General features: G+C 41.0%; 399 protein-coding genes, 2 tRNA genes, 5 pseudogenes and 2 other annotated features (2 of these 408 running past the window's edge). Of the genes and pseudogenes, 74 read left to right on the top strand and 332 right to left on the bottom strand.

Features of this window, described 5'->3' with window-relative positions:
- The 6 genes from IGI77_RS05590 to IGI77_RS05565 all read right to left on the bottom strand — a co-directional run.
- Nucleotides 1-927: the beginning of a beta-glucoside-specific PTS transporter subunit IIABC gene (locus IGI77_RS05590; protein WP_438769657.1), read on the bottom strand. It extends 975 nt beyond the left edge of the window; only the first 927 of its 1902 coding nucleotides appear in the window; its start codon is at nt 925-927; its stop codon lies off the left edge, out of view.
- Nucleotides 928-1024: 97 nt separating this feature from the next.
- A complete protein-coding gene (locus IGI77_RS05585) occupies nt 1025-1849 on the bottom strand; it encodes a PRD domain-containing protein (protein ID WP_260663593.1) in 825 nt (274 codons plus the stop codon).
- Nucleotides 1850-2063: 214 nt separating this feature from the next.
- Entirely contained in the window at nt 2064-3377 is a 1314-nt protein-coding gene (locus IGI77_RS05580) for a DUF438 domain-containing protein (protein WP_438769656.1), read from the bottom strand.
- Entirely contained in the window at nt 3374-3607 is a 234-nt protein-coding gene (locus IGI77_RS05575) for a DUF1858 domain-containing protein (protein ID WP_218212818.1), read from the bottom strand. Before IGI77_RS05575 ends, IGI77_RS05580 begins: the two co-directional genes overlap by 4 nt.
- A gap of 112 nt (nt 3608-3719) precedes the next feature.
- Complete coding sequence (locus IGI77_RS05570) at nt 3720-4454, bottom strand: ABC transporter permease (RefSeq protein ID WP_438769655.1); 735 nt, start codon at nt 4452-4454, stop codon at nt 3720-3722.
- Nucleotides 4451-5170, bottom strand: coding sequence for an ABC transporter ATP-binding protein (locus tag IGI77_RS05565; RefSeq protein WP_438769654.1), 720 nt, complete (start codon nt 5168-5170; stop codon nt 4451-4453). Before IGI77_RS05565 ends, IGI77_RS05570 begins: the two co-directional genes overlap by 4 nt.
- Before the next feature lie 96 nt (nt 5171-5266).
- Between IGI77_RS05565 and IGI77_RS05560 the strand changes: the two genes are divergently transcribed.
- The 3 genes from IGI77_RS05560 to IGI77_RS05550 are packed head-to-tail and all read left to right on the top strand — an operon-like array spanning nt 5267 to nt 7449.
- Nucleotides 5267-6019 carry a polysaccharide deacetylase family protein gene (locus IGI77_RS05560; protein WP_438770513.1) on the top strand — a complete coding sequence of 251 codons (753 nt, stop codon included), beginning with the start codon at nt 5267-5269 and terminating at the stop codon, nt 6017-6019.
- A complete protein-coding gene (locus IGI77_RS05555) occupies nt 6016-6993 on the top strand; it encodes an ABC transporter substrate-binding protein (RefSeq protein ID WP_005225471.1) in 978 nt (325 codons plus the stop codon). Before IGI77_RS05560 ends, IGI77_RS05555 begins: the two co-directional genes overlap by 4 nt.
- A gap of 51 nt (nt 6994-7044) precedes the next feature.
- On the top strand, nt 7045-7449 hold the full coding sequence (locus tag IGI77_RS05550) for an arsenic metallochaperone ArsD family protein (RefSeq protein WP_154694234.1): 405 nt from the start codon (nt 7045-7047) through the stop codon (nt 7447-7449).
- 56 nt (nt 7450-7505) lie between these two features.
- Here the strand turns inward: IGI77_RS05550 and IGI77_RS05545 are convergent, their stop codons facing one another.
- Both IGI77_RS05545 and IGI77_RS05540 read right to left on the bottom strand, forming a co-directional pair.
- The gene (locus tag IGI77_RS05545; RefSeq protein WP_438713028.1) at nt 7506-8768 is read right to left on the bottom strand and encodes a PTS sugar transporter subunit IIC; all 1263 of its coding nucleotides are present in this window, start codon (nt 8766-8768) and stop codon (nt 7506-7508) included.
- Between the two features lie 109 nt (nt 8769-8877).
- Nucleotides 8878-9534 carry a YczE/YyaS/YitT family protein gene (locus tag IGI77_RS05540; protein ID WP_086294837.1) on the bottom strand — a complete coding sequence of 219 codons (657 nt, stop codon included), beginning with the start codon at nt 9532-9534 and terminating at the stop codon, nt 8878-8880.
- Nucleotides 9535-9626: 92 nt separating this feature from the next.
- Here IGI77_RS05540 and IGI77_RS05535 point away from each other — a divergent pair, with 92 nt between their 5' ends.
- Nucleotides 9627-10298, top strand: a complete 672-nt coding sequence (locus tag IGI77_RS05535) for a cyclic nucleotide-binding domain-containing protein (RefSeq protein WP_086338508.1) — start codon at nt 9627-9629, stop codon at nt 10296-10298.
- Nucleotides 10299-10418: 120 nt separating this feature from the next.
- Here the strand turns inward: IGI77_RS05535 and IGI77_RS05530 are convergent, their stop codons facing one another.
- The 3 genes from IGI77_RS05530 to IGI77_RS05520 form a co-directional block, all read right to left on the bottom strand.
- Nucleotides 10419-11861 carry a glycoside hydrolase family 32 protein gene (locus IGI77_RS05530; RefSeq protein WP_438769653.1) on the bottom strand — a complete coding sequence of 481 codons (1443 nt, stop codon included), beginning with the start codon at nt 11859-11861 and terminating at the stop codon, nt 10419-10421.
- Nucleotides 11862-11904: 43 nt separating this feature from the next.
- Nucleotides 11905-13281 (bottom strand): PTS transporter subunit EIIC, encoded by a 1377-nt coding sequence (locus tag IGI77_RS05525; protein WP_015509272.1) that lies wholly within the window; start codon nt 13279-13281, stop codon nt 11905-11907.
- 146 nt (nt 13282-13427) lie between these two features.
- Nucleotides 13428-14423 carry a LacI family DNA-binding transcriptional regulator gene (locus tag IGI77_RS05520; protein WP_086294834.1) on the bottom strand — a complete coding sequence of 332 codons (996 nt, stop codon included), beginning with the start codon at nt 14421-14423 and terminating at the stop codon, nt 13428-13430.
- Between the two features lie 364 nt (nt 14424-14787).
- Here IGI77_RS05520 and mazE point away from each other — a divergent pair, with 364 nt between their 5' ends.
- Nucleotides 14788-15018, top strand: coding sequence for a type II toxin-antitoxin system PemI/MazE family antitoxin (mazE, locus tag IGI77_RS05515; protein WP_074534981.1), 231 nt, complete (start codon nt 14788-14790; stop codon nt 15016-15018).
- Between the two features lie 283 nt (nt 15019-15301).
- On the opposite strand, the gene IGI77_RS05510 is transcribed toward mazE, so the two are convergent.
- From IGI77_RS05510 to IGI77_RS05490, 5 genes are all read right to left on the bottom strand, one after another.
- Nucleotides 15302-15643: a DUF7006 family protein gene (locus IGI77_RS05510; protein WP_081343842.1), complete on the bottom strand. Its 342-nt coding sequence runs from the start codon at nt 15641-15643 to the stop codon at nt 15302-15304.
- 177 nt (nt 15644-15820) lie between these two features.
- Entirely contained in the window at nt 15821-20689 is a 4869-nt protein-coding gene (locus tag IGI77_RS05505) for a MucBP domain-containing protein (RefSeq protein WP_438769652.1), read from the bottom strand.
- Nucleotides 20690-20936: 247 nt separating this feature from the next.
- Nucleotides 20937-22415 (bottom strand): helix-turn-helix domain-containing protein, encoded by a 1479-nt coding sequence (locus IGI77_RS05500; RefSeq protein WP_438769651.1) that lies wholly within the window; start codon nt 22413-22415, stop codon nt 20937-20939.
- Between the two features lie 550 nt (nt 22416-22965).
- A complete protein-coding gene (locus IGI77_RS05495; protein WP_016610053.1) occupies nt 22966-24276 on the bottom strand; it encodes an NCS2 family permease in 1311 nt (436 codons plus the stop codon).
- 160 nt (nt 24277-24436) lie between these two features.
- Nucleotides 24437-25036 carry an NUDIX hydrolase N-terminal domain-containing protein gene (locus IGI77_RS05490; RefSeq protein ID WP_115232071.1) on the bottom strand — a complete coding sequence of 200 codons (600 nt, stop codon included), beginning with the start codon at nt 25034-25036 and terminating at the stop codon, nt 24437-24439.
- Nucleotides 25037-25225: 189 nt separating this feature from the next.
- On the opposite strand from IGI77_RS05490, the gene IGI77_RS05485 reads away from it, so the two are divergent.
- A complete protein-coding gene (locus IGI77_RS05485) occupies nt 25226-26230 on the top strand; it encodes a DUF389 domain-containing protein (RefSeq protein WP_438770511.1) in 1005 nt (334 codons plus the stop codon).
- A gap of 43 nt (nt 26231-26273) precedes the next feature.
- Here IGI77_RS05485 and IGI77_RS05480 read toward each other — a convergent pair whose 3' ends face one another.
- From IGI77_RS05480 to IGI77_RS05380, 21 genes are all read right to left on the bottom strand, one after another.
- Complete coding sequence (locus IGI77_RS05480) at nt 26274-26900, bottom strand: AAA family ATPase (protein WP_142973750.1); 627 nt, start codon at nt 26898-26900, stop codon at nt 26274-26276.
- Nucleotides 26901-27767 carry a class II fructose-bisphosphate aldolase gene (locus IGI77_RS05475; RefSeq protein ID WP_438769650.1) on the bottom strand — a complete coding sequence of 289 codons (867 nt, stop codon included), beginning with the start codon at nt 27765-27767 and terminating at the stop codon, nt 26901-26903. It lies immediately after the preceding gene.
- 22 nt (nt 27768-27789) lie between these two features.
- On the bottom strand, nt 27790-28182 hold the full coding sequence (locus IGI77_RS05470; RefSeq protein ID WP_270787735.1) for a tetratricopeptide repeat protein: 393 nt from the start codon (nt 28180-28182) through the stop codon (nt 27790-27792).
- A gap of 18 nt (nt 28183-28200) precedes the next feature.
- Nucleotides 28201-29490 carry a PTS sugar transporter subunit IIC gene (locus IGI77_RS05465; protein WP_016610046.1) on the bottom strand — a complete coding sequence of 430 codons (1290 nt, stop codon included), beginning with the start codon at nt 29488-29490 and terminating at the stop codon, nt 28201-28203.
- A gap of 31 nt (nt 29491-29521) precedes the next feature.
- Nucleotides 29522-29824 (bottom strand): PTS sugar transporter subunit IIB, encoded by a 303-nt coding sequence (locus tag IGI77_RS05460; RefSeq protein ID WP_005225455.1) that lies wholly within the window; start codon nt 29822-29824, stop codon nt 29522-29524.
- Between the two features lie 24 nt (nt 29825-29848).
- A complete protein-coding gene (locus IGI77_RS05455; RefSeq protein WP_142964318.1) occupies nt 29849-31918 on the bottom strand; it encodes a BglG family transcription antiterminator in 2070 nt (689 codons plus the stop codon).
- Between the two features lie 237 nt (nt 31919-32155).
- Nucleotides 32156-33205, bottom strand: coding sequence for an FUSC family protein (locus IGI77_RS05450; RefSeq protein WP_074534970.1), 1050 nt, complete (start codon nt 33203-33205; stop codon nt 32156-32158).
- Between the two features lie 261 nt (nt 33206-33466).
- Nucleotides 33467-34687 (bottom strand): NAD(P)H-dependent oxidoreductase, encoded by a 1221-nt coding sequence (locus IGI77_RS05445; RefSeq protein WP_167822968.1) that lies wholly within the window; start codon nt 34685-34687, stop codon nt 33467-33469.
- A 26-nt stretch (nt 34688-34713) separates the two neighbouring features.
- Nucleotides 34714-35319, bottom strand: coding sequence for an NADPH-dependent FMN reductase (locus tag IGI77_RS05440; RefSeq protein ID WP_005225450.1), 606 nt, complete (start codon nt 35317-35319; stop codon nt 34714-34716).
- Between the two features lie 24 nt (nt 35320-35343).
- Nucleotides 35344-36282, bottom strand: a complete 939-nt coding sequence (locus IGI77_RS05435; RefSeq protein WP_438769648.1) for an FAD:protein FMN transferase — start codon at nt 36280-36282, stop codon at nt 35344-35346.
- A 201-nt stretch (nt 36283-36483) separates the two neighbouring features.
- Nucleotides 36484-37335, bottom strand: coding sequence for a helix-turn-helix domain-containing protein (locus tag IGI77_RS05430; protein ID WP_208773389.1), 852 nt, complete (start codon nt 37333-37335; stop codon nt 36484-36486).
- Between the two features lie 66 nt (nt 37336-37401).
- Nucleotides 37402-38124 (bottom strand): deoxynucleoside kinase, encoded by a 723-nt coding sequence (locus IGI77_RS05425; protein ID WP_005225447.1) that lies wholly within the window; start codon nt 38122-38124, stop codon nt 37402-37404.
- A gap of 15 nt (nt 38125-38139) precedes the next feature.
- A complete protein-coding gene (locus IGI77_RS05420) occupies nt 38140-38580 on the bottom strand; it encodes a nucleoside 2-deoxyribosyltransferase (protein WP_159160270.1) in 441 nt (146 codons plus the stop codon).
- The gene (locus IGI77_RS05415) at nt 38577-39155 is read right to left on the bottom strand and encodes an LOG family protein (protein WP_438769647.1); all 579 of its coding nucleotides are present in this window, start codon (nt 39153-39155) and stop codon (nt 38577-38579) included. The genes IGI77_RS05420 and IGI77_RS05415 overlap by 4 nt, the downstream gene beginning before the upstream one ends.
- Before the next feature lie 322 nt (nt 39156-39477).
- Nucleotides 39478-39885 (bottom strand): helix-turn-helix domain-containing protein, encoded by a 408-nt coding sequence (locus tag IGI77_RS05410; protein WP_016613633.1) that lies wholly within the window; start codon nt 39883-39885, stop codon nt 39478-39480.
- Between the two features lie 468 nt (nt 39886-40353).
- Complete coding sequence (locus IGI77_RS05405; protein ID WP_438769646.1) at nt 40354-43446, bottom strand: WxL domain-containing protein; 3093 nt, start codon at nt 43444-43446, stop codon at nt 40354-40356.
- Between the two features lie 168 nt (nt 43447-43614).
- On the bottom strand, nt 43615-46596 hold the full coding sequence (locus IGI77_RS05400) for a WxL domain-containing protein (protein ID WP_438769645.1): 2982 nt from the start codon (nt 46594-46596) through the stop codon (nt 43615-43617).
- Between the two features lie 582 nt (nt 46597-47178).
- Entirely contained in the window at nt 47179-48402 is a 1224-nt protein-coding gene (locus IGI77_RS05395; protein WP_438769644.1) for an amidohydrolase family protein, read from the bottom strand.
- 16 nt (nt 48403-48418) lie between these two features.
- Nucleotides 48419-49780 carry a hypothetical protein gene (locus tag IGI77_RS05390; RefSeq protein ID WP_005225442.1) on the bottom strand — a complete coding sequence of 454 codons (1362 nt, stop codon included), beginning with the start codon at nt 49778-49780 and terminating at the stop codon, nt 48419-48421.
- Nucleotides 49781-50129: 349 nt separating this feature from the next.
- Nucleotides 50130-51053: a peptide-methionine (S)-S-oxide reductase MsrA gene (msrA, locus tag IGI77_RS05385; protein WP_438769643.1), complete on the bottom strand. Its 924-nt coding sequence runs from the start codon at nt 51051-51053 to the stop codon at nt 50130-50132.
- Between the two features lie 327 nt (nt 51054-51380).
- Nucleotides 51381-51926 (bottom strand): cysteine hydrolase family protein, encoded by a 546-nt coding sequence (locus tag IGI77_RS05380; RefSeq protein WP_438769642.1) that lies wholly within the window; start codon nt 51924-51926, stop codon nt 51381-51383.
- A 120-nt stretch (nt 51927-52046) separates the two neighbouring features.
- Between IGI77_RS05380 and IGI77_RS05375 the strand changes: the two genes are divergently transcribed.
- Nucleotides 52047-52454, top strand: coding sequence for an Lrp/AsnC family transcriptional regulator (locus IGI77_RS05375; protein ID WP_015509250.1), 408 nt, complete (start codon nt 52047-52049; stop codon nt 52452-52454).
- A 165-nt stretch (nt 52455-52619) separates the two neighbouring features.
- Nucleotides 52620-52753 (top strand): annotated as a pseudogene (locus IGI77_RS05370) (helix-turn-helix domain-containing protein); the annotation flags it as partial.
- A 15-nt stretch (nt 52754-52768) separates the two neighbouring features.
- Here the strand turns inward: IGI77_RS05370 and IGI77_RS05365 are convergent.
- The 4 genes from IGI77_RS05365 to IGI77_RS05350 form a co-directional block, all read right to left on the bottom strand.
- A complete protein-coding gene (locus tag IGI77_RS05365) occupies nt 52769-53119 on the bottom strand; it encodes a type II toxin-antitoxin system PemK/MazF family toxin (RefSeq protein ID WP_368742374.1) in 351 nt (116 codons plus the stop codon).
- The gene (locus IGI77_RS05360; RefSeq protein WP_008379103.1) at nt 53113-53376 is read right to left on the bottom strand and encodes an AbrB/MazE/SpoVT family DNA-binding domain-containing protein; all 264 of its coding nucleotides are present in this window, start codon (nt 53374-53376) and stop codon (nt 53113-53115) included. Before IGI77_RS05360 ends, IGI77_RS05365 begins: the two co-directional genes overlap by 7 nt.
- A gap of 651 nt (nt 53377-54027) precedes the next feature.
- The gene (locus tag IGI77_RS05355) at nt 54028-55248 is read right to left on the bottom strand and encodes an MFS transporter (protein WP_395997091.1); all 1221 of its coding nucleotides are present in this window, start codon (nt 55246-55248) and stop codon (nt 54028-54030) included.
- A gap of 136 nt (nt 55249-55384) precedes the next feature.
- Nucleotides 55385-57778 carry a sugar-binding domain-containing protein gene (locus IGI77_RS05350; RefSeq protein WP_368264142.1) on the bottom strand — a complete coding sequence of 798 codons (2394 nt, stop codon included), beginning with the start codon at nt 57776-57778 and terminating at the stop codon, nt 55385-55387.
- Between the two features lie 116 nt (nt 57779-57894).
- Here IGI77_RS05350 and IGI77_RS05345 point away from each other — a divergent pair, with 116 nt between their 5' ends.
- On the top strand, nt 57895-58857 hold the full coding sequence (locus tag IGI77_RS05345; RefSeq protein ID WP_395997089.1) for a helix-turn-helix domain-containing protein: 963 nt from the start codon (nt 57895-57897) through the stop codon (nt 58855-58857).
- Nucleotides 58858-58873: 16 nt separating this feature from the next.
- Here the strand turns inward: IGI77_RS05345 and IGI77_RS05340 are convergent, their stop codons facing one another.
- Nucleotides 58874-59890 carry an AraC family transcriptional regulator gene (locus IGI77_RS05340; RefSeq protein ID WP_438769641.1) on the bottom strand — a complete coding sequence of 339 codons (1017 nt, stop codon included), beginning with the start codon at nt 59888-59890 and terminating at the stop codon, nt 58874-58876.
- 277 nt (nt 59891-60167) lie between these two features.
- Here IGI77_RS05340 and IGI77_RS05335 point away from each other — a divergent pair, with 277 nt between their 5' ends.
- Both IGI77_RS05335 and IGI77_RS05330 read left to right on the top strand, forming a co-directional pair.
- Nucleotides 60168-61853, top strand: a complete 1686-nt coding sequence (locus tag IGI77_RS05335) for a glycoside hydrolase family 3 protein (RefSeq protein WP_015509243.1) — start codon at nt 60168-60170, stop codon at nt 61851-61853.
- Between the two features lie 19 nt (nt 61854-61872).
- Nucleotides 61873-64698, top strand: a complete 2826-nt coding sequence (locus tag IGI77_RS05330) for a family 78 glycoside hydrolase catalytic domain (protein ID WP_438769640.1) — start codon at nt 61873-61875, stop codon at nt 64696-64698.
- Here IGI77_RS05330 and IGI77_RS05325 read toward each other — a convergent pair.
- The 5 genes and pseudogenes from IGI77_RS05325 to rlmH form a co-directional block, all read right to left on the bottom strand.
- Nucleotides 64687-64863 (bottom strand): annotated as a pseudogene (locus IGI77_RS05325) (transposase); the annotation flags it as partial. The gene IGI77_RS05330 and the pseudogene IGI77_RS05325 overlap by 12 nt on opposite strands.
- A gap of 1164 nt (nt 64864-66027) precedes the next feature.
- Entirely contained in the window at nt 66028-66792 is a 765-nt protein-coding gene (gene map, locus IGI77_RS05320; RefSeq protein ID WP_438769639.1) for a type I methionyl aminopeptidase, read from the bottom strand.
- A 42-nt stretch (nt 66793-66834) separates the two neighbouring features.
- Complete coding sequence (gene truA, locus IGI77_RS05315) at nt 66835-67572, bottom strand: tRNA pseudouridine(38-40) synthase TruA (protein ID WP_142967078.1); 738 nt, start codon at nt 67570-67572, stop codon at nt 66835-66837.
- A gap of 64 nt (nt 67573-67636) precedes the next feature.
- Nucleotides 67637-68728, bottom strand: coding sequence for an EVE domain-containing protein (locus IGI77_RS05310; protein WP_438769638.1), 1092 nt, complete (start codon nt 68726-68728; stop codon nt 67637-67639).
- 209 nt (nt 68729-68937) lie between these two features.
- Nucleotides 68938-69417: a 23S rRNA (pseudouridine(1915)-N(3))-methyltransferase RlmH gene (rlmH, locus tag IGI77_RS05305; RefSeq protein WP_008379108.1), complete on the bottom strand. Its 480-nt coding sequence runs from the start codon at nt 69415-69417 to the stop codon at nt 68938-68940.
- A 373-nt stretch (nt 69418-69790) separates the two neighbouring features.
- Here rlmH and IGI77_RS05300 point away from each other — a divergent pair, with 373 nt between their 5' ends.
- Nucleotides 69791-71095: a S1C family serine protease gene (locus tag IGI77_RS05300; RefSeq protein ID WP_010747716.1), complete on the top strand. Its 1305-nt coding sequence runs from the start codon at nt 69791-69793 to the stop codon at nt 71093-71095.
- A gap of 68 nt (nt 71096-71163) precedes the next feature.
- Here the strand turns inward: IGI77_RS05300 and ytpR are convergent, their stop codons facing one another.
- The 4 genes from ytpR to pepA form a co-directional block, all read right to left on the bottom strand.
- Nucleotides 71164-71778: a YtpR family tRNA-binding protein gene (gene ytpR, locus IGI77_RS05295; protein WP_142964304.1), complete on the bottom strand. Its 615-nt coding sequence runs from the start codon at nt 71776-71778 to the stop codon at nt 71164-71166.
- A gap of 576 nt (nt 71779-72354) precedes the next feature.
- A complete protein-coding gene (locus IGI77_RS05290) occupies nt 72355-72816 on the bottom strand; it encodes a universal stress protein (protein WP_005225429.1) in 462 nt (153 codons plus the stop codon).
- 12 nt (nt 72817-72828) lie between these two features.
- Nucleotides 72829-73149 carry a thioredoxin family protein gene (locus IGI77_RS05285; protein WP_034857755.1) on the bottom strand — a complete coding sequence of 107 codons (321 nt, stop codon included), beginning with the start codon at nt 73147-73149 and terminating at the stop codon, nt 72829-72831.
- Between the two features lie 133 nt (nt 73150-73282).
- Complete coding sequence (gene pepA / locus IGI77_RS05280; protein ID WP_005225427.1) at nt 73283-74359, bottom strand: glutamyl aminopeptidase; 1077 nt, start codon at nt 74357-74359, stop codon at nt 73283-73285.
- 292 nt (nt 74360-74651) lie between these two features.
- Between pepA and IGI77_RS05275 the strand changes: the two genes are divergently transcribed.
- Nucleotides 74652-74996 (top strand): hypothetical protein, encoded by a 345-nt coding sequence (locus IGI77_RS05275; protein ID WP_271810704.1) that lies wholly within the window; start codon nt 74652-74654, stop codon nt 74994-74996.
- Between the two features lie 60 nt (nt 74997-75056).
- Here the strand turns inward: IGI77_RS05275 and IGI77_RS05270 are convergent, their stop codons facing one another.
- The 3 genes from IGI77_RS05270 to IGI77_RS05260 all read right to left on the bottom strand — a co-directional run bounded on the left by IGI77_RS05270 (nt 75057) and on the right by IGI77_RS05260 (nt 76994).
- A complete protein-coding gene (locus tag IGI77_RS05270; protein ID WP_438769637.1) occupies nt 75057-76082 on the bottom strand; it encodes a hypothetical protein in 1026 nt (341 codons plus the stop codon).
- 77 nt (nt 76083-76159) lie between these two features.
- Nucleotides 76160-76561 carry an Ohr family peroxiredoxin gene (locus IGI77_RS05265; RefSeq protein WP_438769636.1) on the bottom strand — a complete coding sequence of 134 codons (402 nt, stop codon included), beginning with the start codon at nt 76559-76561 and terminating at the stop codon, nt 76160-76162.
- Nucleotides 76562-76745: 184 nt separating this feature from the next.
- Complete coding sequence (locus IGI77_RS05260) at nt 76746-76994, bottom strand: GlsB/YeaQ/YmgE family stress response membrane protein (protein ID WP_005225422.1); 249 nt, start codon at nt 76992-76994, stop codon at nt 76746-76748.
- 406 nt (nt 76995-77400) lie between these two features.
- On the opposite strand from IGI77_RS05260, the gene IGI77_RS05255 reads away from it, so the two are divergent.
- The 3 genes from IGI77_RS05255 to IGI77_RS05245 all read left to right on the top strand — a co-directional run bounded on the left by IGI77_RS05255 (nt 77401) and on the right by IGI77_RS05245 (nt 80466).
- Nucleotides 77401-78660 carry an ABC transporter substrate-binding protein gene (locus IGI77_RS05255; protein ID WP_010747713.1) on the top strand — a complete coding sequence of 420 codons (1260 nt, stop codon included), beginning with the start codon at nt 77401-77403 and terminating at the stop codon, nt 78658-78660.
- A gap of 92 nt (nt 78661-78752) precedes the next feature.
- A complete protein-coding gene (locus IGI77_RS05250; RefSeq protein WP_010747712.1) occupies nt 78753-79625 on the top strand; it encodes a carbohydrate ABC transporter permease in 873 nt (290 codons plus the stop codon).
- Nucleotides 79615-80466: a carbohydrate ABC transporter permease gene (locus IGI77_RS05245; RefSeq protein ID WP_438769635.1), complete on the top strand. Its 852-nt coding sequence runs from the start codon at nt 79615-79617 to the stop codon at nt 80464-80466. The genes IGI77_RS05250 and IGI77_RS05245 overlap by 11 nt, the downstream gene beginning before the upstream one ends.
- A gap of 72 nt (nt 80467-80538) precedes the next feature.
- Here IGI77_RS05245 and IGI77_RS05240 read toward each other — a convergent pair whose 3' ends face one another.
- Nucleotides 80539-81480, bottom strand: a complete 942-nt coding sequence (locus IGI77_RS05240; RefSeq protein ID WP_060791764.1) for a magnesium transporter CorA family protein — start codon at nt 81478-81480, stop codon at nt 80539-80541.
- 186 nt (nt 81481-81666) lie between these two features.
- Here IGI77_RS05240 and IGI77_RS05235 point away from each other — a divergent pair, with 186 nt between their 5' ends.
- Both IGI77_RS05235 and IGI77_RS05230 read left to right on the top strand, forming a co-directional pair.
- Nucleotides 81667-82494, top strand: coding sequence for a manganese catalase family protein (locus tag IGI77_RS05235; RefSeq protein WP_005225417.1), 828 nt, complete (start codon nt 81667-81669; stop codon nt 82492-82494).
- 135 nt (nt 82495-82629) lie between these two features.
- Complete coding sequence (locus tag IGI77_RS05230; RefSeq protein WP_016610001.1) at nt 82630-83469, top strand: aldo/keto reductase; 840 nt, start codon at nt 82630-82632, stop codon at nt 83467-83469.
- 351 nt (nt 83470-83820) lie between these two features.
- On the opposite strand, the gene IGI77_RS05225 is transcribed toward IGI77_RS05230, so the two are convergent.
- The 9 genes from IGI77_RS05225 to IGI77_RS05185 all read right to left on the bottom strand — a co-directional run bounded on the left by IGI77_RS05225 (nt 83821) and on the right by IGI77_RS05185 (nt 95224).
- A complete protein-coding gene (locus IGI77_RS05225) occupies nt 83821-85338 on the bottom strand; it encodes a hypothetical protein (RefSeq protein ID WP_438769634.1) in 1518 nt (505 codons plus the stop codon).
- 67 nt (nt 85339-85405) lie between these two features.
- Nucleotides 85406-86923, bottom strand: coding sequence for a hypothetical protein (locus IGI77_RS05220; RefSeq protein WP_438769633.1), 1518 nt, complete (start codon nt 86921-86923; stop codon nt 85406-85408).
- A gap of 70 nt (nt 86924-86993) precedes the next feature.
- Nucleotides 86994-88562, bottom strand: a complete 1569-nt coding sequence (locus IGI77_RS05215) for a hypothetical protein (protein ID WP_438769632.1) — start codon at nt 88560-88562, stop codon at nt 86994-86996.
- Nucleotides 88563-88629: 67 nt separating this feature from the next.
- Complete coding sequence (locus IGI77_RS05210; RefSeq protein WP_438769631.1) at nt 88630-90165, bottom strand: hypothetical protein; 1536 nt, start codon at nt 90163-90165, stop codon at nt 88630-88632.
- A gap of 708 nt (nt 90166-90873) precedes the next feature.
- Nucleotides 90874-91611, bottom strand: a complete 738-nt coding sequence (locus IGI77_RS05205; protein WP_438769630.1) for an SIS domain-containing protein — start codon at nt 91609-91611, stop codon at nt 90874-90876.
- A complete protein-coding gene (locus IGI77_RS05200; protein WP_438769629.1) occupies nt 91612-92862 on the bottom strand; it encodes a PTS ascorbate transporter subunit IIC in 1251 nt (416 codons plus the stop codon).
- Nucleotides 92863-92864: 2 nt separating this feature from the next.
- The gene (locus IGI77_RS05195; RefSeq protein WP_005225413.1) at nt 92865-93146 is read right to left on the bottom strand and encodes a PTS sugar transporter subunit IIB; all 282 of its coding nucleotides are present in this window, start codon (nt 93144-93146) and stop codon (nt 92865-92867) included.
- Nucleotides 93147-93158: 12 nt separating this feature from the next.
- Nucleotides 93159-93587 (bottom strand): PTS sugar transporter subunit IIA, encoded by a 429-nt coding sequence (locus IGI77_RS05190; RefSeq protein ID WP_005225412.1) that lies wholly within the window; start codon nt 93585-93587, stop codon nt 93159-93161.
- Entirely contained in the window at nt 93584-95224 is a 1641-nt protein-coding gene (locus IGI77_RS05185) for a BglG family transcription antiterminator (protein WP_015509220.1), read from the bottom strand. Before IGI77_RS05185 ends, IGI77_RS05190 begins: the two co-directional genes overlap by 4 nt.
- Nucleotides 95225-95425: 201 nt before the next feature.
- On the opposite strand from IGI77_RS05185, the gene ypfJ reads away from it, so the two are divergent.
- The gene (gene ypfJ, locus IGI77_RS05180) at nt 95426-96316 is read left to right on the top strand and encodes a KPN_02809 family neutral zinc metallopeptidase (protein WP_086291965.1); all 891 of its coding nucleotides are present in this window, start codon (nt 95426-95428) and stop codon (nt 96314-96316) included.
- Between the two features lie 285 nt (nt 96317-96601).
- Here ypfJ and IGI77_RS05175 read toward each other — a convergent pair whose 3' ends face one another.
- From IGI77_RS05175 to IGI77_RS05150, 6 genes are all read right to left on the bottom strand, one after another.
- Nucleotides 96602-97417 carry an ABC transporter permease subunit gene (locus IGI77_RS05175; RefSeq protein WP_413153601.1) on the bottom strand — a complete coding sequence of 272 codons (816 nt, stop codon included), beginning with the start codon at nt 97415-97417 and terminating at the stop codon, nt 96602-96604.
- A complete protein-coding gene (locus IGI77_RS05170; protein ID WP_375836983.1) occupies nt 97414-98298 on the bottom strand; it encodes an ABC transporter ATP-binding protein in 885 nt (294 codons plus the stop codon). The genes IGI77_RS05175 and IGI77_RS05170 overlap by 4 nt, the downstream gene beginning before the upstream one ends.
- 442 nt (nt 98299-98740) lie before the next feature.
- Nucleotides 98741-99571, bottom strand: a complete 831-nt coding sequence (locus tag IGI77_RS05165; protein WP_438769628.1) for an energy-coupling factor transporter transmembrane component T family protein — start codon at nt 99569-99571, stop codon at nt 98741-98743.
- Complete coding sequence (locus IGI77_RS05160) at nt 99561-101270, bottom strand: ABC transporter ATP-binding protein (protein WP_438769627.1); 1710 nt, start codon at nt 101268-101270, stop codon at nt 99561-99563. Before IGI77_RS05160 ends, IGI77_RS05165 begins: the two co-directional genes overlap by 11 nt.
- Nucleotides 101271-101295: 25 nt before the next feature.
- Nucleotides 101296-101850, bottom strand: a complete 555-nt coding sequence (locus tag IGI77_RS05155; RefSeq protein ID WP_005225401.1) for an ECF-type riboflavin transporter substrate-binding protein — start codon at nt 101848-101850, stop codon at nt 101296-101298.
- Nucleotides 101847-102695, bottom strand: a complete 849-nt coding sequence (locus IGI77_RS05150; protein ID WP_005225399.1) for an SAM hydrolase/SAM-dependent halogenase family protein — start codon at nt 102693-102695, stop codon at nt 101847-101849. Before IGI77_RS05150 ends, IGI77_RS05155 begins: the two co-directional genes overlap by 4 nt.
- 91 nt (nt 102696-102786) lie before the next feature.
- Nucleotides 102787-103026, bottom strand: a binding site (T-box leader).
- Nucleotides 103027-103656: 630 nt separating this feature from the next.
- On the opposite strand from IGI77_RS05150, the gene IGI77_RS05145 reads away from it, so the two are divergent.
- Nucleotides 103657-103738: transfer RNA gene (locus IGI77_RS05145), tRNA-Leu, on the top strand.
- 93 nt (nt 103739-103831) lie between these two features.
- Here the strand turns inward: IGI77_RS05145 and IGI77_RS05140 are convergent.
- A complete protein-coding gene (locus IGI77_RS05140; RefSeq protein ID WP_438769626.1) occupies nt 103832-105484 on the bottom strand; it encodes a peptide ABC transporter substrate-binding protein in 1653 nt (550 codons plus the stop codon).
- 562 nt (nt 105485-106046) lie between these two features.
- Here IGI77_RS05140 and IGI77_RS05135 point away from each other — a divergent pair.
- Entirely contained in the window at nt 106047-106499 is a 453-nt protein-coding gene (locus IGI77_RS05135; protein WP_005225396.1) for a DIP1984 family protein, read from the top strand.
- A 235-nt stretch (nt 106500-106734) separates the two neighbouring features.
- Here the strand turns inward: IGI77_RS05135 and IGI77_RS05130 are convergent, their stop codons facing one another.
- The 4 genes from IGI77_RS05130 to IGI77_RS05115 all read right to left on the bottom strand — a co-directional run bounded on the left by IGI77_RS05130 (nt 106735) and on the right by IGI77_RS05115 (nt 110003).
- Nucleotides 106735-107451 carry an NADPH-dependent F420 reductase gene (locus IGI77_RS05130; protein WP_438769625.1) on the bottom strand — a complete coding sequence of 239 codons (717 nt, stop codon included), beginning with the start codon at nt 107449-107451 and terminating at the stop codon, nt 106735-106737.
- Nucleotides 107444-108505 carry an LLM class flavin-dependent oxidoreductase gene (locus IGI77_RS05125; protein WP_438770508.1) on the bottom strand — a complete coding sequence of 354 codons (1062 nt, stop codon included), beginning with the start codon at nt 108503-108505 and terminating at the stop codon, nt 107444-107446. Before IGI77_RS05125 ends, IGI77_RS05130 begins: the two co-directional genes overlap by 8 nt.
- Before the next feature lie 152 nt (nt 108506-108657).
- The gene (locus IGI77_RS05120; RefSeq protein WP_016610641.1) at nt 108658-109020 is read right to left on the bottom strand and encodes a TIGR02328 family protein; all 363 of its coding nucleotides are present in this window, start codon (nt 109018-109020) and stop codon (nt 108658-108660) included.
- Nucleotides 109021-109034: 14 nt separating this feature from the next.
- Nucleotides 109035-110003, bottom strand: coding sequence for an NADP-dependent oxidoreductase (locus tag IGI77_RS05115; RefSeq protein WP_438769624.1), 969 nt, complete (start codon nt 110001-110003; stop codon nt 109035-109037).
- Between the two features lie 267 nt (nt 110004-110270).
- Here IGI77_RS05115 and IGI77_RS05110 point away from each other — a divergent pair, with 267 nt between their 5' ends.
- The 4 genes from IGI77_RS05110 to IGI77_RS05095 all read left to right on the top strand — a co-directional run bounded on the left by IGI77_RS05110 (nt 110271) and on the right by IGI77_RS05095 (nt 114368).
- The gene (locus IGI77_RS05110; RefSeq protein WP_142964289.1) at nt 110271-111350 is read left to right on the top strand and encodes an ABC transporter substrate-binding protein; all 1080 of its coding nucleotides are present in this window, start codon (nt 110271-110273) and stop codon (nt 111348-111350) included.
- Nucleotides 111351-112955: an amidohydrolase gene (locus IGI77_RS05105; RefSeq protein ID WP_438769623.1), complete on the top strand. Its 1605-nt coding sequence runs from the start codon at nt 111351-111353 to the stop codon at nt 112953-112955. It begins immediately after the preceding gene.
- A gap of 464 nt (nt 112956-113419) precedes the next feature.
- Nucleotides 113420-113566 carry a hypothetical protein gene (locus tag IGI77_RS05100; protein ID WP_005234527.1) on the top strand — a complete coding sequence of 49 codons (147 nt, stop codon included), beginning with the start codon at nt 113420-113422 and terminating at the stop codon, nt 113564-113566.
- Nucleotides 113567-113783: 217 nt separating this feature from the next.
- Nucleotides 113784-114368 (top strand): SOS response-associated peptidase, encoded by a 585-nt coding sequence (locus IGI77_RS05095; RefSeq protein WP_438769622.1) that lies wholly within the window; start codon nt 113784-113786, stop codon nt 114366-114368.
- Nucleotides 114369-114449: 81 nt separating this feature from the next.
- Here the strand turns inward: IGI77_RS05095 and IGI77_RS05090 are convergent, their stop codons facing one another.
- The gene (locus tag IGI77_RS05090; RefSeq protein WP_010747693.1) at nt 114450-115055 is read right to left on the bottom strand and encodes a short chain dehydrogenase; all 606 of its coding nucleotides are present in this window, start codon (nt 115053-115055) and stop codon (nt 114450-114452) included.
- Between the two features lie 200 nt (nt 115056-115255).
- Nucleotides 115256-115487: a binding site (T-box leader), on the top strand.
- 49 nt (nt 115488-115536) lie between these two features.
- Here IGI77_RS05090 and IGI77_RS05085 point away from each other — a divergent pair.
- On the top strand, nt 115537-116376 hold the full coding sequence (locus tag IGI77_RS05085) for a MetQ/NlpA family ABC transporter substrate-binding protein (protein WP_438769621.1): 840 nt from the start codon (nt 115537-115539) through the stop codon (nt 116374-116376).
- A 135-nt stretch (nt 116377-116511) separates the two neighbouring features.
- Complete coding sequence (locus tag IGI77_RS05080) at nt 116512-117423, top strand: LysR family transcriptional regulator (RefSeq protein WP_438769620.1); 912 nt, start codon at nt 116512-116514, stop codon at nt 117421-117423.
- A 137-nt stretch (nt 117424-117560) separates the two neighbouring features.
- On the opposite strand, the gene IGI77_RS05075 is transcribed toward IGI77_RS05080, so the two are convergent.
- The 11 genes from IGI77_RS05075 to fdrA (IGI77_RS05025) form a co-directional block, all read right to left on the bottom strand.
- Nucleotides 117561-119309, bottom strand: a complete 1749-nt coding sequence (locus IGI77_RS05075; protein ID WP_005225384.1) for an ABC transporter ATP-binding protein — start codon at nt 119307-119309, stop codon at nt 117561-117563.
- Complete coding sequence (locus tag IGI77_RS05070; RefSeq protein ID WP_010747689.1) at nt 119293-121047, bottom strand: ABC transporter ATP-binding protein; 1755 nt, start codon at nt 121045-121047, stop codon at nt 119293-119295. The genes IGI77_RS05075 and IGI77_RS05070 overlap by 17 nt, the downstream gene beginning before the upstream one ends.
- Nucleotides 121048-121510: 463 nt before the next feature.
- Nucleotides 121511-123154: a peptide ABC transporter substrate-binding protein gene (locus IGI77_RS05065; RefSeq protein ID WP_438769619.1), complete on the bottom strand. Its 1644-nt coding sequence runs from the start codon at nt 123152-123154 to the stop codon at nt 121511-121513.
- A 28-nt stretch (nt 123155-123182) separates the two neighbouring features.
- Nucleotides 123183-123893, bottom strand: a complete 711-nt coding sequence (locus IGI77_RS05060; protein WP_081116811.1) for a gamma-glutamyl-gamma-aminobutyrate hydrolase family protein — start codon at nt 123891-123893, stop codon at nt 123183-123185.
- A 293-nt stretch (nt 123894-124186) separates the two neighbouring features.
- Nucleotides 124187-124669 carry a single-stranded DNA-binding protein gene (ssb, locus tag IGI77_RS05055; RefSeq protein ID WP_016610622.1) on the bottom strand — a complete coding sequence of 161 codons (483 nt, stop codon included), beginning with the start codon at nt 124667-124669 and terminating at the stop codon, nt 124187-124189.
- A gap of 227 nt (nt 124670-124896) precedes the next feature.
- Nucleotides 124897-125958: an ureidoglycolate dehydrogenase gene (allD, locus tag IGI77_RS05050; protein ID WP_438769618.1), complete on the bottom strand. Its 1062-nt coding sequence runs from the start codon at nt 125956-125958 to the stop codon at nt 124897-124899.
- 48 nt (nt 125959-126006) lie between these two features.
- The gene (locus IGI77_RS05045; protein ID WP_015509197.1) at nt 126007-127224 is read right to left on the bottom strand and encodes a dicarboxylate/amino acid:cation symporter; all 1218 of its coding nucleotides are present in this window, start codon (nt 127222-127224) and stop codon (nt 126007-126009) included.
- Between the two features lie 13 nt (nt 127225-127237).
- On the bottom strand, nt 127238-128170 hold the full coding sequence (gene arcC / locus IGI77_RS05040) for a carbamate kinase (RefSeq protein ID WP_008379201.1): 933 nt from the start codon (nt 128168-128170) through the stop codon (nt 127238-127240).
- Nucleotides 128167-129417, bottom strand: a complete 1251-nt coding sequence (locus IGI77_RS05035; RefSeq protein ID WP_005225376.1) for an MFS transporter — start codon at nt 129415-129417, stop codon at nt 128167-128169. Before IGI77_RS05035 ends, arcC (IGI77_RS05040) begins: the two co-directional genes overlap by 4 nt.
- 15 nt (nt 129418-129432) lie before the next feature.
- Nucleotides 129433-130254: a DUF2877 domain-containing protein gene (locus IGI77_RS05030; protein ID WP_438769616.1), complete on the bottom strand. Its 822-nt coding sequence runs from the start codon at nt 130252-130254 to the stop codon at nt 129433-129435.
- Nucleotides 130244-133252 carry an acyl-CoA synthetase FdrA gene (fdrA, locus tag IGI77_RS05025; protein ID WP_438769615.1) on the bottom strand — a complete coding sequence of 1003 codons (3009 nt, stop codon included), beginning with the start codon at nt 133250-133252 and terminating at the stop codon, nt 130244-130246. Before fdrA (IGI77_RS05025) ends, IGI77_RS05030 begins: the two co-directional genes overlap by 11 nt.
- Nucleotides 133253-133369: 117 nt before the next feature.
- On the opposite strand from fdrA (IGI77_RS05025), the gene IGI77_RS05020 reads away from it, so the two are divergent.
- The 3 genes from IGI77_RS05020 to IGI77_RS05010 all read left to right on the top strand — a co-directional run bounded on the left by IGI77_RS05020 (nt 133370) and on the right by IGI77_RS05010 (nt 137090).
- A complete protein-coding gene (locus IGI77_RS05020) occupies nt 133370-134947 on the top strand; it encodes a PucR family transcriptional regulator (protein WP_010747680.1) in 1578 nt (525 codons plus the stop codon).
- Complete coding sequence (locus IGI77_RS05015; protein ID WP_438769614.1) at nt 134944-135741, top strand: alpha/beta hydrolase; 798 nt, start codon at nt 134944-134946, stop codon at nt 135739-135741. The genes IGI77_RS05020 and IGI77_RS05015 overlap by 4 nt, the downstream gene beginning before the upstream one ends.
- Nucleotides 135742-135944: 203 nt before the next feature.
- Nucleotides 135945-137090, top strand: coding sequence for a cation:proton antiporter (locus tag IGI77_RS05010; RefSeq protein WP_270276993.1), 1146 nt, complete (start codon nt 135945-135947; stop codon nt 137088-137090).
- Nucleotides 137091-137246: 156 nt separating this feature from the next.
- Here IGI77_RS05010 and abc-f read toward each other — a convergent pair whose 3' ends face one another.
- The 4 genes from abc-f to IGI77_RS04990 all read right to left on the bottom strand — a co-directional run bounded on the left by abc-f (nt 137247) and on the right by IGI77_RS04990 (nt 142979).
- The gene (gene abc-f, locus IGI77_RS05005) at nt 137247-138716 is read right to left on the bottom strand and encodes a ribosomal protection-like ABC-F family protein (RefSeq protein WP_438769613.1); all 1470 of its coding nucleotides are present in this window, start codon (nt 138714-138716) and stop codon (nt 137247-137249) included.
- Between the two features lie 359 nt (nt 138717-139075).
- On the bottom strand, nt 139076-140344 hold the full coding sequence (locus IGI77_RS05000; protein WP_438769612.1) for a dicarboxylate/amino acid:cation symporter: 1269 nt from the start codon (nt 140342-140344) through the stop codon (nt 139076-139078).
- A gap of 18 nt (nt 140345-140362) precedes the next feature.
- A complete protein-coding gene (locus IGI77_RS04995) occupies nt 140363-141613 on the bottom strand; it encodes an MFS transporter (RefSeq protein WP_005225368.1) in 1251 nt (416 codons plus the stop codon).
- Nucleotides 141614-141764: 151 nt separating this feature from the next.
- Nucleotides 141765-142979, bottom strand: a complete 1215-nt coding sequence (locus tag IGI77_RS04990; protein WP_005225367.1) for a pyridoxal-phosphate-dependent aminotransferase family protein — start codon at nt 142977-142979, stop codon at nt 141765-141767.
- A gap of 130 nt (nt 142980-143109) precedes the next feature.
- On the opposite strand from IGI77_RS04990, the gene IGI77_RS04985 reads away from it, so the two are divergent.
- Complete coding sequence (locus IGI77_RS04985) at nt 143110-144741, top strand: PucR family transcriptional regulator (protein WP_060791737.1); 1632 nt, start codon at nt 143110-143112, stop codon at nt 144739-144741.
- Nucleotides 144742-144771: 30 nt separating this feature from the next.
- On the opposite strand, the gene arcC (IGI77_RS04980) is transcribed toward IGI77_RS04985, so the two are convergent.
- From arcC (IGI77_RS04980) to allC, 7 genes are read right to left on the bottom strand one after another with little or no spacing between them, the layout of a single operon-like run.
- On the bottom strand, nt 144772-145707 hold the full coding sequence (gene arcC, locus IGI77_RS04980) for a carbamate kinase (RefSeq protein ID WP_005225365.1): 936 nt from the start codon (nt 145705-145707) through the stop codon (nt 144772-144774).
- A complete protein-coding gene (locus IGI77_RS04975) occupies nt 145680-146543 on the bottom strand; it encodes a DUF2877 domain-containing protein (protein WP_438769611.1) in 864 nt (287 codons plus the stop codon). Before IGI77_RS04975 ends, arcC (IGI77_RS04980) begins: the two co-directional genes overlap by 28 nt.
- Before the next feature lie 38 nt (nt 146544-146581).
- A complete protein-coding gene (locus IGI77_RS04970; RefSeq protein WP_005234461.1) occupies nt 146582-147844 on the bottom strand; it encodes a DUF1116 domain-containing protein in 1263 nt (420 codons plus the stop codon).
- A gap of 12 nt (nt 147845-147856) precedes the next feature.
- A complete protein-coding gene (gene fdrA, locus IGI77_RS04965) occupies nt 147857-149611 on the bottom strand; it encodes an acyl-CoA synthetase FdrA (protein WP_438769610.1) in 1755 nt (584 codons plus the stop codon).
- An 8-nt stretch (nt 149612-149619) separates the two neighbouring features.
- On the bottom strand, nt 149620-150696 hold the full coding sequence (gene allD, locus IGI77_RS04960; RefSeq protein ID WP_015509185.1) for an ureidoglycolate dehydrogenase: 1077 nt from the start codon (nt 150694-150696) through the stop codon (nt 149620-149622).
- Nucleotides 150697-150709: 13 nt separating this feature from the next.
- Nucleotides 150710-151495, bottom strand: a complete 786-nt coding sequence (allE, locus tag IGI77_RS04955; RefSeq protein WP_005225360.1) for a (S)-ureidoglycine aminohydrolase — start codon at nt 151493-151495, stop codon at nt 150710-150712.
- Between the two features lie 15 nt (nt 151496-151510).
- The gene (allC, locus tag IGI77_RS04950) at nt 151511-152740 is read right to left on the bottom strand and encodes an allantoate deiminase (protein ID WP_005225359.1); all 1230 of its coding nucleotides are present in this window, start codon (nt 152738-152740) and stop codon (nt 151511-151513) included.
- A gap of 169 nt (nt 152741-152909) precedes the next feature.
- Here allC and IGI77_RS04945 point away from each other — a divergent pair, with 169 nt between their 5' ends.
- Complete coding sequence (locus IGI77_RS04945; RefSeq protein WP_438769609.1) at nt 152910-153773, top strand: alpha/beta hydrolase; 864 nt, start codon at nt 152910-152912, stop codon at nt 153771-153773.
- 278 nt (nt 153774-154051) lie between these two features.
- Here the strand turns inward: IGI77_RS04945 and fucO are convergent, their stop codons facing one another.
- The 4 genes from fucO to rhaB all read right to left on the bottom strand — a co-directional run bounded on the left by fucO (nt 154052) and on the right by rhaB (nt 158785).
- A complete protein-coding gene (fucO, locus tag IGI77_RS04940; protein ID WP_438769608.1) occupies nt 154052-155203 on the bottom strand; it encodes a lactaldehyde reductase in 1152 nt (383 codons plus the stop codon).
- Nucleotides 155204-155287: 84 nt separating this feature from the next.
- The gene (gene rhaD / locus IGI77_RS04935; RefSeq protein WP_005234418.1) at nt 155288-156112 is read right to left on the bottom strand and encodes a rhamnulose-1-phosphate aldolase; all 825 of its coding nucleotides are present in this window, start codon (nt 156110-156112) and stop codon (nt 155288-155290) included.
- Nucleotides 156113-156119: 7 nt separating this feature from the next.
- A complete protein-coding gene (gene rhaA / locus IGI77_RS04930) occupies nt 156120-157373 on the bottom strand; it encodes an L-rhamnose isomerase (RefSeq protein ID WP_015509180.1) in 1254 nt (417 codons plus the stop codon).
- Nucleotides 157370-158785 carry a rhamnulokinase gene (gene rhaB, locus IGI77_RS04925; RefSeq protein WP_438770506.1) on the bottom strand — a complete coding sequence of 472 codons (1416 nt, stop codon included), beginning with the start codon at nt 158783-158785 and terminating at the stop codon, nt 157370-157372. The genes rhaA and rhaB overlap by 4 nt, the downstream gene beginning before the upstream one ends.
- 199 nt (nt 158786-158984) lie before the next feature.
- Here rhaB and IGI77_RS04920 point away from each other — a divergent pair, with 199 nt between their 5' ends.
- Complete coding sequence (locus IGI77_RS04920; protein WP_005225353.1) at nt 158985-159866, top strand: AraC family transcriptional regulator; 882 nt, start codon at nt 158985-158987, stop codon at nt 159864-159866.
- A 325-nt stretch (nt 159867-160191) separates the two neighbouring features.
- Here the strand turns inward: IGI77_RS04920 and IGI77_RS04915 are convergent, their stop codons facing one another.
- From IGI77_RS04915 to IGI77_RS04905, 3 genes are read right to left on the bottom strand one after another with little or no spacing between them, the layout of a single operon-like run.
- Nucleotides 160192-160356, bottom strand: coding sequence for a hypothetical protein (locus IGI77_RS04915; RefSeq protein ID WP_438769607.1), 165 nt, complete (start codon nt 160354-160356; stop codon nt 160192-160194).
- Nucleotides 160357-160409: 53 nt separating this feature from the next.
- Nucleotides 160410-162239: an ABC transporter ATP-binding protein gene (locus tag IGI77_RS04910; protein ID WP_438769606.1), complete on the bottom strand. Its 1830-nt coding sequence runs from the start codon at nt 162237-162239 to the stop codon at nt 160410-160412.
- Nucleotides 162236-163960, bottom strand: coding sequence for an ABC transporter ATP-binding protein (locus tag IGI77_RS04905; RefSeq protein ID WP_413156484.1), 1725 nt, complete (start codon nt 163958-163960; stop codon nt 162236-162238). Before IGI77_RS04905 ends, IGI77_RS04910 begins: the two co-directional genes overlap by 4 nt.
- 161 nt (nt 163961-164121) lie before the next feature.
- Between IGI77_RS04905 and IGI77_RS04900 the strand changes: the two genes are divergently transcribed.
- Entirely contained in the window at nt 164122-164916 is a 795-nt protein-coding gene (locus tag IGI77_RS04900; protein WP_128431764.1) for a MerR family transcriptional regulator, read from the top strand.
- 181 nt (nt 164917-165097) lie between these two features.
- Here IGI77_RS04900 and IGI77_RS04895 read toward each other — a convergent pair whose 3' ends face one another.
- Complete coding sequence (locus tag IGI77_RS04895; RefSeq protein WP_438769605.1) at nt 165098-166912, bottom strand: beta-glucoside-specific PTS transporter subunit IIABC; 1815 nt, start codon at nt 166910-166912, stop codon at nt 165098-165100.
- A complete protein-coding gene (locus IGI77_RS04890) occupies nt 166909-169566 on the bottom strand; it encodes a glycosyl hydrolase (protein WP_438769604.1) in 2658 nt (885 codons plus the stop codon). The genes IGI77_RS04895 and IGI77_RS04890 overlap by 4 nt, the downstream gene beginning before the upstream one ends.
- 152 nt (nt 169567-169718) lie before the next feature.
- Here IGI77_RS04890 and IGI77_RS04885 point away from each other — a divergent pair, with 152 nt between their 5' ends.
- Entirely contained in the window at nt 169719-170687 is a 969-nt protein-coding gene (locus tag IGI77_RS04885; RefSeq protein WP_438769603.1) for an AraC family transcriptional regulator, read from the top strand.
- Nucleotides 170688-170761: 74 nt separating this feature from the next.
- On the opposite strand, the gene IGI77_RS04880 is transcribed toward IGI77_RS04885, so the two are convergent.
- The 17 genes from IGI77_RS04880 to IGI77_RS04800 all read right to left on the bottom strand — a co-directional run bounded on the left by IGI77_RS04880 (nt 170762) and on the right by IGI77_RS04800 (nt 186944).
- Complete coding sequence (locus tag IGI77_RS04880; RefSeq protein ID WP_438769602.1) at nt 170762-172591, bottom strand: lantibiotic ABC transporter permease; 1830 nt, start codon at nt 172589-172591, stop codon at nt 170762-170764.
- The gene (locus tag IGI77_RS04875; RefSeq protein ID WP_438769601.1) at nt 172566-174821 is read right to left on the bottom strand and encodes a glycosyltransferase family 2 protein; all 2256 of its coding nucleotides are present in this window, start codon (nt 174819-174821) and stop codon (nt 172566-172568) included. The genes IGI77_RS04880 and IGI77_RS04875 overlap by 26 nt, the downstream gene beginning before the upstream one ends.
- A 5-nt stretch (nt 174822-174826) precedes the next feature.
- On the bottom strand, nt 174827-175867 hold the full coding sequence (locus IGI77_RS04870; RefSeq protein ID WP_151195853.1) for a bifunctional glycosyltransferase family 2/GtrA family protein: 1041 nt from the start codon (nt 175865-175867) through the stop codon (nt 174827-174829).
- Between the two features lie 59 nt (nt 175868-175926).
- Complete coding sequence (locus IGI77_RS04865; RefSeq protein ID WP_005225346.1) at nt 175927-176979, bottom strand: GGDEF domain-containing protein; 1053 nt, start codon at nt 176977-176979, stop codon at nt 175927-175929.
- Between the two features lie 332 nt (nt 176980-177311).
- Complete coding sequence (locus tag IGI77_RS04860; protein ID WP_015509170.1) at nt 177312-178421, bottom strand: GGDEF domain-containing protein; 1110 nt, start codon at nt 178419-178421, stop codon at nt 177312-177314.
- A 4-nt stretch (nt 178422-178425) separates the two neighbouring features.
- The gene (locus IGI77_RS04855; RefSeq protein ID WP_223597448.1) at nt 178426-179133 is read right to left on the bottom strand and encodes an EAL domain-containing protein; all 708 of its coding nucleotides are present in this window, start codon (nt 179131-179133) and stop codon (nt 178426-178428) included.
- Nucleotides 179134-179508: 375 nt separating this feature from the next.
- Nucleotides 179509-179916 carry a NusG domain II-containing protein gene (locus tag IGI77_RS04850; RefSeq protein WP_005237322.1) on the bottom strand — a complete coding sequence of 136 codons (408 nt, stop codon included), beginning with the start codon at nt 179914-179916 and terminating at the stop codon, nt 179509-179511.
- A gap of 25 nt (nt 179917-179941) precedes the next feature.
- Nucleotides 179942-180337, bottom strand: coding sequence for a hypothetical protein (locus tag IGI77_RS04845; protein ID WP_142964261.1), 396 nt, complete (start codon nt 180335-180337; stop codon nt 179942-179944).
- Nucleotides 180338-180374: 37 nt separating this feature from the next.
- Nucleotides 180375-180545, bottom strand: coding sequence for a 50S ribosomal protein L32 (rpmF, locus tag IGI77_RS04840; RefSeq protein ID WP_005225341.1), 171 nt, complete (start codon nt 180543-180545; stop codon nt 180375-180377).
- A gap of 29 nt (nt 180546-180574) precedes the next feature.
- A complete protein-coding gene (locus IGI77_RS04835; RefSeq protein ID WP_005237325.1) occupies nt 180575-180709 on the bottom strand; it encodes a putative metal homeostasis protein in 135 nt (44 codons plus the stop codon).
- Nucleotides 180710-180724: 15 nt separating this feature from the next.
- Nucleotides 180725-180994 (bottom strand): 30S ribosomal protein S14, encoded by a 270-nt coding sequence (gene rpsN, locus IGI77_RS04830; RefSeq protein WP_005225340.1) that lies wholly within the window; start codon nt 180992-180994, stop codon nt 180725-180727.
- Between the two features lie 16 nt (nt 180995-181010).
- On the bottom strand, nt 181011-181163 hold the full coding sequence (gene rpmG / locus IGI77_RS04825; RefSeq protein WP_005225339.1) for a 50S ribosomal protein L33: 153 nt from the start codon (nt 181161-181163) through the stop codon (nt 181011-181013).
- A gap of 300 nt (nt 181164-181463) precedes the next feature.
- On the bottom strand, nt 181464-183443 hold the full coding sequence (locus IGI77_RS04820; protein WP_438769600.1) for a prolyl oligopeptidase family serine peptidase: 1980 nt from the start codon (nt 183441-183443) through the stop codon (nt 181464-181466).
- Nucleotides 183444-183532: 89 nt separating this feature from the next.
- Nucleotides 183533-184477 (bottom strand): tocopherol cyclase family protein, encoded by a 945-nt coding sequence (locus IGI77_RS04815; protein ID WP_034858240.1) that lies wholly within the window; start codon nt 184475-184477, stop codon nt 183533-183535.
- A 118-nt stretch (nt 184478-184595) separates the two neighbouring features.
- Nucleotides 184596-185429, bottom strand: a complete 834-nt coding sequence (locus IGI77_RS04810; protein WP_438769599.1) for a hypothetical protein — start codon at nt 185427-185429, stop codon at nt 184596-184598.
- Between the two features lie 6 nt (nt 185430-185435).
- Complete coding sequence (locus IGI77_RS04805) at nt 185436-185753, bottom strand: PadR family transcriptional regulator (protein WP_008377296.1); 318 nt, start codon at nt 185751-185753, stop codon at nt 185436-185438.
- A gap of 153 nt (nt 185754-185906) precedes the next feature.
- The gene (locus tag IGI77_RS04800) at nt 185907-186944 is read right to left on the bottom strand and encodes an NADH:flavin oxidoreductase/NADH oxidase (RefSeq protein WP_438769598.1); all 1038 of its coding nucleotides are present in this window, start codon (nt 186942-186944) and stop codon (nt 185907-185909) included.
- A gap of 263 nt (nt 186945-187207) precedes the next feature.
- On the opposite strand from IGI77_RS04800, the gene IGI77_RS04795 reads away from it, so the two are divergent.
- Entirely contained in the window at nt 187208-189349 is a 2142-nt protein-coding gene (locus IGI77_RS04795; protein ID WP_438769597.1) for a HelD family protein, read from the top strand.
- Nucleotides 189350-189509: 160 nt separating this feature from the next.
- Here the strand turns inward: IGI77_RS04795 and IGI77_RS04790 are convergent, their stop codons facing one another.
- Entirely contained in the window at nt 189510-190886 is a 1377-nt protein-coding gene (locus tag IGI77_RS04790) for a CHAP domain-containing protein (RefSeq protein WP_034858235.1), read from the bottom strand.
- A gap of 391 nt (nt 190887-191277) precedes the next feature.
- Between IGI77_RS04790 and IGI77_RS04785 the strand changes: the two genes are divergently transcribed.
- On the top strand, nt 191278-192678 hold the full coding sequence (locus tag IGI77_RS04785; protein WP_438769596.1) for a metallophosphoesterase: 1401 nt from the start codon (nt 191278-191280) through the stop codon (nt 192676-192678).
- A 451-nt stretch (nt 192679-193129) separates the two neighbouring features.
- Here IGI77_RS04785 and IGI77_RS04780 read toward each other — a convergent pair whose 3' ends face one another.
- The 8 genes from IGI77_RS04780 to IGI77_RS04745 all read right to left on the bottom strand — a co-directional run bounded on the left by IGI77_RS04780 (nt 193130) and on the right by IGI77_RS04745 (nt 201329).
- Nucleotides 193130-193483 carry a nuclear transport factor 2 family protein gene (locus IGI77_RS04780; RefSeq protein WP_060792883.1) on the bottom strand — a complete coding sequence of 118 codons (354 nt, stop codon included), beginning with the start codon at nt 193481-193483 and terminating at the stop codon, nt 193130-193132.
- A 559-nt stretch (nt 193484-194042) separates the two neighbouring features.
- Entirely contained in the window at nt 194043-194243 is a 201-nt protein-coding gene (locus IGI77_RS04775; protein ID WP_005225331.1) for a cold-shock protein, read from the bottom strand.
- A gap of 259 nt (nt 194244-194502) precedes the next feature.
- Entirely contained in the window at nt 194503-195255 is a 753-nt protein-coding gene (locus IGI77_RS04770; protein ID WP_438769595.1) for a hypothetical protein, read from the bottom strand.
- Nucleotides 195252-196478, bottom strand: a complete 1227-nt coding sequence (locus IGI77_RS04765; protein ID WP_438769594.1) for a glutathionylspermidine synthase family protein — start codon at nt 196476-196478, stop codon at nt 195252-195254. The genes IGI77_RS04770 and IGI77_RS04765 overlap by 4 nt, the downstream gene beginning before the upstream one ends.
- Before the next feature lie 11 nt (nt 196479-196489).
- The gene (locus IGI77_RS04760; protein WP_128431744.1) at nt 196490-197365 is read right to left on the bottom strand and encodes a hypothetical protein; all 876 of its coding nucleotides are present in this window, start codon (nt 197363-197365) and stop codon (nt 196490-196492) included.
- A 341-nt stretch (nt 197366-197706) separates the two neighbouring features.
- Nucleotides 197707-199017, bottom strand: coding sequence for a PTS sugar transporter subunit IIC (locus tag IGI77_RS04755; protein WP_438769593.1), 1311 nt, complete (start codon nt 199015-199017; stop codon nt 197707-197709).
- Nucleotides 199018-199028: 11 nt separating this feature from the next.
- The gene (locus tag IGI77_RS04750; protein ID WP_438769592.1) at nt 199029-200441 is read right to left on the bottom strand and encodes a glycoside hydrolase family 1 protein; all 1413 of its coding nucleotides are present in this window, start codon (nt 200439-200441) and stop codon (nt 199029-199031) included.
- A gap of 156 nt (nt 200442-200597) precedes the next feature.
- Nucleotides 200598-201329, bottom strand: coding sequence for a GntR family transcriptional regulator (locus tag IGI77_RS04745; RefSeq protein WP_438769591.1), 732 nt, complete (start codon nt 201327-201329; stop codon nt 200598-200600).
- 262 nt (nt 201330-201591) lie between these two features.
- Between IGI77_RS04745 and IGI77_RS04740 the strand changes: the two genes are divergently transcribed.
- Nucleotides 201592-202176 (top strand): polymer-forming cytoskeletal protein, encoded by a 585-nt coding sequence (locus tag IGI77_RS04740; RefSeq protein ID WP_010747631.1) that lies wholly within the window; start codon nt 201592-201594, stop codon nt 202174-202176.
- Between the two features lie 194 nt (nt 202177-202370).
- Here the strand turns inward: IGI77_RS04740 and IGI77_RS04735 are convergent, their stop codons facing one another.
- From IGI77_RS04735 to IGI77_RS04720, 4 genes are all read right to left on the bottom strand, one after another.
- The gene (locus IGI77_RS04735) at nt 202371-204035 is read right to left on the bottom strand and encodes a peptide ABC transporter substrate-binding protein (protein WP_016610573.1); all 1665 of its coding nucleotides are present in this window, start codon (nt 204033-204035) and stop codon (nt 202371-202373) included.
- Between the two features lie 228 nt (nt 204036-204263).
- A complete protein-coding gene (locus IGI77_RS04730; RefSeq protein ID WP_060792887.1) occupies nt 204264-205211 on the bottom strand; it encodes a hypothetical protein in 948 nt (315 codons plus the stop codon).
- Between the two features lie 108 nt (nt 205212-205319).
- Nucleotides 205320-206159 (bottom strand): Cof-type HAD-IIB family hydrolase, encoded by an 840-nt coding sequence (locus IGI77_RS04725; RefSeq protein ID WP_159161305.1) that lies wholly within the window; start codon nt 206157-206159, stop codon nt 205320-205322.
- Nucleotides 206160-206315: 156 nt separating this feature from the next.
- The gene (locus IGI77_RS04720; protein ID WP_142967020.1) at nt 206316-206939 is read right to left on the bottom strand and encodes a GNAT family N-acetyltransferase; all 624 of its coding nucleotides are present in this window, start codon (nt 206937-206939) and stop codon (nt 206316-206318) included.
- A 73-nt stretch (nt 206940-207012) separates the two neighbouring features.
- On the opposite strand from IGI77_RS04720, the gene IGI77_RS04715 reads away from it, so the two are divergent.
- Nucleotides 207013-207801, top strand: a complete 789-nt coding sequence (locus tag IGI77_RS04715) for a MerR family transcriptional regulator (RefSeq protein WP_438769590.1) — start codon at nt 207013-207015, stop codon at nt 207799-207801.
- Nucleotides 207802-207887: 86 nt separating this feature from the next.
- On the opposite strand, the gene IGI77_RS04710 is transcribed toward IGI77_RS04715, so the two are convergent.
- Nucleotides 207888-209660: an oleate hydratase gene (locus IGI77_RS04710; protein ID WP_074536535.1), complete on the bottom strand. Its 1773-nt coding sequence runs from the start codon at nt 209658-209660 to the stop codon at nt 207888-207890.
- A gap of 244 nt (nt 209661-209904) precedes the next feature.
- Complete coding sequence (locus IGI77_RS04705) at nt 209905-211545, bottom strand: SH3 domain-containing protein (protein WP_086338612.1); 1641 nt, start codon at nt 211543-211545, stop codon at nt 209905-209907.
- Between the two features lie 611 nt (nt 211546-212156).
- On the opposite strand from IGI77_RS04705, the gene IGI77_RS04700 reads away from it, so the two are divergent.
- Complete coding sequence (locus IGI77_RS04700) at nt 212157-212297, top strand: hypothetical protein (protein ID WP_005237363.1); 141 nt, start codon at nt 212157-212159, stop codon at nt 212295-212297.
- Between the two features lie 74 nt (nt 212298-212371).
- Here the strand turns inward: IGI77_RS04700 and IGI77_RS04695 are convergent, their stop codons facing one another.
- A complete protein-coding gene (locus IGI77_RS04695) occupies nt 212372-213250 on the bottom strand; it encodes a DMT family transporter (protein WP_438769589.1) in 879 nt (292 codons plus the stop codon).
- Between the two features lie 114 nt (nt 213251-213364).
- On the opposite strand from IGI77_RS04695, the gene IGI77_RS04690 reads away from it, so the two are divergent.
- Complete coding sequence (locus tag IGI77_RS04690) at nt 213365-214204, top strand: helix-turn-helix domain-containing protein (RefSeq protein ID WP_438769588.1); 840 nt, start codon at nt 213365-213367, stop codon at nt 214202-214204.
- 255 nt (nt 214205-214459) lie between these two features.
- On the opposite strand, the gene IGI77_RS04685 is transcribed toward IGI77_RS04690, so the two are convergent.
- The 5 genes from IGI77_RS04685 to IGI77_RS04665 form a co-directional block, all read right to left on the bottom strand.
- Nucleotides 214460-214918, bottom strand: a complete 459-nt coding sequence (locus IGI77_RS04685) for a GNAT family N-acetyltransferase (protein ID WP_005225310.1) — start codon at nt 214916-214918, stop codon at nt 214460-214462.
- Nucleotides 214919-214990: 72 nt separating this feature from the next.
- Complete coding sequence (locus IGI77_RS04680) at nt 214991-215290, bottom strand: hypothetical protein (RefSeq protein WP_438769587.1); 300 nt, start codon at nt 215288-215290, stop codon at nt 214991-214993.
- Nucleotides 215291-215401: 111 nt separating this feature from the next.
- Nucleotides 215402-216718 (bottom strand): glycosyltransferase family 2 protein, encoded by a 1317-nt coding sequence (locus tag IGI77_RS04675; protein WP_438769586.1) that lies wholly within the window; start codon nt 216716-216718, stop codon nt 215402-215404.
- Nucleotides 216718-217224: a hypothetical protein gene (locus IGI77_RS04670; protein WP_151196073.1), complete on the bottom strand. Its 507-nt coding sequence runs from the start codon at nt 217222-217224 to the stop codon at nt 216718-216720. Before IGI77_RS04670 ends, IGI77_RS04675 begins: the two co-directional genes overlap by 1 nt.
- Before the next feature lie 95 nt (nt 217225-217319).
- Nucleotides 217320-218066, bottom strand: a complete 747-nt coding sequence (locus tag IGI77_RS04665) for a YcjF family protein (RefSeq protein ID WP_005225303.1) — start codon at nt 218064-218066, stop codon at nt 217320-217322.
- A gap of 399 nt (nt 218067-218465) precedes the next feature.
- Here IGI77_RS04665 and IGI77_RS04660 point away from each other — a divergent pair, with 399 nt between their 5' ends.
- A complete protein-coding gene (locus tag IGI77_RS04660) occupies nt 218466-218663 on the top strand; it encodes a hypothetical protein (protein WP_142967009.1) in 198 nt (65 codons plus the stop codon).
- Between the two features lie 205 nt (nt 218664-218868).
- Here IGI77_RS04660 and groL read toward each other — a convergent pair whose 3' ends face one another.
- Both groL and groES read right to left on the bottom strand, forming a co-directional pair.
- Nucleotides 218869-220497 (bottom strand): chaperonin GroEL, encoded by a 1629-nt coding sequence (gene groL / locus IGI77_RS04655; RefSeq protein WP_005237384.1) that lies wholly within the window; start codon nt 220495-220497, stop codon nt 218869-218871.
- Nucleotides 220498-220529: 32 nt separating this feature from the next.
- On the bottom strand, nt 220530-220814 hold the full coding sequence (gene groES / locus IGI77_RS04650) for a co-chaperone GroES (RefSeq protein WP_005225291.1): 285 nt from the start codon (nt 220812-220814) through the stop codon (nt 220530-220532).
- A gap of 217 nt (nt 220815-221031) precedes the next feature.
- Between groES and IGI77_RS04645 the strand changes: the two genes are divergently transcribed.
- The gene (locus IGI77_RS04645) at nt 221032-221676 is read left to right on the top strand and encodes a CPBP family intramembrane glutamic endopeptidase (protein ID WP_005225290.1); all 645 of its coding nucleotides are present in this window, start codon (nt 221032-221034) and stop codon (nt 221674-221676) included.
- A 42-nt stretch (nt 221677-221718) separates the two neighbouring features.
- On the opposite strand, the gene IGI77_RS04640 is transcribed toward IGI77_RS04645, so the two are convergent.
- The 12 genes from IGI77_RS04640 to IGI77_RS04585 all read right to left on the bottom strand — a co-directional run bounded on the left by IGI77_RS04640 (nt 221719) and on the right by IGI77_RS04585 (nt 234507).
- Nucleotides 221719-223149 (bottom strand): 6-phospho-beta-glucosidase, encoded by a 1431-nt coding sequence (locus IGI77_RS04640; RefSeq protein ID WP_375837025.1) that lies wholly within the window; start codon nt 223147-223149, stop codon nt 221719-221721.
- A 25-nt stretch (nt 223150-223174) separates the two neighbouring features.
- A complete protein-coding gene (locus IGI77_RS04635) occupies nt 223175-224467 on the bottom strand; it encodes a PTS sugar transporter subunit IIC (protein ID WP_438769585.1) in 1293 nt (430 codons plus the stop codon).
- A 154-nt stretch (nt 224468-224621) separates the two neighbouring features.
- The gene (locus IGI77_RS04630) at nt 224622-225359 is read right to left on the bottom strand and encodes a MurR/RpiR family transcriptional regulator (RefSeq protein ID WP_438769584.1); all 738 of its coding nucleotides are present in this window, start codon (nt 225357-225359) and stop codon (nt 224622-224624) included.
- A gap of 42 nt (nt 225360-225401) precedes the next feature.
- Complete coding sequence (locus IGI77_RS04625; RefSeq protein ID WP_005231151.1) at nt 225402-226208, bottom strand: MBL fold metallo-hydrolase; 807 nt, start codon at nt 226206-226208, stop codon at nt 225402-225404.
- Nucleotides 226209-226263: 55 nt separating this feature from the next.
- Nucleotides 226264-227118: a two-component system regulatory protein YycI gene (locus IGI77_RS04620; RefSeq protein WP_005225285.1), complete on the bottom strand. Its 855-nt coding sequence runs from the start codon at nt 227116-227118 to the stop codon at nt 226264-226266.
- Entirely contained in the window at nt 227119-228429 is a 1311-nt protein-coding gene (locus IGI77_RS04615; protein WP_194195593.1) for a YycH family regulatory protein, read from the bottom strand.
- Nucleotides 228426-230267, bottom strand: coding sequence for a cell wall metabolism sensor histidine kinase WalK (gene walK, locus IGI77_RS04610; RefSeq protein WP_005225283.1), 1842 nt, complete (start codon nt 230265-230267; stop codon nt 228426-228428). Before walK ends, IGI77_RS04615 begins: the two co-directional genes overlap by 4 nt.
- 3 nt (nt 230268-230270) lie before the next feature.
- Nucleotides 230271-230975: a response regulator YycF gene (gene yycF, locus IGI77_RS04605; RefSeq protein ID WP_010747607.1), complete on the bottom strand. Its 705-nt coding sequence runs from the start codon at nt 230973-230975 to the stop codon at nt 230271-230273.
- A gap of 132 nt (nt 230976-231107) precedes the next feature.
- Entirely contained in the window at nt 231108-231968 is an 861-nt protein-coding gene (locus IGI77_RS04600) for a DegV family protein (RefSeq protein WP_005225280.1), read from the bottom strand.
- Nucleotides 231961-232527: a DUF1836 domain-containing protein gene (locus IGI77_RS04595; RefSeq protein ID WP_010747605.1), complete on the bottom strand. Its 567-nt coding sequence runs from the start codon at nt 232525-232527 to the stop codon at nt 231961-231963. Before IGI77_RS04595 ends, IGI77_RS04600 begins: the two co-directional genes overlap by 8 nt.
- Before the next feature lie 495 nt (nt 232528-233022).
- Nucleotides 233023-234210 carry a tyrosine-type recombinase/integrase gene (locus IGI77_RS04590; protein ID WP_438769583.1) on the bottom strand — a complete coding sequence of 396 codons (1188 nt, stop codon included), beginning with the start codon at nt 234208-234210 and terminating at the stop codon, nt 233023-233025.
- Nucleotides 234211-234270: 60 nt separating this feature from the next.
- Complete coding sequence (locus IGI77_RS04585; protein ID WP_438769582.1) at nt 234271-234507, bottom strand: helix-turn-helix domain-containing protein; 237 nt, start codon at nt 234505-234507, stop codon at nt 234271-234273.
- A gap of 78 nt (nt 234508-234585) precedes the next feature.
- On the opposite strand from IGI77_RS04585, the gene IGI77_RS04580 reads away from it, so the two are divergent.
- Nucleotides 234586-234658 (top strand) — tRNA-Lys (locus IGI77_RS04580).
- 525 nt (nt 234659-235183) lie between these two features.
- On the opposite strand, the gene IGI77_RS04575 is transcribed toward IGI77_RS04580, so the two are convergent.
- Nucleotides 235184-235579, bottom strand: a complete 396-nt coding sequence (locus IGI77_RS04575) for a hypothetical protein (protein WP_438769581.1) — start codon at nt 235577-235579, stop codon at nt 235184-235186.
- Nucleotides 235580-235592: 13 nt separating this feature from the next.
- A complete protein-coding gene (locus IGI77_RS04570) occupies nt 235593-236333 on the bottom strand; it encodes a helix-turn-helix domain-containing protein (protein WP_438769580.1) in 741 nt (246 codons plus the stop codon).
- Nucleotides 236334-236809: 476 nt separating this feature from the next.
- Here IGI77_RS04570 and IGI77_RS04565 point away from each other — a divergent pair.
- Nucleotides 236810-237665, top strand: a pseudogene (locus IGI77_RS04565) (transposase); the annotation flags it as partial.
- 213 nt (nt 237666-237878) lie between these two features.
- Here IGI77_RS04565 and IGI77_RS04560 read toward each other — a convergent pair.
- The 4 genes from IGI77_RS04560 to IGI77_RS04545 form a co-directional block, all read right to left on the bottom strand.
- Complete coding sequence (locus IGI77_RS04560; protein ID WP_438769579.1) at nt 237879-238259, bottom strand: type II toxin-antitoxin system RnlB family antitoxin; 381 nt, start codon at nt 238257-238259, stop codon at nt 237879-237881.
- Nucleotides 238260-238277: 18 nt separating this feature from the next.
- Nucleotides 238278-239348, bottom strand: a complete 1071-nt coding sequence (locus tag IGI77_RS04555) for a type II toxin-antitoxin system RnlA family toxin (RefSeq protein WP_438769578.1) — start codon at nt 239346-239348, stop codon at nt 238278-238280.
- A 14-nt stretch (nt 239349-239362) separates the two neighbouring features.
- The gene (locus IGI77_RS04550; RefSeq protein ID WP_438769577.1) at nt 239363-240286 is read right to left on the bottom strand and encodes a ribonuclease H1 domain-containing protein; all 924 of its coding nucleotides are present in this window, start codon (nt 240284-240286) and stop codon (nt 239363-239365) included.
- Nucleotides 240287-241033: 747 nt separating this feature from the next.
- On the bottom strand, nt 241034-241189 hold the full coding sequence (locus tag IGI77_RS04545; RefSeq protein WP_438769576.1) for a hypothetical protein: 156 nt from the start codon (nt 241187-241189) through the stop codon (nt 241034-241036).
- A gap of 816 nt (nt 241190-242005) precedes the next feature.
- On the opposite strand from IGI77_RS04545, the gene IGI77_RS04540 reads away from it, so the two are divergent.
- On the top strand, nt 242006-242248 hold the full coding sequence (locus IGI77_RS04540; protein ID WP_438769575.1) for a lytic polysaccharide monooxygenase: 243 nt from the start codon (nt 242006-242008) through the stop codon (nt 242246-242248).
- A 585-nt stretch (nt 242249-242833) separates the two neighbouring features.
- Here IGI77_RS04540 and IGI77_RS04535 read toward each other — a convergent pair.
- The 18 genes from IGI77_RS04535 to IGI77_RS04450 form a co-directional block, all read right to left on the bottom strand.
- The gene (locus IGI77_RS04535) at nt 242834-243271 is read right to left on the bottom strand and encodes a GNAT family N-acetyltransferase (protein WP_438769574.1); all 438 of its coding nucleotides are present in this window, start codon (nt 243269-243271) and stop codon (nt 242834-242836) included.
- Between the two features lie 1160 nt (nt 243272-244431).
- Nucleotides 244432-245433, bottom strand: coding sequence for an N-acetylmuramoyl-L-alanine amidase (locus tag IGI77_RS04530; RefSeq protein ID WP_438769573.1), 1002 nt, complete (start codon nt 245431-245433; stop codon nt 244432-244434).
- A gap of 233 nt (nt 245434-245666) precedes the next feature.
- Entirely contained in the window at nt 245667-245924 is a 258-nt protein-coding gene (locus IGI77_RS04525) for a phage holin family protein (RefSeq protein WP_438769572.1), read from the bottom strand.
- 505 nt (nt 245925-246429) lie between these two features.
- Nucleotides 246430-246552, bottom strand: a complete 123-nt coding sequence (locus tag IGI77_RS04520) for a transposase (protein WP_438769571.1) — start codon at nt 246550-246552, stop codon at nt 246430-246432.
- A gap of 191 nt (nt 246553-246743) precedes the next feature.
- Nucleotides 246744-247094, bottom strand: a complete 351-nt coding sequence (locus IGI77_RS04515) for a DUF7006 family protein (protein WP_438769570.1) — start codon at nt 247092-247094, stop codon at nt 246744-246746.
- 137 nt (nt 247095-247231) lie between these two features.
- Nucleotides 247232-248716, bottom strand: coding sequence for a helix-turn-helix domain-containing protein (locus IGI77_RS04510; protein ID WP_438769569.1), 1485 nt, complete (start codon nt 248714-248716; stop codon nt 247232-247234).
- Between the two features lie 45 nt (nt 248717-248761).
- Entirely contained in the window at nt 248762-250054 is a 1293-nt protein-coding gene (locus IGI77_RS04505; RefSeq protein ID WP_438769568.1) for a helix-turn-helix domain-containing protein, read from the bottom strand.
- Nucleotides 250055-250118: 64 nt separating this feature from the next.
- Nucleotides 250119-252551, bottom strand: a complete 2433-nt coding sequence (locus IGI77_RS04500; protein WP_438769567.1) for a WxL domain-containing protein — start codon at nt 252549-252551, stop codon at nt 250119-250121.
- Nucleotides 252552-252565: 14 nt separating this feature from the next.
- Nucleotides 252566-253624 carry a DUF916 and DUF3324 domain-containing protein gene (locus tag IGI77_RS04495; RefSeq protein WP_438769566.1) on the bottom strand — a complete coding sequence of 353 codons (1059 nt, stop codon included), beginning with the start codon at nt 253622-253624 and terminating at the stop codon, nt 252566-252568.
- Between the two features lie 103 nt (nt 253625-253727).
- A complete protein-coding gene (locus IGI77_RS04490) occupies nt 253728-254555 on the bottom strand; it encodes a WxL domain-containing protein (protein WP_438769565.1) in 828 nt (275 codons plus the stop codon).
- 26 nt (nt 254556-254581) lie between these two features.
- Complete coding sequence (locus IGI77_RS04485) at nt 254582-254902, bottom strand: LPXTG cell wall anchor domain-containing protein (RefSeq protein ID WP_438769564.1); 321 nt, start codon at nt 254900-254902, stop codon at nt 254582-254584.
- A 1164-nt stretch (nt 254903-256066) separates the two neighbouring features.
- Complete coding sequence (locus tag IGI77_RS04480; RefSeq protein WP_438769563.1) at nt 256067-256522, bottom strand: hypothetical protein; 456 nt, start codon at nt 256520-256522, stop codon at nt 256067-256069.
- A 43-nt stretch (nt 256523-256565) separates the two neighbouring features.
- Nucleotides 256566-258056 (bottom strand): helix-turn-helix domain-containing protein, encoded by a 1491-nt coding sequence (locus IGI77_RS04475; RefSeq protein WP_438769562.1) that lies wholly within the window; start codon nt 258054-258056, stop codon nt 256566-256568.
- A 301-nt stretch (nt 258057-258357) separates the two neighbouring features.
- Nucleotides 258358-259416, bottom strand: a complete 1059-nt coding sequence (locus IGI77_RS04470; RefSeq protein WP_438769561.1) for a WxL protein peptidoglycan domain-containing protein — start codon at nt 259414-259416, stop codon at nt 258358-258360.
- A 48-nt stretch (nt 259417-259464) separates the two neighbouring features.
- The gene (locus tag IGI77_RS04465; RefSeq protein WP_438769560.1) at nt 259465-259962 is read right to left on the bottom strand and encodes a hypothetical protein; all 498 of its coding nucleotides are present in this window, start codon (nt 259960-259962) and stop codon (nt 259465-259467) included.
- A 189-nt stretch (nt 259963-260151) separates the two neighbouring features.
- Nucleotides 260152-260784: a hypothetical protein gene (locus IGI77_RS04460; protein ID WP_438769559.1), complete on the bottom strand. Its 633-nt coding sequence runs from the start codon at nt 260782-260784 to the stop codon at nt 260152-260154.
- Nucleotides 260785-261738: 954 nt separating this feature from the next.
- Complete coding sequence (locus IGI77_RS04455; RefSeq protein ID WP_438769558.1) at nt 261739-263202, bottom strand: helix-turn-helix domain-containing protein; 1464 nt, start codon at nt 263200-263202, stop codon at nt 261739-261741.
- A gap of 647 nt (nt 263203-263849) precedes the next feature.
- Nucleotides 263850-264341 (bottom strand): hypothetical protein, encoded by a 492-nt coding sequence (locus IGI77_RS04450; RefSeq protein ID WP_438769557.1) that lies wholly within the window; start codon nt 264339-264341, stop codon nt 263850-263852.
- A 944-nt stretch (nt 264342-265285) separates the two neighbouring features.
- On the opposite strand from IGI77_RS04450, the gene IGI77_RS04445 reads away from it, so the two are divergent.
- The 4 genes and pseudogenes from IGI77_RS04445 (at nt 265286) to IGI77_RS04430 (ending at nt 267142) form a co-directional block, all read left to right on the top strand.
- A complete protein-coding gene (locus IGI77_RS04445) occupies nt 265286-265489 on the top strand; it encodes a transposase (protein ID WP_438769556.1) in 204 nt (67 codons plus the stop codon).
- A 498-nt stretch (nt 265490-265987) separates the two neighbouring features.
- Nucleotides 265988-266113: pseudogene (locus IGI77_RS04440) on the top strand (IS3-like element IS1068 family transposase); the annotation flags it as partial.
- Nucleotides 266114-266179: 66 nt separating this feature from the next.
- On the top strand, nt 266180-266437 hold the full coding sequence (locus IGI77_RS04435) for an integrase core domain-containing protein (protein WP_438770505.1): 258 nt from the start codon (nt 266180-266182) through the stop codon (nt 266435-266437).
- Nucleotides 266438-266461: 24 nt separating this feature from the next.
- Nucleotides 266462-267142, top strand: a complete 681-nt coding sequence (locus tag IGI77_RS04430; protein ID WP_016628553.1) for an IS6 family transposase — start codon at nt 266462-266464, stop codon at nt 267140-267142.
- 161 nt (nt 267143-267303) lie between these two features.
- Here IGI77_RS04430 and IGI77_RS04425 read toward each other — a convergent pair whose 3' ends face one another.
- The 10 genes from IGI77_RS04425 to IGI77_RS04380 form a co-directional block, all read right to left on the bottom strand.
- Nucleotides 267304-267555: a transposase gene (locus IGI77_RS04425; protein ID WP_029485507.1), complete on the bottom strand. Its 252-nt coding sequence runs from the start codon at nt 267553-267555 to the stop codon at nt 267304-267306.
- 146 nt (nt 267556-267701) lie between these two features.
- Entirely contained in the window at nt 267702-269567 is a 1866-nt protein-coding gene (locus tag IGI77_RS04420; RefSeq protein WP_270290854.1) for a DEAD/DEAH box helicase, read from the bottom strand.
- 3 nt (nt 269568-269570) lie between these two features.
- Nucleotides 269571-270785, bottom strand: a complete 1215-nt coding sequence (locus IGI77_RS04415) for a hypothetical protein (protein ID WP_154694248.1) — start codon at nt 270783-270785, stop codon at nt 269571-269573.
- A gap of 2 nt (nt 270786-270787) precedes the next feature.
- Nucleotides 270788-273397, bottom strand: a complete 2610-nt coding sequence (locus IGI77_RS04410) for a sigma factor-like helix-turn-helix DNA-binding protein (protein ID WP_171918273.1) — start codon at nt 273395-273397, stop codon at nt 270788-270790.
- Between the two features lie 85 nt (nt 273398-273482).
- A complete protein-coding gene (locus tag IGI77_RS04405; protein ID WP_270274686.1) occupies nt 273483-273941 on the bottom strand; it encodes a hypothetical protein in 459 nt (152 codons plus the stop codon).
- A gap of 200 nt (nt 273942-274141) precedes the next feature.
- Nucleotides 274142-275271, bottom strand: a protein-coding gene (locus IGI77_RS04400; RefSeq protein WP_438769555.1) for an IS3 family transposase whose coding sequence is annotated in 2 segments (ribosomal slippage) — nt 274142-275040 and nt 275040-275271 — 1131 coding nt in all. Because the reading frame shifts where the segments join, the coding sequence is not laid out codon by codon here.
- 490 nt (nt 275272-275761) lie between these two features.
- Nucleotides 275762-276139 carry a hypothetical protein gene (locus tag IGI77_RS04395; RefSeq protein WP_087627007.1) on the bottom strand — a complete coding sequence of 126 codons (378 nt, stop codon included), beginning with the start codon at nt 276137-276139 and terminating at the stop codon, nt 275762-275764.
- Between the two features lie 55 nt (nt 276140-276194).
- On the bottom strand, nt 276195-276890 hold the full coding sequence (locus IGI77_RS04390; protein WP_438769554.1) for a Fic family protein: 696 nt from the start codon (nt 276888-276890) through the stop codon (nt 276195-276197).
- 48 nt (nt 276891-276938) lie between these two features.
- The gene (locus IGI77_RS04385) at nt 276939-277538 is read right to left on the bottom strand and encodes a tyrosine-type recombinase/integrase (RefSeq protein WP_438769553.1); all 600 of its coding nucleotides are present in this window, start codon (nt 277536-277538) and stop codon (nt 276939-276941) included.
- Nucleotides 277539-278781: 1243 nt separating this feature from the next.
- Nucleotides 278782-279699 (bottom strand): AraC family transcriptional regulator, encoded by a 918-nt coding sequence (locus IGI77_RS04380; RefSeq protein ID WP_010722388.1) that lies wholly within the window; start codon nt 279697-279699, stop codon nt 278782-278784.
- A gap of 122 nt (nt 279700-279821) precedes the next feature.
- Between IGI77_RS04380 and IGI77_RS04375 the strand changes: the two genes are divergently transcribed.
- Together IGI77_RS04375 and IGI77_RS04370 are read left to right on the top strand one after the other, a co-directional pair.
- Nucleotides 279822-280421: a DUF1349 domain-containing protein gene (locus IGI77_RS04375; RefSeq protein WP_010722389.1), complete on the top strand. Its 600-nt coding sequence runs from the start codon at nt 279822-279824 to the stop codon at nt 280419-280421.
- Nucleotides 280422-280472: 51 nt separating this feature from the next.
- Complete coding sequence (locus IGI77_RS04370) at nt 280473-281717, top strand: MFS transporter (protein ID WP_438769552.1); 1245 nt, start codon at nt 280473-280475, stop codon at nt 281715-281717.
- 264 nt (nt 281718-281981) lie between these two features.
- On the opposite strand, the gene IGI77_RS04365 is transcribed toward IGI77_RS04370, so the two are convergent.
- Together IGI77_RS04365 and IGI77_RS04360 are read right to left on the bottom strand one after the other, a co-directional pair.
- The gene (locus tag IGI77_RS04365; protein WP_438769551.1) at nt 281982-282569 is read right to left on the bottom strand and encodes a DUF1349 domain-containing protein; all 588 of its coding nucleotides are present in this window, start codon (nt 282567-282569) and stop codon (nt 281982-281984) included.
- A 91-nt stretch (nt 282570-282660) separates the two neighbouring features.
- Nucleotides 282661-283176, bottom strand: a complete 516-nt coding sequence (locus tag IGI77_RS04360) for an NAD(P)H-dependent oxidoreductase (RefSeq protein WP_438769550.1) — start codon at nt 283174-283176, stop codon at nt 282661-282663.
- A gap of 107 nt (nt 283177-283283) precedes the next feature.
- Between IGI77_RS04360 and IGI77_RS04355 the strand changes: the two genes are divergently transcribed.
- Both IGI77_RS04355 and IGI77_RS04350 read left to right on the top strand, forming a co-directional pair.
- Entirely contained in the window at nt 283284-283643 is a 360-nt protein-coding gene (locus IGI77_RS04355; protein WP_438769549.1) for a winged helix-turn-helix transcriptional regulator, read from the top strand.
- Between the two features lie 393 nt (nt 283644-284036).
- The gene (locus IGI77_RS04350; protein WP_438769548.1) at nt 284037-284972 is read left to right on the top strand and encodes an AraC family transcriptional regulator; all 936 of its coding nucleotides are present in this window, start codon (nt 284037-284039) and stop codon (nt 284970-284972) included.
- Nucleotides 284973-285006: 34 nt separating this feature from the next.
- Here IGI77_RS04350 and IGI77_RS04345 read toward each other — a convergent pair whose 3' ends face one another.
- From IGI77_RS04345 to IGI77_RS04095, 51 genes and pseudogenes are all read right to left on the bottom strand, one after another.
- Nucleotides 285007-285996 carry an alcohol dehydrogenase catalytic domain-containing protein gene (locus IGI77_RS04345; RefSeq protein ID WP_438769547.1) on the bottom strand — a complete coding sequence of 330 codons (990 nt, stop codon included), beginning with the start codon at nt 285994-285996 and terminating at the stop codon, nt 285007-285009.
- Nucleotides 285997-286908: 912 nt separating this feature from the next.
- Nucleotides 286909-287259 carry a DUF7006 family protein gene (locus IGI77_RS04340; RefSeq protein WP_429968286.1) on the bottom strand — a complete coding sequence of 117 codons (351 nt, stop codon included), beginning with the start codon at nt 287257-287259 and terminating at the stop codon, nt 286909-286911.
- 22 nt (nt 287260-287281) lie between these two features.
- The gene (locus IGI77_RS04335) at nt 287282-288760 is read right to left on the bottom strand and encodes a helix-turn-helix domain-containing protein (protein ID WP_438769539.1); all 1479 of its coding nucleotides are present in this window, start codon (nt 288758-288760) and stop codon (nt 287282-287284) included.
- Nucleotides 288761-288913: 153 nt separating this feature from the next.
- Nucleotides 288914-291337, bottom strand: a complete 2424-nt coding sequence (locus IGI77_RS04330; protein ID WP_438770503.1) for a WxL domain-containing protein — start codon at nt 291335-291337, stop codon at nt 288914-288916.
- An 11-nt stretch (nt 291338-291348) separates the two neighbouring features.
- On the bottom strand, nt 291349-292404 hold the full coding sequence (locus IGI77_RS04325) for a DUF916 and DUF3324 domain-containing protein (RefSeq protein ID WP_438769546.1): 1056 nt from the start codon (nt 292402-292404) through the stop codon (nt 291349-291351).
- Between the two features lie 89 nt (nt 292405-292493).
- A complete protein-coding gene (locus tag IGI77_RS04320) occupies nt 292494-293297 on the bottom strand; it encodes a WxL domain-containing protein (RefSeq protein ID WP_429968325.1) in 804 nt (267 codons plus the stop codon).
- The gene (locus IGI77_RS04315; protein WP_429976870.1) at nt 293297-293629 is read right to left on the bottom strand and encodes an LPXTG cell wall anchor domain-containing protein; all 333 of its coding nucleotides are present in this window, start codon (nt 293627-293629) and stop codon (nt 293297-293299) included. Before IGI77_RS04315 ends, IGI77_RS04320 begins: the two co-directional genes overlap by 1 nt.
- A 448-nt stretch (nt 293630-294077) precedes the next feature.
- Entirely contained in the window at nt 294078-294284 is a 207-nt protein-coding gene (locus IGI77_RS04310) for a type II toxin-antitoxin system RelE family toxin (RefSeq protein ID WP_429966791.1), read from the bottom strand.
- On the bottom strand, nt 294281-294520 hold the full coding sequence (locus IGI77_RS04305; RefSeq protein WP_429966790.1) for a type II toxin-antitoxin system RelB/DinJ family antitoxin: 240 nt from the start codon (nt 294518-294520) through the stop codon (nt 294281-294283). Before IGI77_RS04305 ends, IGI77_RS04310 begins: the two co-directional genes overlap by 4 nt.
- A gap of 577 nt (nt 294521-295097) precedes the next feature.
- Nucleotides 295098-297167, bottom strand: a complete 2070-nt coding sequence (locus IGI77_RS04300; protein WP_429968323.1) for a WxL domain-containing protein — start codon at nt 297165-297167, stop codon at nt 295098-295100.
- Nucleotides 297168-297392: 225 nt separating this feature from the next.
- Entirely contained in the window at nt 297393-298757 is a 1365-nt protein-coding gene (locus IGI77_RS04295) for a HAMP domain-containing sensor histidine kinase (protein ID WP_429966789.1), read from the bottom strand.
- Nucleotides 298758-298759: 2 nt separating this feature from the next.
- Entirely contained in the window at nt 298760-299410 is a 651-nt protein-coding gene (locus IGI77_RS04290; RefSeq protein ID WP_270290094.1) for a response regulator transcription factor, read from the bottom strand.
- 12 nt (nt 299411-299422) lie between these two features.
- Complete coding sequence (locus tag IGI77_RS04285) at nt 299423-300655, bottom strand: ABC transporter permease (protein WP_151196613.1); 1233 nt, start codon at nt 300653-300655, stop codon at nt 299423-299425.
- Between the two features lie 6 nt (nt 300656-300661).
- Nucleotides 300662-301345, bottom strand: coding sequence for an ABC transporter ATP-binding protein (locus IGI77_RS04280; protein ID WP_151196611.1), 684 nt, complete (start codon nt 301343-301345; stop codon nt 300662-300664).
- Complete coding sequence (locus IGI77_RS04275; RefSeq protein WP_438769545.1) at nt 301332-302585, bottom strand: HlyD family efflux transporter periplasmic adaptor subunit; 1254 nt, start codon at nt 302583-302585, stop codon at nt 301332-301334. Before IGI77_RS04275 ends, IGI77_RS04280 begins: the two co-directional genes overlap by 14 nt.
- Before the next feature lie 64 nt (nt 302586-302649).
- Entirely contained in the window at nt 302650-302874 is a 225-nt protein-coding gene (locus IGI77_RS04270) for a hypothetical protein (protein WP_151196607.1), read from the bottom strand.
- Nucleotides 302875-303175: 301 nt separating this feature from the next.
- A pseudogene (locus IGI77_RS04265) lies at nt 303176-303367 on the bottom strand (type II toxin-antitoxin system PemK/MazF family toxin); the annotation flags it as partial.
- An 87-nt stretch (nt 303368-303454) separates the two neighbouring features.
- The gene (locus tag IGI77_RS04260; RefSeq protein WP_015508955.1) at nt 303455-303784 is read right to left on the bottom strand and encodes an LPXTG cell wall anchor domain-containing protein; all 330 of its coding nucleotides are present in this window, start codon (nt 303782-303784) and stop codon (nt 303455-303457) included.
- A gap of 34 nt (nt 303785-303818) precedes the next feature.
- Complete coding sequence (locus tag IGI77_RS04255; RefSeq protein ID WP_015508954.1) at nt 303819-304382, bottom strand: hypothetical protein; 564 nt, start codon at nt 304380-304382, stop codon at nt 303819-303821.
- Nucleotides 304383-304408: 26 nt separating this feature from the next.
- Entirely contained in the window at nt 304409-304927 is a 519-nt protein-coding gene (locus IGI77_RS04250; RefSeq protein ID WP_429966787.1) for a hypothetical protein, read from the bottom strand.
- A 39-nt stretch (nt 304928-304966) separates the two neighbouring features.
- Complete coding sequence (locus IGI77_RS04245) at nt 304967-309547, bottom strand: hypothetical protein (RefSeq protein ID WP_438769544.1); 4581 nt, start codon at nt 309545-309547, stop codon at nt 304967-304969.
- 153 nt (nt 309548-309700) lie between these two features.
- Nucleotides 309701-310798 carry a non-hydrolyzing UDP-N-acetylglucosamine 2-epimerase gene (gene wecB / locus IGI77_RS04240; protein WP_270290980.1) on the bottom strand — a complete coding sequence of 366 codons (1098 nt, stop codon included), beginning with the start codon at nt 310796-310798 and terminating at the stop codon, nt 309701-309703.
- Nucleotides 310799-310830: 32 nt separating this feature from the next.
- On the bottom strand, nt 310831-311862 hold the full coding sequence (locus IGI77_RS04235) for a glycosyltransferase family 4 protein (protein ID WP_438769543.1): 1032 nt from the start codon (nt 311860-311862) through the stop codon (nt 310831-310833).
- Entirely contained in the window at nt 311859-313274 is a 1416-nt protein-coding gene (locus IGI77_RS04230) for a lipopolysaccharide biosynthesis protein (protein WP_438769542.1), read from the bottom strand. The genes IGI77_RS04235 and IGI77_RS04230 overlap by 4 nt, the downstream gene beginning before the upstream one ends.
- Nucleotides 313275-313282: 8 nt before the next feature.
- Nucleotides 313283-314536 (bottom strand): O-antigen ligase family protein, encoded by a 1254-nt coding sequence (locus tag IGI77_RS04225; RefSeq protein ID WP_008377986.1) that lies wholly within the window; start codon nt 314534-314536, stop codon nt 313283-313285.
- A complete protein-coding gene (locus IGI77_RS04220; RefSeq protein ID WP_151196624.1) occupies nt 314533-315279 on the bottom strand; it encodes a WecB/TagA/CpsF family glycosyltransferase in 747 nt (248 codons plus the stop codon). The genes IGI77_RS04225 and IGI77_RS04220 overlap by 4 nt, the downstream gene beginning before the upstream one ends.
- Nucleotides 315279-315926 (bottom strand): sugar transferase, encoded by a 648-nt coding sequence (locus tag IGI77_RS04215; protein ID WP_151196625.1) that lies wholly within the window; start codon nt 315924-315926, stop codon nt 315279-315281. The genes IGI77_RS04220 and IGI77_RS04215 overlap by 1 nt, the downstream gene beginning before the upstream one ends.
- Nucleotides 315927-315937: 11 nt before the next feature.
- Nucleotides 315938-316576, bottom strand: coding sequence for a CpsD/CapB family tyrosine-protein kinase (locus IGI77_RS04210; protein WP_270277482.1), 639 nt, complete (start codon nt 316574-316576; stop codon nt 315938-315940).
- Nucleotides 316576-317310 (bottom strand): YveK family protein, encoded by a 735-nt coding sequence (locus IGI77_RS04205; protein WP_438769541.1) that lies wholly within the window; start codon nt 317308-317310, stop codon nt 316576-316578. The genes IGI77_RS04210 and IGI77_RS04205 overlap by 1 nt, the downstream gene beginning before the upstream one ends.
- 40 nt (nt 317311-317350) lie before the next feature.
- On the bottom strand, nt 317351-318604 hold the full coding sequence (locus tag IGI77_RS04200; protein ID WP_270277485.1) for a nucleotide sugar dehydrogenase: 1254 nt from the start codon (nt 318602-318604) through the stop codon (nt 317351-317353).
- A complete protein-coding gene (locus IGI77_RS04195) occupies nt 318601-319095 on the bottom strand; it encodes a hypothetical protein (RefSeq protein ID WP_151196629.1) in 495 nt (164 codons plus the stop codon). The genes IGI77_RS04200 and IGI77_RS04195 overlap by 4 nt, the downstream gene beginning before the upstream one ends.
- Nucleotides 319096-319171: 76 nt before the next feature.
- Nucleotides 319172-322321, bottom strand: a complete 3150-nt coding sequence (locus tag IGI77_RS04190) for an immunoglobulin-like domain-containing protein (RefSeq protein ID WP_438769540.1) — start codon at nt 322319-322321, stop codon at nt 319172-319174.
- A gap of 1534 nt (nt 322322-323855) precedes the next feature.
- Nucleotides 323856-324086, bottom strand: coding sequence for a transposase (locus IGI77_RS04185; RefSeq protein ID WP_429966830.1), 231 nt, complete (start codon nt 324084-324086; stop codon nt 323856-323858).
- Between the two features lie 194 nt (nt 324087-324280).
- A complete protein-coding gene (locus IGI77_RS04180) occupies nt 324281-324952 on the bottom strand; it encodes a hypothetical protein (RefSeq protein ID WP_429966780.1) in 672 nt (223 codons plus the stop codon).
- Between the two features lie 471 nt (nt 324953-325423).
- The gene (locus IGI77_RS04175) at nt 325424-328096 is read right to left on the bottom strand and encodes a WxL domain-containing protein (protein WP_429966779.1); all 2673 of its coding nucleotides are present in this window, start codon (nt 328094-328096) and stop codon (nt 325424-325426) included.
- A 605-nt stretch (nt 328097-328701) separates the two neighbouring features.
- Nucleotides 328702-329052 (bottom strand): DUF7006 family protein, encoded by a 351-nt coding sequence (locus tag IGI77_RS04170; RefSeq protein ID WP_429968286.1) that lies wholly within the window; start codon nt 329050-329052, stop codon nt 328702-328704.
- Nucleotides 329053-329074: 22 nt separating this feature from the next.
- On the bottom strand, nt 329075-330553 hold the full coding sequence (locus tag IGI77_RS04165; protein ID WP_438769539.1) for a helix-turn-helix domain-containing protein: 1479 nt from the start codon (nt 330551-330553) through the stop codon (nt 329075-329077).
- 315 nt (nt 330554-330868) lie between these two features.
- Nucleotides 330869-334528: a WxL domain-containing protein gene (locus IGI77_RS04160; RefSeq protein ID WP_438769538.1), complete on the bottom strand. Its 3660-nt coding sequence runs from the start codon at nt 334526-334528 to the stop codon at nt 330869-330871.
- A gap of 15 nt (nt 334529-334543) precedes the next feature.
- On the bottom strand, nt 334544-335584 hold the full coding sequence (locus tag IGI77_RS04155; RefSeq protein WP_438769537.1) for a DUF916 and DUF3324 domain-containing protein: 1041 nt from the start codon (nt 335582-335584) through the stop codon (nt 334544-334546).
- A gap of 89 nt (nt 335585-335673) precedes the next feature.
- Nucleotides 335674-336477 (bottom strand): WxL domain-containing protein, encoded by an 804-nt coding sequence (locus IGI77_RS04150; RefSeq protein ID WP_429968325.1) that lies wholly within the window; start codon nt 336475-336477, stop codon nt 335674-335676.
- Nucleotides 336477-336809 (bottom strand): LPXTG cell wall anchor domain-containing protein, encoded by a 333-nt coding sequence (locus IGI77_RS04145; protein ID WP_429968301.1) that lies wholly within the window; start codon nt 336807-336809, stop codon nt 336477-336479. The genes IGI77_RS04150 and IGI77_RS04145 overlap by 1 nt, the downstream gene beginning before the upstream one ends.
- A 497-nt stretch (nt 336810-337306) precedes the next feature.
- Nucleotides 337307-337654 (bottom strand): DUF7006 family protein, encoded by a 348-nt coding sequence (locus tag IGI77_RS04140; protein ID WP_270277529.1) that lies wholly within the window; start codon nt 337652-337654, stop codon nt 337307-337309.
- A 56-nt stretch (nt 337655-337710) separates the two neighbouring features.
- Entirely contained in the window at nt 337711-338172 is a 462-nt protein-coding gene (locus IGI77_RS04135; protein WP_429968290.1) for an HTH domain-containing protein, read from the bottom strand.
- Nucleotides 338173-338254: 82 nt separating this feature from the next.
- Nucleotides 338255-344983: a WxL domain-containing protein gene (locus IGI77_RS04130; protein WP_438769536.1), complete on the bottom strand. Its 6729-nt coding sequence runs from the start codon at nt 344981-344983 to the stop codon at nt 338255-338257.
- A gap of 15 nt (nt 344984-344998) precedes the next feature.
- Nucleotides 344999-346039, bottom strand: a complete 1041-nt coding sequence (locus tag IGI77_RS04125; RefSeq protein ID WP_429976861.1) for a DUF916 and DUF3324 domain-containing protein — start codon at nt 346037-346039, stop codon at nt 344999-345001.
- An 89-nt stretch (nt 346040-346128) separates the two neighbouring features.
- Nucleotides 346129-346932, bottom strand: a complete 804-nt coding sequence (locus tag IGI77_RS04120) for a WxL domain-containing protein (protein WP_429976877.1) — start codon at nt 346930-346932, stop codon at nt 346129-346131.
- The gene (locus IGI77_RS04115) at nt 346932-347264 is read right to left on the bottom strand and encodes an LPXTG cell wall anchor domain-containing protein (protein WP_429976862.1); all 333 of its coding nucleotides are present in this window, start codon (nt 347262-347264) and stop codon (nt 346932-346934) included. The genes IGI77_RS04120 and IGI77_RS04115 overlap by 1 nt, the downstream gene beginning before the upstream one ends.
- Before the next feature lie 507 nt (nt 347265-347771).
- Nucleotides 347772-348299: a hypothetical protein gene (locus IGI77_RS04110; protein ID WP_438769535.1), complete on the bottom strand. Its 528-nt coding sequence runs from the start codon at nt 348297-348299 to the stop codon at nt 347772-347774.
- 15 nt (nt 348300-348314) lie between these two features.
- Nucleotides 348315-349520 (bottom strand): ABC transporter permease, encoded by a 1206-nt coding sequence (locus IGI77_RS04105; RefSeq protein WP_438769534.1) that lies wholly within the window; start codon nt 349518-349520, stop codon nt 348315-348317.
- Nucleotides 349517-350191 (bottom strand): ABC transporter ATP-binding protein, encoded by a 675-nt coding sequence (locus IGI77_RS04100; RefSeq protein ID WP_429976864.1) that lies wholly within the window; start codon nt 350189-350191, stop codon nt 349517-349519. Before IGI77_RS04100 ends, IGI77_RS04105 begins: the two co-directional genes overlap by 4 nt.
- Nucleotides 350175-351425, bottom strand: coding sequence for an efflux RND transporter periplasmic adaptor subunit (locus IGI77_RS04095; RefSeq protein WP_429976865.1), 1251 nt, complete (start codon nt 351423-351425; stop codon nt 350175-350177). Before IGI77_RS04095 ends, IGI77_RS04100 begins: the two co-directional genes overlap by 17 nt.
- A gap of 215 nt (nt 351426-351640) precedes the next feature.
- On the opposite strand from IGI77_RS04095, the gene IGI77_RS04090 reads away from it, so the two are divergent.
- Nucleotides 351641-352786: a sensor histidine kinase gene (locus tag IGI77_RS04090; protein ID WP_429976866.1), complete on the top strand. Its 1146-nt coding sequence runs from the start codon at nt 351641-351643 to the stop codon at nt 352784-352786.
- 18 nt (nt 352787-352804) lie between these two features.
- Nucleotides 352805-353482: a response regulator transcription factor gene (locus tag IGI77_RS04085; protein WP_429976867.1), complete on the top strand. Its 678-nt coding sequence runs from the start codon at nt 352805-352807 to the stop codon at nt 353480-353482.
- A 443-nt stretch (nt 353483-353925) separates the two neighbouring features.
- On the opposite strand, the gene IGI77_RS04080 is transcribed toward IGI77_RS04085, so the two are convergent.
- The 15 genes from IGI77_RS04080 to IGI77_RS04010 form a co-directional block, all read right to left on the bottom strand.
- Complete coding sequence (locus tag IGI77_RS04080) at nt 353926-354276, bottom strand: DUF7006 family protein (RefSeq protein WP_429966778.1); 351 nt, start codon at nt 354274-354276, stop codon at nt 353926-353928.
- A 22-nt stretch (nt 354277-354298) separates the two neighbouring features.
- Nucleotides 354299-355777 carry a helix-turn-helix domain-containing protein gene (locus IGI77_RS04075; protein ID WP_438769533.1) on the bottom strand — a complete coding sequence of 493 codons (1479 nt, stop codon included), beginning with the start codon at nt 355775-355777 and terminating at the stop codon, nt 354299-354301.
- A 153-nt stretch (nt 355778-355930) separates the two neighbouring features.
- Complete coding sequence (locus IGI77_RS04070; RefSeq protein WP_429966805.1) at nt 355931-361096, bottom strand: WxL domain-containing protein; 5166 nt, start codon at nt 361094-361096, stop codon at nt 355931-355933.
- A 15-nt stretch (nt 361097-361111) separates the two neighbouring features.
- Complete coding sequence (locus IGI77_RS04065; protein ID WP_429976869.1) at nt 361112-362152, bottom strand: DUF916 and DUF3324 domain-containing protein; 1041 nt, start codon at nt 362150-362152, stop codon at nt 361112-361114.
- Nucleotides 362153-362241: 89 nt separating this feature from the next.
- Complete coding sequence (locus tag IGI77_RS04060; protein ID WP_438770500.1) at nt 362242-363045, bottom strand: WxL domain-containing protein; 804 nt, start codon at nt 363043-363045, stop codon at nt 362242-362244.
- The gene (locus IGI77_RS04055; protein WP_429976870.1) at nt 363045-363377 is read right to left on the bottom strand and encodes an LPXTG cell wall anchor domain-containing protein; all 333 of its coding nucleotides are present in this window, start codon (nt 363375-363377) and stop codon (nt 363045-363047) included. The genes IGI77_RS04060 and IGI77_RS04055 overlap by 1 nt, the downstream gene beginning before the upstream one ends.
- A gap of 344 nt (nt 363378-363721) precedes the next feature.
- The gene (locus IGI77_RS04050) at nt 363722-363991 is read right to left on the bottom strand and encodes a type II toxin-antitoxin system RelE family toxin (protein WP_270277442.1); all 270 of its coding nucleotides are present in this window, start codon (nt 363989-363991) and stop codon (nt 363722-363724) included.
- Nucleotides 363988-364203 (bottom strand): type II toxin-antitoxin system RelB family antitoxin, encoded by a 216-nt coding sequence (gene relB, locus IGI77_RS04045; protein ID WP_023520736.1) that lies wholly within the window; start codon nt 364201-364203, stop codon nt 363988-363990. Before relB ends, IGI77_RS04050 begins: the two co-directional genes overlap by 4 nt.
- A 303-nt stretch (nt 364204-364506) precedes the next feature.
- Nucleotides 364507-364755 carry a hypothetical protein gene (locus tag IGI77_RS04040; RefSeq protein WP_270277440.1) on the bottom strand — a complete coding sequence of 83 codons (249 nt, stop codon included), beginning with the start codon at nt 364753-364755 and terminating at the stop codon, nt 364507-364509.
- Between the two features lie 122 nt (nt 364756-364877).
- Nucleotides 364878-365123: a hypothetical protein gene (locus IGI77_RS04035; RefSeq protein WP_270290942.1), complete on the bottom strand. Its 246-nt coding sequence runs from the start codon at nt 365121-365123 to the stop codon at nt 364878-364880.
- A complete protein-coding gene (locus IGI77_RS04030; protein WP_270277439.1) occupies nt 365107-365289 on the bottom strand; it encodes a hypothetical protein in 183 nt (60 codons plus the stop codon). The genes IGI77_RS04035 and IGI77_RS04030 overlap by 17 nt, the downstream gene beginning before the upstream one ends.
- A gap of 159 nt (nt 365290-365448) precedes the next feature.
- Nucleotides 365449-366789 carry a PcfJ domain-containing protein gene (locus IGI77_RS04025; protein WP_438769531.1) on the bottom strand — a complete coding sequence of 447 codons (1341 nt, stop codon included), beginning with the start codon at nt 366787-366789 and terminating at the stop codon, nt 365449-365451.
- Entirely contained in the window at nt 366786-367241 is a 456-nt protein-coding gene (locus IGI77_RS04020; RefSeq protein WP_429976872.1) for a Cas9 inhibitor AcrIIA9 family protein, read from the bottom strand. The genes IGI77_RS04025 and IGI77_RS04020 overlap by 4 nt, the downstream gene beginning before the upstream one ends.
- Before the next feature lie 64 nt (nt 367242-367305).
- The gene (locus IGI77_RS04015; protein ID WP_023520729.1) at nt 367306-367746 is read right to left on the bottom strand and encodes a JAB domain-containing protein; all 441 of its coding nucleotides are present in this window, start codon (nt 367744-367746) and stop codon (nt 367306-367308) included.
- Nucleotides 367747-368243: 497 nt separating this feature from the next.
- On the bottom strand, nt 368244-368969 hold the full coding sequence (locus IGI77_RS04010; RefSeq protein ID WP_429976873.1) for a DNA/RNA non-specific endonuclease: 726 nt from the start codon (nt 368967-368969) through the stop codon (nt 368244-368246).
- Nucleotides 368970-369181: 212 nt separating this feature from the next.
- On the opposite strand from IGI77_RS04010, the gene IGI77_RS04005 reads away from it, so the two are divergent.
- A complete protein-coding gene (locus tag IGI77_RS04005) occupies nt 369182-369595 on the top strand; it encodes a GNAT family N-acetyltransferase (protein WP_438769530.1) in 414 nt (137 codons plus the stop codon).
- Nucleotides 369596-369677: 82 nt separating this feature from the next.
- Here IGI77_RS04005 and IGI77_RS04000 read toward each other — a convergent pair whose 3' ends face one another.
- The 10 genes from IGI77_RS04000 to IGI77_RS03955 form a co-directional block, all read right to left on the bottom strand.
- Nucleotides 369678-369980 (bottom strand): hypothetical protein, encoded by a 303-nt coding sequence (locus IGI77_RS04000; RefSeq protein ID WP_270277433.1) that lies wholly within the window; start codon nt 369978-369980, stop codon nt 369678-369680.
- Between the two features lie 53 nt (nt 369981-370033).
- A complete protein-coding gene (locus IGI77_RS03995) occupies nt 370034-370267 on the bottom strand; it encodes a hypothetical protein (protein WP_244733167.1) in 234 nt (77 codons plus the stop codon).
- 82 nt (nt 370268-370349) lie between these two features.
- Nucleotides 370350-371111 carry an N-6 DNA methylase gene (locus tag IGI77_RS03990; protein ID WP_438769529.1) on the bottom strand — a complete coding sequence of 254 codons (762 nt, stop codon included), beginning with the start codon at nt 371109-371111 and terminating at the stop codon, nt 370350-370352.
- Entirely contained in the window at nt 371098-371289 is a 192-nt protein-coding gene (locus IGI77_RS03985) for a hypothetical protein (protein ID WP_429976830.1), read from the bottom strand. Before IGI77_RS03985 ends, IGI77_RS03990 begins: the two co-directional genes overlap by 14 nt.
- The gene (locus IGI77_RS03980; RefSeq protein WP_429976831.1) at nt 371286-371642 is read right to left on the bottom strand and encodes a hypothetical protein; all 357 of its coding nucleotides are present in this window, start codon (nt 371640-371642) and stop codon (nt 371286-371288) included. Before IGI77_RS03980 ends, IGI77_RS03985 begins: the two co-directional genes overlap by 4 nt.
- Nucleotides 371643-371702: 60 nt before the next feature.
- Nucleotides 371703-372029: a hypothetical protein gene (locus tag IGI77_RS03975; RefSeq protein WP_429976832.1), complete on the bottom strand. Its 327-nt coding sequence runs from the start codon at nt 372027-372029 to the stop codon at nt 371703-371705.
- Between the two features lie 28 nt (nt 372030-372057).
- Nucleotides 372058-372330 carry a hypothetical protein gene (locus IGI77_RS03970; RefSeq protein ID WP_429976833.1) on the bottom strand — a complete coding sequence of 91 codons (273 nt, stop codon included), beginning with the start codon at nt 372328-372330 and terminating at the stop codon, nt 372058-372060.
- A 513-nt stretch (nt 372331-372843) separates the two neighbouring features.
- The gene (ssb, locus tag IGI77_RS03965) at nt 372844-373332 is read right to left on the bottom strand and encodes a single-stranded DNA-binding protein (protein WP_270277428.1); all 489 of its coding nucleotides are present in this window, start codon (nt 373330-373332) and stop codon (nt 372844-372846) included.
- 209 nt (nt 373333-373541) lie between these two features.
- Nucleotides 373542-373880, bottom strand: a complete 339-nt coding sequence (locus tag IGI77_RS03960) for a hypothetical protein (RefSeq protein ID WP_429976835.1) — start codon at nt 373878-373880, stop codon at nt 373542-373544.
- Nucleotides 373881-374071: 191 nt separating this feature from the next.
- Nucleotides 374072-374596, bottom strand: coding sequence for a hypothetical protein (locus tag IGI77_RS03955; RefSeq protein ID WP_429966763.1), 525 nt, complete (start codon nt 374594-374596; stop codon nt 374072-374074).
- A gap of 509 nt (nt 374597-375105) precedes the next feature.
- Here IGI77_RS03955 and IGI77_RS03950 point away from each other — a divergent pair.
- Both IGI77_RS03950 and pepG1 read left to right on the top strand, forming a co-directional pair.
- Nucleotides 375106-375249, top strand: a complete 144-nt coding sequence (locus tag IGI77_RS03950) for a hypothetical protein (RefSeq protein WP_438769528.1) — start codon at nt 375106-375108, stop codon at nt 375247-375249.
- A gap of 36 nt (nt 375250-375285) precedes the next feature.
- Nucleotides 375286-375429, top strand: a complete 144-nt coding sequence (gene pepG1 / locus IGI77_RS03945) for a type I toxin-antitoxin system toxin PepG1 (protein WP_074934757.1) — start codon at nt 375286-375288, stop codon at nt 375427-375429.
- 303 nt (nt 375430-375732) lie between these two features.
- Here the strand turns inward: pepG1 and IGI77_RS03940 are convergent, their stop codons facing one another.
- From IGI77_RS03940 to IGI77_RS03830, 23 genes are all read right to left on the bottom strand, one after another.
- Complete coding sequence (locus IGI77_RS03940; RefSeq protein WP_429966827.1) at nt 375733-376620, bottom strand: hypothetical protein; 888 nt, start codon at nt 376618-376620, stop codon at nt 375733-375735.
- A gap of 645 nt (nt 376621-377265) precedes the next feature.
- A complete protein-coding gene (locus tag IGI77_RS03935) occupies nt 377266-379440 on the bottom strand; it encodes a TraM recognition domain-containing protein (RefSeq protein ID WP_429966762.1) in 2175 nt (724 codons plus the stop codon).
- Between the two features lie 2 nt (nt 379441-379442).
- Nucleotides 379443-381788 (bottom strand): hypothetical protein, encoded by a 2346-nt coding sequence (locus IGI77_RS03930; RefSeq protein ID WP_438769526.1) that lies wholly within the window; start codon nt 381786-381788, stop codon nt 379443-379445.
- A 13-nt stretch (nt 381789-381801) separates the two neighbouring features.
- A complete protein-coding gene (locus tag IGI77_RS03925) occupies nt 381802-384294 on the bottom strand; it encodes an ATP-binding protein (RefSeq protein ID WP_438769525.1) in 2493 nt (830 codons plus the stop codon).
- Entirely contained in the window at nt 384279-384704 is a 426-nt protein-coding gene (locus IGI77_RS03920) for a TcpE family conjugal transfer membrane protein (protein WP_016620956.1), read from the bottom strand. The genes IGI77_RS03925 and IGI77_RS03920 overlap by 16 nt, the downstream gene beginning before the upstream one ends.
- A 10-nt stretch (nt 384705-384714) precedes the next feature.
- Nucleotides 384715-384978 carry a hypothetical protein gene (locus IGI77_RS03915; protein WP_016620957.1) on the bottom strand — a complete coding sequence of 88 codons (264 nt, stop codon included), beginning with the start codon at nt 384976-384978 and terminating at the stop codon, nt 384715-384717.
- Between the two features lie 31 nt (nt 384979-385009).
- Nucleotides 385010-386029 (bottom strand): conjugal transfer protein, encoded by a 1020-nt coding sequence (locus IGI77_RS03910; RefSeq protein WP_438769524.1) that lies wholly within the window; start codon nt 386027-386029, stop codon nt 385010-385012.
- A complete protein-coding gene (locus tag IGI77_RS03905; protein WP_270277413.1) occupies nt 386022-386336 on the bottom strand; it encodes a hypothetical protein in 315 nt (104 codons plus the stop codon). Before IGI77_RS03905 ends, IGI77_RS03910 begins: the two co-directional genes overlap by 8 nt.
- A 14-nt stretch (nt 386337-386350) precedes the next feature.
- Complete coding sequence (locus tag IGI77_RS03900; protein ID WP_438769523.1) at nt 386351-386986, bottom strand: hypothetical protein; 636 nt, start codon at nt 386984-386986, stop codon at nt 386351-386353.
- A 17-nt stretch (nt 386987-387003) separates the two neighbouring features.
- A complete protein-coding gene (locus IGI77_RS03895) occupies nt 387004-388002 on the bottom strand; it encodes a peptidoglycan DD-metalloendopeptidase family protein (protein ID WP_140966557.1) in 999 nt (332 codons plus the stop codon).
- Entirely contained in the window at nt 387999-389684 is a 1686-nt protein-coding gene (locus IGI77_RS03890; protein ID WP_438769522.1) for a hypothetical protein, read from the bottom strand. Before IGI77_RS03890 ends, IGI77_RS03895 begins: the two co-directional genes overlap by 4 nt.
- A 16-nt stretch (nt 389685-389700) precedes the next feature.
- Entirely contained in the window at nt 389701-390714 is a 1014-nt protein-coding gene (locus IGI77_RS03885) for a hypothetical protein (protein WP_438769521.1), read from the bottom strand.
- A 12-nt stretch (nt 390715-390726) separates the two neighbouring features.
- Nucleotides 390727-391002, bottom strand: coding sequence for a hypothetical protein (locus tag IGI77_RS03880; RefSeq protein ID WP_438769520.1), 276 nt, complete (start codon nt 391000-391002; stop codon nt 390727-390729).
- A 1-nt stretch (nt 391003) separates the two neighbouring features.
- Nucleotides 391004-391441, bottom strand: a complete 438-nt coding sequence (locus IGI77_RS03875) for a hypothetical protein (RefSeq protein WP_438769519.1) — start codon at nt 391439-391441, stop codon at nt 391004-391006.
- Between the two features lie 70 nt (nt 391442-391511).
- Nucleotides 391512-392879 carry a peptidoglycan DD-metalloendopeptidase family protein gene (locus tag IGI77_RS03870; RefSeq protein WP_438769518.1) on the bottom strand — a complete coding sequence of 456 codons (1368 nt, stop codon included), beginning with the start codon at nt 392877-392879 and terminating at the stop codon, nt 391512-391514.
- 148 nt (nt 392880-393027) lie between these two features.
- Complete coding sequence (locus IGI77_RS03865; RefSeq protein WP_438769517.1) at nt 393028-393381, bottom strand: hypothetical protein; 354 nt, start codon at nt 393379-393381, stop codon at nt 393028-393030.
- A 148-nt stretch (nt 393382-393529) separates the two neighbouring features.
- Nucleotides 393530-396775, bottom strand: a complete 3246-nt coding sequence (locus tag IGI77_RS03860; protein ID WP_438770498.1) for a SpaA isopeptide-forming pilin-related protein — start codon at nt 396773-396775, stop codon at nt 393530-393532.
- 531 nt (nt 396776-397306) lie between these two features.
- Nucleotides 397307-398389 (bottom strand): replication initiator protein A, encoded by a 1083-nt coding sequence (locus IGI77_RS03855; RefSeq protein WP_438769516.1) that lies wholly within the window; start codon nt 398387-398389, stop codon nt 397307-397309.
- A gap of 723 nt (nt 398390-399112) precedes the next feature.
- A complete protein-coding gene (locus IGI77_RS03850) occupies nt 399113-399439 on the bottom strand; it encodes a type II toxin-antitoxin system PemK/MazF family toxin (RefSeq protein ID WP_411813669.1) in 327 nt (108 codons plus the stop codon).
- The gene (locus IGI77_RS03845) at nt 399432-399707 is read right to left on the bottom strand and encodes a type II toxin-antitoxin system RelB/DinJ family antitoxin (protein WP_005225277.1); all 276 of its coding nucleotides are present in this window, start codon (nt 399705-399707) and stop codon (nt 399432-399434) included. The genes IGI77_RS03850 and IGI77_RS03845 overlap by 8 nt, the downstream gene beginning before the upstream one ends.
- A gap of 931 nt (nt 399708-400638) precedes the next feature.
- A complete protein-coding gene (locus IGI77_RS03840) occupies nt 400639-401127 on the bottom strand; it encodes an AAA family ATPase (protein WP_034868317.1) in 489 nt (162 codons plus the stop codon).
- Nucleotides 401128-401671: 544 nt separating this feature from the next.
- Complete coding sequence (locus tag IGI77_RS03835; RefSeq protein WP_438769515.1) at nt 401672-402061, bottom strand: DUF4430 domain-containing protein; 390 nt, start codon at nt 402059-402061, stop codon at nt 401672-401674.
- Nucleotides 402062-402148: 87 nt separating this feature from the next.
- Nucleotides 402149-404626, bottom strand: a complete 2478-nt coding sequence (locus IGI77_RS03830; RefSeq protein WP_438769514.1) for a vitamin B12-dependent ribonucleotide reductase — start codon at nt 404624-404626, stop codon at nt 402149-402151.
- A gap of 140 nt (nt 404627-404766) precedes the next feature.
- Between IGI77_RS03830 and IGI77_RS03825 the strand changes: the two genes are divergently transcribed.
- A complete protein-coding gene (locus IGI77_RS03825) occupies nt 404767-405306 on the top strand; it encodes a hypothetical protein (protein WP_438769513.1) in 540 nt (179 codons plus the stop codon).
- Nucleotides 405307-405865: 559 nt separating this feature from the next.
- Nucleotides 405866-407293 (top strand): APC family permease, encoded by a 1428-nt coding sequence (locus IGI77_RS03820; RefSeq protein WP_005225272.1) that lies wholly within the window; start codon nt 405866-405868, stop codon nt 407291-407293.
- Between the two features lie 115 nt (nt 407294-407408).
- Here the strand turns inward: IGI77_RS03820 and IGI77_RS03815 are convergent, their stop codons facing one another.
- From IGI77_RS03815 to IGI77_RS03795, 5 genes are all read right to left on the bottom strand, one after another.
- Nucleotides 407409-408047: a TetR/AcrR family transcriptional regulator gene (locus tag IGI77_RS03815; protein ID WP_438769512.1), complete on the bottom strand. Its 639-nt coding sequence runs from the start codon at nt 408045-408047 to the stop codon at nt 407409-407411.
- A gap of 47 nt (nt 408048-408094) precedes the next feature.
- The gene (locus tag IGI77_RS03810) at nt 408095-408796 is read right to left on the bottom strand and encodes an ABC transporter ATP-binding protein (protein ID WP_438769511.1); all 702 of its coding nucleotides are present in this window, start codon (nt 408794-408796) and stop codon (nt 408095-408097) included.
- A 5-nt stretch (nt 408797-408801) separates the two neighbouring features.
- A complete protein-coding gene (locus tag IGI77_RS03805; protein WP_438769510.1) occupies nt 408802-409878 on the bottom strand; it encodes an ABC transporter permease in 1077 nt (358 codons plus the stop codon).
- Nucleotides 409879-410196: 318 nt separating this feature from the next.
- The gene (locus tag IGI77_RS03800; RefSeq protein WP_010747562.1) at nt 410197-411156 is read right to left on the bottom strand and encodes an L-lactate dehydrogenase; all 960 of its coding nucleotides are present in this window, start codon (nt 411154-411156) and stop codon (nt 410197-410199) included.
- Between the two features lie 93 nt (nt 411157-411249).
- Nucleotides 411250-412218: a TDT family transporter gene (locus IGI77_RS03795; RefSeq protein ID WP_438769509.1), complete on the bottom strand. Its 969-nt coding sequence runs from the start codon at nt 412216-412218 to the stop codon at nt 411250-411252.
- Between the two features lie 150 nt (nt 412219-412368).
- Between IGI77_RS03795 and IGI77_RS03790 the strand changes: the two genes are divergently transcribed.
- On the top strand, nt 412369-413199 hold the full coding sequence (locus IGI77_RS03790; protein ID WP_438769508.1) for a LysR family transcriptional regulator: 831 nt from the start codon (nt 412369-412371) through the stop codon (nt 413197-413199).
- Nucleotides 413200-413394: 195 nt separating this feature from the next.
- On the opposite strand, the gene IGI77_RS03785 is transcribed toward IGI77_RS03790, so the two are convergent.
- The 7 genes from IGI77_RS03785 to IGI77_RS03755 all read right to left on the bottom strand — a co-directional run bounded on the left by IGI77_RS03785 (nt 413395) and on the right by IGI77_RS03755 (nt 420933).
- On the bottom strand, nt 413395-413703 hold the full coding sequence (locus IGI77_RS03785) for a mucin-binding protein (RefSeq protein ID WP_438770496.1): 309 nt from the start codon (nt 413701-413703) through the stop codon (nt 413395-413397).
- Nucleotides 413704-413729: 26 nt separating this feature from the next.
- The gene (locus IGI77_RS03780; protein ID WP_438769507.1) at nt 413730-415610 is read right to left on the bottom strand and encodes a hypothetical protein; all 1881 of its coding nucleotides are present in this window, start codon (nt 415608-415610) and stop codon (nt 413730-413732) included.
- A 25-nt stretch (nt 415611-415635) separates the two neighbouring features.
- A complete protein-coding gene (locus IGI77_RS03775) occupies nt 415636-416355 on the bottom strand; it encodes a pilin N-terminal domain-containing protein (protein WP_375814632.1) in 720 nt (239 codons plus the stop codon).
- Nucleotides 416352-417215 carry a class C sortase gene (locus IGI77_RS03770; protein ID WP_438769506.1) on the bottom strand — a complete coding sequence of 288 codons (864 nt, stop codon included), beginning with the start codon at nt 417213-417215 and terminating at the stop codon, nt 416352-416354. Before IGI77_RS03770 ends, IGI77_RS03775 begins: the two co-directional genes overlap by 4 nt.
- On the bottom strand, nt 417208-418872 hold the full coding sequence (locus tag IGI77_RS03765; protein WP_438769505.1) for a SpaH/EbpB family LPXTG-anchored major pilin: 1665 nt from the start codon (nt 418870-418872) through the stop codon (nt 417208-417210). Before IGI77_RS03765 ends, IGI77_RS03770 begins: the two co-directional genes overlap by 8 nt.
- A 701-nt stretch (nt 418873-419573) precedes the next feature.
- A complete protein-coding gene (locus IGI77_RS03760; protein WP_438769504.1) occupies nt 419574-420008 on the bottom strand; it encodes a GNAT family N-acetyltransferase in 435 nt (144 codons plus the stop codon).
- Between the two features lie 208 nt (nt 420009-420216).
- Nucleotides 420217-420933 carry a GntR family transcriptional regulator gene (locus IGI77_RS03755; protein ID WP_438769503.1) on the bottom strand — a complete coding sequence of 239 codons (717 nt, stop codon included), beginning with the start codon at nt 420931-420933 and terminating at the stop codon, nt 420217-420219.
- Between the two features lie 148 nt (nt 420934-421081).
- On the opposite strand from IGI77_RS03755, the gene IGI77_RS03750 reads away from it, so the two are divergent.
- Complete coding sequence (locus IGI77_RS03750) at nt 421082-422491, top strand: PTS transporter subunit EIIC (RefSeq protein ID WP_325837127.1); 1410 nt, start codon at nt 421082-421084, stop codon at nt 422489-422491.
- A gap of 11 nt (nt 422492-422502) precedes the next feature.
- Nucleotides 422503-423642, top strand: coding sequence for an SGNH/GDSL hydrolase family protein (locus IGI77_RS03745; RefSeq protein WP_223597857.1), 1140 nt, complete (start codon nt 422503-422505; stop codon nt 423640-423642).
- Between the two features lie 251 nt (nt 423643-423893).
- On the opposite strand, the gene IGI77_RS03740 is transcribed toward IGI77_RS03745, so the two are convergent.
- Nucleotides 423894-424484 (bottom strand): nucleotidyltransferase family protein, encoded by a 591-nt coding sequence (locus IGI77_RS03740; RefSeq protein WP_074934521.1) that lies wholly within the window; start codon nt 424482-424484, stop codon nt 423894-423896.
- Between the two features lie 378 nt (nt 424485-424862).
- Between IGI77_RS03740 and IGI77_RS03735 the strand changes: the two genes are divergently transcribed.
- From IGI77_RS03735 to IGI77_RS03725, 3 genes are all read left to right on the top strand, one after another.
- Nucleotides 424863-425183, top strand: a complete 321-nt coding sequence (locus tag IGI77_RS03735) for a DMT family transporter (RefSeq protein ID WP_086294617.1) — start codon at nt 424863-424865, stop codon at nt 425181-425183.
- A 147-nt stretch (nt 425184-425330) separates the two neighbouring features.
- On the top strand, nt 425331-425570 hold the full coding sequence (locus tag IGI77_RS03730; protein WP_438769502.1) for a helix-turn-helix transcriptional regulator: 240 nt from the start codon (nt 425331-425333) through the stop codon (nt 425568-425570).
- A complete protein-coding gene (locus tag IGI77_RS03725; RefSeq protein WP_438769501.1) occupies nt 425560-425910 on the top strand; it encodes a DUF2178 domain-containing protein in 351 nt (116 codons plus the stop codon). Before IGI77_RS03730 ends, IGI77_RS03725 begins: the two co-directional genes overlap by 11 nt.
- A gap of 207 nt (nt 425911-426117) precedes the next feature.
- Here the strand turns inward: IGI77_RS03725 and IGI77_RS03720 are convergent, their stop codons facing one another.
- The 6 genes from IGI77_RS03720 to IGI77_RS03695 all read right to left on the bottom strand — a co-directional run bounded on the left by IGI77_RS03720 (nt 426118) and on the right by IGI77_RS03695 (nt 435285).
- Complete coding sequence (locus IGI77_RS03720; protein ID WP_438769500.1) at nt 426118-430689, bottom strand: mucin-binding protein; 4572 nt, start codon at nt 430687-430689, stop codon at nt 426118-426120.
- 532 nt (nt 430690-431221) lie between these two features.
- On the bottom strand, nt 431222-431578 hold the full coding sequence (locus tag IGI77_RS03715; protein WP_015509114.1) for a RidA family protein: 357 nt from the start codon (nt 431576-431578) through the stop codon (nt 431222-431224).
- 100 nt (nt 431579-431678) lie between these two features.
- The gene (locus tag IGI77_RS03710) at nt 431679-432044 is read right to left on the bottom strand and encodes a hypothetical protein (RefSeq protein WP_015509113.1); all 366 of its coding nucleotides are present in this window, start codon (nt 432042-432044) and stop codon (nt 431679-431681) included.
- A gap of 90 nt (nt 432045-432134) precedes the next feature.
- Nucleotides 432135-432728, bottom strand: coding sequence for an HD domain-containing protein (locus IGI77_RS03705; protein ID WP_438769499.1), 594 nt, complete (start codon nt 432726-432728; stop codon nt 432135-432137).
- A gap of 198 nt (nt 432729-432926) precedes the next feature.
- A complete protein-coding gene (locus IGI77_RS03700; RefSeq protein ID WP_005225213.1) occupies nt 432927-433307 on the bottom strand; it encodes a DUF7006 family protein in 381 nt (126 codons plus the stop codon).
- A gap of 484 nt (nt 433308-433791) precedes the next feature.
- Nucleotides 433792-435285, bottom strand: coding sequence for a helix-turn-helix domain-containing protein (locus tag IGI77_RS03695; protein WP_438769498.1), 1494 nt, complete (start codon nt 435283-435285; stop codon nt 433792-433794).
- Between the two features lie 532 nt (nt 435286-435817).
- Between IGI77_RS03695 and IGI77_RS03690 the strand changes: the two genes are divergently transcribed.
- Nucleotides 435818-436252, top strand: coding sequence for a hypothetical protein (locus IGI77_RS03690; RefSeq protein WP_438769497.1), 435 nt, complete (start codon nt 435818-435820; stop codon nt 436250-436252).
- Between the two features lie 103 nt (nt 436253-436355).
- Here the strand turns inward: IGI77_RS03690 and IGI77_RS03685 are convergent, their stop codons facing one another.
- Together IGI77_RS03685 and IGI77_RS03680 are read right to left on the bottom strand one after the other, a co-directional pair.
- Complete coding sequence (locus IGI77_RS03685) at nt 436356-439841, bottom strand: MucBP domain-containing protein (RefSeq protein ID WP_438769496.1); 3486 nt, start codon at nt 439839-439841, stop codon at nt 436356-436358.
- Between the two features lie 396 nt (nt 439842-440237).
- Complete coding sequence (locus IGI77_RS03680) at nt 440238-440711, bottom strand: DUF1456 family protein (RefSeq protein ID WP_438769495.1); 474 nt, start codon at nt 440709-440711, stop codon at nt 440238-440240.
- 768 nt (nt 440712-441479) lie between these two features.
- Here IGI77_RS03680 and IGI77_RS03675 point away from each other — a divergent pair.
- Nucleotides 441480-441929 carry a DUF305 domain-containing protein gene (locus IGI77_RS03675; protein WP_005225207.1) on the top strand — a complete coding sequence of 150 codons (450 nt, stop codon included), beginning with the start codon at nt 441480-441482 and terminating at the stop codon, nt 441927-441929.
- A 131-nt stretch (nt 441930-442060) separates the two neighbouring features.
- On the opposite strand, the gene hisIE is transcribed toward IGI77_RS03675, so the two are convergent.
- The 8 genes from hisIE to hisG form a co-directional block, all read right to left on the bottom strand.
- Nucleotides 442061-442693 (bottom strand): bifunctional phosphoribosyl-AMP cyclohydrolase/phosphoribosyl-ATP diphosphatase HisIE, encoded by a 633-nt coding sequence (hisIE, locus tag IGI77_RS03670; protein ID WP_010747556.1) that lies wholly within the window; start codon nt 442691-442693, stop codon nt 442061-442063.
- Between the two features lie 38 nt (nt 442694-442731).
- A complete protein-coding gene (gene hisF / locus IGI77_RS03665; RefSeq protein ID WP_005225205.1) occupies nt 442732-443490 on the bottom strand; it encodes an imidazole glycerol phosphate synthase subunit HisF in 759 nt (252 codons plus the stop codon).
- Complete coding sequence (gene hisA / locus IGI77_RS03660) at nt 443487-444206, bottom strand: 1-(5-phosphoribosyl)-5-[(5-phosphoribosylamino)methylideneamino]imidazole-4-carboxamide isomerase (protein ID WP_015509107.1); 720 nt, start codon at nt 444204-444206, stop codon at nt 443487-443489. The genes hisF and hisA overlap by 4 nt, the downstream gene beginning before the upstream one ends.
- Nucleotides 444203-444826: an imidazole glycerol phosphate synthase subunit HisH gene (hisH, locus tag IGI77_RS03655; protein WP_015509106.1), complete on the bottom strand. Its 624-nt coding sequence runs from the start codon at nt 444824-444826 to the stop codon at nt 444203-444205. Before hisH ends, hisA begins: the two co-directional genes overlap by 4 nt.
- A gap of 65 nt (nt 444827-444891) precedes the next feature.
- Nucleotides 444892-445485, bottom strand: coding sequence for an imidazoleglycerol-phosphate dehydratase HisB (gene hisB / locus IGI77_RS03650; protein WP_005225202.1), 594 nt, complete (start codon nt 445483-445485; stop codon nt 444892-444894).
- Complete coding sequence (gene hisC, locus IGI77_RS03645) at nt 445482-446540, bottom strand: histidinol-phosphate transaminase (RefSeq protein WP_151195697.1); 1059 nt, start codon at nt 446538-446540, stop codon at nt 445482-445484. Before hisC ends, hisB begins: the two co-directional genes overlap by 4 nt.
- Nucleotides 446537-447817, bottom strand: a complete 1281-nt coding sequence (gene hisD / locus IGI77_RS03640; RefSeq protein WP_438769494.1) for a histidinol dehydrogenase — start codon at nt 447815-447817, stop codon at nt 446537-446539. The genes hisC and hisD overlap by 4 nt, the downstream gene beginning before the upstream one ends.
- Nucleotides 447814-449373 carry an ATP phosphoribosyltransferase gene (gene hisG / locus IGI77_RS03635; RefSeq protein WP_010747551.1) on the bottom strand — a complete coding sequence of 520 codons (1560 nt, stop codon included), beginning with the start codon at nt 449371-449373 and terminating at the stop codon, nt 447814-447816. The genes hisD and hisG overlap by 4 nt, the downstream gene beginning before the upstream one ends.
- A 513-nt stretch (nt 449374-449886) precedes the next feature.
- Between hisG and IGI77_RS03630 the strand changes: the two genes are divergently transcribed.
- A complete protein-coding gene (locus IGI77_RS03630; protein ID WP_074536369.1) occupies nt 449887-450525 on the top strand; it encodes a CPBP family glutamic-type intramembrane protease in 639 nt (212 codons plus the stop codon).
- Between the two features lie 157 nt (nt 450526-450682).
- On the opposite strand, the gene IGI77_RS03625 is transcribed toward IGI77_RS03630, so the two are convergent.
- The 3 genes from IGI77_RS03625 to IGI77_RS03615 form a co-directional block, all read right to left on the bottom strand.
- Entirely contained in the window at nt 450683-450847 is a 165-nt protein-coding gene (locus IGI77_RS03625; RefSeq protein WP_164888623.1) for a hypothetical protein, read from the bottom strand.
- Between the two features lie 116 nt (nt 450848-450963).
- Nucleotides 450964-451806, bottom strand: a complete 843-nt coding sequence (locus tag IGI77_RS03620; RefSeq protein WP_438769493.1) for a Cof-type HAD-IIB family hydrolase — start codon at nt 451804-451806, stop codon at nt 450964-450966.
- Between the two features lie 222 nt (nt 451807-452028).
- Nucleotides 452029-452412: a DUF7006 family protein gene (locus IGI77_RS03615; RefSeq protein WP_438769492.1), complete on the bottom strand. Its 384-nt coding sequence runs from the start codon at nt 452410-452412 to the stop codon at nt 452029-452031.
- Nucleotides 452413-452641: 229 nt separating this feature from the next.
- On the opposite strand from IGI77_RS03615, the gene IGI77_RS03610 reads away from it, so the two are divergent.
- Together IGI77_RS03610 and IGI77_RS03605 are read left to right on the top strand one after the other, a co-directional pair.
- Nucleotides 452642-452854 carry a helix-turn-helix transcriptional regulator gene (locus IGI77_RS03610; RefSeq protein WP_015509098.1) on the top strand — a complete coding sequence of 71 codons (213 nt, stop codon included), beginning with the start codon at nt 452642-452644 and terminating at the stop codon, nt 452852-452854.
- Nucleotides 452855-452873: 19 nt separating this feature from the next.
- Nucleotides 452874-453350, top strand: a complete 477-nt coding sequence (locus tag IGI77_RS03605) for a hypothetical protein (protein ID WP_428213921.1) — start codon at nt 452874-452876, stop codon at nt 453348-453350.
- Nucleotides 453351-453788: 438 nt separating this feature from the next.
- Here IGI77_RS03605 and IGI77_RS03600 read toward each other — a convergent pair whose 3' ends face one another.
- The 6 genes from IGI77_RS03600 to IGI77_RS03575 all read right to left on the bottom strand — a co-directional run bounded on the left by IGI77_RS03600 (nt 453789) and on the right by IGI77_RS03575 (nt 459837).
- Nucleotides 453789-454445, bottom strand: a complete 657-nt coding sequence (locus tag IGI77_RS03600) for an HAD family hydrolase (protein ID WP_213357054.1) — start codon at nt 454443-454445, stop codon at nt 453789-453791.
- A gap of 266 nt (nt 454446-454711) precedes the next feature.
- Nucleotides 454712-455326, bottom strand: coding sequence for a transcriptional regulator (locus IGI77_RS03595; RefSeq protein ID WP_074934499.1), 615 nt, complete (start codon nt 455324-455326; stop codon nt 454712-454714).
- Nucleotides 455327-455558: 232 nt separating this feature from the next.
- Nucleotides 455559-456824 carry a CapA family protein gene (locus tag IGI77_RS03590; protein ID WP_438769491.1) on the bottom strand — a complete coding sequence of 422 codons (1266 nt, stop codon included), beginning with the start codon at nt 456822-456824 and terminating at the stop codon, nt 455559-455561.
- 279 nt (nt 456825-457103) lie between these two features.
- Nucleotides 457104-457235: a FeoB-associated Cys-rich membrane protein gene (locus IGI77_RS03585; protein ID WP_438769490.1), complete on the bottom strand. Its 132-nt coding sequence runs from the start codon at nt 457233-457235 to the stop codon at nt 457104-457106.
- On the bottom strand, nt 457232-459370 hold the full coding sequence (gene feoB / locus IGI77_RS03580) for a ferrous iron transport protein B (RefSeq protein WP_438769489.1): 2139 nt from the start codon (nt 459368-459370) through the stop codon (nt 457232-457234). Before feoB ends, IGI77_RS03585 begins: the two co-directional genes overlap by 4 nt.
- Nucleotides 459370-459837 carry a FeoA family protein gene (locus IGI77_RS03575; protein ID WP_060793026.1) on the bottom strand — a complete coding sequence of 156 codons (468 nt, stop codon included), beginning with the start codon at nt 459835-459837 and terminating at the stop codon, nt 459370-459372. The genes feoB and IGI77_RS03575 overlap by 1 nt, the downstream gene beginning before the upstream one ends.
- A gap of 357 nt (nt 459838-460194) precedes the next feature.
- On the opposite strand from IGI77_RS03575, the gene nrdH reads away from it, so the two are divergent.
- On the top strand, nt 460195-460419 hold the full coding sequence (gene nrdH, locus IGI77_RS03570) for a glutaredoxin-like protein NrdH (protein ID WP_005225182.1): 225 nt from the start codon (nt 460195-460197) through the stop codon (nt 460417-460419).
- Nucleotides 460420-460516: 97 nt separating this feature from the next.
- Nucleotides 460517-461373, top strand: partial view of a class 1b ribonucleoside-diphosphate reductase subunit alpha gene (nrdE, locus tag IGI77_RS03565; RefSeq protein ID WP_005225181.1) — the start only. The gene runs 1303 nt beyond the window's last position; 857 of the gene's 2160 nt are visible here — the first part of the coding sequence; the start codon lies at nt 460517-460519; its stop codon lies off the right edge, out of view.

The following is a 461373-nucleotide window of genomic DNA, read 5'->3' as shown; positions in this document are numbered from 1 at the left end:
CACTTGCCAAACAGCACCAACTGCAATCCCTGCAATAATTGGGCTGAAGTTATAGATCGCCAACACAGCCGCACCCAACAAATTGCCGATCCACGTCGCGATTGGACCAATGACAATGAAAGTCAGCGGAACCATGATCAAGACGGTTAGAAAAGGAACTAAGAAACTCCGTACAATACTAGGAATGATTTTTGTAATGCCTTTTTCTAATTTGGCACCAAAATAGGTAGCAATGACGATTGGAATAACACTGGAACTATAACTCATTAAAATGACTGGTATTCCTAAAAAAGTGACATAAACAGGCGATTCAAAAACAGTTCCTGCAAACAAGGTATACAACGGTTCGGCATTTGCCGTCAAGCCAGACAAGGCTGGATAAACAAGGGCAGCACCGATCGCCATACCGACAAATTGCTTTAAACCAAATTTTTTCGCTGCGGTATATCCTAAAAAGATTGGAAAGAAGTAGAAGAAACAATCACCTGCTGCTTGCAAAATCGCATAGGTTCCTGACGTATTCTCAATCCATCCCAAAGAAACAAATAGTGCATTTAATCCTTTGATCATTCCTGTGGCAGCTAGAAGACCCAATACAGGTGTAAAGATACTGGAGATCACATCGATAAAAGCATCCAGCGGTCCTTTCTTTTCTCCCGAAGGTGCCGCATCATTTCCTGCCAATCCTGCATGTTGAACAAATTCTTGGTACACCTCTGGCACATGATTGCCGATCACGACTTGGTATTGACCGCCGCTTTGAACGACTGTCACGATCCCTTTCGTCTTTTTCAGTGTTTCGGTGTCTGCTTGCTCCTCATGTTTTAAATCAAAACGCAGTCTTGTGATGCAGTGGGTCACCCCATTGATATTTTCTTTTCCCCCGACTCCTTTTAAAATTTCATCGACCAATTCTTGATATGCCATCGTTCTCATCCTTTCAATGTAAAAATAAAAAGCAAGACAAATAACTATTCCTTGATGGAATAATTATCAGTCTTGCCTGCATTATCAGTAACAACCTTTATTCGTTCTCTATTAACTTTTGAATGTGTAATGTTAAGTACAGCTTTTCATCATCGTTCAAGGGAACATCTAAATACTTTTCAATCAAAAGCATCGTCTTATAAGCGTCTGCATACTGTCCACTCACGTGTCCCAATAGTGGATTTGCTTTTACCACATCTGGTCGAGCCTTCAATCGTTGGAAAAAAAAGCGCAAATGGGTGATAAATCGATCGAATGCCAAAGAGTTTTCATCAATTTGTATCTTGTTTGAAAATCGTATAAGTGAAATAATATCGCGAATCTTTTTTGCAATCGATTGGACATCTTTTGGCTGATCAACCTCATCTGTTACTTGTGCATTGATCAAATGCATTGCTATATTTCCTGCTTCTTCTTCCTCAAAGACGACCCCTGTTTCTTGTCCTATCATTTCCAATGCTTTTTTACCAACTTCAAATTCCTGCGGATAAAACTTTTTTATTTCCCATGATAATCGGTTCGTAACTGTGATTCCTTGTTCATGCAGTTTGAACAGGTTATACAGATGATCGGTAAGTGATACATACAGCGTCTCGCTTAACTCCTGTTTTATTTCCGCTTTTGCAAGTGAGATAATATCATCCGCTAAAGACACATAGTTTGTTGGTATGGATGACAATAAACTTAAAAACCGCTCGGAAACTTTGTTCTTATGAAGCACAAACACTTTTTCAATTTTTGATTCATCGGCGGTTTGTCCTGGTTTCATTTTGAAGCCAAGGCCGGTACCGATCCAGATAAAATCTTTGCCATCTTTTCCGACCAAAACTGCATTGTTGTTTAAGATTTTTTTGATCTTCAAGACGCTTCTCACCTCCTTAAAATGAAAAAAGGCGATACCTTAATACATGTGTAGGATCCATACACACGTAAAAAGGTATAGCCTGCATTATCAGTAACTACCCATTTGATTGCCTTTACTATACTATTTTTCTAGAAACGTTGCAAGCGTTTTATTGATTTTTCTTTTTTTGCTTCGTTTCAAATAGACACGGATCAGCCTTTCTCCAAACTGCTCACTGGTCCAGCAAACGGCTTTGCCCTTCGATTTTTTGGATCTTTGTAATGTCTTGCGTGACTTCTAGACAACCTAAATAGATGCCTGCTTCATTTTTTAATGCAAAGTAGCGAATATAGATTTTACGGCCCCGCATATCGATCCAAAATTCAGCTGTCTCCCTTGTACCCGCTCGAAAATCATCCAAAATCTGTTGCACGAGATGCATGCTTTTCGGTGGATGGCAGTTGACGACTTCACGACCTAAAACCGAATTCGTTCGTGGAAAGACGCGACTCTTGCCTTCTGAATAAAAGCGCACCCGCTCTTCACTATCTACAAAGGTCAAGTCCACTGGCAGCGTTTGAAAAATGGCCACCAATTGCTCAAATTGCAGATTACCAGTAGGCAATGAAACGGTCGGCTGTTCAGCAATTTGCGGCGAATCTTCCGATTCTGTGACTTGAAAGTCATTGAATCCTAAACCGGCTGCGATGCCAGCGGTTGTTTCTTGGGCTTGTTTGATCGCCGCTTGCCGTGCGGGTTCTGCCGCCTGTTCCTTTTCAAGGGCTTCTTGGCTCGGTTTCCAAGGAAGCGGTTCTGGGATAAAGGCAAAGCCGATGTCAAAGCTGTCAGCCGCAATTTGTTCCCAATCTTTAAGACTGAAGACATCCAGCGTCATGGGCACCATGATTTCTTCTTCTTTGAAAATCATCTCTTCGATCTCGTTTTTGACTGCTTCCCATTGGACAGCGATTGGATTATAGGCAGCATTTTCGGATGCCAAAAGCTCATTGAGCGCTTTGATCATAACCCGAATATCATCATCAACACCCCACATCACTTTTGGCGGCGCAGTGATGCCGTACTTCTCCATGTAAGAAAAAATCAACGTTTCTTTTCGCGCATAGTGTTTGTCGATCTGCATTAAATCATTGCAGGCAGCTTGTAGACGCTTTTTAGGCGTCCAATCACCGGTTTTGATTTTGGCTAAGAGGCTGTCGATCTCATCGGTCAACAGGGAATGTAGGACTTGGTTCTCCAATCTCAGGGTATGCACAGGATGGCCTGGTTGCCCATATTCTTCATTGGAGTGATGGATCTCATTGATCGATCCTTTAAAAACAGCAGCATGAATATTGCACAAACGCTGAATCTCAGAAGGGTCCAACCCCGTTTGGATCAAAGCTTTTTCAGCAGCAGTGATCTCCGTCACATCCACACCATCAAATTCTTCGTTAAACAAGCGTTTGGCTTCTTCAAAGGAACCGCCTTGGTGAAGCAAACTCAGTATTTCGACGATCCGTTCTTGTCTTTGACTGTTGGTTTTCATTTCGTCGCTCCTTTCACAAAAAACCCTTGTTTTTCGAAAGCGAGACAAACCGTTTCCAAGGGGATCTTCTTCATCTGAGCACCTTTGGGTATCGTCATATAACGTCCAGCAGTTTGCAGCATCCCTGGTTGATTGATCGCCGTAAACCCTAGTTGACTCATGATTTCTTGTATTTCAGGGTATTGTGCCACAAGTTCATAGAGCGTTTTTGACAGATCGATTTCTTTCATAGTAAGGTCTTCCTTTCAGTGAGAATGATTCTCAATAAGATATCCTTAGTATAAATCATTTTGTTCAAAAATACACGAACTGCCGCAAACATTTATCAATCGATCATTTTTTTTAAGATTGTCGGTAACGGCACACCACTTTTTCCAACCAATCGATACTGGCAAAAAGCATATAGCCCATCAAAGCAATCAGGAGGATACCCGAAAGCATTTGTGGGTAGTCCATTTTTGACCACGCACTTAAGATCAGATAGCCGACACCATACGTCGTGTTATAGTTTTCGGCAAAAAAGAGGGAAGCCAACGCGATCCCGATACTGACCCGCACACTGGCAAAAAGCGCGGGCATGAGCGCGGGCAAAATAACGAAGCGCAAGACATGGCGCCATTGATTGGTATAATTTTTCATGACCTGAAAATACGTTGGTGGGATCTTCGTGACTGCATCACGAATCGAGACGATCACTTGAATGACGATCACCGCAAAAATCAAGAGAATTTTTGAGAGATTGCCTAAGCCAAAGAAAATCATAAAGACGGGTAAAAACGCAACTTTAGGAATCGGATATAAAAAGTAAAGCAGTGGACCAAGCAGCCGATCCACTCTTTGGGATCGCCCAATCAAGATTCCTAACGGCACCCCGACTAGCAACGCCCCGCTCAACGCCGCAAATACCCGCAGCAAACTGGCACCTGCGTGGATCAGTAAGACTTCTCGCAGTGCCCAAAAACGTTCGGCCGTTTCTAAAGGATTAGGCAGTGAGCGATTGTTGGTCACCCAGCTTACGCCCCACCAAACCACGACAAACGAACAGAAGCCCCAAGCAAAAGATTTGATGGTTTTCATTGCCTCGCCTCCCTCATTTGTTCTTTCAACTGCAAGACGACTTCATAAAAAGCCAACGAGTCTCGTTCCTGCTGGCTGCCGTAAAATGGATTACTGATCGGCGTAACGCCCTGATCTTTTAGCAGCAAAATCGTCTGCCCCAAAAACACTGCCTCTTCTGGATCGTGGGTCACCACGATCAAGCTGTTTTGTCTGCGCTGCTGTTGAGCAGCGATCATGGCTTGTGCGTTTGCTTTGGTTTCTTGGTCCAGTGAAGCAGTCGGCTCATCCAATAATAAAACATCGGGCTGTGTGATCAGTCCCCGCCCCATGGCGGTCCGCTGTTTTTGACCGCCGCTAAGCTGATACGGATAGCGGTCCTGCACCTGCGTCAATCCCAACTCAGTCAAACAGCTGGCGACCCGTTTTTTACGGCGCTCACTAGGGATTTGGTTGATGAGTAGCGGCATTTCCAGTGCTTGGTAGACTGTTTGCCAAGGAAACAAATGCAGTTCTTGGAAAACGACCTCGATGTTGTCAGGGGAACAGCCTTGGTAAGTGATCGTGCCCGATTGCGGTCGCTGCAACCCTTTGACCAAGGATAAAAGCGTGCTTTTGCCAATGCCCGATTCTCCCAGCAGCACATAGGTCACGCCTTGTTCAAAACAAAACGAAAGGTTTTTAAAAATGGCGGTATCTCCATAGGTAAAGGAAACGGAATCGAATAGAATACTCATCAGAGAATAAACTTCTTTCTTCAAATTATTTGTGTTGGTTTTCACATTTTATGCTATACTATTTTTTGCGTGATTGACAAGAAAGGATGGTTTATGATGTTTCAGACCCTCGTATTTCATGAAATACGTCCCGAAGCAGAACTTTATGATCAGGTCCGCCCGATCAAAGTCGCAGACGGGTATCAAGATGCCTTGCCTCTGCCCTTATTCAATAGCACTTCTCATTTTAAACAACAAATCGACTTTTTGAAAGCAGAAAATTACCATACGTTGACCCTTGCAGAAGTCAAAGATTTTTATTTCCGGCAGCAGCCGCTACCAGAAAAATCCGTGTTGCTGACCTTTGACGACTGCTATCAATCGATGAAAGAATATGCCTACCCACTGTTGAAAGAAGCTGGTTTCAAGGCAACAGCCTTTGTCGTGACTGGCTGGCTTTTTGATGCCCCTCAGCCTTACGAGCCAGAAGTTTCGCGGACATTGAGCAGCGGCGAATTAGCCGAAATGAGCGATGTCTTCGAATATGCCAACCATACCGATCATTTTCACGAACGCAAGGACCAGCAAGGGCGTTCGATGTGGGAAACACCAGCAGCCTTTGCGCAAGACTTACGAAGCTGCAATCAGCACGTGTCCATCAAGGATGTTTTTGCCTATCCCTTTGGCTTTTATGATCCGCAGACGATCGCTACCTTGGAAAAGGAAGGCTTCGTTCTAGCATTTACCACCAAACCAGGTATCAACACGGCACAAACCAAGCCAATGGAACTCCATCGGGCAGTCATCCCGTTCTCACTACCAATGGCTGCTTTTGAACAACGATTTAGAAACGAGGAAATGAACCAATGAAAAAAACGATTTTAGCAAGTATCCTAGCACTATTCGCTGTTGGCGCTGCCGCATGCGGTAACACTGGCGAAACAGCAAGTACCAGCAATTCCAGCACTAGCAGTACAGAAGCTGCGGTCACAGATCAAACATTGACGATCGGGGTGTTACCAGCAGAATCAGCGATTCCGATCATTCTAGCAAAAGAAGAAGGCTTTTTCGAAAAGCAAGGATTGACTGTGGAACTCAAATCCTTCACTTCCCCGAATGACCGCAATGTGGCGGTGCAGGCAGGCGAGCTGGATGGTACGATCAGCGATGTCATGACAGAAGCGACCTTTAAGCAAAACGGCATTGATATGACGATCACTTCTGATATTTTGGAAAACTTCAAGATTCTCGCTTCACCGAATTCAGGGATCACTGAGATGAAAGGGTTAGCGGATAAAAAAATCACCCTTGTACCGAATTTCATTTTAGAATACATCATGGACCAATTTGCACAGGAAAATGATTTTACCTATGACATCGTGGATATCGCTTCTTTTTCTGCCCGTTCCGAAGCATTGCTCAATGACCAAGTCGATGGCGCTGTTTATACGGAACCGCAAGCCAGCATGTTGGCTGCCCAAGGGGCGATTGTTTTAGGCAGCTCTAAAGATGCTGGCATCAAAGGCGGCACACTGCAATTTATGGACGAAGTTATCCAAAATCGCCCGCAAGACCTAAAAGCATTCTACACTGCTTACAACGAAGCCATCGATTACATGAATGCTCATTCAGCAAAAGACTATGCCGACATCTTGGCAGACTATCAATTTCCCGATGCTATGAGTACTTACTTAGACAGCCAGGAAGACTATCCGTATGCCCAGGCAGTGCCGCAAGAGCAATTCGACGCAATCATTGCTTGGACGAAAGACAAGGGTCAAATCGACCAAGCGTATTCTTACAACGAGTTGACCAATTTCGATTTTTTACCCGCTGACGAATAAGAAACAACAAAAAAGACGCATTTGCGTCTTTTTTTGTTGTTTCACTTCTTTTTGATACTCTTTTTTGCTCGTGGCAAGAAATTCAGGTATACTTTTGACAAATCAGCTGCCATGAAAGGATTTGATGCAATGCCAACGATCGCTGTTTATGCCGACCAGAAAGAAGATACTTGGGAAGCACACTTGACTCACCAGTTAAAAATAAATGAAGAAAGGACCCAGGCTCATCAAACATTCCATAACGAACCTTTAACGATCGACGAATATTTTTTTGCAGAAGATCCTGCCCCTTTTTATACGAATCAAGCCGTCAAGCAGCAATTAGCAAGCAATGGCCGCAGCTGTCTGCCACTCGTGTATGTCGACGATCAGCTATTTTGCCAAGGTCGCTTGCCAACGATCCGTGAATGGGAACAATTGACGAAATCTGGGATCACTGTGCAATTTGATGAGTAGCAGCCACTGTTTTCTTTGCCAGACAAAACAAAGCACCACGTGCCAATCATCAGCGTTTAGTTCTCCCCCTTCGCGGCAACTGCGTCGGTAACGCCTTTTTCTTCTTCTGTTAAACTTCGTTCGCTGATTTTAAAGAATGGATAGTAGATCGCCACACTAATCAGTAAGGAAGCGATACTCCAAAGAACAGCAGGGATATTGCCGCCGGTTGCAAGGTAAGTATTGATAAAGGGCGGTGTGGTCCACGGTGGATTGAACATGATTCGCCCAATGACATTGGTGACCGACAAGAAATACGTTCCGACACATAATACAAGGGGTGTCAGGATGAAAGGAATCATCATAATAGGGTTCATCACGATCGGAAACCCAAAAATGATTGGCTCATTGATACAAAAAATAGCAGAGGGCAAAGCCATCTTCCCTAGGGAACGATAGGCTTTTTTCTTTGAAACTAACATGTTGATGATCAGCCCCAGTGTTGAACCAGTGCCTCCATAGCACAAAAACATGATATAAAACCCGCCTGCAAAAATGTTCGGTAACGGTTCGCCTGCAGTGTAGGCTTCGGTATTGGCTGCTAATAAAGCTAGAAAAATCGGATCGCCGATACTCCCCATCACATTGCTGCCATGAATCCCTAAACACCAAAGCAACAAAATCAAAAAGGTATACAACAGCATCCCAGGCAATGTGTTTAGACCAACTGCCAGCGGTGAAAAGATGGCTTGCACGAATTGATTGACATTAAATTCCAACAAGACCCGAATCACCCAGGCACCAGTGATGATGGCAGCTCCAGGAAGCAAGACCGAAAAACTCTTGGCAACTGCGGGCGGCACTTCTGCTGGCATCCGAATCACTAAGCGGTGCTTGAGAAAAAAGCGATGGATCACTACTGTCGCAATCGCTGTGACGATTCCTGTAAACAGACCAGACGCCCCCAAAGAAGCTGGATCGATCGTCCATTCTTCCCCCGCCTGCAGCAGCAAAAACGCGCAGACTGCCAACACGACAGAACCGATCCGATCGATCTCATACGAGGCCGCCAAATAGTAGGCGATCCCGATACAAGCGGCCAGTCCCAAAATTCCAAATGTAAAATTGCTGGCGGCGCCTAGTTTGACGCCAAATTCCCCGACAAACTCGGTCCAGCCAGGAAAAGGCAGATTGGCTAAAATCAAAAAGAGACTGCCGATTATCGTCAGCGGCATCGTGACGGCGACTCCGTTGCGCACGGCAACTAAAAACCGATTTTCACTGATCCTAACCAATTTTGGTACAAAATTTTCCTGAAACCCTTCGATCAACCGATTCATCCTGTCTCCTCCTACTAAATATCTCGCTTTTTTAATAAGAGTAGCATAAAAAACGCTTTCTGCATTTTTAGAACACTCGACACCTTCCCAATTCCAAGAATACTGCTGGCTAACTGTTTCTTTGCCAAATGGGTAAAGCCCCTGCCAAATCACGTTCCTTCGACCAAGCGATGGCACCTGAGAGCAAAAAGAAACTAATGACCGTCCCTTCCCTCACCGCTAGCGGTAAGCCCAAACTGATCGCTAGCAAGAGTGCCCCCGAAATACAGACTGCATCAACGCCATAACGGTACTGCTTAAATGTCCAACGACTGCGTTGCGCCAGCAAATGACACCAGTGCTCGATTGGAAATTTCAAGACCTGCAACCGTAGGACTTGTCCCGTCGCCGTTCCAGAAATCAAGATCCCACCGATCAAAGCAGCTAGTTGGCTCCAATAATTCGTCAAGTGCAGCGATGCCAAGAAGTAGTAAACAAAGCCATTGATCAAATAGCCGAATGCCAGCAAAGCGAAAAACATAATCAAGTACTCACTGCCTTTTTGTTTGAGGGACGTCTGCCGCCGATCCAATAGCCAACAGGCAGCTAAAAAGCTCAAATTGATGGCTGTAGTGATGGTGCCGACTTTGATTCCTGACATCGTTGCCAGCGTGACATTCAAGGCATTAAAACTACTGACCCCAACGCTTGCTTTAATGGTCAAGCTGATCCCGAATGCACTCAGTCCATAAAAAATCCCTGATCCTATCCATTGCTTTTTATTCATTTTTTCTCCCACACTTTCTTTTTTGCTTTTCTAAGTATGTGCTATACTGACTAAAAACAAACAGGAGATTTCTCCTAGTTTGGAGGGAAAAAGTGAAAAAAACCGCTTATGCCTTGGCAATAAAGCAGGTACCAATCAAAGAAAGCTGCCCCTTGCCGATTCCTGAGGAGATTTTACAACAAAGTGCCCTCTGGACCTTTGATCATCGAGAAGCGATCCAAAAAGAAACGGTGCCGATGTCGGTCTTTTTCGTCCTATTGACTGGCAAAGCCAAGATCATTCAAACGCAAGAAAACGGCAAACGTGCCTTGCTGCAGTTTCTCCATCCTGGTGATTGCATTGGCGATCTCACGTTGATTGGCGCCGAAACAGTACCGAAAACCGTGGTTGCGATCGGTGAAACAACATGTCTGGGCATTCCGATGCAAGCAGCAGCTCACGGGCTCATGCAAGACCTGGCTTTCGTACAAACACTAGGCAAAACTATCGGTGAAAAATTGCTGCTGCGTATGGATCATTTTTCCGTCAATCAAACCTATCCCTTAGCTTGGCGCCTTGCTCATCTACTGTTGGAAGCTTCGATCGATGATCTTTTTCAAGAAAAATTGACGGAGACCGCAGAATACTTAGGCGTGAGCTATCGCCATTTGACGTATACCTTAAAAGATTTCAAAATGCAAAAACTAGTCACAAAAACTGCAGACGGCTATCGGATCGATGCGCCTGCGCTGCAGACCTTTATCCAAAACCAACAAAAGCAGTAACAAGCAAATAACGACAGCAAAATAGTTGGTATGATGCCCCCTAAAAGCCAGAGAAAAAGCTGACTCTTGGGGGTGCAACAAGAAAAACCAACTGTTTGCTGTCGTTTTCGGATCGTTGTTTTATTTTTTCGCCAATGCCCAAGCATTGACACAAACCGTGCCGGTTCCGCTGAGAGCGATCGCCTCGGTCCGTTTGGGATACACGCGAGAGGTCAAACAATATTGCCCGCCATTTAGGAAGATCTCAATCGAAGACGTATCGACAAAAATCTGCAGCTGCGTCAGTTCATCGACCTTGACACTGCGCTGTTTACGACCGTAGCCAGAAACGCCATGATGGATCGTGAAGACACCAGCTTCATAAGCCAAAGTCGTATCTTGCAAAAGCCCCAGCTGGAACTGCTGCAATGGGACTTCCGCCGTAACTTGCAACTCATATGCCAATTCATCGAAAGACAAGTGCTGCGGTTTCTCTGAAAGCACAATTTTTTTGCTGACTTGCTTGTCTCGCAATTTTTTAAATTCTGGCAAAGGTTCTTGATACAACTGGTCATTTTTGACCGAAAGCTGTCTTGGCAGCGTTGCGGCATGCTGCCAGCCGCGAGGGATCGTAGGATTGCTGTATTCAGGACTGGTATCCCCTAGCCCCATCCAGCCCCACAAGATCCGACGTTTCTGCTCATCTTCAAAGGTTTGCGGGGCATAGAAGTCAAACCCATAATCAAGTTCACGAAACGCAGAAGTTTCTTTAAACGTCAGGGTTTCCCAATCCACCTCACCGATCAGATACCCTGATTGATGAATATTTTGGTAGGCATGTTCTTTGGCTGCCAAGCCTTGCGGTGAGAAGACCAACACATCTTTGCCATCTAAATGGAAGTAGTCTGGGCATTCCCACATGTAGCCTAGAGCATAGTCCTCACCGAAAAAGATTCCTCGATAGGTCCATTCATTTAAATCCGTCGATTCATAAATCAAAATTTTGCCTTCGTTTTCCAACGTACGCGCGCCTAGCAGCATATAGTAGGTGTCTTCGTGGGCAAAAACCTTTGGGTCACGAATATGATCGGTAAATCCTTCAGGGTAGTCCTCATGAGGAATCACGACTTCTTGCTTTTCGACGGTATAGCCGTCTTTGCTGATTACATGGACCGTGTTTTGTTCTCGTCCACTAAAGGTATAGTCATGATCACCTGAATGTTTGACATTCCCAGTATAGAAGAAATGGATCGCGTCATTCTCGATAAAGGCAGAGCCCGAGTAGACCCCGTCTTTGTCATAGTCGTGTTCGGGAGAAAGAAACAGCGCTTCTTCTTGAAACGTGACATAATCCGTCGACGTTTTGTGTCCCCAGTGGGGTGGTTCCCCGCCATGGGGCGTTTGCGGTACATATTGATGGTAAAAATGAACCACGCCTTTGAATTGGCAAAGACCGTTCGGGTCGTTCATCCATCCTGTTTCTGGCATCAAATGATAGTTCAAGCGCCACGCATCAGCACTGATTTTTTCTGCTAAATCGTTTTGGGTTTGGGCAAGTTGTGCCCAGTATTCCTTCGTTAACAATGTGGTACCTCTTTTCTCTTGCCGATGAACAACAAGGGATTATTTATTGGTTCAACTCTTTGGCTAGCGGCTTGCGCTGCAATTGGACACCAGCAAAACCGACACCAAAGGCAATCAAAATCACGACAACGTATTTCAGCATGGCACCGAAATCTCCAGTATACAACAACAGTCCTGGAATAAAAGTGATGCCCATCCCAGTGGCAGCTAATTGGAAGACATACGTCGCAAACCCACCGACTGCGCCTCCCAGCATGCCTGCGCCAAAAATCCGCATCGAGCGTAAGTTGACCCCAAATAGTAAAGGTTCAGTGATCCCAAATAAGGTTGGAACCGCCGCACTGATGGCATTTGAGCGTTTGACTTTGTTTTTATAAATAAATGCCGCAGCGATCGCAGCCCCAAATTGTCCCGCCATACTTGCTGTACCTAAGACTTGTAGGACGTTTTCGCCTGTCGTATTCAATAACCCTAACTCAATAATACTTAACGAATGGTGCAATCCAGTGATTACGATCACTTGCTGAACCCCTCCGTAAATGATATAACCGATGCCCAATGGTGCTTGCACCAAGTAGACGATACTGTTGATGACTGCTCTTTCAGCTACTTGCAAGATTGGTCCTAACGCAAACAAAATCAAACCTAAAGTAATGACAATCGTTAAGAATGGTGTCACGATCAAGTCCATCATTTGCGGAACAAATTTACGGAACCATTTTTCTAGCTTAGAAACTAAGATCCCGACAATAATTGCTGGAAAAATCGACCCTTGATACCCAGAGATCGATAAACCGAATAAGTGCAATGGCTCTGCATCCCCGCTGGCAACTGCCCAAGCGTTCGGCAATTGCGGTGCCACCATCATCAATCCTACCACGATCCCAATGATCGGATTACCGCCGAATTTTTTCGTCGCACTATAGGCGATCAAAACAGGTAAAAAGGCAAACGCTGTATCCGTTAACATTTCAAACATAGCTAACCAGTCAGCACTATAAGTGACCCCCAACTCGGTCAATAATCCCCGAATCCCCATCAAAAGCCCCGTCGTTACCAAAGCTGGAATCAATGGCACCAAGACATCTGACAACGTGCGGACAACTTTTTGGACGGGTGACAGATTCGAATAGACATCGTCTTTGAAGCCAGCTTTATCAGCGGAGGCGTCATTGCCCATTTCTGCTGCGAAGGCTTGATAAACTTCATTGACTTTTCCTGTTCCAAAAATGAACTGATGCTGTCCCGTGTTGAAAAAATAGCCCTTGCTGCCCTCAACTGCTTCCGCTTTGTCTTTATCTACTAACTGATCGTCTTTCAAAATCAAGCGCAAACGTGTGGCACAGTGTTCAAAGTTTTTGACATTTTCTTTGCCGCCAACAGCTTCTAACACTTGGTCGATCGTTTTTTGTTCCTTCATTTTTCCCACTCCTTTGATCGTCGGTCCATTTGTGGAACCGGTTCTACATTTGTAGATTAACAGAAACCGTTTGCAATTGCAAGCAAAGAAAATAAAAAAACAGAACGCCGCAACTGGACGTCCTGTTTTCTCTAAAAATGTTTGCTTTATTTCTCCTGCTTGTCAAGCTTGGCAGTCGACTGTTTGACCACTAATCGATTCGGTAATTCGATCACCTCAGGAACCTCTTCCCCTTGCGTCAGTTTTTGGATCGTTAAGACGGCATCGATGCCTAATTGGACATAGGGATATTGGGTCGTTGTGATGGTCGGATAGACATAATCCGTCGAATCATAACCGCCAAATCCGTTCAAGGAAAAGTCTTGCGGCACTTGATACCCTAGTTCATGGGCGGCTTTCAATACAGCAACAGCAATATTGTCGGTAGCACAGGCGATGTACGTTGCCGTTTGATCTTTCAAGAACACAAGGGCTTTTTGGTACGTTTCTCTTCTTGAAAAGGACGTTTCGATAAAGTCGACTTTGACGTTGGGCGTTTGTGCCAAGACATCAAGAAATCCTTTTTTCCGCAAGACACCTACCGCATAATCATTTTCGCTGACACCAACAAATAAATAACGTCGGTGGCCAGCGCTGACTGCATATTCTGCCATGGTTTTGCCAGCTTGATAATCTTCATGGACGATGGAATGAATGCCAGCTAACTGTTGACCTAACAATAAAACAGGCATAGGAACCTCTGCCAGCACCGCTTGCAGCTGCGGCGTGATTTTGCGCGCAAACAGGATCATCCCTGCTACTTTTTGTTTGACCAGCATTTCGATATTTTCTAATTCCCGTTCATCGCTTTGATCAGAGTTGGTGATCAGCATTTGATAGCCGTTTTCCCGTGCCGTCGTATCGATCCCTTTCAACACATCATTTGTCGATGGTGAATTTAGTCGAGGAATGATCACGCCCAGCAATTTCGTGTCTTGGGCTTTCAGCGAACGAGCAAATGTATTGGGGCGATAGCCAGTTTCAGCAATGATCTGATCAATTTTTTTGCGCTTTTCTTCACTGATATAGCCATTGTTCAGATAGCGGGAAACCGTACTTTTCGCTACTCCCGCCTTTTCAGCAATGTCCTTGATCGTTGTCATGATTTCCCACCTTTGCGTTTTCTTTTATTATAACAATAACAGAAAGAAAAGCGCAGTTTTTGCGTGAAAATTGTTGGGTTGGGCGGTTTTGGAAGGAAGTTTCACTTTTTCGTTGCTTTAATACCCTGGTCATTGGTATGTCATAAATGATCCATCTAAAAAACTTCGTAATTCTGCTTAAAATCTAACATCTATTTTTCTGAGATGTTCATCCATCTTTTCAAACAATATTTCATTGCGGTTTCTTATCTATCTTATGTAAAGTGCGTTTTGAACTTTTGATGTGTTCAAAATACATTAAATCTCACTGTTGTCTTCTCCTTCCATAGTATTGCAAGGTATACTATCTCTAAGAGGTGATACTATGCTTATTACTAAATCAAGTCTACAAGGCAATTCCATCGTCGTTACGCTTCCTTCTGATAACGGAAAAAATCCTCCTGAAAACCAAGAATATATTGTTGTCTACGCAGAGGATGGGACGATCATTCTTGTTCCTAAAATTGAAGATCCTTTTAATGGTGGAGTGGAATCAGAGTTTTATGAAAAAGATGCGTGGGAAGACCTTTCATCTGAAGGGAAAATGATTTTTTAGTAACTAATGTTCAAACATACATTTCCAAAAAGCGACTATCGCTTGGATCGACTTTGCCCCTTCGGCTGGAAAGGAAATTCAAAAAAAAGACGTCCTGGCTTAGATATTTAACCGTTATTCGATTCTGATCATTTTTATAGCAAGCGGCATATAATAAAAAAACCAGCTAAGCTGCGCTTAACTGGTTTTTTCATTAGTAGAAATCGTACTTTAACTTTACTTTAAATCACCTCTACCCACGGTCCATCTTAACCCCGATGCTTTTTCGATAAGTTGCTATTTTTCAGCAGACATTAAATACTATTGAGTACTTCGTTTGCATACTAAGATCGTACCCACACAATTCTTTAAAATAATTTTGATAATCACTTTCAATAATTCTTATAATGTCGGCTTCTGAAAAATCCTCATACTTTGATAAATCAGCTAATAGACTCAGTTTCGCATCAATCCCAAGAATTTTAGGAAAAACCTTCCAAAACGTTTCTTTCGAAATTTCATCTATCAATTGATTTAACCGTTCCAGTTGTTTTTCTAAGTAGTCTTCCAGCATGTCTTTCTCTCTTGGCAGAGATCTAATCTCTTCTAGAAAATATTCGTTATATTCTTTTTTCGTCGAAAACATCAATTCAATTGAACTCCTTTCCACTTTTTACTGATTATTACCATCTACTATAAAAGTAAACCGTGATCCTCTTCATTTAGTGAATGATTTTTCTGAAGTTTTTTTAGATTTGAGAAAGCAGCAAAACCTCCACGGGCTTTGCTGCTTTCTTTTTATATTGACTATTCTAAAAACTAATTATCTTGTTTTTTTCTTCTTGTCAAAGATAATGAAAATGGCAAATAACAGTAGCAGCGATCCAACAATGATCATGATTCGTTGTCCAACCATCGCTTCCCCAGTATTGGGAAGTTTTGGATCGTTAGAATCTTCCTTCTCATTTTCTGGATTCTCTTTTTCAGGTGTATTTTGCCCACCGTTATTTTCTTCTTTATGATAGACATAAATCACTTCTTGCACGTCATTCGTAAACGTTCCAGATGCGTTATCTGGTATTTCCTTCACGGTCCAACCAGAAATTTCTTTTGGCTTACTCTCGTATGGCAGACCAACTTTTCCGCTTAGAATCGTTGGTTCTGATAGTTGATTTCCTTCGGTATCTTCATATTTGACTGTTACAGGTGCCGCATCTGAACGGTCATAGATATAGATTACTTCTTGCGCTTCTTCAGTAAACGTTCCAGACACATTGCTTGGCATTTCTGACACATACCAGCCTGGAATTTCTTTCGGTTCGCTTTCATATGGCAGACCAACTTTTCCGCTTAGAATCGTTGGTTCCGAAAGCTGATTCCCTTCGGTATCCTCATACTTAACTGTTACAGGTGCCGCATCCGAGCGGTCGTAAACATAGATCACTTCCTGTGGATCTTCGCTAAAAATTCCATGAGCATTGCTTGGCATTTCTGACACATACCACCCTGGAATTTCTTTTGGTTCGCTTTCGTATGGTAAGCCAACTTTCCCACTTAATATCGTTGGCTCCGAGAGCTGATTCCCTTCGGTATCCTCATACTTGACTGTTACAGGTGCCGCATCCGAACGGTCATAGACATAGACCACTTCCTGCGCTTCTTTTCCGAAAATTCCACGGGCATTGCTTGGTGTTTCTGGTACATACCACCCTGGAATTTCTTTCGGTTCGCTCTCGTATGGCAGACCGACTTTTCCACTTAAGATCGTTGGTTCCGAAAGTTGATTACCTTCGATGTCTTCATATTTAACTGTTACAGGTGCCGCATCTGAACGGTCATAGATATAGATTACTTTTTGCGCTTCTTCACCGAAAATTCCATGAGCATTGCTTGGCATTTCTGGCACATACCAGCCTGGGATTTCTTTCGGTTCGCTTTCATATGGCAATCCAACTTTTCCGCTTAAGATCGTTGGTTCCGAAAGTTGATTTCCTTCGGTGTCTTCATACTTGACGGTTACAGGTGCCGCATCCGAGCGGTCGTAAACATAGATCACTTCCTGTGGATCTTCGCTAAAAATTCCATGAGCATTGCTTGGCGTTTCTGGAACATACCACCCATGGATTTCTTTTGGTTCACTTTCATATGGCAGACCAATTTTTCCGCTTAGAATCGTAGGTTCTGACAATTGATTTCCTTTGTCATCTTCATACTTGACCGTCACTGGTGCCGCATCCGAACGGTCATAGACATAGACCACTTCTTGCGCTTCTTTTCCGAAAATTCCATGAGCATTGCTTGGCGTTTCTGGCACATACCACCCTGGAATTTCTTTTGGTTCGCTTTCGTATGGCAGACCAACTTTCCCGCTTAGAATCGTTGGTTCCGACAATTGATTTCCTTCGGCATCCTCATACTTGACGGTTACAGGTGCCGCATCTGAACGGTCATAGATATAGATTACTTTTTGCGCTTCTTCAGTAAACGTTCCAGACACATTGCTTGGCATTTCTGGCACATACCACCCTGGAATTTCTTTCGGTTCGCTTTCATATGGCAGACCAACTTTTCCGCTTAGAATCGTTGGTTCCGAAAGCTGATTCCCTTCGCCATCTTCATACTTGACCGTCACTGGTGCTGCATCCGAACGGTCATAGATATAGATTACTTCTTGCGCTTCTTCAGTAAACGTTCCATGAGCATTGCTTGGTGTCTCGGGCACATACCAGCCTGGAATTTCTTTTGGTTCGCTTTCGTATGGTAAGCCAACTTTTCCACTTAAGATCGTTGGCTCCGATAGCTGATTCCCTTCGGTATCCTCATACTTAACTGTTACGGGGGCTGCATCCGATCGATCATAGATATAGACCACTTCTTGCGCTTCTTTTCCGAAAATTCCATGAGCATTGCTTGGTGTCTCTGACACATACCACCCTGGAATTTCTTTTGGTTCGCTTTCGTATGGCAGACCAACTTTCCCGCTTAGAATCATTGGTTCTGACAGTTGATTTCCTTCGGTGTCTTCATATTTGACTGTTACGGGTGCCGCATCGGAGCGATTGTAAACATAGATTACTGCTTGCGCTTCTTCAGTAAACGTTCCATGAGCATTGCTTGGCATTTCTGGCACATACCACCCTGGAATTTCTTTTGGTTCGCTCTCGTATGGTAAGCCAACTTTTCCGCTTAGAATCGTCGGTTCCGACAGTTGATTTCCTTCGCCATCTTCATACTTGACCGTCACTGGTGCCGCATCCGAACGATCATAGATATAGATTACTTCTTGCGCTTCTTTTCCGAAAATTCCATGAGCATTGCTTGGTGTTTCTGGCACATACCACCCTGGAATTTCTTTTGGTTCGCTTTCGTATGGTAAGCCAACTTTTCCGCTTAAAATCGTAGGTTCCGAAAGTTGGTTTCCTTCGCCATCTTCATATTTGACGGTTATAGGTGCCGCATCCGAGCGGTCGTAAACATAGATCACTTCCTGTGGGTCTTCGCTAAAAATTCCACGAGTATTGCTTGGCATTTCTGGAACATACCAACCTGGAATTTCTTTGGGTTCGCTCTCGTATGGCAGACCAACTTTTCCGCTTAAAATCGTAGGTTCTGATAGTTGATTTCCTTCGGTGTCTTCATATTTGACTGTTACGGGGGCTGCATCCGAACGGTCATAGATATAGATTACTTCTTGCGCTTCTTCAGTAAACGTTCCATGAGCATTGCTTGGCATTTCTGGCACATACCAACCTTGAATTTCTTTTGGTTCGCTTTCGTATGGTAAGCCAACTTTTCCGCTTAATATCGTTGGCTCCGAAAGTTGTTTTCCTTCAGTATCCTCATACTTGACTGTCACTGGTGCCGCATCTTTATGTTCTATTTTTTCCCAAATATAGGTTCCTGGAATGGTTCCGTCATATAAGTCCATAAAATCAAACGAGGATTCATAAACCATTGGTACACTTGGCTCATTCCCATAAGCATCTTCTTTTTGTATCCACCTGCCAGTATATCCGTTCTCAATAAGAATCTCTGGTAAACGAGTAGACGTAGAAAAGATCGAATGCTCGCCTACTACTAGTTCGTTCAATTGTTTCGCGTCTAAAAACATCTGAGCCATACTTTCCACTATCGATGTGTCGAAATTTGATACATCAAGCTTTTCTATGGCTGATTCGCGAAACATCCACCACATATTGGTTACTTTCGCGGTATTCCAATTTGACAGATCTAAGTTTTTCAATGCTCTTGTATACTGGAACATTTCTCTAATATCAGTGACATTTTCAGTATTCCAGTTGGATACATCGAGAGAAGTTAAAGAATGAGTGGAGGCAAACATGTTTCTCATATCAGTTACGCTAGATGTATCCCAATTGCTAACACTAAATTCAGTTGGTACCCGTACTCCGCTGAACATATACGCCATATTTGTTACTTTGTTTGTTTTCCAATTGCTTGTATCAAGTGATGTCAATCTTGAAGCATTTCTAAACATGCTTAACATGCTCGTCACATTCTCTGTATTCCAATTAGATACGTCCAGAACTTCTAAATGAGGTAAGTTCTCAAACATCCAATTCATATTTGTTACATTAGATACATTCCAGTTTGAAACATCTAATTGACTCAGTGAACTATTTCCTCTATTGAATCCTCCAGCAAACATGCCATCCATCCGTTCTACTTTAGAGACATTCCAGTTGGATACATCCAAAGAGGTCAAATTCTTCTTTCCCCCAAACATATACCTCATATCTGTTACATTTCCTGTCTTCCATTTAGATACATCCAAAACAGTTAACGGTGTTACTGGGCTAGCAGGATTATCTAATTCTCTGAACATTTCTGCCATGTTTGTAACATTTGAAGTGTCCCAGTTAGACACATCTAACTCTTCCAAACCATAAGCATATCTAAACATGGCGAACATGTTAGTAACTTTAGAAGTGTCCCAGTTCGAAACGTCCACTTTTTTTAATTTTGGTAATCTAGCAAACATGCTTGCCATTGTCGTCACTTGGGAAGTATTAAAATTATTCCCATTTTCTATAATCATAAGCTCACTTAAATCACTGAATAAAACCGCAGAATTTACTGGCAACAATACTGGTGCCTTAACAACGATTTGTGTCACAGACGTGTAGGTTTTCCAAGGCGCAGTTGCAACGGTACCCGCATTTCCTTCTTCTAACACAATTGTTTTCGTTTCTTCATCCCACGTCCACGGAACAGTTCCCCATACGCTTTCCGCAATTTCATCTGACTCTTCATGACTGTCTTCCTTACTACTGTCTTCTGCACTACTATCTACTGATTCTTCATGACTGTCTTCTGTACTACTATCTAATGTAGCTTCACTGGAGTTTTCCTCAGAAGAGCTTTCAGATGAATCTGCCTCTATACCACTGTCTGTTTCGGTATGTTCCCCAGATCCATTGGTACTTATGTTTTCTTCAGTTGCTGTCGACGGTTGATCGTCTTCTATCAATTGCCTTTCTTCATAATGATCTGCATTTCCATCCGCCAATTCACTTAGAAACCCTTCAGCAACAGAAACATCCGTCATTTTCAAATTATTTTCTAAGCTGTCGTTTTGAGAGCCATCCTTTACTGTATTAGCAAATACAGTGAGCGGCTGTCCTAGAGTCATTGCAATGACCAACATTATGTAACCTAACTTGCGTATCACTTCCCTAACACTCCTTTTCTTTTTAACGTAAACTTCTTGAAACATGAAAAATAATTATTCATGCAGACACTGCCGAATTGGTAGAATAATCTATCACGAGCTTGGAAGTTCTAAACAAAAGTATATAAGGATGTTTTTTAATAAAAAAATCATGTTTTTCACCCTAGGGGGAAATTAAGTATAAAAAAACCTATGCAAAAGGCTTTCTTTCCTTCTGAATAGGTAAAAAATAGGGTTATTATTTTAATTATTTTATAAGTTCGAACATTTTTGGTTCGATCGTTTTGAATAAGAGTTCCCAATCTTGTTTATCTGGAACTGTTTTCAACAATAGGCAGTTGGTGCTCACCTTATACTCTGACAAGTATTCACTGTAGTTTGTCACAATTAAATCAATATCTTCTTGGTTTAAGAATTCTTCCGTCAAAGCTGGAATCGTAATAAAAAAGATTTGATGACGATCACCAAAGTATTGATATACTCGCGATCTTATCAATTGACAGACATACAGATCGCCTTCTAATAAAAAAACAATTCTCTTGCTTTTGTACAAATACTGTTCTTTCAATCTTTCTCCCAGCAAAGTTAAGCTCGCCGTAATATCTTCCAAAAAGTCTTCTGTTATTCCTGATTCAGCGAAAAAGGAGCGCAAAAAGTGATGATTGTTGATGTATGATTCTTTGCATTCATGTTTTGTTTTCTCTATGATTTCTGACATTATTCTATTTTGAACTGGTGAAATTAGATGATTCACGTACCTAGAAAGGAAGAACGCACGATAGATCCATAAAAGTTCTGATGTATACAACTCAGGCGAGCAATTCTTGAGATAGTTTTCAGTTAAATGAGCAAAAGAATCAATGCGCTGCAATTGCGTACAGAATACCTTATCTTGGTCTATTTGATCAAAAGGCCGTTTGGCAATCGTTACTAAAAATAGCCAACAGAGCTCATCTGCACATAATTCCACTTGATAGATCTTTTGAATTCTTTGCTGAATCAAGAATAAATTAAGAAAATCCTTGTTATTCCTAACACTCTTGTAAAGATTTGTTGGTACATTGATCCTCTTTCCCTGACGTACTCGCTCGATAGCAATATATAAATTATAGTAAAATTCATTTGGAGAAGTACCTGTACCAATCGTAATTTCCTTGATTTTAGATAAAAAAGTTTGATAGATCAATTCATGAATCTCTTTTGGAGGAACCAACGTATGAGGGGTCATTTCCCCTTCATAGTAAAAATCTTTGAAAAACTTTCGGATGTTTGCTTCATCGCCTTTTAAATCAATTGGAGTGAGTGATAGTTTTAATCCGTATTCTTTAAGAACCGGCTCAATTTGTCTCAAATAGCGTCGAAATGACGTTTCTGATATGTGAAATCGGTCAATTAATTCTGCTACATCCTCTAGCTCTCCATAGAAAACGTTTCCCAATAATTCAAACAAAATTTCATTTTGCAATAGTTTTTCTTTTTGTTCAATAAATCGAAGGGAGTTCTTTTTTTCGAAAAGGTACCCATTGTTCGTTGAAACAATTTGCGCACTATCAGAAAAATACTCCTTTAGCTTATTTATATCAGTTAAAATCGTCCGTTCTGAAACATCATTTAGTTTAGCTAATTGACCCTTAGTCGCTTTTTGTGTCCGCTCAAAAAGATTCAATATACGAAACCAGCGAATAGTTGTTGGATCAACAATAAACTTTAACTGCAGATCTTTCATCCTAACACCTCCCAACTTTATAGAAAATCATACCATGTATTTTTAACCCATAATCATTTTTTCATTCCTTTTCTAACTTACTACATTTTCTCAATGATGTGAACGTCACTTGTAAATGAATATTTTTTTGCTATTGATCAAAGACTCTAGTCAAAAAATATCAAAACAATTACTGCTGAAAAGAAGGCGTTATTTATCTAATCTAAACAAAGAACAATTGAAGTAAGAAAGCCTATAAAAAATCAGCTACGCCAAACCTTTTCCTTTTGCATGTGCTATCATTTGATTGAAGAAAATTATAAGTTAGAATCAATGATTCGTTTTTTTAAATCAGAATAAAATCATATGAATGTTAGGTAAAAATAGATTGCCTTAACCACTCCTCGTATTTGTAAAAAATGAAAAAAACTACTATTCAGCATCCATCGCTTTAATAAACACTGTTTTTACTTTTTCAGTTTGTATTTATCAACTCTTATTCTCAATACAAAAAAAACAGCTAAGCCACAAGCTTAACTGTTCTTTCTTTTATAATTGATAAACGTCTCTCTCACACATTCAAAATCCACATAAACCCAAGAAAGACAAAGAACAAGCCGTACATGATTGGTGAGACTTCTTTGCCGCGTTTGGCTGCTAACATGGTGATTGGGTAAAAGATGAAACCCAAGGCGATCCCATCGGAGATGCTGTAGGTCAACGGCATGCCTAGTAGAATCAAGAAGGCTGGGATTGCGATTTCCATTTCGTGCCATTTGATTTCTCGTAGCGATTGTGCCATCAGCACACCTACGACGATCAGAGCTGGTGCCGTCACTTGGGAAGTAACAACGGATAGCAATGGTGAAAAGAACAAGCCGAACAAGAAGAAAACTCCAGTCGTCACGGCAGTCAAGCCAGAGCGACCGCCCACGGCGATCCCAGCGGAGGATTCGACATATGCGCCTACTGGTGAAGTCCCTAATAAAGAACCAGCGAGCATGGCGGTGGAGTCAGAAGCAAGTGCTTTGCCGACCCGCGGCATTTTGTTGTCTTTCATAAAGCCCGCTTGATTGGCAAGTCCCACCAAGGTGCCTGCCGTATCAAAGAAAGTGACGAGTAAGAAAGTCAGTACTACGACCCACATTTGCAGGGAGTTGATGTCTCCTACATGGTTTAGCGCCACTAAGAATGTGGACGAAATACTCGGTGCAGCAGAAACGATACTGGATGGTGCTTGGATCAAGCCAGTCAAAAGACCTAAAACAGTTGTTGCGGCCATCCCGATAAAAATTCCACCAGGAACTCTGCGAACCATCAAGACGGCAGTGATCACTAAACCAAAAATCGTCAGCCACGTCGTACCGACACTCAATGAGCCTAGTGCCACAAGGGTCGAATCATCGGAAACGATAATCCCGCCTTCGCTCAATCCCAAAAAGGCGATAAACAGACCGATCCCACCAGAGATGGCATATTTTAAATCAGCAGGAATCGCATCAATGATCAGCTCCCGTAATTTGAAGATCGTGATCACGATGAAAATCAGTGATGCCACAAACACACCCGCTAATGCTGTTTGCCATGGAACCCCCATTCCAATACAGACTGAATAAGAAAAGAAGGCGTTGATTCCTAATGCGGGTGCCGTAGCGATCGGGTATTTTGCTAAAACTCCCATCAAAATACAGCCCAATGCGCTGGCTAACGCCGTTGCCGTAAAGACGGCACCTTCGTCCATCCCCGATGCCCCAAGGACCGTTGGATTGACGAATAAAATATAGGCCATCGAGATAAAGGTGGTAAAACCAGCTAAGATTTCTCGTTTGACCGTTGTTTGTAAGGCATCCAGCCCAAAAAAGGAATTGATTTGATTCTTCATTTTTACTCCTCCAGCAATCAAGCAAAGGTGTCGCCATTGCTTGATTTTTTATAATGAAAACGACGAAATCAATCATAAACCAACTTTATCTGCAAGTAAATATTATCCAGTTAAAAAAACCAATAAAACGCTTTTTCCAACATCTTACCCTTAGCTGTTTTTAATCAACGTGTAACGACTTCTCATTCACCAATTGCTCCAGTTGTTCCTTGGTGGTGCGCTTGATGGAAAGCTTCGGCAGCTCCTTCAACGAAAAGTAATCGCTGTTGGAGGTTTCACTGTTTTTGATGAAGTCCCCTGCCAAAACATCACAGGCAAAGACCAGCTTATAGTATTGAAACACTTGCGGAATGTCTGGTCTTAGATTCGTATCAAAAATTGCTCGCAGCTCCTTGACCTCAACGAGTAAGCCAGTTTCTTCCAGCACTTCTTTTTTGATGTTTTCCCGTGGCGTCAAGCCAATTTCTGCATAGCCTCCTGGCAGTGACCATTCTTTCGTCAGGCTGTCTTCCACCAGCAAGATTTTTTCGCCTTTTTGGATCAATGCTCGTACATCGACTTTGGGCGTAGGATAGCCCTCATTTTTTTCTGTTAAAAGGGTCAACGCAGCTGCGTCTTGATCCACGACGGTACTCATCAAATGCAATGCCAACTCTTTGATCTCTTGGTAACGTTCCTTATCGTACACATCTTTGCCATAGTACAAACCTGCTTCAGCGATCGATAACAGGCGTTTGTATTGCGCAAAATAGTCTTTCATCCATTCCCCACCTTTTCCATTTCTCTGATATGCTTCTTATTCTAGAGGAAATCGGCGGTTTTGCAAAAGATTGGCAACCCAATCATTGAATTCTCGTTGCTATCATCACCTGATAGACGCAGATTTTTGTAAAATCAGCCGATTTAAGGGACAATGAAAAGAGCAGAACGATTTTTCTCAGAAAGGATGATGAATGTGAACTTAACGCCTGATTTAGTTTCCAAAGAACAATTGATTGGAAAAATTCAAAAAGATATGGACCAAACGATGCTCGTCTATGCACTTTTAGTTTGTGCAACGCTGATTGCTTCGATTGGTTTGAACTACAACTCTACGACAACGATTATCGGGGCGATGTTGATTTCGCCACTTTTAAATGGGATCAACGGGATCGGCTTTGGTTTAGGTCTTTCCCACTTGCGCTTAGTCAAAAAAGGGCTGCTGGTCTTTAGCATCCAAGTCATCATCGTACTTATCATCTCATTTGCCTTTTTCTTACTCACGCCAGTCAAAGACACAACACCTGAGATCATCACCCAAACGTCTGCGACGATTTGGGATATTTGCGTCGCATTGATCGGTGGTTCCGCACTGGCTTTTGCCAAAGTCAGGGGCCGCGACAACGATGTTATTATCGGCGTCTCCATCGGGACGTCCCTGATTTTGCCGCTTTGTGTGACAGGTTATGGGCTGTCGATCAAAGACTATTCGATTTCATGGGAGTCTGTTCAACTCTTCTTCACCAATTCCTTTTTGATTTGTTTTTCCTTGTTCATTACCATCTGGCTGTTGCAGTATGGGGATTTCCGTCACCAAAAATGGTGGAAGTTTGCCGTGGTTGCCTTACCGATCACGGTCATTGGGAGTTTCTTCGTTTATACGACGATCCAAACGACCATCGTGGAATACCATGCCAAGCGTTTTGTAGAAGCCAAACTGGGGGAACATTATTTGCTGGAGCAAACACTTAATGAGCAGAAACAATCCCTTGAATTAAAACTCGTCGGTGAACCACTCTCGAAACAAGCGGTCGCGCAGCTTGAAGCAAGTCTTGAAAACTATGCTTTGCCCGACTACCAGCTCAAGGTCAATGTCTATTCTGCCAATAAAGAGGGGCAATTTGATGCCAAAGTATTAGCCGAAATCCTCCAAGTCCAAAACCAAGGAACTTCGAAATTTTTGGGCTTAGACTAAAAAAACAGGCGCTGCACTTTTCAGGTGTAGCGCCTGTTTTTCTTCAATTTAAGTCATTGAGTTGTTCAGCGATTCTCTCGATCAACGGGCGATAATCCACTTGCTCGTAATCTTCCACATTGACTTCGATAAGCGCTCCTAACTGAAAGTCATCGTAACGGCGATCAGTGATGATTTGCCGAAACGCTTCTTTGGTTATATGGTTGGTTGCAGCTTGTCTATCTTCCAGTACATCCCCGTAATGGTACCGTTCCATGATGAAACTTAAATGACGGTCATCCGCTCGATCACGTAAGTGACGTCTTTCCCATAAGGTTTCAAAAGAAGCAGTCAAGCGAATGGTCAAGCACTCATAACCATAGCTTTGGGCGAGAAAAGTTAGCAATGGCTTCTGTTTTTCACTAAAAGGGTATTCCGAGACCACCAAGCGTTTTCCTAAAGACATGTACAAGCCCAATGCCTGATAGTAAAAAGGCCAAACATACTGCTTTTCGATCTGGGCTTTTTCTGCCAATGAATCAAAGCCGAGGGATTCGGCATAGCACTCTTTGATTTCATCTGGCGTAAGAGCGAAAAGATCAGGAAAACGTTTCTTCAACAGATTCAGTAAATAACTTTTTCCAGTTCCAGGGCTGCCTGCTAATAAAACAAGCATCTTTTTGCGTACCATCTATTTGCCGATCGCAGTCGGCGCTTTCGTATTCATGAAAAGGCCGATCTTGTGCTTGACGATTTCTTTGATGGCTTCATTGGATGGAATCACGTTGTGGCGCAAAGATTTGTTGACTTCCGTTGCCCCAAAATTTTCTTTCGCAATCTTCGTCCAATTGACCAACAATTCAGTACCTACATTAAACTTGCGAATGCCGTTATTGATCAATTCAGGATAATCTTCTTCTTTGACGCCAGTTCCTCCATGAATGACTAGCGGCACGTCGACGATTGCATGGATCTCCTTCAATAACTCAACATTCACTTCGGTTTTGGAGCGGAATTGACCGTGATTGGTTCCGATAGCGATGGCTAGCGCATCGACGCCAGTAGCAGCGACAAATTCTACCGCATCTTCTGGGCGTGTGAAGACTTTATCGTCTTCTTCCACATGAATGCCTTCTTCTGTGCCGCCGATCGTTCCTAGTTCTCCTTCGACGGACACCCCATGAGCATGAGCGTATTCGACGACTGCGCGCGTTTTCAAAATGTTTTCTTTGAAGGGCAAATGCGAGCCATCATACATCACCGAGCTATAGCCGCTATCAATCGCCGCTTTGATCTCATCGAAATCTCTGGCATGGTCCAAATGCAAGACAGCATCTACTAGCTCGTGATCGGCAATCGTTTTGACGACATTGACCAAGACATCATAGCCGATGTATTTCGCCGTATCGATACTTGTTTGAATGATGATGGGTGCCCCCATCTCTTTGGCTGCCCGCAGCATACTTGGCAGCATTTCTAAATTATGGGTATTAAAAGCCCCCACTGTAAAATTCAATGCTTCTGCTGTTTTCGTTACTTCTTTTAATGTTGTATACATCCTTGATTCCACCTCGTCTAGTTTAATTGCCGCTAATCGTAAGTTGTTTGGCGATTTGCCGCATTTCTTCCATTTTGTCCATGTAATAGTCGATCTTTGCATCGTCGCCGTTTCGTGCGGCGGCGGCACGCTGAGCATTGTAAAGGGACATCAGTTTTTTGTAGCCGTCCCCGATCGATTTTTTCGCCTGCAAGCTTTTTTCCAATGCGTTGATCGCTTCTTCTGTGCGGGAAAGTTTTGCCTGCGCTAAGCCTAACGCTTCATACAATTTTGCTTGTTCGTCGATGTCAGTTTCTGCTTGCAACTGACTTTCTAGATTTGCAATAAGCGCTTCTGCCTCTTGGCTTTCTTCAGCGGTCAAAGGAACCGCTGGTGTTTCTGTGGGCTTTTTTTCTTTTTTGAAAAAAGAGAACATGCGTCTTCCTCCTAGCGATTAAAAGTTTTTCAATAAGGGACTGATGATCCAAGCATATAGCAAGGCTGCCGTAACGGTATCCACATCAGTTGCCGTAGCGTTAACAAAGCCCATTTGATTGAAGATCGTTACAAGTAGGGCTGGCAGTAACGTAATGAAGAAACCGTGAAAGATCCCTCCGATGATCGCCCCTCGACGTCCACCGACCGCATTGCCGAAGATCCCAGCGGTACCGCCTGCAAAGAAGTTCGTCAGCATCCCTGGCAAGATCATCGCCAAGCCAAAGACTGGTAAAACGAACATGGCGATGACTGTCCCAATCGTTGTAGTAATGAAGCCTAAAATAACTGCATTGGGGCTATATGGGAAGAACACTGGGCAATCGAGTGCTGGTTTTGCATCAGGCACCAATTTCATGGCGATCCCACGAAACGCAGGGACGATCTCGCCTAAGAGCAACCGAACGCCAGCTAACAAAACATAGACCCCAACCACGAATTGAATGGCTTGCAAGAAGGCATACATGATGTAATTTTGATCACCAGAGAGCGTAGAAGCAAAGGTTTCTCCAGCAAACAAGACCGTCACGATATACAGTGGAACCATCACGACCATGACAGAAAGATAGGTATCTTGTAAAAATTCAAAAGAACGTGGCAGTTTGATGTCTTCGATCGATTTTTTCTTCTCGCCTCTTTCTCCAAACAGATAGGCAACGCCTGCTTCAAAGAGGTAGCCGATCGTACAGAAATGTCCGAGAGCAATGTCGTCTGACCCAGTGACTTTGCGGATGATGGGCTGAGCCATCGCTGGCATCGCTACGGCAAAGATCGCCCCAATCACCCCACCGACAAGAATCAAGACAACGCCCCGTAAACCAGCGAAATAGCCAAAGACCGTCGTCATGGTCGCCATCCATAAAATGGCTTGACCCGTTAAGAAGATATATTTCCATTTTGTAAAGCGTGCCAATAAAATATTAAAAACAAAGATGGCTAAAAATGTCAGCGCTATGTCCCGACCCAAGCCCAACTCATTCATCGCTTGCCCGTTGATGGCTTCGATGGAAGGAATTATGCCTTGCATGTCGAATCCTTCTGTGAAAATCTCGCCGAAATAGGTCAAACTACCGACGATGATGCTAGAACCAGCGCTTAAAACCTGGAAGCCCAATAGCGTCTTCAAACTTCCTGAAATGACTTGACCTGCTGACTTTTTCTGAAGCAGCAGCCCTAACATCGCGATCAAAGCGATCGTGATCGATGCCTGCGTTAAAATATTATCAATGATAAAATTGATGATGCCCATTTTTTCAAACTCCCTTCGTCATGCCTCTTCCTTACAGTGCGCCTTTTTCCGTTAATACTGGGGTGATTTTTTCTTCGATTTCTGGTTTTGAAACGATGTTGCGTAAATAAATGATTGCGGTTGTCGGGTCCAAAGCAAACTTTTCAAATTGCGTTCGGAAATTCTCTGCTGTAATGATGATGTCTGGTTTCATTGATACCGCTGATGAGATATCGACATGATCCAATTTCGCCTCCACTCCTAATTTCGTTAAGACATCTTCTGTTGACATCTGAGCCGCAAAGCTACTGCCAAGACCTGCACCGCATACGAATAAGATCGATAATTTGTTCATGATTTTTTCCCCTTTTCTTGTTTTTTATGAAAATAGCAATGATTGAAACGCTTCAATCGTAGAGCAAGCCAGCAACTGCGTGACTTTTTCTTCATCATTGATCAGTTCGATCAATTCCTTCATGATGGCAAGATGAGAGTAGGAGTCCACCGCAGCCAAGCAAAAAATGATTTTGACGGGGTCCATTTCTGGGTTCCCAAATGCGACTGGCGGCGCCAAGGTGAGGACACTCACACCCAACTGCTGGGCGCCATCTTCTGGTCGTGCATGCGCCAGCGCCAAATGTTTGCCAATGACGATATAAGGACCGTATTCCTCCACCGCCGCAACCATTGCCTCGATATAGCGTTTTTCGATGATCTGTTCTTTTACTAGCGGCTGCGCAGAGCGTTCAATGGCTTCTTCCCAATTTTGAACAGGAACGTTTAATTGAATATGATTAGCGGATAAAACATCTTTTAACATTGGCTGAATCTCCCTTGCATTAATGGCTAATTGATTTTGTTCAAACAAGTGTGTCAATTTGCGATAGGCGGCAGCATCGACTGTCCCGCCGCTTTCTTCAATCACTGTAAGCAACTGATTGAAGAACAGCGTGGCATTTTTTTGGTCAAAGGCGATCCGCTTGAATTGTTCATTGTTGTTTAAGAAACGGCGGATCACTTGGTGATTTTCTTCATTGATGATCGGTGGTATCAGTAATACCGGCTTTTCTCGATAATCGATCTCATAGGTTGAAAAAACCAGATCCACATCGAATTTCGTAATCAAATTGACTTCTTGTGAATTCAAGACTGCCGCAACTTCTACTTCTGGAAACTTCTCCTTGAGGCTGGCTGCCAGCAGATTGCCGGTTGCCATTCCATGGTTACAGACGACGACCGCCTTATAGCTCGTAATGAGCTCGTGGTTCAATGAACTTAGGGCTGTAGAAAAATGGATCACGAGAAATGTCAGTTCATCTTCTGATAGTGGTTGACCTACGATCTCTTCGATCGTAGGAGCGAAGCCCTTGACGGCTTGGTAGATTTGTCCATAATTTTTGCGAACGGTCTCTTTGATCGGATTGGGTACTTGAATGCCGCTCTTGGCTCGAACGATCAGCGCGGCCATATGTTTATACAATCCCTCTAACAGCTCTTCTTCCTTTTTACTAAAAGGGATCTTGGTTTGGCATTCGACAAATTGAATCAGCTGCAGCGACAAAAGTTGCGCATGCGCCCATTCGATGGAATTGGACAAATCTTTAAAGTTCAGTGACTCGATGATGAAAGAAAGGTAGTTGACTTCGATTTCTGGTGGCTGGATCGAAAAGGTTTCAGCGATCGCCTGAATATAGGCTGATCCTTGGAGCTGATTGCTGGAAGTAGACCAGTTCATGCGAGTGATAAATTCCTTCATTCTGATACGCATCAGCCAAATGGCGGTAAACAATAAGATTTGGCTGCTATACAACTCATTTTGATTTGGCGGCAACACAGCTTGCATCACTAGTTGGATCTGTTTGATTTCTTTTTGCGGCAAATAGCGATAAAGCAATTTCGTAAAGACTAAATCTGGGGTCTGTTTATCAAGTGGCAACCTACCGATCCGCTGATTGATGATGTCAAAAATCATCGTCCGAATCGCTCGTTCCGATCCATTCAACCGCAGTCCTTTTTTTCCTAGGCTGATGATCTCAATGCCATATTTATTGATGTCCGCCCGCAAACGGCGCATGTCTTCATCCATGCTGCTTTTTGATATCTGGTACGCTTCTTCTTTTTTATTCAACACCAGGATCTCTTTTGAAAAGGTCAGATGCAGCAGCAGATCAAAACGACGCTCTTCACGGGTCATATATTCCGACTGTTGTGCGTGTAATGCCTGCCAAACAATGGCTTGCTGTTTCGAGGTCAGTTTCAAAAGGATGCCCTTTCCTCGAAGGGTTTGGATCGGTCCGATGTGTAAGTCAGCAAGAAACGTGTTGATCTCATTCAAATCATTGCGGATCGTCCGCCCACTGGCTGCGGTCTCTTCTGCCAGTTGCTCGATGGATAGTGGATAATCAGTCACCAACAGGCGATGCAAAACATCTACGATTCGTTTTTTCACAACTTTCTCTCCTTCTCTGATTTGAGTATATGATTTCGCTTACAACAAAAAAAGTAGATGTTTCTGCCACTTTATTTTGCAAAAATGTAAACGCTTCTATTTCAAAATAGGAACCTTTGCTCGATTATTTCATATTTCCCTTATTTTTCCTATCCGATGGAGATAACGTTTAGATAGAGGATCAAAGGCAAAAAAAAAGCAAGAGCTGCTGCTCTTGCTTATCGATGATGGTGCATTCTATTGTGTTTGATCCGTCGTGTCTTCTGGTTTGTTTCCCAGTGCTTGCTCCATTTGCTTTACTGCCCAATCCATTAGAAAGATCAACAGCATTGCCAGCACGCTGCCGATCAATGCCCCTGAAAAACGCAATGGGATCAATTTCAGCGGCGTAAAACTAGTACCGATGGTCATTAACAGCAGGACTTGCGGGTTGGTAAAAAAATTAGCAACGGTATAATTGACTGGCATAAAAAACTCCGTCAATATGTTTAGAATGATCAATACCACTGCGATCGCTTCAAGGGGCATATGCAAGGACATCAATAAGAAACCCAGCAGCAGCCCCACGATTCCTCCCAGTACCCTACCAATCGTGCGATTTTTGATTTTTTCCATATGTTCTCCTGCCAAGACGGCAGCAGCAGAAATCAAGATCCAATAGCCGTTGCTGTCCCGCAACAGATAGGCAATGTAGGTCGCAATGAACAATATCAAAGAAAAGTGCAGCGCCTTGATGACCATTTCTGGTTGCTGAGATAATGCTAGCGAATATTTCTCGTGCAAGCTCAGTTGTTGAAAGGCCGTTTTTTCTTCTTTCAACGGCAGCTGTTCAGCCAACGAAATCACCAGTCCAGCAAGCAGTGAGCCTGCGATGCCATAAAGCAAATAGGAACTGTGGTGCAAGATCTCTCCAAGGTGCGCTGCGTGAAAATTAAAGCCGGTGGCATAAAGCATCAACACGAAGAAATAATCGGGCTTGGGGATCCGCATCACTTTTGACAACAAAAACGCAGAAAACGATAACGCACCGATGATAAAAGGTGCGCTCCAAGGAATCAGTGCTGTCCCAGCGCCTAAAATAAATGCCAGCAGCAGCGCAGCGCCGTGGGTCAAAATGGCGCGCAGATTATAAAAAAGGGTCCGATGTTGAAAAGCCAAGTAGGAAAAAGCCCCCATCGCCCCCACAGAACTTATCAAAGGGTCCTGAACGAGGATCCCTATAAACAAAGGAACCGCCATCGCAAACCCTGATCCTAACGGACGCAAGACTTTTCGTTTGTCTTTCATGCAATTCCTCCTATCAAAAAATATGTACGATGATACAGCCGTTTTATAAGCAACGTCCTAAACTAGTATACGAAGCAAAAGATGAATATGCAAATTTTTTTCAGAAACTTTGTGAAATCCTCGCAACGATGTCCTTGATCAATTCAATCGCTCATAGAAAACCGTTCATTCATGAAAGAGCAGCAAAAAGAGAAGCATTCGCTTGGCAACTGATTGCAAGCGAATGCTTCTAGCGATTCCTTTTCTCCCTTTAGACAACCCTTATTTCACTGAAGCACTGGTGACCGCATCTGCTGCAGGTGCGTCATGAGTACTGGCACTAGTGACCGCATCGGTCGGTTCTTGGTGCACAGAAGCACTGGAAATGGCGTCTTCATTGCCGACAAGTTTTTGTCCGGTTTGTTGCAAATACCATTCGATGATTGGTTTGAAATCAAGGATGTATTCGTTGATCCCCGCATATTCGCCGTTTTCATCGTGCATCGCTTGATAATTGTGGACGATGTATTTTTCTGGCACCTGTTTCGGCACATGGACCCGAACCGCGTCGGTCGCTCCACTGCGCAGCTGTTGGATCACCCACTCAACATTTTTGAAGGATTTTTCAGGATGGCATTTTGCTAATGGATTGCCGACTTGTCCTGGCACACGTGCTGCCAGCATATTTTGGGCTTCTTCCCGCAGATTGTAATACAAGAATTGGTTGTTGCTATCGGCAAATGTCAATTCCATCGGCATCGAATCTAAGAAGTAATTGATCTGATCGACTGTCAGCAAGCCGCGATTTAGTTTGACGTAGGTATTGCCAGAAACGGCACCGACTGCTTCAGCGGCTTTTTCCAGCCATTGATCATCATACATATCCACTCCTTCCACGGTTGTTGCGATTTTCCCTGTGGCGTAGAGGTCTTCGGCCGGCAATTGTTTAGGACCCGCTAAGGCAGAAACGACTTTGATAAATTGCAAGAAGCTGTTGATCGTCGCATCTAAAAAAGCAACCGTTCGGGCATCGATCAAATCACCCGCTTCATCGAAAGCTTCTTTGGCTTTGCCCAACAAAAACTCATTCCCTGGCATCACTAAAGCATTGACTCCCGGTGCGTCCAAAATCTGGCGCAGATGCAGCTGGGCCCTTGAAGTTCCTTGATCGTAGTAAGAGGCACCCACGATCATTACTGGTTTGTTTTCCAGAGGATGGATCTTGAATGAAAGCCATTCTAGCAAGCTTTTCAGTCCTGCCGTCACGGTATGGTTGTGCTCTGGTGTAGCAATGATCACACCGTCTGCCATCAATAATTGCCGATTCAAACGCTGGATGGCTGGGCTTTGGGTTTGATCTTCCTCTTGATTAAAGAGAGGAAAGTCTTTGATCTCTACAAGTTCTAACGTGAATTCCTTTTTGTATTGCTTTTTGATAAAGTTCAGCAGCTGACGATTGGTGGAGACTTCAGCGGCTGATCCGACGATTCCGATCAATTTCATTGTCTTTACGCTCCTATCTTTTGCGATTAGATGGTTTCCCATGAAAATTCAGCAGCTTCTTTTTGATTGGCGGCATGGGCGTGCTGCAACTGGCTGGTAATTTTTACAAATAATAGAAAATCGTTGAACAGTCCTTGCAGTTTTTGGGTCTGCTCTTCATCGATCAAGTTGCCTTGCTCGTCAAACGCTTGCAGCGAATGACCTAAGAGAAATTCAGAGCTAGGCATGATCCGTGCTTTTAACTCTGGAGAGTCCAGAATCTGTCTTAGATGGGCTTGGGCACGAGAAGAACCTAACGTCCCATAAGAAGCACCAGTGATCATCACTGGCTTGTCAACAAACGGGAAAATTCCATAGGACAACCAGTTCAGGGCATTGATCAACGCTGCGGGTACGGCATGATCGTATTCTGGTGTACTGATGATCACACCGTCTGCTGCCGCGATTTTTTCGGCAAGCTGGGTTACTTGTACGGGCAACTCCTTTGATTCTGGTTTGTTGAACATTGGAAGATCTTTGATCTCGACTAGTTCGATCTCTGCCTCATTGGCAAACATTTTTTTCATAAACTGCAACAACGTGCGATTGGTGGAACGAGTGGCATTGGTTCCCACGAATCCGATAAATTTCATGCTGTCTCTTCCTTTCTGGTTGGGCTATCTTAAAAGTCTTGCCTGAATGCCTTTAGAGGCGATGACTTCATTTTCTTTGGTTACGATGATTCCTTCGATTTCTGGCTGCTGCTGAATCTCTTGTAAAACAACTGGAATGGGCTTGCCAAACAAGCGCGAAGTCCAGATTTCCCCCAGTAACGATGTCGCTGCAACGATCGTGATGCTCAAATACCCACATTCGATGGGAAAGCCACTCTTAGGATCAATCAAATGATGATACGTTCCTTCAGCGGTGGTCAAGACCCGCTCATAGATCCCCGAAGTGACGACGGTTTGGTCCTTGATTGGCAGAATGCCCAAGGTGTCTGCCCGACCGCCTTTGGGATCTCGGATCCCGATCCGCCAATGCCCGTCCGAATGATTTGGTGCAGCGCCGAAACAGACAATATTTCCGCCTAAGTTGATCAATCCATACGCTGCTCCACGGGCTTGGCAATGGGTGCGTAACTTATCAGCGATGTAGCCTTTTGCTAATGCTCCGAGGTCGATCCTCATTCCAGCTTTTTTCAAAAAAACCTTGCCTGCTGCCAATTGGATCTGTTGCGGGTCTGTTAGCGCAAGCAATTCTTTGACCTGCGTCTTTGATACGATGCGGGCATCTTCAAACCCGATGCGCCATGCTTGGACCAGTGGACCGATGGCAATATTCAGCTGACTGTGGGGAGCACAGCTATGATGTTTGCCGATTTCGATCAGCTGGTACAATTCTGGATCAAGCACAAGCCCCTTTTGTCCTGCCAACTGATTCAGCTGATTCAATTCCGATCGCGGATCATTGGCACTAAAGCGATGGTCGTATCCTTTCAGCTGGGTCTCCAGCTCGTCCAGTACACTTTCTGGTTTTGTATGAGCGACTTTTAACTCAATGGACGTGCCCATCCGCTGAATCGTGCGAGCGGCTTCTCTCACTGCTGCCTTCATAGAATCCCTTCTCCTAAAAACGATATACCTCAAATTATGTTAGTTTTTTCACAATTAAAGAATACTCCCGATATATTTTTTTGTCAACACGATTATATATTTTTTTATATAATAGAAATTCAAAAAAGCAGTCCCTTCGTCGAAAGGACTGCTAGCTATCAAGCATTTGCGCAACAAAGCTTTTTTTTCGAAAATATATTTTTAATCGATCGTTTCCTCGATCGATTTTAAATGCGCCAGTAATTTTACGTTTTTATTGATTTTGGCATATGCTCGTGCATCGTGTAACATTTCCAAAATCGTTTCTTTCGGCTGTTGTTCACGAATGGCATTTTCGGTCAGTTGGGCTGCCGCGCGAGCCAAGTAGTAGGTCAAATGATTGTCGGAACAAATCGCCAACACATAATTCAACAAGGTATCACTAGTTTCCAAATCATCGACTTTCGCATAAAAGACGCCGCAATGAAAGACGATGTTCAACACCCGCCACGTGTCTTCGATCGTTTTGATCGGATAGGTATAAATTTTCTCAAAGACCTTCGTCACATAAAACTCAGCCTTTGCCCATTCTTCTTCTCTGGCATACACCAAACCGATCCCAGTATACGCTAAGAGATCAAACAATTCCTCCGCCGTTTCATTCATCAATAATTGATCGAATTGAAACAAGACATCGGTAATCGCAGCTTCATTAAAAATCATTTCAAAGCCTTTTAAATAATCATATTGTGCTTTTAATGCTGGTTCATCGATCAGCTTCACTTCAATTTGACTTAACAATGCAGCCAACTGTTCATACTCGCTTGTGATCAAGTAGAATTCGGCTTTTGCCAATTCTTCTTTGATTTTGGTCGTTGCGACATTCATGGAAGAAAACAAGTCGACCAATGGCAAGCCGATCCGATTACACAATTTGATCAAAATTTTGAGGGACGGTGCCTGACCGTTGTTTTCAAATTTACTCAAAGTGGCTTGCGTACAGATTCCTTCCGAAAGTTCTTGCTGCGAGAAGCCCGCCTGTTTCCTCGCTTCAATAAATCGTTCAACATTCATCGCCTTGCTCCCTCCCATTGTCGATAAGACACTTGTTTTTTTCGTAAGCCGTCCTCAACTGCTGGGTCAGCTTGTCACAGATGCTGCGTTTTTCTTAGAAAAATCACCTTTTGCGATGGCTTTGTCCGTACAATAGTGGCCTTTGCCATGGGTCTGACGGACTTCCGCCAATTTTTCTTGGATCATCTCGAGGATCACCATGAGGTTGTCTTCATTGGCAACAAAGTCCAATTGATCCCCATCAATTTGCATTTTCGGACAAACGTCAAAGTTTTCATACCATTCATCGTACCGCTGATTTAATTCTTTGTAATAGTCGTACAATGTCGGATCGTTGGCAATTTGTTCATAGGAACGCCCACGTTTGTTGATCCGTTCAATCATTGTATCCAAGGAAACCTTGATATGAACCATTAGATCTGGATGCTTCAACGGCGCTGATTCTTCCAATTCCCGCAGCATCGTGTTCAACAGGTTATCGTATTGTTCGACTTCCATCGGTGCGATTCGACCTAGATCCGCATTTAGATGAAACATCAAACTATCCTCATAGATGGAGCGGTCAATGACATTGTCATCATTGGACAAAGCTTCCCGCATCCCTAAAAAGCTTTTGTTTAAGAAAAAAATCTGCAATAAAAAGGCGTATCGTTCTGGATTGGAATAAAACAATGGCAGAACATCGTTGTCCTCCACGTTTTCATAGAAAGGCTTCGACGCCATTTCCTTCGATAAAAAATCAGTCAAACTGCTTTTTCCTGCCCCGATCGTTCCTGCGATTAATAACACATTCATCATCCTTTATTAAATATAGTCACCGACAAATGCTCGGTGCGCCATCGCTTCAAAATCATACGCTGTTCGCGCCGCCAGATCAGTCAAATACGCTTGCACCGACTCCGTCAACATCAGATTGACCGCCGCGGCTTTTTCCTGAAAAGCGATCACTGGTTTATTTCGTACGTGTGCTGCGCCGATTTCAAAGGCTGTTCCCGGATCGGTGATCCCTTCATGGTCATCCAAAACGGCAACGACGACGTCGGCTCGTGTCAATTCCAGCATGTCTTTTTCGAAAATTTCTCTTGCCCATTCTGGTGTATTGGGTTCAGATGAACCTTCTTGATACAAACGCGGCGAATAGACCGCCAAGGGCTGCGGGTTTTCAGCTAAACTGCGTTCTACCTGTTTGAGTCGGGCGACTTGTTCGTTTGAAAAAAACGGTCCCGCTAAATAGACATGCTTCATCCTGCCAAGCACTCCTTTCCTGACCCCTTCGCAGCCAATCGTTGGATCAACGACTCAACGTCAGATAGGAAAAAGAGCGTTTCAGACAGTTCAGCCCAAGCAAAGCTGGAAGCTTCAAACATTTTTAGCAGCGGCTTTAGTCCATCATTTAAGCCTTCGGTCATCAACACACCGATCGGCTTGCCTGACAATGGCCCAAGAGTCGTAAAAGAGCATACTGATGACAACTCCTCTAGTGTACCAAATCCACCAGGTAATACAAGGTAGGCATCGCTCATTTCCAGCAATTGTTGCGTTTGTTCCTCCCTCGTATCCGTATAGAACTCGGTATAGGTGCTTGATCCAGCGACGATTGGTGGCAATTCTTCTGCAAAGGAACCTGATGGATAGATCCCTGTCACTGCGCCTTCTTTCTCAAAGACACCTTTCACGATCTCCCTCATCAAGCCAGCCAAAGGGCCGCAATAAACCAACTCGATGTGATTTTTTGCCAAGGCATTGCCGATGGCACGAGCGGTCTTTGCCAACTTTTTCTCATTTTCTAAACGGGTCCCGCAACATACAGTTACTCTCAAAAACAACAGCTCCTTCTTCACTACACCTGCTATTTTACACAATCTCTTAAAAAAGTAAATACTATATATTGTGCTTCTTTTAGATAAAAACCGTTCTATTCACTATATATTGTATATAGCCGTTAGCATCTTTTCACTTTTCCTTAAACGTTACAAACCTTGAAAATAGCAGAAAAGAAAAAGTAGAATCAGCTTTCATCGATTGTCTCAGCCCTCTTTCATCCCACATAAAAAAACACGACGCAGCTGGGCTCGTGTTTTTTTATCCATCACTTTTTTTCTCTTGTCCAAGCAAAATTCAGCAAAATACTGCATAAAAAATTTATTTTTCGTCAGTGGCTGCTTTCAGTTTTTTCAAATCTTCTTGCTCGACAAAAAAGGTCACTTCTCCTGTTTCTAAATCGACGGATGCTTTGACTTCAACCCCTTTTGGGAAAAACTTGCTGGCATCGGTCTCGATTTTCAAACGCATCGTTCCATCTTTCAATCCAGCGCCATAGGTCATCGTACGAAAGTTCTTTTTCATTCCTGCTCGCTCCTTTTTTAATAGCTCATCGACACTGCACCCATAAAGGGTACTCAGTTTTAATAAGTTCAAACTGTCTGGTACCGTCTTGCCGGTTTCCCAATTTGAGATCGATGTGCGGGTCACTAAAATTTTTGTTGCTACTTCTTCTTGGCTCATTTGCTGTGTGACTCGATGGTTCTTTAGTGCTTCCCCAATCGTCATTTTGGCCTCCTTCTTCTACCTTAACGCAGACCTGCTGTGATTTCTGTTCAAATCCATTGATATTACGGCATTGTCAAACAGTTTTGACAGGATTTTCTTTAACGAAATATCCGTGATAGCGGTTTTCTTTCTATCATAGATGAAAAAAGAATAAATGACTAGAAAATGATCTTCTTATTTTTAAGGAAACATTTGGCGAACGACCACGTCTTTTGTGACAGAATTTTTCCGATCTACTTCTTGCCCTTCAACGTGAAGGAGGAAAAAGCAGCATCTGCTCTAGTATACGGAATGAATGATCCCCTCATTTCTCTAAGCAAAGAAGATCCGCCAAAGCACAAAGGGCGCTATCGGTTGCTTCATCATCGATGGCTGCTTGCAGATAAAAAAAACAGCTGCAGATTTTCTCTGCAGCTGCTGTCTCTATTTTCTTCCTTCTCCGATTACTGAAAAACATTTGGGCGACTCTCAGTCCATCTCTGGGACAAAGCTTAATTCCCAATGAATGATGCCCGTATAGCTTGTGGCTTGCGGCGCAGCGTTGACAGGAACTTCTAGAATTACACTTTGATCCATTGTTTCTCCATCGCCAAAGCGTTGGATCCATGTCCCGCTGCCTTGTCCCTCTTCTGCTTTTGCCAAGATTTGTCTGCCTGTATTTAATTCACGGCTTTCCCAGTAAGTTGGGGCAGTGGAGGTATTCGAACCTGTCGTTGCCATGCGGATGTTGTTGAGTAGGAGCTGTACTCCCCGCAGCTGATGGCCTTCCTCACTGACAAACCCTGCTTCATCCATCCGCGCGCTCAGTGTCCAGCCGGTGGACTCCTCACGCCGATCAGAGATTTGAACATAATTTGGGCGTTCTCCACCAGCAGGATCATCCTCTGCATTCCGCAGCTTTTGCGGCAGTGCTGGATAATAGGCTTGACTCGAACGAATCGGCACGTGTCCGAAATCAAATTGCGAGATAAAGTCGATACTAATCAACCCTTGGTTTTCAGGAAGCGTCGGACGATTATCTGGATCAACATCTACATCAGGATTCAGAGGATCTCGAGGATCGACACCGTCTACGATGACGGAGGTCTCATTGCGTCGTCCATTTAAAAATGCCGTCGCAGTTACAACTTCTTGCCCGCGGAAATAGTCAAAGTCGTCAAATTGGGAGAGATCAAATTCAAAGGAGCCATCTTCTTCGGCAATGACATGGAACCATTCCGTTTCCTCTTCCCCCGTTTCAATGGGTCCAATCTCTGGTTCTGGTAAACTCAGATCCCTACTGAAACGAACGTACGCGCCGGGACTGGTTTCTCCCGTGATCGTATAGGAATTTCGTCGAGAGCGATCATTGGTCAAAGGATCAAGCGCGATCTCGACAGGAGGAATTCTCTCAAACAAGAGTCGTTGTGCTCGTGAAGCAAAGTTCACTCGAGCGTCTTCCGCTACATTGGGGTCTACTGCAGTAACCGTAGTGTCACTAGGTACTCCTCCTGGAGAATTCCAAGCCCCTGGACGAGAAAAAGTAGACCTATATCTTAAAATATTTTCCCAAGTATAGGTAGATTCCTCCGTTCTATTGTCACGATTCCACTGATGTATAGAATGATTCCATGCATCCAGTATCACATTTTGGAGCAAAGCCGTGTTCCCTGTAAGATTTCCAGTTTTTTGTAAGTTTACCTTTGCCGCATCATTAATATCCATCCTAATAGATGAGCTTAAAGCTTCAAGCCTATGGGCAGTCGAAATCAAACTATGTTCGGGTCTATGACCATCAGAACGAATATCTAAGGTAGCATCTTCCTTGATGGTCAAAACCCCACCCGAATGGTAGTAAATAATATGCTGATTTGTATCTTGATTCACTGCTTCAATTTCAAGTGTACTTCCCTTTCCGAGAGTAAGGCTGCTGGTATTCCCAAGTGGCATCGAAATAAGCGTTCTATTGTCCCAATTATCGCCAATATGGGTACGACCAGGAGAATAAATGCTTACTTTACTATCTTCTAACAAATGGATATGAGAAGTTACATTCGTCCAACCTTGGTTTGATATGGAAGCAAAATTGTGTTTTGCGGTCAAGTCAAGAGTTGAGCGTTCCCCAACCGTCATAATAGTATTCCCAGCAAAGTACAAATTAGCTCCAGCTGCTTCACCTGCAGCAGTCCCATTAGCAGTAATAGTTATTTTCGCATCGTCTCCAATAATAAGACTCGTATTCGGATTAAGATTCCGCTGAAGATCATAAAAATGAACATTTCCTGAGTTGATCGTTGAAAGTTCAACCGTCGCTCCATCCTTGATTTCCATACTGTTGATTTCAAAATTCGCTTGATTAAGATCATTAATGTCCCAGTTACCACGCCCTAGACCTGCGTCATAAGGAGACATTTGATGAGAAGACACATGCCCCGATAAAACAACTGAAGTATTTAGGGTATATAACAATTGATTGCCAATATGCGTAACATTGTGATAACGGATCTTTGAACGAGTCTGGTTAGCATCACTTATATTGTTAAGCTGTATGGGACCATAGAAATTCCCACTATAAATTTCCAAATTTTGAAGTGTAATGTCCCAATGGCTATTGGGTTCTACTGTACTATTATAAAAACATACCGACACTGATCGAAAATCGATTTTATGTTTCCCTTGTCCGTCGATGATTAACGTTCGAGAAATTCGCGACGCATTATGATAGAGGTAGGTAGGGTGTCCATTAGGGTTTTGATCCCCCCAATGGTCACTCATTATAACGTCGCTCAGTCCGTCTGCCGGACGACCAGGAGAGTCAAAATCATCTACCAGAAGGATATGGTTATATCTTGTGTCCTGTATAGCTCGCATAAACTCTAACCAATCGCTTACTTCTATCGTCCGAACATCATCCCCTAATAAATACAGATTGCCCGGATCATCGGCATCAAAGGGAAGCGGTTGACTCGTCTGCTCTGTTTGGTCAGGATCGGTTGTATCTGGCTGCTCTGCTTGGTCAGGTTCGGTTGTTTCTGGCTGCTCTTCGCTCTCGGGTTCTGCTTCCTCTCGATCGCTTTCTTGCGCTTCTTCCTGACCTTCCTCACCTTCTTCTGGCGAACCTTGGATTTCTACTGCCAACCGTTCTTCTCCTACCAGGACTTCGTAGGTTCCTTCTTCTTCAAAGGTTAGGGGCAAAAGCCAATTGCTCTGAGGTGTTTCGCTAAGCAGCTGCCACTGATCGGCTTCCACCTGTTCAATCGTCATTCCTTCGGGAAACAAGGAGGGCTCGATCACTGCCTCTGGCGGCAGAACCACCGCTACTTCGGTTACTGGCTGATGTGCCACGATTTCGATGGGGATTTTCTCCCCTAAATAGCCTTGCTTGTTGCTTGTTAAAAATTGAAAATCAACATCTTTTAAATCAGCCATTTCTTCCGCTGAAGAAAGCTCATCCTCTTCTCGTTCTTGCTCCTGCAGCGCATACAATGGCGCAATAAAAGTATCTCGTAAGAAGGGAAAACTCAACGGAATACTCACTAGCCCAATCACTAGGAGCAGCAATTTTAGCGGCTTCTTTTTCATTTTGTTGATCTCCTCCTTTCTTCCATTTTCTATGGATTCATGGCTTATGCCTTTGATTCGATTCATTGCGTTTGGCTTGTACAGCAATCAAGTATGCCTGCAAAGCAACTAGAACGCACAGCCTGCTCAATACTCGAAGCCAATATAGGGTTCCCTTCTTTAGAATACTCAGTCCAGCTCTGGGACAAAGCTTAATTCCCAATGAATGATGCCCGTATAGCTTGTGGCTTGCGGCGTAGCGTTAACAGGAACTTCCAGCATCACGCTTTGATCCATCGTTTCTCCGTCACCAAAGCGTTGGACCCATGTTCCGCTGCCTTGCCCCTCATCTGCTTTTGCCAAGATTTGTCTGCCCGTATTTAATTCACGGCTTTCCCAGTAGGTTGGGGCAGTGGAGGTATTCGAACCTGTCGTTGCCATACGAATATTATTGAGTAGGAGCTGGACTCCCCGCAGCTGATGGCCTTCCTCACTGACAAACCCTGCTTCATCCATCCGCGCGCTCAGTGTCCAGCCGGTGGGCTCCTCCCGCCGATCAGAGATTTGAACGTAATTTGGGCGTTCTCCACCAGCCGAATCATCCTCTGCGTCCCGCAGCTTTTGTGGCAGTGCTGGATAATAGGCTTGACTCGAACGAATCGGCACGTGCCCGAAATCAAATTGCGAGATAAAGTCGATACCGATCAACCCTTGGTTTTCAGGAAGCGTCGGTCGATTTTCTGGATCAACATCTACATCAGGATTCAGAGGATCTCGAGGATTGATGCCTTCAACGATAATGGAGGTCTCATCGCGTCGTCCATTTAAAAATACCTTTGCCGTTACAACTTCTTGCCCACGGAAATAGTCGAAGTCGTCAAATTGGGAGAGATCAAATTCAAACGTGCCATCTTCTCTGGCATTGACATGGAACCATTCTGTATCGCCGCCTCCCGTTTCAATGGGGCCGATCACTGGTTCTGGCATGCTGAAGTCTCTGCTAAAACGTACGTAAGCTCCGGGATCAGTTTCTCCTGTGATCGTATAGGAATTTCGTTGAGAGCGATTATTAGACAGAGGATCCAGCGTTACTTCGATAGGAGAAATCTTTTCGAATAAGAGCCGTTGCACTCTTGCCGAAAATCTATCTGAGGCCTCTGCTGCTATAGTGGGATCTAATGCGCTAACCGAGACATCGCTTCTATTCAGTACTCCTGCTTCATTAACACGAGCAAACAACCGCACAATATTATCCCATTCAAAATCAGGTTCTTCTATTCGGGTTCTAAGATTCCACCGCTTAATCGACTGATTGTTTACAGTTATTGCTGCATTACGGATCAAGGAAGAATTCCCTGTATCAGGACCATTTTTCTCTAAATTCACTCTTGCAGCATCATTAATAGTGATAGTTGAATTAAAGTGCCCGAATGAGATCAAATTATGCCCCAGTGTCCTGCTATTGGAACGAATATCAACGGTAGCATCTTCCTCAATAGTAATATGTCCAGATACAGGAAAATAAATAATATGGCTATCAGAATAAAGTTGATTGACTGCTTCGATAGCAAGCGTACTCCCTTTTCTGAGATGAATACTACTGCCAGGACCAGGTGGCATAGAAATAATATTGGTCCAATCATTGTTACTATTACTATTACGTCCAGAATTGAAGATTTTTAATGTGCTTTCCTCCAATAGATTGATCTGAGTAGTCTGAGCTGGCAGCAAACCACTAGTTGAAATAGCAGGAGAATTTCTTTTAGGTGCCAAATCAAGGGTCGCACCATTACCTACGGTTAAGATAGGACTATATCTAAAGAATATATTTGCTCCCCACGCCTCACCTTGTCCTGTACCATTTGCAATGATCGTAACCTCCGCATCGTCTCCAATCGTAAACGTTGGATTTGAACTATGAGGAAACCAAATATTTCCTGAATCGATTGTTGAAAGGTGAACTTTAGCGCCGTCAAGAACGTCCAAATAACCGACTTCAAAATTCGCTTGATCGGTAGCATTAATGAGCCATTCACCACGCCCAAGAGCTGCATCATAAGAATCCTTTTGAATAGAAGAAACACTTCCTGATAAAATAGCTGTCGATTGAAACCCATGAAACAATTGATTGCCGACATGATTGACATTATGGTACCGTATCGTTGCCGCCGCCTGATTGTCCGTTTCTAAGTCGTTATATTGTATAGGTCCAAAGTCATTTCCACTATACAGCTCAATATTCTGGAGGGTAATGTCCCAAGGGGTATCTGGATTGACTGTCATGTCATTAAAACCAACCGATACTGACCGAAAATCGATTGTATGTCCTCGTCCGTCGATAATTAAAGGGCGCGAAATCTCGGCTGAATTGAGATAAAGGTAAGAAGCTTCTCCATTGGGGTTTTGATCCCCAAACCAATCAATCATTTCAACGTTACTCAATCCTTCTGCAGGGCGATCAGGAGAGTCAAAGCTCTCGGTCAAAGCGATATAATTAACCGTTCGGGTTTGGATAGCTAAGAGAAGCTCTTGCCAATTAGTGACCTCTCGGCTTGACTCCTCCGTGACTTCTAACAGGTAGAGATTGCCTGGATCATCGGCATCATAGGGAAATGCTCCTCCTGGCTCTGTTTGATGCGCGTTTCCTTTTTGCTCTTCATTCTCGGGTTCTACTCCCTCTCCCTTGCTTTCTTCGGTTTCTTCCCCACTTTCCTCTGGGGAACCTTGGCTCTCTAGTGTCAGCCGTTCTTCTCCTACCATGACTTCGTGGCTTCCTTCTGCAAAAGTTAACGGCAAGAGCCAATTGCTTTGAGGGGGTTCGCTAAGCAGACGCCACTGGTCAGCTTCCACCTGTTCAACCGTCCTTCCTTCGGGAAACAAGGAGGGCTCGATCGCTGCTTCTGGGGGCAAAACCACAGCCGCTTCAGTTACTGGCTGCTGCGCCACGATTTCGATAGGGATTTCCTCCCCTAAATAGCCTTGCTTGCTGCTTGTTAAAAATTGAAAATCAGCCTCTTCCAAATCAGCCATTTCTTCCGTTAATGAGTGCTCGTCTTCTGCTTGCAGCGCATACAAGGGCGCAATAAAAGCATCTCGCAAGAAGGGAAAACCCAACGGAATACTCACTAGCCCGATCACCAGGAGCAGCAATTTTAGCGGCTTCTTTTTCATTACGCTGCTCCCCTCCTTTCTTTCATTTTCTATGGTTTAATTGGCTTACGCCTTTGATTCTGTTTGTTGTGTTTGGCTGGTGCGCCAGAGATTCGTTCAAACTAACAAGACAACACACGAACGAAGCGCATAAAGCAGCAAATCTTTTCTGTCTTGCTTCCCTTAAAGCAAAACAGTGTGTTTCTTAGGTAAAGCGTCAAAGAAACTACGCATTGGCGTCGCTTCGAACATTTGGTTTTAAAAGAAAAAATCAGCGCTTTCTTATTTATAATTGCTGAAAACAAGTCCTAATCCACGATTGTCTCTTTAAGTATAAGGGACAGCTCCGCAGAGCAAAAATCAGGATATTCATCAGTCAAGGAAATCCTTGCATGGCGGCATTCCCTATTTCTAGATCAGGAGGGTTCATTGAAGCGAAAACGTCCCACTGTCGGTTTCAGATAATCAAAGCGCATACCCTTCGACCTCGTTGCTCCTATACAAAAAAACATCCGTCAAAAAGCAGTCAGGCTGCCTTTGACGGACGTGTTCTTTCCTTGATTCACTTTTTTTGTGACAACCACCATAGGGGCGAAAAATCGCTTAGCGGTGGATCGTCACTTCTTTTTTGACTTCCACGGTGATGCGGCCATTTTTGATGACCATCAAACGTTCAGGAATATCGATCAGCACATCGGCTTTTCTCTGAGTATCTAAAAGAATCAAATCTGCGCGGTTGCCAACAGCGATTCCATAGTCTTTGATATTTAATGCTTTGGCGGTATTGGTCGTAATCATTGGCAAGACCGTCGGCAAGTCATCGGCGCCGCCTAAGTGTGCCACTGGCACAGCCAACATAGCGATTTGGATCAAATCCCCATTGCCATAGGGCGTAAAGGCGTTTCGGATATTGTTGCTGCCTAAGCAGATATTCACACTAGCATCACGTAGTTTGCGAATCGGCGTCACGGCACGGCGAACGTTGTAGGCATCGTTTCTAGCACCTAAGTGCAAGTCGGTCGCTGGCAACGGCATCACATTGATTTGGGCTTTGACCATCAAATCGATGACTTCTGCCAGCTGATCCGGTTCCATAGCGTGCAGCGCAGTCAAATGACCTACTGATACCCGACCTTGGTAGCCTTCTGCGATGGTTTTTTCACACAAGTAGACGATCGATGTATCGTCTGCTTCGTCGGCAAAATCTTGATGCAAGTCAATGTCTTTATCAAAACGTTTGGCGATCTCAAAGATCAAGTCGATGTGTTCATTGGCTGGCGCATCATTGTAAGGAATGCCGCCAACGACATCGGCGCCTTTTTCCATCGCTTCGATCATCATTTTATCCGTCCCTGGGGCTTTAAAAATCCCTTCTTGCGGAAAGGCAACGACCTGAATGTCGATCAAGTCGCGGTATTCTTCTTTTAAGCGCATGATGGTGTCAAATCCAGTGAAGCCTTGTGCTGGATCAAATTCGGCATGGGTGCGCACAGCAGTCGTGCCATGTACGATCAGCATTTCTAATGCACGTTTCGCTCGATCATAAATATCTTCTTCGGTAAAGGTCGGTTTCAGCTTTGCCGTAACTTGGATCGCTTCTTGCAATGTACCTGAATTATTGGGCTCACGATCGGCGATCAAGGCTTTGTCTAAGTGGATATGGCTTTCGATCAATCCAGGGATCACCACTTTGCCTTTCGCCTCAATCGTTGTTGCTGCTGATTCTTCAATGTTGGGTGCAACTGCGGTGATTTTTCCTTCTGAAATTGCAATGTCTACTAATTCTGCATCGTCTTCAAGACGTGCTTGCTTGATCAATAAATCCATGTTTTCCTCCTATCCATCAGCCAAACACTAAGCCGATGACTAATAATAATACGGCTGCTAAACTCAACCACTTCACGTTTCCTTTGACTACATCCAGAATCGGAATTTGGAAACCAGAAGATAAAGCTTGCATCGTAATGTTGACAAAACTCATTTGACTGCCGAGGCCAACCCCCATCGTTACAAAGCCAAGAGCTAAGACTGGGAAGCCTAATGAAACGGCAACTGGTAGCACGAGTGTTAAAACGGAGCCGACATAGGCACCTGCGGGAATCCCAATCAAGACACCCGTCAAGATCGCCACGGGAACGACGATCGCTGCGGGGGCATTTTGTGCCGCACCGGCAATTACAGCAAACGTCCCAGTTTCAGCGATCACGTTGATGAAGGCTAAAAAGATCCCCACTTGGAACAAGCGGGTCAAAATATACGTGGATCCGTCCACCATCGCTTCCACCGATTGATTCATCGAAAAGTCGGTACAAACAAAAATCAACGCCAACGTGACCACCATATAAACTAGCGGTGTAAAGAGGACAAAGCCGATCAGGTCATTGATCAACGGGCCAAAGATGACCGCAAAAAGCAAGAAGATCGCAGGCAGTGTCGTTTTGAACAATTCGCCATTGCTTTTGTTTTCGTACTCTTGGTTGGCTGATTCTTTGAAGCCTAGATGACGACGCTTGGTTCCGAAGAATGCCAATAAAATCGCCAAACCAACGAATAACAACCAAAATGGGCGCATTTGATCGACGTAAGAAGCGACACTAAAGCCGCCTAGTTCAGACACGATACTAGATTCCAAAGAGGCAGGAGAGGTCGTAAAGGAGACCGCTGCCGCTAACGACATCGCTGCGATCAATTCGGGGACCACCCCAACTGCCGCAAATGCTAACGGTGCGATCACCATTGCACTCCCGCCGCCGATCCCAGACATATAAGTCGCTGCTGCCAATAAGATGACAATAAAACCAGCCACATATTCCACTTTTCCTTTGGTTCCTCTTTTGGCTAAGGTTAATGCCGCCGTATAACTACCCGCTTTGAAGACCGCCATCGCTACAGCGGAATTGATGATTGGCACCGTAATACTCAACATCGTCGGAATAGCTTCCAGCAGTTGCGAATTGGCTTCAGCTAAACTGATCCCGCCAATAATCATCGCCAAGATCCCAGCAATCAAGCCAGCAATGATCATATCTACTTTTTTAAAGAGCAAAACCAGCACTAACACTAATGGAATCAGTACTAGAAATGCTTTGACTCCTGTTGGTGCGACGATCTCATTGATCGCTTCTGCCGCAAACACTGTTCTTTCTGAAAAGATAAAAAGAATGAGAGCCATAAACAGTGAGACGAACGTTCCCTTTTTTTTCATCACATTTCTCCTAACTTATATGAACCTTCATATAATAAATGTTGTGTTGCTATGGGGTGTTGCCGATTGTTTTTTTCGCTGATTTTTCTCTGGTGTTTCCCACCTTCTTTCCTCGAAGAAAGGAATCAAGCAAAAGACACCTGCTTTTTCGACCTTTTTCGCCACTTTTTCTTTCTCTATTATAATTCTTGTTGTTAACGCTTTCTTTGGACATTATTCTAAAATAAATCTACGTTTTTTATCCAATTGGCTAAAAGCGCAGAAAAAAGCGCGGCTTGTGGAGAAAAGAGCCTTCATTTGATCCTTTTGCCCTTTTCTCGGAGCCCCGCTTTTTTTAGTGATCTTCTGTTTATGATCGTTTTTTTCCTCGGTTTGTCCAGCGTTTCAGCCGATAAAAAAGCATCAGTTGTTTGCGCGCTCGCTTGATCCGCTGGTAGCGCTTTGGCTGTTTCTTGTAAAATGCTTGATGGTAGTTTTCCGCTGGCCAAAACTGCGTGGCCTTGCGGATCTCAGTCACGATGGGTTGCTGATAATAACCAGATTGGGCTAGTTCCTTTTTGGCTCCTTGCGCAAACACTTCCTGTTCAGCAGTCGTATAGAAAATGATTGGGCGATAAAAATTGCCGCGATCTTGAAATTGTCCGAAAGCATCTGTCGGGTCTGTCACTTGCCAGTACAACTGCAACAAGTCCTGATAGGTGATGATTTTGGGATCAAAAACGATCTCTACCGCTTCGACATGCCCTGTTGTTCCGCTTAGTACTTGATCATACGTCGGATTCGGGACTGTTCCCCCGGTATACCCCGACAAGACGGAAAGAATGCCCGGCTGGTCTTCAAAAGGCTCTACCATACACCAAAAGCAGCCGCCAGCAAAAATAGCTACTTCTTGTGCTTTTCCACCTGTTTCGTTCGGCTCCACGGAAACTTCTGCTGGTTGGACTTTGCTTGTTTCTTCATTCCTTGCCTTTTTCGGTGCTGACTGGCTGATTGTTTGATAAAACTCTGCGACATTCGGGGTCAGATTGTTTCTCAGTGCCAAAGGACGCAACGACGCTTCTAGTTTTTCCAAAACCCGTCTGGTCTGTTGGTCTTCAAGGCTATTTGACGATTCCTTTTCGTCTTTGCCTGCTTTTTGTTTGGTCGCCAGCTGGGTTTCCAGGGTATTTTTTGCTTGCACCAGTTGTTCTCGTTCCCACTGTCTCGTGCCAGGATGCAAGATCAAATTATAGATTTCTGACAGCCACGCCATCGTTGTTTGCTTCATCACCATTGCCCCTTTGCCTCATGAAGGAGCGACTCTCGCTCCTTGTTTGGTTGCACTGTACCATAGTTTCGCCGATTCGCCCAATTTGATGCCCAAAAAAACGTTCGAGAGAAATCCTCGAACGTTTTTGGCTTTTGTATGGGTTGGTGCGTAATTGGTTCGCATGCATCCTTTGAGGAATCAGCTCAGTATCATTGGTGGGTACGCAACTGGGCATTCATTTTTTTTAGAAACATTGAAGCGGAATGAGTTAGGATCATCAATTTCAAAGAGTGATCAAGAACCACTCAATGCAAATGAACCTTTGCCTTTGTTAGTAAATACGCAATTTTTCTACAATCCGTTTAAATAGTCATCGGTTTTCATCACCGTAGAGAAAGTTTCCAACGCCGATAAAAACGCTCGTTGAACAGCTTCCGCAGGAATTTCGTGTGCTTCAAATGTTAATGCTTTCGTTGCCGTGGCATCAGAAATCAGTATGGGCTGATAACCGAGCTCTTTGCTAGCTCTTGTGGTTGAATCGATGCACATATGCGTCATCATCCCAGTGATGATAACTTGTTGAACACCTAAAGAGTCTAACGTCTCTTTTAAATTTGTTTCAATGAAGGAGTTAGGAAAGTGCTTTTCGATAATAATAGAAGAATGCGTTGTTTTTAACTGTTCATGCAGCAGCACACCTTTGGTCCCTCGTTCAAAAAAATCAGCTGCTTCTTGATCGTTGATGTGTTGGATATAGACGATCGGGAGTTGCTTCTCGATAAAAGACGCTTCTAGTTTATTTATGTTCGCAAGCGCCTGTTCAGGGGAATGAAGGGCCATTCTTCCTTCTTTAAAATAGTCATTTTGGACATCAATAATTACTAAAGCTTTTTTCATAGAATCACCATCTCTTTTCTTATTTGTTATAATCCAGTATAAATACATATGACCCTACAACAAAGCGTCTCTTGAAAAAGATAAAGTCAATTCACTTTCATTATGAAAGGAGGAACCCTTATGGACATCATCGATGAACAAATCCTAGCTATCCTGAAACACAACAGCAAATTATCGAACAAAGAAATCGGCGAAATGGTCCACCTGACGGGACAAGCCGTGGGCAATCGGATCTTGAAATTGCAAGATGAGGGAATCATTCAGCGATTTAGTATTGTAGTAAACTACCCAAGTACGCAATACATCCGGTTTTTTATGGATTCAAATCGCTATACAGCTTTTGAAGCCTTCGTGAATCAATACAAAGAAATTGAAGTCTTTCATAAAGTTTCGGGTCAAGCTTGTTATCTCTTGGTCAGTCATTTTACAGATGTAACCTTCCCTTTATTTATAGAGAGTCTCTCAAACTGGGGCAGGTATAGTGTAGAAACCTTTGTGGCTGATAAACTCAATCATGGGGATGTTTGATGTTAGCGGCTGTGGGCTAGTCCTACAGCCATTAGATTCCTTGATAAATTTATCAAAGACGTAATCGTCGAAATTTTGGCAATGATGCCCAGCAGTAGCGTGCCGAATTCAAACATCGCCAAGCATAAAGTATTAAGACTGCTAGTGCAGACACAAAAGCGCCCCCGTTGCCTTGTTTATAAAAGCATCGTTCAGGATCATGGGAATGGAGCTAGTATCTTAAAGATTGTACGGTGTATAATGTTACGAGACAAAGCGTTTATAGAATAAAAGAAAACAGCATGGTCAACATCGATTAGATGAGCATGCTGTTTTTATTTACTTACTTTTTGAAATACTGTTCTAACTTTCATCAATAACTCATCAACCAAGTGCTCATGCGCTTTTTCCAAAAAAACACACGCGCTGGCTTCATAATCAATTGTCGTTAATTGATCTAACAATACTTTTCCTGTTGTCTTCATGCCATAATCTGGATTAATACTTACATATAACGGATAGTTTCTACTTGTACTAGAAATCGGAGCAACGGTGGCAACGTTACTATAATCTGCAATCATGTCATGACTTAAAACAATATAGGGTCTTTTTCCCGTTTGTTCATGTCCAGAACGAGGAGCTGTATCCAATAACAAAATATCCCCTTGTCTAGGTTTTCTTACCATTTTTCATTCCCTACTGCTTCACCTAAATGTTGAATTACCACATGATTTTTCTCAGCAGAGTAATTTTCAAATAACTCTTCAATCGTTAACTCGTTTTCTAAATTTGCTGCTTCGATGATTAGCCGTTTATGTCCGTTTACTTCTTCTTGTATTATCTTCACTTTGTCATCAGTATGAATGCCAAGATACTCCATAATGTACTTTGGCAATCTAAGACCGTTACTATTACCCCATTTTTTTATAGGTAACATTTCCATGAGCAACACCTCTTTCTGTATATACATAGTATAACATATACCGCGACAGAGTATATACATAATTATCCTTTTTGGTCGATTCACCTAAATTCCATTAAAAAGAATTGTTCTTAAAAGTTTACTCTGCTGTGCTAAATTAGTATCTTTATGACCTAACTAATAGAGCTACTAAAGGAATTGTGAAATGAATGGAAAAATCATCATTATCTATACCGTACAAGAGTTTTTTTAATGAATCTAGGTTGGATATTTGATTGCAGAAAGATTGGGATACTTTGTAAAACGTAGCTGTATTCCACCTAAGGATTTAGACCATCAAACTGATAAGATTCTAAATAACATTTTAGAGCAGAATCACCGATTATTTATAAAACGAATTCCTAAATCCTACGAGCAGGAAACGCCATTCCAAAAGGCATGATTGAAGGTCTGTATACACTAGATAGACAAAGTCGAAGCGACGGAAATCACTCCGACTATTTTTTGTAGGAAAAATCTAATGAATTGTTTCTAGCAGTATAAAAGAAACAATTAAAAACTGGAAAATTCACTACTTTGACGAATCTTTATAACAAAACCATCTATCAGTTCTTATTGACAAAGAGTCAATAAGTCTGCTTATCCTTATAACTAATTTAAGAGCAAATTGTTTTAAGCTTCTTGCACCTTTTCATTTTGAACATTGCTTGCTACTTCACCGGACTTTTTTTCGATGCGGTTTCCTAAGCGAATAATCAATAATACGACAGCCATTAAGCCGCTAATGGCAATCCCGGCAAAATAAGAGTTTGCCCCTGCTGAAATCTTGGTTGCCGCAAGCAGCATCGGTGCTGCGAAACCGGCTAAAGAAGAAATCAGGGTGTTCATCGCGATAGCTACCGGAAATTGTTGATGATTAGCTAAAATGGATAATTCAAATGGAATCGTCGCATTGACCATAACAATCCCCATTCCTGAGAACATATTTCCAGCAATATGCAACGCAGGATTATTGAAAAAGACGATACAAATATAAGATAAAGCGAAAGCCACAAAGCCCCAGGCCATCGTATCTGTTTTAGTAATTTTGCGGATATATTTCAATCCAAAAGCGGTACAAATTCCTCCGACATTTCCTAATGCTGTGACCATTGCCGTATACGCTGTACCGTTCCCTTTTGAAGCTAGCAAAATTGATTGATTTGCCATAAAGATCATTAAGCAAAGCGAAGTCACAAAAGTCACGATCAACATCACATAAACATAGCCATTCAAGCTTTTTACCGTTTTACCAAAACTGATTGAACGCTGGTTAGAGACTTCCTCTTCAGATAATTTTCGATCTTTGGGCACTAAAACTAACACAACAACTAAAATAAGAATCGCTGCCCCATAAACCCAGAATAGATTTTGCCAATTCGTACTGCCTAACACACCGCCGATCGCAGTAAAGCCCATCATTCCTAAATTGTTAAAGCCTACCGCCCAACCCATGACCGCAGCACGCTCTTCACCATCAAAATGTTCTTGCAGTAAAACTGGTCCAACATTACTGATTAATCCTAACCCAAAACCTAGAGCGATCATACATGCTAAGATAATATTCAGACTGCTGTTATAAAAAACTGGCAGTAAGCCACTAACTGCTACGATAGCTACTGAAACGACCCCAATATTTTTTCTGGTCATTTTATAGGTTAACCAAGTAAAAAGTAACGTGGCTATCAACTGACCAAGCTGAGGAATGGAACTAAGCATTTGTACCTTAGAAATAGGTTCTTGAGGGAATGATTTTGAAATTGCGGCAATTGCCGCACCCACAACCGAGCCTGACATCAACAAAAGATTCATACTTAAAATACCTAAGGCTAGAGATAATTTTTTCTTATTCATAATAATTGCACTCCTTTATATTTTTTGTTTCCGCTTTCAAATGATAGTTAAAGTATAGGCTAGAAAAAGTACTACAGCCATATTCAGAATTCATGCGCTTTGTGGTCTTTTCATAGATACTTTTTCTGCCTTGACTTTATTTTTTAATGATCACTTTGATTTGAACACTTGCTTCACTTGTTCGAACGATAGCCAATGCTTTTCCTTGGAACAATCGAACACAAGCTAGACTATATACATCTTGATTCGTTGGATTTCCATTTGCTAATCCGACGATATCTCCATTTTCGACAGAAATTGTTACCTGATTATTTGCCGTAGGAACAAATCGTTGGTGATCATCGACTGCTTCTAGGGCAAAAAGACTGTATTCTTTTCCTTCAAAAATCCTTTTACTTCGAATCGCGTGAATCGTTGAACTGGTATGATGCTTGGCTTCGGTAATGAGTTGGTTTCCATCATAGGCTACAGCTTTTAATTCCCCAGCTTGATACGGAATTTCCCAATTAGCGATACAACCAATAATACTTTTCTTACCAAAACTTATTCCATTGACAAAAATCTCAACCTCATCGGCATTACTGAAGACACGAACAGCAATCATCCCATCCGTTTTGATTTCGAGGCCTTCTTCATTCCAGTGAGGCAGAATATGAAGTACAGGTTCTTTTTTCCAATTCGCTTGATAATAGTAGTAATAATCCTTCGGAAAGCCGCACAAATCAGCGATACCGAATTGAGAAGAAATAGCTGGCCAACCAAAAGGAGAGGGTTCGCCATAGTAATCAAACGCTGTCCAAAGAAAAACTCCCCCCATATACTGGTGCTTAGTCAAATAATTTAAAACTTTTTCAGGTGTTGCGGTACCTCCTGCTCCGGGATCACCAGGTTGACGCTTTCCAGGTAAAATCATTGAAAATAGTGATCCAAGGTTAGAGCACTGACAATTTTCTTCATTATCTTTGTAAATTCCTCGTGTTGAAAAATAAGAGGCACTTTCCGTACTCATGATCGCAAGCTCTGGATACTGCTCTTTGATTTTAATCGCGCCAGGTCCCATTGCATCCGCTTCTGGATAATTTACTCCCAGTACGTCATAATTCGCTAGATAGCTTTCATCAACTATACCATCAGGATTAAGTAGTTCTGCTGAAACAACTAGGCATTCATAGTTATTTTGTTTGATACACCGAACTAATTTATGAGCGATGCGACTCCCGAGATTGGTATTCCCGATGACCTCCTCATTCGCTACTGACCAAAATGCAATTGAAGCATGCATCCTGCTTTTTCGAACCATTTTTTCCAAATCAGCAATTCGCCAAGGTGTGCTCTCTAACAACCGATTCTCATTCATTAAAAGAATGCCAAAACGATCGCAAGCCTCCATAAGTTCCTCAGAAGCAAAATGATGAGCACTGCGCCAGGCATTGACACCCATTTCCTTCATCGTTTTAATTTTATAATCAACGATATCCTGATTCAGTGCTACACCTACTCCAGCAAAATCTTGATGCTCACAAACACCTCGCAGTTCATACAAATTCCCATTTAAATAAAAACCTTGTGAATCATAAGCGAACGTTCGAATGCCAAAGCTTTTACGGCACTCATCCGTTTCCATTTGAAAAACTGCTTCATATAAATGAGGATTTTCAGGCGACCAGGGTATTGGAGCAGGAAAAATAAATGTTTCTTTAAGAATACGCTTTTCAAAGGGCTGTAACGTTTGTTTTCCTAACGTGATCAGCTGTTCACTGATTCTGATTACTGGCGAGACCTCGACTATCTCCTGTGAGTAATTCTTGATACAAACCTCAGTTCCCATAACTGCTTGTGTTTCTTGAAGCTCCTGTGTATAGACGTAAGCATTTTCTCTATCAAAAGCGATCAATGGTGCAAACTCTAACCAAACATCACGATAAATACCCGCGCCTTCATACCACCAGCCTTCTGCTCCTGTGGTTGTATCCACTCTTACCAGCAATACATTAACTCCTTCATTTCCATATCTGGCCATCTCAGAGATATCATAAGAAAAACTTGTGTATCCACTAGTGTTCTGACCTAGATAGGCACCATTTAGCCAAACGTCTGCTGAACGCATCACTCCCTCAAAATGTAGAATGACGCGCTTTTGATTCATCAACTCATCATTTAAGGAAAAAGTTTTCCGATAATAACCAACTCCATCTTCCTTTGATCCAGACATAAGCAATTCCGGTGCTTGTTTATAGGGTTGGCTGATTTTCCAGTCATGGGGAATGGTAATGGTTTGCCAATTTTGATCTATTCCAGAATCAAAATCGGTTCCAGCCAAATTTTTTAATCCCTGAATCTCATCTCCTTGAGCAATCAGTTTTAAAAAATGCTCGCCTCCTGCACCGTATGCTACCGGCTCTCCTTTCTCTTCCTTTAGTGGGGCGGTCAATCCGCCTAATGCATGGGCTTTTTTTGCTGTTTTTTTAGGCATACCGATTTCTCCATAATGAAACAGCCATTGCTGATTTATTTTTTTCTTTTCTCGCATCTGCCTTTCCTCCTCTAATATCCTTTATTCTAGTTCGTTAGTCTCTGTGATATAATGAAAAATACCGACTTCAAGAAACCGTTTACTACAATTTCCCGACCTTTCGGAGGTGCTTTATGACAAGAGATCCTTTTTCAGAGCTCCATTCTGGCGATGCTGACATTCCGCAAATCAGAACTTATTCACCAATCGCCATCTTCTATAAACAAAAAATCGGTGAAAAAATTCTTTATACCAAAGTGCAAGATGGTAAAATCGTCGCCTTTGAAAATAAGGAATATCAAGCGTTGCATAAAAATCAAAACTTTGAATTAATGTATGTTTTAAAGGGAGAACTAACAAATTATATTGAGGATAAGGAATACATTTTTCAAGCAGGAGAAGGCTGTCTATTGAATACTCAGATTCTGCATCGGGAGATTCTTTCAGATCGCTGCAATGTCGTCTTTCTAAATTTATCGCCTGCGCTGCTTCAGGAATTACTGTCTATTGATTCTGGCGAAGGTCCGATCTTTCAATTTTTACAGCAAAATCTTCAATCTGATGCGCAGTGGAAACGCAGCTATATTGAGTTTACTCCCTACTTGCCTTATCAAAGCGAAGGCTTTCATGTCATCATTGATTCTTTACAGCTAGAGGTAGCTACCTCCAAAATCGGTCGTGCTTATTTTCAGCGAGGATTGATTTTACGCCTGTTGGATGCATTGGAAAACACCAACCAATTTTCACTTCAGCGGATCGATCTGGATTTATCCAAAGAAGATTATCTTGTTAATCGCGTGATTCATTTGATTGAAAGCCGCTTTGGTAATATTTCTCGAAAAGAAATCGAAGCCACACTGCACTATAATCCTGAATACCTGAATCGACTCTTAAAACGGCAAACAAAAATGACTCTGGCCAATTATGCTCAAATGATTCGGATTCAAAAAGCTCAACAGCTATTAAATACAACTGATTTGACTGTTCAGCTTATTGCAGAACGACTAGGCTTTTCTAGTGAGGCTTATTTCTATCATTTCTTTAAAAAGCAAACTGGATGTTCACCCAATCAGTATCGCCAAAAATTTAAGCTCTAAAAAAGCCGATTGAGACTCAATCGGCTTTCTTGGCATTGAAAGAATGCTTCTCACGATATTCAGTTGGTAAAATCTTTAAATGTTTTCGAAACATTTTATAAAAATAGGAGGGATTTTCATACCCTACCTTTAGGGCAATCTGTTCAATCGGCGCATTGGTATACGTTAAGTACTCTGCCGCAACATTCACCCGTTGCAGATGAACCAATTTGATAAAGGTCAATCCGGTGTGCTTTTTCAAATAAGAAGATAAATAATTCGGATTGAAGCCAAAGTGCTGAGCCATTTCTTCTAACGTAATGTGCGCATAATTCTTTTCAATATATAAAAGTAACGATAATAAATTAACTGATCCATCATCTTCTCCAGCAATCACAGTTTGCTCATTGGCAGCTGAACGAATCAATCGACCAAAGAGTGTTAATAGCTCTAGTCGGATGATCTGATTCGATTGAGTGTCTGGATAATAGTATTCCTGGATAATGTCCTCTAACAGCAAATGAATCTTTGTATCTAGATGCGTCCGAAACAAGCGATAGATATTCTCCCCTTGTGTTTCATTTGAGAGCAGTGAAAAAAGTAAGGAGGATACATTTTTGGTTGCTCGATCCTCATACATAAAATGATAGTCATTCAAATTAAAGGCAGTATCCTTTAGGCTCAAATTGACTACGATAACATCGGTCGCAATTGGTTCCACCCGATGAATCGTATGATTGCCAATGATGATCAAGTCATTTTGCTTCAACTTTAACTCATCGTTTTTCGTAATAACGGTACATTCACCTACAAGAGGTACGATTATCTCCACATAATTATGGACATGAAATGGAATGAAGGAGCTCACTGGCTGTATCGAAATGGCGATCGATTGTGGATTTACCTCTAATGAGTCGTCCAACGTATGAAAAAATTCATAAATAGGCTCGTTTTTCAACACACCTGTTTGTTTTGGTCTCATTTCTGAACCCAACTCATTCCAATTACGAGGATGATTTCTCTTCTGTAATATGGTTAAAACTTCTTCTTCCATTCCTTCAGCTCCCCTCAAAAAAGCTACTATCTGTGTAATAAGTCGAGTAATTATAGGATTTTAATCTTTAAGTTGTTTTTTTGAATGATATTCTTTCATTACTTCGCCTAAACTATCTCATGAATAAAACATTCAAGCAAGACTCAATTTTAGATAGATGAAAGGAGCAATGAAATGGACACACTTAAGCTGTTTTTTCGCAATGGTTTAAACAAATTCTCCAGACTAAAATGAAAGCGTGAACAAGTATCTTTAAATCATTGGAGGCGCAAAAAGCATGTTAGATTTATCAAAAAAACCTTATTACTTAGCAGATGAACAAATTCAACAGCTGCAAAGCAAAGTCCAAACTATGACTTTGGATGAAAAGATCGGGCAGCTCTTTTTTGTTATTGGACAGGACGAGGATCAAGTAGACATTAAAGAGTTTATCAAAACTTATCGCCCTGGCGGTATGATGTATCGTCCCGCCCCAGCGGAAAAGATCAAACGACAATTAACAACTGCTCAGGCAGCCAGCGAGATCCCTCTATTCTTTTCGGCGAATTTGGAATCTGGCGGAAATGGGATTATTACAGAAGGAACCTGGTTCGGAATGCCGCTGCAAATAGCTGCGACAGATGATCCTGAACAAGCTTACGAATTAGGAAATGTCGCTGGAAGTGAAGCCTCTCAAGTAGGCTGCAACATGTCCTTTTCTCCGATTGTTGACATCGATCTGAATTTTCGGAATCCGATCACCAATACTCGAACCTTCGGCAGCGATCCAAAGCGTGTGATCCAAATGGCCTCGGCTCAAATTAAGGGGTTGGAAAAGAATGGCATCTTGCCTGTTATCAAACACTTTCCGGGTGACGGCGTCGACGAACGAGATCAGCATTTGTTAAGCACCATCAACTCCCTATCTGTTGATGATTGGATGAACTCTTATGGACAAATCTACCAAACCTTTATTGATCAGGGAATTAGCAGTATCATGATCGGTCATATTATGCTGCCGGCTTGGGAGAAACAGCTGTCGCCGGATATAAAGGATTCAGAATTGAGACCTGCCTCGGCTTCAAAACGGCTAATTGATGGGCTATTACGTGACGAACTTGGATTTAACGGCCTGACGATTACCGATGCTACACCGATGATTGGTTACAATTCGATTCTTTCGCGAGAAGAACTGTTACCTGCAACAATTAATGCCGGAATCGATATGATTCTTTTTAATAAAAACATTGATGAGGATTATATGTTTATCAAAAAAGCGGTTGAAAATGGCACATTGAAGCTGGCTCGAGTCAATGAAGCTGTTTTACGAATTCTCGCAACAAAAATGGCACACGGTTTATTTGAAGCGACGATGCCAGAAACGTTGACTTTAAATACTGCTGAACATGCAAAAAAAGCAGCCACAACAGCTAAAAAGGCCGTTACTTTAGTCAAAGATCGGGATCACCTTTTGCCTTTGACAGTAAACCGTTATCCCCGAATTCGATTGGTTGTTTTAGGTGACTCAGATGACGGAGGTTTTAAAGAGGGCGGTCAAGTTTCCGATCTTTTTCAAAAACAGTTGGAGACACTGGGCTTTCGAGTGACTCTGTTTGACCGAAAGCGGCTAGATTTTCATGAGATTTTTGAAGAAGGCCTGGCTGAAATGAAGGAAAAATTTGATCTAGCACTCTATGTTGCAAATATCGAAACAGCTAGCAATCAAACCACTACTCGCCTCGATTGGATTCATTTAATGGCAGCGGACGCTCCTTGGTTCATGAAAGCTATCCCGACGGTCTTTATCTCAACAGCAAATCCCTATCATTTGTTTGATATCCCAGCAGTATCTACCTACATCAATACGTATACTGGAAATAAGGAAAGCATTGACGCAGTACTTAGAAAAATGACTGGTAAAGAAGCCTTTGAAGGGGTTAGCCCGGTCGATCCATTTTGCGGTGACTTTTCGGCTAAACTATAAAATTAGGAGTGTACAAAAAATGAGAATTTCAAAAATTTTGATCAATCATATGACAGAACCTATTGGCTTTCAGCTAGATGATCTGCGAATTGAGTTTACAGTGGAAGCAGAACAGTTCACAGAAATTACGAAGCAATTAACGATCTGGACAGATAATTATGAAGCCCCCGTTTACCAAAGCAAGCAGGAACCATTTGAAACTAACTATTTTGATGTTCCGTTGACACTGATTCCGCGTACTCGTTACCACGTAGAAATTGCGATTCGAGACACAAATCATGAGCTGTTTACCAAAGAAAGCTTTTTTGAAACTGGAAAAATGGATGAATCTTTCCAAGCAGACTGGATTGCTCATCCAGATAAGTCCATTCAAAATACACTTTTTCAAAAAAAGATCAGCGTGAAGTCTCAAGTAGCAAAAGCGCGTTTATACGCTACTGGATTGGGGATTTATGAAGCATATATTAATGGTGAAAAAGTTGGTGATGAGTATTTAACGCCAGGGGTTACGGCATACGATCAATGGATCCAAGTCCAAACCTACGATGTCACAGCAGCCTTCCAAAAAGCAGCGGATCATGAGCTGCTCTTCACTACTGGTGACGGCTGGTATAAAGGAACTTTAGGCTTCGATGGCGGAATGAAAAACATTTACGGCGACCAGCAATGTGTCATTGGAGAATTCCACGTGACGTATGAAGATGGTCAAACAGAGATCATTTCCACTGATAGCTCATGGGTAACAACCAGCGGAAAAGTAACTAAATCAGAGATTTATTATGGAGAAGACTTAAATGATACATTAACCCCTTCCGATTGGCAGTCCGTGATCTTACTAGATCAGAATAAGGCACTACTTCAAGACCGATTGAGTCTGCCGATAAAAATTATGGAACGATTGCCTATTCAAGAAATCCTTGAAACTCCGGCAGGTGAACAGGTCTTTGATTTTGGTCAAAATCAGACTGGTTGGATGGAATTTTACAACCGCGAACCCAAAGGCACCAAGCTTGTTTTTCAAATGGGAGAAATCCTACAGGAGGGTAACTTTTATCGCGAAAATTTACGTGAAGCAAGAGCCTCTTTTGTCTATATTTCTGACGGTGAAGAAAAATGGGTTCGCCCCCATTTCACTTTCTACGGCTATCGTTATGTAAAAGTCGAAGGAAACACTCAAGCACTGAGAAAAGAAGATTATCAAGCGGCGGTCCTTCATTCTGAAATGGCAACCACTGGGGAAATCAAAACCACTAATTCAAAGGTTAATCGGCTTTTTCAAAATATTCTGTGGGGACAAAAAAGTAACTTCTTAGATATTCCGACTGATTGCCCGCAGCGGGACGAACGACTTGGCTGGACAGGCGATGCCGAAGTGTTTTCTAAAACAGCTGCTTTGAATATGAACGTTTTTCCATTCTTTAAAAAATATGCAAAAGACATCGCTATCGAGCAACAATTGCATGATGGTATGGTTCCGATGTATGCTCCTGCAATGGGGAATTCTGATGGCGGTGCTGCGGTTTGGGGCGATGCAGCAACGATCATTCCTTGGAACATGTATCAGATTTATGGTGATTCAGCGATTTTACGTCAAAACTACACAGCAATGAAGGATTGGGTAGCATGGATTCAAAAAAACAGTAAGAGCAGTGATTTATGGACTGGAACCTTTCAATTTGGCGATTGGCTCGCTCTTGATGGAGAAAATCCAGCATTACCAACTGGAAAAACTGAAGAAGATTTTATCGCCTCTGTCTACTACTACTACTCTAATGATATCATTGCTAAAACTGCTGAAATTTTGAAGTTTCCTAATGATGCAACTTATTATCGTGAACAAGCTCAACGAATCAAAGAGGCAATTGTTAAGGAATATATTACTGAAAATGGCCGTTTAGCAATTGATACTCAGACGGCTTATGCGATCGCGCTATATTTTGAATTGGTTCCTCAATCACAACGTTCGCGAGTCGCTAAGGATTTAGTAACTCGCTTGAAAAAGGACAATGACCATCTTAAAACCGGGTTTGTCGGTACTCCCTTCATCTGTCAGGTTTTATCTAATTATGGCTATCATAAACTAGCCACGAAAATTTTCCTTTTAGAAGATTTTCCAAGCTGGCTCTATGCAGTAAATCTTGGCGCAACAACTGTCTGGGAACGCTGGAACTCCGTTCTTCCTGATGGTTCCATGAACCCAGAAGGAATGAATTCATTAAATCATTATAGCTTTGGTGCAATTATGGAATGGGCCTACAGCTATCTTCTAGGAATTCAACCAGCTCAACCTGGTTATCAGGAAATCAACTTTGCGCCGCTATTTGATTACCGCTTAAAACAAGTTAATGGACATTTCAATACACCATACGGAACGTTCGCTGTAAATTATCAAATCGAAGCGGACAACGAGCACACCATTAAGCTCAACTTGACTGTGCCCTTTGGAACGACCGCACATGTCGATTTACCACGAGGAGAAAATAGTCCGGTAACAGTCAACAATCAGAAAAAAAATAACGGTCGCTTCTCACTTACCTGTGGCACCTATGAAATCTCCTATGTTCCGAGCAAAAGTTACGTAGAATACTATAATAGCGAAACACCTACAGCTGAAATTATGGCAGATGAACTGTTGGTTCAAAAAATTGATGCGATTGATCCTGTGTTAGATTTTTTCAGAGCAGATCCAACAGCCATTAAGGGCGGTTTAGGAACTATGTCCTTGACCAAATTGAATACACTCTTACCTTTTATTCAAATCACACCAGAGAATCTAGCAAAAATCAATGATATGTTAGGCTCAACCCCTATATTAAGTGAACGGGAGGAAATCTCACTTGATTAAAGGTGCATTATTTGATTTAGATGGGGTCATCGCCGACACCTCTCCCCTGCATTTTGAAATTTGGAAAATTAAGACTTGAATAAAGTGAATTCTTGCTCGAAAGTTGTGGAAATTTCTATAGCCGTTTGCAACTCGTTTTATCACTTTTAACTTGTTGTTTATTACTCCCGTTGAATAATTACTAAAACTATCTTAAAAGTGTATATAACCCTTGTTTTTTCGTTATTTAAAAATGTCAGATTCTTATAAAACCACTGTGGTAGATGTTGCTTTAAGCTGTTTATTGTGTCAAAAAAGCTTTGTCTGACTTGTGTTTTAAGAGATAGAGAAGTAACTAACACAAGGCTCAAAAGTCATTTTTGTGAAATCAATAATTCACCGTAGGTAACTTGGAGGAGACTCCGAATCTCCCCCTATTTGTGAGCCTTTCGTCTTTTTCGAAAGGCTTTTTTCTATCTTCTTACAAAAGATAGCGATTAACAATCTGAAGAATATAAGTACTCCACATCTAGTATCTATCTTACAACTATTAGATTACATCCTGAAGAAATAAAAAGAAATGATATATTTTTGTAGTATTCTGCATATTCACAAAAATAATCAAATTATCACGAAAATACATTGATAAATTCTGCTTGAAAAACTTTTAAAGGTTATGATTAATGAATTAAAGCTTGCCCAGAAACAATATGATTTCCGAACACATTTTTACTTATATCATATAAATTTTCTGTTAAGAAAAGTAGTGGTATTTTGATGACATAGATAAACGTTAACTATGTATATAGATTTTAAAGGGGTGTGAAATAAATTAACTAGTTAGCTCTCAAAAAAATATGGAGCCTCTGAAGAACAGATAAGAATAGTACTCCCATGCATCATTTATCAGATTCAACCTCATTCAAACCTACCTTTCGAAAATCGTTCATTTCCTCGACTTATTTTTTCATGACGTAATTATTAAAAAGGAGCCGTAAAGTTTCTTGCATACAATCGTACTCTGTTTTTGACATTACGACGACTGCTTCTTCCACATCCTTACTTGTTTTATTTAATTACGCAAATTTTGACCAAAATTTGAATGAAAGACTGTTTACATATCGCCCCCCCTGCTTTTATAGAATAAATTGTACAGTATAATGACCGATCAAATCTGAAATAACCATAATAACTGCTTTTTTTGTACATCCATTTGATTGATGGATAAATGTATAGTACGTTATTGCCTATTTTTTATAGATAAATGTTACTACTTGTAATTTTGAAGCACTAAAAAATATTTTTTATAGTTGACAGAGTAGAAAAAACAAGCAAATGAACTTCTTAAATTCATTTGCTTGTTTCTTCCTTTTGCAATGTCATGATAACTGGACCTTCTTTGGTGATGGCGATCGAGTGTTCATATTGGGCACAGTAGCTGCCGTCAATGGTGGTTGCTGTCCAGCCGTTCGGGTCCATCTTCATGCGCCAAGTACCTGTCGTGATCATCGGTTCGATGGTGATCGTCATGCCTTCTTTCAACCGAATTCCTTTGCCAGGTAATCCGAAATGAGGAAAGAATGGTTCTTCATGAATGGTTGGGCCAATGCCGTGAGCAATAAAGTCCCGCACGACACCATACCCTTTTTCTTCAGCGAAGCTTTGGATCGCATAACCAATATCGCCGACTCGGTTACCGACCTGTGCTTGCTCGATGCCTCTCATCAAGGCGTCTTTCGTGACTTCCATCAGCGCTTGATGTTCTGGCGAAATCTCTCCTACCGCATACGTCCAACAGCTGTCAGAGATTGCCCCTTTATAATCGACACAAAAATCGACTTTGACGACATCGCCTGATTTTAAAACATATTCTGAAGGGAAACCATGACAAATCTCTTCATTGACACTGATACACGTCGCAAATTCATACCCTTCAAACCCGATTTGCGCGGCTGTTGCCCCTGCAGATTCTATCTGTTGATGGACAAAGGCGTTGATTTGGTTCGTGGTGATACCGGGAACGATTTTTTCCCGTAGCTGCTCGTGAATACTTGCCAAGATACGACCAGAAGTTTTCATTTGTTCGATCTCTCGTGAGGATTTTAATGTGATCAATAGATGATCTCCTTTCCTTAAATAGCCATTACCATGTTTCTTTTAATAATACACCTCATCTAGAAATAAGCCATGAGAGGGCACTGTTTCACCAGCTGCTTGACGTATTTTATCGGCTAACACTTGATCGATCACTTCTGGCGGCAGTGTGCCATCGCCAATGGCAATCAGTGTGCCTGTCAAGATTCGGACCATTTTATGCAAAAAGCCGTTGCCTTTGAAGGTAAACCGCAATAGGTCGCCTTCTGGTGTGATGGTGATTTCATCGATCGTGCGCACCGTTGATTTTTTTGATTTTTTCAATGCAGAAAAGCCGATAAAATCATGGGTGCCGATCAACTTCTCAGCCGCTTGCTGCATTTTTTCCAAATCAAGGGGTTGCGGGCAATGAAAACTGGTATTGCGAGCAAAGACCGATGGGATTGCGTTGTTCCAAACATAATAACTGTATTGCTTGCCTTTGGCGTGATAGCGTGCATGGAAGCGCTCAGGCACCTCTTCAATCTTGTTGACGACGATGTCTTGCGGCAAATAACGGTTAAAGAACTGCTGCATCTCTGGCAAACTCATTTGATGAGTCGTCTTGAAATTCGCCACTTGTCCTCGAGCATGCGTGCCCGCATCGGTTCTGCCAGAACCCACGATCTCAATTTCTTCTCCCGTCAATAATTTGATGACCCCTTCAACTTTTTCTTGAATGGTTTTTTCTGAATCTCCTAGTCGTTGCCACCCTAAGTAGCGCTTGCCGTCATATTCAATCGTTAATTTGATATTTCGCATGGTTGTTGCTCCTTTTTACCGATACTATCGGTGGATAGTTTTGCTTCATCTTGCTTTTAATCAGCTAATGAGCTGCATTTAATATGTTCTTTAACTCTTCAATAGATAATATGCTGTCTTTTTTTCTATGAATCATTCGATGACAATTAGAACATAATGGTACAAGATCTTTCGATGGATCGATTTCTTTTTCTTCATTAAACGAGTACAATGGCTGTACATGATGAATCTCTATATATTCTTTCCCTAGATTCCCGTAGTGTTCTTCAAAATTGAATCCACAGGCTCTGCAGGTAAACCCATGTAATCTTATTGCTTCTGCTCTCAGTTTGGGATTTCTTTCATATTTGTAGGTATAAATTTCAATTTTCTTTCCTTCTTTTGCTTTGACTCTTGTCACATAATCATCTAGTATTTCTAAATCACTTTTTTGAATATTATCTTCAACATCACTAAAAGCTGCCAAAATATCATTTGCAGGAACGTTTTCCAGAATAAATACCACTTCATCATAAGTTAAATTAGCTAAAAAACCTTTATGATTATCAACTAAACCTAAATAATGAAGAACCCCCATCGCTTGATACCCTTTGGATTTCTTTGAATCAAAATTAAGAACCTCTTCATCGATTTTTCTGTGGCTTTTTCCTTGAACTAAATAAGACTCAACGATTTTCGAAATAACGCTCTCAGTATATTGACTGTATTCCCTATCTCTTGGAGATTTTTTTATTTCAGGAAAGTTTTTGATTAATTCAGAAAACTCAACCATTCGAATATTTTTAAGTAAAGTTGTATTGATTTTTTCAGCTGACTGAATATTACTCTTCAAACCATTTTCTTTTAACCATTTCAATGGTATGGGAGAATCAAAAACTTTAATGCAACGCATACGAGTGAAGGTGTCTGAATCAAAGCTACTCTCATTATGCCAAAATTCCTCGTCTCTGAATCTACTATCAGCAGCTATGCTATCGTTCACCACCACAAACTTTGCAGTGATCGCATGAGTAGGATTTGACTCGTATAAGTAAACAACATCACTATTCTTTATGTTTTTTTTCTTTCGCCAATCAACGTAACCACCAAATTTTTCAAGTGCATTCTTAATATCAAATTTTTGAGGGTTACATGGTAGTAACCAATATCTCGTCATCACAATCCTCCTTAAATCGTTATACATCTTTCCAGATTATTAGCCTATTAAAAGCATAGATAATTAATTGAGTAGCTATTTTCGCTATCAAATATTCTAAATCTTTTCTTCCATCCATCTAAAGAAAATTTGTTAAGTGTACAGATAGTTTTAATGCCTATCATCAATTATAATCAATCTGGATATTTTATATATACTCCTTCCTAAAATCACTTATGATAAGGCGCCCCCGTATTGATTCGATACGCACGATAGATTTGCTCCAATAAGATCAGTTTCATGAGTTGGTGCGGATAGGTCATTTTGCCAAAAGAGATTTTGGCATCACTGCGGGTCATGACTTCTTGACTCAATCCTAGGGAGCCGCCGATGACGAAGGTCAGTTGGCTTTTTCCTTGGATGCCGAGTTGATCGATTTGTTTGGCGAAGGCTTCGCTGGTAGGATTGGTGCCTTCGATCGCTAAGGCAAAGACATATTCGGTGTCTTTGATTTTGGCTAAAATGCGCTGGCCTTCTTTTTCTTTGATCTGCAGCATTTGGGCTTCACTCAAGGTTTCTGGTGCTTTTTCATCTGGTACTTCGACAAACTCAAGCTTTGCGTATGCCCCCAATCGCTTGGCGTACTCGTTGATTCCTTGAACGAGGTACTTTTCTTTTAGTTTTCCTACTGTGACGATTTTGATTTTCATAGGTTCCTCCTCGTTATCCCCTTATTTTATGAAAATGTGGACAATGCTATCCACAATCTTTTACACACTTTGACTTTCTTATAAATCCTTCTATCTTATCTATAAAAATGCGACACTTCAAGGGTTTCTTCATCCACCCAACCAAAGATTTCAAGTTTGTCCACACACTGTGGATAAAAAGACCTTCGCTTCTCCCCAGTTTTGCCTGCTATTTTTATTCAAAAATGAACGGGTTTTGCGAAGAAAATTTCATCGTTTGAAACAGATTCTTACGCAACTTCTTCATATTTTTTTCAAAATCTCTTAGTAGACTAATCTCAGATAGAAGGAATATACTGATTATAACGAATTATTCATTAAGGGGGAAATAGTAATGGCAAGAAAATATGTCACACCAGGTAAGAAAACTTCTCCTGGTTTATTAAAACGATTAGGTATTGGGATTTTAGGCGGTATGGTCGGCGGTTTATTGACCTTCGGCGGTCTGTATCTGGCAATGGGTTCCTCTTTGACTTCAACACCAGAAACCACGACCAACAGCGGGGTCCAAGATTCTAACGGACAAACCCAAGTATCCAATGTAAAACTTGATGTGACTAGCGATGTCACTGAGGCAGTTGAAAAAGTACAAGATTCTGTCGTTTCCATCATTAATCTACAACAAAGTCAAAGCAACGACTGGAACAGCCTCTTTGGTCAGCAAGGTGGACAAAGTGAAGGCGATAGCCAAAGCGACGACGACAGTGCTTTAGAAGCTTCTTCTGAAGGGAGTGGGGTCATCTACAAAATCGATGGCGACGATGCCTATGTCGTAACCAACAACCACGTCGTAGAAGGTCAAGACGGTTTGGAAGTTGTCTTAGCTGACGGTACGAAAGTCAAAGCTGAATTGGTCGGTACTGACGCTTACACAGACTTAGCTGTATTGAAAATCTCTTCAGAGCATGTGACGACTGCCGCAACATTTGGTGATTCAAGTGCCTTGAAAGTCGGCGAACCAGCCATCGCGATCGGTTCACCTCTAGGCTCTGACTACGCAAACTCTGTGACACAAGGGATCGTTTCTTCCTTGAATCGTCAAGTAACAAGCCAAAACGAATCTGGTGGTACGATCAGCATCAATGCGATCCAAACGGATGCTGCGATCAACCCAGGGAACTCAGGTGGTCCACTGATCAACGTTGATGGTCAAGTGATTGGGATCAACTCAAGTAAAATCGCCAGCACCTCTGGCTCTGCTTCAGGTGTTAGTGTCGAAGGGATGGGCTTTGCGATCCCAAGTAACGATGTCGTTGAAATCATCAATCAACTAGAAGCAGACGGCAAAGTGGTTCGCCCTGCACTAGGTATCCAAACGATCGATTTAGGTTCCATCACATCACAACAACAAGAACAAATCTTGAAAGTTCCTTCATCCGTAACTTCAGGCGTTGTGATCTACTCAGTCAACAATGCAACACCAGCAGAACAAGCAGGATTGCAACAATATGACGTTATCACGAAGATCGATGACACAGAAGTCAGCACAACAACGGATCTGCAATCTGCGTTGTACAAACACAAAGTCGGTGACACGATCACTGTAACCTTCTATCGTGGCGATGAAGAAAAAACAGCAGAAGTAAAACTTTCCGTTGATACGTCGATCAACGAACAATCAACAGACAGCAGCAACTAATCATCAAAACCAATCGAAACAATCAAAAAATGAACTGCCGCAAAAACAGGAAGCGGCAGTTCATTTTTTTAGGCTTTACCGACTGGAAAAGCTTCACCTACAACGGCATCTTGAGGCAGCTCAAGGATGCCTTTTTTCATTGGTGCACCTTCTAAATGCAGTTCTTTAGCAGAGCAGATCATTCCGAAGCTTTCTACGCCACGAAGCGTCCCCGGCCAAATCATCAAGCCATCTGGCATCATTGCGCCAGGTTTTGCGACAACGACTTTCAAGCCTTTACGGATATTGGCAGCGCCACAGACGATTTGCAAAACTTCCCCATCCCCGACTTCTGTTTCCGTGATAGATAGATGGTCGCTGTCTGGATGTTCCACACAAGATTTCACATAGCCAACGACGATTTTTGGTTCTGTATCTTCTGGCAGTTCTTCGCTGAATCCTGCTTCTTTGATCATGGTGTTCAATTGTTGGATTTGTTCTTTCGTCAACGTCACTTGGCCACGGCCTTCGATCGTCATCACTTCTGAGATCGCAAAAAAGTTCCAGCCGACGATCGTGCCTTCTTCATTTTTGATTTGGGCAACATTGCCTTTGCGTTCGACGGTTTGTTCTAATCCTTTATCATCTGCTGTGATGGCAAGCAGTGTATCACTGACATATTCTTTGTTATAAGCAAAAATCACGTTTTTTCCTCCTTAGGTACTTACACATTCCGCCCATAATCTTAACAAATTTTTCGGCATCCGTCATGGAATTTCTTTGTTTTCTTGAAATTCTACTCATTTTCAAAGACAAAAAACACCTGAGAACCAACTTCTGCTGGCTGGCTTAGGTTGAGGATTGGCGAAGGAGCAGAACCCGCGGCTTCTGAAGAACTTGCTGGTAGAATACTTTCTACGAAAGAAGGCAACAACAATAAGTTATCCAAAAACTGTATACAGGAAAAAACTAAGAACCAGCTGCGGCTTATTAGCTAAGACGCTGCTTTGCTAACGAGTCGATAAACGCTGGTTCTAAAAACTTCTGTTTGGCACTATTACCTACGAAACAAGACAACAGCGACAGATATCTTCCCTCAAAACGAGCACAAAAAAACCTAAGAACCAGCTGCAGCTCATCAACGAAAGCCAATGCTTTGCTAACAAGTGAAACATCGCTGGTTCTCAGGAACTTTCTTTTAACCCTTGTCTTCTTTTGCTGCCATCTTCTCTAAGAAAAAGAACTCGGCAACGACAAGCTTATTTTTTCAAAAAATGACCTTACGCTTTGGTTTCTTCAGGCGATACGATCAGCACGTCGCACCGGGCTTCACGGATAACGAAGCTGGCGACACTCCCCATCATGAAGCGTTCCACGGCATTCAGCCCAGATTGCCCCACCATGATCAAATCGATGTCGTATTGGTCTGGCAATTGAGTGGCAAGGGCGTCTTTGATGGAGCCGTAAGCGACGATGCCTTCTACTAAATCAAAATCCACTGATTTTGCGTAAGCTTTGCAGTCGTCGATCAGATTTTTCGCCGTATCTTTTTCTTGTTCCAAGATCGAACTATCCAAAGGTGCATAGCCCATCATGGTCGGCACTTGCTGATCGATGATCGTTGCGGCATAGACCTTCCCTTGATTTCGACGAGCGACTTCCACTGCTTTTTTGAAGGCAGACATCGCTTGATCTGAACCGTCGATCCCTACTAAAATGTTTTGATATCTTTGTGCTTCCATCTTTTTCCCCTCCTATGCTGATTGTACGCTGGTTAAAAAGGCTTCGATCTCTTCTTTGGTTTTGCGATCCTTGTTGACTAACCGTCCCAGCTCCTTGCCGTCTTCGATAACGACGAGGCTAGGAATCCCAAAAATGTTCCATTCAACCGCTACATCCATGTATTCATCACGGTCGACTTCGATAAATTGAAGCTCTGGAAAGTCCGCTTCGATTTCAGGCAATTGCGGTTTGATGTAGCGGCAATCACCACACCAATCGGCGGTGAAAAAGAAGACATTTTTGCCTTTCTCCACATATGTTGCTAACTCTGCTAAATCTTTTGGAATAATCAAATGCTCACCACTTTCTTTTCTTTCAGTATACACCTTTCTTTCAGGGACTACCAACTGACATGCTGATCTTGCAAACCCCTGCAGAAAAAAAGAGACAACGGATGGCTGTCTCTTTGCTTTCGTTCGTTCTCGCTTATTGTCCTGCCAAGATCGTATCAACAGTGGAACGATCCAAACCTTTCAAGACTTGAATCACCATTTCCCGTGCCGCTTCATAATCAGCGATACTGAATAATGTTTGGTGAGTATGGATGTAACGTCCAGGAACACCGATGACTGAACTTGGGATCCCTTCATTTGCCATGTGTGCCGCACCAGCATCGGTACCACCTTTTGAAACAAAGTATTGGTACGGAATGTTGTTGCTTTCTGCTGTATCCAACAAGAATTCTTTCATCCGTGGCAACATGATCATGCCTGGATCATAGATTCGCATCAAAGTCCCTGCCCCTAGATGACCAAAGGTACCATTTTTGGTGACTGTGTCATCTGCTGGCGAGCAATCGACCGCAAAGAACAAGTCTGGCTTGAATTTCGTCACAGACGGACGAGAACCCCGTAAGCCAACTTCTTCTTGAACGTTGGCACCAGCAATCAGCGTATGGCCTAACGTTTCCTCTTTCAAGGCTTCAAGTGCTTCTAATACGACTGCACAGCCGTAACGGTTGTCCCAAGCTTTCGAGATGATGTTTTTCCCATTGGCTGTTTTGATGGTTTCCACTTGTGGGACGATCGTATCGCCAGGACGTACACCAAAGCTTTCTGCTTCTTCTTTTGATTCAAACCCAGCATCAAACAAAATATCTGTGACTTCAACATTTTTTTGACCGCTGCTTCCTCGCAACAAATGTGGCGGTACTGAAGAAGAAACACATGGATAATCGCCTTTCGCTGTTTTCAATGTAAAGCGTTGAGCAGAAACCACATAAGGGTTCCATCCGCCTAAAGGAGTGACTTTGAATAAGCCGCGATCGGTGATCGTCGTCAATAAGAAACCAACTTCATCCATGTGAGCAGCTACCATCACTCGCGGTGCATCTGCTTCTTGGTGGTGACGCAAACCGAAGATGCCGCCTAAGCCGTCTTGTTGGATCTCGTCCACCAAGGGGGTCATCGCTTCACGCATATACGCCCGCACGTCGTGTTCAAACCCACTGGTTCCTTGTAACTCCGTTAGTTCTTTGATGCGTTGAAATGTTTTTTCTTCCATGATCATTCGAGAAACACGGATCGGTTGTTTGCTGCCCTAAAGAAACAAAGCTGCTTTTTTTGAAAAAGCAACGCTTGCTGTTGCTGTGTTTTCCAGCAATTTTTGGGCGAAACAACGGATGTGCTCTCTTCCTCCTTATTCCTACTGATATTCTTTATTATAGCGCAAATTTCTATTGTTGGTTATTTTTCTTATAGAATATTTCTAAACTATGGTAAACTATTGTTAAGAGAACCTGTGCTTTCACCGAGATCAAAACATTCGGGAAAACTTACTTTAGGAGGGACATTAGATGGAGAATGAGCATCCATTGCATTATTTTAGAAATGGACTGACCATCGGTTTAGGTCTTGGCTTTGCAGGAGGGATTTTTTCAACGATCTGGTTGAAGAAAAGGCAAGCCATGAATGCCGATGATGTCTTAGACAATATAAAAGCAGCATTTATCAAAGAAGGACCGATCGAAGGTTCTTGGATCAATTTCGAAAAACAACCTTTGCGCAAATTTGCGATCACTTCCCAAGGATATACTGGCGGCATCACCCGCACCGAAGACGGGCAGCTTGTCACCTATGAATTTTTGGCAGATGCTCATACAGGTACCGTCTTAGATATCCAACGAGCAATCGTGGACTAATCACTGCACTTACGACCAGCTTCTTAAGAGGCTGGTCTTTTTTCTTTTTAAGCAGTGCTTTTACTGGAGCAAGGTCGCAAGGTCCAATACCACGACTTCATCGATGCTGCCGCCTTTTTGCCGATACGCCCATGCCCCACTTTCAAACAAGCAGTACAGCTGTCCTTTTTCTACCACGATCTGTTCAAGGTAATGGGGAAACTTGATGCGTCGCAACGCATGTTTGCGGGTCAGCACCGTTGCATCCTTTGAAAAGACCCATAACTCCGCCGACCCGGGTCCAAAGGAACGTGCCAGCAACATGTATTCAGTGGTAAAGGCGATACTTTGGACTTTCGTGGTGGTGACCCTTCTCTTACGAGGCTTGATGCGAGGAGGCGTTTTGCGACCGCTGTCTGAAAGAACAGGCAGCGGATAATTCGCCACCACGCCCCCTTGTTTCAAGGCAAAGGTCCCTGAGACAAGTTCACCGCTATCGGCTGCCAAATAGGAGCTGTGAGTGATGCCTGCCAATTCGATGACTTGCTGATAAGCGATAGGCTGATTGGTTGCCAAGGAATCATCTTCCAGCAGTGCTTGTAGAGAAACACACGCCACGCGCCCCATTCCTTTCCCTGTAATGGTTAGCCACAGCATTTGCGTTGCTCGATCAAAGACTAGCCCACCGACATGGGGTCGCTTTGGCAGAACCACCGTTTTCAGATGCCGCCCGCTCGTTCTTTCTATTATATAAAGCTGTGAGTGATGTTCCTGCTGCGAACAATACGCTGAGATGAACAAATAGTCATCGGAAACGGCCAACCCTTGTGGGGTCATTGCTTCACACTGATTCGCATGCTTGTGCAGCCTCGTTTCTGCTTTCGTCGTTGCCACTGCGGCAGTGGCTTCTTTTAAACCTGGAACCAAAAGGACTGCTTCCCTTTTCGCCCCGGCTGCCAGCCACGCTTGCCGCACGCTGGGGTAACGCTTCAGCTGGGCTGCCAGTGCTTGGTTGTGGCGCGCCTGTCGGTGCTTTTTTAGCCAGTACACCACAAAAAGGCCAACCACAAACACGCCCAAAAGCAGCAAGCTCTCTGTTTGTCTCATTGATTGGCCTCCTTGATGAATTCCCTCTTGTCGGCTGATTTACCAGCCGCTTATTGTTTGTCTATTCGTAATAATGCTTAGACTACTTGAACTTCGACATCAATGTTGCCGCGAGTGGCCCGAGAATACGGACAAAAATCGTGGGCTTCTTCTGCGATTTTCTCTGCCTCGGCTTTTTCAACGCCTGGTAACGATACTTCTAAAATCACGCCGATTTGGTAACTACCGTCCTCATGCTGATACAAAGACACTCTTGCTTTAACTTCGGATTCGGATTCGATGTTATGCTCTTTCAGCATATGCTGTACGGCACCGTTGAAGCATGAAGCATATCCTGCGGCAAATAATTGCTCTGGATTGGTCCCTTCACTATGAAGACCTGGCTTTTCGATTTTCAGGTGAAAACTACCGTTTGGTGCTTCGACCTCTCCGACACGTCCGCCTCGATTGATCATCGCTGTTTCATATTGCTTTTTCATTGAACCTCTTCCTTTCTTTTTTTGACCTACTTCAAGTGTAACGACAATTTTCTAATCTGACAAAAGGATTGCTTATGCATCCTTTTAAAAAACAAAAAAGGCAAACCCAGAAACTCTGGATTTGCCTGTCTATTCAAGGTAGTTCCTACCCGAAATAAATGAATGAAAACAATTGCTGAATGGACTAGCCGTTTGAACGTCCTAAGAAGAATGAAACAACAGCAACTACAATAACCGCACCAATAATTGATGGGACGATTGCCATTCCAGCAAGTGATGGACCCCAAGAACCTAAGATCGCTTGTCCAATAGCTGAACCTACTAAACCTGCAACGATGTTGGCGATCCAACCCATTGATCCACCTTTATTTGTGATAGCTCCGGCGATCAAACCGATAATAGCTCCTACGATTAATACCCATAACCAATGCATATTTTTCTCCTTCTTTCTTTTAAGTAGTTATTACACATATTATGTTACGCTTAATCCCCGTTTTAGACAAAAGATTTGCACTCAATTTGCAAAAATAATTTTCAAACCTTGTTATATTAACGTTTATCAGCACTTCTTAATTATCGTTGTAAGAGCTTTAATTCGTTTTTTTTAGTATTGGTGCATTTTTTGAAATCGTTTTATTTTGTATTTTGCATCTTATCCGCTAAACTGAGGGAGAACCACTCTTATTTTGTCAGATAATTGGCACTTTTCACTCCTCGATCAGTCCTAGGACTGCTATCTTTTCAGTACATCAGCTATTTTTCATTGGGGGACGTTTCGATCGTTTTCGATTGGAAACGTTTTTTTGAACAAAAATCATTCAATAAAGGAGAGGAACAAAATGAACAAAAAAATAGGGTATTCAATTTTGTCTTTGGCGGCAGTGATGTTAGGGGTCGCTGGCTGCGGCAGTGGTGACAGTGCCAGCGAGAACAAGCAGATTCGTATGTTCGTTTCTGGAGATACCAGTGAAGGCGGCGCTTATTCGAAAATGGCGGAAAAATACAAGGAAGAAACTGGTGTGACTGTCGAAGTCACCGACGTGCCTTATGCAGACTTGCTGACAAAGATCACCAAAGCTGTTCAAGCGGATGATGCGCCAGAAGTCGTGCGGGTTTCTACTGTTCAACCTGACTGGAATGACTATCTGATGGATCTATCAGACATCGCCAGTGAGGCAAACACATTGGAATCGATGACGATCAAAGATGAAGCAGATGTCGTCAAAGCACTTCCTTCTGATGTCACTGCCACTGGGTTGTTTATCAATACGGATTTGTTTGACGAAGCTGGTGTGACCTACCCCACTTCGGAAGAGGACATTTGGACTTGGGATGAATTTTTAACCGCGATCAATGAAGTCGTTGAAAAAACCGATGCCAAATACGGTATGGTCATGGACGCGTCGGATCACCGTTTACGGGCTTTCACCTATCAATACGGGGGACAAGATTTCTTTTTAGATGACAGCGGTGATTCTTACACGACCGATGATGCTACGAAAGCGGCTTTGCAAAAATTTGTTGATTTGAACAATGACGAAGTGATGCCAAAATCGGTTTGGACCTCTGGAGAAGATGCTTCTGCTATGTTCAAGAGCGGCCGTGTTCCAGCTTACTTTTCTGGCAGCTGGCAGATCGTTGATTTTTCTACCAACATCAGCAACTTTAACTGGCAATCCACCTATTCTCCTTATGAAGAGACCCGCGCGGTCAATATGGGCGGCAACTTCATCACTGGCTTCAACAATAGTAAAAACAGTGAAGAAGGCGAAAAATTCATCAAATGGTTGTACGAAGAAGAAAATTACAAACAGCTTTGTACCTATGCTGGTTACTTACCTGCGGTGGAAGATTTGACGGTCGACTATGAACAAGGCCAGGATGCTTATGAAATCTACAACCAAGAGATCGCAGCCGCTGCTCAACCAATCAGCAGCAAGCAAACCACCGATCAAGTGACGATGAGTATGAAAGGCTACACTGGATTGACAGGGGCTTACCGTGATGCCATCGTGCAAGTATTAAATGATGAAATTACATTAGATGAGGCAATCGACAAGACGATCAAGGATTACAATGATGGGTTTTTGAAGAAATAAACAGACGTTCAACCACAAAGAACCCATAGTCTGGCTTTTTGCAGACTGCGGGTTCTTTGTTGCTGATACGATCGTCGGAGGAGGAATTTTCTGTGAGTACTTTACAAAAAAACAAATGGCCGTTGCTATTCACTGGCGCAAGCATCATTTTGTTCATTATCTTCTTTTTGATTCCAGCACTCTTAGGACTTTATTACTCGTTAACCGACTATAAAGGCTTTGCGACAGCCAATTTTATCGGCTTGGCGAATTATCAAGAATTGTTTCAAGACGCCAGCTTCTATAAAGCACTATTTCGTACATTTCGTTATGTGATCATTCTGGTCCCAAGTATCTATGTCGTTTCTCTCGCCGTCGCTTTGATGTTGAACAGTCAGCTGGCGAAAGGCAAATTTTTCGCAAAGATCATTTTTTTCTTACCATGGACTATCTCTGGGATCATCGCTGGGGTTATCTGGAAATGGCTGTTTGGTGAAAACTTTGGCTTTATCAACTTTATTCTAGAGCAAGCAGGACAACAAACTGTCCCGTGGTTTACCGACTCGAATGCTGCCTTTTCTGTCATTATTTTGGCTGCCATCTGGGGCGGGACTGCCTTTAACATGCTGCAATTTACTGCAGCTTTGAAAAATATCCCTCGCTCATTGTATGAAGCTGCCGAGATCGACGGCGCCAGCTTTGGGCATAAATTACGCTACATCACCTTGCCTATGCTGCGGCCGACTTCCTTTATGGTCATCTTATTGGCTTCGATCGGCGCTATGAAAGAGTTCGCCCTCGTGCAATCGCTGACCAATGGTGGTCCAGGAACCGACAACATGTTGATCGTGCAATATATCTATACGACTGGGTTTGACAAAATGCGGGTCGGCTATGCCAGTGCTGCCTCCATGGTACTTTTCGTGATTCTTTTACTGTTAGGCTTAGCACAAATGAAGATTGGAGGCGGCAAGAATGACATCTAAGACCATCAAAACCAAACGACCTGTCACAAGAAAGTCAGCGATGTTTTTTTTAACGCTGGCACTGATCATCACTTCCCTGCTGTACCTTTTTCCACTACTTTGGTTCTTATTAAGTGCCTTTAAACCAGGGACTGAACTATTTGCTTATCCCTTGAAAATCATTCCTGAAAATCCAACCATTCAAAACTTTATTGATGCTTGGACAACATTGGATTTCTTTCGTTTCTTCAATAATACGTTGATTTCAGCGGTGGTCACCACTTTATTGACGATCCTAGTCAGCGCCGCCTGTGGCTATGCCTTTGCAAAATACGATGCCAAATGGCTGCGTTTTTTCTTCATCTGTATCATCGCCACCACCATGCTGCCGACGGAAGTTATCATGAACCCAACGTTTTCTGTCATTCGTTCACTAGGCTTATATGATAACTTATTGGGGATCATCATCCCTTCCATCAATACAGCAACAGGTATCTTTATGTTCCGAACCTTTTTCGTCTCCGTTCCTGACGATCTGATTGAATCAGCCCGCATCGATGGCGCTTCGGATGGGATGATCTTTTTGAAAATCATGCTGCCGATTGCCCGACCAATCATTATGACACTGGGGATCTTTTCCTTCCAGTGGCGTTGGAATGATTATATCTGGCCCTTGATCGTCTTGAATGATCCGAAAAAATACACCTTGCAAGTGGCGATCCGCAGCTTGGTGGGCGCGGAAAATATCAATTGGACGATTTTGATCGCTGCCTCGGTAATTTCCATTTTGCCTTTGCTGCTGGTCTTCCTCGCCTTTCAGCGCTGGATTCTCGACAGCAATTTAGACAGCGGACTAAAATAAAAAAAGTGCCGACTGCTTCGTCACACCTTTCTCCTTTTATGGATGAATGGTGCAACAGAGCAGCGGCACTTTTTATTTTGAAAAGTCTTTTCGTGACAAGTAGACGGCAGTTAAAATGCCGACTAAAATAGCCAAGCCAAAGACGACGATCGTACCGATCGCATTGTCTTTTCCTGGCAGTCCTCCGGTGTTGATCCCCCATAGCCCCGCGATCAAGGACGGCACAGCCACCACTAATGCCGCAGAATCTAAGTATTTCATCAGATGGTTTAGATTGTTGTCCATCATATCGGAGAACAAGCCACCGATGGTTTCTAACAAGTCGCGATAGATAGTGACCATTTTCATGGCAAATTTCTGCCGCAGCTTGATGTCATAAACGAGTGCTTCATTATCCAAACGATCCAAAAATTCTTTGCGATCCATCAATCGATCGACAGTATGGTTTTGGTCCCGCAAGGTGTGATCAAGATAGACCATGTCTCGCTCGGTATCGGCTAAGTTAAACAATTCCTTGTTTTCCGTCGTTTTACGGGCTGCTTGATCCAAATCATCGATTTGCTTCTTCATCTCCTGCAGACCTTTGATGTAATGGGTGTAGATCATCAACGTGGCATAAGCAACAATATCTTCATACCGCTGGATATCTTGCTCATGCTTTTCGATCAATCGTTTGATCAGATTGGATTGTTCAGATACGTAGGTGATCAACAGATCCTTGGTGTAGATAAAAGTCACAGGCTCAAGACGGTCTTCGATCCGATCTTGTGTCACTTCCGACAAATCGATCAAAGTATAGAGAATCGGATGATTTAACTTGGTGTTGCGCAAGTATTCCAAACGTGACACTTCTTCCGGTTCATTGGCGCCAATAAAAATATCTTCAGGCAGTTGATACTTATCTAACAAGTGTCGTTGTTCCTCTGGATCTGTGCCAGAAACCACTAGCCAATTGTAATCCTCCTCCGAAGATTTCCTTATTTTTCGGTCTTCCATTTTGTAATACTGAAACATGGTGACTCGCTCCTTTTCTAATTCTCTCTTAATTTAACTATCTAACGCTTACGGCTTTTTGTCAAAATAAATGGCTTTTCTTTTCGATGCTTTTTTCATTTTGGCAAAGTGCGTTTTATTAGACGAACGTTTCGATTCATGAGAAACTTTTTATGGGCCCAATAAAAAAATTTTAGGAGGAATCGTATGTTTCGTCATCAGAAAGAATTACAGTTTGAAGCTAAGCCAGAAAAACCAAATCCGTTAGTTGCGAAATACCTTCAAGAATTAATCGGTGGACAATATGGAGAAATGAGTGTTGCCATGCAATACTTATTCCAAGGATGGAGCTGCCGTGGGGAAGAAAAATACAAAGACATGTTAATGGATATCGCTACTGAAGAGCTTGGACACGTTGAAATGTTAGCAACGATGGTTGCACGTCTACTGGAAGGTGCACCTGTGGAAGATCAAGAAGCGGCTATGAAAAAAGACCCAACGATCGGTGCGATCATTTCTGGAATGAATCCGCAACATGCCATCGTTGCAGGCTTAGGACCACGTCCTGCGGATAGCGTCGGCAATCCATGGTCAGGTGCGTATATCATTGCTAGTGGCAACTTACTTGCTGATTTTCGTGCCAACTTAAATGCGGAATCACAAGGTCGTCTGCAAGTAGCACGCATCTATGAAATGATCGATGACCGTGGGGTCAAAGACTTACTTTCGGTCTTATTAGCGCGTGATAGCTACCACCAAAATCTTTGGGCAGCTGCCGTGAAAGAATTGGAAGAAAACGAAGGCTCGATTTTAGTGCCGACTACCTTTGACCGCAAAAACGAACGCTTAGATATCGCTTATGATTTCTATAACTTCTCAGAAGGCGACCAAAGTAAAGAAGGCTCTTGGGCGAAAGGCAAAGCCCTTGATGGTGAAGGCGAATACCAATGGCTAGACGAACCAAAAGTCGAAGGAAAAGCGCCAAAACTCGATCAAGTCACACCAAAAATGTATGGCACACCGCCTGAAAAATAATTTGATCAAAAAGAGCAATTGTTTCTGAAACAGAAACCGTTGCTCTTTTTTCTTTGTCTGTTTGAGCAAGTTGGTTACGTTCCTGTCAAAAAAGCGTTAGAGTAGAATGTAGAGAAGAAAAGGAGGAATCATTTTATGAAAGCACCTTTACTGACATTAAACGACGGCAATTTACGCCCCGCAGTGGGCATCGGTACCTATCAGATCCGTGGTGGCGAAGGATTGAGCCAGCTGCAAGCAGCGATCGCCGACGGGTATCGCTTGATCGATTCTTCAACCAATTATGACAATGAAGGCATTGTCGGCAAAGCGATCCGTCGCTCTGGTATCCCACGTTCAGAATTTTATATCACCTCAAAATTACCAGGAAAATACCATGGCTATGATGATGCCTTAACCAGCATTCAAGAATCCCTTGCTCGCATGGGGCTCGACTACTTCGATGCCTTTTTGATCCACTGGCCATTACCAAAACGCGGCAAATATGTCGAAGCTTGGCAAGCCTTAGTGACCGCCCAAAAATTAGGCTTGATCCGTTCCATCGGCGTTTCCAATTTTGAACCAGAACATTTGGATGCCATCATTGAAGCAACTGGTGTGACTCCTGCACTAAATCAAATTGAGATCCATCCTTACTGGGTCCAAGAACGAATGGTCGCAGAAAACAAAAAACGCGGCATCGTAACGGAAGCTTGGAGCCCATTAGGTCGTGGCAGCGATGCCCTGAAAGAACCACTGATCACTGAATTAGCTGAAAAATACCAAAAATCAGCTGGTCAAATCATCTTGCGCTGGCATGTGGATCGTGGCATTTTGCCCCTTCCAAAATCAAGAAACCTCGCCCATCAACGAGAAAATCTTGCGATCTTCGACTTTGAACTGACTGAAGATGAAATCAATCAAATCAATCAGTTAAACAAAGCAGACGGCCGCATCGATGGTCAAGACCCAAATGAGTATGAAGAATTTGAATAAACAATTTCAACTGAAAAAAACACCATAGCTATCTCTTGGCAGACAAAACCTCTCAAAAATCAGCGACCAGCTGCTTTTGAGAGGTTTTTTATGTAACCAAGGCTCCAGTGGTTAGCTTTGCGTGGATCAAAGTCGTACGATCAAAATATTCTTTTTGGCAGAAATTCCCTTGCTAGCAGTTCGATTTTCTTAAAGGTGACAAGCGTCAGCTAGGCGTTCATCACAGCTTTTAATCGAATGTCGGTTTCTCGAAAGAAGGTTGTCCTTCACTGTTAAGACACTTAAAGACAACAGCGTTTCCCCCGTTCTCCTTCAGCTTGAAAGGAATTTCCACATGCCCATCAGTGAACATTATCCCCAAAATTCGTGTTTCTTGCGAGGAGGTCTTTTTCGGTAAATGAAGATGGCGAAACTCAGAATGCCACAAAATAGACCGGCGCCTCCTAGTAGTTTCACGATAGTCGGCAGCCCTCTTAAGCCCATTTTGTATATGGATGATACTGTGCCATTCTTATTGATGGTCGCCCAGATAGGATAGTTCCGTTCTTCAAAGGTGATCATAACACGCCGTCGTCGTAGATAGACATCTGGCACACTATGAAGTTTTTGACTTTCTCTGATTATTACATACCCTTTTGAAAAGACTTCGGGATAATCAGTTAGTAGTTGTTGCCCTTTTTTCACTAAATTCCTTGGTGTATTTTCTCCTACACTTATTTCTACATAAGGATAGGAAGGTCGATTTTCTTCTAAATGAACGCCGCCAATCGTTGCAACAGCTTCATCGATTTTTTCTTTTAGCAGCGCCTTACTGAGATAAGTTTCAGGAAATGACTCTGGATTTAAAAATGTGGTTTCTTCATGCAGCTTGAAACCTACCACGTTGTCCTGATACCTTCGGAAAAACAAACCAGGTACCCAGCCGATTTTTAGCATCTCTGGTGTGAATTCTACAGAACGATTGACAGGTTCCTCTGTTTTTGGGAGACGTTCAGCCGCTGCTAAATCGATTTCCTCTCTCCTCCCATTGGCAATCACATCACGCGTGAAAAGATTCAAATCAGAAATAAGTCTGTCCAGTTCCTCATACGAGGTTTGCTTCAACTGGATCACTACTCGATCATTTCTGTCTGGTCCAGCGATCAGCTCCATATCGTAGTAGGAAAATTCATCAAGAACAAGGTCAAGCATCGTTTCGAACCCTTCATCATTTTTTTGCGTATAAGTCTCACGGTTCAATTGGAGATGGAGCCGATTATTAATAAAGGTCACTTCTTCACCGGAATACTCTTCCGTCGTTACATCAGCGATAGTCGGCGACGGTGGTTCGGGATTTTCGGATAGCCAAAATGACTGCTCAATGGGATAATAAGTCCTTCTGTTACTGCTATCGACGGCGACCAATTCAAATCGGCTCTCCTGTTCATCGGTAGAAAGAAAGAGACGAGCTTCACCGAATGTTCGCTCTGTGACTTCAGGTTCTCCCGCTTTTCTTTGATACAAATGTCGATCGTATTCGCCGTTCACATTGACATAGACTTCTTCCAGCGTTTGCCCCGCACTTGGTGTCACTGCATAAATCAATTCAATAAAGGGAATCATTAATTCTGAATCGGGAAGTTCCGTGACGATTTCCAGCAATGGTTCAGTGAGCGGCTCAGTGGGTTCCGGGGTATTCCTTTCGCTGTTGAGGATGTCGGCTAAGACGCCTTGAGACTGGCCGGTTGGTACTTCGACTGCTAATACTTGCCAACTGGTCATATGATAAATGGCAAGAGCAAAAAAACACAGACTAAAGATTTTATGGTTGTGAAAGAGGTTTTTAATGCCTTTTTCGTCGGTTGAATTTATTTGCGCAGCGACTTGCATTCACTTTGCTCCTTTCTTCTTTGGAGGTAACAGAATTCTATTAGAATTTAAGAATGGCCAACGAGAATCAGTTTTCACCTGATTGTCTATTACTTTTCCGTTTTTCTGCCCTTTGACAAGCAAAAAATTCAAATATAAACACAATAAAGCCGATAGAACCAAATCCTATCACTAACGCCATGCTAACAGTCACACCATCCCAGCCCATACTCGTTAACGACGTAATTTTGCCATTCGGGTTGATGATTGCCCAGATAGGGTAGTTCCGTTCTTCAAAATTACTCCTAACACGCCATCGTCGTTTGTATTCGTCTGTGGTACCATAACCATAAATATTTTGCCTTTCTCTGATTATTACATACCCTTTTGAAAAGACTTCGGGATAATCCGTCAGTAGTTGTTGCCCTTTTTTTACTAAATTCCTTGGTGTATTTCCTGCTACACCTACTTTTACACTAGGGTAAATGGGTTGATTTTCTTCTAAACGAACGCCGCCAATCGTTGCAACAGCTTCATCGATTTTTTCTTTTAGCAGCGTCTTACTGAGATAAGTTTCAGGAAATGACTCTGGATTTAAAAATGTAGTTTCTTCATGCAGCTTGAAACCTACCACGTTGTCCTGATATCTTCGGAAAAACAAACCTGGTACCCAGCCGACTTTTAGCATCTCTGGTTTGAATTCTACAGAACGATTGACAGGTTCCTCTGTTTTTGGGAGACGTTCAGCCGCTGCTAAATCGATTTCCTCTCTCCTCCCATTGGCAATCACACCACGCGTGAAAAGATTCAAATCAGAAATAAGTCTGTCCAGTTCCTCATACGAGGTTTGCTTCAACTGGATCACTACTCGATCATTTCTGTCTGGTCCAGCGATCAGCTCCATATCGTAGTAAGAAAATTCATCAAGAACAAGGTCAAGCATCGTTTCGAACCCTCCCTCATTTTCTCGCGTAAAACTCTCACCGTTCAATTGGAGATGGAGCCGATTATTAATAAAGGTCACTTCTTCCCCATAATAATCTTCCGTCGTTACATCAGCGATAGTCGGTAACGGCGGTTTAGGATTTTCGGACAACCAAAATGACTGCTCAATAAAATAGCTACTGACAGCACCACCACTATCGACGGCGACCAATTCAAATTTACTTTCCTGTTGGTCACTAGAAAGAAAAAGCCTCGCCTCACCAAATGTTCGCTCCGTGACCTTGGGCTCCCCCATCGCTCTTTGATACAAATGCCGATCATATTCACCGTTCACATTAACATAGACTTCTTTCAGCATTTCCCCCTCACTTGGTGTGACCGCATAAATCAATTCAAAAAAGGGAATCATTAGTTCTGAATCGGGTAGCTCTGTGACGATTTCTAGCAATGGTTCAGTGAGTGGCTCTGTAGGTTCTGAGGTATTCCTTTCGCTGTTGAGGATGTCAGCTAAGACGCCTTGGGACTGGTCGATTGGTCCTTCGGCTGCTGATACTTGTATGCTCGTAATAAGATTGCTGGCAAGAGCAAGGAAAATCAGGAAGAAAATTTTGTAACTGCGAAAGAGTTTTTTTGATTTTAATGATTGCTTGTTTTTGTTCATTCCATTCATTCCTTACGTACAAAATCGAACTGTTATCGTTAATAAGGTTGATGCATATGTTTCTAAATTTTCACAATACTCTTTTTTTCCTTCGGTAAACAATTATTCCAGACGTCAAAGTGACACAAAGCATCATAATACCTAACATCACTTTCATAGTTATGGATAACCCTTTTAAGCCTATTTCAATCAAAGAGGATACAGTACCATATTTATTGATAGTCGCCCAATAACGATAGACTTCATGCTCAAACTCAGGCAATTGTCTTCCCTGAGTGTTAACTTCTGGTATCCCCACACTAGATGATGATTCTATATCTGTAACAATCATTAGATAGGATTTCTCAAAAACTTCCGAATGATCCTTTAGTAGTGTTTTGGCGTTTTTTATTAATCCTCTGGGTGAATGACTAGGTAGGCTCACACGAACAAAAGGATAATTTCCTTCTAAATGAACATTCCGAATATTCATACTCGAAAATAGTTTGGTTCCACTAAGATCATTTGCTTGGTTTCCATCTATACGAATGCCGTCAATCTCTGAAACGACTTCATCGATTTTTTTATTGATCATTGCCCTACTAAGATAAGTTTCAGGAAACGATTCTTGGTTTAAAAACGAGGTTTCCTCCTGTAATTTAAACCCTATCATATCGTGCTGATACCTTCGGAAAAACAAACCCGGTACCCAGCCAATTTTTACCATTTTCGGCTCTAATTCACCAGAGCGATTGATTGAAGAATCTTCACTTGGAATCAGTTCAGCTGTTGCCAAATCGATTTCTTCAATTTTTGCATCAGTTATTAAAAAATCAGAAAAAGAGGGTAAATCGTTAATAAGATGATAAAGAGATGAGTAAGAGTTTTGCTTCAAGCCAACTGTCACAGAGCCGTTTTTATCTGGTCCAGCAATCATTTCAATATCATAGTAAGAGAGTTCATCTAGCAATTGAAGAACCGCTGATTCATTCTTCTTCCTGTCCTCTTGATTGTAATGACTACTACTTAATTGAAGTTGAAGTCTGTTATTAATGAAAGTCACTTCTTCTCCGTGAAAATCTATTGTTGATACATCAGCCGTAGACGGTAACGGCGGCACAGGATTTTCTGCCATAAAAAATGATTGCTCAATGGGGTAGATGGCACTTAGATTGCTACTGTCGACGGCGACCAGTTCAAATTTACTTTTCTGTTCATCGGTAGAAAGAAAGAGACGAGCTTCACCGAATGTTCGCTCTGTGACTTCAGGTTCTCCCGCTTTTCTTTGATACAAATGTCGATCGAATACGCCATTTACCTTAACATAGACTTCTTCCAGCGTTTCCCCCTCGCTTGGTGTCACTGCATAGATCAATTCCAAAAAGGGAACCATTAGTTCTGAATCGGGAAGTTCCGTGACGATTTCCAGCAATGGTTCAGTGAGTGGCTCTGTGGGTTCTGGGGTATTCCTTTCGCTGTTGAGGATGGCGGCTAAGGTGCCTTGGGACTGGTCGGTTGGTCCTTCGGCTGCTGATACTTGCCAACTGGTCATATGATAGATGGCAAGAGTAAAGAAAAACAGACAAAAGATTTTATAGATGGGAAAGATATTTTCAAAAAATTTCTCTTCTGTTGAATTTGTTTGTCCCTCGGCTTGCATTTGCTTTGCTCCTTTCTTCTTTGGAGGTAACAGAATTCTATTAGAATTTAAGAATGGCCAACGAGAATCAGTTTTTACCTGATTGTCTATTCCTTTTCCGTTTTTCTGCCCTTTGACAAGCAAAAAATTCAAATATAAACACAATAAAGCCGATAGAACCAAATCCTATCACTAACGCCATACTAACAGTCACGCCGTGCCAACCTATATCCGTTAACGAAGAAACTGTGCCATTCGGGTTGATGATTGCTAAGATAGGGGAGTTCCGTTCTTCAAAGATACTCATAACACGCCATCGTGGTAAATAAACATCTGACACATTATGAAGTTTCTGAATTTCTCTGATTATTAAATTTGCTTCCGAAAATATCTCTGGATAATCAGTTAGTAGTTGCTGCCCTTTTTTTACTAAATTCCTTGGGGTATTTCCTGCAACGCCTACTTCCACATAAGGATAGGAAGGTCGATTTTCTTCTAAACGAACGCCGCCAATCGTTGCAACAGCTTCATCAATTTTTTCTTTTATCAGTGCCTTGCTAAGATAAGTTTCAGGAAACGACTCCGGATTTAAAAAAGCGGATTCCTCATGAAATTTGAACATTATCACATTGTCCTGATACCTTCGGAAAAACAAACCAGGTACCCAGCCGATTTTTAGCATCTCTGGTTTGAATTCTACAGAACGATTGACAGGTTCCTCTGTCCTCGGTAATCGTTCTGCCGCTGCTAAAGTCATTTCTTCAATTTCTCCGTCGGTAACAATATCCTCAGTAAATGTTTTTAAATCACGAATAAATCTATTAAGCTCTCTATAAGGTGTTTGTTTTAACTGAATCGTTACTCGGGCATTCTTGTCTGGACCAGCAATCAATACCATGTCGTAATATGCAAGTTCATCAAGCAAATCATCTAAAAATTTTTTGGCATTCACTTCATTTTCTTGCACGAATTTCTCATTATTCAATTGGAGATGGAGCCGATTATTAATAAAGGTCACTTCTTCCCCATAATAATCTTCCGTCGTTACATCAGCGATAGTCGGTAACGGCGGTTTAGGATTTTCGGACAACCAAAATGACTGCTCAATAAAATAGCTACTGACAGCACCACCACTATCGACGGCGACCAATTCAAAGTAACTTTCCTTTTGGTCGCTAGAGAGAAAGAGTCGTGCCTCACCGAATGTTCGCTCCGTCACCTTGGGTTCCCCTATCGCTCTTTGATACAGATGCCGATCGTATTCGCCGTTCACATTGACATAGACTTCTTTCAGCATTTCCCCCTCGCTTGGTGTTACCGCATAAATCAATTCAAAGAAGGGAATCATTAGTTCTGAATCGGGTAGCTCTGTGACGATTTCCAGCAATGGTTCAGTGAGTGGCTCTGTGGGTTCTGGGGTATTCCTTTCGCTGTTAAGGATGGCGGCTAAGGTGCCTTCTATCTGAATTGAATCAGCATCTGAAACTTCGGCTGCTTTTACAGGTAAAACTAAAACGTGACAGTTGGTGAAACAGATAAATAAAATACAAAGAATGGTACATAATGGATCTGCTCTATCAGCCTCTTTCTGACTCATTGCTGTTATGCGTTTATCTGATTGCATTCAATTCACTCCTTACATCTAAGATTTTGTAAGTTTATGAAAAATGTTCATCAAATGATTATTTTTTCATTAGTTAAACATCAACTAATTGACAACCATTTGATGAACAACAAATTCATATTCCTTAAAAAGAACTCTATGCTGCTAAACGTTCAGACTCCACATTGGTCGTCTGAAGATTTTGAGCAATAGTATCTGAAAGTTCGATTTGCAGCTTTTGGATATCTTCGTCAAATAGCTCGTAACGAATTTTTTCAAAGATTTCTGCTAATTGCTGGAAGTTAGAGATGTGGAAGAATTCACCATCTGTTACTCTTACAATGTTGTCTTTTTTCGATCTTCCTCTCTACCTACTCCATAAGCTGCTCCTTTCTAATCAACGGTTTGTAGATTTTTTATTCATTATTTGTTGTCTTGCTGTAGCTCCCAAGCTAATTATACCGAGCGGGAAGTTAAACAACAATCGTTTTTATAGTATTTTATTCATATTTCAGCTATTATTTTATATATTTTTATTTTTAAAGACCATTATTAAGTAAAAATACACAATTCTAGTTTAAGCCTTCTTTGCTTGAATCGCATTTTCATCCCTATGCTCCTGCCCTTTTCTAACAAGTAAGCAAAAAAAGACATTCTCTCGCAAGGAGAAAATGTCTTGAATGGTTTCTTTGACCGTCTTAGTTCGCTAAGGAACGACTAACTCTTGACTTACAGCTGATAATGGATCGCTTTTTGGTACTTTTCAAACAGGGACTGGTTCAATTCATCCCCGCCGTCCAGGTTCGCTGAGTAAAAAATCGGCGGATAGTCGACACCGGCTTCTTTTAGTTTTTGGCAAACTTCAACGATGATCGCATTTAAGATCGTTGCGCCGACTACGGTGGATGTGGGGCCGACTTTTTGTTCGACGTCAGGAATCGTACACGCAGCATCGCCAATCTCCCCATGATTGTCGATGACGATATCCGCCGTTTCAAACAAACGCAAGCCTGAAGTATGGCGGCTGGTGACTGTTTTCGAATAGGTAAGATTCGTTAATGCGATGATCTTGACTCCTTTTTCTTTGGCATGAAGCGCCATATCGATGATAACTGGGTTTCGCCCAGACACCGAATGCAAGATCAGCACATCACCTGCTGTAAAGGGTTGGGTCGCCGCCAAGGCACTACCGTAGCCTTCTAAGCGCTCCATTTTACTAGTGAAGGTGATTGGGCTGCGATCAAGCATCAGTTCTCTTCCAAAGATCGCATTGATGGTCATCATGCCACCTGCTCGATAATACATCTCTTCAGCTAAGATCCCAGCGTGACTTGCGCCAAAAATGTAGATGGCTTTTTTGGTCAAGTTCGTTTGCGTCAGTAATTCAATGGCTTGCTCAATCACTGGTGCTTCTTTTTCTTCTACAATAGACAATAGTTCTTTTGCTTTTTCAAAGTATTGAAACATTTAAAACCCTCCAAACAGCTTGCCGATCAATTCACCAAGGATGCCCCATAGAGATAAATCGTTCCCACCGAAAATCAAGATCCAGTTTTGAATCGTCGTTGAGAACAACGCTGCAGAGATCCCAACGAGTGCTACCATAACGACAGAAGCTGTGATCGTACCAATAATGGCACCTCGCAAGCCCCCTTGTCCTTCGCCGATCACCGCAGCACCGCCACATTCAAAGAAGCTAGTGATAACTAAAGGAACGATCAAAATGCCAAAGACGTTGGTCGTATTGGCAATGACCACTAAAATCGTTGAGGTGATCATCGCCACGATAAAGCCGATGATTACAGCATTTGGACGATAGTTGAACAAGATGGGCACATCAAAAGCTGGTTTTGCTCCAGGAACGACTTTTTCTGCGATCCCTTGAAAGGCGGGAATGATTTGGTTGATCAATAGACGTACCCCATACAACATGATCAATAATCCTGCACCGAAGTTCAAGCCAGCATCAACCGCAAACATCACCAAGTTGCCCCCTTCAGGAACTAATACGGGCGCAATCAAACCGATAACGATATTCATCAAAAACATCACTAACGCGCCAGTAATCGATATTTCACGGAAAAACGAGAGATTTTCAGGCACTTTCAAATCTTCCGTCGATTTTTCTTTGTTTCCGATCCGTTTTGCAACAAATCCTGAAACCAATGACAAGATCCCCGTTGGATGACCGATCAAGAATGAATCATCGCCTGTGGCATCCCACACATATTTACGCATGATCCATGGCATGAATGACCAGTAACAAGCAGATAGAACCGCCCCTAAAATCAACAATGGGATTCCGGTAAGCCCGCCTTCAACGCCCCCAGCGACGATGACGAATGGGAACCACCACAACATGTGACCGGTGAGGAAAATCGTCTTCACAGGTGTAAAGCGAGCAATCAATAAATGAATGACAAGTCCGAAAAACATCGCTAAACCAACTGTTCCGCCGTATTCTGCCGTAAAGGTGATGTCAGAGAGCCCATCTGACACAGCAACGCCTAATTGGGTTTGAACCGCTGCATTGATCGGTGCGATCGTTCCCACCAACATATTTACCCCAGCCGTCAATGCCACCATCCCGAAGGAAGCTGTTAAGGTTCCTTTGACGACTTCTGCAAAAGGTTTTCTTTGTACCAATAACCCAATCATGGCAATGATCCCCAGTAGGACTGGCGGATTTTTTAAAATATAATCCGTGACAAAATTCATGATTATCCCTCTCTTTCAGCTAAAAATTTTTCCATTTGCTGTTTGACTTCTTCTTTATCCATATACTTTTTGATTGGATAAACGGGTGCTTTCACGGATGCTTTTAACTCATTCAATAATTCATTACTCGTAAAATAAACATCTGCTGGTGTCGCTTTTGCCGTCGATAAATCAGTATTCTCAGCAGTTGCCGTCAACCCTAACTCTTTGATCACCTTGTCGATCGTCATCTTCAATACCATTGAGCTTCCTACACCAAATCCACATACTGCTAAAATTTTCATATCCTTTTCCTCCTATTGGAATAATTGACAAATTTGTTCCCGATCGCCATTTAATATCACGTTGTATTTTTCTTCATCCATAAAGATCGCCATGATCTCTTTCAAGCTTTCTAGATGGCTTTGACTATCTGCGGCGGCTAAGACAAGAAATATCCGTACCGGTTTGCCCTCAAGATCGATGGGCTGTTTCGTTACTAAAAGGCTCATACTTTGTTCCAAAACCCCTTCTCCAGGACGGGCATGCATCAGCGCAAAGTAATCCGCCAACACCATGTAAGGACCATTTTCTTCCACGCTTTGAATCATCGCTTCGATGTAAGCTGACGTGATCAGCGCTTCATCCAGCAAGGGCTGGCTGGCTAATTTTACGGCTGAGCGCCAATCTGTCACTGTCTCATCCGTTTGTATATGCTTTTCAGGCAAAGAATCCTTCACTTTCATTCTGATTTAACCTCCAACATTTTTGATAGGAACCATTCTTTGTTTTCGATTCCTTGCATGATCAATTTCATCATTGGTTCCACCTTTTGCGTCTCATCCTCTCGGATCATCAATAAAATAATGATGTCGGCTTTTTGGTTGCCCCATTCTACTGGCTGATCCAAAAGCAAAATCGAGATAGCTGTTTTTTCGACATAATTCGGATTGCCATGAGGGATGGCAAAGCCATTATCTAAATAGGTTGATTGTAGCTGCTCTCTTTCAATGACGGATTGCTGAAACTGCGCTTTTCGTTTTTCATCACTAAAAGGGGTTTGTTCGATCAGAAAATTGATGGCTTCTGTTTTGCTGGCAAATCGCTCGAAAAAGACGGTTGGCTGGATCATCGATTGGGCTTGAAGAAGTAAACCATTTTGATCGACCGCCGCCTCATTATCAATGACTAAATCGATGTAGTGATTCATGATCCGCTTCATGTCGCGATTGGTCACCATAGGCGAGATCCGCACCACAGGTTTTTGAATTCCGACGAGATCGATGGTTGAAATAATAAAATCGATCGCCGAGATGTCCATCTGCTTTAATTTTTCTACTGAAACGGTTTCGATACTGTCGATCTCTGGCAGAATGCGACGAATTTTCGCAGAGACAAACGAGCTAGTGCCGACGCCATTGGGACAGACAAAAATGATTTTGTTCATGCGGCGCATTCGCTCGATCGCTGCTTGAAAATGGATCGTGACAAATCCGATCTCATCATCAGAGATCCCCACTTGATACGCTTTCAAAAAATCATGGAGCGAGAACCAGACCACGCCATACAAGGCAGGATAGTTTTGCTTGATTTCCTCTAACAAAGGGTTGATGACTGTGGTTTGCGCTTCGATCCGCAACAGCAGTTGATACAGATGGATCGTCACATCTTCTTCCAATCGATTGTCTTGGGTCAAGTCGGTGCCTAAGCCTTCGCTGATTTTTTGAATCAAGTTGCGTACTTTTCCCCGAAAGACGAAAGGAACTTTTTCACTTTTCATAAAAAATTTCAAGCCGCTACCGACGATCAGGTAGGTTAGATATTGCACTTCTTTTGGTGAAAATTGATAAATGTGCTGTTCTTCGATTTCTTTCAGTAGCTCATAGACTAACGGATATTTGTCGAACTCCAAAAACAGCTTCCCCACTTGGCGATTTTCTTCAATCACTAAGTTTTCCGCATGACTCGCCCGTTCGATCAGCAGCACGATGGAAAGGACGATACTTTGGATATAGCTGTCGGGCATTTCCACTTGTTTTTCCACTAACGCTCGACGAAACGCCTGATTTACTTCCTGGTATTTCTCAGGTTCCACCAACAAGGAAAACGCCGCTGGTTGATCCAGCATCATTAAGCAAAAGCGTTTCAGCACCCGATGGATCTGGGATTCACTTCCTTCAAAAAATGTACCTGAATTATCAAATCTCAGACGTAAGCTTTCTTTTTGAAACAGTTCTTTTAAATAAGAAATATCTTTTGCAATACTGCTGCGGGAAACGAAATAATCCTCTGCTAACTGCTGATAACTGAGGTGCTCGCCAGCAATCAACCGTTTAAAAATCAAAATCCTTCGTTCCGATGTCCCCGAATAATTCATTTTCATACGCTCACCCTCTACCTCTATTTTATTGCTACTGTACCAAATTAGAAGGCTAATTGTTAGATTAAAGAATGATTAAAAGGAGTGTACACTTTGATTTTCAAGGCTCCTGCAGGCATTTTATAACAATTTCAAGGCGCTTTTTTTCACAATCTGCCGCCTTTCTCTTATAATTAAGCTAGGATTTATATAGGAGGAGATAACATGAAATGGCGTGGGGGTAGACAAAGCAGAAATGTCGATGATCGAACGGGGCGATCATCTGGCTCAGGCGGGATGCTGGCTGCTGGTGGCGGGATCGGTACGGTGATCATCGCTGTTTTATTTTTCCTGTTTAGCGGTGGTGATTTAAGTTCGCTGCCGGATGTCTTGGGTGGCAGCGGTCAAGCAGCCAATTACCAGACAGAAAATGTGGGCACCAGTGAGTACACGGAGGAAAAAGAGTTTTCCGCAGTCGTGTTCGGCTATTTAGAAGATTATTGGCAAGACGTTTTTCAAGAGCGGCAAGAAACCTATCAAGACCCGACACTTGTATTATTTACGGGAAGTGTCCAGTCGGCATGCGGCTATGCCACGTCACAGGTTGGTCCGTTTTATTGCCCAGCAGATGAGAATGTGTACCTTGATCTGAGCTTTGCCAATGAGCTTTCCGATAAATATGGCGCAAGCGGCGACTTCGCAATGGCCTATGTCATCGCCCATGAAGTCGGTCATCATGTGCAAAATGAGCTGGGGATCACCCAACAATTGGACAAAATCCGCCAGCAAGTTTCAGAAAAGGAATACAATCAGTACAGCGTTCGTTTGGAACTGCAAGCTGACTACTTAGCTGGTACTTTTGCAAAGTATCTACAAGGTGAAACCTATCAAGGACAACCGATTTTAGAAGCTGGCGACATTCAAGAAGCGATCACGGCTGCCAATGCTATCGGGGATGATACGCTGCAAAAAGAATACCAAGGCTATGTTGTTCCAGATAGTTTTACGCACGGCACATCGCAGCAACGCGTGGACTGGTTTAACCGTGGCTATCGTTATGGTGACTTAGCACATGGCGACACCTTTAATGTCGATAGCCTTGACTTGAGCAAGTAGCTTCAACTAAAAAATCACTCCGAAACAGCATGAACCGCCTGCTGCTTCGGAGTGATTTTAGGTTCTTGTTGCCCCTTCAAGCCTTTTGGTGAAGGGACGCTTTACGCTTTCTTAACTTTCGCAATGATTTTTTCGCAAAAACGTGCCTGCTTCGTCATACTTTTTTCACATTTCGAGACTATTATATAAGCATACCAACAAACAACCCTAACACTTTTTCATTTTTACTCCTTTGCCTGTCAGTCCCCGCTGACAGGCTCTTTTTTTGTCTTTTGATTGATATACTCAGACTTGCAAGTCTTTACGCTCATAACGGGAAAAGGTGCCAAAGAAACAGATGATACCGAGCAGCAGTACCCATAGGACTGATGTGGCGCCGTTATCCATGAGTTGGACGGGTAATGCTATGCGGACGGGTGAAAGTCCTGCCAGCCATTCCAATTTATCGTAGAGTTCCCCCACGATGCCGAGCAAATACAGACCGAACACGCAGCCTAAGCCGACGCTGGCGGTTTGTTTGCTGGAACGCAAGATCGTGGATAAAAAGAAACCTAGACAGAGGAAGAAGACTAAAACACCGTACTCGGCAACGAAGATTTTGCTGATTTCTTCTATAAAAGCGGACAGGTCGTCTTCAGGCAGTTTGAACAAAGCAAATGAGGCCAGACTACTGCCATAAGCAATCAGCCAAAAGCCAGTCAGCAACAACAATCGAGCGAGGAACTTCCACCCAACGATTTCTCTGCGGCTAATAGGCTGAGCATATAAGTACTCGATCGTTCCTTCTGATTCTTCAGTGATCAGGCTGTTCAAGCCTAAAAGCATCCCATAAATACACGCAGCGATAAATAAGTATTGAAAGTAGTACCCGAAAAAGCCTGTCGGTGAAACCAAGCTTGAGGGTCCTGTCAGTTGGATGTTAAAGATGCCTAGTAATTCTGGGCTGAAAGAGCCCAACATCTGGTCTAACGACGTTTTCATTTCTGGCGTGATCATTTGAGGATAGATAGCCGTAAATGCAAAAATGATTGCTGCAAAAAGGATCGCCCAGACTAGCCAGCCTTTGAAGGTATTTTTAAGATCGATTTTCATTAAAGTCATTTTTGAGAACCTCCTTCATACAGGAGCATAAATTGCTGTTCAAGGGTTGGGTGTTCGATCGTGAACTCTTTAATGGCAGGATTGGTTAAAAAATGTGCCAGCTGATTCATGTCCCCTTGATAGAAAAAACGCAAGCTGTGTGATTCCTGAGCAAGAACCTGTACATTTTCCAAGCCGGCTAATGAGAGGCTGTCCTCATTCGTGAGCGTTACAACTTTGCCGAAATTTTCTTCCTCACTCAATTCTTTCACGGTGATGATCTGTCCTTTACGAATAAAGGCGGTCCGATGGGCATAGGTCTGAATTTCATGCAGATCATGACTGGATAGAAAAATCGTCATCCCCTGTTTGTTTCTTCTGAGAAGCTCTTCAAACAGCCGTTTTTGGATCAAGGGATCTAAGCCATTGGTCGGCTCATCTAAAATCAACATTCTCGGTTGTGCAATCAAGGCGCTCGCAAGCCCGACTTTTTTCTTGTTCCCTAAAGAAAGTTCTGCGATCGATTTGTTTGGATCAATTTGAAAAAGCTCCATCAACTCCTGAATCTCTTTTTTTGGCTGCTTGACTTGATGAAAATCCGCCGTAAATGCCAGTAGTTCTGCTGTCGTCATTTTTGAATAAAACCGTACATCACTGGAAACATACCCAGTAAACGTTTTGATCTCTTTGGCTGCTTGTTGGCAATCTCGTCCAAAAATCGCCGCCTGTCCTGCATCTGGTTTGATAAAATTCAACAATACTTTGATGGTCGTTGATTTTCCCGCACCATTTGGTCCGATAAAGCCAAAAATCTCTCCTTCTGCCACTTGCAATGATACGTTCTCGATGGCGTACTTCTTGTTGTATTGTTTGCTTAGTCCGTTGATCGTAATGGCATCCATCCTGTCCCCTCCTTGTACTGCTTTGATGCCATCAGTGTAGCCTTATTTCATGTTTCCGTCAATCAAAGATCTAAAAGGCTTACGCTGGAATGTTTTACGAAAATCATCAACAGATTGACACACTTCTATTGCTTTCTCTTCCTATTTTTTTCACATTTTCCCGCTATTATCAATACATACCAACAAACAACCCTAACACTTTTTCATTTTTACTCCTATCTCGCCAGTCCCCGCTGGCGGGCTCCTTTTTTTTGCGGCAAAAAAACGCAGACCTAGCAGCAACTGACTTTAGCAAATGTAGCACTCGCTAAAGTCAATTGACTGACTATCCTGCGTTTTTTGGCTCGATCATTTCTGGGACGGATGAATCAATTCTGAATCATCCGTCCCACTTTCATTATTGACAATGCGTCCGTTTTTTAAGTTTTCATGGGTTGATTTATTAACGAAACGGATTGTAGAAACGTCCGCCATTAAGGACCATCAAGGACAATCCGAGCGCCACGATCAAGCAAACGACAGCAATCGCCAAAAGATCTTTGCCTTGGATCGGCTTAGCTTTCAGCCAGGTACGCTGCTTGTGTTTGCCAAACCTTCTTAGCTCCATGGCAGCAGAAATATGGTCGATCCGTTCCAAGCTGGAAAAAATCAAAGGAATCGCAATCGCGACATTGCCTGCCACTCGCTTGCGCAAAGGTGCTTTTTTAGAAAGCTCCACGCCCCGTGCTTGCTGCGCTTTGGCAATGGTCCGAAAATCATCTTGAATATCGGGAATGTAACGCAAAGCCAGTGCGACTGCATAGGCGATCTTGTAGGAAATCCCGATGCGGTTGATACTGGACGCCAACTCACTAGGATTGGTGGTAAACAAGAAAATCACCCCTGGAGGAATCGTGACAAAATATTTGATCAACAGATTCAGCTCATAAAACACTTGTTCTTGGGTCAATGTATACCGACCGATCCCTTCGAAAATCACGTGGCGCGTACCGTAGATCTCCACTCCGTATTCTGGCGCGAAAAGATAGACCGCCACCAAATTCAAAAGCGAAAAGAAGATGATAAATTTCAATACAAAAGCGATATCTCGGTAGCGAATTCCAGCACTGGCAAATAGAAAGACCGAAAACAATGCCAGTCCAATGAGAAAGCGCGTATCATAAGAGATCATCCCGATGATGGATAGCAGCAAAAAACAAATCAGTTTTGCGGCACCGCTTAATTGGTGAATCCATGTTTTGCGGTCAAGATAGCCGATTAGATTACTCTCCATCGTATCCCTCCTTCTCGCTGGCAATGAAGGCGGCAGTAAAAGCGGCGGGATCTGTCAGCTGGTTAAGGGTCGCCAGTGTATACAAGCTGGTTTCTTTGAGGTTTGCGGCACTCACCACTTGTTTGTCTGCTAAGACAACTTCTGGCGGTGCGTCCAGCAAAATCGTTCCTTTTGTCAAAACGATCGTCCGCTGTGTATACTCCAACATCAAATGCATATCGTGGGTGATCATAACGATCGTTAATCCCCGCTGGTTCAACTCCTGTAAAAATTGCATCATTTCGGTGTAATGGCGATAGTCTTGTCCCGCTGTCGGCTCATCCAATAAAATGAGTTCAGGATCTAAGATGAGGATCGCTGCAATGGCGGCTCGGCGTTTTTGTCCATGACTTAGTGCCGACAATGGCCATGAGCGAAACGGATAAAGACCACAGATTTTCAAGGTCTGATGAACTTTTTCTGTAATTTCAGCCTCTGGAACATTTCGGTTGCGCAAGCCTAAGGCAACTTCGTCAAACAGGAAGTTTTTTGACAGCATTTGATTGCTGTTTTGCAACACATACCCGATTTTTTGCGCTCGTTCTTTGATGGAATCATTGCCCATGTCCGCTCCTTGCCAAAGTAATTTGCCAGAAGTCGGAGTCAAAAAGCCGGTAATCAAATGGGACAAGGTCGATTTTCCTGCGCCATTATGACCGACCAAACTAATCATTTCTCCTTGATGGATGGTAAAATCCAGTGCTTGCAAAATGGGTTTGCCCACTTGGTAGGAAAACGATAGATTTTTTGCTTCCAACAACGGCGGCTGGTGGCTAGGAAGCGCCGGTTTCGGAAATTTTTCTTGAAACTGAGTCAGTTTTTCGGCAATCTCAGGTGATGCAAATGCTTCTACCGCGACCAAATCAGCAGCGTCGGTCACGGGAACCCCCGCTTTTTTTAAGGCGGCTAAATACAGTGGTTCACGAATGCCGACTTGCTGTAGCATGTCCGTTTTTAATAGTTCATTCGGTGTACTGTCGGCAAGGATGCGGCCTTCTTCCATCACGATGATGCGATCGACAGCTGCTGCTAACACTTCTTCTAAGCGATGTTCAATGATGATGGTGGTAAAACGCTTCTCTTGATACAGCTGGTCGATCATTTTGATGGCTTCCACACCTGTTTGCGGATCCAAGTTGGCTAGCGGCTCATCAAACAGTAGAATTGGTGTTTCATCGATCAAAACACCTGCCATTGAAACACGCTGCTTTTGGCCACCCGATAATTCCTGCGGTTTTTTCGCCAAATGATCCATTAAGTCAGTCTTTTCTGCCCAAAAACGCAGCGCCTCTTGCATCACTGCTTGACTGCGCTGATCGTTTTCCAATGAAAATACGATATCTTCTGCTACGGTCAAGCCTACAAATTGGCTATCGGTGTCTTGCAGCACCGTGCCGACGGTCAAAGACAGCTCGTAGATGGAAGCTTGCCCAAAGGCATTGGTACCGATCGTCAATTCTCCAGTACTACTGCCTTTGTCGTTTTGCGGGATCAAACCGTTCAAACATTTTCCTAATGTACTTTTGCCAGAACCGCTGGCACCGACGATCAGGACTTTTTCTCCTTCATAGATCGTTAGATCGATGTTTTTCAAGGTCGGTTCCGCTTGTGCATCATATTGGAAAGAAAAATTCGTAAATTGAATGATTTTTTGTTTCATTTTTAGCCTTCACACATTTCTTTGGTTAGGATTCCTTGCTCAAGCTGCCTTTTTTGGTTTTGGTTTGGGCATAGGCTTTTAGCAGGATCACTCCGATTATCCCAGTTACGACTGCATTGGTCAATCCCGCAATGACTCCTTGCGTAAAGACTTTGTTCGCTGGTTCGCCATAGATCAAAATATCCCCGATCGGGGCAATGATCACCCAGACGACCAAATTTGCGATCGTTTCACCGATCAAGAAGGTCCGAATTTCTTTAGCGCCAAAGGTTCCTTGCTGGATTGGAATCCAACGAGTCAAAAGTCCAAAGAACACCCCTAAGATCCCAGAGGCGGCGATCCAAGACCACCATGGACCATAAGTCGTTAAATCTCCTAGAGCATGACCGATAAAGCCTGCTAAACCAGCCACGATCGGACCGTAGACAACGCCTAATAGCGCCAAGAAAGGATAGGCTGTGGCGATATCTGTATTTGGGAAACCCGTCGGAATCGTGACGAAACGTTTTAAGACGAAAAAGACCGCAGCACCGATACCGATTGCAACAATGTGTTTTACTGTAAATTTTGATTGATTCATTTTTCATTTCTCCTTTTTTTGAGGGTAATTTTCCAATTTGTGCCAGTGCCGATTTTATAGGTTTCAGCAAATGAAGCCAAGTTGAGCCCTAAACCGATATTCAGCAAGGAATTGACATATAAGACGGGTTCTTGTTCTGCCACTTGCGCAAAGGATCGTCCGAAACGCACTTCTTCTTGATAACGCAGGGTATCTTGGTAGTAGATACTGACGAGCAGCGACTCATTGTATTGGACCTGCCATTGCTTAAAGAACGTGTGGGGAATATTCGTCCACAACGAACCAAAGCGGATATCGAGAATATCGATCGTCCCTGTGATCGTTTCAGCTGTTTGGCTTGGCTTTTCAATGGCAAAAACTTGGATCGCTTCTTTAGGTTCAGGTGTTCCTAGCTCTTCAAAGCTGATGGCACCGCTGGCGAGCCGAGCGGCATTATACATATAAACATCCCGACCATGAAACGTATGGCTTTCGGCTGATCCTGCCAAGCGCTCAGTTGCCTCATTGATCACCCGAAGTTCAGCGATTCCGATATAAGTCGCTAAATAGGTCAGGGTGCCGTTATCTGGTGTCAAAACCAACTGCCCGGTCGCCAGCTTGGCAACCACACTTCGTCGATCAGACCCTACGCCAGGATCGACCACTGAAACAAAGACTGTTCCTGCTGGCCAATAGGTGACGCTTTGCAGCAGGCGATAGCTGGCGTCATGAATGTTGTATGGCTCGATCTCATGAGTCAAATCCGCAATGACCAGCTCTGGTGCCACTTGATAGGCTACCCCGTACATCGCATTGACCGCTCCATCTTGCAAACCAAAATCGGTTTGAACCACTAATTTGTGCATTTTCTCTCCTCCCAACAACCTTTCTCCTTTTCAACAAAACCTTCGCATGAAACAGCTGACCCTACAGACACAAAAAAAGCCCTTAGCCAAAGCTAAGGGCATCACCTGCGGTACCACCTTAATCTGTAAAACCTTCACAGGCCTCACCTCATTCAGTACCCGAAAACACTCGGAGACTGTCGCTTGTTAACGGGGCAACCGTATTTTCCTAATTAGTCAGAAAATCCGCTCCAAAGTCATTTTCAAATCATTTGTTGTCGTTCCTTCTCACCTGCTGGAACTCTCTGCTAGACAACGCCCGTGATTCTACTTTCTTTTTCATCGCGTTTGCATTTTGTTTCATTAAAATTATCAAAGCTTGTGCCTTTTGTCAATTCTCTTTTAAGAAAAAATTCAAACAGAAGCCATAATTTGTCAAAAGATTCACGCAATTTCTAAATTTCACGCGAAAATTCTTCATATTTTCTCGGTATGATACCTGTATACCAACAAACAACCCTAACACTTTTTCATTTTTACTCCTTCCCGCCAGTCCCCGCTGGCGGGCTCCTTTTTGTCTTCTGACTGTTTTAGATGGTTTCACTTTTTCTTGGCGATTTCTTCTCAGAATTCTGTTTGATTCGTCAATTTTTTTTCACATTTTCCCGCTATTATAAATGCATACCAACAAACAAACCTAACACTTTTTCATTTTTACTCCTTCCCGCCAGTCCCCGCTGGCGGGCTCCTTTTTGTCTTCTGACTGTTTTAAATGGTTTCACTTTTTCTTGGCGATTTCTTCTCAGAATTCTGTTTGATTCGTCAATTTTTTTTCACATTTTCCCGCTATTATAAATGCATACCAACAAACAACCCTAACACTTTTTCATTTTTACTCCTATCCCGCCAGTCCCCGCTGGCGGGCTCCTTTTTGTGAGATTGGACTTGCATTTCTTCCTAGAAAGGATTATCTTTATCTTATGCGGAAGTGGCGGAATGGCAGACGCGCACGCTTCAGGCGCGTGTGAGTTTATCTCGTGTGGGTTCAACTCCCATCTTCCGCATTTAGCAGTTCAGCTTTCTGAACTGCTTTTTTTGTTGCAAAACGCGCATGTTCATCGAATAAACGTGCGCGTTTCATTCAACTATTTTTCCCCTTATTCACTAACATAGGCGGTGCGGAAAAAGAAATGCGCGCCATAAGCTGGGAATTGGATATCTTTAACATTTGATTTGATCAGATAATTTGAAGCACTTTGGTAAAGAGGGACTTGCGCAGCATCTTGCTCCAACAAAATTTCTTCTGCCGCTTTGTAATCTTCAAAATATTGATCGGGGTCATTGGCATGAACGGTGCGCGCATCTTCCGTCAACGCCGTATATTCTTCATTGACATAGCCGCCGTAGTTAAAGGAAGCGCCGTTTTTGTATAAGATAAAGAACATATCCATGTCACTGCTTCCAGCGATCCAGCCAGAAACGGAAAGCTCATAATCACTATTTGCTCTTGATTGATTCAAGCTGGCACGTGGCTGTTTGTTGATGGAGATCGACAAGCCTGGCAAGTTTTCTTGCAGTTGGCTTTGCAAGTACTCCCCGATTTTTTGACCATTGTCATCATCTGTCACTAATAAACGCAGCGTCGTACTTTCACCAATTTCCGCTTGGGCTTTTTCCCACTCTTCCTTGGCAGCCTCTAAATCATACAGATTATAATCACCGCTATATGCTCGAAAATCTTCGCCAGTATTTGGATTCGCAGCTAATCCAGTAGGGATCAATCCATTTAAAACTTTCGCTCCATCGTTCAACACATTATCCACGAGACTTTCTTTGTCGATCGCCAACGCGATCGCTTTACGCACATGAACATTTGCTAAGGCATCGTTGGCGGTTTTATTGAAGTCTAAGAAAAAGTTCGCCACATCGTTTTGCGTAACTAGTTCTTCATTGTCCCCGTATTGTTGGACGTAGATCCCGCTGATTTTTTGCAAATCAAGGTCGCCGCTTTCAAACAATTGGATCCCCGTATTTTCTTCTTTGATGGTGGAGCCTTTGATCTCCTCCAATTGAACGACATCAGCATCGTAGTATTGGTCGTTTTTCACTAGCGTCCACTCGTCTCCTGTCTGTTGCCAATCGGTTAAAGTAAAGGGACCAGAATACAATAAATCTTCACTTGTCCGGGCATAGGTATCGCCTTTTTCTTCAACAAAGGCTTGATTTTGCGGTGCCAACCAACCGATGGAAATCAAGGATAAAAACGAAGGCTGCGGCTGCTCCAACTGCACGATAAAGGTCGCGTCATCTGGGGTTTCCAGACCAATCGTTTCTACCTCTGCATTGCCTTCACGAATGTCTTTACTATTGACTACATTATCCAACAAATAGGCATTTGGTCCCATCGTTGCTGGATCAACTAACTTTTTCCACGCATAAGCAAAGTCAGCCGAAGTGATCGCTTCGCCATTGCTCCATTTCGCATCGTCTCGCAAAGTAAAGGTATAGGTTTTGCCATCTTCACTGATTTCGACTCCTTCTGCCAAGCCTGGAACTGGTTCACTGTTTTCATCGAAACGGTAGAGCCCTTCGAATAAATGTTGTACGATGGTAAACGTTGCTTTATCCGTCGTTTGGGTCGTATCGAGAGTCGTCAGCTCAGCTGGTAGACTCACCGCGATCGCTTGATTCGGCGCTCCGTTAGATTCAGCCTCTGATCCCTCGGTATTTCCTGTTGTCGTGCAGCCAGAAAGGGTCAACCCAATCACTCCTGCTGCAACCAATAAACGCTTCTTCCAGATCATTTTCATTCTTCCTCCTATGTGATTGCGCAACCAACGCAAGTGTTTTTCATGACAGCAAAAAACGCATTCAACGATAAAAAGAAAAAACCTCATCCCTTTGCTTATCAACTTTGACAAACAAAGGGACGAGATTTTCGTGTTACCACCCTTTTTCGCACCACTCTCACAAATGGCACCTCAACAGTACGCTAAGATACTTGGCACGGTAACGGCTGCTTTCCGTCTGATTTGCGTGAACAAATCAGATCACTCAGAGCTCATCTTCACTTTTTTTCTGCTGCCCTTTCTCACCATCCGGGTTCTCTTCTAACAGATTCCAAAGCTACTCTTCTCTTCATCGTCTTTCTTTTTATCTAAAAAACAGGTAAATGACGTTTTTTTGTCTATTTCATGATTGTTTTAAAGTATACTATTGGTGTTTTTGGAAGTCAACAAGAATTGCGAATATTCAGTTTTTTATGATTTTTCTATCAGAGCTTGTTTTGCGTCTTGCTTGCCTTTCGTCACGTTCTTCTCTAGGATAAGAACTAGATAAGCCTTCTGATTTGTAAAAAAGGAGTGTGCCAAAATGAAATTAGCAGAAGCGTTACTTTTAAGACGAGATTTGAACAATCGTCTGTTTCAATTGCGCAACGAAATCTCTAGCAGTGTGTTAGTCCAAGAAGGCGATACCTTGGATCGCAGTATCACAGAATTGTTCAAGGAATACGATGAGATCAATCAACAGTATTCAGAATTAGTCGTAGCCATCAATCGGAAAAATGCGACTGCCTCTTTAGCAGATAGTGCGTTATTGTTGATGGAAGCACTAGAACAGCGAGAACAGCTGCGCCGCAAGCATGCACTGCTTACGCAAGCACTGGATGAAACCAAAGCAGCTCCCCGAATGGGTCGCAACGAAATTCGACTGGTGCGCACGATCGATACAAAAACGCTAACGGAGCAATTGAATGCGACCGCCAAACAGCTGCGAGAATTAGATGGAAAGATCCAACAAACCAACTGGCTAGTCGATCTTTAACAAACATGGGTGGGTGTCAAAGGCGAGCACAAAGCAGGTACAGGCTGATATGTACACTATGGATCGTCTGGCAGAGACGTAAACGTAACAACCACTGCTTACGAATCACAATCGTAACAATCACATTGCATTTTTAGCGACCACGTGCTGATTTGACTGGATGGGAAAAACCCTCTTCTTTTTTTGAGAAGAGGGTTGTTTTTATCGTATCCAGTCGTACTTTGAGGCGGCTCTTTTACTGGGGAGCCTGCTGCTTGTTACTCACAGCGGAAGGACGCGCCAGAAACGCTCGCCCTTTCTCACTGCTCCAAAACTCCTTCATCAATGCCGTCAATCCCTCTTTGGTTTGATTGGCACCAAAGAAAGGACTGCCGGGTTCTAACATGATGCCATTAGCTAAAGCACCGATAGGAAAGGGATCAAAGCCGAAGGCAGCAACGATTTCTGCTGTCTGATCGAGGGCGGTTTGGTCATCACCAGCAATGGCGATGGCTTTTTTGGCAGTTCCTTGAGCAGCCGTTCTCGTCAGCAAAGATTCCTCTTGGATGTCGTGGTACCCCATATGATTGAATCCTTTGACTACTTTACTTTGGGAAAAATAGCGTTGCACACGTTCCGAAGAAGTCTGCTCGATGGATGAGTATTCTGTTTCTTTGCCATCGACTTCCCACCAATAGTTCATGGCATCGATTATTAGCTTGCCAGCCAAAGCTTCTGCTGGTAGCTGTTGGTACTTACTCAACGGAATTGCCAAAAGGATCGTTTGGGCTTCTGTCATCACTTCAGCGGCATTTTTTGCGATCGCTCCCGGAGCCAACACAGAAACGGACAAGGCGATTTTTTCTGCTGGCTTCGTACTGGCGATCAAGACCCGATAGCCCGCCTTGGCACCAAGATTTGCGAGCGCTAAGCCTAACTTGCCTGCGCCTAAAATACCGATGGTTTTAGGCATTGCTATCACCTGCTGCCAACAATTCTTTCACCCGTGGAATCACTTTGGTTCCATACAATTCAATCGTTTTGAAACGGTCTTTTTGCAGCTGTCCGCCAGTACCGTAAACCAGATCAAAGCGTTCTACACCGACTTGCGGCATCATACGGGCGATTTTTTGCGCCACGGTTTCTGGACTGCCTACATAGTAAGAACCATGTTCGACTTCAAAGTCAAAGCGCTCTTTGCTCATGGCTGGCCAGCCGCGATCAAGACCGATTTTGTCCATGCTCTTTCTGATGTAGTTCCAGCCGATTTCATAGGCTTCTTCGTCGGTGTCGGCGATCACACCATGGGAGTGCATGCCGATTGGCAGAATCGGTTGCCCCAATTGCTGCGCTGCCTTTTTATACAGATCAACATAGGGCGCAAAACGAGCAGGTTCGCCACCGATGATCGCTAACATAACGGGAAACCCATAACGGACGGCACGAATGATCGATTCAGGGGTTCCACCGACACCTACATAGGTATCTAATTGGTGTCCCTCGATTTTTGGAAAAACGTCGGCATTTTTTAAGGATTGCGTGAACTTGCCTTCCCAAGTTAGTGGTTTGCCTTTTCTCAGTTCACTAAACATCGCTGTTTTTTCTTCAAATAGTTCTTCATAATCTTGCAAGTCATAGCCGAATAGAGGGAATGATTCAGTAAAAGATCCTCGTCCCAGCATGATTTGTGCACGACCGTTCGACAACGCGTCAACGGTCGCAAACCGTTCGTAGACCCGCACGGGATCATCCGAACTCAAGACAGTTACACCGGTACCTAATTTGATGGTTTTGGTAACCATCGCTAAAGCCGCTAGTACCGTATCAGGACTTGAGATCGAATACTCTTCCCGATGGTGCTCCCCTAAGGCAATGACATCGATGCCGACTTCATCGGCTAATTTTCCTTCTGCCACGATATTGCGCAACGATTCGCTATAACTGATCCGTTCTTTCGTTGTATCATCAAAGGCTAGATCGCCAAACGTATCTAACCCAAATTCAAGATTTCTGTGATTGATGGTCATTTTCTTTTCCTCATTTCTCATTACTGATTCTCTGTTCTCACTATAACAAGGAACAAAAAAAGTTGCGAACAATATGCTTACTTTTTGTAAGTTATCGATTTTAAAGCAAAAAAACACTTTCCCGAACAAAAATTCAGGAAAGTGTTTGGTCTTTAAAGATAGATCCCTTTACTATGGAGATTCACTAAGCATTCTTCCAAGTATGCTTCATCATGTTCTGGATAGATTGGCGTAGTCAAAGGAACAGCTTGAACGGAGGGTTCCAGCGGCAGATTTTTGCCACGATACGCTGGATCGTACCATTCAGGTGCTGGCCGATAGCCTCGACGGGTCATTTCATCCAGCACTAACTGATGGTATTGAAACAATTTATAGGGCGGATGGGTAAAAACGTAATCGACGGTTGCGTGCTTCTTGCCCCAGCCTAGCCCCCGTAAGGCTGCTGCTTCACGATGCTGGCCTAACAGCTGCTGCCGAGGCAAAGCAGGTATCAGCGCTTCATGCCATAAGCGCATCGGTTCAGCCTCCTTTATTCTGCGTCTTGGCTGATGAAATTGTCTTGATTTTCAATAACGATCTTGCCGACTGCATGGTGTGTCTCACTCAATGCGTGGGCATCGTAAATTCCTTGTGCCGTCAATGGGAAGGTTGCACCGATGATACTGTTGACTTTTTCTGCTTCGATCAGCTCTGTCAATTCTGCCAATTGTTTGCCGTTGGTTCGTAACCAAATTGCTTTGGCGAAGATGTCTTTTTCATTTGCCAAGTCTTCGTCTTCAATACTCAAAATCGAGATCAGACGGCCCTTAGGTTTTAAGACAGTGAAACTTTTCTTCTGGGTGTCGCCCCCCATCGTATCAAAGACCAAATCGATGTCTTGCAAGACTTCTTCAAAATCTGTCGTATGGTAATCGATGATCTCATCGGCACCAAGTTTTTGCAATAACTCATGGTTACGAGGACTAGCCGTCGTGATGACGTAAGCGCCAGCTGCTTTTGCTAGTTGGATCGCATAGGTACCAACTCCGCCTGCTCCGGCATGGATCAAGACTTTTTCCCCTTCTTTTAAACGACCGTGTTCAAACAACGCTTGGTAAGCAGTCAAACCAGCTAATGGCACTGCAGCTGCTTCTGCGTAGTTTTGGTTTTCTGGTTTGATCGCTGCTAACTCAGCATCCACGATGGCGTAATCAGCATACGTCCCAAAACGAGTCGTTTCAGGGCGGGCATAGATCGCATCACCAACTTTGAATTCTGTCACATCAGCACCTATTTCTACGATATCCCCTGCGACATCCCAACCTAAAATAATTGGGAAGTCCCACGGAAACATTTGTTTTAAATAGCCTTCTCTTAATTTCCAATCGATCGGGTTGATGGACGTTGCGGCAACTTTGACTAATAATTGATTTGCTTTTAATTCTGGTAATTGGACCGTTGCTTCTTTTAATTGGTCTTTTCCACCATAGGCTTCAATAACGACAGCACGTGTTTCCATTGATGCTTCACTCCTTACATTCATTCCTCATCAAAGAGAGGTTCCTGTTTTTCCATCCCTTGATTTCTCACTTCCCTAGCTTAGGCAAAAGGAGGGAATTTGACAAATGATATGTTTGGAAACTGCCGCAGCCACCTGGCCGTTCCTCCTTCTAAGCCTTGAAAGAAACGGGTTTATTTTTTCTTCATTTTTTTATTGCCTTTTCTTTAAAAATCAATTACGCTACTCAAGAAATACGAAATTGTAGAGAAAGAAGGAATTGATGAATTGAAAAGGTTGTGGGTATTTTTTGGCGGTGTGATCGGCATCACCGCGTTGCTGTTTTTAGGTGCTTCGGTGTTAACGAAAGAATCGGGGGCAGCAACGTCGTCCGACAAAAATACAGTGATTATTTACAATTGGGGCGAATATATTGACCCCGAACTGATCAAAACATTCGAAACTGAGACTGGTTACTCAGTGATTTATAATACATTTGACTCCAACGAAGCGATGGAAACGAAAATCAAACAAGGCGGCTCGCGCTATGATTTGGTTTTCCCTAGCGAATCGATCATTCCGAAAATGATCGAAGAAGGATTGTTAGTGCCTTTAGACCATCAGAAATTGACGGGAACGGAAGATCTGTCGCCTTTTTTGATGGATCAAGCCTTTGATCCTGACAATACCTACTCGATCCCCTATTTTTGGGGCACGATCGGAATCATGGCAAATACTGAAGAAGTTGATGTTTCTTCGATCCATGGCTGGAGTGATTTATGGGACCCTGCATTTAAAAATGATGTATTGATGGTGGATGGTGCTCGCGAAACCTTAGGAATCGCGTTACAGACGCTCGGTCTTTCCCAAAATGAAAAAGACCCGACCAAGGTCGCCAAAGCCTTGAAGAAGCTGGAAAGTATCCGTCCCAATGTCAAAGCAGTTTTGACCGACGAGATCAAAACCTTGATGATCAACAACGATGCCCCTTTAGGAATCGGATATTCGGGCGATGCCGCTTATGTGATGGCGGAAAATCCTGCCGTCACCTATATCGTTCCCAATGACGGCGGTGCGATTTGGACAGACAATTTTGCGATCCCGAAAACCGTTGGCAATCTTGAGGGAGCCTACGCCTTCATCAATTTTATGCTGCGACCAGAAAATGCCGCACAAAATGCCGAATACGTGGGCTACGCCACGCCGAGTGAAACGGCCAAAGCCATGCTGCCAGCAGAACTTACTGCTGACAAGGCTTTCTACCCTGAGCCAAGTGCGATGGAACAAATGGAACATTATGAATACTTAGGAAAAGAAGCGGTTGAGCTTTACAACGATCTTTTCCTTGAATGGAAGTTGGGATTATAATTGTCACTATTACTAAAATCTGAACACATCTTTGATACCAAAACAAAAACGACTTTTGCGGGCTTTCTCCTGATAGAAGACCAGAAAATCACGGCTGTGGGTCCTCTTTCAGCGCTGCCAACACTTGCTGAAGACAACCAGGTCATTGATCTCAAAGAACAAATGATCATTCCAGGCTTTATTGATGCTCATGTTCATTTTTATCTTTCCGCATTACTCCATCAAGGGGCACTGACCCATCTTACGGGAGTGTCAGAAGAAGCCGTTGCCCAGCAAGTGCCCGCCTTGCCCATCACCCATGGATGGAAAATCGGCATCGGCTGGTTCAGCAGTGATTTCGGTCAGCAAGTCTACCCGACGAAAGATTCAATCGATAACTATTGTGCCGACACGCCTGTCATGCTGATTTCAGGTGATGCCCACAGTATTTGGTTGAATAGCCAAGGGATCGCTGCTTTAGGGATCACACCTGAGAACTTACCAGCAGGGATCAGCGGGGAGGCACTGCTTGACGAAAACAGCGGACAATTAAGCGGCTGCTTTTTAGAAGCGATCGCCATTCATTATTTAGCAAAGGTCTTACAGTCATTTCAGGCACAAAGCCCTGCTGCCTTTCTGACCTATATGAAGCAGCTCAATCAATACGGCATTACGACGATCGGTGATGTTGCCTTGACAGGAGAAAGCTGGGACGATTTGGTTTACCCCACTCTTTATCGGCAAACAGAAGCAGAAGCGACCTTGCGCGCTGTCTTTTATCCAGCCATGCGAGAAGACATCACGCAACTGAAAGAAACTTACCATACTTATCGCTCCGAAAAAGTACAAATGGGCGGCGTCAAACAATTTTTTGATGGCGTGACGAGTACGCACACGGCTTTTTTAAAAGAGGAATATGAAACACCGTATTTTGCTGGTGATGTCGGGATGCCGTTGATCGATGTTCAACGGATGCGCCGCTTTATTTTACAAGCCAACCAGCAAGACTGGCCGATGCGCATCCATACCATCGGTGATGAAGCGATTCGACAAGCACTCCTCTTTTATCAAGAAAGTGCTGCTGCTCACCCGCTTTCTAAAGGCAAAGCCAATACTTTGGAACACTTGGAAGTGATGGATGCCGCTGATCTGCCACTAGTTCGCCAAGAACAACTGGTACTCTCCGTACAGCCTAGCCATTTATTAGTCGGTTATGAGACCCTCGATGAAGAAGTAGGCCCTCAGCGTGCCAGTCAAATGTTTCCTTTTCAGTCCTTTCTAGAGCAAGGCGCAACCTTGGCTTTTGGGACTGATACGCCAGTCGTGATCGACGTGACTCCTTTAGACTCACTGTATTATGCGGTTGCTCGGCAGGAAAAAAACGGCCAGCCAGCAGGCGGATTGATGCCACAAGAAAAAATCTCCATCGCCGATGCCCTCTATGCCCACACCGCAGGCGCCGCCAAAGCCTTGAGTCGGCAAGATATCGGGCGATTAGAAGTTGGCTGTTTAGCCGATCTTTGTATTTTGTCCCAAAACATCTTGCCTTTGACTGCCGAAGAATTGCTTCAAACGACTGTTGAAGCGACCGTATTTGATGGGCGATTTGTTTATTGGGGTAACTGATGAAACACCAGATCTTGTGAAAGTACAAGGTCTGGTGTTTTTCTTTGATCAAAAAATACAGAAACAGGTGCTTAGTTTGGACCACTCTCCCTTTTCGTACTTGCCCCTATCCCTTACGATGGATTCCCTGCTTGGCAGCTATGCTTTATCATAGGTTTTCTTTCGGCCATTTTGCTTCGCGTGGATTGGTCTATTCGATTGGCGCAGCAAAAGAATAATTTAAGCGGTTGCCAGTTTCTTTATTTGATGGAAATTCAGAAACATGCCTCTTTTCCCTTGGAGTTTTTTCCTTTTAACAGCAATCATTGGTCTATTCCACCCCCTCCCTTTCTCCTTCAATCGTTTTTTAAGCCTTTGAATAAATTCTTAATAAAATAACTAACAAAAAATAAACTTTTACTATATCCCTTGAATGTAAGCGGTAAATTTGTTATTATTACCAAGGATAAGGAGGTGTTTATCTATTGTATGCGATTAAAATCTTTCATGGTTATCTAACCGCCGAAGGAAAAAGAACACGGGACAAAACAATTGCATTGACCTATACTTGCAGAGAAGATGCTGAACGTTTCGCAAATAAAATCGGCGGGAGAGTTAAAAAAATTGGCTAACCAACTAGAATAAAAAAGGCTGTCAACCTCAGTAGGTGACTGCCTTTTTTTGTTATCTGATTTCCAGCAAATCAAGCGATACTCCTGACTTTTTACATATGTTTAAGCTCCTTTTCTTGTTGAATCGAGAAGTGAAGCAAGTTAGTTGGTTTTGACGCCTTGAGTCTTTATACTGAAACAAAGGCACCAGCCAATCCAAAAAAGGAGTGATCCGTCCATGTGCGGCCGATACTTATTTGACCCAACAACTGGCGAATTGTCAGAATATTATCAAGAAGCCGCGGCGAAAGCCCGCAAGCGCCAACAGACTGTCGCTGTCAATGATATTTTCCCTTCCAATCATGTCGTAACCATCGGTGCAAATCAACAACAACAAGTTGTAGCTGGTGTGACAAGATGGGGCTTTACCGGCTTTAAAAAAGGGCATTTGATGATCAATGCCCGTTCTGAGACCGTTGAAGAAAAACCGACTTTTCGCAAACCTTTCCAAGAGCATCGCTGTGTCTTTCCGATGTCTGGTTTCTATGAATGGAATCATGAAAAGGAAAAGTTTCTCTTTTCGCAAGATCACGTGATTTATGCCGCTGGTTTTTATCGCATCCTTCAAAAAGAGGATCAAATCGAAACCGAATCAATCATTCTAACGACTGCCGCGAACGATTCTGTTGAACCAGTCCATGATCGAATGCCTCTGTTCTTAGAAAAAGAAGCGATTGCTTCTTGGATCAATGACTTGGCTTTTGCTCGCCAACAACTCAAAGCAGAAATGCCCAAGCTGAAAACTCAATTGCTCTCTTCTTAACTGCTTGCTACTTCTTTTTCAGCAGAACAAAAACCGCCAAGTCAGCTTTGATTTGGCGGTTTTTCCTACTTCTGCTTTTTCTTAATAAACGGTGAAGGTTTTGCCAGTCATGATCCCAAAGACTGCTTTTTGATACGCTGCAAAAACAGGTGCGTCACCAACTGGAATAAAGCCTTTGAAAGAATCTGCGAAGGTTTCCCAAGAGCCCACAAGCGCATTGGGACTGACTGCATTGATTCGTACCCCATGACCGATCTCAAAAGCTGCCGATGCCACGAAGGCTTCTAAACCGCCGTTGACCAGTGCTGAAGGCGTGCCCATTGGGATAAATTCGTCTTTGATAATTCCAGAAGTCAGTGTGATACTGCCGCCTTCATTGAGAAAATGCTGGCCAATCAACGCAAGGTTGACTTGTCCTTGCAGCTTCGAAGCCACCGACTGTTGAATATCTGCTGGCGTCAATTCCTCAAAGGGTTTAAACACTGTGCTTCCCGCAGCGGAAACAATGGCATCCACTTTCCCAGTAGCTGCAAATAGCTGGCTGACACTGTCTGCATCCGCAATTTCGACTTGATGATCGCCGCTGCTACGGCTAGCCGTGATCAGCTCCACCTCTGGTAGCTGCTGAAAGCCTTCAACTAAAAGCTGCCCAAGTGTGCCGGTATGTCCAATCAAAAGTAATTTCATTTCCTCGCCTCTTTTTTGTTTTGTGCTTCGATTCTAACCCAACCAAGCGATTTCGACCATTCATCTGCTTTTCCTGCCTTATTGATCTATTCTTACCCTTCCCCATTTGTTCCCCTACTACCTGCGTAGTGATTGGAATCACCTATCACGAAAGCAATTGACAACTTTCTCATCTTGTTCTAAGATACTACTAATTTCATACACATGCAGTGAGAAGAAGAGTACGATCCCCCCTTTCTTTCAAGAGAGCTCGGAACTGGTGGAAACGAGTAAGGAAGACGATCCGAAGATGACCTTTGAGCATTCGTGGACGAACAATCCCCGACGGAGAAAGCCCGATAGCGCAATGCAGTTTATTTGATGAACTGACTGAGGTTTTTTGTTTCAACAAAAAACAAATGAAGGTGGTACCGCGAAATGATCGTCCTTCCCAAAGAATTGTCTTTGGGAAGGTTTTTTTTATAAAAAAGGAGGAAGAGGTATGAAACGAAGGATTCGATTTGGTATGGGCATTGGTCTGTTGTCCTTGGTCTTATTTTCTGGCTTCGGCAACCAAGAAGAAGTGACCGGAAATGCCGAAGAGCAGCAGACAGAAATCAGAGTTGGTACGACACCAGGACCTTACAGCGAACTGTTTCTTCAGGGAATCAAACCGATTTTAGAAGAAGCAGGCTATACCGTGACTGATATTGGCTTTACTGGGGTATTGGAAGCAGACATTGCACTGAACGATGGCGAAATCGACTTAAACGTCGATCAGCATACCGCCTATTTAGAGAACTTTAATGAAAATACGGGTGCCGATTTGGTGGGTATCACACCGATCCCTACGGTTCCAGCTGGCTTGTATCCTGGCAGAAAGGACAATTTAGCAGCGATTGAAGCAAACGATACCATCGGGATTCCCAATGATCCGTCAAATAGCGCCCGTGCCCTGTTGCTGCTGCAAAAAGCTGGCTGGATCGAACTTGACCCCGAAGTGGCGCCCATTGACGCGACGTTAAGAACCATTACTGACAATCCTTATAACCTGGATATCGTCGAGATGGATTCTGCGCAAATCCCCCGCAGCTTAGCAGACTTAGACTATGCGGTGATTCCCGGCAGCATCGTTTATAGTGCTGGAATTGCTGCAGAGGAAAGCTTATTAAGTGAAGACATTTTGCAAGAGTATGAACTGGTGGCAACGGTCAAAGAAGCCAACCAAGACAGTGATTTGGCACAGGCAGTGGTGGCAGCATATCGTTCTGAAGCCTTTAAAGAACTGCTGGCAGAAGAGAATCAAACGGGCTATTGGTTTATTCCTGAAGAATTGCAATAACCGCTTCACAAGTAGCAATAAGCAGCAACTGTCGTCTTATTTTTTAAGAAGCTTCTATTATAGAAGGAAAAGAACTGACTACTATTGATTGGTGGACCCTTTTTCCGTCTGAATCTTTGTAAAGGAGGTCAAAAATTGAATATTCAACAAATGCGGATCGTGCAAGCGATCGCTGACCATGGAAGTTTTCGTGAAGCAGCCAAACGGCTGTATCTCTCACAGCCAAGTCTTTCCCAAGCCGTGAAAGAGTTGGAAACAGAATTGGAGGTCCAGCTTTTCGAGCGTACGAATCAAGGTGCCCGCTTGACTGCCGAAGGCTCGGAATTTCTAGACCATGCCCAGCCGATCTTGAGTCAAGTGGCGCAGCTGCAAACGCGTTTTTCCAGCAAGCAAGCAGCGAGTCAAACCTTCGCCATCGCAAGCCAGCACTATGATTTCACGGCTGGAATTTTCAGTGAACTGCTACAGGAATTTCCCAAATGCCGCCAGTTTCGCCTATTAGAAACCACGACCTTAAAGGTAATCACGGACGTGCAGCAATATCGAAGTGAATTTGGGGTTCTTTATTTGAATGAGCAAAACCAAGCAGGATTGGAAAGACTGTTACAAGGCGCCCAATTGTCCTTCGAGGCGTTGGGACGGTTTCGCCCCCATGTCTTTTTACGAGCGACTCATCCCTTGACAGAAAAAAAGCAACTTTCCTTAAAGGATCTTGCGCCTTATCCGCAAGTACGTTTTTTGCAAGAAGATGAACGCTATTCGTTCTTTTCCGAGGATTTGATCGACTTTGCTCAAAGCCCCCAAGTGGTGCATGTCAGCGATCGAGGCACAATGGTCCAGCTATTACAGCAGACGAATCTTTATGGAACCGGCTCGGGGATCGTTGCCCAACCAGAACGCCAAGGATTGGCTTTTCTTCCTTTGATCGACGCGTCCGAGGGTGAGATCATCCTCATTAAAAAGAACGATCGCCCATTATCAGTGATCGGCGAGCGTTTCTTAACAAAATTACGACAACACCTTGCCGCGTTTCCTACTGATATATAAGCGAAGGCCTCCTCTTCCTACTCCCCATAGATGATTGGCTGCACCTTCGCATTATATAAAAAATCCTTGAGCCACTTCCCATGCAGGAGGCTCAAGGATTTTCTTTTACGGTTACTGTTGTCGGCAATCACCGCTGATTACAGCTGCTCTGCCTGCATTTGATACATTTGCTGATAGATCCCTTGCCCTTGGACAAGACTCGCATGGGTTCCCCGTTCCACGATCTTCCCTTGGTCTAGGACCAAGATTTGATCGGCTTGTTTGATCGTTGACAAACGGTGAGCGATCATGAAGGTCGTCCGTCCTTTTTGCAAGACGGTCATCGCCTTTTGAATGATGGACTCTGTTTCAGTGTCCACATGGCTCGTCGCTTCATCCAGAATCAAGATTTTTGGATCAAACACCAGCGCACGGGCGAAACTGATCAGCTGGCGTTCTCCACTAGAAAACTCATTGCCTTTTTCAACGACTGGATGATGGATGCCTTTTTCGTAGCGGCTCAAAAGGTAGTCAGCGCCGACTTGTTTCAAGGCATCGATAATCATCGCTTCGGTGATCGTTGGATCGTTCATCCCGATGTTGCTGGCGATCGTTCCAGTAAATAGATAGGGATCTTGCATGACGATCGCCATTGAATCTCTTAAACTATGACGATCATAATCAGCGATCACTTGTCCATCCACAACGATTTTTCCCTGCTGCGGATCATAAAAACGGAACAACAGGTTCAAAATACTCGATTTTCCAGAACCAGTATGACCAACTAAAGCAATGGTCTCTCCTGCGGCAACGTCAAAGTTGATATCGTGCAAGATCGCTTGCTCAGGGTCGTAGCCAAAGGTCACTTGTTGGAAAGAAACATCGCCATTCGTGACAGTCAGCTGCTCACTTTGTTGTTTTTCAACCGGCTGATCAGCAAACTCAAAGACCCGCTGTCCAGCAGCTAATGATTGCTGCACATTGGTGATGGTTTGGACAAGCCCTTCGATGGGATCATACAGGCGGTTGATGTAATCAATAAAGGCATACAGCAAGCCTGCTGAGATCGCCAACCGGCCATCAAGGAAAAAGGCGGCCAAGGTCGTGATCAAAATCAAGATCGTTGAATTTCGCAACAAGTTGCCTAATCCCCAAGCGATACTTGAATCGAGCAAGAGGTATTTACGTCCAGTTTTGAACCATTTCTCTACTGTTTCATTAAATTCTTTCTGCAACTGATTTTCTCGTTGGAAGGCTTGGATGATCGCCATTCCTTGGACAAATTCATTCAACTGCCCACTGATTTGTGAGATGTACTCCCGCATTGCTAAATTGTAACGAGAGGCATATTTGGTATAAAAATGCTGCCAGATTCCTAAAATCGGGATCAAAATCAGCATCGCTGCTCCTAAGGTGCGGTTCAAAAGAAACAATGCAATAAACGCCCCAATGATTTGGATGATGTTGCTTAACAAATTACTGATCACGATCACGTAGAAATTCGACCGCAAGACTTCGGTGTCATTCGTGATTCGTGCAACGACTTTACCTGCTGGGATTTGGTCAAAGTAAGAAACGGGTAATTTGTGCATATGGTCAAAAAGCTGATCCCGCATTTTTTTGACGATACTGTTGGACATTTTTCGCAATTGCAGCAAGCTGATATAACGAAAGAGGGAACCAATCAAATTGACCAGCAAATACCCAGCGAGCAATTGGATCAAAAGCATCGTGTCTAAATTGCTACTGTTAACCGCTGGTGTCATCACTCGATCGATCAGCTGCTTGGCAATCAGTGGGGAAGTCAGTTCGAGCGCTGCAGCTAGCAACAGCAAGATCGCACCCACGGTAAATTGTTTTTTATAATAGCTCAAATACGTGAGCAAACGTTTAATCGTTGAGAACACTCGTATCGTCCTCCTTTAACTGTTGATGATAATACTGCTCTTGGTACCAGCCTGGCGTTTCGATCAACTCCTGATGGGTACCACGCTGTGTGATCCGTCCGTCTTCTAAGACGATGATTTGATCCGCTTCGGTGATGGCGGACAATCGATGGGTCACGATGATGGAGGTCGGTGCCTGCTTCATCGTTTTCAAATTCGTGATGATGGCTTGTTCCGTTTTGGCATCAACTGCCGAAAGGGCATCATCCAGTAAGAGGACTTCACTGTTTCGTAAAAACGCCCGTGCTAAGGACAAGCGTTGTTTTTGTCCACCAGAAAGGGAAACACCTTTCTCACCGACGACCGTTTCGAGCCCTTCTGGCATCCGCTTGATGTCTTCGCTAAAGCAAGCAGCTTCCAGTGCTTCCCACAATACTTCTTCGGAAGCGTCTGGCTGTCCGAATAACAAGTTCTCGCGAATCGTTCGTGAAAACAAGGTATGTTCTTGCGGTACTTCTGCAAAGTGGTTGCGCACTGCTGTTGTTTGATAGGCCGTCAACGGCTGCTCGTTGATCAAGGGAACTTGATCAGAGTATGGATAGCGGTGACCAAATTGTCTTAGCAGCGTCGTTTTTCCGCTGCCGGTCTTCCCAACGATCCCTAAGACTTCTCCACGAGTGATCGTCAAATCCAGTCCTTCTAACACATAACGAGCTGCTTGCGGGTATTGGAAATGGTATGCTTCAAAACGGATCGTATTGATGGCTTGCAGGTCGGCTTCGCCTGGCGTTTCTAATTCATCTCCCGTCTGCAGCACTTCATTGATCCGACGCCAGGATGCGGCACCTTGCTGCATCACATTCACAAGATCTCCTGCTGAGATCATCGGCCAAACGACCATTGTCAAGTACACTTGGAAAGAAACCATCGCACCGATGGTGATCGTTTGGTTGGCAACAAGAAACGCCCCGACACCAAAGCTCATCACAAAACTGATTGCTAAGATGATGGTAATCAGCGGCCCAAAACGGGAATCGATCTCAGAAACGATATTGTTTTTCGCTCGTGTTTCCAGTGTTTTCTTTTGAAACTGTTCCGTGGTGGCTCCTTCTAGTCCATAAGCTCGGACGACCCGAATGCCATCAATGATCTCCAGCACTTCACTGTTCATCTCAGAAACAGAATTCTGCGCTTCCGTAAACGCCTTATCGACTTGCGAGCCCCATTTGAAAATGTAATAGGCTAAAAGCGGCATTGGAATCAAGGCAATCAAGGTCAGTAGCCAAGAAACCGTCCCAGCCATCATCGCTACGATAAAACTTAGATACAAACTAGTATTTAAGAAAACCATCAGTCCATACCCAATGGTCATCCCCATCACTTGGACATCGTCACTGGAACGAGTCATTAAATCACCTGTTCGGAAACGATGGTAAAACGGCGCCCCCATTTTGAGAAAGTGGCTCATCAATTGTTCCCGTAATTGTTTTTGCAGATCGTAGGAACCAATAAATAAATTAAACGTCCAAACAAATTCCGCCAAATATCCTAACAAGATAGCTCCCGCGAAGAGGCTCACATATTGGATCAGTACGGAGTAATCAAAATTATCTTGAATCAACGCATCGATGAACAAGCGCAGAATATAGATCGGTGCGACATACATCGCACTAGCGATCACCATAAAGACGAATACAAAGGTATAGCGCACCTTATGTTCTTTAAAATACGTTGTTAATTGTTTTAATACATACTTCATGTTTTATCCCTCACATTCTAAAAAAGTACACAAAAAAGCTCTGTCCCTTCGGAAAAAGGACAGAGCATAAACGTCGTTATTATAGACATTATCTGTACACTAATGGTTACCGAATGAGGGATTCACTTTATTCAATTTGGTTGTTTTTTTATCAAATACTTTTTGCATCGTAATCCCTCCTTCTCTTTTTATTTTTGCTGACTACACCTAACACTTTACAGATAAGTTTCTGAGAATGCAACAACTTTTATTAATTTTTTTTCAAAAAGATTGACTTTTCTAAAAAGGCATTTCTCAATTTCTCGCTTTTTAACAACTATTTTTTGAAAACGAATTCTCGGTTTATCCTAAGCGTTGCAAGGAATCTGACAAAATAAAAAAACAGATGCCCCTCTCTTCAACAAGCGTTGTTTGGTCAGCACACTTGGTTGAAAAAAAGTTCCTCTGTTTTCTTACTTCCTGTTTATTCTGAGACAGATGCTAGGCGATAGGATACTGTTCGTCCAAAAGGAAACACTTGCACCCCTTGCAAACGATCTGTTTTCAAATACGCTACCGCTCCTTGATATAACGGCAAGACGGCTGTATCTTCAACGATCAATTGTTTCTCGAGTTCTTTCAATAAGTCCCAACGGGCAGCCGGGTCGTTTGCTAAAGTCGTCCGTGCTTCTTGTAACCCTTGGTCGTACTTTTCACTAGCATACCCAGAGGTATTCAAGCCACCTGTCGAATCATAAAATTCTAAGAAGTTGATCGGGTCCGCGTAATCTGGTGTCCAAGTCCCGAAGACGAGATCAAATTCACCTTGGGATTGCAAGTCCAAGCGGTTTTGTAAAGGAATCGACTTGGCATCGATGGTTAATCCAGGCAAATTGGTTTCTAACTGTCCTTGGACAAATTCGATGGTTTTCTTGGCTGCTGCTGTATCTGCTGACAACAGTTCCAAAGTGATCTCGTCTTGGCCCAACTCTTCTTTGGCTTGTGCCCAAAGCGCTTGTGCGGCTGTTAGATCATACGGCAGTAAATCGCCATTTTCTTCACGAAAATCTTGGTCTGTTTCAGGATCTTTGGCAAAGTTGCTTGGCACAAAGCCGTTCAATGCAGTGGATCCATCGCCTAAGATATTTTCAGCAAATGCCTCTTTGTCGATGGCTTGTAAAATCGCCTGACGTACCTTGACATTGCCTGTGACTTCTCGTTTTTGGTTGGCACTTAAATACCCCACCAGCGCCTTTGGCACATAGTTGGCTTGAGCTGAGTTTTGGTATTGCTGCGCGTACGTATCCGTTAAGGTGGTGTAGTCCAGTTCTCCTGTTTCAAAAAGGCTGACACCAGTTGCCGTTTCCTTCACTACTTGCACGTCGATCTTGGTCAATTGGACATTATCAGCATCCCAATAATCAGGATTTTTCGTTAACGTCCATGATTCGTTGGTCCCGTTCCACCCTTCGATCAAGAATGGGCCATTGCCGACAAAATTTTCCGCTGACAACCCATAATCGGCGCCTTTTTCTTCAGCAAATGCCTGATTTTTTGGCATAAAAGGTGTCCCGACCAGAATCTGATCCAAATACGAGATCGGACTTGCCAATGTCAGCTCTAACGTCTGCTGGTCCAATGCTTTGGCACCTAACTCACTGACCTCAGCATCTCCTTGACGTACTTGACTGCCATTTTTCAACACATCCATTTGATTGCTGCTGCTAGAACCGTTCTCTGGATTGGCAACATATTGAAAGGCGTAGACAAAATCATCTGCTGTAACAGGATCGCCATTGCTCCATGTTGCATCACGAATGGTGAAGGTATAAACCAGTCCATCTTCTGATACCGTAGGCTCTTCAGCGGCCATCGCAAGCTCAGGATCCCCCTCTTGATCCAGACGGTATAACCCTTCTGCCACTTGTCCGATCATATCGGAACTGTTGACATCCGTGTATTGCCCGCTATCAAGGGTCGATAAGGCGCCCGCGGTTGACACTTGAATCTCTTGCGCAACAGCGCCTTGCTCCTCTTGCTGTCCAGAATCCGTCGTGGGACTCGTGGTACTGCAGGCACTTAAAACCAATACTGTGAAAGCAGTGATACCCATCATTTTCTTTTTCATTTTTCTCCTCCTTGCGTGACCCTCTTTCTTACAACACATCAACGACATACTTGAAAACCGCTTGTTCTTGTAAAAGCGCATCATAGGCAAAGTCAGGATGCCACTGAACCGCCAACAAGCGCTGACCCACGTGTTCAATGCCTTCAATGATGCCATCAGGACTCCAAGCTGTCTTTTGCAATGGACGAGCCAATCGATCCACCGCTTGATGATGAAAGGAATTGACCTTTGTTTTTTGACCGTATACACGAGCCAACATGCTTTTTTCAGCCGTCGCGATGGCATGGGTCGGCACTTCTTTCGGAATCGGCGCCTGCATATGAATGATCTCACTGAAGGTACTGATGTCTTGCTGCAGCGTGCCCCCAAAGGCCACGTTGACCAGCTGCATCCCCCGACAAACCGCAAAAATTGGTTTCTTTTGCAGCAGCGCTTCATCGATCAGCGCCAGTTCAAACTCATCCCGTGCCAAAAAGCCGCTTCCAGTTGCCTGATGGGCCTCCTGCCCATAAAACTTGGGTGAAACATCTTGTCCACCAGCTAACACCAGTTTATCGATCTGTGAAACATAGTCCTTGGCTGCAGCTGGCTCACTGATTGGCAAGAGCAATGGCAGTCCGCCCGCTTGCTGGATCGCTCGCACATACCCTAATGGTGTGTAGGCGATCGGCAAATGATGCAGCACATCGCCAGCATCTTGCACTTCATTCGCAGCGATCCCTATAATTGGTTTGCCCATCGACATCCCTCCCTGATTAACGATTTTTTCAGAAAAAAGCGGCATCTAGCAGTTGAACAAGGCAAGCGCCGCTTTTTCCCTCAAGATATGTTTCAACTATTCTAAACCAATCAGCACTTTTTGTGAAACACTATTTTCACTTTCGCGATCATTTATTACAATCACCATTCTATTCAACCGCCTCTTTGATTCGCAATAAAGAACACCGCTAGTCAGATATAGTTGAATTTTGCCAATGCTTTCTCTACGTAAAAAAACATGCGAGAAGCCGTGGCTTTCCGCATGTTTCGTCATTAAAATAATCGATTGTCTTTTAAAAACTCCAGCATCTGTGTTTTTAGGGGATCTTTTTCATTACGGATCGACTTTGTTTGCGTCGGTTCATCAAGTGTCGATGGTCGCTTTTTAGGAAAAGGCGCCGCTGGTTCTTCTGCTAACTCTAAAATTTGAAAGGTATCCACCACGACTTCTGCCGCACAAAATCTTTGCCCTTCTGCTGTTTCATACGGACAGCCTTGCAAGTGTCCGTTGATTTTGATACTTGCTCCTTTTTGAGTATACCGTAAAAAGGTCTCTGCCTGTTTCCCATGAACGACACAAGCAAACCATTCATGATGCACTTCTTCACTGTTTTGCCATTGAGATACAATGACAAGATCAAAACGAACGCCCTGATCGTCCGCCGCATCAAACGCTTCTTTACTAGGCATCGCTGCGATTTTCCCAGTAAGAACCACTTTATTCATTGCCACGCTGCATCCTCGCTTTTCTCTCATTTCTTGAGTGATCTAAACTTATGCGACCTATTCTACCATATTCCAAAAAACAAGCAATCAAAGGTTAAATGGCTTAAGAAATGCTTTGAAAAAAATGAATCAACTCAAAGAATTCGTCTGCTCCTGTCAAAAAGCTGCGATTTTTTACGGAAAAATCCTCTTTGCTCCACACAGCAAAAAAACAGTTGGTTCAATACCCCTATGAACCAACCGTCTTCTGCAAATCTTTATTTAGCAAAGGAATCTTGACTACCATAGCGATCAAAATGGAGGGTTTCGCTTTCGAGATAATCGATGATCGCTTTGGGGATCAGGACCCCTTCTTGCTGAGCTTTTTCAAAGTGTATTTGGCTGATCTCTCCAGGATAGTAGACTTGTGATTGCCCTTTTACTGGCGGGATTGCATGCAGCTCAGTCACCATCTGATCGACGCTTTGCTTGAAGGTTTCGGTGTCCGTAAAACGAGACGGATCGATCACAAGAAGGAATTGTCCTAAGCGACGTTTTTCCGTCAAGTCCGCATACATGGAGGTGACCTGTTTACCAAAAGCCAAGCCTAGCATCGAGCCGGCTAAAATATCCACCATCATCATTAAGCCATACCCTTTGGCACCAGCGATAGGCAATAATCCTTGGACTGCATAGGGATTGGTGGTAGGCAAGCCTTGCTCGTCTACGGCCCAAGTATCGGGGATCTGCTGTTTCTTCGAGCGAGCGTCCAAAATTTTGCCCCACGCTTGAACCGTCGTCGCCATATCAAAAACCACCGGCGGATGATTGGCTCGTGGTGCTGCAAACGCGATTGGATTGGTGCCAAAATAGTTTTCGGTCCCACCAAAAGGCACCGCCATCGGATCCGATTGACACATGGCGATCGCCACTAAGTCGGCTTCAGCAGCCTGTTTGACGTAATACGCCATCGTCCCGCTATGGCTGGTCTGCTCGATTCCTACTGCAGCGATCCCTGCTTCTTTCGCCAGATGAATGGCGATCGCGATCGCTTCATTGCACACATAATGCCCCATGCCGTTATCTCCGTGAAAAATTCCAGTAGCGGCGCCTGTTTTTTCAAAAGACATGTTTGGTTCTAGCGTGATGCCGCCTTTTACTAAGCGCTCGGCATAGTAGTCCATCCGCACGGCACCATGAGAATGGATCCCGCAAGCATCCGCAAAGGTCAAATGCGCCGCTGTTTCACTGGCCGCGGCTTCTGGCAAACCAGCAGCCAAGAGTTTCTTTTTCATCAATGCTTCTAATTCCAGCAGGGAACGTCTGCTCATTTCTTTCATCTTTTTTCCTCCTTAGAAAAAGAGAAGCACGCTTGGCATCGGCTTCTCTTATTGATTAAACACGCGATGATCGAGTTCATCAGCTGATTTAGCGATCAAAAGCGCTGAATAGACATCTGAGTTCACGTTCAAGATCGTCCGCAGCATGCCAACAAACCATTCGACACCAGCAAATAGCGCAATGCTTTCGATTGGTAAACCGAGCTGGGGAACAATGATTGCCAAGGAAACTAACCCCGCTCCGGGAACAACTGCATTGGCTAAAGAAACGAAAGTCGCAGTTACAGCTACCGTCACCATTTGGATCCCGTCAAAGTTGATTTGATACATTTGGGCGATCGTCATGACTGTAATCGCCATATGCATCGCTGACCCATTGCTGTTCAAAGACATCCCTAACGGCAATACCAAATTGGTGATGCGGCTACTGAGTCCTAATTTATTCTGGGATTCTTCCATAGCGATCGGCAGCGTGATGGCAGAGGAGGTTGTCGCCAATGCCATGACCGACATATTTTTCATATTTTTGATCAATCGTAACGGATTGATCCGACAATACACGGTCAACAAGACTAGCCACAGCCCAAGGAACGTGACGGTGGCTAGACCGTAGACAAGCAAATAGCTGCCTAATGGCAAAATGATCTGCAAGCCCAGGGAGCTGATCGTTGAAGCGATCAAAGCAAAAATACCGATTGGTGCCACGATCATCACGTAACGAATGATGGCAATGACGACCTCATTCAGATCCACGATCAGCCCATAAAGAGCTGACTCAGGTTTCTTTTGCATAAAGCGATTGAGGGCAACACCAAAAAATAACCCAAAAACGATGATTTGAATAATTGACCCTTTACTCAACGCATCGAAAATATTCGTGGGAATAAAGTTGATCACTGTCTCTGATATAGAAATTTCTTGTGCTTGCAGAGGTTCGCCGGCAGCTTGTGAAAAGTCGATCCCTTTGCCTGGAGCAAAGAAGAGCGCCATCAGCACGCCCCATGCAGCAGCGAATAAGGAGGAAATCCCAAAGACAGCGATCGTTTTTCCACCCAAACGAGTGAGTTCTTTCGGGGCAATCCCCCCAACTGCTTGAATGATTTGGCCAACGATCAATAATGGGATCGCCATTTGCATCAGACGCAAGAAAAGATCGCCCAAAATTTTTAGGAACGAAGCGGCTTGCCCAAAGAACAAACCGCAAAGAATCCCTAGTAGAACGGCAATAACGATCTGCGTCACCATCGGTAGTTTTTTTGCTTTCACTTTGATCCCCTCTTTATTTTCGAAGTATGGTTCCTGTATGCTGATCCAGTTCAGCTAACTTTTCGATTGAGGTAATAATCGCGGTTCTGGCTGCATCTTCTTCAACAAAATCAATCGCAGCTTCTATTTTTGGCAACATACTGCCCGCTGCAAAATGGCCTTCCTCGATGTAGCCCTTGGCTTGTGCCACACTGATTTCCCCTAAGGCTTGCTGATTCGGCTGGTTGTAATTGATGTAGATATTGTCGACACCAGTCAAAATGATCAGGCGATCGGCCTGCACGTCTTTTGCTAAGACACTAGCGGTAAAGTCTTTGTCGTTGACGGCTTCCACGCCAGTAAACCCATTGTCGTTGCGAACGACAGGTACGCCACCACCACCGGCGCAAATCGTGATCACACCAGCATCGACCAATGTTTTGATGGCTTCTTTTTCAACGATTTCTTGCGGTTTCGGGGATGGAACCACTTTACGGTAACCACGCCCAGCATCTTCTTGATATACCCCGCCATTGGCTGCCATCGCAGCATTGGCTTCCTCTTCACTATAAAAAGGTCCGACTGGTTTGGAAGGTTTCTCAAAGGATGGATCTGCTGGATCGACACGAACTTGGGTGACTAATGAGATCACCGAAGGATGTGCTTGACGTGTGGCAAACTCATTGATCAAGGCATTTTGCAGCCAATAACCGATACTTCCTTGGGTCATCGCCACGCAGCTGTCTAATTTCAATTGGGGGTTTTTTTCACTTTCCCCTGCTTTTTGCTGCAACAGTAAGTTGCCGACTTGTGGTCCATTGCCGTGACAAACAATGACTTTTTCCCCTTTTTCGACAAAATCGGCAATATAACGTGCTGCTTGCGCAACAACTGCTTTTTGTCCTTCATCACTAGGGTCTTTATCTAAAATAGCATTGCCGCCTAACGCGATCACATTCAAACTCATTTTATGCTCTCCTTCTGATTTTCCTTTGCTAATACGGCAAAAACACCTAATCCGATCAGCAGTAATAGACAAGACAGGTAAAACCCGACCTGCATCGATCCTAAAGAATCGGCTAAAAAGCCAGTAACATAAGGTGCTAAGATCGACCCCGACATCCCGATAAAATTATAGGCACTCAAAGTCGTTCCTAAGGCGCCTTTTGGTGCGTTTTTCGTCACAAAGGTCACGACGATTGGGTCAAGCGCCAGCTTGCCAGTCAATCCATACAAAATCAAAACAGTGATCAATAAGGTACGATCCGTTACAAAGGCAATGGCAAATACGGAAAGGGTCGCCAATGGGACCAATAAATAGACTAATTTTTTCGTTGCGCCTGTTTTATCATTCAATCGAGCAAAAATCAACGCACCTGGAATTGATGCCCATGGGACTAAGGAAGCAATAAAGCCGACACTCGCCCCTTCAAAACCACGCTCGGCAATCAAGAATTGCGGCAGCCAAGTAATGATCACAAAGTTTGCATAAATGCTGGTAAAGCATAGAACAAAGGCTGCCACGAGATTGCGGTTTGAAAAAATCTGCTTCAAGGAAATCTTTTCTTTCGGCCCTTCTTCTTTTATTTCTTGTCCTTCATCTTCTGGACGAATCACTTTTTCTTTCAAAACAAAATAGAACAAGACACCGACGATCAAGGTCGGAATCGCCATTAGGAAGAAGGGTTGGCTCCAATGGCCCCCGTTATCCAAGACCAATTTACTAGAAAGCAAGTACCCGCCAGACGTTCCAAACGCCATCCCACTGTTGATAATGGCATTTCCGACGGTTCGTTTGTTGTCGGGAATCGCTTCGGTAGACAATGCGTATTGCGGACCGTAATAGGCACCTTGACCAATCCCTGCAATGGCACGAATCACTAAAAACAAAACAAAGCTTGTGGCTAGCCCACTGAAGTACGTAGTCACCGCCAATAAAACAAAGCCTAGAGCGATCACTAATTTGCGACCGATTTTGTCGCCGATGATCCCAAAAGGAATTTGCGCAACGGCATAAGTCAAAAAGAAAATACTATTGGCAAGTCCTAGTTGTGTGTTACTTAAATTGAATTCTTCACCGATCACACCCATGATTGGATTGAAGATCGTCCGTGTGGCGTACATTAAAATCCAGCCGACAAAGAAAATAGCAACGACTTTTTTCCAGTAAGAATTGCTTACTTTGACCGCATCTTTCTGGTTACTGATTTCCATGATTTCTCCCCTTTTCTATACTTTCTCCTCAAGTGACAATGACTCCAACGCTAACAACAACCCAAAGCTAAGATCTTTGCCTGACGAATGACCGATGGACATCAGCTGCTGCACATCGTTTTCCAACACCTGCGGGTTTTTACTTTTTACGTCTTGGAATAATTGCAGCATTACCGAATTGACATACCCTTGACTGGCACTTTGAATATAAGCAAGGCTGACATCCGTCGTAGACAGCGGTTTTGCCAATGCTTGTGCTAACGCGTCGGCTTCTGGCTGCTGCAAGGCATAGAGCATCGCTTGATAGGCAACGAGAAGATCATCGCCGCTGGGTGTCAATCCTTTGCCGCGACCAATCAGGTGGTCAATGATTGGTTCCCAATCTGAGACAGACTGCCGCAATGCCGCAAACACTGCTTGGGTTTTCTCATCTTCTGGCAACCCAATCTTGGTTTCTAGTTCTTGTTGAAGCAGTATTTCTTTCAAAAGCTGCAATTCCGCAGAGGTGAAGGATAACTCCTTCACCTGCAGCGAAACCAATTCTTTCTCCTCTAATGAAAGAGAAAATGTTCCTTTTGTGCTGTAAAAGGTCAGACCATGCTCTCGGACTTGCACGCGATTGCCGACTTCGATCAAAGGCAAGACTTGTTCAAACAATGCATCGGGTAAAAAGACCCCGAAGCCAGTCAAATAGTTGCGATAGTTGTTGATATTGACCAGCTGCTGCCCGATCATCACATTGAATGAACGATCAAACACGCTATGCACCCGACCGGTACGACCGAATCGTTGCAGTGGGTCTAGATAATCACTGATTTTAATTTTCTCAGTCAACATCGATCCCCAGATCCTTCGCATAAGCCGTCAAGGCATTTTCAAAACAGCCTAACGGTGCACGCACCGTGCCTGCGCCGACTTGACCGACACCTGCTTCTTTATGGGCGATCCCAGTATTAATGATTGGGGTGATGCCTGTTTCAACGACTTTGCGGATGTCGATCCCCAAACAAGTCCCTTGAAAATCCCATGTTGGGATCGAGAAGGTCGGATTATGACCGAAACAGATTTTTGCCATTTCATTGGAAGTTTCTAGCGCATCTTCAAAACCACCAGCGCCGACAAAGCGTGTTACCCCTGGTGCGGCTACCATCGCCATTGCTCCGACACCGACGGTTTCAGTAATGGCACTGTCCCCAATATCAGGATTGCCATCTGCTTCGGTAAACCCAGTAAAGTACAATCCTTTCGGCGTATTAACTGGTGCAGTATGCCATTGGTCTTCTGTTTGGGCGACACGAACCCCAAAGTTAACACCGTTTCTCGTCATGGTGGTCACGATCGTTCCTTTGGCATCGACACGGGCACCGTCAACGATGGCTTTCCCGGTTGCCATCATGATATTCAAGAAGAACTGATCGGTATCTGCTAAGAACTTGATCACTTCATATTTTTGCTTTTCATCGATCTCTGTTTGGATGATCAACGGCGCGATTTCTTTCAAAAAGTTCAATGATGCTGCAATATTTCGTTGATGGAATTCATCTCCCATTGTAATCGACCGGGCAATCAATACATTCAAGTTGATGCCTTCTTCTGTTAATTGCAATGCCTTGGCAATGGTTGGTCCTAAGACGTCTTTGATCCAATCCAAACGATCGATGACTTCTTGTGAATAGGCACCAAATCGTAAGACTTTACCGATCCCTTCATTCAAAATACAGTAGGCTTTGTTGCCGACAAGGCGGTTCTCAACCACAAAGACAGGCATATTCCCAGAAGTGATTCCCCCCATTGGTCCAACTGCCTGGACATGGTGACATGGCATAAAGCGGACTTCCCCACTTTCGAGTAAACGGCGGGCTTCGTCTTCATCCTTCGCCCAGCGTTCAAACAAGGCAGCGCCGATACAAGACCCTTGCATCGGTCCCGTCATTTCCGACCATTGGATCGGCGGTCCTGCATGCAGCAAGGTTTTCTGGCTTTCGTTTAATTCAGCGATCACTGATTTAGCTGGAACGACATCGATCAAGAATGGTTGGGCATTTTTGATTTTATCCGTCACTGCTTGGTTTTCAGCTGTGATTTTTTCGTCAAATTCTTCTAACGCGTCTAAAATACGGATCATTTTCTTGTTGCCGTTGGCACGAGGACGCCAGTTAAATTGTTCTGTTTTCCCGCCATATTGCAGGATCGATTCATTGAAGCTTTGCAAGCCAACATTGATGATCCGTGGTTTGGTGGTCAACAGCTCCATCACTTTCTCGCTAACTGTCGGCACCTCAACTTTGCTACCAGTATAGTCATTGACCGCTTTGTCTGCTTCAGAAAGAGTCGCCCCTTTTAAGGCGAGGGCTAATTGCACTGCTTGAGCATTGCTTGGTGCCACATAGACGCCAGCTGCTTTCAAACGGTTGACTGCTTCTTGATAGTTTTGCGGATCTTTTTCAGTTCCGCAGACGGTAGCAACAAAGTACAACGCGCGATCGGCTGCTTGGGCTGTTTGCTGTGCAGCTTCGATGGCTGGTAACAAAGCTCCTACCATATCTGCATGTGCGCCGTAACCTAACACCACATCAAATAAAATGACCCCGGTTTGCTCATCTTGCGCATAGTCTTCGATTTTTTTAATGCGCACTTCAGGATCGATCATTGGGTGCGGTTTGCCTTGGGTATAGATATCATCACCAAGGTCGATCACATCATAGCCGTGGGAATGCAAGATATAGCCTTCTTGTTTTACAAGGCCTTCTAGATTCAAGGCTTCGGAGATCAGCATTCCTGCTTCGGCAGCTAATGTACCGCCAGAATAAAGACCTTTGACCACTTTGTCTTCAGCGAGTTTGGGCACATCTGGGGTTGCCACGCGTTCAAAATAGTTCGCTTTGACGGGTTCTTCATTGGCAAGATCAACAGCGATGCGCGCTGTTTCTTCCAGAGTATGTGCCAAATAGACTTTTCCTTCATGGGCTTCTGGTTTTTCTCCTAAGAAAATCGCTACCACTGGTTTGCTGATACTTTGCAGCAATTGAACGACTTCATCCCGCACTTCTTTTGCAGGTGGTTTCGAGATCACGCAAATCACATCTGTCGGTTCATGATTTTCTAAAGCAACGATGGCATCTTTGACAGTGATCGCCCCAACTTTGTCGCTTAAGTCACGTCCGCCGGTCCCAATGGCATGAACGACACCACCGCCTAATCGGTCAATGATCGTCGTCACTTCTTGAATCCCCGTACCAGAGGCACCAACGACGCCGATGTTTCCTGGTGCCACGACATTCGTGAAGGCAATCGGAATGCTGGAAATAATACCGGTCCCACAGTCTGGCCCCATCATCAATAAGCCTTTTTCATGAGCCAGCTTTTTCAAACGCACTTCATCTTCGATAGCGACATTGTCCGTAAACGAGAAAACATGCAAGTCATTTTTCAAGGCTTTTTCCATCTCGGCTGCGCCATATTCCCCAGGAATACTAAATAATGCAACATTGGCATCCGGCATTGCGCTCAAGGCTTCTTGCCATGAATCCGCCGCTGGCGTTTCTTTGCCTTGATCTTTTGCTGAAAGATCAGCTAAAAATGAATCGATCGCTGGCATTACTTGATCCATGATCTGTTCGTTTTGGCTATCGACTACGATCATCATATCGTTAGGTGAAGCACCTTCTGCCTCTTCAGAAAGCAAGCCAGTGTTATTTAATATGTCTTTGTTTGCATCCGTCCCCATCATGATTTGACTCATTTCGACATCGCCTAGATCATTGATCGTATTCGTCAGCAGCATTAAGTTAATGGAATCTTGGTAGTTATTCTTTAAGATTACTGTGTGCAGCATTTGTTCTCCTCCTTTTCTTATACTCTCATTCTAACGAGCCTTGTTTGCGTTTTCATTGGATAAAGTTCTAAAAAAATGCTATACTTTTTATCCAAAAGAGAAAAAAAGGAGCATTTTATGAAATTAAAAGAATTGGTTGAACTGCCGCTTTTTGAAAAAAGTAAAGTCCTGACTGGCTCCATTGGTTTAACAAATTCCGTTGGTTCCGTCATGGTGCTGGAAGCGATGGACATTGAGAAGTGGAGCAAAGCCCATCAATTGATTTTGACTTCTTTTTATGCCTTCAAAGACCAATCCCCTGAGGAACTGCGTGTTTTTTTTGAAAAAATGCAGCAAATCGGTGTCAGCGGTTTAGTGATCAAAGTGGATCGCTTGATCCCTATGATCCCAGATTGGGTGATCGAGCTTAGCTTTGCTTATCAGATCCCTTTGATCAAAGTGCAGCAAGAAGTCAGCTATGAAGCCATCATGCTAGCGGTTTACGAACCATTGCTGAATCACCAAACCCAGCTGCTGCGTACCTATTACGAGGTTCGCCAGCGCTTCATGAAAGTTGAGCGCAACCACTCTTCTTTCGATCAGATCATGCAGGAGTTCTATCAATTGATCGAAAAGCCTTGTTCGTTGCGCATTCCTCATTTAGATGTGCATGTGTCCGTCGGTCAATCCTTTAAGAATTTCGTGGTGACCAAACAAGAACCCATGAAAACCATCGAGTTTACCAAGAACCACTACGAATATTTGGAATTATTTTCTCATGAGAACAATCAATATGTGACCGCCATAAAAGTAGAGATCATCAATCCTTACAATGATCTGTGTACCTTGATCGTTTATCAGAAAGATTCGCAGATTCCTGAGGCAAAAGTCATGATCATTGAAAATGTGATCGACGTCATTTATGAACGCCTCCAAATGGAGTATTTGTTGAAGAAAGAACGCTACAATCGCATGAACAATCTGGCCGATGCGATCTTACAAAACACTCCTAGTAATTTGGCTGAGCTGGATCTTTTGTTAGAAGAAGCGCAACTGGATCGCTACGATTTCTACCAAGGCATCGCCTTTGCTTCCAACAGCTTTAAAGATAAGGAGCGTAAGTCCGTCGTTTTGCACAAGCTGCGGGCGTTGAAAACACCTCATGTCTTTTTTGAACACCACAATTATTTGGTGATCCTCTATAATTTCCAATCGATCGCCCATCAGGTGACGAAACAGATGCTGCAGACACATTTTGATAATGCCCTATTAGCCGATGAACATGGCTGCTTGGTGGTCAGCGAAGTCTTGCGCAAGGAACAGATCAAAGAGATCCTGCCAGAGTGTTTGGATGCGATCCGCTTCAATCGGCAGTTTTATTTGGCGCCGATCATTGCCTATAGCGACTTAGGTATCTTTAGTTCCTTTATCAAGGAGAACCAACTGGAAAAGCTGCAGCAAAGCATTCCCCCGAAGCTGTATCAACTTTCGGAAGAAAATGAAGAGCTGTTCAAAACGCTGTATACCTTTTTTATCACGAATCGCAATTACAAAAATACGGCTGAAACCTTGTTTCTTCATGCCAAAACGATTCGCTACCGACTAAGCAAAATCGAACAGCTACTAGAGATCGATCTGACAAGTCCGATCCAATTAGTCAATTACGAGATCGGCACCTATTTATTAGAGCTTCAGAAAAGGAGTCAAGCAAAATGAAAAAAGAATGGCAATTGACTACCGGTGCTTCGGTGTCCCTTTATCCTGCTTCGGAGAAATACGTGATTTACTTTCACGGCGGCGGTTTTGTTTATGGAACCCGTCAAGACATTCCCGCATCACTGATCGCACTATTTCAAGAGCAGCAATACAGCGTCCTCACAGTCGATTATTTACTGGCGCCCAATTCCTCGTTAGCGGAGATTTTGGCGCTGAACTGGCAAAATTTTCAAGAATTACAAGCAACTGTGCTTAAAGATAACCCGTTTTGTTTCTGCGGACGCTCAGCTGGCGGTTATTTGATGCTGGCGCTGACCCAGCAATTACTGAAGGAACAACAGAGATTGCCTGAAAAACTGGTCAATTTTTATGGGTATACCGATCTTTCTATTATTGAAAACAAACGAGTCTTGCAGCAGCCGCTCTTAAGCAAAGAGCAAGTCCCTTCTTTGGATCAAACCGAGATCGTTTGGGATGATCCGCAGTTTCAGCGCTATTTGCCTTATGTTTATTGGGTTCAACAGCAAGAACTCACCACGATCTATGGTCTAACAGCTGAAGCTCTTTCTGACTATGCCATTGATCCTGAGCTGCTTGCTCAATTTCCTCCAATTTTCAGCAGTGCCAGCAGTACCGATGAGGAAGTTCCTTTTCGTTACAGCAAAGGCTTGAAGAAAGTGCCTAAAAGCAAATTTGTCCCTGTCTATGATTTGCCCCACGACTTTTTGAAAAACGTCGAGGAGCCGCAAGTCCAAATGGTGTTTCAGCAGCTCGCCCGTTGGCTCAAACAATAATTTGATACAAGTAAAGTGAAAATAATGTTTTTTTATTTCGACGAGTGCACAGAAAAATTCTGATTGCCTTCGCTTCCTCCTTATCTCAAAAAACGTGCGGTTTAATGAAACTCTTTTAATAAAAAAGGCTTGATACAGGCTCAATTCAAGAGAGAATGCTATACTAAAGGGGAGTATGTTATAGGAAAGAAGGATGAGGTTTTATGCATTTTGTCGGGATTTTGTGTTTGATCCTAATCACGACGACCCTCTTCTCGCATCTGGCGAGACGGATGGGCGTTCCTGCTGTTATCGGGCAGTTGTTAGCAGGGGTTTTATTAGGAGGCGCAGGACTCAATTGGGTCCGTCCAGATATTCTGGTTCATGATTTTTCAGAGATTGGTGTTATTTTGCTGATGTTTTTAGCGGGACTGGAAAGTGATATTTCTTTATTGAAACGCTATTTTCGTCCTGGGATGCTCGTTGCCCTTTTGGGGATCGTGTTCCCAATGCTCTTCGGGTATGCCACGGGGGTCGGTTTTCAAAGCAGTCCCACAGAAGCGTTCTTTTTCGGGATCGTATTAGCTGCCACCTCAGTCAGTATTTCTGTCGAAGTATTGAAAGAGTTGAATGTGGTGAATACGAAAGAAGGGTCGACGATTCTTGGTGCTTCCGTCGTGGATGATATTTTGGTCGTGTTGGTTTTGAGTCTTAGCCTTTCCTTTTTAGGCGGCGAAAGCAGCCAAGCAACACCACTGCCGGTCACCTTATTGGTAGAATTGATTTATTTTGTGTTGATTTTTCTATTAGTGAAATGGATCGCTCCGTTCTTATTGGCACTTGCAGAAAAGCTATTTGCAAATTCCGCGGTGATCATCATGTCACTGATCATCTGCTTAGGAATGGCGTATCTTGCTGACCTCGTTGGGTTAAGCTCTGTCATTGGTGCCTTCTTCGCAGGGATCGCTGTCAGTCAAACGAAGGTTCGTGAGGAAGTGGAACACAGTGTCGAAGCATTAGGTTACGCCGTCTTCATTCCGGTGTTCTTTGTCAGCGTTGGCTTAGAAGTTGATTTTTCCCGCTTAAATGAGCAATTATTCTTTATTCTTGCCTTTACCGTGGTCGCGATCTTGACCAAACTGGTCGGCGGCTATGTCGGGGCGAAAATCGCGAAATTCTCGAACAACAGTGCTTGGATGGTGGGAGCTGGAATGATTTCCCGAGGTGAAATGGCATTGATCATTTTGCAGATTGGTCAACAAAACCAATTGATTTCGTCCGCATTGTATTCCCCTTTGGTGATCGTTGTCTTGTTGAGTACCTTGATCTCTCCCCTGATCTTAAAATACTTTACGAAAAAGATTTATTAAGCGATGTAGCAACAGCTAGGCGATACCGATGATTGCGAAAAAAACAGCACGGGTTTTGTAGTGACCGCTCAACGGCCGATTGTTGATCGAACGTTGGGCGGTCGCTTCCTTTCCCGCGCTGTTTTTCTTGATACAGGTATAAAAGCGACAATGCTGCTAGTTACTGGAAACCAATGTTAATTTTCCATGATCGATTTGATACACATCATCCGCGACGGCATCGATAAACGCTTGATCGTGAGATGTGAACAAAACCATGCCTCGATAGCTGCGAATCAATTGTTCCAAGACGGTGATTGTCGGCAGATCAATAAAGTTCGTCGGTTCATCAAGTATCAAGACATTGGCAGGTTGAGTAAAGATGCGTGCGAGCTCGACCCGTGTCGCTTCTCCGCCGCTTAGCACATTGACTGGCTTCATCACGTCAATCTGGCTAAATCCCAGATTGTGTAAAATACTGCGGACCAGTGGTTCCTGATAGTCTGTTTGAGCCATCAATTCCGTCAAAAGCGGTGTGGTGCTGTTTTTTCGATAGCCCATTTGCTCGTAGACCGCAAAGACGATTTTCGGTGATACATAGATTCCCTCTCCGCCTGCGATGATTTCTTTTAGTAAAGTCGACTTTCCCGAACCGTTCGGACCCACGATAGCGATTTTCTTCCCGGCAGCAAACTGGAAACTGCTGCTGTCTAGCAAACGTTTCGCCCCTCTTTGAATGGTTACTTGCTCCCCACGAATCGGTCGTTTATTATGCAGCTCCACTGCAGGGACTACTGGAAAACGAATCACCTGCTGCCGGGCGACGCCCTTCACTTCTTCCAACTGATCCAAGCGGCTTTCCATGGCTTTGACTGTTTTTTGCAATGACTTTTGCACCGTGTCTTTTTGTTTTGATGACGACAAACGGTCTGGTCGGATGTTCTGCTGTCGCTTTTTTTCAGAAATACGACTGCTCTTGATCGCTTGTTCTTTTTTCTTTTGGATTGCTTGGGTCAACTGCTGTTTTTGTTGCTGATACTGCGCAGCCTCCCAGGCAACACGCTGTGCCGCTTGCTCTTTTTGCTGTCGGTAACTGTCATAATTGCCAGCATACTCGGTGACTTTTCCTTGATCGACTTCCCAGATTTTCGTTGCCAGCTGATTCAATAGATACCGATCATGACTGACCACGATCAGGGTACCATAATAATACTGCAATTCCTCAATCAAGACTTGAATTCCTTGCTGGTCCAAATGGGTCGTTGGCTCATCGAGCAAAAGTCCTAACTGATAGGAAGATAACGTTTGTGCCAACCGATATTTGGTCTCCTCCCCGCCGCTTAGTGTCGCCAATTCATTTGTTGGGATCGAAAAACGACCGAACAGCGCCCAGTCAAGGGCATCCGTCTTTTCAGTCACCTCAGCGATTTGCGGGAAATAGTGAAACGAATTTTCTTTTTGGATCGTTCCTGAATCAGGATCGACGACTCCCGCAATCAATTTCAGCAAGGTAGACTTGCCTTGCCCGTTTGCTCCCACGATCCCGATACGATCCGTTTGATAGGCGCTCAGTTCTTCAATGTTCAGTACTTCTTTGGACCCATAATTTTTGATTAGATTGTTTATTTTTACACTTAATTGTTCCATCAGTCTGTCCTTCCCGTCTAGGAAAACGCAAGCACAAAAAAAGGGCATAGCCTACCGCTATACCCTGATTTTAATAAGAAATTGGAAAAAAGAGGACACTCATCCCTTGAAATCACGATTGCCTAGACTTTTGAAATAGATTTAAATTAGCTATTCAAAAGGTCAATCCACAATTTCATCGATGCTGTCATGTTTTTTCCTCCTCTTTTTGTCGTAGTTGTCTGTTGAATGACGAGCGGAAAATCAGCCGCTACTGGTTACCGTTTACGGTATTTCAGGAAGCTTCTTTCGTCTATCAACGAATCAATCGTAGCACGTTTTCAAAAAAGAGTAAAGTTTCATCACAAGAATGATTGGTCTTATACGCCATCGGTGATTTTTTCTGCTAATTTGACCGAGGCTTTTTCACCATTGAAGACTGCATGATCCAGTTCTCCTTCATCATGAGCAACGACCAACGCCACTGTGACGTCAGGGTCAACATTCAAGAGGGTCCGAAACATTCCAGAAAACCAATCGATCCCTGCCAGTAAGGCGATGCTTTCATTAGGCAGTCCTAACATAGGTAAAACCGTAGCCAGTGTGACTAATCCGCCGCCTGGAACGACGATCGTTCCCAAGCATGCCAACGAGGACAACAAGACCACTTGCAAAAGATCCCCCCAGCTCAATTGGATCTGGTACGCCTGAGCAACGGTTACGATTGCCAGGGCTAAAAATAAGGAGAGCCCATTGCTATTTAAGGTCATGCCCAGAGGCATCACGAGCTTATTGATTCGATCACTGATCCCAAACCGTTCTTTGCCATCTTCCATTTGAAACGGCAATGAAACAGCAGAGGAGGTGGTCGTAAAGGAAACCACCGAGAGGCGCCACATGTTCTTTATCAAACGAAACAAGGAAACTTTGCAATAGAGCGACGTCAAGAGAAACCAAAGAAACAAAAAGAGCAAAGATGCTGCTGCTAACGTCAATAAAAAACTGGCTAACATTCCCAACACACGAATACCGGTATCTTCTACTAAGGAAGCAACAAGGCCGAAAATCCCGATCGGCGCCAACTTCATGATCATGCTGACCATTTTTATCAAAATATTATTAAAACTGCTGATCATATCTAGAAACAGCTGATTCTTTTTTTCATGCTTGATCAAGCTCAAGGCAAGGCCAAAGAAGAGCGAAAAAATAATCACTTGGATCATATTCTGCTCCACCATGGCTTGAATAATGTTCAGTGGAACAAAGTTTAAGATGACTTCTTCCATGCTGCTGGTACTTAATGCGGTTTCTGTACTTTGCAGCAGGGACTGATCAAGGCCGGCGCCAGGCTTGAGGATCAAGGCGAATAAGAGACCGAAAATAGCGGCGACGAGGGTCGATCCAGTAAACCACAGGAAGACTTTCCCGCCGATCCCACCTAATTCTTTTGGATCAAGTCCCCCCACCGCTTCAATCACCGAGCCCATGACCAGCACGACCACAGACATTTGAATCAGTCGCAAGAAGAAGTCCCCGACTAGCTGCATTTGATCACCTAACCCGGGAAAGGAAACGCCCCAAAAAATCCCCAATACCGTTGCAATCATGATTTGGTTGGTCAAACTGATTTTTAAGGATCGTTTTTTCATCTGTTGTGCCTCACTTTTCTACTTGGCTGTTTTCTTAGAGTTTACAGTCAAGAATAAGAATGTACCACCGATCAACAAAATAATTGCGATATAAAAGCCCATTACTTTTGACCCTGTTGCATCCGAGATCGATCCGGTCAATGTTGGTGCGATAACGGAAGACATCATGCCGAAAAAGTTGAAGACCCCTAATGTCGTACCGACCCCAACTTTGGGTGCATTTTCCCCTAGCCAAGAAATGATGATTGGTTCAACCGCTAATTTCCCAAGGAACCCGTACAAGATCAACGCGATCATTAAGAAGGTCGAATTTGTCGCTTGCACCGTTACTAATAACATCAACGCCGCCAACACTTCTAAAATAACGATAAAAGTTACTTTTTTGTGCATATATTTGTCTGCCAAGCGGCTAAAGAACAATGCCCCAGGAATGGAAGCAAATGCTACCAATGAAGAAGAGAAACCGATCGCGACTCCTTGGAAGCCTCGCTCTGTTCCTAAGAAGTTTGGTAGCCAAGTAACCGTCATATAGTAGGCATAACACGTCGCAAAATATAACACATAAGTAAAGAGCATCCGCAGTGAGAACAAGGTCGAAAGGGAAACTTTTTCTTTCGGCTGATCCGTTGTTTCTTCTTCAGCTGCTGCTTGGCTCTCCAAGAAAGCCACGTCTTCTTTGTTGCTGCGGATCACCAATGCAAAAGCGATCGTCATACAAACGATCAAGAAAGCGGATAAATACATCATTGTTTGCCAAGGCATGTTCATCTGAATAACGATAAAGCTTGATAAGATCATCCCAAACCCTGAACCAACGGCAGAACCACTATTGACGATCGCTGTTGAGAAGCTCTTCTTTTCTTTCGGAATGTTCTGTGAGGTCAAAGAATACGCTGAGCCGTAAAATGACCCACAGCCGATCCCTGCTAAAAAGCTACCGGTATAGATCATGGAGATTGAAGAGGCTTGTGAAATCAGTAAAGCTGCCAGTGCAAATACCACGAATCCTGGAAGCAGAACTGTTTTCTTCCCAATCTTATCCACCAAAAAGCCGGCAGGAATCTGCATGATTACATAGCCGAAAAAGTAAAAGCTGGCAATCGATCCTAATGCTGTATCAGAAATATTGCCGCCAAGTGACTCATTGATTTGCGGATAGACTGGCGATAATGCAGCGCGATAAATCCAGATAGTGACCCAGCCTGAACACATTAAGATAATAATTTGTTTCCAGTAGGCAAGCCCACCACGTTCTTTATTGATTTCCATTTTTTTCCCTCCATCAGTTACACAAGTAAAGTTTGTGAAGCACGCCAACGAAAGCGCTTTAAGATAGTCTTAGTGTACGTTTTTTTGCCGACGATTGCATTTGTCATTTTTCACAAAGCGCTTTCAGTCGTTGTGCATTTGTGCTAAAAATTTAAGTCGTTTTTTGGTAGTAATTTAACGCAGCGATGAGCGCTTTGCCAGCAGAAATTGGTGCTTGCTGGTACAATAGTGCCCCTTCTAACGCGGCTAGGACATGTAAAATATTTTCTTTGCGGCTGCTGTAGCCCATATTTCCAATCCGCCAGATTTTTCCTTTTAGATCACCAAATGAACTAGCAATCTCTACACCAAAGGAGTGAAGCATCTCTTCTCGGACAGCTTCGCCATCAACACCTTCTGGAATAAAGATAGGGGTAACTGTCGGCATTTTGGTTGCTTTTTCGCCATAAATCGACAGCCCCATTGCCTCCAGTCCAGCGACCAACGCGCCTTCATTCGTCAAATGACGTTGATAGGCTGCATCAAGGCCTTCGTTTAGCAGCATCCGTAATCCTTCATGAAGCGCATAGATCATACTCGTCGCTTCTGTGTGATGGTTGATTCGCTCTGTGTTCCAGTAGCGTTGCAGTTGACTCAAATCCAGGTAATTGCTCATAATGTGCCGCTTGTTTCGATCCGTTTTACTCAAGCCTAATTCTTTTTGGTAACGAGCATTAAGGACGGCTTCGACTCGCTCGTTGTAGGTCACTAATGAAAGACCAGACGGCACACTTAAACACTTCTGTGTACCGGCAATCGCTAAATCGACACACCAATCATCGACTGACAGGGCCACGCCACCATAAGTCGCCACCATGTCAACGACAAAGAAAATATCTTTTGCGCGACAATACTGCCCGATTTCTGCTAACGGCTGCATTTGCCCATTGGCGGTTTCCCCGTGGACCATCGCCACGATCTTGGGTTGAAATGCGTCGATTTCTTTGATGACCTCTGCGGGTGCAAAAGGAGCTGTCCACTCTTTTTCTACATATTTGACTTGTGCTTGGGCACGTTCACAGATTTCTCCCAGTAAGAAAGCAAAGCGCCCATAGGCTGGGATCAAGACTTTGTCCCCTGGTTCGATCAAAGCGATCAGCGCCGCTTCTAAACCAGCTCGGGAAGTCCCGTCAATGGCAAATGCCTCTTTGTTTTTGGTTCCAAACGGTTGTTTGATCATTTCTTTGACCTCATCCATGATCGCCAAAAAATTCGGATCAAACTGCCCCAAAATGCGATTGGTCATTGCTTGTAGAACAGCTGGATGGGCTTCTACAGGCCCAGGTGTCATGATCGTACGTTGTGCGATCGTTAACTCTTTATACATCTTTTTCCCTCATTTCTCTTTTTGATTTCACTGTCCAACGCCTTGTCAACGTTTCCAAGTTTGTTGTACAATAAAGCTAAAAAAGGACATGTTTTTGTTTATTTTGTTCAATTCCAAAAGGAGTTTCTCTATGAAGTTAGTTGCTGAATTGCTTGCTATACCACGCTTTTCCAATTTGCGTTTATTGACAGATCCCCTGACTGCGGAAATTCCCGTCGACAGTATCGAAATCACCGAGACCCCCGATATCGCCCACTATATTCCTGAGCATACCTTTATCTTAAGCACGGCGATGGTTTATAAAGATAATCAAGGAGCGCTTCTAGAGCTGATCGATTCTCTCGTAGCCAAAAATGCCGCTGGATTAGGCATCAAGATCGGTCGTTTTTTGGATGTCATCGATCCTGAAGTCATCGCCTACGCCGATAGCTTGGGTTTCCCCATCGTAGAAGTACCTGCCACGATGCCGCTGGGTCGTTTGATGCACCAGCTTTTGAATTTATTGTGGAACACCAAAACCGAGCAGCTGAGCTATGCCTTAGACATTCAAAAACGGTTCTCTGCTTCCTTGATGAAGGATGTCAGCATCGCTCGCTTTATCGCTGATTTTGGCCAAATGGTCAATACACCGATCATTTTGTTGAATCCTTTTAAACAAGTGATTGCCCACTCCAAGCATTTCACCCGCATGTCAAAACCCGCGGAGTATTACATCCATCAATTAGGACAAACGAAAGGGGTTTTTACTGGTGAAAAAAGCGGGGCGATCCCTATCAAAGATCTTCATGAAAAAACGTCACAAATTTCTTATTATGCCATTGAAACCTCCACTTATTTCCCCCATTATTTAGTCATTTTGAATCCTGAGGCGATTCCTTATCCTGTCTCGGATTTTGCGCTGGAACAAGCAGCCTTGGTCTTGTCGTTTATGCTTTACAAGAACCAAAAAGTGCAAGAATCTTTTGAAGATTTAAAAAGTGACTTTTTAACACGAATGATCGAATACCAGCAATCGACCAAGCAAGAACAAAAGGATTGGTTAGATCTCGGAAAAACTTACGGGTTGGTCAAAGCCCGCCATTATCGTGTCATCTATGGTGCCTGCGAACCAACCAAAGAAACCAAAGGCAAAGACAAATACCTAAAAGAAGAAAGTGACTTGGTTTATCAGTGGTTTAGTGAACAACTACCTTATCGCATCAAAGATGTTTGTCTCTTTCGCTTAAAGGGCAGCAATCACTTTGCGATTTTCGTGCAGCACAAGTGTGATGCCTTAGAAGACCATTTGATCGAGACCGCCAATGCTTTGACCAATCGGTTGCCATTTCGAATGGCCTTTGGGGTAGGGAGTGTCTGTGAAAGTATCAATGATTTAGCCAGCTCCTACATCGAAGCAAAGACTGCGTATGAAGAACGAAGAGGCCAACATGATTCGTCCATCGTCTCTTTCTACCATCAACGGGGAATGCGGAGTCTATTTGAAAAAATGAGTCCTGAAGATATCCATTATTTCTGCCGTACGATTCTTAAAGAATTGGCGTTTCCGCAAGAAGATGCCACCATCGAATTACGCAAAACCTTACGGGCTTACTTGGACTATCAATGTGAGATCACCCGCACCGCCAAAGCCTTGTTCGTTCATCGCAACACGATCAAATACCGCATTGAACAGTGTCAAAAGCTACTAGGAAAAAACGTGCATGATCCTAGCATCAGCCTGGATCTGCGTTTAGCCCTTGAGCTGTCGGAAGAAGGCGACTAATAGGCGAATCAAGCAGTTGGATCGCTGGTGTTACCCAGCGATCCTTGTGCCTGCTTCACCTAACAATGCTAAGTCCGCTTCTTCCAATGAGCAGATGATTGCTGTCTTTCCTTGTTTGGCAAACGCAATCGCCGCTTCCATTTTCGGTCCCATACTACCTTCTGCAAAATGCCCCGCATCAAAATATGCTTGCGCTTCACTTACGGATAAGCCCGTTAATTTTTCTTGTTTCGGTGTTCCATAATTGATATAAACGTTGTTGACGTCGGTCAGCATCATAAATACATCGGCATCCACTTGTTCTGCCAGTTTTTTCCCAGTTCGATCTTTATCGATGACTGCTTCGATCCCTTTCAAGCCTTCCGCTTGTTTTACGACTGGAATCCCTCCGCCGCCACCAGCGATCACGATGGTATTTTGATTCAATAAATGAACCATTGATTCCACGCCGTGGATCGTCACAGGTTGTGGAGATGGCACGACGCGACGGTACCCACGTCCAGCATCTTCTTCCATCACCCAATGTTTTTCCTCAGCCATCTTTTTTGCTTCTTCTTCTGAGTAGAACAAGCCGATCGGCTTCGTTGGCTTTTCAAACGCGGGATCATCCGCTGCCACTTCCACTTGGGTCAGTAAGGTCACGACATTGCTGGTCAGTTCTTCTTGCTCGATTTTATTTTTGATGCTTTGCTCCATTAAATAACCGATAAAGCCCTGTGACTCTGCATTACAGACATCCAGTGGAAAAGGCGGCACGACTTCTTTGGCTTCTTCATTTTGTCGTAAAATATTGCCGACTTGCGGACCATTGCCGTGCGTCACGACGATTTGATGGTCAAGCTTCTCGATTTTAGCGATCTGTTCTGCACTTAACTGGATATTTGCAAGCTGTGTTTCTACGGTCGCTGGTTGATTCGGTTTTAAAATTGCATTGCCCCCTAGAGCGATGACCACTCGTTTTGCCATATGAATTCCTCATTTCTATTGTTTTGAAATTGATCGATACTGCGAGCAAACCCTGCCAAAAAGTCGGCCCCCGAGGTATGACCGATCGCTAGTATCTCTTTGATTACTTGGGAAAAAGCCACTGAATCGGTACACTTGGTCAAGGATAATGCCGATTGATTGAATGCGCCTGTCAGTGCATGCAGAAGATAGTGTTTACTGACGTCAGTCGTTAAATCATTGACTGTCAACAGCCTTCTTTGTAGATAAGCCACCAAGCGGGTATCTTCTTGCCCCATCACTCGGCGAGCCAGTAAATGACCAACTAGCATATCATCGCCTGTGGGGGTCAATCCGACACCCCGTCCGACTAAATAAACGACTGCTTGCCGTTGTTCCTTAAATGAAGGCGTGCATAGCTGATCGATTGCGTCATAAAACGGATGATTGCTGCGGATGGTTGCTGAAACAGCTTCTTGAATCCCCGTCTTTTCCGTGACGTTTTGAAGGATTGACCAAAACAGTTCTCGATCAAATGGGACTGTGCCAGCCGGAACGGTCGTTGTAAATTTGGCTGCCTTTTGAAAAGACAGACGATGATGCGGAAAATGGATCACCCGTTGCTGAACCAAAAGAGTGGTACCAGCAACTAAGCCTGTCGCCAACGCTGCATAATCGTCGGCAGCTAAAATCATCCCTTTGGGCACGCGAGCCGTTTGTTTGGAGACACAGATCAGCTGATCCTGACGAGGATCTTGCAGATTGAAACTATGCTGAAACACACTGTGAACGAGCCAGTTGCCATTGATAAATGCGGGTTCAAATAAAGCTTGGTCGATCCATTTTGCCTGTATCATCGCTCGATTGCTCCTTTTTCACGTTTTCAGTCCCTGATTTATTCTTCAAATCCTAATTTTTTTGCATAAGCCAAGACAGCTTTTTCAAAGCAATCCATTGGTGGTGTCACTGTCCCGGCCCCAATTTGTCCCCGTCCAGCTTGTTTGTTGGCGATCCCTGTATTGATCACCGGTAAGATCCCTGTTTCTACGACTTTACGAGCATCGATCCCTAAACAGATCCCTTTGAAGTCCCATGTAGGAACGGGAAAATTCGGATTGGTATCAATGGAGATCTCTAACATCTCATTGCTGGTTTTCAACGCATCGTGAAATCCACCAGAACCAACGAAGCGTGTCACAGCTGGGGCAGCAATCATTGCCATTCCCCCAACACCAAAGGTTTCCGTAATGGCACTGTCGCCCATATCTGGAGAGGCATCTTCTTCACTGAATCCTGAGAAATACAGCCCTTTTGGTGTATTGACAGGTCCAGTAAACCACTCATCTCCCATGCCAGAAATACGGATACCGAATTCATGCCCGTTGCGACACATTGCGGTCACAACCGTGCCTTCTTCAATCGTCCGGGCGCCATCAAGCACCGCTTTTGAAGAAGCCATCATGATATTCAAGAAGAACTGATCCGTGTCTGCTAGAAACTGAATGACTTCTGGTTTTTCTTTTTCAAATCCTTCCAGAGTAACGATCGCTGGTGCTACTTCTTTTAAGAACGCCAACGAGGCAGCGATATTCCGTTGATGGAACTCATCCCCCATGGCGATTGCTTTTGCGACTAAAACATTGATGTTCAAGCCATCGGGTTTTGTTTGTAGTGCAGCACTTAAAACTGGTGCTAACGTATTTTTCATCCAATGCAAGCGATCAATGACTTCTTGAGAATAGGCGCCAAATCGTAAAACTGCCCCGATCCCTTCGTTCATCGTACAATACGCTCGGTTGCCATCGGTTTTGTTTTCCACTACGAGCACTGGCATATTGGCAGAGGTGATGCCCCCCATTGGGCCAACCGCTTGCACGTGGTGACAAGGAATCAGTTGAACTTCCCCAGATGCTAATAAATGACGTACCTCTTCTTCCGTTTCGCCCCAGCCTTCAAAAAGCCCCGCACCAACACAAGCACCTTGAATCGGATCGATCATCTGATCGTAGCGGATCGGTGGTCCTGCATGCAATAGGACTTTTCCTTCACCTAATTCTGGAATGACACTGACTGCTGGAACGACATCCAGCAAAAAAGGCGAACCGGCAACGATTTTGGCAATAACGGCTTGGTTTGCTTCTTCAATAGTTTCGTACACGATAACTTCCTCCTACTCTGATAGTGACACTTGTGCTAAGAAACGTAAGGCTTTTTGTAACGTTACGTTTCCACCAGCAATTGGCTGCCAGTCATATTGAACGACTTGACCGTGATGCGCCTGAATTGCTTCCGCAAAGCTACGCAATCCTACATTGATGAACGCGTCATTCGCCAACAATTCGCGGCTCTTTTCAGATGGCTCTGGCAATGTATCGGCAGTTGTCACTGCTTTTGGCAACAGCTTACGACTAATTGGTGAAAAAGGGTGACCGAGCATTGCTAAAGCTTGTTTGACTGCTTGGGCATTGCTTTGACACAAAATCACGCCAGCTGCGGTTAAAATCTCTGCTTGCTCGTTGCTGTCTTGGGGATCTAAATCAGTTCCGACGATCGTAGCGATCACCGCTAACTCCCGGCCAGCTGCTTGTGCTGCTTCCTTCAACGATTTGATGGTCGGTGCCAATTCACTCGCCATATCTTGATGAGAGCCGTACCCTAAAACGATATCTAACAAAATCACTGCCGTTTCAGGATCTTCTCCCGCTTGTTTCAACAGTTCGATCCGCTTTGTTGGGTCGATCATCGGATGGGGCTTACCTTGCGTATAGATGTCATCACCTAAATCGATGATCTCATGGCCAGCTGCTTTTAAGATGTACCCTTCCTGATGGGCATCTCCTTGTTCTAGATTTAATCCTGCTTTGACTAGCATCGCTGCTTCGTACGCCAATGTTCCGCCAGAATAGTAAGCTTTGATTTTTTGCTGTTCAGGTCCAAAAGCGGCAGCTGCCGTTTCCTCTTTTACTGGCTCTAATCCAATCTGTTCTTGACGTAGCAGCTGCACGGCTAATTGAGCCGCTTCTTCCAGCGTGTAAGCTCGGTAAAGATTTTCTTCGTGATCCGTTGGCTCTTCCCCCAGAAAAATCGTGACTGCAGGTTTTGTTCCTCTTCTTAATAATGCCAATACTTCATCGCGGACACGTGGTGCAGGTGGTTTGGAGATCACCACGATCACCTCCGTATCAGGATCATGTTCCAAGGCAAGAATGCTGTCTTTCATGGTGATCCCACCGACTTCTTCTTTGAGATCTCGTCCACCGGTTCCGATGGCTTGTGTCACACCCGCACCCAATTTATGAATGATGGTGGTGACTTCTTGGATGCCCGTACCCGAAGCGCCGACAACACCGATTTTCCCTTTACGGACGGCATTCGTGAAGGCTACTGGTATCCCATTGAGAATCCCTGTGCCACAATCTGGTCCCATTAAAAGAAGTCCTTGTTCATGAGCCATTTTCTTTAGCCGAACTTCCTCTTCCAATGAAACGTTATCACTGAAACAAAAAACATGTTTGCCCGCTGCTAATGCGGTTTCAATTTCTGGTGCTGCCATAGTACCAGGAATCGATAAGACAGCGACCTTCGCATCTTTTCCAAGATCTAAGGCTTTTTCCCAAGTTTTGACGCTTTGGGTTTCTTCTCCTGCGCTATTGCTTTGGTCCGATAAGAAGGCATCGATTTCTGACAGGACTGTTTCGATGATTTCTTCCTCTTCAATGTCTAAAACGAGCACCATATCGTTGGATGTCGCATTGTTCATCTCCTCGGTATAAAGACCACCCGTCTTGAAGATATCCTTATTGGCAGGTGTACCCATCATGACCGAAGCGTTGTTGATTCCTTCGATCGTCAGTAAACGATTGGTCAAAAGCATTAAGACAATGGAATCTTGGTAATTGTTTTTTTGAATAATAGTGTGTAACATGGGTCTCCTCACTTTCCTGTTCCTGTCTGTGCAAAGGCATCTGACCCAGAATACTGGTCAAAATGAACCGTGTCGCTAATGAGATAGCGATAAATGTTCTTTTCGATAGGAATGCCTTCTGCCATATATTTTTCATAGGTTAGTTGATTGATCTCGCCTGGATAATAGACTTGCTGGAACTGTTCAGCAGCCGGTATGGCGTGCAGCTCTTCGATCATCGTTTCGACTGACTCTTTAAATGTGTCTAAATCTGTAAAGCGTTGCGGATCGATCAGCAAAATAAACTGCCCTAAGTCGCGGCCTTTCGTCAGATCGTTGTACATAGAGGAAACATGCTTGCCAAAAGGCAGCCCAAGGAGCATTCCAGACAAGATATCCACCATCATCATCAACCCAAAGCCTTTTGGTCCTGAGATTGGCAATAACCCATGAACATGATGAGGATTCGTCGTTGGCTTGCCATGGGCATCAACGGCCCATGTTGCTGGAATCTCTTTATCTTTGGAACGAGCATCTAAAATTTTGCCCCACGCTTGGACCGTCGTTGCCATATCAAAAACCACCGGCGCACCATGCTTTCGCGGTGCCGCAAAGGCAATCGGATTGGTACCAAAATAATTTTCTTTGCCGCCAAAAGGAACCACCATTGAATCCGATTGGCACATAGATAATGCAATCAAGTCAGCTTCTGCGGCTTTTTTGACATAATAGGATAGTGCCCCACTATGACTCGTTTTCCGCACACCAACCGCCGCGATCCCAGAACGTTTGGCCATCTCAATGGCATGCTTTGTCGCTTCTAATACGACGACCTGCCCTGCGCCATTTTGCCCGTGAACGATCCCGCTGCTCGGTCCAGTCTCTTCAAACGTGATCTGCGGGGTGCGATTCATCCCACCTTTAGCGATCCGCTCTGCGTAATAGTCTACCCGCACAGCCCCGTGAGAGTGGATCCCGCTGGCATCGGCAAAGACCAAATGCTCTGCAACGATGGCTGCGTGCTCTTCAGACAAACCAGCAGCCGCTAATTTGTTTTGGATCAATTGCTGTAACTCTTGTGACTGTACAATAACCGTTTCTTCCATCTTCTAAACTCCTTTAAATTTCCGGATCGCGGTTGCAATCTTTGGAATAAATATAGGTCAATGGTTCGTCACGGCCAACACCATAGGCCGCTTGCTGTACATAGGCACTCATGAAAATGTAGTCGCCTTTTTCCACTGGGAACCACTCATTATCTAAGTTATACATCCCTTTACCTGACAGTAAGTACGCCCCATGTTCTTGGTAATGGGTCTCAATGTAGCCATGACTTGCCCCTGGTTCAAAGGAAAGGATATGGATATTCATGTCAAAGCCCAGCTCTTTTGGCAGGAAATCCCAAAGTAGGACGTCTGCCATCCCTTCGTATTGGATCGGTGTCAACTCTGAAAGATTCCCCACTACTTTGTAGGCTTGGTGATTTTCAAGTGGTTGGTAACGTTTCTTATACAAGAACACTTCTGTCGCTTCTTCTTGGAGATTTTTCATATACAGTTTTTCTCCAGCAGGCAGATAGATATAGCCTCCGTCCGTCAATGTATGGGTTTCTTTGCCATCACTTACTTCCAGTTTGCCCGAGATGACATACAAGAAACTCTCGATCTCTGGACCGCCGAAGCCCAATTGGTTGGCGCCATCTTTTTTGAATGAAATGATGTAATCGACAAAAGACGCCCCTAATTTTGGTGTGCCGAGTATCGAACATTCACAGTTTTCGAAGCCTGGAATGACATTATTCACTAGCCCATCATGCGGCAAGATCGCAAAATTATTTTTTCTAATGACTGCTCGTGATTGCAGCAATCCATCTAAATAGCCCGTATTATTATTTTTATATCCCATGTGTGTCCCTGCTTTCTATTCTTTGTATGCTAGCTCATAAAGGGAAGCTGCTAAAACTTCAACCCCAGCTACTAAATCTTCGATAGTTGTTGCTTCGGCTGGGTTGTGGCTAATCCCATCAATACTTGGTACAAACAGCATCGCAGTTGGAAAATGTGGTGCAATGATTTGGGAATCATGCCCCGCCCCACTATGCATGACTTTGTAACGTTTGCCGGTTTGCTTCACCGCTTGTTCCACCGTGGCAACGATCGTCTCGTCCATCGGCACAGGGCGTTCATCCATCCATAGATCCATCTCCACTGTCAGGTCGTGCTCTTTGGCGATCGCTTGAATGATCTGTTCTGCTTCAGCAGTAAAGGCATCCAATAGCTGCCCATCGGTATGGCGACAATCCATCGTAAACAACACTTCACCAGGAACCACGTTGACCGTATTCGGTTTTGGCTCAACTTTACCGAATGTCACTACTAATGGATCCCCAAGCTCTAAGCCACGGTCGATCACTGCGGCACACATTTTGGCAAAACCATACACAGCATCTTGGCGATAGCCCATCGGTGTGGTTCCTGCATGATTGGCTTGTCCTTTTAAAACAAAGGTGTAGCGCTTTTGACCAGCGATACTATTGACGACACCGATCTGCAAATTTTCTTTTTCTAAAACACTGCCTTGTTCGATATGGATTTCCACGAAGGCTTTGATGTCTGATCGAACCGGTTCTTGTGGGTCGCGAAAATCAAAGCCTTGGCGTTGCATCTCTGCCACGAAGCGATTGCCTTCAAAATCTGCGATCGCTTCAACATCGGCTTTTTTGGCCTCTCCGACAAAGTTTTTACTTCCCCAAAAAACGGTTGGAAAACGACTGCCTTCTTCTTCTGCCATTGAGATGACTTCCAAGGAGCGTAAAGGTTGCCCATAGGTCTCTTTTAAATACTTGATCGCTAAAGCAGCAGCAACGACCCCGTATTGACCGTCTAATGTGCCACCGTTAACGACGGTATCGATATGTGACCCTGAAAGAATCGTTTCTTCTGGATACTGGCTGCCTTCCATTCTGCCGAAGAGATTGCCGACTGCATCATAGGACGTCGTTAAGCCAGTTTCTTTTAATTGTTTTTCTACAAATGATTGCGCTTCTTTCCATGAATCGGTATAAAGCAGTCTAGTCATTCCTCCAGTTGGATCACTCCCAATCTGAGATAGTGCATCGATCATTGCCGCTACTTCTTTTTTCAACTCCATTGTTCTGCCTCCTTTGATTTATACGGTTATTGTAAGCGTGTTACTGAAGGACATCATTGTTCACTTTCGACAAAACCGTTTCTATTTTTAGTCATAACGCTGTTTTTTAAACCGCTTCCTTCTCCTATACTCTTCCTTATACTATCGAAGAAGAGAAAGGAAGAAAACAATGGTTTATCCTAAAAATGCCTTTGCGCAAACAGAAAAAATCCAATTTGACACCTACGGCACTTTGCCGTTAGAAGTGACGATCCTAAAAGCAGCGCAGCCTCGGATCAGCCTTTTGTATTTTCATGGTGGTGGCTTCCTCTATGGTCAGCGAGAAGACCTTCCGCAGGATTATGTCCACCAATTGCTGGCTGCCGGTGTTAGCCTTTACCTGTTCGATTATCCACTGGCTCCCGAAGTAGCGCTACACGATATCTACCTTCATGCAAAAAAGGCAGTGGCGTGGTTTTTGGACGAAGGCTGGCAGTTCAGCGGCGTTGGTACAAATGAGTACGTTTTGTTCGGTCGCTCCGCCGGCGGTTTTTTAGCAACCTTACTGACCGCACGCACAAAGCACTCGGAGCAAAAGGGCTTGATCCGATTTTACGGTTACCAAGAGTTGTTTTGTAAAGAATTTTTGCAACCGGCACGCTTTTACACACAATTTCCGAAAGTCCCACCATTCGTCGCTGAAGCCATGATCGAAAGCCAACCCATCACCCACGGCACGTTAGAAAAACGATTCCCTTTGTACCTTTCCGCCCGTCAATATGGCAACTGGCAGCGTTATTTAGGGAATCGGGAACAGCTAGCAGCCTTGGCGATTCCTGCTGCCGCTTACCAAGACTTTCCTCCTTGCTTTGTCGTTCATTGCAAAAAAGATCCAGATGTTCCCTTCAGCGCATCCGATGCTTTCGCTGCACAAGTCCCCCATGCCAAAACACTTTGGCTCGACTTAGATCAGCATGACTTTGATCGGACACCAAATGCGATCGCTGATGAGTGCTATCGAGAGATGATTAGATGGCTGACTAACCAATTCTGAAACTCTCAGCTCTTGATAGATGATGATTTTGAAGCGATCGGTACGCTGTGATCTTGCGTACAGCAAAAAAGTGACCATTAGAGAACCAACTCTAATGATCACTTTTTTTGATTTGATTACTAGTATATGGGCACAACGATTTCTTCAAAAATCTAACGCTTTGCCTCGCAATTTTACTGAAGTCTTCAGAATAAAACAGCAACTGATCAGCAGATCGTTGTTAAGGGAAACTTGCAGAAGTATCTTTCATTTCTTCGAATTTCGTACCTTTAACAAGATTACATCAACGAACGATAAAGCTCAATAATTTCTTCTAAAGTCGTATCCCGCGGGTTGCCTGGTGTGCAGACATCGTTCAAGGCATCTTTGGCGATGGCTGGGATATCTTCTTCTTTGACGCCTAATTCAGAAATGGTCGCTGGAATGCCCACATCTTTGCTTAACTGATCGATTGCTTGGCAAGCAGCATCGCGGACGTCTTCAAGTGACATCGTTTCTGCCCCTTCAATGCCTAAAACGATCGCGATCTCACGGTATTTTTCACCCGTAAAGTCTTTGTTGTATTTCATGATGGTTGGCAACAAGGACGCGCACGCTACTCCGTGAGGAATGTTGTACCAAGCGGACAATGGATGGGCCATGCCGTGGACTAAGCCCAAGCCGACGTTTGAAAAGCCCATACCGGCAATGTATTGTCCTAACGCCATCGCTTCTCGTCCTGCTTGATCGCCATTCACGGAATCTCTCAATGAGCGGCCGATGATCTCAATTGCTTTGATGTGCAGCATATCAGTCATTTCCCAAGCGCCTTTGGTGATGAAGCCTTCGATGGCGTGGGTCATGGCATCCATTCCCGTTGCGGCTGCCAAGCTCTTAGGCATCCCCATCATCATATCGCTGTCCACAAAGGCTACCAGAGGAATATCGTGAGGATCTACACAAACAAATTTCCGATGATTTTCTTCATCTGTAATCACATAGTTGATCGTTACTTCGGCTGCAGTCCCAGAAGTTGTCGGTACCGCTAAAATCGGCAAACATGGATGTTTCGTGTCTGCCACGCCTTCCAAACTAATCACATCTGAAAATTCAGGATTCGTAGCAATGATCGCGATCGCTTTTGCCGTATCGATCGGTGAACCACCGCCAATCGCAATGATACAATCGGCTTGTGTTTCTTTGACAAACGCTAAGCCGTCTTTGACATTTTGGATCGTTGGGTTCGGCACGATCCCATCATATAACGCATAATCGACACCTGCTTCATCCAATAATTTCGTCACTTTGGTTGCAACTTCAAATTTCACCAAATCTTTGTCGGTGATCACTGCCGCTTTTTTAAACCCTCGTGCCTTGAATTCTGTCGGTACGTTCTCGATCGCTCCTTTTCCAAAATACGATGTTTCATTCAAAATCATTCTATTTGCCATTCTTCCTACCTCCATTTGTTTGTTTATTCACAATATATTTTAAATAGAAAAGACTGAAAGCCTTTTCTATTCTTCTACCATTGATTATACCTCAAGATAGCCTGCTCGGGGAGTGACTTTGAAAGCGTCAGCCAATTTTTTCAGATTTTCATCTGTAATGGTTTGTAAAATTGGGCCTTGCGCTTTGACATAGGTGTACACTTCCGCAGCTTTCTCTGCCGTTTCAATCAAGCCAAAGACTTCGTCCATATCTTTGCCAGCACCGTAGATCCCATGTTGCGGCCAAAGAACCAAACGGGTCTCTTTCATTTTAGCAGCCGTTGCTTCGCCGATCTCATTCGTTCCTGGGACCATCCAAGGAATGATGGAGACGCCTTCTGGGAAGACCACCAAGCACTCCGTACACATTTGCCACAAGGTCCGCGTGAAACTGCGTTCATCCAACTCATGGGTAAAACTCATGGCTAAAAGATGCGATGCGTGATTATGCATGATGATTCGGTTTTCTGGATCGACCGACAAGCGAGCGATATGACTCATGAAATGACTTGGCAGTTCACTCGTTGGCACCGCACCATTTTCCAAGCCCCAAAGCAATTCCAATGTTTGCCCATCTTCTTTGACTCGGATCACACCAAGGTTTTCCGCTGGATGTGCCGCTACATTTTTAAAGTATTTTCCTGAACCTGTCACGATAAAGTACTTGCCAGCTAGTGCCGTGGCATCAAAAATCATGGGAATTTCCCGCAAGACGCTTTGCGGATCGATGAAAGGCAAGATCTCTTCTTCTGTTAATAAGTAAGAAATATTGCCGCCGTTGCGCTCATCCCACCCTAAACGGTAAAGATTTGCTGTCGTTTCCATCATTTCTTGTACAAAATTCGCTTGTAAAATATCAATCTTTTTCATCGTTCTCCTACTTTCTGGCTTTTAAGACGGTTTCTTCATAGGCTTTCACTTCTGATAGCCATTCCAGACCTGCTGGTACCCCTTGGCTTTCACAGAAGTAATTCCAAACATCTGCATACGGATAGTCTTTTAATTCTTCCGTCATGGCTAAACGAGTGGTGAAATCACCTGACAATTCGATTGCTTTTAGTTCTTCGATCGGTTCTAGCATCGCTTTTAGCAACGCTTTTTGAGTATTGCGCGTCCCGATCACCCACGCAGCGACCCGATTGATCGTCGCATCAAAGAAATCTAACCCAATGTTGGTTTTTGGCAATAAGTCATTGCGAACCAATTCGCGGCCAATCTCTTGCAATTCATCGTCCATGATCACGACATGATCACTATCCCAGCGTACAGGACGGCTGACATGCAGCAAAATGCCTTTGCTGAATAGTGCCAATGAAGACAATTTATTGGAGATCACTTCGGTTGGATGGAAATGTCCAGCATCCAAACAAATCAATTTATCGCGCGTCAAGCCATAGCCCATATAAAATTCATGAGAGCCGACGGTGTAGGCTTCGGCACCAAGACCAAACAACTTGCTTTCCACGGCATCTACCGTGTATTCCGCTGGCAATTCTTCAGCAAAAATCTCATCTAATGCTGTCATCAAGCGTTCCCGTGGTGTAAAACGATCGATCGGGTTGTCTTTGTAGCCATCTGGCACCCAGAAATTATTGACACAGACTTGCCCAGTTTCTTTCCCCATATAAGCAGCGATTTGACGAGAACGTTTGCCGTGTTCGATCCAGAACTGACGAACTTCTTCATCTGGTGAAGCAAGGGTAAAGCCATCTTTGAACATGGGATGTGAGAAAAAGGTTGGATTGAAGTCTAAACCTAAGCCTTGTTCTTTCGCCCAAGCGACCCATTTTTCAAAATGCTTCGGCTCCAATTCATTTAGATCCACTGCTTCCTCGGTGTCTAAATAGATGGCGTGAAGGTTCAATTTGTGTTTTCCAGGAATCAAAGAGTAGGCTTTTTCTAAATCTTGGCGCAACTCCTCTGGGGTATGGGCAGCACCAGGATAATTCCCCGTTACAGAGATCCCACCAGATAATGCTTCATCACTCAAAAATCCTTGGACATCGTCCCCTTGCCAAACATGCATCGAGATTTTCACATCGGCTAATTTTTTCAAAACCGCATCCGTGTCGACGCCTAATTTGGCATATGCTGTCTTAGCTTCTTCATAACGCTGTTGAATCGTTGTCATTTTTTTCCTACTCCTTCTATAAAACGTTGATAGTTGCTTAAAATCTTGTGATCAAAAGGCTGTGGTTCATGAACACTGCAAGGAAATGAGTGTTTGACCGCGCGGCGTGCTTCAGCCAGCGACGTGAAGATGCCAGCACTCATCATCTGCATTAAAAGATTACCGATCGCCGTTGCTTCACTTGGGCCAGCTTCGATCGTCAGCTGCGCAGCATCAGCCGTCAGTTGATTTAAAAAGCGATTGTTGGAACCGCCCCCCACGATATGCAGTTTTTGCAGCTTGCTCGTCGTACCTGTCAGCTGTTCCAGCTTTTGCAATTCACTGGCATAGCAAAGCGCTAAGTTATCATACACACAGCGAGCCAGTTCCCCTGCGGTTTCTGGAACTTTCTGCTGGGTTTCTCGACAATACGCTTGCAGTTCAGTAATCATGTTTTCTGGATTCAAAAAACGAGGATCATTGACATCGACAAACTGTTGAAAAGCAGGCGTTGCTTGCGCTAATTCCGCCAATTCTGCATAGGAATACTGATAGTCTTGCTGCCGTGCCACTTCTTGGATCAGCCACATGCCCATAATATTTTTTAAAAAGCGAATCGTGTTGTGGGCACCCCATTCGTTCGTATAATTTTCATCGAAGGCGGCAAGGGAAACATTGGGTACTTTGGTTTCGATCCCCAGCAATGACCAAGTCCCGCTGCTGATGTAGCCCCAATCTGAACCCTCTCCAGGTGTACCGATGATCGCTGATGCCGTATCATGACTAGCGACAGTGACAAAGGTCGCTTGTGGCAAATCATAGGCTGGAAACTTCTGTGTTTGCAGTGCGCCTAAAACCGTCCCAGCATCAACCAAAGGTGGGAATAGGCCTTCTGTTACGCCGACCTCAGCTAACAATTCTGCATCCCATGTTTGGGTGTTGGCATTTAGAAGCTGCATCGTCGAGGCATTGGTTTTTTCCGTGACCATCTTGCCAGTAAAAACGTAGCCCAAGTAGTCTGGAATCAATAGCAATTTGTCGGCTTTTTGCAGCAGTTGCGCTTCTTCTGTGGCTAATTGAAAAATCGTGTTGAAGGGCTGCAGCTGAATGCCTGTTTTCTCATACAGTTTTTGCAAAGAATAGCGCTGACCAAAAGCTGCGATCGCATCATTGGTGCGACTATCTCGATAAGCGACTGGGTCGCCTAAACGTTCGCCTGCTTGATCGATCAAACAGTAATCCACTGCCCAGGTGTCGATTCCGACGAAGCAGTCATTGATACCTGCTTGTTTCACTTTTTGCAGTCCTACTAAAATCTCTTGGATCAAATAATCGATCGCCCAACGGTCAAAGCCTTCATGAGGACGAAAGCCGTTTTTAAAGCGATGGATCTCTTCTAAAGTGATCTGCTCATTTTCCCAACGGCTCAGCATCAGACGACCGCTTGATGCACCGATATCGATTGCGATAAATGTGTTCACTGGTCTCCACCTTTCATTATCTTGTTTAAAAATAAATCGATTACAATTCACTGATTCATTCTTGTTGACTCAATTTTAGCTTGACAATCAACGAGTTTCATCACACAATTTTGATAAAGACTTGCACAATCTTGGTAAAAAGGAGGATCCGATGGATTACTGGGAAAAAGCCAACCACTCATGGTCAACCGATTCACTGCGTTACATCAATACTTCAACCCAAAAGCAGCGTGAACTTTTCTATTACATTCAAGAAATCGGCTATTTCAAAGCCAGCAAACCTTACTTTACAGAACGAGAGAACCTGCCTTCTTATTTGATCAAATATACATTGTCCGGCTGCGGTGAATTGCGCTACAAAGGAAAAAGCTATCAATTGAAAGCAGGTGATGTGTTTTTTATCGACTGTCTAGACTATCAGTATTACCGCACCGTTAGTCAAGAGCCCTGGGAAATGGACTGGATCCATCTATATGGCGCCAACGTCGCAGCGTTTTATGAGGAATTCCTCAAAAATGGCAGTCCAGTTTTTCACACCAATCCTGCCAGCAGTCGTCAAAATCCGATCCATTTGGTCTTACAAGATTTATTGATGTTACAGCCAGAACCAAATGCGAAAACTGCCTTCCAAAGCTCTGTTTTGATCCATCAGCTGCTCAATGAACTGCTCCTGCAAAAATATCATCTCGACTTTTCGGATAGTGAAATTCCGCCTTATATTTTGCAGATTCGTGACCAGCTAGAAGAAGATTTCCGTCAAGGGATCACCTTGGAATCTTTGGAGGAAAGGTATCATATCAATAAGTATCAAATCGTCAAGGAGTTTTCCAAATATATGGGCTTGCCCCCCATCGAGTACCAGATCAGCAAACGCATCTCTTATTCGAAAGACCTTTTGCGCTATTCTCGGCTTTCCATCAAAGAGATCTCATTGGCGATCGGCATCGAAAACACCGCCTATTTCAGCCGTTTATTCAAGAAAAAAGTCGGCATTTCACCTAGTGATTATCGACAGACGGAGAATGGACGGTAGGACTGGTTCTTATTAAAAAAGCACTTACTACCATGTGTAGAATATAAGACCTCAAAAGTCTAACTTTTTAGGGTCTCTACAGAAATGGTTGTAAGTGCTTTTTATTCGCATTGGTCGCTCGACTATACCTTTGTTAATGTGTTTCAATAATGATCGCCAGATCCTCCGACTGATTCAATTTAGGGTTTCTTAAGGAACGATATCCGTCAGTTACAACGACGGTAAACGCCTTTTTTTGCTGGATCGTAAAGGTAAGTAACTTTATAAGTAGACGATCTTTTAGATTCCCATTCACTATCAGCCGTACATTCGCTTCGGAGACGATTTATTGTACCTGCTTAATACTTTGAAATACATTGACGGAAAGCTCTTTGAATGTGACAAAATGGATCACTTTTTTGGGATGACTGCCCAATAAAAGATCGGCATCCGTTAGTACCTCCTTGCTTGTCGCTTGTCTGTATAAGAGATAATCCATTATTCTTTTCATCGTATCCTCCCTTTTCATTTCTCTCTGCTTGCTTTTTCAACCGATCGAATCCTCTAGGTGGCAAACTGGCTCTGATAGATCTCGCTATATAGTCCTTCTTGCTGAAGTAATTCTTGATGGCTACCTTTTTCAACGATCGTTCCTTTATCCATTACAAGAATCAAATCAGCATTTTTAATGGTGGACAAGCGATGAGCGATCACAAAGCTGGTGCGTCCACCCATTAAATTATCCATTGCTTTTTGGATTTCGACTTCTGTTTTCGTATCTACACTGGAGGTTGCTTCATCCAATAGTAAGATATGGGGATTCGCTAGAAACGCTCTAGCAATACACAGCAGTTGTTTTTGCCCCTGAGAAAGATTTGCTGTTTCATCACTAATCACTGATTCATACCCCTTCGGCAATGTGCGAATAAAATAATCTGCATGGGCCATTTTTGCGGCTTCAACGATTTCAGCCTTCGTTGCCTTATGACGGCCATAAGCAATATTGCTACTGATGGTGTCATTACTTAACCATGAATCCTGCAAGACCATTCCAAAAAGCGAGCGTAAGTGGTGCCGTTTGAATTTCCTGATATCTAATCCATCAATCGTGATCGAACCATCATTCAATTCATAAAAACGCATCAGTAGATTGATGAGTGTTGTTTTCCCAGCGCCTGTTGGTCCGACGATCGCTACTTTTTGGCCTGCTTTGACCTGAAAATTGACCCCATCCATCAGTAAATCTTTGCCATAGCCAAAGCGGACATTTTCAAAGCGAATGTTTCCTTTCGGCAATTCTGTCAAATTAACACCAGCAGAATCGTCCAATTCCTCTATTTCGTCTAAAACGTCAAACACTCGCTCTGCCGAAGCGATCGCTGCTTGAAATGAATTTGCGACATAGCTGGCTTCTGCTAATGGTTCCGAAGCTTGGTTGACATATTGGAAAAATGCCTGAATATCACCAATCGAAAGTCTCCCTTCAATCGCTAATTTCGCACCTAATGCAGCAATAATGACATATCCTGCTTGATTGGCTAAACGAATCAATGGCGTAATGACATACATGCCAAATTGTGCCTTTTTATCATCTTGATACAACTGCTGATTCGCTGCTTGCGTACGCTCATTGACTTCTTCTTCAAGGGTAAATACCTTGATTTCTGTTTGAGCCGAAAAGTATTCTTCGATACGAGAGTTGAAGACTCCTAACGAGCGTTGACGATTGGCAAAATACTTACCGATTTTCACACTAACGAGCGCGGTAAGTAGAATGCCCGCAAGGATCGTAGCCAATGAAACCAAAGTCATCGTGTAGTTGATGCGCCACATTAAGAATAACGCACCGATAATCGTTAACACTGAGGTAAACAAACGCATGATCCCAGACTGCAACACCTCGTTGACTCGTTCCAAGTCATTTGACACACGACTCAAAATCTCTCCTTTTTGACGATCATCATAAAATCTCAGAGGAACGTTCGTTAGTTTTTCGCTCAATTCTTTCCGCAAGGCGAGCACGAGTTTCTGAGAAACAGTTGCCATCAAGTATTCTTGCATATACATCATTCCCGCACTGAGACTATACAAAGTCAAAAGGACCAGCATGACTCTTCCGAGTTCCTGAAAATCGATTGCAGCTGGACCAGCTCCCATGAGCATTGGCATAACTCCTTCGACGATCAAGTCGATTCCTTCACTAAAAATCAGTGGTGCTCTAAGCGTCAAAACGACACCCATGATGGCAGACAGAAAAGCTGCCAGCAGACGTCCTTTTTGCTGCATCAAATAGTTGACTAAACGGGTTAGTGTTTCTTTGCTGTTTCGAGCTTTATCTAATGAAAATTCAGCGTCGATAGTTCCAACTGACTGCTCATTATTTTCTTGATTCAAACGAGTTCCTCCTCACTCAATTGTGATCTTGCAATATCTAGATAATGTGGGCAGGAACGTAACAGCTCGTGGTGCGTTCCTTTCCCTACGACGTTACCTTCGTCTAAAACAATAATCTGATCTGCATCCTTGATCGTACTGATTCGCTGCGCTGCATAAATAACGATTGCCTCTTTCGTTTCTTCTTTTAACGCTTTACGCAAAGCGGCATCTGTTTTAAAGTCCAGTGCGGAAAAACTATCGTCAAAAACATAGACTTGAGGCTTTTTCATCAGCATTTTGGCAATAGCCAAACGCTGTTTTTGCCCACCAGAGAAGTTTGTCCCACCTTGGGCGACAGGAGCATCTAATCCATTTGGCAATGATTCGATGAAGGCAGACGCTTGGGCGATCGTTACTGCATGGTTCATCTCCTCCTCGGTTGCATTCTTGTTTCCATGGCGAAGATTATCCGCGATCGTGCCACTAAATAGGAATGCTTTTTGAGGAACAAAACCGATCTTTTGGCGCAGCTGCGTTTGCGGCAGCTCTGCCAGCGATCGACCATTCAATAAAATTTCGCCCCCTTGGACATCAAACAATCTGGGAATCAATTTTGCAATCGTACTTTTCCCGGACCCTGTTCCACCGATAATTGCTGTTGTGGTTCCCGCTTCACAGCTAAAACTCACATTATGCAGCACAGGGTTTTCCGCATCGCTGTAACAAAAGCTCACCTGTTTGAATTCTAATTTCGTTGGCTTTGTTTCACTAAGTTTTTCTGCACCATCTACGATTTCTGGACGATGATCCAACACTTCCCGGATTCGTTTCGCACACGTGATTGCTCGCGGCATCATGACAAAAGAAAACAGTGCCATGACTGAATAAAAAAGAATATTCATCGCATATTCCATCACTGCTGTAATGTCACCTATCTGCATCTCCCCAGTTGTGATCCGATCAGCCCCAAACCAAACGATCGCCACAGTTGCTATATTCAAAATCAATAAAATCAGCGGCATCATCAGAGCAAACCAGCGATTGATCCGAATGTTCAACTCTGCAAATGCATGGAATGACTCATCCATTTGCCGCTGCTCTAATTTTGTTCGGTTGAAAGCACGAATCACCCGAATCCCGGAAAGAAATTGACCCACTCGCTCATTGATTCGATCCAATCCCGTTTGAACTTTTTCAAAAATAGGCAGTACTTTCTTGATCAGCAAAACAGCGATCGTTACGAAGATAACCATCGTGATAAAGATAATCAACGCCATTTGCGGCTCTCTTAAATAGGCCAGAACCATCCCGATAATGACGACAAACGGCATCGGCAGTAACATCTCAAAAAACATACTCAGCATTGTTTGGACTTGTTCTACATCATTCGTTGCTCTCGTGATCAGCGAAGAGGTTTTGAACTGTTTGAAATCTTGCACAGACAACTGCTGGGTTTGCTCAAACAGTTGACTGCGCAGATTACGTGAGAACTTTGTCGAAACTTCCGCTGCTAAATACGTCGAGAAAATCGCTGCTGCTCCCGTTCCGCCAGCGACCAAAAGCATCATTCTCCCGGTTTGATAGACCTGATCTAAGTTTGCCTGTAACACCCCGTCATTTAAAATGGTGGCAGTCAAGGTTGGCAAATACAAAGTTCCCAGCACTTGCAAGCTGATAAATACGAGCAAAAGCAACAGCTTGTTTTTGTTTATTTTGGCTCGTACAAATAAATTCCACATAAATCTACACTCCTTTAATCATAGTTCCCTTTGTCAGTTCAAATAAAACTGAGAAAAACTCTTTTCATCAAATAATCGAAGCTTTTTCTTTTTTAACGACCGAACAAAAGGTATACTCTAGTTATAAAGTATCCCTTAAAGGGAAGGTCAAGGAGAAATTTATGGAGACCAAACATTTGATCACCATCGGTCAATTAGCAAAAATCAGCGATGTCCATGTGAAAGCTTTGCGGTATTATGAGCGAATCGGTCTTTTGCCACCCACTTACGTCAATCCTGAAAATGGGTATCGCTACTTCAGCCATACCCATGTCTATCTAATTGAAGTCATTCGACTATGGACAGATCTTCAGCTTCCATTAAAAACACTGAAAGAATTCGTTTCTACAGACGGCGTCCAAGTCGAACTAACAAATTTGATCGATTTTGCCACGAAAGCGGCAATAGAGAAAATAGCGGAAATGAAAGAAAAAGTTACCTTATTAACCGAAATAAAAACGGAGATCCAACGTTCGGAAGAAATCAAAAAGCGTGAAGTTGTCCACACATTGGAAATTCCTGAAGCTCATTTTTGGCTGGTTCCTTATGAAGGAAAAATTGGTGATATTGCTTACCATAAAAAAATGGCAGCGGCTTATGATACCATCGTTTCACATCAGCTAACGCCTACCTATGAGTGTGGCTTGATCAGCTTTGTGGATCAGAATAAGTTCGAGACCTATCTCTTTATCGAATTAGCAAAATCAAGTGTGCTTGAAGAAATGGAACAAATCCTTCATTTACCAGCAGCGACCTATGTCACCCTAACAACAAAGGAACAAAACATTCAAAAAGCAAGTACCGTCTTTTCAGACCTTTTGCGTACATCAAAACCTCGCGTCCTGTTCCAAACGGAACTTTTTTCAGAAGTCGTTAATGCTGATGCCTTCAGTTATGAGATTTATTGTTCGCTATAAGAAACGTTTTGTATATCAGCCGTTCCTTTTATTGATGTGCATTCCGTATAAATCAACCTTCAGACACCACAAAAGCCGATCCTCTCTAGAGTAGGATCGGCTTTTATAGAACTGATTGAGTTATTATGTGTGTGTTCGATAGATACGTTACCCAATTTTCATGAAATGACTAGAACTAGATTTAAGTTGAAAGTGCTGCACTGTCTTCAGTCATTCTGATCTTCTCAAATGCTGACGCATTCGTTACCACAACTGGCGTAATGGTCGCATATCCCTCTGCTTGGATAGCTGCGAGATCGGCTTTTATCAGCGGTTGTCCCTTTTTGATTGTTTGATTTGCTTCAACAAGGGGCGTAAAGTGCCTTCCCTCTAGCTCTACGGTGTCAACACCGATATGGATCAAAAGTTCGACGCCTTGATCACTGGTCAAGCCGATCGCATGCTTTGTCGGAAATAAAGCAGTGACCACGCCATCAAAAGGGGCATAAAAGGTATTTGATTCCGGTTTGACAGCTTTACCTTGCCCCATCAAGCCTTCTGAAAAAACTTTGTCAGGAACCTCAGTTAAGGGAACGACTTCTCCTTGAACGACTTCTTGAAAATTGATTTTTGTATTCACTGCTTCTTTTGATTTAACTGTTTTACTTTTTTCAGGTTCTACAATCCCCCAAAAATAAGTGATTAGAAATGCCGTAACAAGCCCTACTACCTGCGAAGCGATCCCACCATAAAATCCACCATCGATTCCTGCTGGATTGATGATCAAAGGAATACCCAATAATCCCGAACCACCAAAAGAATACTGCACTGTCTGCATAAATCCTGCAATAACACCACCTAAACTTCCACCGATAACAGCAGCGATCAGAGGACGCTTATAAGGAAGTAATACTCCGTACAATGCTGGTTCGCTGACACCAATCAGGGTTGTCAGACCTGTTGAATATGCGAGTGCTTTCGTTTTATCATTTTTCGTTCGTAGACCAACCGCCACGACAGCTCCAGCCATTGCCATTTGGTTCGCTAGGAGCAGACCCATCACAGGATCGAATCCTTGCATCGCCATGTTGTTAAGAAAAATCGGAATGAATGCCCAATGCAATCCGAACATGACCATCAAGATCCATGGTCCCCCAATCACCAGCCCACCCAAAACCGGACTGAATTGATAAACATTATTTACAAGCGTTGCCAGTAGACTGGATAAGTTGGATATAATTGGACCAACCACCAGCAAGGCAAGGGGGACAGAAACTAGCAACACGATAAGAGGCTGTACCATGAATCGCAAATCCTTCAACGGCCATTTCTGAACGAAACCATTGATTTTGGCTGCCACCCAGACAGCAATGATTGCAGGAAAAACGGAAGAAGTATAGTCCATCATATTCACGGGAATCGACAAAAAGGTCAAACTACCTTCTGTCGCATACGGGAGCAAAGTAGGATAGATCAACGATGCCCCGATCAACATTCCGACATAGCTGTTTAATTTAAAATAATTTGCCGCCGAAGCACCTAATAAGATTGGCATGAAATAAAAGAAAGCATTAGACAATGCGTACAAAACGATATAGGTTCCCGATGTTTCTGACAAAATACCTGCTACTGATAAAATCGTCAAGATTCCTTTGATCGTTCCTGACGCAGCCATCGCGCCTAATGCTGGCGTGAAAATCCCTGAAATTGTGGTCGTAAATTGATCAAAAAGAGACTTTTTTGTTTTTTCACGAGTATTGTCCTCTTTTAGTTCGCCAACTTGTTGCATGACCGTATCATAGACATCATTCACGCGATTTCCTAAGACGATCTGGTACTGTCCGCCCTGTTCAACGACTGAAATCACTCCGTCAAGACTAGTAATCGTCTCCTTATTTGGGATATCGGTATCATGCAATACAAAACGCAGACGTGTGACGCAATGGGTCACCGATTCGATATTGGCTTTTCCACCAATTTCCTTCAAAATATCTGCTGCCAACTGCTGGTTGTTCATTTTTGCTCCTCCTCAATAAAAAGTTTGATTTCGCCAGTGATTCCCAAAGGTTCGAACAGGACAAACTGCGAAAGATAATCCCTCATACTGCGACCTAAATTATTGATTACTTCAATCTGGATCGAATTGTTCGTTTCTTGAAGCAGGTCCGTCAACTCAAATGTATACGGTGTACTGATTCTTGTCCCTACACAATGACCGTTCACTGAAACAGTCACAACTTCTGAAGCATCTTCAATACTTAATAAAACCTCTCCTCCTGCTTTAGGGAAGTCCACGGTATAAGTGATTTTCCCGCTAAACCGACTGAAATCATCACCGACACCCAGTAAAGGCAGTGACGAATATTGTTTTTGACAGGCAACTGCTGCTTGCTCTTTCCCGATTCCTTCGAAAGTGACTTGCCATGGCTGATCGTTTAGATGAACTTCTTTCATTGGTTTGCTTCTTTCAATACGCAATGGTTGTTCCGAGGTAGCTTCAAAAAGAATCAGACTCTCTGCTGGTGCTAAATGAATCTCATAGCTGCCATTTTTATATGACACAGGTTTCAGTTTATTTTCTACTGGATCGTATTGAGCTAATGGCTTCTCAGCAGGAAAAACAGCCTGAAACTGCATCGATTCACTGTCATTTTCATTGAAAAGCATGAACACCTCATCTGTTTGCTGCTGATAATGATAGTACCGCAAATACGGCAGAGCTTTTGACGTTTCTAAACGATCCCGTACCTTCAAGCCAGTATTATCAGTAAGTGCTCTGAGCGTCGTTACTTCTGTCAGACGAGCGAGAAGCCGCAGCTCATGGGTAAGCAAAGTTTGTTCAAGGGATTCTTTCACCATCTCCTCAATAAAAATAATTTGAATACCAGATTCTGAGAGAGCTGTCAGCTTTTTGATCAATGAATCAGGCATTCGCTCAGCATATGGAATGACTAGTGTTTGAAAGACATGCTCATTGATGACAAACGTTTGATTCGTATATTGCGCATCAAGCATCATCTCAACCGAAACGATTTCAAATTCGTATTGATGTTCCATCAGTTCACGAGCAACTTTTTGAATCGGCATATAAGCGCCTGCCCACTCCGCTTCAGCATGGTACAGCACAGCAATGTCCGCTTGATGTTTCCCGTCACTAAATAGATAACTCAAACGATTCATATACGCCATCAGCTGTTTGAAGCCCTCAAATTGTGGATTATGGCCTTGCGCATAAAAATGCGGCGGACAATCGGCATCAGGAAAGTCATTCATTGAAAAGGCATGAGGGACAAAATGATTGACCCCTCGCACCAGCATGTGATCGGTTAGCCATTTCATCAGTTTGGTTCCTTCTGACCAACCATATGCGCCGAATACTTCGCACATCGTTCGACCTTGTTTCACATGGTCTAAGTTTCCTAAAGACGCCCCCATTTTCCCTAATGCGTAATGGAAAAATTCGCCATCCCAGCCAGTAGATGTCATGGCTTCAAAGTATCCGTCATTTTGTTGCGGCATCAATTGATGCAAAACGACATCGATTCCTGCCATCGATTGACCTTTCATCGATTGAAAGAAGTGACCTGCCCCATAGCCTAAACGTGCATGGGCATTGTTATCCTCAATTACATGTCCGATATAGTCGACTTTATGTTCACGACACCAACGTCCGATCCGCTGAGAAAAATGTTGACTATATAGCTCAGAAACCAACGACATATAATTGTAACGAATCTTCGCCGCCTGTTTTGATTCACCACGATAGAGAGCCGGCAACAGCCCTCGCAGCTCAGTTTCAGATATTGCTAGCTGGTTTGCTAACAAAGTCAACAAATCATACCGCCATGGCAATGGCATATCTACTTTTCCAAGGACTGCATCAGGACCCTTGATATTCCCAAACCGCGGTTCATCTGAGAAAAATCCTTGAATCGTTGTGCCAAATTTCTCTCCAAAGTGTCGATAATGACTTTGATAAACTGTTTCCAGCAAAATATCTGTTGCTTCTGGTACCAAAGGATTCAAGTACCCTTGTGTCGAAGCTTCCCCTCCTTCTTGTGTCGTGTAAAAGACAAAGATACTCCACTCTCCTTCAGGAATAGACCAATACAATGTCTCATCAATAATTGAGTCTGTAAGGTCGATCCACTCCTCCTCACTGATTTGCTTAAATCCAGTTTTCTTGACCGCAACGGCGCTGATGATTTCAGCTGAAAAAAATGACTTGCCACTCTCCTTAACCGTTTCCCCTTCTGAATTCAAAATATTCGGTCGTTCTGCATTAAAACACCAATCCAACATAATTCCAGCATTCTTTTTGGGACCTACAAAATCAAATTGTCGGAAATTCAAAAATTCTTTCTGCAAGTGACGATGATTCTTTTCAATTTCCCCTGCGGCATAGCCTGTTGGAAAGTGTTTATCATCCAAAATCCAAAGTGTCATCTGTCTTTTTTCACACTCTTCAATGATGATCGCCAACTCATCCCACCATTGTGCTTTCAAAAATTCTTCATGGGGACGTGATTCGATACAGACAGATCGGATGCCTGCTTCATAAATTTTACTGATGTAAGTTTGAATCGTTTCCTTATCTTCTCCATGCATCCATAAAAACGGAAAAATATGATTATCATATTTTTCGTTCAATAAATTCGTTATCTTTTTCATACAAATTCCTCTTTCTTTCTCATTCAACTTCATTTAAAATCATAATAAATACGCTTACAAATGTATCATAAGCAATTCTTTAGCTTGAAACAATGTCATACGCTTTGTAGATAATTATCATATTTTTAGATTTACGAAAGGAGGAGATCGTAATGACAACCGAAGAAATGGAAGCAAAACTTTTTCAGTTATCTGAACGAGAATGCCATCACAGAGACCATCCAAACCACCTTTCTGACTATTATCAACAGCTGGAAAAAGTGACGATCAATGGCCGACAAGTTTACTTATTCGATAATCTGATGGAAGAACAAGAAAACTTTACTCTGGTAAAGCAAAGCCGCTTCAGTCCAGTTCCTTATCATAACCACAGTTTTATCGAGTTAAATTATATCTACTCAGGAACATGCACCCAATTGATCGATGATCAGAAAGTTACGCTGACAAAAGGACAAATTTGTCTGATTGATACCGGAATTCCCCATTCGATTGAAATGACCGGTGAAGAAGATGTTTTGATCAATCTTTTGATCAAGCGGGATTATTTCGCTCAATTGATTAGTCGGGAACAGTTTAATGAAGGGGTCGTGCTTGATTTTGTTCTGACTGCATTGTCAGACAAGCACGCGCATGACCAATATATTGTCTTTAAGAACAATAAAGATGATCGGATCCATGCTGTGATTCAAGAAATGCTGAAAGAAACTTATGAAAAAGCCATTGGTAGTAAACGAATCATCAGCAATCTGATCGCCATTCTTTTCACTTTTCTCGTGCGCGAGTTCGACTATCAGACCAACAAGCAAGAAGCGGCAAAAAAACAGCATATTCTAGCAATCTTGACCTATATCGAAGAGAATTTTCAAACCGTTACCTTACCAAAACTCGCCACCCTTTTTAACTATTCCCCTTCCTATCTAAGTGCATTGATCAAACGAGAAACTAGTAAAAATTTGACCGAATTGATTATCGAAAAGAAATTGAATCTCGCCCACAATTTAATTGCTTCCTCCACCAAACCAATCACTCAATGCGCGGCTGAAGCAGGATTCACCAATATCACTTTTTTCTATAAAAAATACAAAATTTATTATGGGCATACACCGAAAAAGAAGAAATGATCCTATTTCGCCACTTGCTTAGAAAAAAGAAGCCGAGAAATGTTCCTTCTCGGCTTCTTTTTATTCGTCATTTTCTAACGCCCCAACACCTCCGCCACCGAATAAACGCCTGGGGCAAAGGTCTTGCCTGTTAGCTTCTTCGTCATGGCATTAAAGGTATAGTGCTCTTCTAAGACGACGACTTCATCGTATTGCTTTAATAGCGTGCGAAATTCAGCATCGGATAAGAGGAAATTCTCTCGGCCATCGACATTAGGTGAAAACAAGTAATATTTTCCGACATAGCCAACTAAGTAGCTATCTACTGCTTCTTTGTTAGTACTGACCACCAAATATTTTTTCTCGTTTAGGTCAAAGTGATCGCCAGTAACGGCTGAAACTTGTGCTGGAATCGAAGCAGCATATTCACGATTGGTATAACGCATGCCATTATTCTCTGAAAGGATCAGCAATGTCGCAAAAAATAGCAGAATCAAGGTACTGTATTGATAGATTTTTTTCGTGGTCAAGCTGGCAAAACTACGGTAGTTTCGCCGATCGATCGCTTGTTCATGATACAAATGATCAATGCCTCGGACCATGAAAAAGGTCATTAATCCAAGTGCTAAAATCACGATACTTGAGGCATAGCGATCGAACCCTGCCAAAGACAATGCTTCATCAGTGGGCATCGAGAACAAGAACATGGCATAGATTCCTAAATAATACCCCCCAATGATACCATCGATCAACAGCAGTTCTTTGAAAAATGGATTGCGTTTTTTCATGATAAATCGGACAAATAGCCAACTGCCCAACAGGATGACCTGGATCAAGAGAATCCCTTGCGTGGAGATCGTCGCAACATCCGTGATCGTTTTGACAAAAACATCCGTTATCTGCTGCAGTATCTGAGAATTCTTTTCACCAAAAATCTGTTTATAAGCGGTCACGCTGACTTCATGCTTCGATTTAGGAAAATTCGCTTTGACATGCAGGTTCCAAAGAATCGCTGGCAGGACAGATAGCCCAATGGCAGCTAATCCTACAATCATCATGCCCAGCCGTTGCCGCCAACGAACTGATGCCTGCCACAAGCAGACTAGTAAATAGCCGCCTAAAATCAGCAGAAAAAAGACGGCGCTATTTTTGACCAAATCAAGAGAGGCGCCAATCAAAAGAAAGAAACCGATCGACGGTAGTACGTTGCCTTTTAAAGCGAATAAGCCAGCGATGCCAGCTAAAGTCAACACTGGCAGGATAAAGTCCACTAACAAATTATTCATTCGAATCGCAATATTAAAATAATTGAAAACCGCCATACTGGTGAAGATCAGGGCAAAAGCCAGCTTTCTTTTCGGATCACGAATAATCGCAAAGAAACTATACAGACTACAGAAAATCAAAATCAATTGACCAATCAGCAAGACATTCTCATGATAGCCAACAATGATCGCTGTATAAGTAACAAACAGCGAGCTGCCTAAAGGATAGGAAGTAAAACTGATGATGGCATCGGCTGCCGTTGGCAATTGTCCCTGCGTATAAAGGAATTTAACGATTGTCGCCCAATGGGAGAAGTTGTCATAGTGGGTCAAATGACTGTGAAGCAAGGTTAAAACGAACAAAGCAAAATAGCCGTAAAACCACAACAGGATGGGCTCTTGCAAGCCCCAACGTACCTGATAGCGCTCCTGCCAAAAACGCCAAACGCATAATAGTAAGCCAAGACCAAATAAAACCCATGCCCCCCAGATCAACCATCCTTTTGGACCATATGCGACAAAGGAAAGAACGAGGATCGGCAAACAGCAAGCAGCGATCCAGCTGATGTGTTTGGGAAAATGGCAAACTCGTACAAAAAGATAGGCATAGCCAGCTAATGATAAACCAAAAAGACTAAATCGCAGCAGGGTCTCGATCATCATCTTCCTCCTTTCTCAGCAAGCTGTCTACCCATTCTTGAAAGGCTGCTGTAAAACGCAGCTCGGAAAGATTGCTTACTTGATAAATCACTTGATTTTCTGTTGGTTGAAGCGTTGCTTTTTCAGCGTGAAGCACAAGATTATTGATCGGCAAGGTTAGATGGGCCGGCATCTCGACCTCTTCTGTTTTTGCCAACGTGAGCTGGTCAAAACCAAATGTTGTGACCGCATAGGTTCCTTCATCAAAGTTCCATTTTTGATCAATGGTCAGGACAGGCACTCGTTGAGGCGGCAATGGCTTTTGTTTGGCTTGCAGCAGATGCTTACCGAGATTTTCAAAAAGACTGTCAAAGAAGGTCATCCACGGGTCACGCAGAACTGGCAGGCTTTGATTGAAGCCATCATAAATGATCTGCAAATAAGCTAAGTAGTCTTTTTCTGATAATTGGTGTAAAGCAACCCCATAGACCCAGCGATCCTTGCCTGAAAAAACGCGGACGACGTTTCCCGTCATCTCTGCTTGGTAGCCATTACGGGTGATTTTAAACGTCAGCTGCGCATCTGGCGGAAAATAAAGAGGAACGTCAGAAACAAAGGACAAGCCGTTTTCTGAGATATTTTCTGTCATCAAAGAATAGCTGGCGTCTTGGTCGGAAACTTCAACAGGATAATGGGCTCTGAACCGTTCCGTCGTTCGGTAAATCGGGCGACCGAGATAAAATAAGACCGCAAAGGTTAAGTTAAAGAAATGGGTCAGCAGCCAGAAGGTCAACACGCTGCCATAGAAAATCTCTGAACCGAATTTGCCGTAATTAAACTTCACTAAGCCGATAATCGTCAAAATCAACAGCAACAAATGCGGCACCACAAACAACAAGTCTTTTTTAGACTGAGTTGCTGCTTTATTGGTCACTTTGAAACGAGTCTCTTTGATGCCAATGGCTTGTAAAAAGACAGGAATCACTAGGTAAGGTGCAAAAATCGTTTCCTGGATCTCGCCCCAGCGCTGCGTTCGAATATCACTGCTCAAATCCTGCATCGCCAAATGCAAGAACGTATAGCTTGGCAGCCAAAACAGCAGCAAGACCCAAAAGTTGGTCTCTACGACCCTTACATTAAAGACGGTGTACAAAATCGGCGCGAAAATAAACAGCAACCGACGTAAAAACGACCACCAATACAAATAACTGTTTAAGAAAACCATTTTTTGCGCCAAAGACAACGTCTTGTTCTTAAAAAGATGGAGATTGTGGACACTTTGGACCACTCCTCTTCCCCAGCGAATCCGCTGCTTTAAAGCACTTGGGATATCAATGGGAGACAGACCGCTGGCCATGGGCTGCAGTGTTGATAAACTGCGATAACCTTGGCAATTGATCAAGGCGCCTAATTCAAAATCCTCCGTGATCGTGTCCGTCGGAAATCCGCCAGCGGCTTCGATCGCTTCTCGTGCGATCACCGTATTGGATCCTGTATAAATAGCTGTATCATGGGCGTTGTTCAAAACATTGACTTCTCTGGAAAAGAAGTCCTGCTCGTTAGGGATCGCCGCTTCTGAAAAAAGATTGTACTGAAAAAGATCCGCATTGTAAAAGCTTTGCGGTGTTTGGACAAAGCCCAACGGTTTGACGGTCTGATCTTTACGGCGTTCCTGCTGATTTGCCACAAAATATGGTACTGTTTCCAGCAAAAAATCTGAGTAAGGGATCATATCTGCATCAAAGGTCGCCACTAGCGGCGAATTGGTTTTTGACAATGCATGATTGAGATTGCCTGACTTGGCATGCTGATTGCCTGTCAATCCGATATAGCCGATGCCAAATTTATCTGCCAGTGCTTTGACCTCTGGACGGTTGGTGTCATCTGACAAGTAGATGTGAACTTTTTTGGGATCGGGGTATTTCATATGAACTGCCGCATTGACTGTTTTTAATAAAAGCGGCACTTCTTCATTATGGGTAGCAATCAACACATCGATCGCTGGATAGTCGGCTTCTGGCACGATCGGTTTTTCAAAAGGCTTTGCTTTGTTTTTGTTCCAAATCAACAGCAAGCCCGTAAAGTTCGATACGATCTCACTGCCCCAAAGCAGCAAACCAAACAGCAGGGCAAACCAAGACTCGTGCCACGGCAATGTATACAGCCCCCGCCATGATAAATAGATCAGCGAAAAGACAAACGCCAGAAAGTAAACGACTTTTTTCGCCCAAGGCAAACGTTTTTGTTCCATCTCAATCACTCCTTAAAGATGACATTTTTTTGCACATGGTAACTAAAGAAAAAGAGCAGGCAATCGACGCCTATTTTTAACAACACAGAATCCCCGATCGGCAGGATCAAATAGATCAGGTAGACGAGGAAAGAGGACAGCAAAATCTGTACGATCACTAATAAAAAATACTGCAGCATACTGTTCTTTGTCCGTTGACCAAAAACAAGCTCGCGATTGATGTAGTAATTGACGATCGCCGAAATCAAGCGGGCACCCAACGAAGCGATCACGATGGAGGACAGATCGATGACAGACAAGAAATGGATCAATAACGCATAGGCGATCACATCGACAAAAAAGGAGACCACAGATGAAAACAAATACTTCAAAAAGACGCTATAGATAGCGACGGAATCTGCCAAGACCCGAAAATGGGAAGAGGCATTTTCTTCAATATAGATAGTGGCGATCGGTTGCGAGAGAATCGGCCACCCCCGTTTCTGGGCTTCGATCAACATCCGCGTTTCATATTCAAAGCGCTCACCTGAGATCGCCAACAAATCTGTCATGAATTTCCGAGGGAAAACCCTTAAGCCCGTCTGCGAATCCTCGATGGCAAGACCAGTCGCTAAACGTAGGATATTTCGGGTCAAAATGTTGCCGAACTTACTCCGCAAGGGCACTTCTTTGCCAAAGGATCGGGTCCCTAAAATAATACTGTCGGGATGGGCTTGGGCCTTTGCTAAGCAAGCCATCATATCGGTATACTCATGCTGCCCATCCGAATCAATGGTCACCATAAATTCAACAGCTGGCTGGTTTGTCAGCACTTCAGTGAGAGCGGTTTTGATGGCTGCGCCTTTTCCCTGATTCTTTGGATGGGTCAAAACCTGACAACCAAACTGCTGTGCCAATGCCGAAAAGACAGGCTGATAAGCAGCCCCACTGCCATCATCCACGACCAAAATCGGCAGGTGCTGGTTATGCAAACGAATTTTCTCCACCAGAGCCAGCAGTTTGTGGTCAGGTTCTAGCGAAGGAATCATGATTAAACTATTTTCCATATGCGCTCCTCATTTAAGGTAGTATTTTTGAAAATAAAAAAGAAAAGAAGCCAACCCCGTCAGTAAAGACAGAGTTGGTCGCGACCGCTGCGCTTGGCTCGATACAATGCTTGATCGGCTCGTTCTTGTGTTTGCTGTAGCAACTCGCCCTTTTGCCGTTGTGCGATCCCAATCGACAACGTGATGCTGACCGAATCGCCTGCATCCAAGATGATCTCTTGGTAACGGATGCGCTTTTGGATTTTTTCGAGGAGATAAGCAGCAGCCTGTGCATCTCCTTGGATCAAGATCGCAAACTCTTCCCCACCGATGCGATAGACCGGGTTGCTCGCCGTACAGTAGGTCGAAAAAATACGAGCGATTTCTTGCAAAATCACATCCCCAGCACGGTGTCCGTAACGGTCATTGTAATTTTTGAAATGATCGATATCGATCAAAGCGATCGATAAGTCCACCTCGGTCGTGTCTAGGCGTTGGCGGTCATCTTGAAATTTACGGAAGTTGTTCAACTGCGTAAGATCATCGATTTTGACCAATGCCAAAATGCGCTGCATATCATTTACTATCGAGTAAAGGAAAAACGCCAACGTATAGGCGAGAATGCCATAAACTATATAAATTAGGGTCGTTTTTTGAATATCACCCGTCAGATAAAAACCAAAAAGAAAGGAGATAGCGATCAAGTAGGTAATTGATAGGAATAACTCTTGTTTGTCAGTAAATCGCCGTTTGGCCCAAGCATGCAGAAATGTCAGTGTCACTATCAAAAAAAACGTAAGATATAAGTTCAACCAAGACGATTTTGATACTTCAAACAAGAAACGCCCTAACGCTAGATTGACCATCGTCGGTACGGTCACCTTCCACCCCAGATATTTCATGGAAAAAGCGTAAAGCAAAAAGCGCAGGTCAAATCGCGTTTCGTATACGACGTAAGAGAAATTCATCATCAGCATCCCCACCACGGTTTCACAAGCAATCGCAGCTGCGATCTGTTTCGCTTTGAACGTCCCTTGGCCAACGAATCCGTCACTGATTTTGAATAACAAATAAATATTGATGATAATTGCGCCTAAATTTGCGAGTGTATTGACAACCAGCGTATTTGCCATTTCCTGTGCTTCCTTTCTAAAAAAAAGAACCCTTACTTGCTGATTCGACGGGACAATTCCAGAAACATTTCATTGGAAAAGCGGACAAAGCATCAAGTAAGAATCACTATTTATTATTGACAGTTTTTATCACTCTTGATTTAGAATAATTTACCAGAAATTATACATAGTTTCAATCTTTTTGTTGATATGCGAAGATTCTCAAGATAAATAAAAAAAGCAAAATGTATATTTTTTAAATAAATAACATTATTTCTTTATTATTACTAACTTTTTGTGCATAAAGATTTAATTCTTTGTGAATTTGTGCAAATCATTTTTTCATTATTTTTTTACGTCTCAGGTAAGGTGCACACCCGATTTCGACCACTTTGTTTTGCGAGATAGAGTGCTTGATCGGCTCTTTCGACAGCTGCCAAGATATCGCCATGACAAACGGTGCTCGCTTCAACGCCGCAAGACAAAGACATCGTCCCTTTTTCAAAATTGGCGACAGGAAACATACTGCTGGAAATGGTTTGACACAGCGTCGTCATCGCAGCTACGGTCTTTTCTTTGACATCCCCTTCGATGACGACACAGAACTCTTCGCCGCCATAACGATAAAAGGAAAAGGTCTCAGCAAAATGCGCCTCTAAAAAAGTAGTAGTCCGTGTGGCAAAGGTTCTCAACAGCTCATTTCCAGCGATATGACCATAACGATCGTTGACCTTTTTGAAGTGATCAAGATCGATCATGGCGATCGTCACAGTCTTTTTCTGTGAAACGGCTTGAAGCAGATCGTGGTTATAGGTCCCATAGTTGAAGCAGCCGGTCAACGCATCGATCTTACTATTCGCCAACTCTGCCAGTACTTGGTACTCTTCGCCTTCAATCAACCGATGCAGCCACATAAAGCCGCCCAACAGCACAAAAGAACCAACAAGTACTGCCAACATCGCTTCCCAGTCATAGGTCGTCGTATGATGGACCAACATCGAAAAACGCGGTGAGAGCAGACAGGTCAAAAAATACATCAAATAAAATTGCTGTTGCGGACGCAGCGGCTTGATTTTTGATAAGAGAAAATCAAGGACAAAGACGCCGACACCTAATAGTGGTAAATAAAAGGCTTTGCCAATGTCAGAAAAACCGACAAACAGTAAATAGAACACGACCATACACGGCGTTATCAAAATCAAGATCTTGCCACGATCACCATAGAAAAAATGACTCGCAATAAAAGCAGTTGTGTATTGATAACAGATAAACCCAACTGAATTCATTGAGAAAGAAAGAATAAAATACAAATGCGTAAACGTCAGAATACCAATAATAAAATACTTAAATGGACGAGAAACCGATATTTTTTGCACACTTCGTACAAAAACATCTGCGGTCACCAGTAAACTGGCAATCATCAGCGGCAAACCAAACGCCAAGAGCACGCCTCGTTCTAACATTCCATCACAATCGCTCTCCTTTAGACCATAAATATCCTTGTTGTAAATGAACCCCCATCTCAAGCAGCTGCGCCATCTTATCGCGGGTCTCGATGCCTTCAACGATCAACTCAAGCTGATACTTTTTGGCGACCTTCAACCAACAGGTCAAGAAACTAAACCCGATCTCCTCATCGAGCTGAATAAACGGCAGTAGTGAAAATTTCAAACAATCCACATTTTCAAGATTGGCAAAGACCAATGACAGGGTATTTTGGCCACAGCCGATGTCATCGACAGCGATCACATAGCCATAGGCTTTGATTTTTGCAAGGGCAGTAGACAAATCAAAAGAATCATGCTGACCTTTTACAGGATGCTCTGTTAATTCGATCTGCAACTGCTCTTTGTGGGCAGTCATCCCCTCAAAAAAGGTCCACGTTGACTGCCACAGCAGCTGTTGTGGATGAATATTGACACTAAAGCGGGTTTTCGGCTTTTTTTGGCACAACCGTCGCAGCTCCTTGGCATACCACCCCATCAACTGCTGGTTGCCGCTTTCAGATTGAATCATTGCGCTGAATTCTTGTTGCGGAAAGCGGTTGTTTTTCTCGCTGCGCAGCAAGACCTCATAGCCGTTCACCTCTTGCTGACTTAGCGATTCTACCTGCATGATTGGTTGACATAACAGATAAAAATTGTCTGTGTTTTCCCAAATTGTTTCATTTCCCATCTTCGTTAAGCCCCCATCTAGTAAAGTTATCACTTCCGAAAATTGGTCATATTCGTATCATCGCTCGTTCATAGTCCTTAGAAAAAGAAGCTTCAAAGGAACTGACTTGCCTAAGTATACCAAATAGAGCCGCAGTTCCCCAACTATTTTAGATGATTGGGCAGAATTTTTTGTGAACGATTGGACAGAGATTGCTATTTCCACCCATAGTTCCCATTTCTTCTGACGGTTGGAATTCTGCGCTTTTCTTGTATCAAAAACGCTGTTTCTGGCTGACTTACACGTTGGTCGATTGGCGGTTTTGACAGCTTCTTCTGCTCATCCTCATAAAAAAGCCAGCTGAACAGGAATTGTTCAGCTGGCTTCCTTTTTCTGTTAATAAATTAAATAGTCAGAGGCACCGGCTTGCTTGATCTCGATCACCAGCTTATGAGGCAGGCAAATGCTCGTCTGCCCATTGCGATAGATCCAGCTGGTTTTGACAGCAATCTGGTCGGGACTATTGTCTTCACGAACTCGGATCGCGCCATCTTTGATCTCGACGATATTGTACTGACCTTCTGCTGGATAGTAGGTTTTTTCCATCGCATCGATTTCTTCTAAGTTAAAACGGTCAACCTCTTCTCCATTGATCCGCACGATTGCATACCGATCGCCGGTATCACTTTGAGCTTGTGCTTCAAATAGAAAAAGCGGTAAAAAAGAGCCGACAACTAACAGAACAAACAGCAGATAATCATAGGGCTTTAAAAGTTTTAAAAATGGCTGGATCGTCTTTTTCATCACATGTACGCCTTTCACGGTTCATTCACTGTTGCTTTTTAGAAGGTAATCGCTCTTCAAAAAAAGCAGTTAGGTCGATGATCTCTTCCTCTGTGAAGGTTTCTTGCTCCCATTGGGCAAGGATTTGTTCTTGCAAAGTCAAATCCATTTCCCAAAAATGCTCGATCTTCTTGAAATGCTTTGAGTCAAAGGAACGAAACACGGGGTAGATCATCAAAAATTCTTCAAAGGTAAGATCCCAGTCCTCAGTATAATCTTTAACGACCCCTTCTGACAAGGCTTTTTCCGTCGGATCGCCGTTTTCTTTGATCAAACCTGCTTCGTAAAAATGGCGATAGATTGCCTCTTTGGTGATCTCTGGATGAAATTTTTTACTGTGACGATAGGCTTCTTCAATCAATGACGGATAGATGATCTCCATTTTCCCCCTGCTTTCTGGAAGGCGTCATAAGACGCCGTTAATTCTTTTCGATTGGGTGCTGCGCTTTATATTCTGCTAATGATACATGGTGGCTGCGCTTGAAGGTTCCTGTTGTCCCATCAAACGAAATCGCTGGTGCTTTGACGCCATAGTGGGTCCGGCGCTTATTCTTTTTTGCTTTTGATGTTTTTCTTGCAGGTACTGCCATGTCATTTCCAACTTTCTTTCACTTTCTCATTATGCACGCAGCTGCAATGCATTTTTTCGTTTATTTCGCTTAAATTCATGAATGATCTTTAATGCGCGTTTCCTTGTTTTGATGTTCGGGCTCTTTAAACGTCGATACGCACTAGACAAGTCCGTTTTTTCCATATTGACTCCTTTCTGTTACCAGCTTGCTTTTGTAACGCCGGGAATTTCTCCGAGATGTGCATGCTTACGGAAATTGATCCGTGACATGCCGAATTTATTCATGTAGCCGCGTGGACGACCATCGATCATATCCCGTTTCTTCAAACGCGTCGGATTCGAATCCTTCGGTAGTTTGGCCAATGCTTGGGTATCTCCTTGTGCTTTTAGTTCTTGACGTACTGCTCGGTATTGTTCGATCAGTTGTACTTGTTTGTTGTATTTTGCAATTTTTGATTTTTTTGCCATTCAGTTATTTTCCTTCCTATTTCTTGATTTCACGAAAAATCGCTCTGCGCCGCAACTTTGGTGAATATTTTTTTAATTCTAAACGTTCCGGCGTATTGCGCTGGTTCTTATTGGTCAAATAAAGTCTTTCCCCTGTCTCCACACATGCCAAAATAATATTGTTTCTCATAATAACCAGCTCCTTTCTCTTGCGTCACACCAAAAGAACGCTCAAAGTGTAACGATTACGTTTTGTATCATATCACACTAAAACACAGGAAGCAAGCAAAACTATTTCTTCTTTTTGTTATTTAACACGTGAAGAAAACGTCATATGAATTTGTTTTCAACCGTCGCTGTCATTGGCGGCAAGATATCAGGAACCTATAGCTTTTGATCGCGCAAAAAAATCACCTGATCTTTAAGAAATCACTGGTTGGGCTTTTCAAGCAGCCCAAGTCGTGATTCTTTGTCAGGTGATTTCATTCGGTTAATTTACTGATTGGTTCTCATGTGACTCAAGCCATTCACTAATCGCCTGCAAGCGTTCTATCCGCAAGTTCGGCAAGCCATTGCGTGATAAACCATGAGAGGATTGAGGAAACAGCATCAGCTTCGTATCGACGCCTTGACGTTGCAATGCCATGTAAAACTGCTGTCCTTGTTCTTGCGGACATCGCAAATCATTTTCCCCATGGAGGACTAGCGTGGGTGTCTTGACTTGGCTGGCATAGGCCAAAGGCGACATCTTCCAAAGTCCTTCGGTCTGATCAAGTTCCCGCAACAATTGGAATTTGACAAAGGCAGGTCCAATGTCACTCGTCCCATAAAAGCTGATCCAATTTGAGATTGAGCGTTGCGTAACGGCCGCACAAAAACGATCGGTATGGCCAACGATCCAGTTGGTCATAAAGCCACCATAACTGCCGCCAGCCACATGGATGGTGTTCGTATCGATTTCTGGATGGTTTGCCACCACGGCATCCACCCCTAACAGCAAGTCTTGATAATCTTTATTGCCATAATCACCTAAAATCGATTTGACAAATGTTTGACCGTATCCTTGCCCGCCACGAGGGTTCAACAAGATGACCCCATAGCCATTAGCGGCATGGACTTGCATCTCATGGAAAAATGTTTCCCCATAACAGACCTGCGGACCGCCATGAATGTACAAAATCGCTGGATGATTCTCCTTTGTTTCGGTCGGAGGCAAATACCAGCCTTGAATTTGCCAGCCATCTGCTCCTTCGTACCAAAACGCTTCAGGTTTACTGATCGTTAATTGTGACATAACTGCTTGGTTAGGATCATAGAGATCGGTTACTTCGCCACTTGTTAAGTCAATCAACGCTAAGCGACTAGGGATCGTTGGCGTCGCATAAGCAACAGCAAGTTTGGCTTCTGAATAGATCGCCGCATCGAGGATATCCATTTTTTCATCAAGGAGTTTGGTCCATTCTCCTTGGGTCGTGGCACGGTACAATTGTAGCTTGCCATGTTCTGTTACGGGTACAAGGAATGTGTCATCCGTCAACCAGGTGATCGCTACGCCACGATTTTTTTGTTGAAAATCACTGATGATCGCATTGCCAAAGGCAACATCTAACTCCTTGGAAAGATTTTTGACTGCTTTCGTTTTTAAGTCGATCAAAAACAAATCATCCAAGGTCACAAATCCGTAAGAGAGATCATTGCCTAATAGTAACAGCTGATCATTGCGCGCAGCAGCAAAAGTGTAGGTTCCTTCTGGCAGGATGTTTTCTAAACTTTCTGTCTTTTTCGTCTGGCTATCAAGGAGACAAACCTTCGAGCCATAGTCCCATTCATCTTCTTCCTCTTTGTCAAAGGTGAGGAACAACGTCTTCTGATCATCCGCGATGCCAGAAAAAACAAAGGGAGAATCATGCTCAAAAATCAGTTCCGTTTCTTGTGTCGCGATCGTTTTTTTGACGATCGAATGTTTTTTTTCTTTTAAAAATCCGACGCCATCCGCCAAATAATTGACTTTCGTAGTAGCTTTTACTTCTGGAAATTCCTTTTGCTTGTCCGTCTTTTCTGTGTCGTCTTGATTCTCTGAGACCGGCTCTTCTTGTGCCAGCTTATAATAGACCGCCGTTGCGTCTTGCTTCCAAAAATAGTCCCCCAGACCCTTCTCAGTGACAAGTGCTTGGGGCTTGCCTCCGGACACTGGCATCGTCCATAACGTACTTTCACCTTTCTTTGGATCGGTCGTCACAAAACTGAGCCTTTGCTCATCTGGCGAGACCTTTAGGTTGTTGTGGGTCGTCGCTTCGGTGCCCCACTCACGCCGTTCGTTGGTCTTTGGGTCAATACTATAAATCGCTGAATCATACGTATTAGTCTCTTGGTTGACTGCCGTTTCCAAGTAAAAAACCTGATTTTGCCCCACTGCAGGCTGCGCAATCGTTTTCAGTTCAAACAGTGTCTCATTCGTTATTTTTTCCATCCGTTTCCCTCCAAAGATACGTGTTTTCGCAGTAACTATCTACTAGTATATCAAAAGAAACGAATTTTTCTGCTTTTTTCCCGCCTTTTTTAATAGTGAAATCCTCGCAGATTCGCTACTTCTTCAAAACCAGCCGACGTCCCTGTCTGCCGCAAGATCTCCTGCCCATTTTCTAAAAGGGTCAAGGCAATTTCCGTACTGGCGCTTTCGCGAATGATCCGATTCATTTGCCCAATAGAAGGTGCTAACAACGAATGGCCTTCTTTCGTCAACACTTCGATCGTCAGCAGCCACTGTTTTTGTTTGAGATGGATCACTAAACGGTCTTCCGTACGTTTGACATCATGAATCTTTGCACCATGATAAGTAGCAAAACGATATTCTTGGCTGCCGACTTGCAGAACACAAATCGTTCCCAAAAAAGCAAAACCAGCAAAGGGAATGTCGGCTGCGGAGAAAAAGAACCGTACATCTGGCGCATCAAAGCTATTGCACTGAACCCAAATATAAGCTGCTGGAAAGGAGGTACCCCAGTCTTTTTCCAAATAACCGATCCCGTTCGTAAAATCGATTGGTTCTTCGTTCCAGTACAGCGTACCTTCTAAGGTATGACTCATGCTCAAGACACCGTGGTAGCACTCCATAAATGACAGATACGAAAAAGGCCCCATGATACTCGGCGCATAACGTGTCCGCTGAATCGGTTTGTGGTCGTTATATTTTACTGCTCCTTGTACTTGGAGATCGTTATTTTTTAAAGAAACTTGAATGCCTGCTTCACTAAAGATATTGTCACCAATCGTTACTTTTCGCTCCTCTTCTGAAACCTGAAAATCAGTTTCTGGAAAGGAGAAGTAATGCGCGCCCTCATGATTGATCACTTGAATGAACACTTCTTTGGTACCGTCTTCTTGAATCGAAAGACCTGGAATAAAAGCATAGACTTCTTCACCAATTTGGTGCTTATGGTACCAGCCTTCAAAAAAAGCGGTCTGCTTGTCGTGGCCGTGAAAGAACCGATCTGTTGTCAACATCTTGATTTCCCTCCGTTTCTTTTTTAAGTGTAGCATGAAGCAGAAAGATTCCTCAGGATAATGCTTTTGTCCATGTAAAAAAGCCAGAAACAAGCAACACACTTGTTTCTGGCTTTGCTTATTGCTTTTTCATCACTCGACGGGTCCACCAGAGAAAAATAAGAAACCCTACAACGAGCAGTGTCAAAAGTCCGCCGGTCATCCACGATGGATCCCCATTGTGATAAAATGCCATGGCTTTTTGCAGGCAACCAAGCAACACAAATACCCCCAGTAGAAAAACGATCGGATAAAAAGCTTTTTCTTTGCGTGATACAACAAAAACGATCGCCGCTACCAGCAAACTGCCAACCAATACTACATCAAAAGGAAATGCGATCGTCAGGAGCCACCAGTTTGGGGTCAGCAGATTGATCAACAGTGAAAGACCAATCCAGCCACTCACAACGAGCCAAAGGGAGCCAAAACGAATCACCTTGCTTGTGCCCTTCTTTTGATAGATGGTTTTGCTGATGATCGCAAAAATCCCGATGACCGCTACCACAGTTATCAATCCTGTTAAAAGATAATCCAGCAGGTTAAGAACCAGTGGTCCTTGATTTGTAAAATCAGCTATAAACTTGATCCCCCAACTGATACCAACCGCTAGATATGCCAATTTGAGACGCTCTTTGAGATTGCTCTTTGGCGTGTTTGCCAACAGTTCATCTGCCACCCCTTTCGGATCATTGCCAAAATAGTGTTGCGCCTCTTCTCCATGAGTTTGTGCTTCTAATAAATCCATTGCAATCGCGTATACCTGCTCTGTGACTTTATGCTCATCGTAAAAAAGGCTGGAAAGTAAGAGGTAGCTTCGAAAATCATCAAAAAATTGGCGATTTTTCTCATTGAATTGTTGCTCGATCAGATTGGTTTGCTCTCGCCAATAGGTCGTCTCTTGTTTATTTGCCATGTTTCCTCACTCCTTAAATAATCCTTCGACTTTCTTCATTAGGTTCGTCCATTGTTCTCTAAATTGTGCCAAATAGTCTATGCCTTTCGGGGTGATCGAGAAATACTTGCGATCAGGTCCTTCAGGTGATTTTTTCATCTCAGAGGTAATAAGTTCTTGTTTTTCCAACTTCTGCAGCAAAGGATAGATCGTGCCGCCAACGATCGTTTCAAAGCCTCTTTGCTTCAGTTCCTGTACCAGTTCATAACCATAAATCTCTTTTTGAGCAATCACTTGCAAAACACACCCTTCCAAAACCCCTTTTAGCAATTGCGTCTCTTTCACGATTTCCCTCCTTTGGTTCCTTTATCTAGTTTGTTATACAAACTAGTGTTGTACCCAGTATACGTGTTTGTCACTAGTTTGTAAAGCATACTAGTAGAATAAAAAAATCTCCTAAGAAGATTTTTCTTCTAGGAGATTTTTTTATCAGATGATTCAACGCTTCACCCCGCGTTGATAGGAATCATTGTACGCTTGAAAGGACTTATCGTGAAGTTTCGCCGCTGCATCTGCCAACCAGTTGACATTTCTGATCAATGCGCGGCCTTGTAAAACCAACTCCACTTGATTGGTTTGCAAAAGATATTCGCAAAGATCAGGATTATCCAATAAACCGACTGCTGCTACGGGAATATCGACCACTTGCTTGATAGCTGCAGCAAAGGGCACTTGATAGCCATCATAGATCGGAATATTAGGCTTTTTATCCACCACACCGCCTGTGGAACAGTCAAGACAATCAATGCCATCTGCTTGAAGCCATTGGGCCACTTGCTGCCAATCTTCCAACGAATTTTGGCGTCCTGGTTCTTCATAGTCTGTCAGTGACAAGCGCATCCACAAGGACCCAGAAAAGACTGCTCGAACTGCTTGTACCGTTTCTTTTACAAAGCGATACCGATTCTCTAAGGAACCACCATACAGGTCGGTTCGTTGATTGACGAGAGGCGAAAGAAATTGATCCATCAAGTAGCCATGAGCCCCATGAAGTTCGATCATCGTGACACCCGCTTTGGCTGCTCGTTGGGCAGCCTGAACAAAACTATCTTGCACCCGTTTGATCTCCGACAGGGTCATTTCTGACGGTAATGGGTAGCGCTCGTTAAAGGCAACGGCACTTGGTGCCAAAGGATTGGTGGCATCAACTGCTTTTCGTCCTGCATGGCTTAGTTGGATGCCTACTTGCGCATCGAACCCATGCAGCAGTTCCACCAATTTCGTCAGCTCTGTTTGCTGCTCTTCATTCCATAACCCTAGATCATTGTTTGTGATTCGTCCGTCTGGTTCAACGGCAGTCGCTTCAATAATGATCAAGCCGACTTTGCTTAATGCTCGTGCCCCGTAGTGAACAAAATGAAAAGGCTCCGCAACACCGTCTTCTTTTTTTACTTCATACATACACATCGGCGACATAACGACGCGGTTGGCCAATGCTAAATTCGCTAGCTTCACTGGTGACAATAATTTGGACATGCTGACACTCCCTCAACGATTTTTCGCTTTGTATTTTTCTCTATATTCAGTATAAACAGCCCCTTCAAAAACACAAGCAATGACCCTTTTTCTCATTTTTAAAACAAAAAAATAGACGCATTCTGCTTGCTCCCATGACATTGGAACAATCAGCTGCCTCTTCCCACTATTATTATACCGCATCCAGAGTCAAAAAAATAGACTAGTATTTTTGGTGGATGCTCGTATAATTGAGATACTTTGGAGAATGGATGTGAGTCTGAATGAACGACCTAAAGGCTGAAAAGAAGCATCTCGCAGACACGTACCAGCAATTGCTGACGCGAAAGACAATGCTGAGCAGTTTCTTGACTGAAGGCAGAAAAAAAGATCGCCTTGCGATGCAAAGCATCGGCGAAGAGATTCGCTTAAACTTTGATAATTTTGCTGACCGTTTAGATACTTTTGCTGCCATCGAAAGTAAGAACCGTGAGATCGACCAAATGAACGCCGCTCTTCAATCTGCTGAATGTGAATTAGCTACCATCGACCGTCTACTGGATAGTCCCTACTTTGGTAAAATCTCCCTACAATTTGAAGATGAGGAAATGATAGAAGATTTTTACATTGGGATCAATGGTTTTGTTAATGAAAATAAGGAAGGGCTGATCTATGATTGGCGCTCCCCTATTGCCGAATTGTTCTATGCCAAACGCTTGGGCCCGGTCTCTTATCAAGTGAACAATCAGACGATTTCTGCTGCTCTTGAACATCGCCGACAATTTATTATCGAAAAAGATCACATGAAGCAAGCCTTTGATACCTCAGTCGCGATTCAAGATGAAGTGTTACTGGCAGCCCTTGAAGCCAATAATAGTCAAAAAATGCAAGATATCACTGCTTCGATCCAACACGAACAAAACGTCATCATCCGTGACTTAGCGCATAAAAACCTATTGGTCAACGGTGTTGCTGGAAGCGGAAAAACGTCTGCTGTCATGCAACGGATCGCCTTTTTGCTGTACCATTTTCGTGAAGAGATGACCGCAGAGAATGTCTTGATCCTCTCCCCGAACTCTCGGTTTATTGATTATATTTCGCAAGTGCTGCCTTCCCTCGGTGAAAAAAATCCATTGACGCTGACCATGCGCCAGTTTTGCCAAGCATTTCCTAGCGTTGACTTAGAATCGGAAGAGGCGTATTTTGACCGCATCCAGCAAACACCCAATGAAGCAATCGACCTTTTGCGCAGTGCGGACTTCAGCCGCTTTCTTCAATCCTTGAGCAAACAGCTGCCAGAAGAACTTGTGCTTCAGTTTAAACCAATCAAAAGAAAAAACGTCGTCCTTTTTTCTGAAGAAACGATCGACACTTTCTTCCAAGAGACACCGAAACAGGCATCCTTGCGCGATCGCATCCAAGCAGTCAAAAAGAAATTGGCTTACGCTTGGGAGGAACGACTGCAAAAAAATGCCTTAGCAGCAAATGTTCACGACCAAGTTCGTTCTTTGACTGAAGACGAACAGCGCTCCCTATTAGGGACAGTTTTAAAGGATGATTCAGAAAAAACAATTCAGAAAGCAGCCATTCGCCTCCTGAAGAAAAAATACGCAACGGTTTCCAAACAAATCAACGACCTTACTTGGTTTGATACAAAACGATTGTTAGCAGACAGTGCCGACTATTTTACTCACGGACAGATCACTTTGACGCAAACAACAAATAGTTTGGATTATACCGTTTGTCTATTGCTGATTCGTCATTTGCTCGCCGAAAAACAACCTGTCCCTGCGTTACGCTATCTGTTTATCGATGAAGTCCAAGATTATACGCCAGCACAAATTCAGTTTCTATTATGTCTTTTTCCTATGACCGCTTTTACCCTCGTGGGGGATCAGCAACAGGCGATCTTTACAAGTGCCATCACCGTATCAGAAATCCAAACGTTATTTCAACAACAGGCGAAATTCCTCGAAACGTATCAGCTGACTACGAGTTATCGTTCTAGCGGTGCAATCACGCGGTTATTTGCCCAAATGCTACCAAAAGAAACCAATTTAAACATCTCTGCCGTTCGACCAGAAGGAAAGTTGCCACAGTTTTATGCCAATCTGCCTGACGTTGCGTTAGTAGACATAGTAAAAGAACTTAAGCAACCAGTAACGATCATCACCAAAGATAGTCGATCCAGTGAGGCGCTCAAACAGTTCTTCGATAAACAGGCCGTGTCATTTCATGGAACGGTTTTACCGATTCATCTTGCCAAAGGATTGGAATTTAAGCAGGTCCTCTTACATGATGTCTCAGAAGAAAATTATCATACCGATCAAGACCGGCGGATTCTCTACACGGCGATTTCTCGTGCAATGGAAGAACTGGTGGTAACTTCAAAAGGAACCTTTTCGCCGTTTCTCCCTCCTTGCTAGTAGATCGAGAAACCTCCTATTTTCTATAGAATCTTGATGAGATTTGAGAGAACCCTGTCTTGCCTCTCTGAGTAGTTCTCTTATCTGACTGATTTAGAAAGCTATCGATCAAATAAAAAAGCATCAACGCGATTGCGTTGATGCTTTGCTTTTGAATTGATTAACGATGGATGTAAGTATATCCAGATGCGTTCATCGTAGCTCTATTTGGTCCACCAGGACTGTCAAAGCCCATTCCGCCTTGAGAGATTGTGATGGTATTGTTTGATGGGTTGTATGATTCAACATAAGCAACGTGTCCATAAACTGGATCAGCAGTCCATTCGCCACCAACTGATTGACCAGCGGCAAAGACTACAACGGCACCGGCTGCTGGTGTACCATTGACAGTGTACCCATCAGCTGCAGCTGACGCACCCCATTGTGCTCCGTTACCCCAGTAAGTACCTACCCATGGTGCAACACTTTTCACATACCAAGTACATTGACCCCAAGCATACATGTTACCTGAGCTTGAATGATCTTTTCCGCCGCCAGTAGAAATACTTCCGGTAGAATTATTATTTGATGAAGAGTTTGAGTCTGAGTTACTTGAGCTTGAATTGCTTGAACCAGTGTTTGAAGAGCCTGCGTTCGATGAACTTGAGCTGTTAGAACTGCTGGTATTGCTTGAGCTTGTGTTGCTTGAAGAACTACTTGTTGCTGTTTCAGTAGAAGCTGTTGTATTCTCTGTCGTGCTTTCAGTTGATTGAGCAGCAGCTTCTTGTTGTGCTTCTTTCAAAGCAGCAGCTTGTCTTTCTTCTTCTGCTTTTTGAGCAGCAGCAGCTTCTTGTTGTTCTTTCAAGATACGTGCTTTTTCAGCTTCCGCTTCTTGTTTTTTCTTATTCAATGCATCTTTGTCTTTTTCAGCAGTCGCTTGTTCTGCTGCTAAGTTTGCTTTCAAGACATTTAAGTCAGCTTGTTTTGCTGCGATGGCATCTCTTTGTTGGCTAAGTTCTGCTTGGTTCGCAGCAACTTCTTGGATTTTGCTTTCGTTTTCTTTGACTTTGTCTTCAACATCTTGTTTGTCTTGTTTTTGTTGTTCAACTAAATCATTGTTTGCATTGACGATCGTTGTCATCGCTTGTACGCGACCGATAACATCCGTTAAAGAATCTGCTTCTAAAACAGCATCAATGAAATTGGTGCTTTGACCGTTAACTTGCACATCACGGGCTTGCTTTTGGATTGCTTCTTCACGTTTGGCAATACGCAATTTCAATGTTGCGATTTTGTCTTGCAATTTCTCAGCTTCTTGACCTAACTCAACTTGTTTCGCTTCTAATGAAGCAACTTTTGCACTCACTGTTTCAATTTCTGCTTCTAGAGAATCGATTTGTGATTGGGCGTCAGCTTGCTGACCTTTAAGAGAATTGATTTTTTGGTCTTGCTGCTCGATTTGATCATCAATGGAATCTGCAAATGCTAATGCAGGTGCTGCAACTGCTGTTAATGTTAGTGAACACACCATTAATGCTGATAACAAACTATTCTTCACTCGTTTTTCCTCCGACTAGCTGGTTGATTTGACAGATGAACTGCCTTTATAAAAACTTAATTTTGTCTAAGAAAGTTTAATGTTCGATTTAACGACAAATGAATTCTACCATAATGATATGACACACAGATAAAGGAAATGTTACAAAAATGTTTCAATCTAACACTCCCTTTATCTCAACGATAAATAACAAAACAATTAAAGACCGTTAAATCAACGTTTCTGAATAAATTACCGCGTTTTCTTTTCATTTTCATCATCAAAAATAAAATCAATTCATGTTATCTTTATCAAAATTAAGGCTAATTATTCAAGGATTATAACTTGATCACAATTATTTTAATAAAAAAAACTATGAAAACAAGAAATCATTCAAAAAAAGACCATTTATGTGACAAGATCCCTATTCCTTTCTATAATAAATAAAACAAGCGAGGAGGGAATCGCGATTCGTACACACAAAAAATGGTTTTGGCCATTGGCACTACTTACACTTTTTGTCACCTGTTTCCTGTTATTCTTTCAATTTCGTAAGGTGCATGAAGCCGATACTCCATTGCAACAGGCGAGCAACAGTGAGTTTTGGCTCTTAAGTGATATTCATTTTCTTTCCTCCACGCTCCATGATAACGGCGCAGCCTTTCAGACCTTCACAAAGGGAGCTGCTGGCAAAGAGATGACGTATCAAGAACAATCGATCGAGGCCTTCACCGCTCAAGCCTTAAAAGAGAAACCCACAGGAATTATTTTGACCGGTGATATGACGCTCAATGGCGAGAAAGCAAGTGCCCAAGAGTTGGCAAGATTGCTTGAACCATTGCAAGAAGCTGACATTATGGTTTTAGCATTACCTGGCAACCACGAGATTTACAATGGTTGGGCGCGAGCATTTAAAGGTGAAAAGGAATACTACGCAGATCAAATCAGTCCTGAGGATTTTCAAACGATTTTTGCTGAAGGTTACGAAAAAGCCAACAGTATCGACAAGTCTTCCCTTAGCTACAGCATTCAGTTAAACGACAAGTATCGTCTCTTTTTGCTCGATTCATGTATCTACGATTCTGAGGTTAATTGGGATGATCCTACTACGAATGGTGAGTTAAAACCGGCTACTCTAACTTGGTTGGAGGAGCAATTAACCCTGACGAAAGAAGCGGAGCAAGTACCACTGGTCTTTTTGCACCATAACTTGTTTGGTCATAATGAACTCTTACAAGACGGTTATGTTCTCGACAACGCCTCTGAGACTGTCGCTTTGTTGGAACGCTTCAACGTGCCAGCCGTTTTCTCTGGTCATATCCACATCCAAGACATTAACGAAGGGAATGATTCGCTTTATGAAGCAGTCACTGGGTCTTATTCAACGGCAGAATTAGGCTACGGCGTCCTTTCTCTTTCTGACAAGGAAATCAACTATGAAGCTCGGCAGATTGATCTCGATGCTTGGGCGGCTGAAACGAAGCAAACTGATGAACAGTTGCTGAACTATCAAAACTACCAGAAAAGTATTTTTGAAAAAGACACCGACCAACTGGTCCGTGACCAATTGTCCGCAGTGTCTGAACTGTCAGATGCCCAGATGACAAAACTTTGCACGTTTGTCACGAAGTTGAACACTGCCCTTTTTACTGGCAATGATACTTACTCAGCCGAAGAAAAAGCTGCTATCAAAGACTCCGAGGAGTATCAGTGGTTAGCGACCTATTCTTACTTTTTGAAGCAATATGTCGATTCAATGCTGGACGATCAAACCGATGATCGCAAGCTGACGATCCCCCTCACAACAGAATAAAGCTAAAAAGTGTCTTCTTCCTTTCTTTTAGGAAAAAGACACTTTTTCTTTTCTAATGAACGATAGCCCTCTCGTTTGGGTAAACGAGAAGGCTATCTGACGAGTCAATATTTATTCTTTGAAAGTGCAGCATACTATTACTACTATTATTTATTTCTCATTTAAACGATACAATCCCTAACCTCTATTGTATCCTTGTAACTCTGAAGTTACGCCAGGTTTGAATAAATTTCTTCAAAACAAGTAACGTGTGGTACAAAAATATTTGTCGCTTATCAATAACTATACCACGCAACTAGGCGCCGACGGAAGTAAACTAACTTATTCTTAATCATTACTTAAAACAAAAGGTATTGTTTTCAAACAGTGTTGCTCCTTTAAGAATTCTACGTGAAGCGATCAACCTTCCTGTCATGCATATCTGCTAACCATTCCTATAAGGGAATTCCTTTTATTCAATAGGCAAGTCGTGCTGTTTTAAGAAAGATAATTTATCCCAGTAGCCTCTTTGAAATAAAATTTTATCATTTACTATTTGAAAAAAACCGCAACCTCTCAAACCTAAGGGGTCACGCCACTCTAAAATTGCCCATTGTCCATCTTCGAAAATGTTTTCAACGATACAAACCATTTTTGCGTTAGAAAAATCTTGCTCAAACATCTGCTTGATCGCTTGTTTCCCAACAACTGGCTCATTAGCAACCTGGTGGTTGATTGCATTCTCATCATATAATTCTGAAATACATTCTACATCTGCCTGATTAAACGCATCAACCCATTGGCAAAGTATTTCTTTTGGCTTCATATAAATCCCCCTCGAAATGTAATCATCTTTGTTCCCATCTCCAATAAAAAAAGCAGCTAATTTGTACCAATATATTCTACTTTTACAATTCATTCAAGACAATATCGATGAAACGAATAAGAAATATCGATCTTTCACATCGATTACTCTTGTATAAGTACGGGGTACCATATATTGAATCGTAGCATGTTCCGCTTTACCTGTTTCTTTATTCCATTCACGTGAGTCATGCCATTTGAATCACTAGTAATCATTGCTTTTAATGGTAGCAACGCTACTAAACCTATTCAACCACTTTATTAATTTATTGAATAAGGTATACAACCCCTCTTTCTTTTTATACGCTTATCATCGAATGAGAAATCATGGGTAAGTATACCGCGACGCTTAGGGCTAGTTGAATAGTGAAATCAAAGATGTACTATTTACCATGTCAGGTCCTCAAAACCTGCAACTATTCTCTTGTAGCAGATCATCAACACCCGATCCATTTCAATATTTATATAAAATAAAACAAAAAAAAGCGAGAACCCAATGGATTCTCGCTTGTTAACGTCAATTAACCTTTAACGATGTTTGTTGCTTGTAAGCCACGTTGGCCTTCTTCAACGTCGAAAGTCACTGCTTGACCTTCTTCTAAAGTTTTGAAGCCGTCGCCTTGGATAGCTGAGAAGTGAGCAAATACATCATTGCCGTCTTCACCTGTAATAAATCCAAAACCTTTATCTGCATTAAACCATTTTACTGTACCGTTATTCATAAACGTATACCTCCATATTACACATCGACTGTGTTTATTTGTTTGTAATAGAAAATGATGTGTAATTGAAGTGTGTATCAATAGAAAAGATAAACAAGTATTAACATATCAGAACTTTACCTATTCATCATAGCATGGTTAAAATAAAATAGCAAATAAAGTTGGCTTTTTTTCTTGATAAAAAGGTAAATTGTTAAGAAACCTTATGATTCAGTTGCCGTTTTCTCTTGCCTCCAAGGCTTTACAATCTATTATTGGATTATCCTACTCGATACTTTTCACCACCTGAACTGATTTCAGGGATCGACATACCAAAACCGCCAGCAGCATTTCGGTTGAAACCCAGTAAAACGAAAAAGCGGTAGAACAGCTTCCAGCGCTGAGGATTGCTGATTTTTACGGTACTGATCCCGCCACGGTGATTACAAAACATGATAGTAATACCAGCTTTTTGGAATTGATACAGCACATATTCTAAATCACGGCGCATTTTGTCCGTCTGAACAAGGATCTCGCGGATACCATGCTCTAAAAGTAGATTTGCGGAAGGAAAATCTTGCGGAACAACGCACCAGCGATTATCAAACTTGCCTGATTTCCGTTTGATTTTCGTTAAACGATTGCCATCCAATAAAAATACTGGATTGGCATCATCTGCTATGCGGTTTTTATCAAAAGCATATGCGCCATCGACAACTGACTGAACAAGGTTTCTCATCGGAACGATGGAGGAACTGCCGCCATTGACCCCATTAAACAGCAATACAGGGCAATAACCCGATAATGCGGCTGTCAGCCCTGCCTCGACACTTTTTTCTCCCGGCAGATCAACGATCACTGCTCGTCGTCTGCGGTACTTGGCCCAAGGCGCTTTTTTTAGTTGAGAAAAAGCGCCCGGCTGTTCATCAGTGATCCCCATAAATACCACCGGTTTTGTCCAACGTGTCCATAGCAATCGCTCAGCCGTCCATCTTTGGTAAAGATATTGGGCGGCGTCATGATTTTTTCTCACATTTCCCCCTCCTTTTTCCGATGAATCAGTACTGGAAGATCTTGCGCTTTTTCATCGATTCGAGCATAGGAACTGATACGACCATAGATCCCAGCGAACTTGCCATCAATTACAAAAACGCCTAAACACAAATGAAACGCTCGCCCGTCTTCTGTTAAAATCGGTTGACTGTCAAACCGCTTTTGAACGATCCATTCCTTTTTAAAACGCAATGCATCACGACGGATTTTTTTAAACTCATTTTCCGACGTACGTTCACGAATTGTAATCGACTCCCCAACTCGACCAAAAACTGGCTTATACAAATAGTCGCTATCTTCATAATCAAGAGCCTCCACAGCTTTTGTCTCCGGCAAAAGCTTGTTCCATAAGGTTGGCTGCCCCAAATGTTGAAAAAGCAGCGGCAAACGTTTGGACTGGGTCAAAATCGCAAAAGGATGATTGCATGATACCGTACTCGTTTGATAAAAACCTTGCCACTGCGTACGAAATGGCAGGCACAGCATCCATTCTAAAGGAAAGAAACGGACGATTCCTTGAATGTTTGTCTGATTATCCTTTTCATAGGCAACTCCCTCACGAAAGCTTAACCGATCGGGTGCCAAGTAGACAGCTTGGTATCCGTTATGCTGGAAATGATCCCCCATAAATTGCATCACTTGCCGATCATCCGCGTAAGAAGTCGCATGCACAAAAGCGATTCTTGCCCCTAACGATATCCTTTTTTTAAACGCCAGCAACAGATGCTCTGACACTTTTTGGCTTTCCTGTACACCTGTTAAATATCTCTTAGCGAGCTCTGGCAAAATCGAACTTTCCGCAAAACCACCGGGGACATCACTGTTTACTTCTGAAATTTGCCATCCTTCAGTCGTGGGATGAAAGTCAAACCGCATCAAGCGGATGTGCCGTGATGAATCATAGTTCCGATGTTTTTTGAGCTGGTTTCTGATTCTTCTTGGCAGCTTCAGTGCATTGATCAATGAACGGTCTGCCAACAGCTGCGCTTCGATTGCTGTTGTTTCAGCGGCCAGTTCTTCTGACAAGGCCGCCAGTTCTTGCTCCGTCTCTTCATTCAAAACTACGGCATATTCACTGACCGTATTGCTGTCATAGACTTGCGGATCCCATTTATACCCTTGAAAAATCACCTGTTGCCGATAAGAGGTATACTGTTTATCTGGTATTTTTATTAGCTTGATTTGTTTTTTCGTCGATAGCATAAAATCATCTCCTAAAAAATGGATGGAAGCAGCGATATGACAGCCACACTGTACAGCAAATAGAGAGCGCCGACGAGCTTGGCGATCAAGGCAAATCTTTGCACATTGTTTTTCGCATGTGCTTTTTGAAAACAGAAATATTCAAAACACAAGGCTATTAAAAACAATGGTAAAACTGGCCAAGCAGTTGAAAAGTCGGTCACGGTAGCGACTGCTGAGACCCAATCCCCTCCAGATGCTCGTGCAAAGATCAGTCCAGAAGCTGCCAAATAACTGCCGAGATGTATGCCGCTAGGCCAAGTACGTTCTCTGACAATTTTCGTGATGACTTGCGTACTTGTGTCAAAAAGATGAAGCAGTAACAGCCATAGCACCGTCCCAATTCCACTAGCAAGAACGATCGTCCACCATCCCGGTCCATCACCAATATTGCCGCCAGCAAAAATTACGCCGATACCTACAAGAGCACCGGCAAGCACTGCAACTGCGCCTTTATTTTCGCCTAGTAATGCATCATCTCTGTAGGAGAACTCGACTGCCAGCAAAACACCATTTAAGCCTAAAGCCAGCCAAGTAATTCCCATGAAAATATAAAAATAAATATAAATTCCTTTAACATCCCAAGATGCAGCATTCAGTAAAATCAAGAGATACAGTAGCGTCACTAGCAAAGGCAGGCTTGACAAGTAAAGGAATCGGCCATAATGTTTAAAAAAACGAGCGTTGCGATAAATGCTCAAATACCAGCTTCGAAGAAACCGTATGCTGATAAAAATACACAAGAGAAATAGGATCAATTCTGGTACGGAGTAAGACAGGTGGTGATAGAAAAAGCCTAAGATCATCAGTACTGCAAACAAAAAGATTTGTAAGTAAAACGAAACCAACCCCTCCTTCTTGTCAAAATATTCTGCAAATGAATCATTATTCTTCATTTTACCGAAGAAAATAATCAAATGGTAGGGAACATACCGCTCTTCTTGCATTTTCCAGCTTATTTCAGAGAATGAAACAGTGATTAGCGAACTGTTCTCATTTGAAGGTAAGAAGCCAGATAGTTTCATTCACTATTACAAGCAGATAAAAGAAAAGACATTATACCTAAGTTCAAGCAGTTGACTGATCGAAAGCGCATGTAGCACAAAAAACACACGCACAGCCGATAGCGGAAAGAAGCTTCCGCTCACATGACTGGACGTGTGTTTGTTTTTTATAGGAAAAAATCTGCTTATTTGTTGCCCGTTTCGCTACCTCCGATACGGTTCGAAGCTAAAACAAATGGTGTATAGATCAAAAAGGCTAGCACCAAAATAACTACTTGAACCAAAATGGCCGCAAAACTTTGATAACCTACAAACGCATTGACAAATAAGGGCAATCCAAACGGCACTTCCACACTAGCTGCTGGAATAATCTGGGTCACTGTAGCAATGTAAGCAACAACGGTAGCCATCAATTGCGAAAGGATAAATGGAATCGCAAAAATTGGATTCATAACGATCGGTAATCCATAGACTAGCGGTTCATTGATACCGAAAATCCCAGGAATCAAAGCTAGTTTTGAAATGAGTTTTTGATCTTCTCTTTTTGAAAAAACCAGTAAAGAGAGAATCAAGGCAATCGTCACTCCAGCCCCACCCATTACCACATATACTCGAAAGAATGTCATGGTCAATGGATTTGTAGCAGCTTCTCCTGCTTGAACTTGCGCAATATTGTCTGCAAGACCTGCTAACGCCAATGGACTTAAGATAGGCATGATCACCATATTGCCATGCAGACCAAAGACCCAAAAAATGGCTGAAGCAAAAGCCAATAAAATGATTCCAACAGGACCGTTTTGCATCACTTTTTGCATCGGTACTTGCAATGTATTATAGATAATGTCACTTAAATAATTGCCCGTCCAATTGAAAATAACGGTACTGATAATTGAAAATACTAAAAGAACGAGTAGTACTGGTATCAAAGAATTAAAAGACCGAGCAATTCCGCTTGGTACACTTTCTGGCATTCGGATTTTCAATTTTTCTTTTTTCATTAACCAAGAAAAAAGTTCTACTGAAAGAGTAGCAATCAGCATCGCTACAAACAAACCTTGTGCATTGATACTTGTTGTTGCAATACCACTGGTTAAAATGTCCTCCATTCCTTCCACCACTGTTACGATCGTTTGTGGCACGATCGTCAAAAATGAAACGACTGCTACTAACGCACTATAGTTTTCATCCACCCCATTTCTTTGCCCAATAATTTTCCCAATCAAAAAGGCAATGGCAATACTCATCGTCGACATAGTTGCATAATTGATTGCTGTAAAAGCTGGACCGATAGCGCTTAAAAAAGAAAAAGCTGCAAATTGCGCCAAACCGACTTCTTCAGAACAAAGAATGGTGTTAAATAAAGTTGCGAACGAGCCAACAATAATAAATGGCATATAAACGGTAAAGGCTGTTTTAATACTGTAAAGATATTTATTCTGATTGATCGCTTCGGCAGTGTGGCCGATTTTATTCGCAAAAGAATCAAAAAAAGACATAATTTCCCCTCCTACATATCAGCTAGATTTTTATTTTGTTCGATTATTTTTTTGTAATACGCAAAGCTGTCTTTCTTGCGACGCTCAAATGTTCCGTTCCCTTCATTATCAACATCTACGTGGATAAAACCGTATCTTTTATTCATTTCTCCTGTGCCTGCACTTACAATATCTATGATCCCCCACCACGTATAAGCAAGGATTTCACAGCCATCATGGATGGCTTCAGATAAGGCAAGCAAATGATCTCTTAAATAGTTTTGGCGTTCTTTGTCGATAATCTTGCCATTAGCGTCTATGTGATCTTCCATACCGAGGCCATTTTCAGCAATCATTAAAGGAATTTGATAGCGATCATACAATTCATTACAAACATACCGCAATCCCAAAGGATCAATTTGCCAGCCCCAAGGCGAAGTTTCTAAATAGGGATTTTTTTTCCCTTGTGGACCGCCAGTTCCCGTCTTCATCTTTAAATCATGAGAGTAGACTGTCGTTAAATAGTAACTGAATGCTAAATAATCACTCGTATAGGATTGAATCGTTTCTAAATCGCCTTTTTCTATTTCAAGATCGATAGATAACTCTTCAAATAATCGTTTAGAATATGCTGGATAGGCACCTCGGATCATCACGTCTGAAAAAAACAAAGATTTTCTGCGAAACTCATAACTACCAAATATATCTTTCGGATTGGGCGTATCAGGGTACACCCCACTAAGTGAAAGCATACAGCCCATTTTTGCTTTAGGATTTATCTTCTTCAATGATTTGTTTGCTAAAGAATGGGCAACGAACATATGATGAGCTGCTTGATATTGCGCTTGTGCAGGATTTTCGTCTTCCTCCGTTCTTAAAGCGCCCGCAAACCACGGGATTTTTACAATATTATTGATTTCATTAAAGCTCATCCAATAAGTGACCTTTTTACCATATTCTGAAAAAATCACCTCACAATAATTGAGAAAAAAAGAAATCAGTTGCCGATTTTTCCAGCCACCGTATTCTGTCGCCAAGAATAATGGTGTTTCATAATGAGAGATGGTCACGATTGGTTCGATCTTGGCAGCTAGTAGTCCATCAATCAAGCGATGGTAAAAGTCTATTCCTTCTTGATTCGCCTCTTTCTCATCGCCACGTGGAAAAAGTCGCGCCCAGTTGATCGAAAAACGAAAGCATTGTAGACCCATTTCTTTTAACAAAGCAATGTCTTCTTCAACATGATGATAAAAATCGATTGCCTTGTGGGAAGGATAATAGTGATCTTTTTTTAACTGAGGATCAATCGTCAGTAATCGATCTTTCCCCACCGGTAAAATGTCGCAGATCCCCAATCCCTTGAGCCCCTCTTGGTAGGCTCCTTCCGCTTGGTTTGCTGCAATGGCTCCGCCAAATAAAAACTTGTCGGGAAATCCTTTGCTCATAACTATCACTCCTCTTTCTTGATAGCTAAAATTTATCATAGAAAAAGAAAAGCACAATTTTATAAAAAGGCTTACAATTTTTGATTTAAAAAGGTTTCACAAAAAATCTGGTACCTTTTAAAGATAGAAATCCATCTATAAAAAGTACCAGAAAAATCAAAAATCATGAAGTTTATCTTGTTGATGTCGAAAATCGAAGGTTTCTTTATTAAATGGCAAACGGAAAGTCCCTTTATAATCTACAGCAATTCTTGAAGTTAACTCAACGATCAGTCCCTCAGTAGTAATCGTTCGGCTGGTGACTTTCATTGCAGCACTATTTTTTTTAAGATGAAAGACTTGCGCATCTTGCTCCGAGAGATTTACAGCTTCAAAACTCGTCAAACTATGAGAGATATAATAACCAGCATCAATCAATAGTTTCTGAATCGAACCTTTCCCCATCTCTTCATCAAAATAAGGAAATACTTTTTTAGGAAAAATCGACTCTTGGATCTCCGTTACCTTTTGATCAAGAATGCGTAGACGCTTCAATTCCCAAACAGACCCAATCAATTGGGCATCAAAGATATTCGCTTCTCTTTTTGTCATTTTTCGTTCTTTTAATAAAAGGACTTTTGATTCTATTTGATTCGACTTTTTTTCAGTTACCGAGCTGTAGATCAAGCTTGGGTTTACTTTTGTCTTCTTGATTAGATAACCTTTTTTAGGGACAGCTTCCAAAACACCTATATCGATCAATTTTTTTAACGCTTTTCTAACAGTATTTCGCGATACTTCATATTTTTCCGCGAGATTTCTTTCTGAAAGAATTTTTTGGGAGGGTTTGCTCTTCTTTTGATAGATTTTGCTTAATAAATCCTCCACAATAAACTCAGCTTTACTCATTCTTTTTTCCCCCCCTTTTTTTTCAGATTATAGCTTCCTTCAAATTTTAGCATTAATCTTTGTCATTAAACCACCTACGATTTTTTTAACCTACAGAAATTTTCCTACCTCTCCCATCTGTGAATTTGAAATTTTTTTAATCCTAGGCTGCTATTTATTAAATTTCTCCTCATTTATGTTTTTTGTTTCACAAACTTCACCTCGGTATGGTATAATCATTTTGTTTTTAAGAAAACTATGGGAATACAAAGGAGAAGGAAACATGAAAAAAACTAAAATCACTTTAATCGCTGCATCATTGCTTATGGGAGGCACTCTTTTAGCTGCATGTAGTTCAGATAACGATACAGCTGCAAGCTCATCATCATCAACAGCAGCTTCAACTGCTGCATCAACTGAATCATCAGATGACGTTGTTTCAACTGCTTCTATCAGTGACCAAACTTCAGTGATCGAAAAAGCATTGAGCGCAGATGGTAACTGGATCGTTGCTGTAACTGGCGACATGACATTTGATAACGATGTAACCGTTGATGGCGAATTCCACGACAAAGGTGACGACTCTGCTGATATCTACCGTAAATTTGCATTGTACTCACAAGATGAAGACCGCAACGTAACAGCTGAATACACAGTAACTGTTCCTAAATTGATCGTTAACTCAGAAAACTTCAACATCGTTCACGGTGTAATCAAAGGTGACGTTGAAGTGAATGCTAACGGCTTTGTATTGAACGGTGCAAAAGTTGAAGGTAACGTAACATTCACTTCAAAAGAATTCCAAGATTCAGCAACACTTGACGAAGATGGCGCTTCTGTAACAGGTGACGTAACAGTTAGCGAATAATCTTTCACTGGATTTCTGTGAAATAGATGAACAAAAAACGAGGTTGGCAAGTCGATCGTTGATCCCTTGCCAACTTTTTTTGTTTTTTTATAAACAATTGCATCCGCTCTCATTACTAACATTGTGTAAGTAAGAACAAAGCCCAAGAAAAAAAACTGGCTTGCTTACGCAAAACCAGTTTCTTCTTTAGGCGCTTATTCTTCAATAACTGCCCACTTGTAGTCATATTGCGCACCAGCACCGTGTGATACGACCCCTTTTACTTTTGGTGCACGTAAATGAGCTTCAACGTTTTGGTACACAGGGATGACCCCTTGTTGATCCATAATGATTTTCTCTGCATCTAACAAATCTTGCCAGCGAGCATCTGGATTGCCAGCGTTTGTCGTGGCAGACGATTTCACTGCTGCATCGTACTCCTCACTTGTCCAACGACCGCGGTTGTAGGAATTGTCGGTAACAAACAAATCAGTAAAGCTGCTAGCATCCGCATAGTCAGCTCCCCAACCACCCATGACGACATCAAAGTCACCTGAGTTTGAACGATCTAAACGAACGGAGAAAGGAACAGGACTTAGGCTAACTTTCACCCCATCCAGCGTGTCTTGAATCGCACTTTGAATATACTCAATGGCCTTTTTGGTTGAATCTGTATCAGAAGCCAAAATTTCAAAGCTCAAGGAATCGATTCCTAACGCCTCTTTGGCTTTTTCCCAATGTTCTTTGGCCTTTTCTTGATCGTATTCAATGACACTTTCCGCTTCATCGACAAAATCAGTATTATCAGTTGGGTTAAAGGTCATTCCTTTTGGTATCAATCCTGTGGAAGCCAATGAACCGTCCCCTAAAATCGATGTCACTAATGCATCACGATCGATGGCATAAGAGATTGCTTTACGCAGATCCTCATTGCGGAATGGCGAATCTTCTTCGCGCTGATTCAACTCGATATAGGAAGTACGGGCTAATGGTTCTGACACAAACGCTTCATCATTGGCCATTTGCTGTGCCAATTCTCCTGTTAAGATGACGTCGTCTGCTTGCCCATCTTGGAATAGATTCAAGGAGGTCGATGATTCTTTTACGACACTAACATTGATGGTATCAAGTTTCACCGTCTCTTTGTCCCAATATTGGTCGTTCTTTTCATATGACCATTCTGTATCGGTTCCTGGCCCATCAAAGCCAGCCAACACAAAGGGTCCATTGTAAACGGCATTGTCGCTTGTTGAAGCATATTGATCGCCGTTGTCTTCTACGACTGCTTGGCTTTGTGGGAAGAAGGATGGAAATGCCAATAAGTATTGGAAGTATGGCGTAGGTGTCGTCAGCGTGATTTCTAATTCATAGTCACTGACTGCTTTGATCCCTAATTCTGAGGCATCTTTTTCACCTGCTGTTATCGCTTCGGCATTGGTTACGGGCGCAAATAAGTACGCATACTCAGAACCTGTTTCCGCACTTACGGTGCGTTGCCAACCAAACACATAATCCGCTGCCGTTACTGGTTCTCCATTTGACCATTTGGCATCTTCTCGTAGTTTCAATTTATAGGTCAGACCATCTTCACTGACTTCCGCTAATTCGGCGGCACCTGCTGGTTCGGGCTTACTATCAGCATCTAAGCGGTACAACCCTTCATACACATTATTTAAAGCACTGAAACTGATCGTATCGGTGGCTAAGGATAGATCGGCACTCGGCATTTCTTGTTGAACCACAACATTAAAAATTTGTTCGGCAGCTGCTGTCCCACTACCACTTGAACTTTCACCTGTACTTGATGTCCCTCCTGTTGAGCAACCTGCTAATACGATTCCACAAACAGCGACGACACCATATCCCCATTTTTTCTTCATCTTACCTACCCCTTATGAAAATCCAAAATTTTCAGAATTATTACAAAACTCTGAATGTAAATAAGATTTTAATAAATATTAATTATAAAAGCAAGCTATTTTTCTCATTTTATTATTATTTATTTTTTATGTTAACACTGCATGTTATTATTTATGACACAAAAACAAAAAACACAAAGCGAAAAAGATCTCGCTTTGTGTTTTTTTATCTTTGGATAGAAACGTGGATTACTCCATTTTATAGCTTTGACGCGTCACTTTCCCCTCTCGTACCGTAGCGATAATAGTTGGCACAGCCCCAATCGCCGTAAAGAGATAGACCAGACCTAAGTTTCCGTAATATTGACTCGCTTCCAAATATCCTTCACGAATCAAATCAGGTAAAATACGGAAGGCATAGAAGACATCAACGTCCGTGTAATAATTTGCTACACTGATCGACCAGTCGATACGATTCCCGACATAGACCATGATGATCATGACGATAATACTACTAATAATACCTTTTGTGCTGAGTTTTCCACCTAATAATTCATACCCTTTGATGGCACAGATCGCCATCGCGATCCCAGACAATGCAGCAACATACCCCAGTTGTCCTAATAAAATAATTGCGCCGGCACCAATCAGTGAGCCAAGAAACGCACCCACGGTTCCAGCTAACCAATTTTCTTTTTTCTGCCCTTTTTCCCGTTCTTGCGCAAGGACTGCTTCTTGTTGTTTCTTAAAGCAAGCTTCACAGGCAATGACGGGAGCGCCGCCAATAGCATACAGCGAAACCGGCTCAGTGACCGCGCCGCAGAAGGTACAAGCATTTTGGAAGCCTTTCGTCTTCAAAAAATTCGTCAACTGGTCCAACGCAGTACGTAACTTGTCCACGGTTTTCCCTGCAGTCATCGCTCCGCGTAAAGTATAGGCAACTTGATATCCTTGGATCACACAGTCGATGATCTCTTTTGACTCACTTAAAACTTCTTTGACTTCTTCTTGGTTGGGAAGTTCGCCATCTTTGCTAAGTGAAAAATGAGCCACTAGAGAATAACTATTGTTATTCTCTTGAACTAAAAAAAGTTTATAACTATGATACGTTCCATAAATCACCCCAGTGGAAGTATCAACGGAGAGCCCCAACGGCTCGGCAAATTTGGTCAATGTCTTCTCGATCTTCTTATTCATTTTTCTCCTTCTTTCCAACAAACACTTACCTTTTTAGGTATAGCTAAAAGTTTAAGGAGAGTAGAAATGAAAGTCAATCAATTTGTTCAAAAAACCTAGTTTTTTTATCTATTCTGTGACAAATCGCCGCAACGCATCAGCAACCCCATGGTCTGTATTGCTAGTCGTCACAAAATCAGCTTTTGCTTTGACCAATTCGGGCGCATTCTCCATCGCAACACCAATACCAGCTGAAGCAATCATTGGCAGGTCGTTAAAATTATCGCCAATCGCTAAGGTTTGCGCCAGCGGCACTTGAAAATAGGCCGCCAATTCATTTAGCGCCTTATCTTTTCCCACAGCTTGATGAGTGACTTCCAAATAATTCTCTTTGGATAAGTAAAAGGCGCTTTCTAAAAATCCAGCGTTCTGGCAGGCAGCATGAAGCGCTTGGATTTCTGCCGTTGTGCCGATCAAAAGAAACTTATGAACCTCAAAAGCTTCTTGTGCCAACAGTTGTTCTAATGAAGTTTCTACAGGAGTCTCTTTGGTGATCGCCGCTTCTGCTCGTGCCCATTGGTCCACTCTTTCGCAATACCACTGATCACCAGAGTAGACATTGATGGAAACACCAGGAAAATCAGCTTTGATGCGCGCAACCAAAGTTTTTGCTTCTGCTTTTTTGACCTCATGACTGAAAATCGGTACCAGTGTGCCCTTTTGATCGTACCCTCCAATCAGGGCACCGTTGTAACAAGCCAAGGGCCAGTCTTCTATCCCTAATTCTTGAGCTATCGGTAGCATTCCTTTCGGGGAGCGAGCGGAAGCCAAAACAAAAGGAATCGCTTGCTGCTTCAATCGTTTGATTTCTTCAATCAAATCCAGATCGATTTGATGCTTATGATCCAAGATCGTCCCATCAATATCACTTAAAATAAACCCTATCTGCTTTTTTTCCAAATAAACCATCCTTTCCCATTCCCCATCCTTTTTACGAAAGCGGGTTGAGCCATCGCTTTCGACCAAAATAAGCGCCGTTTCCATAAAACGAAAACAGCTTCCTTGACCTTCTTTGCTTCCAGTTTACCATACTAGCCAATGAAAAAAGAGTGCATCGCTGCACTCTTAGGAAGTATAGATATAAAACTCGATTTCCTTCTTAATCGGTTTTTTGATCCAGCGTTTCACAGCAGCTGCCCGCTTCAAGCCCATATGCTCATAAAAACCGAAATTACAGGTGGTATCGGTATAAAGGAAAAACGGAGCCGTTTTGTCCTGCTGGACCATCGCTAAAAAGGAAGTAAAGAGCTGCTTGCCTACACCCAATCCTTGTGTTTTGGGACTAACGGCAAACAAACCAACTTCGGTCTGAAAAGGAGTTTGTAAGTCTTTCAACATCGCTTGATTTAACTCAGCCACCTCCTTGGCATAATGCAGCAGCGTGTTTCTCCCTTCTTTCGTAAGCAGTAAGCAGCCAGCATGCCAAATCGTTTTCCCCCAATAGCGCGCTGGATGAAGCTTCTTCCCGCTTTTACTGTCTGCTAACAAGATGCCGACAGCTTCACCATTTAAAAGAGCCACCCGCGAATAGGTCGCACGGGCAAGTTCATAACACAAAAAGACATGAGCAAAGTGCTTGGCGGTCTTCTTGTCAAATTGCTTGTCGTAGTTCCAGCTATCAATAATCACTTGCACAAGCGCAGGCAGATCTTCTCGTTTAAATGGTCGATACGTTACTTTTTTATCCATTCTATCTTCCTCCCAGTAGTTGACTATCCTTAGTATAAAGTTTACAGTAACTGTAAAGTCAAGGAGGAGTTTCATGAAAACCAAATTAAAAGTATCGGAAATGGCACGCTTAGCGCGGATCAATCCTCGGACACTCCACTATTATGACGAGATTGGGCTATTTCAACCAAACAGCAAAGACGAGAACGGGTATCGGTATTATTCCCTTGATCAACTTTTGGATCTCGGATTGATCCTGTCATTGAAAGAATTATCGATGCCCTTAAAAGAGATCCAAACAGCGCTGCAGGGGGATGCCGAGACCATGAGAAACTTATTGGAAGCCAAGCGGCAAACCATCGATGAAAAAATTCAGCAGTTGACCAACATCAAAAAAATCATCGAACGAAAAGCTGCGGATTTGCGCCTGGCTGCAGAAAAAACTTCCCCCTTCACCTTGAAGGAACAGCCAGAGGAATATTTCTCCCTTAGTCCTAGATTAAACGGCAGCTCCATCCCAGAGATGATCACCCAAGCCTACGACCTTTTGATGGCACAGCCTTATCTTTTTTCGAATAACGAGTACGGTTTTATGATTCGGACGAACAAAGACGATACGCAAGACATCGACTACGTTTACGTGCGGCAAGAAGAGCCGCAAGGGACTTCCTTCGTGAAACCAGCAGGATGCTATTTAACCGCCATTTATCAGGGGGATGACGAAGGATTGAAGCAGTTCTATCAAAAACTCAAGCAGCTGATTGCGACGCACCAATGGCAAATCGATGACTACTTCTATGAACGATCGATCCACGAAACGACCCTTAGCAACGAGCAAGTTTATTTGACAGAGATCCAAGTTCGGATTTTATCTGAGGAATAATGATTCGTTCAAACTGCGCTAAAAAGTAAATAAAAAACGCAACGACAACGAGCAGCTTCTTTCGCCTCGTTGTCGTTGCGTTTTATTTAAATCAAATGGTTTTCTTTCAACAGATCGCCAATGTAGGTATGTTCGGTTTTCTTAACGAAGCCTTCCAAGAGTTTCCGTTCGATAAACGGCAGCTCCATTTCCGTAATTTTTTTCTTATCGGTCAGATAATAGACAGCTTTGGCCAAAGTACGTAGATCATAAGCGGAAGCAAACACTTCTGGTACCCCACGTTCCACAGCTAATAGCTGATAAACAGCCTCCATTGCAGTCCGAACGGAATATTCTGTTGTAAAAACAGTGTCTCGTTCAGTCTCTGCGAAATTACCGATAAAAGCTAAGTTTTTGGAGCCATTTGGAATAACCAATGGCCGATCCCCTGGTTCACGCAGCATGAAGTAAGAAGTGATAAACGGCATGTAGACTGGAACTGCCACACTTGATTCTTTTGAAATGCGTTGGATTTCTGCTTCTGGCACGCCTAAATGGTAAAGCAGTTCTTGCACGATTTCTTGTCCAGAACATTGTTCAATTGGTTTTTTGATGTAGTTCCCTGGTGTATTTGACAACAAGCCATACACCCATGTGATCGTTTGTTGGTCTTTTTGTTCTTTAAAATGCGGTTGGCGATGGGTCGCAAAGCTCATCATCCAATTGGAATCTTTGATGGTGATGATCCCGCCAGTGACGATTCTGCCTGTTCGTAACTTGCGATGGGTCAATTTTTCTAAATAAGGTTCCACATCAAAATTTTGCCAAGTCACGGTTGCCGAAACAAACCAGCTTTCTTCAGGTAAGTTTTCATAAAAGACTTCTGGATGACCAAACTCAGGCGATTGCGCCGCCAAGTTTTTCCATAAACGCCAGCTGCCACCAGGTGCTTTTGAGATAGGCGCTGGAGTATAATGGTCCCCTTGCGTGGAACTTTCAGTGATCGATCCGTTGGTAACAAAGACCAAGTCATCTTCTGATAAAGGAATTTCTTCGATTGCTCCCGCTTTTTCCAGCACAAGTTTTTGAGCAACTTTTTCCTCGCCCACGATCCGAACATCGATATTGCTGACGGTGCATTCATATTGGAAGTCAACTCCTTGTTCTTCCAAATAAGCAAGTAGTGGTTTGACCAATGACTCATATTGGTTGTAACGGGTAAATTTTAACGCAGTAAAATCAGGCAAGCCATCGATATGGTGCACAAAACGCAACACATAGCGGCGCATTTCAATCGCCGAATGCCATTTTTCAAAGGCGAACATCGTACACCAGTATAGCCAAAAATTGGATTCAAAGAATTCATCGCCAAAAACATCTTCGATTTTTTTCCCGATCAATTGATCTTCTGAAGTCATAAATAATTGGGTCAATTCTTTTTGTGCTGTAGCAGACAAGGTAAATTCTCCATCATCTGCTGCTCGTTGGCCGCGATTGTGGATGATCCGACAGTTAGACGAATTTGGATCATCGTGGTCCAACCAGTAAAACTCATCTAGCACCGAAGCATCTTCCACCTCCAAAGATGGAATCGAGCGAAATAGATCCCACAGACACTCAAAATGATTTTCCATTTCTCGACCGCCGCGGGTCACAAATCCATCATGGGGAATGAATTTTCCGTCTAATGAACCGCCTGATAAAGAAAGTTCTTCAAGGACGTGGATTTTCTCACCCGCCATATGGCCGTCACGGATCAAGAAGACTGCCGCAGCAAGTCCTGCTAATCCCCCACCAACAATATAGGCTTCTTTCTTTTCGACATCTTTCGGTTTTCTGCTTCTTGCAAAAGCTTCGTAATTTCCGTTCGTATATCTCATGTAGATCCCTCCTAATATTGGTACGTTTTTATGGTATCAGTAACTATTTTTTTTGACAAAAATTTGTACTAGTAAAAACAAGTGATTTTGACAAATCGGCCTTTTTGTCAAAAAAACAGGGCAAAGACCCACCTTTTAAAAAGATCTGCGCCCAACCCAAAAAGCGCCCCTAAGAAAACTGATGGCAGCTTTCTTAGGGGCGTTTCTAACAAAGGACAAACCCTTTGCTTTTTCAATGAAACATTTATTTCACTCGTAGAGCGAAGCTAGCAGTCGAAAAGCCTGATTGTGCTTCGGTGACTGTATAACCCGTGCTTGGCGCATGGATATAGCTTGTATTACTGGTAGCGATCGCTACGTGGTAGGTATTCCCTTTTTGACCCCAGAACAGCAAGTCGCCAGCTTGTGCTTGCGAGACAGGAATGATTGTCCCTGCGCTTTCTTGTGGGACTGTCCAATCACCGATGTTTTTGCCCGTCACTTTTAAGAAGACGTAGCGTGTAAACCCGGAACAGTCGAAGACATCTGGTCCTTTGCCTCCCCATTGATAAGGAGTGCCGATATGTTTTCTAGCTTCTGCAACGATCGCTGCTCCGTTCACGCTCATCGGAACATTGGTATTGCCTGCGTTGTTATTGTTGCCAGGAGTCGTTGCACTGACTTCCTTCACATACGCTGCAGATACCCAGCCACCCGTTGATAACTTATACCAAGTGGCATTGCCATTGACTGACGTTCCTTGTTTTTGAGCGACTGCTTTGAAGGTCGCATTGCTGCCCAAACTGCTGACTACACTTGCAGAAGTCGATGCATTTGAGCGGACATTCATACCAGTGGTTGTTTGGAACGTTTTATTGATGGCTTGCTCACTCGCATTGCTTGAGCCGTTTGATGAACCAGTGTTGCTTGAACCTGTGTTTGAATTATTGTTATTACTTGTATTTCCAGAACTAGACGTGACGTCACGTACATATGCCGCTGTGATCCAGCCACCAGTCGATACTTTGTACCAAACATTGGTGCCGCCAACGGATGTGCCATTTTTCTGGGCAACGACCTTCACCGTCGTGCTGTTGCTTAGGCTGCCAACGACACTACCACTTGTTGAGGCACTCGAACGGACATTCAATGCCGCTGTTGTTTTCACATTCTTGTTGATAGCCGTTTCTGCAGAAACACTTGTGTTGCCGCCAGAAGAACTATTTCCTGTCGAACTGCTGGAAACATCTTTGACATAGGCCGCCGTGATCCAACCACCTGTGGACAATTTGTACCAAGTGGTCGTGCCATTCACCGACGTTCCACTCTTTTGTGCAACGACTTTCACCGTCGCATTGCTGCTTAGTCCACGTACGACACTAGAACTAGTCGTTGCATTTGAACGGACGTTCAATGCAGTGGTCGTTTTCACTGATTTCGAAATTGCTTTTTCCGATGAAGACGACGAATTGGACGAGCCTGTATTGGCAGAAGAAGAGCCTGAAGTGCTTTTCACATAAGCCCCTGAGATCCAGCCGCCTGTTGATAGCTTATACCATGTTGTATTGCCATTCACTGAGGTACCGTTCTTTTGAGCCACCGCAGTGATTGTTGTATTTGCTCCTACACCACTTACGATAGAGGCACTTGTTGAAGCATTTGAACGAACATTCAGTGAAGCTGTTGTTTTAAATTGTCGATTGATCGCCGTTTCAGCTGACGATCTGGCAAGAGTAGCAGTTGTGTTGGTTGATGACGAAGCGTTTGTCGTTTCGGTCGCATGGGCAAGAGACGTAAAGACACCTGAAGTCGATGCTAACGCTGCTGTGATACCCAATCCTTTTTGTACGAAAAGGGACCGTTTTTGTTTCACTAAACGCTTACGTTTAATTTTCCGAGATTCCAATAAAACACCCCCTGTACCCCATTTTAACAAAAATTAATATTTTTTGATATTGTTTTCGTTTTGTATTTTTTTAATTTACGTTTAATAAAACGTGTCATTTATTTTCCTGCGTTATTCTTTTTGATTACTTTCTCTTTGATGTTGCTCAATGGCACTCTATTTACAAAGATTTCTATAAACTAGAGAAAAACGCTATTTCATTCAACGTTATTTTAATTCGCGAATAAAAACAGGATTTTTTTTGCAAACAAACCCACTTTTTGAAAAACAAGACTGTTATTTGAATAACATTTCTTTCCTGATCCCCTTTTTCAAAAATCGATACTAAAACCACCCATTTATCATTCCTTTTTTACACGAGGGATTCTGTGAAAAAATTGTTTCAAAAAGAACGCTGCTTTCACCTGTGTGATCGACGCTTAGATGAAATCCTGTTACATCGCTTCCAACCGGATGCGAATTTTTTAATAGAGAAGTCCCTCATCTCTGCCAAAAGAAATATTTTCACAATATATTTTACGAGAAAGATTATAACACCAAGGAGAAAACCAAGGATTTGCATAAGTTTGTGAAATCATGCTATACTTAAAAAAAGGAAGAGGTGACCGAGTATGAAAACAAAGACGAAAGAAAAAGTGTATGCTGAACGACAACATAACTATAAAACGAAAAAAGAAGAGATTTTCAAAAAAGCCCTAGATTCCGTACCGACCACAGACAAGAAAAAAGAAGAACAGAAAAAGAAAGCGTAGACTCCTGCGTTTTCTTTTTCTGTTGATTTATAAAAAAGACGAGACTTCACCGATTTTGGCGAATCTCGTCTTTTTCACAATTTTTTTTGTAAACACATGATGCTCCCTATAACTGCCATAAATCCTACTAGCTCCACCACTGTGAAGTGATCATGAAAAACAATGATCGATAAGAAAGCAGCCAGCAGTGGCTCAACTGCTGTTAAAACTGTTGCAAGTGTTGAGGATAAATAGCGTAAACTTGTTAAAAAAATCAAGTACGCTAGTGCTGTTCCAAATAAAATGACCACCAGCAAATAAAGAATTACTTGAACGTTCAGTTGACTACCGATCTGCCACATTGGATGAACCACATTCCCCAAGCCTCCACCAATCAACATCCCCCAGCCGACAATTGGTAAACTCCCATATTTTTGCAAGAGTTTACGCGGCTGTATAGAATAAAAAGCTAGTGATATCGCTGATGCTAACCCCCAGCCTAGTGCAGATTGGGAAGTCGCTAATTGCTCAATCTGTCCTTTTGATGCCACAGCCGTCACACCAAGTAAGGTTACCAATAACCAGAAACATGTCTTTAAAGAGGGGAGCTGCCTTTTGGCTATCGCGGCATAGAGTAAAACAAAGAAAGGTCCTGTATATTGAATAATCGTTGCAAACGAAGCATTGCTTTGCTCAATCGTTTTAAAGTAGGTAAATTGAACGAGAAACATGCCTAAGAAAGAAAACAAGAGCAGCTGAATGAAGTCCTTTTTCTCCCGAAATGGGGAAATCAATCGAGCGCGATCCTTTAACCCAATGCTTAGCAACAAACACCCTGAAAGAACCAATCGTGTTGAAACGAGCCAATTTGCTGAAATACTATATTTCGTAAATAAAATTTGTCCAGCGATGCCAGAAACTGCCCACAAAGCTGCTGCTGAACAAGCATAAACAATCCCAACTGTTTTTTTCATAAAAACACCTTTTGTCTTTCACTTTACTTTGTTAGTATTATACCGAATCAGATAGTGAAATTTTGTCAATATCCTGATTGTTTTTAACACTATTCTGTAAAAAGGTGGTGCGGTATGTACTTTGAACGCACAGAAGAAAACGAAGAAACGACCAAACATACAACTACAAATCGCTCCTTCGCAATTTATCAACGTTGCTTGCAACAAAAGCGTGGCGACCAATTGCCTCTGCATTGGCACGACGAGCTGCAAATTGTATGGGTCGAAGAAGGTAGCTTCGTGTATACGATAGACGACGAGCAAATTTTGCTAAGCAAGAATGAGGCGATCATTATTAATAGCCGTGTACTCCATGGTGCTGTTTTAGCTTCAGAAAACGTCCGATATTGCTGCTTTGATTTTTCTTCAGGCTTTATCGCTGACCCTGTTTTTAAAGAAGCGATCGAACAATTAGTCCACGATCGCACCCGCAGCTATCGGCGCTTAACCTTAACCGCCCAACATCAAGCATTTGTTCAAACCGTGCGTCTGCCTCTGCTTATTGAACAACGATTTACTCTCTATGAATTGTTTTTAGCTGCCCTTTCACAGCTAATGGCTGCAAGACCTGCTTCACCAAAGAAAGAAACTATCTACTTAATGCTGGCATTTGTCCATGAGCATTATCAAGAACCATTAACGGTTCCTGCGATCGCTAAAGCTGCTGCCATCAATACACATACTTGTACCGCCCTTTTTCGGCAATACACGACATTGACCCCAATCAACTATCTGATTGATTATCGATTGTCTCAAGCCAAAAACCTATTGATTGAAACGGATGAGCCGATCTCAACCATCTGCTACCACGTTGGCTTCAATCACTTGAGCTACTTTAGCAAAAGATTTCAGCGTAAATTTGGTTTAACGCCGCTACAGTATCGCAAAACCTATCGCGAAGATGATAGAAATTAGCTGATCGGTACCAACAGAGCCTCTCATCTAGATAAATATTGCTATATTCTATAAGCGTTTCAGTACTTTTTTCACTTTTACGCTCATTGGTCCATAAGAATCTCTTTGAAATCCTTTTCTAAAAACCACACACCCAATATTTAGTAGGCGAAAACATGTTCCTACAACATATTGTGGATAAACCTGTTGAAACTGTGCATAACTAAAAAGCCTGCGATTTTTTCGCAGACTTTTTTATTTATTGACAAGCTATTATTATTCTAGAGATAAATAATAGCTTACATTATCTGGTAGCGGTTTAAAGCCATTCTTTTTGTAAAAATCCGCTGCCGGCATACTTTCTTCGGTATCTAACAGGATCGTTGGGATCTCTTTTTTGAGCAGATCTTCTTTGATTCTTTCTAAAAAAGTGGAACCAAGGCCTTTTCCTTGATGCGTGCCAGTAATTAAAAAGGTATCGATCACATACTCTTTTCCTTGATACCAGGGCTTGATAAAGCCTAATGAAAGACCAATCAATTCATTCGATGCTCGGTCTGTTAGTCGATAACCAATAAAAGTATTCATTGCCATCATTGAAGATACATAGTCGGTGATTTGCGGCACTGTCAATTGGTCATTCCATGGTTCTGCTGAAAATACGGCAATATAGTGGTCCACGACTTCTGCTAAATCCGCCGTGGTTAATTCACGCATGCTTACGTTCTTTTCCATCCTATCTCCTGCTTTCATTTCTATTTCGGTAAGGGCCTATACTCGAGGAATCCACTAGTTTTTGTGCGTGTATCATTTATCGATTCGTTTGGCATAGCCATTGCCATAACTCGTATAACGACGCTTTTGGTTGACGGCCATTTTTTTATGAATCTCTGCTTCAAGATCGATGGAAAGGATTTCCGCTATCCCAAGAAGATAAATCGCCACATCCGCCAATTCTTCTCCTACCTCTTGTTGCTTCCGATACGCGTCAAAGGCTTCCCCTACTTCACCATATAAAGCCAAAAACTCTTTATCAATATTTGTGACATTGAATTGGTGATCGATCTTGTTTTGATAAATCGCTTTTTGCATTTCTGAAAGTTTCATGGTCGCTCCTTTTGGGATAGTATACCATTTTCTTTTACACAACAAATAGCACGTTCTTGCAACAATAGAGAAAAAGATCAAAACGCTTCTATCGAAGCGCTTTGATCTTTTTCATTCTTCGGTTTTTTTCGCCGTTCGCTCAGGGCTGACCCAAACGCCGCTACCGTAACCAAGGATGGTCTTGACGGCTGGAATAAAGGTAGTGACGATCGTTATGGCATTGATCATCCAGTAAAACAGCATGTAAAAAGGGGCAAAACGGAAATATTTCAGCTTGCTGCGGTTATCATCCGCCAGGAGGCTGGTAAATAGCTGCATCACCCCCGCAATCATCTCGAAACAAACGAAGAGAAAGGCCATCGTAAACATATGATAGATCCGTTCGTAATTCCCAGTTGCACCATAATAGATCAGATAGAAGACAAACAAGGCAGATGAAAGCCAGAAAAAGAATGACCAGATGATACTTAATGTTTGATCGACAAACATAGCGGTTCGACCAATGTTTTCAAAAGGATGCAAAAAGACCTTTTTAAAGTTGGTCAGCCATACTTCTGTACCGCCCTTCGCCCAGCGTTTCCGCTGTCGGTAGAGCATCTTGAGTGTTTCTGGCACCTCCATGAAAAACATCACTCGTGAAGCAAATAAAGACAGCCAACCTCGGAATTGGTGGTCCCAGGCAATACTGATATCTTCTGTTGCTCGATTTTGTCGAAACAGACCCACGTCCATCAATGCCGCGCGGCGATACATCGTATTGGCACCGCTATAGGCATAGATGACGCCGAAAACGGCTTGCTGGGTCCGTTTGATAATTCCTACGATACTTGAAAATTCAACGGTTTGTGATTTCCCTACGATCGTTGTGCGATTTTGAACATCCATATTCGCCGTAATGGCAGAGATATTGATGGAGTCTTGGCGGATGAAATAATTGACATATTTCCATAACGCATCAGGTTCAGGAACCGTATCTGCATCGTTGCTCAAGATCAATTCCCCTTTGGCAAACCCTACCCCAATATTAAAGGCATGGGCTTTTCCTTGGTTTTTTTCGATGCGCAACACTCTTAGATTTGGGTACTGTTCCATCAATCGGTCTAATATCACAGGAGTTTGATCCGTTGAGCCATCATCAGTCACCAACACCTCATAATTGCTGTAGTTCAGATTGTTCATTAAATAATGAATCGTGTCTTCAATAACGATTTCTTCATTGTGAGCTGGTACCATAATCGTGATCATCGGCTCGATCTCTTCGGGGATCGGTATCCACTCTAATTGTCGATAACGGAACAAAAAACGATTGCAGATCACCCCGATGAACCAAGCAAAGCCACCTAAAATTGGATACGTGAAGAGAATTATCAAAACGACTGTTAAAAATGTGTCCAACCACGGGAACCCAGTATCAAAATTGACAACCATCAGCCCACCCCATTTCTACGGAAAAGTTCTTGGATCTCTCTTTCTCCGATGTTTTGCTCCGGTGCAACCGCGTAGTATTTTGCCCCGTGGCGTTCTTCTTTCGTCCCGAAGCGTTCTTCGTAAAATGCTTCTAGCAACTCTTTGCGTTTTTCCAAAGCAGCTTCATCATGCATCGATTGCTTTTGCAGCAATCGTTTGAAGCGGCGGTTGTTTCTCAAAGTTAATAAAGTAAACGTAAGAACTAAAACCAAAAAAGAAATGCCTAAAAATAACGCTAGAAATTCGAAAGTGACTGCTTCTTCTAAATAGGTTCGAAAGGCGATCCGATCCGCCAGATTCGGCAGCGTCAACGGAATGGCCAGCCAGACAAAGGGAACCAAGACCATCAGCCAAGCAAGAATCGTCAAAATCGTTTGGCGGGTCTTTAAAGCGGAACGACCTTTTTGAAAATACGCATCGGTGACCAACCGTTCTTTGACTTCTTCCCGTGTCACTCGTTGTTTCATTTTACTCACTCCTTAAATTTTTTTTATTTGCTGTGAAGAAAAAGAAGCAACAAAAGCAAGTCGTCTGGACCTGCTTCGTTCTTCTTCTGTTTGTCTCACTTAGATTTCTTGCCAACTTTCAACGCATTGAACAGCGTGTGAAATTGGCCTTTAAAGGACATCACTTGCTCAAACACATCTTCCCCATCATTCAGCATCTTGACAGTCACCCAGCCTAATGCTTCGGTAATACCGCTAGCCACACTGGCATTGATTGCAGCTCCAGCAACGGTGCCGACTGCTGGGACAAATTTCAAGATATTGCCAACGGCACTGCGACCAAAACTCACAACGACTAGCTCTTTCGAAATACTTTTCGCTAACCCTTCACGCCATGTTCGCCCAAAAATACGATACAAACGGGCCATCATTGTCATCTGAACTGGCACAAGTAACACTGCATCTGAAAAGGGAATCGGTGAACAGCCGATGATCGCCGCCGTCAAAGAAGCCGCATGGATCGTGCGGTGGGCTTTTTTCCGCGTTTCATCATCTACGCCAACCAAAAACTCCTCAAACACCTGATCAAATTGATCCTTGCTTTTCGCTAACACTTTTTCCGCCTGGGCTTTTGATCCGTCATAGCCTTTCATCACAAGGGCAGCCGATTTTTTCGGCATTCGCTTCATGACATCCGCAAAAAAAGAAGTAAACTCCGCTTCTTCTTGCAGCTCTTCTCTCGTTTGACTTTGCTCGACTTGAACGGACTGTTCCGTTAATAATTCATTTTCGTTTTGCTTCTTTTTGCGTTTTATCCATGGTTTTTTCAAAGAAATGTCTCCTTCTTTCGACTCGTTGTTCATTTAAAAATCAAAGTGAGCCATGATTTTGTTCCTCTTTCTATTTTAGCTCAGGTTTTTCAAGATAGCGAAAATGTAGCTTGAGAGAGCTTACACTTGCTGAAAAATGCAAATTTGCATCTTTAGATTATTTATTTATATTATCGTTTTTTTATGCTATGATACACAAAAGGAGTGGATCGAATGAAAAAGAAATTGAATTGGAAAGTCCTTTTTTATCTAGGCTTATTGACTTACTTTCTTTTAAGCGGGATCTTCGCATTCTTTGGAGTCGAAATACCGTTTCTTTATAAACGTTGATCTTCACATTTTCTCAGAACCATATCATTCAACTCTTTGCTCTATGTTGAGAGAATCCATCATTCTATCGTCCATTCAATCTAATCAGAAAAGGTGATTTTCTTGTCCATTTTATTTGATCTATTGCAGCTGCTTGCCGTTATCTGTATCGCGTATTTATTGTTCACAAAAAACCATTTCCTCAAACAATTAACTGCTGTTCAGAAAATGGTCTTTGCCGTTTTATGTATTTCGGTGATACTGCCGGCTCTCTACGAATTTATTACTGGTTTTGCGCAGGGATTTTGGGAACGGTTGTAACTGACGTTCCTTACAAAACACACTGCCTTTACAAGACAAATAGATAGCTTATATCTACCACTCCTTTCTCCTTTTATTCAAGCAATGAACCAATTCTTTGGTGCATAGAATACTAAGAAGAAAGGTTTTTTGTCTTTTTCTGTGTTGAAGTATTTTTTGATCGCAAAAAAAAGAACCCCTCAAAAGAGGAGTTCTCAAGGCTTGCTTACATCATGCCGCCCATACCCATTGATGGGTCCATTGCAGGAGCTGCTGGCGCTGCTGGTTCTGGTTTGTCGGCAACGACTGCTTCAGTTGTTAACAATAATGCGGCAACAGAAGCTGCGTTTTGTAATGCAGAACGCGTCACTTTTGTTGGGTCAACGATCCCAGCTTCTAGCATGTTTACCCATTCGCCAGTTGCTGCATTGAAACCAACGCCTAAGTCAGCGTTTTTCAATTTGTCGATGATAACTGAACCTTCGTAGCCTGCATTTTCAGCAATTTGACGAACTGGTTCTTCTAAGGCACGTAAAACGATTTTGACACCTGTTGCTGCATCGCCATCTGTTTCGATTTCTGCAACTTTGTTGATGACATTCACTAAGGCAGTTCCCCCACCTGAGACCATGCCTTCTTCAACAGCGGCACGTGTTGCATTCAATGCATCTTCAATACGTAATTTCAATTCTTTCAATTCAGTTTCAGTTGGTGCCCCAACTTTGATCACTGCAACCCCACCAGCAAGTTTTGCTAAGCGTTCTTGTAGTTTTTCACGGTCAAAGTCAGAAGTTGTATCAGCGATTTGGTTTTTGATCAATTGAACGCGTGCGTCAATTGCTTCTTTTTCACCAGCACCTTCAACGATTGTTGTGTTGTCTTTATCCACAACCACTTTGCTTGCTTGACCTAAGTTATCGATGGTTGCATCTTTCAGCTCAAGACCTAAGTCTTCAGTGATCACTGTACCACCAGTTAAGATCGCAATGTCTTCTAGCATTGCTTTACGACGGTCACCAAATCCTGGTGCTTTCACTGCAACAACATTGAATGTTCCACGGATTTTGTTCAATACAAGTGTTGGTAATGCTTCGCCATCAACGTCATCAGCGATGATCAATAATGGTTTTGATTGTTGTAAGATTTGTTCTAACAATGGCAAGATATCTTGGATGTTAGAGATTTTTTTGTCAGTGATCAAGATGTATGGATTTTCTAACGCTGCTTCCATTTTATCGTTGTCAGTTACCATGTATTGTGATAAGTAACCACGATCAAATTGCATTCCTTCCACAACATCTAATTCTGTTTCGATCCCTTTTGATTCTTCAATAGTGATAACACCGTCATTGCCGACTTTTTCCATTGCATCAGCGATGTATTGACCAACTTTTTCACTACCAGAAGAAACAGCACCAACTTGTGCGATTGCTTCTTTTGAATCAACGATTGATGAAATGTTGTGTAGCTCTTCTACAGCCACTTTTGTTGCCATTTCGATCCCACGACGAATACCTAATGGGTTCGCACCAGCGGTGACATTTTTCAATCCTTCACGAACGATTGCTTGTGTCAATAACGTAGCAGTCGTTGTTCCGTCACCAGCGATATCGTTTGTTTTTGAAGCGACTTCAGAAACAAGTTTTGCGCCCATGTTTTCAAAATGATCTTCTAATTCGATTTCTTTAGCGATCGTTACACCGTCATTTGTGATCAATGGTGAACCGTAAGATTTTTCTAAAACCACGTTACGACCTTTAGGGCCTAAGGTTACTTTTACTGTATCTGCTAATTTATCTACCCCACGAAGCATTGCTGCGCGTGCGTCTTCTGCAAATTTGATTTCTTTTGCCATGATTTCATCACCTCAAGTATTTTTTATTTTTCTTATTCTACTACTGCAATGATATCTTTTGCAGCAACGATCAAATATTCTGTTCCTTCATATTTCACTTCTGTGCCAGCGTATTTTTCGAACATTACTTGTTCGCCAACGTTGACAGCAACAGGAGCTTTTTCACCGTTTTCGAGCGTGCGTCCTTCGCCGACTGCAATAACGGTACCCGTTTGTGGTTTTTCTTTTGCTGCTGATGCAAGCACGATTCCGCCTACAGTTTTTTCTTCTTCTTTTGCGACTTCGATAATCACACGATCACCTAATGGTCTTAACACGATAAATCCCTCCAATGAATGTTATAGAATTTAGCATTAGCACTCTCTTGTATCGAGTGCTAACTTACAGTTTCAATATTACTCATTTTCCCAAATTTTTGCAAGCCTTTTGCTAAATTTTTTTTGCATTTCTAATTGATTGATAAATATAGTAGGATTTTTTGTTTCTAGAAGCAACCTAGTCTATAATGAAGCAAAGGAGTGTGAGGAAACAACTATGTCTTTATCAAAATATTCTTTGTCCACGATTCTTACTTATGGCATCGTCTTTTTTCTACCGATCGCCTTCGTCCCTAGCGGACATCAAGTAGCAGCAACAACGATCGGTTACTTAGCTGGTGCAGCGATCATGTTTTTCTTGTATTTCAAACAAACAGAACCGCTATCGTTTGAACACAAAAAAACCAAAGTCTCAGCGATTCTTATTTACGGGCTAACCGGCATTGTCGCAGCGATTTTGTTGCAAAATCTAGCCATCTTTATCGAATCCTTTTTCGGAGAAGTCAGCGCTTCGCAAAATACCGAAAACATCATTGCCATCGTGGTGCAAAACCCACTCTTTGCTCTCGCAGCAATGGTCGGTGGGCCAATTATGGAAGAATTTGTCTTCCGCAGAGCCTTAGTTGGCATCATTGGGAAATACAGCAATGTTTGGGTTGGTGTAGTGGTCAGCGCCGTAGCCTTTGCCTTTGCCCACAATGACAATCATCTCTTAGTCTATATTTTCTTAGGACTGTTCTTTTCTGGGCTTTATGCTTTGACCGGCAGTATTTGGACTTCCATGATCACCCATGTGGGAATGAACACTTTAGTTATTATTATTCAGTTATTGCTACATTACGGCTATATCCAAATGCCCTAAAGAAAAAACGCTACGCAGAAATTTTGCGTGACGTTTTTTTCTTTAGACCTTCGTGCCATTGGACGCAATCACTTGCTGATACCATGCAAATGAATCTTTCTTCTGACGAGCAAGGGTTCCATTTCCTTCATTGTCTTTGTCCACATAGATCACACCATAGCGTTTCTTCATTTCCCCTGTCCCCGCAGAAACCAAGTCAATGATGCCCCACGGTGTATAACCTAATAAGTCGACGCCATCATAAGCTACTGCTTCTTTCATCATTTCGATATGGGCTTTTAGGTAGTCAATACGGTAGTCATCGTGGATCTGCCCATCCTCTTCCACCGTATCCACCGCACCAAAGCCATTTTCTACAATGAAAAGCGGTAATTCGTAGCGTTCATTAAACCAGTTCATGGCATAGCGCAAGCCTACGGGATCAATCTGCCAGCCCCATTCAGAAGCATCGACATAAGGATTGTCCACCAGATCTTGGCTCTCATCATAGTCATAGGTTGGATCATTCTCCTTGCCTTTGATCGCAAAAGACATATAGTAGCTAAAACCAATGTAGTCAACACAACCTTTTGCCAAAGCTGCTTCATCTTCAGGGGTGATATCTAAATCAAATTGTTTTCTTTCAAAATAGCTGCGCATATAACTCGGATAGTGCCCACGGGCATGAACATCTGAAAACCAATAGCGCCGTTGCATGGCCACCGCGGCTGCCATCATGTCTTTGGGATCGCAAGAATACGGATAGATTGGGCACATCGCGATCATCGATCCGATTTGAAACGCAGGATTGATCGCATGTCCTAGCGCCACCGCTTTTGCACTGGCAACGAGCTCGTAATGAGCTGCTTGGTACATGACTTTTTCTCGGTCTTCTCCTTCCGTAAAGAACAGACCAGAATTGGTAAATGGCGCAAAATCTTCTTTATAGTTTGCTTGATTATTGATTTCATTGAAGGTCATCCAATACTTCACTTTCTTTTGATAGCGCGTAAAACAAACTTCTGCAAAGCGGACAAACAAATCGATCAACTTACGGTTACGCCAACCTCCGTATTCGGTCACTAAATGATAAGGCATTTCAAAGTGAGACAGGGTAATGACTGGCTCAATGCCATAGCGTAAACACTCATCGAATAATTGATCATAAAAGGCCAGGCCTTCCTCATTCGGCTCGTGCTCATCCCCCTTTGGAAAAATACGGGTCCAGGCAATCGATGTTCGGAAGCACTTCAACCCTAATTCGGCAAAAAGCTTGATGTCTTCAGGATACCGATGATAAAAATCGATCGCTTCATGATTGGGATAGCTTTCGCCCGGTTGGATCCCTTCCGTGATTCGGCGAGGAATTCCGTTGCCTCCGACAGTCATGACATCAGCGACACTCACGCCTTTTCCACCCGCACGATAGCCGCCTTCCAATTGGTGAGCAGCGACTGCGCCACCCCATAAAAAATCGCTTCTTAGTTTATTCATTTCAATTCACCCTGCTTCCTTGGTATTAAACGATCTCTGTTTCTTGTTTATAGTTCAAACTATCGACCTTACGAATGAAAGGATAGTAAATAAAGAAGCCGATTGCTAAAACAACAAATTGTAAGATAGCGGTCCGAATGCCACCTACTAGAAAACCTGAAATGATCGGCGGGGTCGTCCATGGAACTTGCACAGCAGTAAATAGCGGTACGATACCGGTATAAAGTGCAAAATACGTGATCACGCCTGAAACCATCGGTGTCAAAATAAATGGTAATACCATGATTGGGTTCATGACGATCGGTGTCGCAAAAATAATTGGTTCATTGATATTAAAGAATGCCGGGATCAAGGAAAGACGTCCTAATTGTTTGAACTGCGCCGAACGGGCAAAAGCCACCATGTATAGCACGATCCCAATCGTCATTCCTGCGCCAGTTACCGTCATAAATTGATCCAAAAACTGCTGGGTCACGATGTGTCCGCCATTTTCTAATGTCAATGCTTTACCAGATTCAAGAATAGCCGTATTGGCTAGTGAATTGGCTTGTAAAATTGGTCCCATGATCCCGCCCACGATCGTCGAACCATGAACCCCAAAGAACCACAAGAATGGCACTAAGAAGCCTAGCATCATTGTACCACCAAGGGAATCCGTCACCCCTTGCATTGGACTTTGAATCACGGTGTAGATCCATTCGACCACGGTTGTTTGAAAAACTTTATCAAAGAAAATATAAATGCCTAATGCGATGGTCGTCAAAACAGCGGCTGGAATCAATGCTGTAAATGAGTTTGCGACATTGGTGGGTACTTGCTCTGGCAGTTTGATTCGGATGTCGCGTTTCAAGAACCATGTATAGCCCCAACCCACAAAAAGTCCCACTAAGATGGCACTGATCATTCCTTGTCCACCGGTCCACGTCTTATCAATGACATTTGCGATGGTCACATTTGCTTCAGCATCCGTCACACTTGACTCCATAGTTAATAAGAAAATAACTAAACCAATCATTCCTGCAGGGAGTCCTTCGTAACCTTCTGCTTTTACATATGAATAGGCGATGCCCATTACGGCGAAAAAGGCCATAATTGCAAAAGAGGCGCCATAGGCTTGGTTGAAGTATTCACCTAAGCCGCTATTCGTTACCCAATCCGCAATCGACTGGACGGGAAAGTTTGCTAATAGTAGGAAAATCGATCCTACGATTGAAAAGGGCATCGTATAGAGCATTCCGTTTCTTAATGCAGTGATTGCTTTCGTATTGACAAATTTTAATATTGGGGGTAATAATTTCTCATTGATCCATTCGTTCATCTCACATCACTCCTAAAATAAAATTCTATCCACTGGCCAGTGAATTCGCTTACAAATAAATCTTAATGGATAATATTCCCCTTGCCTATAGCTTTTCTATGTTATGAAACATGTTCCAACAAAAAAAACAGCCGAAGCTGTTTTTTACGATCACTTAGATTTGCTTGTAGACTTGATGGGCTAAAAGTTCGATCAGTGTAATCACCGGGACTTGCGTCGTCAGGTTCAAATCGACTTCTTTTCCCCCACTGACGACGGGCATATAGTAGGAAATATTGTAATCTGCCATTTGGGCGATCGTCGATTTTTCATCATTGGTGATACTGAGTACTTTTGCCCCATACCGTTTGAAGTCCTCCGTTTGCTTGATCATTTGAATGGTTTCCCCCGAAACTGATAAAATGATCGCTAACGTATTTTCCATCCCACGAGGCGGTACTGGCAAAAAGGGATCGACGATGCTATAGGCATTGATGCCTAAATTAGCAAAATAGCGGCTGCCATAGGTGCCAAGAATGCCACTTGTGCCGATACCTGAAAACGCCACATGGCGTGCGGAAAGAATCAGTTCTACCGCTGGCTGGATAAACTTACGGTAATCTTCATTATTGACTTTTTTTAAGAATGTATTGACTTGGATCGTTGCATCATAGAAAAGATCAAACGCTCGTGCATCTTGTTCCTTTTTTTGACAGATCGCATACTTTAACTCTGAATACCCGCGATAGCCTAATTTCGTGATACATCGTAAAATCGTCGAGGTCGAGACATGGCATGCAGCTGACAATTCGCGGATCGTCAGTTGATCGATCTCTTCAAAATGCTGGACAATGTGCTTATAAACAGCCATTTCAAGCTCGTTCAGACGCTTGATTTTTTCTTCATCAAACATACCTGCTGCCTCCACCCGACAATTTTATCCTTTGTTGATCGATTAGATTGCAAATAACTCCGTCGCTTTGTCAGGATCGGTATCATAGACTTCAAATGTTTCTCCAACACCTAGATCATGTTCTTTCATGGTGTTGACCATCGTTAAGTGCGCCAACTCTTTCAAGTTGTTTTCTTTACTTAAATGACCAAGATAGACCCGTTTGGTATTGTCGGTCAAGATATCCGTCATGACCAGAGCGCCATCTTCATTCGATAAGTGACCACGATCTCCAAGAATTCGCTGTTTGAGGCTCCATGGGTAAGGGCCCATTCGCAGCATTTCTAGGTCATGGTTGCTTTCCACAAGGTACGCATCGGCGCCTTTGATAATGCCTCGCACATGATCGCTGCAATAACCGGTGTCCGTCAACATCACGAATGATTTGCCGTCTTTATGGAAACGATAAAATTGCGGCGCTGCAGCATCGTGAGAGACGCCAAAGCTTTCAATGTCCAAGTCACCCAAGGTCAGCACTTTTCCCATTTCAAAGATATGTTTTTGTTCGACAGCGACGTTACCGATCATTGGATCCATCGCTTGCCATGTTTTTGTATTCGCATAGACATCAAGTTTGTATTTTCGCGCCAGTACTCCGACACCGTGGATATGATCTCGATGTTCGTGGGTCACAAGAATGGCGTCCAAATCTTCTGGTTTACGCCCTACTTCATCCAATAATGAAGTGATCTTCTTGCCGCTCAAACCGGCATCCACTAAGATCCGCTTTTTATTGCTTTCGATATAGAGCGAATTTCCTGAGCTTCCGCTGGCTAGAATACTTACTTGAAAGGCATTTTCCTTCATCATGGTTTACGTGACTTCCTCTCTGGTTGTTTCAACGAGTTCCATTATACCCGCTTTTTTATGGATTTTCTACCTTTTGAACGGCATTATTCGTGATGATCCGATTGCTAAAGGCATTGACCGTTTCGATTTGGATGGTGTCATCGCCATCTAATTGGAACGCAATAAACCATGCAGGAATGTACACATTTTTTTCCCTAACCTTCAAAATCATCGTATAGGCTAATTCCGTCCAGAGAATTTTCGAGTGACTCGGCAGCTTGTTGTTTAGATAAAGCGTATTTACTGCTTCTTTTTCTGAATAGACCGTCATCTTTTCCCTTAGAGGCGTAATATTGGAGATATGTGTTTGCGTGTAACGAGCAATCTGCAATAGATCATCCGTTTGTTCTAAGGTGATATCGATTCGACTTGAGCTGTCATTGAAAGGAATGCCTTCATAGGATTGAACCGCCACCACGGTCGGATGATTGGCGTTCAAGACAGAGAGGTTTTCCAAATAGTCATATTCATCCCCAAACAGGACTTGATCTTTTCGTTGCAAAAAACCATTGACGGTTTCTTCCGTTTGAGAATCATCACTGATGTAAAAGCCATTGGTTGAGACATGGATCAACTGCTGCCCTTTGACCGTCGACCCTCTTTTGAACTGCGTATTGAGTTGCGGATTTCGTAGCTCCACATCAAAATCCGTCTGTTCACCGCTCAAATAATAGCCACTCAAGACCTCATCTGATAATTCGCCAGAATACCGAATGTCCTCAGACTCGAGACGTTGTTCGATAGGAATCGTTTGGTTTGATTGTGAAACCATCTGATGCTCGCTGCGAGCCTCACTGTAAACATTGAATAAAAAGACGTTCAGACCAAGAAAAGCGAGGAAAAAAATCCATTCGATTCGTTTAAAATCCAATTAATTCTCCTCCGTTTCTGCTAATTTTGTCATTAATGCATCATAACTGATCCAAGACGAGTCATAATTGACATACCAAGCAGGCGTCAAATCAACGAGTGGTGCATCTTTGATCTCCCCCCATTGATAGCCAACGATGATCTGTTGCAATAATTCAGGATCAGCCCCTGCCGCAATCAGCTCATTTTTGACCGACAAACTAGAGGGCAATTCAATCTCGGTTTCAGAAGGAATCGGCACTTGAATCGCGTTCAAACTGGCAGAAATCGTCATTTCCCGACTGCCGGTCTGACCACTTTCTGAAAAAGCCACACTGATCACCCCTTGACCACCAGTACTAAAGACTGGATAGCCTTCAACGAAAACCCGATAATCCAAGTGCTTGTCTTGTTGATCAAAATAACGGATCGTCCCAAAATTGTTGCCTAAACGAATAATATAATCCGCACTCAACATCGCCAGATCCGTTTCATCGGAACTGTCTGTGGTAGTTTCAAACTTGACTTGCTGCTGATCTTGCAAGACCGTCATGTTTTGCCCACCTTCATAATAGTAGGTATCGACACTTTCATCATTGATCTTGACGTTTTTAGGATTGCTGAAAAAGGCTTCTCGAAACAAGCTCTGAGATTGGGTCGAAGAATAGTAGCTGTATTTTTTCAGCTTGATCGAATCCTGCGTATAATATTGCTTGCTGGATCGTTCTTCATCTGCCACCATTGTCGTCCATTCCCGAGGGTTGTCTGCTAGTAAGTGTTTTACTTGGCTTTTGTCCCAGTCGATTTTGCCTCGCACCACTCGTTGATGGGTAAAATCAACAAATTGGATCGTGTTTTCTTCAAGGTCAAACTGGATGCGGGAAAACGGAAAATCCTCTGTTTCACTTTCGTCCTCTAAGGACAGCTCTTTTTCAAAGGTTTTCTCATAATCTTTCAAGTAAAACGTTGTATAGTAGTTTAAGGACACCCCTTGATTGACTTCTTGGGCTTTTGAAAAAGCTTGTTCCTCGCCATAGGTTCGCAGCGTCAAATCACTGATCGTTGCCTCATTGATCGCCTCTTGGATCTCACGAATCACCGCTTCAGAGTTGGTTTCTTTGATCGCGTCCTCGTCATTCCAAGTCAAATACAGGGGCAAAAACAAATCGCTTTTTTGTTTGTAGGTTTGAACCGAAGGATTGACGCCGGTATCTGTTTCCGTGCTGGCATTGTTAAACCCAGTCGGATTCAGCCAAATCATATAGGAGAAATAAAAACTCAAGGCGATCATCACGATCAAGCCTACACGAATGATTTTTTCTGAGATTCTCATACCCACCAATCCTCCTCATACGGTTCATACGGCAACATGATATAAAATGTTGACCCGCGATTTTCTCGACTTTCCGCCCAAATCGCACCGCCATGAGCTTTGATGACTTCTCGTGAGATCGCCAATCCTAAGCCAGTACCTCCTTGCTGACGGGCACGAGCTTTGTCGACTCGGTAAAAACGATCAAAGATCTTCGTGAGATCTTTTTTCGGAATCCCTAGTCCTTGGTCATTGATGCTAAGTACGATGTTGTTATGGGTCTCCATCAATTTCACCGTAATGATCCCGCCATCTGGCGAATATTTGATGGCATTATTCATGATGTTATCGATCACTTGGATCATTTTATCGGTATCGACTTCCACCCACAATTCTCGTTTAGTGAACTCCCGACGAATCAAATATTTTTTGCTTTCATTCGTCACCATCATGTCAAAACGATCCAACACGAAATTGACCATTTCATTGAAGTTGATGTATTCCAACTGCAGTTGCGAATTGCCGCTATCCATCCGCGACAGACTCAACAAGTCATTGATCATCCGAATCATTCGATCCGTTTCATCCAACGTCACTTTCAAAAAGTTCGGCGCAATTTCTGGGTCTTTCCAAGCACCCTCACTCAACGCTTCGATGTAGCTGCGCATACTCGTTAATGGTGTCCGTAACTCATGAGAAACGTTGGAAACGAACTCTCGCCGTTCCTGTTCATTTTTTTCTTGCTCTGTAACATCGTGCATCACCGCAACTAACCCAGAAATAAAGCCAGACTCCCGACGAATCATGGAGAAATCGATGCGCAAAATCATATTTGTTCCCGTCAAATCATTGCTAGGACGCTCCAACAGCATGTCTTCAGGATTTTCCAAAAGCTTTCGTAACGTGTATTCTTCATCGATTTCCAATAACGTCAAAATCGACTGCCCGATCGCTTCTTCGTTGCTGACATTCAACAAGGACATCGCCATCTCATTGATGGTAATGACTTTGCCTCGTCGGTCGGTGGCAACAACGCCGTCTGTCATGTGAGACAAGACGCTGTCCAAGCGGTTTCGCTCAGATTCCATCGCCTCTTGAGTCTCTTCGATTCGTTCCCCTAGTTGATTAAAGGTCTCCGCCAGTTGCCCCAATTCATCTTTTCCATGAATCGCGACCTTGCGGCTATAATCTCCTTTGGCGATGCGAATCGCTTGTTCGCGCATCTCTCCGATCGGTTGGGTGATGGAACGAGAGACCAATAGTGCCACAATGATCGAAATCACTGCCGCAATCAGCGAGGCTGTCACAAAAATGACCGCAGTCGTACTGACTTCATTGTATTTTGACTCAAGATTGCTCCGTAAATAAAGGGTTCCTAAAACGGTATCCCCTGTCGGTGATTGGATCGACTGCACGATATTGAACACCCGCTGGCCGCTGGATTCATCATAGAGGACTTCACTTCGGTTCGTATCGTAATCACGGTAATCATTTTTTTCTCCCACCGAGCCACGATCATTGATATTGGTGGTTGCACGAATGATCCCTTGCTCATCCACCACCCGCATCTCCAAAATTTCCGATGAGTTGGTACTCGTTAAGATTCGATTCAAGGAAGCATTCATGGAATCCCAATCTAAACCGTCATCATTATCCATTCGACTCAATTCAGAGCCTAACGTTACCACTAACGTGCTGGCACGTGCCTCCATGTCGCGTTTGAAGGCATCGACCGTTGTTCTTTCCAATTCGCGAATAAAATACGCCCCGATAATCTGGATCGCAATCAATAAGATCAAGATAAAAGTCAGGGCGATTTTGAAGTTCACCGATTGAAAAAAGCGAACTTTATTTTTCATAGCTTATTCCTGTTCTGGGTTCCGCAAGTAATAGCCCACTCCGCGACGAGTAACCAAATAATTTGGATGGCTCGGGCTGTCTTCGATTTTTTCACGTAAACGACGCACCGTCACGTCAACGGTCCGGACATCACCAAAGTAGTCATAGCCCCAAACCGTTTGCAATAAATGCTCCCGGGTCATCACTTGACCAAGATGTTTTGCCAAGTAGTGCATCAATTCAAACTCTCGGTGCGTCAATTCGATGGCTGCACCATTTTTAGTGACCATGTACGCATCAGGATGAATGGTTAAATCACCAATCGTTAATTCGCTGTTGGCGTTATCGTCTGCTTCCTTCGCAGCTGCCGAGCCGCGACGCAGATTGGCTTTGACGCGGGCCACCAATTCCCGGTTTGAAAATGGTTTGGTTACATAATCGTCCGCACCAAGCTCGAGGCCTAGTACTTTATCGATTTCAGAATCTTTGGCTGTGACCATGATGATCGGCATGTCATGGGTTTTGCGCACTTCCCGTGCAACTTCCAATCCATCCATTTTTGGCAGCATCAAATCAAGCAAAATCAGATCAGGATCGACCTCGGCTACTTTTTCTAATGCCTCTTCTCCATCATAGGCGGTATATACTTCATATCCTTCTTTGGTTAAATTAAATTTGACGATATCAGAAATTGGTTTCTCATCGTCCACGACTAGGATCTTTTTCAAAAATGTCACCTCAATTTTTTTTGGTTTCTTACTTATTATACATTATTTAAACGGGCTTTTCATCTTTCCCAAAAACCGCGGCCTTATTCTTAAGGAAAGCACAAAAAAAGAAAGGCACGGGGCCTTTCTTTTTTACTCTTCTAAAAGCTGGATACCGATCCCTAACAACCCAGGACCCGTGTGGACGACTAATGCGGGAGAAATTTGTCCAAATAAGATTTCTTTGACCTTAGGAAATTCGGCTTCTAATCGTGCTTTCATTTCTTTGGCTTCTTGCAGTGCATCACCTTGCGCCACGGCTAAACGCACATGGCGATGATCACCGATGAATTGCTTGATCAAGTCAACGGTTTTGTCCAAGCTTTTCTTCCGTCCACGAGATTTTGCGACCGTATAGTAGATCCCTTCTTCATTACAAGAGATAATTGGATTCAATTTCAAGGCATTGCCTAAGATGGATGCGACCAGACCGATGCGGCCGCCTTTTTGTAAATACTCTAAGGTAGCTACGTTGAAAAAGACTTTGTTTTTCGGCACTTCATTCGTTAATTGTGCCCGCAGTTCTTCCCAAGTCACGCCTTTTTCTAACAGTTCTGCTGCACGAATCGCTTGCAGCCCTGCACCGATTCCGATATTTTTCGTATCAAGCACGAAAACCTCAAGATCCGTCCGTTGTTCACCTAACAGGCGAACGACGTTAAACGTTCCGCTCAATCCGCTGGAGATGGTTACGGCAAAGACTTTCTCATACCCATCGGCTTTGATCCGATCAAAGATTTCCCCGATCGCAGCACCGTCAGGTAACGAGGTACTAGGGATCTCTTGCGGCAAGCGCTCGTAAATTTCTTCCGCAGTAATATCAACTTTATCGGTATAGGTCCGATCCTTGTAGATAATTTGCAATGGCAGCATATACATGCCGTATTGCTCCATGATCTGTGCGGGAACATCGGTACCTGAATCAACTAATAGGGCAATTTTCTCTTTATTCATGGGCTTCTCCTTTATGTGTTTCTAAATAAATGACTTCTAATTCAATCGTTTTTTCTGCCAATAGTTTGTTGGCAAAGGAACGCGTCGCACCTTTCATGGCTACTAATTCAATTGGGATCGGTTCCGACGTCATTTGTTCGGGTTCTCCCATCGCTTCTTTGCCGACAAGGTGGATCGCTTTTTCTTGTTCTTCACAAAATACATTGTAGGCATTTCTGATGCCGACAACTTTCCCTTGAAAAAGGATCCCCGTCTTTATTTCAGGAATCGTCAGCACTTGCTTGAGCATCGTGATCGCAATCAAAAATGCGAGATGCTTTTGATTGTAACGTTTCTTCTCTGGTGCTGGAATCATCCCTTTTTTGACATAATTATTGACCATGGAAGAGGTCAATAGCGGATGCTTTTCCGTTTGGATCACCGGCGATAAATATTGATCGATCAATGTGATCACCTGATCCATATACAGTTCCAGTGTTGGCAATTCTTCCCATCTCGGCAGATGGAATTTCAGCAATGAATTGCCCCAATTTTTCATGTCTGCTTGTAATTTTTCCATGTCATCCTCCATTTTGACGAACAGAAGGTTAGATTATCACAAACTAATCATCTAGTTTTGATAACTAGATACATTTTATCACGGTTTTCTGAGTTTTTAAAGCAATCTGATCAATCTTTTAAGAATTTCCTATCATTTGAATTTGGGAAACAAATGGTGTTTTATTAAGATAACGCCAGTTTCTCAACTGAAAAAAGCGCATATTTTTTTCAAAAGAATGATTGATTTTTCAACAATGGAGTGCTAAGATAATGAAGTACTTTTGGTACGGGCCGTTAGCTCAGTTGGTAGAGCAGCTGACTCTTAATCACCTGCCCTCTTATGTAGAGGTGTGTTTATAAACGTTGATATATAGAGGTTTTAATGAGGTATACTTAGTTGATAATCTTCAAGCCATTTAATTGCCAACAATTTGCCAACAAAATGACAGACTTATTTTAATAGTAATCGTTCAAAGACTTGCCATTCAATTTTGATCAAGTCTTTTTTTGTTATTTATTTTTTGAATCCAAATGTATTTGCTAAATTTTCTGCAGAAGCATATTTAAAACTTGGATCAAGGTGTGCATAGAGATTAGCAGTTGTCGTATAAGAGGCATGGCCAAGCCACTCTTGTACCTTCTTCATGTGCTCACCATTTCCAATCATTATAGAAGCGGTTGTGTGTCTCAAATCGTGGAATCGTATCCTTTTTATATTGTTTCTCTTGATTACCTTCGCAAATCGTTTGGAAACGAAATCTGGTCTTATGATATTGCCATTTTCCATGGTAAAGAGGTAATCGTCGTCTTCGTAATTATATTCAGCTCCGAAAAGCTTTTTATTTTTTTCCTTCCACCTCGCTAATTTCACTAACTCCTTTTCAACTGTTTCTATTAAAGGAACAGAACGATAGCTGGAAGCATTTTTAGTTCTGTCTTCTTTAAGAACAGTTGTTAAGTCTTCTTTGTTTTCCAAAACTACATGTTTAATGGTAATCGTCTTATTCACAAAATCAATCGCATCCCATTTAAGCCCTAGAACTTCACTTCTTCTAAATCCATAAAATACTGTTAATAGAATGATTGGATAGAGCTTCTCACCTTTGAATATTTGAAGTAGTTTTAGCACATCATCCTTTGTGTAAAAGTTTGGCACGAAGGAGTCCTTTTTTGGTCTACGAACACGGTCAGCAATATTTTTATCTATCTGTTCTGTCATAAAAGCTTCCTGTAAAGCTTTTCTAATAAAGGCGTGATAGTGTAGAGCCGTATTTCCAGTGCACCCATCGTCTAATATTTTTTGATAGAACCTTTGCAAGTGGACCGGTTTTAAGTCAGATAACATAATTCCGCTTGGTCCAAAATACTCCTTTATCCTAATATCGATGTAGCGTTTATAACTAAAGTAAGATGTTTTAGACAGTTGTGGTTTAGCAATTTCAAGATAACTATAAAGGTAATCGACAAAAGTAGTTTCGGTTCTTTCCTGTTTTAAAACAAGATAATCCTCTTGTTTTACAGCAATTTCTTGCTCAATCTCAGCTATAAATTGTTCTTTTATTCTTTCTGCTCTTTTCTTATTTCCTTTCTTTTTTAGTTTGGTATCTCTCCATCGTTGAGAAGTTTTTCCAAAATCATCTTTTATTGTAACAACAACTTTGAGAGTTCCTCTTTTTTCTACAATATTCGCTCGTAATTTCAATTCAAATCCTCCTAAAACTGAAAAAAGCAAGCTATGGAAAACGCAATTCTAACACCTTTATTATAACATAGCCTGCGTATGCTCATCTGCCACATTTTGGGCATCTTGCAAGTATTCGATCACACACTTTTTAGGAATCTTGTAGTTACTGCCTATCTTGACATGTTTTATCTTGTTCGCTTTTAGTAACCCATAAGCTTTATTTCTACCTATCCCTCCTAACATTTCTCTCAATTCATTTATTCCAACCAGATCTTTATAATTCTCAAACATGACGTCATAAATGTTTCGATCCATTTTTACCTCCTAAAAAAACCATAGATTATTGTTGCCAACAATTTAAAATAGTGATACTATATCAAAGTAATAATTTTTGGGCCATTAGCTTAGTTGGTAGAGCACTTGACTCTTAATCAAGGTGTCGAAGGTTCGAGTCCTTCATGGCCCATTGGGTGCCAAACCCACGGAACAGGTAAATGTTGGTGCGAAAGCATTTCGAAAACATTTATGCTGTTCCTTTTTTTATTTTAAATATTTTCTAAACCACCTTGGAAAAGGTACACAGGAGTCTCCTCCTCCCCCTGTTCATCAGCGGGACGCTTACGTGAGTATCATTATCTTCAACAATTATCTCTTTGCCTAAAGTTTCCATGCTTTAGTCACAACTTTTGGTCTATCGCTCCTTCAAATCTAAGAGATCTTGGCGCCAAAAGTTGCCTGCTACTTAATCGCTGAAAAGAATTTAGAAAATGGGCTATTCTGTTATCAATGAGCAATAAAAGAACGAAAGCGTTCCTTTCTAAAATAGTTTTACCAAATTCTTTTCAGAAGATATATAATTACAGGCTAGAATGACACATATTGAAAAGTAGATGATCCAAATCACAAAGACTAGTGATTCAAAAAGAACAGTATGCCCCCTATCTTCAATTAATTGTTAGTGATTAAAGACACCACTAGATACATTTATCGTTCATTTTGATTTTCTTCTATATTGATAATATCCCCTATATGCTCGCTCAACATTAATCTGAGTATCATCGTGCATCCTCTTAAGATAGTTACTTTGCAAATTACTATAAGTTATAGATACTAGCTTTTCTTTCACCAAGTATTCATAAATAGTTTTAGATCTAGTTGGAATACCTTTTTCTTTTAAAAAAGAAGCTATATATAACGAAATAATGTCATAATTATTCTTATATTTTTGGTAATCCTCCTCTCTTATATATTCTTCATAAACTCTCTCCTGCGAAACTTTCTTGTCGTAGTCAAATCTTTGATTCTTTAACAGAACATATTTTTTTGATAAAGTAACAATTTCATCCATGATTTCTATTATACGAGCTTCTATATCTTTACTTCCCATATCACTTTCACCTCTAAATAGTTAAGCTATGCTCTTTCCAAGAATTAAAATAATTTTGTCTATATTCTTTTGGAGATACCCCCGTTTCCCTTTTAAAAAAAATAGTAAATGCACTAGCGTTAAAGAAACCAGTTTTCTCGCCAATCTCAAAAATTTTTTCATCTGTCGATTCCAACAAATTTTTCGCCAACGTAATTTTGATATCATTAATTAAATCCTGAGGCACTTTATTTATTTTATTCATACAAAAACGATTTAAAGTTGGTTTAGACATGTGCATAAACTCCGCTAAATCACTAACAGCCACATTTCCAGATAAATTCTCTTGTATGAATGCTATTAACTTAAATATTTCAAAGTATTCTTTTAGCGTAGAAAGATTCAATCGAAATGTCTTTCTTATTATCATTTCGATAGCGGGATTCACTACATACGTTCGATCTCTCGTTTCAAACCTTGTAAAAAGTAACTGAATTAAGCTAGATAACTCTTGATTGATTATCAGATCAATCTTTTGAATATAGTTTGAAGAAGGTTCGCAAAATAAATTCAACTCGACAATAATGATTTGATTCAGTAGGCTCTGCGAAAGGTATTGAAAAATCATATGAGATTCTATCAGAATTATTTCCACCTCTGATTTCTCCATGTACAGTCCTTTCTTCGTCAACAGGATAGCCCAACCATTTGCGCCATGATCATCTGGTGAATAGTTGTTTCCATTTGTATAATAGATGTTTTTGATTTCTATCATTCTTTTCACCCTCCTACTTTATGCTACTAACTTTATTTGTAAAAGTTGACATATTCTGTACGCGTTTATCAACTTCTTAATTCATTTTTATCACAAAAAACAAATAAATAAAACGTTTTCAAATGATGATGATTAAAAACGTAAAATTATTGATTCAAATCACAAATTATTATTTTCACTACTAAATATTTCAATCTATCAATGCTATATTATCAATCTATAATTATTCTTCGAACGAAATTTTCGGATCATTAAATACTTCGAAAGGCACAGTATTTGTTAAAAAAAGATACAAGAGTAGATAGTTAATGCGGAAGATAACCACAAGGTTAATGCTAATTTAGCTACCAACACTATAAGAACCGTTTAAAAGGATCTACATAGAATACAACAATACAGGCATATTTTTTAAAGCATTAAAAAAACAATCTGAATAAATCGAATGAATTACAGAGTTTATTATTTTTTATTTTTAAAAGGAAACTATTGGTCGCTATGAACAGCAAAATCATATGCCTTTGGTTATGCGCCAAAAAAAGCAGCGCTATACCTGTAAAAACTGTCGTACCCATTGAATGACTCAAAGTTATTTTGTCCAACCCAGACATTCAAACGCAGATCATGGAGGTATGAAATTGTTTCTTTACTGACCGAAAAAGTATCCATATCTTTTATTGCGAAAAGCTGTCAGGTATCTTTGACCACCGTTATTCGTACTTTGAAAGAGTTTAAAAGCTATTTACAAAAGCAATCTAAGAAGATTCTCCCAGAGTATTGATGGTTGATGAATTTCGTTCGTACGCTTCCATAGAAGATAAGATGAGCTTCATTTTGCAGATGGCGAAACAGGAAAGTTAATTGATTTCTTGCCTAAGCGTAATTTACCTCGATTAACAAGCTATTTCTTGGGTTGCACCAATCCAGAAGAAGTAGAATTCTTGGTGACAGACATGAACGCCTCCTACTTCCAGCTCACCAAACGTGTTCTGCCAAATGCGAAAATAGTGATTGATCGGTTTCATATTGTCTAACACATGAATCAGGCATTCAAAGAGTTGCGCATCCGTGAAATGAATGAACTTCGTAAAGCAGGCCAGAAAAGCCATGCAGAACTTCCCAAAACGTTAGATGACGGCTTTCGGGAGCAGTTTCAAAACCTTCTGACCTATGGAAGGCAGCACCAACGCAAGGATCTATCCTTATTCCAATGGAAAAATAGAAGCGAAGAATACCCACATAAAGACAATGAAACGAGTATCCTACGTATTTAAATCATTCGAGAATATGAGAATTAGAATCTTTTTGATCAATCAATTAATCAAAGTAAGATAACAAAAAATCTGAGCCAGAATGAGGTTCATTCTGACCCAGATTTGATTTTTCACAACTTATCAGTCCTTATTGACAAAGAGCCAAAATCAGCAAATAGCTCACTGAAAATTTAATTATATTTCCGTGTCCACTTAAAGGGGAGCCAACCAAAATCCATAGATGTTCCACTAACACTATATATTGTAGTACCTTATCAAACTTAAAATAATATAATTAAATCGGAATCCCCTTTAAAAGTATTTTTTTTTGAGCAGAATTTAGTACTCCTGACTGCTCAATATAATTTTTGTGAGAACTAAAAAATTCTACCGATAATTTTCTTATTGAATCTTTTTTAGGTACAGTAATAAATTCAAATGAATCTATTACAAAAGTATCATCTGCATAGTCTGCATAAATAAATCTATCTGGAGTATTGCTTGTGTACAATAATGTATCAAATAAAATTTTACTTTTTTTATCAACATTGAAACGATTAGAAATTTCTTTCTCAACTTCTTCTAAATAATCTAAAACGTTCTCTCCCATAGTTGAATATACAAAAAAATCATAACGTTCAGACTGAGATTCTTTTATAATAAAAAACTCATTCATATTATCACCACCTATTCTTTAGTTACAAATACTGTAATAATAATTTATCTCATTTAAAATGTCAAATATTTTCAAAACAGCATCCTCGCGTTTATATATAAGCACAGTATTATCTATCTTCCCTGTGTTTCTTCCCCAATGTGAATAAGGATTTCTTACATCTCTAAAAAGTTTATATTGTTTTTCAAGATAATCTATAACCTCTTGTTTAATAACTGTTCCTTCTGGAATTCTTAAACAATGATTATTTTGATAATCAAACATATCTCCAATATTCGGTTGCCAAGGTACGTTATTTTCTTTTGCAACATATTTGATATTTCCTTCTAATGCTCTAAATGCTGGTTGAACTAAAAAAGTGTAGTCAAACATATCTCCTTCAATTTTAGTATTATAAAGTGCCTGTTTTATTACTAATTGCATTTTACTTGGCAGACTATCTTTACAATCAACCATGATAGTATTATAGTCATTTTCAATTGAATTTTTATCTACACTTGATTTATATGTTTTATTTAATACTTTTATCATTTCAGTAGGATTCAAATATAATTCTGATAAAACCGCTGTGAGTTCACTAAAAAGTACTAATGGTTTCCCTTGCATAAAGATAGTACCATTCTCATAGTATGTGATTTTTATGAAATCTCCTTGAACACCCGTGATATCATAAACACTATGTCTTACACCATCGTCTATACTTGTGATATCTGTATTTTCAATGCCCTTATTTTCGGCTAATAAATATATAAACACCTCAAAATCTTCAAATTCTATATTCTTTATAGAAACTGAGCTCTTGGCACTAACTACACCTGATAACTCGTTTTTTATATGTTCAGCCAAATTTTTTCTAACTTCATTTAGACCACCACTACTAGGTTGAATTGTCGTTGTACCATTACCATTAAAATGAAAATCTAAAAACATTGGCTCTTCATCAACAGTAAAAGGGTACCTATAAAGCGTGTTGCTCTTATGTTCCTTATCTTCAACAACTACTTCATTGAAAACATCATTCAAATAGTCTTCCATACAATCTCTTATTTCTTCTCTATTTATAGATAAACTACGGTATTCGCCTGCCATTCTCATTCTCCTTTTTAAATACTCACTCGGTATTCGTGCTTTTTATTCATATTACTATTTATTTCACAAAATAATAATCGCTCTTCAAAGTTTAATTCTACATTCTTCTCCGCAATATCTTTAATTCTATTTCCATCATATTTCCAACACTTTTTCAAAAAATCATCTAATCTTTTCTCAGTTACTATATAATTATCAATTTTCATAATTACTTTCTCTTTATCTTTTTGAGGTTGATTCATAATATTCTTGAATAAATCTTCATACGGATTTTCTTTCACAAATAATTCTTCATCACTTTCTTGAACTTCCACAACAATATTATTAATTTTTTCATTCATTGCTCTCGCAGCTAACCTATCAGCCAATTCATTGTATTCGACGCCTGAATGGGCTTTTACTTTGTTGAATACAATATTCAGTTTATTTCTATACCTAGAAATAAACTCCACATAATTTTGTGTACCTTCTTTATTAGCTTTCCAATCACCTGTTGCCCACATTTCTATGCCCATATAATCATAAAAGATTTCTATTTGTTCATATCTATTTTTAAATGCGTATTCGATTGCAGTCATAGCTCCTAACAACTCTCCTGCAACGTTTCTCATAGCTGTAAGATTACTATCGTTGCCAATACCAGACATTTCTTCAATCACTTTTTTCTTATTCAATATTACAACCCCATAGGAATATAGGTTTTTCTCTTCTGAAAAACTACCATCAACATACGCTTGTAATGATAATTTATCAGTTATTTTAGAGGCTAGTTTGTTTTTATTGGTTCCAGCGTCCATAAACGCTTCTGCATCTTGAATAGATGTAAAACTCTTATATTGGGCATTAGAATATCCTGTTACATATTTTTTTGCTTCATTCCAATTTGGAAATATCCCAGTTTTTCTACCTTCTCTTACTGCATAATACTTATCAGTCATTTTAACCCTCCCACTTTAATTTTTGCATTCATATTAATAATATTATATCATACGTAATTGACTAGAGAGCGTAATCTTATTTAGCTTATAAAAAGACTATGAACTAAACAGTCTTCATTTTTGTTAAAACAATATTTTACTAATCTTTAGAATTTGAATTAAATCTTGCAGTAATAATCCAGCATCTAAACTATTTATTACTACCTCATAAACTAGTTTTTTTTCCCTAATGCATTATCACTGTATTTGGGTGGTCTTCCTTTATATTTAAATTATGGCTTTACTAGATCAATCCCTTGCCTTATTGAGATTATCTTAAAAACTAGGATACAATTAACTATAGAAATGTCACTTTTTTGATACCAGCTTAAGAACAATGCGAACTGCACAATAATACAATTCCCTTATCGAGTAAAAACATATACATTATTTTATATCACAATTATATTTTATTCTCATATCGATGATATTTTTGACAAGATTTTAACCTACTTCATCAACTCCAAATAATAATTAAATACTAAAAAAAGTTCCTTCCCTAAGGTGAAAATCCTTTTGATATTCATAAGTTATCTTCCAAAATAAACCTATCACCTATTACAGGGTATTTATTCTTCCCATTTTGTATTTCCTATAACATTTTACCTTCAACTAGTAATTTAGGCTCTTTCCAGAAGACAAAAATAATTTTGCCTGTTTTCTTTTGATGATAATCCAGTTTTTCGTTTAAAGAATATAGTAAATGTACTAGCGTAAAAAAAGTTCGCTCACCAATTTCAAATTTTTTTCATCTGTCGTTTCCAACAAATTTTTCGCTAACGTAATTTTGATATCATTAATTAAATCCTGAGGCACTTTATTTATTTTGTTCATGCAAAAACGATTTAATGTGGGTTTTGACATAGGCGTCAACTCCACCAACTCACTAACGGTCAAATTTCCAGATAAATTCCACTATATGAATGCTATTAATTTAAATATTTCGAAACATTCTTTCAGCGTAGAAAGATTCAATTGGAATGCCTTTCTTATTGTGTTCTGGCTCAACATTTTTGGTGCACGTCAGCTCTCCGAACAGGGCTTTTTCACAAAATAATTAAACGTTAGTATCATGAACTCACTTATTTTCTAAAATCATGCAACATAGAAAAGCCCACTCCATCATGTGAGAAAAATAAATAAGTTACAGGTAAGCTTAATCTAAAGCAAAAGATAACCTATAGTAACTTAGTTTCTCTCCTAATCTGTTCTATACAGGACAAAGATTTCCGCAATAGAAAAATACTATATCTTTAACTACATTTAAAAACAACAGTTATTGAAAATCGATTAATTCGTGTAGATAAGAATTAATCGATTAGACTAGCAGACAACTAAAACATTACAATGAAACCGAACTGATTATTAAGGAGGTTCTCATATATTGTCAAAGAAGACAGTTTTTAACAGGCACCTCTCTCACTCCCATTAGTTCAGTTGATTTTTGGGACTCTCCGAAGGAGTCAATGCTCATGAACATGTAAGCACGCCGATCAGTCGAGAATATCAAGGTCAATTACACAATAGGGAATGGGCTGGAAAACTGTGCATTAATTATATGGAAACGTCATTTCTAATCCGCAGTCTTTAGATTATAGAAAAGTTTTCCCTGAGGCTGGACCTAGAGATTGAAGACTTGCTTTTACAAAAGGTAGTTTAAATCAGATTAACGATTTTGTTTTGGATAACCAATATGCAGATCGTTGGTCAAAGCAATCAGTTAAAACAGGCAACTTGGATTTGAAGTGGATTTATACTGCTTTGCATTTTACGACTAAGTGGCACTATTACATTACAAAACCCGATTGCAATCCAAATGAAACCCTGAATCGTGCATCATTTGAAAAGATTGCAGAAGTATCCATGGGTGAACAATTATCCGTAGTCTATGAAACGCACAGCATAACAATAACCAAAGATTGAATTGGTCATCATGTGATCTTAGCTATTTGGGGTATTTCTGATATCCACAATGTATTTTATAACATGATTGATGTAAATATTACTTTCGGCCTGGATACATAAAATAGATTTTTATCTATTATTAATAATAGATAACCGTCCTGATATTTTTTTGCTTTCACTTGATATTTTAAAGTAAGTAAAATAAATCAGATAGCGGTGAAAAATCCCCCTACTCAAATCTGAGTAAGAGGGATTTCAATCTACATAATATGCAAATAAGTATTATTGAATTGTACCTAAAAATAAGACAATTCGTTTCAATTCTATCGTTATAATGTTAAAATAAAAAGAGAAGAGTGCTAGACCTACTAAGAAAGACTTCCCCAAAATTTCTTATCTAGTACTCTCTTTTTATAGGTGTCCAAATAATCATACATTATTTTGAATGTTATCGCAAACATCTCAATTCTTTTAACTCTTTTTCAAATACATTTATTTTTTAAATTATTGAAGTAAAAAAAACACTCTTTTGATGAACTGTACACTAAGGGAACCAAAATAAAGAATAATACTTGTACTAATTTAACTCTACAAGATATTTTGCTAAAATTTCTTCTCTAATATTCTCATGCTTCTTCCAAACTTATCCTCAGCATTATCAATTTGAGCGTATCCCCATTCTTCATAAAGTCCTACATGCTGTGTAACAATATAGACACTTTGAAATCCCTCTTCAATTAACTGTTGTTCCGCAATTTTTACTAACGCTTTACTTATTCCATTCCCTCTAAAAGCTGGCTCAACGTATACAATTGCTATATATGGGCTATATGTTAAATCAACTATATCCTCACCAACAAACGAACAAAAACCGACAATTCGATCTGTGGTTTCAGCAACAACAATTCCTTCCCATTCATTAAACCCATCACTGATCATTTTTTTTGCCAAATACTTAGCAGCTGCCCAATCAGCATTGTATATTTCCGTTGCTGCCGCTAACCAGTGGGAATCGCTTTTCTTTAAAACACGGTAATTCATGATGTACCTCCTTCAAATATCTACTTTAAGTTTATCTGCTTCAAGGTTATCATAATTTTAAAATGAGTCCATACGATATGTGGTAGGTATATATGGAAGATAAGCCCTCCTACTTGAATCTTAATAAGAAAGATTATTTTGTTTTATACCTTTTTCACTTTTCCGGAATTATCTAAATACTCAGACGTTATTTTGATAATATGTACCATTATGAAGTATATGATTTGATTTATTCTTGATATAATGATATTTTTTTATCAAAAAGGAATAATAACATGCATAAAAATGAATCTAACCAAATTGATCATGAGTTTTCCTGTTTAGATAGAGTCATCGTAGAAGTTTCTCAAAAGAATGCTTATGAATTCATTTTGATGATTTTAAAAACTTTCTAGGAGAACTAAAGTCTGCAAAACCAAACGAAAAAAGCAATGATTTTCCTGACTTCATAACGGCTAATGGATTTATTGAGCATTTCCAAATAACTTCATCCATTGAAAATAAAAAAGGCTCTCCACACAAAATTAGCATGATGAAACAACAAAGAGACCATGACTTAAAATTTGAAAATATGAATGAAGATCAGAATAAAATTTCAACAGATTTATATGTACAGAAATCATTCACACGTACAATTAATAAATTCCTTTAAAAAAACTTTGTAAAACATTTTGAACGCTTAAAATCTTTTGAAGAAAAAAAGACGAAAGTATCTTTTTAATTGAATATAATGACATCAACGCACTGTCTATGTGTGAAAACATTGAAATTAATTTAGAAGATGGAATTTTAATTGGAGACATTGAAATTAATCCTGAATTTTTTCATAATTATAGGTTAAGCAGAGATAAAGAATTATTAAAGTATATATCTGGATTTTCATCAGATTTAAATTACATTATTTTTGTATCTAATGATATCGAGGTTATTGCAACTGAAAAAATAGAGTACTTCACGAATTTTATACCTAATAATTATCTTTGTGCCGAAAATACTACTCTTTCGATAATAAGGACAACTAGATTTTAAAAAAATCCCTGCATAAATAAGCATGCAGGGATTTTTAGAACTGTTGGCACTTTATCACTTAATATTTTGATATTCTACGCTGGATGGGAACTCTTAGTCAAAAATCTCTCATCTAAAATGCCAGCTATGATTTAAATTTCAATTCCACTAACCCAATAAGAGCTTACCCTTCCGTTATCGGTTGAACCAATAGCCAACCAAACATAGCCCACATTTAGCGATTGACGAACAAATGCATGCCCATTTTTCTGAACCAGTACTTTATCATAGGCAAAAGTTTCACCTAAATCTACTAAACGTATGATTGGCAGACTCGTCGGATTCGTCACATTACTCGCGGAAGGGCCTCGAAGATTGATGCCTCCAGAAATATTAACTGTCACTTCACCACTTTGTTCAATCCACTCATTATCAACAGAGGATTCCGCAACTAATGACCCTGAAACCCATCCATTCCCATCAACTTCATACCAGTGACTGATTCCATTTACTAATTCACCATTGATCGTGACACGTGCTGATTGGAAAACTTGGCTTCTCGTTAATTGCCGCAAAATCGCTGATTGTGTATTTGGCTCTTGGCGTACATTCAAAATATCAGCTGCGACAACCATCTCTTTGTTCCAATCTTGCAAAATATAGTCTGGCTCTGGGATATTGCTATCACCACTGTTAAGAATATCTCTCACAACATCCATATTGATGCCTGGACAAATATTTGATGCATGCCCACTAAATTCGTTATGTCCCAAAACATTTTCAACACTTAAACCAAACCGTTCCATTGCTGCTTTCGCTCGCTCATTAAATGCTTTTTCTTGTGCTTCAGTAAAAGAGCTATTCCCTACTAAACAAATATGATAGGTCGGTGTATTATGGCCACCTACGCCATTTGTTACATCCTCATCGAAGTAACACCATTGCACTGTTCCATCGCGTAGGATGATTTCATGATAACCACCCGTCCCCCAACCTAATGTTCCATTCCAATACTCTTGGAATACAAATACATCACCAGTGTTCGTTGCTGAATGGTGACGAGCAATATTTGTCACCACTGAAACGTCACGTTTCGCATTTGACGGTCCTAAAATTCTCGCATCTCCTCGTAAATCTTGAATTGTTGTTGTCATAATAATCTTCCTCTCTGAAACGATTTTTTATTGCTTAAGATCATTTTTACATATTTTTTTGACTTTTTACGTTATGTTGTATGCGTTTTCTTAGAAAATACGAAATTTTTGTAACTCACTTCAATTTTTTGGACTAGAAATTTCTCGTCTATTGCTATCAATTTAACTAGTTTTAATTAATTCGAAAATTTTATAATTATTTATTACTAATAGTCCTTATTTATAAATGCTTTTTATTTTAACAATTTTTCTCCTTTTACTACAAATTGATGTCCCAAAACCGCTGCACCTGTGATTAACACAGCTTGTACAAAATTATCTGCCGTATAGCCCCCTAACTTAAGCGGTGTAAATAATAAACTAATCAAAAGCAACAAAAAAGGAATCCATTCATGCTTAACTACTTTACTCATTTTCATAAAATACCCAATGATCCATAAAAAGACAATTATCTCCAATCCATCTTCTAGAATAAATTGTAAAATTTCCATATAAGTTTCCTCCTTTTATACTGGTTATAAACAAAGTATGCCATAAAAATATGTTTTTAAAGCAAACGCTTTCTTTATATAGTTTGAAAAATATTTGAATACCCAACGAAGTATATATTTTTACAAATACATACTATTTCTATTCTTCAAACATCTATTTATATTTTTATTTTAAACTCATTTCTATTGTTTATATTCAATTCCATGCAAAAAAGCAGGCCTATAACGAAACTACTCTTTTTACAGTACTTATAAAAACCAGCTTTTTGAAACGTTCAATGTCTAGTAAGCTCTCAGAATATTCAACTCATTTTTTTGTTCTTTTAAAAACTGAAATCTTACTTCTTGTTTTGCTTCAAGAAGACCTAGAACTTTTTAATAAGTCTAATTCCTCTCTTTGGTAATGATTTTCTTGCTGGAGTTTCTTTATTTCATAATGGGCATCAAAAAGTGCGCTCCCTTTTCAGGAAAACGCACTTTCTCCATATTTTTCAACTTATTGAACTCATCGAAAGCTATTAGCGTGGACTTCTAACTGTAGGATAACTTCTTTAACAGAAAATCCTGCTTCCTTTACCAGTTCTACAGCTGCGATTTTAACTGTTGTATCAAATGAACGTCTTGGCATAATCTAGATCCTCGCTTTCCCTTAATTTTTTGTCTAGTTTATTATATCAACTCTAAAATTTCTCCACTCCGAGAAGTCTAGCTTTTTGGGGCACTACATTCATCATTCTCATAAATTATTAAGCCCTAAAAAGAATATTCACAAATGAGTGCTTCTGAATACTTTTTTTACAATAGACTTCTACAGATAATTCAAGATACGTTAAATATGATCGAATGCTTGGTTTCCATACTTAGGTCATAGCCGCAAAGTTCTTTGAAGTAGGTCGCATAATCACTCTCGGTGATCCGTATGATTTCTTCTGCTGAAAATTCTTCATACGGAATGAGCTCTGCGACTAAACTCAATTTGGCATCGATCCCTAAAAGCGCCGGAAATACTTGCCAGAACTGCTCTTCGGAGATCTTTTCCAGTAATTGCTCAAAGCGGCGCAACTGTTGATGCAAGTATGCTGCTAACTGCTTCTGCTCCTCTCTTTTTTCCACCTCGGTAAAAATACTGTCAAATCCTGCTAGGTACTCTTCTTTACTTCTAATCCTCATCTAGTGTTCACCTTCTTTTTTTTTATCATTTATCGATGGCTGCGAAACAGCTGCTATCTTTTCATTTCCGTAGTACTTGTTTAAACCGTTTGCTATTTCATGGCATTTGGATTGTCTCTTATTGACGATACAATTGTTCAAGATGCCCCTTGGCTTGATCCGCTAGTCAAGAAAGGTGTTAGCTTTTGTTTGATCAACAGCCAGTCTTTTTCCAGCGGAACCGGATGTAATAAGACAGACGCTTCTTCTACCCCATACTCAAAAAGATACGGACGATAGTTCGTGACGAACAAATCTATCTTCTGGGATTTTAGCCGTTCTTCCGTCAACTCATGCAAGGCAAGAAACACCAGGTGGGCCTGTTCCCCCAAGAGGTGCTGGGCCTGCAAGCGGATCGTTTGGACGACCATGGAATCCCCTTCTAATAAAAACAGGACCGTTTTTTTAGGTGGGTACGTATGAAGCAATAACTCGCTAAACAACGAGAAACTCACCGCTACGTCCTCCTCCCATGCGTCTGAAAAGGACAAGTGGGTTTGCCGGCTTTTCAAAAACCCTCGATTCGCTTCATACCTCGCTTGACCCATCACGAGTTGCCTGGCTTCTGCTTGTTGCTTGTTCCATATCGGCCAAAGCGCATCATTGAGTTTTCGAGAAGCGAAAAACGCACTGAGAAAGGTCTCTAAGCAGGGACGATCCCACGCCTCAAAGAAGGCCTCAGAAAAATAAGCCTTCGCTGCTGCTTCTACTTCTGGCCATTGGTTAAACCGAGCCAGGAACAACTGTTCTTGATCCAACCGATTGGTGGTTCGTCTGGAAACAATGATCAAGTGCAGCCATACTAATTCTTCTTCCGGCAAGAAAATATCGTACTCTTTTTCAATGATCGGGACCAGCGCTTGTAAGAGCTGAAAATCCGCTTCTTTGTACACTAGCTCTTGGGCCCACTTGGGTACTGAAATGAACTGTTCTTGTTGGACACGAAGCATCGTTAAATAAAGCAAGGAATAAAAGGCCCCGATCGACAGCCCCGTTCCGACTTCTTTGGTTTTTATTTTCTCAGAAAGCGCTTCTACTACTAATTGATGCAAGCGAGCAGGCGGCCGAACGGTTTGAGGGGTTAGCTCTCCCCCGTAATAGAAATCAAAGAAGAACTTTCGAATATTGGCCTCTTCTCCCATCAATCGTACCGGCTTGAAACCAAGGGTCAGCTCGTATTCTTTTAGGATCGGTTGGATGTTGCTTAAAAAACGCCGTAAGGTCGTTTCGGCATAACAGTAGTGATCCGCTAGTTCCCCCAGTTCCGGTTCTTCGCCATAAAAGAGTGTTTCCATTAGTTCAAAAAGAATGTCTTGTTCCAACAGCTGTTCTTTTTGAGCCTGATACAAGAGGCGGTCTCTTTCTTTAAAACGAAAGCCGCTGTTATTGGAATCGATCACAACACTTTCACAAAACTGTTCTTTGATCAGCTGAATATCCTTCATTAACGTCCGCTGGGAGATCCCCAAGCGTTGGGCCAAGACCGTGGTCGTAAACGTCTCTTCGCGTTCAATGATCTTTAGGATTCGCATCCATCGTCGGATCACTGGATTAGTAATAAAAGCAATTTGGAGTTCACGCATGCTCTGCCCTCACTTTATATGTAATGCGTTGCTTCTCTTTGCGATTCAAAGTCGCCCTCCTTCGTTTAAGTAGACAGTGAGGGCTTGTTGGATGCGTGCTTTACTTGGGACGGGTGGTAACTCGATCGTGGCCTGTTTTTCCTTCAAAAAATCAGAATTGGTGATCTTAATATGACGCACAAGTCCTGGGTGTTTAAAAAGCGGCGCTTCCACTAAATATAGACCGGCGGCTTGAAACGCAGCCGATACTTCCGATTTGATCCAGCGGGTCAAAGACGCCGTCCCTCTTAAGTGATAGCTCACATAGATGGTATTGCGGTATTGGTTTTTCTCAGCTAAAAAGCGCGTGATCAATATTTCTAAGAGCTTCTCGTGTGAGGTACCTGCCGTCTCTTGTTCCTCCATGCCAGAAACTTTAGGCAATTGAAAGAACTGTGCCATCAAGAATACGAGCGTTTCAAACAACCGATACGTCAAGCCTTCGGTTTCCCGGACGGGAAAACTAAAATCGATGGTCGGGGAAAAGACACGCACAAACTCTTTTTGAAGTAGCGGGTTTAAAAATTGCGCCTCATTGAGTGCCAATAAAAAGAGCGCGGCTTTTTCCCTTGCGGGAAGGGGGACTTTTACTTGGTGATCCAGTGCCAAAGCCAATGCTTCTTGTGTCGATGGATGCTTGGGTGGTTCAGGTAAAAGATGGCCTTGATCAACTCGCAGTTTCGTGATCACCAGCCAGTGATTGAACAACGCTGGATCCAGCTGCCATTGGCCGCTTTGAATCGTTGCTTGTTTTCGCTGCATCTGGCGTACCTGATCCGCTAACGCGGCTGGATACAACGGCAAGGTAAAATAAAAATCATACAAAAACTGTCGGATACTGGCTTCTTCTCCGGTGAGTTGATTGGTTTTCCCGACTAATTGACAATCATACTGGGTCTGTAAGATCTCCTGCAGGCGGTGCTTGATCCGGCTGAAGCTGCCGGCAGGGATAGCCAAGTAATCCCCCCATTGGCAGTTTTCCAGCTGCTTACCGGCGGCCAGCTGATCGACAAAGAGAAACAAGCGTTCTTCTGCCAACAAGGCTTGTTTTTTTTCATAGTAGCCTTGTGGATCCAACAAGGAAAAATGATAGCCGTTCTCGTCCCCGATCAGCTGGATGGTTTCGCCAAAGAAATCTTTGAGTGCTTTGATATCCTTCATGATCGTCCGCCGGCCAAAGCCCGTGTGTGTTACTAAGCTCGGGGCAGTAACTTGTTCAGCCTCTTCTAAGACCGCTAATAATTCAAACCAGCGCTTGGTTTTGACCGTAAAGATCAATTGATAAAACAAGGAATGCATTCTCTGTCTCCTTTCTTTCTATTGTGAAAAAAGGAAGAAAGCCGAAGCCCTCTTCCAATGAGCCTTAATTATCGGGCACAGAACTCAATTCCCAGGTAAGGGTCGTCTGGTAGCTGGTAGCACTTGGGGTCGCCCCTCTTGGCACCTCTAAGGCCACACTTTTGTCCGCTGAGTCGGCATCCCCAAACCGATAGATCCAGGTGCCTTCCCCTTCGGGGCCTTGGGCTTTTAACAAGGTGCGTTTGGCGCCTCCTGGATTGAGGGTCATGGGATTGGTGTGGGCCAGCCCCGGTGCCGTGCCGCCTTGTGCTGTAGCGATCTGTTGGTTTTGTAAGATCAAGCGTGCGCCGGTCAGCTCCTCACCGGTTTCTCTATTGGTGAATGGATCATTTTGCCGCACCGATAATTCCCAGCCGTCTCGTTCTTGTGTCGACCGTCGGTCACTGACTTGGACATAGTTAGGTCGTTCTTCTCCTTCAAGCACGGTGCCGTCATCTGCCAATAGCCGTTGCGGTTTAGCATAATAGGTTTGGTCTTGTGCAGAAATCGCTTGGACCCCGAAATCAAACTGGGACACGAAATCGATACTAAATAAGCCTTGGTCTTCTGGCAACTGCGGTGGGTTTTCAGGGTCGACCTCTTTGTCTGGCTCCAACGGATCTACTGGACGGACGTCAGTCGCTTCTTCTTCATAATTCGCCTGTACGACCACATCGGAACTGCCCATGGTAAAAGTCGTGGACTCTGCCGTTTCATCAGCGATCCTTGCGCCAGTACCGGAAAGGATTTCCCAAGAAACAAAGCGATAGCCCTCATTTGGATTGGCATGGATTAAAGCTGTGGTATTTGCTGCAATGGTCGTGTTGTCTGCTTGCGGCGTTCCTGCCTCTTGTGGACTAGCAGACAACGTTAGATTGTACCTGGATATTGGAGGGACAAACCCCTCTGAAGTAGTTGCTCCTACAGTGAGGGACCGATACTCAACTAAGCTATAATTAAACAGATACCGTTCAGAAAAATCGTTTGGATCACTATTGCTGCTAGTGATTATGGATCCATTTACACCAGTTATTTCAGCAGTAACTGAATTCCAAGGCACCCTATAGGATGTCAAATGCACAACATTCGGTACCAAAGGTTGTGGAACGTTTATGCGACCTCCCATCATCACATTACTAGCGGCTCGGGAGAAAACTATTCTAGAATTGGCATCTGAAGATATCGGCGGAACCCAACTATTCGAGAAACTATTGCTTCCAATTACTATACCTCCCACAAAAAAATCAAATGTGGAGTTTCTGCTTAACAGAACGGGTGATACAGCAGACTGATTATAAATAATCCTCCTCACATTTCCCCCTCCAGGACTTGCCTCTGATCTATCATTGATCACCACTGCAGAACTATTTCTTTTATTAATAATTACGGTTCCTTCATTTATACTCCAATGAGATGATTTATCTAACTCTATCAAAGGTTGGTTTCCGGAATTCTCAGATTCAATTCTGACTGTTCCTGTTATCAAGTTACTGTTTTCTACTTGCAAACTATTTCCGGAGGTTCCCATATTAACTCCAGCACCTACGAGACTGCTAATATCTCTACTTCTAAAGCCATCAAGTTTATTCAGCGAGCTGCCAAGTATTGATGAAGAAAAATTAATATTACTGGTCAAACGAATGGACACATACCAACTACTACTATTCCAAGCAGAACGAAATTGTGACCAATTGCTTACGCTGGTAACAGTTGTTCTATTTTGAGAATCTGTTATTTCTTCCAAAATACGAGCCTCTTCTTCAGAAATGAGTGATTCTGAAATGGATAGATGCTTTTCAGTTGCCATGACTGGATGAACCACAGTTGGAGAATCATTTATGCTGTCTGATTCTTGAGATTCTTGTTGTTGTTCCTCAGTATTCATTTCTGATTGCTCAGTTAAGTCAGATTCTTCGTGTACCTCTGATTCAGTGCTGCTTGTCTCTGCGCGATTTTCTTCCACTTCTAAATAGAAATGATCCGCATCATGATCAACAGTAAGAAAGTATTGTCCAGCTGCTTCAAAGACGATAGGCAAGATAAACTCGGTTTGTTGCTTACTGGTTTTTAATATCCAGTATTCCCCATGAGAATGTTGGATCGATTCTCCGTTGGAGAATTCATCTTCCATAATTTGCCCACTGGCAGGGATTCGTACCAACACTTCATTTGCCGGTAACGTACTTGTAAATCGCAACAGAACCGGTTGTCCCACTGTCGTTCGAAAGGTCTTATCCACGAATGAAAACTCTTGTACCGCTTCTGTTTCCGTTTCTGTAGGAATAATGGATTGGTTCAGATTGAGATACTCCGGTTGATGTAGGCGAAACGCCTCAACCAATTGTGGATCCACAGCGTCATCCGTTTCGGCATAAGCCTGTGTCAAAGACAGCGGAGCAGCTTGAAAAAACAAAAGAATTGTGCCAAAACAAGCCGCTTGCTTACGTATATTGATCATACATCCTTCACTCCTTACTTCTCTTGCTTCGTTGCTTGTTTTCTTCGCTTGATGATCAGATAAAGAAGAACAGCCGCTAATAAAACCAGTAAACTGATTGCGCCGATCATCCACCAATTGGTGCTGGTATCGATTGTCACATCTGCACGGTTGAAACTGCGCGCTTCGTCTGTCTCAATCGTGAATGCCCGCTCCCATGACCATTCTTCTTCCCCAGAAGTCGCTTTTAGTTTTAAGAGATAGTCGCCGGCCACAAAGCGATCGCCTCCTAAGGAAATCGGAAAATGAAAGTGTGAATTCGGCGCCATCTGCATCATTTCTTCACTGGCTTCATAGAGAATCCCGTCTTCGCCCACTCGTTGAACCGTTGCCTCCACAGCCATTCGGTTCACAAACGTCGGCGTGAAGTTTTGGATCGTCGCACTGATCACATTGCGATGATTCAATTGATCCGCAAACACATCTAACAATTCAAGGTCGGGTTTGACTGAATTCCGGGAATTACTGACGATAACACCGATGACATAGGCAAACTCATTCTTGATCGCAAGGCCTTCTTCATCCGTTGGTTCTTCTTCACTTTCTTCTTTGACTTCACTGATTCGTAACCCGCCAGCTAAAAAACCATCAAAAGAAGCCTGAGGCATATGTAAAGCAACGTCGACCATTTTGGTCTCATTTCCTGCTAAGTCGATCACCTTCGGTGATTCAATCAATTCATCCAAAGCATATAGTAAGGTCGGATCAGCTTCTTCCGCATCTTTCCCATACTCCACCACGCCATGCACATTGGTATACGCCGTATGGGGGGTGATTCGTACCTGAATCGGTTCGTCACTGGCATTTTGCAGTGTTAAGGTCAAAGACTCAGTGGCACCTGGTTCCAGGTTAAGATCAAAGTAACTATTCGACCCTTCTACTTGGCTGTCTGGAAATTCAGGGGTGACGTAAAAATTCAAGTTCGCTTCTTCTGCTTTACCACTCACTGGAAACAAGACAATCAAAACAGTGACAAGGGCCAGAAACAGAAATCGGTTCTTTTGTAGATAACTAGCGATACGTTGGTGGTTCAAATCAATCGTCCTTTCTTAAAAAAACAGCGCTACACTTGCATGCAACGCTGTCGAGAGTTTCTCATCAAGTTCATTCAGATACTAATTCAACTCAGTCCAGGTTTTATTTTACAGGCTCATCTCCTGGGGTTGATGTTAAGTCCCAAGTTAAGGTTGCTTTATACGTTGTCGCATCTTTAGTGGTGGAACCTGGTACATGCAATTGGATCGCACCGTTTTCGACAACATCATTTTCTGGATCAAAATCGTCTGCTTCAAATTGGTCCATCAATTCGGCTTGATTTCCCCAGACAACAGACGATGCACCTGCACCTTTGCCTGCTCCTGCAGTCATCACTTTTTGTGCGCCTGTCGCCGGGCTCAATGTAAGACCATCTACGTGAGAAGAAGGGGCATTTTCCGGTGTTCCTTCATATTGGATACGAGAACCGACAAAAACGACTTCTGCACCGGTTAAAATATTGTTTTGGGTTTGAGATTCAAACTCACTCAACGAAACAGATAAATCCCAGCCGGCATTGTTTCCGCGGATATCTTGAACATGAGCGAAACTGACATAAGGCACTTTGTTTTCTTCACCCGTCGTGCCTGCTTTTTGTTGCATCTCTGCGACCATGTTGTATTCTTTCCATTGGTTTGAGATCACTTGCGTACCGAAGTTCATGGTTGGCGCCATTAAAAGAGAGAGTGGTCCAGCCGTTGGGATCAATGGGTCAATGTCCACATCTGGTTCTGGATCAGGATTAATGATCTCCATTTCTTCATCTTCATCCGTTGCGGGACGAAATTCGACTTGACCGTCGGTCGGAAGGTTGCGAACTTCTTGTAACTCTTTTGTTTCTGTTGTTTCATCGGCAAGAACGGCATTTGCGCTCCCGGCTAAAATCGTTGTTGATAATGCGGCAATCGTTGCTAATCGAATAAATTTCATAAAATATTCCTGCTTTCTTTTTTGTTTTAGTTTGTATTTTGTTGCTTGTTTCGTCTTCTTAGATAGAACACAGCGCCTACGAGTAGGAGCCCTAACCAAAAGAGCCATGTAGTTGTCTCACTATTGGTTTGCGGCAAGGAACCGCCAGGTTTGGTTGGTGCGGGCGGTTTAACGATGTGTTCTGGTGGTTTCGGATCAGGCGTTCCAATGGGTTCATAGACCCCGGTAAAGCCGATCGTCCCTTCTGTTTCTACAGAGCGGACTTGTGATCCGTTAACCGTTGTTGGAAATTGTAGGACCAATAAAATACCAATGATCCCAAATAGCTGTCCCAGCCTTCGTTTCATCTTCCCTCCTCCTTCTTTGATTCAGCTCAATAACCATCGTTTGTGGGAAGACGACAAAAAAGACATTCGATTGATTCGAATGTCTGAAAAAAAGTTGTTAGATTAGGGTTTCTAGAAAATGGAATACATACATAATCGCCATTCTAAAAAACGATGGTTATTGATAATTTTTATTGCATAAGTACCGTGCTTCTAATGCACGTCTTACACCTATTAGATTACAAGCTAAAGCAAGAAAAAGAAAATCGATATTTTCATAGCATCCTGCACATTCACAAAAATAAACAATTTAATTACGGAATACATTGATAAATTCTACTTATAAAATTACAAGTCTTATGATCAATGAAATAAAACATGCCCCGAAACTATATGTTTTCTGAGCATGTTTTTTCTTATATCATTTGCATTTTATATTATGAAAGTAATGGTATTATGACAAAACAGATAATTGTTTACCTTATATAGATAGAATATAATACTCAAAAACTTTTAAATTTATGACACTCTTTCGCTGTATACCATGAGAATATTTTAATATGATAAAACAAAAAAAGAGAAGTGGTTGACTAAAATCAGCCCAATTCTCTTTTTTATTCTCCACTTAAATAGATCCCTATTTCTGTGTTTTATTCATACTTTCCCCAGTAATTTCTCTTCAAAACAAATTTTTGTAATGCCGAATCATATTAACCATCTTTCTCCCTCTATTTCAATTTCTGCTGGAATAAAACCATTAAACGCTTTAATGAATTCTAGTAATATTTGGATTTACGCATTTATTGGAAGGAGCTTCCCCCCATTTTTAAAAAGACTCCCCTCGCTTTCATAGATCACATAGAATTCTTGAAAAAGTTCTTCATAGTAGGTGTGAATCTTTTGTTACTTTCCATGAATTCCTGACTGAGACAATTCCTATTTGAAATACACCTGCATATCTTAGCGGCTTGGAAACTCAATTATCAAGATTATTGAAACATCTTAATGTCAAATTTTTGTCATCTTCCACTTCATTGATTTTTATTTCTCTTCGCCTGAAGGTAGTGTAAGTGACGATACAATGGAAATTTCTGATAAAATCGTAGTAAAATCGGAAATTTTTCCATAAATTTAATTTTTTATTAAAATTATATCCATTTCTATGGTTTCCTCTGAATTAATTGCTTAGGGTCTTTTCACCCAACAATCTCTGTATTCATATATATTAACAACATTAAAACTCTCATTAAAGTTGTTAACCGCCGTAATCAACGCACTATCATCGCAATCAATATTGGCTACTAAACATATCTCATCAGTAAAGCCAAAACAATCTTTGTACTCTATAATGTAGGATATTACATCACCCCAGTAATGTTCTAATTTAACGTAATTATGGATTTCTTCTAATTCTGAACTATTTACAATACTGTATACATCCTTTGTCGTATAATGGATAATATTTATATTGTCTATAGACTCTTCTAGGTACTTCATCACATCATCTATATTTTCATCCATATCAATTATCAAAGCTCGTTCTAACGTATTTCCTGCTTTATCACTAAAAAATCTAACATTAATCATTCTAGCTTTTCTGATTTTTTCCATTGTTTGATCATTTGTATTCACATTTAACATCTCCTAGATAGTTTATAAGTATTCCAACATTCACTACTTTATTCTACTTTCCAATCATCGTTAGATTTTTATATACACATTTTTCCATAATAAGAGATTGGATCAGTAAAGTTAATTTCTCCCAATTCTCCTTTTTTTGTATACAATCCATAAATACAAAGTTAACTTCTTTTGTCGTATTTCCTATAGCACAATCAGATATTACGATATCTGCTTTTACAATATTAGTTGTAAACTGGATGAAATTATGAGAGTACATTTTAGACAATATATTCTTAACAACATTTATATACTCTGGTTGGTTAATGCCACTCACTGCTATATAAATTAAATCATTCTCTTGAAACAAAATATTGGATGCAATTATTTGTGTTAGCTTCTTAATATAAATCATATCTTCTTCATCAAGAAGATTTGTTTCGTTTGCTGATTCTATGACTATATGTTCAATATCCGTCATTCTTTTTTGAGAGCTGCTTAAAATTTCTCTTGACAGAAAATTTTCTGTAAATAGATGTGTGTAACTCCACGTATTTATAACAATTTCATAAAAAATAATATTTAACGTTTTAGAATCTACAAAATATTTATTGCAAAGTTTATTAGTTATTTTCTCAGAAAATTCAACAATGTTAATATGATTAAGAGATTTCAACTTCTTTCCTCTTTCAGATTTTTCATCATCACTAATGAACTCTGGTATAAATAAGAATCTCCAAAAACTGTAATAAACTAACTCTTTGTTTATTGTATCCGTATTCTTTAAAGGTAACTTTTCTATAATAGGAAGACTATCATGAACATTTTCCATACAGTTCAAAAGCTCCAAATCATGGGTTTCCACATTCTCTACAAAATATCCTTGAGATATTGCATTTTCCATTATAGAAAACATTAATTGGTGCTTGGCTCTTGTCGTATCCATAGCATCATAATTTTCAGAAACAGGGTCTTTTATTGAAATGAAACTGTTGTTCAAATATGTATCGCAAGCCATCAATTCAAATAGATAATGATACATTCTTATGCAAGCTTCAGTCCCTGAAATATGTATCCAATCTGCATTCTTTTTTACGGATATAGGAATCTTTTGTGTAACAAACACCCTTTTTATATATTCAAGCAATTTGTAACAATACGAAACACTGAACATTAAATCTTCTGATATATCTACAATCTTTGTTTTACGATGTTTAAATAAGTAATTTATCAATTGATAATATTGAGAATATTTGAAATAAATTTTTTTTATTTTTCCAAAAACCTCAATTTTTTTCATACTATCTGAAGCTAGTTCAAAATTTAACCTACCATCATTTTCTTTCAAGAAGAAAATATCATCATCAATAAATCTATCTGCATCATAATTTATTTCTAAGACTAGTTGTTTGATTTGTGTGGTGGTCTTATTCAGTTCTTCACATAAAGTTTTGACAGAAACTTCATCACTAATGAGTGCTTTCTTCAAGATGATTAATTTATTTACTTGCTTCTTTGTTATAAACAAGCTATAAACTTTTTCAATGTAATACATTTCAAATCCTCCGATTATTGTAATTTCCTTATCAAACAAAAACTTATCGTTTTTTTGAGGAATATAAGATTAAAATAATAATTAGATTTGCCATTATAGGTACAAAAACTCCACTATTTAAAAAATATAATGTAACTATACTTTTAAATTTCAACAATCCATATATCTTTATCGTCCAGTTTTTAAAATATCTTCCTAAACACTATAACACTATAAACAGCCTATGAATTATCCTCATTTTTAAGATTTCAAACAAAACATAATAAAATAAAAAGTTGACAAAAAAAAGGCTGAATATTTATTATTCAGCCTTTTTTTGTTTGCGATAAAGCATAATAATAGTGACAATAAGAAGAGTAACGATTGCCGTTAATAAAACAATTACCCATATATTTGAGTCTTGACTTACAACTACGTGATTTGAATTGTCTGTTTGCTTGGATATTTCTTCCAGATCTTCCCTGGTGTAGTTAAATTTGGTAATTTTGTCTTCTCCATCAACTGTTATTATGAATTGATATTCTCCAGACATTAATTCTGCATTACTAACTAATGGAATGTTTAACTTCGTTTTAGTAACTGGAGTTAAAGTAAGTACATCTTCGTCAAATTCACCTTCTGAAATTGTATCTCCCTTTGGATTAATGACCTTGTAGGGTCCACTTTCTGCATATTCCACTATCGGGTTATTATTAAATATAGAGAAACTTAACACTATAGAATTTTGTGAATTTATGAATTCAAATTCCCCATAGTGCTGCTCTTTTTCAGAATCCAATTCATTCATTTTAAGGCGGAACAAGACTACCTTTTCATAAACATGGACGATATCTGCAGAATCCTCGTTTTTTTGCTCGCTCAACATTTGAGAAAAATTTAAACCTCCTAAAATTTCTCCATCAAGTTCTTTATTTATATTAACAATAATGGATAGATCTTCACTTTGATTAGCCTTAACTTGGATTATGCCATCTTTTAATTCGCTGCTATCATTAGTTATCTTCACATACTTACTAAAGTCATAATCTTTATCCATTAGATTTTCTGTATTGTCCACATAAGTTATTCCAGCCATAGTTGATATAGCAACTGATGGATATACAGTAACGTCTAAATCTTTATTACCAATATTGGTAATCGTCGCTGTAAACTCATAATTGTTGTTAAGTTTAGGACTAAATTGCATGTAGCTATCTCTATACTCATATTCCTTAGGATAAATATCTACTAAAATCGATGCTTCAGTATCCTCAGAAGCAATAACTTCCTGTATGTAAAATAAACTACCTATTACTAAAACGACTATAAGAGAAAACACGTTAATAAAAACGCGTTTTCTCACTTTACTTTTATTTTCCATCATGACTCCTGTTTTCTTATACCTTTGGTATATTAATCATTTCAATCCTCAGGGTGCTACCGGTGTAGAATCATTTAAACTTACTATAATTTTATACGAATCTGAATCCGAGACATCAAACAATGTTGGGTCAAGAGTAGCTTCAATAATAACATTACCTGTGTTCCTAGTTCCACTTTTGGTTTCAGAAATCTTTGAATCATCTGGATTCACAAAGCCTGCATTTAACCCTAAACCTTCAGTTGATACTTCTATTGTAAATCTTTCCCCATTTATATCAGTAAATGTTTTATTTTGGATATCATACGTGATAGAAAATTCTTGAGGGTCAAGTGTTCCGTTAGGCTGTTCTGGCACGAAAATAATTTCTTCAAAGTTGAAATCTACAGAAGTAACATCTGGATTAGTTAATGTAAGACTTCTGCTCTCTTCACCTTCTTCAACGTTTACTGCCTTTGTTGGTCCTTCAGTTGCGTGAACTGTATTCGTAAATCCGATTGCAGATAGAGCAAGTATTGCTGTTGATGCTAAAAGAGTTTTTTTCATTAATGTATCCTCCTAATTTTGTAATTGTAAAATCTATTACAATTAGAACTATACAGGGAATTCTCCAAGCAATCTTATCTAATATTTTCGCAATCTAAAAAAAAGGGGATAATAACCTCTTATAACGTTATTCATTAATATATTTACTTATATTGTTAATTAAATAATGATGAAATTGAGAAACCTATCTTATGAATTTTCACCAGAATTATCTTGGTCTGATATATTATGACTGTCGATGTTGTCTTCTCCATCTATGTCACTTTCCTCATCTTCACTTTCGCTCATATCCTTAACATCTGAATTATCTGGTTTTCCATCAATAATCTCCTCAGATGAACTAGTTGAGTTATCTTCCATTTTATTATTACTTAAAGTGTTGTCATTACGAAAACTATCCGTTTGGTCATTTTCAAACTCTAAAATATCATCAAAACTATCTACATTTTTTTTCACAAAAGTAATTGTAATAGCAGTTTCATTCTCAGGTGAATTTTCATATTCATCCATGCTCAAAACGACTTCATAATTTAAGTTTACTTCTCCTTGGCTTGATGTTGTTAAAAGAATTCCAGAATAGGTATTGCTTAAAGTATCTATAAACCTAGCTGTAATCCCCTTACCTTTAGTAGATATTACTAATGAATAATTCAAAGAAAAATTTACATCATATTTTATCTTCACAGTTTCAATTTGATTTACTGTTCTACTTGAAAAGTCTAAATCGTTCAATGATAGCGTAACTTCATCTGCCTCAATGTTTATCTCATTTTTTATTTCAGTAGCTAAACCTTGAGTGCTGAAAACTATTAATACAACCATTATACAGCCTTTAGGATTTTATTTTTGTTTCTGTTTAACATCATAAAAATAGTATTCATATTGATTCTCCTTTACCAATATTACTACCTAGTAAAACGGACGATTTTCTATATTGTTTGCTATTAACTCACAGGTTTTTTCTAATAGAATGAAATCCGCTTTATTTTTCCTGGCTATTTTCACTTTTTTCCTAAAGATAGATTGTTTCTTTGATTCATCCACTGTTTCACGAATATTATTTTCCACTAGTTATTTCAAATTATTCAAATCACATTTTAGGAGCAAACTTTGACTGTCCCTATCATTCAATATCCGAAAATGATACTCGATAAATCTGCTATTATTCATGACTTTTCTAAATCTATTTCTACTTACTAACAATTTCGACCAACTTTCTTTGGTTTATCTAGACGTATAATAAAAAAATCGACTTGAAATTAAAATAATTTATTATGTTTAATTAAAGCCATATTCTCATCATCTGCAAATCTTTGTTACCTCGTTTATTTGACGTTTTCCATATCACCAATCATTATTTCTAAGTATTTCCTCTCCTTTTACTATGATAAAAAATATATTCATTTGTAACTTTAAACAACATATGTTTCCCACATCCGCTTTTATTTTATTTGGGAATCATCTCACATTTATAATACTCTACCTTTATTTTGGACATTTATCATATTTTACAAATGATGTTTAATAATTAGAGAATTTTAATCCTTAATGTGTACGTTCAAAAGGAAATTGTTATTTACCAGTATTTAATGTAAAACCAGAATTTCTTTTCCATAACTTTTAGATTCAGTGAATACATTAAATGTTTAATTTCTCAAAGATGAATGATTCTTTTAAATAAGCTTATAATCTTCAAGGTGTTCTTTCTTGATCTGACACATATTTTTCAATTTTATTTAGCCTGTTTATATTCATAATATTTTAATAAAAATTATATTATCCAAGTTTTGATGTGATTCTTGCTTGAACCACTGAATTTAAATTATCCCAATGGCTCTTATTATGTATATCCCTAAAAAAAGCAAAATCTTGTGATTTATCATGATTTAAAATCCCATCAGAAACTAATATATCTGCTTCACTATAATTAGAACTAAACTTAATTATTTTTTCATTGAAAATTGCAAGCAATTTATTTTGAATAACCGGTACATATTCAGGATGATGTAACATTGATATGGCAATAACAACAGTTTCCTTATTTTGAACAGGTAAAAAATAAGATAGTATATGGGCTAACTTAGAAGCAAAAAGATCTTTATCTCCAATTTTTAATTCCACACTTGAAACTATATTAATAATAATATTTCGAACTTCATTAATTCTACTGTTATGACTATATTGATTAGTTGTAACATTTAAATTTTCAAAATAAATATTTTGGTAAGCCCAAGTATTTATAATACTTTCATATAAAATTATATTCTCAACATCATATTTTATATGAAATTTTTCTGACAATGCTTCTAAAACAGCAACTGAGAAATCTATTATTTCATTATCTTTTAAAAACCTAAATTTCTCCCCTAAAAAAACTTTATCTTTTGTACTTGTAGTTTCAGGTATTAAAAGTTGTCTACAAAAATAAAAAAAAGAAAGCTCGTTTTCTTTTTCTTCAATATTATTAATCGGTATTAATTTTGTTAATGAACTATCCTCATACAATTCTTTTATAATATTAAATATTTCAAGGGATTTTCTATTGAGGTCTTGAACTATATAACCACGAGAAACTGAATTTTCAAGTATTGATAAAAGAATTTCATGTTTCACTTTAGTAGTTTGTAAAGTTCTATAATTTTCACCCACCAAACTAATATTCACTCTTGTCTGTCTATCCGCAAAAACATTGTACGCCATAATCTGTACTAAATAATGATATGTTCTTATATACTTCTCATTACCTTCCAAGGAAATTGATTCGAAATCGCTATTTATAGCAATTGGAATTTTTTGAGAATGAATGATATCTCTTACACGATTAATTAGTTTATAACTATATGATTTACTGAACATTAGTTTTTCTGAAATATCTACTACACGTGTCTTGCGATATTTTAATAAGTAAAGTAATAAACGAAAATAAGGTGATTCATCAAAAAATTTTTTCTTCAAATTAACAAACACGTTAAGTAAAAGTTCTTGGCTAACTCCCTCAATTAATCCAATGGTATTTTTTTCTTGAAAGAATAATGATGAGAAATCAAACTTCAATTGTCCAATATTTTCTTCTAATTCAACTAATAATATTTTTGTTTGGTACATTGTTATGTTTAATATTTCACTTAATTTTCTTAATGAAATATATTTTTCTGTTACTAGCACCGTAAATAATTTTAATTTTTCGTTTTGCTTTCTTGTGAGATAGTGACTGCTAAATGTATTCATTATAGATTCCATTTATTTTACCAACCTTTATTTTAAAAGAGACTGTATCATTAAGTGCTTGTTTAATTATCGGTATACTTATTTCCCGATTTTACATAACGGTTTTTCAAAAGTAAAATCACATCAGTTATATTTTAGAATGCAATATATTACTGATTTTTGTAAATAAAAAATCATTATAACCACTGCCATACAAACTACACTATTTCCATCAAAAAATTTTATTTGTTTATCAAATTGTTGTGAGGAATTATTTAAATTTTCAAGAAATCTTTGTTTAAAAACAAACTATATCTTTGCTTAACTTTAAAAATACTATAATCTAATATCAGCATCCTAGAGAATTTTATTTCGTTCAAGAATTCATAAAACTATTGTCCAATATTTAATAGTTAATATTTACAGCTACATGAAAAGAACAAAAGAAGGAACACTAATTACATAACCAAAAACAGGAATTGTTATTGATTCGATTAGTGTTTCTTCTTTTCAATATTCTATGTGCTATTATAATGAAACTACATTTATTTTAGTTCTCTGTATAGCAATCTAACTCATTTTGTAGCTATTTGCAAACTTAAGCCTTTCTCTCTATTAAATATATGTCATAGTCTACAAATTTACTTGTTGATGATTTTCTTATTATAATCAGAATTATTTTACCAAGGACTGGGTACTTCTTGAGCAGATAAAATAATTTTCATACTGCTATCTCTATTTCCTCTCCAAACATAAGCATCAGCGTCAAGAATAACATCGAATTCTTTCTCAATTTGCTTCGAGGTCATTCTCTGTACCATATCTGCTTGCATGTATGAATTTGTAGGTTGAACATCAAGACCGTTTCCATACTGGTCGAGCCTTGCAAAAATATTTACATACGCATCATCTGATTTTGTATTACTAACGGTTGCTATTGCCTTCAAGACTTTAGTCTGTTTTCGAACATCTGAATTTAAATCGAAATCAGATAATTGGAAATCAACTTTACTAGTTGTATCCCCGTTAAAACTTATATCTACTTTACCTTCTTGAATTTCTACAGGAACTTCTTTTTCACTACTCAATTCTGATGCATTTGATAAAAGTGGGTTACTACCTACTAACAACAAAGTTGATAAAAGAGTTGTCGCTAATAATTTTTTATTCATTGTTCTAATACCCTCCAAATTTTAATAGTTATCTTACAAAAATAGTTTACAATAAATTACCAATTAGTGATTATCCGAACATTCAAATTTATTTCGAAATAAGGGATAATGATTGTATTAATTTGTTTTTTTGTGACCTAAATATATCAAATTATTTAAATATCAACCGTTTAACATAACTCTTACCCATCAATAAAATTTTGTTCCTTGTAAAATCAATACTTAAAACAATATCGTAAGTTATCTTATAGTTATATACTAATGCAACTCAGAAAATCCCAAGATAAAAAACACTACTGTCAAACTTTTTCCCTACACAAAAAAAAATTGTCACTCCAGTTAATATTTTAACGGTTCAAATGATGAAAAAGTATAAAAGATCAAGAACAATAAACATAGAGTATTTTTCAAATGAATACATAGTAATAGGGTTGATATTCCATTAAAATCTCTACTAATCAATATTCAAAAATAATACAGACTAATCAAGCTTTATCCATCGTGCAACAAATCAAATGAAAGTTTTTAAAATTAGAAAAATTAAATTCAACTAATAATTTAGACATGACGGATACTCTAAATTACGAACTTTTCATAATATGTTATAAAAGAAAACGGCTTATAAACGATTATTCTATGTACTTGAACTTTGGCATCTTTAATGGTTTATCATTAAAATGTTAATAACTCGAGAAAAGATCATCAAAATTCACCAACATACTTTTTCTTAATTCTTATATGCATCAGTATTTCTAAACTAAGTGCAATTTTTTTTAAACAACAGATAATTCGGCTTTTATGTAAAACAACTCTGTAACTTATGGGCTGATGATCCAGATTAAATTCTGTAATGACCCCAAAAAGTTAGACTTTTTCGGAGTGGAGAAATTGGAGTTGGTCTAATAAACTAGACAAAAAATTAAGGGAAAGCGAGGATCTAGATTATGCCAAGATATTCATTTTATACAACAGTTAAAATTGCCACTGTAAAATTGGTTAAGGAAGCAGGATTTTCTGTTAAAGAAGTTATCCTACAGCTAGAAGTTTATGCTAATAGCTTGTATCGATGGGTTCAAGAAGTTGAAAGTATGGAGAAAATGCGTTCCCTAGAAAAGGGAACGCACTTTTTGATGCCCATTATGAAATAAAGAAACTCGAACAAGAAAATCGTTACCCAAGAGAGGAATTAGACTTATTAAAAAAGTTCCAGGTCTTCTTGAAGCCAAACAAGAAGTAAGATTTCAGTTCTTAAAAGAACACAAAAATGAGTTGAATATCCGGAGAACTTGCCAGACATTGAACGTTTCAAAAGCTGGTTTTTATGCGTTTTTTAAAAGAAAAAAGAAAATGAACTCTTTAAAGAAGAAATCGCTACTATTTTTCAGGAACATCATGGAAAGTGTGAAGCAACTCGAATAGCAAAAGGTTTAAATAAAAAAGGAATTTTCTTGTTAATCTAAAACGTGTAGGAAAGCTTCTTCATCAACTTGGTGTTTATGCTATAGGCAATACCTATAAATACAAGTATTAAAATCGGAAATCACCCTCACTCTCACAACCCAATCTTGTTAATCAAACGTTTAAAGCATCAGCAAAAAATAAAATTTGATTAGAAGACATTACCTACATCTCTCCGAAAGAAAAAAAGAACGCTTTATTTATCTGTATTTATTGATGTCTGTACGAGAAAAATCGTTGGGTGGTCTATGTCATATAGAATGAAAGATCAATTAGTTGTGGATTCTTTTCTTCAAGCATTTGGAAAAGAGTAGCCTGGACCAGGGTTGATTATTCAAACTGATCAAAGCTCACAATACACAAGTACTAAATTCCAATCGGTGAGAAGAAAAAAAGTACGCTCTAGTATGAGCCGAAAAGGAACCCCTTATGATAATTCATTAATAGAATATTTTTACCAAACGATAAAAAGAGAGCTAATCAATGACGCTCAATTTGGAGATATTGATCAGGCTCAAATGGAGATCTTTGTATATATTGAAACTCAATATAACACAAAACGCATACACTCTGCCCTAGACTATCGATGGTTCTGTTGCAAAGTTTTCAAAAGAATCTATTTCAAGTTAAAATTATAGAAAAGATAGCTTGGAGGAACGAAGATGAAGCATTTCAAAGGGAAACAATTTCAAAAAGACGTGATTATTGTCGCCGTTGGCTATTATCTTCGTTATAACCTCAGCTATCGAGACGTTCAAGAAATACTTTATGATCGTGGCATTCATGTGTGTCATACAACGATTTACCGTTGGGTACAAGAATACGGCAAAGCCCTATATCAAATTTGGAAAAAGAAAAATAGACAGTCTTTTTATTCGTGGAAAATGGATGAAACTTATATCAAAATCAAAGGGACCTGGCACTATTTGTATCGCGCGATCGATGCAGACGGTTTAACGCTGGACATTTGGCTACGTAAAAAACGCGACACACAAGCAGCCTACGCATTTTTAAAACGTCTTAGAAAGCAGTTTGGCGAACCAAAGGTTCTAGTCACAGACAAGGCACCATCTATTGGCAGTGCGTTTAAAAAATTACAAAAAGCTGGTCTGTATACGAAGACAGAACACAGAACAGTTAAGTATCTCAATAACTTGATTGAGCAAGATCATCGACCAATCAAACGTCGGAATAAATTTTATCGAAGCTTACGCACTGCCTCAACAACGATTAAAGGCATGGAAACGATTCGCGGAATATACAAGAAAAGCCGAAAAGAGGGCACACTCTTCGGCTTTTCGGTTTGCACTGAAATCAAGGTCTTATTGGGTATCCCAGCTTAAAAAGCAGTCAAAACGGAATGCTGGTTGTTTATTTTAAAACTTTGCAACAGAACCTAATTCTTTATAGTAGCTGCTTGGTGCCACTTGCATTACACGCAGAAGCATTCGGATGGGATAGCTGTTTCTTAGATTTTTGATAAAGAGAATCTTATTGTGTAAGTTTACTTCGTGAATATAGCCATTGCTTTTTTTAGAATTTCGTTCTCCTGACGCAGACGGATCATTTCTTTTTCCATCTGTTTGATTTGAGCTGGGGTTGTCGAACTGCCTGAGATTGGACTATTGTTTTTCTTCCATTTATAAATTGTTTGTTCTGCAATGCCATATTCACGGGAAATTTCGGCAACTGATTTGCCAGTTGCCACAAGCTGAAGGATTAACTCTTTCTTTTCTTGACTGTATTTTTTTGCCATATCTGAACACCCTTTCGAAAGTATTATAATACTCTCCAAAAATGTGTCCACTAAATCATACTAGCACCAACCTTTAAATATTAATTCAGGTTGTTTATAAGTACTTATTTCACTAATTCTAAAATATTTTTATTGTATATGATTTGTCAAATTAATAAAACTTCTCCAAATATTAATTCTAAATCTTCCTCATAGGACGTTACAGACTCTAAAACATCATTATTAATTGCTTCTATCATAACAACTTCTTTTTCTTTTAAACGTTGATAAATCTTATTACCTATGCTAACTTCTTTTCCACCGTATTCATAATATTGTTGTAAAAAGTAGTATTGTGTGTATTGATTAGATTTAAGACCTAAGCGATGAATTCTATCTTTAGATTGCAATAAATGAACTAAGTTAAAACTATATTCAAAATAGATAGCATCATGACAGACCATATGTAAAGAGACTGACTCAGCTAACGTATGTGGGTTAGTTATTAGCACTTCAAATTGACGATTTTTAAAATCATCAATTAGTTTCAAACGTTCATCTAATTCAACTTCTCCATATATACACTTAACTTTTATTCCTTTTTTAGATAATCTATTTTCTAACGTTTTTATGGAAGACACAAACGTACACCAAATAATTACAGGTTTATTTTCTCTAACTAATCTCTCAGTCAGTTCAATTGTCTTCTTAACTTTTACTGGTTCCTTAATTTGTTCTATTAGGACATTTACATCTTCAGAGTAATCCACTACCTCTACATCAGCTGATTCGTAAGATTCATCATCAATTATTCCTCTTAAATCACTGTAATCAATTTTTTCAAGTAGCTTTTTTGGATTACTTTCTAACTGCATTACTCTAACTAATAATCCAAACAGATTATTTTGATAAGATTGTTTAATAATTTTAAATAGTTGGTTTTCAGCCTCTGTAGCGTGAACTTTTAATAATTCATCCTCTTCGGCCTTTGGTACACCTAAATCATCCTTATTCATCCTACAAAAAAATGGTTTAATCTTTTCATTGATTTCATCCATAGTGTCAATATCAACTTTTTTTAGTTCATTTTTAGTAAAACCAAAGAAATCTTTATAGTCTTCTGGATACAACATATTTAACAAATTATATATATCAACATATGAATTAGGAATAGGTGTCCCAGTTAAGGCAATAATTCTACCCGCATTCTTACTAATTTCTTTAGATGCATCGGCACGCTGTCCTTCTGGATTTTTAATCTTATGAACCTCATCAAAAACTAACAAAGTTTGATTATCTATTATTTCTAACAACTCATTTTTCAATGAGTTAACAGATTCATAATTAACTAAAATAAGCTCTTTATTTCCACTATCAAATTTTAACGAAAACTTTCTTTTTTCTACTGAATTAGTTTCTTTTGAATGAATATTTAAGTAAAATCTTTTCGTCTCGGTAGGTAAACAAATAGTAAATTCATCTATCCATGACCCAAATGCATTTTTAGGGCCTATCATTACAATTTTATTAGCAAGGTTATTAGCTTTTAAATAGGCATACGTTCCTAGAACAGTAGCTGTCTTACCTGACCCTGGAACTGAAAAATTGGATGTGTTTTTCATATTTAGTTGATAGAATGCATGCCACTTTTGTTCTATCTTTAATTTCCTAAGCATTATAGCGTCAATTGTATGGCAAAATGTATTGAAAGAACTCTCCACTTCAACTACTTGTTTTTTTATATCATTTCCAAGGCGATATCTGTTTTCTATATAAAATTGACGATTATTAATATAATCAAATACAGAATTATCAATATCAATATCGGGAAATTTATTACGTAGCTCTCCTTCTACTCTTTTTATCTCATGGATAGATATATCTTCTTTAAAAAAAAGACAACTTTCCAATTCATGAGACACAAAACGTTTAATTCTCATTTTATACGGTATCGATTTAGTAAAAGCTATACGTTCTTCGATACATTCGAATTCTAATATTAATTGATTGTTATTATCAATAAATAAACCCAATAATTATTCACCCATTTCAAAGTTATTTTTAACTTTTTGTATTTCATCTTCACATTTCTTCAGTTGATCTAAAAATAGCTCTTTTTCACTATCATTTAACACACTTAATGTATGGTAATCGATAGATGATAATAATAGTTGGCAACGTTGCAAGTCTTGTATCGGTTTAGTTCTAGTACTATCTTTTTTAGTTTTAATTTCAAACTTTTCTACAGATGCCTTCATTTGATTTTTTAGTTCTTCATCTGATCGGAGATGCGTATTAATTTCCTTAGTAGTTATTTCTGGTAAATCTTCTAATTTTTCAAGTGTCGATTCTGCATACTCTAGTTGTTCTTCAATAAATTCCTCAAAATGATTAGAATCTACCACATTTTTAATTTTCCTTACAAATCGTGTGATATCTCCCTGTGGTTTCATTGCTAAGTTGCTAAAAATGATTAGCTTCAAATTTTCTTTTTCATCTTCAGTTTTTACACGTTTTAATAAACTAGGAACTTCTGCTAACGGACCATCTAATTCTAAATCTCGAGCTATATAAAATTGTTCAGGTGCGTTAATAAATTCTAAGAATTCCACCATTAATTTTGCTTGCTCGATTTTCTTATTAAGTGAAGCAGCTGATTCATTTACTGTCTTTTGATATTCATCAAATGTAATAAATTCATTCTTTATTACATCATTATATAAGCCAACCAATCGATCAATTGGATTGTAATCTACCTTACCTTCCTCTCCATGTTGGATAGATAACTCTAACAATTTAATTTCCTTTTTATTTTCTTGGATGTCTCGCTCTAAAATTACTGCCTCAAAATGATTAATTGTGGAATTCTTTTCATGTAATTGTCGCAAACAAGTATAACGACGATTCCCATCAATAATTCTACCATCATTGAGCACTACTCCAGCTTCACGCTGTCCAACTAATTCTATATTACTTTTTGTTTTATCAATTGCCTTGGGATTACTCTCATAGATAAAATTTTCAATTAAGTCATTATACGATTTATCGGCTGTATCCATATCTTCTACGTGATTTTCTGCTTTGTATTTGCTAATCCAAGTAGCAATTCTATCATTCTGATCATTATAAAAAAGTTGATCTAATCTTATTTTATAAACTTGATATGACTCTGTATGACCATCAATTGTAAGCTTTCTTGTATATTCTGTTGGGATAACATATCCCTGCTTAATTCCTTCTGTTAGTAGCATATTTAATCCTCCATCATTTCATAAAATTCATCTAAATCTTGGTATATCATTTCCATTACAGGATGATAATAAAGACTTGTTTGCTCTATTATCGATATTATTTTTTCTTTAGACCAAACAATTCCATAGTAATCTTCAAGGTAATCAATTAAATCAAAAATATCAATTGATTTGAACTTAGAAACTATTTCTTCTAAAAAAGTATAACTGTAAAATTTATCCTTGGTTTTCCTGAAAATTGTTGTTGTTCCCATGTTTTGATACCTTAATCCTTCTACTCCTTTCAAAATTGATTCATAAAAAATTGCATCAAAACCCAGATTATTTAGTTTACTGTTCTCCACAATATGTTCAATCATCAAGTATGAAAAATATTTATCATTCATTTGTTCAGTAATGTCTGAAACTATTTCTAATATCTGTTTTTTAGTTATTCCTGTATGAGAAGTTATTTTATCCATGCTTATATATTTGTAACGATCATATTCGAAAATATCTAAATTACGTACTTTTTCGGATATTAGATTTCTAAATGAACCCGTTGATAACAATCTAACATCATCGATTTCAAACAAATCTTTACTGAAGTAATTTTCTTCAAAATAATAATCTGCTCTATTATATTCATTAGATAAAATGAATTCTGAAAATGGTTTATATCCTAGCTCATTGAAAATATAATCAGGGAATTTAGCTTTACCAAATCTTTTCTCATACCTTAAATAAATATCTTTTTTAAAATAGAATTGTTCTGTAAGAATTCCTTTTAAATTCTTCAAAACCTCCTTCTCTATGATTGGAGTATCCGCATTATAAATATCCTGCTGTTCATATTCAACTAATAATTTTAAATAATTAGCTTTTACGGTTTGAATACTAACGCCATACTTTCGTGAGTATTCTAATGCAAAATCTTCTTTTGATACTGGGCTCATTTCTATTAGTAAATCTAGCAACTGTTCTTCTCGACTTGCTGACCCTACTTCTAATAAAGGCATTCTTTTCAATATAACTTCTTCAGATAGAATGCTTTCATATTTTTTCAAAAGATTATGTAACTCGTATTCATCATTAATATCAATTTCTTGCATTAGGACTGGATAATCATCTAATAGTTTTTTTGCAGATATTTCTGAATTATAATAATTACTAAATGAAATACCTTTAATAGCTTCAATCACTTTATCTTCATCTATAGGATAGTATCTTAATTTTTTACCGTATTTCCAAAGTAAACTAGACGCTCTAGAAATAATTCCTTCCATTGCCCTTTCATTACCAAAATCAATATCTAAATGATACTGCTTCGTAAAATCATTTACTAAATTGTAAAAATCATTAAAGGAAATTTCTTCCTTTGCAAACAACTCAATACAATAATTAATTATAGCAACTCTATTCTTCTTGATTTTCTTGTTCTCAATTATTAAATAGCCTTCATTCAAAAATTCTAACAAAGATTCTTTTTCTTTTCTTGAAAGCAGTCCACTGTCTAATAATTCTTCTGCCGTATGTTTCTTAGCACGTTTATCGATATTTGAAAACATCTTTAAAAAATTGTATTCATAGTTTCCTATATCAAAAACCTTACAAAAAACTTCAGGTGATAATTCATATTTTTCAAAAAATTCGGAATATTTCCATTCAAAGATTTCTTTATATGGAATAATTTTTTTTAAATTTCTCTCTTTTTGACGTATCCTTTCTCGAGTAACTTGATAATCTTCCCCTATTTCCTCCAATGTTTTTCCTTTTAGCCTCTTATCTAGAATATCTGCTTTGTCCCCCAATACATCAATGTATTCTCGAATATTAGGATTTTGGTATTTAACCCCCTGAGAAGTGAATATCACAAAACCACTATTAACTAAATCATTAATTAATAGCATTAAATTATCTTTCTCAATTAAATTCAACTTGTCAATTCCTTTTGATAATTGAAAAAAAGAAACCTCTCGATGCTGTTTTTTTAAATATCTAGATAGTATTTTTAAAGAAATATCTGGGATTTTATTTTGAAGCACTTTCTCTATTTCAAGAGAATCCATAATTAACTCAGAATACATGTCAACATCAACATCTGTAAAATCAAGTAAATCTAGTTCTTCTTTTATATATCTAGACAGATTCACATACTCTTCTTCTAAAAGATAATTTCTTATTGGATTTAAGAAATTATCTTTTAGTTTGCTTACTACTTCTTCTTTTTTTATTGGAGAAGAACTTGTATAGTTTACTTTTTTAATTAAACTTTTTCTTTTTAATCCATTAAAACTATTTATCAGCTTATTATTCAATTTATTATTTTTTTCAAGTTCATCCAATTTTATTGATAGTATGTTGTCTTCATTTATATTATTTTTACTAAAAAAAACTTCTACATTAGGAGTATAATAACTTTTTCCTTTGTCATTTTTAAAATCATTAAATAAATCAGATTTAATTTGACATTGTTGGATTTTTAGAATAGCTTCCATTTTTTTCTTCCCCAACCCTTTTATATTCATAAGATTATCCAAAGTCAAAGCCATTAATTTTTCATTAGTATCTATCCCAAATTTATAAACTGCTTTGAGAGCATTTTCTGCTTGCGGAATGTTAAAAAAATCCATGAAGAATCCCCTTTCTTTTTTTATAAGTATAACATGGCCCATATTTTCCTTACCAACTAATATAATTTTGTATCGAAATTATACTTTAACTGTTAATAATTCTTTCAAGATACTTATTATTTAACCAAAAACATTGTTTCACCATTCTATCTCCATTTGGTAATTCATCTGAATCTCTATGAAGAATACCGTTACCGAAAACTTGTCCATTTATTTCATAAACAGATTTGCTAGCATGAGGACGTAGATGGAAAATCTTAGTATCTTTTGCTTTTGGTAAATTATTTAGAACTCTATTCCCTTTTGGTATAAGCTCTACCCCTTCTTTGACTACTTTTTGGTTAGCTAACCATTCTTCTTTTCCAATTCCTTCTAAATCTGTCATAGGCATATTCCAAAACATTGCTTTATCTAATTTGTATTCCGTACCGTCATGTCGATACACAACGAATAAGAATCTTTTCTCACTAAAGTATTGATATATTTCAGACTCTTCCCACTTTTCTAAAGCAAACTCTTTAAATTTAATTGCAGGAAATGACATACTCTCTCTGATTTTTCCATTGGCTTTGGATCTATGTCAATAAAGTGGACACTTTTTTTGAGAGTTATTTTGAAACTAATCCACTCTCGAGTTATTTCATAGTTTCAGAAAATAGTCAAACCCAGACCATTTGACCATTTTCTGAAACTATGAAGAGGAAAGCTCGTGGATTTGTTCTCAAAAAAATGTGTACGGATAGATTACATGTGAGTACGAGCCTGGTCTTCTGCTTGTTGAGGAGTCAAATACCGGATTGCTCCATGAATTCGTTTACGATTGTACCAGCCTTCAATATATTGAAAAAGCGCAAGGCGTGCTTCCTCAAAAGAATAATAGACCCACTGGTAGATCTCTTCTTTTTTCAAGATTGCATGAAAAGATTCAATACCAGAATTGTCATACGGGGTTCCCTTACGACTATAAGAATGCACGATTTTACGTTCTTGAAGCGCTGCTTCAAATTCTTTGCTCGTGTATTGAGAGCCAAGATCTGTTTGGATAATCAAGTCTTCTTTCGGTTGTTGGTTCTTAATTGTTGAATCCAAAGCGTTTAAGACAATGTCTGTCGCCATTTGTTTGGCATACGTATACCCGATGATTTTCTTTGAATGAAGGTCAATGACAGAAGCTAGATAAGTCCAGCCATCTTTTGTAGTAGCGATATATGTGATATCTGCGGCCCATTTTTGATTGATGGTCGTTGTAGAGAAATCTTGATTCAAAAGATTGGTACGTTCAATAATCGGCTTTTTCGAAGTGTGACTAGGACGATATTTTTTGACCGTGATTGAATGAATACCTAAAAAGTTCATTCGTTTTTGAACCCGCTTGATGGATAAGGAAAAGCCTTGTTCTAACAAGCAATGATGAATTTCCCATGCGCCATAACGTTGTTTACTTTCGGTGTAGATTTCCATGATTGCTTGATCGATTCGCTCATTTTCCTGTTGGCGTTTACTCGGTTCATGATGTAATTCTTTATAGTAGCTGCTTGGTGCCACTTGCATTACACGCAGAAGCATTCGGATGGGATAGCTGTTTCTTAGATTTTTGATAAAGAGAATCTTATTGTGTAAGTTTACTTCGTGAATATAGCCATTGCTTTTTTTAGAATTTCGTTCTCCTGACGCAGACGGATCATTTCTTTTTCCATCTGTTTGATTTGAGCTGGGGTTGTCGAACTGCCTGAGATTGGACTATTGTTTTTCTTCCATTTATAAATTGTTTGTTCTGCAATGCCATATTCACGGGAAATTTCGGCAACTGATTTACCAGTTGCCACAAGCTGAAGGATTAACTCTTTCTTTTCTTGACTGTATTTTTTTGCCATATCTGAACACCCTTTCGAAAGTATTATAATACTCTCCAAAAATGTGTCCACTAAATCATACTAGCACCAGCCATAAAAGCTTTTAAAGGATAATATTTCCGCCAGATTTAGGACAAATCGCTACTGTATTCTTTTCGTCTTCTTTTTTCTATTTGCTTGGTACGTTTTAAAATTCAGTTTCTCAACGTCTGATGGCACATTCTCAATTAAATGAATAATAAGCTTTACTTTGTATATCACCTAATTTTTCAAACGCTGCAATGCTTACGACTTGTTTTGTCGAGGAACGATTGCATAATGTTCTTGAACCTTACTAACGTCTACATAACGTTTTCTAGGTTGATCTTGTATGATTGATTGATCCAAAGAAAGAAAATCAGCATACCTGGCATTGTTGCTTTTCAAATAATTCTTAGTTCATACAAATTAGTGCCTAATTTTTTTACCCATTTTAAACGTTATGCTATAACATGAAATTCGTTTCTTTAATTTACTGGTATTCAGAAAAAAAGTCGTCAATGCAAGTTACGATATAATCATTCAAATCATTAGCTGGTGTCAGAGTCTGAATTCCCATGTAACATCGTTCACCAGTAGAATAACTTTCTTCTACACTACCTAAATGTATAATGATAGCATTGGTTTCAGATATAATATCAACGATTTTATCATATTCATCCTCAGGATTTCTAGATTCAACAGTTACTTCAAACGATATTAAATTATTATATTTAGGATCTATATTAATTGTAGTAGTGGCATTCTCATCCATTTTTGATATCTCAAATCGTAACAAGTTTACTATTGATTCTTCCACAGTTACATTATATACAGCATATCCAAAATAATTTATTGACATTAATGACATTACATACTCTCCTTTTTATTGGCTTATTGTAATTCAGTAACTGTTCTATTGTTTACTATAAATAACGAATACCATAAATACATTCTTCATGTATAAATGATAAAATTTTTAATTCATCACTAGATTGGTTGCTATTATAATACATAGATAGAAGTTCATTAAATTTTGCAAATACAGTTTCAGGAATGGACAACAATCCCAAACCTTGACTAAGCATGATCTTATTAGCAGTTAACAATGCAGTTCTTTTATTACCGTCCCAAAATATTTGATTCTTCGAAATAAATAGAAACAGACGCAAGGCTTTTTCAGTCTCTGATATCTCTTGATTCATTATCTCTTCATATTGATTCTTTACCTCATCTTCGGTTAACATTGGTGGCACATATCTTCCCTGAATAGTCGATACTTCTACTCCTCCGGTTCTTATTTCGCCAGGAAAAAGGGCATCTTCCGCTGCAACGATCCGATTAATCCGCTTACTTGTCTCTAACAGGGGCTCCTGTACGTCGTTTAAAAGCATTTCAAAGCCTTTTTTTAAGTTAACGACGGTCAGGACATCATCTACAGCCACGTTGTTGGCCCGATTATACTTAATAATCTCTTCTGTTTGTAACAACGTTGTATTTAACCCTTCAAATTTCCCCGCATTATACACCAGTTCTACAATGTTTTTCTTCAATAAATACACAGACTCTTTGCGAGATAAGTGATATTTATCAGGAAAGTTAGGCTGCTTTTCTTCGTTCATTTTCTCACCTCTTGAATTTTTCCTTCTATTATATAGGGCATTATTCTGTCATAGATCCAAACTCTTTACTGCAGTATCTTTGTCTTCCTGGGTGATTCCAATATAGCGTAAGGTCTCCCGTTGTGAAGAATGGTTTAGCAGCGACTGAATGATCTCTGTTTTGGTTCCTTGCTTGTATAAAAAATAGCCAAAGGTCTTACGCATCGAATGGGGACCAATTTCTTGTAACCCAACTGCAGTTCCTGCTTCATGAATGATCCGCCAAAGGCTTTGTCGAGTCAAAGGTGTATCTGCTCCTTTGCGACTTGGAAACAAATAATTACTGAAGTCCTGTACTTGCAGCTGCTCAGAAAATTCCGATTGAACATAATCGAGAATCACTTTTCGTAATTTGTTTGAAATGAAGACCGAATTGTGTTTGGCCGTTTTTTGTTCCTTCATAGCCAGACGTTCTTTGACGATCACCCGTCCACGGTAAATTTCTAATACATCACTTAATTTTAACTGTCTTAAATCAGAGATTCGATACGCTGTATTGATCCCGATCGAAAAAAGCACCAAATTTCGTTGCCCATATTTTCCGGAAGCCAAAATGGCCTTCATGGCATCGATCTTTTTTTTGTCGCGAATCGGTTCCACGCTCTTCATTTTTAGCCACCTCTCAAATGTTACTTAATATGATTATAACAGATAATAAGTCACATTTAAACAAGCTATAGAAAAAAGCCCCTAAAAGAAAAGTGATTTCCTCTTAGAGCCTCTAAGGATGGAGCGATTTTAACGAATGTGACAGAATCCGATTGTGTCACATTTGCTCGAGATGAATTTATCAATTATTTATATATGATAATAGTATATATAAAATTTCGGAAGGATAAAATTATTAAATAATAATTTTTAGTTTCAACAAAGGATAGGTACTTATTTTGAGTAACCCTATTCTGATTGATAATAATATTTCTACTTTCCTCTCTATACTCAAGAATAAACACTTTGATCTTTGAATCATTTTCTTTTTACCTTGGGTTTCCTTTCCCCTTTGCTTTTTTCTTAGAGCACGTAATTCTTAGATAATGCTCTCTCAAAGGAGAACCAGTTTTATTCATCAAAAATATATTTAGAAATTTAAAGATTTGGATTAATTTGAATAACCTGTAGCCAAACTTTATTAACCTTTCAAAAACTTAACAATATAACAAATATTGAAAAGGACCACGAAGGTATACCCTGTTGTCCGTTTTGTTTTTTTAATCTAATGTGTGCCTACTATTTTAAAAAAATAAGTTTCTCCTTAGTAAAATAAGTTATTTTCTGTGAGCAGCAATACATACCAAAATTCAACAATTCTAAATCTTTCTGAAATAGTCAGTTTTAAAAACGGCCAGTGAACGTTTGATTAGAAGTCCAAACAAAGAATGGGCAAATCTATGCTGTCAATCGACACTACGCCAAACAGTTAAAGGAAAAATTATCATGACCATCGATCTCACCATATCAAATACAGCTATAGCCAGATTGCTTCATTCCTAAACAAAATCCTCCGATTGTCGAAAAGATGTCTAAAAAGTACATTTATATTCTGTAGTGTCATTTCAAATATCCACTCAGTTTCTTCATACGTGTGAGAGGTATTTTAAGTACCTGATAAACTAGAAATAATGAGAAAATGGGTGGTTAAATTGCTGAAAATTTTTGTTATTCATATCTTTCATAGAAAGTAAAAATGTTTATCTCTTCAATTTTTCGCCTTTTACTATCAAGTTAAAAAGGGTTCTAAATGAGATATCGGCAAACTTGAAAAAATCTCATTTCTGATTGTCAATGACGTATTTTTAACAATCTTAAAGTCATAAATTTCTTACAGAACCAATGACAACTAAAGTAAATTAATTTAAAACGAAGGGATATTATGCGTACTTTTTTTTCTGTAAGCAGATGGTGAAGTACCAAAATATTCTCTAAATTTCCTACAAAAGTATGAGCTATTTGAGAAACCTGATAACTCAGAAATCCGAGTTATCGGTTTACTCGTCGTTTTTAGTTCTAATGAAGCCTGCATCAATCTGTGTTCTATCAAATAAGATACGGGAGATTGCCCAATTCCTTGTTTAAAAGTTTTTAAAGCGTTACTTTTACTCATACTTGAAACAGCTGCGATATCACCTAATCCTATATTTCTATGATAATTATCATGTATAAATTGTAACATCAGATGTAATCTTGTTGATTGTAAACATTTACCATTATGAGCCTTTGATTCTTCTAAAATTTCAGTGGGTATATTTTCTATTAAAGTTTTTAAAATATTTGTAAGCAATAGTAAAGTATTAATTGGGGAAGAACTTTTTTCCAAGAAAGCTTGCACACTATAAATATTTGATAAATCTTCTAAAACTGACTTCTTCCAAAAAGTTTCCGAAGATAGTAATAGATAATCTGGACCAAACGAAATTAGAGGGTAAATATTTTTTTCATAAATAAGCGAGCCTTCTTGTGCAACAAGCTCAGGAGAAAACACTATGTTTTCCATCATGCCATCTTTTCCATTTTCATATCGATGGATAATTCCACTATTTATGAATATTCCCTCTCCTTGATTAATTTTAATTCTTTCTTGACCGATCAAACAAAATATAAACCCTTCAGACACACTAACAAACTCAACTTCACGATGCCAGTGCCAATCTATTAAACCATTTTTAAATTCAGAAAATATATCTTTATAATAAGCTATTGGAAATTTTTTTTCTCCATGAACTATATCTTCTTTTAAACTATCATCTGTACTCGCATTACATAGACTCTTCATTAAAAATCACCTCGATTGTGATATTTTAACATACTTTTCCTTTTTAGTACGATGTTAATGGTTGAGAAAAACGATATAATTCAATAGAAAAAATTTAAATATGTAAAGGAGTATTTAATGAAATGGATTTTTTAAAAAGTAATCCCACTTGGATACGAAAACCCGCAAACTTCAAAATAGAAAACGATAGAGTAGAAATTACAACGGATCCAGGAACTGATTTATGGTCTAAAACATATTATGGTTTTCAAACTGATACCGCACCTGTTCTGCAAGTAACAACTGAAAACCTTTTTTTCTCTTTTGTTGTAAAAACAAAATTCGACAGTAGTAACAGATTTGATCAATGTGGCTTAGCAATGTATCTAGATAAGAATAATTGGATTAAAGCTTCTATCGAATATGAAGATAGAAACATTCAACGATTAGGAAGTGTAGTCACAAATAACGGATTTTCGGATTGGGCTACAACTGATATTTCATCGGAAATTGATACTATGTGGTATAGACTTTCTAGAAGAGAAAGTGATTTTAGAATTGAACATAGTGAGGATGGTATAAACTGGAAGCAAATGCGAATCTTTCATATGTGGAATGCATCAAGAAAAGTATCGTTTGGGATTTATGCCGGAAGTCCTACTGATGGATCCTATAAGGCCTTATTTACTAATATGAGTATCTTAGAATGCCAATGGGAGAATGATAATGAGTGGAAATCATAAAAATATCTAATTTATATATAAAACAATGAAAAATTAAAATCAGGAGAAAAAATGAAACTAAGTTATAAACATACATTATACGCATGCTTCAGTGGCTACATTTGTCAAGCTATAGTAAGCAACTTACCCCCACTACTTTTTGTAATCTTTCAATCTCATTTGGGAATTACTTTGGAAAATATTACTTTTTTAATTACGCTGGGATTTTTCATACAAATTGCGGTTGACATTCTAGCGGCAAGGATTGTTGACCGTTTTGGTTACAGAATATCTATGACGATTGCCAATATTTTTTGCTTATTTGGATTGATCAGTTTAGGAGTACTACCTTACTATATTGATCCATTTACAGGTTTATTATTTGCTACAATCTTAAATGCTATAGGCGGTGGTTTTCAGGAGGTTGTTGTAAGTCCAATTGTTGAGGCGTTGCCGGGAGACGAAAAATCTGGTTCAATGGGTATACTTCATTCCTTTTATTGTTGGGGTTACGTAGGTATCGTACTCTTTTCAACAATATACTTTTATATTTTTGGGCAAAACCATTGGGGATGGTTACCAATAATTAGCGGAATTGTGCCTTTAATCAATCTTTTCTTGTTTCTAAAAGTTCCATTACGCACTTTAGTTGATAAAGATAAGCAAGTACCTGCAAAAGTTCTTTTGCTAAAAAAATCATTTTGGATACTTATTATTTTGATGATTTGTTCTGGAGCTGCAGAGCAAGCAATGTCTAAATGGTCTTCATTCTTTGCTGAAGTTGGATTAGGGACATCTAAAACAACAGGAGACTTATTAGGTCCTTTTGCGTTTGCTTTATTAATGGGAATAACGAGGGTGATATACGGAAAAAAAGCAAAAAAATATGATTTACGTTTACTAATAACATGTTCAGGACTACTTTGTATTTTTAGCTATTTATTAGTTACACTTTCTCCTATACCCTATATATCTTTATTAGGTTGTGCATTAACAGGGCTATCTATTGCTATACTATGGCCTGCATCAATAAGTTTGGCATCTAGTTTGAATCCTTATGGTGGGAACACAATGTTCGGTATTCTAGCTTTAGGTGGAGATATAGGATGTGCTATCGGACCAAGTATGGTAGGGGTTGTATCCAATATTGTCATCAATTCAAATTCTAGTTTTGTCCATGCTGTATTTCCAGGTAACAATATGACCCAGCTAGGCTTAAAAGCTGGATTATTTTCTGCAATAATTTTTCCTATCGTTATTGTAATAAGCATCATTATTCTAAGGTCCTTTAAGGAAAAAGAAATGATGCACAACTGATGTAATTTATCTTAATTTTTCCAAAATTTCTGAGTATAAAAAAAGCCGATTGCCAGATTTTAATCATATCTCTGGCAATCGGTATTTTTATTGAAGTTTTTTAGTGTAAAAAAACATTACACTTGTCGAACAAAAAGAAATCATTAATAGAAGTAATTTATAGTGAAATAGCTTAGGCTTAACAGCAAACCACCTCAACATGTATTACTACATGACTCCATATGTTTCTATTGGAGAGTCTGAATCCATAGAAAAAATATTATTCTATGCACCCATTCTGATATTTTTCACCGTCTTCCTTTCTATCGACAAAGACTCGTATGTTCTAATTCCACCCTCACCCATAGGTGATTGTGCCAAGAGACCAACCTTTATATTTTCTTTGACTGGTAAATTAAAGAATCTCATCATATAAAAAATTTTACCATCTAATGAATAATGAAAAGCAAACGATTGATCCACTCGAGTTGCTTGCAACCAAACAAAATTTTGATCGATATTACAACCGTTAGCATCGTCAGAGTATTCATTTGTGACTACACTCACTACAGCACGTCTATTGAAGTCGGTGAGTTCGAAACAAGCTTTAGCCCAATGATTGAGATCTTGCATAATCATAATGGATGAAGAATCATAAGTACTTTTGAATTCTAGTGAAACTTTGACCTTCAAAATAAAATCTCCAGATATTTCTGTGTAATAGAATGGTGCATTATTAAGGGATTTAGGTGTAATACCCTGTTCTCCTATTACGCCATTATTATAAAAAAAATCACTATTTCTCGTTGCTAAAATTTCGATTTTTTCATCTGATTCTCTGACACTACTCTCATTCAACCATTTGAAATCCATCGTACATAACCTCCATATATAATGATTGTCTAGAAATTTCTAGAAAAATAAATTGTTTTTATTATTCTAAGTTGGTCCATTTGACTTGCCTTTATATACTGCGGACAAATTCAAGCATCTGAGGAAGATCATTTTCAATATCATTTGTAGTTAAATCATACTCCGCACCATAACTTGCAAAAAATCCTTGATAGTTTGCTTCCATATATGAAAAAGAAACTTCAAATGGCACCAAAATTTCATTTAGAGAATATTTGTACCTGCCATTTTTCGAATAATTTTTTTCTTTAATACCAGCTGATACTAGCAAGGATACTTTATGATTTTTTATCTGATTATTTTTGCCATAAGCCCATCCCTCAACAAATACATCATCCAACCATTTTTTCATATTGGGTGGGCAATTAAACCAATAAATTGGAAACTGTAAAACTAGTTTATCATGGCTTTTTATCATTTCTTGTTCCTTAACCACATCAAATTCATAGCTATTGCCTAAATTATGAATTGTAAATTCATCTGGATATTTTTTAAGTTCCTCGATCCATCTTGCATTTACTTTTGATTCTTCAAGATTCTGGTGTGCTATCACGACTAATGTTCTCATTTTTTAACCACCTTACAAATTTTTAATTCATAATGAGTATATGATATAATCATCATCAGGTATAGTACGCAAATATATGTTAGATACTATCTTAAAGGAGAGTAAGTATGTCAATAGGTTGCAGTAAAACTAATGAGAAAATTGAGAACACGGGATTTGGCTACACGTTGTCAATTATAGGTGGAAAACACAAAATTATAATATTATATTGGCTTTTTGAAAAAGAAATTTTGAGATACAATGAGCTAAAAAGATGTATTGGCACTATTTCCTTTAAGTCCCTAACGAATGCTCTAAAAGAGTTAGAGGAAAACGGCATAGTTATAAGAAATGAATACCCTCAAATACCTCCTAAAGTAGAGTATAGTCTTTCTGAAAAAGGAAGCACATTAATTCCTATCTTGGATCAAATGTGTTCCTGGGGAGAGATAAATAAAATTGATTTCGTAGAAACCTCAAATAATTGAGATTTCTACGAAATATTTATGTTCCTTATATACAGGTTAAGTTTGATTACTCAAAATTCGATATAATTTCACAGCTCTATAATTTCTCCGCGTTAGATCGAATGACACGTTTACACCACTAGAAGCTTTTCTTTTTCTTACGCACTAGTGTTCCGTTCCCTTTGTTATCTTTATACACGTAAACAAATCCGTAACACTTTTGCATTTCACTTCTATCCCTATTATCTTTATAATTAGCTCACCTAAAATAACGGCTATTTATATTGGTTATAAAATAACCAAATCATTGTATATTAAAATTTTTTAAAAATCCATTATTTATCTATAGAGCGATTTTCTTATTGCTGTTTAGTTTTAAAACGATACTATATTAAGAGAGGTTTCTAATTCTACATGAATAAACTGTATTATCAATGTACAAGATCAATCAACTCACCTAATAAATTCGAGGCAAAAATTGATGGCTTTATCAGTAATAAGGTTCCTTTAGTGGTATTTCAACATTCTTTAAACGAGGATATACCGAGTCATACTCATAATTTCTTCGAGTTAATTCATGTTAAAAAAGGCCCCCATCAAGTTATTGTAGATAATCAGACACTTACTCTACATACGAATGATATTTGCCTTCTAAATCGAAAGGCTGTTCATTCGATTAATTATTCAAAAAATCTAAACAGTCCATCAGTTTCATACTTAATGATTAATCCAGATTATTTTCAAGACATTTTCTTTCAATACGTTTTTTTAAATAGCAAAAATTATCTTTATCAATTTTTGATAGAGTCACAGTTTAATGAATATAAACATCAAAATTATTTAGTGCTATCGAATACAAAAGAAACCTTGATTCCTAATCTGATTAAAAATATTATCACTGAGTTTTTCTTAGAAAACATTTATAAAGAAAAAATGTTAAGCCTTCAACTATGTTCATTAATGATGGACATTTCGCGTTATTATGAAAAAAATTATAGTTCGATTCGAATGCAAAAAGAAGACAATTTTCATAAAAAAACAGCTGAATCTATTATTCAATATATCTACAGCAATTCACAAACTATTACCTTAAAGAAATTAGCAATCCATTTTAATTATAATGAATTTTACCTTTCTTCCTTAATAAAACAATATTCGGGAAATACATTTACCGATATATTGCAATCCATTCGATTTCAGAAGATATGTGCGCAACTCATTGAAAACGATTTACCAATTCAAAAAATTGTTTTTGAGAATGGATACACGAACGTATCATGGTTTACAAAAAAATTTAAAGAGTATTTTCATAAAACGCCTTCAGAATTTCGTAAATCATATAAAAACTAGAACATATTATATTCATATAATATGTTCTATAACTTTATTGAATTCTTGCAACAACTTTCCCTGTAATCTGTCCTTTCTTTATTTCTTTCAGCTTACGAGGAATATCTTCTAATTCCACTAAATCAATAGATGGTGGAATTATTTCATTATTAGCTAGGAGCTCAACAAATTTCTCGCCTATGCTTTGAATAGATTTTTGAATTTTTAGATCCTCATTACTCAATGCCAATCCCAGGGCGATTTCATGAATTGTTAGTTGTTTTTCATAAAATTTAATTTTTGAAAAATCTGGAAATCCTGAGGTAACAGCTATTTCTCCGTCAAAAGCTAAAATAGTCAAATCTTTTGTTGCCCCCTCAGTACCGATCGTACTCAAGATGTAATTTACCCCTAATCCTTTAGTGTAGCTTTCTATAATTTCATAGACATTTTCTTTTTGAAAATCTATTACTAAATCTGCACCCAAGTCTAAAACGTAGTCTTTATCCCTTCCCAAACATGTTGTTATAACTTTTGCCCCTCGCCTTTTAGCTAACTGTATCGCATAACCTCCGACACCTCCTGCACCCCCATGAATCAAAATTGTTTTACCTGGTAGAGGTCTTAATTTTTGTTCAATTGCTTTGAATGCTGTAAAGCCAGCACCAGGCGAAGCTGCAGCTACTTCAAAACTTACGTTATCTGGAATGTTTACTAAATGATTGGATTTGGCGACAGAAAACTCAGCAAATCCTCCATTTTTATTGCTCAACTCTCGGAGATAAAAAACTCGGTCACCTTTTTTAAAGTCTGTGACATCACTACCTACCTCTTCTACAATCCCAGAAATGTCTAATCCTAAAATCATTACTTGTTCTGAGTCCAAATCTTTTGTATATTCTATGGTCTGAAAATCTGAAGGATTTAACCCCACAGCCTTTACTTTTATACGTACTTCATCTGCCAATATACTTGGCTGTTGAATTTCAACAATTTCAAGACCATCAATTGTTCCTGGTTTCTTTAAAGCTAAAGCTTTCATCATAATACCCTACTTTCTTATTTCGTTAATTAATCGTATCAAATGAGTATTGAATATTTAAATGACACTTTATTAGCTTTTATGTAACAAATAATCTGTAGATAATATGAAATCAAATTTTATATTCTATCTATGGTGTCTTATTATAGTTTGAGTTCATATATTTCATCTTTCTATCTAAACAATTAAAATTGATATGTATGCAGAATATATCATTATGCTTTTCAAACATATCTATATACTAATTAAGTTTCTTACTAGACATCTTAGACAAAAAAACATAGTATCGTAGGAGATACATACAGGTGCATGTTGCATCTAAATGATTTCACTTTTATAACAAAATGGTAAGTCATCATGTGATAGATTAATCGCTGAACTATTTTATTTAAATAGATCCTTTTTTGTCTGGGAAATGGCGGCAGATTGTTTTTTCTATTTTTAGCTGTTTCGTTGGACTCATTCGCACGCTGCTTAGAAACCAGTAACTTTCTAAACATTTTTTAACAAATCAATCACGAAGATTCTATTATTTAAAGACTTAATTTTTCTCAAAATACTTGTCCGCTATAAACATTCTAGAAAATATAAGTATTATTTCAGAGACTGGAGTATACTCTGTTGACCTCTAAATGAAGTACTTTCTGACCTAATTAATTGAGCTACTGAAAGAGCTATGAAATGAGAAATAAAAATAAGGATCAAAAACTTTTAAGTTTCTGACACCATCAAAGAGGTATTATACTCATTAATCTAAATTTTAAATGACCGTTGCTTTTTTGCGCGTTTATGAACACTAAAATAGAGTGTTCCGTATCACTTTATGATGAACGAATTTCAAAAAGCCCAATCAGAAGCTGCTTAGCTTTTGATTGGACTTTGCCTTTTTGATATTAGTTGTTCAATGAAAAGGGATCACATCACATTGAATATCATCGAATGTTTTGTTTCCATACTTAGATCATACCCGCATAGTTCTTTGAAATAGGTCTGATAATCTGTTTCCACTATTCGCAAGATATCTTCACTTGAAAAATCTTCAAAATTGATCAACTCAGCCACTAAACTGATCTTCGCATCGATCCCTAAAATCTTTGGCCAAACTTCCCAGAAATTCCGACTAGAAATTTGGTCTACTAAGGTATTCAAACGGCGAATCTGATCAGTCAAATAGTCTTTCAGGACGGTGCTTTCTCGTTTCTCGATTGCTTCAAAGGTGCGTTGAAACCCCTGAAGATAGTCTTGTTTGGTAGTAAACACGGTCATAATGCGTTCTCCTCCTTTTTGTTTAAAATGAAAGCTGATCCGTCAATGGATTCAATTGGTGTTTGACCATTGTCCAATCTTTGGTTGTCGGCTGACTATTGATCAGCACATAGTCTGTTTCTAGACTATCGTCCGAAAGATAGGGGCGATAGTTCGTCACGATCAGATCGATCTTTTCGTTATTTAATTGTTCCGGTAGAAATTCCTGTAACTTTACAAACAGTAAGTGATGGTGGTCCCCTAGCTGTTCACGGGCCTCTATTCGAATCGATTGAACCACTAAGTAGTCACCCTCCAATAAAAACAAAATTTGTTTGACGGGTTGATAATAACGAAAGACCATATCCATGTATAAGGTAAAACTCGCCGCCACGTCTTCAAAGATACTGGAAGAAATCGGAAGGGCCTTTGAATGGGTTGACAAGAAGTGAGTATTGATTTTATGGATCTGACTGTGTTTTTTTTCTACCATGTCATGTACTTCTTTTAACTCTTTATTCAATAGTGGACTCAAGGCTTCATTCACCAAACGTGACACAAAAAATGATGTCATAAAGTGCCCGAGTATGTCTGTATCCCATTGCTCAAAAAATGGATCTGACAAATACGCTGAAACGACCTCCTCAAGCCCTGCCCAACAGTTGAACCGTTGGCCAAATGTGATTTCCTGATCGGAGCGATCGATCGTTCGCTTGGCAATGATCGAAAGGTGGAGCCATGCAAATTCTTCCTTCGGAAGATAAATATCAAAGTCTTGATTGATCCTATCCTGCAAGGAATAAAGCAATTGAAAGTCCTTTTCTTGATAATCGATCGCCTTCAACCACTTTGGCACCGTGACAAAATGATTGTGTTGGACGCGGATCATGGTGATATACAAGTGATAATAAAAGGCTGAAACCGTCGTCCCTGTGCCCAACTCATACTCACCTAATTGATTGGATAGTTCGTCTAAGACTAATTTGTGCAGGTGCTCTGGTGGCCGAATCGTATGGGGCGTCTGTTCGCTATTGTAATAAAAATCAAAAAAGAACTTTCGGATATCGGCTTCTTTCCCCTGGAAATTGACCGGAGTGAAGGTCAAGCTCAAGCGATATGAGGCCAAGATTGGTTCGATTCTCGCTAGAAATCGACGGAGCGTACTTTCTGCATAACTGTAGTGATGGGCCAATTCAGCCAATGCCACCGGCTGTCCCCAAAAAATAGTGCCGATGATCTCAAAAAGAACTTCATTCTCTAAGAGTGCTTCTTTTTTTTCTTGGTACTTGACGCGGTCTCGTTCATCAAAACGAAACCCCTTGTACAAGGAAAGCAATTCAATGGTTTCACCAAAATAGCTTCTAATTGCTTGAATATCTTTAACCAATGTGCGTTGAGAAATCATTAAGCGTTCGCTAAGTGCCACGATCGTAAAATGATGTTCTCGCTCAATAATCGATAAGATTCGCATCCAGCGACGGGTCTCCGCATTCGTGATAAATGAGAGCTGTAATTCTCGCATAGCATTCCCTCCCTTCTTCCCCCCAGTCTTCTTTTTTCCAACGACATGTTTTGCTCATCATACCTTATCGGTTCATTAAATACGAAAAGAACGCCTTTTTTCAATTCTATCTACAATAAAAAGAAAAGAGTGGACACACTTCTCTTCTTCTACCTAGTTATTCGGTACAACACTCAACTCCCATGTGAGGGTCGTTTGATAGGTCGTTGCTCTAGGATCCGCCGATGGCGGCACTTCAAGGGCAACACTTTCTCCTGCACTTTCTCCATCACCAAAACGATAGACCCAAGTCCCTGCGCCTTGGCCGTTGCTTGCGGTCACAAGAGGTATCTTTTGTTCTGGGATCAAGACAACGCCGTCTTGGTTTTGGAGCGTCGGTTCCCCATTTTCTTGGACAGAAGCAAATTGTTGGTTATTCAGCACCAGATGTGCACCTCTCAGTTGATTGTCTTGACGATCCGTAAACTGATTGTTTTGTGTGACCGCTAGTGTCCATCCCTTACGTTCGTTGTCTGGGCGGCGATCACTGACTTGGATGTAGTTTGGCCGTTCTTCGGCATCATTGAGGGTCCCATCAAGATTCAATAAGCGTTGCGGTTGTGCGTAGTAGCGCTTGGTCTGAGCAGAAATGGCTTGTGAACCGAAGGTAAAAGACGAAATGAAATCAATACTCAACAGCCCTTGGTCCTCAGGAAGCTTCGGTTGATTTTCCGGATCGACCTCAATTTCAGGATTCATCGGATCTACCGGTGAGACATTAGCTGTTTCATAGACATAACAAACTTCAATCGTTTTCCGAGAAAATTCACCTGCCCCATTAGATGGACTATCAATAAGCTGATAACCAGAAATTTGTTTAGCTCTTGTCTGATAATTCTCACCAAGCAATCCAGTGATCACTTCTGATTCAATAATTTCATTGCTATTCGCATCAAGATACTTTGCTATAACGGTACGTTCCATCTCTTCAACAGTACGATTGCTCATTCTAGAATATGCTGTTAATCCAGAAGAATCGTATAATTTTTGAAAACGGTCATTCGTTGTCGTATCAATAACCGAAGCATTAGCACCAGATAGTGATGCATGAATATCATAAAATACTATAGAAGCCTTTTCTTCTTCTTGTAGTCCTAAATCCCACAAGGCTAAATTTTTTGAATCAATGTTAACATTAATATCTCCATCTGTTATTGTAGCACCGGCTAAATTTTTGATATCAATCAAACTACCTCTCATAATTTCTATGTTATTAGTACTGTTACTAATTGTTCCAGAACTCCAGTCATTGGTTAACAAGAATTCACCTGTATTCCCAATTCTGATATTTTCTATCGTTCCTAATCCCGTATTCGTAATATTCATATTTGCTTTTCCTTCAACATTTAGATTAGTCAGGTGTCGAATTGGATCTCCTAACAGAAAAGTATTATTTAAATTGAATGTTGACCCTTGAGAAATATTAAATGATGTTAAACTGTCTAAACTGTCACTAAAATGAAAAACTCCATTTGTAAGATTAAGAACACTATTATTAAGTATCTCGATTGATTGTATACCATAAAATATTCCAGGTAATGATTGAGCTAAAGTACTGGAAAGTTTACTTAAAGTATTTACACCTCCATCAAATATTACAGAATAAGCTGCTGTGGATGCCGTCAAAGTAGAGAAAACAATCATGTTATTTCTATAATCGAAATCGCGTAATCTGATTTGTACATTGCTACCATTTACATGAATAGCTGTATTAGACGGAGGGACATTTGTACGAAATACTAAGCTTGTTAATCCTAAAACAGAATTATTTCCCAATATAATTTGATTGTTTCCTGTATATAGTTGAAATCCATTTCCATTAATTTCAAGATTTCTTGTCAGTATATTTAATGATTGACCTAAAGAAATATTATTAGCCAAATTGATTCTTGTCACACTCGTGTTATTGAAAGCATTTCTGAATTGAGTTTCTGTGCTAACACTAACAATATTTCTTGTATCTAGAGAATCGCTACTATTATTTTGAGAATATTTCTCACTCACATTGTTGTCCGAATCCTCCGCTGATTGTTCCTGATCTGTTGTAAGTTCTTCTTCTAATAACACTTCTTGTCTATTAATCTCAATCATTGCTGTTGTATCTTCCAAAAACAACTCGTAGTTTCCTTCTGATTCAAATAATAAAGAAAGCACAAACGTAGTTTGAACACTCTCTGATTGAACAATCCATTCATAAGGTTCGCCTCCTTGTACAACTGAATTTCTTTCTGGTTTGTGATCTTTGATAATCGTTGCTTCTTCGGGTAGTCTAATCTTTACTTCAAAGACTTCTTTATCAGAAGAAATTACCACATTGATTGGGGAATTGACGAATCCTTGCATGTACGATTGATGAAAGAAAAAATTAGGATCACCGGTTAGTTCTTCTAAGTAGTTTTGGATCGCGGGGAGTTCCACTGGCTCATGTTCCTCAGTGTCCATCGTTGTCTGTGCATAGACCATGCCGACAGACATAAATACAGATTGGATGAACAAAATGGTCATCCCTAATACAAGCATCGGTCGTCTGAATCTCATAGTCACCCTATTCACTCCTTCTTACTGCTCTTGCCTATTTTCTCGCTTTCAAGTGTCTTCTTTTGCTTCAATAGATACAATACCAGTCCAATTATTAAAATGAGTAATATAATCGATCCGATCATCCACCAATTTGGATGATTGTCGATCATCACATCTTCTCGGTTCAATTTACGGGCATCGTCGGCATCGATTGTAAATTCTCGTGTCCAAGACCATTCGTTTTCTCCGGACTTTGCCGTTAGGTCTAATACATAGTTCCCGCTGCGAAAACGATCGCCTTCTAACGAAATCGGAAAGTTGAAGTTCGAATTCGGCGCCATCTGCATCATTTCTTTACTGGCCTCATAAAGTACGTCGTTTTCTCCGGCACGTTTGACCGTCGCTTCCACTTCCAAGCGATTCACAAAGGCTGGCGTAAAGTTTTGTAAAGAAGCACTGATCACATTGCGGTAGTTCAACTGATCCGCAAAAACATCCAACAGTTCCAATTCTGGCTCTACAGAATCGCTGGTATTGCTGACGACTACCCCGATCACGTGGGCAAATTCATTTTTGATGGCGACTCCTTCCCCTTCCGGCGTCTCACTTTCTTCCGCTTCTTTTATTTCGGCGATTCGTAATCCGCCGGCTAAATACCCTTCAAAGGCATCTTTAGGCATCTGTAAAGGAATTTCTATGGTTTTTGTTTCTTTTCCTGATAAGGTAATGACCTCCGAAGGGGTCATCAGTTCATCCAAAGAATGGATCAAGGTCGGGTCTGCTGCATTGGCATCTTTACCATACTCGACATTCCCCAAAGTATTGGTGTAAGCAGTATGCGGCGTTACCTGAACAGTGATTGGTTCTGAACTGGAATTGCCGACTTTCAGCTTCAAGGTCTCTTTCTGACCAGGCGCAAGTAACAGCTCGTAATACCCTTTGCTTTCATCTACTTGGCTTTCTGGAAAAAGTGGGGTCACGTGTGTATTTAAGGCAGTTTCTTCTGCTTGGACTGAAACTGGTAAGAAGAAGAAAAATACCGCAAGGAGCCAAAGCCCGCTTTTTATGGCATGCTTATATCTCATTTGTCGTAATCCTTTCTAAAAAAGCAGCGCCACAGAGACCTGCAACGCTGCTAGAGACTAATAGACTGGGAGACGGAACGGGTTACCTCTTACAGTTCATTGTCAGGTGTTTGCCCCAATTCCCATGTCAAGGTAGAGGTATACGTTACCGCATCTTTGGCGGTCGAACCTGGTACGAATAGTTGAATCGCCTCATTCTCCACAACAGCTGCGCCGTCTGCTACTTGTTTTGCGATCGCATCATGATCTCCCCAAACAGCAGTAGAAGTACCGGCACCTTTGTTATTAGCAGCCGTCATAATCGGCACGGCATCACTGTTTGGGATCAATTCTAACCCGCTTGCATGAATGGTCGGTGCTTGCTCATTATTATCGATACTGTAACGCAGGGTCGGATCAAATAACGTGATTTTTGCGCCTTTTAATACATTATTTAATGTATTCGTAGGTGCTTGGAATTCCGTTAGACTTACACGTAACGCCCACCCTTCATTGGTACCGCGAGTATCTTGGACTTGGGCCAAACTTACATAAGGAACTTTATTTTCTTCCCCTGACGTCCCTGTTTTTTGTTGTCTTTCAGCGACCATGTTATAATGCTCATCTGTGGTTGAGATAATTTGTGAACCGAAGTTCATCGTTGGCACAGTTGCGATCGTTAAAGGTCCTTTGTTTTCTCCATCCGGACCAGTGATTGGCGGAATGGTTACATCTTCCCCATCATCTCCAGGATCAACGACGGTATCGTCATTACCTGGTGTAAAGGTAATTTGCCCCTCTGTCGTCGCTTGACGTACTTCTTGTGATTCTGTTTCTTCAGCGAAGGCTTGTACGCCTCCGGCAAAGATCGTTGTTGATAATGCCGCTACAGTGGCTAAACGGATAAATTTCATCATTCATTTCCTGCTTTCATTCCAATTATTTTTTGTGTTGCTTTTCTTCTTTGGTACTCTACTACCACTAAGGTACCGGCCACTAAGAAACTGCCGACCCAAATAGCAAATGACCCTTCGGTCATATTCGTTTGTGGTAACGAGCCGCCTGGTTTTTGTGGACTGGTGCTTGGGGGTGGATCGGGTGTGCCGATCGGTTTGTACGCCCCGGTAAATCCAATAGATCCCTCTGACTCGACGGATTGGACCTGTGTACCATCGACGGACAATGGAAATTGAAGTGCAAGAAGCACTGCCAGCATTCCAATCAAACATCCAACCGTTTTATGCATCTTCCCTCCTCCTTTAAATAGTCGTCTCAAAAATCTTCGTTTTTGGGTTTACAGAAAAAAAGACATTTGAACAAGTCAAATGTCAAAATAACTGTTGGTAAATTAGGGTTTCTTAGTTTTGAGAAACATAAGTAATGATCAATCTAAAAAACGAAGGTTTTTAATACATGAGAAAAAACAAACAAGGTTCAATGATGCACCTTTCTTGTATCTCCTAGATTAATGGATTCTCTATTAAATGAATAATCAAAATTTTCACTTCGACGTGCAAATTTAGAAAAATGGACATAAAAAAAGAAGGGTCCAAAACTTAAAAGTTTCTGACCCCTCTACCAAAGAATGATAAGTTGCATCTACATACCTAGCCTTTTTTCAGCTTCCTTGCTTGTATGCTTCTTTTTCGTCCCTTTTGCCAATTACTAAAATTTCAATTATTTAAATACCCAAATCAGACTGTTTGAATATCACTCGCAAGCCTAATTTTTTTGTGTTTCATTTTTTTGCAATCTGCTAGATTCCCCTTAAGTGGTTGCCAAGTATCTAATACAAATTCTTCAATTCTTTTCAAGGACTTCCTTACTTGGAGTTTTTGACTATTGTCAAGTTTGTCATAATCTTTTTTGGAAGCAGGAGTGAATTTTATTTTGTAACTCATTCCCACTCGTCCTCAAAGGTATCTAAGTCATCTCTCCAACTTTTTCCCATAACTTCCTCAGCAGAGATATATTTTGGGGCAGATATTTCAAAAGGAATTTTTTGCTTGCTAACGATTTGTTTGAAGTAGACATTAATGGCAGTTGTAAAATCAAGTCCCAATGCTTCCAGTGTTTCAGCTGTATCTTTTTTCAATTCCGAATCCAAATTAACATTCAATCTTTCTTTTGTTGACATATAACCCCTTCTTTATATACACTTTTTTGGTATATATTAAAAGAGAGAAATTCTTTTCTGGTGCTAACCATTATTGATCGTTCTTCACAATTTAATATACCGATCGATCATCAAATCTACTTTTTTGTACTTTTGGATCTTAAGCTAAATTTCCTTTTCTGTTAAATCCTCATGACATATGAAGAATCTGATCATATCTTTTACTTTGAAAATCTCCAATTGGTCTGATACACAACAACACTCTTTTGAGGATTTATCAATGATAAGCGAATAGTCATTGTAGAAGCAAATTATTTTTAACTCACTCTTTGAAGCCAAGAGAATTCACCTCAACTTTTCTTCTCATCAGTATCTACTAAAATAAACCAATTGGTACCAGTAATTAGTTGATAACTTCATTGACAAGTTTTAGCTGACTGGTCTGTATTTGAGTTATGGGTTCCCATTTTCTTTTTCCATCAGTATTAGAAGAATACGATATTTGTCAATAAACACAAATTAGTTAAGAAGACACTGTCTTTTTTCTATTCTTTCTACAGTAAAAAAGAACAGGGCGGACACACCTCTCTTCTTCTACCTAGTTATCGGGTACAGCACTCAACTCCCACGTTAGGGACGTTTGATAGGTCGTTGCTCTTGGATCCGCCGTTGGCGGCACTTCAAGAGCAACACTTTCTCCTGCATTTTTTTCATCACCAAAACGATAAACCCAAGTCCCTGCGCCTTGGCCGTCACTTGCGGTTACAAGAGGCGTCTTTTGTTCTGGGATCAAGACAGCGCCGTCTTGGTTTTGGAGCATCGGTTCCCCATTTTCTTGGACAGAAGCAAATTGTTGGTTATTCAGCAACAGGCGTGCGCCTCTAAGTTGATTATCTTGACGATCCGTAAACTGACTATTTTGTGTGACTGCTAGTGTCCATCCCTTGCGTTCGTTCTCTGAACGTCGATCACTGACTTGGATGTAGTTTGGTCGTTTTTCCGTCTCATTTACTGTGGCATCTTTATTTAATAATCGTTGCGGTTGTGCATAGTAGCGCTTGTTCTGAGCAGAAATGGTTTGTGCACCGAAGTTAAAAGACGAAATGAAATCAATACTCAGTGTTCCTTGATCTTCTGGCAGTTCCGGAGGATTTTCTGGGTCGACTTCTATTTCTGGATCTAACGGATCTACGGGTTTAACTAAGTCTTTTGTATAGATATAATTAACTACTTGTTCTTCTTCTTTAAAAATACCACATGCATTCTCAGGAATTTCCTTCAAAGTGAATCCTGATATTTCTTTGGGCTCTGTCTGGTATTCATCACCGATCAATCCATCAATTTCTTTAGATGCGGATATATTATTACCATTATCATCTATATAGTTAACTACAACTGTAGTATTTTCTCTTGAATATTGAAAACTCTCAAATTCAAACTGTTGTAAGGCATTTACTGCGCCTGTAGATGCAGATACTAAAAAACTTAAATTAGAATCATCTAAGATAGTAGGTATTTTCATTTCCCACACCATATCTTCGTACTCTATTCTAAGGATAGACTCTTCAGACAACATAATCCTAATATCTCTCCAAAGACCAGATGGTCTCGATATTGATCTAGCTGGCGCATCATTTCCTGTATAAGAAGTAAACCATTCTCCGTCCATATACACAAACGAACCGAAAGCTCCTGTGTTTATAGGATCGGGTCTAATTGGATAGTAATTAGTTCGGTTATAATAAGTATCTAACTTAAAACCAAATATATCTGTTAAATTAGCTAATCCAAAGCCTGATCCTGTGAGACCAATTGAATCAGGCGAATCCTTATGAAACCCGAACCCTATCCCATCAGCAGAATTACTATTTCTTCCTAAAAAAACTTTACCGGTTAAAATAAAAGGATATGTGCTATCTATTTTATTTTTTAAATACATACTACCTGTCTGGGAATTTCTTGCTTCTGTTAACGTCACAATATTACCATTAACAGAAGCAGAACCGGACAAACCAAAGTAATTTAAAAAATTATCCCGTGTAATAGTTGTATTGAAATCATCGCTTACAAAATCTTTCTTATCTACTTCAGATATTATCTGATTTTTCTCATTTATTTGTTGCTCCTGCTTATTTTTTGATGGATTATCATCGAAAAGCTCTGTTTCTTCAACAGAAGTTTCATCACTAGTCTCTTCTTGCTCACTGATGTCTAAATGAGCCGTTGTTTCTTCCACTGACAGTTCATAGTTTCCCGCTTTTTCAACTACTAAAGGGAGGACAAATGTATTTTGCGCTCGTTCAGACTGAATGAGCCATTCGTTAGGCTGTGCTCCTTCCTCAACTGAGAGCCCTGTTGATAATTGATCTTTCAGGAGCGTTGCTTCTTCTGGTAAGAATACTCGTGCTTCAGACACTTCTTGATCAGAAAAGAATGTCACTTGAAGGGGCTCTTTTGCCGTTCCTTGTATCCTAGAACGAGTAAAGAAAAAGCGCGGCTTACTAATCTGTTCGTGCTTCAGATAGCTTGTCATTGGTGGTAGTTCCACTGGCTTATTTTCCTCAGTGTCCATCGTTGTCTCTGCATAGACCATGCCGACAGGCATGAATACGGCTTGCATGAACAAAATGGTCATCCCTAATACAAGCATCGGTCGTCTGAATCTCATAGTCACCCTATTCACTCCTTCATACTGCTATTGCCTATTTTCTCGCTTTCACGTGTCTACTTCGTTTGCTTCAAAAGATTCTAAAGATAACTGAGTGTAATTTTTCCTTGGTTGTAACAAACAATAATGGTTTGTTTAAATTCCTACGTATAACATTTGGATATAGGTTGACACCTTCTTTTGAAATTAGTCTACCCTCTCTCAAAAACCGGCTCAACTTATTTCCTACATCCGTGTTAAGATTCTTCCGCTAAAAGTTATAGAAAAGCACATTCTAGAATTAGCAGTTGACTTAAATGAATATTCCCAGCCATATTTTTCCAAAAGTTGTTGTACGATAAACAATCCTAAACCAGAACCTCCGGTGTCTCGACTTCTGCTAAAATCCGGTCGATAAAATGGTTGGAAAATCTTACTTAATTCCTCCTCCGTAAGTATCTGATTCACTTCATTTTCAATCACTAATTGTTTACCATCAAAAAAGAGACTGATTTCTCCCTCATGCTTCGTATATTTGAAGGCATTACTTAGTAGATTATCTAAAATTTTATCCATATCATTTTTATTACCGCTGATTTTCTCACCTTTTAGATTGACGACTAGTTTTTTCTGTTCGGCTTCAGCAAGTATTCGGAAAGAAGTCAATTTATGTTCGATCATTTCTTTGATTGAGACTTCTTCATAGACCACATTATCTGAAGGTAAATTGTTTTTTGAGGCAAAGAGGATATTATTAATCATTTCTGTTTGTTCTTGCAAAATATTTTTACAAACTTCTAAATATCGCTCTCTATCTTTAAATTTTCCGACATTATAAATCATGCCATCAATAAGCCCCATCAATGAAGCAACAGGTGTTTTCAATTCATGAGAAGCGATTTGCATAAATTCTGACTTTGCTTGTTCCAATTCTTTCGTTTTAGCTACTTCCATCTCTAACACTTCAATTGTTTGGATCAAAGAAACATATAAATGGTTGATATCTTGCGCTAAAAGTGAGATTTCGTCCGTACCTTTGATATCACAACGAATATCAGTATCTAATTCGATCATTTTTTCTGTTACTTTGGATATCTCTTTAATTTTTTTTGTCGAATAAATACTATAGTAGTAAGCGCCGACTCCCCCAATGATTAGTGAGACAATGATGATGAATGGATATAAATGAAGTAACACTTGACTTGCTTCTGCGACTGGTTGCATCGAATAAATACCAATTAGATAATAAGCGTTTCCTTCTTTGTCGGTGACTTCTTGAAAAAGGCTCATTTCATCAGAAAAAAAACTTTTCACTGAATAGTCAAGATTCACATCAATGAAGGGACCAATGACTAGACCATCTTTATTCATAAGCATGATATCAAGGCTTTGTTCTCTTCCAAGCCAGTATTGATCAACAACTTTTTGCATTGTAGCTAAATCTTTATTTTCGATACTTTCTGCTACTTGATTGAACTCCTTGTTTATTTCGTTTAGCTTCATTCGTTCATAGTAAACGGGCATCGTAAAATATAAAGCAATCAACGAAATGATCGAGACTAAAAAAATGATGATTCCAGAAAACAGAAAATTTTTCAGCATAATGTTCATGGTTAGACCTCTAATTGATAGCCTCTATTTTTAATAGTTTTTATCGATAATAGAGGCATTTTCTTTCGAATGTTTTTTATATGATTATCTAATATACGATTTTCCAAATGATATTCATATGACCAAACTTGATAAACCAATTGTTCTCTCGTGACGATTTTCCCTTTATTTTTTATAAGTACCACTAAAATATCGTACTCTTTTCTTGTTAAATGGATTTCTTCATCTTGATGCTTGACAACTCCCCCATCTAAATCAACGGAGTAATCGCCGACATCGATCTGCGGTTTGCCTTGCTTCAGCCGAAACACATTTTCAATCCGTTTGATCAAAATAAGTGGGGAAAAAGGTTTGACGACATAGTCACTGATCAAATGGGAAAAACTAAGCAACTGCGTATATTCATCATCCAAGGCAGTCAGCATGATGATCGGCACATCCGACGTTTCTCGAATTTTCTTTAAAACATCCGTCCCCCTTATTCCAGGCAACATAATGTCCAATAGGATCAAATCAAATGTTTGCTCCGCAAAAGCTTCCAATGCCTGTTCCCCACTCCTTACTGAATAAACCTCATACTTGCGTTCTTTTAAAAATTCAGTCACGATTTGATTGATCATATATTCATCTTCAACCACTAAAATTCTTTCCATAACGCTCTCTCCTTATTCAAAGCGTAATGCCTCAATAGGGTTTAATTTCGAGGCTTTCATTGCTGGTAATAAACCAAATATCACACCCATTAGGGAACAAAAAACTAAGCTAACGATAATAGACAGTGCGGACACGATATAAGGAAAATCAAGCGACTGGGTGATGATATAACCACTTAGTAAGCCTATAAGTATACCCAGTATTCCACCAATCAAGGTCAAGACTACAGCTTCTACTAAAAATTGTTTTAAGATTACTTTTCTTCTTGCACCGAGTGCTTTCTTGATTCCAATTTCGTTCGTTCTTTCCGTGACAGAGACCAACATGATATTCATCACACCGATTCCACCCACTAATAACGAGATGCTTGCTACACCAGACAAAAGAATAAAACTCGATTGGTTCATTCGTTCCAATTCTCTAGCAAATTCGATAAGATTCATTACCCCATATTCATAATCAGAGGGTGGGACCTGTCGATTAAGAATCTCTGCAGCTTTTTCTGCAGCGTCTTGTAATTGATCGGTATTATTTGTTTGAATCGTGATAAGCGGTACAATATCCAACTCATCAGATAGTTTATGTGCTTGCTGTAAAGGAACATAAGCTCTTTTCTCAAAGCTGAAGATATTGCTACTATTAGGATCTAATGCAAATACACCTTGAACTTTAAATGGGACTCCATTCACTTCGACAAATTGTCCTATCCCTTCTTCATTGGGAAATAGTTCATCATACAAGGAATCTTCCAGAAAAATTGCTTGTTGTTGCTCTTTGAAGGCTTGAGAATCAAATCCTTCTCCTTTGATGAAATTTAATTGCTCCAGATTGGCTACAGACGAAGTGACAGCTGAAACTTTGGTGTCAGACCCTTTTGCTTTCCTGTAGATTTTCCCATCTTTTTGATATGACAAGCCACTTAATAAGACTTCTGGTATCTCATTGATTTTCTTTAGTACCTCCTCATCTAAGAATGGAAAATATAACGGTTTTTTCTCTTCATTTGCAGACAGGAGCCCATCAGACATGATGTTCTGTTGGAAAGAACTTTTTCTGTCATATTGGATATTCATCGTATTATTGTTACCACCAATCATCTCTCGTTTCATTTTTTCGGTGTTTCCTCCGATGATGCTGAAAATCGAAATAATTGAAGCAATCCCAATAATCACACCTAGCATAGTCAATATTGAACGCATCTTATGAGCAAAAATCGATTGTAAGGCAAATCTGATTTCTTCCATTCTCGATCACCTCAATTCATTTTGTTCGTCTCTAATTATTTGACCATCTCGTAAAGTAATCGTTCGCTGACATAACGCTGCGATTTCTGGCTCATGGGTAATTAGAATAATCGTTTTTCCTGCTTGGTGGAATTCCTTAAAGAGATCCATGATTTGACTACCGGTTTTTGTATCAAGTGCCCCTGTTGGCTCATCACCTAAAACAAAACTAGGGTTAGTCACTAAAGCTCTTGCAATTGCGACACGTTGCTTTTGTCCTCCTGATAATTCCATTGGTTTGAATTCACTTCGATCCTCTAGCCCTACTAGTCGCAACATAGCCAAGGCACGCTTACGCCGCTCTTTTTTATTGACTTTTTTATACGTTAATGGCGTTTCCACATTTTGCGAAACGGTTAATTTTGGCATGAGATTGAAACTCTGGAAAACAAAGCCGATTTTTGCGTTACGAAAATCAGCTAATGAATTATCCGCTAATGTTTTAACGTCTGTTCCCTCAACGATGTAATCTCCTGATGTAGCCGTATCCAGACAACCAATGATATTCATCAACGTCGACTTACCTGACCCCGATGGCCCCATGATTGCGACCAATTCTCCTTCATTGATTTGCAAAGAGATATCTTTAAGGACCTGTATTTCTTTCCCGCCTTGCCAATAAGACTTCTGAATGTTATTAAGCATCAACACTTGCACCAACCTCCATTCCCTCGACCATTCCCGTTTGAGGCAAAACAAGCTGATCTTCAAAAGTCAATCCTTCGACTATTTCTGCGAGTTCATTATCCATAGGATTTACCTTTACTTCATGCTCTTTGATCCGATCGTTTTCTACTTTCCATACGTAATATTTCCCATCTTTTTCCATGAGGTATCTTTGATTGATGATCACTTTTCCTGGTACAAAACCTTGTGGTAAAACATTGACATACACATTGGAACCAATCAATGGCATCTCTTCTTTTTGATCAATTTTTACTTTATAAGGAAACTTAGATAAATTAGGATTCTCTTCTTTTTGATCGTCTTGTTTTGTATCACTTGTTAAATTTGCCACCTGTACAATACTTCCTTGCCAAGTGTTCCCTTGGTCTTTACGATCCATGATTTCTAGTCGCTGATTGACAGCGACTTTTTCACGATCAAATTCAGTGACTTGACCATCCACATACAAGCTCGAATCATCAAGGATCTCCATAAAATTTTCTTCTTTTTGACGTTCTTTTGATTGATTGACTAAGTCATGATTTAACGATTTGATTCTTCCAGAGTGATCAGCTGTCACTGTGTCTTCTTTCAGTCGTTCTTTTTCGTTTTCCTGAAGTAACTGTGCCCTTCTTAACTCTGTTTCGGCATTCTTCACTTCATTATCGCCAGCAATAGCGTCTGCATTTAGACCTATGATTTCTCCTTCTAATGCTTTGATCGTACTTTGCAACTCTTCAGATTTTTCCTTCGCATAATCCTGTCTTGCTTTTCCAAGTTCTTCTACTTTTTGGTTATGTGCTGTCCACTTTTGATTTGCAGTCACTCGTGCTTGTTCTACTGCCCTAACTTTGATTTCTACGTCCATTTCAGCTTCCACAACTTTTCTCTGTTGATCCGTTTGGTATGTAAATAAAGGTTGCCCCTTTTCTACGACATCTCCTTCATTTACAAGAATTTCTTTCACAGATCCACGCTCTGGATCGATTTTAATTTTGTTACTATTATTTGCTGAAACTTTTCCTGCTAAAATCAAATTCGCTGCTTTTACCTCATTAATGAGAGATTTTACTGAACGTGCTTCAATCGTTGTGGTTGAACTACTTTCTTTTGTTTTTCCAATAGTAGCAACTATACTGATTGCACCCGCCGCTAGTAACACGGTGATGACTAATAATGAAAAATACCACTTTCGGTTGAATTTTTTTCTTTTTTTAGGCTTCATGTACCTACTCCTTCATTAAGATCAGTCATTAGTAAAAAGTGCTCTTAGAATAGTCAGTCTATACTTAATCTTCTTCCGACACTTGTTCCTCAAACTCTTGCACAACCATTCCATTATCAAAAACTTTTTCAGTTCCTTCTTTCCCATCCACGGTTACTTTTCGTTCACTTTTTACTTTTGGCATCTCTGATTCACTTATATCTTTGGTTTCTGAACTGCATGCTGCTAAAAGTCCGATCGAAAATACTAATACTAGATACCCTTTATACTTTTTTCCTGTTTTCATCATAAAAAACCATCCTCTTCTATTCGTTTTAGTTATGTTGCTCTTACTATACTTACTATCATACATAACAGACCTATTCTCTTTCTAAAGTTAATCTATTTTTTGTGTAATTTTTTCGAACAGAAAGATAACGCTTATATTAAAAAAAAATCCAAAATATTGTTTGAATTGTTCAATTTGCAAACAACACTCCGAATTATAAAGAGTTTCTTTACAGCTTTAAGCATTTTAAGTAAATTTACAATACTTAAAATATATACTGGATAATTCGATCAATTTTTGGCATATCTTGTAAAGGTAAATTTTATATCTTTTTAAGTTTTCTCTCCTTGAACTCAAGTGATTTTAATTGAGAAATAAATAGTTGCCCATTTGTATCTAAATCTTCAGTCAGAGAATAGCTCATCGGTAGATTCTTTAAAGCCTAAAAATTTGGACAGATTATTGCAAACATGATCTTCCGATTAAATTCATATCTGGAAACAACTAATTCAGTTTTTACTTTGTAAACCTTTCGTCAAAAAAAGAGAAACTGCAAGTTTTCCCCACAGTTTCTCCTTTACGCTTCTAGCGATGCCTATAGTTAAGGAGCGACGCTTTCACCGTGTTTCTTTTTTCTTGTTACTGTGACGACAAACAGTACTAGGAGTGCATACCCAAGAATGATCAAACTGCTTGTGTTTGACGAACCTGTTTGTGGTAATTTTCCTTGTCCAATTTGAGAACCATCTGCTACGATCGTTTTCTTATTGTCATCGTCTGCTTCTTCCTCTTGCGTCACCGTTTCCCCGATTCGACCAGTCACAGAGACTTGCCCTGTCGTCGCCTCTGCGACGCTGGTTTCCGATAGATCCCAGACAGTCAGAGTCAGTAACACAGCGACGAAAAGAACGATTCGTTTTCGTTTTTTCATACGATAGATCCCTTCTTTACTGGGATTTCAATTCTTAGTCTTCCTCTACATCCGGCGCAAAGCTCAAGACCAATTTGAAACTTGGATTTGATTCTTCTGATGCATCGGTCGGTGTTGCTTCACCAGTGAACGCAAATGTTCCTACATTCGTACCTTGGTTGCCTTCAAGGGTAAATAATTCTGTTTCTGCTACGGTTGGTGTGCCGTTTTCAAACAACTCGATACCATTTACGTTTAACAAGTCTACTTCATCCATATTCAATGGTGTATCGACACCCGCAACAGAAGCGATCACACCAACTGCTGAGTTATTTGTCACAGTGTAGCTAGGTGAAACGATCTCTTTGTGGCTTGACTCTTCTGTCGTATAGAACAAAGCAGTCGTTGGAATCGTCACATTGATCCATTGGTTCAAATCGTCGGGATTTGGTCCAGGGGTTGTGTTATCGAATGATCCGATGATCCCGTTTACTTGGACATCTCCTGACGTATCGCCTTCACGTCCGTCAATGGTTTGTGTCGCAAAAGCGGTGGTGCCGCTTGCGATTACTCCTGCGATCGTTGCTGTACTTAGAATGGCTGCTACAAATTTTTTCATTTTTATTTCCTCACTTTTCCTTTTTTTTAATTCTTAACGATAATCGTTAATTCAGCTTCAGTGACCCCTTGTTTTTCTTTGCTTTCAGGGTCGTAAATATTGATGGTGGCTTTTGCGGGATATTCCCCTTTTGCCAATGGTGTCGCTAAGGCGACATTTTCAACAAATTGATTTGGATAGATCGCACCGGAAGAATAGATGACTTCCCCGCTCGATAGTAAAGAGATATCCACGGCGATTGGGTACACATTGGTGCCTGGATTAACGATTTCGATGGATCCTGTGCTTTGACCATCTTCAAAAATGGCTTCTGGATTGATTTGCAGGGTGAAATAATTCGCATCTGCAATTTCCTGCGCCCGTTCAGATAATCGCTGATCGGTGGCATCGCCAGATTCTGGCAACAGGTCGGCACTGATCAAAGGGACTGCTGCTTTGGATTGGTAAAAGTAGTACCCGAGTCCACCGGCAAGTACTAGCAACAGCAACAACCACAAGATCCATTTTCGTCGGTCCTTCGTTTCGGTTTGATTCGTTTGCTCCAATGGATTCACCTCCTTCACGTTTGGTACGATCTTTTTTCTTTAATCTCGTGGGACAAAGCGTAAGACGATGCGATACTTCGGTACGAGCAAGTCTTCATAATACCCACCTTGATCGGCTTCTGTATCAACGATCCATTGGGGATAGTCTCCATAGAAGTCCCCCGTTAAGGAAATCGGCACGCGGCTTCTTTCTTCTAGGCGAACCAAGTGTTGTTCCTCCATCGCTTCATAGAGTTGGATCTGTGTTTCTTCCGTTTTTAGATTCAATCGCAACAGCGGGGTTGAGATATCGTCATAGGTCAGGGTTGGGTCTTCTTCTTCGCTTTCACTTTCGGCATAGTCGAGAGGATCTTCTCCCGCTTCTAATAAGACAATACTGGCACTATCATCGATCGCCAGTTGATTGACGTAGGTATCCACGGCAAGTGGCGATTGATTGCGGATCTCATACGTTTGGCTTTCAAAATTACGATTCGATTCCGCTGTGTTGTACAAGGATTCGAAGACCATTTTGGTTGGGATCGTCACCCGCATATGCTCCAGTTTCGATGTCACATCGATACCGACTGTCAGCTGGTAGGCTTTATTCCCCACCTCAAGAATAGCAAAGTAGCTACCATCTTCGTCGACTTCTCGTGTAAGATCCGTTTCTACGATGCGAAAGTCTTCCGTCATATCCGCTTCCGTCAAGACGTTTGCGGCTTGCGCACGACTTTCTTGAAGGATCAAAGCATCTAATTCTTCTTGCGTGCTTAATTCATTAATTTTATAGCGATCTAAGGTGATATTGTATGCTTCAAAGTTCACACCTTTAATCACGGTTTGACGAGCGGTCACATCGACATAGGTCTCAATCGACGGTTTTGATAAGAAAATCGACACTTCTGTCTCTGTTTCCAATCGTTCATTTTCTCTTAGTAGAATACGGAAATAGCGATACAGCTGATTTTCATCACGATAGTCGCCCCATTCGATTCGTTCAGAGTTTTTGTCTAATTCGACGAGTTCTCCGTCAGTATTGGTATAGGAAATCACTGTGATATCGGTATCCTCGTACATAGAACCAGTGATTTCAGTCGACTGATCACTCAATGCATCGATTCGGGCAACGAGGCCTTCTGGTTCTGAAAAACGAATTTTATTGTAATTATTTTTCGCAATCACTTGATAAATATCTGTTTGTGTTTCAAGACTTTCTAAGGAACCATCGAATTGTTCGCCACTCAGCAATCTGGAACGTGCTTCGCCATTTCCTGTGCCTCCATAGGGGAAGGTATTGCCACCATTTCGATTGATTCGCATCGTTCCTGAAATATTGATAAATTCTTCCGTTGGTGCCTCTAAAGAAGCATTTTCCCAAACTGCTAGTTTTTGACTCGCCACATTGATTCGCAAACCATTCGCAACCGTATTTTGTGCAGATCGGATCAAACGCTGCAATTGCGCATTGGCTTGACCAGTTCTTGTCGTAGGATGACTAATTTCAAACAAATTCACATTGTTTATATTCAATCGTGCATTGACAAGTCTGAAATAAAGAACTTCAGATTTATTTCTTATGGTTTCCAATACAACCGTAGAATCTTCTCCTGCCGAAAATGAATTCCGCACATTGACTAACGGGCGATTGATAAATTCCGCCGATGTTCCCATACCTGTCCGATTATCGGTCATGGAAAAATTAGCTCTGGCCCCTACTGTGATATTCGCAAATGAATTCGAATGATTGCTTGAGGCATTGCCTCCCGCCTGAGTATTTAAACCTCTCGCAACACCTTTAAAGGTCGCATCATCATTGAGAATGAAATTAGAGGAAGTCGTGACTCTAAATATTCCTCCAGATTGATCCACGTCAAGGGTAGCTCCTTTGCCAATCCGAACAAATGAATTACTAGCCGTCAACCATATAAAGCGGGAATCTGAAGTTGTTCGATCTCTTCTTGATGTCATGGTGGCATTGTCTTGCAATTCCACTCTTTGCGACACTTGGATTCTAGAGTAGTTTTGACTTGTTGCTGAATTTTGAATCGCCGTCGTTGTTGGCTCTGTCAAATGAACTTCAGCATGTTGTCCAAGCGTAACGGAACGAACAGTGGTGTTTCCTGTCATTCCCCTCGCTGCGTTGATTCTCGTATAGGAATTTTCGCCAAATAGCAGATCCGTCGTTCCGACGCCTTGTAAAAATCGTCCCCCCGTATCAACTTCGACTTTACTTGCTTCTTCCATCGTAAATTTCGAGTTCGCCAAGGTTAAACGAAAGACCGCTCGTGCTGCTTGTCGCGTAGTATGATTGACCGTTACTTTCGCTTCACGTCCGAGTTTGATTTCTTCTCTAAAGCGGAAAAAATCAACATTTGCATTGCTTCGTCCAGAAACGGTGATCTCAGAGTGATCGCCCACATGCAACCTGCGAATGGTTGAAGAAGCAGCAGATGAGGTACCGCCGGTAAAGCCTTGTGCGGTTTGTAGGCTGATCGTATTTGCTTCACCAATATAGATATCTGTTGTGCTGCGACCAGTGACCAATGGTCCTACTTGATTGAGGGTGATGGTTGCATTTGCTTCTGATAGAAATTGGGATGCCGCCGACGTTGAACCCAATGCAATGAAAGGATTGGCGGCTGATGACGTGCGAGAATAATTGATCGTCGCTTTTTCTCCTAGAAAGAAGCGTCGTTGCACGGAAAACGCATTGGCTGCTGCACTCGTTGAATGTTCAGCAATCGTGATTTCAGCCCCTTCAAGCAGCTCAAATTGATCGACCATCGTTCCAGCGGTGAAGCCATGACCTAACACACCAGTAAGTTTCGCGTATTTCCCTAAAGTTACCTGAGCCAAGCTTGCGTTGACGAACGCCCCACGCTGATTCACAGCTATTTCTGAATAGTCACCAATGGTGATTTTTCCGTTGCTCGATGCTAAACCGATGACGACATTCGATGTACTTGCTGAAGAGGTCGTTCGCGTTCTCGGTACGTCAATTGTTGTATGACTGCCGACTTGAACCGAAGACGTTGCGAAAAAGGTGCGATACGCTTGACCAACAGTGGCATTACTAGGTTCACTGATGGCTATTTCCACCTGATCACCAATCGAAATACTGTCAACGGCTATGTTGCCATTAAACCCGTTGCTATGCTGATTGTTCATTTTCACGTGGTCTTGGATCACGATCGTGGAACTCGCCACCCCTGTAAACATTGGTCCATGCTGCGAGATCTTGGTTTGTGTGTGCTCCCCCAAATCGATGGCAGAATTCGCACTTCGAAGTTGAATAAATGCCTCGGTCGTTGTGCCCGTCCGCGTTCCCTCGATGATGGTAGGTTGGTCTGCGGTACTATTTTCAACGATGAAGCGGCGTCCGACATTGATGGCGGGTGTCGTACTGACTGTTCCATACTCAGATAGCTTTAACTGACTACCTGCTTGTAACCGTATCTCTCCTAACGTACTGGTAGAGTTCCCGGAAAGTCCTTGTCCTGTACCAACATCCAGAGTTGCCCCTGTGGCTAACGTCAATCGGCTATCTTGATTGGCATTTGGCAAGGAGACCATCGCACCAGATTGGCGAATCGTCGTCACACTTCCTTGACCAAAATCAAGGCTTGCTGCGGTACCCGTCATGTGAAAGACGGTGCCAGTATTGCTGTTGGTACTGCGAGTGACAGAAATTTCAGCTTGGCTAGCGACTGCTACTTGGTTCATTTCAAAAATCGGTGTGGCATTTGAGGAGCGATGATTGATCGTCAATTGCCCTTCAACCAAAAGCCTTTCCGCCGTGAACAAGGTTGGAATGGAAGACATCGCTGTCGTCACCACATTGGTTCCTTTGAAATGAAGTTGTGCTTGGTTGTTATTCACCACGCGTCCTGCGGTAGTGGTCAGCTCCAGTTGGGTATCTTCAAAAGTAATCGTTGATGCCCCAGTTGTTTGAGCTAGCCCTTGCGCTGACTGGATGCCTTGTTGCTGCACCCCTTGCCAAGTCAGTTGAACGGGTGCCGCAAACTGCATCAGGTTCTCGGCTGCCGTCTGTGAAACGATCACAGGCATCTCTTGACTACGAAAAGTAACGTTCGTCCGTTGGATCCCACTGATTGGCTCAGTTAATGCCAAGTTGCTGGCAAAAGTAAGCACTAGCGATTGCTCATTAGCGATTTCTTCGTAACGATACTCCGTGCCCTCTTCATCGGTGAAGGGTTCCCCAAGTAAAATTGCCCGCATTTGCGCCTCACTTGCTACAGTCAGTGGGATGGTTGCAGCTTCTGCATCGAACCCTTCGACTTGCTCGTTTTCAGATTCTGGCTCCTCTTCATCTTCTGAGCTGTCTGGCGTTTCTGCTTCGGGCAGTGCTTTAGTTTCTTCTACTTCTTCTTGGCTAGCGGTCGTTGAATCATCGGTGGCTTCCGATGAGGTTGTTTGTTCCTCGCTGCTTTGCTCGGTTGACTCTTGCGTTTCCGATTGATCAGCAGAATTATTGGTTTCCTCCCCAGAAGATTGTTGCGTCCCTTCAGAAAGTGACTCTGTTTCTGCGTAAGCAACTTGCTGGAACGCCATCGTCGTGTTGACGCCCGTGCTGCTCAGTAGTAATACGGCAGAAAACAATGTAAGTAATTTCATCATATCCTCCTTTCTTCAAGTCTTTGTTGCGTTAAGAAGGCTGAAAACTAGGGAATAGTTCCTTCCTTTTTTCACGCAAAGCTGTCTCAATATTCTTCAAAGTCGTTTTACTAATGACAAAAGATGATTGGAATTGTCTCATAGGTTCGCCTTCCTCTACTCGAAATAACTTTTTAATTCAGCCACGATCCGCTCACTGGCTTGTCCATCTCCATAGGGATTTTTGGCGTGCGCCATTTGTTTGTACGCTGCCTCATCAGACAATAAATGAACGATTTCTGAATACACACGCTCCTCATGGGTACCAATCAGTTTCAAAGTCCCTGCTGCCACCCCTTCTGGGCGTTCCGTCGTTTCACGTACGATCAAGACAGGAATCCCCAAGGAGGGTGCTTCTTCTTGAATCCCTCCTGAATCGGTCAAAACAAGGTAGCTGCCTGCCAGTAACTGATAGAATGCAGGGGCATCCAATGGTTCGATCAGCTCAATATTTTGCTGCCCTTCTAAATAGCGCTTGGCTAGTGTACGGACACGAGGGTTTTTATGCATCGGAAAGACGATCGTCAGTGCGGGATAAGCAACAGCGATCCGTTTTAGTGCACGAAACACTTGTTCCATGGGTTGCCCAATGTTTTCTCGCCGGTGCATTGTAACTAAAAGGATTTTTTTTTCACTAATTGGTCTTCGGTCTTTTTTTTGTGCCAAGGTGTGGTACAAAGCATCAATAGACGTATTTCCAGTAACGACGATGCGGTCTTGTGGATGATTTTCTTTTAGCAGATTTGCCTGACTTTGATCTGTAGGGGCAAAGAGAAAATCTGCTAGTTGATCAATCAACCGGCGATTCATTTCTTCTGGAAACGGATCATTCTTGTTACCTGTTCGTAGCCCAGCCTCCACATGACCAATCAAGATCTGCTGATAAAAAGCGGCCAGCGCAGCTGCCACTGCCGTCGTCGTATCGCCATGGACCAACACTACGTCTGGTTCTTCTGATTGAAAAATACCTTCGAGTCCTTCTAAAATACGACTGGTGATACTAGACAAGGTTTGATTTTCTCGCATGATAGCCAAGTCGTAATCAGGGGTCAGCTCAAACGCCGCTAATGTTTGCTCAAGCATTTCTCGATGCTGCCCTGTCACGACGATCTTTGATAGGAAGCGTGGATCATTTGCTAGTTTTTTTATGACCGGTGCCATCTTGATGGCTTCTGGTCGTGTACCAAAAATAGATAATACCTTTATTTTTTGCATCGTACTTCTCCTTTTTTTCAGCAATTTGAGCATTAATCAAGTTGCTTTTTGTAAATCTTCTGCCAGCGCTTCATATACGACGTTAAGGCATACTGTTGCTCAATCGTTGCTCTGGCTTGTTGGCCGCTTTTGATTCGTTCTTCCTCGTTAACTAACAGACCGCTCAACGTCTCGATCATTGCTTGAATATCACCGGCAGCTACTAGGTAGCCGTTTTCACCCGATTGGATCAACTCTGGGATTCCCCCAACCTTCGTCGTTACATTGGGGATACCTGCCGCCATGGTTTCTAAGATCGCCATCGGCAAGCCTTCGTGATAAGAAGGGAGAAAATGGATGGCTGCCTTACGAAAAACAGCTGGTAACGCATCGGTTGCTACCCACTCATTTAAGAACACATTGGTGAGAGCCTCTTCTTGGAGCTGTTGGGCAACCTGTTGATTTTCTTGATCGCCAAATAACATAAAGCGAATCTCGGGAAAGGAAACAGCCATTGCTTTTGCAACTGCCAACAGATCAAAACTGCCTTTTCTTTGCCCGATCCTGCCAAGAGTGATGATCCATTTTGCGGTGGGGTCATAAAAGGATTCCTCCGGCACCGCTACGGCATTTGGCAAGACCTCGATTGAGGTATCGGTAATCGTTTGGTAAAATGCTGACCAGCTACTACTTAGCACTACGAGCTGATCCACCCGAGCTAAGGTAAAACGGACCCACCACTTTGCCCACGAAGGACTGTTTTGATAAAACTGGTCAAATTGCGAAGCATGCATATGAAAAATCGTCTTACAATGTTTTGGTGCTAGCAACAACAGCAAACTCTTGCGATAGAAACTGCCCTTTTGCGCAACGTGGAAATGAAGGATCTGGCACCTTTCTTTTTTGATATGCCGACGAAAGGTAAGAAACGCTTTGAACTGCGTCCAATATTTTCCTTTTTCCGACCAGGTCTTATGAACGACAAAACGCACGTCCTCTGGCGCTGTTGCTTTTTGGAAATTATAAATGACCGTTGCGATCCCCCCTTTTGCTGCTGGATCTGGACCGATAAGTAAGATATTCATGCTCTGTTGGTTTTCCTTTCTTGTACAAATCTAGTTACCTGCTTTAGTTCCTTGCGATAAAGAACAACGACGAAGAGCAGCAGCAGCAAAACGAGGCTCTTTTCCAGCCAAAGAGTCCGATTGAATGCCGTAAACAGCGCAAAGCAATACAGCATGATCGAAAGGCTGATTTGGCGTTTGACTGAGAATCCCTGCCAATAGGTCATCGAAAAATATGTACGGGCAAAAAAGAAGACCAAGTACCCTAATGCCGTAGCACAAGCCGCTCCTGTGGCGCCAATTGTCGGTACGAGTAGGAGATGACCAAGGGAGGCGGCTAAGACCGCCAGCAAAGAGGCAGCAATATTCAAATGACTTTTCTTATAAAAAACGATCCCGAGATTGGTCGTTTCACTGATCGTCATCATCAAGGGATAAAAACATAACAAGGGAAACAAGTACTGGGCCTCTGAGTAGTCTTGCGACAATAAGATGACGATCGTTTCTTTGAAAAAGACCATCAGTAAAAAGAAAATCGCCAAGACGAACATGATAAAGTGACTGACTCGTTCGTAATAAATCAATGGTTTGCCTTTTTTGAACCATTCATAGGAGGTGGGAATCCAAAAATTGGCAAAACTAACTTGTAGAATCATCAAGGCACTTGCCACTTTGAATGCAGCCGTGTAGATGCCCAAAGCGGCAAAATCAGCAAAATAGCGCAGCATCATTTTGTCGATAATCATTAATAGGCTATAGAGAAACGTACCCACCACCGTCGGCAAGCCAAAACGACTTAGCTTCTTGATCAGGTTGCGATCGATTTGGCGAATGAGCGGCCTAAAAAGCGCCAGGTTTGCCAGAACCAACAGACAATCACCGATGATTTGTCCTAGAAGCATGCCATAGACCACCGTAATGAACGTCGGCGGACCAAAAAAGAGAAACAGCAACGTGATGAACAAGACCATGAATTTCACCAAAATACTGTAAACGGAGAACTGGATCGCTTTGTTTTGCATTCGAACCGTTAATAAAAGAAACCGTTCAAAAATCAGTAGTCCCGACGAGAGAGCAAATAAATAAATCGCACGGGTGTACTGTGGAGACTCAAATAAAAGCTGCGAGAAATCTGCCGCAAAAACCACTAGGATCAGCTGAAAGAAAAATGAACCGAGCAACGGGACGAGCATCGCTTGTTGCAATAACTCGCGTTTGTTTTCGTGGTCATGGTATTCCCTCGTAAAGGCTTGGTCGAAGCCGAGATAGATCACGTATATCAAAAAGGTCTGTGCAAGGAAAAACATACTGGTCTTCCCATATTCTTCGGGTGTCAAAAAGCTGGTCGTTACGGGCAAAAGCACCAAGTTTAAGACCGCCGAACCTAACGAACCGAGGGAGAAAAAGCCCAGCCTCAAAAGTAATTTTTTCAATCAGTTGTTCACTCTTTCTCTGTTAAAATAATGCCTCCACAAATCAATCCTAAAAAGGTGGAAGACAATGCCGAATACAAAACATGCCCGGCAAAAAAACTATAAAAAAGCACCACGATCAAGGCAAAACTATAAACCGATCGTTTTCGTGGCTGAAAGGCCAAATAGACAAAATAGGCGAGCATTAGCAGCAATAACGCTATTCCCAGTAGGCCTTGCCCGAAAAGGGTGTCGAAGAAGTCCATTTCAATTAAGCCAAGACGACCAAAGTGTGCCAAACGGTATTCAAAGCCTTGGCCAAAGATCATGGTAAAGTGTCGGGCCTCATCATTTAAGAAGGCGTTCATCCCACCAATCAAAAAATCACTTCTTGAACTAGAAAATAGCCGGATCAAGTCCCCGTCGAAAAGATGATAAAAATACACCATGCGAAGATAGGTTCCTTCGACGGCTTGGATCAGCAATGGTAGTCCTTGAATAAGCAGCCAAGCAATCGTAATAAAACTCATAAACCAGATAAACAATTGTTGCAGAAATGCTTTACGTTCAATGCCTAGCACCAATCGGATTAAAAGATAGAACAACACACCGACACCATAAAACACGCCGGTTTTCGTACCGACCAAGACCAAACAGACGAAATTTCCAGCGAATAAACTAGCCAAAAACAGTGAAAACTTATGGGTCTGTTCTTTGATCGAAACAATTAGTGCCTGGACTGTAAAGGTGATTGAAACAATAAAGGCAAAGCTCGTATCATTATTGGCAAAGAAATAGCCTTTATACCCAGCATCAGAATTGTCATAAGTTTGGTAGCCTAGCCCTAAAAAATAAGGAATCAGTAGCCCCAAGGTGAAGCAGACACTGATAACAATAAATAAGCTGTCGTAGTGCAGTTTGGAGAAGTCGTTTTTTCGTTGATAGACATAATAAGGAATCAGTACCCATAAGAGGTATTTGATATACACCGATAGATCCTCGATCACCCACTGCCAGCTGTACCCTAGAAAAAGTGCTTGTAACAGAAAAATCGTAAGCGTCACAGCAATAAACCCATACGTTAAATATGTATAGTAGCTATGGGGAATCTTTTCTGTCACGATCATAATCACTAAGAACAAAAAGAACAGCAAACGGTAGAACACGCCAATGGGAAAAGGAATGCCCAGACTTAGAAATAAGCCGTTTAAGACGTCGATTATCGGAAAAATGGCCACAATCCCCAGGAAGAAGCGGTGATGGCTTTGCTGTTTTGATTTCATGCGTTTCTTCTTTTTTCTCCCCACACATACTGTAAAAAGCGTAGATTTCCTATGATATAGCGATCAAACATCCTGACTGGCTCTTGCGCAAAGCGATAAAACCATTCCAACCCTGACCGCTGCATCCACAAAGGTGCTCGTTTGGTTTTGCCTGCGACGATATCAAAACTGCCGCCAACGCCCATCGCAAAGGGCACCTGCAATACTTCGCTAAATGTATCGAGCCAAACCTCTTTTTGCGGACTAGAAAAAGCGACAAACAGCAAATCTGGTTGCGTCCGTGCAATCTCTTTTGCCACGTCCAATGATTCATCTTCGGAAAAATAGCCATGGTGAAACCCAGCTACGTTCAGGTCAGGATAGAGCTGTTGGTCATGTTTGACGACAGCTTCTACGACTTCGGCAGTTGCGCCCAAGTAATAAGGACGCCAACCTTTTTCTGCTGCCAATTTGACCAGCTCGCGAAAAAGTTCGATGCCTGTTACCCTTTCTGGTACCGGGCACCCTAAATATTTCGCTGCCCAGACAATCGACTGGCCATCAGCCGTGATCAAAGCTGCCCGATTGACGATCGATCGCAACGAGGGATCTTTTCGCATCAAGTTTATTTTTCCCGCGTTAATTGAAACATGCTGTGCGGGCATCCCCTGTTCGATCATTGCCTCGATCTTAGTAATGGTTTCCTGAAAGCTTAAGGAATCGAGATTGCTGCCTAAAAGTGATACACGTACTTGTTGCTCCATTAGAATGCTCCTTTGGGTAAGAAAACAACGCCAATCGTTTTTATAATTATTTTCAAGTCCAACCATAAATTCATATTTTCAATATAGTACAAATCTAGTGCGACCATTTCCTGAAAACTTAGTTCATTTCTACCGCTTACTTGCCATAACCCACTACATCCAGGGGCGATTGATAATCGTAACTTCTCTTGCTTTGAGTAGCTAAAGACTTCTCTTTCTAAAGGGGGACGGGGACCGACCAGTGCCATCTCCCCTTTCAAGACATTGATCAGTTGGGGCAATTCATCAAGACTCGTTTTTCTTAGAAAACGGCCTAAGCGCGTCACGCGTGGATCTTTCTTCAGCTTGAACATGGCCCCTTCAATTTCGTTTTTATCGAGGTATTGCCCTAATAATTGATCGGCATCAGGCACCATCGTTCGAAATTTGTACATCACAAACTTGGTTTCATTTTTCCCAACCCTTACTTGTCTATATATAACTGGTGCCTTCCAATCAGAAAACTTAATTACAAAAAAAAGTGTTAACAATAATGGACTAAGTACAAATATTAAAATTAAACTCAAAGAATATTCTAAAAAACGTTTAACTCGTATATAATCTTTAATCTGAAAAATTGCTTTATTATGTGTTGTGGACTTCTCCATCTATTTTCTCCTTAATAATAATTTTCAGCCATATCCGTGCCATTCACCACGACACCAAAGATATTGGCATTGACTAGGCGCAGCTTTTTGACCGCATTTTTTGCGGATTGTTTGTTCGTCTTGTCCGCATGAACGACTAAAAGTACACCATCGATGTTCTTGGCTAGGATCAAGGCATCCGAAACGACATTGACTGGGGGCGTATCAATAATGACCACATCGTATCGTTGTTTGACCTCTTGCAAGGCTGCGGCCATTTTCGAAGAAGCAAGCAGATCATTGGGATTTGACATAATGGCGCCACTAGTAATGATTGAAAATTCGCAATCTTCTAAAATCACTTGTTGGACACAGCTTTCGATCGAGATGTCCCGTCGAATATAGTTGGACAAGCCCACGTGCATTTCTTGTGAAAACAAATAATGTTGGGTGGGTTTACGCAGATCCGCATCGATCAATAAGGTTCGGTTGCCTTTTTGGGAATAGGCGACCGCCAAATTTGCCGAGACCGTGGATTTGCCCGTGCCACTTTCTCCTGACGTGATCAAAATCGTTTGGGCATCTTGTTGTTGGCACAAATAATCGACATTCTCGCGAATCAACTTGACTTGTTCGCTGATGATCGAATAGTTTTCCTTCATACTACGCATCACACACGTTTCCTCCCTCTTAGGCTTCTCGACTGGATGGTTTTGAACGAAGCAACTCGTTTTTCTTTGCTTATCTCACCGATGACCTTTACCCCTAAGACCTCTTCAATTTCCGTATTGGAAGCAAAGCTGCGCTCAAAAACCAATAGAAGAAACAGGTACGTAAAAGCGAAAAGAAGACTTAAGAAAGTGGTCAAACTGTACAACAAAAATTTGTTTGGACGAGCTGGTGTTTCTTGCGGCAAAACGGTCCCTTCGGCTAATATCGTGACATTATCAATGTTCATGATCTTAGGGATCTCTTCACTAAAAACGCTGGCGGTCGTATTGGCGATTTCAGCTGCGATCTTCGGACTTTGATGGTACGCGTTGATTTCGATGATCTGCGAGTTGGTGGCATTGGTGACGCTCAAAATCTCCGACAATTCAGCCACATCGTAGCTTCCCTCTAACGCTTCACTGACTTCATTTAAAATGCGAGGACTCATAATGATGGTGCTATAGGTACTAACGAGCTGCAGGTCTGCCTGAATGGTCTGGTTTTCCAGTCGATTGCCAGATGTTGTTTCTGACTGACTGATCAGCAGCTGCGCACTTTTTTGATAAATGGGTTCAGCAAAAAAGGTTAGATAAAGAAACATCGCTAGTAAGGGAATACTAATGATCATGAGGATCCAGCCTATTCGTTGCTGAAGGACTTGCTTCAATTTTTTCATATTTATTTCTTTATTCATTGGTTTTCCCTTTCAATAACAGAAATAGCCATCAAACCATTTACTGGGCGTTTGGTAATGCCCCGAGAGAATAGGCAACATCGAACCTTGTTTTATCTGTCACAATATTTTTCGTGTCAAAAACGATTTTTTGTTTCATCGCTTGAAGGGCTGCTGGCGCTATGGCTTTAAAGGCATCATGGTCACAGAGGATCAATGCCAGGTCACTGTCTGTTAGTGCAGCTTCAATGTGTGCAACATCAGAAGTGGCGACATAAGGATCATAGGTGGTGACCTGCAGAGTGTTCTTTTGTTTCAGTCTTTTGGCGATCTCAACAGCTGGACTTTCTCTGGCATCGTCGATGTTGCCCTTATACGCCAACCCTAGGACCGCGATATTGTTTCCACCATGGATCGCTAAGATCTCTTCGACTTTTTTTATAATGAATTCAGGCATCTCTGTATTGATCATCCGCCCCAACTGGATCAACTTCGCGTCTTCAGGTGCTGCCGCCACCACAAAATACGGATCGACCGCTAAGCAATGGCCGCCGACACCAGGTCCTGGTTGATGGATATTGACTCGTGGATGCTGATTGGCTAACCCAATCACTTGGAGTGCATCAATGTTTAGGCGATCCCCAATTTGGACCAATTCATTGGCTAGTGCAATGTTCAAGTCCCGATAGGTGTTTTCCATCAATTTCGATAGCTCAGCGATACTTGCAGAAGTTTCCAGCACATTTCCTTTGACGAAGGTCTGATAAATGCGTTTGCCTTGTTGGGTACAAGCGCTCGTCATACCACCAATGATTCGGTTGTTCATCACCAGCTCTTCAAAGATTTTTCCTGGCAAAACACGCTCTGGGCAATGCAACAAATAGAGATCTTCTCCAATGGTATAGCCTGCTTTTTCAAAAAATGGTCCAACGATGTCTTCCATCGTGCGGGGTTGAATGGTCGATTCAACAATGACTGTGTTGCCTTTTTCAAGATAAGGTAAGATGGCAGCCATCGCCGCTTTCACGTAGGACAAGTCGCAACTACCAAATTGATCGGCGATATTTGGCGTTGGTACGGCAATGATAAAGGCATCCGCTTTTTCTGGTACCAACTGTGCGTGGAAGGTCTTTTTCGCTAAAGCTTGTGTTAGATAACGATCAATGTCGGGTTCTTCGATGGGTGCCTGACCTGCTTGAAGTGATTGAACGACTGTTTTTGACACATCGACCCCAACGACTTCAATCCCATGGTTTGCAAAAGTAAGTGCTGTGGGTAGCCCAATATACCCCAATCCAATAACGTTTATTTTCATTCGCTCTTAACATCCCATTCTGCTAATTTTTCTTCACCAGGTTTATAAATCAGTTTTTTCGCCACTTGTCCCTCTTCTAAAGCAAAGGAAACTTGCCCTGTGATGGTTTCACCTACAGCGATCTCATTGCCAAACATCGCCATGGTATGATCAAGTTCAAGAAGTTCTCCCTCTTCAGTTTCTAAAAGAAAATCAATCGAACCTAGACCTGCGGCAACTGAGCCCATGTTTTCAGCTGTGATGGTAAATGTATGTAAAACTTGTTCCCCATCTTCTGTTTTCTTATGGTTGATTTCTTGTTTGTCGATGATGATCTTTAATCCACCAATGATCGATTGCGGCTCGGCATTGCTTTGGTCCGTGATTTGTTCAATTGGTTCGCTGCCTTGGGTAGTATCCGTCTTTGCTTGGTCATCCGTCGAGCAGGCCGCTAAAAAACTCCCCATGAGGGCAAGGCTAAAGAAGGTAACGATTTTTTTCTTCATGTTCATTTGCTTTCTCTCTTTCTATCAATGAAGAGACACTTGCAACAGGCAAGGTACAAGGGTCTCTCGTAATTTCTGGTTCTTATTCTATGATCGAAACGGTTGCTTGTGCGATCTCTTGTGTACATAAATTAGAAAAGCGATGCAATGCATAGATCGTCATCTGGCTGTCTTTCGTCACACTGTTGGCTTGTTCTTGATTCAAGTAGGCGGTAAAGGTCCCATCCGCAAAACAACTTACCCACAGAATCATGCCATCAATTTCAAGTCGACCAAAGTTGATATCATCTCCTGTATAGGTACCCGTAACGATTCGATTCCCCAGCTTGTATGGGTTTGGTGTAATCGTGCCAGTAAATTCCTTGTCGATAGTGACGACACTGCGGTCCAATTCGGTGTCCACCGGACGGCCACTAACAACCTCCCGATGGTAAGCAACCAATTCAACTGTTTTCGCATCGCGAATCAAATTACGTGTATCTTGATTGACAAAGTAAGTAAAGGTCTGGCTCGCTGCGTCAAAGGTACCGCCCCATGAAATTGAACGCCCATCAACGATCAAGTTGGCGATATTCACATCACCCGTAAAGGTTCCGGTAATTTCACTCTCTGTCACTTTGAAGGCTGCTGGTTGAATTGAGCCAGCTGCTTTGGCGATTTCAATCGGCTGCAACACCAGCTTATGATCAATCGTTTGTCCATCGACTGTTTCACGATGGTAGGTTTGTAATTCAACTTTCGCTGCTGTTCTGATCTGGTCTCTAAATTGTGCGTGAACAAAGAATTCAAAGCGGCCAGTCTCTTTATTAAATGTGCCACCCCAGTTCCCTACAGACTGTCCATCAATCACCAAGTTGGCAAAATTGATATCTCCCGTAAAGGTTCCCGTGATCGTGGTATCGGTGTAACTGTATTTATCTGGTGTGATCGTCCCTTGAAGCTGGTCAATAACCGATACTTCTTTGGTTTCTAGCACTTCGATAGCTTCTGTGTTGCCGTTGATTTGACGATTCAACGCTTGAATCTCAACTTTGTCGCTGGCTTTGATTCCAAGGTTCGCTACATAAAACGAGAAGGTGCCATCCGCATTGAAGGTACCACCCCATGCATTAGAAGGCGTGCCATTGATCACTAAACGGGCAAAGTTGACATCACCCGTAAAGGTCCCTGTAATCATTGTTTCGCCAACCCGATATTGATCTGGTGTGATCGTACCAGCCAAATCTCTAGTTAATTCAACGGTTGTCCGATCAAGTACCTTGCCATATTGATCCAAGGCTTCGATTTCTACGACATCATCTACGGATTGGATGCGATTGCCGATAAAGAATTCAAACGAACCATCAGCAAAATTCCCACCACGAACGGATGATCCATTGACATACACACGGGCAGATGCAACATCACCGGTATACGTCCCTCTCAGGAATTGATCGGCCGAAGAAACATTGTAGCTTGCTGGTGTGATCGTGCCTTCGGTGTTTGCTGGATCAGTGACAACGATCGTTGAAGCAATATTTGATTGCAATCCATCGATGCTGGCTTGCGCAGTAATAATGGTTCCAGCTGTTTGCGGATCAATCTCTACTGCAAACTTTCCATCACTACCGACAGTGGCATTTTTGGTTTCATCACCAATTGTGATTTCTACCTGCGCATTGGGTTCGGCTGTTCCACTAACAGTCGTGTCTGTAGTTTTCACTTCATTCAACATAGTTTCGGCGATCGTTGCTCGCTCAACAATGGTTTCGGCAATATTTGAAGAAATACCATTCAAGGTTGCTTGAGCAGTGACTACGGTACCTGCTGGTTGTTTTTCAATCGTCAACGAATAGATGCCATCACTGCCAACGCGTCCATTTGCAATCACGGTATCACCAGCTTTGATCGTGATCTCCGCATTTGGCTCAGCGGTTCCCGTCACACTTGTGGAGTCTGTATTTAGTTTAGAAATCGTTGTTTCATCAATTCCTTCTCTAATAACGGTTGTTTCGGCAATGTTTGATTCGATATCGCCTAGCCTTGCTTGCGCAGTAACCACGGTACCCGCTTGTTGCGTTTCAATCGTTAGGCTATACTTGCCATCGCTACCTACACGTCCATTCGCAATGATTGTATTGCCTGCTTTGATCGTAATCTCAGCGTTTGGCTCAGCAGCTCCTGTAACACTTGTTGAATTAGTGTTTAGCTCAGAAATCGTTGTTTCAGATATTGAATTTCTTTCAACAGTTGTTTGTGCAATATTTGAAGAAATACCATTCAAAATTGCTTGGGCGGTAACTACCGTGCCAACCTCTTGAGGTGGAATGGTAATTTCATATTGACCATTGTTATTGGCAGATCCTGAACCAATTTCTGTATCGCCAACTTTAATTGATAAAGTTGAATTAGGTTCGGCATTACCATTTACTAAAATAGAACTAGTTGTTAGTGGATTTATTGTTGTCTCCATGATCTCTGGTTTAGGAAGAACTCTAATTACTCTCGTAATTGTGGAACTGCGATTATGAATATCTGTTACAGAATATGTCAAATTATAATTACCAACTGTATTAACATCTACCTGTCCAGTTATTCTGATTTGATTTGTAATGTTTTCACCTCTGAAATCTGTGGCAGTTACACCTTCCATGGGATCAAAAGTCGTACCTTGAGGGATTTCACGCGTAGTAGCCCCAGATATTCTTGGTACTGTAGTATTTACGTTAGACACTGGAACCGTGTATCTAGTAGAATCTATTCTTAAATTCAGAACACAATGTAAGGATAATTCAAATACATCTCCTGCCCAAACATCATTATTTCCGAAGTAAAAGTCAGCATAACCTGTTTGATTGATAATGCCACTAAATACACGTAAAGATGTAGAACGTCTTGAGATAACTCGACCATTTCTGATTTGTTGATAAGTCACAGAGTCTCCAACACGATGATTGCTAGTCATCGCTCTTAAGTTTCCATTGTTATAACTAACAGACCGAAAATTGTTAGTTATCAAATTTGATGGATTGACTTCTTCAGAATAAGAGATTAATTCACTGTTCTGATTTTGATCTGCTTCAGAAGATGCACTATTAAACCTTTCAAAAGAAGATTCATTTGCTAAAGAATTTTGATCCTCAGGATAATTTGTTCTTGCGTCACTCGCACCAACAGATACTGGTAATGTAGTTAATGTTAGCTGACTAATCAACAATAAGCCGATTGTTTTTTTCCCAAAATTTTTACTCATATTTAGCTCCTTTTCTCTATTTTCTACTATCAAAATAATCTTTTTTCTTATATCCTTTCCTTTTAATATATCTTCAACTTAAAAATATTTATTTTTAAGTTAAATTATTAATTTAATGTTTAAAATATCAAAAATTTCAAAACATGTTAATAGCTAAGGATCAATCGGTTTTTTCTTTTATATCTTATACATTATAAAAATCTTCGGAAAATGAGTAATCTAAATTTGCACGTCAAAGTGAAAATTTAGAAAAAAAAGTTATTGAAATAATTATTAATAATTCGAAAAACTTTATCAAACGGGGAATAAAAAAAAAAAAAAATACCAAAAATAGTTACTTTTTATATTTAATCCAATAGAATGTGCTGTATATTATATTATTTAAAAGCTCACTTCACTTAGTATGTATAACCATTAACATTTAAGTTATATACTTTATTTAAATAACATTATCCGATGTATACTTTGATTATTTTAAAACCTCCAAATTAATTAATAGTTATTAAAAAAACACTACAAAATCTAGAAAAAACTACAAATCTTCAGGCTTCTGATACATTGAATCATCTATATTTTTAAATTGTATTATGGAAACTTGCTAATAACTAACCTACTGCCATAGAAAAAGATAGAAAAAAAGAGTCCTTTCACACCTTTAAGAAACTGAATTTCTTCTTCATCTTCTAAACTTAATAGTTCCCATCTAAAGTACCCCATTAGAGTCTTAATCTGTGTATCAATAGCTGATAACAATCGGACAACCTGAAAAGTATCCAGATTTTCGACTATTTCAAGAATTCACTTAATTGATAGTAATTACCCAGTCACTTTCGAATGATCAAAGGCGCCTTTTCCAACAGGGCATGATTGAATACTTAAAGATATGGAGAGAAAAAAGTGTCCCATAGATATTTTGGTTAAAAAAATAATATATGCTCGAAAAATAGTTATTACAGTATTTATACTGCGTACATTTTGTGAATTACCACCACTTAGTTCAGTGGTAACCTTATGAAATGATGTATGAGGTTATGCTACTCAGCCTCCCTACTGTGAATGCAACCATAGTAAATTCAGACACATCAAAATTAATATAACTATTAGAAGGAGAGATTATGACAGGCTGATTTGAATAAGGTAATCTCCTTGAGTTTGATTTTTATCTGAGATTTTTTATATTTAAAGTTCCCCCAGAACTTAGCTCAACAACAGAAGAATTTATTGTTGCAGTATTTCGAAAATATGGATACCTTTGAATGGAAAAACTTCCTGACAAATTAGTATCATGTCCTTGAATATCTAAAAATTAATACATCATTTGCATCACACAATGTTTTTAAATCCATTGCGAAAGCATAATTTACGCCCATTACTAAGATTTCTCAAGAATTGTAAAAGTCGATAGTCTGTAAATAATAAATAGTAGAAAAGGGGGCGTGACATAAGTTAACTGGTTATACTCTTCAAAAATATGGAGCAATCGAAAATCAGGTGATTTTTCGATTGCTCCTTTTTTCTATTCATTTTTAGTAGATCAAATCCCTATTTTTGTCAATTTGATCATATTGATTGCCATAATGATTAAGCCCGTCTGCTTACTGACTTTTTCTAAGCACCGAACCGTGTATCGAGTGAAACCCAAACAAGCCTTCATAAATCCGAAGACTGTTTCCACGTCGATCTTTCTTAACCCATATATTTTTTTAGTTTCAGGCGTTGATAAATGTTCTTTTTGTTTTTTCTTTATGGTACTCCCAAGATGGATTTGCAGTGATCTTTCTCAGAATCCCTTTTTACGTCGATGTAAAAGACCTCTTTGGGCTTGTAAACCCAATTCATTACTTTCCGGTCATCTGTCTGCCATTTCTTGCTTTGTTCTTTAAACATCTTTCCATAAGAAATCAGTGCAGTATGCTGGGGAAGTTCGTCTTCTAAATGGAGGTAATTGCTTTGTGAACCTCAGCCTGCATCGGCGACCAAATAATGAGGTAGCTTTTGTGCGATCTTTATTTTTTCTAGTAATGGCTTCAGTGTCTTAGTGTCTGTTGGGTTTTGAAAGACATCGTAACCGAGTACAAATTGATTACAAGTAGCGATCTGCAGGTTATACGCAGGCTTAATTTGGCCATTTTTCATAAGGTCTTCTTTTATGCGCATGAATGTCGCATCATGATCAGTTTTTGAATAACTGTTTCTTGTCCCATAAGTAGAAAACTGCGTTTGATGTTCCAGAAGTTTTTCTCGCTTTGTATTTAATTTGCGTACTTGGCTTTTCAACGTTCGCCGTTGTTGTTTCGCTGGATTTGGCGAAAGATGTTTCGTTGCCTCAACTTCTTTTTCTAGTTCTTCCAGACGTAGTTCCATCCGTGTCAACAGTTCATCTATCATGTCTACGGTCAAGGTCGTCCCTTCGGGAATCTGTTTCAGGGCATAGGCTTCTCTTAGTTCAGTCATCATAGTAAGCAGCTTTTCGCGATTCATTTGATCGAACCGAATCGTATTTTTCTTCCAGACAAAACTGTACTTATTCGCATCCGCCAAGATTTTTGTACCGTCAATAAACAACGCATCATCAATCAGATTCCGTGCACGCAGATACTCTGTCAACTGATCTAAGCCTTTATTAGTCAATTCCTGCACATCGTTAGATACACAAAAACGGGCGATGGTTCGATAAGTTGGAACCCGTTCTTGCGTAAACCAGCGAGCATATAGGTTTTCTTCAGCTAAACGTTCAATCTTGCGACTTGTAAAGGCTTCTCGCGTATCCGCAAAAAAACAACTTCATCATGGCACCTAATTCATATTCTCTTGGTCGCCCCAAAAGATAGGATTCATTAATCTGAAGCGCTTCGACCAGATCTTTGATAAAAATGGTGACAAGATTTTCTTTTGGAGAAAATGAAGTAGATAGATCCAAAGTGAGTTGATTCATGTTATAATTAGTATACATTTTGCTTAGTCCTTTCAGGATTAGATGACGGGGCATTGGCGGCAACCGGTGCTCCTTTTTTATTTAACTAAAAAAACCGCAAGAAATGAACGATTTCTCGTCATTTCTTGCGGTTTTCTTCTATGGGCTTATATCTCAGTCCGTTTTGTTTAATTGCCAGGAACGGTACTTAACTCCCAGATTAGGGTAGAAGAATAGGTAATAGCTTCTGAATTAGCCCCTCTTGGTATTTCCAGTGCAACACTTTCGCCTGCCGTCTTTCCATCGCCAAAACGATAGATCCATGTCCCTTTTCCTTCATTATCTTGTGCTTGGAGCAGCGTTTGTCGATTCCCGGGAACTAAGGTGCAAGATACGGATTGTAGGCCAGGTGCTATATCTCCTTGTGCAGTAATGACTTGTTGGTTTAATAGACTCAAACTAGCGCCATTAAGCACTTGATTTTCTTCACCATTGAATTGCTCTTTTTGAGTGACCGCTAGTGTCCATCCGTTACGTTCGTTCTCTGAACGTCGATCACTGATCTGAACATAGTTCGGTCGTTTTTCCTTCTCATTTACTGTGCCCTCTTCATTCAGTAAACGTTGCGGTTTGGCATAATAGGTTTGGTCATGAACCGAAATGGCTTGTGAACCAAAGTTAAATGAAGAAACAAAGTCAATACTCAACATCCCTTGATCTTCAGACAGATCTGGCTTATTTTCTGGTTCAACTTCGATTTCCGGATTAATTGGGTCGACTGGGTTTGGAACCGCACGGGCTTCAAAAATAGCTTGAATAATTGTATCGCTACTTCCCATGGTAATGTCTGTGTCTTCAGCTGCCTCATCTTCGATCACACTTCCTTCTCCAGAAACAACTTTCCACCGAACAAACATATACTCTTCAGCTGGGTTTGCATTAATCGTAGTTGTACCACCTTGTACGATAGATGCAGATCCAGTTGCTGGATTCCCTCCGGTTACAGGAGATGCAGTCAACTGTAAGTTATATTGTTGTTCTTCTGATACAGAGAAGCTTACCTCATATTCTAGCATAAACGATTTATCATCAACTGTTTGGGTTGCAGCAATAACACCTCTTTTATTACTTCCGCTCGTATTTGTTGAATCGTAGCTCAGAAACTTATACTCAAATTGTCCTTTCTCTACATCTGAGAAGTCAGAATGATAGGTAAAGAACGATTTTGCTAGCTCATTCATTTGGCTTTCTGTTGCCCCAAACGGAACTGATATATTCGAATGTGCAGTTAATTGATTCACTCTCAACAAATGGTACCCACCTTTTGTCAGCATGTAATAAGCTTCGTTAAACGTCCCAATTTCTGATATAAGTGCTTCATTACGAGCAATTCTTAAAGAGGTATTTGTAATATTTGATCCTGGGCTATCTCTTGCAAAGACTCTTGCGCGAACAACATCTCCATACTGTACTGTTTCATTTGAATTAAGTCGTGTGTTCCATGTATTAATCAACGTACGCTTTGATTGATATACAGTATCCGTTGTTAGCCCTAGTATGAAACCGTTAATATCTCTATGGTAAAATTCAAAGTTTCCACGCCTAAATGTTTGATTTCCACCTAAATTAGTTGTAACTTCGCCAAAACTAGCTTGTAGATATGGCGATTCTCCGTCTGTTAATAGACTTAATGAAATTCCAGTTTGGCTTGAATTATGATCCAATATTCCTAGGCTATTCTCCCAAGTTACCTGATAAGAAACATCGGTTTCTTCTGAAATACCTTCTGCACTCACCTTAAGTCGAGTCTCTTTAGTCCCAATACTTGATGTATCTAAAGAACCAATTAATTCCACTTGATAGTCATCTAAATTTATATTACCTATTTTTACTGATTCGATAAACTTTGTATAATCAAATTTTTCGCTATGCTGTGCTAAAGGAATGCTTGGTACTTGCGAATTTACGGTAAGTACAGGTTTGATGTTAGCGCTATGAAGGATAGTATGGGCTCCAGCCATTCGAAAACCTATCGATGTCTGGTTAGATGTTGCAGTAAATCTAAGGGAGTATGTCCCGACATCAGAGTTAACAGTATAAAAATGGCTTCCTAGCTGACCCGAAGGGCCAGCTAATACCCCTACACCATTGTAGGCAGTCATGGTTAAGATCCCGTCTGTCGATGTTCCTCCAGCTTGAGCATTAACGGTAACTTCATACGTATACCCTGCCTTAGTTTGAATAGTTTGACCAACTATTAAGGTTCGAGAACCACTTGTACGATTAACTGATAGTAAATTATCTCCACCTATTCGAAAACTAGAATCACTCAACCGGTACCACTCTTCGGATTCCACGGTTTGTGAAATAGTTAGATCTCTCCGAAGTCCATTAACAACAGCCCCAGCAGAAACTAGCTCCCAGTTAGGTATTCTCGTCTCTACACCCTGTTCAAAAATAAAATTGGGATTTGATATAAGATTTTTAGTATTATCAGAAATATTTAGTACTGTATCTTTAGTCTGTACCTGTCCTTCTTCATTTGAATCATATATATCCTCTATAAAATTACCCTCATCACGTGAAGAATAATTTTCTTCTAGAACTACTTCATTTGAATTTCCGCTCTCATCCGTGTTCTCAGAATTTGCTGGCTGATTGATAGCTTCTTCCTGTTCTGAAAGAGAAATGCCCTCTTCAATAGTGCTTTCTGAGGGTGCTTCATCTGCATATGCTTTCTGCGTTTTTTCTGTTGTCTCTACAGTCTTCGCATAAACAACACACATCGGTAAAATGAATGTCTGAACCGTCAATAATAGAAGAACCAGATAGGCAGGAATTTTTTGTCTTTGTTTTCCCATAAGTTACTACTCCCTAGCAATTTGCTTAATTTATTTGCGTCTTTGATAAAGAAAAACTACAGTATGTATCTTTTTTAGTATTTCATATCCCTCATCCTATAATCTTTCTTTAATGTCTCAAAAATCTGTGTTTTTTTAGATTGATCATTACTTATGTCTGTAAAATCTAAGAAACCCTAATTTAACAACAGTTATTTTGACATTCGACTTGTTCGAATGTCTTTTTTCTGTAAACCCAAAACGAATTTTTTTAATACACGAAAAAAATAAGGTTCAATGAAGCACCTTTATTGCATCTCCTAGATTAACAGATTCTCTATTAAATGAATAATCTAAATTTTCACTTCGATGTGCAAATTTAGAGCAATGGACATAAAAAAAGAAGGATCAAAAACTATTAAGTTTCTAAAATCCCAAAAGAGGTATCATTATACTCATTAATCTAAATTTTAAATGACCGTTGCTTTTTTTGCGCGTTTATGAACACTAAAATAGAGTCCTCCGTATCACTTTATGATGAACGAATTTCAAAAAGCCCAATCAGAAGCTGCTTAGCTTTTGATTGGACTTTGCCTTTTTGATATTAGTTGTTCAATGAAAAGGGATCACATCACATTGAATATCATCGAATGTTTTGTTTCCATACTTAGATCATACCCGCATAGTTCTTTGAAATAGGTCTGATAATCTGTTTCCACTATTCGCAAGATATCTTCACTTGAAAAATCTTCAAAATTGATCAACTCAGCCACTAAACTGATCTTCGCATCGATCCCTAAAATCTTTGGCCAAACTTCCCAGAAATTCCGACTAGAAATTTGGTCTACTAAGGTATTCAAACGGCGAATCTGATCAGTCAAATAGTCTTTCAGGACGGTGCTTTCTCGTTTCTCGATTGCTTCAAAGGTGCGTTGAAACCCCTGAAGATAGTCTTGTTTGGTAGTAAACACGGTCATAATGCGTTCTCCTCCTTTTTGTTTAAAATGAAAGCTGATCCGTCAATGGATTCAATTGGTGTTTGACCATTGTCCAATCTTTGGTTGTCGGCTGACTATTGATCAGCACATAGTCTGTTTCTAGACTATCGTCCGAAAGATAGGGGCGATAGTTCGTCACGATCAGATCGATCTTTTCGTTATTTAATTGTTCCGGTAGAAATTCCTGTAACTTTACAAACAGTAAGTGATGGTGGTCCCCTAGCTGTTCACGGGCCTCTATTCGAATCGATTGAACCACTAAGTAGTCACCCTCCAATAAAAACAAAATTTGTTTGACGGGTTGATAATAACGAAAGACCATATCCATGTATAAGGTAAAACTCGCCGCCACGTCTTCAAAGATACTGGAAGAAATCGGAAGGGCCTTTGAATGGGTTGACAAGAAGTGAGTATTGATTTTATGGATCTGACTGTGTTTTTTTTCTACCATGTCATGTACTTCTTTTAACTCTTTATTCAATAGTGGACTCAAGGCTTCATTCACCAAACGTGACACAAAAAATGATGTCATAAAGTGCCCGAGTATGTCTGTATCCCATTGCTCAAAAAATGGATCTGACAAATACGCTGAAACGACCTCCTCAAGCCCTGCCCAACAGTTGAACCGTTGGCCAAATGTGATTTCCTGATCGGAGCGATCGATCGTTCGCTTGGCAATGATCGAAAGGTGGAGCCATGCAAATTCTTCCTTCGGAAGATAAATATCAAAGTCTTGATTGATCCTATCCTGCAAGGAATAAAGCAATTGAAAGTCCTTTTCTTGATAATCGATCGCCTTCAACCACTTTGGCACCGTGACAAAATGATTGTGTTGGACGCGGATCATGGTGATATACAAGTGATAATAAAAGGCTGAAACCGTCGTCCCTGTGCCCAACTCATACTCACCTAATTGATTGGATAGTTCGTCTAAGACTAATTTGTGCAGGTGCTCTGGTGGCCGAATCGTATGGGGCGTCTGTTCGCTATTGTAATAAAAATCAAAAAAGAACTTTCGGATATCGGCTTCTTTCCCCTGGAAATTGACCGGAGTGAAGGTCAAGCTCAAGCGATATGAGGCCAAGATTGGTTCGATTCTCGCTAGAAATCGACGGAGCGTACTTTCTGCATAACTGTAGTGATGGGCCAATTCAGCCAATGCCACCGGCTGTCCCCAAAAAATAGTGCCGATGATCTCAAAAAGAACTTCATTCTCTAAGAGTGCTTCTTTTTTTTCTTGGTACTTGACGCGGTCTCGTTCATCAAAACGAAACCCCTTGTACAAGGAAAGCAATTCAATGGTTTCACCAAAATAGCTTCTAATTGCTTGAATATCTTTAACCAATGTGCGTTGAGAAATCATTAAGCGTTCGCTAAGTGCCACGATCGTAAAATGATGTTCTCGCTCAATAATCGATAAGATTCGCATCCAGCGACGGGTCTCCGCATTCGTGATAAATGAGAGCTGTAATTCTCGCATAGTATTCCCTCCCTTCTTCACCTCAGTCTTCTTGTTTCCAACGACACGTTTTTCTCATCATACCTTATCGGTTCATTAAGTACGAACAGAACGTCTTTTTTGTCTCGATGATGTCACTTAGCACTTATCAGTAACCGCAAACTGACTTTCGCTGACTGGTCTGTGTTTGAGTTATGGGTTCCCAATTTCTCTTTCCATTAGTATTAGAAGAACAAGATCTTTGGCAATACACACAGATTGGGTACGGAGGCTTTGTCTTTTTTCTATTCTATCTACAATAAAAAGAAAAGAGTGGACACACTTCTCTTCTTCTACCTAGTTATCCGGTACAACACTCAACTCCCATGTGAGGGTCGTTTGATAGGTCGTTGCTCTAGGATCCGCCGATGGCGGCACTTCAAGGGCAACACTTTCTCCTGCACTTTCTCCATCACCAAAACGATAGATCCAAGTCCCTGCGCCTTGGCCGTTGCTTGCGGTCACAAGAGGTATCTTTTGTTCTGGGAGCAAGACAACGCCGTCTTGGTTTTGGAGCATCGGTTCTCCATTTTCTTGGACAGAAGCAAATTGTTGGTTATTCAGCACCAGACGTGCACCTCTAAGTTGATTGCCTTGACGATCCGTAAACTGATTGTTTTGTGTGACCGCTAGTGTCCATCCCTTGCGTTCGTTGTCTGGGCGGCGATCACTGACTTGGATGTAGTTTGGCCGTTCTTCGGCATCATTGAGGGTTCCATCATGATTCAATAAGCGTTGTGGTTGTGCGTAGTAGCGCTTGGTCTGAGCAGAAATGGCTTGTGAACCGAAGGTGAAAGACGAAATAAAATCAATACTCAACAGCCCTTGGTCCTCAGGAAGCTTCGGTTGATTTTCTGGATTCACATCAATTTCTGGATTTAAGGGATCAAGAGGCTTAGGAACCAAAGTTTCTATCTTAGTATTACTTATGTTCGATTCTGCTTTGTAACTTATATCATCGAATCCTTCATCCCAATATTCAATTGTAGCCTTTGCATCAATATCTCCACTTAAATAGTGACTCTTTACCGCCGCTTCAAACCTTAAATTAATTGAGCTAGTATTTTCTAATGTAATATCAGGATTTAAGATCAACTTCCCATCTTCAATTGTTATATCTTTTTCTTTAATATTATGACCATCTAACTGAATTGTTTTATAATCTATGTTTAGATTATCAATTCCTGTGATATATATTTTGTGCCTATCAGATGGAACTCCACCATTATTAGCCATCTCTATATCATAAGCAAGCGTATCCCCAGCTTGTGCTCTTTCCTTATTTACATTAATAGTGATATCTATATTTGATTGTTTTGCAAAATAGATATTATCTAATAAATTCCCCATTGTTAATGACCCACTACTTGAGCGAAGAGCTTCAAAACCAAAATATGTTATTGGTTGGTTTTCGGGTACTTTATATGTTCCAGTATGCAATGTCCATTGTCCTTTATCCGATTTTATATCTCTAATTATTTCTGGTTGCTTTGGAGAACCAATATTTAATCTCATTTCATCTATACCAACTCTACCAGCATGATGAAGGCGCCAGCGCAATATAGTTCCTGGTTCAAAACTAACCAACTGATATAATTCGCCTGGCTCATTCGCAATCAACTCTACAAATTGACGACCTGAGGCCGGTCCAAAAATATTGTGAGCAGGCCCTAGACCAAATTCGATCATTTTATCACTAGCTGTTGTATACCATCCAGGTACTTTTGATTGATGTATAAAGGAAAAATTACTAGTAATGGGAGGTTCTTCAAAATCAGCATTTATCAGATGATCATGGATTTTAACATAGTTATAATTAACAGTCTGTGTTTCTGAGGTAATTGTCCCGTTCGCATTAAAAGGCGGTACCAATAGATAATAACCTGGTATCTCCTTTGATTCTGATTTGTACTCTTTTCCAACTTCTCCCGTAATCGTTTCTGGCTCAATTAAATGATTTCCACTTTTATCTAAATAATTAACCATTACATTCCCTTTTTGTGAAGGAGGCTCTAGCCACTCATCGCGATTTTTGTTTGGATTAAAAATAAGGGTATCATGATGTCGATAATTTTCTGTATACCGAACTGCAAAGTCATTTGGGGAAGAAGTACTTTTTTCTACTTGTGATGCATTTGTTCCTGTAAGTGTTGCAGAGACAGCTCGCCAAGATGCTAATGTTTTTGGAGCTGATATGCTAGAAATCACTGTTGTTCTCATAGTTAGACTATCAACAGATATTTCTACTTTACTTGATGGTGTTGACATGATCGGCGGTCGTACTATGCCATTTGTAGAAGATATAACTGATCGGCTTTTAGTATTAACTAATAGAACGCCTGAACCAGTTAAATAAATTGCATATGCATTGACATTCGCTGTGGCATCTTTAGATTTGCTAGAATGTATCCTCGTATCTCCCAAAATAGTAATATTTTGTCCTCTCACAACTGAAGTAGCTGTACCGGTAATCATATTTACGTCAGCATTATTCAAATTCATAATTCCTGATCCATTATGAATAATTAAAGGCTGGGTTCTTGCATCTCGAGATAATGCTCCTCCGGGGAAATCTATCACGTCGATATTATTTAATGTAAGATTGGCTGCACCATTCATAACTAAACTATGTCCGGAATTCATTAAATTTATAGTTCGTCTACCAGTATTAGTAATGGTAATTGATGAGCTTCTTGCATTTAAAGAATCCCCTAAAATTGAGCTAGAAAATACTATATTTCTATCTAAAATAATAGTACCGGTATTATTATTGTTCCATGCACTTCTAAACTGACTCCAGTTATTTACAGCTGAATAAGACTTAGGCTGTCTAGCGCCTAATTGTTCACCATAAATAGATTGTTCCCATATCCGTTGTTCCTCCATTTCAATTTTTTCTTTTGGTATAGTTAAATGGCTTTCTGAAAAAGATTCTACTATAGACTTTTCAGTTTCATTCTCTTCTTTATGCATTACTTCTACATATATATGCTGAGCGTCATTATCTACACTTAAAAAAAACTGTCCGCTGGATTCGAAAACTATTGGAAGATAGAATTGATTGGTTTCTTTCTCACTTGAAACTTTCCAATATTCACCTCTATCATGAATGATGTTAAATTCTTCAGTAAGATACTCTGTGACAAATGCTGCTTGTTCAGGAATTCTAAAATTCATTTCTTTTGTAGGCTTATCACTTGAAACTCGAACCATGAATGGTTGATTTATTGATATCTTGATTGTTTCCAAATTAAACCAAAAATGATTAACAGGTTCTTCGTTTAACTCAGTAAAATTATTTAATTGATTTTTCCTCATTGGTTCGTCCACTCGTGACGCCTCATCGGTCTCTTCCTCATCTGTTTGTTCATTCTCTTGCTCTTTTTCTATTCCATTTTCTTCTTTTAATTCCTCTTCTCCAACTGGATCATTCTCGGACAATTCCATTTCTTCGACCGGGACTTCCTCATCAGTCTCTTCTTTCTCACTGATTTCAAGATGAGCCGTCGTTTCTTCCACCGACAATTCATAGATTCCAGCTTTTTCAACTACTAGAGGAAGGACAAATGTATTTTGCGCACGCTTTGACTGAACGATCCATTCGTTAGACTGCGCTCCTTCCTCAACTGAGATTCCTGTTGATAATTGATCTTTTAGGAGCATTGCTTCTTCTGGTAAGAATACTCGTACTTCAGACACTTCGTGATCAGAAAAGAATGTCACTTGAAGGGGGGCTTCTGCTGTTCCTTGCATTCGAGAACGAGTAAAGAAAAAACGCGGTTCACTGATCTGTTCTTCCTCCAGATAGTTTTTCATTAGTGGTAGTTCCACTAATTCTTGTTCCTCAGTGTCCATCGTTGTCTCTGCGTAGACCATGCTGACAGGCATGCATACAGATTGGATTAACAAAATGGTCGTCCCTAACACAAGCATCGGTCGTCTCAATCTCGTGGTCATTTCATTCACTCCTTCTTACTGTTCTTGCTCGTTTGCTCTTGCTTTCTTCTTTTGAATCAGTAGATACAAAATGACGCCAAGTAAAAGAATAACCAAGACGATTGAACCAATCATCCACCAATTCGCATGATTGTCGATCATCACATCTTCTCGGTTCAATTTACGGGCATCGTCGGCATCGATTGTAAATTCTCGTGTCCAAGACCATTCGTTTTCTCCGGACTTTGCCGTTAGGTCTAATACATAGGTTCCGCTGCGAAAACGATCTCCTTCTAACGAAATTGGAAAGTTGAAGTTCGAATTCGGTGCCATCTGCATCATTTCTTTACTGGCCTCATAAAGAACGTCGTTCTCTCCGGCACGTTTGACCGTCGCTTCCACTTCCAAGCGATTCACAAAGGCTGGCGTAAAGTTTTGTAAATTCGCACTGATCACATTCCGATAGTTCAACTGATCCGCAAAGACATCCAACAGTTCTAATTCTGGTTCTACAGAATCGCTGGTATTGCTGACGACTACCCCGATCACGTGGGCAAATTCATTTTTGATGGCGACCCCTTCCCCTTCTGGCGTCTCACTTTCTTCCGCTTCTTTTATTTCAGCGATTCGTAATCCGCCGGCTAAATACCCTTCAAAGGCATCTTTAGGCATCTGTAAAGGAATTTCTATGGTTTTTGTTTCTTTTCCTGATAAGGTAATGACCTCCGAAGGGGTCATCAGTTCATCCAAAGAATGGATCAAGGTCGGGTCTGCTACATTGGCATCTTTGCCATACTCGACATTCCCTAAAGTATTGGTGTAAGCAGTATGCGGCGTTACCTGAACAGTGATTGGTTCTGAACTGGAATTGCCGACTTTCAGCTTCAAGGTCTCTTTTTGACCAGGCGCAAGTAACAGCTCGTAATACCCTTTGCTTTCATCTACTTGGCTTTCTGGAAAAAGTGGGGTCACGTGTGTATTTAAGGCAGTTTCTTCTGCTTGGACTGAAACTGGTAAGAAGAAGAAAAATACCGCAAGGAGCCAAAGCCCGTTTTGCATGGCATGTTTATATCTCATTTGTCGTAATCCTTTCTAAAAAAGCAGCGCCACAGAGACCTGCAACGCTGCTAGAGACTAATAGACTGGGAGACGGAACGGGTTACCTCTTACAGTTCATTGTCAGGTGTTTGCCCCAATTCCCATGTCAAGGTAGAGGTATACGTTACCGCATCTTTGGCGGTCGAACCTGGTACGAATAGTTGAATCGCCTCATTCTCCACAACAGCTGCGCCGTCTGCTACTTGTTTTGCGATCGCATCATGATCTCCCCAAACAGCAGTAGAGGTACCGGCACCTTTGTTATTAGCAGCCGTCATAATCGGCACGGCATCACTGTTTGGGATCAATTCTAACCCGCTTGCATGAATGGTCGGTGCTTGCTCATTATTATCGATACTGTAACGTAGGGTCGGATCAAATAACGTGATTTTTGCGCCTTTTAATACATTATTTAGTGTATTCGTAGGTGCTTGGAATTCCGTTAGACTTACACGTAACGCCCACCCTTCATTGGTACCGCGAGTATCTTGGACTTGTGCCAAACTTACATAAGGAACTTTATTTTCTTCCCCTGACGTCCCTGTTTTTTGTTGTCTTTCAGCGACCATGTTATAATGCTCATCTGTGGTTGAGATAATTTGTGAACCGAAGTTCATGGTTGGCACAGTTGCGATCGTTAAAGGTCCTTTGTTTTCTCCATCCGGACCAGTGATTGGCGGAATGGTTACATCTTCCCCATCATCTCCAGGATCAACGACGGTATCGTCATTACCTGGTGTAAAGGTAATTTGCCCCTCTGTCGTTGCTTGACGTACTTCTTGTGATTCTGTTTCTTCAGCGAAGGCTTGTACGCCTCCGGCAAAGATCGTTGTTGATAATGCCGCTACAGTGGCTAAACGGATAAATTTCATCATTCATTTCCTGCTTTCATTCCAATTATTTTTTGTGTTGCTTTTCTTCTTTGGTACTCTACTACCACTAAGGTACCGGCCACTAAGAAACTGCCGACCCAAATAGCAAATGACCCTTCGGTCATATTCGTTTGTGGTAACGAGCCGCCTGGTTTTTGTGGACTGGTGCTTGGGGGTGGATCGGGCGGGCCGATCGGTTTGTACGCCCCGGTAAATCCAATAGATCCCTCTGACTCGACGGATTGGACCTGTGTACCGTCGACGGACAATGGAAATTGAAGTGCAAGAAGCACTGCCAGCATCCCAATCAAACGTCCAATCGTTTTATGCATCTTCCCTCCTCCTTTAAATAGTCGTCTCAAAAATCTTCGCTATTAGATTGATCATTACTCATGTCTGTCAAAACTAAGAAATCCTAAATTAACAACAGTTATTTTGACATTCGACTTGTTCGAGTATCTTTTTTTCTGTAAACCCAAAAACGAAATTTTTAACACATGAGAAAAAACAAATAAGGTTCAATGAAACACCTTTCTTGTATCTCCTAGATTAATGGATTCTCTATTAAATGAATAATCGAAATTTTCACTTCGACGTGCAAATTTAGAAAAATGGACATAAAAAAAGAAGGATCAAAACTTTTAAGTTTCTGACCACATACAATATTTGTCCTAATACTCATAAATCTAAATTTTAATTGAACAATGATTTAGTTATGAGTTTATGAACACAAAAACAGAGCAATACTTATTAATTATTGTATTTAAAAAGAGCGTCCAGAAGATCGTCATTTTCTGGACACTCTCTTTTTTTAATAGTAGCTACGATTTCATACGACATGAAAAATCATCGAAGGTTTGTCTTTCATCTTTAAGTCGTACCCACATAACTCTTTAAAATAATCTTTATAGTCATTCTCAACAATTCGGACGATTTCTTCATTTGAAAAGTCTTCAAATGGCATCAGTTCAGTCAATAACGTTAATTTGGCATCTATGCCTAAAATATTAGGAAAGACCTGCCAAAAGGTCTCTTGCGAAATACCTTCAATCAGCTGATCTAATTTTTTCACTTGACTATCTAAATAGGCTGCTAAGGTTGTTCGTTCTGGATCTGCTTGAGCAAGTGCTTCTTGAAACTGTTTGATATAGCCAGTTTTTGTTTTTAATTGATTCATAGTCTATTTCCTCTTCTCTTTCGTTAATTCTTTTGGCAATGGTCGTGTAATACTATTTACCAATCGATCATCTTTAACGCTTCTTTTATTTCTTTTTCTTCTGGGATCGTTGATAGACACACCACATTTGATCTTTCATGTGATATTCTGCCAAAACTAGCCGGGGACAAATTGAGAGTTTCCGCCCATTCTTGATTGGTTTTTCGAATCCCGGCAACTAACTGATCTGCATAGAAAAACAAAGGCTCTTGGTCTAGTAACGCTTGTTTTTTTCTTATATATGCCGTTGGAGATCGAAAGGAAAAATGATAGCCATCTTCTCCGCCCAGAAGCAGGATCGATGCGTCAAAATACTTTTTGATTTGTTTGATATCGGATTGGACCGTTCGCTGCGTACAACTCAGTTTCGTCGCTAAGTCTTTGCCAGTCATGGTTTGGTTGGTTGCGAACTGATCCAACATCATCAACCAGCGTTTTGTTTTTTCCTGATAGATCATGTGATAAAACAGCTGACTCATTGCCTCTCCTTTCAGTAGATAGACTGTAATAAATAATAATAGTAGAAAAAGGAAAAGAGAAGGTTCCTCTTTTCCTTTTTGTTTAATTGCCAGGAACGGCACTTAACTCCCAGATTAGGGTAGAAGAATAGGTAGTAGCTTCTGGATTAGCACCTTTTGGCACATTTAATGCGATACTTTCACCTGCCGTCTCTCCATCACCAAAACGATAGATCCACGTCCCTGTTCCTTCACTTCCTTGTGCGTGGAGAAGCGTTCGGCGAGTCCCGGGAACTAAGGTACAAGGTACAGATTGAAGTTCAGGTGCTGTCCCTCCTTGTGCGGTAATAACTTGTTGGTTTGATAAACTCAAACTAGCGCCATAAAGCACTTGATTTTCTTCCCCTTTGAATTGTTCTTTTTGGGTGACCGCTAGTGTCCAGCCATTTCGTTCGTTTTCCGAACGTCGATCACTGATCTGAACATAGTTCGGTCGTTCTTCATCCTCATTCACTGTTCCATCTTCATTCAGTAAACGTTGGGGTTTGGCATAATAGGTTTGGTCATGAACCGAAATGGCTTGTGAACCAAAGTTAAAAGACGAAACAAAATCAATACTTAGTTGTCCTTGATCCTCTGGTAATTCTGGTTTGTTTTCTGGATCAACTTCTATTTCTGGATCCAACGGATCGACCGGTGAGACAGGCCCTAGATCTCCAACAATTAATGTCGTAGCCGGTTCAAACGTGACATCGTGAAAGATTAATTCAGTGGATGGGTTGATATTTCCGCGAGTATTATTTGTTTCTGGAGGATTAACAACTCCTGCAGCTACAGCTGATCCTTCTGCATCTCGTAGAAAGACTTGTATTTCATCATCGATTTCTAAAGAAACTTCACTTAAGTCTAATGAAAACCTACCATCCGCATCTACCGAGACAGATTCAGTATTGAGTGGTTCCCCATTGTGTGTGGCGGTTACTTCAGCATCTAGATTATCCGTCACCCCTTGGATCGCAGCACTATCTTGCGCAATGATTGACGAAGAAAATTGTGCCGGTGTTGGTGGTATGATTGGAAAGACCTCAACCGTATCTGTTAAAATCTGATGTTCAAATCCATCCGTAAGTTCGCCACTGGTTAGTTCAACTTTACTGATTCGAACTTTTGATCCAGCTTCTAACGGTTCATCCAAATCGATTTCAAAGAGTCCGCCACGCGGCTCTTCGCCATAGATGCTGATTCCTGGCGATTCATTTGTATCACCAACTGTTTTAGTCGTATATTCTTGTGTCGTTTCTCCCGAAGGGGATTCTACTTCTACGGTAACAAGTGCTTCATCATCCCAAGCAGGACGACTATCATCTAGCCCTACTGGAAGACTCACTCGCCCATGAATTTTCTTATCGGCGTTGGTTGGAACTCTAAGTTCATCTGCGATTGCCCATCGACCATTATTTGAGCTAATACGAGTATAGGATAGTAGGCCTGTAGTGCCAAGAGTATCAGTATTTAGTTGATCTGGATCACTGCTGCTAACTAACGTATCATAGTTGATTCCACGAAATGAATAATCCAGTTTTCTAAAGTTTAAAAAAGGATCACCCAATAAATCAGAATTATTCTCCCATAGGGCTAAATCACTATTAATTCCAGTAAAAGTAGAATTAGCATTAGAAACACCAAATACTTGACCGCCACCTGTACGATAATTCGTAAAATCTATAAATAGCGGGTTATCAAATGTGACATGAACTAGTCTACCTACAAACACACCAGAATTATTACCTGCGGTATTACCAGTAGCCACAAAGTAACCTTGATTTTTTACAGTAACACTCCCATCAAATACGGTACCAGCGGTTGACATAGTCACCGCAGCGCCATATTTTGCTTGAATATCTATTCGAGAACCTGGATCTCTCACAATAAAATCATTGTTAGAGATAAGGGTCGTATTATATTCATAGTCATAGTTCCGAAAGCCAACACCAGCATTAGCATTAGAGGTTGTGCTATCATCTGGAGTACCGCTGCCTTCATTCACTATGTTTAAACTGCCTCCGTTTTCAACAAGTAACTCATTGTCCCCACCTACAATATTTAAAGCTCCTCGAATACGTTCTCCATCTCTTTTATCTATAGACAACCCTGAATGGTTTATAGTGAGCTGCCCTTTAGTGGATCCTCTCCTTTCAAAAGTTAGTACACCAAAGATACTTCTTTGATCACTAATAGTAGTGACGTTTGTTGCAACAATATTAGTGATATCTATCTCTGAGTTATTATCAATAATAACTTCTTGACCTGCAAAATACATTCCTTGGTCCGAATTTATTTTTGAATTATTGGTTATGCTTGTTTTCATTAAATTCCCTGTAAAGCCTATTGATACAGAAGTTCCGCTTAATAAATCTATCTGGCTATTGCTAATTAAATTAGTCCCATTGTTGCCTAAAGTTCTCAAACCTGTATCATTTAGGGTTTTTATATCAATTTTACTATCAAGAATACGTAAATCAGAATTGATTCCATTTAGGTATAATCCTCGACGAGATCCAGATATTATTTCAATATTTAATTCAGCGTCATTAAATATTGCTTTTGGATCAGTGCCTCGTAGATGAATGGCGTTATTTATCGTATCTGTCGCAGCAGATGTTCCACTGGTTGTTGTAACGGAAACCTTAGATTCACCGGTAACCGAAAGTTCTGGGCGAGCATTGTTATTCCCAATTTGTATATTTTCAAACGTTCCAGTCCCTGCACCTGTAATTGCTAGTTCACTCTGATTACTCAATGAAAGTAAAGCATCTGTTCCTTGTAAGATCATTCCTTGGGAAGGACCGGTATCTGTCATCAATAACTGACTATTATCCATGAGTACTTGTGGCGTTGCCCCCTGCAAATAAATCCCTCGTCCGGATGTCGCTTTCATGTCTAATTGACTATTCTTTAAATTTAAAACGGAATTGGAACCAATCAGGTTCATTCTTTGGCCAGTTGTTGATTGAATCGCTAGTTCCGATTCATTCGCTTCAAGTACCGCGTAACGTCCCGATAGAGTCATTGAAACTCCTGTCGTTGAAACAACTCTTGCACTCGATTTGTTTAGTGTCATTTTCGGAGAAGTTCCTGTAAGATTTAGTGTCTGTCCAGAAACTGTTGTTACATCAATTTTACTATCAAGAATACGTAAATCAGAATTGATTCCATTTAGGTATAATCCTCGACGAGATCCAGATATTATTTCAATATTTAATTCAGCGTCATTAAATATTGCTTTTGGATCAGTGCCTCGTAGATGAATGGCGTTATTTATCGTATCTGTCGCAGCAGATGTTCCACTGGTTGTTGTAACGGAAACCTTAGATTCACCGGTAACCGAAAGTTCTGGGCGAGCATTGTTATTCCCAATTTGTATATTTTCAAACGTTCCAGTCCCTGCACCTGTAATTGCTAGTTCACTCTGATTACTCAATGAAAGTAAAGCATCTGTTCCTTGTAAGATCATTCCTTGGGAAGGACCGGTATCTGTCATCAATAACTGACTATTATCCATGAGTACTTGTGGCGTTGCCCCCTGCAAATAAATCCCTCGTCCGGATGTCGCTTTCATGTCTAATTGACTATTCTTTAAATTTAAAACGGGATTGGAACCAATCAGGTTCATTCTTTGGCCAGTTGTTGATTGAATCGCTAGTTCCGATTCATTCGCTTCAAGTACCGCGTAACGTCCCGATAGAGTCATTGAAACTCCTGTCGTTGAAACAACTCTTGCACTCGATTTGTTTAGTGTCATTTTCGGAGAAGTTCCTGTAAGATTTAGTGTCTGTCCAGAAACTGTTGTTACATCAAATTGACTATCGGTCACAAGCAACTCTGGATTATCGCCATTCAAGTACACCCCTCTTCGTGCATTAGAGGTTATTGAAACTAGCAGTTCTGATCCTCCGGTGACTGTTGTTTTTGGATCAGCGCCTCGTAAATGTATGGCATTATTTTCCGTATCTGTCGCAGCGCCTGTTCCACTGGTTGTTGTGACAGAAAGCTTAGATTCTCCGGTGACTGAAAGTTCCGGGCGTGCATTGTTATTCCCAATTTGTATGTTTTCTAACGCTCCAGTTCCTGCACCTGTAATTTCCAATTCACTCTGATTGCTCAAAGAAAGTAACGCATCTGTTCCTTGTAAGATCATTCCTTGGGAAGGACCGGTATCTGTCATCAATAACTGACTATTATCCATGAGTACTTGTGGCGTTGCCCCCCGCAAATAAATCCCTCGTCCGGATGTCGCTTTCATGTCTAATTGACTATTCTTTAAATTTAAAACGGGATTGGAACCAATCAGGTTCATTCTTTGGCCAGTTGTTGATTGAATCGCTAGTTCCGATTCATTCGCTTCAAGTACCGCGTCACTTCCCGATAGAGTCATTGAAACTCCTGTCGTTGAAACAACTCTTGCACTCGATTTGTTTAGTGTCATTTTCGGAGAAGTTCCTGTAAGATTTAGTGTCTGTTCAGAAACTGTTGTTACATCAAATTGACTATCGGTCACAAGCAACTCTGGATTATCGCCATTCAAGTACACCCCTCTTCGTGCATTAGAGGTTATTGAAACTAGCAGTTCTGATCCTCCGGTGACTGTTGTTTTTGGATCAGCGCCTCGTAAATGGATGGCATTATTTGCCGTATCTGTCGCAGCGCCTGTTCCACTGGTTGTTGTGACAGAAAGCTTAGATTTTCCGGTGACTGAAAGTTCCGGGCGTGCATTGTTATTCCCAATTTGTATGTTTTCTAACGCTCCAGTTCCTGCACCTGTAATTTCCAATTCACTCTGATTGCTCAAAGAAAGTAACGCATCTGTTCCTTGTAAGATCATCCCTTGCGAAGCACCGGTATCAGTCATAAGTATCTGACTATTTTCCATGAGCACTTGTGGCGTCTCCCCCTGCAAATAAATCCCTCGTCCGGTTGTCGCTTTCATGTCTAATTGACTATTCTTTAAATTTAAAACGGGATTGGAACCAATCAAGTTCATTCTTTGACCAGTTGTTGATTGAATCGCTAGTTCCGATTCATTCGCTTCAAGTACCGCGTAACGTCCCGATAGAGTCATTGAAACTCCTGTCGTTGAAACAACTCTTGCACTCGATTTGTTTAGTGTCATTTTCGGAGAAGTTCCTGTAAGATTTAGTGTCTGTCCAGAAACTGTTGTTACATCAAATAGGCTATCAATCACGGATAAATTTGCATTATCGCCAGTTATATTTATAGCTGATTGTGTCGCAGAAGTAACGGATATCTCAGAATTGTTGACTAAAAGCTGCGCATTTTTTCCAGCCAGATGAATTCCTCTCTTGGCTAATGTGCTTCTGACTGTTAATTGAAAACTTGAATTTATCGTTATTTTAGGTGCAGTTCCTGTTAATGAGATCGTATTATTCGTTGTATCTGTAGGTACCGCTGTTGTCCCAACAGTAGCTACATCCAATTCTCCACTTTGCAAAAAAACTTCCGAGTTTTCTCCTCTTAGATCAATCGTATTCGCCACTCCTGCGGTAGTTGTGATCGTAATTGTTGCTCCCTGTTCTACCGTAAGCTTTGGATTTGATACGGTGGCAGAAGAAAAGAAGACCGTCGCATTCCCTCGACTAATCGTGACTTCTGCTTGGTTGGTTGCTAAGACTTCTTTTGCTACGATGAATGTTTGTGTAGAAGTTGTGCGTGTGAAGTTTGATACGCCACCTGTAAAGTGAATACTTCCTTCAGGAAGAGAGGCTAATCGCATGTTATTCGCATTCACTTCAGTTATATCTTCCAATTCAACGGTCCAATTTTTACTACTTTCTACCGTTGCGTTGATTAATGGTGTAGCACCAACTTTTGTCAATGTCGCATTTTCAAGTCGAATGGTGCTTGCTTGTGTTACTTCTTCTAGTTGAAAGTAAAACCCATTGATACCAAAAGTCAATGTATACCCATTGCCTTGGATAAGTAACGGACGATCCACAGTTAGTACGTTTGCGGTAGCCTCTGTCAAATTGGCTTGAACAGAAATGATCCCAATATCAGGATTGCCAACTGCTTCTCTGAATTGGGCCATCGTTGTAACTTCTGCTGTTTCTCCATCAAAGACGGTCGGTTCGACCACGTGTGACGCCTCATCGGTCTCTTCCTCATCTTTTTGTTGCTCCTGCGGAGCTTCTGATACAGGTTCACGTACTTCTTCTGCCGGTTGTTCATTTTCTTGTTCTTCTTCTATTCCATTTTCTTCTTTTAATTCCTCTTGTCCTGCTTGATCCTCATCGGACGATTCTATTTCTTCGACTGGGACTTCCTCACTCGTCTCTTCTTTCTCACTAATTTCTAAATGAGCCGTCGTTTCTTCCACCGACAGTTCATAGTTTCCCACCTGTTCAACTACTAAAGGAAGGACAAATGTATTTTGCGCACGCTTTGACTGAACGATCCATTCATTAGGCTGTGTTCCTTCCTCAACTGAGATCCCTGCTGGTAATTGATCTTTCAAGAGCGTTGCTTCTTCTGGTAAGAATACTCGTGCTTCAGACACTTCTTGATCAGAAAAGAATGTCACTTGAAGGGGTTCTTCTGCCGTTCCTTGCATCCGAGAACGAGTGAAGAAAAAGCGCGGATCACTAATCTCTTCTTCCTCTAGATAGTTTTTCATTAGTGGTAGTTCCACTAATTCTTGTTCTTCAGTTTCCATCTTTGTCTCTGCGTAGACCATGCCGACAGGCATGAATACAGCTTGCATGACCAAGATGGTCGTCCCTAACACAAGCATCGGTCGTCTCAATCTCGTGGTCATTTCATTCACTCCTTCTTACTGTTCTTGCTCGTTTACTCTTGCTTTCTTCTTTTGAATCAGTAGATACAAAATGACGACAAGTAAAAGAATAACCAAGACGATTGAACCAATCATCCACCAATTCGTATGATTGTCGATCATCACATCTTCTCGATTTAATTTACGGGCATCGTCGGCATCGATTGTAAATTCTCGTGTCCAAGACCATTCGTTTTCTCCCGACTTTGCCGTTAGGTCTAATACATAGTTCCCGCTGCGAAAACGATCGCCTTCTAACGAAATCGGAAAGTTGAAGTTCGAATTCGGCGCCATCTGCATCATTTCTTTACTGGCCTCATAAAGTACGTCGTTTTCTCCGGCACGTTTGACCGTCGCTTCCACTTCCAAGCGATTCACAAAGGCTGGCGTAAAGTTTTGTAAAGTCGCACTGATCACATTCCGATAGTTCAACTGATCCGCAAAAACATCCAACAGTTCCAATTCTGGCTCTACAGAATCGCTGGTATTGCTGACGACTACCCCGATCACGTGGGCAAATTCATTTTTGATGGCGACCCCTTCCCCTTCCGGCGTCTCACTTTCTTCCGCTTCTTTTATTTCAGCGATTCGTAATCCGCCGGCTAAATACCCTTCAAAGGCATCTTTAGGCATCTGTAAAGGAATTACTATGGTTTTTGTTTCTTTTCCTGATAAGGTAATGACCTCCGAAGGGGTCATCAGTTCATCCAAAGAATGGATCAAGGTCGGGTCTGCTACATTGGCATCTTTGCCATACTCGACATTCCCTAAAGTATTGGTGTAAGCAGTATGCGGCGTTACCTGAACAGTGATTGGTTCTGAACTGGAATTGCCGACTTTCAGCTTCAAGGTCTCTTTTTGACCAGGCGCAAGTAACAGCTCGTAATACCCTTTGCTTTCATCTACTTGGCTTTCTGGAAAAAGTGGGGTCACGTGTGTATTTAAGGCAGTTTCTTCTGCTTTGACTGAAACTGGTAAGAAGAAGAAAAATGCCGCAAGGAGCCAAAGCCCGTTTTGCATGGCATGTTTATATCTCATTTGTCGTAATCCTTTCTAAAAAAGCAGCGCTACAGAGATCTGCAACGCTGCTAGAGACTAATAGACTGGGAGACGGTACGGGTTACCTCTTACAGTTCATTGTCAGGTGTTTGCCCCAATTCCCAAGTCAAGGTAGAGGTATACGTTACCGCATCTTTGGCGGTCGAACCTGGTACGAATAGTTGAATCGCCTCATTCTCCACAACAGCTGCGCCGTCTGCTACTTGTTTTGCGATCGCATCATGATCTCCCCAAACAGCAGTAGAAGTACCGGCACCTTTGTTATTAGCAGCCGTCATAATCGGCACGGCATCACTGTTTGGGATCAATTCTAACCCGCTTGCATGAATGGTCGGTGCTTGCTCATTATTATCGATACTGTAACGCAGGGTCGGATCAAATAACGTGATTTTTGCGCCTTTTAATACATTATTTAGTGTATTCGTAGGTGCTTGGAATTCCGTTAGACTTACACGTAACGCCCACCCTTCATTGGTACCGCGAGTATCTTGGACTTGTGCCAAACTTACATAAGGAACTTTATTTTCTTCCCCTGACGTCCCTGTTTTTTGTTGTCTTTCAGCGACCATGTTATAATGCTCATCTGTGGTTGAGATAATTTGTGAACCGAAGTTCATGGTTGGCACAGTTGCGATCGTTAGAGGTCCTTTGTTTTCTCCATCAGGACCAGTGATTGGTGGAATGGTTACATCTTCTCCATCATCTCCAGGATCAACGACGGTATCGTCATTGCTTGGTGTAAAGGTAATTTGCCCCTCTGTCGTCGCTTGACGTACTTCTTTTGATTCTGTTTCTTCAGCGAAGGCTTGTACGCCTCCGGCAAAGATCGTTGTTGATAATGCCGCTACAGTGGCTAAACGGATAAATTTCATCATTCATTTCCTGCTTTCATTCCAATTATTTTTTGTGTTGCTTTTCTTCTTTGGTACTCTACTACCACTAAGGTACCGGCCACTAAGAAACTGCCGACCCAAATAGCAAATGACCCTTCGGTCATATTCGTTTGTGGTAACGAGCCGCCTGGTTTTTGTGGACTGGTGCTTGGGGGTGGATCGGGCGGGCCGATCGGTTTGTACGCCCCGGTAAATCCAATAGATCCCTCTGACTCGACGGATTGGACCTGTGTACCATCGACGGACAATGGAAATTGAAGTGCAGTAAGCACTGCCAGCATTCCAATCAAACATCCAACCGTTTTATGCATCTTCCCTCCTCCTTTAAATAGTCGTCTCAAAAATCTTCGTTTTTGGGTTTACAGAAAAAAAGACATTTGAACAAGTCAAATGTCAAAATAACTGTTGGAAAATTAGGATTTCTTAGTTTTGAGAAACATAAGTAATGATCAATCTAAAAAACGAAGGTTTTTAGTACAAAGAAGCAAGCAATCGTAACATAAATTGTTGTCTTTTTGCATCTATTACTTTAAATGAATTTCACTTACAATAAAATTCATTATTTGCACACTTAAGTGAAAATATCGAAAAATACTTTTCAGTTTTCCAAACAAGGTTTTTGAAATAAGATTTACTATTTTTGACACAGAAAAATCCCAATATAGTAGAGTAGTAATTTCCGAATTCAAGATTCCCCTTTACTTTTATATGTTGGTAGCGTGTTAATTTTTAAATATTTCTATAAGTAGTTTTAGAAGTATATATTACATTCCCAGTTAACGATTTCGATTATATTAGCAAATTATCTGAGCTTATATCTAGTTAATCTGCATGACAATTACTTTGGTCGCGATAAAGGTATCACCAACTTGTTGGCCGTATATATTTGCAGATCTTTCAAGTTGCAAATCAGCACGAGATCCTTCCACTATTCGAGAATTCTGAGATTGTGCATCATAAAGAATCACTTTTATTTCAGTCTCACTAGTAATCATAAAGGAAAATTTTTCTTCAGAGGATTCTGCCATATCATAGACTTCACCGTCTTCTCCTTTTACTTGGGACGTATTCGTCAATTCCATTTCAAAACGCTCACCATCTATACTAACGAGTGTTCCCGTTTTGTCGGCTCGATCCAGTTCTGCATTTGTCTTTTCTTCATCTGTTTGATCCGCAGTATCTTGATCATTATTCCCACTTTGACTATCTTCCGTTTGATTCTGAGGCGTATTAATTTGAGTGTTAAGGGGTACGTTGTCGTTGCTCGTCTGTTTGTCATTCGCAATGACTCCACAGCCACTGAGTAACGCTGCAAACAAAACAATTACTATTTTTTTTTTTTTCATAGAAACACCTTCCTTTTATTCATAGCGTAATGCTTCGATCGGTTTTAATTTAGACGCCTTATAGGCTGGTAAGTAGCCAAAAATTGTACCAATCAACATCGAAAATGACACACTGATCAAAATCGATAACAATGAGATCGTCATAGGATAATTTAACAGATTCAAAGCGATCAGACTGATGAGCATGCCCACAAAGATCCCAATCAATCCACCAATCACCGATAAAACGATCGCTTCCGTTAAAAATTGCTGCAAAATCACTTTACGTTTCGCACCTAAGGCTTTCTTCAAACCGATCTCTCTGGTACGCTCTGTCACACTGACCAGCATCGTATTCATCACCCCGATCCCACCGACGAGTAAGGAAATGCTGGCAATTCCCCCCAGTAAAATCATATTCGATCGATTGATATCATCAGTCATTTTCTTGACTTCATCATAGTTGCTAATAGAAAAAACAAAATCCGAAGGCGGAATATGCTTGGTTAATTCATGGCTGGCTTGTAAGACCGCTGATTCTAAGTCTTCAGCATTTGACGCCTGAAACAGCACTATTGGCTTTTGATTAAGTTTTCCTTCAGCTATACTTTGACTGCCTCGAGGGATGAAGACATATTTCCCTGATAATTGATCCGTGTCAGAAACGGCTACGCCAACGATGCGAAATGGTGTGCCATTGATTTCAATCAATTGATTTACAGGATTTTGATACTTGAAAAAAACTTCTGCGAGGTCAGATGTGATTACGGCAACTTGTTTTTGTGAACGCAGTTCGGTTCCGGTCATTGCTCTCCCTGCAAGGATCGTATGAGGTAATATCTCAAAGAAACTACTGTCCATGCCTAGCACTATCGTGTCTGTTTTTTGATCTCTTTGATATACAGTCATATTGGCTTCATGGAATAAGCTGACATTCTTCGCATGCGCAATGGTCAGTAGATGTTGCAGATCTCCTTCTGATAGTTGAGGGGCGTAATCAGGAAGTCGATCATTCTTACCCGTTTCTCCCGCCAGAAAAGCACTTCTGGCATCATATTCAATTCGCATCGAGTTGGTATCGCCGCCTATTAGCTGCTTTTTCATGTTTTCAGTATTTCCATTGATGATGCTCACAATGGAAATGATGGAGGCAATTCCGACAATGATTCCTAGCATCGTCAAGAGTGAACGCAAACGATGCTGGTAGATTGATTGGATGGCTAAGCGGATATGTTCAATCATTTTTCTCCCTCCTCGTCAATTTCCCCATCTTTTATAACGATTTGGCGTTTTGCATAGTCCGCGACCTCTTGTTCGTGAGTGATTAAAACAACTGTTTTTCCCAGATGATTCAGCTTAGTAAATAGCGCCATGATCTCATGACTATTAGCGGTATCTAAAGAACCCGTCGGCTCATCCGCTAAGATCACATTTGCTTCTCCTGCTAATGCCCGAGCGATCGCTACTCGTTGTTTTTGCCCCCCTGACAACTGATTGATCCTAAAATCGATCCGATCACTCAACCCGACACTTTCCAATGCATAAATGGCTCGTTTCGTTCGTTCTTCCTGACTGACACCGGCATACAAAAGCGGTAAGGCAGCATTTTGTAAAACAGATAGTTTCGGCAACAGTTCAAAATTTTGAAACACGAAGCCGATTTTTTGATTGCGGATCATAGAGAGATCATCTTCCTCCATCTGACTGGTGTTCTTGCCATCAAGCAAGTAGCTGCCCATTGTCGGTGTATCCAAACAGCCAATAATATTCATTAAAGTAGACTTGCCTGATCCTGATCGTCCCATGATGGAAACAAATTCGCCATGATCAATCGTTAGGTTAATCTTCTTCAAGACTTGAAGTTCTCCAGCTCCTTGTTTGAAATTTTTGTAAACATCAATCAACTGGATCATTTGATCTCACATCCATTCCTTCTTTGATACCGTTTCTTGGAAAAACAAGTTCCTGTTGCATATCCAGTTTACTTACTAACAAATACATGTTTTCATCTGTTTCATCTTCGCCAATCTCTACTTTCATCTTTTTAATTCTCTGATTATCAATAACATATATGAACGAACTTCCGTCTTCATCTAACACAAATGATTTTGGTAGTTTGACTTCCTTTTTATCTTCTTCAATCAGTTCCACAAAACAATGAATACCAATGCTAGGCGGCTCTTCACTTTCATCTAAAACAACTTCAAAATGAAATTGCGACAAATTGGGATTTGCGCCTTGATCTTCAACCACTACCGAAGGCTCTTTCATATCACCAACTCGGGTGATCTTTCCAGTCCATCGCTGACTACCGCCATTACGGTCTCTAAGTTCAACCTTTTGACCAGGCTCAAGTTGATTGCGGCGAAATTCATCCACAGTTCCTTTTAAAAAAAGCCGACTGGTATCAACAATTGTCATGAAAGGATTTTCTGGAACTGATTCACCAGAACTCATGTTCATTTGTCGTTCATCCACATCTTTAATGATTCCGTCAATATCAGCATTCACGACATCTGAGCCATGCTGCTCTTTGACTGAACGTAGTTCTAATTCTGCCCGTTCCAGCTCTAATTCGGCATCGCCAATGCTGCTTTCCAAATTTTGCGCTTCCAGCAACAATTGACTTTGCTGTATTTCCAAGTCGGTCTTGCGTTCTTCTAGCGCTTCTTTGTCCTCTTCTTCGGCACCGGCGAGTTTTTGTTTATTCTCCTCCAACTGATTGGTTACCTTATTGTATTGCTCCCATTTTTGGTTGGTTTGTCGCCTTGCTTGTTCCAAAGCTTTCTTACGATTGACCGTTATCTGTTCTGCTTCTTTAATGGCTAAGGCTCCCTCAGGGTTGGAATAAACAAAAAGGGCTTGTCCTACTTTGACTTGATCCCCTGCCTCTACGTTTCTTTCGACGACTGCGCCTCTCTTGCTATCTACTTTTACTTCAACAGTTTTTGCTGGCTCAATGGACCCTACTAATTGAAAATCATTTTTTGGCTGTAAATCTTGTAAAGATATACGAGTGATAACAGGCTCTTCGTGGCGATTAAACGCCCAAGTACCTGTCCACCCTAAACTACCAATGATCAGTAGAACACTAATGATTAGAATGCTCCTTTTTGATTTTTTTATGTGTTTTCTCAAATATTTCACCTTCCTGATTGATTAGTTGTTTGACCATCTTTATTTAATCATTAAATCAGGCAGCGTTTAAAACGATTCTCTTAAGATCTTCTGAAGATTCCTTAAGAATATCAACTTGGTAATCAATACCCTTCTTTCATATAAAGAATTCTTAAGAGTTAAAACCTATTCGTGTCCTCGCCTCTTTGCTATAATTAAGAATATTTCATTGAAAGGAGCTTTTTATGAATATCAAACGATCGGCATTTGTTTTTTCTTTGTTTGCCCTCTGTTTATTCGTAGCAGCCTTATGGCTATTGAAAGAAACCAGAATCGTCCAAACGGTTAGAGATAATCTTGTATCAAACCTTGTCATACAAGAAGTGGTTGAAACGGATAAAGATGAGGGCACTAGAGTTTTAGGTACAATTTTTGATTTAAAACCCCTCAAGCAACTGTTTTTAGCATCCTCTCTATTTCTTGTTTTTACCGTTTCCTTAATCTGCTATTTTATCTATCGTTATGTTTCAAAGAAAAAAATTGCAAAGATTGCCGAAGGAATCCCGCTCTTTTTCTCTCAATCTGTGGAATGTTCGACTGGTAGCCTGTCAATTGACCATGAATTATTAAGAATAAAAGATACAATGAACCGCAATGAAGCTCTTTTAATGGAAGAAACACAGCGCACCAAGGACTTGATTACCTATTTGGCGCATGACTTGAAGACTCCCTTAGCCTCAGTGATCGGCTATCTCAATCTATTATTGGATACGAAAAACTTGACCAATGAACAAATGACGCAATCCCTGACGATTGCTTTAGAAAAGTCTGAGCGTTTGGAAACGCTGATGAATGAATTTTTCGACATCACCCGTTTTAATCTGCAAGACATCCAATTGTATCAACGGGAACTTGATTTCGTCTTCTTACTGAAGCAAATCCAAGAAGAATTCTATCCGCTGCTGAAAGAAAAAGAACAAGCCATCTGCTACACTGGTCCAGAGAGCTTGAAGTTAGAAGCCGATAGTGAACAGTTGGCGCGAGTCTTAAACAATCTGCTAAAAAATGCCATTGCCTATGCGCCTGATCAAACCACGATCACAATGCAGCTAACCGTAGACGAACAAGCAGCAACTTTCATCCTAGCGAATCAAAGTGAGCCGATCGAACAAGAACAATTGGACGCATTATTTGAAAAATTTTATCGTCTAGATCAAGCTCGTTCAACCAAGACAGGTGGAGCAGGACTCGGATTGGCGATCGCCAAAGAAATTATTTTGGCGCATCAGGGAACGATCCGAGCTACTAGCAAGAACAATGAGATTCAAATGATCGTCACATTACCTTTAGCTACAAATCAACACGAAAAAACTAGAAAGTCAGTTAACTGAAAAGGAAGGTCAATACGAGTGGAAAAGATACTTTTAGTTGAAGATGAAAAAGAAATTTCAGATTTGATTACCTTTTATTTGCGAAACGAAAATTTTACCGTCATCACTTGTGCAGATGGGAATGAAGCTCAGGTACAAATCGAGCAAAACAGCTTTTCTTTGGCGATTCTTGATGTCATGCTACCAGATATCACTGGCTTTGACCTGTGTAAAATCATCCGAAAAAAGCATCATTACCCAATTATTATGGTGACAGCTAAATCTGAGGAAATCGATAAGATCACTGGTTTGACAATTGGTGCCGATGATTACATCACGAAGCCTTTTCGTCCTTTGGAAGTAATCGCTCGGGTGAAAGCTCAGATACGCCGCTCGACTCAATACAACGGCACAGATCAAAACAAATTGATCGTGAGGGAGTTGGAATTAGATGTCAATAAGCGAAAATGTTTCTTTCAAGAAGAAGAACTTTCCCTGACGCCCATCGAGTTTTCCATTTTAAAATTATTGATGGAGCGAAAAGGCCAAGTGGTAAGCTCTGAAGAAATGTTTCAAGAGGTTTGGGGCGAAAAATATTATACGTCTTCTAATAATACCATCATGGTCCACGTTCGAAACCTTCGGGAAAAAATGCACGATACCCACAAGAAGTCTTCTTATATCAAAACGGTTTGGGGAATCGGCTATAAAATGTGATATAAATTTATTTTTAGGTTCTGTGCTTTATGGCTCCTTGATATTTCTGATTAACTAATTGACCGCAATCGCTCCTGCGATCACATTTCCTAAAATCAGAATAACTACAAACAATATCGCAGATTTTCCAACCTTTCTCGTAACACTCAACTATATTGAAAAGATCACCGTTTCTATAGAATAAAAATATCCCAAAGAACTAAAATGTCTAAATTAAAACAGGATCAAAAACTATTAAGTTTCTGCCCCCAAAAGAAGAGGTATCATTCTACTCATCAATCTAAATTTTAAATGTTCGTTGCTTTTTTTGCGTGTTTATGAGCACTAAAATAGAGTGCTCCGTATCATTTTATGATGAACGAATTTCAAAAAGTCCAATCAGAAGCTGCTTAGCTTTTGATTGGACTTTGCCTTTTTGATATTAGTTGTTCAATGACAAGGGATCACATCACATTGAATATCATCGAATGTTTTGTTTCCATACTTAGATCATACCCGCATAGTTCTTTGAAATAGGTCTGATAATCCGTTTCCACTATTCGCAAGATATCTTCACTTGAAAAATCTTCAAAGGTGATCAATTCATCCACTAAACTAATCTTCGCATCGATCCCTAAAATCTTTGGCCAAACTTCCCAGAAATTTCGACTAGAAATTTGGTCTACTAAGGTATTCAAACGGCGAATCTGATCAGTCAAATAGTCTTTCAGGACGGTGCTTTCTCGTTTCTCGATTGCTTCAAAGGTGCGTTGAAACCCCTGAAGATAGTCTTGTTTGGTAGTAAACACGGTCATAATGCGTTCTCCTCCTTTTTGTTTAAAATGAAAGCTGATCCGTCAATGGATTCAATTGGTGTTTGACCATTGTCCAATCTTTGGTTGTCGGCTGACTATTGATCAGCACATAGTCTGTTTCTAGACTATCGTCCGAAAGATAGGGGCGATAGTTCGTCACGATCAGATCGATCTTTTCGTTATTTAATTGTTCCGGTAGAAATTCCTGTAACTTTACAAACAGTAAGTGATGGTGGTCCCCTAGCTGTTCACGGGCCTCTATTCGAATCGATTGAACCACTAAGTAGTCACCCTCCAATAAAAACAAAATTTGTTTGACGGGTTGATAATAACGAAAGACCATATCCATGTATAAGGTAAAGCTCGCCGCCACGTCTTCAAAGATACTGGAAGAAATCGGAAGGGCCTTTGAATGGGTTGACAAGAAGTGAGTATTGATTTTATGGATCTGACTGTGTTTTTTTTCTACCATGTCATGTACTTCTTTTAACTCTTTATTCAATAGTGGACTCAAGGCTTCATTCACCAAACGTGACACAAAAAATGATGTCATAAAGTGCCCGAGTATGTCTGTATCCCATTGCTCAAAAAATGGATCTGACAAATACGCTGAAACGACCTCCTCAAGCCCTGCCCAACAGTTGAACCGTTGGCCAAATGTGATTTCCTGATCGGAGCGATCGATCGTTCGCTTGGCAATGATCGAAAGGTGGAGCCATGCAAATTCTTCCTTCGGAAGATAAATATCAAAGTCTTGATTGATCCTATCCTGCAAGGAATAAAGCAATTGAAAGTCCTTTTCTTGATAATCGATCGCCTTCAACCACTTTGGCACCGTGACAAAATGATTGTGTTGGACGCGGATCATGGTGATATAAAGGTGATAATAAAAGGCTGAAACCGTCGTCCCTGTGCCCAACTCATACTCACCTAATTGATTGGATAGTTCGTCTAAGACTAATTTGTGCAGGCGCTCTGGTGGCCGAATCGTATGGGGCGTCTGTTCGCTATTGTAATAAAAATCAAAAAAGAACTTTCGGATATCGGCTTCTTTCCCCTGGAAATTGACCGGAGTGAAGGTCAAGCTCAAGCGATATGAGGCCAAGATTGGTTCGATTCTCGCTAGAAATCGACGGAGCGTACTTTCTGCATAACTGTAGTGATGGGCCAATTCAGCCAATGCCACCGGCTGTCCCCAAAAAATAGTGCCGATGATCTCAAAAAGAACTTCATTCTCTAAGAGTGCTTCTTTTTTTTCTTGGTACTTGACGCGGTCTCGTTCATCAAAACGAAACCCCTTGTACAAGGAAAGCAATTCAATGGTTTCACCAAAATAGCTTCTAATTGCTTGAATATCTTTAACCAATGTGCGTTGAGAAATCATTAAGCGTTCGCTAAGTGCCACGATCGTAAAATGATGTTCTCGCTCAATAATCGATAAGATTCGCATCCAGCGACGGGTCTCCGCATTCGTGATAAATGAGAGCTGTAATTCTCGCATAGCATTCCCTCCCTTCTTCCCCTCAGACTTCTTTTTTCCAACGACATGTTTTGCTCATCATACCTTATCGGTTCATTAAATACGAAAAGAACGCCTTTTTTCAATTCTATCTACAATAAAAAGAAAAGAGTGGACACACTTCTCTTCTTCTACCTAGTTATCCGGTACAGCACTCAACTCCCATGTGAGGGTCGTTTGATAGGTCGTTGCTCTAGGATCCGCCGATGGCGGCACTTCAAGGGCAACACTTTCTCCTGCACTTTCTCCATCACCAAAACGATAGACCCAAGTCCCTGCGCCTTGGCCGTTGCTTGCGGTCACAAGAGGTATCTTTTGTTCTGGGATCAAGACAACGCCGTCTTGGTTTTGGAGCGTCGGTTCCCCATTTTCTTGGACAGAAGCAAATTGTTGGTTATTCAGCACCAGATGTGCACCTCTCAGTTGATTGTCTTGACGATCCGTAAACTGATTGTTTTGTGTGACCGCTAGTGTCCATCCCTTACGTTCGTTGTCTGGGCGGCGATCACTGACTTGGATGTAGTTTGGCCGTTCTTCGGCATCATTGAGGGTCCCATCAAGATTCAATAAGCGTTGCGGTTGTGCGTAGTAGCGCTTGGCCTGAGCAGAAATGGCTTGTGAACCGAAGGTAAAAGACGAAATGAAATCAATACTCAACAGCCCTTGGTCCTCAGGAAGCTTCGGTTGATTTTCCGGATCGACCTCAATTTCAGGATTCATCGGATCTACCGGTGAGACAGGCCCTAGATCTCCAACAATTAATGTCGTAGCCGGTTCAAAGGTTACATCGTGAAACGTGAATTCAGTGACTGGGTTTATATTTCCGCGAGCATTATTTGTTTCTGGAGGATTAACAACTCCTGCAGCTACAGCTGATCCTTCTGCATCTCGTAGAAAGACTTGTATTTCATCATCGATTTCTAAAGAAACTTCACTTAAGTCTAATGAAAACCTACCATCCGCATCTACCGAGACAGATTCAGTATTGAGTGGTTCCCCGTTGTGTGTAGCTGTTACTTCAGCATCTAGATTGTCCGTCATCCCTTGAATCGTGGTACTATCTTGCGCAATGATTGACGAAGAAAATTGTGCCGGTGTTGGTGGTATAATTGGAAAAACCTCAACTGTTTCCGTTAAAATCTGGTGTTCGAAGCCATCTGTAAGTTCGCCACTGGTTAATTCAACTTTACTGATTCGAACTTTTGATCCGGCTTCGAGAGGTTCATCCAAATCGATTTCAAAGAGTCCGCCACGCGGCTCTTCGCCATAAATACTGATTCCTGGCGATTCATTTGTATGACCAACCGTTTTGGCCGTATATTCTTGTGTGCTTTCTCTCGATGGGGATTCTACTTCTACGGTAACCATTGCTTCATCATCCCAAGCTGGACGACTATCATCTAGCCCTACTGGAAGACTCACTCGCCCATGAATTTTCTTATCTGCATTAGTTGGTACTCTTAATTCATCGGCAATTGCCCAAGATGCATTTGTTGCAGAAATGCGTGAGTACCCATCCAGTCCTTGTGTACCCAAAGTTTCATTAGTAAATTCTGGATTAGTAGAACTTTCGACATATTTAAAACCTCCCGTACCTGTAAGCCTAGCATCAAACGGCTCATTAAAAGCAATATCTGGTTGTACGCTACTAGATTGGCCTGTCCTCCATGCAGAAAACTTACTTTTAGAAATAGTCAAATCCCCGTAATTTGGGCTGCTACCAGCAAGTGCTATTGCTGGTAATAATGGGGCACTGATAATGTCATAGAACAAAGGATTTTCTAATAAAAATTTGCTATTCATAGAATCAACTTGAGATGACCTATATTGAATGGCATATGAAATACTACTTCGAACAAAAAAAGTAGCGTTGGTATCTACCTTATTTTGTGCATCAAAAATCCCCGACACACCGCCTCGCACCCCATAGGTAATTCCTGATCCTCTCTCAGAATAAAGATTCAAACTACCAGCCGTTGTCATGTGTATTCTCGGATCACGTCCAGCTCCAAGAAGGAAAATCCCCTGATTTCCCAAAAACAGATAAGCGTCTTCCGGCGTGTTATGTTGTCCGCTATTTTCTAGCTCTATCATAGATGTAGAGTCTATCAAAAAATCCAGTTCATTAAGTTGAAGATACATAGCGGGATTGTTATCTTTTTTAGACCCTGAAACAAATAATTCAGAATTATTACTAACGTCTAAAGTTAACTTTGCAATATAACTTGATAGTGAACTAGTTGCAATTGGAACACCATATTCTGTTTTAAGCCTCATTTTCGTTCCATTAGTAATAGACATATTTAATTCATTAGAATTGATTCTGATCAATGGTTTTAACGTATTATGTTGTAAAAGTCCAGACGCAGGTTGATTCGCATTAAACTCCAAAGTACATCCATCAATGATAAATTCGCCATTACTGTGCATTTCTAGCTTAGATTCAACCATATTAATAGTACTCGTTTTGAAATTAACTATGGCAACTCCTTCCCCTTGAACAGCGAGGCCTGTCGCTTCATTTGAATTTTCAACCCTCATGGTTGAATCAATTACAGACAGACGGGCGTCTGAGCCATTAAGGAGAACTCCATCACCATTTATTGAATCAATTCTTAAATCTGAGTTGTTCATTGTCACTGTAGGAGAATTTCCTGTAAGGTTTAGTGTCTGTCCAGAGACTGTCGTTACATCAAATTGACTATCGGTCACAAGCAATTCTGGATTATTGCCATTCAGGTACATCCCTTGCGAAGCGCCAGTATCAGTCATCAATAACTGACTGTTTTCCATGATTACTTGTGGCGTTGCCCCCTGCAAATAAATCCCTCGTCCGGTTGTCGCTTTCATGTCTAATTGACTATTCTCTAAATTCAAGACTGGATTTGAGCCAATCAGGTTCATTCTTTGGCCAGTTGTTGATTGAATCGATAGTTCCGATTCATTCGCTTCAAGTACCGCGTCACTTCCCGATAAAGTCATTGAAACTCCTGTCGTTGAAACGACTCTTGCACTCGATTTGTTTAGTGTCATTTTCGGAGAAGTTCCAGTAAGATTTAGTGTCTGTCCAGAAACTGTCGTTACATCAAATAGGCTATCAGTAACGGATAAATTTGCATTATCACCATTTAAGTACACTCCTCTTCGTGCATTAGAAGTTATTGAAACTACCAGTTCTGATCGACTAGTGACTGTTGCTTTTGGATCAGCACCTCGTAGATGAATGGCGTTATTTGCCGTAGCTGTCGCAGCGCTAGTTCCACTGGTTGTTGTGACAGAAAGCTTAGATTCTCCGGTGACTGAAAGTTCCGGGCGTGCATTGTTATTCCCAATTTGTATATTTTCCAACGCTCCAGTCCCTGCACCTGTAATTGCTAGTTCACTCTTACTACTCAATGAAAGTAAAGCATCTGTTCCGTGTAAGATCATTCCTTGCGAAGCACTGGTATCTGTCACAACTAACTGACTATTATCTAACTTTACTTGTGGCGTTGTTCCCTGTAAATAAATCCCTCTTCCGGTCGAGGCATTCATAATCATCTCCGTGTTAGCTAGTGATACTAATGGACTAGCTCCAATCAAGTTGATTCGTTGTCCAGTGGTACTTGTAACATTTACCACTGATGAATCAAAAATTAGTTGTGGCGATTCACCAGTCATGTTCATTGTAATGCCCGTCGTTGAACCAAGCTGAATTGTGCTATTTTCTGATGAAAAAGAGGAGTGATAGCCGGATATATTTATAGCTGCTTGTGTCGCAGAAGTAACGGATATCTCAGAATTGTTGATTAAAAGCTGCGCATTTTTTCCAGCCAGATGAATTCCTCTCTTGGCTAATGTGCTTCTGACTGTTAATTGAAAACTTGAATTTATCGTTATTTTAGGTGCAGTTCCTGTTAATGAGATCGTATTATTCGTTGTATCTGTAGGTACCGCTGTTGTCCCAACAGTAGCTACATCCAATTCTCCACTTTGCAAAAAAACTTCCGAGTTTTCTCCTCTTAGATCAATCGTATTCGCCACTCCTGCGGTAGTTGTGATCGTAATTGCTGCTCCCTGTTCTACCGTAAGCTTTGGATTTGATACGGTGGCAGAAGAAAAGAAGACCGTCGCATTCCCTCGACTAATCGTGACTTCTGCTTGGTTGGTTGCTAAGACTTCTTTTGCTACGATGAATGTTTGTGTAGAAGTTGTGCGTGTGAAGTTTGATACGCCACCTGTAAAATGAATATTTCCTTCAGGAAGAGAAGCTAATCGCATGGTATTCGCATTCACTTCAGTTATATCTTCCAATTCAACGGTCCAATTTTTACTACTTGTAACAGTGGAATTAATCAAGGGTGTAGCTCCTACTTTCGTAATTCTTGCATTTTCAATTCGAAAGACACTTGATTCAGCTGTTTCTGCTAGTTGAAAATAAAATCCGTTTATACCAAAAGTCAATGTATACCCATTCCCTTGGATAAGTAACGGACGATCCACCGTTAGTACGTTTGCGGTAGCCTCTGTCAAATTGGCTTGAACAGAAATGATCCCAATATCAGGATTGGCCACGGCTTCTCTGAATTGCGCCATCGTAGCGACTTCTGCTGTTTCTCCATCAAAGATGGTCGGTTCAACCATTTGTGACGCCTCATCGGTCTCTTCCTCATTGGTTTGTTGCTCCTGCGGAGCTTCTGATACAGGTTCACGTACTTCTTCTGCCGGTTGTTCATTTTCTTGTTCTTCTTCTATTCCATTTTCTTCTTTTAATTCCTCTTGTCCTGCTTGATCCTCATCGGACGATTCTATTTCTTCGACTGGGACTTCCTCACTCGTCTCTTCTTTCTCACTAATTTCTAAATGAGCCGTCGTTTCTTCCACCGACAGTTCATAGTTTCCCACCTGTTCAACTACTAAAGGAAGGACAAATGTATTTTGCGCACGCTTTGACTGAACGATCCATTCATTAGGCTGTGTTCCTTCCTCAACTGAGATCCCTGCTGGTAATTGATCTTTCAAGAGCGTTGCTTCTTCTGGTAATAATACTCGTGCTTCAGACACTTCTTGATCAGAAAAGAATGTCACTTGAAGGGGTTCTTCTGCCGTTCCTTGCATCCGAGAACGAGTGAAGAAAAAGCGCGGATCACTAATCTCTTCTTCCTCTAGATAGTTTTTCATTAGTGGTAGTTCCACTAATTCTTGTTCTTCAGTGTCCATCTTTGTCTCTGCGTAGACCATGCCGACAGGCATGAATACAGCTTGCATGACCAAGATGGTGGTTCCTAACACAAGCATTGGTCGTCTGAATCTCGTGGTCATTTCATTCACTCCTTCTTACTGTTCTTGCTCGTTTGCTCTTGCTTTCTTCTTTTGAATCAGTAGATACAAAATGACGCCAAGTAAAAGAATAACCAAGACGATTGAACCAATTATCCACCAATTCGCATGATTGTCGATCATCACATCTTCTCGATTTAATTTACGGGCATCGTCGGCATCGATTGTAAATTCTCGTGTCCAAGACCATTCGTTTTCTCCGGACTTTGCCGTTAGGTCTAATACATAGTTCCCGCTGCGAAAACGATCGCCTTCTAACGAAATCGGAAAGTTGAAGTTCGAATTCGGTGCCATCTGCATCATTTCTTTACTGGCCTCATAAAGAACGTCGTTCTCTCCGGCACGTTTGACCGTCGCTTCCACTTCCAAGCGATTCACAAAGGCTGGCGTAAAGTTTTGTAAATTCGCACTGATCACATTCCGATAGTTCAACTGATCCGCAAAAACATCCAACAGTTCTAATTCTGGTTCTACAGAATCGCTGGTATTGCTGACGACTACCCCGATCACGTGGGCAAATTCATTTTTGATGGCGACCCCTTCCCCTTCTGGCGTCTCACTTTCTTCCGCTTCTTTTATTTCGGCGATTCGTAATCCGCCGGCTAAATACCCTTCAAAGGCATCTTTAGGCATCTGTAAAGGAATTTCTATGGTCTTTGTTTCTTTTCCTGATAAGGTAATGACCTCCGAAGGGGTCATCAGTTCATCCAAAGAATGGATCAAGGTCGGGTCTGCTGCATTGGCATCTTTGCCATACTCGACATTCCCTAAAGTATTGGTGTAAGCAGTATGCGGCGTTACCTGAACAGTGATTGGTTCTGAACTGGAATTGCCGACTTTCAGCTTCAAGGTCTCTTTTTGACCAGGCGCAAGTAACAGCTCGTAATACCCTTTGCTTTCATCTACTTGGCTTTCTGGAAAAAGTGGGGTCACGTGTGTATTTAAGGCAGTTTCTTCTGCTTTGACTGAAACTGGTAAGAAGAAGAAAAATGCCGCAAGGAGCCAAAGCCCGTTTTGCATGGCATGTTTATATCTCATTTGTCGTAATCCTTTCTAAAAAAGCAGCGCTACAGAGATCTGCAACGCTGCTAGAGACTAATAGACTGGGAGACGGAACGGGTTACCTCTTACAGTTCATTGTCAGGTGTTTGCCCCAATTCCCAAGTCAAGGTAGAGGTATACGTTACCGCATCTTTGGCGGTCGAACCTGGTACGAATAGTTGAATCGCCTCATTCTCCACAACAGCTGCGCCGTCTGCTACTTGTTTTGCGATCGCATCATGATCTCCCCAAACAGCAGTAGAAGTACCGGCACCTTTGTTATTAGCAGCCGTCATAATCGGCACGGCATCACTGTTTGGGATCAATTCTAACCCGCTTGCATGAATGGTCGGTGCTTGCTCATTATTATCGATACTGTAACGCAGGGTCGGATCAAATAACGTGATTTTTGCGCCTTTTAATACATTATTTAGTGTATTCGTAGGTGCTTGGAATTCCGTTAGACTTACACGTAACGCCCACCCTTCATTGGTACCGCGAGTATCTTGGACTTGTGCCAAACTTACATAAGGAACTTTATTTTCTTCCCCTGACGTCCCTGTTTTTTGTTGTCTTTCAGCGACCATGTTATAATGCTCATCTGTAGTTGAGATAATTTGTGTACCGAAGTTCATCGTTGGTACTGTTGCGATCGTTAAAGGCCCTTTGTTTTCTCCATCAGGACCAGTGATTGGTGGAATGGTTACATCTTCACCATCATCTCCAGGATCAACGACGGTATCGTCATTGCTTGGTGTAAAGGTAATTTGCCCCTCTGTCGTCGCTTGACGTACTTCTTGTGATTCTGTTTCTTCAGCGAAGGCTTGTACGCCTCCGGCAAAGATCGTTGTTGATAATGCCGCTACAGTGGCTAAACGGATAAATTTCATCATTCATTTCCTGCTTTCATTCCAATTATTTTTTGTGTTGCTTTTCTTCTTTGGTACTCTACTACCACTAAGGTACCGGCCACTAAGAAACTGCCGACCCAAATAGCAAATGACCCTTCGGTCATATTCGTTTGTGGTAACGAGCCGCCTGGTTTTTGTGGACTGGTGCTTGGGGGTGGATCGGGTGTGCCGATCGGTTTGTACGCCCCGGTAAATCCAATAGATCCCTCTGACTCGACGGATTGGACCTGTGTACCATCGACGGACAATGGAAATTGAAGTGCAAGAAGCACTGCCAGCATCCCAATCAAACATCCAACCGTTTTATGCATCTTCCCTCCTCCTTTAAATAGTCGTCTCAAAAATCTTCGTTTTTTAGATTGATCATTACTTATGTTTCTCAAAACTAAGAAACCCTAATTTACCAACAGTTATTTTGACATTTGTCTTGTTCAAATGTCTTTTTTTTCTGTAAACCCAAAAACGAAGGTTTTTAATACATGAGAAAAAACAAACAAGGTTCAATGAAGCACCTTTCTTGTATCTCCTAGATTAATGGATTCTCTATTAAATGAATAATCGAAATTTTCACTTCGACATGCAAATTTAGAAAAATAGACATAAAAAAAAGGATCAAAAACTTTTAAGTTTCTGACCCCTTTTTATCATTTAGTAACTAGCCGTCATAAATCGTTTCTCGCTTGCCAGCTTTTATAACTAGAACTAACGCATATTCATCACGAATATCACATATTAATCTATATTTTCCTATTCGATATCGCCACAAGCCACTTTTATCAGCAGTAAGACCTTTTCCAGTCCGTCTCGGATTTTCACAACCCTCGATATTTTTATTCAACCAAAGCAGAATCTGCTTTCGAATGGGTTTATCTAACTTCAAAAATTCTTTTTGTGCGCGTTTATCAAATTCAACGTGATACTTCATAAACCTTCAGCCTTCATCATGTCTTTAAGAGAGACAGATTCACCAGATAGATTCTTTAGAGCTTCAGATCCCGCTTGCAAGTCCAGGTAATCTTCAATTTTTTCAGTTAATGCTTGTTTCATTAAAGTTGATAAGGGTTGACCAGTTAACTCAGCATAGCTTTGAAAAAATGCCTCTTCTTGTTCATTTAATCTTATAGTAGTAACGCTCATTGTAATCCCTCCTTTTATCTATATAACCATTGTATTACAATGTAATACAGAAGTCAATCATTTATAATTTAGTATATCGATCGATCATCGAATCTACTTTTTTGTACTCTTGGTTCTTCAGCTGATTTTCCTTTTCTGTGAGATTCTCATGGCATATGAAGAGACCAATCATATCTTTTACTTTCAAAATCCCCAATCGATCTGATACACAACAATACTCTTTTACTGATTTATCAACAATAATCGCATGGTCATTGTAAAAGTAAATTCTTTTTAAATCACTTATAGCCAAGAGAATTCACCTCAGATTTTCTTTTCATCATTTACTAAATCAAATCGGTCATAGCCGTCTACCTTTTCGTATTCTAGATGACATGTGTTGCATAAATAGCGACCATTCGGATAAAAATGGTCTCCCTTTTTTTCTCTTACTTGTTTTGCTAATTCACCACAATCACATTCAATCCAACTTGGGGGCCAATACAAGCGACGATTATAAGGCGTTATCGGTATTTTCCACTGACCGCCAAAACATTTTCTTTCTTGTGACAAAATCAACCGCTCCTTTCATTGAAATCATAAACACTTAGCTGTTCTTTTCTGTAAAGTGTATCCCTTCAACGTATCCTGAGTAAACCGCTTCATTGTTTCTGTTTTATGTGAAGTATCAGCGCCTACTCTCTTTCTATCAACCAGTATAAATTGCATTCTCGGTCATCTGAATAGGTGTAACGCAAAGAGTAACCAGCACTTCTAACCAGCTCTTTAAAGACTTCTGTTGGACCGTGATTGTCTAATGGTCCCTCTTTTTGCCAAAGGGGTACACGTAGCGTGTCTGCAACGTCCTTCGACAACGTACCTTTATCAATCAGGACATCCAGCACCTGATTCACCGTCAAATAGTTAATCTCTGATTCCATTAGGCACGTCCTCCTGATTATCAGTGATCAACGTTTCTTCTTGTGTAGGGTAGTGGGTTTGTTTCACCGCAAAGGCTTCTGCTTCGGTTTTGGTTGGAAAGCTAGCAGCGACCGCTCCTCTCACATAAACCACGAATTGACCGTTTTCTTCTTTAATTTTGACCATTGGTATCGCTCCCTTATCGTTTTATTTTAGTCTACCATAGTGATAGACATTGTTTGCACCTTTATTTTTTGCTATAATAAAGGCGCAAATACAATGCAAACTTCTTTCTGGCTTATCTTAACTTCCGATTAAGATAGGCTTTTTTTGTGTCTTGAATGGCTAGGCAACATGCTTTTTCTCCTCAGTTTTGTATCGCTTATTGACAATGTATAACCATTGATTGACTATTTCTCTTAGTTGTTCATCGGGTCTTTTGTTCTTAAAACCATGTACTTGTACGAGCCTTGAATCACAATATTCTATCGTGTAGTACGGTTTGTCAGGTTCAGTAGTCTTTCGGGCGAACACAATGGTCGTTTCCCCTTCTGCATGTTGATTGATATAACTGCTTCCCCCCACGCAATGTTTCAAACTTTTTCCTTCTTCTATCAAATCATTTGCTTCCTTTGGCAAGATAAATTGCACATCTTTTATCGTCATTTCAAGAAAAGCTTCTTCAATTGCTCGTTTTTCAAATTCCTTTCTTACAATCTCACGCTTCATCGCATTTATTGTGTCTACAGCTTTGTCATGTGCCATTTTAAGGTCTTTAGGCAGTCGTGTCATTGGCGTGATTGGTATACCTAATTCATTTAACATATCGAGATAATCCTGATAAAAGCCAATGGTTCGCTTTTGTTTCATGAGGTAATTCTGGAATGTGATTGGCTTTACTCCCTCTGGTATCTTACTTATATCATCTACTCCCATAAACGCTTCAACACCTGAAATATACTTTGTTCCCATTGATTCTAGTGCTTGCTTTACTTGATAGGCTTGATAGGTTCGTTGGCTATTTCTGAAAAACACTTTGTTTCGCTTCAACCAGTTCATCGTGATTGACCGCATATCTAACTTCCTTTCTAGAATTTGCTTGGCTAACGCTGGCGCATTGATTCGTTGTGCATATTCGATTCTCTGTCGGTACTTGTAGATAAAGCCAATTTCATCACCATATATGGAATCGATTGTCAGATACCGTAGCTCTGAAACGTTGAACAAACGGTCATTCCAATTATTTGGATAGAGGGTTGGATGTTGCGCATACATGGAAAGCATATTGCCAAGTTGTACCAAACGAAAATCATAGGTTGTATCAGAAACTGCACCAACTTTGATATGTTTGTTATTGCTAAAGTGTTCTAAATTCACTAATTTCACTCGAAAGTGTTGCTTGCCTTTTTCAAGTAAAGAACGGACTTCATAGGTTTGAATCTCGATTCGCTTACTAGTAGATAAGATAATTTGAAAATGGTCTCTACGGTCAAAAAAGGTTAGTCGTGAGTTCTTTGTGAGCCGTTTTTCTTCGGTAAAGTAATGCTTGCGTTCAGAAGCAATGACTGTCTGCTGTTTGTTTGCCCATTTGTAAGTGGGCATATTGTAGTAACACCATTCAAAGAATGCCTTCGGTGGTTTCAAACAGTTTTTGGCGTAGTCATTAGCGGTTTTCATCTTTCTCATAACATATCTAGCAAACTTAATTGCTCTCCTTCCATCATTTTTGGCTTGTCCTTTGTGCTGTTGCTTTCCTTTGTTTCTTCTTTCTTCGATTTCACCTGATTGATATTCTGCGGTTTCTTAGGCTCCTCTTGCTTTGCCTTGCTCTTTTGAATCATTTCTTTGGCAAAATCATTGGTAACTACGGTAACTGGTTGTTTAAAGTAGTGCGTTATCCATAAGTAAACCAATTCGTTATCGATAATGGCACACCCGCCGACTTGATATTGTACCGCTTGTGAATAAGCATATTGGTGAGCCTTTTTAAGCGATTTTTCAGGGGTCAAAATTCCTTGATATAATGCAATGTCCTTTTGCTTACATAACCATTCATACATCATTTTCTCGCTAGGTGACGATTGTTCAGTCAGTTCAGTTGTTAATTTTTCAAGTGCTACACGTTTGATTCGATTCATCGTTTTCCCTCCACATTTTTAAGATTTGTGTGCTTTTCTAATTGGTAGAAAAGCACACTCGGAATCATAACTTGCCTTCTTCTCGATACGAGTAGTAATCATCACTGCCAACGATGATGTGGTCTAATAATTCAATGCTCATCAGCTTTCCTGCTCGTACCAGCCGTTCGGTCACTTGGTTATCCGCAATGCTTGGTTTCGGATTACCAGAAGGGTGATTGTGGGCGATTAGAATGCGAGAAGCGTTTGACAATAGCGCTCGTTGAAATAGATTCTTCGGTTCGACAAACGTTTGATTGATGGTTCCTCTATGAACCACTGAGTAACTGGTCAAGTTGTTTCTCACATCTAAGCAAAGTAGAACGAGGTTTTCTTGTGTGTCCAATCCGATTTCATTTTGAAGCCATGTCGCTATCGTATAACTTGAGGTGGTATTTAGCGGAACAAACTTTTCCATTGCACAAATTTCTTGGTTGACTTTGACGATTTCATAAACTGTTTCCATATCATTCACTCTTTTCTTTCTTTTTTGTTTTGGTCTTTACAAATCCATTTGAGTGTTGCGATTTGTGGGTGGCGAAAAAATTTGATTTGAAGAAATGTCACTGGGCATTTGTTTGTACTCCTCCTTTCTCGTTGTTTGATCTTCGAACATTCGAGCATAGCTGATAGCGGTTTGGCGTGCTTAGCCCTTACACCTGGAGCAGGCGGAAAAAAAGGGAGTGCTGTAGGAAAAAGTTTTGTGTGGGTTTCGCAAAAGTTTTTCCGCCCCTTTTTTTCTGACTGCGTAAGGTGTATAAGCACTCTCGCCAATCCGATAGCAGCGTGATCGAGTGGTCGAAAACAACGAACAGGAGTGAAACAACTGCCCAGCGCTCTGACATTTCTTCAAATCTAACAAAGATTCCGATACGGAATCTTTCCACCTGCGGATCTCATTGCTTTAGCAAGGAGGTTCCGCTTCTCTTTTCTCTTGAACTTGTTCTTTTGACCTTGAGTGATTTATGGGTTTGTGGCTTTTCCAGTCTGATAATCGATCGATACACCATTTTGAACGTTGTGGATCAAGACATTGAATTGAACGTCATTGTTTTCAATGCTTTGTGCTTCCATTTGAATCGCTCTGGGCAACAATTCTCGCTCTCTGAATATCGGTGTAACCCGATAGCGCACGTGGTTATTGGTTTTTCTCAGATAGTTGGCCACTTCATTTTCATATTGGACCATGTGGATCTGGTTCAGCTGTTGAGTGCCGGTAAACAAGTTCTTCCAATTATCATTTTCACCGGTCATTTGAAAGCCTACCAAATGCGATCTGTTATAGAGCCAGACATTACTTTCGAGCTTCTTCTGATTCCAACCAGTGGGATACACATTTGATATGTCGCCTCGTTCTTCTGTAGGCATCATCGATCGGTGTAGCATCGCATTTGCGACACCGACACGATTCAACGAATCGAGATCCGAAAAGGTTTGCCAAGACCCTGTATCGATCGATGCCTCTTCAGCTGTAAAGCTAGGACGATTCCCGTTTACTTGAACGACAACGTTCTGACCATCAAATTCAAGCAGATTATCAATCTCTTCAGCTGAGATTTGTTCTTGGGCAGTCCATTCATCGAAGAAAGCAGGCAACTGAACATCAACTTCTGATAAGTCCACCAATGAAGCGGTGAACCCAAGCAAACTGATCAACGTTGCAAGGATAAATTTTGACTTATGTTTCATAGCAATTTCCTTTCCTATTGACGTATTTTTGTAAAAAAGGCAAAGTGTTAACATTGCATGTGTTGATAGAGTGTTTTTCTGCTATTTTGGTGGATAGTGTAATTAATCAAATTTCCGAATAATGTCATTTTTTTCTTTTAAAAATTGACAATTTATATTTAGGCGCTATAATTAGTAGTTCTCGGGCATTAAACTGAAAAGGAAGTGTATTTATGTCAATTAAACAAATGCAATATGCAGAAAACAAAGAAGTAACTTTATCCGAATTAGAATCATATACAAAGAAAATCGTTCCTGAACTAGAACAAAACTATCAACATCTTAGCTTTATATACGAATCAGAAGGTGTTGTTTTAGGTAGAATCGTTGGTTTTATTCATTGGGATTATCTGCAAATTGAACTTTTCTATGTTTCTGATAATACACAAGGAAAAGGAATTGGAACCAAATTGTTAAATCATGTAGAGTCCATTGCCAAACAACAGGGGATATCCTATATTTTCTTAGAGACAATGAGCTTTAATGCACCTAAATTTTACGAAAAAAATGGTTATGAATTAGTCGGCCGTATTGATAATTCCCCTTTAGAAACTAAAACTAGATTTTTCTATAAAAAATATATTTAAACTTACGAGCAAATCTAAAGATCAACATTTCGTTGATCTTTTTTGAATACGTGCAGATTTGTAGTTTCTGTCGATTGTAGAATCACTCGTATTCAACATCAGTGGCGTATGAGTTGTAGATAACGTTGATATGCTCATTTACTTCTTGATTATCTTTGATCCAATATGGACGTTTACCATCTCGAAGTGGAATGCCGAAACCTTCAATCTCTGTTGCATTATTGTGTACTACGTTGTAAACAATGTGTTCTGCGCACTCCTTCAAAGTGAAGAAATCATAAAAATACTGCCGAAAGTCTTCTAGCCATTCCTCGGTGAAATATTCTGGATCAAGTTCAACTTTTACCTTGTCACGTCTTACTAATTCGATTTCAAATTTTTCCATTTGTTTTTATCCTCTCTAGATGTGTATTTCTTCCTACTATCAAAATAACCAACCTAAACATCGACTATGCTTTCAATGAGACTAATAGCCGAATCAAGGCTATCCTCTGCTTCCCCCATGTCATTAATATGCTCTTGTGACTTCTCATAACGTTCACTTCCCCACAAGTTTTCTGGCATATTCTCCGTGTATTGCTCCTCTTCCTCTCTTAGGTTTTCTAATTGATTTTTTAATTCACTGATTTGTTCGAAAATCTCCTTTAGAGATTTTCTTCTTTTTGCATTCAAAGTAACTCCTCCAGTTTGATTTAATTTAGATTTTGGCAAAGAAGAAGGAAGCCTTGCGCCCTTCTTCTTTCCGTAAAATCAATTAAAACAAGGCAAGTTGTTCAGCACCTTCAGGAATGACCCAAACGTCTGGTTCCTCTTTTTGTATTCTTTTTGGTGCAGTTGCTGGCTCTTGCTTCTTCCTCGTGATCCATGCGGGATTGATTACGTGAAACGGTGTGAACCAAGTAGACGTTTCCTCACCCGACATGGAATTTTTCACTTTGCATACGGCATTGATCCCGCATAACGAAAGTTGAACATAAGCCATCAGTAAGCAGTTTTCGTCAATGTCTTCACACTCCACTCTCAGTTGCTTCTGATAGTTATAACCACCGCTTTCCATTGCTACCGCAAAAGCAAGAACCATGCTACCAGCACCTACACATGGCTCATAGTAGCCAATACATCCCTTTTCCTCTAATAACGGCTCATTGTTGGTAAAAGTCATTCTAGCCATCAATTCTGCGATATGAGAAGGAGTAAAAAATTGACCTGCATTTTTACTGTTTATGTTTAATTCCATGTAAATTGCACCTAGCCAATCTTGCACCTTGTATTCAAACGCCATTCTAAGCAATCCTAAGCAGTCCGCAAGCAGAAAAACTTCTTCCCTCGTATATTTGCCGACAGTCGCCAAGTAGGCGGTTTCTCGCTCGTCGTACTGTCCTTTATCCACACTGTTTGAATAAGCATAAGCCATCATATGCACCCAATCGAAGAAAACGGTAGAGATATTTCGCTTTCCTGATAGGCTCTGTAATTTCGTAGTGATCATTTTTTGATAATCTCTATTCTTTTTCATTTAATTCTCCTTGGGTTAAGGTATTTGTAATTAGATTAACAACCGGATTATACTCATCAAAGCCTGTTAATTGGACTCTAGAAATATCAGTCAAATCAAGTTCAGGGTGAAAGTCGATTAATATAACGGCATTTTTTGGCAGTGTGTTCAATTTCTCTATTAATTCCCCAACAGTCATTTTGTTTCCTCCCCTTCTTGCTCTGTCTCTTTGCTTATTTTGTGTTCTATCGCTGTCCTTGTAAGTTCAAAAACCTTAGCGACCTCCATTCCACACCTGACCGCACCTACTGGACTTGAACAAATTACCCCCGCATCGATTAGTGCCTGTTCAATCCCCGTATTTTCTGACCACCCTTTTATAGCCACAAAATTTTGATTGATAACCAAATCAGTGTTTACCGTTGCAGTAGCAATTAAGTCATCTTCTCGCTTTCCTTTTCGTTTTGTAACTAGTTGAATCGCGACATTGTCGTTGTCCGCATAGTTCAGAAACTCCACATTGCATAGATTCTGGTTGAATGTAACCTTCATAGATTTATTTTCCTTTCTTGTTGTAGGATTCCACCAAAAGGTGGAATCCTACGTATTTTTTTAGATAGTGTCATTGAAATGAACTTCATTTACTTCGTTGTATGAAATATCGATCACTTGGAAAATATTAGAATCATCTTCAAATCCGAAACAATCAATGAATTCAACAAGTTCACTCCTTTTATTTTCAAATTTCTTATACCAAACGCTTCCGTTTAGCGTACCAGTAGTGCTGATAAAAAATGTTTGATAGCCGATTGGATTTGTTATTAACGGTGTAACTGAATCCCCAAAAAGTTCTTGTGCAAAGCCATGTACTTTTTCAACCTCATCTTTGAAACTTGGCAAAGCTGTAACAATCATTGCGTTATTTGTGATAAATTCCATTTAAAATCTCCTCCATTTTTTTGTTTTGTTATGAAATTCGATACAACTGACAATCGTTAATAAACTCAACTCCTAGCGCTTTAAGTGCGTTTATAATGAAACATTCAGGTACTTTTCCATACTTAGGAATTGTCAGTTCTTTTACGATTTCAGTAGAGCTGTAGTAAATCCCTGCGCCGATATCGTGTAGTGTCGAAGCTTGCTCATACGCTTGTTCAGCGTGCTTTTCAACCGCTTCACGATACTTTTTATATTCTGCCAAGGTCATATTTTTATCTTTGCAATATTTTGAAATTCTCATTCTGATTGCTCCTTTCTTGTTTTTTGGTCTTCAAAAATCCATTTGAGTGTTGCGATTTGTGGGTGGCGAAAAAGCTTTGATTTTAAGAAATGTCATTGGGCATTTGTTTTTACTCCTCCTTTCTTCGTTGTTGAATTAGTACATTCGAGCATAGCTGATAGCGGTTTGGCGTGCTTTGAACTTACACCGGCGGTAGGCAGAAAAAAAGGGATTGCCGTAGGAAAAAGTTTTGCGCTCTTTGCAAAAGTTTTTTCGCCCCTTTTTTTCTGACTGGCGCTGGTGTATAAGCGAACTAGCCAACCCGATAGCAGCATGATCGATGGACGAAACAACGAACAGGAGTGAAACAAATGCCCAACGCCCTGACATTTCTTCAAATCTAACCAAGATTCCGGTACGGAATCTTTCCACCTGCGGATCTCATTGCTTTAGCAAGGAGGTTCCGCTTCACTTGTTCCTTTATTTTTTATGTACTAAGTCAACCGCCGAAGCGGCTGACCTCCTTGTTCTGCTTTAGAATGGCAAATCATCATCTGAAACGTCTAACGTTGCTCCTACTGGTGCGCCTGCTGGCATGTCGCTATCACTTGGGAAACCAGATGTTACTGGCTCGTTGTAATTCTGACGATTGGCTTGCTGAGTGGGTTGACTCGGTTGTGTGCTTTGTCGTTGTTCGCTTGTTGCCTTTGATTCCAACAATTGGAAACTGTCTGCTAAAACTTCAGTTACATAGACTCGCTGTCCTTGTTGGTTGTCATAAGAACGTGTTTGAATTCGTCCGGTCACTCCAAGCAATGTACCCTTACGAGCATAATTAGCAAGGGTTTCCGCTGGCTTTCTCCAAATCACACACTGAATGAAGTCTGCTTCACGCTCTCCCGCTTGGTTGGTAAAGTTTCGATTGATGGCAAGGGTAAAAGTAGCCACACCTTTTCCACCGCTCGTATAGCGCAAATCAGGGTCTTTCGTTAAACGTCCTACTAAAGTCACATTGTTAATCATATTTTTTCCTCTTTTCCATTAAATAATTTTTTAGTTCCAATAATTAATAAATAGCCATACACAAAGAGCGACAATTACAATACCAACTACTTTTTTAATCGCTCTTTTCACGATTCCACTTAAAAATCCGAAAGCCAATGACCGGAGTATTCCGATACCAAAGGCACTTCCTATAAGCGGAATCATTCTTTCAAACATTTCCTTTGGCATTAGTCATATTCACCTCTTAGTTTTTTTGCACAAGGTGCGCAAACGTACCCAACGCCCCAAGCACCGCTTGGGTATTCGTTTAACATGTAGCGACATTCTTCACACTCGCCGTAATAAGTCGCTTCACTCTCAAAATCGATCGATTGTTTTAAGCGTTCCAAGTTGATTTCGATCGTTCTGAGCCGTTTCATACCATGGTCATCTTCACGATACACGTCGCAATAGGCTACTGGTGATTCGATATGATTGACACCTATAACATCTCCTCGGGAAATGAGTTCCTCTTGAAAGACAAAAGAAATCTTACATTTGTACTTCTTACCATCATTTATCATCATTTTTTTTGCACGAAAGGGTTATGAAACCCTTTCGTACGTCTCCTTTTCCTCTGTTTTGTGTTGTTCTTTGTGTAAGTCCTTCAGCGATTCGATTGCCTGCTTGATTCCCTCTAATTCGGTCAACGTATATTTTTCGCCCAACTCTATCCAATTAATTGGCATTTTAATCATTCCTTTCCTGATTCTTTGGTTTAGAGTTTCCCGAAGTGACCAATCGTTTCTAAAAAAACAAGGGCATGTGCTAGGTCATAAACACTATTCAACGTATGTTTGCGGTATTGAATAGAACTAGAGCGGTCTTTCATCATCAATGAAATTGTTTTGTTTTTGAAAAAGGCAACGGCTCTCATCGTTTCAGTTTCAAATATTTGTTCACCATCGTATGTGTCTAACTGTTCTAAACGTTGATAAATGACCTCTGCTTGCGCATATCTCGCTTGAATCGCTTGCTCTATAACATCGTCATCATAATCGCAAAACACGTACGTATTACAGCCCTCTAAAATCTCCCCTTGCACTTTTTCGTCATAGCGAATGCTCCCCCATCGCTTTTGTATTTCATGGCGAATCGTTTCCGTTTCTAGCGATAAATCATGTAATGTTACTTTGATAGAAGTGCTACCGTAGCCCACCATTTCAACCCGAATGCGTACCTTTTTCGTATCAATTCCTTGCTCTCTCAAACTCTTTTTGATATTTACTGCGGTAATTTCCATGTGAATCTCTCCTTATTGGTCGGTTTTTGTTCCTGACAAGTTCATTTCAGTTAAGCGATTTGTGGGTGGTGAAAAAATTTGATTTTATTGACTGTCTGCAACGATTTGTTTAGAATTCTCCTTTCTTTGTTGGTTGATATCGATCATTTCGAGCTGAAGCTGATAGCGGGTTGGCGTGCTTAGCCCTTACACCTGTAGCAGGCAGAAAAAAAGGGAGTGCTGTAGGAAAAAGTTTTGCGCTCTTTGCAAAAGTTTTTCCGCCCCTTCTTTTTCTGAATGCGGAAGGTGTATAAGCACTCTCGCCAAACCGATAGCAGCTGCTCGATAGGAGCGAAACCGACAAACAGGAATGAAACAAATCCGTTGCGCTCTGACAGTCAATACAATCTAAAAAAGATTCCGGCATCGGAATCTTACGCCCTGCGGAAATCATTGCTTGTCAATGAGGTTCCGCTTCTCTTATTACTTGAACTTTGGTTTGATTCTTTTGACCTTTTAGAAGTGATCACATGGCTTCTTCCGTAGCGGCGGTGGTGGTTGGAGCGAAGGAAGAAATACGTCTATGCAGCAAAGAAAAAACCAGTCCAAATGCCTTAGAATTAAGGATTCAGACTGGTTCTTATGGTATAATAGTAGTTGACAGTAAAGTTTAATGACGGTGGCTATCCAATGAAAGTGAGGTGGTGCGTATGAGCGTACTTCCAATATCTTATGAAAGGAGACGCCTTTTGTCTGCATACGAAACAATTCAGACCATCCTTGGCTTTGGTATGTTTACCATTGCTTTGATCAGTCTGGTTGTAAAGTTGCTTAAAAACGACAAAAAGAAATAGCCGTCACTTTAGCGAGCCGACAAGCTATTTCCTTTTGTAAATAGTAAGTTTTATCGTCACCGTTCTTTAAACGGTGCTGTCACAAGGGGAGTTGTTGACGCAACTCCTCTTTACATACTTATTATACCATGGTAGCGCTGAAAAAACTACATAAACGCCGAAAAGGGAAAGCTCGTCTTTCCTTTTTTTGTTGCCCCGTAAGCGGTGGAGGCGGTCGGAGTGTCGGGGCAACAAAAAAAATCATCCTAATGCAACTGATCCTCAAAAATTGCCACGATCGTGTTCATAGCTGGTCTCCATTCTTTAGCTTTTTCTTTCATTGATAAAGTCGTTTTCATCTAACATTCTTTCCAACACTGAAGTAAATTCATTACTGGATACTATATGCAGTCGATCAAACGCTGTAGGATCTATCTTTAATTTTTCGTCTTGTTGTTTCAACATAAAATACTCCTTGAATGTGTCCAAGGAGTTATAGATTATGTTGCTGGGTGTCACATAGACTAATTGAGCATTTTTTTTCTGAGTAAGAACACGAAGGTATTTTGGAAAGATTGCCCTGGTGTATCGATTTTGAGATTTAAGGGTCAGCTCAATTTCAAAATGCCAGTCACTAACTTCAGCCAATTTGTTTTCAAATCGTAAAATATAATCCGAAACATGAAAGAGCGTGCCTTTTTTTGCTTTAGACATGTCTTTTTTCTCGTACATCTGCCGACGCTCTGACTGAGCCAACAAAAATGTTGGCTTTGTTTTTGCCTTGCGAATAGATTCGATTAAATAATTAGAGACCTCTATATGGTGTTTTAAATTATATTCTGGGACTTTTGGAAAAGAGTATATTCCTCCAATCGAATTGTGTCCTTTTTTTGTTAGAAAAAAGAACCTGATTGCCTGGTCTTCTTGCACATAAATATAATCAATCAATTCAAATTTCTTCAGTGTAGCTAGCCTTCTATATAAAGAAGGCTTACTATAAGAAAATTCAAGATTCATGATCCTTAATAATTGATCTGCTGTCACTATCCTTAATTCATGAAGTATGTTTAGAATTAACCACTCAGCATTTTCCTTCTCAAAAGTATCGTACTTGCTGTAAAGTAATTCTCGAATTTTAATCACACCTTTCGTTTGCCTTGGTTTGTTTCGTAAATTTGTGGCCAACTCAGCCAGACAATATACTCTTACCATTTTTGGCACATAGAACAGCGACAGCCCCTTCAAGGTTTGGTGAAGGGGCGCGGGCGCAAGGGGTTGTTGTTGCCTCGAACCAATATTTTTTAGCTATCTAGTAAATGTTAAGGTTATCTTTTTCTGGGCTATGGTTCGTACTAGACTAAGATACAATCAAAACGAAGGCATTATTATCTCATTTAGGTTTATGGTTCTGTGCCAGCCCCTTCAAGACTTGGTGAAGGGGCGTTGGCGCAAGGGGTAGTTGTAAGTTCCCTCTTTCAATGATTGAAAGAGGGCGGAGGGTGATAGTTAGAGACCCCCATGAATGGGGGTAGGGGGTTGATCCCTTTAATCTTTTCCATCTTCCACTTATCTACTCTTCTCATTTTGATCTATCATAATTTATTTGTTTCGCTTAGTGGGCGCCTTGCCGCTGTTGTCACTGGTTTATTATTCCGGTTCCTGACCATTTACGGTAAAACTGGGGATTTTTCCCACGTTGTCCGTAAATGGTCAGGAATTTTGCTTTAGCAAAAAGGAAGAATAAACCTTGGTGTGACAACGTTCAGCGGCAAGGCGCCCACGGTCTTCGATTCTCGCTGGATTCTCGGTCAATTCTCGGTGGATTCTCGCTGGATTCTCAAAATAATAGATTAAAAATTAGCGGTTAGCTGGATTTGTGACGTACACACGCACGGCTTGTTCACGTACGCTTTTAGATTTTCGGTAGACCACAAACTCGCCTTGACGTAAATCTTTGAACTCGTCTGGATGGACCAAAAAGTTTCGAACATTACGAACCGTTCCTCGTGAAGCTACCCAATCGGTCTTCTCAACGTCACTATAGCCATGCTCTTGTTCCACCATTGAGGTCTTCTCGACGTCGCTATAGGTGCCAATTAAAGACGTCCATTGATCAACTTCTTTTCCTGAATTGACTTGACCGATGAAGTACGTGTTACAGTTACCAACCATCTGTTCTGTCAGTATTGGATCGATTCGATCAATGTCTGCTAACATCTGTGGGCTGAAAATTGTATGAAGTCCGGCTCCCCTTCCTTTGTTTACCGTATCTAAAAATGAATCGTTCATGTAGACAGACGGTTCATCACAAACAAGTAAGAAAGGGTTAAATTCACTGTAGATATAATTCTCAGAAGCTAAATAATTCACTTCGGAAACAAAAAATTGAGCGAGCGTTTTAATGTAATCTTTGTACACCAATCCGTTCAATGTCAGAAACATGACCTCATTATTTTGGCTGTCTTTTAATAAATCAAGCTCTTCAACACCTTCTTCAGACGTATCAAACAGGTATCCTAGCTCGCTATCGATCAACATATTGATGTTTGTCTGCAGGGCTTCTGACGTGGCATAAAGGTAAAATGGATTGTCTTTATGTTCGTAGCGCATGAACAATTTTTTGAACATATCCTTTTCTTTTTGAGGAAGAAGATAGCGAAAGCGCCGGATCAAATAGTACAGCTCTTCTAATGGCAAGTGGTCTGGATTGATCTCAATCAACGTTTCACCGACGGGATCACTACTGATTTCATCTTCAATATCCAACTCTTCCAAACGATTTTTCTTTCGCTGGTCATCGGTTTCCTCGCTGTCTTCTGTCTCTTTTTTCTTTGAAGTGGTTTTCTTTTTCTTCTCTTCTTTTTCTTCGACAGCCATGAACAGTAAGTCTTCTTTCTCGTCAAGCTGCGTATCCAAAAACTTCATTAATACATTTCTTGGTAGGAAGTACTCGGACACTTGTTGAAGCGTGCGATCGATTCCAAACAAGTCTAAGAATTGAATCGTTGCTTGAATCAGTGATTTCGCTGCACCAGAATAGAAGACACTTTCCGTTTCGGCAAGTGTGATCAATCGGTCCCGAACCATAACACTGTTCCCGTGTTTGATAGGATTGTACCGGACGTTTTCCGTATCACTAAAAACTTTGACTGATTTTCCGTACTTATTAGCGATTCCCTCAATCGATTCTAAGGTGTCTTTGGCTCCTTTTCCATCGATGTACAAGATCGGAATATTGTGTTCGATCGCATAGTCGATAAAAATCATATTTAAGGTGGTTTTCCCACTCCCTGTCGTTCCGGTAAAGGTCGCGTGTTGATTCAACTCAGAAAATGACATGGTATAAGGATGACCGAATTCCTCAACACCAACGAACAAAGGCGGTTCTTTGGTCGTGGCTTCACCCATTCCTCTTCGTTCTCGTGCCTGAGTTCTTTCTTGCTTTTGTTCTTCTTTAAATCGTTCATTTTCTTCTTTCACGATGTCAAACTTGTTCTCTTTTCGTTTCTTGTAGTCTTTACTTTTTCGAATCATTGATAGTTCTTCTTCTTTGGACTTTACTTTCCGTTTGCTGACGAATCCAACGACAAGCGCAAAAAATGCACATTGTGTGACGGATCCAAGCAACAACGCAAACAAGCTGCCAACGGTAAATGGCAGCTTGTTTGGTAAGAAATTAAGTGGAAAGAAGTTGTAACAGCTGAGGTAAATAATTGGTGTCCAAAGAAACGCTAGAAGAAAATTGACGAGTAATCCACCAAAATAAATGACGGCCGATAGCACAAGGTATCGTTCAAATAAGGGGATATAGTCACGTTTCCCTAAAGCGCCATTCTTTTCTTTTTGACTAATCCAGTACAAAAAGCAAAAAGGAATGAGCCCGACAATCGTGAAAGGATAGAAGACCAATAACAGCCCAGAAACGATTAGGCTGATCTGACTTAACTTTCCTTGTGGCTCTTTTGCGCCGCCTCCTGAAGGGGACTTATCTGAAAAGGCGGCGTCAAATGCTCCTTGATTCCATATACTCATAGTTACTTTCTCCTCACTGGTTGACGTACGGTTTGATTGTCTTTCTTAAGGTATTTGTCTGCTCCGGCATGTTTTTGTTCATTACTCGTTGCTTGTTTCTTTGCGGATTTCCCGCGTTCTTTTTTCGGTGCCTGCGCTGGATTTCGAACCGTTTGTCCTTTTGTATGCTTTGAATTTGACCCTTGATTCGACGTGGGTTCTCCTGTTTTACGATCTACTTGACGAGTACTAGTACCGACACTCTTTGTCTTTGCGCCAACATCTGAAGTACTTTGCGTCGGTTCACTACGTTCTTGACGTTGTTGAGCAGGTGTCTGCTTTCCTGTCTTAGCGACTTTGGATCCAACGGCAGCTTCCTTAGAAGAGGATCGTTCTGATTGTTTCTCTCTGCCCTGCACTTCCCCAGAACCAGTTGACTGTTCCTTACGCTTTGTCCGCTTCTCCGACTCTTCCTGTCCCTGACGTGGTTTATTCAAGTCTTGAGACGACGCTTCATCAAGAGTAGGTGTAGATTTTTGAGGGGAATCTGTGGATTGCTGTCTATTTTGACGTCGATCACTGACCGGTCCAGATTGACCATTAGTCTTATTCAATTCATTATCCTCTGATCCTGGTTGTTCTGAAGCCTTTGGATCAACTTCTTTACGAGCGGCACGTTGGGCGCGCAAGTCCTGCTTGTCTTTGTCCGTTGGCTTATTCAAATCTTGGCCATTTGCATCTTTTTCTTTGTCCGTAGATTCAGCTTTTTTATTCGCTTCTGCGGCTTTGTTTCGTTCGGCTCTAAGGGCATTTTCAGGTTTATTTTTCTTGTTTACCTCGTTCAACCCATGACTGGAAGCACCATTCTTTTCAGCTGCAGCTTGTTTCTTCTTATACCGCGCTTTGGCATCTTCTCGTTGCTGTTGACGTGTAGCCTTTTGCGCTGCTTGTTCAGCTTTCGCTTGCCTATTTGCTTGAATCGGGTGTCGTAGAGCCATTCCCATACGACTTAATTTGCTTGCGTAGGGTCCAGGTGTGAAGATAATGCCTAAGAACCGTCGAAAGGTCCAAAGAAATGGCGGTGCTAAGATCCAAGCAATAAACGTAATGACGCGGTCTAGCGGATCCGTTGTTTGGGTATTCATTACACTATAAGCCAATGTCACATAGCTCATAAAAATCACCATCAGTAGGCTGATCCCACCTTTGATAAACATTATCGTCCCAAGCCCTTTGAAGTAACTCCCTAAGACATCTTTTCCTTGAATCACCATGGCAAATATCAATGCGATCGGGAAAAAGACAGGAATCGCAACCAATAAGAACTGAAAGGCGATTCGTACGATTCCTAATAGGCCATAAATGAAAAACTGAAGTCCGTTCGTGATCACATACAAAAACGCAAGTCCAGTCCATCTAAAGGCGTTTGTATAGATCGGATTCGTATTTCCTAGTTCGTCCACCTCATAGTCTGTCACGTCTTCTACAAACGCTACCTGGGCTTCTGAAGCAGAATCATTATCTAGTAATGCACCAATCCGATCAAAACTTTGACCGTTATACTCGATGGCTTGTTCTCGTATCTCGGCTTCATCTGCGGTACCATATTGCATGTAAAGATATGGCACGTACACATTGTTGTAAAAGACCTCTGCAGCCAATCGGTTCGCTAAATCATTGTCATCCTCTTCACCATTTCCAGGGACAAAGTGAGTTTGTCCTTCCGGCTTGAAGTTAGGATTGACCCCTGCAAGAGCTTTTTCCAGTTGATGATCGATCGAGATCACGCCGTCAAAGAAAAACTCATTGCCTTTTGGATCCGTAAAAATCGCAAACGAGATCATAGTCAGTATCGCTAGTCCAAAGATTTTAACGGCTTCAAAGAATTGTCCGGTCGTTGCGTATTTAATGACCATAAAAAGGGCAACCATAACCAAACCAAAGGTTGTGGCCACGTTGACCAGAGAGTTGGCTAAGTCTAAAGACAATTCCTGAAAGGGTTCCTTCACTTGCGTCGCCAGATCCAAGGAGAAAAGACCTTTTACCATTCGCGCGTTAAACCGTCCGATTGCTGAAGCAGCCGACCACACCCAATTTTTGATCATGGAATCTAAGTTTTGGCGAAATTCATTGATTTTATTCAGGCTTGAAAACTCCTTATTCATTAAAGAAAAGGAGTTTTCTTCATACCTATTGTAGATTTCATCTTTGTCTTCTGTCGGCTCTTTGTTCACCACTGGAAAGCCTTTTTCTTCGCTGACGGCTACGTACATGACTTCTGTTTTCGCTTCTGCCTGAATCGGGTGTGACGCACTGAATCCGATGAATGAAAACAGTAAGACAAGAAACAGTAGACACTTTTTCTTCATAAGTTCCTCCTTTCTAGAATTCATCCTCTTGCTCAAGCGCTAAGGCTTTTTGTGTTCCTTCATCGGACGTATCGGTCGATTTGATTGCTTCAAGCCATTCTGCGAATAAGACATCGATCGCAATGGCTTGATTTCTGCCCTTATGATCCTGAAATAGACAGGTTCCTTGCTTCAAGGATTCAATCCGTTCTTTGTTGCTTTTGTTGACGGACATGCCAAAAAAGGAGAGAACTTGTTCTTGTTGATCCTTGGCTTTTGGTTTAAAGGCAAATTTATAGGAAATCAGATCATTCGCCGTTTCCTTGTCGAAATCGGCGAAAGACTGCATGAGGATCGTCATATCCGTTCCATACGCCCGCCCTTTACGCAAGTTGTCTTCAGCCAGGTATTTTCCACGTGGCGTATCCATAAACCCTTTAGCTTCGTCGATAATGACACTCGCATCTTCTTCCATATTCGTTGAGAAGATCGATACTAAGTGCATGATCACGTCCATAATCGCTTCACTAGCGATTTTATCGGGTCCCAAGTTCCCATATTCCTTTTCTTCTTTTGTTGGCAAAGAGAGTCCTTGGATCCCTAGAACGGTGACCTGGGAATGAAACCCGATGGATTCACTGTCATCATCTCCAATAATGACTTTCCCGATCCCCTTTTTGTGGCTGTTTAATACTGCCCCCAAATCTTTATCCTCTTGTCGGATCAGGTCAATAACGGCACTGAGGTGCCGGTGGTCTGCTTGTTGATCCACTGCTTCGATGGCATCAATAATGATTCGCTTCAAGCGAGCAGCTTTTGACGGGTCTTGATTCACTTCTCCTAGTTGAAACAAGACTTGTCTTGCTTCTAACATGCCTTGCTCCCCAGGTAATAGCATCAATGGATCCAAGATGCCTCGGTATTGATCATCCGTTGATAAAGTAAGGAAATGGATACTATCACAAAGCGCCACAAACTCGGAATAATGACTATATTTGCGTTTGGCATCGTGAACATATTTCACCATTTCGTTCTTTGGCTCAATATAGAGGGTCTTTTGACCAAAGAATAAAAGCCAAAGGAAAATATATTTGACCAGGGTGGATTTCCCTTCCCCTGAAGGTCCTGTAATGACGGTATTCCCGTTAGCATGGACACTTCCTTCAACATTTTTCTTCGTTAAATGAGGTGAAAAGTAGACTAAGTTACTTGAGAACTGAATCGCTTCTTTGACATTTTTAAAATCCTTTTGAGTGATAATTCGCCCAAGTGGAAGACCATATTTATTTCCGACGGTTCTGTATAGATCAAAGCCTAGATCCATGAGATAACTCGTCGTGGCATGTTGTTCATAGTCAAAAAAGGTATAAGGCGCCCCTAGCTGGCTTTGATAGAAATAGGTCAGTTGATCGACCAGTGGGCGATAAAGCTTATAGTCCGTGCCTTTGAAGACGAGTTTTAAGTGATCGATTCGTTCTTCAAGCTCTTCTAAGGAGTCGGCACTGATCATAAACCAAAGAGAAAAACCGACTTTTCGTCGGTTTTCTCTTTTCAAATCATGATGAAGCTTCTTCAATCGTTCGTCCCCAATCAAGATCACTTCATCGTCGTCTAACTCGGCATTCGCCGTATCATGATCGTCCATTTGTTCTTTGATTCGCTTGAACATTTTCCGGACGTGCTTCATATCTTTTTCCGTCGGGGTAAAGCGTGCTGGTGTGAAAATATCGATTGGAAAGTAACAGCTGCTCTTTACTTCATGAACAAAGCCACTCCCAAATAGCGAACTTGGCATCCCCACAAGTGGAAGAAAGACGATATAGTGGGTTTGATCCATCTGTTCAATGGTCAAATACCCTTTATGCATCGTCACGATCCCCTCGGTCATTTCAGCGTCGCTGAACTCTTCCGGAATGACAGCTGTGTTGGGGTGATAGAGGTGGTATTGAATTTTTTTCAGCTCTGTTTCCGTTGCACGTCGAACACGTTTGGCATGTAAAAGATCCTGGTACAATGCTTCTTCTTTTTCAATATAAACCTTAGAACTTACTTGGGTTTGTGTCGGTTGACCGGTCACCACCTCGCGAACCTTTTTGGCAAAATCATCTTTGAATAGTCGAATGAAGTCGATGGGATCTACTGGAATCGGCTTATTTGTCAACTTCACTAATAAGAGTGTTTTTGATCGAGAGATTTTTAATTCTTGATTCAAAATACTGAAAGCCTCGTCATAATAGTAATCGCCAATATTCTTTAATGGGCCACGAACCAATTCTGTTTTTGTTGTGTCGAACTGTTTCTTCAAAGGAAATCGTTCAGAGATATCAAGTACCCGGTATTCATATTCATCATGGGCAAACAGTTCTTGTCCATCATCGATATAGGGCTTAAAAAATTCTGGTTCATTCAATGGAAAGTATGTCTTATCGATCACATAGGCTACCCAAACATGACCGTCCTTCATGAAGATAAAGTTGCGAAACCAGCTGTCTTGAGGGGTTTGTGCATAGGCTACTTGGGTTTCCATTGATAGACACGTCCTTTTTTCCTTTTATCTACAAACTGAAGCGGGGTTTCCATGAATCCTACTTTATGACCATGTTCTGTTTGCGTATTTCCTCTTGCGGTTGCCTTAAATCGCCCCATCAGAAAAGAGGAGAAGCGTTTCTTATCCCATGACAAGCTAAACAGCACCCACAAACCAACGCTCAGGAAGAAAATGAGAACGATCCATGTTTGGCGAAAGAGATTACTTAAAAAAGTAATCCCAAACACCAAAGAGAGAAGCCAGGAGCCAAAAACAAGTCCTGCAATGACCCCGATACCAATCAAAAATGAGACTTTGACCCCTTCAGGGAAAAAGCGACTCAGATTGATTGCACCGATAGCATAGACTTTATGAGGCTGTTTCCATTCCCTTGTGTAGTTATATTCCATTGATTATCCCTCACAAGTAAAAACGCGATAGAAAAATGGCTGTGCTTGAAGCGGAAGGGTCAAAGAATTGATCTTTGAACCAATTTCCGATTTCCCATGCGTTATCAAGAACAATAATTAAGGCAATCAATACAAGCACACACATAATCGATGCGATTGCTCGTCCGATCCCTTGGGTCATAAACGCTGCAATGGCCATAAAGATTGCGACCACCACTAAAATAAAGACTAGCTGTGGGGCAAATTCGCTAAATAAATTACTAAAATCAAACATGTTTCATTCCTCCAAATAGGGTTTATTTTTTTTAAAAAGGCGTCACAGAGTCGACAAAGTAAGAGCCTGCTTCACCAGAAATCGTTAAACGAGCAGTTGAGGTAAAGAAATTTCCTTCAATAAACGACAATTGGAAGGACGTTTCGGCAATCAACTGCCCCTCTTTTTCGACTAAGTTTAATACTTGAATATTTCTGACTTGATCCGCTCCGACACCTGCGACGTCACTCACTAGCTTCAGATTCGGATCATTTTGAACGTAAAGGGTTAAAAAGTCTTCAATGAATGAAACCACACGTGCAGCTTCCCCTTCTTCAAGACTTTCTCCTTCCGTCAAGAATGGATCAATCGTTGCTTTTGCCGTATTTCCTTCATGATTCTCAGAGAATGTCATGCTCAAGAAACTAGGTGGCTGCAAGACTTTCACTTCGCCATTCTCAATATTGGTAAGTAAGGACACACGTACTTGATTTGTCTGTTCCCTCTCAACAAAGACAACGTCGTACGTCGTTTCAAAGGTGAAGCCTATCTCGTCTGCTTCTTTCTCCTTCTGCGTAATTGCTTGAATTGATTGGATCGATCGTGTATTTCCAACAGAAAATTGAATCAAGTCATTCATGGATAGACCTTGTGCCAGGTAAGGGGAAAGGACTTGTTCCAGATCACTGCGTGACGTTCCTTCTTCTATCGTAAAATAATGGGTCAAGAACTCCTCGCCAACGTGACGGCTCCAATCTCCTTCTTGCGTTGCTTCTAACGTTGATTCAGCTACTGCCTTTGCTTCTTGGACACCCGTAGCGGCAATATGAGCGAGCTGATTCATACGGCTATAAGAAAGAAAAGAAACGACGCACATGACCAAAAATGTGAAGTAAAAGAAGTAGGTGAGCCATTGTCTCACCGTTACCGGATGAAAGCGAAGGCTACTCGGTTCTTTTTTCTTCTTTTTCTTTTTTGGTCGTTTTTCTTTTTTCAGCTTTTCTTTCTTTTTCTTTTGTCCCTGGGTGGATCCCTGCAACGCACTGGGATCAAAAAAATCTGTTTCACTCATTCACAATGCCGTACCTTTCTTTTAAATATTTCGGAATTGTTTCTGCAATGACCACTTGATCAACGAGCAGTCCAGCACCTGATAAAAACTCTTTCACGAGTGGCCACTGTGACTTTGATAATCCGAATTTTTTGTTCAATGGCTCAAAGAATAACTTACTTCCGACACGAATTTTTCGATTCTGGATCTGCCAAAGAATATAGATAATGGTTTGTTCCTTTTTTTCATATTGATCAAAGTGTGGCGCGTATTGTTCTTTTTTCTCATTTCTTTGGTCATTCACATGGTTGTTTTCTTGGTTGTTCATTGAAAGTCTCCTTTTTAATTTGAATAGAATTGGCTATTGGCCGGATCCTCTTCGTAGGTTATGTCATAGACCAACCAGGTCTCTCCCGAACGTCGATAATGAATAGTGACAAGCAGGACTTGGTTGGTTTCTTTATGGGCGTGTTCCCCTGTTTCATGGTCGTGATTATGGTCCGAATCGTAGAGAACGTGGATCCTTGTTAGCACTTCTTGATTTTGTTCATCAATTTGGCGAAAGAAGCTCGTCTCTTCGATAATTTTGCACGCAAGGTCTTGATAGACGGGCACACCTTCGGTTATTCCTAATGCTGGATAACGATCCTCACTATAAGCAAAGGGCTTCATTTGTTCTTTTTGTGTATCTAACGAATCATAGTTAAATGCTGCTTGTAGAAAAGCTGCATGGACATCGGTGAATGATTCGTCACTTAACTCAGTTCTTGGTTGTCTCTGTTCACTTGTAGTTGTGCTTTTTGTAGTGGATTCTTGCGTCTCTTGCTCTACTTCCCGACTCCCTTGTATCGCTGTATCATTGCTCGATTGAAGGGTTTCTTCACTATCACTAAGTGACAGACGAGAGAGAAAGAAGACACACAAAAGCAACAAGACACCACACATGACCACTAGAGCGATTTTTTTTGACGATTGCATTTTTGTTTCCTTTCTTGTTATTTATTTCCGAAAAAGACTGGATAGGGATCCACCAATCGGTCTTGGGCTAGGCTGTTGTCTAAACAAAGTTCCAAATGCAAATGCGGACCGGTACTATGTCCCGTATTCCCCATATACGCAATCAATTCCCCTTGCTTGACCTTTTGACCAACGGTTGCTACATTTCGTTGATTATGGGCATACAGTGTCGTTGCACCGCCTTCGTGGGTGATCGTCACATAATTCCCCCAGGAAAAATGATATTCCGAGCGAGTGACGATGCCATCTTTTGCGGCATAGATTGGTTCGCCTTCAGGAGCAGCTAAGTCGATTCCTCGATGAAATGCTCCCCATCTTGGGCCATAGTGAGAAGTGATCGTGAAATTCTTCATTGGCACCACAAAACCATCTGCACCAGTGATCAAATCCCCTTCTACGCTTTCGCCTTCACAGCCACCGGACAAGCCGCCTAATTCTTCAATGAATTTATGAATCGTTGGTACCCAATGGATATTTAGATTCGTTGGATCGTTACCAGCGCCCACAGGTGCATACGCAGAACCTAATTTCTCAATCGTATTCAAACCGCGTTCATTCCATAGATTGTTTAAGGTTTGTCCGGTCATTTCTAACCCATCTTCAAGCGAATCAAAGTGAATAATTTGGTTTCCACGCATCTGCCCTGAAGGGTTATTATGCTCAAGTAAGGCACGACTCGTTCCCCACGCTGTTTCGTGTATAGAAATGGCGATCATTAAGACAGGATCAACGTTATGCTTAGCCGAGGCATGTTCAAAGGCTGCTCGTTTGCCTTTAAAGGCTCCGGCTCGCTCCAAGACCTCATCGATCTTATCTTTGTCATAATCGCCTGAGGGGGAACAAATACTGCCTCCTGAAGCAGTTTCTGATCGTAGCGTCTGTTGGTTTCCCCCACCGATAAGACCAATCAATAATAAAAGACCAAGCGCTCCTATAAGGAGACTTGGTCCGATTTGCCAGGCAATAAATTTTTTCATTCTGAATCCAGCTCCAAAGGCGTTTCATCAAAGAACGCTTCAAGGCTGACATCAATCAATTCTGGTGCTTCACTTTCTTCAGTGTCTGTGCTTTCTGGTAGATTAAGTTCGTTTGTACTAGGACTTGACCAGGCTTCGTTAGACCATTCGATAATAGTTACTTGTTCAACTTCACTTTCTGACACTGACTCAAGTTCGGGGAGTTCTGGTAATAGTGGTTCATCATTGTCCGTCTCAAGATCCGGAGCTGGTTCTTCTATTTCTGATACGACTAATTGATCAATCGCTACTCTGAGATTCTCAGCAGCCTGATCCACATCACTTTGACTTGGCTCGTGTGCTTGCAATAGTCCTTCTGCTTGATTTAAGGCGTCCATTAAGACGTTCCAGCTATCTTGTGTGTAATTGCCGCTATCTAATGACCGTGCGTGTGCGATTAGAGAAGCCAGTTGATCTGTGTTCGCTACTTCGATCAATTGGTCGATTGCTTGTTCTAAACGCTCATGCATGGATAGAATCGCTTCTTCAGAAGCCGTTCCTTCGGTTACCAACGTTTTCGCGTCTTCTATTGTCGCTGTCAAACGAGCGAAACTGTCAGCTGTATAGTTCTGCGCTTCAAACGTTTCTGCCTGATCAATCAGTCGTTTTAAATCAAGCAAAGCAAGTTCCAATGAAGGCCGCTCTTCCAGCTGATCGATGGCTCTGACGAGTCGCCGATTCATCCGGTCAAGGGCTTCTTGCGTGTGTTCATCGGTTTGAAGCATTTGATTCGCTTCTAAGACACGTTCATCCAATCGAGCAAGACTCTCTTGTGTAAACCGTTCACGGTCAATCGTGTCGGCTTGTTGGATCGTTGCTTTTAATGTCGTCGAGTCCCCTTTTAAAACTAGCTGATCGATCGCTTGTTGCAAGCGACTGATTTGTAAGTCTACTTGTGCTTGCGTACTATTTCGATCTTCCAACATTCTTTCAGACACCAGACGTTCGTAAACAAACGTCGAGACACCAGAAGACAAATAATCATTCGTATTGATCAATTGCGCCTGGCTAACCAACGTCTCAAGGCGATCATAGTTTACATCAATCACCGGTGGATCTACAGGAGGGTTTACTGGCGGATTGACCGGCGGGTTCACTGGTGGTTCTGGTATAACTGGTTCTTCTGGATTGATCGGCGGTATTGGTTCTAAAGGATCATTTTCTTCAGGAAGAGGAGGAAGCGGCGTGATCGGCAATTCCGGCTCATCTGGTGTTACTGGTCGATTTGTATCAATTAATGACGGCCCTTCATTTCCAGGGTTATGAACAACGTTTTGATTCTGTTCACGATCATCGGCTTGTGCCAAGGCGTCTAATATAGGGCTTCGGTCAATGGTTTCACGGTTTGATTGGTTACCAAAAACTTTTTGGAAAACCGACTCGGTACCGTCATTGCCAAAGACCCGATCAAAGAGTGAGGAACGATCGTTTTCTTGAGTGACCCTATCTAAGGGTGATCGATCGTTCTCTTGTTCATCTAAGCGTTCAAGTGGCTTTCTCGTGTCTTGTTCTGGCTGGGGTTGTGGTGACTGATCATTTTGAGAAAATGCTGGATACATAAAACCTGTAATAGCTGTAATGCAAATCAAACTTAGTCCGATTTTTTGCCATTTGGTCATCTTTTTAGACGTTTCTTTTGTCATACGTCGTTCCCTTCTTTCATAAATTTAGCCGTTCTTCTTTTAAGTCAAACAGGTCATTCAATTGTTGTTCAAGTTCTTCCCGATCAAGTGTTGCCTCTTCTTGTAAAGCCTCTATTTCTTTTTCAGCCGCCTGTATTTGAAGGGTCAGCTGTTCATATAAAACGATTTTTTTCTCAAGTTCAATACTGTTGATCTGGGTATTGATTTGTTTCGCCTCATCCAATTCTCCTACTTTCAAGTAACAATACCCAACGATAGCCAACCGTTCAGGATCATTTGAGAAAGCTTCGGTTTGTTCTTCATAAGCTGAAACAGCACCACTATAGTTATTTTGCAAAATAGCCAAATCAAATGAACCAAATGTTGTTTCGTGTTCTTCGTGAAAATCGCGAAAGCGTCGTAACGTCGCTTCTGAGCGATTGTCCAGCGTATAGTAATAGAAAAAAGTTTCTGTTTTTTGTTGTTCTTTGGGGTACAGCTGATAGGCTTCCTCAAATTGTTGTTGGTCGATAAGCTCTTCATAGGTCAAGGTTTGCCCTTCAGTGAAAAAGACTTGGTTCACACCAAAGCCAAGAACAACAAGTAGTGCAAGGGACACAAACACCATCCCCACACCATAGAGCCACTTGGTCGGTGTCCTTTTGTTTTGTACTTTTTCTTTTGGGATTCGTTCTTTCTTACGTTTTGGCTTTTTTTCTTTTTTAGGTTTGACCGTCTTTATATCAGGAACATCTTCTAAGCTATTTTTGAATGATTCTGAAAATTGATTAACGACTTCTTCTGAAGCACCTTTTTCAAATAGAAATTCTTCCAATAATTCCCACCAGTCAAAATCAAAAACCGGCAAGGAAAGCTGCGAGCGTAAGACGACTCGTTCATCTTGAATCAATTCATAGTGGAATGTGACGTCAATACCTTCCATATCGACTTCTTCATTTTTTTTGAAAAGCATTCGATTTGCTTCTTTTAATGACATGGTTTTCGGACAAGCCATGGATAATCCTTCTACTTCTATAAATCGACAGTCCATTAAAAATACCTCCTATGCCATATCAACCTCCCGATCGTACACGATCGTATACGGTCGATTTCTGGAAAATTTGATCCGACGTTCCTTATTATTGATGGTAAGAATATAGAAGTCGTCTATTCCTTCCTCAAAGAAGGTATAGTCATTCTTCTTACACGAAAATTTCTTTTGAATCGAACGATTTTTTAGCCAGTCTTCTATATTCAATGCGGGTAAAATGACCGATTGTAGTGAATAGCCGGCTACAATGCCTAAGACAAATGTGCTAATTAAAACGAACCCTTCCATATCATTTAGATCCTTTCTTTTTCCTCTTTTGAGACGCTTCATTTAGCTGGTTTAAACTATACAAATCCTCTCGTGATATTTTTTGAGTATCCGAGACGATATATTCGAACCAGCCCTGCCGCGCCCATGACTCATCGGGATTGAATTTTGCTCTCGTTTTCTTCTTGTTGATTGGCACCATGACTTCTGTTGGATCAAGTGGAACCTGCCGAATATCCTTTACTTGGACATAAGTATTATGATTGCTTTTCGTGATCAAGCCGATACGATCGACTTCCGTCAGGGTTTGTTGTGAAACTAATCCATTTCGGACAAGCTCTGATACTTTGTTTAAACTCAATTGGATGGAATGCAAACGTTCCTTTTTATGGCCAAAGGCAAGGCGCACTTCCTTTCCAACGGTTAAATGGAGGACTTTTTCTTCTGTGGTTTCGGTCATGTGGTTCTTTCTTCCTTTCTTCTAGAAATAAAAAAAAGAAAGCACCGAAGTACTTTCTTTTGGGTAACGCTTATTTTGGTAAGACAGTCATAGGATCAATCAATTGATCCTGTGCCAAACTTGGCGATAAACTCACTTCAAAATGCAAGTGAGGACCGGTACTGTTTCCGGTGCTGCCCATTGAAGCAATGATTTCGCCTTGCTCAACGGTTTGTCCGACGGTCACTAAGTTTTGGTTGTTGTGGGCATAAAGTGTTGTTAGCCCGTTCTCGTGTTCAATAGCAACGTAATTGCCCCATGACGCATGGTATTCGGATCGAATCACGGTTCCTGCAAGGCTGGCGAAAATTGGTGTGCCTAGTGGTGCCGCAAAATCAACGCCTCGATGAAATCCTCCCCCACGTGGGCCAAAGGAAGAAGATACGACCGGATTAGCCACAGGGTGGATCATTTCGTCAGTGCCTTCTGGTAATTCAGCTTTTTCTTTATCATAGCTAGTCAATGCGTAGGCTTCAATTAGGGCGTTTAACTTCTCGCCATATTGTGTATCCGTCGCATATCGGCCGGTTAAAAATTCTGTTGCGTCTTCATAGGAGTCCGTTTCTGACTTCCAGGTACCTTTATAAAAGTCATTATCATGCGCTAAACCTTCTTTTAAAAGCTTCGCATAATCTTTGAAGGTCGCTTCGTAATCTTCATACTGACGGAACGTTGCATCGATCGTATACAGATTCCCTGAGCCATCATCTTCTTGCGTTTTGAAGGTGACGCCCTTTCCTTCATAGGTTCCCTTGATCCCAAAAAGGTTATGGTAAGGGGCTTGGCTAAGCTTACTTTGACCACGGGCAGATTCAAGAATCGCTTGGGCGATCATAACCGAGCCGTAGAGGTCTTCTTCTAAACCGATTTTTCGCGCATCTTCGCCGATTTCTTTAATGAAATCCCACGTTTCCTTGACAGGAGTGATTGCAATGGCCTTCGATTGATTGGCATCAGCTGGCGTGCTTTCTGCTAGCTCTGGTAAAGTCGGACGTTGATTTTCAATGGGCGCTGGCTGTACGGTCTCCGGCGTTGCGTCCTGGTTCGTTGATTGATCCGGCTTTAGTGTTGGTGCTGGTTTTGTTTCTTCTTTTGGCGGATCAACCGGTGCCGGATCTTCTGGTTTCGGCGCAGGTTTTGGTTCTTCTGGCGTTTCTTCAGGAACTTCCGGCACAACAGGAACTTCTTCAACAGGTGGGGTCACCGGTTCGGTTGGTGTTTCTTCAGGTGTTTCGCTTGGTTGTGACTCCTGGTCTTCCGGAGTAACCGGTGATTGTTCTTCGGTTGATGTTGATTCTGCTATATCCTCTGGACCAACAAGTGCAGCTGAAGCTGGAATAGATGTTAAAAACTGGCTGCAGACCAGTGCAAGTGCGATCCATTTTTTTGATTGTCTCACTAAAAAATCCTCCTTTTTTTCCTCTCTTATCATACCGAAGATAAAAGGCAATGTGTAATCAATTTTTTCACTCTTGTATGAAATAATGGTGAAACTTGAAAATGTTGACTGAATAGACGTGGGGTATGAATGCTTTTAGGCAATAGAGTCACTGTTTAAAATACAGAATTGAAATAGGCAAAAGAATGGATGTAAAAACAAGCAGGAGGTATGCTATATTTGTCGAACGAGCTTCCTTTACTGTCGGACTAGAACCGAAAGCTACTGTTTGTCTTTCATTGGTCAATTTCCGTTCTAAATCCCAATAAGTAAGCTGTGGTTGATCTGAGTATCTATACGACTGATTCAGTGTTTCAGGTTCCTTCGATTGATCCGTTATCTTCAAAGTCTCCCCGATCACTTCAATCGTCAAATAAGGTGCTACTCCATCACTTTCTAGTAACCAATCGATTGAATCGAGTGTTACAATTTCATCTTCCGAACTTTTTTCACTACGGATCAATAAGAAGCATCCAAACAAACAGATTATTATTCCTAGTAATAAAATCTTTCTATCTAGCTGCATGTTCTCTCTATTCAATTTCAATCCCCACCTTCTTCACTTTCAAAAAAAAGAGCTGCAAGGAGCTTTTATCCTTGCAGCCAAGTGCTTACGCTTGTTTCTTACGGAAGAAGTAGAATCCACCGACAATACTTACAATACACACACCTAGTACAGTTAGAATCATACCAGCTGTGCTTCCTGTTTTCGGCAGCTCCCCTTCACGTTTTGGTGCAACAAAATGAACCGTTTGATCCATGTTCTCTAAATCAACCTCACGGCCAACTTCTTCCCCTTGTTCTTCATCATAGTAAAGGACATGAGTGGCAGTCATTTCGTCGCCATCTTTCATGGTGTTTGCCGGTAAATCAAGGAAAACAGACAATTCATCTTCTTTGCTTTTCGCTGTCCATTGCGTTGTATCACGGCTTACAACTTCACCATTTAAGCGATTCACGTATTCAGTAACGATCGTATAGGTGTGACCAATTTCAATGGCGTCCCCTTTGATCCATACTTTGTCTTCCAATCGGTTATCGATCGTAGGATCCACGATTTTCTCACCATCAACCGTCGCAAACAATGTCGTAATTTCTAAGTCTTCACGTTCGTTCACGACTTCTAATACAATCAATTCACCATCGTTTTCGACAGTAACGGAGAAGTCAATGTCTTCTTCTAATTCAAGGTACCCTGGTAATGGTTGCCCTTCAACGAATTTATACTCTTCGTAAGGTAATCCTTCAAGTGAAATCATGCCTTCTTCGTCCGTTAAGAACGCATCAACCAGCGTTTCAGACCCATCTTTTTCAATTTGGTATAAATTGAATGGTACATTCGCTAAAGGTTGTTCGTTCAAGCGATCGCGTTTGATCAATTGGACGTCTTGACGTGCTAAACGATTCGGCACTTTAATTCGGATCATCCCGTCAGAATCTTCTTGCGTCACACTGAAGACGATTGGTTCTTCAAGTAAAACATACCCTTCTGGCGCTTTTACTTCATGCAATTCATAGCGATCAACGCCCCATGCAAGGCTTTCGGTTGTGACGATCTCACCTTTTTCGTTTGTTTCAAAGACGTCAGTGCTTTCCGTATCATTCGGACGCTGCATCGATACGAATGCCCCTTCGCCATCATTTGCCCAAGTATCAAATATTTTGAATTGTGCGCCGGCATAAGGAATGTTTTCACCGGTTTCTTCATCGACTTTGACAATGTGCAAACGAGACTCAATGATTCGGTCTTCCAGTAAGAAGAAGTGCGTATAGCAGTCTTCTGAGATAGTAACATCGAAAGGTTCAATCAATAGATAGCCATCCGGACCTTTTGTCTCTGAAATCGTATAGGTATCATACGGCAGGTTTTCAAAACGGAAGAAGCCGTTCTCGCCTGTCATAACCACATATTCTTGTCCTGTTGCGTGAGCAGTTGCGGTCAATTCAACCCCTTCTAAAGGAGGTTTAATGTCTTGGTTGGTTCCTGAGATTCGTTCCAATATGTCTGCTAAAGAGTTTGGAATCAATGGACGAGAACCGAATTTGTAGCCTTCGATATGCCCTTTGATTACACGGTCAGTGACAGTACGACTATGAAGCGCAACTGTTTCATTTTGACCAGCGTACGTTAGTTGAACTTCGTGTTTCGTTGGATCCAGATTGTACCCTTCAGGCGCTTCTACTTCTTGTAGGAAATAAGTGCCTAGTTTCAAGCCTTTGATTTCTGCTTGAGGGATCCCGTCAAAGTTATCCATCGTCAAAGTTGCGACGAAGTTTCCATCTGCATCCGTTAAGTCATATTTCGCACCAAAGAGCGTTGCGGCACCTTGTGGGTCGTTTCCTGTTTCTTCATCTTCTTTGATGACCGTGAGATTCGCCAGCTGTTCCTTATTATCAAATCGAACAGTGGTTGTCTCATTGGCCCGAATCGTCAATGTTTGTGGGTTTGAATTTAAAATATAACCATTTGGTGCTTTGATTTCTGTAATGGTTACCGTTGTATCCACCATAAGGTTTTCCCAACGCGCTTTTCCATCTGAACCGGTGGTAAGTTCTTTTTCTTGTCCATCGGACGTTACAAAACGGAAAACAGCACCCGCAAGTGGAAGTCCCGTTTCTTCGTCGACTTTCAAGACTTCAGCATGTCCTTCTTTTAGTACGTCAATGGGAATGTTCACTGACATCGGGTCTTCTACATGTAGTACGCTTACTCTTTGATAGTTCCCAACTTGATAGACTAATGCTGCATTTGCGAATTCTTTTGGAATTCTAGCAATTGATACTGTACCATTCGTATTTGAGTTGGCGTGGGCTGTAATGTGTAGGCGATTACCTTCTTGACGAAGAGTGACATTTGCGGTGTTAGTCAAATTATTCATTGCGTAATTAGCAAAAACACCATTTGTATCTGTAATGGTTACAGTTTCACCAACTTTTACTGTTACTCGTCGGTTATGAAAGCTTGGTCGTGTGTTGTATTTAGAAATCTCTGATTCAACAAATAGCTTGCGACCTGCATAGTTAGATACAGTCGTAGATAATGTTTCTCCACCAAATAATTCCCACAACATTTGTTGGACTGCCACATATTGTGTATCGGATTTATCAGAATTCCCATACCAGCCAAAATAAGCGATCAAGGAAAGTCTATCTCTTAAAGCCGCATTAGAAATAACTTGATTTAAGTTCTCTTGCGTCGCACCACTCCCTAATCCGGCTGGCACACCTTCTTCAATACAAAAGGCAATCTGACCAGTTTCGCGAATCCGAAACATATAAAACCTGTCATGTAGAAAATTATTCCCATTAGGCAGATTTCTCCATAAACGATGATCGATCGTTCGTGCATTTTCAATCGTAAAACCTGTAGAACGAGTAAAGTTTTGTTTTAACCGAGCATATTCTTCTGATTTTGCTAACATTTCCTCTTGTTCTGACGTGCTTTTCGCATTCTCGAGGATGTATTCCATCGTGTAACGGTCATCAAAGTCCCCCGTTAACTCGACTTCTTCTGTATCATCTAATGACTTGACTTCGGTTCCTGAAGACAAAATAAAAAGCGAATCACCAATTGTCTCTACGACTGGTAATTCACTGGTATCTGGACTATCATTAGCACGTGCATTTTCCGATTGTAGACCAGCACTTCTTTTTATCTCGTCTATTGCTTCATCGGAACGAAACGGCTTTAATTCCGATGGTGGTGCTTCCTTTTGCTCTTCCTCTTCATTTTCGGCGACTGCCGTCATCCTGTTGTATTCAATATGGTCTGCTACAGCTAGACCAGGCGACACAAACAGTTGCCCCATTGTAAACAACAAAGCTAGAAACGTCGTCACTTTCTTAAATTTCTTCATCTTCAATTTAATTTCCTCCTGATTGTTTGATTACACTGTCTAATAAAATTTGGAGCATGGCGCACGAATCATGCTTTCACCCACATTTCTTATTTTTGAAAAAAAAACCAGGCGAAAAATATTTTCGCCTGTAGCTTTCAAATTTATTTTAATGGAAATCTACTGAATAACTTAATACTTCACCGTTCGATCAGAACAATGGCTTTATTATCGGACACAATCCCTAACACTTACTTTCTGGATCCATATTCTTGTTCACCTAAACACATTGCTCCATACAATGTGGTATATTCCATATCATTGTTTTTCCAGTAGGTTAACACGATGCAATTCTTATTCAGGAGTTGCTTTCACATTCCTTTGACATAAAAGTGACAAGCGGTGGCTTTCCATACGTTCTTTCTCGCAATCAATAAGATCAACAATCATTTCATCATACGTATTGCCTTCACCAGCTAGCTCCCAATTGAATGTTTTATTTCCTTCATACAAATACACTCTTTTCCTTGAAAGATCTTATATACTTTTAAACTAAAAAAGAAGGTTATCAATTCGACTCTTCATTCCTTCAACAAAATACCTCAAAAAATATTCGGAGTTTCTACAATTATGCTGAGTATAGTCGAGCTGCTTCTCAAAAACTTCTCTAAACAAGATTTCTAATGACGTTTTACCATATAAATGCATATGAGCTGTTAATTTTTCATTACCATGGTCACGTTCAAAAAGTAATAATTGCCAACAGTTGTCTAAAGAGTTGATAATTTGATACTCTACCTCTGTACTACACTTTTTTTCCGACAACAATCGTTGAGCATATTTCCGAATAACAGGATTATTACCTAATAATCTTTCACTTTCTCTTTTTAAGTTCTCTTCGTCTTTTTTTATATTATTATTTTTGTTTATATTAATATCATTAGAATCGTTTTTGCCGACTTTAAGAAGTCTGTTAACCCTATTTCTAGAAATCGGTTTTTCCGTCTTCCCAGTTTCATCAAAGATTTCTTGGAAGTCTGCTTTTCCGACTTCCTTAGTTACCAAACAACTTTTACCATCATCGTACTTCTGAATTAAAGAAATTCGATACTTTTTCAGAAAATATTTGATATTACCAATATCACAATGAAAGTTTTGTGCTAAGCCCAGAATGCAGTTATTCTCAAATTCCTCAAAACATTCACTTTGACAAACTTTCTCGTTCTCAATAATTCTTCTATCGATTTCCTTTATTATTAATGATTTAGAAATAAATTTTCGTATATCTGTGTTTAAATCAATTAGATGCAAATAAGTTTTATTTACTAGATTTCTCCCTTGCCTTTTTTCAGATAGAAGATCAAATGCTATTAGCTCTTTTTTTATTTTTATAGTCTTATCTCTTCCCCATCCCATAAAAAAACACACTTCATCTATGGAAAAAAGAAAGTAAATATCACCATTTAAATCTGTCCATTTATTTTGGATTGAAATCTCTGCTCTGTCCTGATAGACTGCGTAAAGTAATTTTGCATCGGAAGTTAATTTTTCATACTTTTTTCCTTGAATCAATAGTTTGGGAACTCTATAAAAATTTCCCTGCTGATAAACTGATATATTGAGTTTTCTTTCCAATTTCTTTTATCACCTATCTATATTTCTACATACTGGTTAATAGCTAAATATAATGATGTTTTTTTAAAAAAACTTTTTTTGTTAGATTCGTTTTCCATCATGCCAACAATTTTCTTGTTTATTTCTGTATTTCTTCTTTTACTCTTTATATTTATGTTTATTAACTAGTATTAAAACAAACCTAAAAGCCTTGGTATACCTGATAAAATTCAACACATCCAAAGCATTTTCAAACTAAATAAAACTATCAATTATTTAACTCTTAATCAGCGGGTCGCGGGTTCGAGCCCCTCACGGCCCATTGGGTGCCAAACCCACGGAACAGGTAAATGTTGGTGCGAAAGCATTTCGAAAACATTTATGCTGTTCCATTTTTTTGTTTATAATTAATTTATTGCCAAGTGAATAAGAAGAAATGCCTTGCTGTCAAAAAGTTTCTTATTTAAATGATGTATGTAAGAGCTATGCTTTTCGAAAAGTTTTTTTCTACGAGATGACTGAACTCTTTGCACGTGAAATGCTTCGTTTTTCCATAAATTAACTGAGTCAGATAATTTGTGGAAGTAATAGCTTCTGTATAAATTCAGTGAGTGCTTCGCTAGTTCAAAAACCTTTACAGTAATTTTTTTCTCACTATTACCACTACAAATTAGATATGAAATCAAAAAAATCACTACCTAGTCCTAATGAAAAGGTAGTGTATTTTTAATGCTGTTCATTCTTCTAAGAGCGATCCTTAAGAAACTCTTCTAAACGATTCAAATCTTTCTGAGATAGTTCCCCTATATCTTTATATTTAAAATCTATTTTTTCTTTGGAAAGAACGAATAACGTTCCTGTGTCAATCCAAGACTCTTTTTTTAAATTTGAATCTTGCCAATCATTGATATGAAAATAAAGCTTTTTTATGCGCTCTGATTTGTGTTCAAACTTGCTTGTAATCGCATAAAAAAGAACTTCATTTTCACTATTCTCAATAATCAAAACTGGTCGTCTTTTTCCTTCTGGTTTACCCACATAAGCCACATACATTGAAACTATTTTATTCATCTTCATCCAACCAAGCCTCGAAAGCCTTATTATCATCTATCCTCGTCACATTAGTAGATTTTTTCGCTAACTTAGCAATTCGCCTTGCTTGCTTTGTTTGTTCAGAAAGTTTTACCTCAAAGGGTAATCCCCCTTTTTCTATGACTTGTTTATAAAAAATAGTAATTGCCGTAGTGGGATTCATTCCTAAATCATGTAAAATATCTTCTGCTTCCATTTTTAGATCTTTTTCAACCGCAATCTGAATTCTTTCTTTTTCCTTCTTCATAACGCACCTCCAAAAAGAGTTTTTTATACTCATATTATACTCTATTTGAGCGCTATTTTCACTTACTATACTCATAAATAAATTTATTTTTTCGAATAAGAAATCTTACTTCTTTAAATTACCTAACTTTTAGTCAGTGGGTTTGACACCCACTGAACAGGTAAATCGTGGCGCGAACCCCTACTTATATTATCTCCATGTATTCTTCAAAAAATCCATGGATATTACACTAACACTAATTATCGTAACACCATAAAACAAGGAGCATAACTTGTTAACCTATGTCATGTCCCTTGTTTTTTTAATTCAGGTATTGATAAACTAAATACATAAACCATACTAATCCTATTATAAAAAATAGATTTAAAATGTTTTTATTTATTTTTCTTCTTTGCTCTCCAAAGTATGGCGACCTTTTTTGCCAAAACAATTTCCTGTTTTTCACATCAGAAAAAAACAATCTAAAAATTATAAATAACACAGGAAGAAAAAAATTTAACACTATATAAAAAATATCTGTAGGATCTCCAATTAAAACTAACCCTATCAAAATAAATAATATAAAAAGAAAAATTAGTTTATACTGAACTTTCATAACTCACCTATACAATCAATTGATTTTATTCTATTTGCATTCTGAAGGTTCTGAGGGGACGATCGTCATTTTAAAATAGTTCTCCTATTTCTTACCCTCTTTTACAATTTTGGCTGATCTAATTCCTCTCATCAGCAATTGGATACAAATTTCGTAATAGCTGCTCTTATTCTTCATTTGGGGTGGTCACCGCTAAATTATTTCTTCTATCGAAGAATGCAACAAGAAAAGAAATTGCCAATCACTATTTTGCTTCTAGCATGACTGTCCTTCGTGTCCTGCACAGTAATAAGACTAACTGTATTGAAAAAGAGTAAAAAACGTTTTGATGCTACTTCATATATTCTTTTGCTCGATCACTACCTCATCTTCATTTACCGGTTCTTCGAATCCTGAAAAAAACCGTTGAAGGATTTCTTCTGTAATAGGAAAAGCGGAATTTGCAGTTTGGACTTTATTTCTGATCGCTAATCGTTTTCGTAAAGTATCATAATCAGCTTTTAGATAGATTACTTTAATCGTCACATCATATGCTGCCAGTAGTTCTCTATAGGCGTCTCGGTGACTTTTAGCCCAAAAACTAGAATCGACAACTACGTTTTTTCCTTCTTGAACAGCCTTTACTGTAAGCTCTTTCAATTTAACTGAAGATAATGAAGAAACTTTTGCATATTTCTCCGAAGGGTAATCAACACCATAAACGCCATAGTCTTCCCAAATCAATTCATCTATTGCTAATCTTACATAGCCTTCTTGCTCTTTTTGTTTTGAGTAAGTGGTTTTGCCTGCACCACTAACGCCACACATCAAAAGTACCTCAACCATTATTCTCCTCCTACCTTTTCTGATCAATAAACAAAGAGAACGAAAAAACCTTATTTGTAATCAACGCTCATGTTTTAGACCACTGTTCACCACCCACATCTGATGATACAATGATAACATTGTTTTTATGAACAACAAGCAGATTGGGAAACAATCGCAAGAAAAATAGTAAGTAAAACCATATACATATATTAGAGAATAGAAGCGTTAGCCACTTAAGCTAACGGATAAATCAAATTTTTGTCCATTTCCACTCTACTATAAAAAAATTATTTTCTACAAAAAATAGGAACGAAAGCCAAAATACGAAAGAAACATCATGGCTAAAACTTATGTATGTAATGGTATCTTTATTTCTATTATTCCAATTTTAAAATAAAATAAGCCACCACTCCAAACTATGATAGAAAAACAAGAATAGACTCTTGAATAGAACTTGAATGCAAAACTGCCTCCAAAATCAACGCAAGAGTCTATCTGTATAGATAAAGATCTTTATATGCAAGTTCTTTTGCACCAATAAAGATCCTTAGAATCAAGCAAATCAGAATGCTTTCAAATCAAATGTGATAGCGTCATTGTTCTTTAAAAACAACGCTTGTGCCTCTTTATCGGTCATTTCGTCATTGACGGTATAGACCCAAAATAGATTGGCTTTTTGATCTTGACTGATGCCGTCGATAGAGGTGATAAAGCCATCTTTTTCTTTGATCGCAAAGTTTTCTTTCATTACTTCCAGCAGCGACTCATTTTCTCGGAACGTTACTTCTTTTGAGGTCACAGCTTCTTGATTTTGGATGACGATCGTAGCTGTTCCTTGTTCTTGCTTCAAGGAACTTTGCTGCGTGCTTTCTGGCGTTACACTTGCCTGTTGGCATCCTGCAGCGACGAGTAATGTGCTCACTAGCATGAATACGACAAATACTTTTTTCATCTATTTCTTCCTCTCCAATAGTCAAAATACAAATCGTTTTTTTATCCAATATGCGGATAAGACTTGCTCTATCAATCCTGTATCCTTTTAGAGCCCGCATTTTAATTGGATTTTACAGTTTGTGCAGGTACTACAGCCGCCGATTTCCTCAATGGTTCCTTCATGGCAGATGGGACAGATTTCACCAGAGGCGACGGGTTCATCTACTTGAACGACAGGCAGCGGTTCAACTTGTGCGGTCAGCTCATTTTCAACCGCTTCTAAGGTAAGTACTTGTGAATCTCGGCTGCCGTCTACATAGACAGTCCCTCCTTTGGCTCCTCCTTCATAAAGATCTCGATAAACCTTGGCTACTTGGCTTACTGTATATCCTTTTGGTGCATTGACCGTTTTTGAAATGGAGCTATCCACCCAGCGTTGAATGGTGCATTGCACACCGACATGCTCTTCGGGCGTCAACTCCATAGCGGAAATGAACCATGCCGGCAACTCCGCTTTGGTTCGTTCAGGATGATCCATCAGGTATTCGTCAACGATTTCCGCATTGATTTCAATAAACTTACCTAGTCGACCGCTTCTAAAATAAGAAAAGGAGTAGTAAGGTTCTAAACCAGTTGAAACTCCCGTCATCGTGCCTGTCGATCCTGTTGGCGCAACAGTCAAAAGATGAGAGTTGCGAATGCCGAATCGCAGCACGCCTTCGCGGATGTGCGCTGGCATTTTTTTCATATATCCTGTATCGATAAATTTCTTTCGCAACGCTTGCGTCTCTTGGTCATTTTTTCCAATCAGGAAGGGAAAGCTGCCTTTTTCTTTCGCCAATTCAATGGATGCCTCATAGGCAGTGACTGCCATTGCCTCGAAAATTTGATCAACGAATTGATTTCCTTCTGCCGATCCGTATTTTTTCCCGCAGTAGATCAATAAATCTGCCAAGCCCATGATCCCTAATCCAACACGTCTTTCCCCTTTCGCCTGCTGCTCATTTTTGTCAAAAAAGTAAGGCGTTACGTCAATAACATTGTCTTGGAAACGAACCGCTGTTTTCACGGTTTCTTTTAGTTTGGCAAAATCAACGGTGCCCTTTTGGCGATCCGCCATGTTTGCGAGATTGATGGCTGCCAAGTTACAAACCGCATAAGGGGTTAGGGGCTGTTCACCGCACGGATTGGTTGCTACGACTTTTTGTCCGTATGCTGTAGCATTCGTCATCTTGTTGGCATTATCGATAAAGAAAATACCAGGCTCAGCAGAATATGTTGCACAAAAAGTAATCAACTCCCATAACTCACGAGCTTTAATCCTTTGATAGGTTTTGACTTTATGGCCAGCAGCTGCCCATTCTCGCACATCCCCGACTTCAGCCCATTTTGCATCATATTGTGCCATCTCTGCTTCTGAATAATTGTCGATATCTGGAAAGCGTAGCTCATACCACCCATCTGTCTTCACTGCTTCCATGAATTCTTCTGTCAAGCAGACTGAGATATTCGCGCCAGTTAAGAAATCACTTTCTTTCACCGTATAGCTGCCACCTATGCGCAATTTTTCTGTTGCCTTTTGGATCATGTCATTATGTTCCTTATCTGACGATTCAGGCAGTTGTGCTAGATAAGTGAACATTCTTTCTTCCATTTTTGTCAGAGGGTCAAATTGCAGTTTTTCATTGATCAGTTGTTTGATCGTCGCATTTGTGATTGTTTTTTTTAGGTGAAGCAATACAGCAGGATTTTGAATTTTAGAAAGAATAAACGCAAAAATATCTGGATGCCAATCTGCCATCATAATCATCTGCGCTCCACGGCGGCTACCTCCTTGTTCGACAAGGTTCGTCAAGTTTGCCAAATCATTCAACCAAGAAACTGCCCCAGAAGACCGACCACTGACACCGTGGACCACACTTGATTTTGGTCGCAAGGTCGACCCATTGGTTCCAACCCCGCCACCTCGACTCATGATCTCCATAACTTCTTGTCGATGAACAGCAATCCCTTTTCGGGAATCATGGATGAAAGGCATCACAAAGCAATTGAAGTAGGTAACTTGAGAATTTGTTCCTGCTCCATAAAGTACTCTGCCTGCGGGAATTAGGTTTTGCGCCACGATTTGTTGGTAAAACGCCTCAAAGAAGCGCTCCTGGTCATGGGACTCGTTGGCAGAAATCCCTTTGGCTACACGATGCGCCACTTGCTCAAAAAAGAGTTCTAACGGTTTTTCAATGTCACTTTTTCTTCTTTTAACAAGTCCACTAGCTTGTTCATCAATATCTTCTAACGCTGAGCGATAGGCCTCTTCCACTTCGATAGAGACAAGTTCCCCATCGATTGCTTTCACCACACCGATTCCTCGCGCAGGATATTTAGGATCAGCTTTCGTTGTCAAAATCACCAAATCATCCTTACGCAATGTTAGATGGGTTTGATCCTTGTATGAATAACGATCCAGCATAATCAAACGAGCGATTCCCTCAAATGTTTGGGTCATTTCTGGTGTGATCGCCGAAACTTCTTGGAACAACTTGATATCCTCGTTCAATTTCTCAATCGTTTGTTTTTTGTATTCCATTTCTTTCCCTCGCCTTCTAAAACACAACATATTGTGCTCGTTTTTTATTATCGTACTATATAATGTGTATTTCAACCTTGAATTTTATTATTTTCCATGTATAATGAGAATGATTATCAATTAGAAAGACGGCGATTCTCATGCTTCCTCCCCAAACCAAGATATTTTCCATCCAAAGAATTTCTCATTTAGCACTGATCACTGCGGCTTGTATCGTTGGACGGTTAGTTTTTGTCTTTATCCCTAACATTCAGCCTATGAGTGCCCTTTTATTTTTAGTGGCTTTTTCTTACCGTTTATCTGATGCGTTGATGATTGCCTTATTAAGTTTGCTCGGAACAAATATCTATCTAGGCATGGGTCCCTGGACGATCAGTCAATTGGCTGCACTTACTGTCATCATCGTTCTTTTTCATCAGATTGGAAAAAGAACGATCATCAAGAAAAACCGCTTCTTGCAAGCTTTCTTTGCCTTTCTTTGCGGACTTCTTTATGGCTTGATCGTTTCGTTGATGGAAGTTTGGCTTTATCAGTTTCCTTCGTTTCTTGCCTATTACCTTCAAGGACTACTGTTCGATTTCTTCCATGCCAGCGGAAACTTCGTCTTTTATCTGCTTTTATGGCCAGTATTTGAGCGAATAACACCCACCTCCTATAAGTTGGCGAAAAAAAACGAGTGATTTCGATGGAACGAAGCATTCGGCTAACTTTGTTTTCGTGTTTCTTTGAAAGAATGTTCGCGTAAAATTTTTCTTAGAAAACCAAAAAAACTACGACTACTCTCCTGTTTCCTTTGCTTAAAAATCTATCCAAAAAGCACCAGTGAAAAGCCTTTCGAAAGGGTTTCTTCCATCTTTATACGTCCATTCATTTAAATGAAATGATCCCTCTTTCATCCATGCCCTTGACCGAATGTAGTTGGATTTCTTTCAGATTATTAATGAATGATGATGTTTGCTTTTGCTATCATCAGAAATTTATTATTTTTTTTAAATAACAATTTAATTTTTCTTGACCAAAAGAATTCAGAGGTTTATCCTAACTATGGAAAATCAACGACTGGATAAAAAGAAGCAAATGAAATTTTTTTATTCAATTTGACCTTTGACATTTGTGAAAAAATGCATAAGAAACTTGATCGTGATCAAGCGCTTATGGAAAGAAATTTTTTTCTCACTAAATTTCAAAAAACGCTCTATTTTAACCAGTCAGAAAAATCATTTTAAGAAGGAGAAAGCGATGAATGAGAAACAATTACGCTGGTATAATATTGCGCTGATGGCGTTCGTCTCTGTTTGGGGACTGGGAAATGTTGTAAACAACTACGCTCAACAAGGGTTGACTGTTGTTGTTTCGTGGCTATTAATTATGGCTCTTTATTTTGTACCCTATGCATTAAGTGTTGGTCAGTTAGGATCGACCTTCAAAGAGTCAAGTGGTGGGGTCTCCTCATGGATCAAAGAAACCTCAACAAAGCGGTTGGCTTTTTTTGCTGCTTGGACTTATTGGGTCGTTCACGTGCCTTATTTGGCACAAAAACCCCAAGGAATCTTAGTGTCATTGAGTTGGTTATTTAAAGGAAATGGTACATTTGTATCAACGATGGGCTCCATGGAAGTCTCATTGATTTGTTTAGCTATTTTTCTATTCTTTTTATGGATTGCCTCTAAAGGATTGACGACCTTAAAAATGATTGGGAACATCGCCGGAACAGCCATGTTCGTGATGTCGATTCTTTTTATTCTTTTAGCAGTCACTGCTCCAGCAATGACTGGTGCTGAAATTGCTACACCAAACATGTCATCTGTTTCAACCTATATCCCTAAATTTGACTTTACCTATTTAACCACGATCTCGATGCTGGTATTTGCGGTAGGTGGCTGTGAAAAAATCTCGCCTTACGTAAATAACACAAAAAATCCTGCCAAAGAATTTCCAAAAGGCATGATCTTTTTAGCCGGTATGGTGGCGTTATGTGCCTTGCTAGGCTCGATTGCTATGGGGATGCTTTTTGATGCCAACCATATTCCAGAAGATTTGATGGTCAACGGCGCTTATGAAGCCTTTCAACGACTAGGAAACTTCTACGGAATCGGCAATTTCTTTGTCATTCTTTATTCCATCGCCAATGCGTTAGCGCAAATTTCTGCGTTGGCATTTTCAATTGATGCCCCATTGAAAATATTATTGTCTGATGCTGATTCAGAATTTGTACCAAATGGCTTAGCAAAACTAAACAAAAAAGGAACACCAGTGAATGGGTATATTATGACTGGTATCCTAGTCAGCATTTTGATCATTATTCCAGCACTAGGAATCGGCAATATGACCGAACTGTATCGTTGGTTGCTGAACTTGAATTCAGTTGTCATGCCATTGCGTTACTTATGGGTCTTCTTAGCCTTTATGCTAGTCAACAAACACGCCAATCGCTTTACTTCCGATTATAAATTCGTGAAAAACACCAAGGTTGGCTTTGGGATCGGCTTATGGTGCTTCTTGTTCACGGCCTTTGCCTGCATTTTAGGGATGGTTCCTAAACTTGATTATGCGGCAGATCCGCAAGCTTGGTTCTTCCAATTGGCCTTAAATATCATTACGCCAATCGCCTTTCTTTTGATTGGCTTGATCTTGCCGATCATTGCGAAACGTGTAAATAAAAAATAATCATTCCCTCAAAAAAGAGGTGTCCGACAACTATTTCGGTTGTCGGGCACCTCTTTCCTTATATATGAACTTTTCCGCCGTGCGAGGCATTTGGTCCATCCTCTTGCCGAAGCGTTCATTCTTCGTCATTTTCCTCTTTGTTGTCCTCTTTGATTCCATACTTGATCCATTGCACCTTATAGCGAAAATCTTTGATCAGCTCTTTTGCGGTCCATTCATTCGAAATAAAATCTGTCAGACTATCCATCACGACCGCCATAATAAAGTAAAGGAAACTGACAGCTTCTTGCGTATCATGGATCGTAAAGCGATTTTCTTCCAACAGCTCCAACCACTGACGAATCATGGGCGAATCGTCAGGGATCGCATCGCGCTTCGTCCAGGCATTGCTTTGGGTACATAAGTGGATCATTTTCCAATGATCATCTTCAGGTGACCATTGACTGCACCAAGCCAAGTATTCTTCGATCCCTTTGAAAAAATCATTTTTGTTGCGATTGATAAACGTAAAAATCGCGGAATGGATTTGGTTTGAATAGTCGGCGATCGCATAGTCATAGGCATCTTCTAAGTTTTGAAAGTACTTGTAAAAGGCCCCTCTAGAAATGTGCGACTTTTCGACGATGGCAGAGACCTTGACTTGACTGATGTGCTTGCTGAAGAATTCTTCTAAAAGCACGGCATCGATTTTTTCTTTTTTCGCTTGTTTTAAATGAAAAAATGTTGTACTTGGCAAGGGATTCTCCTCCATCATTCGCAATCTACTCCCTCTATTATAAACAAATCCCTCTACTTTTCCACTCAGACTTGTGCAGTTTCTCTTGACGGGACGTTTTGTTCGATCAGATTGCCATCTTCCATTCGGAAAATGCGATCACTCCATTGGATCATTCGCTCGTCGTGAGTGACCATGACTGTCGCTTTCTTTTTCTCATGCGCTTCTTTCACCAATAACTTCACCACTTCATACGCATGATCGGTGTCTAAGCTGGCAGTTGGTTCATCCGCCAAAATCAAGCTTGGGTCATTAAACAACGCCCTGCCGATTGCTACTCGTTGACGTTCCCCACCAGATAAATCACGGGGAAACTTGTCTTGAAGATCGAGAATATCTAATGAAGCAAGCAATTCATCAATCCGTTCCTTTTCCTTGGCTTTTCTTGAAACTTTGTCGACCAAATAAAATTGTTCCTTTACCGTTAAAAAAGGGATCAAATTCGAGCTTTGCAAGATAAATCCAATCTCTTTAAAACGCAACTTTCCTCGTTGCTTTTCATTTAAGTGGGAAAAGTTCACCTGGTTGATGATGATCTCTCCCGATGTTGGCCTTTGTAAGCCGCCAGCGATGGTCAAAAAGGTACTTTTTCCTGAACCAGAAGGACCGATGATACTGACAAACTCCCCTTCTTGAACATGAAAATTCAGTCCTTTTAATGCCGTTACTTCGGTATGCTGCTTGCCAAATTTTTTTATAATATCCTTCATTACTAAAATGTCTTTCATCTTTGTTACCCTCCTATTGCCGTAATTGGATCGACTTTTGTGACCGTCCGAATGGAGAATAAGCCGCCTAGAACTGCCACGAGAATCAAGATGCCGCTATAAAGCAGCCATTGCTTGAATTCAAAGAAAAATGGCATGGCATCTGGTAAAAACAAGCTGGTGCCGTATGCCGCCGCAAAGGCTAGGGCTACCCCGATCACACCGACCATAAATGCTTGCGCAATAATTGATTTAGCAATAAAGCTGGTCCGAATCCCTTGGGCTTTCATCACACCAAAAATCGCCGTTTTTTGTAGGGTGATCACATACATGAAAATCCCCACGATTGCCGTTGCAACGACAAATAAGAAGTAGATCATGGCATTTAAGGTCAAGTTTTGGGCAGAAAATCCAGGAAGCTTTTCAATAAAGTCTTCCGTTGCCAACACTTTGAGCTGGGTTCCTTCTTGGTTATCGACTTTCGGATCACTTGATTTGGTCACAATGATATTGATGGGCTGCTCCTTGTCAGATGCAAATGGTTGATTAGCAAACTTCATTTTCGTCCAAGTATCCAGGGAAGTATAAATCACTGGTGACACCGTATAAGACGTTTCTGGGGTGATCCCAACGACTTTGAAGGTTTCATCTGAACGCCCGATTTTCACTTGATCCCCGACCTTGATACCTTCTTCTGCTAAGTTTTCTGAAATCGTGATCTCATTTTCTTTTGAAAACAGCTTGCCCTCTAAGACTTCTGGTAACAAGAACGCATCGTCTTGTGTACCAAAAACAGTCACATTGACTTGTTCATCGTTGACCGTGATGACACTGCTATATAAACCAATCGGGGCTTTTGGGGTTCCTGCTACACGGTCTAGATCCCCTCTCGTCAATTGCGAAGCCGCAAATGTGTCATTCGCATCTTCTGATAAAACGATCGCGGATGAATCCCAATCGACGATGGCCTTTTTAAAATCCCAGTTAAGTCCGGTAGCTAAGCCAGACAATATAAAAACAACATAGGCGATCAAAAACATGATTCCTACGATCAGCCCATATCTTAGTTTTGAATAACGCATTTCTTTTATAGCCAGAAACATTGCTCTTTCCTCCTGTTTTCCAAATGTTGACAAAGTGTCACTTTTTGAAGAATACCACACAAGGTGACACTTTGTCACTTTTTACAACTCGGAAAGTTTGTAAGGTTGATCGATCATTCTTTTTCTGTCATTCACTGAGGATGTTTTTTTTAAAGGAGTGAGAAAAAAGAGAGTTGAATAGTGGGCGTTTCACGTAAAATACGCCATTTCCTTTTAACATTCTTGGCTAGATGTAAAAAAAGCATGGACGACCGTAAATAGTCGAACCATGCTTAGGCAAAAACGAACACGAGGATTTCATTAATCGTATTCTAAAGATCAGCTGACCTTGCTTTGTCCAATTGTGGAAATTACTGCTCGTAACTGGTGACACGAAGTATCAAACTGCCGTTTTTCCTCAGGGGTAAGCGTCAATTCAATAATTTCGCGGACGCCGTTTTGGTCCACGACTGCAGGAACACCTGTGAATAAATCGTTGATGCCATATTCCCCATCAAGGTAGGAAGACACCGGCAGAATCGCTTGCTCATCATTTAAGATCGCTCGAACGATTCTTGCGACACTCATCCCAATTCCGTAAAAAGTTGCTTGTTTTCGATCGATGATTTCATAGGCGGCATTTTTTACTCGTTCAGAAAGAACCGCTAGATCGGCAACGGTCAAACGATCCTTTTGCTTGATCAATTCTACGATCGGTTGCCCACCGATCGTTGTATGGGACCAGACAGCGACTTCCGAATCACCGTGTTCCCCAATGATATACCCATGAATATTCCGTGGATCGATGGCTAATTTTGCCGCCACTTCTTTTCGAAGTCTTGTGGTATCGAGGGTCGTTCCCGTACCAACGACACGATTGGCTGGCAACCCTGACACACGCCATGCTTGATAAGTTAAGACATCGACTGGGTTTGAAGCGATGACAAGCACGCCATCAAAGCCTGAAGCCATCACTTGTTTTGTGACGCTTGCCATAATTTCGGCGTTCACATCGATCAATTCAAGCCGTGTTTGTCCTGGCTTTTGGTTGATCCCTGCAGTAATAACGACGATATCAGCATCTTTACATTCCGAGTACTCTCCCGCCCAAACTTTGATGTTTTCTTGCCCCCATGACATACCGTCTAACAAATCGAGGGCTTCTCCTTCTGCTTTGTCTCTATTGACATCGATCAAGACCAATTCATTGATCAGTCCTTGATTGATCATGGAATACGCAATGCTCGTTCCAACGAAACCTGTTCCGACAACGACAACTTTTCTGCTTGTACTTTTCATGTGCGATCCCTTCCCTTTCTTTTCAAATACTTGTACTATTGTTTTGCGTAGAGTACGCATTTTCTTAAAAAATGGATGATTTTTTGTACTTTCTTAGTAACTATGATCGGCAATCAGGGCTTTGGTTTGCTGATACAAATGAACAGCATATTTTCCTAACACATAGCAGACGACGATCACGGCAAAGCTTGTTTCAATAATCGTTAAGGCTTGTAGAAACCCAAATATCAGTGGGTGATTTGCAAAAAACAGTGCTGATTTGAACATTGCCGTCGCCGAGATCACAAGAGGAAACGTAAATGCCGCATAGCTTGGGTAAAACCCGACTGCCAGCATGTTTTTCATATAAGCGACGACACAGAAATAAATCGTTTGTGACAATAACAGCATAAAGGCGACAAACCAAGCAGAGCCTTGTTCAAATACGGAAAGGTAACCTGCTAAGCAAAGAGAACCTGGCGCTGTTAAAATCGTGATCAAAGGAACTGCCGCCCGTTCCGTCAGCTTTTGATGGACGATTCGCTTTAAAATAATCGGCAAAAGCGCAAAATACAATACCAATGCGATCCAGACGATCACTTCTCCTAGCTCTTTAAAAAAGACAGCAGAAGTATTGGGAATTACGCCAATCCCGACGAAGGTAATAAACCAGCTTGGATAAATGTATTCCAGCGAAAGGTCGACAGGCAAAATATGCACGACAACAAAATAGATCATTAAAGCAAAATGTAAGCCGATAGCCCCCCACCAGAGCAGATCATTCACCACTGCATTGGGAATGACCCGTTCAAAAACAGTGGAGATCACCATCAGCGCCATCGTAAAGGTCGGCGCCACCGAAGCAACGATTGGGTTTTTCAACTCTGACATCGTGTGCTTAAATGTAAAGCATACTTTCAGAAGGAAGAGCCCCATGATGAAAATACCAAGGGTGCAAAACCCATTTCCAACCGTCTCCATTCCTTCTGAATACAATAAATTCCCCAAAGACACAGTGCCTAAAATCAAGCCGCAAATCGGGATTGGCAATGAATGTAAAAAATGCTGGATCGATGTTTTCATCAACTCATCCTTTCTTAATGTATGAAAATTTCAATTAAATTTGCTTTCTTTTTTCTCTACACTTATACTATAATCACCTGATAACTATTTGTAAAATTGTTCTTTTAAATACTAATTATAAATTTTATTAATAATAAAGGAGTCCGCAAAATGATTGAATTGCTCAAAACCTTCATTGTTGTTTATGAAACGAGAAACTTTAGTCTTGCCGCCAAACAGCTCTATAAAACTCAGCCAACGATCTCCTTACAAATCCAACGATTAGAGGCGGAACTTGGCTTTAAACTTTTTGAACGTAAAGGAAAACAATTGATTTTACCCACTAGCCAAGCGGAGTTTTTGTATCCTCGTGTGGTCGAGTCCCTCCGCTCTTTGTCCACTATTTTTTCGCAAGCCAAAGACACCAAAAATTTTAAAACAGCGTGTGTGCTCGCTTGTTCGAATACCACCGCCGTTTACTTACTGCCCAGCATTATGGCACAGCTGATTGCAGAATTTCCAACATTTGCCTTTGAAATCAAAATCATGAATTCGCAAGAAGTGATCGATGCCGTCGAATCAAACAAAGCCCATATCGGCCTGATCGAAAAATCAATCGTTTCGCCATTGATCCAAAAAGAATTCGTTTATCGCGATGAATTGGTGTTAGCAGGCAACCTCACTTCTGATTTTTGGGTCTTGCGAGAAAACGACTCGGGGATGTATTACATTAACGAAACCTATCTGTACGCACAGCACCTACATCCGCAAATCATCAAAGCCAATAACAGTGAAGTGATTTTGTCCCTATTAAAACAAAACATCGGCAAATCGATCATTTCGAAACTCTCATTACCAGAAGAGTTGCCTTGGCAGGAACTTGATCCAGAGTACCGCTATCGTGATCTTTTTATCATTCAGAATCGTCAACGTGTGACGCCGGAAACCGGAGAGGTTTATGAGGAGATTAAACGACTGTTGTTGGAGAAAATTACGGAATAGATGTACATTGCTAAATGCTAAACACGGCAAAAAACCGAACAGAGCAGGGATAGCTGGTATCAGGTTTAAAAATCTTTGCCTCAAAAAAAACGTACAGCACTTGCTTACGTGCTGTACGTTGGATCATAGCAGTCAACTTTTGCTAGTCTGCTGCTAGTTGTGTGTAATGATTCCTATGAAAGTCGTACACAAAACCTATTTGTTGTGGTCATCTTTTCTTTTTTTCAATCCATATCTTAGAACGATAAAAACGACAAATGCGAGGATCGCGACCCAATAAACGCCCGCCTTTCCCTGCCCTCCCGTATGAGGGAGTTCGATTCTAATATAAGTATAACGTACTTCAATCTCTAGATTCTGGGCATTTGCAGCCGTCTTTGCTTCACTCACAGTGGTAGGATTTGGTGTTCCATAACCAGTTATTGATGGCGAATCAACCGCCGAAAATGTATCCCCAGTTTCAGGGTCCGCTACCCACGAGGAAGCTTCCTCTCTCGTATCAATCTCACCATCGCCATCTAAATCATAGCCTAAACAGTATCAAACGCATCTACGATCGCTGTACTATGGAAAATCACTTTTTGAATTACTGGTTCGCTAAGGACGATCTGTTCATCATTTGCATCAAGATAATGAATGGTTCTTGTTATCGTCTGATCCGTGACGACGATTCGCGTAATTTTTGTTAAGACCACCTGGAACTCATTGCCGTTCGTTAAGTAGTAAGGATTGGCTTTGCGCGCTTCTTCAATAGTCGTATACGAGCTGTCATTCGCTCCGATCACTTTCAAAATTTCATAGCCTTCTGGAATCGAGTCTGCTATTGCCAAACTTGGATCTGTCATTAAGTTGCCTGTGAGTCCTGTTTGTGTCACTGGATCAGGAACCTCTGGATTTCCATCCTCCGTATCGTAAGAAAAAGTAAAAGTAGCGGTTTGTTCAACTGCCTCCAAAAAAACTTGGAAATCATTGTTTCCTACTGTAAAATTTGGATGACTGCTCAACGCCTCCTCCAAACTAGCATAGGACTGTCCATCTGGTCCCGTGACACTTGAAATCCTGTAACCTTCTGGAAGCTGCCACTCGGGAATAGTAATAGCTGCGCCTGTCGCTCCTGAAAAAGATTCAGTATGAGGAACACTAGGATCAGCAATACCTGGGTTATTCAGATAGCCGGGTGTATCCGAAACGTAACTGTAAGTCACCTGACCGTTTTGTTCAACGGGTGCATAGGTGACCACGATTTGGTTGGGATTATCAGCTCCCATAAATACATTTTCCACTCGAATCGGGGGGCTGATGGACTCGATACGATAGCCTGCCGGCGGTTCTGGTGCAACATAATCATAAGTGTCCTCCGCATTCGGTTCTTCGTTAGGGGCAATGACACCCAACAAGTCCCCAACACTTGTTGTGATCAAGGAAGACGGCATCCCCTCCATCGGTGCTTGTGTCGCTGCGTTCATATAGGAAACAATGGTTGGACTTGCGCCTTTTTCAGCGGTAAACGCGCCATTAAAGTTCGCTGTCATCGTTGAATAAGCGCCCCCAGTAGAGCTAACTAAACCAAAACTCATGGAATTTTGCATGGTTAAATTCGTATAGGTGATTTGAACACCATTGATTGTTAAACTCAGATTGCCGATCGTTGAACTTTCCCCAACAGTGATCAGCTGCCAGCTGATCGACAAGGAATCGCCATCTCGATTGTTTACCGCCGTCGTTGAGATTGGATTGCTTCCTGATGCGGCAGAACCAGAAGGATTTAACGTTCCTGCACTATTTGTCGTGGCGATTCGAATTTGATTGGATGCATTCGTATCAACAGACAATGGGTAACTCAAACTATAAGAGATTCTTCCTAACGGGTTGTCCCCAACACCAGGATTATAATAAAAATCCCTACCAGCAAAAATGGAATTCGGCAGACCGCCTAAGCCTAATTGAGCACCCGCCCCGCCATTTGATAATTGGCTCGCACTTAATGGCGTGAAAATAACACCGAAGGAATCACCGGCATGTGCGGGATTGTATCCACCAGCAACGACTGCCTTGATGGTGCCTGAAAAACTGACCGGGTTGGTCATATCTAGTGCGCCATTAAAGACTGCCCATGATGCGGAAGAACCAGCCTGACCATTTTGTATGTTCATAACACTTCCTGTATTTGCTTGCCAACCTGCGTTAGCCCCTGAACCTTTGTTAACAAAAGACCAATTGCTATGGTCTTGTAAATCATTCGTATCATAAGAATGATTCCCTGTATCATAAGTATTTCCAGGTTCTAAAGTATCTGTCGTACTTACGGCAGCTTGGGCGAAGGGGACAAAAAAACTTTGACTAAGCGTCAGTAAAAGTACCATAAGCAGCACATTAAAGATCCTTCGTTTTTTACATACTGTTTTTTTCATACTATCCTCCCTGCCTCGCACACTACTACTCAGACTCTTTTCGAAGGACAAACCAAATCAGCAATAAAAATACGCCTATTCCACTGATGAGATTTGCTAATAAAGAGCTATTCCCTAGACGAGGTAATGCTCCATCCAACCTATCTTCTTGCTCGGGCTCCTCCATTTCTTTTGGTGGTTGCTGTTCGATAGGAGTAGGGGCTGTTTCATTCTCCGCTTTTGATTTTGGATAAATATAAACATCTTCTAAGTAGTTGGTGCCTTCATTATTTACTACAGGCAAACGCAGCAATGACGGTGCAGCCGGCTCAGTTAGACCAATGGAAGAATTAGCTTGTTCTTTTAAAAGATACACGCCGTCTTTTAATGTTAATTGTGCAATCCCTCGTTCATTCGTAGTCACCTCATAAACCGTTCCCGTTAAAATGTAACTATTGGAATCATCGATTGAGATAGATCCTTGCTGCTGTTTCGGTTCAATCGCCTGAATCGTGTACGTCACATCTTTTAAAGGCGCCAACCGAAATCCATCACTATCTAGAGGAATATTATTGATTTTCAAAAAGTTTTCCGCGTCTTTCTCTACGCCGAAAAATTCTTCATCGTCTTCAGATAACCCATACTTCGTAATGATTAAGTTTTGGTAGTGAGCCTCATCAGCATTTGCATTTGAAGGAAACGCCATTCCTAGAAAAGCCATCAAGAACGGAACAAGTATGAGATAAACGAAATGTTTTTTTATCATGATGTTCTCTCTCCTTTGCCTTTTCTCTTGATTCGCTTATAGATCAAATAGACAGCTGCTAGTAAAGCGATTATCGAAGCGCCTAATAGGACCCAAAAGTCATAGCCATATTGGTTTCGCTTGATCGTTTCCGTTGGTGTGTCTTCTTCGTAGGCCATGCGTTCTCCAGTAACCAGCAACCGATGACTATTGATGCCAATAGGATAACAAGTAACTAAGGTCACTAAGTCTTTACCTGATTGAATACTTAATGAATCCACTTCATCTGGTTCGATTACTCGAATATCCATGATTTTGTATTTCAATCTTTCACCGATCACATCAATATAGAAGACATCTTCTCGTTCTAGTTTTTCAAGATTGGAAAAAAGCGTATTGTTAGCTCTTCCAGAATGGGCAGATAACACAGCATGGGTATTTTCTCCACCAATCGGGAAACTCGTTTGGGGAATATGCCCGATACCTGCATCTAGTTCTTCATCTTCGACTCCATGATAGATAGGCAGACTTTGTAAATCGATTTGAGGGATGTAAAGGTAACCCATCATACCTGTGTCATCAAGACTAAGAATATCCTCATATTTGGGAACTTCCCCAGGATATTCTTTTTGCTGATTCATCGCAAAAAGATATTCATTGTATTGACGGGCACTAGCCAAAAGACGGTCTCTTTCTTCTGTTGAGAGTTTTTCATTATTTTCAATAAACTTTTCTACAACGGTCACTGTTTGTTGACTAGCCAAGTAATTGGCAAGCAATGGATAGAATAATGCGGCAATCGCTACACAAAGCAAGCAGCTGCTCAGAAAATTCCGCCAGGAAAATGATTTTTTCTTTGATCTTCCATGATCATCATGCATCTTTTTTAGGCCTTCTGCGAATCAAAAAGGCTAAAACCAGCGCAGACCCTGCCACAAGAAAAATGCCGATCAAGCCGTTGCCGCCGGTAAACGGCAATTGAATTTCGCTTCCTGACAGAATGTTTTCGACTTCGCTTATCACAGTTCCTGGATCAATCGATGCTTGCACTTCGATTGGCTCACCAATGATTCCATAGCCAGCGGGAGCAGCGGTTTCTATAAGATAGTAGGAGGTATTCGCTTGAGATATATTTGTTCCATTGCCGGCTTCTGTAAAATCAGTCAAACGTAAGCCATTAAATGCGGCAATTCCTCCTGTATCAGTTGTCGCTTCATAATCATTTGTCGCTAATCCGCTTGGCACATCTCCTGGCGCATAGAGATTGCCTTGGGCATCTTGTTGAATAAAGCGATTGGCAGCGGCATCTTCTGAAGTAAGGGCAATTTTAAACGTTGCTCCCGCCAAAGGCGCATTGGAGATCCCGTCTATTTTTTTTATTTGTGCTGATCCTAAGTAAACTTCTGGTGTCGTTGTCGGCGTGGCTGTACTTCCTGGAGGGTAAACAGGTGTCGGGGCATTTGAAGAAGACACAGATAAATCGACACCAAAAGCATTGGTGATTTCTGTTAAATAACTATTGCCGATTTGACCATATGCAAAAGCTGAGGTGACTGAAGTTGTGATGTTGGGAATAAAGACAGGCTGTTGATTTTCATTGACCGGTGTTGGTAAGAGTGCTAGGACTTTATCTATACCATCGTCTGTTAACGACAGGGTAAGCTCATTATCGTTAATAGTTAATGTATAGTCCGTTCCAGAAAGAAAGTTCAATGAGGTAATTGCGCTAACTGTATTGTCCGTTGTCGATTGAAGACCGACATCAAAAGAGATCGATTCATAGGTGAGGTTTTCCGAAAGAGTGTCGGTAAGCAGGAAAGAGCCATAGGTATTCGTTGGCGAGGGAGTGCCTTCTTGTATCGCGCGCATGGATGGGCTGAACACGGTCACTAAATTCCACGTGACTTCGCCTCCGGCAAATACTGAAGATTGTTTATTCGTTTGAGTTCCGTCTCCTAAATCTATTAGCTTGTCGCTCCCTTTTGAACCAGAACCTGCTAATTTAGGGTAGACATTGACATCGTAGACCCATGTGCCATCAGGATCAGAAGAAGTATCATCGTAAGGCATTTGAACAATAAATGGGCTGATCTCAGTGATCCCACCCGATTGGGTTGCTTGCATAACTAAATAGTATCCATCGTTCGCATCTGAGCTGCCAATAGTCAACACAGCAGTCCCAGAGCTGTCAGTCGTTCCTGATATCACTGTCCCGACGACAGTATAGGTGCTGGGATCATTCGGATTGATGGTCACAGGTGATTGTCCTGCTAAAGGCTGTACCCTTACTGCATTGAAGCGGATGTTTTCCAGCAATTGCTGACCAATCGTACTTAATTCAGAACCATTATTTTCTCCTAACTGATTTTGTGAAGAAGCTTCCCCGCTAACCGCATGAATCGTGATCGAGCGTTGAGAAGTCGTGTCTGGTGCTGTAACAGCTGCAAAAATAGTTGGCGTATTTCCAAAACAAAAAACCAAAGTCAGTGACACAAAAAAGAGCAGAAATCGACCAAAAACCAAACCAGTGTTTTTCATTTTTCTTTCTCCCATCTTTAATTTTTTAACCAATACTTAATCAAATTTTATCAACAAAATGAAAATACGACAAAAGATAAGTTATGCTTCTTTTTTAAAAAAACATTTTCTATTTCTGAATAAAATCAACTAAATCCACAAATGAAACCGTTTGTTTTTACTAGAGTAAAAAAGCAAATTTCGCATGATACTTTCAGAATTCATATCTATTAAAGATGCTTCCTCATATTTATAGCTGATTGTTTCCTTTTCACGCTTGCTCGGATTCTCTGTTATTTTTGTGGAAACCGTGATTATTAATTCATAAAAAAACAGGGCTTCTTGACAAAATGAGAGCGTATATTCATTCCATTCAGACAGTAACTCAAAAAACACGTGGGTTCTCCAAGTTTCTTAGGCAGGTCGAAAGCAGCGGTATCGATAAGTCAGGTCAGATATGACAGGTCAATTCTTTTAAAGAGAGTTCCGTCCAAATTGGAAATTTCATTAGGTTCAAAAAATTTCCAACCTCTTCCTTTTGACCAATTAAATGGCTTGCACCTCGGTGCTTTCTTAGTGAACCCTATCAAACGATCAGCAGCAGCCAGTTAATTAGACTTTTTCGCCACAAAACAATTGAGTGTGAAGAATAAAGGAATACAAAAAAATAGCCTCAATCTAACGAATGTCAAAGAGTGACGTCGATAGTTTGAAGCTATTTATTAATAATGAAGTTCCTTGATAAACCGTTTCTGTTCATGACTGCTATGATAGCCATGGTTTTCATAAAACCTGTGAGCAGCATGGCGTTTAACATTCGAATTTAATCGAATGCCTTGCATTCCTCGCTGTCGGGCTTCTTCTTCAATTGCCGACAGTAGTTTCCCGCCAACGCCTTGCTTTTGCACTTGATCATCCACTACCAAACCTAGGACATTAAAAAATTGCCCAGCAGAATAAACTGTTGAATACGGCTGTGCTTCAATCATCCCAACTGCTTTTCCCTTTATTTCGGCAACAAGCAAGAGATGATCCTCCTCAGCTAAGATTCTCTTTAGGCCTTCGATCAATACTTCTTCTTCAATCGGATAGCCTAGTACTTTCGACAAATGAGCTAGTTCTTTATGATTAGACAATGCTGCGGCTCTAATTTTCATGATATTCTCCTGTCTTTTGCTTTTGGTTCGGTCATTTCTTTAGAAAGTTTAATTTCATTTTCAACTTGGAAAAATGGTAAGTAGTCGCTTTGTGCAACCACAATAGAAAACGGAAATATACAGACAGTATACTAGCGATCACCTTATTGTTTTCACTATCTTTTTCCCGCTTGCTAAATTCCTTCAAGTTATTTTGCTAAATCAATATTTACGTCTGATCAAATGAAATGAGTGCGTACTCGTTAGGTATATACCTGATGGTCGTATATTCAAATAATTTTCCCATATCATTATAGACCGCATTTTCCAGTATCCCCACACAATTATTTTTTCCCAAAGCTAATTCTTTAAAGTCAGAGTCTTTTGCAGACTCAACTTTCATAATGGATTTTGATGCAGCGATTTTAAAATCTAAGTTTTGTCTGATATGGTCGTAGATTGATCCGGCTATGATTTTCTCATTAAGTCCCTTAACAATACTTTTTTTGAAATAACTCGTATCTGACATCATCGCTTTCCCATCAATGATTCGTAATCGTTTCACAAGGTATACTCTTTCACCAACCGGAAATGAAATTTTTTTTGCTAATGTATCATCAACAGTCAACTCGCGAAATTCTTGCACAATTGTTTTTTTTTCGACTTCAGCATCTGAGGATAGTGCCTTCAATCCTTGAAAATTTCCTACCTTGAATGACTTCTTGTCAATCTCGATTCTTTCAAGAATCACTACCCCTCTTCCTTTCACACTATAAACCAATCCCTCTTCATTAAGCAGTTGAATCGCTCGGCGAACTGTATTTCTACTAGTACCAAATCGCTCAATTAATGCCATTTCGGTCGGTAAAACCATTGTATCGTTATAGAGTCCCTCATTAATTTCATTTTTCAAAGTGTCATATATATCCCGAAACTTATTCACCATAGTTCCACCTCACTCTTTCAGTTAATTATAGCATGATATCATTCTACCTATACAAAAAACTTAAATTTGTTTAAACAAATACTTGATTATTTGTTTAAACAAATTTAAAATAAGCGTAACCGGTTAAAAGAAATTAGGAGGTTTTATTATGAGTGACAAACAGTTAGCGACGTACATGATTGAGTACGTTGGTGGAAAAAATAATATCAAAAATGTAGTCCACTGCATTACACGTGTTCGTTTCTATCTAGTGGACAAAGAGAGAGCCGATACAAATAAGATAAAAGAGTTGGATGGTGTAATGGGCGTCGTAGAAGCTCAAGGACAATATCAGGTGGTTGTTGGAAACAAAGTAAATGCTATTTACGAGGAAGTAATGCGCCAGTTAAACAATGATCAAGCCTTTGATTCTACAGAGGGAGTGGTAGAAAATGATTCCAATAGTGATTTTCTTCAGCTATTTAGAAATGGCTTCAATCAGTTTATTGGCATAATTACAGGTTCAATGATGCCCGTCATCGGTCTTCTTGCAGGAGCTGGAATAATCAAAGGATTACAAGCTTCGTTGGTGACTTTTGGTTTACTACAAGATAGTTCGCAATCTTATCTATTGATTAGTACGATTGCAGATGGCATTTTTTATTTTTTACCTGTCATCTTAGGTTTTACTGCGGCTCAAAAATTAAAGGTGAATCCTATTGTTCTGGCAGTCGTGGGTGCGATACTCATTCATCCAAATATAGTCACTATTGCTTCAAGTACAGCTGCGAAGGTCGCTATTTTTGGCATAGAATTTCCCATTATGAATTATACAGCTTCGGTTTTCCCTATTCTGGTCGCTGCTTGGTTAGCAACGTATGTTGAAAAGTTTTTAAAGAAAATTGTTCCTCTCGTGATTTCTTCCATTGTGTCACCAATCGTAGAAGTTCTGGTACTAAGCTTAGCCGTTCTTCTTATCATCGGACCAATCATAACGATTATTAGTGATGGGCTTGCATTCGGAATTAGTACCATTTTTGACTTTAACACGATTATTGGCGGAGCAGTCTATTGCGCACTTTTTCCAGTCTTAGTGGTCTTCGGCATGCACTGGCCATTGATTCCGATCATCGTCAACGATTTAACTGTCAACGGATTTAGTATGATGAATGCCTTCTCGTCTGTATTGATGATGGGTATTGCGGGTGCAACGTGCTCAATCGCATTAAAAACAAAAAAAGCTCAACTAAAACAAGTTGCCTTTGCTGCCACTCTTTCACAAATATGCGGTGTTGGCGAACCGGCAATCTATGGTATTCTACTAAAATACAAAAAAGTTTTCTATCTCGTGACCCTTTCAAATATTTTTGGTGGAGCTTTAGCAGGCTCCCTTCACTTGGTCAACTATGGATTCGCAGGTGGGGTTATAGGATTTGCCTCTTTTATCAACCCGGTTGCAGGGATCGATAACAACTTCTATGCTTATCTACTCTCTCATATAGGAACATTTTTGCTATCCTTTCTTTTGACTTGGCTTTTTGGTTTCAATGATAAAATGAAAGCTGCAGATGAACTGTAAGGTGATATATGATGAAAAAAATAATTTGGCATCAAGTATTTTCTAATTACCAAGTACTAAACTTTTCTCCTAATGGACGTAAATTACGTTTGAGAATCAAGCAGCCGCTTTCTGGAAAACGATTAGCACTCGAACTTTGTAACCGCTATGACTCTTTTGATTTAAACGTAGAGTCGATAAAAATCAGTAGTGATCCGAGAACCCAACAATCTAGTGTTATTACCTTAGATAATCGACCACAATTCATTGTCCCAGCTGGGTCTACTTTATGGACAGATGACCTTGATTTTTCAGTAACCAAAGGAGCCGATATTCTGATAGAGGCATTATTTTCTAACGAGATCAATCGAGTATCTTCCTCGGCAAACTTACTGTCTGATCAATTAGTCCGTTCGAATATAAGAGAAACCAATAACTTTATTTTTGGTATTACTTCAGTTGCTCTAGAAACGAATGTTGATGCAAAAGTCATTGCTTTTTTCGGCGACTCTTTAACGAATCAAGGATATTTTAGTGATAGTGTCATCGACAATCTAAATAAATGTGGTCTGGTTGCAACAAGCTTTAATGCTGGCATATCAGGTAACCGTCTGACATGTGCAGGTTCAGGGATTTCTCGTTGGAAAGACAGCTTTGGGGTTGCTGGGATAAACAGGTTCCAAGAAGATGTCGTGGATCAAAAGCCAGATTTGATTGTTTCTTTGATTGGGTTAAATGACTTATTTCATCCAGGAACGGGCTCACCACTTTCAGAATTACCTACCAAAGAGGAGTTGATCAAACACTACAAAGTTCTAATGAATCTGGCAAAAAAAGCAGACATTACGTTTGTTCCCCTCACGCTTCCCCCTTTTAACTATTCTTACAACCAAGGAAAGCCGAGTTGGACCGAGGAAAAAGAAGCTATCCGAACTGCGTTTAATCAATGGTTAATGACGCAAGAAAATGCGATCGATATCAATGATATGGTAAGAGATCCTTCTGATAAAACGAGATTAGCTTCTGCATTTGATTCGGGGGATCATCTGCATTTTTCTCAAACTGGAGGGGAAATTTTAGGAAAAGCTGTTGCTGAGAAAATTCTTTACCTGTCATTGCTATCAATTGATAGACTCTCAATAAAAAAGACTGCTAAAAATAGTCGAAAATAAAACATACCTCCCGTACACATCTGGTTAAAATGTATACGGGAGGTTGACCTTTTAACTATGAATTTTCTTCAACTCTGTGTTTGAATATCCTTACTCTCGATCACTAGCAATTACTCCACATACAATGTCACCAATTTTGCATGGTCTATTTTTTCAAGAGTGGTTCTGAAATCAAGAACGATAGACATATGTTAAAAATCAAACAGTCTCTATTCAAAGATTAATGCATAAATCACTATGTTCACCAGTTGTTAGTGCCAGCCAATCACATTAAGTTCTGGCCACTTCGAACACCATTTTTCAATCTTTTTTTCATAAACTTCCCGGGAAATCATCGCTTTGTTTGGTCTTACTATCCCAGAAAAGAGATCATACATGCCATAAGGGGCAAAAACCTGGAGCTTGCTTTCCTGATCAAAAAAAACACCGATCGAGGTTGCAGTACTAGGCCAAGTACTGATCGCTTCTTCAGTAGAGGTATATGCGGGAATAGAAAACCCGAATTCTTCTTCATACCATAGGTGCACCCTTGCCTCATTCTTTACATCCAGCGCATATTGATTTTGTTTAGTAGTTTCCACTATTTGTTCTAGTACCATGCGTTCTTTCTCTTGACTCAAATCTGTGTCAAAATAAACGATATCCACATCACTTATTCCGTAACCGATGGGCTTAGAAAAAAGATGATTCCATACAGACTGCGTGACACTTCCTCCACCGACATAGAGGTTTGGAATACCTAAAGCCGAGACATCTTTAATGATCTTGTAAAGAGTAGTATCTTTTTTCAAAATATTAATCAATACCGTTTCTTGAATAGCTAGACTCTTATTCTGATACATTGTTCTTCTCCTTTTCTAAGGATTATTTTTAAATAATCTTCAAAATAATTGTGAGATCCTATACCATCTAAATAAGATACGAATGTATATTTAACTAAACTCTGACAAAACTTTTTTTACTTATAGATATTGTATCATTTTATTCAAAGTAATTGCTTTCAATAGAAAAAAATGACAACTATCCACTAAAAATCAAAAGAGCGATAGTTACCAACAATTTCCACTTATTTGACAATCCCTCCCTTTTCAGCTAAGATTTTCTTATTGTTACATTAATTCAATATCCAAACCACACCGGGTGATAGAAGTGTTTGGTAAACTCATTAGGTCCTTGAAGAGTTTACTGGATGCTTATTTTTTTTGAGGAGGAAAAAGTATATGACATGGATGTATTTATTTTTAGGCGGTTTTTTTGAAGTGGTATGGGCTTCGACTATGAAGCTAAGTAATGGATTTACCCACTTTTGGTATAGTGTCTCTACACTACTCGGAATGATTTTCAGCTTTGGCTTCCTGGCTTTAGCGGTAAAAAACTTACCATTAAGTATTGCTTACCCCGTTTGGACAGGGATAGGTGCAGTTGGTTCGATCATTGTCGGGGTCGTGTTCTTCAAAGACCAGCTATCCCTTCTGACTTGGGTGTTCGTTGCTTTATTAATAGTCGGGATTTTGGGCATCAAGTTTACCAGCGGACATTGATGATATCTAAAAAAAAGCCGTCAGTTTATTTCTGGCGGCTATTTTATGGCAATCAATTCAGTTTCAGTATAGATATAGTTAGCTTTAGTATAATTAAACTTTACTTTTATATAACTATGGTTTACAATAATTTTGGGAGGTGATCGTTTGAAGGAAGATTTTGGCGACTCTATTGCTAATAAAGTATATGAATATCGGGTGTTAGCTAGGCTTACTCAACAAGAACTTGCGGACAAAGTAGGTGTTTCAAAACAAACGATTTTTGTCATGGAAAAAGGCAACTATACGCCAACGCTTTTATTAGCCTATCGTCTAGCAAACGTTTTTCAAGTGGACATCACAGATTTATTTACTTATACAAAAGGAGAGAGGAAATATGGTCATTAAATCACTTTCAGATATTCCCAGCGCATTATTTTACCGTCTGAAAACTTGGGCCGAATATTCTAATGCCAACTGGAACCTATTGCTAGGTATCGGTATGCTTTTACTGATTTTTGGCATTGCTTTGGTTTATGTTTACACTAAAAAAATTGGCAAAGAAGATGAACATTCGCAAAAAATTTATTACATCTCCGTGAATGCGATGCTGCTAACGATCGTCTTTTTAGCCATTCTCTTTCCAAAAGATTACATGTGGAATCAGTTTTTCCTTTACAAGTATGCTCTGGCTTTTATAGTGAGCGGGCTGAGTTTGGTTTATCAGTATAGAAAACAATTTTTATAAAAAACAAACTCGGTCCCTTTAAGATGGGAACCGAGTTTTTTTCTGTGATCAGTACCTGTTCATAGATCACTCACTTTTTATTCGCAGAAGTAAAGCAGAAAAACTGCAAACAATCGTCACATTCGAAAATTGTTTGCAGTTTCCTACCTCTAATTTAGTATAAGCAACACTCGATCAAAGCTTCTTCAAGCGTTTCTTCGATCCTTCTTACTCACTCTTTCTTTTTGAGCGTTTCATAAAGAGACCTAATAGTGATGCGACAACCAATGCCACTCCTCCATACAAACCGTACGGCGTTGCTTGTTCCCCAGTTTTCGGAAGAATTTTTTCACTAGTTGCTGTTTTTGTTGTTTCTGGTACTTTAGTCGTTGGTTCCTTATCAGTAGACGATGTCGTAACTTCTGGATTTGTCTGATCATTTGGTGTGTTGCTTGGCTCTTTTGATGGGTCTGTCGGTTCGGTTGGATTTTTTATATACGTCACAGTCAGTTCCCTATCTTCATCTTCCACAGTCAATCCTGTTTGTTCTTTGACCGTCGTAACATCTGCCGTGTAGCCATCAATATTCTTGCTTTTCACCGCATCAAAGGTCGTATCATCATCTTTAGCTTGCCATTCTCCAAAAGTTTTGTCACCTGTTGCTTCATTCGTTGTCACTGTCCGTGTAAAAGTAACAGTGTCCGTTTTGTCTGGTGCGGCTTCTTTGCCGCCTTCGTAGATATAATGAATCGTTTGCTTGACCACTTTGGTTTCTGTTGACTCAGTTATATTTGGTGAGTAAGTAACGGTCAATTCTCGGTCTTGGGTGTCGGCTGTCAAACCTGTAACTTCGTCAATGCTTGTTTTGTCTGCATGATAGTTCTTGATTTCAGGACTTTTCACACCATCAAACGTCGTGTCATCATCTTTGGCTTGCCATTGACCATAGGTATTTTTTCCTGTTGCTTCATTCGTTGTGACTGTGCGTGTGAACGTGACCGTGTCTACTTTGTCTGGGGCGGCTTCTTTGCCGTCTTCATACACATAATGGATCGTTTGCTTGACCACTTTGGTTTCTGTTGACTCAGTTATATTTGGTGAGTAAGTAACGGTCAATTCTCGGTCTTGGGTGTCGGCTGTCAAACCTGTAACTTCGTCAATGCTTGTTTTGTCTGCATGGTAGTTCTTGATTTCAGGACTTTTCACACCATCAAACGTCGTGTCATCATCTTTGGCTTGCCATTGACCATAGGTATTTTTTCCTGTTGCTTCATTCGTTGTCACTGTGCGTGTGAAGGTGACCGTGTCTACTTTGTCTGGGGCGACTTGTTTACCGTCTTCATACATATAATGAATCGTTTGCTTGATTTCTTTAGTTTCTGTTGACTTAGTCATATTTGGTGAGTAAGTGACAGTTACTTCGGAGTCTTTGGTGTCAGCTGTCAAACCTGTAACTTCGTCAATGCTTGTTTTGTCTGCGTGATAATTCTTGATTTCAGGACTTTGTACTTCATCAAACGTTGTATCATCATCTTTGGCTTGCCATTCACCAAAAGTTTTGTCACCGGTTGCTTCATTCATTGTGACAGTTCGTATAAAAGTAATAGTGTCCGTTTTGTCTGGTGCGGCTTGTTTACTATCTTCATACACATAATGGATCGTTTGCTTGACCTCTTTAGTTTCTGTTGACTCAGTCATATTTGGCGAGTAAGTAACAGTTACTTCGGAGTCTTTGGTGTTAGCTGTCAAACCTGTAACTTCGTCAATGCTTGTTTTGTCTGCATGGTAGTTCTTGATTTCGGGACTTTTCATTTCATCAAACGTTGTATCATCATCTTTTGCTTGCCATTCACCAAAGGTTTTGTCACCTGTTGCTTCATTCGTTGTAACTGTCCGTGTGAAGGTGACCGTGTCTACTTTGTCTGGTGCGGCTTGTTTACTATCTTCATACACATAATGGATCGTTTGCTTGACCTCTTTGGTTTCCGTAGATTTGACCATGTTTGGCGAATAAGTGATAGTCACTTCGCGATCTTTGTCCTCTGCTGTCAAACCTGTGACTTTATCAACCGTTTTTTGGTCTGCGTGATAGTTCTTGATTTCAGGACTTGACACTTCATCAAACGTCGTGTCATCATCTTTAGCTTGCCATTGACCAAAAGTTTTGTCACCTGTTGCTTCATTCGTTGTCACTGTCCGTGTAAAGGTGACCGTGTCTAGTTTGTCTGGGGCGGCTTCTTTGCCGTCTTCATAAACATAATGGATCGTTTGTTTGACTTCTTTGGTTTCCGTAGATTCGATCATGTTTGGCGAATAAGTGACAGTTACTTTAAGATCTTCTGATTCTGCAGTCAAACCTGTGACTTTATCAACCGTTTTTTGGTCTGCATTGTATTTGTCAATTTCAGGACTTTGCACTTCATCAAACGTTGTATCATCATCTTTTGCTTGCCATTCTCCATAGGTATTTTTCCCTGTTGCTTCATTCGTTGTCACTGTGCGTGTGAACGTGACCGTGTCTACTTTGTCTGGGGCGGCTTCTTTGCCATCTTCATACACATAATGGATCGTTTGCTTGACCTCTTTGGTTTCCGTAGATTCGATCATGTTTGGCGAATAAGTGATAGTCACTTCGCGATCTTTGTCCCCTGCTGTCAAACCTGTGACTTCCTCAATGCTTGTTTTGTCTGCGTGATAGTTCTTGATTTCAGGGCTTTGCACTTCATCAAACGTTGTGTCATCATCTTTGGCTTGCCATTCACCAAAAGTTTTGTCACCTGTTGCTTCATTCGTTGTCACTGTCCGTGTAAAAGTCACAGTGTCCGTCTTGTCTGGTGCGGCTTGTTTACCGTCCTCATAAACATAATGGATCGTTTGCTTGACCTCTTTGGTCTCCGTAGATTCGATCATGTTTGGCGAATAAGTGACAGTTACTTCAAGATCTTCTGATTCTGCAGTCAACTCAATGACTTTATCAACCATTTTTTGGTCTGCATTGTATTTGTCAATTTCTGGACTTGACACTTCATCAAACGTCGTGTCATCATCTTTAGCTTGCCATTCACCAAAAGTTTTGTCACCTGTTGCTTCATTCATTGTGACTGTGCGTGTAAAGGTGACCGTGTCTACATTGTCTGGCGCGGCTTCTTTGCCGTCTTCATACACATAATGGATCATTCGCTTGACTTCTTTTGTTTCCGTTGATTCGACTATCTTTGGCGAGTAAATGACAAATTCTTCAATATCTTCTGAATCGGCCTTTACATCCATGACTTCATCAATAAAATCCCTGTCTGTATAGTAGTTGGCTATCTCCGGACTTTTGACTAAATCAAATATCGTATCATCATCTCTTGCTTGCCATTCACCGAACGTTTCTTCGCCAGTGGCTAGATTCGTCCTTATTTCTCGAGTAAATTCAACTGTATCTACATGATCTGGAGCAGCTTCCGTACCGTCTTCATGCAAATAGTGAATGATTCGTGCGACAATTTTCCTTTCTTCCTTGGTTTCTATCAAGGGACTATAGATATACGTGACCGTTTGCGGAACATTACTAAAGACAACCTTCTCATCACCATGGACTTCCTTCAATGTATAGTTAGGAATATCTTCAGGAACAACTTCAATTGTATCGCCAATATTTCCGCCAGTCAGTATATTCGGGGGCAATAATTCATTGCCATCTTCATCTAAGTAATTGACCGTAACTGGTGCGGCCTCAATGTGATGAGGCTGCCACACATAAGTGTCCGCCATAGACGCGCCATCGTAGGACATAACAAGATCTTTTGATGAGTAGACATAATCGCCATAAGGCGCATCAACTGTTCCATTTCCTACATTTTGCCAATATCCTGTATAGTAACTGGAATGAAAGCCATACATGTCACTAGGCTCTGACAAATTGACCGGATAGGGATTACTTGACGAATTTTTCCACCCAACAAAACTAAAATTCGGCCCTAACTTTAATTCCTTTAAGTACAAAGCATTGCCTAAAAATTCGTTCATCCCTGCTCCCAATGAGCTTATTACACTACTGCTATCAAAGTTCGACAAATCTAGCGATGATCCTCGAAAGCCATAGAACATATTATTCATTGTGGTCGCTTGACTCGTATCAAGAAAAGTCAGTCCTACAATTTCATCCAACTCTGAAGGGACTTTCCCATCATGAGAGGTACTTTCAAACAGACCTGGCACATCTGCTGGTAGAATGACTGGTGCTGTGAGAATAACTTTTTTTATGACCATATTTTTAAGTTCTTCCGTTAAAGGAATCACTTGATCCACCGCAGTTGTCAATGTACCTGCTCCTACAGTCAAAACCCCTTCAATATCTAATGTTGCTGGCGCAGTCCCCCACATGCCCGTCCACAATATATTTTCTGCTAGCGCAGATTTTACTTCCTGACTCTCATCAGCCGCCATACTGCTTTCTGTGTCTTCTTCTGTACTGGCGTTTTCTGCAGACTGTTCTGTTCGCTGATCAGATTCCGTTTCTTCTACTTGAGTTGTCTCGACTGTTTCTTGTTCAGTTTCTTGTTCAACTGCTTTTTCTTTGCTCCCCGTTTCAGAAGTGGTCGTTTCCTCCGTTACTGCTGGTTCGGAAACTTGCTGTTCAGAAAGATTCTCACTCGTACTCAGTGTTGCTTCCTCTATCTCTGAAGTGCTGATTGTTTCGGCCGCAGCAGGGATGCTAACAACTGCTTGTGTAACAATTGGGCTTCCCAAAATAAACACTGACGAACTAACAAGAAGACGCGACAATAGTTCTTGCTTCGCTGATTTTTTCATTACTGTTCCCTCTTTCAATTTAAGTGAATAAGCGCAGCGACACTCTCCCCAATGCAAAAAAGCTGCCCGTTGACAACTACTTCTTACTTCTATGTAATACGTTCGTTGTTCTCATTCCTTATGCCTGCATTATTACATGGTTCTCGGATCAGGACACGACAATAAACGGCTTGAAAAATACAAAAAAAGTCCTATTTTATAAAAAGAAAATAAAGGAATATGAAGGCGACGATCGCTAAAAGTGTATACAAAATACAATAAATAACACGTTATTGTCAGACTACACTCTATTTTTAACTCTTTCTTCTCAATAACTTACCACACTGATGGGAGTTCCGTGATTCTAAAAAAGATGTGTTAGATTAAAAAAAGAGGACTGATTCCTCAGCCCCCTTTTCTTTGTCTGCTTTTTTAATCAATGAAGCGTAAGCAACACCGTCATTCAAGAAAACACTGGCTTACCATTACTTTTGCCGATAGGTAACCATAAAGAGACGTTCCGTTTTTTTCGAAATGTACTCCCTTTATCGCGCTATCCCTTAAAAGCTATCGCATCAATTTGAAAAAGAATCCCCACCTCGCCAGAATGAGCAAATTCTGTCTGAATCGATTTTCTAACAGGAAATTTCCCATGGAAGGTTTCTTTTAAAATCTTTTCCATAATCGGAATATCAAAAATATTTTTGAAAAGTACATCCATCTTTACCACATCTGCTAGTGCCAAATCCACCAATTTTAATCGCTCTTCTAATTGCTTCAGTGCTCCTACAATCTGCTTTTCGATCGGCTCGCCAATATTTCCCACGCAATAGCCAACAAAAACAAAATTTCCTGCTTCGATCACGCCCGAAAGCGCCCATTCCTCATTAATATCGTAACGTTTTATCATTTTCTTCTTTACTCCTTTTGCGTTTGAGCCATTTTTTTCACTACTTTTATAAAAAAAACTTCTATGCCTATGTTTTGCCAAAACACGGGAAATTCAATGATTACCGCAAATGAATGTTTCGTTTTTCAACCAAAAGAAAAACTCCTAGGACCACCATCATGATGGAAAGAGCCATTCCTACAGAAAACTCATCACGACTTCCAAAATGAAGAATCTGCCAAAGCCTTGTCAGCTGCTTTACATTTGCGGCTTTTACGATCAGCTGTAAAAGATAATAGAGGAAAAACAAGAGGGCAGTGACACCGAATGCTTTTGCTGCCGTGTAGCAAACAAGCGATTTTTCTTGTTCATCTTTCGTTTGGACAAAGGCATAGTATACCCAATAGCCCCCATATATTGATGTAAGAATAGACACTGTTACGATAAAATACTTTGTAAAAATATACCCTACTTCCCCGATACTCATAACCATTCCTTCTCTTCTAGTACATTTGGTGTTCATTTTGATGATGCTCTTCTACTTTGGCTCATGTTTAACAGCTTATTGATTTTTGCTTTATTGCTTCAGCCAACCTTTATTTACGGCATCATCTATAAGTTTTCTAACATAGTCCCAAACTTCTGGCATAATTTCTTTGATGACCTCGTTTCGTTTTAATTCGCGTTCAACATCCATGTTATTTTCTAACCAGGTATTCCCGTCACAGTAGTATATCTGCAAGACAGGCTGTAACCTATCGATTGCCGATGCATATTTTGCTTCTACGGTTGTCCTTTCCTCAAACGCTTCCCACAAAGCCATAAATTCATCATATTGTTCACTCGGTAATGTAGAAAATAAACTTGTAGCTGCTTCCCGTTCTCGCTGTACTTTATCCAGGTACCCAGCTTCATCATAACAATAGGTATCACCCGCTTCGATTTCTACCATATCATGAATAATTAACATTTTGAGTGCTCGCAACAAATCCACTTGCCCTTCGGTTGCGACATGTTCTGCAAGCAATAGTGCACATAATGTCAAATGCCAGGTGTGCTCTGCATCATTTTCCCGTTGGTTTCTATCATAGATCAGTGTCGATTGTCTAAGGATAGATTTAAGCTTGTCAGCTTCGACAATAAACTGGATCCTCTTTTCTATTGCATTCATCTGTGACCTCCAATTATTTGTTAAATGAATTTATATCAAAGGGACAGCTTTTTTCCACAATGCCTCCAAAGTTGCCTAAAAAGACTGCAGCCTTTTCTTTTGGTAAAACAATTACTCCTGCACAAACCTTAATGAAAGGCTCCTTTCAAACTTCCTATAACACTTTTTCCTCACGAATGATCTTTGTTGTTACTTCAACTACTCCACGGAAAAATGCAATGAATGGGGCGTAGGCGCGATCAATGTCAGCCCACATCTTTCTTTAAAATAGGTTTTGCTATCTTGTTTCGCCACTTGCAAAATTTCTGCCTCAGCAAAAGGGACCACATTGTCACTCCCCCGCAATTCACTGCATTCCAAAATAATCAAAATTTCTGCTTCTAATGTATTGATTCTCGCATACTGTTCAAAAAAGTTTTCGTGATTGATTTCTTGGATCGCTCGTTTGATTTCGAAGCAATTGGCAAGAATCTTTTCTTTGAGTTCTGGAAACTCTTCCTTGAAAAAAAGCCGCTCCGTTTCTTCCATGTAGAAGTTTAAATATTCTTCCATTGAATGGATCTTAAATGCTGACTCCATCTTTAACCCTCCTGTTCTATTGATTGGTGAATCTTATGTAAAATCCTGTTTATATGTTTATAGTTGGAACGAATACGTCGATGCTTACTCTATGGAAATATTGAAAGGAAATCGACCTTTAGGCTGAAATCACTAGCATTACGTTAAATAGAAGATTCGAACACTTTTTTGCCTTCACTTTTTCGTAAAACGTTTCTGTTGACCGAAATCTTTATGCCTGCATTATTACATGTTTTTTTGGAAAGGAGACGCCAATCATTTGTTTGTTAGAAGCAAATAAAGTCCTGTTAGATACCTTCGGGTTGGATCGTATCAATTTTAGTTTCATAAAAGTAAACAAGCCCAAGAGCCGATTGAGCGATTGACAAACTACATAGGAAATCTGAGAAACGCTGTGCAAAACTTTTCACTTCCCACTAAAAAAAGGGAGGATTCTCTGGTTTTGAGAATCCTCCCTTTTTTTCATACTGTGAAATCCACAGTTTTACGTATGTTTTTGACTAAACTCATTCTGGAACTTTTCAACTGCTTCAATCAGTTCAAGCCAGCGATCCCCCGTTGGAAAACTATTCCATTTAAAAAATTGGACGTTGGGATTTTGGTCAATAAAAGCTTGCCGATTGACGGGATAATCTGTCACGACAAAATCGGGATTTTCGGAAACAAATGAAAGTGTGTACCCAAACCAGCGCTTCAATCGTTCCTTTTGTCTGATTTCTTGGATTTTTCCGAATTTTGATTCGTGAAAAATACGAACCGTAGAACGATCGATTTTCGCTACCAGAGAAAGAAGCATACTATATTGAAAAAGCAAGCGATTGTTCGCTTCATACATGGTTGCGAAAATTGGTGATTGTTGCGCTAACGATTGGTACATCTCCTGAACAAGCGGAAAAATCTTAGGGAAGACACGGCGATAATCTTTGTCCGTGGTGCTTTTTCCAAAGGCATCGATCTTATTTTTCGATGCAAAAAGAAGCGAAACCGAATGAATATTCAAGGCATTGACCAACAGATAATCAATATTGCTTTCAGAAACGAGAAAAACTTTCTGAGCATTTTCCGCAAATAGCCTTGCTGCAGCGATTGCTCGTGGAGAAAAATGTTCCTCAATTGTTAACTGACTAGGAATCTCTTCAGGTAAGTACGTCGTCATGACAGAAAACATATAATACAAGAAGAGAAATTCTGTTTCTGGAAGCCCATTTAGAATCAAATTGTCTCTTAGCAATGGTTTGATGAGCTCTTCTTTAAATTCTTCAAAGGAAATCGTCAGATGCCTCATCTCCCTCATCTCTTGAGGAATCTCTTTTACAGGAAAGCCTCTTTTAAAACGATAAATACTCAATGCCAGCAATTGAACAAATTTCTCCTGATCAATCCCGCGATAAAAACTGGGATAACTTGTCAACTTTTTCTTCAATGTACTGACACTTTGTTTCGTCAATCCACTATAACGCGCGTTCGTTGCATCATAGATTTGCCAATACATGATATGGAAAAAATGCCGGATACGGTATTCTTCACCCACAAAAAGCGGTTTTCTTTTTAGGTTCAATCGAATGTGATAATTTTCAAGAATCGTTTCTACTTCCTTTAGTTTTCTTTGAACCGTGCGATTGCTGACATAATGTTGTTGGGCGGTTTCTTCCAGCGACACATATTTATCACTGAAGAGTCTGTCTAAAATTTGAAATGGCATGCTTTCTGCTAGCATGACCGAATAAAGCTTAGACAAAAGAAAATTCGGCGCAAAATAAAGCGTCATCTCTCTACCTTCATGCAACGCAATCTCAAAATAAGGATACGCCTTTTGCAAATCGAGTGCTCGCTCAAAAACTAAGACGATTCGTCGTTTTGATAAGTTTGTCTTTTCAGCAAGGTCATTTAGTTTTTCACGCTCCACCGCCTGCTCAAAAAAATGCGCAAACAATTCATAAACATCTTGGTCTAATTTAGTTAAAAGAAATTTATACATAATAATACCTCTTAACTTTATTTTTAAGGTAATTATACTCCTTTCACGATCTATTTTCATTCAGTGTGTATTCATTGACTACTTATTTCATTTTATAAGAAGCTGTCTCTGAAACTATCACCTTCTGAATCATTTAGGATAAGCAAAAGCATGGCTACAACTACTTAGAACTACGAGTTACTACGTCTGGAGAGCATTGCTCTTTCTAACAGCTAGTTTAAGACGACAAAACAGTCCAAACCGATATTTATCAAAAAATTATTTTATAATAATAAAAGTAAAAAATCGTATATTTTGCTACGATAAAAAGCGGGTCGGTTTTTAGGAGCATTTACAATCGAAGAGTTAAGTAGCCTTTGAGCATTTCAACAATTCCAAAAGCTTCTACTTTCTATCAATTACGCTTATATAAAATTGAAAATTAGTGACAGTCATTTTTAAAGTATCTTCGCCATAATCAAGCTAACTTCTTACATTATTTAAAAAGAATGGGGGGACAGGTGTTCATACTTCGCTGAATGAACTGAAATCAATGAAAATATCAAAAAAAATAGTATGGTCAAGTGTTGCTAGTATTCTCGTTCTAATTTTAATAGGTCTCGCTGTCTTTTTCTCCCCTAGTAATAAACCTGGGATCGTTGTCTCAAATGACTTTGGAAAGATCACCGTTCCGTTGCGAATAAATAGAACCTATTTAACTCAAACAAACACTGTCTTCTATCAGCCTGAAATACGCTCAACCAAAATAGCTCTGGAGGAGGCGAATTTATTAGGAGAAAGCACACTTTCGATAAAAATCGGTGAGGAAGAAAAAGAAATTGTTTCTTATATTGATGCCAATGTTAAGAACTTCTCTCTAGAACTAAACGTGATAGACTATGACAAAACAACAGGAAAATTAGTCTTGACTATTGCCTATCGGGATGGCTTGAATGATGAATTCAAGAACGTAACATTCGAAAGATAACTGATAAAAATCTATATTCTCGCTTATATTTAAATAGGGTTAAACAAAGAGTATCCAGAAAAAAATCAATTCTGGATACTCTTTCCTCTCTATTGAAAAGCTTTTAATTTTCAGTTTTTCTTTTTCGTCTCAAAATTACTACGAAAGAAAACAGAACAGTGATGACTCCCAAAAAGCCCATGATTCGTTGACCTGTAAGTTGTTCTCCTGTTGCAGGCAACTTATTTTTTGATTTGGTTTGTGTGTTTGTATGCTTGTTGTTATTTCCTGAGCTATTCCCGTTCTCTTCTTCCGGCGTCTTGTTTTCTGATTCTGGTGTATCTTTTCCTGAATCTTCTCCCGGTTCATTCTCTTTATCAGCACTGTAAACATAAATAACTTCTTGGAGGGCATCACTGAAGGTTCCTTTTGCATTTTTAGGCGTCTTTGAAACTCGCCAGCCAGATATTTCTTTGGCGTTGCTTTCATAAGACAAGCCAACTTTGCCACTAAGGATCGTTGGTTCAGCTAATTGATTTCCTTCCATGTCTTCATATCTTACGATAACCAGTGCTGCATCACTACGTTCATACACATAGGTAACTTCTTGCGCATTTTCACTATAAGTCCCGTTAGCGTTAGTTGGCATTTGGGAAACATACCAGCCTGGGATGGCTTTAGATTTACTTGTATATGGTAAACCTATTTTTCCACTCAATACCGTCGGTGCAGATAGTTGATTCCCTTCTTTATCTTCATACTTCACAGTAACTGGGGCTGCATCGCTACGTTCATAGACATAAATGACTTCTTGTGCCGTTTCGCTGTAAGTCCCGTTGGCGTTAGTTGGTGTTTGAGAAACGTACCAGCCATTGATTGCTTTAGATTCACTTTCATATGGCAAACCTACTTTGCCGTTCATTACGGTTGGTGTTGCCAATTCATTGCCTTCTGTATCTTCATACTTCACGGTAACTGGCGCTGCATCGCTACGTTCATAGACATAAACGACTTCTTGAGCTGTTTCACTATAAGTCCCATTAGCATTGCTTGGTGTTTGAGAAACGTACCACCCATTGATTGCTTTAGCTTCACTTTCATATGGCAAACCTACTTTGCCATTCATTACGGTTGGTGTTGCCAATTCATTGCCTTCTGTATCTTCGTATCTTACCGTCACTGGCGCTGCATCGCTACGTTCATAGACATAAATTACTTCTTGCTCATTTTCACTGTAAGTCCCGTTAGCGTTAGTTGGTGTTTGAGAAACGTACCAGCCTAGGATCGTTTTGGCTTCACTTGTATATGGCAGACCTATTTTGCCACTCAATACCGTCGGGGCAGATAGTTGATTCCCTTCTGTATCTTCATACTTGACCGTAACTGGGGCTGCATCGCTACGCTCATAGACATAGACGACTTCTTGAGCTGTTTCGCTGTAAATCCCGTTGGCATTAGTTGGCATTTGGGATACGTACCAGCCTGGGATCGTTTTGGCTTCACTTTCATATGGCAGACCTATTTTGCCATTCATTACGGTTGGTGCTGCTAATTCATTGCCTTCTGTATCTTTATACTTAACCGTAACTGGGGCTGCATCACTACGTTCATAGACATAAATGACTTCTTGTGCCGTTTCGCTAAATGTACCTGTAGCATTGCTTGGCGTTTGAGCTACAAACCAGCCTGGGATCGCTTTGGCTTCACTTTCATAGGGCAACCCTATTTTGCCATTCATTACGGTTGGTGCTGCCAATTCATTGCCTTCTGTATCTTCATACTTCACAGTAACTGGCGCTGCATCACTACGCTCATAGACATAAACGACTTCTTGTGCCGTTTCGCTAAATGTACCTGTAGCATTGCTTGGCGTTTGAGCTACAAACCAGCCTGGGATCGCTTTGGCTTCACTTTCATAGGGCAAACCTACTTTGCCATTCATTACGGTTGGTGCTGCCAATTCATTGCCTTCTGTATCTTCATACTTCACAGTAACTGGCGCTGCATCACTACGCTCATAGACATAAACGACTTCTTGTGCCGTTTCGCTGTAAGTCCCATTAGCGTTAGTTGGTGTTTGAGAAACGTACCAGCCATTGATTGTTTTAGCTTCACTTGTATAGGGTAACCCTATTTTGCCATTCATTACGGTTGGTGCTGCTAATTCATTGCCTTCTGTATCTTTATACTTAACCGTAACTGGGGCTGCATCACTACGTTCATAGACATAAATTACTTCTTGCGCGACATCACTGAAGGTCCCTATCCTATCCCCTTGGATCTCTTTCAGTGTATAGCCTGAGATATCCTTTTCTTCCGTAGTAAAGGGGTCGCCTACATACCCTGATAAAGTGACATTTGGTGCAAGCGTCTGTCCGTTTTCGTCAAGATACTTGACCGTGACATCTTCTGCAGTATTCACATACTTCACAGGTACTTGATAATTCACTAAATATTGAATGGTACCTGTACTAGCAGCTCTCTCGGTGGATAAACGATTAGGAACAAGAGAAGTGATTGACAAATAGTCAACATTGGCGGGAATATTTTTAAATTGAATCCCTTCTTCAGTCAGTTCAAACCCATCATTTTCATATAAGGGAAAGATATAGCCATTTTTATCTATCCCCAGAATCGAATAAGAATACTTTTTGTTGGACAAAGAAGAGAGCAACGCATTTCCTTGGGTATCAACCATCATACGGTCTTTATAAAGAACATCAGACTGGCCGTCTTTTACTAGCATTGGCTCTAATAGTATTTTCTCCTGAGTCATAATAGATAGTTGGGAATTTTGATGGTGTTCTGCAGATAGCTCTAACTTAGAAAAATCCGTCATGCTACTTGCATAGACCGTCAGATAATCTGTTACCCATCCACTAAGATATTGACCAACCCCAATTAATTCTTGGGCTGTCAAATAGGCATCATAATTTCCTATGTGGATATTTGAAAAAGATCCTTTTGGAAGAATGTGTGCTAGTACATTAGGACGGGTAAACAATGTTGCATTTTCAGCCATAGTGATTTTGGGAACATTCGTAGCAATAATAGACGTCGTATATAACGCCTGCAAGTTGCTAGCGTATTCTAAACCAGTAAAATCGACTACTGTGTCTTTGGCTAAAGAAGAAAAATCTAACTGTTTTAGATTCACCATATCTTCTTGAGTGATTGTATCAACTGTTTTGTTTAGCCCATTCGCTACCTCATTTTGCAAATTCTTATCTGGCATCCAAGCGTCTAATGAAACGCTGCGATTAGATGCCTCTTTCATTTCCGCTGATGATTCAGTTGCCGAGCTAGCTGTGTCTTTACTTGAATCAGGGAGGTTTTTTTCTGTACTTTCCGTCGAGCCACTTTTCTCATCATCATTAACCACTTCTTGCGATTCTGAGTTACTTGTGGTGTCACCGTTGATTTCTTCTAAAGGAGAAGAATCGACTGTTTCAGTAGTCTCCTCCACTTTTTCTAATGTTCCTAATGTCGTTATTTCTTTGTTTGATGGAATGGTTTCCTGTTCCTCAGCCATAACTTGTGCCAAAGGTGCCAACACAGGCTGACTTAACAAGATCGCCAATGACAAATAGCCCCAAAATTTCCTTTTCATAACATTCTCCTTTTATATTCGTTTAACTACGATACGCTTTCCTATCTTTCACCTATCGACAAACTTCCCCTTCTGATGATGGTGACGACTTGTTAATTACAACTTTTAGACACAGGATACCCCTGTTCATTTTGATAGTATTACATGGTTCATCATTCTGAACACGTCAACATTTGTATCAGAAATGACCAAACTTGTCAGGTTTTAACGAACAGGTTATTCAAGCATACAGATCGTTCACTTCACCTGCTCCTTCATGCTCCAAGCTTGGCCTCAGTTAGCGTTACAATCACTGATTTACATTGTTTTTTTGAATTTACACAAAAAAAAAAGAGACACATAACATGCATCTCTTTGGGCGGCCCATTGTAAGTTCAGCCTATTATTGATTTTTTACTAGTTATCCCGATACTCGATCGTCAATCCTTTTAAAAAGTTGCGAGCATATTTGTCTAAGCATGGCTTGTAATTGCGATGGCCTTCTTTGCGTAAAATGGCGCCCAGTTCACCTTTTGAAACCGTAACTCCCGCTTGCTCGAAAATGTCCAGCATTTCATCTGTTGTTAGGGAAAGGGCGATTTTTATTTTCTTCAGCATCAAATTATTTACATTGCCATTGTTCAACTCCAAGACAGGTTCTGCAGCATCTGGCTTTGTTCCTCGTTGCGAGCGAATCAAACCATTTAAGAAACGCTCAAAGGCTTCATTGGTACACTCAATCTCGTAGGTCTCAGGATCTTTTTTCTTCAATAATTGTCTTACTTCTTCTTTTGTGAAAGAAGCGCCGCCAAGTTCAAAAATTTTCACCATGTCGGTATCCTTGATATCCAAAGCATAGCGTAAACGCGTCAAGCGATCATTGTGATTCATTCTATACACCATCCATTTCTTAGGTTGATTATAACAAATAAAAATGCTTAAGAGCCATCATTTTTGAATTCCTTTGCTTGGGATTGCTAGAAAATCAATTGCCCAACGCTTAGACAACACCCGTTTGCGTTCATGTGAAAGTCACTTGTACTGATTCACGACACAATCAGTAACGACCAAAACAGTTTCTGTCGCCATCCTCTGTCTTCTTCACTGTAACATGGTACATAGATTAGGAAAATCATTCGAGTATTTTCTACTGCCGATCATTATCGATGATAAAAGGAGGTCTGCTTTATCCTTCTTTCATCATGAAGCAATCACTGAAGGAACAAAAAATGTATGATTTTCGCTTTTCAGGACAAAGGACTAGGAGGGGAAAAAATGACATTTGTGTTGATTCTATGTATAGGACTTGCCCTTGTGCTTAGTATCTATTCAACGAACAAAAGAAAAAAGAAATAAGCTTTTTCATTTACTGCTTAAAATCCCCTGATTTTCAATCTTCTTTTAAAATGGGGGGCTTAGCCGATCGTTGCCTCTATATGGATGACAGGATGCACGCTTGGTCATCGTTTCCTCATCTCTAAAAGGAACCTGCTTAAGTGTATTATTTTTCTAAACTCTTCTTATCCGCTATACTTAATTTAACGAGAAAATTTTTTGCTTAACAATAAAATAATCAAAAGCAAGGCAAGTGTTCTTGACCCTTTTGGTTGATTTTATTGTTTTATTTCGTGTAGCAGAAACAAAAAGGAGAGGAAAGAAATGAAGAAATACGGGAAATTTTTGGTGATGATTGGGGTATCGACGGTGATTATGTTTTGTATGATGTATTTCAATGTCTACGCCCTCGATCATATCTTTTTCAGCCAAACCCGCCTGTTTATGGCACTGATGATGGGCGCGATGATGGCGATCATCATGCTGTTATTTATGTGGAAGATGTATGACAACAAGAAAATGAATATCGGAATTTTAGTTGTCAGTGTTGTACTCTTTTTTGGTTCCCTGTTTATGGTCAGAAGCCAAACCGCCGTGGGAGATACGGCCTGGATGAAAGCCATGATTCCCCATCATTCGATTGCGATTTTAACCAGTAAAAATGCCGATTTGTCTGATCCAAGAGTAAAAGAACTTGCAGAAAAAATCATTGACGCACAGGAAAAAGAAATCAAGGAAATGAAAGAATTGATCGAAGAGTTGGAAAACAAATAGCCAGTTTGTGTGCTCACTCAAAGAACCAGCAGATCAACTTTATCGCCACGGTTGCGAAGCCCTTCAAGCAATGACTGAAGGGCTTCTTTTTTATCGTCAGTTGCTTTCTTTCTACTGAAAAACCCTGACCGTTATTGCATCCGTTCTTGTTTGACTTTCTTATCCACAACATGACGCTTGGCAAGCTCTTGGCGAATAGCCGCTAAATCAATCCCCATTTCTGCCATTAAAACCAATGTATGATACGCCAAATCAGCAATCTCATAAACGGTTTCTTGGCGGTCTTCCTTCATCGCCCCAATCACGACCTCGGTTGCTTCCTCGCCGATTTTTTTTAAGATTTTCTCACTGCCTTTTTCAAACAAGTAGCTGGTATAGCTACCTTCTTGCGGCGTATCTTTACGACCTTTTATCAGCTCATACAACGCATCGATGGTCGGAGAGGATTCTGTACCATAAAGCACCTCTGTAAAGCAGCTTTCTGTGCCTGTATGGCAAGCAGGTCCGTCTTTTTTTACTTTGGCGACTAAAGCATCTTGATCGCAATCTGCGGTCAATGATACTAAATGCTGGTAATTGCCGCTGGTTTCTCCTTTGCGCCACAATTCTTGGCGACTGCGGGAATAAAAGGTCATCAATCGGTCCTTCAAGGTCAAGGTCAAACTTTCTTGGTTCATATAAGCCAAGGTCAAAACTTCATTCGTTTCCACATCCTGCACGATCACTGGAACCAATCCTTGTTCATCAAATCGTACTTGCACCATGTTATCCACTCCTTCTATTGCCTATCAAAACGCCAACGCTATACGATTCGTACGGGAATATCGACGGCCTGTAATTGTTTTTTCAGCTCAGGGATTTTTACCTCGCCATAGTGAAAAATCGAGGCCGCCAACCCTGCTTCAATATTTGGCAATTGAAACAGCTCGATAAAATCGGCACTTTTGCCAGCACCACCCGATGCGACGATCGGCAGTTTGGTGATTTCGCTGACAGCTTTCAGCAAGTCGAGATCAAACCCCTGCTTCACGCCATCGGTATCCATGCTGTTGATGACTAGTTCACCAGCACCTAACTGCTCAGCTTGGCGAATCCATGCCAATGCTTCTAAGCCTGTATCTTCCCGTCCGCCTTTGGCAAACACATGCCAGTTCTCACCGACACGGCGAACATCAACGGATAAAACAACGCACTGGCTGCCATAGCGTTTCGCGCCTTCTGCAATCAACTCTGGTCTGCGAAGCGCCCCCGAATTGACGCTGACTTTGTCGGCGCCACAGTTTAAGACTCGTTCAAAATCTGCTACTTGATTGATGCCACCGCCCACCGTCAAAGGAATAAACACTTCTGACGCCACGCGCTGCAAAATGTCCGTGAATAAGCCGCGTTCTTCTGCAGAAGCAGTAATGTCATAAAAAACCAGCTCATCGGCGCCTTGTTCATTGTAAAAACGCGCCAAAGTCACTGGATCATTGACATCTTTTAAGCCAGCAAAATTGACCCCTTTCACGACTCGCCCATCTCGCACATCAAGGCAAGGAATGATTCGTTTGGCGATCATGCTTCTGCCTCCCCTGCTGCTAAGACATCCGCCAATTGGAGACTGCCGTTATATAAGGATTTCCCAACGATCACGCCAGAGATGCCCAACTGTTTTAATCCTTTGATATCTGCCAATGAAGCCACGCCGCCAGAAGCCACGATGTCGCAATCCAATTGATTGAGTTTTTCGTATAAGGGCAGATTGATGCCTTCTCCTGTACCGTCACGCGAGATTTCGGTAAAGATGATCGTTTGCGCGCCCCATTCCACCAATTGTTGGCAAAAAGTAAACGCATCTGTTGCCGTTTTCTCGAGCCAGCCTTCCACGGCCACTTTTTCTTCCTTGGCATCGACCCCAATCGCGATCTTATTACCGTATTTCTTGAGCATCGCTTTTGTGAATGCTGGGTCTTTCTGGGCAATCGTGCCGAGGATCACCCGATGAACGCCTGCTGCCAAACAATGCTGGATCGTTTCTTCCTCACGAATCCCGCCGCCAACTTCGACAAACAGATTGGTTTGCTGGACGATTTTTTTTGCGACATCAAAGTAATGGAGTTTGCCAGCTTTGGCACCATCTAAGTCGACGAGGTGCAGATAGTTGGCACCTTCTTCTTCAAATGAACGAGCAAATGCCACTGGATCATCCCCAAACACTTCTTTTTGCTCATAGTCTCCTTGGTACAAACGGACCACTTTTTGATCTAACAGATCGATTGCTGGAAAAATTTTCATAGCGGCACCTCCGTAAATGCTTTTAAAATCTTCAACCCGACAGCCCCACTTTTTTCTGGGTGGAACTGAGTACCGAAGACATTGTCTTTTTGCACGATACCGGGAATTGCTAGACCATAGTCACTGTCTGCTATGACATACTCTTGGCAATCAGTAGCAAAATAACTGTGGACATAGTAGACAAAGTCTTGTTCCCCTAGCCCGCTGACGAGAGGACTTTCCTTTCTGACAGTCAGCCGATTCCAACCAATCTGTGGCACTTTCAGATTCAGTTTGGCTTCTTCAAAGGCGCTTTGCATGGAAACGATCCGTCCTGGAATCAAACCGAGCCCCGCATGTGTGCCAAACTCCTCACTACTATCAAACAACAGCTGCATCCCTAAACAAATGCCTAAAAAGGGTTTGCCAGCTGCTGCCAATTCTTGGATTGGTTCGATCAGCGACAACTCTGCCAACTTTTGGCGGGCATCGCCAAAAGCGCCTACGCCGGGTAAAAGAATGCGGTCGGCAGCTTTTAATTCTGCTAGTGAACGCGTGATTCGGCAGTCAACCCCCAAATAATCCAGCGAACGAGACAAGCTGAACAAATTGCCGACCCCATAGTCGATGATTGCTAACATAATACGCCCCTTTCCTTATCTCATCCATCTGTGTGGAAGATACGTAATCATTTTTCCCTCATGAATCACTGGATCGTCCCTTTGGTTGAAGGGATCTCATCTGGGGCTGCTTGGTTGATCGCTACTGCTTCACCTAAAGCCCGCCCAAAGCCTTTAAAACAAGCTTCCACAATGTGGTGGCTGTTTTTGCCAGCGATTTGATGGAGATGGATCGTAGCACCTAATTCACGGGCAAAAGCAATGAAAAATTCTTCAACCAATTCCGTATCAAACTGCTGCCCGATTTTTTCGCTCGGTATCGCCAATTCTACTACTGCCATGCCGCGACCGCTGATATCGATCGCTGTCATAACTAAGGCTTCGTCCATCGGCAGCAGCATACTGCCATAACGTTTGATGCCTCGTCGCTCCCCAAGACTTTCTGAAAACGCTCGGCCAATGGCGATGGCAACGTCTTCTGTTGTGTGATGGGCATCTACTTCTGTATCGCCATCACAGACCAACGTCAAATCAAAGCGACCGTGGCGGACAAATAATTCCAGCATGTGGTCTAAAAACCCCACACCAGTCTTGATTGATTGCTGACCAGTACCATCGATCGTCAACTGCAGGTGGATCTTGGTTTCAGTCGTATTGCGGGTAACTTCTGCTTTTCTCATTCCTTCACCTCTTCTATGATCGTTGTTAACACCGTCATCAATCGTTCCATCTGGGCCCTCGTTCCTACCGTGATTCGCAAATACTCTTTGATGCGGGGCTGATTAAACCAGCGGACGAAGATTTTCTGCTCTTTCAGTGCCTGATACAACTCTTCCCCAGCAATCGCAGGGTGCCTCGCAAACAAAAAATTTCCTTGGCTGTCGGTCTGCTCAAAGCCGAGTTTCGCTAGGGCTTGCTTGCTCCACTCACGCACGTGGACCGTTGCTTGGATCTTCTCATCGACATACGCTTGTTCTTGCAAAACGGCTGCACCAGCGGCTTGGGTCAAACTATTGACATTGTAAGGATTCAAGCTAAATTTCAACCGATTCAAGTCTTGGATCAGTCCTTCATTAGCAACCGCAAAGCCTAGGCGTGCCCCTGCCAGCTGCCGAGATTTTGAAAACGTCCCCACGACTAAGAGATTTGGGTATTGATCGATCATAGAAACCATTGAAGAGCCGCCAAAATCGATATAGGCCTCATCGACAATCACTAAGCGATCGGGATGCCGTTTTAGAAAGGCACAAATTTCGCTTTGTTCTTGATAAACCCCAGTCGGCGCATTGGGATTGGCAAAAATGACAGTCCCTTTGAGCGAATCGTAGTCCGTTAACGCGATCGAGAAATCTTCTTGCAGCGGAACAACGGTGGCAGCGACTTGGTACAAGGCACTATACACTTGATAAAACCCATAGGTCACATCGGGAAAGGCGATGCCGTTTTCCGTGAAGCCTTGAAAGAGATAGGACAAGACTTCGTCACTGCCATTACCGAGAAACAGCTGGGCTGGTGTAACGCCAAGATAAGCAGCCAGAGGGGTTGTCACCACTTCAGCAGCAATATCCGAGTAACGATTCAGCTTGTGGGCGGCATCGGCAACCGCTGCTTGAACAATTGGCGCTGGCGGATAAGGACTTTCATTGGTGTTCAGTTTAATAACGGCTTGCTCGTCTACTTGTTCCCCTGGTGTATAAGGAGTCAGCTTGTGATACTTTTGATGTAAAAAGGTCATTTTTCTCCCTCTCTTCGTACATTGATCGAACGGGCATGGCCGATCAAGTCTTCGGTTTCTGCGAACAATGCTACGGCTGGACCAGCCGCCTTCATGGCTGCTTCTGGGTAATACAAGTAGCTGCTTTTCTTAATAAAATCATCCACTGATAACGGTGAGTAAAAACGGGCGGTCCCTTCTGTTGGTAGGGTATGATTTGGCCCAGCAAAATAATCTCCCAGCACTTCTGGTGTATGATGTCCTAAAAAGACACTGCCCGCATTTTCTACTTGTCCCAACAAAGCAAAAGGATCTGCCACTGCTAATTCAAGGTGTTCAGGGGCGATTTGATTGGCAATGGTAAGTGCTTCGGACAAATCATTGACCAGAATCAGCTTTCCGCTAGATTCAAGCGCCGCAGCAGCAATGTCTTTGCGGGGCAGTTCCTTCAGCTGCAAGTCAAGCTCTACTTGGACTTGTTCAATCAAGGTTGCTTCTGTTGTGACTAAGATGGCTTGCGCTAAGATATCATGCTCGGCTTGTGCCAAAAGATCCGCTGCCAGCCAGCGAGGATTTGCGCTGGCATCGGCGATGATCAGCACATCGCTGGGCCCTGCGATCATATCGATATCAACTTCGCCGTACACCATTTTTTTCGCTGTGGCGACATAAATATTTCCTGGCCCCACGATTTTGTCGACTTTGGGAATCGTTTCTGTCCCATAAGCCAATGCCGCTACGCCATGGGCACCACCGACTTTGTAGATTTCATCCACTCCAGCAACGGAAGCTGCCGCTAAGATAGCAGCTGGAACTTTTCCTTGGCTGTCCGTCGGTGTGATCATAACGATTTTTTTGACCCCGGCGATTTTTGCGGGCAGGACATCCATCAAAACCGTACTAGGATAAGCTGCTGTGCCGCCAGGAACGTAGACCCCGACTTTTGCTAGTGGCAAGACCCGCTGTCCCATCACAACGCCATTTTCCTTCGTCAAGACAAAGCCTTGCTGGACTTGCTTTTGATGAAATGCCAAAATGTTTTCCTTCGCCTGTTCCATCACCTCAAGCAGCTCAGGGGAGACGGCTTGGACAGCCGTTTCAACCTCCTCAAGACTGACGGTTAAGGAAGACAAGCTCACTTGATCGATTTCTTCAATTAATTGAAACAACGCCTGATCTCCTTGCTGCTGAACACGGGCAATGATTTGGGCGACAACGGTTGAAACATCCTTCGTTTCCGACTGTTTCCTTGCCACAATCGTTTCGATCGTATCTTTTTGGGTCGAAAAAATTCTCATAATTGCTCCCTCACCTTCTCAATCACTGTTTGAATACGTTCTTGCTTGAAACGCCACGTGGCGTGGTTGATCACTAAACGCGCTGAAGACGGCGCGATGTCTTGGATCACTTCTAAATCATTTTCTTTTAGTGTCGTCCCCGTTTCGACGATGTCAACGATCACATCGGAGAGACCTAACAAAGGAGCCAATTCAATAGATCCATGCAGTTGGATCAATTCCACCGAGCGACCTAACCCTTGATAAAACTGGCGGGTGATCTGCGGATATTTTGTGGAGACCCGCAGCGGTCGGGAGAAATCTTCCTCGAAATCCGTACGCGCAGCTACTGCCAAACGGCAGACCCCCATATGCAAATCAAGAAATTCGATGACTTCTGCCTTGCTTTCCATTAAAATATCTTTGCCTACGACACCGATATCCGCCACTCCGTGCTCCACATAGATCGCCACATCGCTCGGCTTGACTAAAAAAAAGCGCAGCTTGTTTTCTTCATCACAAAAAATTAGTTGGCGATTGTCTTTGAAGACGCCTTGCGCAGCGACTCCAGCTTTCGTGAATAAATCGTATACGGCATCCCCCATGCGGCCTTTAGGTAGCGCAATGTTCAAATAGCCTGAACTTTCGTTGTCAGTCGGCACCTTTTGCCCTACATGGTTGAGCTTCATACCAAACCCGATCGCCCCTTGCTCTTTGCCTTGCCGACTCATCAAGCGATCATAACGGCCGCCATATAAAATCGTCTCTCTTGCTTCTTCGATGAATCCTTGAAACAGCAAGCCACTGTAATAATCGGCATCATTTAAAATTGAAAAATCCAGCCTTATCCGAATGGAGGCTGACAGTTGTTCTTTTTGCAATGCTTGATACAGTTGTTTTAGTTCTGCTAAACCAGCTTGTGCTTGGGGATACTCTGCCAGCAGCTCTTTGGCCTTTTGATACTTGGTTTCAAAATCACCTGACAAACGTACCAGTTTCGCCAATTTTTCAGCTTCTGTTGCTGACAAGCCAGCCTTTTCAGTCAGTGCATCCATGCCATGGGAACTCTTGTCCCGCAGGCAGTGCAGTACCTTTTGTCGATCCGCTTCGGGGAAGCGTTGGCAGATGCCATCCAAAATCCCCATATGAGACAGATCCAAGGTCCCTTTTCCCACCTGAGCCAAACTTTCCCAAGCCAGTTTTACAACCTCCAGTTGATCTTCCCATGTGATTTGGTCAATGAGCTCCAAACCGATTTGATCGATTTTTTGGTATTCCCCTGCTTGACGATCCTGTCGATAGACATCCTCCACATAATACACTCTGCGCGCTTCTCCAGAAGGTGTATTTTTGGCAATCGACAAGGTGACATCGGGTTTTAGCGCCATCGTCCTGCCATCCGTGCCTGTAAACGTGATGATGGAAGAACCACGCAAAAACTGATCATTTTGCTGATAGTTGCGATACTCTTCAAAATTGTTCGAGTGATAAGGTGAAAAATGATGCTGCGTATACAATTTTCTTAATTTCAGTTCGACTTGTTCGGCTGGTTTCAATACATTCCATAACTCTTCCACACTTATCACTCCTATTTCATGCCACTGATTCGGCTTTCTCACTGCTAAAGGCTCGCTTTATCATCGATTCACCATCAGTTTTTCTAATAATACTAATGGTTTTGCCATAAATAAGCAATGGTATTTTTCGAAATATTCTGGAATTTTTAGTCGATTTTAAGAGAACATAGCGATGTCGTTTCTTTGTTGACGATTATTCCATCGAATCTGGAAGTCAGTTTTCCTTTCTTAATGAAGTAACTTAGTACTTGTGCATCCGCCATCACTTAGTTGCTCAACCATAAAAAAGTCCGAAATATACGACCATCTTGTTTCAGAAACTCGTTATCGATTACTCTATCTTTTGTACCGTACAAAGAATTGGCGCAAATGAAGCGATGATATGAAAATCACCCAAAACGTTCATTGTTGTACTTATCGCTTATATTACGGCACAAAAAGCACACTGCAGAAGAATCAGAGAAAACAGCTAAATAGTACATGCTCTATAGCTTAATAAGGAGAGAAAAGTAAATGAACAAACTTATAGGAAAACAAATCTCATGGAACAACGCTTTACTAGGAACAGTCCTCGCTGGTATCGGTTTGGTCGGTCTTTTGTATGCCCCTGCCATCGTCAGCATCTTCTCATTATCGATTGCCAGCTATTGGGCATTACGGCTAGTTTACGGTAAAGAAGCAGTCAAGCAGCTCTTCGGAAAACCCATCGCACCAGTGAAGACGATCAGCAAGTATTTTCTTTTAAACATCCTGATCAGCTTTCTCGTTTCTCTTGTTTTGCAATACGGACTAAAGTGGGATCTTCACGGAAATCCAGTGAACGAAGGCTTTCAATGGTTGACTCTGCTAGTTATTCCAATCATGTTACTTGGAGAAGAACTCTTTTCCATCTTCTTTTTAGCGATCTTTTCTAGTAAATGTACCTTGCCAGTTGCCAGCATCCTTTCCGCGATCATCTTTGGCTTGGTTCATTACAGCACTTATGACAACGGCAATGTTTTCCATACCTTGGTCCATATTCTTTTCATTCAAGGGGTGGCGCGCTTGCTATTTAACCAAGCTGCCATCAAGAGCAACTCGATCCTGACTAGTTGGGGCACACATGTCTTGTTCGACCTGTTTGCTATTTTAGTGGCTTATCTGACTGCTTGAGAAAAACGAAAAAGACTGATTCAATTGAAATCAGTCTTTTTTGATACAACAACTAGTTACCTGAGTATTCCTCCCTGAAAGGAAGCATTGATCGCTTTTGTGCCTTTCACGAGGTTGGGTGTTTGTTCTATTCGCTGTGTTTCATAAGAAAATGTCCTTACTTTTTAAAGGGATCCTCTTTTACTTTCTCACAAATTTCTGCTTCACTGTACACCTTCATCAGCCGCTTGACTTCGCCTTCGATATTAAAACGCAGGGCTTCTGTCGCCTTCAGGTTTTTCAAAGCTTGTTCAAGATAACAAAAAAAGGTCGTTTCCTTCATTTACCCAGCCTCCTAGTCAATCGTTGGTTTTACAGGTCACTTTAACAACGTCGCTCAACTCCTGATCAATCCCTCTAGAAAGCAAAAGGATTGTGCAGACGTTTGCTTCTTAGTGGTTACACCAGACCGTGCTTTTGGAGTGCTTGCGCAATCCCGCCGTCTTCTGGTCGAGCCGTCACCTCGTCAGCTACTGCCAATAGCTGTTCACAGGCATTGCCCATCGCAATTCCTGTCGCAACGGCTTCAAACATTTCGACATCATTATGGCCGTCACCAAACGCCAAGGTATCTTTGTTATCGATCCCTAGATGGTTCAAGAGAAAATCGATGGCTGTTTTCTTGTGGATATTCTTGATGCCGATCTCGCCACTGTCTTTGCCAAAAACAGGAACTGTACTGCGAATCATTTGGAATTGTTCGTGGTATTGGTCATGAACCTGTTCATAAGGAATGGAATGATTGATGAAGGAAACTTTGTTCACGTCATCGTAATCGATTTTCGCTTCGTCCTCGATCAATAAATCAAGGAACCACTGAATAGTTTGAACGCGTTGTTTTCCTGTTTCACTTTCAACAGGCTCACCCGCTAAGATAATCTCCAGCAAACGATTTCGTAAATTGGTACTTGCAAATAATCCTTGATTCGATTCCAAGTAATACTCGATTTGGTTTGCTTTTAAGAAATCGATCAGTCTTAATAAGGCTTCCTTTTCAAAAACTTTGTGCAAAATCACCTCATCGTGCACCTCGCAATAACCGCCGCCGGCACCAATCATTCCACTTAAAGGCAGTGCCAGTACATCTTCTGTGATTTCGGCTTTTGAACGACCTGTACACAAGAAAAATTCATGCCCCTTCTTATGTGCCGCTGTGATCGCTTGGCGAGCACTTTCAGGTACGTTTCCCGCATCATCGCACAATGTTCCATCTACATCTAAAAAGACAATTTTCTTCGTCATTTCATTCCCTCTTTCCTAACCCAATCAATAAAGTGCTCACATGAACATATTTGCTGAATCCAAGATGCCACGATCAGCCGCTTGCTATTAGTATAACAAATCACAAGATAACCTCGCTAGATTTTTTTCTTTTTAAAAAGATTGCCCTTTTTACGTCTTCTTGTGACTCCTATATCATTCGCTAAACAGCTGCTCTACTTGATAGCCTCCGCAACAAATAGATCACTCCTCGCTCAAATAGATCAAGCACCACCGAGGATCCTGATTTCGCGATACTCCTGTAAGTTCGCGATAATAATACTTATGGTCGTTTCGGATCATACTGATAACTTCTTCTTCATTCATACCGATTTCCTGACATAAATCTGTTCTCGTAGTTTCAGTCAAATCTAACAAAATTTGTATTTGGGCATCTATCGACAACAATGCACTCATTTGGTCAAAAAACGGTTTTGATCGATCTTTATAAACAGAATTGAACGCCCTGCACAACTCGAAGTAATACACGGCAAGTTTAGGATAGGTCACCAGTATCCCGGATGTTGTTAAGACTTTTTTTGAATAGGCTAGGTAGTCATTCGGTTCACTGATTTTTTTTGCTAACATTAGATCACTCCTTTTAATAATATTCTTTCATCCTTATTTCTTTTAGCTTTACTTTGATTATAAAATTTTATCCTACTCTTTTTTAATTATTTTTTATAACTAAAAGAAAAAAAGTGAGAGATGAAGGAGACTGTCTCTTCTTAGTATAAAAAAAGAGAAGTTGACTTCTCTTTTTTTAAAGTATACACTAAAATGTGTAGTTAACTACACATTTGAAGGAGTTTCTATAATGATCATCAATAAAGTACAATTTTTTCGTAAAAATAAAAAGCTGACACAAGCAGAATTGGCAAATAGGGTTGGGGTTTCTCGCAAGACGATTGTCTCTTTAGAAAAGGGCAGTTATACCCCTTCCCTTTTACTGGCTTTTCAAATTGCCAAAGCATTAAATATGGATCTGACAGAAATTTTTTCTCTTGATGAAAATAAAGAACAAATATGATTAATTTGAGGGGTGTCTTATGAGAAAAGTACTATTTGAACAAATCGGCAATATGATTGTCGCAACTCTATTTATCATCGCAGCTTGCCAGACAGTAGCTGCATCCACTTTCAGCACGGCGGATAAAAGTTTTTCTATTAATGTGACTTTTCCTTTTTCTTGGCTTATTTTCCTTTTGACTATTCTTTTCTTTTCAATTGCCAGAAAGCTGTATGAAAAGAAAATCGGCGCTGCAGATGGCTATACCCAAAAAGAAGGAGAATTAAGTGCACAAGATGAACGGGAGAAAATCGTTGGATTAGAAGCGTCAAAAACGACTTATCGAATTCTTCTTGTTTATTTAGCGTTCGTGCTGCTCTTTTTCTTGTTTGGCAATGGCTTTATCACTTCTGCCATTACCTTGAGAATTATGACTATCCTGCTGTTCGGAAGCTGTCTGGTGTTTGCTTTTTTGACTTATCTGATTTCATGGATTGTCTATGATCACAGGATGTAACATTAGCACCTATTTCAAAATAATACGGCAGAAATCTGCTCTATGCCCAACGCTCATAGAAGGAATCTTTGAGCGTTATATTTTATACCTCTGTTTAGAGCCTTTTTACCGTCTTTTAGCAATGCTCATCGATTGGAAAACCTGACTTTTTTCTCGCCGCTAAATTCTCAACAATTCAGCTTGCTTTTTTTAAAATATTGCTTCACCAAAGTTTACGAAAAAATGAATCCTATTGTGGGCATCTCTAAAATCGCCTCAAAAAAAACCTCTTAATAAAAAACTTAAGAGGTTTCGATCAAATATGCTTTGCCGGTAGTATCTCGATAGGTGCAACTTATTTGCATACAGTTTTTGTTAGGTTTTCTGATTCTAAAAAGCGAATGACTCTCCAGCATAGATCGTTTCATTGATAAATACTGTCATTTTGCAACAGATAGATCATGCATATAGAAAATCTAAAATCTCACGTGGCGCGTCTACCAAAGCATCTGGGTTTTCTTCAGAAAGCTTTTTCGGATCGTGGCTGCCCCACGTAACGGCGATCGTTTTGACACCCGCGGCTTTTCCCATTTGGATATCAAAAATAGCATCTCCTACCATGATCGTCTTTGTCGGGTCAAATTGATAGTGTGCCACGACTTTATTGATTCCTTCGGGATGAGGTTTGTAGTGGGTCACCGCATCAGAGCCGATGATCTCTTCAAAGAACGCCACAAGGTCCTGAGCAGCTAGGTTTCGTTTGACGACCGCTGTCTTTTTACTTGAAACGACGAAACAAGGTACCTTTCGTTTGTTTAAGATTTCTAAGACATGGGGAATTTCTGGAAATACTTTCAAGGTACTTTCTTCATAGGTTTGGTAATAGGCTCGGAAAATCCGAATCAATTCCGCTGCGGTTTCTTGATCTAATGGCTGTTCAGACATTTTAAAAAATGATTCTTCGATCGGTATCCCCATATAATGTTCAATGACTACTTCACTGGGTACTTTGAGTCCCATCTCTTTAAAAGCTGCTTTTGTCGCCTTCACACTACATTCTTTTGAATCCAATAAAGTTCCATCTAAATCAAATATCACACATTCAACCTGCTTCACGATATTTCCTCCTCCAAAAGGTATTCCATCAATTTTCTACAAATGCTTTTTTCATTTACGCAGTATTTCTTTCCATTACTGATTATCTCTATTTTATCACTAAAAAAAAGCATTATCATATTTTTCCATAACCTTCTTCATTTATTGCTAATATACTTATATAAAAAACGACTCGCTTTGAAAACAGAGTCGTTTCTACAAGATAGGCAAATTTACCTGAAGGCCTATTTGTCAGACATAAAAAGTTAAACCCATTTTTAGCTTTTTTATTGCAAGATATATCCTTTGCCCCAAGCGGTACGGACGCGTTTTTCAGTATAGTCGTATTCATCTAATTTCTCATTGATTCGTTTCGCCAAAATCGATAGCTGCGATTTTCGGGAATTCGTGCCGCCGTTGCCCCAAATTTTCCAGCAAAGGTCCTCTCGGTTGATAAATTGCTCTTCTGCTAGATTATTGAAAAAGATCTGTTCTTGCAGACTAAGAAATTTAGGGAACGATTCCTTCGTTACTGATGCCTTTTCTAACTTGCGAGTATTTGGTGGCAAAGCCGCCAAAAATTCTCTCAACTCGACAAATGACCGATTAAGATAGGTCGCATTTTCCGCTTTTTCCAGTATCGCTTCTTGTTCGTCATTCCCTGGCAAGATTCGAACGATCCGCTGTTGATAATAAGGAGCCAATGTCTGATTGAGCAATAAAAATTCTGGATCAGCAATTGTTTCACTGACAAATAAACAGTCAAATAACTTGGCACTTTCTATCAACCATTCCTCCTCTTCGGTACTTCTGCCCACGAACACTTCATGGCTCAAAATCTGCAGCTCCCGCTGCAAATCAATCTCATATGATATATTTTTCGTCAATATGATAATTCTCATGATACACCCTACTTTCCTTTCTTATTTATTCAGAAATGAGTTGGAAATGATTTCTGAATACTTTATGTTGACATTATTACTTATTTTTATCAGCTTGAGGTGTCATTTTTTGTTCATAAATGGTGATCTGGTGTCATGTTTTAAAAAATAGATCGACTTTCATTTCATGGTTCATACTCTTCGATAGCCAATAAAAAAGCAACCTGTTAGCCAGATTGCTTTCTTGTCCTCACTACTCCCACTTCAAATCCAACAGCTCCAGCATTTCATGGTAGGCGGTTTCGATCCGCTGGCGCTTTTCTTCAGGGACATTTTTGGCATATTGCCCATCTGGCAGATAATCTTCGGCAAGGTAGACTTGAAAATCATAGGCCTGCAAGACGCCGTATTCTGGATCATAATAGGTACGATCAGGGATCGGTTCTTTGGAGACCCAAGTCGGATGCAAGGCAATCTTGCTTAAATAGGTCCGCTGCCCTTCTTTGGAGATTTCAACTTCTGGGATGACGCCTCGTTCGGTCCAATAGTTGTTATTGACGGTTTCATAACGTTGATTCGACAATAAGTTTCCCATTGAATAAATGATAAATTTCTTTTCACCGTCCTTTTCGATGATTTCGGTTGGTTCTGCTACATGCGGATGGCCGCCGAAGATAATATCAGCACCAAAATCGATCATCTTCCGATAAACAGTTTGTTGTTCTTCCGTTGGTTCTAAAGAATACTCGACACCAGACTGAGGCATCACGATGGTGATATCCGCCAAGCTTTCCGCTTCTTTGATCTCTGCTTCCACTTTATCTAACGACAAGTCTTTCAAATAGGTGTCATACTCTGCTTGAGTTAAGCTTTCTTCAAGGCCATTGAAGCCATAGGCATAGGCCAAGAGAGCAACTTTGATCCCGTTGACTTCTTTGACCAGGATTCCGCTATTGTCGACCGTGACACCAATCGTTGCCAAGCCTTGGTCGTGAAAAGCAGCCGCCGTTGTTTTGATTCCTTCGATCCCTGTATCTAAAATATGGTTATGGGCAAGATCAATCACATCAAAGCCCGCGTCTTTGATACTGGCAACAGCATCGATAGGGGCGTTGAATAAGGGAAAACCGCCAAGCGGTTTATTAGGATTGATGGTTCCTTCAAAATCACCTAAAGCAAGGTCCGCCGATGCAATCAGCGGTTTGACTTGCTCAAAATCATTGTCAAAATCATAACGCTTCCCATCGTAAGCGCTTAAATAAACAGGTGTATGATAAAGCATATCGCCACTAGCTGTCACTGTGATGGTTTTTACTGCTGGCTTTGTTTCGGTAGAACTACTCGTTTCTTGCATTGGCTTTGTTGCCTTTGTCGATTCTGCTGTAAGACGCTGTTCAGGGATGCTTGTCGCTTGAATCACTAGATAAATCACTCCAAGTATGATTGCCAGCAACGCTGTACTTAACCCCACAATGATCCGCTGGCGTTTCTGACGCTCCCGTCTTCGTTGTTGTCTCATGCCCTCACCCTTTCACTCTGCTTTATCAAAAACCTATCTTCGTTTACGTTCTAACGAGGTTCCCTGCTCCCTTTCCTGCGACCCCCACTAAATAATATCTTTTCATTAAATAATTATACTATATTTGAGATTCCTTTAATAGGTCGTTTTGTAAAGAATAAAAAACAGCCCGATCGTGATCGAACTGTTTTATTCGCTTCTGAGTTGTTTTATTCGCTTCTTTTATTCTTTTCTATAGTAGCTCTGACCTCAGAAATTTTTGCTTCCTGAAGCTATTTTCTACTTTGCTTCCTCATGCTTCACGGGACAACTGCTATGACAATCAGAACAATGATCCTTTTTCACCAAGCGGTACACTACACGGGTGCCATAGCCAAAAATCAGTCCGCTTAGAATTATTGTAGCAATCATTTTTCGCCTCCTACGACTTGGATCAAGGGTACACTCCCGCGGAATGGTTTCTTCAACAGAGCAAATACCAATAGCCCAGCAATGAGAATTGCCGCGAAAACGCCCAGCGTGAGGTGTCCGCCTTCAAAGACGACGTGCCCGAATTGGTAGACCAACAAGCTGGCGCAGTATGCCAAGCCGCATTGATAGCCAATGGCTAACCACGTCCACTTGCTGTCCCCCATTTCACGGTGGATCGCACCGATAGCAGCAAAACAAGGGGCACATAGTAAATTAAAGACGAGAAAAGAGTATGCCGCCACAGCAGTGTAATCGCCGCGCAACACTTGCCAAATCTCCGTCCCGCTTTCTGACAACTCCCCAGTTTGTCCGTAGAGGATCCCAAAGGTGCCGATCACATTTTCTTTGGCGACCAGGCCAGTGATCGTGGCCACGGCGCCTCGCCAGGTTCCCCAGCCTAGGGGAGCAAAAAGCGGCGCCAAAAGTCGTCCGAAAAAGGCCAAAATGCTTTGGTCTTCTGTGACCCGCTGCAAGGCAAAGCTGTAGCTGGAGGTAAACCAGACAAAGATACAAGCCACAAAAATTATCGTACCGGCTTTTTTCACAAAAGCAATGGCTCGATCACAGGCACTTTTCAAAATCGTTGTGAGCTGCGGCAAGTGATACGCTGGCAGTTCCATAATAAATGGTGCCAGATCACCTGCAAATAAAGGCGTTTTTTTCAAGACGATCCCTGAAAAAATCACAGCACCCATGCCGACAAAATAGGCCGATGGGGCGACCCAACTATACTGAGGGAAAAAGGCTCCTGAAATCAATGCGATGATCGGCAATTTGGCAGAACATGGCATGAAGGTCGTGACCATCACCGTCAACCGACGATCCTTTTCATTTTCAATCGTTCGGCTTGCCATCACGCCGGGCACCCCGCAACCGGTAGCGATCAACATGGGGATAAACGACTTGCCAGATAGACCAAACTTGCGAAACAGGCGGTCCATGACAAATGCCACCCGTGCCATGTATCCGCAGTCCTCCAAGATAGCCAAACAAAAAAAGAGCACGAAGATCTGCGGCAAAAAGCCTAAGACCGCACCGACCCCTGCCACGATGCCATCTAAAATCAGTTCTTGCAGCCACTGGGCGACTTGCAGCTGTTCTAGCCAGTGCGCTGCTGTTTCGGGAATCCAGCTGCCAAATAATACATCATTGACCCAATCAGTACCGATCGTACCAATCGTCTGAATCGATAAATAGTAGATTCCCCACATAATGAAGGCAAAAATCGGTAGTGCCAATACGCGATGGGTCAACACACGGTCGATTTTGTCGCTGAAGGCTAAGTGCTGATCTGTTTCCTTGATGACTGCCAGCGCCAACAATTCTTCAATGAAGCCATAGCGCTCATTGACGAGAATGGCGTCACTGCTGTCTTTAAAGATCAGCTCTAAAATCGAAATCGTCTCCTGAAGGACTGCCTGCTGGGAATCAGTCAGTTTACACATCGTCTGAATCGCTTCATCTTTTTCAAAGAGTTTTATGGCAAACCAGCGTTTTTGCTGCTGAGGGATCGTCTCTGGCAAAATCGCCATGATCTCGGTCAAGCCAGCTTCTAGACGAGCATCGTAGCGGGGAGGAAGCGGTTGTGTATTGGCTACATGCTTCGCTGCCTCGATCATTTTGGTTAAGCCGCGTTGCTTCAAAGCACTGATCCCTACTACGGGAACCCCTAGACCGTAAGCCAGCTTTTCGAAATTGATCTGCAAGCCTTTTTTCTTTAATAGGTCGATCATGTTGATGGCTGCCACAGTCGGGACATTCATTTCTAATAATTGCAATGTTAGATACAGGTTGCGCTCCAGGTTGGTTCCATCGATAATATTGATCACCGCATCCAATGATGCTTCCATCAAATAATTGCGAGAAATCAGTTCTTCTGGTGTGTACGGCGACAAGGAATAGATCCCTGGTAGATCTTGGATCAATACTTGTCGGTCTTTTCGCAGTCGCCCCGCTTTTCGTTCCACGGTAACGCCTGGCCAATTCCCCACTGTTTGTTTGGCACCGGTCAATTGATTGAAGGTACTCGTTTTCCCGCTATTGGGATTTCCTGCTAATGCAAAGTGATAGGTCATTACGCTTCGACTCCTTTTTCGACAAAAACCAACGCTGCTTCTTGCTTTCTCAAAGACAATTCATAGCCGCGGAGCCGAATCTCCATCGGATCACCCAAAGGAGCCAGCTTCACCACTTCCAAATGGACGTTTTTCGTAAGCCCCATATCCATCAATCGACGGCGCACCGCACCTTTGGCGGCGATCTGATTGACCTTCCCGCTTTCACCGACTTGCAGCTGATCCAAAGAGGTAATGATGGTTTGCTGCTGGGTTTCTGTGACATCGATTTGTTCCATGACCCGTTCATCTAAAGCGATCCGCGTCCCTTGGTGTAAAATGATGCCGCCTTTGCGATCTTTTTGTACCACAACGATTTCAACGCCCGTGCGAATACCAAGATCATTTAAATGAGCCGTGATTTCTTTGGTGGTTGCCAACGAGTCGATTTTGTATGTTCCAGAAGCCCGAGTTTGCGCCATTTTCATTGCTTTTTACTCCTTTTGTGAAGTGTTGTTATAATTAACCTACTTTAATTGAGAATGATTATCATTATAATAGAGCCATTTCCATAAGAAGTCAATCTGTTTTGGGCCCCACTTTGAATCTTACTTCACAATACGGATTTTTTTTACTCATTTTGATTGCATATCCCCTGTATTAATTACGCAAAAACCTTGTAATTCTAAGTATTTTCCGCTTTTTTCCCTTGCATAAAAAACACAGAAACACTATAAATTGTGTATGCCGAATTCACAAGCACAAGATATAGTGTTTTTTCGTTGACTTTCTCCGAGACTTATTTATACTAGGTTTATAACTATTACAACTCGGAGGAAACAATTATGAATATCAAACTATTTTCGAAAAACAACTGCATGCAATGTAAAATGGCGAAACGCTTTTTAAGTGAAAATCAGATTGCATTTGAAGAAATCAATATTGATAATGAGCCTGAAGCATTAGAATTTTTGAAAGAACAAGGATTCCAAAGTGTGCCAGTCATTACCTCTGATGCGCAAACGATCATCGGTTTCCGTCCAGATCAACTACGTCAATTAGCGAGCTAAGATTTTTCTCAATGTGATGCTTTTGAGGGATTTGTCAGTCGTCCAGACCGCAAGTCCTTTTTTATACGAACAAAACAAGAAAAGAGGTTAGCCATTTATGAGCTTGAAAGAAATCAAAGATGTCAGTTATTTCAAATTGAATAATGAGATCAACCGTCCAGTAGATGGTCAAATTCCATTAAATAAAGACAAAGAAGCCTTAGCGGCATTCTTTAAAGAAAACGTTGAACCAAATACCTTAACCTTTGCGACTGCAATGGACAAAATCAATTATTTGATTGAAAATGATTATTTAGAAGAAGAATTTATCAAAAAGTATCGCCCTGCCTTTATTGAGCAATTGTATCAATTCTTAGATGAGCAACACTTTACTTTCAAATCATTTATGGCTGCTTACAAGTTTTATTCACAATACGCATTAAAAACGAATGATGGTACCGCGTATCTAGAACGTTACGAAGATCGGGTGGCTTTCAACGCCCTTTACTTTGCGGATGGCAATGAAGAGTTAGCAATGAGCTTGGCAGATGAAATGATCTACCAACGTTACCAACCAGCAACCCCTTCTTTCTTGAATGCAGGACGCAAACGTCGCGGTGAGTTGGTTTCTTGTTTCTTGATCCAAATCACTGATGACATGAACGCGATCGGTCGTGGGATCAACTCCGCGCTGCAACTTTCACGAATCGGTGGCGGTGTCGGGATCACGTTATCAAACTTGCGGGAAGCCGGCGCGCCTATTAAAGGCTACGAAGGGGCAGCAAGTGGTGTGATGCCTGTAATGAAATTGTTTGAAGATAGCTTCAGCTACTCAAACCAATTGGGTCAACGGCAAGGGGCTGGCGTGGTCTACTTGAACGTCTTCCACCCAGACATCATCAGCTTTTTATCAGCGAAAAAAGAAAATGCGGATGAAAAAATCCGTGTCAAAACCTTATCATTAGGCGTGATCGT

This window comes from Enterococcus sp. DIV0213h, assembly GCF_051711285.1.
GTDB lineage: Bacteria > Bacillota > Bacilli > Lactobacillales > Enterococcaceae > Enterococcus_D > Enterococcus_D casseliflavus.
Note: the sequence above shows the minus strand (reverse complement) of the source record. Positions and strands in the feature narration are given on the sequence as shown.

Excerpts from the sequence above, each read along its gene's own strand:
- IGI77_RS05580 (WP_438769656.1), bottom strand. The coding sequence starts at position 3,377 with ATGAAAACCAACAGTCAAAGACAAGAACGGATCGTCGAAATACTGAGT.
- IGI77_RS05575 (WP_218212818.1), bottom strand. The coding sequence starts at position 3,607 with ATGAAAGAAATCGATCTGTCAAAAACGCTCTATGAACTTGTGGCACAA.
- IGI77_RS05570 (WP_438769655.1), bottom strand. The coding sequence starts at position 4,454 with ATGAAAACCATCAAATCTTTTGCTTGGGGCTTCTGTTCGTTTGTCGTG.
- IGI77_RS05565 (WP_438769654.1), bottom strand. The coding sequence starts at position 5,170 with ATGAGTATTCTATTCGATTCCGTTTCCTTTACCTATGGAGATACCGCC.
- IGI77_RS05560 (WP_438770513.1), top strand. The coding sequence starts at position 5,267 with ATGTTTCAGACCCTCGTATTTCATGAAATACGTCCCGAAGCAGAACTT.
- IGI77_RS05555 (WP_005225471.1), top strand. The coding sequence starts at position 6,016 with ATGAAAAAAACGATTTTAGCAAGTATCCTAGCACTATTCGCTGTTGGC.
- IGI77_RS05545 (WP_438713028.1), bottom strand. The coding sequence starts at position 8,768 with ATGAATCGGTTGATCGAAGGGTTTCAGGAAAATTTTGTACCAAAATTG.
- IGI77_RS05540 (WP_086294837.1), bottom strand. The coding sequence starts at position 9,534 with ATGAATAAAAAGCAATGGATAGGATCAGGGATTTTTTATGGACTGAGT.
- IGI77_RS05525 (WP_015509272.1), bottom strand. The coding sequence starts at position 13,281 with ATGAAGGAACAAAAAACGATCGACCAAGTGTTAGAAGCTGTTGGCGGC.
- IGI77_RS05520 (WP_086294834.1), bottom strand. The coding sequence starts at position 14,423 with ATGACAACGATCAAGGACATTGCTGAAAAGGCGGGAGTAGCGAAAAGT.
- mazE (WP_074534981.1), top strand. The coding sequence starts at position 14,788 with ATGCTTATTACTAAATCAAGTCTACAAGGCAATTCCATCGTCGTTACG.
- IGI77_RS05510 (WP_081343842.1), bottom strand. The coding sequence starts at position 15,643 with ATGTTTTCGACGAAAAAAGAATATAACGAATATTTTCTAGAAGAGATT.
- IGI77_RS05500 (WP_438769651.1), bottom strand. The coding sequence starts at position 22,415 with ATGAAAGATCTGCAGTTAAAGTTTATTGTTGATCCAACAACTATTCGC.
- IGI77_RS05495 (WP_016610053.1), bottom strand. The coding sequence starts at position 24,276 with ATGAAGAATCAAATCAATTCCTTTTTTGGGCTGGATGCCTTACAAACA.
- IGI77_RS05490 (WP_115232071.1), bottom strand. The coding sequence starts at position 25,036 with ATGAAAGACTATTTTGCGCAATACAAACGCCTGTTATCGATCGCTGAA.
- IGI77_RS05485 (WP_438770511.1), top strand. The coding sequence starts at position 25,226 with ATGAATGTGAACTTAACGCCTGATTTAGTTTCCAAAGAACAATTGATT.
- IGI77_RS05480 (WP_142973750.1), bottom strand. The coding sequence starts at position 26,900 with ATGGTACGCAAAAAGATGCTTGTTTTATTAGCAGGCAGCCCTGGAACT.
- IGI77_RS05475 (WP_438769650.1), bottom strand. The coding sequence starts at position 27,767 with ATGTATACAACATTAAAAGAAGTAACGAAAACAGCAGAAGCATTGAAT.
- IGI77_RS05470 (WP_270787735.1), bottom strand. The coding sequence starts at position 28,182 with ATGTTCTCTTTTTTCAAAAAAGAAAAAAAGCCCACAGAAACACCAGCG.
- IGI77_RS05465 (WP_016610046.1), bottom strand. The coding sequence starts at position 29,490 with ATGGGCATCATCAATTTTATCATTGATAATATTTTAACGCAGGCATCG.
- IGI77_RS05460 (WP_005225455.1), bottom strand. The coding sequence starts at position 29,824 with ATGAACAAATTATCGATCTTATTCGTATGCGGTGCAGGTCTTGGCAGT.
- IGI77_RS05450 (WP_074534970.1), bottom strand. The coding sequence starts at position 33,205 with ATGAAAGACAAACGAAAAGTCTTGCGTCCGTTAGGATCAGGGTTTGCG.
- IGI77_RS05445 (WP_167822968.1), bottom strand. The coding sequence starts at position 34,687 with ATGAAATTGATCGGAATCGTCGGATCAGCCGCTGAAGTCTCCACCAAT.
- IGI77_RS05440 (WP_005225450.1), bottom strand. The coding sequence starts at position 35,319 with ATGAAATTTATCGGATTCGTGGGAACCAATGCCACTCGTTCCACCAAT.
- IGI77_RS05435 (WP_438769648.1), bottom strand. The coding sequence starts at position 36,282 with ATGAAGGCAGCAGTGAGAGAAGCCGCTCGCACGATTCAGCGGATGGGC.
- IGI77_RS05430 (WP_208773389.1), bottom strand. The coding sequence starts at position 37,335 with ATGAATGTTGAACGATTTATTGAAGCGAGGAAACAGGCGGGCTTCTCG.
- IGI77_RS05420 (WP_159160270.1), bottom strand. The coding sequence starts at position 38,580 with ATGAAGCATGTCTATTTAGCGGGACCGTTTTTTTCAAACGAACAAGTC.
- IGI77_RS05410 (WP_016613633.1), bottom strand. The coding sequence starts at position 39,885 with ATGACGATTGGGGAAGCACTAAAGAACCATCGAGTCACACAGCAAATG.
- IGI77_RS05405 (WP_438769646.1), bottom strand. The coding sequence starts at position 43,446 with ATGAAAAAGAAGCCGCTAAAATTGCTGCTCCTAGTGATTGGGCTAGTG.
- IGI77_RS05400 (WP_438769645.1), bottom strand. The coding sequence starts at position 46,596 with ATGAAAAAGAAGCCGCTAAAATTGCTGCTCCTGGTGATCGGGCTAGTG.
- IGI77_RS05395 (WP_438769644.1), bottom strand. The coding sequence starts at position 48,402 with ATGGATTTATTGATCAAGCAAGCACGTCTTGAAGACGATGCAGAATTA.
- IGI77_RS05390 (WP_005225442.1), bottom strand. The coding sequence starts at position 49,780 with ATGAAAAAAAAGGGAACGTTCGTCTCACTGTTTATGGCTCTCATTCTT.
- msrA (WP_438769643.1), bottom strand. The coding sequence starts at position 51,053 with ATGGTGATGAAGCAAACAACGATGGCGTGGCTGTCAGAAATCTATAAT.
- IGI77_RS05380 (WP_438769642.1), bottom strand. The coding sequence starts at position 51,926 with ATGAAAAAAGCTTTAGTAATTATTGATGTCCAAAATGACTATTTTAAA.
- IGI77_RS05375 (WP_015509250.1), top strand. The coding sequence starts at position 52,047 with ATGGACATCATCGATGAACAAATCCTAGCTATCCTGAAACACAACAGC.
- IGI77_RS05365 (WP_368742374.1), bottom strand. The coding sequence starts at position 53,119 with ATGGTAAGAAAACCTAGACAAGGGGATATTTTGTTATTGGATACAGCT.
- IGI77_RS05360 (WP_008379103.1), bottom strand. The coding sequence starts at position 53,376 with ATGGAAATGTTACCTATAAAAAAATGGGGTAATAGTAACGGTCTTAGA.
- IGI77_RS05355 (WP_395997091.1), bottom strand. The coding sequence starts at position 55,248 with ATGAATAAGAAAAAATTATCTCTAGCCTTAGGTATTTTAAGTATGAAT.
- IGI77_RS05350 (WP_368264142.1), bottom strand. The coding sequence starts at position 57,778 with ATGCGAGAAAAGAAAAAAATAAATCAGCAATGGCTGTTTCATTATGGA.
- IGI77_RS05345 (WP_395997089.1), top strand. The coding sequence starts at position 57,895 with ATGACAAGAGATCCTTTTTCAGAGCTCCATTCTGGCGATGCTGACATT.
- IGI77_RS05340 (WP_438769641.1), bottom strand. The coding sequence starts at position 59,890 with ATGGAAGAAGAAGTTTTAACCATATTACAGAAGAGAAATCATCCTCGT.
- IGI77_RS05335 (WP_015509243.1), top strand. The coding sequence starts at position 60,168 with ATGTTAGATTTATCAAAAAAACCTTATTACTTAGCAGATGAACAAATT.
- IGI77_RS05330 (WP_438769640.1), top strand. The coding sequence starts at position 61,873 with ATGAGAATTTCAAAAATTTTGATCAATCATATGACAGAACCTATTGGC.
- truA (WP_142967078.1), bottom strand. The coding sequence starts at position 67,572 with ATGCGAAATATCAAATTAACGATTGAATATGACGGCAAGCGCTACTTA.
- IGI77_RS05310 (WP_438769638.1), bottom strand. The coding sequence starts at position 68,728 with ATGACGAGATATTGGTTACTACCATGTAACCCTCAAAAATTTGATATT.
- rlmH (WP_008379108.1), bottom strand. The coding sequence starts at position 69,417 with ATGAAAATCAAAATCGTCACAGTAGGAAAACTAAAAGAAAAGTACCTC.
- IGI77_RS05300 (WP_010747716.1), top strand. The coding sequence starts at position 69,791 with ATGGCAAGAAAATATGTCACACCAGGTAAGAAAACTTCTCCTGGTTTA.
- IGI77_RS05290 (WP_005225429.1), bottom strand. The coding sequence starts at position 72,816 with ATGGAAGCACAAAGATATCAAAACATTTTAGTAGGGATCGACGGTTCA.
- pepA (WP_005225427.1), bottom strand. The coding sequence starts at position 74,359 with ATGGAAGAAAAAACATTTCAACGCATCAAAGAACTAACGGAGTTACAA.
- IGI77_RS05275 (WP_271810704.1), top strand. The coding sequence starts at position 74,652 with ATGGAGAATGAGCATCCATTGCATTATTTTAGAAATGGACTGACCATC.
- IGI77_RS05270 (WP_438769637.1), bottom strand. The coding sequence starts at position 76,082 with ATGAGACAAACAGAGAGCTTGCTGCTTTTGGGCGTGTTTGTGGTTGGC.
- IGI77_RS05265 (WP_438769636.1), bottom strand. The coding sequence starts at position 76,561 with ATGAAAAAGCAATATGAAACAGCGATGATCAATCGAGGCGGACGTGTC.
- IGI77_RS05260 (WP_005225422.1), bottom strand. The coding sequence starts at position 76,994 with ATGCATTGGTTATGGGTATTAATCGTAGGAGCTATTATCGGTTTGATC.
- IGI77_RS05255 (WP_010747713.1), top strand. The coding sequence starts at position 77,401 with ATGAACAAAAAAATAGGGTATTCAATTTTGTCTTTGGCGGCAGTGATG.
- IGI77_RS05245 (WP_438769635.1), top strand. The coding sequence starts at position 79,615 with ATGACATCTAAGACCATCAAAACCAAACGACCTGTCACAAGAAAGTCA.
- IGI77_RS05240 (WP_060791764.1), bottom strand. The coding sequence starts at position 81,480 with ATGTTTCAGTATTACAAAATGGAAGACCGAAAAATAAGGAAATCTTCG.
- IGI77_RS05235 (WP_005225417.1), top strand. The coding sequence starts at position 81,667 with ATGTTTCGTCATCAGAAAGAATTACAGTTTGAAGCTAAGCCAGAAAAA.
- IGI77_RS05230 (WP_016610001.1), top strand. The coding sequence starts at position 82,630 with ATGAAAGCACCTTTACTGACATTAAACGACGGCAATTTACGCCCCGCA.
- IGI77_RS05225 (WP_438769634.1), bottom strand. The coding sequence starts at position 85,338 with ATGCAAGTCGCTGCGCAAATAAATTCAACCGACGAAAAAGGCATTAAA.
- IGI77_RS05220 (WP_438769633.1), bottom strand. The coding sequence starts at position 86,923 with ATGAACAAAAACAAGCAATCATTAAAATCAAAAAAACTCTTTCGCAGT.
- IGI77_RS05215 (WP_438769632.1), bottom strand. The coding sequence starts at position 88,562 with ATGCAAGCCGAGGGACAAACAAATTCAACAGAAGAGAAATTTTTTGAA.
- IGI77_RS05210 (WP_438769631.1), bottom strand. The coding sequence starts at position 90,165 with ATGCAATCAGATAAACGCATAACAGCAATGAGTCAGAAAGAGGCTGAT.
- IGI77_RS05205 (WP_438769630.1), bottom strand. The coding sequence starts at position 91,611 with ATGTTTCAATACTTTGAAAAAGCAAAAGAACTATTGTCTATTGTAGAA.
- IGI77_RS05200 (WP_438769629.1), bottom strand. The coding sequence starts at position 92,862 with ATGAATTTTGTCACGGATTATATTTTAAAAAATCCGCCAGTCCTACTG.
- IGI77_RS05195 (WP_005225413.1), bottom strand. The coding sequence starts at position 93,146 with ATGAAAATTTTAGCAGTATGTGGATTTGGTGTAGGAAGCTCAATGGTA.
- IGI77_RS05190 (WP_005225412.1), bottom strand. The coding sequence starts at position 93,587 with ATGAAAGTGAAGGATTCTTTGCCTGAAAAGCATATACAAACGGATGAG.
- IGI77_RS05185 (WP_015509220.1), bottom strand. The coding sequence starts at position 95,224 with ATGAAAATGAATTATTCGGGGACATCGGAACGAAGGATTTTGATTTTT.
- ypfJ (WP_086291965.1), top strand. The coding sequence starts at position 95,426 with ATGAAATGGCGTGGGGGTAGACAAAGCAGAAATGTCGATGATCGAACG.
- IGI77_RS05175 (WP_413153601.1), bottom strand. The coding sequence starts at position 97,417 with ATGACTTTAATGAAAATCGATCTTAAAAATACCTTCAAAGGCTGGCTA.
- IGI77_RS05170 (WP_375836983.1), bottom strand. The coding sequence starts at position 98,298 with ATGGATGCCATTACGATCAACGGACTAAGCAAACAATACAACAAGAAG.
- IGI77_RS05165 (WP_438769628.1), bottom strand. The coding sequence starts at position 99,571 with ATGGAGAGTAATCTAATCGGCTATCTTGACCGCAAAACATGGATTCAC.
- IGI77_RS05160 (WP_438769627.1), bottom strand. The coding sequence starts at position 101,270 with ATGAAACAAAAAATCATTCAATTTACGAATTTTTCTTTCCAATATGAT.
- IGI77_RS05155 (WP_005225401.1), bottom strand. The coding sequence starts at position 101,850 with ATGAATCAATCAAAATTTACAGTAAAACACATTGTTGCAATCGGTATC.
- IGI77_RS05150 (WP_005225399.1), bottom strand. The coding sequence starts at position 102,695 with ATGCACAAATTAGTGGTTCAAACCGATTTTGGTTTGCAAGATGGAGCG.
- IGI77_RS05140 (WP_438769626.1), bottom strand. The coding sequence starts at position 105,484 with ATGAAAATGATCTGGAAGAAGCGTTTATTGGTTGCAGCAGGAGTGATT.
- IGI77_RS05135 (WP_005225396.1), top strand. The coding sequence starts at position 106,047 with ATGAAATTAGCAGAAGCGTTACTTTTAAGACGAGATTTGAACAATCGT.
- IGI77_RS05130 (WP_438769625.1), bottom strand. The coding sequence starts at position 107,451 with ATGCCTAAAACCATCGGTATTTTAGGCGCAGGCAAGTTAGGCTTAGCG.
- IGI77_RS05125 (WP_438770508.1), bottom strand. The coding sequence starts at position 108,505 with ATGACCATCAATCACAGAAATCTTGAATTTGGGTTAGATACGTTTGGC.
- IGI77_RS05120 (WP_016610641.1), bottom strand. The coding sequence starts at position 109,020 with ATGCGCTTATGGCATGAAGCGCTGATACCTGCTTTGCCTCGGCAGCAG.
- IGI77_RS05115 (WP_438769624.1), bottom strand. The coding sequence starts at position 110,003 with ATGGAAACACGTGCTGTCGTTATTGAAGCCTATGGTGGAAAAGACCAA.
- IGI77_RS05095 (WP_438769622.1), top strand. The coding sequence starts at position 113,784 with ATGTGCGGCCGATACTTATTTGACCCAACAACTGGCGAATTGTCAGAA.
- IGI77_RS05090 (WP_010747693.1), bottom strand. The coding sequence starts at position 115,055 with ATGAAATTACTTTTGATTGGACATACCGGCACACTTGGGCAGCTTTTA.
- IGI77_RS05085 (WP_438769621.1), top strand. The coding sequence starts at position 115,537 with ATGAAACGAAGGATTCGATTTGGTATGGGCATTGGTCTGTTGTCCTTG.
- IGI77_RS05070 (WP_010747689.1), bottom strand. The coding sequence starts at position 121,047 with ATGAAGTATGTATTAAAACAATTAACAACGTATTTTAAAGAACATAAG.
- IGI77_RS05065 (WP_438769619.1), bottom strand. The coding sequence starts at position 123,154 with ATGAAAAAGAAAATGATGGGTATCACTGCTTTCACAGTATTGGTTTTA.
- IGI77_RS05060 (WP_081116811.1), bottom strand. The coding sequence starts at position 123,893 with ATGGGCAAACCAATTATAGGGATCGCTGCGAATGAAGTGCAAGATGCT.
- ssb (WP_016610622.1), bottom strand. The coding sequence starts at position 124,669 with ATGAGAGAAAAGCGAGGATGCAGCGTGGCAATGAATAAAGTGGTTCTT.
- allD (WP_438769618.1), bottom strand. The coding sequence starts at position 125,958 with ATGAAAGAAATGAGCAGACGTTCCCTGCTGGAATTAGAAGCATTGATG.
- arcC (WP_008379201.1), bottom strand. The coding sequence starts at position 128,170 with ATGAGTTTGAATGTGATCGCGTTAGGCGGCAATGCTATTTTAGATAAA.
- IGI77_RS05035 (WP_005225376.1), bottom strand. The coding sequence starts at position 129,417 with ATGGAAATCAGTAACCAGAAAGATGCGGTCAAAGTAAGCAATTCTTAC.
- IGI77_RS05030 (WP_438769616.1), bottom strand. The coding sequence starts at position 130,254 with ATGTTGACTGAGAAAATTAAAATCAGTGATTATCTAGACCCACTGCAA.
- fdrA (WP_438769615.1), bottom strand. The coding sequence starts at position 133,252 with ATGCTGCACACAGTAATCTTAAAGAATAACTACCAAGATTCCATTAAC.
- IGI77_RS05020 (WP_010747680.1), top strand. The coding sequence starts at position 133,370 with ATGAAATTAAAAGAATTGGTTGAACTGCCGCTTTTTGAAAAAAGTAAA.
- IGI77_RS05015 (WP_438769614.1), top strand. The coding sequence starts at position 134,944 with ATGAAAAAAGAATGGCAATTGACTACCGGTGCTTCGGTGTCCCTTTAT.
- IGI77_RS05010 (WP_270276993.1), top strand. The coding sequence starts at position 135,945 with ATGCATTTTGTCGGGATTTTGTGTTTGATCCTAATCACGACGACCCTC.
- abc-f (WP_438769613.1), bottom strand. The coding sequence starts at position 138,716 with ATGGAACAATTAAGTGTAAAAATAAACAATCTAATCAAAAATTATGGG.
- IGI77_RS05000 (WP_438769612.1), bottom strand. The coding sequence starts at position 140,344 with ATGAAAAAACGATCCTTAAAAATCAGTTTGACCAACCAAATCATGATT.
- IGI77_RS04995 (WP_005225368.1), bottom strand. The coding sequence starts at position 141,613 with ATGGAAATCAATAAAGAACGTGGTGGGCTTGCCTACTGGAAACAAATT.
- IGI77_RS04990 (WP_005225367.1), bottom strand. The coding sequence starts at position 142,979 with ATGTATAAAGAGTTAACGATCGCACAACGTACGATCATGACACCTGGG.
- IGI77_RS04985 (WP_060791737.1), top strand. The coding sequence starts at position 143,110 with ATGAAGTTAGTTGCTGAATTGCTTGCTATACCACGCTTTTCCAATTTG.
- arcC (WP_005225365.1), bottom strand. The coding sequence starts at position 145,707 with ATGGCAAAACGAGTGGTCATCGCTCTAGGGGGCAATGCAATTTTAAAA.
- IGI77_RS04975 (WP_438769611.1), bottom strand. The coding sequence starts at position 146,543 with ATGATACAGGCAAAATGGATCGACCAAGCTTTATTTGAACCCGCATTT.
- fdrA (WP_438769610.1), bottom strand. The coding sequence starts at position 149,611 with ATGTTACACACTATTATTCAAAAAAACAATTACCAAGATTCCATTGTC.
- allD (WP_015509185.1), bottom strand. The coding sequence starts at position 150,696 with ATGGAAGAAACGGTTATTGTACAGTCACAAGAGTTACAGCAATTGATC.
- allE (WP_005225360.1), bottom strand. The coding sequence starts at position 151,495 with ATGGGATATAAAAATAATAATACGGGCTATTTAGATGGATTGCTGCAA.
- allC (WP_005225359.1), bottom strand. The coding sequence starts at position 152,740 with ATGGAGTTGAAAAAAGAAGTAGCGGCAATGATCGATGCACTATCTCAG.
- IGI77_RS04945 (WP_438769609.1), top strand. The coding sequence starts at position 152,910 with ATGGTTTATCCTAAAAATGCCTTTGCGCAAACAGAAAAAATCCAATTT.
- fucO (WP_438769608.1), bottom strand. The coding sequence starts at position 155,203 with ATGGCAAATAGAATGATTTTGAATGAAACATCGTATTTTGGAAAAGGA.
- rhaD (WP_005234418.1), bottom strand. The coding sequence starts at position 156,112 with ATGAAAAAGATTGATATTTTACAAGCGAATTTTGTACAAGAAATGATG.
- rhaA (WP_015509180.1), bottom strand. The coding sequence starts at position 157,373 with ATGACAACGATTCAACAGCGTTATGAAGAAGCTAAGACAGCATATGCC.
- rhaB (WP_438770506.1), bottom strand. The coding sequence starts at position 158,785 with ATGCTGAGCCGTTGGGAAAATGAGCAGATCACTTTAGAAGAGATCCAT.
- IGI77_RS04920 (WP_005225353.1), top strand. The coding sequence starts at position 158,985 with ATGGATTACTGGGAAAAAGCCAACCACTCATGGTCAACCGATTCACTG.
- IGI77_RS04915 (WP_438769607.1), bottom strand. The coding sequence starts at position 160,356 with ATGAAAAGAATAATGGATTATCTCTTATACAGACAAGCGACAAGCAAG.
- IGI77_RS04905 (WP_413156484.1), bottom strand. The coding sequence starts at position 163,960 with ATGTGGAATTTATTTGTACGAGCCAAAATAAACAAAAACAAGCTGTTG.
- IGI77_RS04900 (WP_128431764.1), top strand. The coding sequence starts at position 164,122 with ATGGAGACCAAACATTTGATCACCATCGGTCAATTAGCAAAAATCAGC.
- IGI77_RS04895 (WP_438769605.1), bottom strand. The coding sequence starts at position 166,912 with ATGAACAACCAGCAGTTGGCAGCAGATATTTTGAAGGAAATTGGTGGA.
- IGI77_RS04890 (WP_438769604.1), bottom strand. The coding sequence starts at position 169,566 with ATGAAAAAGATAACGAATTTATTGAACGAAAAATATGATAATCATATT.
- IGI77_RS04885 (WP_438769603.1), top strand. The coding sequence starts at position 169,719 with ATGACAACCGAAGAAATGGAAGCAAAACTTTTTCAGTTATCTGAACGA.
- IGI77_RS04880 (WP_438769602.1), bottom strand. The coding sequence starts at position 172,591 with ATGATCGAGACCCTGCTGCGATTTAGTCTTTTTGGTTTATCATTAGCT.
- IGI77_RS04875 (WP_438769601.1), bottom strand. The coding sequence starts at position 174,821 with ATGGAACAAAAACGTTTGCCTTGGGCGAAAAAAGTCGTTTACTTTCTG.
- IGI77_RS04870 (WP_151195853.1), bottom strand. The coding sequence starts at position 175,867 with ATGGAAAATAGTTTAATCATGATTCCTTCGCTAGAACCTGACCACAAA.
- IGI77_RS04865 (WP_005225346.1), bottom strand. The coding sequence starts at position 176,979 with ATGGCAAATACGCTGGTTGTCAATACACTCGCAAATTTAGGCGCAATT.
- IGI77_RS04860 (WP_015509170.1), bottom strand. The coding sequence starts at position 178,421 with ATGTTAGAACGAGGCGTGCTCTTGGCGTTTGGTTTGCCGCTGATGATT.
- IGI77_RS04855 (WP_223597448.1), bottom strand. The coding sequence starts at position 179,133 with ATGGGAAATGAAACAATTTGGGAAAACACAGACAATTTTTATCTGTTA.
- IGI77_RS04850 (WP_005237322.1), bottom strand. The coding sequence starts at position 179,916 with ATGAAAAAGACGATCCAGCCATTTTTAAAACTTTTAAAGCCCTATGAT.
- IGI77_RS04845 (WP_142964261.1), bottom strand. The coding sequence starts at position 180,337 with ATGGAGATCATCTATCCGTCATTGATTGAAGAAGCCTATCGTCACAGT.
- rpmF (WP_005225341.1), bottom strand. The coding sequence starts at position 180,545 with ATGGCAGTACCTGCAAGAAAAACATCAAAAGCAAAAAAGAATAAGCGC.
- IGI77_RS04835 (WP_005237325.1), bottom strand. The coding sequence starts at position 180,709 with ATGGAAAAAACGGACTTGTCTAGTGCGTATCGACGTTTAAAGAGCCCG.
- rpsN (WP_005225340.1), bottom strand. The coding sequence starts at position 180,994 with ATGGCAAAAAAATCAAAAATTGCAAAATACAACAAACAAGTACAACTG.
- rpmG (WP_005225339.1), bottom strand. The coding sequence starts at position 181,163 with ATGAGAAACAATATTATTTTGGCATGTGTGGAGACAGGGGAAAGACTT.
- IGI77_RS04820 (WP_438769600.1), bottom strand. The coding sequence starts at position 183,443 with ATGGAAAAAATAACGAATGAGACACTGTTTGAACTGAAAACGATTGCG.
- IGI77_RS04815 (WP_034858240.1), bottom strand. The coding sequence starts at position 184,477 with ATGTTGACAACAGATCGGTTCTTTCACGGCCACGACAAGCAGACCGCT.
- IGI77_RS04810 (WP_438769599.1), bottom strand. The coding sequence starts at position 185,429 with ATGGCAAATAAACAAGAGACGACCTATTGGCGAGAGCAAACCAATCTG.
- IGI77_RS04800 (WP_438769598.1), bottom strand. The coding sequence starts at position 186,944 with ATGTCCAAATTATTGTCACCAGTGAAGCTAGCGAATTTAGCATTGGCC.
- IGI77_RS04795 (WP_438769597.1), top strand. The coding sequence starts at position 187,208 with ATGAACGACCTAAAGGCTGAAAAGAAGCATCTCGCAGACACGTACCAG.
- IGI77_RS04780 (WP_060792883.1), bottom strand. The coding sequence starts at position 193,483 with ATGAAGCCAAAAGAAATACTTTGCCAATGGGTTGATGCGTTTAATCAG.
- IGI77_RS04775 (WP_005225331.1), bottom strand. The coding sequence starts at position 194,243 with ATGAATAACGGTACAGTAAAATGGTTTAATGCAGATAAAGGTTTTGGA.
- IGI77_RS04765 (WP_438769594.1), bottom strand. The coding sequence starts at position 196,478 with ATGCTATCGACGAAAAAACAAATCAAGCTAATAAAAATACCAGATAAA.
- IGI77_RS04755 (WP_438769593.1), bottom strand. The coding sequence starts at position 199,017 with ATGTCTTTTTTTGATTCTTTTGCGAATAAAATCGGCCACACTGCCGAA.
- IGI77_RS04750 (WP_438769592.1), bottom strand. The coding sequence starts at position 200,441 with ATGAGCAAAGGATTTCCCGACAAGTTTTTATTTGGCGGAGCCATTGCA.
- IGI77_RS04745 (WP_438769591.1), bottom strand. The coding sequence starts at position 201,329 with ATGAGTAAAGCTGAGTTTATTGTGGAGGATTTATTAAGCAAAATCTAT.
- IGI77_RS04740 (WP_010747631.1), top strand. The coding sequence starts at position 201,592 with ATGAAAAAAACTAAAATCACTTTAATCGCTGCATCATTGCTTATGGGA.
- IGI77_RS04735 (WP_016610573.1), bottom strand. The coding sequence starts at position 204,035 with ATGAAGAAAAAATGGGGATATGGTGTCGTCGCTGTTTGTGGAATCGTA.
- IGI77_RS04730 (WP_060792887.1), bottom strand. The coding sequence starts at position 205,211 with ATGAATAAGAAGATCGAGAAGACATTGACCAAATTTGCCGAGCCGTTG.
- IGI77_RS04725 (WP_159161305.1), bottom strand. The coding sequence starts at position 206,159 with ATGGTTTATTTGGAAAAAAAGCAGATAGGGTTTATTTTAAGTGATATT.
- IGI77_RS04720 (WP_142967020.1), bottom strand. The coding sequence starts at position 206,939 with ATGGATAAAAAAGTAACGTATCGACCATTTAAACGAGAAGATCTGCCT.
- IGI77_RS04715 (WP_438769590.1), top strand. The coding sequence starts at position 207,013 with ATGAAAACCAAATTAAAAGTATCGGAAATGGCACGCTTAGCGCGGATC.
- IGI77_RS04710 (WP_074536535.1), bottom strand. The coding sequence starts at position 209,660 with ATGAGATATACGAACGGAAATTACGAAGCTTTTGCAAGAAGCAGAAAA.
- IGI77_RS04700 (WP_005237363.1), top strand. The coding sequence starts at position 212,157 with ATGAAAACAAAGACGAAAGAAAAAGTGTATGCTGAACGACAACATAAC.
- IGI77_RS04695 (WP_438769589.1), bottom strand. The coding sequence starts at position 213,250 with ATGAAAAAAACAGTTGGGATTGTTTATGCTTGTTCAGCAGCAGCTTTG.
- IGI77_RS04690 (WP_438769588.1), top strand. The coding sequence starts at position 213,365 with ATGTACTTTGAACGCACAGAAGAAAACGAAGAAACGACCAAACATACA.
- IGI77_RS04685 (WP_005225310.1), bottom strand. The coding sequence starts at position 214,918 with ATGGAAAAGAACGTAAGCATGCGTGAATTAACCACGGCGGATTTAGCA.
- IGI77_RS04680 (WP_438769587.1), bottom strand. The coding sequence starts at position 215,290 with ATGAAACTTTCAGAAATGCAAAAAGCGATTTATCAAAACAAGATCGAT.
- IGI77_RS04675 (WP_438769586.1), bottom strand. The coding sequence starts at position 216,718 with ATGGTTGTCAATTTTGATACTGGGTTCCCGTGGTTGGACACATTTTTA.
- IGI77_RS04670 (WP_151196073.1), bottom strand. The coding sequence starts at position 217,224 with ATGAAACAACGAGTGACACGGGAAGAAGTCAAAGAACGGTTGGTCACC.
- IGI77_RS04665 (WP_005225303.1), bottom strand. The coding sequence starts at position 218,066 with ATGAACAACGAGTCGAAAGAAGGAGACATTTCTTTGAAAAAACCATGG.
- groL (WP_005237384.1), bottom strand. The coding sequence starts at position 220,497 with ATGGCAAAAGAAATCAAATTTGCAGAAGACGCACGCGCAGCAATGCTT.
- IGI77_RS04645 (WP_005225290.1), top strand. The coding sequence starts at position 221,032 with ATGTCTTTATCAAAATATTCTTTGTCCACGATTCTTACTTATGGCATC.
- IGI77_RS04640 (WP_375837025.1), bottom strand. The coding sequence starts at position 223,149 with ATGAATAAACTAAGAAGCGATTTTTTATGGGGTGGCGCAGTCGCTGCT.
- IGI77_RS04635 (WP_438769585.1), bottom strand. The coding sequence starts at position 224,467 with ATGAACGAATGGATCAATGAGAAATTATTACCCCCAATATTAAAATTT.
- IGI77_RS04630 (WP_438769584.1), bottom strand. The coding sequence starts at position 225,359 with ATGTTTGATGAAGAAAAAATCAAGCGTCTGAACGAGCTTGAAATGGCT.
- IGI77_RS04625 (WP_005231151.1), bottom strand. The coding sequence starts at position 226,208 with ATGATGAAGGAAAATGCCTTTCAAGTAAGTATTCTAGCCAGCGGAAGC.
- IGI77_RS04615 (WP_194195593.1), bottom strand. The coding sequence starts at position 228,429 with ATGAGAATCTCAGAAAAAATCATTCGTGTAGGCTTGATCGTGATGATC.
- walK (WP_005225283.1), bottom strand. The coding sequence starts at position 230,267 with ATGAAAAATAAAGTTCGCTTTTTTCAATCGGTGAACTTCAAAATCGCC.
- IGI77_RS04600 (WP_005225280.1), bottom strand. The coding sequence starts at position 231,968 with ATGAATAAAGAGAAAATTGCCCTATTAGTTGATTCAGGTACCGATGTT.
- IGI77_RS04595 (WP_010747605.1), bottom strand. The coding sequence starts at position 232,527 with ATGGAAAAATTACAAGCAGACATGAAAAATTGGGGCAATTCATTGCTG.
- IGI77_RS04585 (WP_438769582.1), bottom strand. The coding sequence starts at position 234,507 with ATGGATCGAAACATTTATGACGTCATGTTTGAGAATTATAAAGATCTG.
- IGI77_RS04575 (WP_438769581.1), bottom strand. The coding sequence starts at position 235,579 with ATGGGAAGTAAAGATATAGAAGCTCGTATAATAGAAATCATGGATGAA.
- IGI77_RS04570 (WP_438769580.1), bottom strand. The coding sequence starts at position 236,333 with ATGATAGAAATCAAAAACATCTATTATACAAATGGAAACAACTATTCA.
- IGI77_RS04560 (WP_438769579.1), bottom strand. The coding sequence starts at position 238,259 with ATGAATGAGTTTTTTATTATAAAAGAATCTCAGTCTGAACGTTATGAT.
- IGI77_RS04555 (WP_438769578.1), bottom strand. The coding sequence starts at position 239,348 with ATGGCAGGCGAATACCGTAGTTTATCTATAAATAGAGAAGAAATAAGA.
- IGI77_RS04550 (WP_438769577.1), bottom strand. The coding sequence starts at position 240,286 with ATGACTGATAAGTATTATGCAGTAAGAGAAGGTAGAAAAACTGGGATA.
- IGI77_RS04545 (WP_438769576.1), bottom strand. The coding sequence starts at position 241,189 with ATGTCAAAACCCACATTAAATCGTTTTTGCATGAACAAAATAAATAAA.
- IGI77_RS04535 (WP_438769574.1), bottom strand. The coding sequence starts at position 243,271 with ATGAATTACCGTGTTTTAAAGAAAAGCGATTCCCACTGGTTAGCGGCA.
- IGI77_RS04530 (WP_438769573.1), bottom strand. The coding sequence starts at position 245,433 with ATGACAACAACAATTCAAGATTTACGAGGAGATGCGAGAATTTTAGGA.
- IGI77_RS04525 (WP_438769572.1), bottom strand. The coding sequence starts at position 245,924 with ATGGAAATTTTACAATTTATTCTAGAAGATGGATTGGAGATAATTGTC.
- IGI77_RS04520 (WP_438769571.1), bottom strand. The coding sequence starts at position 246,552 with ATGCCAAGACGTTCATTTGATACAACAGTTAAAATCGCAGCTGTAGAA.
- IGI77_RS04515 (WP_438769570.1), bottom strand. The coding sequence starts at position 247,094 with ATGAGGATTAGAAGTAAAGAAGAGTACCTAGCAGGATTTGACAGTATT.
- IGI77_RS04510 (WP_438769569.1), bottom strand. The coding sequence starts at position 248,716 with ATGCGTGAACTCCAAATTGCTTTTATTACTAATCCAGTGATCCGACGA.
- IGI77_RS04505 (WP_438769568.1), bottom strand. The coding sequence starts at position 250,054 with ATGCATTCCTTGTTTTATCAATTGATCTTTACGGTCAAAACCAAGCGC.
- IGI77_RS04500 (WP_438769567.1), bottom strand. The coding sequence starts at position 252,551 with ATGATCAATATACGTAAGCAAGCGGCTTGTTTTGGCACAATTCTTTTG.
- IGI77_RS04490 (WP_438769565.1), bottom strand. The coding sequence starts at position 254,555 with ATGAAATTTATTCGATTAGCAACGATTGCCGCATTATCAACAACGATT.
- IGI77_RS04485 (WP_438769564.1), bottom strand. The coding sequence starts at position 254,902 with ATGAAACGAAGGCTGGGACAGCTATTTGGGATCATTGGTATTTTATTG.
- IGI77_RS04480 (WP_438769563.1), bottom strand. The coding sequence starts at position 256,522 with ATGTTAAATGTGAATACAAATGATCAAACAATGGAAAAAATCAGAAAA.
- IGI77_RS04475 (WP_438769562.1), bottom strand. The coding sequence starts at position 258,056 with ATGTATTACATTGAAAAAGTTTATAGCTTGTTTATAACAAAGAAGCAA.
- IGI77_RS04470 (WP_438769561.1), bottom strand. The coding sequence starts at position 259,416 with ATGGAAAATAAAAGTAAAGTGAGAAAACGCGTTTTTATTAACGTGTTT.
- IGI77_RS04465 (WP_438769560.1), bottom strand. The coding sequence starts at position 259,962 with ATGAAAAAAACTCTTTTAGCATCAACAGCAATACTTGCTCTATCTGCA.
- IGI77_RS04460 (WP_438769559.1), bottom strand. The coding sequence starts at position 260,784 with ATGGTTGTATTAATAGTTTTCAGCACTCAAGGTTTAGCTACTGAAATA.
- IGI77_RS04455 (WP_438769558.1), bottom strand. The coding sequence starts at position 263,202 with ATGGAATCTATAATGAATACATTTAGCAGTCACTATCTCACAAGAAAG.
- IGI77_RS04450 (WP_438769557.1), bottom strand. The coding sequence starts at position 264,341 with ATGAATAAAAAATTATTAGCGACAACTCTTTTATCAACTTTGTTGTTA.
- IGI77_RS04445 (WP_438769556.1), top strand. The coding sequence starts at position 265,286 with ATGCCAAGATATTCATTTTATACAACAGTTAAAATTGCCACTGTAAAA.
- IGI77_RS04430 (WP_016628553.1), top strand. The coding sequence starts at position 266,462 with ATGAAGCATTTCAAAGGGAAACAATTTCAAAAAGACGTGATTATTGTC.
- IGI77_RS04425 (WP_029485507.1), bottom strand. The coding sequence starts at position 267,555 with ATGGCAAAAAAATACAGTCAAGAAAAGAAAGAGTTAATCCTTCAGCTT.
- IGI77_RS04415 (WP_154694248.1), bottom strand. The coding sequence starts at position 270,785 with ATGCTACTAACAGAAGGAATTAAGCAGGGATATGTTATCCCAACAGAA.
- IGI77_RS04410 (WP_171918273.1), bottom strand. The coding sequence starts at position 273,397 with ATGGATTTTTTTAACATTCCGCAAGCAGAAAATGCTCTCAAAGCAGTT.
- IGI77_RS04405 (WP_270274686.1), bottom strand. The coding sequence starts at position 273,941 with ATGTCATTTCCTGCAATTAAATTTAAAGAGTTTGCTTTAGAAAAGTGG.
- IGI77_RS04395 (WP_087627007.1), bottom strand. The coding sequence starts at position 276,139 with ATGTCATTAATGTCAATAAATTATTTTGGATATGCTGTATATAATGTA.
- IGI77_RS04390 (WP_438769554.1), bottom strand. The coding sequence starts at position 276,890 with ATGAACGAAGAAAAGCAGCCTAACTTTCCTGATAAATATCACTTATCT.
- IGI77_RS04385 (WP_438769553.1), bottom strand. The coding sequence starts at position 277,538 with ATGAAGAGCGTGGAACCGATTCGCGACAAAAAAAAGATCGATGCCATG.
- IGI77_RS04380 (WP_010722388.1), bottom strand. The coding sequence starts at position 279,699 with ATGAAGAGTCTATGTAATGCGAGTACAGATGATAGTTTAAAAGAAGAT.
- IGI77_RS04375 (WP_010722389.1), top strand. The coding sequence starts at position 279,822 with ATGGATTTTTTAAAAAGTAATCCCACTTGGATACGAAAACCCGCAAAC.
- IGI77_RS04370 (WP_438769552.1), top strand. The coding sequence starts at position 280,473 with ATGAAACTAAGTTATAAACATACATTATACGCATGCTTCAGTGGCTAC.
- IGI77_RS04365 (WP_438769551.1), bottom strand. The coding sequence starts at position 282,569 with ATGGATTTCAAATGGTTGAATGAGAGTAGTGTCAGAGAATCAGATGAA.
- IGI77_RS04360 (WP_438769550.1), bottom strand. The coding sequence starts at position 283,176 with ATGAGAACATTAGTCGTGATAGCACACCAGAATCTTGAAGAATCAAAA.
- IGI77_RS04355 (WP_438769549.1), top strand. The coding sequence starts at position 283,284 with ATGTCAATAGGTTGCAGTAAAACTAATGAGAAAATTGAGAACACGGGA.
- IGI77_RS04350 (WP_438769548.1), top strand. The coding sequence starts at position 284,037 with ATGAATAAACTGTATTATCAATGTACAAGATCAATCAACTCACCTAAT.
- IGI77_RS04345 (WP_438769547.1), bottom strand. The coding sequence starts at position 285,996 with ATGATGAAAGCTTTAGCTTTAAAGAAACCAGGAACAATTGATGGTCTT.
- IGI77_RS04340 (WP_429968286.1), bottom strand. The coding sequence starts at position 287,259 with ATGACCGTGTTTACTACCAAACAAGACTATCTTCAGGGGTTTCAACGC.
- IGI77_RS04335 (WP_438769539.1), bottom strand. The coding sequence starts at position 288,760 with ATGCGAGAATTACAGCTCTCATTTATCACGAATGCGGAGACCCGTCGC.
- IGI77_RS04330 (WP_438770503.1), bottom strand. The coding sequence starts at position 291,337 with ATGAGATTCAGACGACCGATGCTTGTATTAGGGATGACCATTTTGTTC.
- IGI77_RS04325 (WP_438769546.1), bottom strand. The coding sequence starts at position 292,404 with ATGAGATATAAGCATGCCATAAAAAGCGGGCTTTGGCTCCTTGCGGTA.
- IGI77_RS04320 (WP_429968325.1), bottom strand. The coding sequence starts at position 293,297 with ATGAAATTTATCCGTTTAGCCACTGTAGCGGCATTATCAACAACGATC.
- IGI77_RS04315 (WP_429976870.1), bottom strand. The coding sequence starts at position 293,629 with ATGCATAAAACGGTTGGATGTTTGATTGGAATGCTGGCAGTGCTTCTT.
- IGI77_RS04310 (WP_429966791.1), bottom strand. The coding sequence starts at position 294,284 with ATGAGTTACAAAATAAAATTCACTCCTGCTTCCAAAAAAGATTATGAC.
- IGI77_RS04305 (WP_429966790.1), bottom strand. The coding sequence starts at position 294,520 with ATGTCAACAAAAGAAAGATTGAATGTTAATTTGGATTCGGAATTGAAA.
- IGI77_RS04300 (WP_429968323.1), bottom strand. The coding sequence starts at position 297,167 with ATGAGATTCAGACGACCGATGCTTGTATTAGGGATGACCATTTTGTTC.
- IGI77_RS04295 (WP_429966789.1), bottom strand. The coding sequence starts at position 298,757 with ATGAACATTATGCTGAAAAATTTTCTGTTTTCTGGAATCATCATTTTT.
- IGI77_RS04290 (WP_270290094.1), bottom strand. The coding sequence starts at position 299,410 with ATGGAAAGAATTTTAGTGGTTGAAGATGAATATATGATCAATCAAATC.
- IGI77_RS04285 (WP_151196613.1), bottom strand. The coding sequence starts at position 300,655 with ATGGAAGAAATCAGATTTGCCTTACAATCGATTTTTGCTCATAAGATG.
- IGI77_RS04275 (WP_438769545.1), bottom strand. The coding sequence starts at position 302,585 with ATGAAGCCTAAAAAAAGAAAAAAATTCAACCGAAAGTGGTATTTTTCA.
- IGI77_RS04270 (WP_151196607.1), bottom strand. The coding sequence starts at position 302,874 with ATGATGAAAACAGGAAAAAAGTATAAAGGGTATCTAGTATTAGTATTT.
- IGI77_RS04260 (WP_015508955.1), bottom strand. The coding sequence starts at position 303,784 with ATGAAAAAACGAAAACGAATCGTTCTTTTCGTCGCTGTGTTACTGACT.
- IGI77_RS04255 (WP_015508954.1), bottom strand. The coding sequence starts at position 304,382 with ATGAAAAAATTTGTAGCAGCCATTCTAAGTACAGCAACGATCGCAGGA.
- IGI77_RS04245 (WP_438769544.1), bottom strand. The coding sequence starts at position 309,547 with ATGATGAAATTACTTACATTGTTTTCTGCCGTATTACTACTGAGCAGC.
- wecB (WP_270290980.1), bottom strand. The coding sequence starts at position 310,798 with ATGCAAAAAATAAAGGTATTATCTATTTTTGGTACACGACCAGAAGCC.
- IGI77_RS04235 (WP_438769543.1), bottom strand. The coding sequence starts at position 311,862 with ATGAATATCTTACTTATCGGTCCAGATCCAGCAGCAAAAGGGGGGATC.
- IGI77_RS04225 (WP_008377986.1), bottom strand. The coding sequence starts at position 314,536 with ATGAAATCAAAACAGCAAAGCCATCACCGCTTCTTCCTGGGGATTGTG.
- IGI77_RS04220 (WP_151196624.1), bottom strand. The coding sequence starts at position 315,279 with ATGGAGCAACAAGTACGTGTATCACTTTTAGGCAGCAATCTCGATTCC.
- IGI77_RS04215 (WP_151196625.1), bottom strand. The coding sequence starts at position 315,926 with ATGGAGAAGTCCACAACACATAATAAAGCAATTTTTCAGATTAAAGAT.
- IGI77_RS04210 (WP_270277482.1), bottom strand. The coding sequence starts at position 316,576 with ATGCGTAGTATGAAGGAAAACTATTCGATCATCAGCGAACAAGTCAAG.
- IGI77_RS04205 (WP_438769541.1), bottom strand. The coding sequence starts at position 317,310 with ATGAATAAAGAAATAAATATGAAAAAATTGAAGCAAGTCCTTCAGCAA.
- IGI77_RS04200 (WP_270277485.1), bottom strand. The coding sequence starts at position 318,604 with ATGAAAATAAACGTTATTGGATTGGGGTATATTGGGCTACCCACAGCA.
- IGI77_RS04195 (WP_151196629.1), bottom strand. The coding sequence starts at position 319,095 with ATGAACATGAAGAAAAAAATCGTTACCTTCTTTAGCCTTGCCCTCATG.
- IGI77_RS04190 (WP_438769540.1), bottom strand. The coding sequence starts at position 322,321 with ATGAGTAAAAATTTTGGGAAAAAAACAATCGGCTTATTGTTGATTAGT.
- IGI77_RS04175 (WP_429966779.1), bottom strand. The coding sequence starts at position 328,096 with ATGGGAAAACAAAGACAAAAAATTCCTGCCTATCTGGTTCTTCTATTA.
- IGI77_RS04170 (WP_429968286.1), bottom strand. The coding sequence starts at position 329,052 with ATGACCGTGTTTACTACCAAACAAGACTATCTTCAGGGGTTTCAACGC.
- IGI77_RS04165 (WP_438769539.1), bottom strand. The coding sequence starts at position 330,553 with ATGCGAGAATTACAGCTCTCATTTATCACGAATGCGGAGACCCGTCGC.
- IGI77_RS04160 (WP_438769538.1), bottom strand. The coding sequence starts at position 334,528 with ATGACCACGAGATTGAGACGACCGATGCTTGTGTTAGGGACGACCATT.
- IGI77_RS04155 (WP_438769537.1), bottom strand. The coding sequence starts at position 335,584 with ATGAGATATAAACATGCCATGCAAAACGGGCTTTGGCTCCTTGCGGTA.
- IGI77_RS04150 (WP_429968325.1), bottom strand. The coding sequence starts at position 336,477 with ATGAAATTTATCCGTTTAGCCACTGTAGCGGCATTATCAACAACGATC.
- IGI77_RS04145 (WP_429968301.1), bottom strand. The coding sequence starts at position 336,809 with ATGCATAAAACGATTGGACGTTTGATTGGGATGCTGGCAGTGCTTCTT.
- IGI77_RS04140 (WP_270277529.1), bottom strand. The coding sequence starts at position 337,654 with ATGAATCAATTAAAAACAAAAACTGGCTATATCAAACAGTTTCAAGAA.
- IGI77_RS04135 (WP_429968290.1), bottom strand. The coding sequence starts at position 338,172 with ATGAGTCAGCTGTTTTATCACATGATCTATCAGGAAAAAACAAAACGC.
- IGI77_RS04130 (WP_438769536.1), bottom strand. The coding sequence starts at position 344,983 with ATGACCACGAGATTGAGACGACCGATGCTTGTGTTAGGGACGACCATC.
- IGI77_RS04125 (WP_429976861.1), bottom strand. The coding sequence starts at position 346,039 with ATGAGATATAAACATGCCATGCAAAACGGGCTTTGGCTCCTTGCGGCA.
- IGI77_RS04120 (WP_429976877.1), bottom strand. The coding sequence starts at position 346,932 with ATGAAATTTATCCGTTTAGCCACTGTAGCGGCATTATCAACAACGATC.
- IGI77_RS04115 (WP_429976862.1), bottom strand. The coding sequence starts at position 347,264 with ATGCATAAAACGGTTGGATGTTTGATTGGAATGCTGGCAGTGCTTACT.
- IGI77_RS04110 (WP_438769535.1), bottom strand. The coding sequence starts at position 348,299 with ATGAAAAAAAAAAAAATAGTAATTGTTTTGTTTGCAGCGTTACTCAGT.
- IGI77_RS04105 (WP_438769534.1), bottom strand. The coding sequence starts at position 349,520 with ATGATTGAACATATCCGCTTAGCCATCCAATCAATCTACCAGCATCGT.
- IGI77_RS04100 (WP_429976864.1), bottom strand. The coding sequence starts at position 350,191 with ATGATCCAGTTGATTGATGTTTACAAAAATTTCAAACAAGGAGCTGGA.
- IGI77_RS04090 (WP_429976866.1), top strand. The coding sequence starts at position 351,641 with ATGAATATCAAACGATCGGCATTTGTTTTTTCTTTGTTTGCCCTCTGT.
- IGI77_RS04080 (WP_429966778.1), bottom strand. The coding sequence starts at position 354,276 with ATGACCGTGTTTACTACCAAACAAGACTATCTTCAGGGGTTTCAACGC.
- IGI77_RS04075 (WP_438769533.1), bottom strand. The coding sequence starts at position 355,777 with ATGCGAGAATTACAGCTCTCATTTATCACGAATGCGGAGACCCGTCGC.
- IGI77_RS04070 (WP_429966805.1), bottom strand. The coding sequence starts at position 361,096 with ATGACCACGAGATTCAGACGACCAATGCTTGTGTTAGGAACCACCATC.
- IGI77_RS04065 (WP_429976869.1), bottom strand. The coding sequence starts at position 362,152 with ATGAGATATAAACATGCCATGCAAAACGGGCTTTGGCTCCTTGCGGCA.
- IGI77_RS04060 (WP_438770500.1), bottom strand. The coding sequence starts at position 363,045 with ATGAAATTTATCCGTTTAGCCACTGTAGCGGCATTATCAACAACGATC.
- IGI77_RS04055 (WP_429976870.1), bottom strand. The coding sequence starts at position 363,377 with ATGCATAAAACGGTTGGATGTTTGATTGGGATGCTGGCAGTGCTTCTT.
- IGI77_RS04050 (WP_270277442.1), bottom strand. The coding sequence starts at position 363,991 with ATGAAGTATCACGTTGAATTTGATAAACGCGCACAAAAAGAATTTTTG.
- relB (WP_023520736.1), bottom strand. The coding sequence starts at position 364,203 with ATGAGCGTTACTACTATAAGATTAAATGAACAAGAAGAGGCATTTTTT.
- IGI77_RS04035 (WP_270290942.1), bottom strand. The coding sequence starts at position 365,123 with ATGGAATCAGAGATTAACTATTTGACGGTGAATCAGGTGCTGGATGTC.
- IGI77_RS04030 (WP_270277439.1), bottom strand. The coding sequence starts at position 365,289 with ATGGTCAAAATTAAAGAAGAAAACGGTCAATTCGTGGTTTATGTGAGA.
- IGI77_RS04025 (WP_438769531.1), bottom strand. The coding sequence starts at position 366,789 with ATGAGAAAGATGAAAACCGCTAATGACTACGCCAAAAACTGTTTGAAA.
- IGI77_RS04020 (WP_429976872.1), bottom strand. The coding sequence starts at position 367,241 with ATGAATCGAATCAAACGTGTAGCACTTGAAAAATTAACAACTGAACTG.
- IGI77_RS04015 (WP_023520729.1), bottom strand. The coding sequence starts at position 367,746 with ATGGAAACAGTTTATGAAATCGTCAAAGTCAACCAAGAAATTTGTGCA.
- IGI77_RS04010 (WP_429976873.1), bottom strand. The coding sequence starts at position 368,969 with ATGAAACATAAGTCAAAATTTATCCTTGCAACGTTGATCAGTTTGCTT.
- IGI77_RS04005 (WP_438769530.1), top strand. The coding sequence starts at position 369,182 with ATGTCAATTAAACAAATGCAATATGCAGAAAACAAAGAAGTAACTTTA.
- IGI77_RS04000 (WP_270277433.1), bottom strand. The coding sequence starts at position 369,980 with ATGGAAAAATTTGAAATCGAATTAGTAAGACGTGACAAGGTAAAAGTT.
- IGI77_RS03990 (WP_438769529.1), bottom strand. The coding sequence starts at position 371,111 with ATGAAAAAGAATAGAGATTATCAAAAAATGATCACTACGAAATTACAG.
- IGI77_RS03985 (WP_429976830.1), bottom strand. The coding sequence starts at position 371,289 with ATGACTGTTGGGGAATTAATAGAGAAATTGAACACACTGCCAAAAAAT.
- IGI77_RS03980 (WP_429976831.1), bottom strand. The coding sequence starts at position 371,642 with ATGAAGGTTACATTCAACCAGAATCTATGCAATGTGGAGTTTCTGAAC.
- IGI77_RS03975 (WP_429976832.1), bottom strand. The coding sequence starts at position 372,029 with ATGGAATTTATCACAAATAACGCAATGATTGTTACAGCTTTGCCAAGT.
- IGI77_RS03970 (WP_429976833.1), bottom strand. The coding sequence starts at position 372,330 with ATGAGAATTTCAAAATATTGCAAAGATAAAAATATGACCTTGGCAGAA.
- ssb (WP_270277428.1), bottom strand. The coding sequence starts at position 373,332 with ATGATTAACAATGTGACTTTAGTAGGACGTTTAACGAAAGACCCTGAT.
- IGI77_RS03960 (WP_429976835.1), bottom strand. The coding sequence starts at position 373,880 with ATGATGATAAATGATGGTAAGAAGTACAAATGTAAGATTTCTTTTGTC.
- IGI77_RS03955 (WP_429966763.1), bottom strand. The coding sequence starts at position 374,596 with ATGGAAATTACCGCAGTAAATATCAAAAAGAGTTTGAGAGAGCAAGGA.
- IGI77_RS03950 (WP_438769528.1), top strand. The coding sequence starts at position 375,106 with ATGGCTTCTTCCGTAGCGGCGGTGGTGGTTGGAGCGAAGGAAGAAATA.
- pepG1 (WP_074934757.1), top strand. The coding sequence starts at position 375,286 with ATGAGCGTACTTCCAATATCTTATGAAAGGAGACGCCTTTTGTCTGCA.
- IGI77_RS03940 (WP_429966827.1), bottom strand. The coding sequence starts at position 376,620 with ATGGTAAGAGTATATTGTCTGGCTGAGTTGGCCACAAATTTACGAAAC.
- IGI77_RS03935 (WP_429966762.1), bottom strand. The coding sequence starts at position 379,440 with ATGAGTATATGGAATCAAGGAGCATTTGACGCCGCCTTTTCAGATAAG.
- IGI77_RS03930 (WP_438769526.1), bottom strand. The coding sequence starts at position 381,788 with ATGAAGAAAAAGTGTCTACTGTTTCTTGTCTTACTGTTTTCATTCATC.
- IGI77_RS03925 (WP_438769525.1), bottom strand. The coding sequence starts at position 384,294 with ATGGAAACCCAAGTAGCCTATGCACAAACCCCTCAAGACAGCTGGTTT.
- IGI77_RS03920 (WP_016620956.1), bottom strand. The coding sequence starts at position 384,704 with ATGGAATATAACTACACAAGGGAATGGAAACAGCCTCATAAAGTCTAT.
- IGI77_RS03915 (WP_016620957.1), bottom strand. The coding sequence starts at position 384,978 with ATGTTTGATTTTAGTAATTTATTTAGCGAATTTGCCCCACAGCTAGTC.
- IGI77_RS03910 (WP_438769524.1), bottom strand. The coding sequence starts at position 386,029 with ATGAGTGAAACAGATTTTTTTGATCCCAGTGCGTTGCAGGGATCCACC.
- IGI77_RS03905 (WP_270277413.1), bottom strand. The coding sequence starts at position 386,336 with ATGAACAACCAAGAAAACAACCATGTGAATGACCAAAGAAATGAGAAA.
- IGI77_RS03900 (WP_438769523.1), bottom strand. The coding sequence starts at position 386,986 with ATGCAATCGTCAAAAAAAATCGCTCTAGTGGTCATGTGTGGTGTCTTG.
- IGI77_RS03895 (WP_140966557.1), bottom strand. The coding sequence starts at position 388,002 with ATGAAAAAATTTATTGCCTGGCAAATCGGACCAAGTCTCCTTATAGGA.
- IGI77_RS03890 (WP_438769522.1), bottom strand. The coding sequence starts at position 389,684 with ATGACAAAAGAAACGTCTAAAAAGATGACCAAATGGCAAAAAATCGGA.
- IGI77_RS03885 (WP_438769521.1), bottom strand. The coding sequence starts at position 390,714 with ATGGACTGTCGATTTATAGAAGTAGAAGGATTATCCATGGCTTGTCCG.
- IGI77_RS03880 (WP_438769520.1), bottom strand. The coding sequence starts at position 391,002 with ATGGAAGGGTTCGTTTTAATTAGCACATTTGTCTTAGGCATTGTAGCC.
- IGI77_RS03875 (WP_438769519.1), bottom strand. The coding sequence starts at position 391,441 with ATGACCGAAACCACAGAAGAAAAAGTCCTCCATTTAACCGTTGGAAAG.
- IGI77_RS03860 (WP_438770498.1), bottom strand. The coding sequence starts at position 396,775 with ATGAAGAAATTTAAGAAAGTGACGACGTTTCTAGCTTTGTTGTTTACA.
- IGI77_RS03850 (WP_411813669.1), bottom strand. The coding sequence starts at position 399,439 with ATGAATAAAATAGTTTCAATGTATGTGGCTTATGTGGGTAAACCAGAA.
- IGI77_RS03845 (WP_005225277.1), bottom strand. The coding sequence starts at position 399,707 with ATGAAGAAGGAAAAAGAAAGAATTCAGATTGCGGTTGAAAAAGATCTA.
- IGI77_RS03840 (WP_034868317.1), bottom strand. The coding sequence starts at position 401,127 with ATGGTTGAGGTACTTTTGATGTGTGGCGTTAGTGGTGCAGGCAAAACC.
- IGI77_RS03835 (WP_438769515.1), bottom strand. The coding sequence starts at position 402,061 with ATGAAAAAAGTATTTGTCGTATTCATGCTAGTGAGCACATTACTCGTC.
- IGI77_RS03830 (WP_438769514.1), bottom strand. The coding sequence starts at position 404,626 with ATGGAATACAAAAAACAAACGATTGAGAAATTGAACGAGGATATCAAG.
- IGI77_RS03825 (WP_438769513.1), top strand. The coding sequence starts at position 404,767 with ATGCTTCCTCCCCAAACCAAGATATTTTCCATCCAAAGAATTTCTCAT.
- IGI77_RS03820 (WP_005225272.1), top strand. The coding sequence starts at position 405,866 with ATGAATGAGAAACAATTACGCTGGTATAATATTGCGCTGATGGCGTTC.
- IGI77_RS03815 (WP_438769512.1), bottom strand. The coding sequence starts at position 408,047 with ATGATGGAGGAGAATCCCTTGCCAAGTACAACATTTTTTCATTTAAAA.
- IGI77_RS03810 (WP_438769511.1), bottom strand. The coding sequence starts at position 408,796 with ATGAAAGACATTTTAGTAATGAAGGATATTATAAAAAAATTTGGCAAG.
- IGI77_RS03805 (WP_438769510.1), bottom strand. The coding sequence starts at position 409,878 with ATGTTTCTGGCTATAAAAGAAATGCGTTATTCAAAACTAAGATATGGG.
- IGI77_RS03800 (WP_010747562.1), bottom strand. The coding sequence starts at position 411,156 with ATGAAAAGTACAAGCAGAAAAGTTGTCGTTGTCGGAACAGGTTTCGTT.
- IGI77_RS03795 (WP_438769509.1), bottom strand. The coding sequence starts at position 412,218 with ATGAAAACATCGATCCAGCATTTTTTACATTCATTGCCAATCCCGATT.
- IGI77_RS03790 (WP_438769508.1), top strand. The coding sequence starts at position 412,369 with ATGATTGAATTGCTCAAAACCTTCATTGTTGTTTATGAAACGAGAAAC.
- IGI77_RS03780 (WP_438769507.1), bottom strand. The coding sequence starts at position 415,610 with ATGAAAAAAACAGTATGTAAAAAACGAAGGATCTTTAATGTGCTGCTT.
- IGI77_RS03775 (WP_375814632.1), bottom strand. The coding sequence starts at position 416,355 with ATGATAAAAAAACATTTCGTTTATCTCATACTTGTTCCGTTCTTGATG.
- IGI77_RS03770 (WP_438769506.1), bottom strand. The coding sequence starts at position 417,215 with ATGCATGATGATCATGGAAGATCAAAGAAAAAATCATTTTCCTGGCGG.
- IGI77_RS03765 (WP_438769505.1), bottom strand. The coding sequence starts at position 418,872 with ATGAAAAACACTGGTTTGGTTTTTGGTCGATTTCTGCTCTTTTTTGTG.
- IGI77_RS03760 (WP_438769504.1), bottom strand. The coding sequence starts at position 420,008 with ATGAAAATTAGAGCCGCAGCATTGTCTAATCATAAAGAACTAGCTCAT.
- IGI77_RS03755 (WP_438769503.1), bottom strand. The coding sequence starts at position 420,933 with ATGGTGAATAAGTTTCGGGATATATATGACACTTTGAAAAATGAAATT.
- IGI77_RS03750 (WP_325837127.1), top strand. The coding sequence starts at position 421,082 with ATGAGTGACAAACAGTTAGCGACGTACATGATTGAGTACGTTGGTGGA.
- IGI77_RS03745 (WP_223597857.1), top strand. The coding sequence starts at position 422,503 with ATGAAAAAAATAATTTGGCATCAAGTATTTTCTAATTACCAAGTACTA.
- IGI77_RS03740 (WP_074934521.1), bottom strand. The coding sequence starts at position 424,484 with ATGTATCAGAATAAGAGTCTAGCTATTCAAGAAACGGTATTGATTAAT.
- IGI77_RS03735 (WP_086294617.1), top strand. The coding sequence starts at position 424,863 with ATGACATGGATGTATTTATTTTTAGGCGGTTTTTTTGAAGTGGTATGG.
- IGI77_RS03725 (WP_438769501.1), top strand. The coding sequence starts at position 425,560 with ATGGTCATTAAATCACTTTCAGATATTCCCAGCGCATTATTTTACCGT.
- IGI77_RS03720 (WP_438769500.1), bottom strand. The coding sequence starts at position 430,689 with ATGAAAAAATCAGCGAAGCAAGAACTATTGTCGCGTCTTCTTGTTAGT.
- IGI77_RS03715 (WP_015509114.1), bottom strand. The coding sequence starts at position 431,578 with ATGATAAAACGTTACGATATTAATGAGGAATGGGCGCTTTCGGGCGTG.
- IGI77_RS03710 (WP_015509113.1), bottom strand. The coding sequence starts at position 432,044 with ATGAGTATCGGGGAAGTAGGGTATATTTTTACAAAGTATTTTATCGTA.
- IGI77_RS03705 (WP_438769499.1), bottom strand. The coding sequence starts at position 432,728 with ATGAATGCAATAGAAAAGAGGATCCAGTTTATTGTCGAAGCTGACAAG.
- IGI77_RS03700 (WP_005225213.1), bottom strand. The coding sequence starts at position 433,307 with ATGGAGTCAGCATTTAAGATCCATTCAATGGAAGAATATTTAAACTTC.
- IGI77_RS03695 (WP_438769498.1), bottom strand. The coding sequence starts at position 435,285 with ATGTATAAATTTCTTTTAACTAAATTAGACCAAGATGTTTATGAATTG.
- IGI77_RS03690 (WP_438769497.1), top strand. The coding sequence starts at position 435,818 with ATGAAAATATCAAAAAAAATAGTATGGTCAAGTGTTGCTAGTATTCTC.
- IGI77_RS03685 (WP_438769496.1), bottom strand. The coding sequence starts at position 439,841 with ATGAAAAGGAAATTTTGGGGCTATTTGTCATTGGCGATCTTGTTAAGT.
- IGI77_RS03680 (WP_438769495.1), bottom strand. The coding sequence starts at position 440,711 with ATGAATCACAATGATCGCTTGACGCGTTTACGCTATGCTTTGGATATC.
- IGI77_RS03675 (WP_005225207.1), top strand. The coding sequence starts at position 441,480 with ATGAAGAAATACGGGAAATTTTTGGTGATGATTGGGGTATCGACGGTG.
- hisIE (WP_010747556.1), bottom strand. The coding sequence starts at position 442,693 with ATGGTGCAAGTACGATTTGATGAACAAGGATTGGTTCCAGTGATCGTG.
- hisF (WP_005225205.1), bottom strand. The coding sequence starts at position 443,490 with ATGATCGCCAAACGAATCATTCCTTGCCTTGATGTGCGAGATGGGCGA.
- hisA (WP_015509107.1), bottom strand. The coding sequence starts at position 444,206 with ATGAAAATTTTTCCAGCAATCGATCTGTTAGATCAAAAAGTGGTCCGT.
- hisH (WP_015509106.1), bottom strand. The coding sequence starts at position 444,826 with ATGTTAGCAATCATCGACTATGGGGTCGGCAATTTGTTCAGCTTGTCT.
- hisB (WP_005225202.1), bottom strand. The coding sequence starts at position 445,485 with ATGAGAAAAGCAGAAGTTACCCGCAATACGACTGAAACCAAGATCCAC.
- hisC (WP_151195697.1), bottom strand. The coding sequence starts at position 446,540 with ATGACCTTTTTACATCAAAAGTATCACAAGCTGACTCCTTATACACCA.
- hisD (WP_438769494.1), bottom strand. The coding sequence starts at position 447,817 with ATGAGAATTTTTTCGACCCAAAAAGATACGATCGAAACGATTGTGGCA.
- IGI77_RS03630 (WP_074536369.1), top strand. The coding sequence starts at position 449,887 with ATGAACAAACTTATAGGAAAACAAATCTCATGGAACAACGCTTTACTA.
- IGI77_RS03625 (WP_164888623.1), bottom strand. The coding sequence starts at position 450,847 with ATGAAGGAAACGACCTTTTTTTGTTATCTTGAACAAGCTTTGAAAAAC.
- IGI77_RS03620 (WP_438769493.1), bottom strand. The coding sequence starts at position 451,806 with ATGACGAAGAAAATTGTCTTTTTAGATGTAGATGGAACATTGTGCGAT.
- IGI77_RS03615 (WP_438769492.1), bottom strand. The coding sequence starts at position 452,412 with ATGTTAGCAAAAAAAATCAGTGAACCGAATGACTACCTAGCCTATTCA.
- IGI77_RS03610 (WP_015509098.1), top strand. The coding sequence starts at position 452,642 with ATGATCATCAATAAAGTACAATTTTTTCGTAAAAATAAAAAGCTGACA.
- IGI77_RS03605 (WP_428213921.1), top strand. The coding sequence starts at position 452,874 with ATGAGAAAAGTACTATTTGAACAAATCGGCAATATGATTGTCGCAACT.
- IGI77_RS03595 (WP_074934499.1), bottom strand. The coding sequence starts at position 455,326 with ATGAGAATTATCATATTGACGAAAAATATATCATATGAGATTGATTTG.
- IGI77_RS03590 (WP_438769491.1), bottom strand. The coding sequence starts at position 456,824 with ATGAGACAACAACGAAGACGGGAGCGTCAGAAACGCCAGCGGATCATT.
- IGI77_RS03585 (WP_438769490.1), bottom strand. The coding sequence starts at position 457,235 with ATGATTGCTACAATAATTCTAAGCGGACTGATTTTTGGCTATGGCACC.
- feoB (WP_438769489.1), bottom strand. The coding sequence starts at position 459,370 with ATGACCTATCACTTTGCATTAGCAGGAAATCCCAATAGCGGGAAAACG.
- IGI77_RS03575 (WP_060793026.1), bottom strand. The coding sequence starts at position 459,837 with ATGAAAATGGCGCAAACTCGGGCTTCTGGAACATACAAAATCGACTCG.
- nrdH (WP_005225182.1), top strand. The coding sequence starts at position 460,195 with ATGAATATCAAACTATTTTCGAAAAACAACTGCATGCAATGTAAAATG.